This is a genomic window from Actinophytocola glycyrrhizae (assembly GCF_042653545.1).
Classification (GTDB): Bacteria; Actinomycetota; Actinomycetes; order Mycobacteriales; family Pseudonocardiaceae; genus Actinophytocola; species Actinophytocola glycyrrhizae.
On sequence record NZ_JBHSIS010000020.1, the window covers coordinates 55,044 to 508,642 of the forward strand.

The window sequence follows — 453,599 nt, forward strand, 5'->3', positions numbered from 1 at the left end:
CGTGCCCGCGCGGACACAGGACTGCCTCGCCGTGCGCGCGGGCGAGGGCTGGTACCTGGTCAACGCGTCGCCCGACATCCGCGCCCAGGTGCTGGCGGCGCCGGTCCTCGCGCCGGGGCCTGGGCCGCGGGACACGCCGCTGCGGGGCGCGTTGCTGACCGACGCCGAGCTGGACCACACGATGGGGTTGCTGATGCTCCGGGAGGGTGGCGGGCTGCGGGTGTTGGCGCCACCCGCCGTGCTGTCCGCGCTGGCGCCGGTGCGGGACACCGTGTCCGGGTACGGCGCCTGGTCCTGGTCGTCCACCGTGGACCTGCCGGGACTGGCGGTGACGACGTTCGCGGTGAGCGACAAGAAACCCAGGTACGCGGCCGGTGTCACCGCACCCGGCCCGTGGGTGGTGGCCTACCGCATCACCGACCCGGCGACCGGTGGCGCGCTCGTCTACGCGCCGTGCCTGCGGTCGTGGCCGGACGGCTTCGACGAGTTCGTCGACGGCGCCGCGTACGTGCTGCTCGACGGCACGTTCTACTCGGCGGCGGAGATGACGGGCACCGGGACGTCCACCTCTGCGCAGCGTTCGATGGGGCACGTGCCGATCGACGGGCCGGACGGCAGCCTCGTCCGGATCGCCAGGCATCCCGGCACCCGCTGGTGCTACACGCACCTGAACAACACCAACCCGGTGCTGGACCGCCGCTCGCCGGAGTACGCGGTGGTGCGGGACGCGGGGGTGGCGGTGCCGCTCGACGGGACGGTGCTCACGCTGTGAGCGCGGCTCGCGGAGCCAACCACCGGCGCGGCCCCGGCTATCCTCGGTGAAGTGACAGAACAGGTCGTCCTGCTCGACGAGCAGGGGCGGGAGATCGGGGTCGCCGACAAGGCGACGGTGCACCACCGCGACACGCCCCTGCACCTCGCCTTCTCGTGCTACGTGTTCAACCCGCGCGGCGAGCTGCTGGTGACGCGGCGGGCGCGCGGGAAGAAGACGTGGCCGGGTGTGGTCACCAACAGCTGCTGCGGCCATCCCGGCCCGTCCGAGCCGTTCGCCGACGCCGTCCGCCGCCGACTCGCCGACGAGCTGGGCCTGCCCTCGGCGCCGGACGTCGACCTGCTGTTGCCCAAGTTCCGGTACCGCGCGGTGATGGACAACGGCATCGTCGAGAACGAGCTGTGCCCGGTGTTCCGCGCGGTCACCGACGCGGCGCCGGTGTTGTCGGCCGACGAGGTCGACGAGTACGGCTGGATGTCGTGGCCGCTGTTCGTCAGCCTCGTGACCGGCGGCGAGCTGGTCGTGTCGCCGTGGTGCCGCGAGCAGGTCGATCAGCTGGTGGCGCTGGGTTCCGACCCGCTGACGTGGCCGGTCGCGGACGAGGCCGGACTGCCGGCGGCGGCGCGGGGAGCGGTGGCGTAGCTCGCGCTCCAGTTGCGCAGGCCGACCACGCACAGTGCGAGGAAGCCGACGTAGAGGGCGGCCGTGAGCCACAGGTCCTTGTAGGCGTAGAGCGGGATGTAGACGACGTCCGCCATGATCCACAGCCACCACGACTCCAGCTTCTTGCGGGCCTGCCCCCACGTGGCGAGCAGCGACAACACGGTCGTGGCCGCGTCCGGCAGTGGCACGGTCGAGTCGGTGGCCGTGTCGAGCAGGATGGTCAGCCCCGCCGTGCCGAGCACCCCGATGGCGCCGAGCACGAGCCACTGGTGGCGCGTCGTGCGGGTGACGGTCAGCGCGCTGTGCTCCACACCGCCGCGCAGCCAGGCCCACCACCCGTACAGGGCGAGACCCATGTAGACGATCTGCAGGCCGGCGTCCGCGTAGATCCCCGCCGTCCAGAACAGGATCAGGAACACGACGTTGTTGGCGATCCCGATGGGCCAGTTCCAGATGTTCTGCCGGGCGACGAGCCACACGCACAACGCACCCGACACGAACCCGAGGATCTCGACGATGTCCACAACCACCCCTTTAGCGTTGACTTATATAAGGTGAACTCGATACGGTGCTGTCCCGAACGTAATGACACCAGAGGGGACCACCGATGATCGATGTCGCTGAGCAGATCAACGCGGTGAGCCGGCACGTCGGCAGCCGCGTGTTCGGCCCGGGGGAGGCACGCGTCTCGACGATCAGCCAGACCTACGACGCGGACGTCGACGACGTGTGGGACGCGTGCACCAGCCCCGAGCGGCTCCCGAGGTGGTTCCTGCCGGTCACTGGTGACCTGAAGGTGGGCGGCAGGTACCAGCTCGAAGGCAACGCGGGCGGCACGGTCGAGCGCTGCGACCCGCCGAAGAGCTTCTTCGCGACGTGGGAGTTCAACGGCATGGTCAGCTGGATCGAGGTCCGAGTCGCACCGGAGTCCGACGGCGGGACCCGGTTGGAACTCGAGCACGTCGCCCACGTCGAGGACAACCTGTGGTCGGAGTATGGCCCCGGCGCGGCCGGCATCGGCTGGGACCTGGCGTTTTGGGGCCTGGCGAGTTACCTGTCGTCCGGTCATCCGACCATGTCCCCCGAGGAGGGCGAGGCGTGGGCCATGTCCCCGGAGGGCGTCGGGTTCGTGAAGGCGGTCGCCGAGCGGTGGCGGGCCGCGCATGTCGAGTCCGGCGCGGACGAGGAGGCGGCGAGGGCCGCGGCGCAACGCGTCACGGCGTTCTACACGACCCCGCCCCCGGCCGAGGGTTGATCCGGGGTCGTGCCCGCGAGGACCTGGAGCCGGTCGGCCAGCTGTGCGACGAGCCTGCGCGGCGCCCGTAACCGGTACGCGTCGGTGAGCAGTTCGCCTACCTCGGCCCAGCCGGGCCGCCCCACGTCCAGCCGCACCGCCGCCCAGCCGCGGGCGCCGAGGTACGCGGGCACGTGGAACCGCTCCGGGTCGGTGCGCACCAGCGGGTCCTGCTCGCCGGGCGCTGCCTTGAACGCCACGCCGGCGATCCCGTCGCCCTGGTGGTCGTCCAGGAAGTAGCCGAACGTCTTCTTGCGCACGGCGAGGGTCAGGTGTCGGTCGCCGGTGCACGTCGCCTCCGGCAGCTCGGCGACGATCGCGGCGACCCGGTCGCGGAGCCGGGGGGTGGACATGGGAGAACGATAGCGCCGACCACCGACAGTTCCGCGTCGTGCCTGGTAGGGCAGCTGTTCCCAGGTGTTCATGTGTTCGAATTGACACAAGATCGAACGTGTGTTCGACTGTGTTCGTGCGATGGGAAAGCCAGCGCGTCGGCAACGACGGCCAGCAGACACTGCCCGGTCTCCCCGGGCTGGTGCGCAGCGTGCGCACCCCGGAGTTCAGCGGCGTCGTCTTCCACGAGGTACGGGCCAAGTCCGTGCTGAACAAGGTGCCAGGCCAGTCCCGGCTGCCGTTCGACTGGACGGTCAACCCGTACCGGGGGTGCAGCCACGCCTGCCGGTACTGCCTCGCGGGCGACACCCCGATCCTGATGGCCGACGGCCGCACCAGACCGTTGTCCGAGCTGCGGGTTGGCGACCGGATCTACGGCACGGAACGCGTCGGCAACCGCCGCAGATACGTCACCACGCGGGTGCTCGCCAACTGGACCACGCACAAGCCCGCCTTCCGGGTCACCTTGCGCGACGGCACCCAGCTCATCTCCAGTGCGGACCACCGCTTCCTCACCGACCGCGGCTGGCGGCACGTCGCGCGGGGTGCCTGCGGGGACCGGCGACGGGTCCTCGCGCCGGGCGACCGGCTGGTCGGCACCGGCCACTTCGCCACCCCGCCGAAGGGCGGCGTGGACTACCAGTGCGGCTATCTGGCCGGCATCGCCGCGGGGCACGGCGCGCCGGTCGACCCGCGGGTGCTCGCCAGGGCCAGGGAGTTCCTGACCGGGGAGGAGTCGATCAGCCTGCCGATCCAGCGCCCCGAGGTGCCGAGCGAGGAGTGGCACAAGGGGTACCTGGCGGGCGTGTTCGACGTGGACGGCGACTTCTCCCGAGGGCGCCTGCGGGTCGGTCGCACCGCCCGTGCCGCGCTGCCGGAGGTCGTGGCCGCGTTGCGGCGCTTCGACTTCGCGTTCGTGGTCGAGGAGGCCGGGCACCGCAGCGGGGTGTGCCGCTTCCGGCTGACCGGCGGGCTGGGGGAGCACCTGCGCTTCCTGCACAGCACGGATCCCGCGCACACGGGCACCGACGAGCTCAGCGGTGTGGTCCTGCGCTCCGCCGCGCAGTTCGCCGTGGCGGCGGTCGAGCCGCTCGGGCTGGAGTCGACGCTGTACGACATCACCACCGGCACCGGCGACTTCATCGCGAACGGCGTCGTCAGCCACAACTGCTTCGCCCGCAACACGCACACGTACCTCGACCTGGACGCCGGGGAGGACTTCGACTCGCAGATCGTGGTCAAGGTCAACGCGGCCGAGGTCCTGGCCGGTCAGCTGCGCTCCCCGCGCTGGGCCCGCGAACCGGTCGCGATGGGCACCAACACCGACCCCTACCAGCGAGCGGAGGGCCGGTACCGGTTGATGCCGGGCATCATCCGCGCGCTGGCCGACAGCGGCACACCGTTCAGCATCCTCACGAAGGGCACGGTGCTGTCCCGCGACCTGCCGCTGCTGACCGAGGTGAGCAAGGACGTCGAGGTGGGGCTCGGCGTGTCGATCGCGTTGGTTGACCGCGAACTGCAGAGCAACCTGGAACCCGGAACGGCGAGCCCGCAGGCGAGGCTGGAGCTGGTCCGCAAGATCGTCGAAGCCGGGTTGCCGTGCGGGGTGTTCGTGGCGCCGGTCCTGCCGGGCCTGACCGACTCGGTGGAACAGCTGGACGCGCTGCTTGCCGCGATCGCCGACACCGGGGCGAGCGGGGTGACGGTGCTGCCGCTCCACCTGCGCCCTGGCGCGCGGGAGTGGTTCGCGACCTGGCTGGCACGTGAACACCCCCGGCTGGTGCCGGAGTACCGCCGCATCTACGCGAGGGGCAGCAACGCGGACGTGCGGTACCGCCGCTGGCTGGGCACCCGGGTCGGCCCGCTGTTACGCAGGCACGGTCTTGGTCCGAAAGCGGAACGCACCCCGGACGCGGCGGAACCCGGCTGGCCGGAGGGCAGCCTGACCGAGACGGCGAAGGCGAGCGAACCGGTGCGCCAGGAGCAGTTGTCGTTGCTCTGAGGCCCGGACACGGCGAGGAGCGGGGGCCGACCCCCGGCGCGACGACGGCTCTTCCCCGAATCGAGGCGAGCGTTCGTCGGGTGGTGACGGCTCACGTGGTGCGCGAGCGAGTACGGCCCGTCGTCCCGCAAGCCCGTGCGGTCGACTCCCTCAGGTGCGGTCCCTCGGCCAGTCCCAGCGGACGCAGAACGTGCCGGGGCCGAAGTCGAGTGCCACCGCGTGGGCCTGCCCGTTGGGGGTGACCTCGACCTTGCGCCGCGTGGTCGTCTGCTCCTCCGGGTTGACGGTGTACAGCTCGCAGTACGCGGGCAGGGCGTCCGGGTCGAACTGCATCTCGAGCACGAACTCACGCACCGGCGTGGTGAACCGGCGGCAGTAGCTGTCGTCGCCACGTGAGAACGGCGGTCCCGGGTGGTTGAGCGCGTACTCGACGATCGCCGTCTCGCCGCGGGCCAGCGGTGCGTCGAGGAGGATCTCCGCCGCGATCAGGCCGGCGTCCTCGTCGCGGGCGACCCGGCCGATCTGGCACGACTGGCCCGCCACGACCTCCGGGAACGGCCTGCCGACCCGCTCCAGGTCGTACACCATGACGGTCCGGTCGACGCCGTCCCGTTCGGCGCGCAGCACCTGCCGCACGGCGATCCGCTTCTCGCCCCAGTCCGCCGCGACGTCCATGCGGTCGTGCTGCGAGAGCTTCGTCAGCGCCGTCTCCGTGGTGAAGTCGATCCGCTTGAGCAGCTTCGACAGCGCCTCACTGGACGGGAACAGCGACGGGATCGGCACCCGGGACGACTCGCGCTGCACGCGGCCACGCGGACGCGGTGGCCCGAGCAGCGCGATCAGCGACCCCGGTGCGACACCCAGCACCGACTCGAGGTGCCCGAGTGCCGCGAGCGACTCGGCCCGCTCCGGCCTTCGCCGCCCCGACTGCCAGTAGCTCAGTGCCGTCACGCTGACCGAGACGCCGCGTGCGCGCAGCCGGTACTGGATGCGATCGAGGCTGAGCCCACTGGCCTGGATGGCGGTGCGCAGCGCGGTCGGAAAAGCATCGGCCGCGAGGCTGTCCACCGGGTGGGGGAGCGCACGCCTGATCTCGCCGGTTCGGTGCAGCTCTCGAACTGGTTCGCGGGTCGCGCCGCCACCCATCGTGGTCTCCTCGCGTTCTCCCCAGCTGTTCTTACCTACCACCTGGTAACCACACCCTACGACGTACCGCGTGGCCGTGGTAGCCAACACGTTAAATCCACCCGTGACCGTGTAGGTGCTCACGGTGATCGTAGCGCCGGAAACCTGCTGGACGGAACAGCACGGTCGTTGGCTAGCCTCTATCAGTCACATCATCCCTCGACAGGAGAGAGCACGCCGTGATCCGCACGCACGAGGCCGGGACGCTTCGCGCCGAGCACGCCGGACAGACCGTCACGTTGAGCGGTTGGGTCGCCCGCCGGCGCGATCACGGTGGAGTCATCTTCGTCGATCTGCGCGACGCGTCCGGCGTCGCGCAGGTGGTGTTCCGCGAGGGTGAGATGGCCGAGCGGGCGCACAGCCTGCGCGCCGAGTACTGCATCAAGGTCACCGGCGAGGTCGCCAGGCGGCCGGAGGGCAACGAGAACCCCGAGATCGCCACCGGTGGCGTCGAGGTCCTGGTCACCGAGCTGACCGTGCTGAGCGAGGCCGCGCCGCTGCCGTTCCAGCTCGACGAGCACCTCACCGTCGGCGAGGACGTCCGCCTGCGCCACCGCTACCTCGACCTGCGCCGCGGCGGCCCCGCACGGGCCATGCGCATGCGCAGCGAGGCCAACCGCATCGCCCGCGAGGTGCTGCACGCCGAGAAGTTCGTCGAGGTCGAGACCCCGACGCTGACCCGCTCGACCCCGGAGGGCGCCCGCGACTTCCTGGTCCCGGCCCGTCTGCAGCCCGGCTCCTGGTACGCGCTGCCGCAGTCGCCGCAGCTGTTCAAGCAGTTGCTGATGGTCGGTGGCCTGGAACGGTACTACCAGATCGCCCGCTGCTACCGGGACGAGGACTTCCGCGCCGACCGCCAGCCCGAGTTCACCCAGCTCGACATCGAGATGAGCTTCGTCGAGCAGGACGACGTGATCGCGCTCGGCGAGAAGGTCATCGCGGCGCTGTGGAAGGAGCTGGCCGACCACGAGATCCAGCTGCCGATCCAGCGCATGACCTACGCCGACGCCATGGCCCGCTACGGCACCGACAAGCCCGACCTGCGGTTCGGTCTCGAGCTGACCGAGCTGACCGAGTACTTCAAGGACACGCCGTTCCGCGTGTTCAAGGCGCCCTACGTCGGCTCGGTCGTCATGCCGGGCGGTGCCGACCAGCCGCGCAGGCAGTTGGACGCGTGGCAGGAGTGGGCCAAGCAGCGTGGCGCGAAGGGTCTCGCGTACGTGCTGGTCAACGCCGATGGCACACTGGGCGGCCCGGTCGCCAAGAACCTGTCCGAGGCCGAGCGCGACGGCCTCGCCAAGGTCACCGGCGCCAACCCGGGCGACTGCGTCTTCTTCGCGGCCAACACCCCGGCCGAGGCGCGTGCGCTGCTCGGCGCGGCCCGCGTCGAGATCGGCCACCGGCTCGGCCTGATCGACGAGTCGGCGTGGTCGTTCGTGTGGGTCGTGGACGCGCCCATGTTCGAGGAGGCCGAGGCCGCCCGCAGTGCCGGTGACGTCGCGGTCGGCGGCGGCCGCTGGACCGCGGTGCACCACGCGTTCACCTCGCCGAACCCGGACTGGATCGACCGGTTCGAGTCCGACCCCGGCAACGCGCTGGCCTACGCCTACGACATCGTCTGCAACGGCAACGAGATCGGCGGCGGGTCGATCCGTATCCACCAGGCCGACGTGCAGAAGCGGGTCTTCGAGGTGATGGGCATCTCGGAGGCGGCGGCCGAGGAGAAGTTCGGCTTCCTGCTGGAGGCGTTCAAGTTCGGCCCGCCCCCGCACGGCGGCATCGCCTTCGGCTGGGACCGCACGGTCATGCTCCTCGCGGGTGAGCCCTCGATCCGCGACGTCATCGCCTTCCCGAAGACCGGCGGCGGCTACGACCCGCTGACCGCCGCGCCCGCGCCGATCACGCCGGAGCAGCGCAAGGAGGCAGGCGTGGACTTCAAGCCCGCGCAGCCGAAGGCCGACAAGGCGGAGCACGCCGGGCGGTGATCGCCAGGCCGCGGCGCACCCCGGAGCCGCTCCCCGCGGCTCGTGACCGACCTCCTCTAGCGCCGTGCCACGTGGACGGCAGCCGATGCGGGAGGCCGGTTGCCGCGTCCGAACGGGCCCGCGCCCGCCGGCTGCCCGTTTCGGGCGGTGCTCGTCCTGACACGAAGCTGTGTTCGTTATTTATCCGAAGAACTGTGGCTACTTGATCGATGGACATGACTACGGTCGGTGGTACGAGCGGGAGTAGGGTTTGAGGAGATGAGTGTGGAAACCGCCGCCGACCCACCGGCACTCGGTGGTGAAGCGGATCCCGAAGTACTGGCGACCATGGTCGCGGCCGAATCCGTGCTCAGCAGACGGTTCGGCGTCCGGATCCGGCTGACGGAGCCCGAGGACCTCGGCGGTTCCCGGCGGTCCTGTGTGGTGCGGGTACGCGTGGCGGAGAGCCCGTTCTCGCTGCCGAAGACACTCGTGCTCAAGCGCTACCTGCAACCGCCCGACGAGCACTGCGACAGCTTCGTGCGGGAGGCGGCCAGCTACCAGCTGTTCACCGCGCTCGCCTCCGAGGACAGGATGTGCCCCGAGCTGTTCGCGCATGATCCGGTCAGCAGGTTGCTGGTGCTGGAGGATCTCGGCCGCGCCCCGACGCTCGCGGACAAGCTGCTCGGCGACGACGCACGCGCCGCGGAACGCGCGCTGCTGTCCTACGCGCGGTCGCTGGGCAGGCTGCACGCGACCACCGCGGGCAGGGAGGCCGACTTCGACGCGCTGCAGCGGCGCCTCACCGTCCCGGACTTCAAGGACCCGCTCGCCATCGACGGTGCGGCCGCGTTGAACGACCTGCCGGACCTGCTGTCGGCCGAACTGGGCGTCGTCACGTCGGTCGCCGTGCTGGAATGCGCGGAGCGCAGCCGAAAGCTCCTGGAAACCGGCAGGCACCGCGCGTTCAGCCCGTCGGACTCCTGCCCGGACAACAACCTGATCACCAACCGGGGCGTGCGGTTCCTCGACCTCGAGGGCGGCTGCGTGCGCAACGCGATCTTCGACGCGGCGTACCTGCGGGTGCCGTTCCCGTCGTGCTGGTGCCCGTTCGCGCTGCCCAACGGCATGACCGACGCGATGCTCGCCGGCTGGCGCGCCGAGGTCCGGGTGGTGTGGCCGGACCTGGACGACGACTCGGTGCTGCTGCCCGCGTTGCTCGACGCGCAGCTGTTCTGGGTGTGGCTGACCACGTGGCAGTTCTTCTCGCAGCCGCACGCCGCGCAGACACACTCGACGCTGCCGTCGGACACCCCGCCGGAGACCCACGTGCTGACCGACCGCTGGCGCCGCCTCGCCGACGACGCGCTGCTGGCCGGTTCGGACGCGGTGGCCGAACACGCGGCCGCGGTGGGCGACCGGCTGCGCAAGCGGTGGTTCGACGACGACCCGATCCTCGCGGTTTACCCGGCGTTCCGCCGCTGACCGACCGGGTACCGCCTCCCCGAAATTCGACGTGTTCGCCGCGATCTGCGCGGCGCCGTACCCGGACGTAGTCCTGCAGCGCGGCAGTGACCCCAGTGCCCTGAAAGGCGCGTTCAGGGCACTGAGTGCCCTGAACGCGCCTTTCAGGGCACTCAGCACGCCGTCAACCGCAGCCGAACCACCTCTCCACCCCCCCCGAGACCTGCCCGTCCGGCGAGGACAAACCCCGCCACGACGCCAACACCAACGGAGTGGCAGCGGCGGCGATTACGCTGGTCCCGCAGACGTCGTGAGGGTGAGGAGCCGCAGGTGTACGAGCGGTACGTGGCCATCGGGGACAGCCAGACCGAAGGGCTCGGCGACGGTGACGACGACACGGGGCTGCGCGGCTGGGCCGACCGGCTCGCGGCCCGTCTCGCCGATCTGAACCCGGACCTGCGCTACGCGAACCTCGCGGTGCGCGGCAAGCTCGCCGGTGAGATCCACGCCGAGCAGCTCGCGCGGGCACTCGAGCTGAAGCCCGACCTCGCGACCGTCGTCGCGGGCCTGAACGACGTGCTGCGCCCCAAGTGCGACGTCGATCTGGTGGCCGGGCACATGGCGGCGATGTTCGCGTCGCTGCGGGCCACCGGCGCCGACGTCGGCACCGTCACCTTCCCCAACGTGGCCAGGATCGCCCCGCTGGCCAAGCCGCTGGTGCCGCGTGTGCTCGCGCTGAACGCCCGCATCCGCGAGGCAGCGGCCCGCCACGGGGTGCGGGTCGTCGAGACGTTCGCGGTGGACGTCACCACCGACGCCCGCATCTGGTCACCGGACCGCCTCCACGCGAGCCCCGTGGGCCACCAGCGCATCGCGGACTCGATGGCGCACGCACTGGACCTGCCCGGCGCCGACGACTCGTGGACCCACCCGCTCCCCGAGCTGCCGCGCCCGGCCCGGCTGACGACGATCCAGGCGGAGATGCGCTGGCTGAGCGGGTTCCTCGGCCCGTGGCTGGGCCGACGCCTGCGCGGCATCTCCTCTGGCACCGGCCGAGTGGCCAAGCGCCCGGACCTGACGCCGTTCCGCCGGGACGGCTGACCGGGCAGGTGCCGTGCGAGGTCGTCAGCGGCCCGGTTCGCCCTCCGGGTAGCGTCGCGGGCGTGGACGATGGGCTCGACCTGGAACTGTTCGACACCGCGCCGGAGGAGCGACGACACCCCGGCGGCAAGGAGCGGGTGAGCGCGAACGCGCCCCTCGCTGTCCGCATGCGGCCCGCGTCGCTCGACGAGGTGGTCGGCCAGGACCACCTGCTCGGTCCCGGCGCGCCGCTGCGGCGGCTCGTGGAGGGCGCGGCACCGGCGTCGCTGATGCTGTACGGCCCGCCCGGCACCGGCAAGACCACCCTCGCGATGCTGGTGTCCAGCGCGATCGGCCGCCGGTTCGTCGCGTTGTCCGCCCTGTCCGCGGGGGTGAAGGAGGTCCGCGGCGTCATCGAGGAGGCGCGCCGCCGCCTCACGCACTCCGGCGAGTCCACGGTCCTGTTCATCGACGAGGTGCACCGCTTCTCCCGCACCCAGCAGGACGCGCTGCTCGGCGCCGTCGAGGACCGCATCGTGCTGCTGGTCGCCGCCACCACCGAGAACCCGTTCTTCTCCGTGGTCTCGCCGCTGCTGTCCCGTTCGCTGGTGCTGCAGCTGCGCTCGCTCACCGACGACGACGTCCGCGCCCTGGTGCGCCGCGCTGTCGCCGACGAACGCGGGCTGGACGGCGCCGTCACGCTGGCGGCCGACGCCGAGGACCACGTCGTCCGGCTCGCGGGTGGCGACGCCCGCCGCGCCCTCACCGCGCTCGAGGCGGCCGCCGACTCGGCACTGGCCACCAATGACGGCACGATCGACCTCCCGACCGTCGAGTCGACCGTCGACAAGGCCGCCGTCCGCTACGACCGGCAGGGCGACCAGCACTACGACGTGGTCAGCGCGTTCATCAAGTCCATCCGCGGCTCGGACGTCGACGCGGCGCTGCACTACCTCGCGCGCATGATCGAGGCGGGGGAGGACCCGAGGTTCATCGCACGCAGGCTCGTGATCCACGCGAGCGAGGACGTCGGCATGGCCGACCCGACCGCGTTGCAGACCGCCACCGCCGCGGCCCAGGCCGTGCAGCTGATCGGCCTGCCGGAGTGCGCGCTGAACCTGGCGCACGCCACCGTCCACCTCGCGACCGCGCCCAAGTCGAACGCGGTGACCACGGCCATCGGCGCCGCCATGTCCGACGTCCGCCAGGGCGCGGTCGGCACCGTCCCGGCGCACCTGCGCGACGGCCACTACGCGGGTGCGAAGAAACTGGGCAACGCCACCGGCTACCGCTACCCGCACGACGTGCCGGAGGGCGTGCTCGAACAGCAGTACCCACCGGACGAGCTGGTCGGCAAGGACTACTACGAGCCGACCCAGCGCGGCGCCGAGCGCGCACTCGCCGAGCGGGTCCCGAAGCTGCGGCGCGCCATCAGGGGAAACAGGTGACGACGGCGAAGCCGGGCACCGACGGCACCGGGCGGGCGCTGCTCGAACCGCCCCGCGCCGACCGGGACACCCACGCCGCGCACCGGACGGACACACCGGTCCGCTGACCTGAGCCGAACGGGCCGGTGTCGGGGTCGCGCGGTAACCTGACCGGCATTTCCGCACCACTCACACCTTGGAGGGCTCGTGTCAGCAGGGCAGATCGCCGCGCTGATCGCGGCCGGCGCGTTCGTGCTGCTCGTTCTGCTGCTGGCGATCCCGTTGATCAAGCTCGGGCGCACGCTCGACGAGGCGACCATCGCGATCCGCAAGGCGCACATGAACACCGACCCGATCTTCACCGAGGCCAACACCACGCTCACCCGGGTGAACTCGCAGCTGGAGCGGGTCGACGGCATCACCGCGAACACGCAGGCCGTCACCGGCAACGTCTCGGCGCTGACGTCGGTGTTCACGGCGACGCTCGGTGGCCCGCTCGTCAAGACCGCCGCGTTCTCCTACGGCGTCAGCAAGGCGCTGAAGGCCCGACGCAAGGCCAAGGGCGAGACCGACGGCAAGCACGCTCGGCGCGGGAAGCGCAAGGGAGTCACGTCGTGAAGCGGCTCTTCTGGCTCGGTGTCGGCATGGTCGCGGGCGTCGCGCTGTCGCGCAAGGCCAAGGAGACGGCAAAGCAGGCGACCCCGGCAGGCATCGCGGGTAACCTGGGGGAAGCGATCAGCGAGCTCGCGGGCGCGATCGGCTCCTTCGGTGCCGACGTCCGCGCGGGCATGTCCGAGCGGGAAGAGGAGTTGACCGAGGTGGTGGAGCAGCGGTCCGGGGTCAGCCCGGTGGCGCGGCACGCCCTCGGCGTCCGGGACGAGCGGCACCGGCCTGCTCGGTCGAGCGGGACGCGAGCTAACAGGGCGGGCAGCTGAGCCGCGCCCTGTAGCGCCGCGCTGTCCGCCTGGCCGGCCTCCGACTCCTCTCGACCCAAGGACCTGACCCGTGCAGACACACGAGATCTCCAAGCGATTCACCGAACACTTCACGAGCAACGGGCACACGCTCGTGCCCAGTGCCTCCCTCATCCTCGACGACCCGAACCTGCTGTTCGTGAACGCGGGGATGGTGCAGTTCAAGCCGTTCTTCCTCGGTGAGGAGCCGCCGCCATACCCGCGCGCGACCAGCGTGCAGAAGTGCGTGCGCACCGGCGACATCGACGAGGTCGGCAAGACGACCCGCCACAACACGTTCTTCCAGATGGCGGGCAACTTCTCCTTCGGCGACTACTTCAAGGAAGGTGCGATCGAGCACGCCTGGAAGCTGGTCACCTCGCCGCAGTCCGAAGGCGGCTACGGTTTCGACCCCGACCGCATCTGGGTCACGGTCTACAAGACCGACGACGAGGCGATCGAGCTGTGGCGCAAGGTGGCGGGTCTGCCCGACGAGCGCATCCAGCGCCGGGGCGGCGAGGACAACTACTGGGACATGGGTGTGCCGGGTCCCGGCGGTCCCTGCTCGGAGATCTACTACGACCGCGGCCCCGCGTTCGGCAAGGAGGGCGGGCCCGTCGCGGACGAGGACCGCTACCTCGAGATCTGGAACCTCGTCTTCATGCAGGACGAGCGCGGCGAGCTGTCCCCGAAGAAGGACCACCCGCCGATCGGCGAGCTGCCCGCGAAGAACATCGACACCGGCATGGGCATCGAGCGGGTCGCGTTCCTCCTGCAGGACGTGGAGAACGTCTACGAGACCGACCTCGTCCGCCCGGTGATCACCAGGGCGGAGGAGATGTCGGGCCGCCGCTACGGCGCCAACCACCTCGACGACGTGCGGTTCCGCGTCATCGCGGACCACGCGCGGTCGGGCGTCATGCTGATCGGTGACGGCGTCACCCCCGGCAACGAGGCGCGTGGCTACGTGCTGCGTCGCCTGCTGCGCCGCATCGTCCGCTCCGTGCGCCTGCTCGGTGTGAACGAGCCGGTGCTCGGCGAGTTCGCGAAGGTCGTCCGCGACACGATGGGCCCGGCCTACCCTGAACTGGTCGAGCAGTTCGACCGTATCGACGGTGTGGTGCGCCAGGAGGAGGACACGTTCCTCCAGACACTGTCGAGCGGCTCGAAGATCTTCGACCTCGCGGCGAGCGAGACGAAGTCCGCCGGCGGCGCGGTCCTGCCCGGCGACAAGGCGTTCCAGCTGCACGACACCTACGGCTTCCCGATCGACCTGACCCTGGAGATGGCGTCGGAGCAGGGCTTGACGGTCGACGAGGAGGGCTTCCGCCGCCTCATGACCGAACAGCGCCAGCGCTCGAAGCAGGACGCGGCGTCGCGCAAGGTCGGCCACTCCGACGGTGGCGCGTACCGGTCGATCCTCGACACCCACGGCACCACGGACTTCCTGGGCTACAAGGACCTCTCGACCGAGTCCCGGGTCGTCGGCCTGCTGTCGCACGGCCAGTCGGCGGTGTCGGCGGGCGAGGGCGCGGAGGTCGAGGTCGTGCTCGACCGCACCCCGTTCTACGCGGAGGGCGGTGGCCAGCTCGCGGACACCGGCAAGATCGTCGGTGACGGCTGGGTCGTCGAGGTGCGCGACGTGCAGTCGCCCGTCGCGGGCCTGAACGTCCACCGCGGCAAGGTGGTCTCCGGTGAGGTGCTGCTCGACGCGACCGCGCACGCGGAGGTCGACTCGACCCGCCGCCGCGCGGTCTCGCGGTCGCACTCGGCGACGCACCTCGTGCACGCGGGCGTGCGGCGCGCGCTCGGCACGCAGGCGGCGCAGGCGGGTTCGCTGAACGCGCCGGGCAGACTGCGGTTCGACTTCACCTCGCCGGGCGGTGCGGTGGCGCCGAGCGTGATCGCGGACGTCGAGGACGAGGTCAACGACGTGCTGCTCAACGACTACGAGGTGCGCTCGGAGATCGTCAGCCTCGACGAGGCGCGCAAGTCGGGCGCGATCGCGTTCTTCGGCGAGAAGTACGGCGACAAGGTCCGCGTCATCACCATCGGCGACTACAGCAAGGAGCTGTGCGGCGGCACCCACGTGCACCGCTCCGGCGAGATCGGCGTGGTGAAGCTGCTGAGCGAGGCGTCGATCGGTGCGGGGGTGCGCCGCGTCGAGGCGCTGGTGGGCCTGGACGCGTTCCGGTTCCTCGCGCGCGAGCACGTGCTCGTCGGTCAGCTCGCGGAGCAGTTCAAGGTGCGTCCCGAGGAGCTGCCGGAGCGCATCGGCCAGACCGTGGAGCGCCTGCGCACCGCCGAGAAGGAGCTGGAGAAGCTGCGTGGCGCGCAGCTCCTGTCGTCGGCGGGCACGCTCGCGGACGCGGCGGAGGACGTCCGGGGCACCGCGCTCGTCGCGGTCGCGACGCCGGACGGCATCGGCGGCAACGACCTGCGCCAGCTCGCGTCCGAGGTACGTAACCGGCTCGGCACGCGGTCCGGGGTGGTGGCGCTGTTCTCGGCGGACGGCCAGAAGGTCAACTTCGTGGTCGCGACCACGAAGGCGGCGCGGGACGCGGGGTTCGCGGCGGGCAAGCTGGTGCCATCGTTCGCGCCCGCGATCGGCGGTCGTGGCGGCGGCAAGCCCGACCTCGCGCAGGGCGGTGGCGGCAACGCGGCGGGCATCCCCGAGGCGGTCGCGGCGCTGCGCAAGGCGATCTCCGAGGCAACCCCATGACCGACACCCGCTGTGCAGACCTGAAGGTCGTCTCAGGGCGAGGCCTGCGCAACCGCACCTCAGGGGAACGTGACGCGAACCAGCCACATGCACGTGACCGAACCGCACCTTTCGTCCGGGGCGCGACCGGAACATTGAATGGCGGGGAGGCGGACTAGTGGGATCCGGTGATCCGGGGGCCGGCCGCAGGCTCGGGGTCGATGTCGGATCCGTGCGGGTCGGGGTCGCGCTGAGCGATCCCGGTCCCGTGCTCGCGACGCCACTCGTTACCCTGTCTCGGGACGAACGCTCGGGCAGTGACCTCGATCGTCTGGCCGAGCTCGTTGTCGAGCACGAGGTGGTCGAAGTGGTGGTCGGGTTACCCAGGACGCTCGCGGCCCGTCATGGCAAGGCGGCCGCGATCGCGACCGCGTACGCCAGGAAACTCGCGCGCCGGGTGCGCCCGGTACCTGTGCGAATGGCCGACGAACGCTTGACTACGGTCAGCGCCACCAGAATGCTCAGCGACCGCGGAGTGCGTGGAAAGCAACAGCGGGCGGTGGTCGACCAGGCGGCGGCCGTCGAGATCTTGCAGGCCTGGCTTGACGGGCGGGCACGCCGGACGCCCCCGGAGGCGCAGGAGCGATGACTCAACACGACGACGACCTCGATCTGTTCTCCGACGCACGTACGGAACGGCACCGGCCGGTGCGGCGTGACCGGGGCGGCCGCAAGCCACCGCCGCCTCCGAGGAAGCGGCGCAGGACCGGGCTGTGGATCGGCATGGTCGTGGTGCTCGCGCTGATCGCGGCGGGCGGCTACTACGGCTACCAGCAGCTGACCGGCATCGGTGGCTACGAGGACTTCGCCGGGCAGGGCGAAACCGATGTCGTGGTCCAGGTGAACGACGGTGACTCGACCGGCGACATCGCCGCCACGCTCGTCGACAGCGGGGTCGTGGCCAGCTCGCGTGCGTTCGTCGCGGCCGCGGAGAGCAACGCCGACGTGCGTGGCGTGCAGCCCGGCTACTACGTGATGAAGACGAAGGCGTCCGGCGCCGCCGCGGTCGACAAGATCGTAGACCCGGCGTCGCGGGTGGGTGCCATGGAGATCAAGCCGGGTGCCCAGCTGGAGAACATCATCCTCGGCGACGAGAAGGTGGTGAAGGGCATCACGACGATGCTCGCCGACGCCTCCTGCGCCGAGCTGAACGGCAAGAGCACGTGCGTGACAGCGGAGCAGCTCGCCGAGGTCGCCAAGACCGCGGACCTCGCCAAGCTCGGCGTGCCGGAGTGGGCGGTTCCCGACGCGAGCAAGGCGGAGCCGCAGCGCAGGCTCGAGGGCCTGATCATGCCGGGCGTGTACCACGTGAAGCCGGGTTCGACGCCGGAGGAGCTGTGGACGCAGCTGGTGACCGAGTCGGCGACGCAGATGCAGGCCGCCGGGCTGCCGGACATCGCGAAGGACACCGGGTACACGCCGTACCAGGTGCTGGTGATGGCGTCGCTGGTGGAGAAGGAGGCCATCACCGAGGACTTTTACAAGGTGTCCAGGGTGACGTACAACCGGCTGCGTGAGTCGATGAGGCTCCAGTACGACTCGACGATCAACTACGTGCTGGACCGCCCGGCGATCCGGACGAACCCGGAGGACCGGGACAAGGTCGGGGCGTACAACACCTACGACAACACCGGCCTGCCGCCGACGCCGATCTCGGCGCCGGGCAAGACGGCGCTGGACGCCGCCGTGAAACCGGAGCCCGGTGAGTGGTTGTTCTTCGTCAAGTGCGAGAAGGACGGCACGTCGTGCTTCGCGGTGACGAACGACGAGCACAACGCGAACCGCGTGAAGGCCCAGGAGAACGGTGCCTACTGACGTCCGGCGAGCCGCGGTCACGGGCAAGCCGGTAGCGCATTCGCTGTCGCCGGTGCTGCACGGCGCCGCGTACGAGGCGCTGGGCTTGCCGTGGACGTACACGCGGCTGGAGGCGTCGGAGGCCGAGCTGCCCGAGTTGGTCGCGGGCCTGGACGAGTCGTGGGTCGGCCTGTCGGTGACGATGCCCGGCAAGGGCGCGGCACTGGCCCTGGCCACGACGACAACGGACCGGGCAACGGACCGGGCGAAGGCCGTGGGCGCGGCGAACACGCTGGTACGCCGCGACGACGGCTGGGCGGCGGACTGCACGGACGTCGAGGGCGTGGCGGGTGCGCTGCGGGCCGCCGGTTTCGGCTCGGGGTCGTCGGCGGTGGTGCTGGGCGCGGGCGGCACCGCACGGGCGGCCATCGCCGGGCTCGCGGAACTGGGCGTGTCGTCGGCGACGGTGGTGGTGCGCGATCCCGCCCGCGCGGAGGCGGCACGAACGTGCGCGGCGGCGGTGGGCGTGAAGCTCGAGGTAGTGGCGTGGGCGGCGGCGGACTTCCCGGCGCTGGTGGCGGGTTCGTCGGTGCTGGTGAACACGGCGCCGCCGGACGCGGTGTCCCCGGCGGCGCTCGGCGGCGCCCCGTTCCTGCTGGACGTCATCTACCACCCGTGGCCGACCCCGCTGGCGACCGCGGTGGCGGCACACGGCGGCCACGTGGCGACGGGCCTGGACATGTTGCTGCACCAGGCTTTCGGGCAGGTGGAACAGTTCACCGGGAAGGCGGCCCCCCGCCAGGCGATGCGCGACGCGCTGCACACGGCGACGGGCGGGATCCTGCCGCTGCCGCTCTGAAGCCGACAGAACGCGTCCACAAAGGACACTCGCAGTGCGCAGGTAAGAAACCCGAACGAAAGTCCCATTCGCTCGGCCTTCTCCTTGTCATTCCACGCTCCCCAGTGGACCGTGGAACCATGAACCTCGCACTCCTCCTTGCTGTCGCGGGCGCCACCGCGGGCGTGCTCGGTCAGGCCCTGCTGGCAAAGCTCCGCAGAGGCGCGACTGTCCACAGAGGATGGTGTGCGCCTGCCGTCGCCGCACTGTGGGCACTGGCGGGCTGGCGAGTCGAAGCGGGCAACCTCCCGTGGTGGTGGCTGCCCATCCCACTGGTGGTGGCGTGGTTCGCGGTGACACTGACGGTGGTCGACCTGAAACACCGAAGACTGCCCGACGCGCTGACACTGGCGGCGTACCCGGCGACAGCGGTCGCGACAACGCTGGCAGCGACCCAGTCCGGCTGGCAGACGCTGGAAGGCGCGTTACTGGGCGGCGCGGCGCTGGGAATGCTGTACCTGGCAGTCCACCTGCTGTGGCCCACAGCGATGGGCGGCGGCGACGTGAAGCTGTCGGGCAGCCAGGGCGCGGTACTGGGCGCGGTGGGCTGGCCCGCGGTACTGGTGGGCACCACACTGGCCGCGATCCTGACACTGATCATGAACGCCCTGGCCCCACGACGGCACCGAGCCCGATGGCGCACCGGCATCCCCCACGGCCCAGCCCTCCTGGCCGCGACGTACCTGATAGCCACGTTCCCGGCAATCCAGGGCTGAGCCTCCGTGTTCGGCTGGGTAAGGCTGAGCCGAGCCCGTCGCCCCGAAAGACGCGTTCACGGCACAACCAGTGCCGTCGATGGGCCGTTCAGGGCGCTCAGCGCCCTGAACGCGCCTTTCAGGGCATTGCCACGCCGTCAACGCGCCTTTCACAGCACCGAAGCCAGGGCGCGCAGCGCCCGGGCCCGCGAAGCGGGGCCCAGCCCGCGCAACCCCGCCGGTGCCGCAAGCCCACCCATAGGGGCTCCCTGCCATCCCGTCGACCTGGCAGGCAGACCCGCCCGACCGCAGCCAAACAACCCCTCGCCACCCCGGAGACCTGCCCGTCCGGCGAGGACAACCGACCGCAACCCCCAACCTCGGAGGCCACCAGAACCCACCCTCACGACATCCGCAAGTGTTCCGTCGAGCTGCCACGTGAACGTACGACCGCCGATCGACGCGTCGGGCGGGCATGACAGGATCGTCGGGTGTTGCGTTGGATCACCGCTGGTGAGTCGCACGGGCCTGCTTTGGTCGCCGTGCTCGAAGGCATGGTCGCCGGGGTCGAGGTCACGACCACGGACCTGAACAAGCAGCTCGCCCGTCGGCGGCTCGGGTTCGGGCGCAGCCCCCGGATGGGGTTCGAGACCGACCGCGTCGACTTCCTCGGCGGGGTGCGGCACGGGCTGACCCAGGGCGGGCCGGTCGCGGTGCGGATCGACAACGCCGAGTGGCCCAAGTGGGAGAAGGTCATGTCGGCCGACCCCGTGGCCGCCGACGAACTGGCGGGGCTGGCCCGCAACGAGCCGCTCACCCGCCCCCGGCCCGGGCACGCCGACCTCGCTGGCATGCAGAAGTTCGGGTTCGACGACGCGCGGCCCGTGCTGGAGCGCGCGAGTGCCAGGGAGACCGCTGCCCGCACCGTGCTGGGCACCGTCGCCCGTCAGTTCCTGCGGCAGCTGCTGGGTGTGGAGATCATCAGCCACGTCGTGTCGATCGGTGGCGCCGACGCGCCAGAGGGGCCGTTGCCGGGGCCCGGCGACCTCGACGCCATCGACGAGAGTCCCGTCCGTGCGTTCGATCCCGCGGGCACCGAGGCCATGGTGGCCGAGATCGAGGCCGTCAAGGAAGCAGGGGACACCGTCGGCGGGGTCATCGAGGTCATCGCCTACGGGCTGCCGCCGGGGCTGGGGTCGCACGTGCACTGGGACCGGCGCCTCGACGCCCGGCTCGCCGCCGCTCTCATGGGGGTGCAGGCCATGAAGGGTGTCGAGATCGGCGACGGGTTCACCACCGCGCGCCGGTGGGGCAGCAAGGCCCACGACGAGATGGATTCCGCGCACCCCGGCGTCACCCGTCGCACCAACCGGGCCGGTGGCCTGGAGGGTGGCATCACCAACGGGGAGCCGCTGCGGGCGCGGGTCGCGATGAAGCCGATCTCGACCGTGCCCCGTGCGCTGTCGACCATCGACACCGCGACGGGTGAGCCCGCGGTGGCGATCCACCAGCGGTCCGACGTGTGTGCCGTGCCCCGCGCGGGGGTGGTGCTGGAGTCGGTCGTCGGGCTGGTGCTCGCCGAGGCCGCGCTGGAGAAGTTCGGCGGGGACTCGATCGCCGAGACCCGCCGCAACGCCGATTCCTACCTGAAAGCACTGCAGGAGCGCTGGTGACCGGTCCCGCACTGATCCTCGTCGGCCCGCCAGGGTCGGGTAAGTCCACCGTCGGGCGCATGGCCGCCGACCGGCTCGGGCTCGAGTTCCGCGACTTCGACGACGACATCGAACGCGTCCACGGCATCCCCGCGGGCGAGCTGGTCGTGAAGCTCGGGCGGGAGAGGTTCCAGGAGTCCGAACGCGAGATCCTGGCCGACCTGCTGCCCCGGCACGACGGCGTTCTCGCGCTCGGCGGCGGCACCCCGACGGCACCGGGTGTCGCGGAGCTACTCAAACCGTTCCACGTGGTGTTCCTCGACGTGAACCTCGACCAGCTCCTGCGCCGCGAGGGCCTGGTGACGCTGCACCCGTGGCTGCTGCCGAACCCACGCGCCCACCTGAAGGAACTGCTCAACACCCGCAGGCCGGTCTACGCCGCCGTCTCGGTCGCGACGATCCCGACCAGCGAACGCACCCCCGAGGACGTCCTCGCCGACGTGCTCGCCACGATGCCGGTCTCGCCCTGACCCGGGAAAGGCGGGACCGGATTTCCCGGTGCGATCATGTGATCACGCACGGTCAGCACCCGGGGAGAGTTTCGTTTCGTGACCACGCACGTCAAACCACCGCTTCGTCGGCGCCGTCTCGGTAGGCGGCTGCGCGCCCTGCGCGAGTCGGCAGGGCTGACCCTGGAGGCCGCCGCCCCGAAGCTGGACCTGAGCCGCAGCTCGCTGTTCCGCGTCGAGAGCGGCGAGACCCGTGCCACCGTGCACCTGGTCCGGTCGATGATGGATCTCTACGACCGCTTCGAGCCCGACCTCCTCGACGCCGTCCGCGCCGCCCTCAAACCGAGCTGGTTCACCGCCTACGGCGTGCTGGACATGGGCTACACCGACGCCGAGACCGAGGCGGACCGCGTCTGGGACTACCCGGGCATGCACCTGCCCGGCCTCCTGCACACCGAGGAGTACGTCCGCGCGTTGTTCGGTCACGCGCACCGACGACGGAGCGCGGAGAGGGTCGACAGCCAGGTCGCCGTGCGGCGGATCCGCCAGCAACGGCTCACCAGCGGGGAGCACCCGTTGGAGCTGGTTACCCTGATCGACGAGGCCGCGTTGACCCGCGAGATCGGCGGCCCGGCGGTGCTGCGCGCGCAGCTCGACCACCTGATCATCATGGCTGAGCTGCCCACGGTCACCCTCCATGTGCTGCCACAGCGGAAGTGCTCACCCAACGCCTTGGAGGGCGGCTTCACCCTCCTGGGATTCCCCGAGCCCGAGGAGCCTGATCTGCTCTACCACGAGTACGCGACCGGGGCGCTGCACATCGAGGATGAGGCCGAGGTCCGGGAAGCTAGACTGGTGTTCGACTCGCTGCGGGGCGAGGCACTGAACCCAGCCGACTCGGTGGCGCTCATCGAGCGACACGCGGGCGAGCTGCCCGAACCATCGTGAAAGAGGCGAGCACCGTGTCCTCAGTGGATCTCGCCGAGCTGTCCTGGCGCAAGAGCAGCCGCAGCACGGCCAATGGTGACAACGGCAACTGCGTCGAGATCGCCTTCGCAGGCCCCGCCGTCGCCGTGCGTGACTCCAAGAACCCCGCCGCCCCCATCGCTGTGCCGGTCGCCGCGTTCACCGCGCTCCTCCGCTCGATGTAGCGCCGGGCGGGCGTGCCATGCTCACCTCCGGACAGCCGAGGACGAGGGAGCGTGGGCAGTGTCAACCCAGTCGGGAGCCGAGCCGGTGCGGATCAGGGTCGCGACCGACCGTCCGTACGAGGTGGTGATCGGCCGCGACCTCACCGACGAGGTGGTCGCCGCCGTCGCCGGATCACCCAAGGTCGCGATCGTGCACCCGCCCACGCTGGTCGCGAACGCGGAGGCGACCAGGAAACGGTTGCTGGACAACGGGATCGACACCCACCTCGTGCCCGTGCCGGACGCCGAGGCAGGCAAGACGCTCGCCGTCGCCGGGCAGTGCTGGGACGCGCTCGCCGCGATGGGCATGGACCGCGGCGGCACCGTCGTGGCGTTCGGCGGCGGGGCGGTCACCGACCTCGGCGGATACGTCGCCGCGAGCTGGATGCGCGGGGTCCGTCTCGTCAACGTGCCGACCACGCTGCTCGGCATGGTCGACGCGGCGGTCGGCGGGAAGACCGGCATCAACATCGACGCGGGCAAGAACCTCGTCGGCGCGTTCCACGAACCGGCCACGGTGCTCGTCGACCTCACCACGCTGCGGACCCTGCCCACCGACGAGCTGGTGCCCGGCATGGCCGAGATCGTCAAGGGCGGCTTCATCGCCGACCCCGCGATCCTCGACCTGGTCGAGGCCGACCCGAAGGCCGCGCTCGACCCGGACGGTGCCGTGCTCGCCGAGCTGGTGCGCCGCAAGATCCAGGTCAAGGCGGACGTGGTGGCCGCGGACCTGCGCGAGTCGAGCCTGCGCGAGATCCTCAACTACGGCCACACCCTCGGCCACGCGATCGAACGCCGTGAGGGCTACCGGTGGCGGCACGGCGCGGCGGTCAGCGTCGGCCTCGTGTTCGCGGCGGAGCTGGCGCGTGCGGCAGGCCGCCTCGACGACGCCACCGCCGACCGGCACCGCACCGTGCTCGACGCCATCGGGCTGCCGACCACCTACGAACCCGGCGCACTGCCCGACCTGACGCGCGCCATGCTGGGCGACAAGAAAACCCGGGCGGGCTGTCTCCGCTTCGTCGTCCTCGACGCGCTGGCCAGGCCGGGACGCCTGGAGGACCCGGCGCCCGAGTTGCTGGCCACCGCGTACGAGCGCCTGACGACGGTGCGGTGACCGGCCGCCGCAAGATCGGCGGGCGGCCGTCGGCCCCCCGACATCCAGCGTAGCGGGGAGCACCGACAGCGGCGGGCCGCCGCGGGCGGGTTGTCCACAGCCTCGGGCTTTCGTGCCGGGTCCGCTGGCTAGGCTTGCCCGATCGATCCGCGAAGGAGACAGACGATGAAGGTGCTGGTGCTCAACGGCCCCAACCTCGGCAGGCTGGGCAAGCGCGAGCCCCAGATCTACGGTCACACCACCCACGCCGACCTCGTCGAGCTGTGCGAGAAGACGGGCCGCGACCTCGGCCTCGACGTCACCGTCCGCCAGACCGACCACGAGGGCGAGATGATCGGCTGGCTGCACGAGGCCGCCGACCACGGGCACGCCGTCGTCCTCAACGCCGGTGCGTGGACCCACTACTCGATCGCGATCCGCGACGCCTGTGCGCTGCTGACCGCGCCGCTGATCGAGGTCCACATCACCAACGTGCACAGGCGCGAGGAGTTCCGGCACCACAGCCACCTGTCCGCGGTCGCGACCGGTGTCATCGTCGGTCTCGGGGTCGACGGGTACCCGCTCGCGCTCCGCTGGCTCGCCGACCACCGGTGACCCACCTGCTGCGGCCGGTCGAGGAGCGGGACGTCGGCGCGCTGACCGACGTGCTCGCCGACCCGGAGCTGAGCCGCTTCCTCGCTCGCGACTTCACCGACCCGGACCGGGTGCGGGAGCTCGTCGACGGCGGCCTGCGCCACGACGGTCCGCCGGGCACCGGTGTCCTCGTCGTCGAGAAGGACGGCGAGGTGGCCGGGGTGGCGCACCTGCGCGTCTCGCGGCAGCTGCCCGGCGGTGTCCTCGAGACCGGTTGGTGCGTGGCCCGCGAACACTGGGGCACCGGGCTCGCGGCCGAGGTCGCCACCGCACTGATCGACACCGGTCTCGAACTGCGCGGTGCGGTGTTCGCGCTGGTCGACGAGGCGAACACGCGGGCACGGCGGTTCGCGGCCGGCGTCGGCTTCTTCGACATCGGTGGCGACGTGCACCACGGCACGCCCCACCGCGTCCTCCTCGCGCTGCCCGCCGCGCAGGAGGGCGTGCACCACGTCGAGCTGTGGGTCGCGGACCTCCCGGCCGCGGCGGCGAGCTTCGGCTGGCTGTTCACGCGACTGGGCTGGCGCGAGTACCAGCGCTGGGACCGCGGCGTGAGCTGGCGGAAGGGCGGCGGCTACGTCGTCGTCGAGGACTCGGCCGCCCGTACCGGCGACCGGCACGACCGGACCGCGCCGGGCATCAACCACCTCGCACTGCACGCGGGCACCCGCGCCGACGTCGACCGGATCGCCGCGGCGGCACCCGGACACGGCTGGCGGCTCATGTTCGCCGACCGCCACCCGCACGCGGGCGGCCCGGACCACTACGCCGCCTACCTGGAGAACGCGGACGGTTTCGAAGTGGAACTGGTCGCCACCCGTACGTGACGCTCCCAAGCACTCGGCGTAATCCCTACACTGTCCTTCGGCTGAACAAGGGGCAACATATGGAGGTTCTTCCACGATGCGCATCACGCACCGTCGAAGACACCTCGTCGCGACCGCTCTCGTAGCCGCGCTCACCGTCGGCTGCACCACCAGCGAGGCCGCCCCTGGGCCGGAACCCGCCCACCCGTCGACACCCACCGCGACACCAGTGCCGAGACCCGCGGTCCCCGCCACCATCGACCCCGTGCGGCTCACGACCCGCGCCGGCAGGCAGAGCCCCGGCCCGATCGCGTACGGCACCGGCGACGCCCCCTACAACTACGCCCCGTCGGTCCTGTGGGACGGCGGGCGCTACCGCATGTGGTGGTGCAGCCAGCTCGGCATCGCGAACCCGCCGGGCGACGACATCCTGCTCGCCGAGTCGAGGTCGATGAACGGCCCGTTCCGCGGTCCCGACGGGAGTGGCGGCACCCCGGTGTTCTCCGGGAGCGCGGCCCGCTTCGACGCCATGCACACGTGCGACCCGTCGGTGCTCAAGGTCGGCGGAAACTACTACCTGTACTACACGGGCGCCGCGGGCGACCACGCCCACGGCAACGCCATCGGTGTCGCGACCAGCCGCGACGGCCGGGTGTGGACCAGGGCCAACGGCGGCCGCCCGCTCGTCACCGCGGCACGGGACGTCAAGCGGGACAACACCTACGGCGCGGGGCAGCCGTCGGTGGTCCACCTCGCGGGGCGGTTCTACCTGATGTTCACCGACACCACCGGCGAGCACGCCGGCCACAACGGCGCGGGCCAGTTCGTGCTGCGCTCACCGGACCCGGCGTTCGGCCGGCACGTGGAGGCGCTGGGGCCCGACGGTTTCCAGCCGGTGGCCGACACCAGCGCCCGGCTCCGGTCGGTCGTCGACGCGTTCAGTGCGGACTGGATGTGGGTGGACGCGCTCGCCGCGTTCGCCATCGCCCACGAGACCCGCGACGGCACCACGATCACCTTCTGGGACCGGGATTTCGGCTTCCACCCCTACCAGCCGCTGCTGCTGCCGGGGCCGTGGCGCGAGGGGCCCGGTCTCGTGCGGCGCGCGGACGGCCACGCGGTCGTGTCGCTCGACAACCCGTGCGGCAAGGTCGCGATCGACCTCGTGCGCGCCACCCACGAGGCACCCGCCGGGCCGTCGGGGCTGCGGCACTTCGGTCTGGACGTGACCGACTTCGACGCCTGCGCCGAACCGGAACGGGCCGTGCTCGCGCTCGACGGGTTCGCCGTCCCCTCACCGAGCCGGACCGTGGACCTGGTCGTCGGCGGGCAGATCGTGCGCTTCGACCGCAGGTCCGTCGCCGAGAAGCTCGCCGTCCGCGTCCTCGCGCGCCGCCCTGAGGTGTTGGCCGAGGTCGAGGTCGCCGCGCACGTCAAACCCGGCGTGCCCGCCAGGTGGGCACCCGACCGGGGCATCGGGTTCCTGCTGGACGACCGGGTGTGGCGGATCCCGTCGGCGGACGTCGCGGCGCTGAACTCCTCGGCGGTGGGACCGACGACCGCGCAGGAGTGGGACGGCTACGAACGCGGCCTCGACCTGGTCGGCCCGCCGCGCTGAGGCTCGTCCTCGTCTTCCTCGGCGTTTTCCTGGGCGTCTGCTTCGGCGTCCTCGTCGGCGGCGGGACGCGACGACCTGATCCAGTGCCCGGCCGCGAGGCCGATCGCCGCGGGGATCAGCACCAGCAGCGCGGTGAACGCGGCACCGCCGGTCAGTGCGCCGCCGAGGTCGGCGACCCCGGTCTGGTCCACGAACGCCGACTTGCCGATCACCGCGAGCACCGCGGCGCACCACCCGGCGACCAGCGACCCGATCAGCCACGCCCGGCCCGCGTCCTCGACATCCCGCCACCGGTCCACGGCCCCCCACACGGCCGCCACCCCGACGAGCGCACCGAGCACGAGCGCCTCGAACAACGTCCGCGAGGTCGGGTGGTGCACGCCGAAGTCGGCGCGCACGGTCTCGGCCACGGCATGCACCACGGCCATGACCGCCCCGCGCAACAGCCACGTTCGCATCGGTACAGGGTAAGCCCATAAGGTCGAGCACATGCCCGAGACGCACGTACGCCGCCGCGCCGCCCTGCGGACCCGCCTCCGCGAGCGCGAACTGGACGCCCTGCTCGTCGTCGACCTGCGCAACGTGCGTTACCTGACCGGGTTCACCGGGTCGAACGCCGCGCTGCTGCTGTCGGCGCAGGACGACGGGACCTCGCTCTTCTGCACCGACGGCCGGTACCTGACGCAGTCGTCGCGGCAGGTGCCCGACCTGGAGCGCCTGATCGAGCGGCCCTGCGCGCCCGCGCTGGCGAAGGTGGCGGCGGACCGGCGGGTCGGGCGCGCCGGGTTCGAGAGCCACCACGTCACCGTGGACGACTTCGACGTGCTCGCCGAGCAGGCGGGGAAGACCGAGCTGGTCCGCGCCGCGGGCCTCGTCGAGGAGCTGCGGATCGTCAAGGACGACGCCGAGATCGAGGCGCTGCGGATGGCGTGCGCGGCCGCCGACCGCGCGCTCGCCGACCTCATCGAGCACGGCGGGCTGCGGCCCGGCCGCACCGAGCGCGAGGTCGCGCGCGAGCTGGAGAGCCGCATGCTCGACCACGGCGCGGCCGGCCCCTCGTTCGACTCGATCGTCGCGACGGGCGCCAACTCGGCCGTTCCGCACCACCGGCCGACCGACGCCGAGCTGGCAACCGGTGACCTGGTGAAACTCGACTTCGGTGCGCTGGTCGACGGCTACCACTCGGACATGACCCGCACGTTCGTCCTCGGTGCGCCCGCGCAGTGGCAGCGGGAGCTGTACGACCTGGTCGCCGCCGCGCAGGCGGCGGGCCGGGCAGCGTTGCGGCCGGGTGCGCTGGTGGCCGACGTCGACGCCGCCGCACGTGGGGTGGTGGTGGACGCCGGGCGCGGTGACGAGTTCCTCCACGGGCTCGGGCACGGGGTGGGGCTGGAGATCCACGAGGCACCGTCCCTGGCCAAGACGGGTGAAGGTAGACTCGCGGCCGGCATGGCAGTCACCGTGGAGCCGGGCGTTTACCTGTCCGGCAAGGGCGGGGTCCGCATCGAGGACACGCTCGTCGTGCGGGACGGCGATCCCGAGCTTCTCACGTTGACGACCAAACAGCTCGTCGTCGTGTAGCGACGCGGAAGACGACGCGGCAGACGATCCGACCAGGAGAGAGAACGACCCCGTGGCATCCACGAACGACCTGAAGAACGGCCTGGTGCTCAACCTCGAGGGCCAGCTCTGGAGCGTTGTCGAGTTCCAGCACGTGAAGCCCGGCAAGGGCCCGGCGTTCGTGCGCACCAAGCTCAAGCACGTGCTGAGCGGCAAGGTCGTCGACAAGACCTTCAACGCGGGCATCAAGGTGGACACCGCCACCGTCGACCGCCGCGACATGACCTACCTGTACCAGGACGGCAACCAGTTCGTCTTCATGGACGGCCAGACCTACGAGCAGGAGCACATCGACTCCGAGGTCATCGGTGACTCCGCCAAGTTCCTGCTGGAGAACAGCACCGTGACGGTCGCGACGCACGAGGGCAACCCGCTGTTCATCGAGCTCCCGACGTCGGTCGAGCTCGTGATCCAGCAGACCGACCCCGGCCTGCAGGGCGACCGCTCCACCGGTGGCACCAAGCCCGCGACGCTGGAGACCGGCGCCGAGATCCAGGTGCCGCTGTTCCTGTCGACCGGCGAGAAGGTTAAGGTGGACACCCGCGACGGTCGCTACCTCGGCCGAGTCAGCTCGTAGATGGGCGCGCGCAGCAAAGCTCGCAAGCGCGCGGTCGATGTCCTGTACGCGGCGGCACTTCGCGACGCCGACCCGGTCCGGTTGCTCGGCGAGCGGAACGAGGCCGCTGAGCAACCGCCGCCGAACGACTACGCCACCACGCTCGTCGAGGGCGTGGTGGCGCACCGCGAGCGGATCGACGAACTGCTCACCGAGCACGCGGAGGGCTGGACGCTCGACCGCATGCCGTTCGTGGACCTCGCGGTGCTGCGGCTCGGGTTGTACGAACTGCTGTGGGCGTCGGACGTCCCGGACGCGGTGGCGATCGACGAGGCGGTGCAGCTGGCCAGGTCACTGTCCACAGACGACTCCCCGCGCTTCGTGAACGGCGTGCTCGGCAGGCTGGCGACGATCGCCGACCAGCTCCGCGCGACGCTCTGACGCCAGGTCCGAAAACCGCGCGCGGCCTGTCGGTGCCACCGCATAGGTTGGCGCCCATGACCGACAGAAGATCGTTGCTCGCCGCCGCGGTGACCGTGTTCCTGTGGGCTTCGGCCTTCGTGGCGATCCGCAGCGCGGGCGAGCACTACGCACCGGGCGCGCTGGCCCTCGGCCGCCTGCTGTCCGGTTCGATCGTGTTGGTCGCGTTCCTGGTGATCCGCGGGGAGGGCTGGCCGCGGCGCGCGGCGTGGCCGGGCATCGCGATCTCCGGCGTGCTGTGGTTCGGCCTGTACATGGTGGCGCTGAACTGGGGTGAGCAGGAGGTCGACGCGGGCACCGCCGCGATGGTGGTGAACATCGGGCCGGTGCTGATCGCGCTGCTCGGTGGCTGGCTGCTCAAGGAGGGCTTCAACCCCCGGGTGCTGGCGGGCATCGCGGTCTCGTTCTCCGGCGCGGTGGTGGTCGGGTTCTCCATGGCGGGCGACGGTCACGCGTCCGTGCTCGGCGTCCTGCTGTGCGTGGTCGCGGCGATCACCTACGCGATCGGTGTCGTGGCGCAGAAACCCGCGCTGCGCCACGGAAGCGCGCTGCAGGTGACGACGTTCGGCTGTCTCGTCGGGACCGTCGCGTGCCTGCCGTTCGCGGGCCAGTTGGTCACCCAGGTGTCCACGGCGCCGGTGTCGGCCACGCTGAACGTGATTTACCTCGGGGTGTTCCCGACCGGTCTGGCCTTCACCACGTGGGCGTACGCCCTGGCACGGACGTCGGCGTCCCAGATGGGCGCGACGACCTACGCCGTGCCCGCGCTGGTGGTGCTGATGTCGTGGCTGCTGCTGGACGAACTGCCCGGCTGGGTCACGCTCGCGGGCGGCGCGCTGTGCCTGGCGGGCGTCGCGGTCTCCCGCACCGGCACCCGCACACCGGCACCCGCCCCCGAACCGACGGCGACCGCGAAGACCGGCTAGCCGATTGATCGTGACCACGCCGTTCAGGACATGACACCCACACCCGCGCAGCGTGGCACCACAAGTGCCAGCACCGACCTTCCCCGGAACCCGGGCCGAGAAGGCGAGTTTGGTGCTGCCGAACGGTTGTGCCCGCGATGGCCGCTCTCGCGGAAGGTGCGGGCGCACGGTGGATCACCCGGCTGACGCTAGCGATCCGCGCCGGAATGTGTCCGGCGCGTCGCGCGGCGACAGTCCGGGATTGTGGTGACCCGGTCGGGTTGTCGTGTGGTGACCTGAATGGAGTAGCGGCCTTCGGGCGGACGCGGCGGTGATCAGCGCCCGTTCGCCACGGAGGGTGGCCAAACCCCGGAAACGCGACCGGTCGCGGCCCCTTGTGCCAACGGGGTCGCGACCGGGGACGTGGTCTGTCGATAGCGGGTGCTGCTCGCCCGGCCGGCCGATCTCCCATTCCCTCGGCCGGCGGCGGCGATCCTCAGATGCCCGTCGTGGACAGGCTCAGTCCTCCTTGGACGGACGCGCCTCCGGCGGAAGCACGCCCCAGTCGATGAGCTGCTCGGTGAGCTCGCCGGGGGTCATGTCGTAGATGATCGCCAGGGACCGGAGGTCCTCCGTGCGAATCGACAGCACCTTGCCGTTGTAGTCACCGCGCTGGCTCTGGATCGTGGCGGCGTAGCGGGCCAGTGGGCCCACCTTCTCCGCCGGGAGCTGCTGGAGCCGCTCCAGGTTTATGACGATCTTCGTCGCCGGCTCCGCCCCGGAAGGCACGCGGCCCTCCGGCAGCAGCTCGACCACGGGGACACCGTAGAAGTCGGCCAGCTCGGCCAGCTTCTGCACGGTGACCGCCCGGTCACCCCGCTCGTACGAGCCCACCACGACCGCCTTCCAGCGGCCGCCGGACTTCTGTTCGACGCCGTGCAGGGACAGGCCCTGCTGCTGGCGGATGCCGCGGAGCTTGCTCCCTAGCGCCTTGGCGTAGTCGCCCATATGGCGATTCTCCATTTCGTTCGCCCCGACGGCTGGTTGAAAACGTATGCCGCGGGTAGCCGCATATCGACACGCAGAGTAATGGTTACCCACAGTTGTCACCAGGTCAAGCTGATCTGTGTACGACGTCCGTGGAAACGACGGATTACCACCCGGTTGGTGGATCCGCGGGGCCTGCTACGGTGCTACAGCGCCCGCAGTGGGCGCGGAGCTAGACGTCCTTTAAGGACCCGTCCAGTGAGGCGGGGAAGGAGGTCCACCGTTGTCGCCGCCCCATCGCGGCGCGACGGAACCGGCCGAGCGGCGTGAGCTGCTGTCGGCCGGCGACGTCGCGCGCACCATCGCCCGTATGGCGCACCAGGTGATCGAGCGCACCGCGCTCGGCACCTCGGACGCACCCCCCGTCGTCCTCCTGGGCATACCCACCCGCGGCGCACCGCTCGCCGCGCGGCTGGCCGCCAGGATCGCCGAGTTCTCCGGCTTCGAGGTCCCCACCGGTGTGTTGGACGTCACGCTGTACCGGGACGATCTTCGACGCAAACCCACCCGCCCGCTCGGCGCCACCGCCCTGCCCTCGGGCGGCCTCGACGACCACCTGGTCGTCCTCGTCGACGACGTCCTCTACTCGGGCCGCACCATCCGTGCCGCCCTGGACGCGTTGCGTGACGCCGGCCGGCCGCGCGCGGTCCAGCTGGCCGTGCTCGTCGACCGCGGTCACCGTGAGCTGCCGATCCGTGCGGACTACGTCGGCAAGAACGTCCCCACGTCCCGTTCGGAGGAGGTCCACGTCCTGCTCACCGAGACCGACGACCGCGACGCCGTCGTCCTGGACCGAGCCCTGGACAGGAGGGACGAGTCGTGAGCGGAGCTTGCGGAGCGAACCATCGATGCCGACGACGTCACCGAGCCGGTGAGGGGGCGTCGTGAAGCACCTCCTGGCCACCGAGGGCATGACCGCCGCCACGGCCACCGCCGTCCTCGACACGGCCGCCCAGCTCAAGCAGACGCTGCTCGGCCGCGAGGTCAAGAAGCTGCCGACGCTGCGCGGCAGGACCGTGCTCACGATGTTCTACGAGAGCAGCACCCGCACCAGGGTGTCGTTCGAGATCGCGGGCAAGTGGATGAGCGCCGACGTGGTCAACGTGTCCGCGAGCGGCAGCAGCGTCGGCAAGGGCGAGTCGCTGCGGGACACCGCGCAGACGCTTGCCGCGGCAGGCGCGGACTGCGTGATCATCCGGCACCCGGCCTCGGGCGCCGCGCACCGGCTCGCGGGCTGGCTCGCCGAGGCGGGCACGTCGGTGGTCAACGCGGGCGACGGCATGCACGAGCACCCCACGCAGGCACTGCTGGACGCGGCCACCCTGCGGGAACGCCTCGGCGACCTGGCCGGGAAACGGGTCGCGATCGTCGGCGACGTGCTGCACAGCAGGGTCGCGCGGTCGAACGTCCACCTGCTCACCACGCTCGGCGCGCAGGTGACGCTGGTCGCGCCGCCGACACTGCTGCCCGCGCTGGTGCGGCGGTGGCCGGTGACGGTCTCGCACACGCTCGACGCCGAGCTGCCCAGCCTGGACGCGGTGATGATGCTGCGGGTCCAGGCGGAACGCATGCACGGCGGGTTCTTCCCCTCGGCCCGCGAGTACTCGATCGCGTACGGGATGAGCGAGCGCCGCCTCGAACTGCTTCCCGAGCACGCGGTCGTGCTGCACCCCGGCCCGATGCTGCGCGGCATGGAGATCGCAGCCGCGGTCGCCGACTCGCCGCGCGCCGCGATCACCCAGCAGGTGTCCAACGGCGTGCACGTCCGGATGGCGGTCCTGTACCACCTGCTCGCTCACGAAGAGGAGGACGTCGCGTGAGTTCCTTGCTGCTCAAGGGAGTCCGCCCCTACGGCGAGGAGCCGACGGATCTCCTGGTCCAGGACGGCCTGATCGCCGAGGGCACCGACGCCGACGAGGTCGTCGACGCCACGGGGCTCATCGCGCTCCCCGGCTTCATCGACCTGCACACCCACCTGCGCGAGCCGGGCCGCGAGGACACCGAGACCATCGCGACCGGCTCGGCCGCCGCCGCGCTGGGTGGCTACACGGCCGTGTTCGCCATGGCCAACACCGACCCGGTGGCCGACAACGCGGTGATCGTCGAGCACGTGTGGCGGCGCGGTCGCGAGGTCGGTCTCGTCGACGTGTACCCGGTCGGCGCGGTCACCGTCGGCCTGGCCGGCGAGAGGCTCGCCGAGCTGGGCACGATGGCGAACTCGCAGGCCCAGGTCCGGATGTTCTCCGACGACGGCCACTGCGTCGCCGACCCGCTGCTCATGCGCCGCGCGCTGGAGTACTCGACGGCGCTGGACGTGGTCATCGCCCAGCACGCCGAGGAGCCCCGGCTCACCGTCGGCGCGCAGGCGCACGAGGGGGAGCGGGCCGCGCGGCTGGGTCTGGCCGGCTGGCCCGCCGCCGCGGAGGAGGCGATCATCGCCCGCGACTGCCTGCTGGCCAGGCAGACCGGCGCCCGCCTGCACGTCTGCCACGTCTCCACGGCAGGCGCCGCGGAGCTGCTGCGCTGGGCGAAGGCGCAGGGGATCACGGTGTCGGCCGAGGTCACCCCGCACCACCTGCTGCTCGACGACGAGCGGCTCGGCACGTTCGACCCGGTCAACAAGGTCAACCCGCCGCTGCGCACCGCCGCCGACGCGAAGGTGCTGCGGGAGGCGCTGGCCGAGGGGGTCCTGGACTGCGTGGCGACCGACCACGCCCCGCACGCCGCCCAGGACAAGGACTGCGAGTGGGCCGCGGCCCGGCCGGGAATGCTCGGTCTGCAGACGGCGCTGTCGGTGGTGGTCGCGACGATGGTCGAGCCCGGGCTGCTGGACTGGCGCGGCGTGGCGCGGGTGATGAGCGAACGCCCGGCCCAGATCGCGGGCCTGACCGACCAGGGCCGCCCGATCGCGGTGGGCGAACCGGCGAACCTCACGCTGGTCGACCCGGCCGCCAGGTGGACCGTCCGCGGCGGCGAGCTGGCGAGCATCGCCGCCAACACCCCGTACGAAGGCATGGAGCTGCCCGGAAGGGTGGTCACGACCCTGCTGCGCGGCAAGGTCACCGCACATGACGGAAAGGCGCGTTCATGACTGTGTCGACGACACAGGCCGCTCTGGTTCTCGAAGACGGCAAGGTCTTCCGCGGCGCGGCGTTCGGTGCGACCGGCGCCACGCTCGGCGAGGTGGTGTTCTGCACCGGCATGACCGGCTACCAGGAGACCCTCACCGACCCCTCCTACCACCGGCAGATCGTGGTGGCCACGGCCCCGCAGATCGGCAACACCGGCTGGAACGACGAGGACGACGAGTCAGGGCGGATCTGGGTGGCGGGCTACGTGGTCCGCGACCCGGCACGCGTCCCGTCGAACTGGCGGTCCCGCCGCGGCCTCGGCGACGCGCTGGCCGAGCAGGGGATCGTCGGCATCTCGGGGGTCGACACCCGCACGGTGACCCGCCACATCCGCGAGCGCGGCGCCATGCGCGGCGGCGTGTTCTCGGGCGACGCGCTCGGCACGACCGACGAGATGGTCGAACGGGTCCTCGCCGCCCCCGAGATGGCCGGTGCCGACCTGGCCGGCGAGGTGACGGCCGAGGAAACCTACGTGGTCCCCTCCGCCGGTGAGACCCGGTTCCGCGTGGCCGCACTGGACGTGGGCATCAAGACCAACACCCCGCGCATGATGGCCCAGCGCGGCATCGAGACCCACGTGCTGCCCGCGAACGCCTCGATCGACGACGTCCTCGCGCTCGAACCCGACGGCTTCTTCCTCGCCAACGGCCCCGGCGACCCGGCCACGACCGACGGCCCGATGTCGCTCACCCGGTCGGTGCTCGAGCGGCGGATCCCCACGTTCGGCATCTGCTTCGGCCACCAGATCCTGGGCCGCGCGCTCGGCCTGTCCACCTACAAGCTGCGCTACGGCCACCGGGGCATCAACATCCCGGTGATCGACGTGGCCACCGGCAAGGTCGCGATCACCGCGCAGAACCACGGCTTCGCGCTCGCCGGGGAGCCGGGCCAGCGGTTCGACACCCCGTTCGGCGACGCCGTGATCAGCCACTACTGCCCGAACGACGGCTGCGTGGAGGGCGTGCGCGCCCTCGACGTGCCCGCGTTCTCCGTCCAGTACCACCCGGAGGCGGCGGCCGGCCCACACGACGCCGCCTCGCTGTTCGACGAGTTCGTCGGCCTGATGGAGGGGCGTTGATGGCTCGCCCGACGATCCAGCGACTGACCATCCGCAACTACCGCCTGCTGCGGGACGTCACGTTCGACAAGCTGACTCCGCTCACCGTGCTGTTCGGGCCGAACGGAAGCGGCAAGTCCACGGTCTTCGACGTGTTCGCATTCCTGCACGAGGCGTTCACCACGAATCTCCGACGAGCCTGGGACACACGCAACCGCATGCCGGAGATCAGGAGCCGGGGCGCGGACGGTCCGGTCGAGTTCGAACTGAAGTACCGGGAGTCCGCGAACAGCAGGTTGGTCACCTACCGGCTCGCGATCGACGAGGAACGGGGTTCCCCGATCGTCGTCGAGGAGCGCCTTCAATGGACCACTGCGCCAGGAGCGGGAAGACCGCGAGACATCCTCGACTTCTCGAAAGGCGAGGGCTGGGTCTACGACGAGAAGTCGAACGACAAGACCTACGAGACCCTCGACAGCCCCGACCTGCTTGCGGTCAGCGGGCTCGGCCAGCTCAGCCGCTACCCGCAGGTGGCTGCTCTGCGCAGGTTCATCTCCGGCTGGTACCTGTCCTACCTGAACATCGACCACGCCAGGACGCAGCCGGTCGCGGGTCCCCAGGAACGGCTGTCCGCCACGGGCGACAACCTGGCGAACGTGATCCAGTACCTGGGCGAGCGGCACCCGAAACGGCTCAGGCGGATCTTCGGTGTACTCGGCGAGCGTGTGCCCAACCTGGAACGGGTCGAGTCCGAGCAGATGCCGGACGGCAGGCTCCTTCTGCGTCTCAAGGACCGGCCCTTCGAGGCCCCGGTGCTGGCCCAGTACATCTCCGACGGCACGCTCAAGCTGCTCGCCTACCTCACGGTGCTCTACGACCCCGACCCCGCTCCGATCGTCGGTGTCGAGGAACCGGAGAACCAACTGCACCCCAAGCTCCTGTATCCCTTGGCTGAGGAGGCGCGGGCAGCCGCCGAACGCAGCCAGCTCCTGGTCACGACCCATTCGCCCTACTTCGCGGATGCTCTGCGGCCACAGGAGTTGTGGGCCCTGTACCGGGACGAGGACGGCTTCACAAGGAACGCCAGAGCCGCTGACATCCCGCAACTGGCCGCTATGGCGGAGGCGGGCGGACTGCTGGGTGACCTCTGGATGGAAGGCTACTTCGGGCTGGGTGATCCACTGGTCCGCTCGGGACGGCCGCGGTGACCGTACTCGAAGTCCTCGTCGAGGAGCCGTCGGCCAAGAGCGCCTTGGAGATCCTGCTGCCGCGTATCGTGCCGGACACCGTGTGCGAGGTCCGCGAGTTCTCGGGCAAGACGGCCCTGATGAAGGCGTTGCCGATCAGGTTCGCAGGTTACGCGGCCCGGATGAAGTGGGAACCCCTCAAGGTCGCCGTGCTCGTCGATCGTGACGACGACGACTGCGTTGTCCTGAAGAAGCAGCTCGAGGACTACGCCGCGAACGCGCGTCTCACCACCCCGGCCACCGGCGGTGACAGTTTTCAGGTACTGAACAGGATCGTGATCGAGGAATTGGAAGCGTGGTGGCTCGGCGATGCAGAAGCCCTCAACCGCGCCTATCCGAAAGTACCGGTCAGCCTGGCGAAACAGGCGCGATACCGCGATCCGGACGCGGTGAAGGGCGGCACCTGGGAAGCCCTGGAGACCGTGCTGAACAAGCACGGCTACCACCGTTCGGGCCTTCGCAAGATGCAGGCGGCCTCTGAGATCGCCCAATACATGAACGTCGAGTCGAACCGGTCGAAGAGCTTCCAGGTGTTCCGCGACGGGGTTCGCCGCCTGGTGAAGGAGAACAACCGTGCCTAAGCGGACAGACATCGAGCACGTGCTCGTGATCGGCTCCGGGCCGATCGTGATCGGGCAGGCGTGCGAGTTCGACTACTCGGGCACCCAGGCGTGCCGCGTGCTGCGTGAGGAGGGCCTGCGGGTCAGCCTCGTGAACTCCAACCCGGCGACGATCATGACCGACCCGGAGTTCGCCGACGCCACCTACATCGAGCCGATCACCGCCGACTTCGTCGAGAAGGTGATCGCGAAGGAACGCCCGGACGCGCTGCTCGCCACCCTCGGCGGCCAGACCGCACTGAACACCGCGGTCGCGCTGCACGAGCGCGGCGTCCTCGAGCGTTACGGCGTCGAGCTGATCGGCGCCGACATCGAGGCCATCCAGCGCGGCGAGGACCGGCAGCGGTTCAAGGACATCTGTGCCCAGGTCGGGGCGGAGACGCCGCGCAGCGCGGTGTGCCACTCCATGGACGAGGTCCGCAAGACCGTCGACGACCTCGGCCTGCCCGTGGTGATCCGGCCCTCGTTCACGATGGGCGGCCTCGGCTCCGGCATGGCCCACACGGCCGAGGACCTGGAGCGGCTGGCCTCGACCGGGCTCACCGAGTCCCCGGTGCACGAGGTGCTGATCGAGGAGAGCGTGCTCGGCTGGAAGGAGTACGAGCTCGAGCTGATGCGCGACCGCGCCGACAACGTGGTGGTCATCTGCTCGATCGAGAACATCGACCCCATGGGCGTGCACACCGGCGACTCGGTGACCGTCGCGCCCGCGATGACGCTGACCGACCGCGAGTACCAGCACATGCGCGACGTCGGCATCGACGTGCTGCGCGCGGTCGGTGTGGACACCGGCGGCTGCAACATCCAGTTCGCGGTGCACCCGGAGACCGGCCGCCTGGTCGTGATCGAGATGAACCCGCGCGTGTCCCGGTCGAGTGCGCTGGCGTCCAAGGCGACCGGGTTCCCCATCGCCAAGATCGCCGCGAAGCTCGCCATCGGCTACACCCTCGACGAGATCCGCAACGACATCACCGGCGAGACCCCGGCGAGCTTCGAGCCGACGCTGGACTACGTCGTGGTGAAGGTGCCGCGCTTCGCGTTCGAGAAGTTCCCCGGCGCGGACCCGACGCTGACCACCACGATGAAGTCGGTCGGCGAGGCCATGTCGCTCGGCCGCAACTTCGTCGAGGCGCTCGGCAAGGCGCTGCGGTCCATGGAGACCAAGGCAGCCGGGTTCTGGACCACCGCGGACCCGGACACCATGACGGTGGAAGGGGTCCTCGAAGCGCTGCGGGTACCGCACGACGGGCGCCTCTACACCGTCGAGCGGGCGCTGCGGCTGGGGGTGAGCGTCGCCGAGGTCTCCCAGGCGTCTGGCATCGACCCGTGGTTCGTCGACCAGATCGCCTCCCTCGTCGAGCTGCGTGCCGAGGTCACCGCCGCGCCCGTGCTGGACGAACAGCTGCTGCGGCGGGTGAAGCGGTCCGGGTTCTCCGACCGGCAGATCGCCGCGCTGCGCCCCGAGCTGGCGGGGGAGGACGGCGTCCGGTCGCTGCGGCACCGGCTCGGCATCCGCCCCGTGTTCAAGACCGTCGACACCTGCGCGGCCGAGTTCGCGGCCCGCACGCCCTACCACTACTCGGCCTACGAGCTGGACCCCGCCGCCGAGTCCGAGGTGACCGAGCAGCGCGACCGGCCGAAGGTGCTGATCCTCGGTTCCGGCCCGAACCGCATCGGGCAGGGCATCGAGTTCGACTACTCGTGCGTGCACGCGGCCATGGCGCTGCGTGGCGCCGGGTTCGAGACCGTCATGGTCAACTGCAACCCGGAGACCGTGTCCACCGACTACGACACCTCAGACCGGCTCTACTTCGAGCCGCTGACCTTCGAGGACGTGCTCGAGGTCGTGCACTCCGAGCAGCGCTCCGGCACGGTCGCCGGGGTGATCGTGCAGCTCGGCGGGCAGACCCCGCTCGGCCTGGCGCAGCGGCTCGCGGACGCGGGTGTGCCGGTCGTCGGCACACCGCCGCACGCGATCCACCTAGCCGAGGAGCGCGGCGCGTTCGGCGAGGTGCTCACCGGCGCCGGGCTCCCGGCACCGAAGTACGGCACGGCCACGTCCTTCGCCGCCGCCAAGCGCATCGCCGACGAGATCGGCTACCCGGTCCTCGTGCGGCCCTCCTACGTGCTCGGCGGGCGCGGCATGGAGATCGTGTACGACGAGGCGTCGCTGGCGGGCTACATCGAACGCGCCACCGAGGTCACCCCGGAGCACCCGGTGCTCGTGGACCGCTTCCTCGACGACGCCATCGAGATCGACGTCGACGCGCTGTACGACGGCGAGGAGCTGTTCCTCGGCGGCGTCATGGAGCACATCGAGGAGGCGGGGATCCACTCCGGCGACTCCTCGTGCGCGCTGCCGCCGATCACGCTCGGGCGCACCGACTTCTCGACCATCCGCAGATCCACCGAGCTGATCGCCGAGGGCATCGGCGTGCGCGGTCTGCTGAACGTCCAGTACGCGCTCAAGGACGACGTGCTGTACGTGCTGGAGGCCAACCCGCGCGCGTCGCGGACCGTGCCGTTCGTGTCCAAGGCGACCGCGACGCCGCTGGCGAAGGCCGCCGCCCGGATCATGCTCGGTGCGACCATCGCCGACCTGCGTGCCGAGGGCATGCTGCCCGACGGTGACGGCGCCGACATGCCGGCGTCCTCGCCGGTGTCGGTCAAGGAGGCGGTGCTGCCGTTCCACCGGTTCCGCACCCCGGAGGGCCACGGCGTCGACTCGCTGCTGGGGCCGGAGATGAAGTCCACCGGCGAGGTGATGGGCATCGACGCGTCGTTCGGCAAGGCGTTCGCCAAGTCGCAGACCGCCTCCTACGGCTCGCTGCCCACGAGCGGCCGGGTGTTCGTGTCGGTCGCGAACCGGGACAAGCGGGCGATGGTGTTCCCGGTGAAGCGGCTCGCCGACCTCGGCTTCGAGGTCCTGGCCACCGCGGGCACCGCGGAGGTGCTACGCCGCAACGGGATCCCGTGCACGGAGGTGCGCAAGCACTTCGAGGGCGCGGACAACATCGTGGACATGATCCGCGACGGCGGCGTGGACATGGTGATCAACACCCCGTACGGCAACCCGGGGCCACGCGTCGACGGCTACGAGATCCGCACCGCCGCCGTGTCGCGCGACATCCCGTGCGTGACCACCATCCAGGGTGCCGCGGCCGCCGTGCACGGCATCGAGGCACTCATCCGCGATGACATCGGGGTGGAGTCACTGCAGTCACTGCAGGCCACGCTGCGGAGCCAGCGTTGAGGGCGCCGTTCGGGGCGCGCCTGGCCGCCGCCGTGGCGGAGCGCGGACCGCTGTGCGCCGGGATCGACCCGCACCCCTCGCTGCTCGAACAGTGGGGCCTGCCCTGCGACGCGATCGGGCTGGAGCGGTTCGCCATGACGTGCGTCGAGGCGTTCGCGGGCGAGGTCGCGATCGTCAAGCCGCAGTCGGCGTTCTTCGAGGCGCACGGCTCGGCCGGGGTCGCGGTGCTGGAGAAGCTGATCGCGGCGTTCCGGGGTTCCGGCACGCTGGTGCTGGCCGACGTCAAGCGCGGCGACATCGGCTCCACCATGGCCGCCTACGCCCAGGCGTACCTGGGGGAGGGCTCGCCACTGGCCGCGGACGCGGTGACCGTGTCGCCCTACCTCGGGTTCGGCTCGCTCGAACCCGCGCTCGACCTGGCGGAGCGGACCGGCCGCGGCCTGTTCGTGCTGGCGCTGACCTCCAACAAGGAGGGGCCCCAGGTGCAGCGCGCCCGCTCCGCCGACGGCGTGCCGGTCGCGCAGACGATGGTGGACGAGGCAGCGGCCCGCAACGAGGGCACGGACCCGCTCGGGTCGGTCGGCCTCGTCATCGGCGCGACCGTCGGGCGCACCGAGCTGGACCTCTCCCGGCTGAACGGTCCGATCCTGGCCCCTGGGTTCGGTGCGCAGGGCGCCGGGGCCGCCGACCTCGCGAAGGTCTTCGGCGATCACCGGCGGCACGTGCTGCCCGCCTCGTCGCGCGACATCCTGCGCCACGGACCCGGCGCCACCGCTCTGCGGGACGCCGCCCTGCGGGTGCGCGATGCGCTGGCGGTGCACGCGCGCTAGCACCGGCCACCGGCCCACTCGGTCTCGTCGTCTGCCCGGCTACCTCGCGCTCCTCGGCCCTCTGGGGCCGCTGCGGGCCGCCGACCGACTTCGAACGTGCTCTTCTGGTGGCGGGGGCGACGCGAACCGGAACGAAATCGAGGAAATCCCGCGTGTCGCGAACATTTCTCGCGGATTTCGTTCGATGACGGCGCGGGCGGGCCGCCTGTCGCCGGGACCGGCGACATTTTCGTGGAATGGGCGGCCCGGCTGACCGGCGCACGGCCGCTCCACCGGGCCTGACAGCGGCCGGGGTGCCTCTCGGCAGTTGGTCAGGCCACCGGGCTCTACCTGCTGGAACGCGGGCCGGACGGTGATTCGGCGGTCGTGCGGAGCCAGGCGCCGATCCGCAATGCCATACCACGTCGAAGCGCTTCGCGCGGCTCGGGCAGTATGGTCCAGTGACGCCTGACCTGTAGGTGTTACCGCTGGTCCAAGGGTGTTCGCTACTCAGAGTTGATCTATGCTCGGTCGCGCACTACCCACCGCACTAAGGTGGACCCGCGTTGTCATGAGAAGGCGGACCTCGGTAACGTCGCGACACCGATCCGCAGAAAACCCCACCCCCCGGAGGAAATCGTGGCCCTTCCCCAGCTGACCGAGGAGCAGCGGGCCGCAGCGCTGGAGAAGGCGGCTGCCGCCCGTCGCGCCCGAGCTGAGCTCAAGGAGCGCCTTAAGCGAGGTGGCACCACCCTCAAGGACGTGCTCGCCCAGGCTGACAAGGACGAGGTGCTGGGCAAGATGAAGGTCACCGCACTGCTCGAGGCCCTGCCGGGCGTCGGCAAGGTGCGTGCCCAGCAGATCATCGAGCGTCTCGAGATCGCCCCGAGCCGTCGTCTGCGCGGCCTGGGTGACCGTCAGCGCAAGGCGTTGCTCGCCGAGTTCAGCGGCGAGTGACGAGCAGTGACATCCGGAGGGGTCGGCTGGTGGTACTGGCCGGCCCCTCCGGCGTAGGTAAAAGCAGCGTGGTCCACGAGCTGCGGAAGCTCTACCCGGACCTGTGGTTCAGCGTGTCCGCGACCACCAGGGAGCAGCGGCCCGGCGAGCGGGACGGCGTGGACTACCGGTTCGTGACGGCCGACGAGTTCGACCGCATGATCGAGAAGGACGACCTGCTCGAATGGGCGGAGATCCACCGGGGCACGCACCGCTCCGGCACTCCGAGGACGCCCATCGAGGAGCGGCTCACCACCGGACGGCCCGCGTTGGTGGAGGTCGACCTGCAGGGCGCCCGGAACCTGCGTAAGGCCATGCCGGAGGCTCTGCTGGTCTTCATCTCGCCGCCGAGCTGGGAGGCTCTTGTCGAGCGCCTGGTCGGCCGCGGCACCGAGTCGCCGGAGGTGGTGGAGCGCAGGCTCCGCACCGCCAAGGAGGAACTGGCGGCTCAGGACGAGTTCGACGAGGTCGTTGTCAACACCGACCTGCGGAGCACCGCTGAGCAGTTGCTAAAGTTGATGCTTGACAAATCTTCCTCCCATCAGTTGGAGAACCACGAGTGATCACCCCCACCGAGTTGGGCGCACTGGGTGACCCGACGAGCGCGCAGCTCGAAGGCATCACCAACCCCCCGATCGACGACCTCCTCGACAAGGTCAGCTCCAAGTACGCCCTGGTGATCTACGCCGCCAAGCGTGCCCGCCAGATCAACGACTACTACGCACAGCTCGGTGAGGGCCTGCTCGAGTACGTCGGCCCGCTGGTGGAGCCCGGCCCCCGTGAGAAGCCGCTGTCCATCGCGCTCCGCGAGATCCACGCAGGCCTCCTCGAGCACACCGAGGGCGAGTGAGTGAGCCGGTAACAGGCTCGCGAACGCCGAGCGGAGCGAGGCCGTGACACCGGGTCAGGGCCCGCGCGTCGTTCTCGGTGTGGGTGGTGGCATCGCCGCCTACAAGGCGTGCGAGGTCCTGCGTCGACTGACCGAGTCAGGGCACTCGGTCCAGGTCGTGCCCACGGCGGCGGCGCTGCGTTTCGTCGGCGCCGCCACCTTCGAGGCACTTTCCGGGCATCCGGTGCACACCGAGGTGTTCGACGACGTGCCCGAGGTGCCGCACGTCCGCATCGGCCAGGAGGCCGACCTGGTGCTGGTCGTCCCGGCGACCGCGAACCTGCTGGCCAAGGCCGCGCACGGGCTCGCCGACGACCTGCTCACCAACACGCTCCTCACCGCGCGCTGCCCGGTCATGATGGTCCCCGCGATGCACACCGAGATGTGGGAGCACGCGGCCACCCAGCACAACGTGGCGACGCTGCGCGGGCGGGGTGTCGTGGTGACCGAGCCCGCGAGCGGCAGGCTGACCGGCAGGGACACCGGCAAGGGGCGGCTCGCCGATCCCACCGAGATCGTCGACCTCGCGCGGCTGCTGCTGAGCAGGCGCGACGCGCTGCCAAGGGACCTCGAGGGCGTGCGGATCGCGGTGTCCGCGGGTGGCACCCGCGAACCGCTCGATCCCGTCCGCTACCTGGGCAACCGCTCGTCGGGCAAGCAGGGTTACGCGCTGGCCAGGACCGCCGCCCAGCGCGGTGCGCACGTCACGCTCGTGTCCGCGCACACCGTCGGGCTGCCGGAGCCCGCGGGGGTCGACATCGTGCGCGTCGGCACCGCGGGGGAACTGCGCGAGGCCATGCACGCGGTGTCAGCGAAGGTCGACGTCGTGGTGATGGCGGCCGCCGTCGCCGACTTCCGGCCGACGGCGCGCGCCGAGTACAAGATCAAGAAGACCGACCGCGAGCCGGATCCAGTGTTCCTCACCCGCAACGCGGACATCCTGGCCGAACTCGTCGCCGCGCGGAAGCCGGGCCAGGTGATCGTCGGGTTCGCCGCCGAGACCGGCGACAGCGGCGCCGACGTCCTCTCCCACGCGCGGGAGAAACTGCGGCGAAAAGGCTGTGACCTGCTGGTTGTCAACGCGGTGGGCGAGGGCAAAGCCTTCGAGACCGAGGACAACTCCGGGTGGCTACTATCGGCCGACGGCGAGGAACGTCCCATCGAACTGGGGTCGAAGGCGCGCATGGCGTCCGACATATGGGATTCGGTCGCTCAACTGATTCAACAGTGAGTCTCCCTCGATACGTAGTACATAGTCTTCAGACAGGAAACGGGAAAGATTGGGTGGGTACGTCGTGAGTGGATCCGCGAGCAGGCTGTTCACCAGCGAGTCGGTCACCGAAGGGCATCCAGACAAGATCTGTGACGCGATCAGCGACTCCGTACTGGACGCGCTGCTCGCCGAGGACCCCAAATCGCGGGTGGCGGTCGAGACCCTGGTGACGACCGGGCAGGTCCACGTCGCGGGTGAGGTCACCACCGAGGCGTACGCCGACATCCCGTCGCTGGTCCGGGAGACCATCCTCGACATCGGCTACGACTCGTCCGCGAAGGGGTTCGACGGCAACTCCTGCGGCGTCAACGTGGCGCTGGGCTCCCAGTCGCCGGACATCGCGCAGGGTGTCGACACCGCGTACGAGAAGCGCGTCGAGAGCGACGAGGACGAGATCGCCAAGCAGGGCGCGGGCGACCAGGGCCTCATGTTCGGCTACGCGTGCACCGACACGCCGGAGCTGATGCCGCTGCCGATCGCGCTGGCGCACCGGCTGTCCCGCCGCCTGACCGAGGTCCGCAAGAACGGCCAGCTGCCCTACCTGCGCCCGGACGGCAAGACGCAGGTCACCATCGAGTACGCCGGTGACCAGGCCGTGCGGCTGGACACCGTCGTCGTGTCCTCGCAGCACGCCGAAGGCGTCGACCTGGAGAAGCTGCTCGGCGTCGACGTGCGTGAGCAGGTCGTGCTGCCCGAGCTCGGCCAGCTGGAGCTCGACACCGACAACGTGCGGCTGCTGGTCAACCCGACCGGCCGGTTCGTCATCGGTGGCCCCATGGGTGACGCGGGCCTGACCGGCCGCAAGATCATCGTCGACACCTACGGCGGCATGGCCCGCCACGGTGGCGGCGCCTTCTCCGGCAAGGACCCGTCGAAGGTCGACCGCTCCGCGGCGTACGCCATGCGCTGGGTCGCCAAGAACGCCGTCGCCGCCGGTCTCGCCACCCGCATCGAGGTCCAGATCGCCTACGCGATCGGCAAGGCCGCCCCGGTGGGCCTGTTCGTCGAGACCTTCGGCACCGAAACCGTCGACCCGACGAAGATCCAGCAGGCCATCAGCCAGGTCTTCGACCTGCGTCCGGCCGCGATCATCCGCGACCTCGACCTGCTGCGGCCGATCTACCGTCAGACGGCGGCCTACGGGCACTTCGGCCGCCCCGATCTGGACCTGCCGTGGGAGCGGACCGACCGCGCGGATGCACTCAAGTCGCTCGCGGGCGCCTGACCCGTTCGCTGGCTCTGGTACGCGGTGGGCGGTTCCTGCCCGCCGCGTACCACCAGTGGGTGCTGTACGACCTGACGTGCCGGACATGGGTGCTGCGGCACTGTACTTCATGGAGGACGCCTGTGAGCGGCGGGTTGCTCAAGGCCGGTTAACCGGCTGGGCTGAACCGCAAGATCCGTGAGGAGACTCCGGTTTCCGCGCGGGCCGAGTCAGCCGCCTTCTGTGCGGCGTACTATCCGCCCCGTCAGGACAGCTGACCGAGCAACGCGGACAACGCTGAGACCGGCAGGGTGAGAATCGGGCCGCCCGTGTTCTTGGAGTCCCGCACCGCGGCGGCCTCATCAGTCAAGGCGACCTCTACGCAACTGTCATTGCCGCCGCCGGTGCCGCCGCTGAAGCTGCTCTTACGCCACCGCAAGTTGTCCACAGTGGACACTCCTTCACCTTGACCACAGTTCGTCGGCCACCCGCTCGATCAGCGTTACTGACTCGTCGGGCGCGAGCGCCAAGGAGCGAAGGTGGGCAAAGCGAAGTCTAGCCGGTTCGACGAACTCGGACTTGTCCTGCCGCTCGTCGCCAAGAGCATGAAGGGCATGGCACATGCTGGGTTGGCCGGGTAGTGAGAAGTCCAGGATGTTGAATCCCCCATAGGTCGCCTCGAAGGTGAAGATCGAGGTGGGCAAGATCTGCAGGGATACCGTAGGCAGCTCGTTGATCAAAGTGAGATGCCGCAGCTGCCCCAGCATCACCGCCGGTCGCGCGGCGGGGGTTCGCAGTGCGGTCTCGTGCACCACGGCATCGAGGTACAGCGGGTGCTCCTCGTCGGTGAGCCGTTCCTGGCGGATCAACCGAACCTCGAGTTGGTTGGCGATCCAGTCCGCTCGCCGTTTCTCCCGGCCCGAGTCGAACAGCGCCCGCGTGTACTCGGCCGTCTGCAGCAGCCCGGGTATGAGGTTGACCTCGTAGACGCTGATCCGGCTGGCGGCCGTCTCCAACGCCACGAAGTCCTTGTCGGAGATGCCGTACCGCTTCCACCAGCCGGGCCTGCGCGCCTGGCGGATCAGGTCGAGCACGTCGTCCATGCGCTGGTCGTAGACGTCCATCATCGACCGCAGCAGGTGCACCGAGACGGTGCCGATCCCGTTCTCGAACCGGCCCAGCGCACTCCGGGTGATCTCCAGCCGGTCAGCGGCCACGACGATCGTCAGCCCGACTGCCTGCCGGGCAAGGCGAATCCGCCGCCCGACCTCCTGCCGCAACACGACTGGACTGATGTGCCTGGTCGTGACTCCCTCGACCCCGCTTCCCATGCGCCAACTCTCCCGGTGCGGCCCGCGGATCCGGGAACTCACCACCCGATCGAGCTAGTCGTGCTACACCGGCCGATCCGAAAGTGACACGGAGCGTTCGCAGGTCGACCGGTGGGTCAAGCAGGACTGCCGTCAGCCGCGGGCCGTCGCGCTCCAACGGCTGCGCCGCAACGCACAACTCACTCCCGAAGACCACGTGGGCGTTTCCACTCGATCGGGTGGTCTGTTGCTGCCACGAGGCGAAATTGGCCACCGCTCGGCTAATATCGAATGTATGAGCGAAACGGTCGAGATGTCGATCGAGGAGATGAGCCCCCCGCAACTGCTCGCCGAGTTGCGGGCAGTCGCCGCGGAGCGGGCCCGGCTGGACGCGCGCGAAGTCCGTCTGCTGGCTCGGTTCTCCGCGTTGCGCACCGACCTGGCCCGCGGCGTCGACTACGCGTCGGATGAGGTTGCCGCCGAACTCGCGTGGACACCTGTGGCAGCTTCGCGGCGGGTGGGTATCGCGGTGGCGATGACCGACCGGCTGCCAGACACCGTGCGTGCGCTCGAGTGTGGCGTGCTGGATCTTCAGAAATCCTCCGTGATAGCCGAGTACACGCGTGTTCTGGACGATGCCAAGGCCGCGGTGGTGGAAGCGGCGGTGCTGAAGTTCGCGCCCGGCCGCACCGTCCGGCAGATCCGGGACAAGCTCGCCCGGGAAATCCTCAAGGTCGATCCCGAGGGAGCGGAAACACGCCGTCAGCGCGCTGTTCAGGACACGTTCGTGCGGTTCCGGCCCTGCCCGGACGGCATGGCCGAACTGCTCGTCCATGACCGTGCCGAGAACCTGCGGCCGACCTATGACCTGCTTACCGCCGCCGCTCGGCGTGCCAAAGCCGCCGGGAACCCCGCCAGTACCGGCGAGTTGCGAGCTCAGGCGCTGCGGGATCTGGTCCTGGGTTCGCGGCGGGAGCGGGTGGTGACCGAGTTGCGGATCACCGTCCCCGCCAGCGCACTCGCAGGCGCGTCCCGGCTGCCGGTGGAGATCCACGGCTACGGGCCCGCCACCGTCCAGACGCTCCACGAGCTGGCAACAAGCGGGAACGTTTTCTGGCGGCGGATAGTGACCGACCCGATGACCGGCGCGGTACTCGACATCGGGCGGCGTCGACGGCACACCTGGGCACTCGGCGAGCATGTTCGTACCCGCGACCGGCACTGCGTGTTCCCCGGCTGCACCCGGACCGCCGAGGACTCCCAGATCGATCACACCACCGACCACGCCCACGGCGGGCCCACCGCCGAGGCGAACCTTGGCGTGCTCTGCCAGCACCACAACCTCATGAAACAAGCCACGACCTGGCGGCTACACCAGCCCGAACCGGGACGGTTCGTCTGGACGTCCCCCACCGGCACCACTCATCACGTCACCCCAGAACCCTTGACCGAACCGGACGAGCAGAGTGTCACGTCGCCCGGCGAGTCGAGTGCGGCCATCGTTGCCCTCGATCGCGGAGACGAGGCGGCCGCGAGGTGGCCTGTCCTTGACCGTCGAGGCGCCGCATGAGTTCGACGTGCTCCGGCCACGGGCTGCATGCACCTCGTCGCAGATCAGGTCGGTTTCGGGCCTGCGGTCGGCATTCGCGCGGTGGGGGCGCTGACCAGCGGTGACACCCGGATCTGGTAGACCAGGCGCCATGACCGGCGGGCGTGTGGTGCGCAAAGGTGAGAACCGCCCGGCGGCCAGGCTCCCGGTCGCCCGGGTGTACGTCGACGTGCCGCTCGCGCACCTCGACCGGCCCTTCGACTACCTCGTCCCCGACACGCTCGACGAGGCCGCCGTGCCCGGGTGCCGGTTGCGGATGCGGTTCGCTGGCAAGCAGGTCGACGGGTTCCTCCTCGAACGGGTCGAGGCGTCCGAGTTCTCCGGGCGGATGGAGTACATCGGGAAGGTCGTCTCCTCCGAACCCGTGCTCACCCCCGGCCTCGCCACGCTCGCCAGAGCGGTGGCCGACCGCTACTCCGGCATGATGATCGACGTGCTGCGGCTCGCCATTCCGCCCCGGCACGCCAAAGTGGAGGCCGAACCGCCCGCCGACAAGGCCGCCAAGCCCGAGCAGCCCGACACCACCGCCTGGGGGCGGTACCCGCGTGGGCCCGCGTTCGTCGACGCGCTGCGCAACGGGCGGCAGGCGCATGCCGTCTGGCAGGCGCTGCCCGGGGAGGACTGGCCTGCCCGCCTCGCCGAGCTCGCCGCCACCGCGGCCGCCCACGAACGGGGCGCGGTGATCGTCGTGCCCGACTACCGGGACGTGGCGCGGGTGCACGCCGCCTGTGTCGAGCGGGTCGGGGAGGGCAACGTCGTCGCGCTGTCCGCGGATGTCGGGCCTGCCAAGCGGTACCGGGCCTGGCTCGCCGTCAAACGGGGCTCCGCGCGGATCGTCGTCGGGACGCGGGCCAGTGTGTTCGCGCCCGTGCACGAGCCCGGATTGTTCGTCGTCTGGGACGACGGGGACGACCTGCACGCCGATCCGCACGCGCCCTACCCGCACGTGCGGGACGTGCTGATCCAGCGGGCCCACACCAGTGGCGCCTCCCTTCTCGTCGCCGGGTTCGCCCGTACCGCCGAGGCCCAGCTGCTCGTGGAGTCAGGGTGGGCACCGGAGATCGTCGCCGCGCGGGACGAGGTGCGGAAGGCCGCGCCGAGGATCACCTCGCTCGGCGAGACCGACCAGCAGCTCGCCCGCGACCCCGCCGCGCGAGCCGCGCGCATCCCGTCCGTCGCGTTCGAGGCGGCCCGGGACGCCCTCAAGGCGGGGCGGCCCGTTCTGGTCCAGGTGCCGCGCGGGGGATACGTGCCCGCGCTCGCCTGCCAGCAGTGCCGTGGGCCCGCACGGTGTCGTCGCTGTGCCGGGCCGCTGGGGTTGCCGGTCAGCGGCACCGAGGCCCGCCCGCCCACCTGCCGGTGGTGCGGGGTGCCTGACACCGCTTTCCGATGCGGCAACTGTGGTTCCCGGCGGTTGCGGGCGATCGTGGTCGGGGCCAAGCGCACCGCGGAGGAACTGGGGCGCGCGTTCGCCGACGTGCCCGTGCTGGGGTCCGGCGCCAAGGAGGTGCTCCGACAGGTCGACGAGCGGGCCGCGTTGGTCGTCGCCACGCCAGGGGCCGAACCCGTTGCGATCGGCGGCTACGGGGCCGCGCTTCTGCTCGACGGGTGGGCCTTGCTCGGGCGGGCCGACCTGCGGGCGACCGAGGAGACCCTGCGGCGCTGGATGACCGCCGCCGCGCTCGTGCGGTCCGGGCAGGACGGCGGCCGGGTCGTGGTGCTCGCCGAGTCCGCGTTGCCGCCGGTGCAGGCGCTCGTGCGGTGGGATCCCGTCTGGCACGCCGGTCAGGAACTGGCCGCCCGCACCGAGCTGGGTTTCCCGCCCGCGGTGCGGATGGCGTCGGTCGACGGGCCGGCCAAGACGCTCGCCGCCTTCCTCGACGAGCTGGCACTGCCCGCGTCCGGGGAGGTGCTCGGGCCCGTCCCGCTCGGGGAGCCCGACCGGGACGGCAACACCGAGAAGGAACGGGCGCTGGTACGTGCCACGCGGGCCGAGGGGCGGGCGCTGGCCGCCGCACTCGCCACCGCGCAGCATGCCCGCACCGCGCGGAAGGAACCGGACCCCATCCGGGTCCGGCTCGACCCGCTGGAGCTGATCTAGCGTCACGGCAGTGCCCGCCCCCGCCGCCGCTGCCCGCCCGAAAACCGGGTGCGGTGCGGGCGGTGTCGTGCGTAGCGTCCGGGAACCGTGAGCGAAGACGACCCGGCGGATGGCTGGTTCCCCGAGAGCGTGGCCGCGGACTACGACGGCCCGGGCGGCGCCAACGCGCCCGAGGCGGTGACACCCGCGGTCGACGTCCTGGAAGAACTCGCCGACGGTCCGGTGCTCGAGTTCGCCGTCGGCACCGGGCGGATCGCCGCGCCGCTCGCCGCGCGCGGGGTGCCGGTGAGCGGCATCGAGCTGAGCCGGGCCATGGCGGCGCGGATCGCGGGCAAGCCGGGCGGTGCCGCCGTCGACGTCACGATCGGGGACATGACCACCACGCGGGTGGCCGGCGAGTTCTCGCTGGTCTTCCTCGTGTTCAACACGATCAGCAACGTGACCACGCAGGACGGGCAGGTCGACGTCTTCCGGAACGCGGCCGCGCACCTGCGGCCGGGTGGGCTGTTCCTCGTCGAGGTGGGCCTGCCCGACCTGCGCCGCCTGCCGCCCGGCCAGGACACGGTCCCGTTCGCGGTGGATCCCGGCAGCGGTTACGTCGGTTTCGACCAGTACGACGTCGTGACGCAGCAGTTCACGTCGAACCACGTCACCGTGTCACCGGACGGGACGGGAACGTTCCGCCGCATCCCCTTCCGGTATGCCTGGCCCGCCGAGATGGACCTCATGGCACGCATCGCCGGGATGCGCCCGAAGCACCGCTGGGCGGACTGGGACCGCTCGCCGCTGACGGCCGGGAGCACCGAACACGTGTCGGTCTGGGAGAAGACACCCTGATCCGGCGTGGCTCGCTCGCGACGCTCGCCAGCAGCATCCGCGGACTGTCGATGATCAGCCCTCGCAACAGCTCCTTGCCCTGGTCGTCCCGCCCGATGGCCTCGACTCCGACGTCGACGCCGCCGATGTCGACGACGAACAGTCCGTCCCGGATCGTGGCCACGTCGGGAAGTGACCGGAGCGGCACTCGACGTCGCATCATCCGGCACTGAATAGACTGGTGTGCGCCGCCAACGTGAGACCGATCGGAGCAATGTGACCGTCCAGCCCATCCGGCTCTTCGGCGACCCGGTGCTGCGCACCCCAGCGACCGAGGTCGTCGACTTCGACAAGGAGCTGGCGACCCTCGTCAAGGACCTCTGGGACACGATGGAGGACCAGGGCGGCGCGGGACTGGCCGCGCCGCAGCTCGGTGTCGGCCTCCGGGTGTTCACCTACCACTGCGACGGGTTCGCGGGCCACCTCGTCAACCCCACCTGGACCGCCGTCGACGAACAGATCCAGGACGGCGAGGAGGGCTGCCTGTCCATTCCCGGCCTGTACTGGGACTGCAGGCGCGCGAAGAACGTCGTGGCGCGTGGCTGGGACATGCATGGCGAGCCGGTGCAGATCGAGGGCACCGACCTGCTGGCGCGCTGCGTCCAGCACGAGACCGACCATCTCGACGGGGTGCTGTTCGTCGACAAGCTCGACGCGGCCACCCGCAAGGCGGCGATGAAGGAGATCCGCGCGGCCGAATGGTTCGACGGCGGCATGCCGGCGATCAAGCAGAGCCCGCACCCGCTGTTCGGCGGTGCCGTCTAGATGCGTCTCGTTTTCGCGGGCACACCGCAGGTCGCGCTGCCGTCGCTGCGCGCGCTCATCGCGTCGCCCCGGCACGACGTCGTCGCGGTCGTCACCCGGCCCGACGCGCAGGCCGGGCGGGGCCGCCACCTCGTGCGGTCCCCCGTCGGCGCGCTCGCCGACGAGCACGGCATCGAGGTGCTGACCCCGCCCAAGGCGTCCGACCCGGCGTTCCTCGACCGGCTGCGTGCCCTCGCGCCCGACTGCTGCCCGGTCGTCGCGTACGGGGCGCTGCTGCCGCGGTCCGCACTCGACATCCCGCCGCACGGCTGGGTCAACCTGCACTTCTCGGTGCTGCCCGCGTGGCGCGGCGCGGCACCCGTGCAGGCCGCGGTGCGCCACGGGGACGAGATCACCGGCGCGAGCACGTTCCGGATCGTGAAGGCACTCGACGCCGGGCCGGTGTTCGGGGTGCTGACCGAGGCGGTTCGCCCCGACGACACCGCCGGTGTGCTGCTCGACCGGCTCGCCGACGCCGGCGCCGGGCTGCTGACCTCGACGCTCGACGGCATCGAGGACGGCACGCTCGAAGCGGTCGAACAACCCGGAGACGGCGTCAGCCACGCACCGAAGATCACCACCGAGGACGCGAAGCTGGACTTCACCGCGCCCGCGATCGGCGTCGACCGGCTCGCCCGCGCGGTCACGCCGGACCCCGGCGCGTGGGCGCAGTTCCGAGGCGAACGCATCAAGCTGGGCCCGGTGACCGTCGCAGGCGGTGCCGAGCGGCTCGCGCCGGGGGAGTTGCGGGTCGAGCGCAAGCGGGTCCTCGCCGGGACCGCGACCGAACCGGTCGCGCTCGGCGAGGTGCAGGCGCCGGGCAAGAAGAGAATGGCGGCAACCGACTGGGCGCGGGGCGCGCGCGTCGAACCAGGAGAGCGGCTCAAGTGACCCAACCACGACGGCGCCCCGCGAGGTTCTCCCGGCCTCGCACGCCCCACCCCCCGAAGCCGAAGGGCGGCCCCGGGCGGCCCCCGGTCGACGACCCGGCCAGGCAGGCCGCGCTCGACACGCTGCGCGAGGTCCGTGCCCGCGACGCCTACGCCAACCTGCTGCTGCCGCAGATACTGCGCGAACGGCGGATCACCGGCCGCGACGCGGCACTCGCCACCGAGCTGGCCTACGGCGCCTGCCGGTGCATCGGGCTGCTCGACGAGGTGCTGGACGCGTGCACCGACCGGCCGCTGGCCAAGGTCGAGCCCGCGCTGCTCGACGTGCTGCGGCTGGGCTGCTACCAGCTGCTGCGCACCCGCATCCCACCGCACGCCGCGGTGGCGTCGACCGTCGACCTGGTGCGTGCCGGGCACGGCACGCGCAGCAGCGGGTTCGTGAACGCCGTGCTGCGGAAGGTCTCCGAACGGTCCGAGGAGGAGTGGCTCGACAAGCTCGCGCCGGACCCGGACAAGGACCGCATCGGCAACCTCGCCATGCGTGAGGCGCACCCGCGCTGGGTGGCGCGGGTGTTCGCCGACTCGCTCGGCACCACCGGCGACGAGCTCGAGTCCGCGCTGGCCGCCGACAACGAGCGGCCCGCCGTGCACCTTGTGGCGCGCCCGGGTGAGATCACCGCCGAGGAACTGGCCGCGATGACCGGCGGCGAGGTCGCGCCGTACTCGCCGTACGGGGTGCGGCTCGCCGCGGGCGCCGGTGACCCGGCCGGGCTGGACCCGGTGCGGGAGCGGCTCGCGTCGGTGCAGGACGAGGGCAGCCAGCTGTGCGCGGTGGCCCTGTCCCGCCCGGAGATCGACGGCGAGGACACCCGCTGGCTGGACCTGTGCGCGGGGCCGGGCGGCAAGTCCGCGCTGCTCGGCGCGTTGCTCGCCATTCAGGGCGGCCGCCTCGACGCGGTGGAGAAGGCGCCGCACCGCGCACGGCTCGTCGAGCAGTCGACAGCCGGGCTGCCGATCGTCGTGCACGTCGGCGACGGCCGGTCACCGGCGGCGCTGGGGCTCGGGTCCGGCACGTTCGACCGGGTGCTGGTGGACGCCCCGTGCACCGGGCTCGGTTCGCTGCGGCGGCGCCCGGAGTCGCGGTGGCGGCGGCAGCCATCGGACGTCGGCGAGCTGACCAAGCTGCAGCGCGAGCTGCTGCTGGCGGCCGTGGACCTGGTGCGGCCCGGTGGCGTGGTCGGGTACGTGGTGTGCTCGCCGCACCTTTCCGAGACCGTCGCCATCGTGGCCGACGTGGTCCGCCGGACCGGGGTGACCGCGCTGGACACCCGTGAGTCGTTCCCCGAGATGCCGTTCCTCGGCGACGGCCCGTACGTGCAGCTGTGGCCGCACCGCCACGGCACCGACGCGATGTTCTGCGCGCTGCTCCGCAAGTGAGCCGGCGATGAACCGGGTCGCGGTGATCTCGATGGGTGGCACCATCGCGATGGCCCCCAGCGCCAGCGGCGGGATCGTGCCCGCGCTCGGCGCCGAGGAGCTGGTGGCGTCCGTGCCCGGCCTCGCCGACCTGGACGTGAAGATCACCACCGAGTCGCTGCGGTCGCTGCCCAGTCCTTCGCTCGGGTTCGCCGACCTGGTCGCGCTGTCGGCGCGGGTCCGGGCCGAGATCGCGGCCGGGGCGACCGGCGTGGTGGTCACCCACGGCACCGACACCATCGAGGAGACCGCGTTCTTCCTCGACCTGACCGTCGCGGGTGACGCGCCCGTCGTGGTCACCGGCGCGATGCGGCACCCGCACTCGGCGGGACCGGACGGTCCGGCGAACCTGTACGCGGCGATCCGCGTCGCGCTCTCACCCGCCGCCGCCGGGCTCGGCACGCTCGTCGTGATGTCCGACGAGATCCACGGCGCCAGGTTCGTCCGCAAGAGCCACACCAGCAGCACCGGCGCGTTCGTCTCACCCGGCTTCGGCCCGCTCGGGCTGGTCGTCGAGGGCGACCCGCGCATCCGCGGCGTCGCCCGCACCGGCCTCACCCTGGAGGCACACCCACGCGTCCGCGATGTCCGCGCCGGGCTGATCACGGTCGCGATGGGGGACGACGGCGCCCTGTTGCGCCGCTCCGGCGACCTGTTCGACGGCATCGTCATCGCGGGTCTCGGCGCCGGGCACGTGCCGGCCACGATGGTCCCGGCGGTCGCCGAGCAGGCCGCGCGCGTGCCGGTGGTCCTGTCGACCAGGACCGGCGCCGGTTCGGTGCTGCGGCACACCTACGGCTACCCGGGCTCGGAACGCGACCTGCTCGACCGCGGCCTCATCCAGTCCGGGTTCCTCGACCCGGCCAAGTCGCGGGTGCTGCTCACCCTGCTCCTCGCCGAGGGGACACCCAGGTCGCGGATCACCCAGGCGTTCGATCTGTACAGGTAGTAATAGGCTCGCAGACGTGTCACGAACGCCGATGATCGCGCCAAGCATCCTGTCCGCCGACTTCGCACGGCTCGCCGAGGCTGCCCAGTCCGTGAAGGGCGCCGACTGGTTGCACGTCGACGTCATGGACGGGCACTTCGTGCCGAACCTGACGATCGGGCTGCCGGTGGTGAAGGCGATCCTGGCCAGCACCGAGATCCCGGTCGACTGCCACCTCATGATCGACGACCCGGACCGGTGGGCGGTCGGGTACGCGGAGGCGGGCGCGCACAACGTGACCGTCCACGTCGAGGCGGCCGCGGACCCCGTCAAGCTCGCCAACGACATCCGCGCGGCAGGCGCCAAGGCCGGGTTGTCGATCAAGCCGAAGACCCCGTTCGAGCCGTACGTGGAACTGCTGAGCCACTACGACACGTTGCTCGTGATGTCCGTCGAGCCCGGGTTCGGCGGGCAGGAGTTCATGGTCGACGTGCTCGACAAGGTCCGCAGGGCCAGGGCCATGGTCGACGCCGGTGAGCTGCGCGTACTGGTCGAGATCGACGGCGGGATCAACGCCGACACGATCGAGCAGGCCGCGGCGGCCGGCGTCGACTGCTTCGTGGCGGGGTCCGCGGTGTACGGCGCGGACGACCCGGCCAAGGCGGTCGGCGTGCTGCGTGACCTAGCACGGTCAGCGATGCGGCCGGTGCGCGACCAAAGGACGATGTAGGGGTGTTCACGGGGATCGTCGAAGAGCGCGGCGAGGTCGTCGCCGTCCAGGACCTGCCGGATGCCGCCCGCATCACGATCGCGGGGCCGCTCGTCACCAGCGACGCGAAGCAGGGCGACTCGATCGCGGTCAACGGCGTGTGCCTGACCGTCGTCGAGATCGACGGCGGGGCGTTCACCGCCGACGTCATGCGCGAGACACTGGTACGCAGCAGCCTGGACAAGATCACCGCCGGTGAGCCGGTCAACCTGGAGCGGGCCGCCGAGGTCGGCAAGCGGTTCGGCGGGCACATCGTGCAGGGCCACGTCGACGGGACCGGGGTGATCCTGTCCCGCGATCCTTCGCCGCACTGGGACCTCGTCCGCGTCGGCCTGCCGAAGGGCCTGGCCCGCTACCTCGTCGAGAAGGGCTCCATCACCGTCGACGGTGTGTCGCTCACCGTGGTCGAGGTGGCAGACGACTGGTTCTCCGTGAGCCTCATCCCGGAGACCCTGCGTGCCACCACGCTCGGTGTCCGCACCCCGGGCGACCGGGTCAACCTGGAGGTCGACGTCGTCGCCAAGTACGTCGAGCGGTTGGCCCTGCCACACTTGCACACCGCCGGGGCACTGACCGAGCACAATGACGTGACGGCGGAGGAGGCCTCATGAGCGACATCGAGGGCATCGAGAAGGCGATCTCGGACATCGCCGCGGGACGTCCGGTGATCGTGGTCGACGACGAGGACCGCGAGAACGAGGGCGACCTGATCTTCGCCGCCGAGAAGGCCACACCCGAGCTGCTGGCGTTCATGGTCCGGTACACGTCCGGGTACATCTGCGTGCCGCTCACCGAGTCCGACTGCGACCGGCTCGACCTGCCGCCCATGTTCCACACGAACCAGGACGTGCGCGGCACCGCGTACACCGTCACCGTCGACGCCAGGAAAGGCGTGAGCACCGGCATCTCCGCCGCCGACCGCGCGCACACGATCCGGCTGCTCGCGGACGTGACGTCGCAGGCAGTTGACTTCACCCGCCCCGGCCACGTGGTGCCGCTGCGGGCCAAGGAGGGTGGCGTGCTCCGCCGCCCGGGGCACACCGAGGCCGCCGTCGACCTGGCCGTGCTGGCCGGGCTGCGGCCGGCGGGCGTGCTGTGCGAGATCGTGTCGCAGAAGGACGAGGGCGACATGGCCCGCCGTGACGAGCTGGAGGTCTTCGCCGCCGAGCACGACCTCGCGATCATCTCGATCGCCGACCTGATCGACTACCGCCGGCGCAAGGAGGTCCAGGTCGTCCGCGTCGCCGAGGCGCGGATCCCCACCGCGCACGGCGCGTTCCGCGCGGTCGGCTACGACTCCAAACTGGACGGCATCGAGCACATCGCGCTGGTGTACGGCGCCATCGAGGACGGCGAGAACGTACTGGTCCGCGTGCACTCGGAGTGCCTGACCGGCGACGTGTTCGGGTCGCTGCGCTGCGACTGCGGGCCGCAGCTGGACGCCGCCCTCGCCGCCGTCGCCGCCGAGGGCCGCGGCGTGGTGCTGTACATGCGCGGGCACGAGGGCCGCGGCATCGGACTCATGCACAAGCTGCAGGCCTACCAGCTGCAGGACAGCGGCGCCGACACGGTCGACGCGAACCTCGCGCTCGGCGTGCCCGCGGACGCCCGCGACTACGGGCAGGGCGCGCAGATCCTGGTCGACCTCGGCATCAAGTCGATGCGGTTGCTGACGAACAACCCGGCCAAGCGGGTCGGCCTGGACGGCTACGGGCTCAGGATCGTGGACCGGGTGCCGCTGCCGATCCGCCCGAACGCGGAGAACCTGCGGTACCTGCGCACCAAGCGCGACCGCATGGGCCACGAGCTGGGTGACCTGGAGTTCTACGAGGGGCTGACACAGACCTAGCACAGGCGGCGCACAGACTTCGGTCTTAGCGTCACTGTCATGACGCACAGTTATGAGGGCCGTCCGCTGCCCCGACCGCACGACGAGGTCGTCGACCAGGGCCTCGGTTTCGACCTCGGCACGCTCCACAGCCGCCGAGCCGCGCTCCGGTTCCTCGGACTCGGTGCCGCCGCGGTCGGGCTGACCGCGTGCGGGACCGGCGGCACGTCGAGCGATCCCGCCACGTCGTCGACCGCCACGTCGGACTCGTCGTCCGGCGCCGCCGGGGAGATCCCCGACGAGACGGCCGGGCCCTACCCGGGGGACGGGTCCAACGGGCCGGACGTGCTGGAGCAGAGCGGCATCGTGCGCGGCGACATCCGGTCGAGCTTCGGCGAGTTCAGCGGCACCGCGGAAGGTGTGCCGATGACACTCGAGCTGACCATCTCGGACCTGGCGGGCGGCGGGTCGGCGTTCGCCGGTGTCGCGGTGTACGTCTGGCACTGCACCCGCGAGGGCGGCTACTCGATGTACTCCGAAGGCGTCGAGGACCAGAACTTCCTGCGTGGCGTGCAGATCGCGGACAGCGCCGGGAAGGTCACGTTCACCAGCGTCTTCCCGGCCTGCTACGACGGCCGCTGGCCGCACATCCACTTCGAGGTCTACCCGGACCAGGCGAGCATCACCGACGCGGCCAACGCGGTCGCCACGTCGCAGGTGGCGCTGCCGCAGGACGTGTGCGAGGCCGTGTACGCGGAAAGCGGCTACGAGGACTCCGTCGCGAACCTGTCGCGGGTGAGCCTGGCCGGTGACAACGTGTTCGGCGACGACGACGGGGCGCTGCAGCTCGCGACGGTCACCGGCGACGTCGCGAGCGGCTACACGGTGGTGCTGGCGGTCGGCGTCGACACACGCTGAACCGGCTGACCGGTCGGTTTTCGCGGGGTGCTTCCGACCCGAGCCGCCCGGCTCGCGCACGGAGGGGATAATTTCGGGTGTTCGGCGTCGTTCTGAGGAGGCACGCGAGCGTGAGTGGCGAAGGCCGTCCCGAGGTCGAGATCCAGGACTGCGAAGGCATCCGGCTCGCGATCGCGGCGACCAGGTGGCACGACAGGATCACGTCCACGCTGCTGGAGCGGGCGCTCGCGGCCGCGGCGAGGGCGGGGGTGAAGGAGCCGACGGTGGTCCGTGTGCCGGGCGCGGTCGAGCTGCCCGTCGTGTGCCAGGAACTGGCCAAGCACCACGACGCGGTCGTCGCGCTCGGCGTGGTGATCCGCGGCGGCACCCCGCACTTCGAGTACGTGTGCGACGCGGTGACCTACGGCCTCACCAGGGTCTCGCTCGACGAGTCGACCCCGGTCGGCAACGGTGTGCTGACCGTGGACAAGGAGGAGCAGGCGCTGGCTAGGTGCGGCCTGCCGGACTCCACCGAGGACAAGGGCTTCGAGGCGACGGTCGCCGCGCTGGACACCGCGATGGTGGTCCGCGGCCTGCGTCAGCCGTGGACCGAACGGGGGTTCGAGTGATGTTCCAGGCCCGCCCGCGCAAGGTCCGCGTGCTGTCGGTCATCGGCGCGGTGATCTTCGTCGCGGTGTTCACCGTGGTCGCGGTCCTCCTGCGCAACACCCCGACCGGCGTGTACTTCTACCTGTCCGACCAGATCGCGATGGTCGGCATCGGCGTGCTGATCGCGTGTGGCGCCCTGATGTTCGGCCGCCCCCGCGTGCGCGCGGACCTCGACGGCGTCGAGGTCCGCAACATGCTCGGCAGCCGCCGCTACGCGTGGTCGGAGATCGAGTCGGTGAGCTTCCCGGACGGCTCCGCGTGGGCCCGTCTGGAGCTGCCGGACGACGAGTACGTGCCGGTGCTGGCCGTGCAGGCCATCGACGGCGAGCACGCCGTCGCCGCCATGCGCGAACTGCGCCGCCTGCGCCGCGAAGCGGAAGCGAAGGCCGAGCCGGCCGCGCAGGCGGAGTCCGCCCAGCAGTGAAGCCGCGCCGACGCCGCCATCCGGGGCAACCGCGCTGAACCATTCGGTGTGCGGGTGCGTAGGGCTACGTGTAGATCGTTGGACCCGTCCGCCGAGACACCCTGGAGGCCCGGCTTGACTGCCGTCGAACCCACCACGCCCACGAACACCCCCACGACCGGCCCCCGGTCGCGCCGCGATGTCCTGTGTGGCCTGATGGTCGCGCTCGTCGCGCCAGGCGCGCTGGTCGCCGCCTGCTCGGACGGCGGCTCGTCGAGCGGCGGCACCGCCGACGGCACGACCGGCGGCGGCGCCACGCCCACGGGCGGTGGCGGTGGCGCACAGGGCCTTGCCGCGCTCGCCGACGTGCCCGACGGCGGCGGGCTGATCGTCGACAACCCGGCCGGCGGCAAGATCCTGCTCGCCCGCACGGGTGACGAGGTCAAGGCCTACAACGCCGCCTGTACCCACATGGGCACGATCGTCGGCGCGCCCACGGACGGCGTGACCGTCTGCCCGAGCCACGGCAGCGAGTTCGACACCGAAACCGGCGCCGTGAAGAAGGGCCCGGCGACGCAGCCGCTGCCCACGGTCGAGGTCCAGGTCGAAGGCGACCAGATCGTGCTCGCCTGACCGCTCCCCAGCTCCCCGAGCAAACGTGAGGTCCGTTCGGGTTATAGCCACCCCGTGTGGCCGGGCCGTAGGGTGAGGTCGCCGTAACCTTACGTAGGCGGGCGACCGCCGCGTGTGCTCGGGGAGTCAGGTCATGCGATCAACGAAGATCACCGCTCTCGCCGTCGGAGCCTTACTGGCGGGCGGTCTCACCGTCGCCAGCCCGGCGGCGAGCGTCGCCGACGACCGTCCGACCGCCATCGTCTCGCTCGGCGACAGCGCCATCTCCGGTGAGGGCGCAGGCGACTACGAGGCGGGAACCAGAGGCGAGAACGGCAACTGGTGCCACCGCTCCGCCAACGCGCTGGTACACCGGACCTCGGTAGCCGACCACACCATCAACCTCGCGTGCAGCGGCGCCGAGGCCGCCAACGTGTCGCTCGCCGACACCACGCACTACACGGAGGGGTCACAGGCCCGCCGCCTGATCGGCATCGCACAGCAGTACCGGGTCACGACGGTCGTCGTGCAGGTCGGCGCCAACGACGAGCCCGCGTTCGCGGACACGATCCTCGACTGCATCGCAGAGTGGTTCAACCCGTTCGGCTCCGGCTGCCGCAAGGACCTGCGCACCGAGTGGCCGCAGCGGGTCGCGGCCATGGCACCGCGCGTCGAGGTCGCACTGGCCGACGTCCGCACCGCCATGTCGCAGGCAGGCTACGCCGACGGCTCCTACAACCTCATCCTGACTTCCTACGCGTCCCCGCTGACCGAGCGTATGGACGCGACGCTGCACGGTCCTCAGGGCTGTCCGTTCAAGCTGGCCGACGCGGGCTACGGCCGCACCGAGGCGGTGCCGCAGCTCTCCGAGGCCCTGCGCGGTGCCGCGACCCGCTCCGGCGCGAAGTTCCTCGACTTCTCGCGGGCGACCGAGGGCCACGAGGCCTGCAGCGGTTACGGCGACTCGTCCACCGAGTGGCAGAACCGGGTCAAGGTCGACCCGTGGGCGTGGGTGACCGGCGGCCTCGACGCCATCGGCATCCACATGGCGCAGGAGTCCTTCCACCCGAACGCGAGGGGTCACGCGCAGCTGGGCAGGTGCGTCACCGAGTTCGTGAACTCGGGAGCGAACTCGGCGCGGTGCCTGATCGGCGCGGACGGCAACGTGCACGCCGTGCCGTAGCAGCACGCGCGGCGGGTGCGTCCGGCTTTGTCGGTGGTCCGCCGTAGGCTGGCCGGGTGGCTGATCCGTCGACATATCGTCCGTCGCCGGGCACGATTCCGGACGCGCCTGGGGTGTACAAGTTTCGTGACCCGGGGGGCCGGGTCATCTACGTCGGCAAGGCGAAGTCGCTGCGCAGTCGCCTCAACTCCTACTTCGCCGACGTGGCGATGCTGCACCCCCGGACCCGGCAGATGGTCACGACCGCGGGCAGCGTCGAGTGGACGGTGGTCACCACCGAGGTCGAGGCGCTCCAGCTCGAGTACAACTGGATCAAGGAGTTCGACCCCCGGTTCAACGTCCGCTACCGGGACGACAAGACCTACCCGGTCCTCGCGGTGACGCTGCACGAGGACTACCCGCGCCTGCACGTCTACCGGGGGCCCAGGCGCAAGGGCGTGCGGTACTTCGGCCCGTACGCCCACGCATGGGCCATCCGCGAGACCCTCGACCTGCTGCTGCGTGTCTTCCCGGCGCGCACCTGCTCGAGCGGCGTCTTCAAGCGGCACGGACAGATCGGCCGCCCCTGCCTGCTCGGCTACATCGGCAAGTGCTCGGCCCCGTGCGTGGGCCGGGTGTCGGCCGACGAGCACCGCGACATCGTCGAGGACTTCTGCGACTTCCTCGCCGGCCGCACCGACCACATGGTGAAGCGGCTCGACAAGGAGATGAACGCGGCCGCCGCCGACCTCGAGTTCGAGCGCGCGGCCCGCCTCCGTGACGACCTGTCCGCGCTGCGGCGCGCGATGGAGAAGCAGGCGGTCGTCCTCGGCGACGGCACCGACGCCGACGTCGTCGCGTTCGCGCACGACGAGCTGGAGGCCGCGGTCCAGGTGTTCCACGTCCGCGGCGGCCGGGTCCGGGGGCAGCGCGGCTGGGTCATCGACAAGATCTCGGACGAGATCGACGGGGACGGCACAGCCGGGCTGGTCGACCAGTTCCTCATCCAGTTCTACGGCGACCAGGCCGAACTGGCGGAAGACGACGACGTCAGCCCGGTCCCGCGCGAGGTGCTGGTCCCCGCGCTGCCCGACGACGCGGACGCCATGAGCGACCTGCTGACGGAGCTGCGCGGCTCCCGCGTCCAGCTCCGGGTGCCCCAGCGCGGCGACAAGCGGGCGCTGATGGAAACCCTCGAACGCAACGCCAAGGACGCCTTCCAGCTGCACAAGCTGCGCCGCGCCGGTGACCTCACCGCCCGCTCGGCCGCGCTGCAGGAGCTGCAGGACGCGCTCGGTCTCGACACCGCGCCGCTGCGCATCGAGTGCATCGACATCAGCCACATCCAGGGCAGCGACGTGGTGGCGTCGCTGGTCGTGTTCGAGGACGGGCTGGCACGCAAGTCCGAGTACCGCCGCTTCGCGATCAGGGAGGCGGCCACCGAGGGCGACGTCGCGTCGATCGCCGAGGTGGTCCGCCGCCGCTTCCACCGCTACCTGCAGGAGACCAGGGAGGAGCAGCGGGCGGGCATCGACCCGGAGACCGGGCGGCCGAGGAAGTTCGCCTACCCGCCGAACCTGCTGGTGGTCGACGGTGCGGGCCCGCAGGCCAACGCGGCCGCGGACGTGCTCGCCGAGATGGGCATCCAGGATGTCGCCGTCATCGGGCTCGCGAAGCGCCTCGAGGAGGTGTGGCTGCCCGCCGACCCGGAGCCGACCATCCTCTCGCGCACGAGTGAGGGCCTCTACCTGCTGCAGCGGGTCCGGGACGAGGCGCACCGGTTCGCGATCGCCTACCACCGGCAGAAGCGGTCGAAGCGGATGATCACCTCCGCGCTCGACGGCATCCCGGGTCTCGGGCAGAGCCGCAAGGCGGCCCTGCTCAAGCACTTCGGTTCGCTCAAACGGTTGCGCCAGGCCACCGTCGACGACATCAGCGGTGTACCGGGAATCGGCGCGCACACAGCGGCTTTGGTACACAGTGCGCTGGCAGCGGAAACGGACAAGACGACCACTGGAGAAACTCATGACCGAAGCTCCTGAGGATCACGCACAGGGCGTGGAGGTCGCGGTGGTGACCGGCCTGTCCGGCGCCGGCCGCAGCACCGCGGCCAAGTGCCTCGAGGACCTGGGCTGGTTCGTCGTCGACAACCTGCCGCCCGAGCTGATCTCCACCATGGTCGAGCTCGGCGCGAAGGCGCAGGGCGCGGTGACGAAGGTGGCCGTGGTGATGGACGTGCGCAGCCGCGCGTTCACCGAGGACCTCGCGTCGATCATCAAGGACCTGGACGCGAGCGGGTACAAGCCACGCGTCGTGTTCCTCGAGGCGACCGACGAGGTGCTGGTCCGCCGGTTCGAGCAGGTGCGCCGCGGCCATCCGATGCAGGGCGACGGCAGGCTGATCGACGGCATCAAGGCCGAGCGCGACCTGCTGGGCCCGCTGCGCGAGGACGCCGACCTCGTGCTCGACACGTCCACGCTGTCGGTGCACCAGCTGCGCGCCAAGATCGAGGACGCGTTCGGCAGCGACGCGTCGAGCACCACCAAGGTCACCGTGCTGTCGTTCGGCTACAAGTACGGCATCCCGATGGACGCCGACCTGGTCATGGACGTGCGGTTCCTGCCGAACCCGTTCTGGATCCCGGAGCTGAAGGACCTCACCGGCAAGGACACGGACGTGCGGAACTACGTGCTCACCCAGGAGGGCGCCGAGGAGTTCCTCGACCGCTATCACGAGCTGCTGCGCCTGATCGGAGCGGGCTACCGGCGGGAGGGCAAGCGGTACCTGACGCTCGCGATCGGCTGCACCGGCGGCAAGCACCGCAGCGTGGCGATCTCGGAGGAGCTGTCACGGCGGCTCGCCGACGAGGACCGGATGGCGGTGAAGGTGGTCCACCGGGACCTGGGGCGCGAGTGAGCGGAGCTTGGGGAGCGAACCAGAAAGCCGTGAGCGGAGCTTGCGGAGCGGACCGGAGGACTGTGAGCGGAGTCAGCGGAGCGGACCGGAGGACGAGGCTCGGCCGCGAGCGGCCGTTCACGGCCGGCGAGGAGCGGTCGTGAAGGCGGTTGCCCTCGGCGGGGGGCGGGGACTGCACGCGACGCTGTCGGCGCTGCGGCGGCTGACGCCGGACGTGTCCGCGGTGGTCACCGTCGCCGACGACGGTGGCTCGTCCGGCAGGCTGCGCCGCGAGCTGGGGCTCCTGCCCCCTGGCGACCTGCGCAAGGCGCTGGCCGCGCTCGCCGGGGAGGACGACGAGAACTCGCTGTGGGCGACGGTCTTCCAGCACCGCTTCGGCGGCACCGGTGCCCTCGCCGGGCACGCGGTCGGCAACCTGGTCCTCGCCGCGCTGCTCGAGCTCCTCGACGATCCGGTCGCCGCGCTCGGCGAGGCCGCGCGCCTGCTGGGTGTGCGGGGCCGCGTGCTGCCGATGTGCACCGAGCCCCTCGACATCGAGGCGGACGTGGTCGGCCTCGACGAGGACCCGGACGCGGTCCGGCGGATTCGCGGGCAGGTGGCGGTGGCGACCACACCCGGCCGGGTGCAGCGGATCCGGTTGCACACGGCGGGGGAGCCCCACGGTGCGGCGGGCGGCGTGCCGAAGGCGTGCGCGGCCGCGGTCACCGCGGTGCTCGAGGCGGACGTGGTGCTGCTCGGGCCGGGCTCGTGGTTCACCAGCGTGCTGCCGCACCTGCTGGTCCCGGAGTTGCACGAGGCGCTGATCGACACGGCCGCGTCCCGCATCGTGGTACTGAACCTGGTCCCTCAGCCGGGTGAGACCGCGGGCTTCTCCCCAGAGCGGCATCTGGACGTACTCTGCGAGCACGCACCGCGCCTGCGGGTGGACGCGGTGATCGCCGACGCCGACTCCGTGTCGACGCCGGACCGCCTGCGCCGCGCGGCTTCCACGCTCGGTGCGCGGCTGCGGTTGGACGCGATCGCGTCCCCCGGGGCGCGGGAACGGCACGACCCAGCGGCCCTTGCCGAGAGCCTGCGGGGCGCGTTCGAGGCGGTCAGGTCGGCGCGTGCCGACGGTTGATGGTGGGATGTACGCCTGCGTGGGAGGCGTGTCCCTGTGGGAGGGGGCACGCGTGGTGGGAGAGGAGCAACCATCGTGGCGATGACCGCGGCGGTCAAGGACGAGCTGAGCAGGCTCGCGGTGTCCAAGACGTGTTGCAGGCGGTCCGAGGTGTCGTCGCTTCTGCGGTTCGCGGGCGGTCTGCACATCGTGGGCGGCCGGGTGGTCGTCGAGGCGGAGCTGGACACCGGCGCGGCCGCACGGCGGCTGCGCAAGGAGATCCACGACCTGTACGGGCACAACGCGGACATCCACGTGCTCGCCTCCGGTGGGCTGCGGAAGGGCACCAGGTACGTCGTGCGGGTGGTGCGCGACGGTGAGGGCCTCGCCCGCCAGACCGGTCTGCTCGACCAGCGTGGCCGCCCGGTGCGGGGGCTGCCCGCCGCGGTCGTGTCCGGGGGGGTGTGCGACTCGGAGGCGGCGTGGCGGGGTGCTTTCCTCGCGCATGGTTCGCTGACCGAGCCGGGCCGCTCGTCGGCGCTGGAGATCACCTGTCCCGGTCCGGAGGCCGCGCTGGCGCTGGTGGGCGCGGCGCGGCGGATGGGCATCCAGGCCAAGTCGCGGGAGGTCCGCGGCGCGGACCGGGTGGTGGTCCGCGACGGCGACGCGATCGGCGCGATGCTGACGCGGCTCGGCGCGCACACGTCGGTGCTGGCGTGGGAGGAGCGGCGGATGCGCCGCGAGGTCCGTGCGACGGCCAACCGCCTCGCGAACTTCGACGACGCGAACCTGCGCCGTTCGGCCCGCGCGGCGGTCGCCGCCGCGGCAAGGGTGCAGCGGGCCATGGAGATCCTGGGTTCTTCCGCGCCGGAGCACCTGAGCGCGGCGGGCAAGCTGCGGCTGTCGAACCGGCAGGCGTCGCTGGAGGAGCTGGGCCAGCTGTCCGACCCGCCGATGACCAAGGACGCGGTCGCCGGCCGCATCCGCAGGCTGCTGGCGATGGCCGACAAGCGCGCGAAGGAACTCGGCCTGCCCGACACCGAGTCGGCGGTGACCCAGGAGATGCTCGAAGCCGAGGTCTAGACGACCGACGGCGCCGCGACGCGGGGCTCGCTGTGCCCACGCAATGCCGAAGGCCCCCAACCGTTCGACCGATGTGACCAGCACACGACCGCCCCGACGGCGTCGCCGGATCCAGCGCTCGTCGGCTGACATGGCGCGAGACCTGCCTGATTGACCCCCACGCAATCAGGCAGGCCCCGCCTTTCCCGGGTGCCGCACCCCCCTTGGCGTCGAGCCGTCCCCCGCCTCGTCGCCACTCCCAGCGCCCCCCTACGCCAACACAAGAGCAAGGGCCCGGTACTCAGATACGCCTCCGGTCGGAAAATCCCGAGAACCAGTTCCGGCCCCCGCGCGCGGCCGCCAACTGATTCGATACAGTTGCGTTGCCCGCACATCCCGCGACCAGGCCAACCTCGGGCGATAGGGTGGGTCGGGCTGACCGACAATCACGAGCACGAGGAGACGCACGGTGACCGTTCGGGTAGGCGTCAACGGCTTCGGCCGTATCGGCCGCAACTTCTGGCGCGCGGTGCAGGCCAGCGAGCACGACATCGAGATCGTGGCCTTCAACGACCTCGGCGATGTCGCGACCATGGCCCACCTGCTGAAGTACGACAGTGTCCTGGGCAGGCTGCCGTTCGAGGTCAAGGCGACCGACGAGGGCATCTCCGTCGACGGCAAGACCATCAAGGCCTTCGCCGAGCGTGACCCCGGCAAGCTGCCGTGGAAGGACCTCGGTGTCGACGTCGTCATCGAGTCGACGGGGTTCTTCACCAAGGGTGACGACGCGCGCAAGCACGTCGACGAGGGCGGTGCCAGGAAGGTCATCATCTCCGCGCCGGCCAAGGGCGAGGACCTGACGGTCGTCATCGGCGCCAACGAGCACCTCTACGACGGCTCGCAGACCATCATCTCCAACGCCTCCTGCACCACCAACTGCCTGGCGCCGCTGGCCAAGGTCCTCCACGATGCGTTCACCATCGAGAAGGGCCTGATGACCACGATTCACGCGTACACGCAGGACCAGAACCTGCAGGACGGCCCGCACAAGGACCTCCGCCGTGCCCGTGCGGCCGCGCTGAACGTCGTGCCGACCTCCACTGGCGCCGCCAAGGCCATCGGCCTGGTCCTGCCGGAGCTGAACGGCAAGCTCGACGGCTACTCGCTGCGCGTCCCGGTGCCGACCGGCTCGATCACCGACCTGACGGTCGACCTCGGCAAGGAGGTCACCGTCGACGAGGTCAACGCCGCCTACCGCACCGCCGCCAAGGGCCCGCTCAAGGGCATCCTGCGCTACAGCGAGGACCCGATCGTGTCCTCCGACATCGTGACCGACCCGGCGTCGTGCATCTACGACGCGCCGATCACCAAGGTCATCGGCAACCAGGTCAAGGTGTACGGCTGGTACGACAACGAGTGGGGCTACTCGAACCGTCTCGCGGACCTGACCGCGCTCGTCGCGTCCAAGCTCTGAGGCGCCGGATGAAGACTCTCGACGACCTCCTCGCCGAGGGTGTGTCGGGTCGGCGCGTCCTGGTGCGCGCCGACCTGAACGTGCCCCTCGACGGTGGGACCATCACCGACGACGGCCGCATCCGCGCGTCGCTGCCCACGATCGGCAAGCTGGCCGAGGCGGGTGCGCGGGTGGTCGTCACGGCCCACCTCGGCCGCCCCAAGGGCACGCCGGAGCCGAAGTACTCGCTCGCGCCCGTCGCGGCCCGGCTGAACGAGTTGCTCGACGCGACCGTGACGCTCGCGGACGACGTGGTCGGCGCCTCCGCCAGGTCCACCGTGGAGGGTCTGGCGGACGGCGAGGTCGCGTTGCTGGAGAACATCCGGTTCGACGCGCGGGAGACCAGCAAGGACGAGGCCGAGCGCGGCGCGTTCGCCCGTGAGCTGGCCGCCCTCGTCGGTGCCGGTGCTGGTCCTTCCGGCGCGGTGTTCGTGTCCGACGGCTTCGGTGTGGTGCACCGCAAGCAGGCCTCGGTGTACGACGTCGCCAAGCTGCTGCCCGCCTACGCAGGCGGGCTGGTGCTGGCCGAGGTCGAGGTGCTGCGCAGGCTCACCGGCACGCCGGACCGCCCGTACGTGGTGGTGCTCGGCGGGTCCAAGGTGTCCGACAAGCTCGCGGTCATCGAGTCCCTGCTGCCCAGGGTGGACAAGCTCCTCGTGGGTGGCGGCATGTGCTTCACCTTCATGGCCGCCGAGGGGCTCGGGGTCGGCTCTTCGCTGCTCGAGGGCGAGATGATCGACACCTGCAAGAGGCTGCTCGCGGACGCGGGCGAGAAGATCATGCTGCCCGCCGACGTCAAGATGGCCGACCGGTTCGCGGCCGACGCCGTGACCGAGACCGTGCTCGTCGCCGAGATGCGCGAGGACTGGATGGGCCTGGACATCGGGCCGATCACCGCGGAGCGGTACGCGGCGGAGCTGGCCGACGCGGGCACCGTCTTCTGGAACGGGCCCATGGGCGTGTTCGAGATGGCGCCGTTCGCCGATGGCACCCGCGTGGTCGCACAGGCCATTGTGGACTCGGACGCGTACAGCGTGGTCGGCGGCGGCGACTCGGCATCGGCCGTGCGCGCACTCGGCCTGCCCGAGGGCGGCTTCTCGCACATCTCCACCGGCGGCGGCGCGTCGCTGGAGTTCCTGGAGGGCAAGGACCTGCCAGGCATCGCGGTACTGGAGGGGCACCCATGAGGCAGGTCTTCATCGCAGGCAACTGGAAGATGAACCTCAACCACCTCGAAGCGATCGCGCTGGTGCAGAAGATCGCCTTCTCCCTGCCGGAGAAGTACTTCGCGAAGGTCGAGGTGGCGGTCCTGCCGCCGTTCACCGACATCCGCAGCATCCAGACGATGGTGGACGGCGACAAGCTGAAGGTGCGCTACGGCGCGCAGGACGTGTCCCGCTACGACTCGGGCGCCTACACCGGCGAGGTGTCGGCCCCGATGCTCGCGAAGCTCGGCTGCTCGTATGTCACGGTCGGCCACTCGGAACGCCGCGAGTACCACGCGGAGACCGACGAGTTGGTCAACGCCAAGGTGAAGGCCGCGCTGAAGCACGACATCGCGCCGATCCTGTGCGTCGGCGAGAAGCTCGACGTGCGCGAGGCGGGCAACCACGTCGAGTACACGACCGACCAGCTGATCGCCGGGCTCAAGGGCTGCAAGACCGACCAGGTGTCCAAGGTCGTCGTCGCGTACGAGCCGGTGTGGGCCATCGGCACCGGCCGCGTCGCCACCCCGCAGGACGCGCAGGAGGTCTGCGGCGCGATCCGGGCGAAGCTCGCCGAGAAGTACGGCCAGGAGATCGCCGAGCAGGTGCGCATCCTGTACGGCGGCTCGGTGAAGTCCGGCAACATCGGTGACCTGGTCAAGCAGGACGACATCGACGGCGCCCTGGTGGGCGGCGCGAGCCTGGACGCGGAGGAGTTCACGAAGCTCTCCGCCATGGCCGCGGGTGGTCCGCTGCCCTGACGAACGGCACTCGACGGCCCCCTCCCCGTACCGCGCGGGGGAGGGGGCCGTCGAGTCCGGTCAGAACGGTGTGACGGTCACCCTCATCGAGGTGGGGGACGGGTCCTCGATGTAGGAGGCGTGCTCGCACACGTCGTCGAAGGCGAAGCCGTACGCCTTACCGTCCACTGTGTTCTCGTGCATGATCCGCGAGTAGTGGTTGACGTTCGACCGCAGGTAGTACGTGCCCGCGTCGGCGACCGGCTGGGCGCCGGTGTCGGTGAGCACGCCCCGGTTGAAGCCCGCGCCCAGTGTCGCCGCCACCGGGCCGGTGACGCCGTCGTTCGGCGCGTTCAGCGCACCGTCGCAGAACAGGACGTCGCGGGTCGACGGCTTGGCGAACGGCCTGACGCCGCCGTCGAACACGAACTGCTCGCCCTGCACGGAACCCGTGAACGTCCTCGCGCCCGCGGTGACGGTCATCGTGTTCGAGCGGTAGTGGTTCCACACCTCGTCGATCCAGCCCGCGAGGTAGTCGTTCGCGAACCGGCCCGCGTCCAGCCCGTGGCCTGGCGAGATCACCCGCAGGTCGCCCAGCACGAGGTTCTCGAAGCCGGGAGTGCCTGCCAGCGCCGAGAAGACGGCCGCCCGGCCGCCGTCCCTGAGCCTGCCGGTGGACTGCTGGTGTGCACCGGAGAGCTCGATGGCCAGCGGCACCGACAGCATGTCGACCATCGTGGTGTTGCAGTGCATGCCGGCACCGTCGTAGGTGAACTCGGCGCAGTCGTGGAGGACCGGGTAGTTCGGGTCGGCCGTCACCCAGCCCGCCGGGTAGGCGAGCGCGTTGCCGGGGTTGCACCTGAACTTCAGCTTCTCGCCGATGGCGACGTAGATGCGGCCGGACACGCCCTGCGGCAGCGACAGCGTCCGCGAGCCGCTGACCTCGATCGCGTAGTCGGTGTAGCCGTCCGGGCCGTTGTCGGCCTCCGACACCGGCACGAGCGCCCCGTCCGGGGACAGCCTGCACTGCCGTCCGGAAGCGAGGTCGGTGCCGACGACATAGGTCCACAGTGGGCCGGCGCCGGACTCGTTGGCGATGGTGAGTGACAGAGGTGCGAGCGGCGCTGCCCCGGCTGTCCTGGCCAGGAGCGGAGCGCCGACGGTCGCCGCCGCGAGCCCCCCGAGGAACGAGCGACGAGAGATCATGCGTGTACTCCTCACTGTCGGGTGTCCAGCACTGGACACCGCGGAGGCCACGCGGAGCTATATCGGTGTTCGAGTCCCAACCCTGAGTATTGACCAGTTTGTTCCCGTGCGCAACAATCCCGTCCACGGCCCCGATGGGGCACTGCGTGACGATCACCGGGCACCAGGTAACCTGTTGCTTCGACCGTATAGGCGCGGTCCCCGTGTCGACAGCGAGGATGAAATGGAACTAGCTCTGCAGATTGGTCTGATCGTCACCAGCCTGCTGCTTATCCTTCTGGTCCTGCTGCACCGCGGCCGAGGTGGCGGTCTATCGTCACTCTTCGGTGGCGGCATGCAGTCGAGCCTGTCCGGCTCCAGCGTCGCGGAGAAGAACCTGGACCGCGCGACGCTGCTCATCGGTGCGATCTGGCTCATCTGCGTCATCGGGCTCGGCCTGCTCATCAAGGTCGCCTGATACCACCCCGTTCGGCGGCGGACGGGCATTTCTCCTTTTCCCGTGTGAACCACCTTTGTGGGGGTGTGAGAGTCGATGGCTGGTGGTAGTGCGATTCGAGGTACTCGAGTCGGCGCTGGGCCAATGGGCGAGTCGGAGCGGGGTGAGTCGGCGCCACGCCGGCGGGTCTCCTACTGGTGTGCCAACGGGCACGAGTCGCGGCCGTCGTTCGCGCTCGACGCCGAGGAGCCGGAGTCGTGGGACTGCCCGCGGTGCGGGCTGCCGGGCGGCCGGGACGAGCAGGAGCCTCCGAAGGCACCGCGCAACGAGCCCTACAAGACCCACCTCGCGTACGTGAAGGAGCGTCGCTCGGACGCCGACGGTGAGGCCATCCTCGCCGAGGCTCTCGCGAAGCTCCGCAAGAAGCGCGAAGGCTGAACCAGATACCCACGAAGGCCGCTGGATGGACCGAGGTCCCATCCAGCGGCCTTCGTGGTTCTCAGCCCGCCAGGGGGTAGGTGGCCGAGACCCGGAAGCCGCCCTCCGCGGTCGGTCCCGCGGAGAACGTGCCCCCGAGCAACCCGGCACGTTCCCTGAGACCGATCAGTCCGTGACCGCCGGACGGCAAAGCCGGCTCGCGTGCGTTCGCCCGCCCGTTGCGCACCTCGACGACGAGGGTGTCCTGCTGTGCGAGCACCCGCACCGACGCACGCGCGCCGGCCGCGTGCTTGCGGACGTTCGTGAGTGCTTCCTGCACCGTGCGGTAGGCGGCGTGTGACACCGATGTCGGCAGGCGTGACGGCGCCTCCACATCCAGCGCCACCGGCACCTGGTCGCAACGGAAGTTCGCCACGAGGTCGCCCAGCTCGTCGACCCCCGGCTGCCCCTCCTCCGTCTCGTCGCCGGACCGCAGCACGCAGACGAGGTTCCGCAGCTCCTCCAGCGTGCGGGTGGACAGCTCACGGATCGTGCGCGCGGCCTCCTCGGCATCGGCGCCTGCCGACACCTGAAGTGCGCCTGCCTGCATGGCGATGAGGGTGACCTGGTGGCTCACGACGTCGTGCATCTCGCGGGCCAGCCGGGCCCGCTCCGCCGCGCGGATGGTCTCGGCGAGGAGCTTCTTCTCCCGTTCGCGGCTGGACGCCAGCTCGCGGATGCGGGCCGACAGCTCCTGCCGCGCCGCGATCAGCAGCCCGATGGCCACCGGCATGCCCGCGATGATCACCGCCCAGATCACGTTGAGCAGGTGCTCCTGCCAGCTCAGCGCCACGAACTCGGACAGTGGCCAGCGCACGTAGGCGCAGAGGAAGACGAGGACGGAGCCGACCACCGTCCGCCACGACAGCAGCTGGTGCTTCTTCGCGAGGGACCCGAGCGCGATCATCGCGGCGAGCTGCGACCAGCCCGTCATGAAGCCGGGCACGGTGACCAGCACGGCCAGGAACGGCACGTGCCTTCGCATGACCATGGCGGCCACGGCGACGGCGGAGAGCCAGATCGAGTAGGCGGGGGCGTCCGCCGGGATGACCAGCCACACGTCGAGCACGGCGAGCAGCAACGCGGCGACGTCCGAGAAGATCCCGCGGGCACGTGGGCTGGCGCGCAGCGCGGTCAACCACCCCGGCAGCCTGCGGGTCGCCGCGAGGCTCGGGCGCGGCAGGATCCGGACGTCGTCGAGGGTCTTGGGCGGGAACGTGGACGCGACCAGGACGGAACCTCCAGTCTCGGTGCGGGCGGGACGCAAGGAGGGCTCACTCCTGCCCGCGCGTTGTCGCGGCAGCTCCGCGCCGGCGGGCACGCGGTCGCGTGTCTCGGCCGCGTGGTGCTGTCGTCGGTGTGACATAGGCTCGGCCTCCCCTCCGGAGTTGTGCTCCGCGCCAATGAAGACATAACAATCGTCCGGTAGGGACGAAATGTTTCAGATCAATGTGCTGGAGCAAATTACCAGTTGCCGGATGGCCGTACGCTTGTGCTGAACGGTCCAGCACCTCGCGCACGCGGGCCAACGTCCCACCTGCCCGTGACGGGACCGGTTCCGAGCGTGACCGCGCCGCCGGTGGAGATTCCCGCGGACCCCTAACGACTGACGACCGGAGTTCGATCTTCGGTGGACAACCGGCGCGGTGGTACGCGCGTCCGTGCTGTCGAAGGCATGGTGGTGGGGAGCCACCTGACGAAGGAAGGTGCGGGTACTTGGCGAAGTACGGGGTGGAGCAGGGGACCGACCACGTGGTGCGGCGGTCGCGGCGGGAGCCGGGACAGGTCGCGGCCGTGGTGGTGGCGGCGTTGTTCGTGGCGACCGCGGTGCTGGACGCGGGCCCAGGGCTGCTGGACAACGCGGTGCAGCTCGGGTTCGGTGCCGCGGGGCTGGCCATGAGCCGCCGTCCTCGTGGCGCGCGGGCGTTCCTGATCGCGGGCGGGGTGGCCTACTTCCTGCTGTGGCAGTTCGGGACGGTCATCGACCCGTCGCTCGTGCCGTTCCACACCGGCAACGTCGGCGTGCACCTGTCACTCGTGGCGAGCATGATCGGCCTCGCGGTCCTGAGCGGTGGCCGTGCGGCCGAGCCGGTGTTCGTGGTGCCGGAGACCGCGTTCCGGGACGTGCCCGCGCGGCTTGTCCGCAGGCGTCAGGCGCCGAACCGGCCGCCGGGCCGAGACGACCACACCACCGCGCCCAGGATGGCGACCTACCGGCGCCTTCGCCTGTTCGCCTCCCGGGTCTGACCTCGGCCCCGCCCGGCCCGCGCGGGGCCGGGCGGGCGGCGGGCTACTTCATGGCGGCGAGCTGGATCAGGTTGCCGCACGTGTCGTCGAGGACCGCGGTGACCACGGGCCCCAGGTCGGTTGCCTCCTGCGTGAACTCGACACCGAGCCCCTTGAGCCGCTCGACCTCGGCGTGGACGTCGTCGACGGCGAACTGGGTGAACGGGATGCCGTCGGCGGCCAGTGCCTTCTTGAACGGGCCCGTCGCGGGGTGGCCGTCGGGCTCCAGCAGCAGCTCGACGCCGTCGGGGTTGGCGGGGGAGGCCACGGTGAGCCAGCGGGCCCCGCCTGCCGGCTCGTCGGTCTTCTTGACGAACCCGAGCTTCTCGGTGTAGAAGGCGAGCGCCTTGGCCTGGTCGTCGACGAACACGCTGGTGATGTTGATACGGATCACGGGTTGGGGTCCTCTCGGTCGATGGGCCACCGCTCGACGACCGCGCGCAGCGGGCTCGTGTCGATGTGGTGGAACTTGTAACGGCCCTGCCGCCGGGTGTGCACCAGACCGGCCTGTTCGAGCACCGCGAGGTGCTGCGAAATGGCCTGGCGCGAGGAGGCCAGGCCGTGCTTCATGGTCAGACGGCCACAGATCTCGAACAGCGTCTGGCCGTCCTTGTCGGTCAGCTCGTCCAGGATGGTGCGTCGCGTCGCGTCGCCGAGAGCCTTGAACAGGTCGGTGTCTGCGTCCACGGACACAGTTATAGGCAAGTAGGCGCTTGCCTGTCAAGGCGAGGGGCGCCTCATGAGCCGTCACTCGTCAGTGCCAGCATCGCCTCGGAGAGGCTCGCGTAGTTCTCGATGCCCTCGGCGGTCTCGGTCGCCCGCAGCACCCTGGCCACCGTGAGGCTCGCGATCACCACCGCGAGGCGCTGGCCTGCCCAGCGTGCGCGCGCGGTCGCGTCGAGCAGGACGCGGACACCGGCCGCCGCGCAGTAGGTGACCTCGGTGAGGTCGACGATGATGCCGGGCACGCCCCGCTTGTGCAGGTCTTCGAGCACGGTGGCGAGGGTGGAGACCGTCAGCAGGTCGATCTCGCCCGCGACGCGGCACACGTGGAGATCCTCGTTGTGCCGTACCACGCGCACCTGAAGGGTGCGGTCGATGATCCGTTGCACGTCAGGCGCCGGATTTCGCGGATGCGCCGGCGGAAGGCGGTGTGGGCCTGTCCCCATTCGTCGCTTCCCTCGGCTGTCGGCTGCACCAGGATTCTACCGGTCTCCCCGTGGCTGCTGTGCCCGGCCCTGCGGCCCCTTGTCCTGGCCGGAACCAAGGCGCGTCCCCCGAGGTGGCCCGACATCGGGAAGGAGGGCCGGTGGGGCCGCGCCGCCCCACCGGCCCTCGGGCCGGGCTCAGGTCGTGAGGTGCAGCCGCGCGCGGAGGTCCGCCGCCGTCAGGTCGGCGCAGAACACGCCGGTTCCCGGCTGGTACTTGCGGCCGCCGACGGACAGGCCACCGACGTCGACCGGCGCGAACCCGATCTCCGACACCAGGGCCATCGCGGCCTTCTTGGCCCGCAGGTCGTCGCCCGCCACGGGGATGGCGCGGCGGGGGACGCGGTGGGCGTGGTCGCGCAGGTGCTCCCAGTCGATGGCGTTGAGCGCCTTGACCACGTACGCGGTGATGAGGTGGCACTGGATCAGGTCGCTCGAGGTCAGGCAGTCGTCGTCGAGGTCGGGGGCGGGGCCGTCGAGGACGGGATCGTAGTTGGTGGCGTCGATGACGGTCTTGCCCGCCAGTTCGGCCACCGGCAGCTCACGGTGGCGGTTGAACGGCACCGCGACGATCACGACGTCGGCGAATGCCGCCACCCCGCGCATGGTGCGCGCCACCAGCAGGCCGCACAGCGACACCTCGTGCCCGGTGAGGGCGAACTGCCTGCCGAGCGTGGTGCCGAGGTGGCCCGCACCGATGATGCCGATACGCATGACGGGCGCCTAGTCCACGACGACCGAGACGATGAGCGACCGGTGCGGCACGTTCATGGGGATCGTCATCGGCCGGTAGCGGCGCGGGCGAGGGCGCGCGTTCTGCGTGGCGACAATTGTCGTCGCGACGTCCTCGCGGTCGGCATAGCGGCGCATCGGCAGCCGGTGCAGCTTCGCCATGGTCACGGCGTCGGCGCCGTACACGGCGGCGTGTGCGATGAGTTGCCAGCGATAGGCGGGAAAAGGCAGGTCCCAGAAGACCTGATGGACTACTGTTTCGTTACCTGGGTCCGGGGTCACCCAAGAATCTTGTTCTTGTCAGTTGCCGGAGACATCCGTCAAGTGACGGAGGTGGGAACGTCAGTACTCCCCGGCTGCCGCCTTGTCGATCAACCACAGCGTCTCTTGCCGCCCACGGGCGCCCGCGGCCGGGAGATCGGCCTCCTCCGCACCGGCGAGCGCGGCCGCGACGGCCTCCGCCTTCCCCGCGCCCGCGGTCATCAGCCACACCCGCTCCGCGTTGCGGATCGTCGGCAGCGTAAGCGACACCCGCGTCGGCGGCGGCTTCGGGCAGTCCCGCACCGCGACCACCGCACGTGCCGTCTCCGCCACCGCGGGGGAGTGCGGGAAGATCGAGGCGGTGTGGCCCTCCTCGCCGACCCCCAGCAGGCACACGTCGAACGACGGCACGTCGCGCAACAGCACCGCGTACGCCTCGGCGGCCGCGTCCGGGTCGTCGCCGAACTCGCCGTCCGACGGCGCCATCGGGTGCACCCGATGCGGCGACACCGGCACGTGGTCGAGCAACTCCCGGCGTGCCAGCGTCTCGTTGCGCTCCGGGTCACCGCGGGGCAGGAAACGCTCGTCGCCCCAGTAGATGTCGATGGTCGACCAGTCCAGCTTCGACATTGTGGCCGCGTCGCGCAGCGCGGCGAGCACGGCACCGCCGGTGCGGCCGCCCGTCAGCACGACAGAAGCCGTGCCACGGGCGGCCTGCGCCTCGGCCAGCGCCGCCGCGAGCCGGGCCGCCGTCCGTGCGGCCAACTCGTCCTGCGACTCGTGGACGACGGTCGTCGCACCCGTGGTCACGACGCGGGCACCTCCGCCTTGACCTTCTTGCGCACGGCCGGTTTCCGGCTCGCCGCGGAGCCACGGCCGCCGCGGTCGACCTTGCCGAGCGCCTTGAGCGCGGTCTCGTAGATCTCGTCCGGGTCGAGGCGCCGCAGCTCCTCGGCGATGCAGTCGCGGACCGCGCGCCGCTGCAGCGCGACCCGCCGGTCCGGCTGCCCCGGCTGGGACAGCATGCCGACCGCGCCGTCGGGACGGTGGATCTCGATGTTGCCGGAGCGGCGCTCCATCACCACCGACACGATGCCCTGACCGGACTTGGCCTTCGTGCGCTTCACCGGCAGCCGCAGCTTCGCCGCGAGCCACGCGGCGAGCAGGTCGGCGGAGGGGGAGTCGTTCTCGCCGGACACCGAAGCCCCCGTCACCTTCTCGTGCGGCGGCAGGTCGAGCGCGGCGGCGAGCAGCGCCCGCCACAGCGTCAGGCGCGTCCACGCGAGGTCCGTGTCACCGTCCGAATAGGACTTCGCGCGGGCTTCGAGTGCCTTGGTGGGGCTGCGTTCCGCCGCCGCGTCGGTGATGCGGCGGGTGGCCAGCGCACCGATCGGGTCCTTCGCGGGCGACGCGGGCGACTCGAACGGCCACCACGCGACGACCGGCGCGTCCGGCAGCAGCAGCGGCACCACGCACGAAGCGCCCTCGTTGGCGAGCGGGCCGTACAGCCGCAGCACGATGACCTCGCTCGCGCCGGCGTCACCGCCGACACGAATCTGTGCGTCCAGCCGTGCCGAGGCCTTCTTCGCGCCGCGCGCGACGACGATCACCCGGCACGGGTGCTCCCGGCTCGCGTGGTTGGCCGCGTCGATGACATCCTCGGTGCGCTCGCTGTCGTCGGTGACGATCACCAGCGTCAGCACGCGCCCGATGGTGTTCGCGCCACCCTGTTCGCGCAGGTGCACCAGCTTGCTGTTCACCTGCGACGTCGTGGTGGCCGGCAGGTCGATGATCATGACGTCCCCTCGCTGGCGCTCCGTGGCGTCATCGCCCGTGTCAGTGGTTCGCGCGCACGCTCGCTCACGGACGCCTCCAGTGCCGGCCGGTGCGGGTGAGCATGCGGTCCGCGGACTCGGGACCCCAGGTGCCCGCCGGGTAGGGCTCGGGCTTCCCGTTCACCCGCCATGCCTTCAGGATCGGGTCGAGGATCTGCCAGGACAGCTCGACCTCGTCGTTCTTCGGGAACAGGGACGGCTCGCCGAGCAGCACGTCCAGGATCAGCCGCTCGTAGGCCTCCGGCGACGACTCGGTGAACGAGTGGCCGTAGGAGAAGTCCATGTTGACGTCCCGGACCTCCATGGTGGAGCCGGGCACCTTCGAACCGAACCGCATCGTCACGCCCTCGTCGGGCTGGACCCGGAACACGAGCGCGTTCTGGCCGAGCTCCTCTGTGGACGTGGCGTCGAAGGGCAGGTGCGGCGCCCGCTTGAACACCACGGCGATCTCGGTGACGCGGCGGCCCAGCCGCTTGCCGGTGCGCAGGTAGAACGGCACCCCGGCCCACCGGCGGGTCTCCACGGCCAGCTCGATCGCCGCGTACGTCTCGGTGATCGAGTCCTTCGCGAACCCGCCCTCCTGCAACAGGCCGGGCACCTTCTGGCCGCCCTGCCAGCCGCCGGTGTACTGGCCGCGTGCGGTGGTCTCGGCGAACGGGCCGACCGGCTTGGTGGCGGCCAGGATCTTCGCCTTCTCCGCGCGGACCGCGTTGGGGTCGAAGGAAACCGGCTCCTCCATCGCCGTCAGCGCGAGCAGCTGCAGCAGGTGGTTCTGGATCACGTCACGGGCGGCGCCGATGCCGTCGTAGTAGCCCGCGCGGCCCCCGAGGCCGATGTCCTCGGCCATGGTGATCTGCACGTGGTCGACGTAGTTGCCGTTCCAGATCGGCTCGAACAGCTGGTTCGCGAACCGCAGCGCCAGGATGTTCTGCACGGTCTCCTTGCCGAGGTAGTGGTCGATGCGGAACACCGACTCCTCGGGGAAGATCTCGTTGACCATCTTGTTGAGCTGCTTGGCACTCGCCAGGTCGTGACCGAACGGCTTCTCGATGACCACCCGGCGCCACTCGTCGGTCCTGGGCGCCGCGAGGCCGGTGCGGGCCAGCTGCTGGATCACCTTCGGGAACGCGGCAGGCGGGATCGACAGGTAGAACGCGTGGTTGCCCGCCGTGCCACGCACCTGGTCGAGGTCCTGGATGGTCTGGACCAGGTTGTCGAACGCCATGTCGTCGTCGAAGGAGCCTGGCACGAACCGGCAGCCCTCCGCGAGACGGTCCCACACCTCCTGCCGGAACGGCGTGCGCGCGTGCTCCTTGACCGCGTCGTGCACGACCTGACCGAAGTCCTGGTCCGCCCAGTCGCGCCGCGCGAACCCGACCAGGGAGAAACCGGGGGGCAGCAGCCCCCGGTTCGCCAGGTCGTAGATGGCGGGCATGAGCTTCTTCCTGGACAGGTCACCGGTCACCCCGAAGATCACCAGGCCGCACGGCCCTGCGATCGTGGGAAGCCGCTTGTCCCGCTCGTCCCGCAGCGGGTTCTGCCAGCCCCGTGTCACCTGCCGACCTCCTGAAGCGCTGTCACCAGGTGCGCCAGCCCGGCGGCCCGGTCGGTGAAGTGCAGCCGCAGCACCGGGCGCCCGTTCCCGGCGAGCACCTGACCGTCCCCGAGCGCCTGCGCGAGCTGCAGCGTGCCGAGCGTGTACGGGCGATCGGGGACCGCGATGTCCTCCTCGACCGCGCCGGTCAGCTGCAGGAACACGCCGTTCTGGTGGCCGCCCTTGTGGTACTGGCCGGTGGAGTGCAGGAACCTCGGGCCCCACCCGAACGTGGTCTGCAACCCGGTGCGGCGCGCGATCTCCGGGCGCAGCACGACGGCCGACGCGTCGGCGATCCGGTCCAGGTAGGCCTGCACGGAGATGTAGCCGAACTCCGGCGCGGACGCGAGGAACGCCCGCAGCACACCGGCAAGCGTGTCCGCACCGGACAGTCCTTCCGGTGCGTGCACCTCGACGGCGCCGTCGGTGAAGGTCGGGGTGGCCGGTTCGGACTTCGGCGCGTCGAGCAGCGAGCGGGCGGCCTTCTTCGCGGCCTCGACGTCGGGCTGGTCGAACGGGTTGATGCCGAGCAGCCGCCCGACCAGCGCGGTCGCGTACTCCCACAACAGGAACTGGCCGCCGAGGCCGCCCTGGGTGCCGATCAGCGCGCCGTTCGTGGACTCGCCGATGGCGATCGGCGTCGCGTCGGCGTGCGCGTCGGAGAAGTCGGGCGAGTCGGGCCGCTCGACCACCACCGGCAGCAGGCCGATGCCGTTCTTGCCGGTGGACTCGGCGATCAGCTGCTCCGCCCAGTCACCGAAGCCCTTGATGCCCGAGCCGGTGTCGGCGATGACCACCTTCTCCGCGCCCCGCGCGTGCGCCCCGCCGAGCGCGGCGGCCAGCACCAGCGCCGGGTTCTCCGCGCTGTCCACCGACAGGTACCCGGCGGCGGTCGCGGCCTCGTCGAGCAGCGTGCCGATGTCGGCGCCCGCGAGACCGGAGGGCACCAGCCCGAACGCGGTCAGCGCCGAGTACCGCCCGCCGACGTGCGGGTCGGCGGCGAACACGCGCCGGTAGCCGGCCTCCTTCGAGGCCGCTTCGAGCGGCGAGCCGGGGTCGGTCACGACCACGATCCGCGACGCGGCGTCGATGCCCTCGTCCGTGAACGCCTTCTCGAAGATCCGCCGGTGGCTGTCGGTCTCCACGGTGGACCCCGACTTCGACGACACGACCAGCACCGTGCGGGACAGGTCGCCATCGAGCGCGTCGGCGACCTGACCGGGGTCGGTGGTGTCCAGCACGACCAGCGGCACGTCCGCGGTGCGGGTGATCACCTCCGGCGCGAGCGACGAACCGCCCATGCCCGCGAGCACCACCCGGTCGACACCGTCCGCGGCGAGCTCCGCCCGCAGCGCCTCGATCTCGGCGACGAGCGGACGCGAGGTCTCGTGCAGTGTCGTCCACGACAACCGGATCGACGCCTCGGCCTCGGCCTCAGGGCCCCACAGCGTGGGGTCCTGGGCGGTGAGCCTCGACGCGACCTTGTCGGCCGCCAGCTGTTCGGCCAGCGGCCCCGCGTCCTCGATCAACTGCTTGCGGCCCTCGAACTTGCCCTTGATCAGATCCTCGAACTGCTTGACGATCCGCACCGCCTCGGGCGGCAGGTCGTTCGGCTCGGTCATGTGGTCGTTCAGCTCCCCGCCGCGGCCAACTGGTCCTTGACCGTGTCGAGCAGCTCTTCCCAGGACTTCTCGAACTTCTCCACGCCCTCGTTCTCCAAGGTGATGAACACGTCGTCGATGTCGATGCCGACCGCGGCGAGGTCGTCGAACACCTGCTGTGCGGCCGGCGCGGTGCCGGTCACCGTATCGCCGCGCAGGTCGCTGTGCTCGGCAGCCGCGTGCAGCGTGTTCTCCGGCATCGTGTTCACGGTGTCGGCGACGACCAGCTCGTCGACGTACAGCGTGGGGGAGTAGTCCGGGTTCTTCACACCGGTCGACGCCCACAGCGGACGCTGCGCGTGCGCGCCCGCGTCCGCGAGCCGCTGCCAGCGCTCGCCGGAGAAGACCTCCTGGAACGCCGCGTACGCGAGGCGCGCGTTGGCGACGGCCGCCTTGCCGCGCAGGGCCTTCGCCTCGTCGGTGCCGATCGCGTCGAGCCGCTTGTCGACCTCGCTGTCCACGCGGGAGACGAAGAACGACGCGACCGAGTGGATGCCCGCGAGGTCGTGCCCGTTCGCCTTGGCCTGCTCGAGGCCGTCGAGGTAGGCGCCCATCACGGCCCGGTACCGCTCGACCGAGAAGATCAGCGTGACGTTCACGCTGACACCCTCGGCGAGGGTGGCGGTGATCGCCGGGATGCCTGCCTCGGTGGCGGGGATCTTCACGAGCAGGTTCGGCCGGTCGACCGTCTTCCACAGGTCGAGCGCCTCGGCGACCGTCTTGTCGGTCTCGTGCGCCAGCCGGGGGTCGACCTCGATCGACACGCGGCCGTCGACCCCGCCGGTGCGCTGGTAGAGGTCGCGGAACAGGTCGCACGCGGTGCGGATGTCGGTGGTCGTGATCTCCTTGACCGCCGCGTCGAGCGAGGCGCCGCGCGCGGCGAGCTCACGGACCTGCTCGTTGTAGTCCGACGCGTCGGACAGCGCCTTCGCGAAGATCGTCGGGTTGCTCGTGACGCCCACGACGTGCTTGTCACGTACCAGTTCCGCCAGGTTGCCCGTGTTCAGGCGCTTGCGGGACACGTCGTCGAGCCAGATGGAAACGCCCAGTTCGGATAGCTGGGCCAGCTTGTCGGTCATGCGAGCCTCTCAGTCTTCCCAAGCGAGTGGCGGGCCGCGGACACGACCGCGTCCGCGGTGAAGCCGAACTCGGAGAACAGGGTCTGGTAGTCGGCGGAGGCACCGTAGTGCTCGATGGAGACGATCTCGCCCGCGTCGCCGACATAGCGGTACCACGGCTGGGCGATGCCCGCCTCCACGGCGACCCGTGCCTTCACCGTGGGTGGGAGCACACTGTCGCGGTAGGACCGGTCCTGGGCCTCGAACAGTTCCTGCGACGGCATGGACACCACTCTCGTGGCAACACCGTCGGCCTCGAGAACCTTCCTGGCCTCGACCGCGATCTGCAGCTCGGAGCCGGTGGCGACGAGCACCACCTGAGGCACCCCGGCCGAGCTGTCCTCGAGCACGTAGCCACCCTTGGCCACACCCTCGGCGGCCTTCTCCCTGGTGCCTTCGAGCACCGGCAGGTTCTGCCGGGTCAGCGCGAGGCCGACCGGCGCGTCGTGCTGCTCGAGGATCGTCCGCCACGCGGCGGCGGTCTCGTTCGCGTCACCCGGGCGCAGGACGACCAGTCCCGGGATGGCGCGCAGCGCGGCGAGGTGCTCGATCGGCTGGTGCGTCGGGCCGTCCTCGCCCAGGCCGATGGAGTCGTGCGTCCACACGTAGGTCGTCGGCAGCTTCTGCAGCGCGGCGAGCCGGACCGGCGGGCGCATGTAGTCGGAGAACACGAGGAACGTCGCGCCGTAGGGGCGGGTCGGCCCGTGCAGCACGATGCCGTTGAGGATCGAGCCCATCGCGTGCTCGCGGACACCGAAGTGGAGCGTGCGGCCGTACGGGTGCGCGTCCCACTCCTTCGTCTTCGCCGCCTCCGGGCCGAACGAGTCGGCGCCCTTCATGGTGGTGTTGTTGCTCTCCGCGAGGTCCGCGGAGCCACCCCACAGCTCGGGCAGGACGTCGGCCAGCGCGTTCAGCACCTCACCGGAGGCCTTGCGGGTCGCGATGCCCTTCGGGTCCGGGTCCCACGACGGCAGCGCGTCGGCCCAGCCGTCCGGCAGGCGGTAGGCACTGGCGCGGTCCAGCAGCGCCTTGCGCTCCGGGTTCGCCGACGCCCACTCGTCGAAGCTCTTCTGCCACTGCTCGTGGGCCTGCTTGCCGCGGTCGGCGACCAGCCGGGCGTGCTTGAGCACCTCCGGCTCGACCACGAAGTTCTGCTCGGGGTCGAAGCCGAGGATCTTCTTGACCTCGGCGACCTCGTCGGCACCCAGCGCGGCGCCGTGCGCCTTGCCGGTGTTCATCTTGTTCGGCGCCGGGTAGCCGATCACCGTGCGCAGCAGGATGAACGACGGCCGCGTGGTCTCGGCCCTGGCCGCCTCGACCGCGTCCAGGAACGCGACCACGTCCTCGCCGCCGTCGACGACCTGGACGTGCCAGCCGTAGGACTCGTAGCGCTTCGCGGTGTCCTCGGACAGCGCGATGTTCGTGTCGTCCTCGATCGAGATCTCGTTGTCGTCGTAGATGACCGTCAGGTTGCCCAGCTCCTGGCGGCCGGCGAGCGAGGACGCCTCGGCGGTGACGCCCTCCTCGATGTCGCCGTCGGAGGCGATCACGTAGATCTGGTGGTCGAACACGCTCGTGCCGGGCGCGGTGTCCGGGTCGAACAGACCACGCTCGCGGCGGGCGGCCATCGCCATGCCGACCGCGGAGGCGAGCCCCTGGCCGAGCGGGCCGGTGGTGATCTCCACACCGGCGGTGTGCCCGTGCTCAGGGTGACCCGGCGTCTTGGAACCCCAGGTGCGCAACGCGGCGATGTCCTCGATCTCCAGCCCGTAGCCGGAGAGGAACAGCTGCAGGTACAGCGTCAGGCTCGAGTGACCGGCGGACAGCACGAACCGGTCGCGGCCGATCCAGTCCGGGTCGCTCGGGTCGTGGCGCATCACCCGCTGGTAGAGGGCGTAGGCGACGGGCGCGAGGCTCATCGCGGTGCCAGGGTGGCCGTTCCCCACGTGCTGGACGGCGTCCGCTGCGAGGACCCGGACGGTGTCCACCGCGCGTTTGTCGAGGTCCGTCCAGTCCTCAGGCAGGTTCTGTGTGGTCAAACGGGCCAGTTCGTCTGCGCTCATCGACACGGACTCAAGCTCCCACCTAATCGTCTTGTCGATCATGCCAGGCGGCACGACCGCGCTGGTCACCATCGGAATACCCGGACAATTCCTCACCCTAACGAAACCACCCGACGGCGGCCGTCCACGGTCACGCGGCTACCATTTGAGCCGTTACCCGAACAGCCGCCACTTACACCAGTCAGGAGCCGCCGGTGAGCGCAGCGCTGGGGGCGACCGCGGAAACCCCTCGCCGCACCAGCAGGGATGTCGTCCGTGCGTACGTCGCGCTGACCAAGCCGAGGATCATCGAGCTCCTGCTGGTCACGACGGTGCCGGCCATGATGCTGGCGCAGCGGGGCATCCCGTCGCCGTGGCTGGTGTTCGCCACGCTGTTCGGCGGCACCATGGCCGCGGGCTCCGCGAACGCGCTCAACTGCGTGGCGGACGCGGACATCGACGCGGTGATGAAGCGCACCTCGACGCGCCCGCTCCCCAGACACCAGGTGCCCACCCGCAACGCGCTCGTGTTCGGGGTCACGCTCGGTGTGCTGTCCTTCGCGTGGCTGTGGCCCACGACCAACCTCCTGGCGGCGTTGTTGGCCGTCGCCGCCATCCTGTTCTACGTACTGGTCTACACGATGGTTCTGAAGCGCAGGACCGCGCAGAACATCGTGTGGGGCGGTGCCGCGGGGTGCATGCCGGTCGTGATCGGCTGGTCCGCGGTCACGGGCTCGATCGAGTGGCCCGCGCTGGTCATGTTCGGCGTGATCTTCTTCTGGACCCCGCCGCACTTCTGGGCGCTGGCGATGAAGTTCAAGGACGACTACGCGCGTGCGGGCGTGCCGATGCTCCCCGTCGTGACGACCGCCGACCGGGTCGCCCGGCAGATCGTCACCTACTCGTGGGTGATGGTGGCCTGGACGTTGCTGCTGGTGCCCGCCACCGGCTGGGTGTACACCACGTTCGCCGTCCTCACCGGCGGCTGGTTCCTGGTCGTCGCGCACCGGCTGTACACCGCCACCAAACGTGGCGAGCCCGGCAAGCCGATGAAGCTCTTCCACATGTCGAACACGTACCTGACGCTGGTGTTCGTGGCACTGGCCGTCGACTCGGCGCTGAGCCTCCCGGTCATCGGCCTGCCCTTCTAGTCCGCCGAGTGCCCCGAAGGCGCTTTCAGGGCGTGGTCGGCCCGAGGTTTGCCGCCAAGCGCGGCGGGCCATTCCGGTGATCGTGTTCGACGCCTTCACCCTCGACCGGGTCACGGTCGGCGACGTCACCCTGCGCGTCCGGCACGGCGGCAGCGGCCCGCCCGTCGTCCTCCTCCACGGGCATCCGCGCACCCACACCACCTGGCACCGGGTGGCCCCGCTGCTCGCTGAGAACCACACGGTCGTGTGTCCCGACCTGCGCGGCTACGGCGAGTCGACGGCCGTCCCGACGACCGCCGACCACGCGCCCTACTCGAAACGGACCATGGCGCAGGACGTGGTCGCGCTCATGCGCGCACTGGGCCACACCGGGTTCGCCGTGGTCGGGCACGACCGGGGGAGCTACGTCGCGTTGCGGCTCGCGCTCGACCACCCGGAAGCGGTGACCGCGCTGACGGTGGTGGACTCGGTGCCGATCGGGGAGGCACTCGCCCGGTGCGGGGCGACGTTCGCGCAGCGGTGGTACCACTGGTTCTTCTTCGCGCAGCCGGACATCCCCGAGCGGGTCATCGGCGCCGACCCGGACGCGTGGTACGGCGTCGGCACCCGCAACACCGCGGCGGGCATGGGGGAGGAGAACTTCGCCGACTTCCTGCGGGCGATCCACGACCCGGCGACGGTCCGCGCGATGCTCGAGGACTACCGCGCTGGCCTGGGGGTGGACCGCGCCAACGACGACGCCGACCGTGCCGCCGGGCACCGCGTCGCCTGCCCGGTGCAGGTGCTGTGGAGCACGCGGGACGACATGGCGGACCTGTACGGCGACGTCCTCGCCGTGTGGCGGCCGTGGACCACGGACCTGCGCGGCGGTCCGATCGAGTCCGGGCACCACGTCGCCGAGGAGGCGCCCGCCGAGTTGGCCGCGGCCGTCGGGGAGTTCCTGCGCACCGCCGGTTGACCACGACCACCACGGTAGAATACCGTTCGGTTATGAAACCGGATGGTGATGGACGATGACGGCGGCGCTCGTGCCGGAACGACGACTCGACGAGACCTTCGCCGCGCTGGCCGACCCCACGCGACGGGCCATCCTCGCGCGCCTGGCCAAGGGGGAGGCGTCGGTCAAGGAGCTGGCCGAGCCGTTCACCATGACGCAGCCCGCGATCTCCAAGCACCTCAAGGTCCTCGAACGTGCGGGCCTGGTCGAACGCGGCCGGGACGCGCAGCGCAGGCCGTGCCGCCTGGTCGCCGAACCCATGCTGGCCGCGACCAGGTGGCTCGGGGACTACCGGCGGTTCTGGGAGCAGAGCTACGACCGGCTCGACGAGCTGCTGTCCGATGGGTGACCGCGACATCGTGATCACCCGTGACTTCGCCGCGTCCCGGCAGCGGGTGTTCGACGCGCACACGAAACCGGAGCTGCTGCGACGCTGGTTCGGCCCGCACGGCTGGCGGCTCGCCGTCTGCGAGGTCGACCTGCGGCCGGGTGGCACCTGGCACTACGTGCTGCACGGACCGGGCGGCGAACGGATGGCGCTGCGCGGCACCTACCTCGAGATCGACCCGCCGGACCGTCTCGTCATGTCCGAGCACAACCCGGACTGCCATGCCCGCGCCGACCACGAGTCGGTCATCACCATCGAGCTGACCGGCGACACCAGCCTCACCCACACGACCACCTTCCCGACGCGGGCGATCCGCGACGCCGTCCGCGAGTCCGGCATGGCGCGCGGCGTCGGCCAGGGCCTCGACCGACTCGCCACCGAACTGGAGCAGACCATGGACTGGAAGATCGAGATGATCCCCGTGCCCGTCACCGACGTGGACCGGGCCAAGGACTTCTACGCGGGCAAGCTCGCCTTCCCCGTCGACGTCGACCACGAGGCGGGTGACTTCCGCATCGTCCAGGTGACCCCGCCGGGGTCGGGCTGCTCGATCGGCTTCGGGCGCGGCGTCAGCGAGATGAAACCCGGCGAGCTCAAGGGCGTGCAGCTCGTCGTCGACGACGTCCAGCGCGCCCGCGACGAACTCGTCGGCCGCGGCGTCGACGCCACGCCGGTCTACCACTTCGAGGACGGCAAGCAGATCGACGGCCCCGGCGGCGAGTGGAACTCGTTCGTCAGCTTCAGCGACCCCGACGGCAACCGCTGGGTGCTGCAGGAACGTCCCGCGCAAGGCTGATACATGGGCATCGGCCGCGATCAGGGTGGTGCCGGGCGGTCAGGACGCGGCCGCCGGGCTGGTTCCGTTGACGGCCTCCAGCAGGTCGGAGACGTCCGCGTCGTCCAGTGACTCGCGGATGCACTGCCACAGCTGCAGGTTCGCCGACGCCCAGCGGGTGTACACGGCGGCGGCTTCCGGGTTGTAGAAGTAGAAGCCCTCGTCGTGCACGCCCTGCTGTTCGCCGCAGATCTTGTTCGCCAGCTCCCGCAGGCCGATGCCGTTCTCCTCGAGGTAGCGGTGCGCGAGCACCACCGGCGTCACCGGGAGCGCCTTGAACAGCGTGTCGGCGTCCGACAGCGCCTGCGCCTCGAGGGAGATGTCGCGGCCGCGGGTGGCCATCTCCGCCTCGACCACGATGCGGTCGATCCAGCCGGCGACGTGCGGCGCGACCCCGGCACGCCTGAGGATCGCGCGGCGCAGCCTGCCGCCCTCGGCGGCGGCGGAGTTCCTGCGCACCAGGTAGTTGACGTCGTGGACGAGCGCGGCCGTCTCGACCACGCTGACCTCGGCGCCGTTGAGCACCGCGAACCTGGCCGCCTTGGTGCGGACGAAGCTCACGTGGTGCCATCCGTGGAACTGCAGGCGCGCCGCGTGGCGTGTGCAGATCCGGTGGACGTCCGCCTCGACGGCGTCGACCACCTCCGGTGCGATCACCGGCGTCATTCCGCCGACAGGCGGGTTCTCCTCGACAGACATCGACCCCTCCGAACCGTGCCGTCGCCCGCGCCGGTGCGGTCGGCGCGGAAGGCAGGCTCGTGGAGGTTGATGGTAAACGCCGGGAATGGAATTGTCTGCGGTCCTTGGTCCCTATCGGCTCCTTCCAGCCGGAATCACAGGCGGTCCGCCAGGTGCGACAACCGGGATTCGACCGGGACGTGGCGGTGGCTTTCCTGGGTCACGGGGTCGTAGGACAGGCTCCATGGCGTCACCTGCCTGGATTTCACCAGGAACGTCATCGTTCCGTTCGTCGCACGCGGAATGCGGTGGAAGTCGGAGGCGAGCAGGCTGCCCGCGGCGCCCTCCGGGCATTCGGTGGCGGTCAGCAGTTCGGTGGCGGAGATCAGGCCGTTGTCCGGCTTGATCGCCGCCGTGTAACGTTCGTGCAGGTAGGCGCCTTTCAGAATGGTCGTGCAGAAGTGGTACCGGTGGTTGTGCACCGAGTCCGCGTAGCCCGCGCGCCAGTCGCGCTGCTCCTTGTACTCGTGCAGCCAGAACGTGAACGGCTCGTCCGGCCGGTCCCGCAGGCACCACGCGAAATGTGTCGTCGTCTCCCTTGACTGCCTGATGACCGCGTCCGCCTGCCGGGTGGGCAGTGCCAGCAGGTGCGCACGCAGGTCCGTGCGCAGGTTCGGTCGTGTCGACCAGGTCTCGAACCACCGGTCCACCTGGTCCCAGCGGGACAGGAGGTCGAAGTCGGCGCCCCTCAACTGCTCGGCGAGCTCCCCGAGTACGGAGCCGTTGATGACCATGGAATATCAGCTCCCCAACTCAGCTGTGGCGGCGAACTCGCGGAGGAAGTTGTAGAACTCCGCGTTGAGATCGAGGAACTGTTCCTCGCTCAGGACCGAATTGGTGATCTTCTCGAACTGTGTGATGAACTCCTGCCGCGTCATGTCCGGGGTGATCACCAGATGGTGTGCGTGGTGGGACGCGCTGATGCGGCCGAACTCCGCGCGTTCCATGTTGTAGATGAACGAGCCGTCCGAGAACCGCAGCGTGCGGGGAAACTCGGCGGGCGCGTGCGCGTCGCTGTAAAGCGTCACCCACACGCTGTCGTCGAAGATCTCCAGCCGGTCCAGCGGCGGATCGGAGATCACCGTGACCTCCATCCGCGTGCACCTGCTGCGGGCCAGGTACAGCCCGACGAGACCCATCCTGATCTCTTCGTGCAGCCGGGTCTGGATCGTGTCGACGTCCACGTCGGCCGCCGAGTGGCGGATCAGGTAACGGGCGCGTCCGCTGATCCCCGAAGGATTGTCGGGGTCCGCGACCACCGCGCGAAGCTCCCACTCGGCCTTGGACAACAGCAGCCGCGCGGCTGCGTGCCGACCGGAGAAACCTCGGAACAGGTACTGCCTCGTGTTCTGCAGGTCCTGCATCATCAGCCGGTTGAGCGCGGGGTTGGGCTCCGCGGTCGCTTCGAAGACGTGGGTGGGGAAGAACTCACGGTTCATCGACCGGTACTCGGCGGACAGGTCACGCAGTGCTTGCCGAGATTCCTCGATGAGCGGCGTGAGCATCGCCCGCTGGGTTGCGGTCGCGGTGATGAGGGTCTGGCCGAAGCCGACGATGGCCGAGACCAGAGTGCCGGTGGCCACCGCCGTGACCAGGTTCTTGCCGACGCCGGGATCGAGATTCGCCGACAGGACCATGGTCAGTCCGGAGACCACGACCAAAATCAGGAGTAGGAGGCCGGTTCTTGTCCAGAAGATCTCTTGAATGGGGTTCTTGCGGAGGCCCTTTCTGGCTTCCGCTGGCAACGCCTTTCACCTCCCTCGGCAGCGACCACCCGATCGGGCGTTCGCTCTCTGTGGTTGATCGAGCGCGGAGAGCAACTCTACCGCTACACCCGCAGGGGATAAAGGGGACGAGCGGGTGTCCGGACGGGTTCTCCGAGGCACTGGAACCCCAGGAAAACAGCCATCTAGGCTGACGTCCATCATGCGTATCGTGAGCAGGGTCGCGGTTGCAGCGCTGGTCACGGCGTTGCTCACCGCCTGTGTGAGCCGCGGTGGCCCGGAAGTGTTGTCCGCATCGGACCAACCGCCGACGAGCAGCCCGGTCCCAGGGGAATGTGACACAACCGACATCGCCGTGACCACAAACCTTGATGACGCACCCAAGGTGACGGTGCCTCGTGACTGTGCGTCACCGTCGATCCTGCTCGCACAGGACGTGGTGCGGGGCGCCGGTCCGCAGGCGGTCGCGGGCACGAGCCTCCAGGTCAGCTACGTGCTGGTGCTGTGGACGTCCGGCACGGTGCTCGACAGCACCTGGTACGCGGGCGAGAGCCTGCCGGCCAACGTCGAGGACCTAGGCAGCCGCCCCCTGGTCCGCGGCTGGGACGAGGGACTGCCGGGCATCCGGGAGGGCGGGCGCAGGCTGATCGTCGTCCCGCCTGCCCAGGACGGCGGCGAGCGGGTGGGCGACACCCTGGTCTACGTGGTCGACGCGTTGTCGGTCACGACCGGCTGATCACGGGATCAGCAGCAGCTTCCCGGTGGTGCGGCGGCCTTCCAGGTCGGCGTGTGCCCTGGCCGCGTCGGCGAGCGGGTAGCGGCCGCCGACCCGGATCGAGGCCCGGCCGCCCGCGATGGCCTGGAACAGCTCGTCGCAGCGCCACCGGTACTCCTCGGGCGTCGCGATGTGGTGGGCCAGCGCCGGCCTGGTCAGGAACACCGAGCCCGCCGCGTTGAGCCGCTGCGGGTCGACCGGCGGCACCGCGCCGCTCGCGGCGCCGAACAACGCCAGCACGCCACGCCGCGCGAGGCTCGCGAGGCTGCCGTCGAACGTGGTCCTGCCGACGCCGTCGTAGACGGCCGCGACCCCGGCCCCGCCGGTGAGGTCCCGGACGCCCTGGACGAAGTCGGACTCGGTGTACCGGATGACCTCGTCGGCGCCCGCCGCACGGGCGAGCGCCTCCTTCTCCGGTGTCGACACCGTGCCGATCACCCTGCCGCCGCGCGCCTTCACGAGCTGGGTCAGCAGCAGGCCCATGCCGCCTGCCGCGGCGTGCACGAGCACGGTGTCGCCCGGCTTCACCGGGTAGGTGGACGTCACGAGGTAGTGCGCGGTCAGGCCCTGCAGCATCGCGGCGGCGGCCAGGTCGTCCGCGACGCCGTCGGGCACCGGGAACGCGGCCCTGGCCGGCACGACCACCTGCTGGGCGTACGAGCCGGGCGCGTCGGCCCACGCGACGTGGTCGCCCTCGGCGAACCCGGTGACGTCCGCGCCGACCGCGAGGACCGTGCCGGCGCCCTCGACGCCGAGCACGAACGGCAGGTCCCTCGGGTACATGCCGCGGCGGTGGTAGGTGTCGACGTAGTTCACGCCGGCCGCACCCACCGACACCAGGAGCTCACCGGCGCCGGGGGCGGGTGCGTCGACCTTGTCGAGCTCCAGCACCTCCGGCCCGCCGGTGGCACGCACGAGAATGGCATCGATGGGGTCGGCCACGTTTGTCCTCCACGGTCACGAAAACGTTGTGCACTTCGGTGACCGGGCAGCCTGGCCGCTCCTACGCGGCGAGCTTGGCTGCGAGCCGTTCCGGTCGGGGCCAGCGTACGGCCCACGCCCAGCCGAGCTTCTCGAAGATCCAGATCACCCGCGCGGAGATGTCGAGCTGGCCGCGCATCACGCCGTGCCGCGCGCCGGTCGGGTCCGCGTGGTGGGAGTTGTGCCAGGACTCGCCCATGGACAGGATCGCGAGCGGCCAGAAGTTGGCGGCCTTGTCCCGGCTCACGAACGGCCGCGAGCCGATCATGTGGCAGATCGAGTTCACCGACCACGTGATGTGGTGCAGGAAGGCGACGCGCACGAAACCGGCCCAGAAGATGCCGGTCACCACCCCCCACCACGACATGGTGATCAGCCCGCCGAGCAGGCCGGGCAGGCCGAGCGTGAGCACGGTCATCGGGATGAACAGCTTGTCGACGAGCTGGATGTCCTTGTCGGCGAGCAGGTCCGGGGCGAACCGCTCCGCGTTGGTCTTGTCCCGCCCGAACAGCCAGCCCATGTGCGCGTGCCAGAAGCCCTTGGCGATCGCGGCCGGGGAGGTGCCGAACAGCCACGGCGAGTGCGGGTCGCCGTCACGGTCGGAGAACGCGTGGTGTCTGCGGTGGTCGGCGACCCACGCGACGACGGAGCCCTGCGAGGCGAGGCTCCCGGCCAGCGCGAGCGCGATGCGCAGCGGCCGCTTGGCCTTGAACGAGCCGTGGGTGAAGTAGCGGTGGTAGCCGACGGTCACACCGAGCGAGCTGACCAGGTAGAAGCCCGCCGCGAGGCCGACGTCGACCCAGCCGAGGCCCCAGCCCCACGCGAACGGGATCGCGGCGGCGAGGGCGAGGAGCGGGAGGATGAGGAAGACCTTGACGGTCAGCTGCTCGGCGCCGGAGCGCTGACCGGAGAGGATGGGCTTGGGGGTCCGTGGTTCACGCGTGGGCGTCAGTGTCGCGGAGATGGTGGAGACCTCATATCTCGGCCGGGACGCGGCCTTGTGACGTAGACCTACGGTTACGTACCCGTAGGTTTCTGTCCAAAGATTAGGCGGTCTCGGTCGCCCCCGCCACTGTCACGTTCCCGGAGTCGTCCTCCGCGGCGGCCCGCCCGCGCACCCCGCACCACAGCGAACCGGTGGCGATGATGACGCCCATCGCACCGAGAACGTGCAGGCAGACCAGCAGTTCCGGCACCCCGGTCCAGAACTGGACGAACCCGATCGTGCCCTGCGCGAGGACCACCGCGACGAGCACCCGGTAGCGCCGCCACGGCGGCGGGAACGTGTGCTGGCCACGCAGCCAGAACCCGAGCAGCACCAGCGAGCCGAGGAAGGCGTACAGGAACGCCGCGTGCACGTGGGACATGGTCTCGACCGGGATGCCGAGGCGGGGCGTCTTCGGGTCGCCGCCGTGCGGGCCCGCGCCGGTCACCATCGTCCCGGTGACGAGCAGGCCGGCGAGGAACCCGGTCTGCACGTACAGCCAGGTCGACAGCGTGCCGGGGACCGCGGCCACCGGCCCTGGTGCTTCCGCGGTGTCGTCGCGGGGCACCGCGTGCACGAGCAGCGTCGCGAGCCACACCATGATCGTCGACGCGAGCAGGTGCACCGCGACGCTCCACCAGACCAGGTCCAGCCGCACGGTCAGGCCACCGATGATCGCCTGGACGACCACTCCGGCCGGCATGGCGAACGCGAGCCGCAGGTAGCGGCGGTCGGTGCGTGGTCGGTGCAGGTACGCGAGCACGAAGCAGACACCCGCGATGATGCCGACGACGCCGGTGAACAGGCGGTTGCCGTACTCGATCCACTGGTTGAGCGTGTCGTACTCGGGGTGCTCGACGGGCACCATGCTGCCGGGGAAGCACTGCGGCCAGGTGGGACAGCCGAGGCCGGAACCGGTGACCCGGACCACCGCGCCGGTCATCGCGATCAGCGCCTGCGTCGCGAGGACGGCGACGGCGAAGCCGAGCTGCAGCCGACGGCTCGGGTTGGGCAGGCGATCGATGCGGGCCTTCAGCGTTTCCAGCGGCACCGCCCGATCGTAAGGAGTGGTCGCGCGGGGTCTCCCGCCGGGTTTGCCCTGCCCCTGGCGGCAAGGGCTAGCGTCTGCCCCGTGCGTTTCGCGATCAGTTACCAGTCCCCCCACCACGGAGTCGACCCCGGCAACCTCGTCGCGTACGCGCGGCACGCGGAGGAGTGCGGGTTCGAGGGCCTGTACCTGCCGGAGCACGTGGTGCTGCACCCCGGCGCCGCGCTCAGGTCGGTCGAGCTGCCGCCGACGATGCCCTACCTCGACCCGGTCGACGCGCTGGCGTTCGTCGCGGCGGCCACGTCCCGGCTGCTGCTCGGCACCGGGGTGCTGCTGCTGCCCTACCACCACCCGGTACCGCTGGCGAAGCGGCTCGCGACGGTGGACGTGCTGTCGGCGGGCCGGTTGCGCCTGCTCACCGTGGGCGTCGGCGCGCTGCCGGGGGAGGCGCGGGCGGTGGGGGTGGACTTCGCCACCCGCGGCCGCCGCGCCGACGAGGCGATCGACGTGCTGCGGCTGCTGTGGTCGGGCGGCGCGGACGGGGTGAGCAACGACGGCGAGTTCTTCCCGTTCGCGGACCTGTGCAGCTTCCCCCAGCCGGTCGGCGGCCCGCTGCCGATCCACGTCGGCGGTTCGAGCCCGGCGGCCGCCAGACGGGCCGGGACGCGTGGCGACGGCTGGTTCCCCGGCGGCACGCTGCCGCCGGACGAACGGGCCCGTCAGCTCGAGGTGGCGCGGACCGCGGCGGCCGGTGCGGGACGCGACCCGGCCGCGCTGGAGTACACGAGGTGGGCGCCGATCGACCTGCCGGAGCAGTCGCTGGCGGCCTACGCCGAGCAGGGCGTGACCAGGCTGGTGGTGAGCGCGACCGCGACCGACCCCGCTGCGCAGCGCGCGCAGATGTCGGCGTTCGCGGCCCGGTTCGGGCTCGGCGCGGGGCGCTAGGACAGCTTCGTCGTGCGGGTCGCGACGAGGGTCGCGACCGCGCCCCACCCGACGAGGACGGCGAACACCGGCCAACCGGGGGCGCCGCCGTCGACCAGCGCGGTGTGCAGGCCGTCGGTGAGCGCGCCGGAGGGCAGCAGCATGACCACGTCGCCGAGCGCGCCTGGCATCGAGTCCGGCGGGACGACGATGCCCCCGCCGAGCAGCAGCACGAACCACACGACGTTGGCGAGGGCCAGCACCACCTCGGCCTTCAGCGCGCCGCCGAGCAGCACGCCGAGCGCGCCGAACGACAACGTGCCCACGAGCACCAGCAGCACTGCCCACGCGAGGCCCGCCAGGCCGGGCGCCCAGCCCATGATCGCCGCGAGCACGCCGAGCACCACGAGCTGTACCGCCACCACCACGAGCCCGGCGACCGCGCGCCCGGACACCAGCAGCCACCGGGGCAGGGCCGTCGCGGCCAGCCGCTTGAGCACGCCGTAGCGGCGGTCGAACCCGAGCGCGATGGCCTGCCCGGTGAACGCGGAGGACATGACCGCCAGTGCGAACACCCTCGGCACCACCGAGTCCACCCGTGGGTCGGGCAGGTCGAGGATGTCGAGGACGGTGAGGCCGACGAGCAGCGCGACCGGGATCAGCAGCGTCAGCAGGATCTGCTCGCTGTTGCGCAGCGTGAGCATCGCCTCGGTCCGCGCGTGGACGAACAGCATCCGCCCGACCCGGCCGCGGCCGGGCGCCGGCGTGAACGTGCCCGCCGGGAAGGTCGTCATCGCAGTTCCTTCCCGGTCAGCTCCAGGAACACGTCCTCGAGGCTGCGCCTGCCGACGTGCAGCTCCTCGGCCAGCACCCCCTGCTGCGCGCACCAGGCCGTCACCGCCGAGACGACCTGCGGGTCGACGCGGCCGGTCAGCACGTAGGCGCCGGGGGTGGGCTCATCGAGCGTGCAGTCCGCGGGCAGCGCGGTGCACAGCTCGGTCAGGTCCAGGCCGGCCCGCGCGCGGAAGCGCAGCTGAGCCGAGTCCGGTCGTTCCGCCGTCAGCTGGCTCGGGCTGCCGTCGGCGACGACCCGGCCGCGGTCGACGATCACGACGTGGTCGGCGAGCTCCTCGGCCTCCGCCATGACGTGCGTGGTCAGCAGGACGCTGACGCCGTCGGCACGCAGCGCACGCACCAGCTCCCACACCAGCCGCCGCGCCTGCGGGTCCAGCCCGGCCGTGGGCTCGTCGAGGAACACCAGCTCCGGCCTGCCGACGAGCGCGCACGCGAGCGACAGCCGCTGCTGCTGCCCGCCGGAGAGCCGCTTGTACGGGGTGCGGCGGGCCCCGTCGAGACCGAGCACGTCGATCAGCCACGCCGGGTCGATCGGGTCGGCCGCGCACGCGGCGACGAGCGCGAGCATCTCCTCCGCCCGCACACCGGGGTAGGCGCCACCGCCCTGCGGCATCACGCCGATGCGTGGCCGCAGCCGCTCGTGGTCGGTCGCCGGGTCGAGCCCCAGCACCCGGACCTCGCCGCCGTCGCGGCGTTGGAAGCCCTCGCAGATCTCCACGGTCGTGGTCTTGCCAGCACCGTTGGGGCCCAGCAGCGCGAGCACCTGTCCACGGGCCAGCCGCAGGCTCAGCCCGTCGACGGCGGTCGTCGCGCCGAAGCGTTTGACCAGCCCCGACAGCTCGACCGCAGACTCGCTCACACCGACAAGGTTATTGCCTGCGTCAGGCGGGGGTCTCGACCGGGGCTGGTGCCTTCCGCCGTGGCCGGGTGGGGATGTGCCTGCGGACGACGAACAGCGCCACCGCCACGACGATCGCCGCCGCCAGGTAGGCGTAGGGCAGCTGGTAGGTGCGCCCGTCGAAGGTGTTGCCGGTGGGCGGGAGGGCCACCGCGAACGCCGCGCTGATGGCGGTCGCCGCGGTGCGGAAGCGGGTGTTGCCCGCGGCGGAGGCCAGCGGGATCGCCGCCCACAGCAGGTACCAGGGCTGCACGGTCGCGCCGAGCACCAGCACCGCGGCCATCGCCGCGCCGAGGCCGATCATGGGACGCAGCCGCCAGCGGAAGCTGTCCAGCAGCAGCTTCGCGGCGAGGAGCGGACCGAGCAGCGTGCCGACCATGCGGCTCACGGTGATCGCCGCGTCGATGTGGTTGCCGAGCCCGAGGATGATCCCGAGCCCGCCCGCGCCGAAGCCGAGCGCGGTCATGGGCGCCATCCAGCTCTTGATCATGTTGGCGGTGTTCAGCGTCGATGCCCAGCCGAAGCCGAGACCGCTGCCCAACGAGGTCAGCGCGACCACGCCGAGGAAGATCACCAGCAGGGCGGCGGCGGTGACGAACAGGTGTTTCCACCGCCCGCCCCAGCGCCGCGCGATCATCACCCCGAGGAAGCCCAGCGCCAGCGCGGCCGGGATCTTCACGACCGCGCCCAGCGTGATGACGACGGCACCGATGCCGTACCAGAGCAGCTCGCCGGGCTGCCGAGGCGGATACGGCCCGCCCGGCCCGACCCTGGGCATCTTCCGCAGCCCGAGCTCGATGCCCACCAGCATGAGGCCGATCGCCAGTGCCTCGTTGTGCACGCCGACGACCAGGTGGAACAGGACGAGCGGGTTCCCCGCGCCGAGCCACAGCGCGCTCACCGGGTTGATGCCGAACCGCCGCGCGAGGCGGGGCAGCGCCCACACGATCATCGCGAACCCGAGCAGGGCGAGCAGCCGGTGGAACGCGACGCCCATCACCACGTGGTCACCGGTCAGCCAGGTGATCCCGCGGCCGATGACCAGGAACAGCGGCCCGTACGGCGACGGGGTCTCCCGCCACATCGTCGGCACGTTCTTGGTGAGGACGTCGTCGTAGCCGAGCGCGTCGGCGGGGCCGACGGTGTACGGGTCCAGCCCGCGCGCGGCGATCTCGCTCTGCGCGAGGTAGCTGTAGACGTCCTTGCTGAACATCGGGACGGTGAGCACCAGCGGCGCGGTCCACATCACCAGCGTGCGGGCCATCTGCGGCAGCGACACCATCCGTGCGCGGCCGGGCAGCGACAGCCTGCCGAGGCCCAGCCACGCGAGCACGATCATGAACACGCCGGCGAACGCGATCGCGAGCGACACCGTCGTCATGCGGCTGAACAGGCCGAACACCGGGAGACCCCAGACGGGGTTGTTCACCGGTGCGGCGCCCGCACCGAGCGAGCCGGCGGCCAGCAGCAGCGCGCCGACCGTGCCGAACCGGCGGATGACGTCGAGCTGCCTGCGCTCGCGGGTGTCCAGCGGCGCGGTCGCGGACACGGCGGGTCCGGCCGGTTGCCCATCCGTCTGCGCCTGCGTCACGTCACCCACCGCCACGTGCGGGAGCGTATCGGGCACACCCCCGGGTGACTCCGATCACCTCGCGGCGGGCCCACTTTGCCCACGTCCCGGAAATAAGACACACTGGTGTTGTGAAAAACGACCAGCAGCTCTCCGAGGGCCGCACCAGGCATGGTGTGGCGCGGTTGCTGCTGGAACGGGGACCGATCACCGCGGCGGCCGTCGCGGAGACGCTCGGGCTGAGCCCGGCCGCGGTCCGCAGGCACCTGGACTGCCTGGTCGCCGACGGTGAGGCGGGCATGCGTGATGCTCCCACCCTCGGCAGGCGCGGTCGCGGGCGGCCCGCGAAGCTGTGGCTGCTGACCGAGGCCGGGCGCGCCCGGTTCGGGCACGCGTACGACGACCTCGCCATCGCCGCCATCCGCTTCGTCGCGGAGTCGGCGGGGCAGGAAGCGGTGCGCGAGTTCGCGGCGCGGCGGGTCGCCTCGATGGTCGGCAGGCACCGGGACGAGGTGCTCGGCGCGCAGGGCCCCGCCGAGCGCGCCAAGGCCCTCGCCGAGGCCCTCACCAGGGAGGGTTACGCTGCGTCGACCCGGCGCGTCGGGGCAGGGGAGCAGCTGTGTCAGCACCACTGCCCGGTCGCGCACGTCGCGGCGGAGTTCCCCGAGCTGTGCGAGGTCGAGACGGCGGCATTCGCCGAACTCCTCGGCACCCACGTGCAGCGGCTCTCCACCATCGCGCGCGGCGACGCCGCGTGCACCACACACGTACCGCTCGGTGGCGCCGAACCACCGGGGCCGGGCGCGACTGTGGCTGACGATCGCTACGCAAGCCCCACGAAAACCGCTCCCACCACAACCGAAGGGACGCCTTCATGACCACCGCCGCGGAGCGCGCCGGCACGCCGCTGACGCAAGAGGAGACGCTCGCCACGCTGGGCAAGTACCAGTTCGGCTGGGCCGACTCCGACGTCGCTGGCGCGAGCGCCCAGCGCGGCCTCTCCGAGGCCGTCGTCCGGGACATCTCGGCCAAGAAGGGCGAGCCAGAGTGGATGCTCGAGTCCCGCCTCAAGGGCCTGCAGCTGTTCGACCGCAAGCCGATGCCCAACTGGGGTGCCGACCTGTCGGGCATCGACTTCGAGAACATCAAGTACTTCGTGCGCTCGACCGAGAAGCAGGCCGCCTCCTGGGAGGACCTGCCGGAGGACATCAAGAACACCTACGACAAGCTGGGCATCCCGGAGGCCGAGAAGGCCCGCCTGGTGTCCGGTGTCGCCGCGCAGTACGAGTCCGAGGTGGTCTACCACAAGATCAACGAGGAGCTCGAGAAGCAGGGCGTGATCTTCCTCGACACGGACACCGCGCTCAAGGAGCACCCGGAGCTGTTCGAGGAGTACTACGGCTCGGTCATCCCGCACGGTGACAACAAGTTCTCCGCGCTCAACGGCGCCGTCTGGTCGGGTGGCTCGTTCATCTACGTGCCGAAGGGCGTGCACGTCGAGATCCCGCTGCAGGCCTACTTCCGGATCAACACCGAGAACATGGGCCAGTTCGAGCGGACGCTGATCATCGTCGACGAGGGTGCCTACGTGCACTACGTCGAGGGCTGCACCGCGCCGATCTACTCCTCCGACTCGCTGCACTCGGCCGTGGTCGAGATCATCGTGAAGAAGGGCGGCCGCTGCCGGTACACGACCATCCAGAACTGGTCGAACAACGTCTACAACCTGGTCACCAAGCGCGCCAAGGCCGAAGAGGGCGCGACCATGGAGTGGATCGACGGCAACATCGGCTCCAAGGTCACCATGAAGTACCCGTCGGTGTTCCTCATGGGCGAGCACGCCAAGGGCGAGGTCCTCTCGATCGCGTTCGCCGGCGAGGGCCAGCACCAGGACGCAGGCGCCAAGATGGAGCACCTCGCGCCGTACACCTCCTCGACGATCGTGTCGAAGTCGGTGGCGCGCGGCGGCGGCCGGACCTCCTACCGCGGTCTGGTCAAGGTGGCCAAGCGGGCGCACCACTCGGCGTCCACGGTGAAGTGCGACGCGCTGCTGGTCGACCAGATCAGCCGGTCCGACACCTACCCGTACGTGGACATCCGCAACGACAACGTGTCCATGGGGCACGAGGCCACGGTCTCGAAGGTCAGCGACGACCAGCTGTTCTACCTGATGTCCCGCGGCCTCACCGAGGACGAGGCGATGGCGATGGTCGTGCGCGGCTTCGTCGAGCCGATCGCCCGTGAGCTGCCCATGGAGTACGCACTGGAACTGAACCGGCTCATCGAGCTGCAGATGGAAGGGGCCGTCGGATAGATGAGCCAGGCAACACAGACCCCGCACTCCCACGGGGCGGTGGTTCCCGCCGCGTCCCGCGCGGAGCAGTTCGCCTCGTTCGACGTCGAGGCGTTCGAGGTGCCCGGCGGGCGCGAGGAGATCTGGCGCTTCACGCCGATGAAGCGGCTCCGCGGCCTGCACGACGGCACCGCCGTCGCCGACGGTGAGCTGTCGGTCGTTGTCGACGGCGCCGACGTCAGGGTCGAGACCGTCGGCCGCGACGACGAGCGGCTCGGCAAGGGCGGTACCCCGGCCGACCGGATCGCCGCGCAGGCGTACAGCTCGTTCGAGCGGGCCACCGTCATCACGGTGCCGAAGGAGACCCAGGCGGCCGTCACCACGGTGACGGTCACCGGTCCCGGCGAGGGCCAGGCCGCCTACGGGCACCTGCAGATCCGCGCCGAGCAGTTCGCCGAGGCGGTCGTGGTGATCGACCACCGCGGCAGCGGCACGGTCGCCGACAACGTGGAGCTCGTCGTCGGTGACGGCGCGAAGCTCACCGTGGTCAGCGTGCACGACTGGGCCGACGACGCCGTGCAGGTCTCCGCGCACCACGCGCGGCTCGGCCGGGACGCGACGCTCAGGCACCACCTCGTGGCGCTGGGCGGCGACCTCGTGCGCGTCAGCCCGACCGTGGTCTACGCGGGCCCGGGCGGCGACGCCGAGCTCAACGGCCTCTACTTCGCCGACGCGGGCCAGCACATCGAGCTGCGGACCTTCGCCGACCACGCGCAGCCCAACTGCAAGTCCAACGTGGTCTACAAGGGCGCGCTGCAGGGCGTCGACGCACGGACGGTGTGGATCGGCGACGTGCTGATCCGCGCGGCCGCCGAGGGCACCGAGACCTTCGAGCTGAACCGGAACCTGGTGCTCACCGAGGGCGCCCGCGCCGACTCGGTGCCGAACCTGGAGATCGAGACCGGCGAGATCGCCGGTGCCGGCCACGCCAGCGCCACCGGCCGGTTCGACGACGAGCAGCTGTTCTACCTGCAGGCCCGCGGCATCCCCGAGGGCGTCGCGCGCAGGCTCGTCGTCCGCGGCTTCTTCCACGAGCTGCTGATGAAGATCGCGGTGCCGGAGATCCGGGAGCGGCTGGAAGCAGCGATCGAGGCGGAGCTCGAGGCGGTCGGGGCATGATCAGAGCGTGTGCGCTGTCCGACCTGGACGACGGGAAACCGTTCGGCGTCGAGATCGACGACGAGCCGGTCGTCCTCGTCCGCCAGGGGGACGAGGTGCACGCGCTGCGGGACGAGTGCAGCCACGCGACGCTGTCGCTGTCCGAGGGCGAGGTGACCCGCAAGGGCATCGAGTGCTGGCTGCACGGCTCCTGCTTCGACCTGCGCACCGGGGCACCGTCCTCGCTGCCCGCCACCGAGCCGGTGGACGTCTTCGGAGTCGAGATCCGCGACGGCGACGTGTACGTCGACGTCACCGCCACCACGAACTGACAGAAATCTCCGGGGGAGCGATCCCCCAGACCCCCGGCTTGCACACCAAGGAGAAAGCACAAGAGATGGCCACGCTGGAGATCAAGGATCTGCACGTCTCGGTCAACACCGACGAAGGCGCCAAGGAGATCCTGTCCGGGGTCAACCTGACGATCAACCCGGGCGAGACGCACGCGATCATGGGCCCCAACGGGTCCGGCAAGTCCACCCTGTCCTACGCCATCGCGGGCCACCCCAAGTACGAGGTGACCGGTGGCGAGGTGCTGCTCGACGGTGCGGACGTCCTGTCGCTGTCCGTCGACGAGCGCGCCCGCGCCGGCCTGTTCCTCGCCATGCAGTACCCGGTCGAGGTCCCCGGTGTGTCCATGTCGAACTTCCTGCGCACCGCGGCCACCGCGGTCCGTGGCGAGGCCCCCAAGCTGCGCCACTGGGTCAAGGAGGTCAAGCAGGCGATGGCCGACCTGGACATCGACCCGGCCTTCGCGGAGCGCTCGGTGAACGAGGGCTTCTCCGGCGGTGAGAAGAAGCGCCACGAGATCCTGCAGCTGGCGCTGCTCGCGCCGAAGATCGCGATCCTCGACGAGACCGACTCCGGTCTGGACGTCGACGCGCTGCGCGTCGTGTCCGAGGGCATCAACCGCGTCAAGGCCGGTGGCGAGGTCGGCATCATGCTGATCACCCACTACACCCGCATCCTGCGCCACATCACGCCCGACTTCGTCCACGTGTTCAGCGGCGGGCGGATCGTCGAGTCCGGCGGTGCGGAGCTGGCCGACCAGCTCGAGGAGCACGGCTACGTCCGGTTCACCGGCAAGCAGGAGCCGGCCGCGATCGGCTGACCTGCCCCACGAGACGAGGTTCCCGGATGACCACCACAGCCGCATCCCTCGACGTCGAGACGATCCGCAAGGACTTCCCGATCCTGTCCAGGCTGGTGCACAGCGACAAGCCGCTGGTGTACCTGGACAACGCGGCCACGTCGCAGAAGCCGCGCCAGGTGCTCGACGCGATCGTCGGCTACTACGAGAAGCACAACGCCAACGTGCACCGCGGCATCCACACGCTGGCCGAGGAAGCCACGGCGCTGTACGAGGGCGCACGCGACAAGGTCGCCGAGTTCGTCAACGCGCCGAGTCGCGACGAGGTGATCTTCACCAAGAACTCGTCCGAGGCGGTGAACCTGATCGCCCGCGTGCTCGGTGAGGCGGGCCCCGGCTACCGCGTCGGGCCCGGTGACGAGATCGTCATCACCGAGATGGAGCACCACTCCAACATCGTGCCGTGGCACATGCTCGCCGAGCGGACCGGCGCGACCGTGAAGTGGTTCGAGATCACCGACGAAGGCCGCCTCGACCTGTCCACACTGGACTCGGTGATCACCGAGCGCACGAAGATCGTGTCGATGGTGCACGTGTCGAACCTGCTCGGCACCATCAACCCGGTCGAGAAGGTCGTCGCACGGGCCCGCGAGGTCGGTGCGCTGGTGCTGGTGGACGCGTCGCAGTCGGCGCCGCACATGCCGCTCGACGTGTCCGCGCTCGGCGCCGACTTCGTGGTCTTCACCGGCCACAAGATGCTCGGCCCGACCGGCATCGGCGTCCTGTGGGGACGGTTGCCGCTTCTCCAGGAACTGCCGCCGTTCCTCGGCGGTGGCGAGATGATCGAGATCGTCACCATGGAGCGGTCGACCTTCGCCGCGCCGCCGCACAAGTTCGAGGCAGGCACCCCGCCGATCGCCGAGGCGGTGGGGCTCGGCGCGGCCGTCGACTACCTCACGTCGGTCGGCATGGACCGCATCGCCGCGCACGAGCACGAGCTGACCGCGTACGTCCTCGACGCGCTGTCGTCCGTGGCCGGGGTGAAGATCATCGGACCGCCGACCGCGGAGGCCAGGGTCGCCGAGGTCTCGTTCACCCTCGATGGCATCCACCCGCACGACGTGGGCCAGGTGCTCGACGAGCAGGGCATCGCCGTGCGCGTCGGTCACCACTGCGCACGGCCGGCCGTGGTGCGGTACGGAATTCCGGCGACCACTCGCGCGTCGTTCTACCTGTACAACACGACCGCCGAGGCGGACGCCCTGGTCAGGGGATTGGCACAGGTCAAGAAGGTCTTCGGATGACGCGAACAGCTACCCAAGGGGAACGGGACGCAGACCAGCCACGGGTACGTGGCCAAGCCGCACCCGCCGACGGAACGCGACCAACACCTGACATCGCGGGGAGGCGGACCAGGTGAACCTCGAGTCCATGTACCAGGAGATCATCCTGGACCACTACAAGAACCCGCACGGGCGCGGCCTGCGCGAGCCGTACGACGCCGAGTCGTTCCAGGTCAACCCGACCTGCGGCGACGAGGTGACGTTGCGGGTCGCGGTCGCGGACGACAAGGTCACCGACGTCTCCTACGAGGGCCAGGGCTGCTCGATCAGCCAGGCGTCCACGTCGGTGCTCACCGACCTGGTCACCGGCCGGACCGTCGGCGAAGCGCTGTCCACCATGGACGCGTTCGTCGAGATGGTGTCCAGCCGCGGCACGGTCGAACCGGACGAGGACGTGCTCGAGGACGGCATCGCGTTCGCGGGTGTCGCGAAGTACCCGGCACGCGTGAAGTGTGCGCTGCTGGGGTGGATGGCGTTCAAGGACGCGGTGGCCAGGGCGAACGGAGGAGCAGCATGAGCAGCACTGAAGAGGTCGAGCGCGGCGTCGAGTCGTTGCCGCAGGCACCGGCCCCGAAGGCGGACATCGCCGCTGTCGAGGACCTCGAGGAGGCGATGCGCGACGTCGTCGACCCCGAGCTGGGCATCAACGTCGTCGACCTCGGCCTCGTGTACGACATCCGCGTGGAGGACGACAACTCCGCGACGATCGACATGACGCTGACGTCCGCGGCGTGCCCGCTGACCGACGTGATCGAGGACCAGACCCGTGCCGCGCTCACCGCGGGCCCGGGTGGCGGGCTCGTCGACGACTTCCGGATCAACTGGGTCTGGATGCCGCCGTGGGGTCCGGAGAAGATCACCGATGACGGCCGCGAGCAGCTGCGGGCGCTCGGCTTCACCATCTGAGTTCCGGCATCGGCGCCGCGCGGGCCACCGGCCCGCGCGGCGCCGTCATGTCCAGGTGTTGCACGCGTTCGGTGTCCGCTCCTGAAAACCCTTGTCCAGCATCGCTTTCGCGTCCGGCGGCGCGTCCACGGAGGACAGGCGGTCGCCGATCTCGTCGGTGATGTTGGCGTCGACCGCGCCCCGGCCCGCCATGGCACCGCTCGCGACACCCGCCAGGCACGTTGCCTGCTGCGCGAGCCGGCTCTCCGCGTCGTCGACACCGGCGGCCAGCTCCGTGAGACCGGTCTCGGCCTGCAGCGCGCGGGCGTACTCGCGGAGGAACACCCCGAAGTAGCGGCCGGGATAGCGGCCGTTCCGCTCGGTGTCGCGCAGGTGCGCGGGGGTCAGGTAGACGGTGCCGTCGCACTGGGTCGACGGGCTGGTCGGCGTGACCTCGCCGCAGGAGGGGGTCTGCACGGCGCTGGTGACGGTGACGACCTCGACGTCCGCGTCGAGCCCGGCCTCGTCGAGCACACCGCGCCAGGCGTCGTCGGCGCAGGTCCTGGCGGCGGCGTAGAAGGCGGCCTGCCGGTCGTCGGCGAGGTCGAAGCGGGGGAGCGCACAGGTCGTGTCGGCCATGCGGGCGGTCGAGGTGGACAGCGGGTGGCCGGCGGGACCGGGCCGCGGCTGGTTCGTCGTCGTGGTGGGCTGCGGTGGCGGTGCGGTGCCGGTGATGTCGGGGACGGTCTGGGCGGGTCGCGCGGTGCCCGCGACCTCCCGGGTCGGGCGCATGACGGTCGCGACCGCCGCCGCCGCGACGAGTGCCACCACGAGGGCGACGGCCGCGCCGAGCGCGAGGTAGTAGGCCGGGCGGCGGGGTGGGGGTGGTGGTTGCGGGGTGTCGGGGCGCCAGACCAGGTCGGTGGGCGGGGGCGGGAGGAGTTCGTCGAGCGGCCAGCTCGCGACCGTCGGCCCGGTGGTGGTCGGCGACTCGTCGACGACGGCCGATGCCGGTGGGGTGGGCTGGGTCGGCTCCTCCGGGGCCGCGCCGTGGAGGTGACCCGTCGACGGGCCCATCACCGTCGGGCCGTCCACGGGCCGCTGAGGTGGCTTCCCGCCCGGTTCGTCAGTCATTCTCGCCCTCGCTCCGCGTGACCGAACAGCAGCGTAGCGCTCGGCTCCCTCCGGGGAGTGAGCTTCGCCGGTCGTGTGGGGGAGGGCCGGGGCCCGCCGGGTCTGCCAGGATCGACGGTGTGGTGGCAGTCCTCGACGCGGTGCTGGGCCCGGTGATCCGCCCGTCGACCTACCGGCGATGGGTGTTCCTGATCCTGGGCGGTGCCGTGCTGGTCCCGTTCATGCTGATCGTGGGCATGGTGCTGCCGTCGCTGATGCCTGCCGCGTTCCAGGACGAGACCACGCTGGTCGTCGCGTTGTCGCTGGTGCTCGTCATCGGCGTCATGGGGCTCATGTCGCTCATCCCGGCCGTGCGGGTGATCGAGGGGACCGCCGCCCGTGAGCTGCTCGGCGACGGGGTGCCCGAGCAGGCCGCCAGGGTGGCGGTGTCGTGGACGTCGCGGGCCCGGTTCGCCGCGTGGTTCGTCATCCACCTGGTCGTCGGCGGGGTGCTCTCGATTCTCACCCTGACCGTGCCGCCGACCGCGGTGCTCACGTTCTTCGCGCCGTTCACCGGGCGGGTCGACATGCTCGGGCTCACCGTGACCACGCCGCGCGGGTGGGCCGGGGCCTGGGTGCCGCTCGCCGGGCTCACCGGGCTGGTCGTGCTCGTCCACCTCGTCGTCGGGGCCGCGGTGCTGGCCACCAGGGCCGCGCCCTTCCTGCTCGGGCCCACCGCCGCCGAGCGGCTCGCCGAGCTGGAGCAGCGCACCGAGCAGCTGGCCGAACGCAACCGGCTCGCCCGCGAGCTGCACGACTCGGTCGGGCACGCGCTGAGCGTCGTCACCATCCAGGCCAGCGCCGCGGGCCGCGTCCTCGACAGCGACCCCGCGTTCGCCCGCACCGCGCTGTCGGCCATCGAGGAGTCGGCCAGGGCCGCGCTCGCCGACCTCGACCACGTGCTCGGCCTGCTCCGCGACGGCCAGTCCGCCACCCGTCCGCAGTGGACGCTCGAGAACCTGCCGAACCTGCTGGAGCAGACCAGGATCGCGGGCGTCACCGTCGAGTCCACCGTGGAGGGATCGCTGGGTGCGGTGCCGCCCGCAGTGTCCCGCGAGGCGTACCGGATCGTCCAGGAGGGCCTCACGAACGTCCTGCGGCACGCGGGTAAGGTGCCGGTCGAGCTGCGGCTCGCGGCCACCGACGACCGGCTCGAGCTCGACCTCTCCAACCCCGTCCACGAACACCGGGCGAAGCCGAGGGCGGGTGGCGGGCACGGCCTGTCCGGCATGCGCGACCGCGTTGCCGTCCTTCGTGGGCAGATGACCGCCGGGCCCGACCGGGGGCGCTGGCTCGTGCAGGTGCGAATTCCACTGAGGACGGTGCGCTGATGGCGGACGGCAAGACGACGGTGTTGCTCGTCGACGACGAGGAGCTGATCAGGGCCGGGCTGCGGGCGATCATCAACGCCGAACCGGACCTGACCGTCGTCGGGGAGGCGGGGGACGGCGCCGAGGTGCTGCCGCTCGTGGTGAAGCTGCGCCCGGAGGTCGTGCTGATGGACGTGCGCATGCCCGCCGTCGACGGCATCCAGGCCAGCAGGCACCTGCTGGAGACCGTCGCGGAACCACCGAAGATCCTGGTGGTCACGACCTTCGAGAACGACGACCACGTGTACGAGGCGCTCCGCGCGGGCGCCAACGGGTTCCTGCTCAAACGCACCCGGCCAGAGGACATCGTGCGTGCGATCCGCATGGTCGTGAGCGGCGAGTCGCTGCTGTTCCCGTCCGCGATCCGGGCGCTCGCCGCGGCGCACGGCGGCGGCAGGGCGAGCGGGCTGGCGCACGCCGGGCTCACCGAACGCGAGGCCGAGGTGCTGCGCCTGATGGCGACCGGGCTGTCCAACGTGGAGATCTCGGAGCGGCTGTTCGTCAGCGTGCAGACCGTGAAGACGCACGTCGGCAACGTGCTCGCGAAGCTGGGGGCGCGGGACCGCACCCAGGCCGTGATCCTCGCCTACGAGACCGGTTTCGTGACGCCGGGCTGACCGGTCCCGCTTGGCCGGCCGGGCTACCTCGCCAGCCAGCGTGCGTACTGCTGCCGGTCGGCTTTCGCGACCTTCGCCCGCTCGGTCACCGAGAGTGAGAACCAGTCCGGGCGCAGCTGCTGCGGCGACTCGGCCCACGCGAGCACGTCGCGGTGGTCCTGGCAGGCGCTGTCGACGTAGTGGCGTGGCGAGTCGCGCCGGTCCTCGTCGCAGAGCTTCAGGATCGCGAGATGGACCCGCAGGCGCTCCGGCCCGGCGTACTCGTCGAGCACGCGCTGGACGTCCTCGGGGTCGTGGCCGGGGAAGACCTGCCGGATCTTGGCGAGGAGCTTGGTACGTGTCATGGGGCGGTCATCTTCCGGCGGAGGTGGGGTGGGGCGGCGCGGAACAGCGCGGCCATGGCGGCCGCGGTGCCTGCCGGATCCGCGCGCCCGGACAGGTAGGCGCGCTGGTGCCGGGCGGGCAACGCGAAGAACAGGTCGAAGAACTCCTCGTGCTCGGCGGTGGTGAGGTTCAGCAGGGTCGCCAGACCGCGCCGCCGCAACCGGTACACGAGCCGCGCCCGCCACGGCCAGATGACACGCCGCACCGCGCGTCGACCTCGCCCGATGGTGTCGGCGACGGCGGGGGCGAGGCGGAACGCGTCGGCGACCGAGAACCCGGTGGCCGGGTGGACCAGCCCGGCGGCGGCGCCGAACGGCACGGCGCCGCGGCCCCGCTGGGGCGGCGGCGGGACGTCGACGGGGAAGCGGACCCGCTCGACCGGGCCGGTCACCTCGCCCACCCGCGCGTGGAGACGGTCCCGCAGCTCGGCGAACCCGAGGCCGGGTGCGCCGGCGAGGCACGTCTCCTCCAGGAGCATCCGGCCGTCCGGCAGCGGGACCGCGTACAGGAACGTGGCTGGCCCGTCGATATGGCCGGGCGGCGGCGTCCAGTCCATGAAGACGGCCTCGTGCTGCTCCTCGACGACCACCCCGTACGCGGTCTGCTCGGCACCTCCGCGCCGCGCGCCGGTCGCGTCGAACACCATGCCGTGGCACACCTCGCCGGTCGTCAACGCCGCCGACGTGGCGGTCAGCGCGGTCACCCGCGCCCGGACCACCTCGATGCCGGGATGCGCGCACGCGGCCAGCACCGAGTCGTTGTCCAGCACCGCGTACGCACGCGGCAGCACCAGCCCGCCACCCCGTACGCGGGTGGTGACCCAGCGCGACCCCGGCGGTAACACGGACACCTCGTCGGCCCACAGCCCGTAGGTGGCCCGCCACCGGTGACCAGGCGCGACGAGCGTGACGGCCAGCCCGCGCCGCGCGCACGCCGAGGCCAGCGCCCACCCCGAGGGCCCGCCACCGGCCACGACCACATCCGCCACCACCGGATCCCACCACAGGGACGGCTATGGTCATCCGCATGGCTGATCAGGTCGACCCCAGGGAGGCACGTCGTTCGGAGCGGTCCGCCGGACCGGGATCCGGCGACCTCGCGGCGAGCCCGTACCGGGTCGACCGGGACCGGGTGGTCGCGTCACCGTTCTTCGCGCGGCTCGGCGGGGTCACCCAGGTCGTCAGCGCGTCCGGCTCCGGCCTGCTCCACAACCGCCTGACCCACAGCCTCAAGGTCGCCCAGGTCGCCCGCGCCATCGCGGAACGCCTCCGCGCCGACCCCGTGTTCGCGCCACTGATCGACAAGCTCGGCGGCTGCGACCCCGACGTCGCGGAGGCCGCCGGGCTCGCCCACGACCTCGGCCACCCGCCGTTCGGGCACCTCGGTGAGCAGGTGCTCGACCGCCTCGCCCGGCACCGGTTCAGCCTGCCGGACGGGTTCGAGGGCAACGCGCAGAGCCTGCGGATCGTCACCACCACCGACACCGGCGGCCCCAGCGCCATCGGGATCGACCTCACCGCCGCGGTCCGCGCGGCCATGCTCAAGTACCCGTGGACCCGGCTGTCCCACCCCGACCCGCACCCGAGGCACATGTCGTCGCCGCCGCGCGGCGCGTCGGAACCCGTCGAGGAGCCGGGCACCGGGTCGAGCAAGTTCTCGGTCTACGTCACCGAGCTCGACGACATGGCGCAGTCGCGGGCCGCGTACGCGGGGCGGCTCGCGAGCTGGCAGCAGACCGTCGAGGCGTCGGTGATGGACACCGCGGACGACATCGCCTACGCCATCCACGACCTGGAGGACTTCCACCGCATCGGCGTGCTGCAGCACGCCCCGGTCGCGGCCGAGCTGGGCCACTGGCTTTCCGACGCGCTCGAACTGGCGGGACTCGCCGACGAGACCCTCGCGGCGCAGGCCCGGCGCCCCGGCCACTCACTCGAACAGCTCCGCCGCCGCATGCACCGGCGCGACGCGTGGGTGGTCGACGACGACGCGTTCGTCGCCGCGGTCTCCAGGGTCCGCACCGAACTCGTCGACGGCATGCTCGACACCCCGTTCGACGGCTCGGCGGAGGCGGAGGAGGCGGTCGCGCGGTTCTCTTCCGTGTGGACCGTGCGGCTCGTCGACGGCATGAGCGTCGTGCTGGACCCGCCCACCCGCTCCGGGCACGTCATGCTGGCGCCCGCGCAGTGGCACGAGGTGCAGGTGCTGAAGTTCGTGCACCGCCGGTTCGTGTTGCTGCGGCCGGATCTGGCGCTGCACCAGCGAGGTCAGGCCACGCTGCTGACCTCGCTCGTCGAGGCGCTGGAGCAGTGGCTCGGCGACCGGCACGAGGCGAACCGGCTGCCGAGGCGGTTGACCGACCTCGTCGAGCTGGCCGAGACGGAGTACCGCGCGCTCGCCGCGACCGATATCTCCACTTTGGTCGGAGCGACCGGCGAGCCACCCCGGGGCGAGCACGGAATCCGGGAACTGGCAAGGGGACGGGCTGTGATCGATTTCGTCGCGTCCCTCACGGACAGTCAGGCCGCGACACTGCTCGACGCCCTGACCGGGCGCAGCGCACAGCCCTGGTCCGACGCCTTCGTCCTGTAAGTCGCATACGCAAGGCAACTGTTACCACACGTGGAGTGTGGTTGGGCCGAATGGCCGCTGTGTCGGAAAGCTTCTGACCATACGTTGGGTCCGGCCGGGGGGCACCCGGTACTGGGCGTCGTGAGTCGGGGCACGGCCAGGCATTTCGCGGAGGACATCCGTGCGTTTACCTGCACACGCATCTCGAAGATCACGAGGCCTCCTGACCGGCGCCGCGGTGCTGCTGGCGGTGGTGGGACTCGCCAGTCCGGCCGCGGCCGCGCCGCCGCCCGAGGACCAGAAGATCTCCGCCGAGAAGAACGCGGCCAACCAGATCGCCGCGCTCCAGAACATCAAGAAGAACCTGACCGCCGCCGAGACCAAAGTGGACTCGAAGCTGGTGCTGGCGCAGCGGATGAACAGGAGCCGGGCGACGAGCAGCGCGGTTCCGTTGCTGGACAACGGGGTCGAGACCACCGCGGCCGGCAGGGTGCTGGTCGACATCCGGGCCACCGTGAGCGACGGGCTGCTCTCCGGCCTCGCCAAGGCGGGTGCCGGGGTGAAGTCGGTGTCGCAGCGGCACGGCACCGTCCGTGCCGAGGTCCCGCTGTCCGCGGTCAACGCGATCGCGGCGCGCAAGGACGTCCGGATGGTCGAGGAAGCCGGCGACTTCATGACCGCCCGCGAGGTCGACCGGAACGACAAGCGCAAGCCGGAGTCCAAGGACGAGAAGGCGGCGCGGATCGAGCAGAACACGCGCGAGGCGCTGACCGCCCGCGCGGGCGCCATCGACAGTGAGGGCAACCGGGCGCACAACGCCGACACCGCGCGCGCCGACATCGGGGTCACCGGCATCGGCGTCAAGATCTGCGCGCTGTCCGACGGCATCGATTCGCTCGCCACGTCACAGGCGGCAGGGGAGCTGCCCTCGGTCGACGTCGTGACCGGCGAGGCCGGAGCGGGCGACGAGGGCACCGCGATGCTCGAGATCATCCACGACGTGGCCCCCGGCGCGGAGCTGGGCTTCGCGACGGCGTTCAACGGCGACGCGAGCTTCGCGGACAACATCCGCGCGCTCCGCTTCGACCTGGACTGCGACATCATCGTCGACGACGTCATCTACTTCGCCGAGCCGTACTTCCAGGACGGCATCATCGCCCAGGCCGTCAACGACGTGACCGCCGACGGCGCGCTGTTCTTCTCCTCGGCGGGCAACCAGGGCAACGTCGTGGACGGCACGTCCGGCCACTGGGAGGGCCAGTACGTCAACTCCGGGCAGGTCGTCGGCAAGGTCGCGGGCTACGCCCACGACTTCGACCCCGGCCCCGGCACGCAGATCTTCAACCCGCTGTCGAGCGAGTCCGCGAACGTCCCCGTGATCCTGAACTGGGCCGACCCGCAGGACGCCTCCGCCAACGACTACGACCTGTACCTGCTGGACTCGGCAGGCAACATCCTGTCGCAGAGCCAGAACTACCAGACCGGTGTCCAGGACCCGTACGAGCGGGTGCAGACCCCGCTGTTCGGCGGCGCCGGGATGCGGCTCGCGGTCGTGAAGTTCACCGGTGCGGACACGTACCTCTCGCTGTCGGCGCTTGGCGGCCGGTTCTCCGATCAGGCGACGCTGAAGGCGTTCGCGACCCCGGGTGTCACGTTCGGCCACTCCGCCGCGCGCGAGGCGTACTCGGTGGCCGCCGCGCCCGCCAAGGACCCGCTGCCGTTCGACCTGGAGACCGGTGACCCGGCCAACCCGGCAGGCCCGTACCCGGGCGCCTACGACGCCACCTCGAAGCTCGAGCGGTTCACCTCCGACGGCCCGCGCAAGGTGTTCTTCGAGGCCGACGGCACGCCCATCGCGGGTGGCGAGGTGCGGCAGAAGCCGGACATCACCGCCGCGGACGGTGTGAGCACCAGCGTCGACGGCTTCGCGACGTTCTACGGCACCTCCGCGGCGGCCCCGCACGCGGCGGCCATCGCGGGCCTCGTGCTCTCCGGCAACCCGGGCATCGACCCGGCGGAGGTGCGTGCCGCGCTGACCAGCACGGCGATCGACATCGGTGAGCCGGGTGTGGACGACCGCGCCGGGCACGGCGTGATCCTCGCCGACCGGGTGCTCGGCTACACCGGCGCCAGCCCGCAGCCGCTCGCGGTCGCGGAGCCGCCGAAGGTGACGCCGGGGTCGGGCGGCGAGTACCTGCGACCGGGGGACACCGCGACGCTCTCGTTGCCGGTGACCAACATCGGTGACGGCACCGCGGTCTCCACGAGCGTCGTGCTGACCACCACCACCCCCGGCGTGACCGTCACCCCGCGCGCCCAGTCCTACGGCACGATCCCGCGTGGCGAGACCGTGGTGAAGGACTACACGATCGCCGTGCCGACGACGCACGAGGTCGGGGTGCCGGTCCAGTTCGCCACCAGGGTGACCTTCGCGGGTGTGCTGTCGCCGCGCACGTCGACGTTCTCGGTGGGGGTGGGTCAGCCGTCGGACGAGACGGTGACGTTCGCCTACGCCGGTGCGCCGGTGGCGATCCCCGACAACAGCACGGTCGGCGCGACGGTGCAGCTGCCGGTGGCCGACTTCGGCAGGGCGTCGAAGGTCGCGCTGTCGATCGACGGCACGACGTGCGACACCACGACGGGTTCGACGACGGTGGGCATCGCCCACACCTACGTCGGTGACCTGGTCGGGACGCTGACCTCGCCGAGCGGGGCGACCGCGACGCTGTTCAGCCGCAACGGTTCCAACGGCCAGAACATGTGCCAGGTCGTGTTCGACGACTCCGCCGACGCGGCGTTCTCGTCGGTCACCTCGGCCCGTGCGCCGTTCACCGGCACGTGGCGCCCGACGACGTCCATCGACGCGCTGATCGGTGCGCCGGCGGATGGCACGTGGACGCTGCTGGTGCAGGACCGGGCGAACGCCGACACCGGTTCGGTCCGCGCGGTCTCGTTGCACCTCAACGGTTACGTGTAGACCGGTTCTCGATTCGGCCGCCCGCCGGTGCTCTGCCGGCGGGCGGCCTCGTCTACTGCACCTGGGTGAGCTTGAGGTTGTCCTTGGGGACGCGGATCGTCCACTCCTGACTGTGGCCGGTGGTGCGGCTCTCCGAGGTCTCCGAGGACGCCTCCGCGCCGATCTTGATGATCTTCCACTCGATGCCGGCGCTGCCCTTCACACCTGCCTTGTGCGCGGCGGTCTCGGAGTCCGACGCGGTCACCGTGATGTCCTGGAACCCCTGCGCGGCGCGGAACTTGACGGCGTCACCGGTGACGGCGAAGTCACCGGAGCCCTCCAGCCGCAGGTAGTCGTCGCCGTGCAGCGCGTCCACGTACAGGGTGAGCGTCGCGTCCCGCTTCGGCGCCCACACGCCGGGGATGGCCAGGATGCCCTCGTCGACATCGCCGTCGTGCGCCGCGGTCTTGCCCTCCGAGTCGGTGATGCGGGCGTAGAAACGACCGCCCCGCAACGGCTTCTCGAGGAAGTTGTCTGCGTTGACGATGATGTTCACGTACGCCCAGTCCCGGCTGTGCTCGGAGTCGTCGGGGATGGCGCTGCGGCGTGCGGGGACGACGGTGACCCACAGGCTCGCCGCCACGACCGGCTCGTCCCACGCGTAGCCCGCCGCGTCCTCCGCCTCGAGCGTGAGCGTCAGCTCCTGCTGGCCCTCGGCGAGCGGACCGGCGGTGAACCACTCCTCGTCGGTGGAGCCCGCGGACATGCTCTGGTGCGTCGCGCCGCTGACGATCTCCCCGCCCGCGGTGAACGTGACACCGAACGGCCCGGTCTCGTTGACGTCGTCGTTCTCGAGCTCCAGGTACACGTAGACCTTCTCGGCGGAGTTCGCCTCACCGTGCTCGTGGGCGAAACCCTCGCCCTCGGTCTGGAAGAACATCTGTTTGATCCTGGGCGCGGCCATTGTGGATCACCTCTCTGCTGGGTTGTCCTCCAGTGTTGGGAAATCCGCCGGCGGCGGTACGGCGCTTGGGCGCCCACAAGGGCAGCCATCCCGGCCGATGGGGCATAGGCTCTGCGACGTGCCGAAAGTCAACGCGACCGTCACCGTGCCCGCCTCCCCGTCGCGCACGTGGGCGGTGGCTTCGGACCTGACCCGCTTCGACGAGTGGATGACCCTCCACGACGGCTGGCGGGGGGAGCTGCCCGCCGAGATCGCGAAGGGCACGTCGCTCACGTCGGTGGTGAAGGTGATGGGGCTGCGCAACCGGGTCAGCTGGCAGGTCGATTCCTACACGCCCCCGTCCGCGATGAGGATCAGGGGCCGCGGCGTCGGGGGCGTGCACGTGGCCCTCACCCTCGCCATCCAGGAGAGCGGGGCCGGGTCGACGGTGACCGTCGACGCGGAGGTGACCGGTCGCCCCGTCTTCGGCCCGGTCGGCATGGCCATCGGCAGGGCGGTTCGCGCGGACGTGCGCCGCTCGGTCGCGGCGCTGGCGGATCTCGTCAGGTGATTCGCAGGGCGTGCACGGTTTCCTCGCGCATCCTGGCGGCATGACCGACAAACCAGCCCCGCCGCCCGCCTGCCACCAGCCGACGGCCGAGCCGACCACAGCGCCGGGCCCGGCCGCCGCCACGCCACCGCCGGCGGAACCGCACTCCGCGGGCGCGCAGGCCGCGGCACCGTCCCGCCCGCTCCGGCGCCGCCGCCCCCGCGCCCATGACAAGGACCTAGAGCGAGCCGGTCGCGAGCATCCCGCCGTCCACCCGCACGGTCTCGCCGGTGATCCACGACGCCTGGTCGGACGCGAGGAACGCCACGAGCTGCGCCACGTCGGCCGGGTCACCGAGCCGACGCATCGGGTACCGCGCGGCCGCGGCCTCCTCGTCGGCGCTGTACAGCGCCTCGGCGAACTTCGTCTTCACCACCGCGGGCGCGACCGCGTTCACCCGCACCCCAGGGCCGAGCTGCCAGGCGAGCTCCTCGGTGAGGCGGATCAGCGCGGCCTTGCTCGCGCCGTACGCGGCGATGACCCCGGAGGACCGCAGACCGGCGACCGACGCGATGTTCACGATCGACCCGCCGTGCTCCGCCATCCACGCCTTGAGCGCCAGCTGCACGTAGCCGAGCGCGCCGACGACGTTCACGTCGAACAGCTTGCGCACCGCACCGAGGTCCGCGTCGGCCAGCGGGCCGTAGGTCGGGTTGATGCCGGTGTTGTTGATCAGCACGTCGAGCGAGCCGAACTCCTCGACCGTGCGGCGCACGACCTCGGCCCGCTCGTCGTCGTTGCCGGTGTTGGCCGGTACCGCCAGCACCCGCGCGCCAGGCACGAGACCGCGCAGCTCGTCGGCCGCGGCCGCGATCTGGTCGGGCTTGCGCGAGGAGATCGTCACCGCCGCACCGCCCCGTGCCAGTTCCACGGCGATGGCGTGCCCGATGCCGCGGCTGGCTCCGGTGACCAGCGCGACCTTTCCCTTGAAGTCCGGTGTCATGGCCCGACCCTAGCTAAGCGACCGCTTAGCGCGCGAGAGGCACACCCCGATCCACGGCCAACCCGACACCACCAACCACCCCTCCCCGAGCCCCAGCCCAAACCCCGCGAGTCCCCCGTTCGGAACCCGCGAGTCCCCGGTTCGGGACCCGCGAGTCCCCGGTTCGGGACCCGCGAGTTCCCGGTTCGGGACGTGAGCGACCGCGCGCGAACCGTCAACTCACTGGTCCTGAAGGGGGAACTCACCGGTCCTGAACGGGGGACTCGCGGGTTCTGAACGGGGGACTCGCGGGGTTTGGTGGGTTGGGTTTGAGTGCGGGCGGAACCGGGTTGTCCTCGGCACGTATAGTCGAGGGCGTGGTGATCCGTACGGCCTAGGTGGCGGGCGGGCCCGCTGGTCACGACCGGCGGGCAGACCAGGCCTGCCCACGACCCACTTTCCCGGAGTTTCCGAAACATGATCACCGCGACTGACCTCGAACTGCGTGCCGGTACCCGCATCCTGCTCTCCGACGCCACCCTGCGCGTGCAGGCAGGCGACCGGATCGGCCTCGTCGGCCGCAACGGCGCGGGCAAGACCACGTCCCTGCGCGTCCTCGCGGGCGAAGGCGAGCCCTACGCGGGCGACCTGCGCCGCTCCGGCGAGATCGGCTACCTGCCGCAGGACCCGCGCGAGGGCAACCTGTCCGTCACCGCCAAGGACCGCGTCCTGTCCGCCCGTGGCCTCGACGAGCTGCTGCGCGAGATGGAGAAGGCGCAGTCGGAGATGTCCGAGCACGCCGACGACAGCACCCGCGACAAGGCCGTCCGCCGCTACGGCCGCCTCGAGGAGCGGTTCGCCGCGCTCGGCGGCTACGCAGCGGAGAGCGAGGCCGCGCGGATCTGCGCGAACCTCGGCCTCGCCGACCGCGTGCTCGCCCAGCAGGTCGGCACGCTCTCCGGTGGCCAGCGCCGCCGGGTCGAGCTGGCCCGCATCCTGTTCGCCGCCACCGAGGCAGGCGCGGGCAGCGGCGGCTCCGGCACCACGCTGCTGCTGGACGAGCCGACCAACCACCTCGACGCCGACTCGATCAACTGGCTGCGCGGCTTCCTCAAGGGCCACAACGGTGGGCTCGTCGTGATCAGCCACGACGTCGAGTTGCTCGCCGACGTGGTCAACAAGGTGTGGTTCCTCGACGCCACCCGAGGCGAGGTCGACGTCTACAACATGACCTGGCAGCGCTACCTCGACGCCCGCGCGGCCGACGAGAAGCGCCGCCGCCGCGAGCGCGCCAACGCCGAGAAGAAGGCGGGGGCGCTGCAGGCGCAGGCCGACAAGATGCGGGCGAAGGCGACCAAGGCCGTCGCCGCGCAGAACATGATGAAGCGGGCGGAGCGGCTGCTGTCCGGTCTCGACGAGGTCCGGCAGGCCGACAAGGTCGCGCGGATCCGCTTCCCCGAGCCCGCGCCGTGTGGCAAGACCCCGCTCCAGGCGGAAGGTCTGTCGAAGTCCTACGGCTCGCTGGAGATCTTCTCCGGGGTCGACCTCGCCATCGACCGCGGCTCCCGGGTCGTCGTGCTCGGCCTCAACGGTGCGGGCAAGACCACGCTGCTGCGGCTGCTCGGCGGCATGGAGGAGGCCGACGCGGGCGAGGTGGTCCCCGGCCACGGCCTGCGGATCGGCTACTACGCCCAGGAACACGAGACGCTCGACCACGACGCGTCGGTGTGGTCGAACGTCCGGCACGCCGCACCCGACACCCCGGAACAGCAGCTGCGGTCGCTGCTCGGCACCTTCCTGTTCACCGGCGAGCAGCTCGACCAGCCGGCGGGCACGCTGTCCGGTGGCGAGAAGACGAGGCTCGCGCTGGCCGGGCTGGTGTCGAGCGCCGCCAACGTGCTGCTGCTCGACGAGCCGACGAACAACCTCGACCCGGCCTCCCGCGAACGCGTTCTGGAGGCGCTGCGCGGATATACGGGCGCTGTCGTGCTCGTCACTCACGACCCAGGCGCGGTCGAGGCACTGGAGCCGGAGCGGGTGATCCTCCTGCCCGACGGCACGGAAGATCACTGGTCAGCGGACTATCTGGAGCTCGTTCAGCTGGCCTGACCATTGCGCCATCCCGGTGAGGCGTGACTGATTTCATAGGTATTTTGGATCTCGCCTGGCATTCCGCGCGCTCGTGTTCGATCATTGCCACGGCAGGTGTTCCACTAAACCTCCGTGACACGCTACGGAAGGCGGACGACGTGGCTGATCTGAAGAAGGGCGCGCGGATCACCGGCAGTACGCGCGACAAACTGGCAGCCGATCTCAAGAAGAAGTACGAGAAGGGTGCCAGCATTCGTGCCCTGGCCGAGTCGACGGGGCGGTCGTACGGTTTCGTGCACCGCGTCCTGTCGGAATCCGGGGTGACGTTGCGCGGCCGAGGCGGCGCAACGCGAACGAAGAAGAAGTAGCCGGGGTCAGGCTTGGATGCCGCGGGTGTCGGGGCTCGCGACCGGGTCGTCGTCAGTCTCAGGGGCACTGTCTGGGGGTCTGGCGTGGTCACCGGTCGGACCCGCGGGCGTCCCGGGCACCTCCTGCCGCCTCGCAGCGGAGAAACCGAGCAGCGCTCCCAGCATCGCCAGTGGGTACACGAGGTAACCCCAGCGCGTGGCGGGCGCGAGGATGATCGCCGTCCCCAGGCCCACCGCGGTACGCAGCATGACGTCCGCGGGGTCGCGGGGCGGGCGGATCACCAGCCATGTCGCGATCGCGCCTGCCGCCAGTGCGAGCAGGGCGAGCGACACGGCGTGCCCGACCGATCCGAGTTGCGCTAGCAGGTGTCCCGGCAACGGACTCGCAGCGGGTGAACCCGCCTCGCCGAGCCCGGCCGGGTAGAGGACCACGTGCTCGACGAACGACTGGGGGTCGACTGACAGCACCGGGATCACCAGCGCCGCCGTCGTGGTGATCACTGTACCAAAGAAGATCAACATCGCGCGGGCCCCGCGGGTCGCGGCGATCGCGACGGCCAGGACCGCGAGGGCGGGCAACGCCGTGAGCTTCATGGTGATGACCACGGCGATCACGATCCCCGCCCACGCGGGACCGGCGCGGAACGCGAGCGCGGCGGCGAGGACGATCAGCGCGATCACGGGGACGTCGTCACCCGCGACCACCAGCGTGAGCAGCGTCAGCGGGCTGATCGCGGCGAGCTGCGCGGCCAGTACCGGCACGCGCGGCCACCGCATGACCTTCAGCGCCAGCACGATCACCAGCACGGTGACCACCGCGAACGCGACGCGCGAGTCGGTGAACGGCCCGTCGCCGAACAACGCGCGCGGCAGGCCGAAGACGGTCATGGCCGGGCCGTAGGGCGTGTAGTCGTCGGGGTGCGGTGCCCTGCCGAGCGCTCCCAGGTCCGGGTACGGCGTGCCGCTCTCGAGCAGCAGGCTCGCGGACCGCTCGACCACCCACACCTCGGGCTGCGCGGGGAACGACCACGGCCAGTCCCCCCACACGAAGGCGGGATCGCGGCGGAAGATCAGCACGAGCAGCGGCACCACGCCCGCGAGGAGCGCGACGACCACGACCGGCGTCCAGCGCGACCACAGCCACCGCGCGGCCGTCCTCGACGCTCCTGACAGACCGGTGCGGGAGACCAGCTGGGCTGTGGTCAGCGCGACGGCCACCAGGTAGCCCGCCGTCGCGAAGTTGCCCCAGACGCGGTAGCCGTAGAACTCGGAGAACACCGCGTTGCCCGCGGCGAAGACCAGGCTGACGCCGTAGAAGAGCAGGTCGAGACGCAATGCTCGACGACAGGTCCGCTCCACGCGGGCAGGCTACCCAGTCTTCGCCGCCGGACCTCCGGCGGCATCTCGACGGCCGGAGCCCGGCGTAGGACACTGGCGCCGACGTGTTCGCTCTCCGGGTAACCGGGAAGGCGCCGACCACCACCGGCGTTGCCGTCACTGGGCAGAGGAGGGTGCACGTGGACAACGGCTGGACGCTGATGCGCGGCGCCATGCACGCGAAGGACGCGCCGAAAGGGCTGAAGAAGGGCACGATCCGGCGCGTGTACGGGTTCGCGGGCCCGCACCGGGGCAAGCTCGTGGTGTTCCTGGCGCTGACGATGGTCTCGGCGGTCCTGGCGGTGAGCACGCCGCTGCTCGCCGGGCAGGTCGTCAACGCGATCGTCGGCGGCGGTGCCGTGTCGACCGTCGTGTGGCTGGCGGTGGCGATCGCGGGCGTGGCGGTCGCCGACGCCGGGCTGGGGCTGGCCGAGCGGTGGCAGTCCTCCCGCATCGGCGAGGGCCTGATCTACGACCTGCGGCGCGCGGTGTTCGGGCACGTGCAGCGGATGCCGGTCGCGTTCTTCGCCAGGACCCGCACCGGCGCGCTCGTGTCGCGGCTCAACAACGACGTGATGGGCGCGCAGCGGGCGTTCACGTCCACGCTCGCCGGGCTCGTGACCAACGTGATCCAGCTGGTGCTGTCGGTCGCCGTGATGATGACGCTGTCGTGGCGGGTGACGCTGCTGGCGCTGGTGCTGCTGCCGATCTTCGTGCTGCCCGCGCGGCGGATGGGGCGGCGGATGGCCGAACTGCAGCGCGAGTCATCGACGCTGAACGCGTCGATGACCACCCAGATGACCGAGCGGTTCTCCGCGCCGGGCGCGACGCTCGTGAAGCTGTTCGGGTACCCCAGGGTGGAACTCGAGGAGTTCTCCGGACGCGCGGCCCGGGTGCGGGACATCGGTGTGCGGTCGGCCATGCTGACGCGCTGGTTCATGACGAGCCTGACGCTGGTGTCGGCGCTCGCGCAGGCACTGGTGTACGGGCTTGGCGGGTACCTGGCGATCACGGGCGCACTCGCGCCGGGCACGGTCGTGGCACTGGCGTTGCTGCTGACCAGGTTGTACACGCCGTTGACCGCGCTGGCGAACGTGCGCGTGGACGTGATGACCGCGCTGGTGTCGTTCGAGCGGGTCTTCGAGGTGCTCGACCTGAAGCCGATGATCGCCGAGAAGGCCGACGCGCGGCCGGTGCCCTCCGGCGGTGCCTCCGGTGTCTCCGTCGAGTTCGACGACGTGCGCTTCGCCTACCCGGCGCCGGACCAGGTGTCACTCGCCTCGCTGGAGGAGGTGGCGGTGCTGGACAAGCGCGGCGGCGAGGAGGTCCTGCACGGCGTCGGTTTCCGCGCGGAGGCCGGCGAGATGGTCGCACTGGTCGGCTCGTCCGGCGCGGGCAAGTCGACGATCGCGTCGCTGGTGCCCCGGTTGTACGACGTGTCGGCAGGTGCTGTCCGGCTGTCCGATGTGGACGTTAGGGAGCTGTCGTTCGACGCGTTGCGCGACACCGTCGGCGTCGTGACGCAGGACGGGCACCTGTTCCACGACACGATCCGCGCGAACCTGCTGTACCCCAGACCGTCGGCGACCGAGGACGAGCTGTGGGCCGCGCTGCGCCGCGCCCGGCTGGCCGACCTGGTGCGGAGCCTCCCCGACGGCCTGGAGACCGTGGTGGGGGAGCGTGGCTACCGCCTGTCGGGCGGTGAACGGCAGCGGCTCACGATCGCGCGGCTGCTGCTGGCGTCGCCGAAGGTGGTGATCCTCGACGAGGCGACCGCGCACCTGGACTCCGAGTCGGAGGTGGCGGTGCAGGAGGCGCTGGCCGACGCGCTGGCCGACCGGACCGCCATCGTGATCGCGCACCGGCTGTCGACCGTCAGGGCCGCCGACCAGATCCTGGTGGTCGAGGCGGGCCGGATCGTCGAACGCGGCGACCACGACACGCTGCTGGCCGCGGGTGGCCGCTACGCCGAGCTGTACCGCACCCAGTTCGCGAACCAGCCCACGGCGGCCTGACCTCTACATGTCGGTCTGGTGCGTGAGCGCGTCGCGCACCAGGGCCGCCACGTCGCCCGGCGCGGCGAGCGCCCGCGCGGCGGGCACCTGACGGGTGTACTTGCCGTCACCGGTGAGCAGGCCGGCCGGGTCCGCGAGCAGCGAACCCTTGTGGAACACCAGGTTCACCGCCGTGCGGGTGGCGGCGACCGCGCACACCCAGTGGTGCCAGTCGCCGTTCGCCGTGAAGGTGAGGCGGTTCCACTTGACGTCCTCGTCGAGCGTGGCCGTGCTCCGCACCAGGTCCGTGAGCGGGAGCGCGCCGGGATGCTCGGTCAGCCACTCGTCGACGGTCATGTCATCGCTCCTTCCGGTCGGCATCGTCGAACCACGCTACCGGCGGGTACCGGCACGACGGCGACCGAAGGTCCGTGACCAGGGGTTTTCAGCCCGGCAGGTCTTCCGGCCGGTCCACGTCCGCGCCGCTGGCCACGTCCTCGCAGGGCACCGCCGTCACCTCGTGCCGTGCCAGGTAGGGCCGCGCGCCCGCGTCGCCGGTCGCCAGCTCGGACACCGCGGCCCACCGGTCCCGCCCGATCAGCACCGGGTGGCCCGGTGCGCCGCCGTACGTGGCGCGGGCCAGCGCGGTCGGCGAGGCCAGCGCCACGAACCGGGCGACCGCCGCCGCCGTCACGCCGGGGGTGTCCACCGGCAGCACCACGACCGCGTCGCTGTCCGTCGCCGCGAGCGTGGAAAGCCCTGCCCGCAACGAGGAACCCATGCCCTCGGCCCAGTCCGGGTTGTCCACGAGGGACGCTCCGGACAGCGCGGCCGTGCTGCGCACGTCGGCCGCCAGCGCACCGAGCACGACCACCACCGGCACGCAGCCGCCCGTGTGCAGCACGTCGGCCGCGCGCTCGACGAAGAGCCGCCCGTCGTGGCGCACCAACGCCTTGGGCATCCCGTACCGCCGCCCGGCGCCCGCGGCGAGCAGCAAACCGGCAACCGTCACACAGCCAAGCCTAGGCCCGGAACGCGGACACGTTGTCCCTTGCCCACTGGGCGTAGGTCCGCGCGGGCCGCCCGAGCACCTCATCGACCGTCGGCAGCGGCACCAGCTCCGCCTCCCAGTCGACCTCGTCGAACGACGTGCCGCCCGCCGAGTACTCCTCGAACCCCAGCAGGAACCCGGCGTTCTCCGCGGCCCAGCCGCCCTGCCGCTCAAGGACCGCGCGGGCCTCCTCCGCGCTGACCTCCTCGAACCGCACCTCCTCGCTGAGCGCGGCGCCGATCGCGGCGACCTGCTCGCGCCTGGTCAGCAGCTCCGGGCCGGTCAGGTCGTACCAGCGGCCGCTGTGCCCGTCCCCGACCAGCGCGGCCACCGCGACCGCCGCGATGTCGCCGTCGTGGATGGCGAGGCTCGGCGCGTCCGGCTGCGCGTAGCGGACCACCCGGCCGGCGCGGATCATCGGGCCCCACAGCCGTTCCGTGTTCGACGCGAAGTCGCCCGGCCGGAGGTGCGTGTACTCCAGCCCGGACGCCTCGACGGCCTGCTCGACCGGCAGCTGGAAGTCGGTGTCGAACCCGCCGGTCACCGCGCCGGACGACAGCGTCACGATCCGCGTCACTCCGGCCGCCTTCGCCCGCCCGACCACCTCGGTCGCGGTCCTCGGCTCGGGGAACAGGTACATCCGCTCGACCCCGTCGACCGGCACCGACTCCGGCGCCAGCAGGTCACCGTGCACGACCTCGACACCGGCCGGGAACGCCGCCGTCGCCGGGGTCCTCGTCATCGCCCGCACCTCGTGCCCGGCCTCGGCGAGCTGCGCGACCACGTGCCGCCCCACATGACCGGTCGCGCCGGTCACCAACACCTTCATGACACTCCCTCAAAAGTGGGTACACCGTACGCATAAACAGTAGCATCTACGATGGCGGCACCATGACGACCGACGAGACCACCGAGGAGAACCCGGCCGCGAGCTTCGGCGGGGGTGCCGCGTCGGCCGAGACCATGGCGCTGCTGTGGGGGACCAAGCCCGCGCCGGCCCGGGGCCGAAAACCAGGCATGACGGTGCCGGCGATCGTGGCGTCGGCGATCGCGATCGCCGACGCGGAAGGTCTCGGCGCCGTGTCGATGCGCCGCGTCGCCGACGCGCTCGGGGTGGGCACCATGTCGCTCTACCGCTACCTGCCCGGCAAGGCCGAGCTGTTCGAGCTGATGCTGGACACGGTGATGGGCGAGGACGGGCCACCGGAACCGGACCCGGCGGGCTGGCGCGCCGGCCTCACCGCGTTCGCCCGCAGGAGCCTCGCGGGCTACCGGCGGCATCCGTGGCTGCTGGCGGCGTCGGTGTCGCGCGGCATGATGGGCCCGAACCAGACCGCGGCGCTGGACGCCGTGCTGCGCATGGTCGCCGGCATCGGTCTCACGAACGGGCAGATGATGGCCGTGGTCGGGCTCGTGGTCAGCTACGTGCAGGGCCGTGCTCGCCAGCTCGCCGACGACACGCGGGCCGAGCAGCGCTCCGGGGTGTCCGACGAGCAGTTCTGGCGGACCTTCGCGCCGCTGCTCGACGAGCACCTGGACGCCGAACGGTTCCCCGTGCTCGCCGCCGTGTGGCGCGACGACGGGCTGAGCTGGGAGGACGAGTTCGAGTTCGGGCTCGAACGCGTGCTGGACGGGATCGAGGCGTTCGTGGACAAGGGGAGTGGCGCGTGAGGGCGGAACCTCGGCTGCACAGGCTGGGTGCGCGTGGTACGGGGGTCGCCGGTGCGGTGCTCGTGCTCCACGGCGGCCAGGAGACCTCCACTGCGCCCGCCGCGCCCTGGCAGCCCGCCTACGTGCGGATGATCCCGTTCGCGCGGGACCTGGGACGCGCACCCGGTGTCGCGGTGTGGCAGCTGTGCAACCGCACCCGCGGCTGGAACGCGCCCGCGCTCGACCCGGTCGCCGACGCGCGCTGGGCACTCGACCGGCTCCGCGATGCCTACCTGGACGTGCCGGTGGTGCTCGTCGGGCACTCCATGGGCGGCCGGGTCGCGCTGCGGGTCGCGGACGACCCCGCCGTGGCCGGTGTGTGCGCGCTCGCGCCGTGGACCCCGGAGGGCGAACCGGTCGCGCAGCTGGCGGACCGTACGGTCCTCATCGCGCACGGCGACCGCGACCGGATGACCGACCCAGCGCTGTCCTACACCTACGCGGAGCGGGCCAAGGAGGTGACCGGCGCGGTGGCCAGGGTCGTCGTCCTCGGCGAGGGCCACGCGCTGCTGCGCCGGTACCGCGAATGGACGCGGCTGGTCAGGCGGTTCACACTCGGGGTGCTGGGCGTCGCCGAGGTAGACCGCGAGATCGCCGAGGCACTGGCGAAACCCGCGCCTGCCGGACTCCGTGTGCCCGTTTGATCACCGTCTCGTACGGTGTGCTCCGTGTTGCGCAACCTGGGTGCGGGTCCCCACGTCTTGTTTCGAAACGGAAGGGTGGGGTTGTGAGCGGAGCTTGCGGAGTGAACCAGAGAATGCAGGGCGACCGCGAGCGGCGCCCCGGAGCCCGCGAGGGGGCGTCGTGAGCTATCAGCCGCCGCCACGTCGGCCTGGCCAGGGTCCACGGCCAGGGCAGGGTCGCGGCCCTGGCTACGGGCCACCGCAGGGCGGTAGCCGCAAGCCGGCGTACCACCAGACCCGGATGCTGCCGCTGCCCGGCCAGGAGCCGCCGAACGCTCCGCCACCGCGGCGGGACGACTACCGCCAGCCGCCGCCACCGGCCGGTGACCGGGGCTACCCACCGCCACCGCCGCGCAGACCACGCCGCCGCCCCCGCTGGGGTCGCCGGATCGGCATCACGTTCCTGGTGCTGCTCCTGCTGCTGGGTGTCGGGTTCTTCTGGATGGACACCTCGCTGAACCGCATCGCGGCCATCGAGGACTACCCCGGCCGCCCGGCCGCCGCCGCGGGCACCAACTGGCTGATCGTCGGCTCGGACAGCCGTGCGGGCCTGACCGAGGAGGAGAAGGCCAAGTACAACACCGGCGACCCGACCAGCAAGCTCACCGACACGATCATGGTCGCGCACATCCCGGACAACGACACGCCCGCGACGTTGCTGTCGCTGCCCCGTGACTCGCGGGTGGAGGTCCCCGGCCACGGCACCAAGCAGATCAACGCCGTGTACGCGACGGGTGGCGCGCCGCTGCTTGTGAAGACCGTCGAGGCCAACACCGGCCTGCGGATCGACCACTACGCGGAGATCAGCTTCCTCGGGTTCGCGGGCATCGTGGACGCGGTCGGCGGGGTCGAGATCGACATCCCCCAGGAGATGCACGACAGGGAGACCGGCGTCACCATCCCCGCGGGTGTTCAGGAGCTGGACGGCGTGCAGGCACTGGCGTTCGTGCGCATGCGGAAATCGGACGCCACCCCCCGGTCGGACCTCGACCGGATCGTCAACCAGCGCAAGTTCATCGGCGCGCTGGCAGGGGAGGTCGCGAGTCCCGGGACGCTGCTGAACCCGTTCACGCTGTTCCCCGTCATCGGCGAGATGACCGACGCGCTGACCGTCGACGAGGAGGACCACCTGTGGCACCTCGCGAGCCTCGGGTTCGCGATGAGCGGCATCTCCGACGGCAGCACGGTGACGACCACGGTGCCGGTGACCGACCCGAGCGCCCGCAACTGGGACCCCGGCAAGTCGCAGCAACTGTTCGACGCGCTTCGCGAGGACACCCCGATCCCGCCGGACGTCATCTCCAACTAGTCGGTGGAGGGCATCAGCAATGCCCTGAAAGGCGCGTTCAGGGCACTCGTCATTCGGGATACCGGGCGGCTCCCCTTGTCTCAGGCCGCGTGGGTGCGCAGGACCGCGAGCGCGCGGTCGGCGTGGACGGCCATCCGCAGCTCGCTCCTGATCACCTCGATCACCTTGCGGTCGGTGTCGATCACGAACGTCTGCCTGCGCGTGAGCAGCGGGCCGAAGCTGCGCCGCACCCCGAACCGCGAAGCCACCGCGCCGTCGGCGTCGGACAGGAGCGGGTAGTCGAACCCGTGCTTCTCGCTGAACTCGGCCTGTTTGGCGGGCGCGTCCGGGCTGATCCCGACCCGGTGCGCGCCGACCTCGGCGAACTCGGCGGCCAGGTCCCGGAAGTGGCAGCTCTCCGCGGTGCAGCCCCTGGTCATCGCGGCCGGGTAGAAGAAGAGGACCACCGGGCCGGTCTCGAGGAACTCCCGCAGTGCGCGGGTCGTGCCGGTCTGGTCCGGCAGCTCGAAGTCCGGTGCCAGTTCCCCGACCTTCATCGGTGCTCCTTCGCCCTGCGAGTATTGGTGCGTGGACACGACGGTCTCTTCCAGTCTGCCGCTCCGGGTCGCGCGCGCGGTCACCGAGGTGCTCTCACCCGCCGTGGTCGTGCCGCTGCTGTCGTTCGCCGTCGCGTGGCACGCCACCGCGCACGACGTCGTCGCGACCCTCGGCTGGGGGCTGCTGGTGACCGTGTTCTACGCCGCGATCCCCATGGCGATCGTGGTGCGCGGGGCCAGGGGCGGCCGTTGGGACGGGCACTGGGTGCGGGAGCGTGAACGCAGGCTGGTGCCGTTCCTGCTGATCCTCGTGTCGACGGTCGCCGGGCTCGTGGTGATGCTCGCGGGCAGCGCGCCGCGCGACGTGCTGGCGCTGGCCTGGTCGATGGTCGTCACGCTACTGGCGTGCCTCGTCATCACCAGGTGGTGGAAGGTGTCCGTGCACGCCACGGTCGCGGGCGGCGCGCTCGCGACGGTCGTGCTGCTGTACGGGCCGTGGTACCTGCTGTCGCTGCCCGCGCTGGTGCTGGTGGGCTGGTCCCGCGTGGTCGTCGAGGATCACACCGTGGCGCAGGTCGTGGTCGGTACGGTCCTCGGGCCGGTCGTGGGCGGTGTCGTGTTCCTCGCGATCAGGTGAGGTCCGGCCGGGTTCAGCGCACCACGCGGCTGCGGCCGCGGAACTCGGCTACCACCTCGTCGCCTCGGGTCACCGTGACGTCGTAGATGCCGCTGCGGCCGTAGGTGACGCGTTCCGCCGCGCGGGCGGTCAGTTCGTCGCCGAGGTGGGCCGGGGTCACGAAGGTGATGTCGGCGCCCGCGGCGACGGTGACCGGGCCGTGGCTGTTGCACGCGCACGCGAACGCCGTGTCGGCCAGCAGGAAGACGTAGCCGCCGTGGGCCAGGGCGTGGCCGTTGACCATGGTGTCGGTGATCGTCATGCGGACCGTGGCGTGGCCGGGGCCCGCGTCGGTGATGGTGATGCCCAGCGACCGGGATGCCAGGTCGTCGTCGAGCATTCTGCGCACTGACTCCGGCACCGGCACGTGGGGTCCTCCAGGTTCTGTTCGGTGTTGTCGCAGGTGGGATACCACATCCGACGAGAGCTGCGCCACATCGGTTGCAGACCCAAAAGTAGGACGTCAAACTATTTGTATGCCCGAGAACACCACGTTGCACCGGCCGGCGCACCCGGTCCGGTTCGTCACCGCGGCCAGCCTGTTCGACGGTCACGACGCGGCGATCAACATCATGCGCCGGATCCTGCAGTCGCAGGGCGCCGAGGTGATCCACCTCGGGCACAACCGGTCGGTTCGCGAGGTCGTCCGCGCCGCGATCCAGGAGGACGTCCAGGGCATCGCGATCAGCGCGTACCAGGGCGGGCACGTCGAGTACTTCAGCTACCTCGTCGAGCTGCTCGACGAGCACGGCGCCGGTCACATCAAGGTCTACGGCGGCGGTGGCGGCGTGATCGTCCCCGAGGAGATCGAGCTGCTGCACTCCCGCGGCGTTGCGCACATCTTCTCGCCGGAGGACGGTCAGTCGCTCGGGCTCGCGCGCATGATCAACACCATGGTCGAGGCGTGTGACCACGACCTCGCCGACCGGCCGGAGCCGACCGCCGAGGCGATCATCGCGGGCGGGCACGACGTGCTCGCCCACACCATCACCGCGATCGAGGCGGGCAGGCTGTCCGAGACCACCATCGCCGCCGTCCGGGACGCGGCGGCCGCGCGGCGCGTGCCGGTCCTGGGCATCACCGGCACCGGTGGCTCCGGCAAGTCCTCGCTCACCGACGAGCTGGTCCGCCGGTTCCGCCTCGACCAGCAGGACAAGCTGCGCATCGCGGTCATCGCCGTCGACCCCACCCGCAGGCGGGGCGGCGGTGCGCTGCTCGGCGACCGCATCCGCATGAACTCGCTCGGCGGTGTCGGCGGTGACGACGGCGCGCAGATCTACTTCCGTTCGATGGCCACCCGGGGCGCGGTCACCGAGGTGCCCGAGGGGCTCACCGACGCGATCGCGGCCTGCAAGGCCGCGGGCCACGACCTGGTGATCGTCGAGACGCCCGGCATCGGGCAGGGCGACGCGGCGATCGTGCCGTTCGTCGACTCCTCGCTGTATGTGATGACGCCGGAGTTCGGCGCCGCGTCCCAGCTCGAGAAGATCGACATGCTGGACTTCGCGGACGTCGTCGCGATCAACAAGTTCGAGCGCCGCGGCGCCGAGGACGCCCGCCGCGACGTGGCCCGGCAGATGGTCCGCAACCGCGAGGCGTTCGGCGTGTCCTGGGAGGACATGCCGGTCTACGGCACCAGCGCCGCCACCTTCAACGACGACGGCGTCACCGCGCTCTACCACCACCTGCGCGACCTGCTGACCGAAGGCGGGCTAGCGGCAGGCGAGCCGGTCCTCGCCCCGGTCAGCGGCAAGGTGTCGACCAGGGCCGCGACCGTCGTGCCACCGCGGCGCACGCGCTACCTCGCGGAGATCGCAGAAACCGTCCGTGGGTATCACGAAGAGACGGACGAGCAGGTCGGCGCGGTCCGCGAGCACAACGCGCTGACCAGGGCCCGCGCGGCACTGGCGGCCGCCGGCGCCGCCACCGACGACCTCGACAAGCTCCTCGCCGAGGCGAAGCGGCGGGTCGCGCGGGACACCGAGGACCTCCTCGAACGGCACCGCACGCTCGCCGAGGCCTACTCCGGCGAGGAACTGGTCGTGACGGTCCGCGACAAGGAGCTGCACACGCAGCTGTGGCGCGAGACGCTGTCCGGCACCCGCGTGCCCCGCGTCGCGCTGCCGCGGTTCGACGACGACGGCTCGCTGCTCCGGTTCCTCCGCAAGGAGAACCTGCCGGGCTACTTCCCGTTCACGGCCGGGGTGTTCCCGTTCAAGCGCGACGGCGAGGACCCGGCCCGCATGTTCGCGGGCGAGGGCGACGCGTTCCGCACCAACCGCCGGTTCCGCTACCTGTCGGAGGGCTCCGAGGCGACCCGTCTTTCCACCGCGTTCGACTCGGTGACGCTGTACGGGCACGACCCGGACACCCCGCCGGACATCTACGGCAAGGTCGGCACCTCCGGGGTGTCGATCGCGACGCTGGAGGACATGAAGGCGCTCTACGACGGCTTCGACCTGACCGCGCCCACCACGTCGGTGTCGATGACGATCAACGGCCCGGCGCCGACGATCCTCGCGTTCTTCCTGAACACGGCCATCGATCAGACCGTCGACAAGTTCGTCGCCGAGCACGGCCGCCAGCCGGGCGAGCAGGAGCGGGAGGAGCTGGCCGCCTGGGCGCTCGCGAACGTGCGCGGCACCGTCCAGGCCGACATCCTCAAGGAGGACCAGGGCCAGAACACCTGCATCTTCTCCACCGAGTTCTCGCTGCGGATGATGGCGGACATCCAGGAGTGGTTCATCGCCAACAAGGTCCGCAACTTCTACTCGGTGTCGATCTCCGGATACCACATCGCGGAGGCGGGCGCGAACCCGATCAGCCAGCTCGCGTTCACGCTGGCCAACGGGTTCACCTACGTCGAGTCCTACCTCGCGCGCGGCATGCACATCGACGACTTCGCGCCCAACCTGTCGTTCTTCTTCTCCAACGGCCTCGACGCCGAGTACAACGTCATCGGCCGGGTCGCCCGCCGGATCTGGGCGGTCGCGATGCGTGAGCGGTACGGCGCGAACGAGCGGTCGCAGAAGTTCAAGTACCACGTGCAGACCTCCGGCCGGTCGCTGCACGCGCAGGAGATGCACTTCAACGACATCCGCACCACGCTGCAGGCGCTGTGCGCGCTGTACGACAACTGCAACTCGTTGCACACCAACGCCTACGACGAGGCGATCACGACCCCGACCGAGTCGTCGGTACGCAGGGCGATGGCCATCCAGCTGATCATCAACAAGGAGTGGGGGCTGTCGAAGAACGAGAACCCGCTGCAGGGCTCGTTCATCGTCGACGAGCTGACCGACCTGGTCGAGGAGGCCGTGCTCACCGAGTTCGAGCGGCTCTCCGAACGCGGCGGCGTGCTCGGCGCCATGGAGACCGGCTACCAGCGCGGCCGCATCCAGGACGAGTCGATGCTCTACGAGCAGCGCAAGCACGACGGGTCGCTACCGTTGGTCGGGGTGAACACGTTCCTGCCGAGCAAGGAGAACGCCGAGGAGCTGCCGACGATCGAGCTGGCTCGCGCGACCGAGGACGAGAAGCGGTCGCAGGTGGAGCGGACCAGGGCGTTCCAGGCCGAGCACAAGGCGGAGGCGGAGCAGGCACTGCGGCGGCTGCGCGCGGCGGTGGCGGAGGACCGTAACGTGTTCGGTGAGTTGATGGCCGCGGCCAGGGTGTGCACGCTGGGGCAGGTCACCGAGGCCTTCTTCGAGGTCGGTGGCCAGTACCGGCGCAACGTGTGACTTCTTCGGAGGGGTTTGTGAGCGGAGCTTGCGGAGCGGACAATCGGACGACACAGGGCGACCGCGAGCGGTCGCCCGGAGCCTGCGAGGAGCGATCTTGAGCGAGATCGAGCGGGTGGGCGTGGTCGGGTGTGGCCTCATGGGGTCGGGCATCGCGGAGGTGTCCGCGCGGGCCGGGCTGGACGTCATCGTCAGTGAGGTGTCCGCCGACGCGCTGACCTCGGGCCGCGCGCGGATCGAGAAGTCACTCGCGCGTGCGGTGCGCAGCGGCAAGCTGTCCGAGGAGGACCGGACCGCCGCGTTCGATCGCATCAGGTTCACCTCCGACCTCGGCGACTTCGCCGACCGGCAGCTGGTGGTCGAGGCGGTCGCGGAGAACGAGCAGGTCAAGACCGAGGTGTTCACGTCGCTGGACAAGGTCGTCGCCGACCAGGAGGCGATCTTCGCGTCGAACACGTCGTCGATCCCGATCATGAAGCTGGGCATGGCGACGTCGCGGCCCCAGCAGGTCATCGGCATCCACTTCTTCAACCCGGTGCCGATCCTCAAGCTGGTCGAGCTGGTCCCGTCGCTGCTGACCGGCGACGAGACCCGCGCGCGGGCGCAGGAGTTCGCCAAGACGCGGCTGGGCAAGGAAGTGATCCTGTCCCAGGACCGCGCCGGTTTCGTGGTGAACGCGCTGCTGGTGCCCTACCTGCTGTCGGCGATCAGGATGCTGGAGTCGGGTTTCGCGTCGGCGGAGGACATCGACACCGGCATGATCCAGGGCTGCGCGCACCCGATGGGCCCGCTCGCGCTGACCGACCTCATCGGCCTGGACACCACGAAGGCGATCGCGGAGTCGATGTACGCGGAGTTCAAGGAGCCGCTGTACTCGCCGCCGCCGCTCCTGCTGCGCATGGTCGACGCGGGCCTGCTCGGCAAGAAGAGCAACCGCGGCTTCTACGACTACAGCGGCTGAGGAGCACGAATCCGCGGCGACGTCAGCACGTCGCCGCGGATTTCGTGATTTGGCCTCCGGCCCCTCGAACCACGCTACCGGAGGGCACCGACATCGCCGTGCCGCGCGGGATTGGTGTCCACAGTGAGGGCGGCTGTCCCCAACCTCGTCACGCGGCGGCGGTTTCTGTCGGTGGTCCCCGGTAGCGTGGATCTCGGGGGCCGGAGGCCACCCCTGGTGGTACTCACTCCCGCACGGTCAGCACCGCGAGGTGGGTGCCGTCGGCGAGTGTCGTCAGGACCAGCGTGCCCCTGCGCATCTCGATGGTCGTGCAGTGGACGCGGGTCGCGCCGGTCACGGTGGCCGCGCCTGCCGTCAGCCCGGCGACACCGGCGGCGAACGCCGCCAGCCGGGTCGCCTGCGCTGCCGGCAGGCCTGCCGAGGTGGCGAGTGGCGTGCCATCCGCTGCGCACGCCACCGCCCGAACCACACCTTGGATGACGTCGGCCAGGTCGTCGACCAGTCGGTCGACGTCAACCACGGTCATGGTCGCGTGTACCCCAGCGTGTAGGTGCCCGAGCCGCTGTACGCGTGCACGCGGTAGCGGTAGTACCCGGCGGTGCCGTTGTACGACACCGTCTCGTCGGCGTTCGGGGTCGTCCCGCCCGCGACGTCGACCCACGACGAGCCGCTCCACTTCTGCAGGTACAGATCGAAGTCCGTGCCCGACGGGCCGTCGAGGCAGCCGGTGTGCGTGCCGCTCCTCGTGGACTGGTAGTAGCTGCCGTTCGGCTGGATGGCGCTCGCGCCCGACGACAGGTTCCCGGTGAGCGACCCCTCGCACTCACCGGGCGGGTCCGGGTCGCCGCCGCCGCTCGTCACCAGCGTCAGGTTGTAGGCCTGCAGGATCTCGTTCACCGGCTGGAAGTACGTGGTGCCGCCGGTGCGGCAGTTGCCGGAACCGCCGGACGTCACGCCCTGCGCCTGGCTGCCCGCCAGCAGCGAGCCGCCGGAGTCACCTGGCTCTGCGCACACGCTCGTCCTGATCAGACCGCTGACCGTGCCCTGCGGGTAGGTCACCGACGCGTTGCGCGCCTGGATCGTCCCGCAGTGCCAGCCGGTCGTGGAGCCGGACCGGCACACGGTGGACCCGACCGCCGCGTCCTGCGAACCGGCCACCGCCACCCGGCCACCGGAGTAGTTGTTGACCGCTCCGATCGGGGTGTTGCCCGAGTTCACCTGCACGTACGCGTAGTCGTTGCCGGGGAAGCTCGAACCGGCGAACCGGCCGCTTGGCTGCGTGGTCGTCGCGCCGGTGCTGCCGCAGTGCCCGGCCGTCACGAATCCGCCGTTCACCGAGAAGCCGACCGAGCACCGGGAGCCCGACCCGATGTAGTACGCGTTGCCGCCGACGACGTCGATGAGTGGCCGGGGCGACTCGTCCGACGCCACCACCCGCACCGCGTCCGCCGCGACACCGGTCGAGCGGACGAACCGCCAGGCCGTGTCGGTCGCGTCCGGACGGGAGAGCACCACGACGGTGTTCGACGGCACGTCCACGTACCAGCCGGGCACTGTCCTGGGCGCCCTGGACTTGTTGCGGTCCAAGGAGGAGCGCACGGTGTCGAGTGCCTTCTCGCTGTGCGCCACCACGCGCGCCGTCGCGCCGTGCGCACGCACCTCGGTGGCGGCCGACGGCGAGGTGACGCCGACGACCAGCTTGCCGTCGGCGAGCCAGCCGCCGCCGTACGTGCCGCCGAGGTCCTTGCGCAGCACCAGGTTCGTTTCGTTGGCACGGTTCTCGGTCGCGAGCCGGGTGGCCGCCTGTTCGGCGGTGAGCCCGAGGTCGCGTTGCATCGCCGCCAGCATCCCGTCTGTGGACGGTGCGGGTGGCGGTGCCGCCGCGGCAGCGGGCGTGGTCGCGAGCCCGGTGATGAGGGCCGCGACGAAGATGCCCGAACGGAGTCTTCGATCCATGTTCCGGTGTCTCCCTTGACATCGCAAAGCAGGGTGGATCAACACCGGAAACGCTAGGGCGGATCAGGACATCCGGGGACATACCAATTGGGACATACCGTGGATCTTATGCACCGAACGCGGGGTGGCGGGCCAGCCAGCCCCCGTAGGCCGGGCTGTACCGCAACGAGTCCCGGTACGCCTCGCGCGCGTACTCGTGCACCTGGTCGGCGACGGCGTCCGCCGGTGCCTCGGGGTGCCAGCCCAGGAGGTGGCGCCACCGCAGCGGCGCGCCAGCGAACGGGTAGCCCCGCACCGTGGCCTGCTCCCGGAACGTCGGCTGGCACAACGCGACCGCCTGTCCGGCCGCGACGAGGTCCAGGCACACCCGAAGGTCGGTCTCGTACATGGGTTCCGGGGTGAACCCGGCCCTGGCGCACGCGGCCGCGAAGCAGTCGTCGAAACAGCCGTCGCCAGGGGCCGCGGCCCACTGCGCGGCGGCCAGGTCGGCCAGGTCGACCTCTTCGCCGCCGGCCAGCGGGTGGTCGTCGGCGAGCAGCACACCGACCGCGTCGACCGCGACGGGCCGCCACTCCAGTCCGTGCGGCGGTGGCGCGTCGCCGCACACGCCGACGATCGCGAAGTCCAGCTTGCCCGCGGCGACCAGTTCGGTCAGCTCGACCGCCGACCACGACGCCCGCGTGGTGACGCTCGTGTCCGGCCTGGTCTCCGACAGCCGCCGCATCAGCCCGCTGATCATGGAGTTGCCGGTCGAGCCGATGCGGTACCGGATGGTGGGGACCGACGTGCTGGTCAGCCGCGCGGCCTCCTGCCGCAGGTCGGCTATCGCGGGCAGCACGACCCGCGCGCGGGCGAGCACCAGCTCGCCGAGCGCGGTGGGACGCGCCCCCCGGTGGTCGCGTTCGAACAGCGGCCCGCCGAGTGCCCGCTCGATGCGGTTGAGCTGGGCGGTCAGCGCGGGCTGGGCGAGCCCGAGGTGCGCGGCCGCCCTGGTGACGCTGCCGTGCTGGGCGATCGCACAGACCACCTTCAGGTGCCGCAGCTCCAGGTCCACGGGCACAGCGTAAGCGGGTTTCGCCGCGGTGGAGCCCGTGATACAAAGAGGCAAACATGTCTCATCGACTCAGGGGTGCGCATGACCGAGGTGGTACGGACCGAGCCGGTGCTGGACGTGCCCGGCCCCGGCACCCTGCACTGGCGGTACGCGGGCGAGGTCCGCGGCTATCTGCTGCTGGTGAAGGCGGGACTGCTGCAGTTGATGCACCCCGGTCTCGGCGCGGGCGTCGAGCACCACTCGGACTTCTTCAACGAACCGTGGGAGCGGGTCCTGCGGTCGGTGCCGGAGATCCAGGGCGTCACGTTCGACTATCCGAACGGGGCCGAGACCGCGCGCCGGATCCGTTACTACCACACCCACATCAAGGGGATCGACGCCAAGGGCAGGCGCTACCACGCGCTGGACCCCGAGACGTACTTCTGGGCGCACGCCACGATCTTCGACGCGTTGTTCCAGATGATCGACCTGTTCGACCACCCGATGACCGACGCGGAGAAGGAGCGGCTCTACCAGGAGGGCTGCGGCGCCTACCGGGCATACGGCGTGAGCGACCGCGTCGTGCCGCCCGACTTCCCGGGCTTCCAGGCGTGGTTCGACGAGATGTGCCGGGACCGGCTGGAGGTCACACCGGCCGCGCGCGGGCTCATCGAGTTCGCCAAGGAGCCGCCCGCGACGTTCCCGCTCGTGCCCGCGTTCGTCTACCGGCTCGCCCGCAAGCCCTCGGCGCGGCCGCTGTGGTGGCACGCGGTCGGTACGCTGCCGCCCGTGGTGCGGGAGAAGATCGGCGAGACGTGGACCGACCGCGACGAGCGGCGCCACCGCACGCTGCGTACCGCGATCCGCCGCACCTGGCCGCTGCTGCCCGCGAAGGTGCGGTACTCGGCGCGGGCGCGTGAGGGCTACCGGCGGGCGGGGGTCGGTCCGCTCGGATGAGCTCGCTGCTGGACCTGGTGCTCGCCGAACCGTCGACCGACGAGGTCGGTGCGACCATCCTCGACACGGCGCTCCAGGAGTTCCTCGCCTACGGCCTGCGCCGCACCACCGTGGACGTCGTCGCGAAGCGGGCCGGGGTGTCGCGGGCGACGCTGTACCGCCGCTTCGACGGCAAGGACGCGCTCGTGGCGGCCGTGCTGGTGCGTGAGTCGCGCCGGTTCTTCGCCGGTATCGCAGATGCGGTCGCCGGAGTGTCCACTGTGGAGGAGCGGCTCGTCGAGGGGTTCGTGGTCGGCGTGCGCTACGCCCGCGCCGACCGGCTGCTGAACCGGCTGCTCGCCTCCGACCCGGAGGCGCTGCTGCCGTACCTGACCACGAACGGCGCGCTCGTCGTCGCCGCGGCCCGCGACTTCCTCGTGCTGCAGGGCGGATCGCGGGCACCGGTCGGCGACCGGACCCCGGAGGGCGTCGCGGAGTTGTTCGTGCGCCTCGCGATCTCGTTCACGCTGATGCCGGAGAGCGCCATCCCGCTCGAGGACGACGAACAGGTCCGGGCGTTCGCCCGCGCCTACCTCGCGCCGCTCATGCGCCCGTAGCCGGCCGGGCCGGCAGCACCGCCTCCATCAGGTCGCGGAGATCGGTCTTCGCGCGGTGCCAGCGTCGCCCGACGTTCTCGGGGTCCTCATCGGACAGTCCCATGAGGAGGATGCCGCGGACCGCGTCCATCGCCGTGTACATCACGTGCCGGAACCGGGGGTTGCCCGCGTACTCGCCGAACGCGGCCTCCGTGAACTCGATGAGCGAGGCGCGCGCGGCTGGTTCCACCTTCGTCATCTGCTCGCGCAGCTCCGGGTCGGTGCGGGCCGCGACCCACATCTCCATCGTGGCGTACAGAACCGGGCCCTGGTGCACCTCCCACATCAGCTCCAGCGCCGCGTCGAGGGGATCGGGCGCGGTACGCACCGCGTCGATCTTCTCGAACGCCAGCTCCGCGCGTTTGCCCGCGAGGTGGCGGACCGCGGCGGCGACGAGGTCCGCGCGGGTGGGGAAGTGGTGCACCTGCGCACCACGGGTGACGCCCGCCAGTTCGGTGACCCTCGTCGTGGTCGTGCCCGCGTAGCCGTACCGGACGAGGCACTCGATGGTCGCGTCGAGAAGCCTGCGCCGCATCGCCGCGCTGCGTTCCTGCTGGGTTCTTCCGGTTTTCGACTTCCGCACTGGCACGGCGGCCAGTCTATTGAGCCGTTCTCACGTTCGGGTCAGGCGCGGAGGTGGCGCCCGCCGGGCGTGCCGGCGGCCGCGTCCGCGGTCGCGAGCACCGCGGAACCGGGCCGGGAAACCGCGCGTGGCCAGCGGCGGAGCCGAGCTCGGGACGGGTGCGGCACCGGGTCGGCGCTGGTCACGGGTCCTGGCGGGACGGGGCCAGCGACGCCGGGACGGAGGGTGTTCTCTTGCCGATTGTCACCCTAACGAGTGAATCAGCGCCGCCCTAGGCGGACTTCTTCGCCCGATGGCGGCGCACCGCGTCCCGGTTGGCGCACGACGGCGAGCAGTAGCGCTGCCGGCCACCGCGGCTGAAGTCGCCGAACGGGGCGCGGCACTCGTCGAGCGCGCAGCGGCGCAGGCGGGTCATGCCGCGCCCGGTGAGGTGCAGCGCGGTACCGACGCTGATCAGCGCGCGCAGCACGGCCGCGAGCGGGAGGTCGGCGTCGCGGTAGTGGATGTGCCAGCCGTCCTTGGCGTGGTTGGTGAGCCTCGGGTACGCCGAGGACTGCGCGAGCAGGAGGTTGAGGCGCTCGGCGCGCTGTTCGGCCGTGGCGGCGTCCACCACGCCCAGCCAGCGCGCCAGGAACCGCTCGACCTCGTGCAGGTCGTCCTCGGTGGGTCTCGCGTCGACGACGACCCCGGCCGCGCCGCACCGCCTGCCCAGGTCGGCTGCCGAGCGCGGTGGGCGCAGGACGAGGTCGACGGCCAGCCGGACCGGTTCCTCGCCGTAAGGGTTCAAATGCATAGGACCATTACAGCAGACTTGCGCCATGACCCCGGCACACCGCTTCACGACCACGTCCAGCCACGTCACGAGCCAGGGATGGGTGGTGTACCAGCGCTGTTCGTGCGGCAGGACGCGAGTACTGCTCAACTCCGAACCGGTCGGAATGATCCGCACACCGGCGAGGTTGGGATGACCATCACCCGCGTGGTTGTCAGGGGTGGCGGCTAGCTTGGGCTGAACAGCCGGTGGAAGGGGAGCTTGTGGCGGGGTTCGTACCGAACGAGACAGCCATCCGGCGGGCGCTGCGGCGCGCGCGGGACGGTGCCGCGCTCGACGCGACGGAGGCGGAGACCCTCCTGCACGCCAGGGGCGAGCAGCTCGGCCAGCTCTTCGGCGCGGCGTCCCGGGTGCGTGACCAGGGACTCGCGGCCGTCGGCCGGGAGCGGACGATCACCTACTCCCGCAGCGTGTTCGTGCCGCTGACCAGGCTGTGCGCCGACCGCTGCCACTACTGCACCTTCGCCACCGTGCCAGGCAGGCTGCCATCGGCGTTCCTGTCCGAGGACGAGGTGCTCGACATCGCCCGCAAGGGCGCGGCGGCGGGTTGCCGCGAGGTGCTGATCACCCTCGGCGACAAGCCGGAGACGCGGTGGGAGGCCGCGCGGACCTGGCTCGAGGAGGCTGGTTACCCGGACACGCTGTCCTACGTGCGGGCGATCTCGATCAAGATCCTCGAGGAGACCGGGGTGCTGCCGCACCTCAACCCCGGCGTGCTGACCTGGCAGGACTTCCAGCGGCTCAAGCCGGTGTCGGCGTCGATGGGCATGATGCTGGAGACCACCGCGACCCGGCTGTGGTCGCAACCGGGCGGCCCGCACTACGGCTCACCGGACAAGGAGCCCGCCGTGCGGCTGCGGGTGCTGGAGGACGCTGGCCGCTCGGCTGTCCCGTTCACCACCGGCATCCTGCTCGGCATCGGCGAGACTCTCGCGGAGCGGGTGGACTCGCTGTTCGCGATCCGCGGGGTCGCCCGCCAGTACGGCGGCATCCAGGAGGTGATCGTCCAGAACTTCCGGGCGAAGCCGGACACCGCGATGCGCGGCATGCCCGACGTCGAGGCGCAGGAGCTGGCGGCGACCGTGGCGGTCGCGCGGCTCGTGCTCGGGCCGAGGATGCGCATCCAGGCGCCGCCGAACCTGATCGGCGGCGAGTACGAGCTGCTGCTGCGGGCAGGCATCGACGACTGGGGTGGCGTGTCGCCCCTGACCATCGACCACGTGAACCCGGAACGGCCCTGGCCCCGGCTCGACGAGCTGGCGAAGCACACCCGCGCGGCCGGTTTCGAGCCGGCCGAGCGGCTGCCGGTCTATCCGGAGTACGTGACGCGGGGCGAGTCGTGGCTGGACCCCCGCATCGCGCCGCACGTGGCCGCGCTGGCCGACGCCACCGGGCTCGCCGACCCGGCCGCCACGATCGCGGGCAGGCCATGGCAGGAGCCGGAGGTCGCGCTGGTCTCCTCCGGCCGCACCGACCTGCACACCTCGATCGACACCGAGGGCCGCACGGCCGACCGCCGCGACGACTTCGACTCCGTGTACGGGGACTGGGAGGAGCTGCGGCAGCAGGTCGGCGTCACCGCCGCCGCCGCCGTGCCGGGCTCGCGGGCGCGGGGCGAGTTCGCGGCCGCGCTGCGGCACGCGGAGGCGGATCCGGCAGGACTGTCCGACTCCGACGCGCTCACGCTGCTGTCCGCGCGACAGGGCCACGAGATCGAGGCCCTTGCGGCGCTGGCCGACGACGTGCGGCGGGACACCGTCGGCGACGACGTGACCTACGTGGTCACCAGGAACATCAACTTCACGAACGTCTGCTACACCGGGTGCCGGTTCTGCGCGTTCGCCCAGCGGCGCACCGACAGCGACGCGTACACGCTCTCGCTCGACCAGGTCGGGCAGCGCGCGGAACAGGCGTGGGCGGTGGGCGCGACCGAGGTGTGCATGCAGGGCGGCATCCACCCGGACCTGCCGGGCACCGCGTACTTCGACATCGCGGCCGAGGTGAGGAAGCGGGCGCCTGGGCTGCACGTCCACGCGTTCTCGCCGATGGAGGTCGTCAACGGCGCCTCACGGACCAACATGTCCATCCGCGACTGGCTGACGGCGGCGGCCGAGGCCGGGGTGGACTCGCTGCCCGGCACCGCGGCGGAGATCCTCGACGACGACGTGCGGTGGGTGCTGACGAAGGGCAAGCTGCCGACCGCGTCGTGGGTCGAGGTCGTGACCACCGCGCACGAGCTGGGCATCAACACCACCTCGACGATGATGTACGGGCACGTGGACAACCCGTCGCACTGGGTCGCGCACCTCAAGCTGATCCGGGACCTGCAGGCGCGGACCGGCGGGTTCACCGAGTTCGTGCTGCTGCCGTTCGTGCACACGAACGCGCCGCTGTACCTGGCGGGGATCGCGCGGCCGGGCCCGACGCACCTGGAGAACCGCGCGGTGCACGCGCTCGCGCGGCTGCTGCTGCACGGGCGGATCGACAACATCCAGACCTCGTGGGTGAAGCTCGGCGACGACGGCGTGGTCGACGTGCTGCGCGGCGGCGTGAACGACCTCGGCGGCACGCTGATGGAGGAGACCATCAGCCGCATGGCCGGGTCGGACAACGGCAGCTACAAGACGATCGCCGGGCTGGAGGCGCTGGCCGCGTCGGCGGGCCGACCGGCACGGCAGCGGACGACGACCTACGGCGAGGTGCCCGAGGAACGGCTCCGCACCGCACGGGAGCACGACGGCGTGTGGCGGCCGAACCTGCTGCCGCTCGTCAGCGGTTGACCGCCCGGAAAGGCGCGTTCAGGGCGTAGAAGGCCCTGAACGCGCCTTTCGGGGCACTGAGTCCGGCCACGCAACGGCACTTCGGGAGCTGCGGCACATCGGTTGACTCGCATACCCCCCATGGGTATATGGTGCGAACTGTGCCGGATACCCATGGGGGGTATCTGCTGGAGGGAAGGGGACGGTCATGAACACCGCAACGAAGCTCTCCGTCTACGGTGCCGCGCTCGCGGTGGTCGCCGGGTGCGCGTGGGCGGTCGGCTCGGCCGTCGGTCCCATCGAGGAGACCGGGAACGGCGGGAACGCCGCGGCGGGCACCGGCGGCACCGGGCACGGGGACACCCACGGCGGCGCCGTCGCGGAGACCGGGCAGGCCGCCGAAGCCCTGCCCGCCGGGCTGGCGTCCTCGCGCGGCGGGTACACCTTCGCGCCGGTCAGCACGACGGTGGACCCCGGCCCCGGCACGTTCTCGTTCCGCGTCACCGGTCCCGACGGCAAGCCGGTCACCCGGTTCGACGTCGAGCACGAGAAGCGGATGCACCTGATCGTGGTGCGGCGCGACACCGCCGGGTTCCAGCACGTGCACCCCGAGATGAGTGCCGACGGCACCTGGTCTGTCCCGCTCACCCTCGGCAGGCCGGGCAGCTACCGGGCCTTCGCCGACTTCGCGCCGACCGGGGGAGAAGCGACCACGCTCGGCGTCGACCTGGCGGTGCCCGGCGACTTCCGGCCCGCCGCGTACACCCCGTCGCGGGTCGCGCACGTCGATGGCTACGAGGTCCGGCTCGACGGTGACGTGTCGCCGGGCAGGACCGCCGAGCTGACGCTGACCGTCAGCAAGGACGGCAGGCCCGTCACCGACCTGCAGCCCTACCTCGGCGCCTACGGCCACCTGGTCGCGCTGCGCGGCGGCGACCTCGCCTACCTCCACGTCCACCCCGACGGCGAGCCGGGCGACGGAAAGACCGCTCCAGGGCCGACGGTCACGTTCTTCGCCGAGGTCCCCTCTGCCGGCGCGTACCGGCTGTTCCTGGACTTCCGGCACGGAGACGTCGTCCGCACCGCCGAGTTCACGCTCGTCACCGCCGGGCACGCACTGCCGCAGGCCCCGCCGGCCGCCGAGGACGGCACGGGCCACGCCGACACCGGTCACGGCCACAACTGAGGAAGGGACGCTCACGATGACTGTCGACGCGGGAACGCGGACGCGGGAGATCGAACTGGCCATCGGCGGCATGACGTGCGCGTCGTGCGCGAACCGGATCGAGCGCAGGCTCAACAAGCTCGACGGCGTGACCGCGACCGTCAACTATGCCACCGAGAAGGCGCGGGTCGTGGTCTCCGGTGACGTGGCGCCGGACGCGCTCGTCGAGCAGGTGGCGGCCGCGGGCTACACCGCGACGCTGCCGAAGGCGCGGGAGGAGCGGGCGGAACCCGAGGAGGTGGACGAGGAGGACCCGGCGCGCTCGCTTCGGCAGCGGCTGATCGTTTCGCTGGTGCTGTCGGTGCCGGTGATCGCGCTGGCGATGATCCCGGCCATCCAGTTCACCAACTGGCAGTGGATCTCCCTGACGTTGGCCGCGCCGGTGATCGTGTGGGCGGCGTTGCCGTTCCACCGTGCGGCGTGGACGAACCTGCGGCACGGCGCGGCCACCATGGACACGCTCGTCTCGATGGGCACCCTGGCCGCGTTCGCCTGGACCCTGTACGCGCTGCTGTGGGGCACCGCGGGCATCCCGGGGATGAAGCACCCGTTCGAGCTCACGATCGAACGGATGGCCGGGGACGGCAACATCTACCTCGAGGTCGCGGCCGGGGTGACCACGTTCATCCTCGCAGGCCGCTACTTCGAGGCACGCGCCAAGCGCCGCGCCGGTGCCGCCCTGCGGGCCCTGCTCTCCCTCGGCGCCAAGGACGTCGCGGTGCTGCGGGAGGGCAGGGAGCACCGCGTCCCGGTCGGCACGCTGGCGGTCGGCGACCGGTTCGTGGTGCGGCCGGGGGAGAAGATCGCCACCGACGGCGTCGTCGAGGAGGGTTCCTCCGCGGTGGACGCGAGCATGCTGACCGGCGAGTCCGTCCCGGTCGAGGTCGGACCCGGCGACCCGGTCGCCGGTGCCACGGTCAACGCGGGCGGGCGGCTGGTCGTCCGCGCCACCCGGGTCGGGGCGGACACCCAGCTCGCGCGGATGGCGAAGCTGGTGGCGGATGCGCAGACCGGCAAGGCCGCCGTGCAGCGGCTCGCTGACCGGGTCTCCGGCGTGTTCGTGCCGATCGTCGTCGCGCTCGCGCTGGGCACGCTGGCGTTCTGGCTCGGTGCGGGCGGCACCCCCGCCGCCGCGTTCACCGCGGCGGTCGCGGTGCTGATCATCGCCTGCCCGTGCGCGCTCGGCCTGGCCACCCCGACGGCACTGCTCGTCGGGACCGGCCGCGGCGCACAGCTGGGCATCCTGATCAAGGGCCCGGCGGCGCTGGAGTCCACGCGCGGGGTCGACACGGTGCTGCTGGACAAGACCGGCACCGTCACCACCGGCCGGATGTCCCTGGTGGACGTGCACGTGGCCGACGACGTCGACGACGCCGAGGTGCTGCGGTTGGCGGGTGCCCTGGAGAAGGCGTCCGAACACCCGATCGCGGCGGCCATCGCCCGCGGCGCCGAGGACAAGGTCGGTGACCTGCCCGCGGTCGAGGGCTTCGCGAACCGGGAGGGCCTTGGGGTGCAGGGGGTCGTCGACGGCCACGCCGTGGTCGTCGGCCGGACCGCGCTGCTCGAGGACTGGGCGCTGCACCTCCCGCCCACCCTCGCCGGGGCGAAGGCCGCGGCCGAGGCCGGCGGCAGGACCGCGGTGGCCGTCGGCTGGGACGGTGCGGCGCGGGCGGTGCTGGTCGTGGCCGACACCGTCAAGCCGACCTCCGCTGAGGCCATCGCCGGGCTGCGGGCGCTCGGGCTGACGCCGGTGCTGCTGACCGGCGACAACGAGGCCGCCGCGCGCTCGGTCGCGGCCGAGGTCGGCATCGACGAGGTGATCGCCGAGGTGCTGCCCGAGGACAAGGTCGAGGTCGTCACGCGGCTTCAGTCCGAGGGCAGGGTCGTCGCCATGGTCGGCGACGGGGTCAACGACGCCGCCGCGCTCGCCAGGGCCGACCTCGGGCTCGCGATGGGCACCGGAACGGACGCGGCGATCGAGGCGAGCGACCTCACGCTGGTCCGCGGTGACCTCCGCGCCGCGGTCGACGCGATCCGGCTGTCCCGCCGCACCCTCGGCACCATCAGGGGCAACCTGTTCTGGGCGTTCGGCTACAACGTGGCGGCGTTGCCACTGGCCGCCGCGGGCCTGCTCAACCCGATGATCGCGGGTGCCGCCATGGCGTTCAGCTCGGTGTTCGTCGTGGGGAACAGCCTGCGGCTGCGCGGCTTCCGGGGCTCGGCCGGATGAGTTCCCGTGTGTGTGGCTCCCGCCCGGGGAGCCACACACACGGCAACGTGGAGGAAGCGCGAGGACGAAGCGGCCACGGACACTGTTGGGACCCCGGCCACGAAGGGCGACCGACATGGGACCGATCCTCACCGTGCTCCTGCCCGTCACGCTCGGCGTGGTCATGCTCGGCCTCGGCCTGACGTTGACCACCGCCGACTTCGCGCGCGTGCTCACCGCCCCCAAGGCCGTGCTCGTCTCGCTGCTGTGCCAGCTGGTGGTCCTTCCGCTGCTGTGCTTCGGGATGGTCGAGCTCACCGGTGTGCCGCCGGTGTTCGCGGTGGGCATGATGATCCTCGTCGCCTCGCCCGGCGGGACGATGGCGAACCTGTTCAGCCACCTCGCCCGGGGTGACGTGGCGCTGAACGTCACGCTGACCGCCATCAACTCGGTGCTGGCGGTGGTCACCCTGCCGGTGGTCGTCGGCCTGTCGATGAACCACTTCCTCGCCGACGACGCGAACCTCGGCCTGCAGCCGGCCAAGCTGGTCCAGGTCTTCGCGGTGGTGCTCGTCCCGGTCGCGCTCGGCATGTGGCTCAACCGCGTTTTCCCGGGCTTCGCGCAGCGGATGCGCGGCCCGGTGAAGAAGACGTCGGTGGTGGTGCTGGTCGTCATGCTCGTCGGGACCGTGGTGCAGAACCGGGAGACGATCTTCTCCAACATGGGCACCATCGGCGGGGTGGCGCTGGCGCTCACCGTCCTCAGCTTCACCATCGGCTACTGGGTGCCCAGGCTGGCCGGGGTGAACCGGGAGCAGTCGATCGCCTCCGCGATGGAGATCGGCGTGCACAACGCCGTACTGGCGATGACCGTCGCCGCGTCGGTGTTCGACAGCCTGGAGATGGTCATCCCGGCCGCGGTGTACGGCACCCTGATGTTCATCCCCGCGGGTCTGGCCGCCTTCCACTTCGCCCGCAAGGGCACCCGCGCCGCCCCTGGCGGGCGGGACGATGCCGACCTCGCACGGGCGCGCGCCTGATCGCCGGTCCCGGCGTTTCGTTTTCCGGCCGGTTTCGCGCCTGTGCGGGGCGTCGACGATGTCGTCCTGTGTGCTGTCCGTGAGCGTGCGGTAGCGGAGACTTGTACCGGTACACCGGTGACCCGGACCCTGTCGCCACCCCAGGAGGCGGGCTCCCGGCGTTCGTCCCCCCAGCCGCCAGGAGCCCGCTTCAGGGTGCGTCCCGGAGCAGTGTCTGGTAGGGCGAACACCCATGGACCTCGCGGTAGTAGCGGGCGAAGCGGCCCGGGTGGAAGAAACCCCACCGCGCCGCGACCTGGGTGACCGTGACCCCGCTCGCCGGGTCCGTTGCCAGCAGCTCCTGATGGGCCTCCCGCAGCCGGACCGTGCGCACGTAGCCCATCGGCGTGGTGTCGCGGTGTCTGCGGAAAGCGTGTTGCAGCGCCCGGATCGTGACGTTCGTCGCCGCTGCGATGTCCGAGACGCCGATGTCCTCCTCGGCGTGGCTCTCGATGAACGCGATGGCTCTGCGCAGCGTGCGCGGGTGGGAGTCGTGCCGGTCCTCGATCGTCGGCTCGAGCAGGGCGGTGTTGGGGAAGGTCGCGAGTACCGCCGCGCACAGCTGCTGCCCGGCCGTGCTCGCCACCAGTGGCTCGGCCATGGCCGCCGGCCGGTCGCGCAGCGCGTCGGTGAAGTAGTCGATCGTGGCGCAGAGGTGGCGGAGGGCGGACCGGTTGTGCGGGCGCACGTCGGTGAACCGGACCGGCTCGTCGGGAGCCGCGCGCTCGGTGGCCGCGACCCGCCCGACCAGGTCGAACGGCAGCGCGGTGGCCTCGATGACCCCGTCGAGCCAGCACACCCGGTAGGGCGTGCCCTGCGCGCTCGTGGACCCGATGATCAGTTCACCCGACGCGACCTGGTGCTCGATGCCCGGCGCCCGGTAGTCCATGGTCGTCCCGCGCGGCCGCACGACGAACAGGCTGGCTGGCCGCTCGACGGTGATCGCCATCTGGTCGGTCTGCGCGGCCGTGCCGACGGAGAACGTGGCGGTGGTCAGCTGTGTGAAACGGAACGAGTATCCGACCTTGCGGCCGGTCATCCGCATGTTCGTGCCGTACGCACTGGTCAGGTACTCGCCCGCCCGGTCGTAGTCGGTGGTCTGGAACAGCACGCGCTGGGGTGACGTGGGCATCGTCGCTACTCCTGGATGCGGCGGTACACCGGCCGGTGTCAGCCTCCTACCGTCCGTGGCCCAAGGAACGCTTTCCGGCGCACAGCCACCCGGCTGGAGCAGCGTTCCGCCCCGATCGCGTCTGGACCGTTCCAGAAGAGTGGGTCACCGGCACGCGGCGTGGCCGGGCTCCGGATGCCCTGGTACACCGTCCTGGCCACGCCCGGCCCTGGCCACGCCGGTGAGCTGGTGCACGACCGGCCGCACCTGGTGCGTGGTGGTCAGCGGTAGGCCGCGGCCTGGAGGGAGTACAGCTCGGCGTACAGGCCGCCGAGGGCCATCAGCTCGTCGTGGGTGCCGTCCTCGGTGATCCGGCCGTGTTCGAGGACGACGATCCGGTCCACGTGGCGCACGCTGGCGAGGCGGTGGGTGACCAGCACCGTGGTCCGCTCGCCGCGGCTGGCCGTCCGCAACGCGTCGAACACCTTGGCCTCGGCCCTGGCGTCGAGCGCAGCGGTCGGCTCGTCGGCCACCAGCACCGGCGCGTCCCGGTAGGAGCCCCGCGACACCGACAGCCGCTGCCACTGCCCACCGGAGAGGTCCTTGCCCTCCTCGTACAGTCGCGACAGGATCGTGTTCTCCTTGCGTGGCAACGCCTCGATCACCTCGTCCGCGCCGGAGGTCGCCGCGTGCCCGGTCCACAGCGTGCCGTCGCGGCCGTCGCGCTCCAGGCGGCCGATCCGGATGTTGTCGGCGGCGGTCACCGGCCAGCGCAGCGGTTCCTGGGTGATGACCGAGACCTGCGAGTGCACGGTGTGCCGGTGCGCGGTGGCGATGTCCGTGCCGTCCCACAGCACCTGCCCCTCGCCGGGCCGGTACAGGCCGGTGATCAGCCTGCCCAGCGTCGACTTGCCCGACCCGTTCTCCCCGACGAGCGCGATCACCTCGCCCCGCCGGATCTTCAGCGACACCTCGCTCACGGCGGGGGAGTCCTGGCCGGGGTAGGTGAAGGAGACGTCCCGCAGCTCGATCGTGGCCGGGTTGGCAGGCGCCTGCGACACCGGCTCCGGGCCGCGCCTGGTCGTCGCCTCGGTCAGCAGCCTGCGGAACAGGTCGATGTGGAAGCTTTGTTCGTACAACCGGTTCACCTGGTACATCGTGTTTCTCAGCGCGGTGGACCCGGTGCGCATCGCGACCACGGCGGCGCCGGCCAGCGCGAGTGGCATCGACTCGACGTACAGCAGCCACCCGAGCACCACGTAGGCCAGCGCGGTGCCGACCCCGGCCGCCGACCGCCCGGCCAGCTGGATCCACGTCTGCCGCCGCTCCACCCGGACCGTCTCGGCCGCGAGGATCGCCGCGACCCTGCGGTACTCGGCGAGCAGCGTCGGCTGCGCGGTGAACGCCCGCACCTCGACCGCCGCGTCGCGCCGGGTGATCAGCTCGCTGATCACCCACTGCTGCCGGTCGCGGGTGACCATGTGCAGGAACGACCCGTAGCTCAGCTTCGCGGCACGCATCGCCGCCCACGCGTCCACCCCGGCGGCGAGCAGCATCGCGGGCAGCAGCCAGCCGCTGAAGAAGGCGACCGTGGCCATGGCCGCGACCACCGACACCACGGAGGACAGGACGTCGGCCACCCCCTGGGTGGAGCTGCGGATGGCGTTCGCGCCGCGCTCACCGCCCTGCCGCACCAGGTCCCGGAAGTCGGCGTCGTCGAACGCGGCCGCCTCCACGTCGAGCACCGCCCGGTGCATCTGGTCGCGCGCGGCCACCTCGACGTACGGGGTCAGCATGCCCTGCACCAGCGAGACCGCCGCGTCCAGCAGGGCACGCAGCGAGTACGCCCCCGCCAGCAGCGCGATCGACGGCAGCGACGCGACCACCCGGTCGGGAGTCGGCCCCCGCTCCAGCAGCGTGCTCAGCACGTCGGCCGTGGCCAGCAGGCCGAACGCGGTGACGCACCCGGACAGCACGTGCAGCACCGCCGCGAGGATCGTCAGCCGCCGGGAGGCCTGCCACGAGTACCGGGCCACGGTGGCCACCGCGGCGGGCACCGAACGGACCGTCTGCCACCAGGTCGCGTCGGCAGCCGCCCGGTCCGACGCGGCCCATTTCGGGGCGGCGATGCCGTCCATGCCGATCAGCGGTCGCGCCTCGTTGTCGCCCATGGCGCGAATGTTCGCGCACGGCACCGACAATTTCCCGGACCGGATCCGCATGCCCGGAACGACGCATTGCCGTCGCCGAGTGTCCCGGAAGCGTCCTTCTGGGCAGTGCCGGGTCCGCGAACGCGCCTTCCGGGGCGCCGCCGGTCAGGTGATCGCGGACTACCAGTCGCCGGCCGGTTCGCCTGGTTTGTGGGTGCCGAAGGTCCACTCGTAGCCCTCCGGGTCGCGGACGCGGCAGCGGTAGTTGCCCCACTCGGTGCTCTCCGGCTTCCACACCGGCACGGCGCCCGCGGCGATGGCACGTGCCCACACGGCGTCGACCGCCGCGTCGTCCGCGACCGTCAGGTAGGTGCCGTGGCCCGCCGCGTCGTCGGCCTTCGGGTGCACGCGGTCATAGCCCTGGCCCGCGTCGCCGAACACGATGATCGCCGCGTCGCCGAGGCGTAGTTCCGCGTGGGCCACGCCGGTGTCGTCGTCCCAGCGCATGGTGGTCTCGAAGCCGAACGCCTCCGCCAGCCAGGTCAGTGCTTCCTCGGCGGCCACATAGCTGAAGTACGGGTGCAAGGTGATCATGGGACCAGGCTGGCAGAGGCCGCGGTCAGGTCCTGTCCGCGAATTCCGGTTGTCCGCGAGAATTCCCCACCCGCGCGCCGGGGCCGGGGCTGGTAGAAGTACTCATACACATCAGCGCATGGAAGGTGGCACATGGCTCAGGAGGTTCGGGGCGTCATCGCCCGGTCGAAGGGTGCTCCGGTCGAGATCGCGACGGTCGTCGTGCCGGATCCCGGCCCGGGTGAGGCGGTCGTCAAGGTCCAGGCCTGCGGGGTCTGTCACACCGACCTGCACTACCGCGAGGGCGGGATCAACGACGAGTACCCCTTCCTGCTCGGGCACGAGGCCGCCGGGGTCGTCGAGGCCGTCGGCGACGGGGTGAGCGACCTCGAACCGGGCGACTTCGTCATCCTCAACTGGCGCGCCGTCTGCGGCACCTGCCGCGCCTGCCTGCGCGGGCGCCCCTGGTACTGCTTCTCCACGTTCAACGCGTCCCAGCCCATGACGCTCACCGACGGCACCGCGCTCTCGCCGGCACTCGGCATCGGCGCGTTCGCCGAGAAGACGCTGGTCCACAGCGGACAGTGCACGAAGGTCGACCCGTCCGCCTCGCCCGCCGCGGTCGGGCTGCTCGGGTGCGGGATCATGGCCGGGATCGGCGCCGCGGTGAACACCGGCGGGGTCACCAGGGGCGACAGCGTCGCGGTGATCGGCTGCGGCGGGGTCGGCAGCGCGGCGGTCGCCGGCGCGAAGCTCGCCGGTGCCACGAAGATCATCGCGATCGACCTCGACGACCGGAAACTGGCCTGGGCCAAGGGCTTCGGCGCCACCCACACCATCAACGCGGGCCAGGGCGACGTGGTCGAGGCGGTGGCTGATCTGACCGGCGGGTTCGGCGCGGACGTCGTGATCGAGGCGGTCGGGCGGCCGGAGACCTGGAAGCAGGCCTTCTACGCGCGCGACCTCGCGGGCACCGTCGTGCTGGTCGGGGTGCCGACGCCGGACATGCGCCTCGACATGCCGCTGATCGACTTCTTCTCGCGCGGCGGGTCGCTCAAGTCCAGCTGGTACGGCGACTGCCTGCCCTCCCGCGACTTCCCCTACCTCGTCGACCTCTACCAGCAGGGCCGCCTGGACCTCGACGCGTTCGTCACCGAGACCATCGCGCTCGACGAGGTCGAGGACGCGTTCACCAAGATGCACCACGGCGACGTGCTGCGCTCGGTAGTGGTGTTCTCCGGAACGGAGGGTGCGCAGTGACCATCGATGCGACGACGCGGGTCGAGAAGGTCGTCACGTCCGGCACCTTCAACCTCGACGGTGGCTCGTGGGAGGTCGACAACAACGTCTGGCTCCTCGGCGACGACGAGCAGGTGCTGGTGATCGACGCCGCCCACGACGCGAGCGCGATCGCGAAGGCGGTGGGGGACCGGGAGGTGCTGGCCATCGCGTGCACCCACGCGCACGACGACCACGTGAACGCCGCGCCTGCGCTGGCGGAACTGGTCGGTGCGCCGGTCCTGCTGCACCCGGCCGACGACGTGCTGTGGCGCCTCGCGCACGACGAGGCCCGTCCAGCCGACACGTTGTCCGACGGGGACGTCCTGCGCGTCGGCGGCACCGAGGTCCGGGTGCTCCACACCCCTGGCCACGCGCCCGGCGCGGTGTGCTTCCACGTCCCCGACCTGGGGGTCGTGTTCACCGGTGACACCCTCTTCCAGGGTGGCCCCGGCGCGACCGGCCGGTCCCATTCGGACTTCCCGACGATCGTCGGGTCCATCCGGGACAAGCTCCTCACGCTGCCGGACGAGACGGTCGTGCACACCGGTCACGGCGACGACACGACGATCGGCGCCGAGGCGCCGCACCTGGAGGAGTGGATCGCGCGGGGCCACTGAAATCGGTTCCCGCGCCACGTGCCGCTCTGGCACTGCCCCGCCCGTGGACTACGTGGCGATCAACAGGGCGGACTGGGACGAGCGGGGGAGTGGCGATCGACCACCAGGTCGAGGAGCCTGGCCGCGAGCTTCACCCTGCAGGCGGTGAAGGAAGGGTAGCCACCTGCCCCGCCCGTCCGTAGGATTGTTGACAATCCACGGAAGGTGAGCTGATGGCTGAGTTGTCCCCCCTCCTCAAGCAGGCGACGCCCGTGCTCGCCGAGCACGGCGAGGGCGTGTACCTCTACGGCGAGGACGGGCGCCGGTATCTGGACTTCACCGCCGGTATCGGCGTGACCAGCACCGGGCACTGCCATCCGCGCGTGGTCGAGGCCGTCCGCGAGCAGGCCGGGAAGCTGATCCACGGCCAGTACACGACGGTCATGCACCGGCCGCTGCTCACGCTGTCGGAGCGGCTGTCCGAGGTGCTGCCGCAGGGCCTGGACTCGTTGTTCTTCGTGAACTCGGGCAGCGAGGCGGTCGAGGCGGCGCTGCGGTTGTCCCGGCACGCCACCGGCAGGCCGAACGTGGTGGTCTTCCACGGTTCGTTCCACGGCCGCACGATCGGCGCGGCGTCGATGACCACGTCGGCGACCAAGTTCCGCGCCGGGTTCGCGCCGCTCATGGGCGGGGTGGTGGTCGCGCCGTTCCCGACGGCCTACCGCTACGGCTGGAGCGAGGAGGAGGCGACGAGGTTCGCGCTGCGCGAGCTGGACTACACGCTGCAGACGATGACCTCGCCCGCCGAGACGGCCGCGTTCTTCGTCGAGCCGGTGCTCGGCGAGGGCGGGTACGTGCCCGCCAACAGCGCGTTCATGCGCGGGCTGCGGGAGCGGGCCGACAAGCACGGCATCCTGCTCGTGGTCGACGAGGTCCAGACCGGGTTCGGCCGCACCGGCCGGTTCTGGGGTCACGACCACTTCGACGTCCGCCCGGACGTGCTGATCACCGCGAAGGGCCTGGCCAGCGGGTTCCCGCTGTCGGCCATCGCCGCGCCCGCCGACCTGATGGCCAAGGCGTGGCCGGGGTCGCAGGGCGGCACCTACGGCGGCAACGCGGTCGCGTGCGCGGCGGCGATCGCCACCCTCGACGTCGTCCAGTCCGAGGGCCTGGTCGAGAACGCGGCGAGGCAGGGTGCGCGGCTGCGTGAGGGGCTCGCGAAGGTGGCGGCGGACGTGCCCGTCATCGGTGACGTGCGCGGCCTCGGTCTCATGCTGGGCAACGAGTTCGTCGGCAAGGACGGCGAACCGGACGCGGCGGCGGCGGCCAGGGTCCAGCAGGCGGCGTCCTCGGCCGGGCTGCTGCTCCTGACCTGCGGCGCGGCGGGCAACGTGGTGCGGATGATCCCGCCGCTGGTGGTGACCGCCGACCAGATCGACGAGGGCCTGGCGCTGTGGCGGGAGGCCCTCGCGGCGGTCTGAGCGAACTTGCGGAGCGATCATCCACGTTGACATGCTGCTGTGGTGATCACCGAGGACTTGGCGCCGACCGGCGTCCTGCGTGCGTCGATCAACCTGGGCAACCCCGTGCTGGCGCAGGGCAGCCCCGACGCGCCGAGTGGTGTCACCGTCGACATCGCGCGTGAGCTGGGCACCCGGCTGGGCGTGCCGGTGGAGCTGGTGGCGTTCGACGCCGCTCGCAAGTCGTTCGAGGCGATGACCAGCGGCCGGGCCGACATCTGCTTCCTCGCCATCGAGCAGAAGCGGGCCGAGCAGGTCGCGTTCACCGCGCCGTACGTGCTGATCGAGGGCGTGTACGCGGTGCGGGCGGACTCGGCGGTCACCACACCGGACGGGATGGACCGGCCGGGCGTGCGGATCGGGGTGAACAAGGGGTCGGCCTACGACCTCTACCTCACCCGCACGCTCCGGCACGCCACCCTGGTGCGCGGCGAGGACGGGATCACCGCGTTCCGCGACCAGGGCCTCGACGCGGTGGCGGGGGTGCGGCAGCCGCTGACCCAGTACGTCGCAGGCCATCCGGAGCTGCGGCTGGTGGAGCCGAGGTTCATGGAGATCCGGCAGGCGCTCGGCACCACCAGGGACCGGTCACCGGAAACCGTCCGGTACCTGTCCGAGGCGATCGAGGAGCTGAAGGCGAGTGGCTTCGTCGCCGCAGCGCTCCGGCGCGCGGGTCAGGCCGACGACCTGGTCGCGCCCGCGTAGTGCTTGGTCAGTTCGGTGATCCGGTCCGCAGACCAGGCGCAGCGCACCTCGCCCATGATGGCGGCGAAGAACAGCTCCAGCTGCAGGTGCCACGCGGCCATCGCCTGCGGCAGGACCTCGCCGAGGTGGGCGGGCACCGTCTGCGTCAGCTCGACCCGCACCCCCAGCTCCTGGTCGGAGAACAGCTCCCACCGGACCGTGCCCGCGGGCTCGCCGTCGTGGAGCCACTCGTACGCCAGGACCTTCGGCGCCTGCGCCCGGACCACCCGCCCGGCAGGCACGATCCCGTTCGTGGCCTGGACGGGTGGCTTCTCCCCGACGGTGCCGTCGGTCAGCACCTGCCACACGTCGGCCGGTGGCTTCCACACCAGGTCACGGGCGAATCGCAGCTCCCACCCGTCGCCGGTGGTGGTCGCCGTTCCCTCGCCGAGGCCGAACTTCCGGATGTAGTGCTCCATGGGCGGAAGCCAGTCGGACCCTTCCGGCGCGGAGGTGCCGTCGAGCCGGGCGACCAGGGTGTCGAGGCACGTGTCCCAGCCCGCGGCCGTGCGGCCGGCGCCCAGGAGACCGACCTGCCCGCCGCCGATCGTCTGGGTGAACACGAGGCGGCACCCGTCGCCGTCGGGGATCAGCTCGATCCGCAGTACGTCGGCGCTCCACCGGAACATGAACACCCTAGGCTCGTCGACCTCGAGCACCTCGCCGTCCCACTCGCTGTCGACCACGGCCTCCTCCGGGAAGGTGAACCGCATCGGGGCGCCGGGGCGCAGCTGTGCCTCGACCGCCGCCGGGAACCAGTGCGCCAGCTCGGCCGGGTCCGTGACCGCCCGCCAGACCTTCGCGGGTGAGTGCCGCAGCCGCCGTTCGAACCGCAGCGTCGGCTCCCCGTTGACCGTGTGCAGTGTCGCGTCGCTCATGAGTCCTCTTCCATCGCGTCGAGGTGACGTTCGAGGGCGTCCAGACTGTCCGTCCACATGCGACGATACGGTGCGAGCCACGCGTCGACCTCCGCGAGTGGTGCCGGGCGCAGGCGGTACCAGCGCCGCTGCGCGTCCTGGCGGACCTCGACCAGGCCCGCGCTCCGCAGCACCTTCAGGTGCTTGGACACCGTCGGCTGCGCCAGTGCCAGCCGGTCGACCAGGTCGCCGACCAGCCGTTCGCCGTCCCGCAGGAGGTCGAGGATCTCCCGGCGGCGTGGCTCGGCCAGCACCTCGAATGTTGATGCCATAAGTGGAATATAGACCAGTGGGCATATAGAGTGTCAAGCGCCGAGAACGCCGAGCAGCCGCGCCACCTCGGCCGCCACCGCCTCCCGGCCGGCACCGAGGTAGCGCCGCGTGTCCACCACGGCCGGGTCGGCGGCCAGGTGTGCGCGGACCGCGGCGGTGAACGCCTTGTTCAGCTGGGTGGCGATGTTGACCTTCGTCATCCCGGCCTCGACCGCGCGGCGCAGGTCGTCGTCGGCCACCCCGGACGAGCCGTGCAGCACCAGCGGCACCGGCACGGTCGCGCGCAGCCGCTCGATCAGTCCGAAGTCGACGGTCGCGTCCCTGGTCAGCATCGCGTGCGAGGTGCCGACCGCGACGGCCAGCGCGTCGACGCCGGTGGCCGCCACGTAGGCGGCCGCCTCGTCCGGGTCGGTGCGCGCGCCCGGTGCGTGCACCCCGTCCTTTCCGCCGACCTCGCCCAGCTCCGCCTCGACGTACACGCCGCGTTCGTGGCAGTGCCGCACCACGGCCGTCGTCGCCGCCACGTTGTCCACATAGGACATGGCGGACGCGTCGTACATGACCGACCCGAACCCGAGCTGCACGGCGTGCCGCACGAGCGCGACGTCCGTGGCGTGGTCGAGGTGCACGGCGACCGGCGCGGCGCAGGACCTGGCGACCGCCAAGGTGGCCTGTGCCAACGGTTCCAGCGCACCGTGGTACTTCACGGCGTTCTCGCTGATCTGCAGCACGACCGGCGCACCGGCCTTCTCGGCGCCCGCGACGAGCGCTTCGGCGTGCTCCAGCTGGATCACGTTGAACGCGCCGACACCCCGGCCCGCCGCGCGTGCGGCGGTGACGAGGTCAGCGGTCGGCGTGAGCATCCAATGCCTCCACGGTGGTGGTCGGGCGCAGCCGTGTGTACGTGTCGGGGTCGATGTCGCCCGCGAGCGGGCAGGGGACCGCGGCGGCCGAGACCGCCGCCGCCTCCGCGAGCCGGTCCGGCCAGTCGAGCAGGTGCCCGGCGGCGAGCGCCGCCACGCACGCATCTCCTGCCCCGGTGGGGTTTCCGTGCAGCTCCTCCGGCACGCGCACCCGCCAGGAACCCCGCTCGGTCACGGCGACCAGGCCCTCGGGGCCGAGCGAGGCGACGACAGCGCCCGCACCGCGGTCGAGCAGTGCCCGCGCCGCGGCGAGGGGGTCGTCGAGCCCGGTCACCTCGGTCAGCTCGTGGACGTTCGGTTTCACCACGGCCGGGCGCGCGGCGAGGCCGGCGAGCAGCGCGGGGCCGGCCGTGTCGAGGATGACCGGGGTGCCGGGCGTGGCGCGGATCAGCTGTGCGTACGCGTCGTCGGGCAGGTTGGGCGGCAGGCTGCCCGACAGCACGACCACCGACGCGCGGGCCGCGAGCGCGTGGTAGCCGCCGACGAAGTCCGCCCAGTCCGAAATGGACACCGCAGGGCCGGGCTCGTTCACCGCGGTGGCGGTGCCGTCCGACACGATGGTGACGGTGCGCCGGGACGGGCCCGCCATGTCGAACAGCGCCTCCCGCAGCCCGGCGAGGAGCACGTCGGCGCGGATCGCGGCGCCGGTGTCTCCGCCGACCAGCCCGGTCACCATGGTCTCGTGGCCGAGTGCGTGCAGGACCCGCGCGACGTTGACGCCCTTGCCGCCGGCGCGGACGTCGGCGGCGGTGGGCCGGTTGGTGTGCCCGACCCGCAGCGCGGGCACCTGGTAGGTGACGTCGAGCGCGGCGTTCAGCGTGACCGTCAGTATCATGCCGCCGCCCGCCACGCGAGGATGCCGGCGCCGATGCAGCCCGCGTTGTCGCCGAGCCTGGCACGCACGAGCCGCGGCACCCGCTGGAACGCGAGCCGTCCCTCCAGTGCCGCGCGCAGTGGCTTCATCAGCGTGTCGCCCGACTCGGACAGCCCGCCGCCGATCGCGATGACCTCCGGCGCCAGCAACGTGATCGCGGTCGTGAGCGCCGCGGCGAGCCCGTCGACGGCCCGCGCCCACACCGCGACCGCGTCCGGCTCACCGGCCACGACCGCGGCGGCCACGTCGGCGGCCCGGTCGACGTCCTTCCCGCTGCGTTCGCTGTAGTTGCGGGCGATGAACGCGGCCGACGCGACGGTCTCCAGGCAGCCGAGGGTGCCGCACCCGCACACCTGCCCGCCGGGGTCGACGACGATGTGGCCGATCTCGCCCGCGTACCCGTCCGCGTCGAGCCGGTGCCCGTCGACGAGCACGGCCGCCGCGATCCCGGTGCCGATCGGCATGAACATCGCGTTCCGCACCCCGGTCGCCGCGCCGACGGTGAACTCGGCCAGCCCGCCGGTCCGCACGTCGTGCCCCAGCGCGACCGGGATGCCGGCCGCCTCGGTGAGCCGGTCGCGCAGCGGCAGGTCCCGCCAGCCGAGGTTGACCGCGGCCCGCGCGATGCCGAGCCGCTCGTCGATGATCCCCGGCGCCGCGACGCCGACCCCGACGACGGGCGCCTCTCCTGCCCTGCCGCGCAGCTCGTCGATCAGCTCGACGATCTGGGCGACGTCCACGGCACCGCCGACCCGCCGCGTCGGGGTGCGCAACGTGTGCACCACGTGCAGGTCCTCGGCCACGAGGGCCGACTTGATCGACGTGCCGCCGATGTCGATGGCCGCGACGAGCCGGTCCATGCCACCGCCTTCCCAGGTAGTGAGGGGTTTACATTGCATCATGTGGATCGCTACGAACGGCTGAGCACCCTGCTGGACCTGCTCGGGCAGCGCGGCAAGGTCGACGTGGACGACCTCGCCGAGGAGCTGACCGTCTCCGCCGCGACGATCCGCCGCGACCTCGACCACCTCGCCGACCAGCAGTTGCTCACCAGGACCAGGGGTGGCGCGGTCACCAACAACGTGGCCTACGACCTGCCGCTGCGGTACAAGACGGCACGGCACGCCGCGGAGAAGGAACGCATCGGCCGCGGTGGCGCCGCGCTGGTGGCGCGGGGGAGCGTGGTGGGGCTGAACGGCGGCACCACGACCACCGAGGTGGCGCGTGCGCTCGCGGTGCTGCCGGAGCGCAACGGCGCCGACGAGCCGACGCTGACCGTGGTGACCAACGCGCTGAACATCGCGAGCGAGCTGGCGGTGCGCCCGCACGTCAAGATCGTCGTGACCGGCGGGGTGGCCCGCCCGGCGTCGTTCGAGCTGTCCGGGCCGCTGGCCACCCGCGTCCTCGACGAGATCACGATGGACCTGGTGTTCCTCGGCGTGGACGCGGTCGACCCGGCGCTCGGCGCCTACGCCCACCACGAGGGCGAGGCGAGCATCAACCGGCTGATGGCCGGACGCGCCCGCCGGATCGTGGTCACCGCGGACAGCTCCAAGCTGGGCGGGCACGCGTTCGCCCGCATCTGCGCGACCGCCGAGATCGACACCCTGATCACCGACGACGCCGCGCCAGCCGAGGTGGTGGCCGCGTTCGAGGCCGAGGGCGTGACGGTTCAGCTCGTGTAGCCGAGCATGCGGAGGACCAGCTCCGCGTACTGCTTGCCGAGCACCGTCGGCGACGGTTTGCTCGCCGGGGAGTACCAGCGGGCCACGTCGATGCCGAGCGACAGCACGGCGCGGGCCGCGGTGCGCACGTCCGGGACGGTGAACGCGCCCGACTCGGCACCCCGGGTGATCACCTCGCGGACCAGGCTCTCCGTGCGGCGGCGCAGGTCCACCACCACCTGGTACTCCTGCGCCGGCAGCGCGTCCAGCTCGTGCTGGACCACCCGTGCCACCACGTGCCGCTGCGCGTGCCACGCGACGAACCGCTCCACCAGCGTGCGCATCGCGTCGACCGGGTCCGCGTGCTCGGCGATGGTGTTCTCGACCATCGCCAGGGTGCGGGCGTGGCCGCTGCGGCTGATCGCGAACAACACCGCGGACTTCGCCGGGAAGTGCACGTACAGCGCGGCGGGGGACATGCCGGCCGCCGTCGCGATGTCCCGCGTCGTCGTGGCGTGGTAGCCACGCGACGCGAACGACTCGACGGCGGCCGCCATCAGCCTGCGTGCGGCGTCCGGCCGCACGTCCGGCCACAGGTCCTCGGGGAGAGGTCGGGTCACGAGAGGATGTCGGCGTGCGGTGCCAGCAGCTGCCGGTGCCGTCCCGCGGTGCCGAGCGCGATCGAGTCGGCCTTCGCGCGCTTCAGGTACAGGTGCGCCGGGTGCTCCCACGTCATGCCGATGCCGCCGTGCAGCTGCACGCACTCCTCCGCCGCGTGCACCGCCACCGTCGAGCACAGCGACTGTGCGACGCTCGCCGACAGCTGACCGGGGTCGTCTGCCGCGTTGCGGGCCGCTGCGCGGGCCAGCACCAGGTCACTCCAGATGTCGGCCAGCCGGTGCTTCAGCGCCTGGAACGAACCGACCGGGCGGCCGAACTGGTTGCGGTCCTTGAGGTAGGCCACCGTCGTGGTGAGGCACCACTCCGCGACCCCGAGCTGTTCGGACGCGAGCAGGCCCGCCGCCGTCCACAGCGCACCGTCCACAGCGGACTCCGCGGCCTCCGGGCCGGCCAGCAGCGTGCCGGTGGCGCCGTCGAGCGTGACGTCCGCGATCGGGCGCGTCAGGTCCAGCGACGTGACCGGGGTGACCTCGACCCCTTGCTGGGCAACGGGAACGGCGTACAGCTCCAGCCCGTTCGTGCCCTGGGCAGGAACCAGCAACACGTCCGAGGCCAGCGCGTCGGCCACCGAGCGGACCCGGCCGGAAAGTCCGCTGTCGGAACGGATCGCGTCCGGCACGGTCGAACCCGGCGCCGTGGCGAGGGAAACCGCGAGCGTCGCGATCTGCTCGCCGGAACCGATGGCGGCCAGCAGTGCCCGCACCTCGTCGCTCGGCTTGCAGCCGAGCAGCGCGGTGGTGGCGAGTACCGCGCTGCCGAGGAACGGCACCGGCGCGACGAACCGGCCGAGCTCCTCCATGACCACCGCGACCTCGCGGGTCGACGCGCCCTGCCCGCCGAGCTCCTCCGGCACGTGCAGCGACGCCACACCCAGCTCGGTGAGCCTGCGCCACAGGTCGAGGTCGTACGGCTCGCCGGTCTCGCAGCGGGCGAGCACGCCGGCGGGGGTGGCGCGGGCGGACAGCAGGTCCTTGACACTCGCCCGCAGGTCGTCCTCGATGTCGGTGTAGAGCAGGTTCATCGCGGCAGGTCCTTCCAGGCGACCTTGGTGTCGGTGCGCGGCTCGGCGGGGAGTCCGAGCACGCGCTCGGCGATGATGTTGCGCAGCACCTCCGACGTGCCGCCCTCGATCGAGTTGCCCTTGGCCCGCAGGTAGCGGTAACCCGCCTCCCGGCCCGTGAAGTCCACCTTGTCCGGGCGGCGCAGCGTCCAGTCGTCGTAGCGGAGGCCGTCGTCGCCGAGCAGCTCCAGCTCCAGGCCCGTCAGCGCCTGCGCCAGCTCAGCGAACGCCAGTTTCATCGCGGAGCCCTCCGGCCCCGGTGCGCCCTCGGCGAGCTGCTGGCGCAACCGGATACCGGCCAGCCGCAACGCCTCCGACCGCGTCCACAGTTCGAGCAGCCGGTCGTGCAGCTCCGGGCTGTGGTTCTCCGGGTGGTCCCGCCACGTCTGCGCCACCACACCGGACATGCCGCCGTCGCGGGGCGCGGGGCGGCTGCCGATCGCGACGCGCTCGTTCATGAGCGTGGTCTGCGCGACCTTCCAGCCCTCACCGACCGCGCCGAGCCGGTTGGCGTCCGGCACCCGCGCGTTGTCCATGAAGACCTCGTTGAACTCTGCCTCGCCGGTGATCTGGCGCAGTGGCCGGACCTCGACGCCGGGGTCGGTCATGTCGAGGACGAAGTACGTGAGGCCGGCGTGCTTGGGCAGGTCCGGGTCGTGGCGCGCCACGAGGATCGCGAACCTGGCGGTGTGCGCACTGGACGTCCACACCTTCTGCCCGGTCATCAGCCAGTCGGCACCGTCGCGGACGGCCCTGGTGCCCAGCGCGGCGAGGTCGGACCCGGCGCCCGGCTCGGAGAACAGCTGGCACCACACCTCCTCGCCGGTCCACAGCGGACGCAGGTAGCGCTGCTTCTGCTCCTGCGTGCCGAAGGCGAGGATGGTCGGCGCGGCCATGCCGAGCCCGATGCCGATGCGGCGCGGGTCGTTGTCCGGCGTGCCCGCCAGCTCCTCGTCCACGACGGACTGCGCTTCGCGCGGCAGGTCGAGCCCGCCGAGCCCGGTGGGGAAGTGCACCCACGCGAGACCGGCGTCGAACCTGGCCCGCAGGAAGTCGAGCCGGTCCATGGTCGTGTGGTCGCAGGTGCTGAGGAACTCGCGCGTCAGCTCGCGCAGCCGCGTCTCGTTCATGGCCGCTCCTCGCAGGCTCCGAGCGGCCATGAGGTGTGATTTTTCGCTCCGCAAGCTCCGCTCATGGCACATACACCACAATCGTCTCGGCGACACAGGCCGGTTTCTCGCCGCCATCGAGCTCGACGGTCCACCGCAGCGTGGCCTGCTTGCCCTGCGGCCGGTCGGTCAGGTCGATCAGCTCGGCACCCGCGCGGACGCGGGAGCCCACCGGCACCACCGAAGGGAACCGGACCTTGCCGAGCCCGTAGTTGATGCCCATGGTGATGCCCTCCACGCGGTAGATCTCCTTGCCCAGGAAGGGAATCAGGGAGAGTGTCAGGTACCCGTGCGCGATGGTGGCTCCGAACGGGCCCTGCGCGGCCTTCTCGGCGTCCACGTGGATCCACTGGTGGTCGCCGGTCGCGTCGGCGAACCGGTCGACCTGCTCCTGCGTGACGGTGTGCCACGCGCCGTGGCCGAGCTGCTCGCCCTTGGCGGCGGCGAACTCGTCGAGGCTGGCGAAGATACGCATCGTCGGCGCCCTCAGTCCTGCGGCCCGCCGGCCACGTAGATCACCTGGCCGGACACGAACCCGGCCTCCTCGCTGACCAGGAACGACGCGAGGGCGGCGATGTCGTCGGGCTGCCCGACCCGCCGCACCGGGATCGCGGCCGCGGCCGCCTCCTTGAACTGGTCGAACTCGGCCCCGACGCGCGCCGCGGTGGCCGCGGTCATGTCGGTCTCGATGAACCCCGGCGCGATCGCGTTGGCGGTCACCCCGAACTTGCCGAGCTCGATCGCGACGGTCTTGGTGAAGCCCTGCATGCCCGCCTTCGCGGCCGAGTAGTTGACCTGGCCCCGGTTGCCGAGCGCTGAGGTGCTGGACAGGTTGACGATGCGGCCGAAGCCTTCCTGCGTCTGGTACTTCTGCACCTCGCGCGTCATCAGGAACGCGCCGCGCAGGTGCACGTTCATGACCATGTCCCAGTCGTCCTCGGACATCTTGAACAGCAGGTTGTCGCGCAGGATGCCCGCGTTGTTGACGAGTACTGTCGGCGCCCCGAGCCGGTCGGCGACCGTGGTGACCGCCGCGGTCACCTGCTCGGCGTTGGACACGTCGGCCCCGACGGCCAGCGCGGTGCCACCGGCCTCCTTGATGGCGGCGACGGTGTCCTTGCAGTTGTCCTCGGTGAGGTCGACGACGCCGACCGCGAAACCGTCCTTCGCGAGGCGCTTGGCGACGGCGGCGCCAATCCCTCGAGCGGCACCGGTGACGATCGCGACACGGGACTGGGTCACGCGGGTTCTCCTTCGAACGCTGACGGCAACGAGCTAAGCAAGCGCTTAGTAAGCTACCCGGTGCGCCCGAGGTGGGCAATGGCCCGGGTCAGAACTCGAAGCCACCCGGCTTGCCGACACGCGGCCGCGTTCCGGTTCACGAGGACCGTGCGGTAACCGAGGTCGCCTGCGTAGCGCAGGAGCACGTCGGCCACCGGGGACGCGAACACGGCCACCAGCGTGCGGGCCTCGGGTGGTGCCTGGTGCTCGCCGTGTGCCACCGCACAGTTCGGATCGTCCGTCGCCATGGGTCCTAGGGTGGCACGCGTGCTGACGAACGTCACTCTGCCGTACAACGGGCTTGTCCTCGACCGCGGTCGTCGCGGGGACGCCGGCTGGCTGGCCTCGGCCCGCGCCGATGGCCGGGTGCTCGCGTTCTGGCGGGACCGCTGCCTCGTCGCGGACGGCGTGCCGGTGAGCGTGCCCGCGACGCGCAGGGAGGCGGTGTTCCTCGGTGCGGGCGCGGTCGGGGTGTTCGCCGTCGACCTGTCCGATGTGGACGAGGACGATGCGGTCCTGGAGACGGGTGCCGACGCCGCCGTCGACATCAGGGGCCTGTACACCGGGCTCGACCAGCAGGAGGCCGCGACCCTCGCCTACGCGCGCGGCATGCTGCACTGGACCCGCAACCAGCGTTTCTGCGGCGCGTGCGGCGCGGCGACGGAGGCTGAGCAGGCCGGGCACGTCCTGCGGTGCCGGGGTTGCCGGAAAATGCACTTTCCCCGCATCGAGCCCGCTGTGATCATGCTGGTGGAGGCTCCGGACCGGCGGCGTTGCCTGCTCGCGCGGCACCGGGGGTCGGCGGCGTTCTCGACGCTCGCCGGTTTCCTGGAGATCGGGGAGAGCCTCGAGGACGCGGTGCGACGTGAGTTGGTGGAGGAGGCCGGGGTGCGGGTGCGTGCGGTGACCTACCAGGCGTCGCAGGCGTGGCCGTTCCCGTCGGGGCTGATGGTCGGCTTCCGCGCCGTGGCCGACACCGACACGGTCGCCGTCGACCACGACGAACTGGACGAGGCCCGCTGGTTCACCCGCGCCGAGGTCCGCGCACTCGGCGACAGCCGCCCGGACTCGATCGAGTCGCACCTCGTCGGCACGTGGCTCGCCGAGGCGGAGTGACCGTGCCGCAGACACCGACGTCGTTCGACGACCTGGTCGCCGAGGCCGCGGCGGTTTCCGTCGATGGCTGGGACTTCTCCTGGCTCGAGGGCCGCGCGACCGAGGAACGCCCGCCGTGGGGCTACCAGCGCATGATGGGCGAACGCATGGCCCGCGCGACGGTGGCCCTGGACGTGCAGACGGGTGGCGGTGAGGTCCTGGCGGGCGTACCCGGGCTCGCCCCCACGACGATCGCGACCGAGGCGTGGCCACCCAACCGCCGCCGCGCCGCCGCCAACCTCCACCCCCGCGGCGTGACGGTGGTCGCCGACGCGGGCCGGCCACCGTTCCCGTTGCGGGACGACACCTTCGACCTCGTGGTGAGCCGCCATCCGGTGGCCGCGTGGTGGTCCGAGATCGCCAGGGTCCTCGCGCCGGGTGGCACCTACCTGTCCCAGGAGGTGGGGCAGCGGAGCGTGGCCGAACTGGTCGAGTACTTCCTGGGGCCACAGCCGTGGACCGACCGCGACCCGGACGACGCCCGTGCCATGGCCGAGGCCGCCGGCCTGGAGGTCGTCGACCTGCGCACCGCCCGGCTGCGGACCGAGTTCTTCGACATCGGCGCCGTCGTCTACTTCCTGCGCAAGGTGGTCTGGATGGTGCCCGGCTTCACCGTCGAGGCCTACCGGCGACAACTCCGCGCACTGCACGAGAAGATCACCGCCGAGGGACCGTTCGTCGCGCACACCGCCCGCTTCCTCATCGAGGCCCGCAAACCCTGAGGTTCCGGCGTCGGGGGCCTCAGACGGTCTTGGTGTGGTGTGGGGTTGTCCTCGCCGGACAGGCAGGTCGCCGGGGTGGCGGAGCCCCACCGTCGGGTCGCGGGCCCCGCTGCGCGGAGTCGTCGAGCTTGGCCGGGAACGGCTCGTCGGGCAGGAGGGAGGGTCACGGTTCGTGGCTCGAACGTCGGCGGTTCGGGTTTCACCGACGCGGGAGGCGGGTGGAAGGAGGACACTGGGGACATGCGCTTCCGAGACCGCGCCGACGCGGGACGAGTGCTGGCGGCGCGTCTGGCGCACCTCCGCGCGGCCGACCCGGTCGTGGTCGGTCTTCCGCGCGGAGGGGTGCCCGTCGCGGCGGAGGTGGCCGCCGCGCTCGGTGCGCCGTTGGACGTGGTGCTGGTGCGGAAGATCGGGGCGCCCGACCGGGAGGAACTGGCCGTCGGCGCCGTGGGCGAGGACGGGGTCACCGTCCGGAACGAGGCCGTGTTGCGGGAGCTCGGCCTGTCGTGGGAGGGCCTCGCCGAGCGGGTCGCGCGGGAGCGGGACGTGATCCGGGAGCGGGCCGTGAGCCTGCGTTCCCGGCCGAGGCCCGCGCTGCGGGGCCGGACGGTGATCCTCGTCGACGACGGGATCGCCACCGGGGCCACGGTGGTCGCCGCGTTGCGGGTGTTGCGGGACCTCGGTGCCGCCCGGGTGGTGCTGGCGGTGCCGGTCGCGCCACCCGACTCGCTGGCGGCGATCGCGCCGCTCGCCGACGAGGTGGTGTGCCCGGCCACGCCGAGGCGGTTCGCGGCCGTGGGGCAGTGGTACGACGACTTCACGCAGGTGCCGGACGACCAGGTGCGCAAGCTCCTGGAGTAACTACGCTGGACCCGTGGCACCTTTCGAGCTCGGCGGCACCGGCCCGGACTTCGTCCTGTTCCGGAACGGGCCGGTGACGCTCGTCCACCGGGAGGAAGTTCTCGACGACACGCTGACCCTGCTCACCGACCTCGGGTACCTCGTGCCCCGGTTCGATGCGCGGGCCTGGGCGGACAAGGCCGGCTTCGCCTCGGCCGTCAAGCAGGGCCTGGGTTTCCCGGACCACTTCGGCGGGAACCTCGACGCGTTCGACGACAGCCTGCGCGAGGTCGCCCTCGGCACCGGCCAGGACGTGACCGGTCTCGTGCTCGTGTTCACCGGGTACGACGCCTTCGCGGGCCGGGACCCGCGCACGGCGCAGGCCATCCTCGACATCGTCGCCGACGTCGCCCGCTTCGCGATGCTGTTCGGTCGGCGCCTGGCGTGTCTCGTGCAGTCCGACGACCCCGGGCTTCGGTTCGGTCCGGTCGGGGCGACCCCGGTCGGTCCTCAGAGCTGACCGGCGTCGAGGACCTTCACCGCGGCCGCGCCGATCTCGTCGGACTCGGCCAGGTCGACCTCCGCGACGATGCCCCAGTCGCCGTCGCCTTCCGGGTCGTCGAAGATCTGCCTGACCTCCCACCGGTCCTCGTGCTCGGTGATCATCAGGAACTTCGGGCCGCGGGAGTCCGGGCCGGTGCGGATCTCGTCGTGCTCGTCGTAGTACGGCGTCAGCGCGTCCATCCACGCCTCGGTGTCCCACCCGGCGTCGCCGTCGAGGGCGCCGAGGTCGGCGTAGCGGCGGGCGGCGGCCAACTGCACCCGGTGGAACAACGCGTTGCGCACCAGCACCCGGAACGCGCGCACGTTCCTCGTCACCGCGGGGGCCCGCTCGTCGGCGTCGGCGGACACGGTGTCGTCCTCGGGGTTGGTCAGCTTCTCCCACTCGTCGAGCAGACTGGAGTCGACCTGCCGCACCAGCTCGCCGAGCCACTCGACGAGGTCGGCCAGCTCCTCGGTCTTCGCCTCGTCCGGCACCGTCTGGCGCAGCGCCTTGTACGCGTCGGCGAGGTAGCGCAGCACGATGCCCTCGCTGCGGGCCAGCTGGTAGAAGCCGACGTACTCGACGAACGTCATGGACCGCTCGAACATGTCGCGGGCGACGGACTTGGGCCGCAGGTGGTAGTCCGAGACCCACGGGTGCCCCTGCCGGTAGGTCTCGAAAGCACCGTTCAGCAGCTCCTCCGCCAGCGGCTTCGGGTAGGTGATGTGCTCGAGCAGCGTCATCCGCTCCTCGTACTCCATGCCCTCTGCCTTCATCGCCTGCACGGCCTCGCCGCGTGCCCTGTGCTCCTGCGCGGACAGGATCTGGCGCGGGTCCTCCAAAGTGGACTCGATGACCGACAGCACGTCCAGCGGGTAGGACGGCGACTCCATGTCCAGCAGCTGGATCGCCGCGAGCGCGAACGGCGACAGCGGCTGGTTCAACGCGAAGTCCAGCTGCAGGTCCACCGTCACGCGCACCGAGCGGCCCGTCTCGTCCGGTTCGGACAGCCGCTCGACGACGCCCGCCGAGTGCAGGGCCCGGTAGATGGCGATGGCGCGGCGGATGTGGCGGCGCTGAGCTGCCCGGTCCTCGTGGTTGTCCTCCAGCAGCCTGCGCATCGCGCTGAACGCGTCCCCGGGACGGCCGATCACGTTGAGCAGCATGGAGTGCGACACCGCGAAGCTCGACGTGAGCGCCTCCGGCTCGGCCTCGACGAGCCGCTGGAACGTCGGTTCGCCCCAGCCGACCGAGCCCTCCGGCGGCTTCTTCTTCACGACCTTGCGGCGCTTCTTCGGGTCGTCGCCTGCCTTGGCGAGCGCCTTCTCGTTCTCGACCACGTGGTCCGGCGCCTGCACGACCACGTTGCCGACCGTGTCATACCCGGCGCGGCCGGCCCGGCCCGCGATCTGGTGGAACTCGCGGGCCTTGAGCAGCCGCACCCGCTGACCGTCGTACTTGGACAGTGCGGTGAACACGACCGTGCGGATGGGCACGTTGATGCCGACGCCGAGCGTGTCGGTGCCGCACACGATCTTCATCAGCCCGGCCTGCGCGAGCCGTTCGACGAGCCGCCGGTACTTGGGCAGCATGCCTGCGTGGTGCACGCCGATGCCATGGCGCACCAGGCGGGACAGCGTCTTGCCGAAGCCCGCCGTGAACCGGAAGTTGCCGATGAGCTCGGCGATCCGGTCCTTCTCCTGGCGGGTGCAGACGTTGATGCTCATCAGCGACTGGGCCCGTTCCAGGGCGGCGGCCTGCGTGAAGTGCACGACGTAGATCGGCGCCTGGCTGGTGGACAGCAGCTCCTCGATCGTCTCGTGCAGCGGCGTGCGGCGGAACGAGTAGAACAGCGGCACCGGGCGCTCCGCGGACGTGACCACCGCGGTCGGCCGCCCGGTGCGGCGGGTCAGGTCCTCCTGGAAGCGGGTGACGTCGCCGAGTGTGGCCGACATCAGCAGGAACTGGGCGTCGTTGAGCTCCAGCAGCGGCACCTGCCACGCCCAGCCGCGGTCCGGCTCGGCGTAGAAGTGGAACTCGTCCATGATCACGACACCGACGTCCGCGGACACGCCCTCGCGCAGCGCGATGTTGGCGAGGATCTCCGCGGTGCAGCAGATGATCGGCGCGGCCGCGTTCACGCTGGAGTCGCCGGTGATCATGCCGACGTTCTCGGCGCCGAAGATGGCGCACAGCGCGAAGAACTTCTCCGACACGAGTGCCTTGATCGGGGCCGTGTAGAAGCTGCGCTGCCCGTTCGCCATGGCGGCGAAGTGCGCGCCGGTGGCCACCATGCTCTTGCCGGAGCCGGTCGGCGTGGACAGGACGACGTTCGCCCCGGAGACGATCTCGATCATCGCCTCCTGCTGCGCCGGGTACAGCGAAAGACCCTGTTCCTCCGCCCAGGCGGAGAACGCGTCGAACAGGGCGTCGGGATCGGCGCCGGATTCAGTGCGGGCGGGCAGCACGTCGGTGAGAGTCATCGCCACCGATCGTGCCATGTCCTGGGCCTACGAGGTGCGGCGGTCGATTCGTGGGCGTGGATCCGGGTTGTAGGTGCTCTGGCACGGGACCGCCGCGCCGACGGACGGTGGCTGGGCGTCGCGCCACCAGCGCAGCGCGGGCGGGACCGGCCACGGCGGCATGAGGCCGGCGATCTCCTCGTGCAGTGACAGCGCGTCGTCGCAGTGCACCCGCCACGACCTGGTCATGGCCGCGACGTCGTGCCGGGTGGCCAGCAGCCGGTCGCCGAGGCTCAGCTGGGCGTGCAGCGAGTGCCGGTAGATCCCGTCGGGGGACAGGTCGCCGGGCACGGTGCCACCGCATTCGGGGCACCCGCACGGCCACCGCCGCGCGAGGTCCGGGGTGCGCGCCACGATCCGCGCGAGCACGGCGGGCCGGTGGTGGCCGAGCAGCGCGGGCACGAACAGGCCCGAGGTGGTGGCGAGCGCGCCGGCGTGCGCGCCGTGGCAGACCGCGCCGAGTGCGCCGATGTCCGCCCGCAGCAGCACGACCGGCACGGTGACGGTCAGGAGCCGGATCAGGCCGCGGGTGACGTACCGGGTGGCGAACGAGTCGCCGATGATCGCGACCGCCACCGGCAGGCGTGCGCTGTTCAGCGTCGCCACGAGCCGGTCGATCCACGCCGGCACGGCGAACCAGCCTGCGCCGAGCGGGAGCATGACGAGCAGTGGCGGCGGGTGGCCGCGGGCGTCGGCGAGGAGCCGGTGCAGCCCCGGCCAGTCGCCGGGGGCGAGGAATCCCGAGTCGGTGAGGGCGACGAGGCCGAGGTCGTGCTGTTCCGCGGTCCACGCCCGGCGCAGGCCGGCACCTGCGCGGAGGGGGTGGTTCCCGGCGTAGCGGCCCGCGTCGCAGAGGATCGGGCCGTCGTGGCCGGTACGGCGTAGGTGCCGGACCGTGTTGCGCGGCTTGGGGCCGGTCAACACGAGTCCGGAACGATAGCCGGTGGCGATGTCGGCGGCGGCGACCGCCTGTTCCGGCGCGCACTGGACCAGCAGTCGGCATAACAGGTCGTCGACCCTGGGTTGGGTCATGTCCTACACCGTGCACTGTCTGCTGTAGTTCTGTCACGCGTTGTCACGCCTATGCGTGACAAAAACCCGCCGGATGGCCGTCACTCGCTACGCCTCGTGCTCGAACCAGAGCGGTGACGCGACCACGATCTTGACGAGTTCGTCACCGGGTGGTGTCATCTGCATGAATCTTATTCATGTTTTTGGCCGGTCGGGAGGCCGTGATGTCCCTGCTCAAGCGTTATCTGATCGCGGCCGGAGTCGCCGTCGCCGCCGCCGGCGCGGTGGTCGCGCCCGCGTCCGCGGCGCAACCAGCCGCCCTGCCCACCGCCGCCGTCGCACTCGGCGACAGCTTCATCTCCGGGGAAGGCGGCGGGAACTACGCGGCCGTCACCGACCTCAACGGTGTCCCGCAGGGGTTCCCCGGGTGGTCGGCGGCCAACGACAACGCCTACTTCTGTCACCGGTCGCCGAACGCGTCGCTGCACCGCGCGACGCTGCCCGGCATCCAGGACCGGTTCAACCTCGCCTGCTCCGGCGGCCAGCCGCACGACATCACCAGCCCGTCGGCGAACCGCGAGAAGGGGCGCGCGGTCGCGGCACAGCTCGACCAGCTCCGCGGGGTGGCGCAGACCCACGACATCGACATCGTGCTCGTCGGGCTCGGCTCGAACAACAGCTCGTTCACGTTCGGTGACGCGGCCTCGGTGTGCGCCAACCGGTTCATCGCCGACGCGTGGACCGGCTGGTGGGAGTTCTGGGCCGGCAACCCGCCGCAGGAACCGTGCACCATCAGCGACCTCGCCACCGACGCGGAGGTGTCGGCGGCGACGACCGAGACCACGAACGCGCTGCGGGCGCTGCTCGCCACGCTGGACGAGGTGGACGCCGACGGGCAGCACCGGGTGGTGTTCCAGGATTACACCAACCCGTTGCCGCCGGACTTCGCGCAGCGCTACCACGAGGAGGACGGCCGCGCCGACAACCGCGACAAGTTCCGCGACCTCGGCGCCGAGCGGTACGCGGCTGGCTGCCCCGCGCACCGCGCGAGCATGGCGGCGGGGCACCTGTTCTCGCAGGCACTGGGCCGGATCGTGCGGTCCGCGCACTCGACGCTGTCGGCGGAGTTCCCCTCGGACGACCTCGTCTACCTCAACGTGCAGGGCGCGTTCAACGGTGCGCGGCTGTGCGAGCAGGACGGCAGCCCGGGCAACGCGCTGGCCACGCCGATCCGGCTGATGGACGGGCCGAGCGGCACCTTCGTCACGAGCCTGTCCGGCAAGGACAAGATCGCCATCCAGCGGATCGCGGGCACCTGCGTGGACTACTTCCAGACGTGCCAGGAGTCGTGGCACCCGAACGCGAACGGCTACGCCGTGCTGGGGCAGTGCCTGTCCGGCGCGGCGACCAGCGGAAACAGGCAGGTGTCGTGCGTCAGGCAGGCGGACGGCAGCGTATCCGTGGGGTAATGACCGTTACTCCTTTTACTTGGGAAAATGGCAACGTTAAGGCCCGTCGGGTGGCTTCCCCGGCGGGCCGTCCACATCGGATCATGAGCGGGTTCGGGAAACCCTGCATCCCGTGGAGGTACCAGTGCGGTTCCCTCGATCCGTTCTCCGTTCCACCCTCGTCGCCGCGGTCGCGGCGGCGACCGTCATCGGGCTGGCGTCGCCTGCCTCGGCAGCGGCAGGCAAGTACGTCGCGCTCGGTGACTCCTACTCGTCCGGCACCGGCGCGGGCAGCTACGGCAACAGCGGCAGCTGCATGCGCAGTGCGAACTCCTACCCGCAGCTGTGGGCCAACGCGAACGCGCCGTCGACGTTCTCCTTCGTCGCCTGCTCCGGCGCGGTGACCAGCGACGTGCTCAACAACCAGGTCTCCGCCGTCACGTCGAACACGGCGCTGGTGACCATCTCCATCGGCGGCAACGACGCCGGCTTCGCCGACGTCATGGTCGCCTGCAACACCAGCTCGGACTCCACCTGCGTCAACCGCAACAACCAGGCGCAGGACTTCGCCCGCACCACGCTGCCAGGGCGGCTGAACAACGTCTACACGCAGATCCGCAACCGGGCACCGAACGCCCGGGTGGTCGTGCTCGGCTACCCGCACATCTACCACCTCAACGGTTCCTGCTGGGTCGGCCTGAGCGAGACCAAGCGGGCCGCCATCAACAGGTCCTCCGACGTGCTGGCGTCGGTGATCTCCGGGCGGGCCGCCGCGTACGGGTTCACCTACATCGACGCGCGGAACACCTTCGACGGCCACGAGATCTGCGCGTCGGGCTCGCGGTGGATCAACAGCGTCACGTGGCCGGTGGTCGAGTCGTACCACCCGAACGCGGCAGGCCAGCGCGGCGGTTACTACAACGCGCTGGAGTCCGTGGCGTGATCACGGCGGCGGCCCGGCCCTGGAACAAGGGCCGGGCCGCCTGCCTGCCAGGCTCGCTCCAGGATTCCTGGCCGCTCGGTGATGGTTCGTCCTTGCCGGGCGGGCAGGTCTACTAGGCGTTCTTCGGGCCCGCCTGCTGGATCACCTCGAACGACCACGCCGACGAGTCGCTCGCCACGGGCTGCCCGCCGCCGCTGTGCCCACCCCCGGGCCGCATCGAGCCTTCCATCCACTTCTGGAAGTCCTCCTCGCTGCGCCAGCGCGTGTAGACCAGGTACCTGTCGGTTCCGTCGACCGGCCGCAGCAGCTCGAACCACTCGAAGCCGTCCGAGTTCTCCACCATGCCTGCGCGGGACGCGAACCGCTGCTCGAGCTGCTCGCGCATCTCATCGGGAACCGTCAGCGCGTTGATCTTCACGATGCTCATGACACCCATCCTCGCGCACGGATCAGGTGCGGCGCAGGGTGATCCTGGTCCACGCGCCGATGTACACCCGGTCGCCCTCGCCAAGCGGCCGCGGCGTGTTGGGGCGCAACGGGTTCTCGTCGTTGACCACGGTGCCGTTCGCCGAGTCGAGGTCGACGATGGACCACGAGCCGTCCTGCTGCGCGACGAGCACCGCGTGCAGGTGGGAGACGCCGGGGTCCTCCGGCGGGCCGATCAGGTCGATGTCCGGCGCGATGCCCCGGCTGCGGCTCTGCCTGCCGATGCTGATCTGCTTGCCCTGCAACGGGAAGTGCCGGTCCGGGCAGTACGGCGGGAACGCGATGCTCGCCGCGTCCGGCCCGTCGACCGCCATCACCGAGTCGTAGTACGCGCGGTCGGCGGTGACCGTCGCCGTCCACGTCGTCGCCTCCGGCAGGCGGTCCGCGGGCACCGGGGGAGCGGGCTCCACGACCGGCGCCGGTGGCGGTGCGGCGGGGAGTGCCGCCATCGAGTCGTGGCCGCACGCCTCGCAGAACCGGCCCGCCAGGTCCGCGCCGCACGCCTTGCACGTCGCACCCGCCGGGGGCAGGCCCGGTCCGGCGGCCGACGGCACGTCCGGGGCGGCGACGGCCTGCGCGCCGCCGATCTCGCGACCGCAGACGTCGCAGAACTCCTCGTCGGCCGACGTGTGGCCCTGCGGACAGGTGGCCATGCGGTCAGGCCCCCTCGGCGCCCGGCACCGTGTCCGGTTGCTTCTTGCGCACCCGCATGGTCTTCGACGACCTGGTGTCGAGCGTCATCTCGTCGACGGCCTCGACCTTGCGCTTGAGCCGCACGGTGCCGGTGCGGGCGTCCTCGACGTCCACGACCTTCGCGAGCAGCTTCGCGGTGTCCGAGTGCCCGGTCTCCGTCGCGAGCTGCACCGCGCGGCCCAGCTTCGCGGTCGCCGTCTCCACGTCGCCTGCCTTGCGTGCCTCCAGGCCCTCCTGGATCGCGTCGGCCAGCTCGGCCTGCCCGGTGTAGTGCGCGACCTCGCGGTTGATCCGGGTCGACAGCGCGGTGTCCTCGGTCCACACGGCGAGGATGCGGCCCTTGCCGAGCACCTGGTCGGAGTCGCCGCCGGTACCCGGCACCACCAGGCTCACCCGGCCCGCCATCATCTTCTCGCCGGTCGCCGCGGCCGGGACCTGCACGCACACGTGGTAGTCCCGCGTCTCGGAACCCCACGAGCCGGTCGGGTAGTCGCCCTCGCGGGGCGTGGTGTCGGTGCGGCGCCCGGTGAGGTCCACGAGCGTGGGTTCCACCTGCTTCACGAACCTGACCGTCGCGCCCTGCGGTGTCCACAGCCGCAGCGACACGTCCGCGACCGCCTTGCCCATGGCGCCGGCCGCCATCGCGCGGAAGTCCGCCTCCAGGTCCTCAGGCTCCGCGATGATGTCGACCGTGCCGAGCAGCGCGTCGGCGATCGTCCGCAGCTCCTTGACCTCCCAGTCGGTGCCGACACCTCGGCAGTCGCACACGAAGTGCCCGGTGACCTGCTGCAGCGTCGCCGCGAGCTGGCGCGGCGTCTCGTGCATGTTCTGGCCGTCGGTCAGCAGGATCGCGTGCCGCATCGGCGCGGTCGACGTCGCGAACAGCGAGTCGGCGAGCGCGAGCCAGCGGCCGATCGCGGTGCCGCCGTTCGCGGCGAGCTTGGCGACCGCGTCCTTCGCCTCGGCCCGCGTCGTCGGCGACGCGACCACCAGGCCGTGCCGGTAGGGGTAGACGAGGCGGGCGTCGTCGGTGCCCGCCACGACCGCGAACTCGACACCGTCGCGCAGCGTGTCGATGGCGGCGGCGGTGGCCTGCTTCGCCGACGACAGCTTGGTCCTCGGCACGTGCATCGAGCCGGAGCAGTCGACGATGATCACCTCGGCGGCGGCACCCGAGGCGGTCTGCCCGGTCGGAGAGCCCGCCGACGTCACGGTGACGATCGCGTTGACCTCGGTCGCGCCCGCCGGGAGGTACTCGTTCTGGTAGACGTCGACCGCGAAATCCGGCTGTGCCGTCACGGCGCACTCCCTTCCGTCGGGGGGAACGGCACGAGGACCGTCGTGATGTTGTCGTGTCCACCGAGGTCCAGCGCGAGCTTCGTCAGCCCGTCGACGGCGGCCATGCCGCCTTCGCCCGGCATCGCGCCCGCCAGCGCGACCGCGTCCGGCACGTAGTTCCACAGCCCGTCACTGCACAGCAGCACGTGCCCGGCGCCGTCCGGCTCGACGGTGACCACCCTCGGCTCGATGTCACCCGCGTCCGCGCCGATCCACTTGGACAGCGCGTGCGCCTGGTGCACCGAGTTGGCCTCCTCCTCGCTCATGCCCTCGGCGATCAGCTCGGCGGCGACCGTGTCGTCCGCGGTGAGCACCTGCGAGGGCATGGCTGCTGAGCGGCGTTCGCGGAGCGAACCGTCGGCCGTGGTGTCCGGTGCGGCGATCCAGTACACCCGGCTGTCGCCGACCGAACCGACCGTGACCTTCTCCGGCGTCACGACCGCGGACACGAACGTGCAGGACGGCGCGGTGCCGGGCACCGAGGGGTCGGCCAGCTCCGACACCACCTCGATCGCCCGCGCGACCGCGGCCCGCGTCGCGACCTCGGCGTCACCGTTCTCCAGCACGGCGTCGAGCAGCACACCGACCGCCTCGTCGACGGCCCGCTGCGACGCGCTGTCCGCGCGGTCGGAGGTGGCGACGCCGTCACACACCACGGCGACGACCGTCGGCGGGGCGTCCGCGCCGAGCACCGTGCCGTACGCCATCGAGTCCTCGTTGCGGGCCCGTCGCCGCCCCTTGTCGCTGATGCCCGCGACCATGCCGAGGTCGCATTCCATGCGGTCCCGGCCGCTTGGCTGCGCGCGTCCGCAGTCCGCGCAGAAGCCGTCGCCGTCGACGTTCTCCGCGCCGCAGGCCACGCACGCGGCGCTCTCCGGTGTGCTCACCGGGCCGCCGACCGGGGTCCTGCGCACGAGCAGGCTCTCACCGCAGCTCTCGCAGAACCGGTCCTCCCGGCCGACGTCCGCGCGACACCCTGGGCAGCTGGTCACGGTATCCACCTCAGATCCACGTCCGAGGACGGATCTGGTTGGCGCTGTCCACCAATGCGATGCGCTCCCTCGTGTTGTCCGCGTGCCGCGCGAGGGTCCGGTAGGTCTCCTCGAGCGCGACCCGCAGGTCGGTCTCCCTCAGTGGGCAGCCAAGCACAGTCCCGCCGGAGCGTCCGCCCTGGGTGACCCACTCGAAGGCCGCGGTCAGCAGCCCCTCGTTCGCCTTCGCCCTCGGCTCGGCGGGCAGTTCCAGTGCGCTCAGCAGCGCGCCGGCCGACGTCAGGTCCTCCTCCGCCAGTTGCGCGGTGGGAACGTCGCGGACCCGCACGTCCGCGGCGGCCAGCCGGGCCGCGTTGTGGTGGTTGGACGTCTCCGGCACCGAGCACAGCACGTCGAACGCCTCCAGCCGCCCGTCCCGCGCCATCAGCGCCCTGGCCAGGCCGAACGCGGCGCTCACGTAGGAGCGGTCGGTGCGCCAGACGACGCGGTGGTACCGGTCGGCGGTCGCGTGGTCGCCCAGCGCCTCGGCACAGACCGCCAGTGCCAGCTTGGGCGCGGCCTCGCCCGGCACCGCGGAGTAGACGCGGTCGAAGCACTGGCGCGCGCTCTGCGGGTCGCCCGCCGCCAGTGCGGCCATGCCGCGGTACCAGTCGAGCAGCCACAGCCGGTCCAGGTCCCGGGTGTCCCGCGACAGCTCGTCGAGCTTCGCCCCGGCGGTGGCCACGTTCCCCGCCTCGATGTACGCGCGGATGATCCGCAGCCGGACCTCGACGGAGTTCTGCGGCGCCTGGCGCAGCTCGTCGGCCAGCGCGGCCGGATCGGTGGCGCTGACGGTCGCGAGGAACGCCGCGGCCGCGTCGGTCCCGTCCACCCTCGGCACGGGCAGCGCGTGCACCAGCGACGGCAGCGAGGCCCGCACGTCGAACGCCATGGCGATGCCGAACGAGCGGCGCTCCGGAGTGAACTCGGCGGACGCGCCGGGCCGTGGCAGCCCGTCCTCGGCGGCGAGCACCTCCCGCAGCACACCGGTGAGCTGGTCCTTCATCTCCTCGGCGGAGGTGAACCGCGCCCCCGGCTCCTTCGCGGCCGCACGCAGCAGGAACCGGAAGTAGGAGTCGTGCTCGGCGAGCAGCGGCTCCTCGGCCTGGTTGGGCAGCCGGTCGAGGTAGGCGCGCTGGAAGTCGAACGGGAACGTCATGACCGCGAGCGTGCGGCCGATGGTGTAGAGGTCCGAGGCGATCGACGGGCCCGAGGTGGCGATCTCCGGGGCCTGGTAGCCGACCGTGCCGTACACGGCGCTGTCGTCGTCGTCCATGTGCCGGACCGCGCCGAGGTCGATCAGCTTCAGCTGCTCCTCGGTCTGGATCACGTTGTCCGGCTTGAAGTCGCAGAACAGCAGGTTGAGCGCGTGGAGGTAGCCGATCGGCGGCAGCATCTCCAGCGTGTAGGCGATGGCGCGGGACAGCGGGAGGCAGGCTTCCGGTCCCTGCGCGGCCCGCACGTCCTTGAGCATCTCCTTGACGGACCGGCCGCCGACGTACTCCATCACGATGTAGCCGACCATCGCGCCGGTGTCCGCGTCGGGGTGCTGCACGAAGTTGTGGATCTTGACGATGTTCGGGTGCTCGACCTCGGCGAGGAACCGGCGCTCGGCCACCGCCGCGGCCATGGCGTCGGTGTCGCCGGTGTCGAGCAGACCCTTGAGCACGACCCAGCGGTCGGCGACCGCGCGGTCGAGCGCGAGGTAGATCCAGCCGAGGCCGCCGTGTGCGAGACAGCCGAGTACCTCGTACTGGTCGTGCAGCACCTCGCCGGGGGACAGCTTGGGGGAGAAGGAGAACCGGCGGCGACAGGAGGTGCAGAAACCCTCCGTGCGGCCGGGTTGCCCGTCGCGGCCGCGGCCGACCTTCGCGCCGCAGTTGCTGCAGAACCGCTTGTTCTCGGGGACCTTCGGGTCGGTGAGCACGGCGGAGGCCGGGTCGCGGTAGGGGACGCGGGGCACCTCGACCAGGCCCGCGCCGAGCAGGCCGCGGCTGGCCGAACGGGCCGAGCCGCGCCGCGAGCTGCCGGAGACCGCACCGGTCGACGCGGTCCACCCGGTGGCGACCGAACCGGTGCGGGTGCTGACGGTCCGCGCGCTGTCCGGAGCGGGATCGGCCGCCGCCGGTGCCGCGGCGGTGCCTGCCGGTGCCGCCAGCCCGCAGGTCTCGCAGAACCCGTCGCCGTCGAGCGTGCCGCCGCAGCCGGGCCGCGGACAGCCGCCCGCCGCGGTGGCCGCGGCCGCGACGGAGGCGGGGGTCGGCGGTGCGGGTGGGGGCGCGGCGGGCGCGCTCGGGGCGGCGGTGGCGGCCCCGGCGGGGGCCGCGAGGCCGCAGGTCTCGCAGAAGCCGTCCTCGTCGAGGGTGCCGCCGCAGCCGTTCCGGGGGCACTGGGTCATTCGGTTCTCTCCTCGCGGGGCTGCGTCCGGTCCTGGATGGCCTGGCGGTAGCGGTTGAGCGCTCTCGTCGCCGCGGCCAGGTCGCACGGTGCCGTGAACAGGATCTGCTGTGCCTCGCCGTGCAGCCGGGTCAGCCCGGGGTCCTCCGCGTGCCCGAGCCGGGCGGCCTTCACCTGGTAGGCCTCCAGCCGGCCACGCAGTTCGGCCCGCCGGTCGAGCAGGCCGGTGATGGCCCGCAGCGCGGTCCTGGTGCTCTCGAGCGCGTTCGCCGCGAACCGGTCGAGCTCGTCGGCCTCCCGCGCCAGCACGTCCCAGCCCGAGGTGCCGAGCCGGGCGGTGAGCCGCCGCAGACGTTCCCGCAGCGTCGCCGACGCCTGGTCACCCGGCACCGGCAGGCCGGGGGCGGCGATCTTCTCGACCATCGCCGGATAGGTCTGGCGGGCCGTCGCCTCGATCGCCTCGACGTCGGAGAGCACCGACTCGAGCGCGGCGACGCGTGCGGTGAACCGGTCGCGGACCTGCGCCAGCCCGGCCAGCCGCGTCTCCAGCTCGCTGATCCGCCGCTCGATGCCCGACAGCGGGTCGGTGGCGTGGACGGTGAGCACGTCGGTGAGCACCATCTCGCGGGCCTTGTCCAGGTCCCCGCGGATCACGGACACGTCGTGGCCGGCCGCGCCGACCGACTCCGCCAGCACCGAAACGGTGTGCAGCCGCGCGTCGAGCGGGTCGAGCCTGCCGATCGCGGCCGACCACGCCGACTCGGCGGCCGCGAGCACGGCGGTGACCGTGTCGAACGCCTGCCGCATGCGCGACAGCAGCTCGGCGAGCGTGATCCGCTCGGTCACCTGGGCGGGCCCGGTCAGGCCGCGCCGCTCGATCGGGACCGCCGCGGAGTCCAGCTCGACGATCGGGGCGTGCAGGATGCCGGTCAGCTCGGCCAGCTCCTCGTCACCTGGCCGCGACCGGCGGGCCCGGACCTCCAGCGCCCGCGCGACGAGGTCCCGGTAGCTCGCGTACTGCTCCCACAGCGTGGCCATCGCGACGCGGGCCCGTGCCCACCGCTGCGCGGTCGCGCCGGTGAGCGCCGCGTCCCTGAGCAGCCGGTGGCCAGGGTGGGCGTCCATCGCGACGAGCGACTCCGCGATGCGCTCGCTGTCGTCCTGGACGGCCGCGAGCGCGCGGTCGACCTCGTCCCGGCTGAGCACGGTGCCCTCCATCGCGTTCAGTCCCGGTACGTCGCTGGTGGCGGCGACGCGGGGGTCTCGAGCAGAGCCACCAGCCACTGGTCGTAGATCTGCGTCCACCTCCCGCTGGCCCGCAGCTCCTCGAGGACCGCGTTCACGAATCGGGTGAACTCGGGGGACTGCTTGGAGATCGCCATGCCGTAGGGCTCTTCGGTGAACGGGTCGCCGACCACCTGGGTGAACGGGTCCTGCGCCCGGAGCCCGGCGAGGATCGTGTCGTCCGTCGACACCGCCTCGACCTGGTTCTGCTGCAGCATCACGAGGCAGTCGGTCCAGCTGTCCACGCCGATGGCGACCGGCCTGGGGTCGGTGTTCGCGTTCACGATGTTGGCGATGGACGTGGAACCCTTGGCCGAACACACCTTCGCGCCCGCGAGCGAGGTGATGCCCGCGATGTCGGAGTCGTCCCTGACGAGCACCTTCTGCCCGGCCAGGTAGTACACCGAGGAGAAGTCGACCTCCTGGCGGCGTTCGCAGTTGATCGTCATCGTCTGCACGACGATGTCCACGTCGCCGTTCGCCACGGCGGGCACGCGCTGCGCCGAGGTGAGGATCTTGAGCTGGACCGTGCCTTCCGCCGTGCCGAAGATCGCCTTGGCGATCTCCTTCGCCATGTCGATGTCGAAGCCCTCGACGGTGCCCGTGACCGAGTTGCGGTAGCCGAACTTGTAGGTGTTCTGGTCGACGCCGACGATCAGCTTGCCGCGTGCCCTGATCTCCGCCATCGCCGAGCCCGGCGGGAAGTCGCCGGGTGCGGGCGGCGGGCCGGAGGGGCGCAAGCTCGCGGTCGGGTCGCCGCAGCTGGTGTCCGCGCCCGGCGCCGGCAGGTCGGACACCTCGGCGGCACCCTTGGGCATGGGCGGCCCGCCCGGCTGTGCCGCGCGGTCGCCGACCTCGCCGGAGGACGTGCAGCCCGCCGCGGCCATGGCGAGGGCCGCGAGCAGCGCGGCCACCTTCGTCCGCTTCATCGGTACTCCTTGAGCCGCTGCCAGATCCCGGTCGCCGCGCCTGCCGCCGCGAGCAGCGCGAGCGCGAGCACGCCGATCACCGTGCCGGTCAGCGCGCCATCGGCCTGCGCGACCTCGTCCTCGAAGGTCGCCTCGGTCGCGGCGATGGCCTCCCGCAGCGCGGTGTCGACCGCGTCGAACTTCGCGGCCGCGCCGTCCTCGCCGGGGCCGATGGTGAGGGCGACGGCGCCGAGATAATCGCCGTCGCCGTCGAGCTGCCGGATCCGGTCGTGCACCTCGTGCCAGTCGCGCTGGGCGACGATGGCCGCCTGCACGTCCTCCCGCACCGCGCCGGTCGCGATGTCCTGCGCCCGGGCGAGGAGCCCGCCGCCGGTCACGAGCCTGCCGACGGCCTCCTGGTAGTCGTCCTCGGCCTGCGCGCCGCTACCGCGCGCGACGAGCGTGAGGGTTTCGTTGCCTCGCGCCGCGAGGGCCGCGATCCTGGCCTGTGCCAGCACGTCGGTCTGCTCGGAGCCGTTCTCCTGGCTCGCGTCGACGTTCGCCATCACCCCGGTGGTCGCGATCAGCACCCACGCGAGCGACAGGACGGCGGCGCCGGTCGCGACGAGGAGCCCGATGTTGAGCCGCCTTCTCGTGCGCTGCCGCAGGTAGCGCTGCGCGAGCACCAGCAGCGCCAGCAGAACCAGCCCGAGCAGGACCTCCACGACGGGCAGTCCGCCAGCGCGGTCCTGGTCGGCACGCAGGACCGCGGTCTCGTCGGTGTACAGCCGCTGTGCGGCGGGCAGCAGTTCCTCACGCATCAGGTTCGACGCCTCGCGCTGGTAGGCGGCGCCGACCGGGAGTCCCTGGCGGTTGTTGGCGCGCGCGGTCTCCACGAGCCCGGTGTAGGTGGACAGTTCACGGGAGAGCACGGAAAGCGGGCTTTCCGGATCGGCGAGGTCGGCGGGTTCGCGCGCGGCCACCGCGGTGCCGAGCGCGGCGGTGGCCTGCGCGATGTCGGCCTCGTACCTGGCCCGCACGTCCGCCCGCTCCAGCCCGCCTGCGAGGAACGCGCTGTTGGCGGTGGCGTCGGCGTCGGACAGCGAGCGGTAGAGGTCCTGTGCCGCGATCGAGAGCGGGCCGCTGCGGGCGGCGAGGTCGTCGAGCGCCTTGGCGCGGCTCTGCACGTTCAGCGCGGTGAACAGCCCGACCAGCAGGCTGACCAGCACGAGCGCGACGGTGAGAACGACGAGCACGCCCGGGGTGGTCCTGGCCAGTTCGCGCAGCTCACCGACCCGCCCCGAGCGCTCGGGCGCCGGTGCGGAGTCGCTTCGCGCCGGCGGGGCAGCGGTGGGAGCAGTCACGGCACAGTCCCCCAAGAGGCGATCGACAACGCAACGGACCCTTTCGCACCAGCCCCCCGACGGTGATCGTCAGCGTAACCGCCGATCCGCTGGTGCCGTGGCGGTTTCGCCGTATTCGGCCATGCGGGTTGACAACGACCTGGCCCGGGCTCCACTATTTCACTACTTCATTAGTGAAAGGGTGTTGCTGGTGCTCGACTTCCGGCTTGATCGCGGTTCCGGCGTCGCCACGTACCTACAGCTCGTGCACCAGGTCAAACACGCGTTGCGCCTGGGCGTCCTGCGGCCGGGTGACCGGCTGCCGACGGCGAAGGAGGTCGTCGACAAGTTGGCGATCAACCCGAACACCGTGCTCAAGGCCTACCGGGAACTCGAACGGGAAGGGCTCGTGGCGGGCAAGCCGGGCCTTGGCACGTTCGTGCAGCGCTCCCTCGCGGGCGCCTCGGTGACCGAGCACGCGCGGCTGCGCGACTCGCTGTCCGGCTGGGTGGCCGACGCCCGCTCGGCGGGCCTGGACCCGGAGGACATCGAGGCGCTGTTCGCGTCCGTGGTGCTGGATTCGTTTCGCGTAGGGGAGGACACGGCATGAACGCGCTGGCCACCACCGGGCTCGGCAAGAGGTACCGCCGCAACTGGGCGCTGAAGGACTGTTCCCTGTCGGTGCCGGAGGGCCGGGTCGTGGCCCTGGTCGGTCCCAACGGCGCGGGCAAGACCACCCTGCTGCACCTCGCGGTCGGCCTGCTCGCACCGGACCACGGCGACGTGACGGTGCTCGGCGCACCGGCGGGCGCCACCGGGACGATGCCCCGCGTCGCGTTCCTCGCGCAGGACAAGCCGCTCTACGACAGCTTCACCGTCGCGGAGATGCTGCGCTTCGGCGCCCGGATGAACCCGAGGTGGGACCAGGACCTCGCGACGCGCAGGCTCGCGGCACTCGACATCCCGCTCGACCGCAAGGCGGGCAAGCTCTCCGGCGGCCAGCAGGCGCAGGTCGCGCTGACGATCGCGCTCGCCAAGCGGCCGGAGCTGCTCGTGCTCGACGAGCCGCTCGCCAACCTCGACCCGCTCGCCAGGCACGAGGTGATGCGCGGGCTGATGAGCGCGGTCGCCGAGAGTGGGATGACCGTGATGCTGTCCTCGCACGTGGTGTCCGACCTGGTCGACACGTGTGACTGGCTCGTCGTGCTCAACGGCGGCCGCGTCCAGGTCTGCGGCGACATCGAGGAGCTGCTCGCCGGGCACCGGCTGCTGACCGGGCCCGCGGAGCAGGCCGACGGGGTGGCCGCCCGGCTGTCCGTGGTCGACCAGAACCGGACCGACCGGCAGGCGACGCTGCTCGTACGCACCGGCTCCGGGCGGCCGGCGCTGGACCCGAGGTGGACCGATCGCGGCGTCAGCCTCGAGGAGATGGTCCTCGCCTACCTGCGGCGCCCGGACAACGCGGCGCTGCCGAGGCCCGCGCTGGCGAAGGCATGACCCGCGCCGGGCCTGGCTGGGGGTCACGCCCGGCACGGCCACCGAACTGGAGGGATGGGTGAACATGGTGTGGGTGACGTGGCGGCAGCACCGCGCGCAGGTGCTGGTGACCGCCGGTTTCCTGGCGGCGCTCTGGGTGCTGCTGCTCGTGCACGGGCAGGCCGCGGCCGGGCAGTCCGGCGAGGAGCTGCGGGCGAGTTTCCAGTCGCTGTACACCTACCTCAGCTGGCTGCCGGTGGTGCCGCTGCTGGTCGGGTTGTTCTGGGGCGCACCGCTGTTGGCGCGGGAGCTGGAGCGGGGCACGCACCGCCTCGCGTGGACGCAGTCGGTGAGCAGGCGGCGGTGGCTCACCACGAAGCTGGGAGTGCTCGGCGGCGCGGTCACCGTGTCCGGGCTCGCGCTCGGCGCGATGGTCAGCGCCTGGGTCGGCGTGTTCGACGGCGTCGCGAGCGCGGACCGGTTCGGCGACGCGGCGCTGTTCGGCGCCACCGGGGTCGCCGCGGGCGCGTGGTGGCTGTTCGCGTTCGCGCTCGGCACCGCGGCCGGCGGGCTGGTGCGCAGGACACTGCCCGCCTTCGCGCTGACGATCGCGGTGTTCATAGCCGTCATGGTGGCCGCGTTCATGGTGCGCGAGGACTACGCGGAACCCGTGCGCGTCGTGGCGGAGGGCCCGATCCAGGGGACCTACCTCACCGGGTCGGCGTCCCTGTCGCCCGCGGGCGTGGAGGTGCCCGGCGACGCGCTGGTGCCGGAGTGCGCGTCGGAGGGCAGGACCACCTACCTCGACTGCGTCGACCAGGCGGGCTACCAGTCGGTCCTGTACTACCAGCCCGCCGACCGGTACTGGCGGTTCCAGTGGACGGAGGCGGGGCTCCTCGTGCTCCTGTCGGTCCTGCTGGCAGGCCCGGTCCTGTACCGGCTGGCGCGAAGGCCGGTCTGATGCTGTGGCTGACATGGCGGCAGCACCGCGCGCAGGCGCTGGGGACGGTCGCGCTGCTCGCGGGCGCCGCACTGCTGCTGGTGCTCGGCAGGATGCCGATGGACGTGGTGAAGGCGTTGCCCATGGTGCCGGTGTTCGTCGGGTTGTTCTGGGGCGTGCCGCTGCTGGCGCGGGAGTACGAGCGCGGCACCGACCGTCTCGTGTGGACGCAGTCGGTGCCCCGAACCCGTTGGCTGACGGTCAAGTTCACCGCGCTCGGTGCCGCGGTCACACTCGCCGGGCTGGCGTTCGGCACGGTGGTGCTCAGGTGGACGGCGTCGGCCGGGGTGCCGATCGACCGGTTCTCCGGGGACGTCTTCGGCGTCACCGGGGTCGCGTCGGGCGCGTGGTTCCTCACGGTGTTCGCGCTCGGTGCCGCGTCGGGGGCGGTGCTGCGGCGGCTGCTGCCCGCGATGGCGGTGACCATCGCGGTGTTCGCGGGGCTCGTGGTCGGCGCCTACCTGGCCCGCGAGCACTACGCGGAGCCCGAGGTCGCCGTCTCCGGGACGCGCGGGGCGGCGGTGCCCGCCGGCGCGCTGGTCGTCGGTTCCGGGGTGCTCGCCGCCGACGGCCAGCGGCTGACGTGGAACGAGGCCATGAGCGCGTGCGAAGGCGAGGATCCCGTCAGCTGCCTGCGCGACCGGGGGTACGACCGGCAGTACACGCTGTACCAGCCCGCGGGCCGCTACTGGCGGTTCCAGTGGACGGAGACGGGACTGCTGCTGGCGCTCACGCTGGTGCTGACCGGGGTGGCGGCCCGGCAGGTGGTCAGCCGCTCGCGATAGGCGCGCTGTGCCACCGCCATCGCGTCCGCCGCGGACGGCCGGGCAGCTCGGCGCGGCCCGTGGCCCACAACAGGGTGCGCCACGGGTCGCCGGTCACCTCGACGTCCGGGAAGAGCCGGGTCAGCACCCGCGCGCACAGGTCGGCCGGCGGCTGCCACGGCACCCCGAGCCCGGCCGCGATGTCCGAGGTGTGGACGAGCACCTCGACGACACCCATCGCCGCGAAGCCCTCGGCGTCGGCGAGGCCGAACACGTGGTGCCCCCTGGCGTCCGGCGGTGCCGCGCGCACGGCCGCGGCGAGCAGCGCGCCGCACGCGTCCACCACGGCCAGCAGCCCGGCCGGACCGGACTCGGGGACCGCGGACACCGCGTTCACCGGGCCGCCGTCGCGCCGCGCGGTCATCGTGAACGGCGCCTCACCGGGTTCGGGTGGCGGGGTGCGGGCGATCTGTGTCGCGTAGAAGAAGAGGTCGTCCGCGACGTGTTCGGCCGTCTCCCAGCACGTCCACGTCACCTCGCCGGCCTGCCGGTCCCATCCGTCCCCGGCGGCGCCGAGGGCGTCGACCGCGAGGCGGACGGAAAGGGTGACATCGTCAGCTGATACCGGCACGACGCGAACGTATCAAGACGGGGTGACGAGCCCGGACTCGTAGGCGGCTTTCACCAGCTGTGCACGGTCCCGTGCCGCCAGCTTGCCGAGCAACCGCCCGCGCGCCGCGAAGGCCGGCATCCTCACCGCACTCAGGACGGACTGACCGGCAGGATGCGGCGGGGCAGGCCGTGCGGGCGCTTCCTGGGCTGCCACTCCCTCGGGTAGCCCAGGGACACCTCCTCGAACGGCACCCCGTCGTACACCGTGCTCCTCGGGATGTGCAGGTGGCCGTACACCATGGCGGCGGTGTCGAACCGGGTGTGCCAGTCGGCGGTCAGGTCGGTGCCGCACCACTGGGCGAACTCCGGGTACCGCAGCACCCGCGTCGGCTCCCGGACCAGCGGATAGTGGTTGACGAAGACGAACGGCGCCGTCGTGTCGCACGCCTTCAGCCGCCGCTCGGTCTCGTCGACGCGGGCCCGGCACCAGTCGTCGCGGGTCGGGTACGGGTCCGGGTGCAGCATGTACTCGTCGGTGCACACCACGCCCGTCTTGTGGGCGTAGGCGAGGCCCGCCGCCTTGGTGGTGTGGCCGTCGGGCAGCCACGTGTAGTCGTAGCCGAGGAACAGCGGCGCCACCGTCACCGGGCCGCCGGGGCCGTGCCAGGTCTCGTACGGGTCCTCCGGGGTGAGCACGCCGAGCCGTCTGCACAGCTCGACCAGCGCCTCGTACCGCTCGACGCCGCGGAGTTTGACCGGGTCGTCGGGCATCGTCCACAGCTCGTGGTTGCCGGGGACCCACACGACGCGCTCGAACCGCTCCTTCAGCACCGAGAGGGCCCACCCGACGTCGGTGAGCTGTTCGCCGACGTCACCGGCCACGAGCAGCCAGTCCTGCGGCGTCTGCGCTCGCAACAGGTCGACGACCTCTCGGTTCTCCCGGTAGGACACGTGCAGGTCGGAGACGGCGACGAGGTTGCTCACGTGATCCACCCTAACCGTCCCGTAACCCCGGTTGCCCTACTGTGCAGACGTAGGTGCCCGCTTCGCGAGGTTCGCGCCCCAAACGGCGATCAATGCGCGAGAATGGACACCGACAACCGAACGAGAGGGGAGCTCGGGTGCGCGCACTGCCCCCATCACTGGCCGGTATCGGAGCCGCGGTCCTGCTGACCGCGACGCTCCTGACCGCGCCGGCCTCCGCCCAGCCGACGACGGTCGCCGGGTTGCTCGCGCACTACTACGACCTCTCCGCGGAGGCCGAGCTCGTCAACGAGGAGCTGCTGGTCGTCCAGGAGGAGCTGGCCGCGCACCGGCAGGCGTCGGCCACCGCGGTCGAGGCAGCGGACGAGGCCAAGGCCGCCGCGGACGCGCTCCGCGACAAGGTGACCGTCGCGCAGGACCTCGACCGGGTGGCCGACGTGCTGTCCTCGCGACGCGACCTCGACGGGCTCACCGCGCTCGCCACCAGCACCAGCCCCGACGACCTCGTCGGCAAGCTGGAGGCGGCCACCCTCGCCGCGCACCTCACCGGCGGGCCCCGCAAGGGCGACGCCGCGCTCGAGGCGGCCGAGGCCGCCGAGGAGAAGGCCATCGCGGCCGAGTCGCAGGCACAGGCCCTCGAGTCGAAGGTCGCGGGCACCGCGGCCGAGGTCCGGCAGCGGCGCTCCGCGCTCGACGCGCAGATCGCCGAGGTGCGCACCGCGCTCGACAACCTCACCCCCGAGCAGCGCTCGCTGCTCGACGGCATCGAGGACTACGGCAGCGACGTCGTCATCCCCGGCGGCAACGCGGGTGAGGTCCTGCGGTTCGCGCTCTCCCAGATGGGCAAGCCGTACCTGTGGGGCGCGGTCGGCCCCAGCTCCTACGACTGCTCCGGGCTCGTGCAGACCGCGTACCGGACCATCGGCATCACCATGCCGAGGGTGTCGCGGCAGCAGGCGCTCGTCGGCAAGCAGGTCGCGCGGCCGGACGTGCGGCCCGGCGACCTGATCTTCTACGGCAAGCCGGTCCACCACGTGGCCATCGCCGTCGACAGCGTCCGTGCGGTGCACGCGCCCAGCTTCGGCGAGAACGTCAAGATCGGCGGCATAGACAACATCGGGTCGATCACGGTCATCCGCCGCGTCGTCGGCTGACCACCGAGCCGGGCAGCGGGGTGCGGCCCCGGAGAGAACCGCACCCCGGCTGCCTAGTGCTTGCGGCCGATGCGGAGGCCGTGCCGGCGCAGCTCGCCGACGTCGGTCGCCCGCAGGGCCTTCAACATCTCGTCTTCCTGGATCATCATCGGGTCCGTGCGCAGGTCCCGCCACAGCGACCAGCACAGGCCGACCATGACCAGCGCGAACGGCGCCGCAACGATGATCGTCAGGTTCTGCAGACCCGACAACGCGTTGCCGCTGCCATCACCCACCAGCAGCATCACGATCGCGACAGCGCCCATCAGCACGCCCCAGAAGACCACCACCGGCTTCGTCGGATGCACCGAGCCGCCCTGCGACAGCGTGCCCATCACGACCGACGCCGCGTCAGCACCGGACACGAAGAAGATCGACACCAGCGCGATCACGAGTATCGCGGACACTGTGGACAGTGGAAGGTGGGTGAGGAACGAGAACGTCATCGCCTCGGACGTCGCCGACGGGTTGTACACCCACGTGCTCGCGTCGAACAGGTCGGCCGGCGATCCGCTCGCCAGGTCCTCCGAGGAAACCCCTTGCGCGGCAAGGGCTGCGCGTTGCTTCTGGATCGCGGCGCCGCCGAAGATGGCGAACCAGAACAGGCTCACGGCACTCGGCACGAGGATCACGCCCGCCACGAACTGCCGGATGGACCGGCCGCGGCTGATCCGCGCGATGAACATGCCGACGAACGGCGTCCACGAGATCCACCACGCCCAGTAGAAGATCGTCCAGCTGCCCAGCCAGCTGCGCATCTCCTCGCCGCCGGTCACGCCGGTCCGGCCGGACATCTTGGCGAACTCACGCAGGTAGTCGCCGATCGCGCCCGGCACGAGGTTCAGGATCAGCACGGTCGGGCCGACGACGAACACGAACGCAGCCAGCACGAACGCCAGCACCATGTTGATGTTCGACAACCACTGGATGCCCTTGGCCACCCCCGACACGGCCGAGGCCACGAACGCGATCGTCAGCACCGCGATCACGGCGACGAGCAGACCGGTGCCTGCCTCGCCGACCCAGCCGACGTAGTTCAGTCCCTCGCCGACCTGCAGTGCGCCGAGCCCGAGCGAGGCCGCGGAACCGAACAGCGTCGCGAAGATCGCCATGACGTCGATCGCCCGGCCGAGCGGGCCAGAACTGCGCCGCTTGCCGATCAGCGGTGTGAACACCGAGCTGAACAGCTGCGTGCGGCCGCGGCGGAACGTGCTGTACGCGATCGCGAGCCCCACCACGGCGTAGATCGCCCACGGGTGCACGGTCCAGTGGAACAGCGTCGTCGCCATCGCCTGGTGCACGGCGTCGTCAGAGGCGGGGCCCGCGCTTCCCGGCACCGGGGCCATGAAGTGGGTCAGCGGCTCGACCACACCGAAGAACATCAGGCCGATGCCCATGCCCGCGCTGAACATCATCGCGATCCACGACACGGTGCGGAACTCCGGCTTCTCCCTGTCCGCGCCCAGCGGGATACGGCCGTACCGGCTGATCGCCAGCCCGATGGCGAACAACACGAAACCACTTGCCACGAGCACGAACGCCCAGCCGCCGTAGGGAATGACCCCGTCGTTCAGCACCGTGCCCGCGACCGTGATCATCGAGTCGGTGTTGAACACGCCCCACGCGAGGAAGCCGACGGTCAGCGCCGCCGCGACACCGAAGACCCACTTGTCGGTCCGAGGTGGCCGGTCCGCGGCGCCCTCGATCTTTTCACCTGTGTCATCAAGGACTTCCGCATCCTGCCGCGGACCAGTATCCGCCAAATCCTGCGCGTCCGTATCCATACCAGCGCATGCTAACCGGTTGGTCGATTTGGGACACGCGTCACCCGGCCGAGCTCACCAGCGTTGTCCCGGCACGGCCAGGTGCCGATCGCCTGGCCCAGCGGACGGCGGGGCCCATCGCGGCCCCGGCGGCGACGAACACACCGCCGAGGAGCAGCCAGCCCGCGGTGCCCCACCCGAGCACGACCGTCGTCACCACCAGCGGTCCGAGCATCCTTGCCACGGTGAAGCCCGAGCCGAAGAACCCCTGGTACTGACCCTGTCTGCCCTCCGGCGCGAGTCCGAAGCCGATCTCCCACGACCCACTCGCCTGCATCATCTCCGCGGCTGCCTGCAGCACCGCCGCGACGACGAGCACGACGACCGCGAACCAGGCAGGCATGTCGAAACCGGACAACGCGAACACGGCACACGCGCCGAAAAGGGTCACACCCGCGAACCGCATGAACCGCGCCGCGCTCGCGAGATCGGTCACCCTGCTCGCCACCCGCACCTGGAACAGCACGACGGAAAGCGTGTTCAGCACCAGCAGCAGCGACACCGTCCATCCGGGAGCGTCGGTCCGCTCCACCACCCACAGCGGGATCGCCAGGGTGATCAGCGGGATGTGCAGTTGCAGCAGCATGTTCAGCGTCGCGACCACCGCGTAGGGCCGGTCGCGCAGCACCTCGAGGACCGGCGCGCCCTTCGCGCTCGCGGGCGTTGGTGCCACGACCGGCAACCGCAGCAGGACGAGTGCCGACACCGCGAGGCTGACCGCGTCGAGCGCGAACACCGCGAGGTAACCCATTGCGGTGTCCGCCTGCAGCGCCAGCCCGCCGAGCCCCGCGCCCACCGCGATGCCGCCGTTGACCGCCGTCGCGAGCACGGCCCGCACCCTGGTCCGCTCCCCGGCGGGGACGAGCCCGGCGAGCAGCGCCTGCCTGGCCGCGCCCAGTCCACAGAGGGCGGTCGAGTACAGGCACGCCACGAGCACGAACGGCACGAAGGCCCGCACGAACAGGAACAGGACGAGCGCGGCCGCCGTGCACAGCGCCAGCGACATCGCGACGCCGCGCGGACCGCGCCGGTCGGCGAGGTGCCCCAGTGGCACGCCGGCGAGGAACCCGACCGCCCACCCCGCGGTGAGGCCGAACCCGACCTGGGTGGGTGACAGACCGACGATCCGGGTGAAGAACAGCGCGGAGCACACGAGGTACCCGCCGAGGCCGATCGAGTCGGCCAGTTGCGCGGCCGCGAGTGGGCGAGCCGGGCCGGGTGCCGGGAGGAAGCGCGACATGGACTCAAGTTAGGCACCGGATTGGTCGGACAGAAGCTCCAATAACGACCAAACCTATGGTGCCAATGTAGGGTGGTCCTGGTGGAGTTCCACGTCAGCCTCGCCGGGCGCGGCGACCTGTCCGCCCGGATCTACCGGCAGCTGCACGAGGCCGTCCTCGACGGCCGCCTGCGCTCCGGCGAGAAGCTGCCACCGACCAGGGAGCTCGCTCGCACACTGGCCGTCTCCCGCAACACCGTGGCGCTGGCCTACGAGCGATTGACCGCGGAGGGTTTCCTCGTCGGCAGGGTCGGCGCCGGCACGTTCGTGTGCGCCACCCCGCCGGTGCCTGCCCCGCAGGCGGCGGGCCGGCCTGGTGCGGTGCCGCCGAGGCCGGTGTGGCGCACGCTCGCCGCCCCGCCCGCGCGCGTTGCGGGCCCGCAGACCCACGACTTCGGTGTCGGCGTGCCGGACACCGCCCGCTTCCCGATGGCGGCGTGGCGGCGGCAGGTCACGCGCACGCTGCGGGACGTGACCGCGGGCGACGCCCTGTACGGCGACCCGGCAGGGCACCCGGGGCTGCGGGCCGAGATCGCCAGGCACGTCGGGCTGTCCCGCTCGGTGCGGGTACCGGCCGAGCAGGTCCTGGTGACGGGCGGCGCCCAGCAGGCGCTCGACCTCGCGGCGCGGGTGCTCCTCGAACCGGGTGACCGCGTGGCCGTCGAGGAACCGGGCTACCCGCCTGCCCGCGAGCTGTTCGCCTCCCACGGCGCACACATGACCGGCGTGCCCGTCGACGCGGAAGGCATTGTCGTGTCGGCACTTCCGGACGACACGCGTCTCGTGTACACGACGCCGTCGCACCAGTTCCCGCTCGGGCCGCCGATGTCGCTCGACCGCAGGACCGCGTTGCTGGCGTGGGCGCGGCAGGCAGGCGCGGTGGTGATCGAGGACGACTACGACAGCGAGTTCCGGTTCGCCGACCGCCCGCTCGAACCACTGCACAGCCTCGACCGCGGCGACCGGGTGCTCTACGTCGGATCGTTCTCGAAGACGATGCTGCCGATGCTGCGGCTCGGGTTCCTGGTCGCGCCACCGTCGTTGCTGCCCGCGCTGCGGTCGGCGAAACGGCTCTCGGACCTGCAGACGGAGACCACGACACAGGGCGCCATGGCGGGGTTCATGGCCGACGGGCTGTTCGTGCGGCACCTGCGGCGGTCGACGCGCGAGTACGCGGCGCGGCGGGCGCTGATCCTCTCGGTGCTGCGGCGGGACTTCGCGGACCGGCTCGAGGTGGTGCCGTCGACCGCCGGGCTGCACCTCGCGGCGTGGCCGCGCGGCGAGGTGGACGTCGCGGCCCTGGTCGAGCGGGCCGCGGCGGCCGGGGTCGGGATCGCGGACCTGGCCGAGTACCACGGGTTCGGCGCGGGCCGTCCCGGGCTCGCGCTCGGCTACGGCCGGATCGGCACCGAACGGGTCGAAGAAGGGCTGAGACTGTTGGGTGAGGTGTGGTGAAGGTGTCGCTGGAGACCGTTCTGACCGCGGCGGACGCCGCGCGGGCGCCGTTCGCGGCGACGACGGCGAAGCTGCGGGCCGCCGCGCTGCGCCGGGTGGCCGACGTGCTGGACGCGGCCGCGGGCGAGCTGGTGCCACTCGCGCACCTGGAGACGCACCTGCCGGAGAAACCCAGGCTCCACGCCGAGCTGGAGCGGACCACGTTCCAGCTGCGGCTGCTCGCGGAGACGGTCGTCGAGGGCGGCTACCTGTCGGTCACCATCGACTCGCCGGACACCTGCTGGCCCGCGGGCGGGCGTGCCGACCTGCGCCGGATGCTGGTGCCGGCCGGGCCGGTCGCGGTGTTCGCGGCGTCGAACTTCCCGTTCGCCTTCGGCGTCGCGGGCGGTGACACGGCGGCCGCCCTCGCCGTCGGCTGCCCGGTGGTGCTCAAGGCCAGCCCCGGCCACCCGCTGCTGAGCGGCCGCGTCGGTGAGCTGGTGTCGGGCGCGCTGTCGTCGGCGGGCTTGCCGGACGGGGTGTTCGGGGTGGTGCACGGCGTCGAGGAGGGCCGGGCACTGGTCGTCGACCCCCGGATCAGGGCTGGTGCGTTCACCGGGTCGCGACAGGGCGGCCGGGCACTGTTCGACCTGGCCTGTTCGCGGCCGGACCCCATCCCGTTCCACGCGGAGATGGGCAGCGTGAACCCGGTGTTCGTGACCGCGTCTGCGGCGGCCGAGCGGGCGGAGGGGATCGCGGAGGGCTACGTCGCGTCCTACACGCTCGGCGCGGGCCAGTTCTGCACGAAACCCGGCCTGGTGTTCGTGCCGGCGGCCGCGGCGGCCGACTTCGAGTCGCACGTCGCCGCCGCCCTGGCCGGGCACGTCGCCGCGCCGCTGCTGAACGACGGCATCACCGCCCGGTACACCGCAGAACTGGACACCCTGCGGTCGCACCCCGCGGTGCGGGTGCCGGTGGCGGGGGAGGGCGTCGCGCCGACGCTGCTCGGCTGCACCGCGGCCGACTTTCTCGCGGCCAGGGAGGAACTGCTGGTGGAGTGCTTCGGCCCGACGTCGATGGTGGTGCGGTACTCGTCGGCGGACGAGCTGCTGGCGTGCGCGCGGGCGTTCACCGGGGAGCTGTCCGCGGCCGTCCACGGCGCACCCGACGACGCGGAGGCCGGGCAGCTGGTCGCGCTGCTGACCGAACGGGTGGGCCGGGTGCTGTGGAACGACTGGCCGACCGGGGTGTCGGTGACGTACGCGATGCAGCACGGCGGGCCGTACCCGGCGACCACCATGCCGGGGCACACGTCGGTGGGCACCACGGCGCTGCGGCGGTTCCTGCGGCCGGTCGTCTACCAGAACATGCCGCAGGCGCTGCTGCCCGAGGTGCTGCGCGACGGCAACCCGCTCGAGGTGCCGCGAAGGGTCGACGGGGTGCTGAGCCGCCAGACCGCTCAGCGCCCGACCGCGTAGCCCTGCCTGCCCCTGGGGTTGGCGGCCGCGCGGAGCAGCCCGGTCTCGGTGTCGCGGGAGACCGCGGACATGCGTCCCAGCGACCAGCCGTCGACGATCTCGACGTCGTGGCCGCGCCTGCGCAGTTCGTCGGCGGCGGCCGCGGCACGCGCCTCGAGCAGCAGTTGCGTGCCGGTCTGCCGGGGGTAGAACGACGAGGCGAACGCGGTGGTGTGCCAGCTCGGCGAGTCGATCGCGGCCTGCAGGTCCATGCCGTGCACGGCGTGGTTGAGGAAGAACACCAGCTGCCACTGGTCCTGCTGGTCGCCGCCGGGGGTGCCGAACGACAACTGCGTGGCGTCGCGGATCGCGAAGGACGGCGACAGCGTGGTCCGTGGCCGCTTGCCCGGTGCGAGCGTGTTCGGCAGCCCCTCCTCCAGCCAGAACATCTGGGCCCGCGTGCCGAGGCAGAAGCCCAGCTCGGGGATCGTGGGGGAGCTTTGCAGCCAGCCACCGGACGGGGTCGCGGAGATGACGTTGCCCCACCGGTCGGCCACGTCGAGGTGGCAGGTGTCACCGCGGGTGGTGCCCTGCGGGGAGACCTCGAGTCCGCCCAGCGTCGGCTCGCCGATGCCGAGACCGGCAGGCCCGGCCTGCACGCCGCCTTCGCGCACGTAGCGGGGGAGCGTGCCGAGCCCGTTGCGCAGTGCGGGCCCGGCCCCGGGGCCGACGAGCCCTGCCCGCTCCGCGAGGTACGCCGGGTCGAGCAGCGCGGTGACGTCGGCGCCGTCGCCGAGGTGCGCGTCCCGGTCGGCGAACGCCAGCTTGGTGACCTCGACGACCCGGTGGATCTCGTCGGCGGACGCCGCGGCGGGGTGATCGCCCAGCGCCGCCAGCATCGCGAGCTGCGACAGCAGGACCGGGCCCTGGCTCCACGCGCCGACCTTGTGGACCTGCCAGCCGAACACGTCGTGGCGCACGGTCGGCTCGTAGCCCGGCCGCCACGCCGCGAGGTCGGCGCCGGTCAGCAGCCCGGCGTGCGGACGGCCGGAGTCGTCGACCACTTCGGTGCGGCAGAAGGAGTCGACGGCCTCGGCGACGAAACCCTCGTACCAGGCGGTGACGGCGGCGTCGAGCTGCTTGTCCCGGTCACCGCCCGCGGCCTCGGCCTCCGCCACCAGCCTGCGGTAGGTGGCCGCGAGCGCCGGGTTGCGCACGAGCCCGCCGGGCGCGGGCGTCGGCAGCCAGAGGTCGGCTGAGGTGGGCCAGTGGGTGCGGAACAGCTGCTCGACGGCGGCGATCGTGTCCACCACGGCCGCAGCGACCGGATGCCCGTGCTCCGCGTACCCGATCGCGTAGCCCAGGACGTCCCCCAGGGGCATGGTGCCGTGGTCGCGCAGCAGTGTCAGCCAGGCGCCGACCGCGCCCGGCACGGTCGCCGCGAGCAGCCCCGTGCCCGGCACGAGGTCCAGCCCCAGCTGCCGGAACCGCTCGGCCGTGGCGGCCGCCGGCGCGACGCCCTGTCCACACAGGACGCGCGGGGTGGGGTCGGTGGCCGTGGTGAAGATCGCGGGCACCTCACCCCCCGGCCCGTTCATGTGCGGCTCGCACACGTGCAGCGTGAAGGCCGCCGCCGCGGCCGCGTCGAAGGCGTTGCCGCCGCGTTCGAGGACCGCCATGCCCGAGGACGAGGCGAGCCAGTGGGTGGAGGCCACCATGCCGAAGGTGCCCGCAAGCTCGGGACGGGTAGTGAACACGTCGTTACGTTTACGGGATCCGGCCGGTCCGGGGCAAGGTCATGCACCTCACCCCGGGCCCGGCCCCGTACTCTGACGTGGCGACACATCGACGCAGGTACCCCCTGTGGGTATGCTGGATGGTCGGACGTGGGACTCGGGCGAAAGGGAACGTCGATGCGGGGCTACACCAGCGACAAGGACGGCTACCTCAAGCGCCTCCGCCGCATCGAGGGGCAGATCCGCGGACTGCAGCGCATGGTCGAGAACGACGAGTACTGCATCGACGTGCTGACCCAGATCTCGGCGGCGACGAAGGCGTTGCAGGCCGTGTCGCTTGGATTGATGGACGAGCACCTGAAGCACTGTGTCGCGGCCGCGCTCGCGGACGGCGGCAAGGACGCGGACGAGAAGGTGCGCGAAGCTTCCGAGGCCATCGCACGGCTGGTCCGGTCCTAGGTTCTGCCGCGAACCGCCACACCACCGACACGGCGATCTACTGGTTCACCGGCACGTCCGCCTCACCTGCGCGGCTCTACCAGAAGAACGCGCACGCGCACCCGGCGGCCGAACCGGCCGCCGTGCCGATCGGGCTCGCCTCGTTCGCCGGGGACTTCACGTCGATCCGGCGGTTCGTCGACCGTGACCACGAGAACGTGGTGTCGTGGCACGAGTACACCATCGGTGGGCACTACGCGGCGCACCAGACGCCGGACGTGCTCGTCGCCGACGTCCGCGGGTTCTACGGTGACCTGCTCACCCCGGACGTCTGTCCCCTCGGGCCGTTCCGGTCTCGGCGAGCGTGGTTCCGGTACGTGGTCGTGCGTGCCGGGGCCACGCGCCGCCGCGGGTGCGGCGGACGGTGCCCGGTCGGCGCGTCTCATCCGCGTGTCAGCGGACGCCGCGCGGCCGGAACTGGATGCTGATCCTCGGGCCGACCGGTCTGGCCGTCTTCGGTACCGCGTGTTCCCAGGTGCGCTGGCACGAGCCGCCCATCACGATCAGGTCGCCGAGGCCGAGTGCGTAGCGGAGGGTCATGCCGCCGCCGCGCGGCCGGAGTAACAGGGCCCTCGGCGCGCCGACGGAGACGATCGCGACCATCGTGTCCTCGGTGCTGCCCCGGCCGATGCGGTCACCGTGCCATGCGACGGAATCGCGGCCGTCGCGGTAGTAGCACAGGCCCGCGGTGCGGAACGGTTCGCCAAGTTCGGCCGCGTAGTGGTGGCTCAGCGCGTCGCGGGCCCTCGTCAGCACCGGGTCGGGCAGGGTCGTGTTCTCGTCGTAGAAGCTGAGCAGCCGGGGTACGTCGACGCTCCGGTCGTACATGCGGCGGCGTTCCGCTCGCCACGGCACGCCCGCCGCCAACCGGTCGAACAACGTGCCCGCGCCGGTGAGCCAGCCCGGCCGGACGTCCACCCACGCGCCGGCCGACAGCTCGGTGCGGCGGATCGGGGACAGGGGCCGGAGACCGACCTCGTCGAGGTCGTCGAGCAGTGATCCTTGGAGCGCGGACATGGCGACCACAGTACACGTATTTCGAACAGGTGAGCGAAGAGATTAGGCGGGCAGGTCGGTGGGTAGCCGCCCTACCGGGGAAGTCACGACGACGAAAGGGTGAGTGCGCATGCCTGCGATCGAGGGCAAGAGGGTTGCCTTCCTGGCAACCGACGGCGTCGAGCAGGTCGAGCTCGACCGGCCATGGGAGGCGGTTACCGAGGCGGGTGGCCGCCCCGAGTTGGTGTCCCTCGAGGCCGGTGACATCCAGGCCTTCAACCACCTCGACAAGGGCGACACCAAACACGTCGACACGGCGATCGACGAGGCGAGCCCGGACTCCTACGACGCGCTCGTCCTGCCCGGCGGCGTGGCCAACGGCGACTTCGTCCGCGCAGACGAGCGGGCCGTGCGGTTCGTCCGCCGGTTCGCCGACTCCGGCAAGCCGATCGCCGTGATCTGCCACGGCGGCTGGGTGCTCGCCGAGGCCGACGTCGTGCGCGGCAAGACGATGACGTCGTGGCCGAGTCTGAAGACCGACCTGCGCAACGCGGGTGCCACCTGGGTGGACCAGGAGGTCGTCACCGACAACGGCCTGGTCTCCAGTCGCAATCCCGGCGACCTCGACGCGTTCTGCGCCAAGGCGGTCGAGGAGATCGCGGAGGGCGTGCACGTCTGATGGCCCGCTTCGGCTACACCCTGATGACCGAGCAGGCCGGGCCCCGTGCGCTGGTGCGCCACGCACACGGGGCGGAGCGGGCCGGGTTCGACTTCGAGGTCATGAGCGACCACTACTCTCCGTGGCTGAGCGAGCAGGGGCATGCGCCGAACGCGTGGGCGACCCTCGGTGCGGTCACGCAGTCGACGGAACGTATCGAGCTCATGACCTACGTGACGTGCCCGATCATGCGGTACCACCCGGCCGTGGTCGCCCAGCAGGCGGCCACCGTGCAGTTGCTGTCCGGCAACAGGTTCACGCTCGGGCTCGGCGCGGGGGAGAACCTTAACGAGCACGTCGTGGGCCGCGGCTGGCCGCCGGTGAACGTGCGGCACGAGATGCTCGTCGAGGCGGTCGAGATCATCGCCGCGCTGTTCGACGGTGGCCACGTCAACTTCGCCGGTGACCACTTCCGGGTGGACTCGGCGAAGCTGTGGGACCTGCCGGACGTCCGCGTGCCGATCGCGGTCGCGGTGTCCGGCGGCCAGTCGGTGCGGCGGTTCGCCCCGCTGGCCGACGCGATGATCGCCGTCGAGCCCGCTGCCGAGCTGTGCGAGGAGTGGGACCGCACCGCGAAGGCCGGCACGCGGAAGATCGCGCAGCTGCCGATCAGCTGGGACACCGACCGGGACGCGGCGATCACCCGCGCGCACGAGCAGTTCCGCTGGTTCGCCGGTGGCTGGAAGGTCAACGCCGAGCTGCCGGGGCCGGCCGGGTTCGCCGCGGCGACCCAGTTCGTCACGAAGGACGACGTCGCGGAGAACATCCCGTGCGGCGCCGACCCGGACGCGGTCGCGGCCGCGGTGAAACCCTTCCTGGACGCTGGTTTCACCGACGTCGCACTGGTCCAGATCGGCGGCGACCACCAGGAGCCGTTCTTCGCCGAAGCGAAGGAACGGATCCTGCCCGCGCTGCGCGCCCTGGGTTAGACCGACTCGGCGAACTCGATCCGGTCGGTGGTCCACATCCGGGAGCGCTCGCTGAGGCTGAGGCCGATGCCCGGCTGGTCGGGGACGGCCACTGCGCCGTTCTCGACGGCCAGCTTCTCGTTGAACAGCGGCGCGAGCCAGTCGACGTGCTCGACCCACGCCCCGCCCGGGTAGGCGGCGGCGAGGTGGACGTGCAGCTCCGTCGCGAAGTGCGGGGCGAGCGTGAGGTGGTGCTGGTCGGCGAGGGCCGCGACGCGCAGGAACGGCGTGATGCCACCGATCGCGGCCACGTCCGGCTGCAGTACGGCGGCCGCGTCGGCGGTCATCAGCCGCCAGTGCTCGTCGACGCTGGTGAGCGTGGCGCCGGTCGCGATGGGGGTCGTCAGGGTGGCGGCGAGCGCGGCGTGGCCCTTCGTGTCGTGCGCGTCCAGCGGATCCGCCAGCCACTGCACGGAGAACTCGTCGAGGCGGCGGGCGTGCCTGCCCGCCTGGACGCGGTTCCACTGCTGGTCCGCGCAGGCGATCAGCGGCACGTCGTCGCCGAGCGCCTCGCGCACCGCGCGCATCCGCTCGACGTCGTGGGACACCTCCTGCGCGCCGACCGCGATGCCGATGCCGCCCGCGCCCTGTGCCAGCGACCGCCTGGCGTTCTCGACGACCTTGTCGGCAGGCACCGAAAGAGATCCACCGGACGTGGTGTAGCACGACACCGCGTCACGATGACTGCCCAGCAGCTTGGCCAGCGAGAGGTTGGCGCGCTTGGCCTTGAGGTCCCACAGTCCGACGTCGACGGCACCGATCGCCTGCGCGGCCAGCCCGGTGCGGCCCGCGGAGGCGCCCGCGGCGACGAGCTTCTCCCGGACCCGGCCGACGTCGTTGGGGTCCTCGCCGAGCAGCAGCGGGACGATCTCCTTGGCGTGCGCGTACAGGCCGGGCCCACCGGCCCTGGTGGCGTAGCTGAACCCGAGGCCCGCGTGACCGTCGGTGGTGCCGAGCTCGGCGAAGAGGAACGCCACCTCGGTCACCGGCTGCCGTCGCCCGGCCGCCACGTGTTCTTCGCTGATGGCGGGACTGAGCGGCAGATACACCAGCGACAACCGGACTCGGTCTATTCGGTCTCCTGTGCGCACCTGGCTAACCCTATCGTGGTGTACATTCGTACTAGTACAGATGTACATCTACCGAAAGTAACACGATGCCGTACCTGTTTCTCCTTGCCGCGATCGTCTTCGAGGTGATCGCGACGAGCCTGCTGAAGTTGACCGAAGGGTTCACGAAGCTGTGGCCGACCGTCGCCACGCTGACCGGCTACACCGCCGCGTTCGCCGCGCTGGCCGTGGCGATCAGGCAGGACCTGCCGGTCGGCGTCGCGTACGCCATGTGGTCCGGGCTCGGCACGGCCGCGATCGTGGCCATCGGAGTCGCGTTCCTCGGTGAGTCGATCAGCCTTCAGAAGATCGCGGGCGTCGCGCTCGTCATCGGCGGCGTCGTGGTGCTCAACCTGGGTGGTGCGCATTGAGCGCCCGGCGTGATCCGGAGGCCAGGCGCCGCAAGATCGTGACCGCCGCCGTGCGGGCGATCGCGGACGTCGGCGTCGGCAACGTCACCCACCGCAGGATCGCCGAGCTGGCCGGGGTTCCGCTCGGGTCGACCACCTACTACTTCCCGACGCTCGACGACCTCGTCGCCGCCGCGTTGCGCGAGGCCATCGAGTACGCGCGCGCCGACCTCGAGGCATGGGCCGACGAGCTGCAGGCGAGCGAGGACGTGCCGGGGACGTTCGTCGAGGCGACGTTGCGGTACCTCGACAACCGGGAACAGGTGCTGCTCGAGTACGAGCTTTATCTCGCGGCCGCGCGGATGCCCGACCTGCGGCCGCTGGCCCAGCTGTGGATCGACGGCCTGCGCGGCATCTGCGCCCGGTTCGCGGGCAAGGACCGGGGTTTCGCGCTCGCCGCACTCATCGACGGGCACCTGATGCAGGCGCTCGTCACCGCCGAACCGGTCGACGTCGACGCGTTGCGCGCAGGCGTCGACCGGCTCGTCGGGGGATGATCCGGGCCGCGGTCACGGGACGAGCAGGAGCACGCTGATCACCAGCATCACCGCGGCGGTGGCCCCGTGGATGCCGTAGACGGCCGTCTTCGGTCCGTTGTTGCGCAGCACGATCAGCGCGTCACCGGCGGGTATGCCGGTGGCGGCCAGCATGAACCAGCCCAGCACGTCGGTCGGCGCGCCGGCCAGCAGGATCAGGATGAAGACCCCGGAGGCGATGTCGCGTACGGCCTTGACGGACAGCCATGCCTGGAAGTTCGGGTCCTCGGTCCGCGTGCCGGGGATGCCGAAGCCGACCGCGGCCTGCGGTGCCCAGAAGGCACGCACGCCGACGAGGATGATGCCTGCGCCGATCAGTCCGGCGAGCACGCTGGCGACGTTGATGAGCATGCGTTGTTCCCTCCCGGTGGTGGCACCCACAGATTTCTAGCGGCGCTAGTGGCGGTAGCAACGATAGTATTATCTCTGGCAGCTTGTCTAGCGTTGCTAGGATGTTGGCATGTCCGCCGTCAACGAGCGCCGTGAACGTGAACGCGTCCACCGTCACCAACTGATCATCACGGCCGCGCGAGAACTCGCGGAAACCGAGGGCTGGGAGGCGGTGACGACACGCAGGCTCGCGGAACGCGTCGAGTACAGCCAGCCGGTGCTGTACAGCCACTTCGACGGCAAGAGCGCCATCGTGAGCGCCGTCGCCCTCGACGGTTTCAGAGAGCTCGGTGCCTGCCTGCGCCGCGCACGGCAGGCCGCCCCCGTCCAGGAGCAGGCCCTGCGCGCCGTCTGCCGCGCCTACCTGGATTTCGCGACCGAGCGGCCCGCCCTGTACCAGGCCATGTTCGTCCTGCCCACCGACCTGAAGTTCGCGAGCGCCGAGACACCGGCCCAGCTACGGGACGCCTTCGACGAGTTCGTCGGCTGCTTCCGCGTGGACAACGAGCGACGCGAACTGTTCGCCGAAGTCATCTGGAGCACGTTGCACGGCCTGGCCGTCCTGTCCGACAGCGGCCGCATCCCCCCGGCGGGCCAGGAGGAACGGCTCGACTTCCTCGTCGCCCGGATCGGTGACCACCGGTGAAGGCCGGGGAACCGGGAGATCATGTGAAGGCGCGGCGTGGTGGGCTTGCGTCACCGTCGGGGTGCTTTGGCATGTTCCTGCTTCGCAGGGCCCGCTTCGCGGGCCTTGGCGCTGCGCGCGGGCTCACTTCACATGATCTGCACGGAATCGATCATCTAGTGGGTGGTGCTCGGCTCGTGCCTGGGCGCGGCAGTGGGGTGCGGCGGGCGGGAGGTCAGCCGTCGTGGCCGGGCGGCGGCCCGGGATCAAAGCGGCGACGGTCAGGGCGAGCAGCGCCGCCGCCGCGCCGATCAGGAGGATGGTGGTGAACGCGGTCCGGTCCGGGACGACATGACCGCTCACCGTCGTGGTCATGGTGGCCAGGAACAGCCCCGTCACCGCGCTGGCGGTGGAGGTGCCCAACGACCGGCAGAGGTTGTTCAGGCTGTTGGCCGCCGCGGTCTGGCTGACGGGGACCGCGCTCATGATGAGCGAGGGCATCGCCCCGTAGGCGAGCCCGATGCCGGACCCGACGAGGGCGGAGCAGACGAGCAACTGCCAGAGCTGGGCGTGCCACAGCGTCGCGAAGCCGTAGCCGCACGCGACGACCAAGGCACCGGCCATGAGCGTCGTCCGCGGTCCGGAGCGGACGGTGATCATGGCCGACACCGGCGACATGGCGATCATGCACACCCCGCCCGGTGCCTGTAGGAGGCCGGCGACGAGCATCGACTCGCCGAACCCGTACCCCGCTGCCGTGGGCATCTGCAGGAGCTGGGTGAACACCAGCGAGCTGATCAACATGGAGAAGCCGAAGATCAGCGAGGCGGTGTTGGTGAGCAGGACCCGCGGCCGCCGGCTCACCCGCAGGTCGATCAGCGGCTGCGGGGTGCGCAGCTCCCACACACCGAACAGCACCAGCAGCGTGGCCGCGCCCGCGAACGAGCCGAGGGTGACGCCGCCGGTCCACCCCCAGGTTCCGCCCTTGGCGACGGCGAGGAACAGGCAGACCAGCGCGGTGGACAACAGCAGCGCCCCCAGCGGATCGAACCGCCCGCCCGGCGGCCGCGCCGTACCGGGTACGACGAGCAGGACGAGTACACCCGCCCCGGCTGCCAGCCCACCCGCGGTCCAGAACAGAACCCGCCAGTCGGCGTACTGCGCGAGCAACGCCGACAGCGGAACTCCCAGGGCGGCCCCGACGCCGAGCGACGTGCTCATCACCGACGTCGCGGAGGCCAGCCGGTCCTTCGGCAGGTGGTCGCGAAGCAGGCTGATGCCCAGCGACACCACGCCCGCGGCGGTGCCCTGCAGGGCGCGACCGGCGACGAACCAGCCCAGCGACGTGCTGAGCGCGGTCACCGCGGAACCCGTGACCAGAAACGCGAGACAGGACAGCAGTATGCGCCGCTTGCCCCACATGTCGGCGAGCCGGCCGACGATCGGGATCGACACCGCCCCCGCGATCAACGTGGCCGTCACGGCCCACGAGGCGTTGCCCGGCGTCGTGTGCAGCAGCGCAGGCAGATGGGGCAGCAACGGGATGACGAAGGTCTGTTGCAACGACACCGTGATCCCTGCGAGGGCGAGTACGGCGACGAGCGTCCTCGGTGGCGATGTCACGGGTTCCGGCTGGTTCACGGGTTACTCGGCCGGCTTGTGGCCGGTGTCCCCGATGCCGTCGCCGGTGTCCGCCTTCTTCGGGACGAACTGCTTGCTGCTGCGACGGAAGGCCCACACGATGACGATCACGACGAGCGCCGACAGCGGCGTGCCCATCGCGATGCGGGCGACACCGAGCGCGCTGGTGTTGTCGTTGATGTAGAGCCACTGCTGGAGGGCGAACCGGGCGGCCAGCACACCGGCGGCGGCAAGGGTGGCGACGGTGTGGGCGCGCAGGACCCGCCGATCGGTTCGCCACCGGTACTTGCCGCCGTGCACGAAGTTCCAGATGACCCCCGTGACCGGCCGGCGGGTCAGCACCGAGCCGAGAGCGATCACGAAGCCCGCGAAGTAGGCCCAGATCCCCACCATGAAGTAGTTCTTCGCCGACCCGGTCAGGGCCACGATCCCGGCGGCGATCGCGACGCCGACCAGGCTGCCGACAGCCGAGGTCCAGCGCTCACCGCGCACGAGTCGGAACACCGTCAACCCCGCCCCCGCCAGCAGGGCGACGGTGATCGTCACCGCCAACGGGAGGACGAGGTTCGCTGTCACGAACACGACGACGGGGACAGCGGTGTAGACGAAGCCCATCCGCGTGCCCATGCGGGCGAGCACCGCCTCCTCCCGGGTGGGCCCGGGGGTGGTCGTGTGGTCGTCGTCCGTCGTGTCCTGTTGCCGCAGCTTGGTCATGGGTCGGTTCGTCCTTTCCGGCGGTGCGCCGGCGTTGGCGAGTGAGGAGGTCAGGAAGTGGCGGCGGCGGAGCGCGTGGACATCGACGTCCTGGCGAACGCGATGGCTTCGTCGAAGCGGGCGCGTTGGGCGATGAGTCGGCGGTACTTCATGACGTGGCGCTGCCCGTTCAGGGTCAGCACCCCGCTCAGCCGGTCGCCCTCGCGGTACAGCGCGACGAAGTGGTCACCGGCAGGGTCGCCCGAGACGATCTCGTGACCGTCGTTGGTGGTGACACCGGCGAACTGGATGCGCGAGCCGTACCAGTCCGACCAGAAGTACGGGACCGTCGCGTAGGACTGGGCATCCGGTGACACCGCGTTGCGCGCGGCGCGCGCCCCCTGCTCGGCGGCGGCGGACCAGTGCTCGGTCCGCATCGAGCGGTCGAACAGGGGGTTGTGCCAGCGGGCGACGTCCCCCGCGGCGTAGATGCCTGGGGCGCCGGCGCGGAGGAACTCGTCGCAGACCACGCCGTTGTCGACGGGCAGTCCGCTGTCGGCGAGCCAGTCGGTGCGGGGCACCGCTCCGATCCCGACGACGACCAGGTCGGCGTCGACCACGGTGCCGTCGGCGAGACGGACGCCCTCGACGCGGCTGGTGCCCTCGACCGCGACCACTGCCTGTCCGCAGCGCAGCGCGGTGCCGTTGCGGGTGTGCAGCAACGCCAGCGCGGTACCGAGGCCGGGCCCGACGGAGCGGGCCAGGGGAGTCGGCAGGGCCTCCACGACCGTGGTCGGCAAACCGCGCCTGCGGGCCGCCGAGGCGACCTCGGACCCGATGAACCCGGCCCCCACGACGACGGTGCGAGCACCCTGGTCGAGGGCGCGGCGAACCGCACGCGCATCGTCCAGGGTGCGCAGGACGTGCACACCCGCCAAACCTTCGGTGCCCGGCAGTCCGCGGGCCGCGGCGCCGGTGGCGACGACCAGCGCGCCGTAGGCCACCTCGTCGCCGCCGGCGTGCACGACCTGGGCGTCCGGATCGAGTCCGGTGGCCGGGGCGTCGAGCAGCAGTTCCACGCCCAGCTCGTCGACGAACTCGGCACGGCTGCGGAAGGTCACCGGGTCGGTCGGGCCTTCGGGGGCCAGCAGCTCCTTCGACAGCGGCGGCCGGTCGTAGGGCAGGTGGGGCTCGTCGCCGATCAGGGTGATACGGCCGGCGAACCCGGCCTTGCGCGCGGCCTCGACCGCACGCAGGCCGGCGAGCGAGGCGCCGACGACAACGAGTGAGCTGGGTCCGGTGTGGCCCGTCGCGGCGCTCACAACCGCAGCCCCAGGGCCATGGTGGGGCAGCCCTCGACGGCCTCGGTCACCTCGTTCTGGGCGTCTTCGGGTACGTCGGCGGACAGCACGACCAGCTCACCGTTGTCGTCCACCTCGAACACGGTCGGCGCGAGAGCCTCGCAGATTCCGATACCGGTGCACCTGGCCCGGTCCAGGACGATCCTCATCGGACGGTGGCCCTCTCGTTCGCGGAACCCAGGCGGACGTGCATGGTCCGGATGCCGGGCACCATGGTCGAGCGCATCCGCAGCACCTCACCGGTGAGCTCGACGCGGTCGAAGCGGGCGAGGAACTCCTCGAAGAACACCCGGGCCTCGAGCCGGGCCAGCGACAGGCCCAGGCAGGCGTGCTCGCCCGTACCGAAGGCCAGGTGCGGGTTGGGCCGGCGGGTAATGTCGAACTGCTCGGCGGTGTCGCCGAAGACGTCCTCGTCACGGTTGGCGGCGCCGTAGAGCAGCACGACCGCTTGCCCCTTCCTGATGGTCCTGCCGCGCAGTTCGACGTCCTCGGTGGCCCAGCGGGTCATGTGCGTGACCGGGGTGACGTAGCGCAGCATCTCCTCGACCGCGGTGGGGATCAGGCTCGGGTCCTCGACGAGCGTCCGCAGCTGCGCGGGGTGGTTGACCAGGGCGATGGTGCCCAGCGCGATCAGGTTGCGTGTCGTCTCGTTGCCGGCGACGAGCAGCAGGTGCAGGAACGCCATGAGCTCGTCGTGGGACAGGCGCTCGCCGTCGACCTCGGCCTCCATCAGGATCGAGATGAGGTCGTTGGTGCGGTCCTGCTCGCGCAGGTCGATCAACTGGCGGAAGTAGGCGGTCAGGGCCCCGAACGCCTCCTGCGAGGTCAACGTGACGTCGGGGTCGGCCGAGCCGACGGAGGCGTCGGACCAGGCGCGGAACCGCTCCCAGTCCTCGGCCGGTGCCCCGAGCAGGTCGGCGATGATGCGGACCGGGACCTTGGCGACGAACCCTTCTGCGTACTCCAGTTCGACGCCCGCCTTCGCGGAGTCCAGCACACCGCGCACGATCGCGCGGACGTCGGGCTCCATCGCGTTGATGTGCCTCGGGGTGAAGCCCTTCGAGATCAGCTGGCGCATTGCCTTGTGCCGCGGTGGATCGGTTGTGATCAGCATCGGGCGCGGGTCGACCGTCCGAGGCTTGCCGTCGGGCATCAGCACCCCCTTCGCCGACGAGAACAGTTGCGGCCGCGAGCCGATGAACTTGATGTCGTCGTGGCGTGTGATGCCCCAGAACCCGCCGTTGGCGCTGGTCCAGTGCACCGGGGAGTTGTGGCGCAGGTCCCGGTAGGCCGGTGCGGGGTCGCCGATGTAGAAGTCCGGCAGGTGTAGCGGGTAGTTCGGCTCCATGCGCGGTTCCCCTTCGGTGGTGGGTGTGGGTGGCGGTGCGCTCCGGCAGGGTCCTCAAGAGCACCTACCGCACAGCTCAGATAGGAGACACACTACACGTAAAATATGACGCCGTCTGCACGTATTTCAGCTGCGGTCCGGTGCTGCCGCCCAAGTCGGCCGAGTGTTGGGGCAGGTGCTCGCGTACATTGTTAGGAAGCGGTGTACACGTGAATTCGCATCAAGCGGCAGCGTGACCCACACTCGGCAGCTCGACGATTGGACGCGGTGACGCCAGCATGACGACGACCCACGGCGATGCGGACACAGGCGGCCCGACCCCTGCCCTGCCTTCCTCGACGGGCCGGGACGGACGAGAGCGGAGCGGGCGCATGACGCGACAGACACTCGAGAACCGGGTCTTCGACGCGATGGCGTCACTCACGCGGACGACGGAGGATTTTTTCGAGCGGGTCGCCGGCGACATCTCGCCCGGGCTGCGCCGCGGCACCGCCTCGCCGCTGTTCGTACTGCACCGGGCCGGACCACTGCGGGTGTCGCAGCTCGCCGAGGAGCTGGGCCTGGACCGGACGACGGTGACGCGTCACCTCGACGACCTGGAGTCCCGCGGCTTGGTGGCCCGGCAACCCGACGAGCGAGACCGGCGCGCGATGGTGGTGAGCCTGACCGCGACGGCCCAGGGCTTCCTCGATGACATGCGGGTGCGCAACCGGGCGTTGATCCGGCGCATCTGCGCGGACTGGACGCGTGAAGAGCGGGCGACGTTCGGGCTGCTGCTGCCGCGCTTCGCCGCCGAGGGCGAGCGGGTGTTCGGCAGCGTGCCGACGTCGGGAACCGTGGGACCTCGTGACCGTTCGCGTGGGACTGGCCGGGGCCCGGTCAAACGGGGGTGAGGCGCGCGGCCGAGACCGAGTTGGTCTGGGCGATCGTCGGAGTCGCGCCGATCGCCCAGGCAGCCGGTGGACACCGCAGGCGCGTCGACGATCCGACGATGCGCGAGCCAGCCGACCCCTGAGGTTTCCGCTGGCTCGGAGACTTTCGAGCGTGGTTCATGAGGATCTGAAGGGGATCTGGTGGGTGATCCGCTCGATCAGCGCCATCGCTGGGAACCAGGGCGTGTCCCGCGGATCTTGATCGCGGTATTCGCGCCCATCTGGCCGCTGGCCGCGTTGTCGGAAAGCCCGAGTACAACCCGGTACGAGGGCCTTCCTCCGCCTTGCCAGCGACCAGATGGATCACGAATCCCATCGACCAGGATCCACGGGACCCGCCCTAGCCGCCGAACAGGGGGAGGATCGACCTGACGGTCTGGTACAGCGCGTAGACGATGGGGATGCCCACCACCAGCCAGGAGATCACCAGGCGCGCGGTCTGGTCGGTCGTCTCGGGTTCGGTCTCGGGCATGTGCCTATCCCTTCGCAGGATCGTCGGCTTCCGCGAACGCGTCGCTGTGCTCGGCCTCGTGGAACCGCACTGCCACCGGCCGGATCAGCAGGTTCGCGACGAAACCGATCGCGAGCACACCGATCATGGTGAACAGGGCGGGCCGGTAGTCGGTGTAGACGAGTTGACCCGGCTTCCCCTGTGCGTCGAGGAAGCCGTTGACGATCAGCGGGCCCGCGATGCCGGCGGCGGACCACGCGGTCAGCAGCCTGCCGTGGATCGCGCCGACCTGGTAGGTGCCGAACAGGTCGCGCAGGTAGGCCGGGACGGTGGCGAACCCGCCGCCGTAGAAGGAGATGATGACGCCGGCCAGCAGCACGAACACCGCGGTGGCGCTGTGCCCGGCCACGGCGAGCAGGAAGTACAGGACCATGCCGACGCCGAGGTAGATCACGTAGGTCGGCTTGCGACCGAGGAAGTCCGAAGTGGACGACCAGGCGAAGCGGCCGGCCATGTTGAAGATCGACAGCAGGCCGACGAACGCGGTCGCGGCCGTGGTGGCGACCGCGGAGGTGCCACCCTCGCGGAAGAAGTCCTGGATCATCGGGCTCGCCTGCTCGAGGATGCCGATGCCCGCGGTCACGTTGCAGAACAGGACCGTCCACAGTAGCCAGAACTGCGGTGTCCTGATCGCGTTGGTCGCCGACACGTGTGCGGTGGTGACGAGTGGTTTCGCCGTCAGCTTCGCCGGGTCGAAGCCCGCGGGACGCCAGCCCGGGGCGGGGACGCGGACGTTGAAGACGCCGAACATCATCACGACGAAGTAGCCGATGCCGAGCGTGAGGAACAGCAGCGCGACCGAGCCGCCCGACGCAACCGAAGCCGAGTCGGACGGGTCGTAACCGCTGTCGTACAACGACATCAGCTGTCGTGACAGGGGAGAGGCGACGAGCGCGCCGCCGCCGAAGCCCATGATCGCCATACCGGTCGCGAGGCCTGGGCGGTCGGGGAACCACTTGATCAGCGTCGACACCGGCGAGATGTAGCCGATGCCGAGCCCGATGCCGCCGAAGACGCCGTAGCCGACGTACACCAGCCACAGCTGGGTGGTGGCGATGCCGAGGGAGCCGATGAGGAATCCCGACGACCAGAAGCACGCGGAGGTGAACATCGCCGCGCGCGGGCCGACCCGCTCGACCCAGGTGCCCATGACCGCCGCCGAGACGCCGAGCATGACGATCGCGATCGAGAAGATGATGCCGACCGCGGTCAGGCTCGTGTCGAAGTGCTGGACGAGCGCGGTCTTGTAGACGCTGGTCGCGTAGGCCTGGCCGATGCAGAGGTGGATCGCCAGCGCGGCCGGCGGGATCAGCCATCTGCTGTAGCCGGGCTTCGCCACCGTGTGTTCGCGGTCGAGGAACGACAGGGCGGCCAAGGCGCACCTCCGTGTACTGCCCGGGTGATGGGGGCGAACCGTACTGACGGCGGTGGTTGAAGGTCAAAGCATTTTGGTTTATGGGCCGATAATTTCCGTCTATCGGACGTAGTTGGTGAGAAGTTGGTCCAGTTTCTCCTGTATGTCGACGCGGCTGGTGGCGTCGAGAAGGGCGCGGGCGAGCATCGGCTCCGGATCGCGGTCGGCGAGGACGAGGCCGACCTGGTTGGTGACGTTCGGCCGGTTGAGCGGCACCACCTTCAGCCCGGCCGGCACCCCGAACAGGTACAACCACGCGTGCGCGATGACGCTGGACCACTGCCCGGTGGCCACGTGGGCGTAGATCGCCGAGACCGTGTCGGTCTCCACCGACGGCGACACCGTGACCCCGGCCTCCGCGAAGTTGCGGTCCAGGATCCGCCGGTTCTGCATGACCGACGACAACAGGCACAGCGGCGTGTCGACCAGCTCGCCCCACCCGACCGAGTCCCGCTCGGCGAACCGGCCGTCGGCCGGCGTGAGCAGCAGGTAGCGCTCGCGGTAGAGCGGTGTCACCCGGACCGTGCCGAGCGGTTCACCGTCCACATAGGTCAATCCGATGTCCAGGTCGAACTCGGCGAGCCGGTGCACGATCTGCCGCGACGACAGCGACTCGATCGAGATGCGCACCCGGGGGTGGTCGGCGAACATCGGCGCGGTCAGCAGCGAGACGATCGTCTGCGCCGTGGGGATGGCGCCGATGCGCAGCACCCCGGAAAGGCCGCCGCGCATGCTGGCCAGCTCATGGCGCAGCGCGTCCTGCTCGGCGAGGATGCGGTGCGCCCAGAGGAGGACCTGCTTGCCCTCGGGGGTGAACCCCTCGAACCGCTGACCCCGCTGCACGATCTGGACATCCAGTTCGGCCTCGAGCTTGCGGATGGCAGCCGACAGCGCGGGCTGTGAGACGTGGCAGGCCTCTGCCGCCCGTCCGAAGTGCCCTTCGCGTGCGAGTGCGCTCAGGTACTCCAGCTGGCGCAGCAACATGGGCAGAGCCTAACCGTGCCGCATCGGCGGGCAGCGCATCGTTGCCACGCGCTGCGACGAGACAAGTCCACGCGGTGAACCTTCCGGGGGCGGCAGGCGTGTGCCACGCCATCGCGTCCCGTCACGAGCAGGGCCGGGGGCGAGGACTCCGCACGCTGCGGCCGGCCGGTCCGTCGCCGTACGTGACCGTCGGCCACGGTTCGCCTGCCCCGCTGCCCGGTGCGGCGCTTCGAGACGAAGTCGGACAAATGCGTCAGGGACCGCTGGAACAGCGTCTGCGGACACAAAATCCCGGCTCGTCCATGTGGGGGAGGAAACATCACGGGTAACCACTCGCATGAGGCATGCTGTCGGAGTGCCGACCGCTGACACCCTGTGCGAGCCGGAACCGCTGATGCGCAGGCTCGGGGAGCGACTGGGCAGCGAGCGGGCCGACGTGCCCCTCAGCGTGCTCGACGAGTGCGTGCGGGACGCGTGGTCGAGCTTCGAGCACGCCCGGGTGCAGCTGTTCGTGCCGGTGCTCGTCGAACGCGCGGTGCGGGCCAGGATCGGCTGGCTGGCCGGGGCGGGCGAGGTGTCCCTGACCGAGGTGTCCCTGCGGACCTGGGCGTGGCTGACCGCTCGCAACCTGCTCGCCGGGGAGCTGCCGCGCCGGTGGGCCCACACGTGGGGCGTGGCGCGGCGGGCACAGCAGATCGCGCCCGCGTTCCCGGCCGGTGACCGTGAGGTGCTCGTCGCGTCGGCCTGGCTGCACGACATCGGGTACGCCGCCGAGGTGACGGTCACCGGGATGCACCAGGTGGACGGTGCCCGCTACCTGGTGGGCCGGGGTGTGCCGTTCCGCGTGGCCGCCCTGGTGGCCCACCACGCGGGCGCGGCCGCGGTCGCGGAGTTCACCGGACTGGCCGAGGCGCTGGCGGTGTACGACGACGAGCAGGGCCCGGTGCGCGACGCGCTGTGGTACTGCGACATGACCACCAGCCCGGACGGCCGCCCGGTCACCTTCCGCGAACGCATGGCGGAGCTGCGCAGGCGCCGCTCCGCCGACGATCCGGTGGTGCGCGCGCTGGCGGTCAACGAGGTCGAGCGTGCCGCGGCGGTCCACCGGACCGAGGAGCGGCTCCGCCACGCCGGGCTCGTGCCCGCGGGCTGACGAACCGGCCGGCGGTTCAGGGCCGGTCGGTGCGGGCCGCCACGACGATCGCCACCCCGACCACCACCGCGACGGCGGCGACCGGGCTCGCCAGCGGCGCGGACAGCGCCAGCGCGACGCCGGGACCGACGTGGCGGGAACGGCCGGGGGAGTGGCCGCGTCGCCACAACTCCGCGGTGTCGGCCACGAGCGTCACGACCGCGACCACCAGCACCGGCAGCAGCACCAGCGAGAAGATCGCGAGGTAGCCGTGCCGGTCGTCGTCGGGCACGACGTCGTGCCCGCTCAGCAGTAGCACGGTCCTGGTCACCGACCAGCAGGTGACGGCGAGCCCGGCGAGGAGCAGACCACGCCGGATCACCAGCATCCGCGCCGGGGTGTGTCCGCGCTCGTCGGCCATGCCCCAGGCTAACCACGGGGCACGCGCGGCCGTCGGGGTTCCGCTAACCGTTCAGGTCGCCGGGACAGTGGCGGTGTCGCGGTCGCGCAGCACCTGGCGGGCGAGCCCGACCCACCACACGAACGTCAACGCGATCACGGTCGGGTTCTTCATGAACAGCAGCACACCCAGGTAGGCCGACCGGGCGTCCTCCGGCAGCAGCCCGGCGACGACGTTCTCGGCGACCACGTCGAAGACCAGGAACGCCACCGACAGCAGCACGCCCTGGATGACCAGGCTCGGCCAGTGCTCCCGCGCGAACGCGGACAGGTTGTCCCAGCGCCAGGACACGGCACGCATGGCGAGCCGCCAGACGATCACGAGCAGCAGCACCCGCGCGGCCATCACCAGCACCTCCGAGGCAACCGACAGCGCGGCCGGGAGGTGCTCACCCCAGTTCACGACCACGATCCGCTGCACGGAGCCGACGAGCGAAAGCCCGGCGACCACCAGGAAATGGCGCAGGTAGAACCGCCACGTCCAGGCCGGCGTCTCGAGCGCCAGCCGAACCTCACCACGCAGATCGGTACTCATCCCGGTCCCTCCCGGTCGGTGAATTTACTTCAGCCTACCGAAATATTCGGCATGCTAAAGTGATGGGCGTGACCCAGCGAACGGGAGGCGATCCGGGAGCGGCGCTCGGCCGCCAGCTCAGCACCGCGGTGGTCGCGTTCCACGAGGCCGTCGGGACCCACCTCGGGGTGAGCGCGGTGGACCAGCGGGCACTCGGGGTCATCGCCGCCGGTGGATCGCTCTCGGCCGGCGCCCTGGCGAAGGAGATCGGCCTGACCCCTGGCGCGGTCACCGGCATGGTCGACCGGCTCGAACGCGCCGGGCTGGTGCGGCGTGCCCAGGACCCCGCCGACCGCAGACGTGTGGTGATCAGCGTGGCCGCGAACGGGCGAGGCGTGTTCGGCGAGGTGTTCGCGGGCCTGTCCGCCGCGATGAACGAGGTGGTGGCCCGCTACACCGAGGAGGAACAGCAGGTCATCGCGGACTACGTGACCCGCACGATCGAGATCCTCCGCGAGCAGACCAGGGAGCTGACCCGCCGGACACAGGACCGGCTCCCCGGTAGCGGCTGATCGGGCCCGGACTTTCCACAAAGAGCAAAGGACGTGCTCTGGTGTCCCGCGCGAAGATCGGGCCGGTTGTCGATCCGGTGGTGTCGCGTTCGACGTCGTTGTGTAATCGGGACGACATCTGACGGAGGACCGACATGACCGCCACCCAGCCCACCACCACGACCGGCACCACCACCCCGGCCACCGGACCGTTCGCAGGCAGGCCACAGGCATGGGCGCTTGGCGCGACCCGGGTCGTGGTGTCGTTCCTGTTCCTGTGCCACGGCCTCGTCGGTCTGTTCGGTGCCTTCGGCGGCATGGACGGCGCCGGTGGGACCGTCGGGCTGTTCAGCTGGCCGGACTGGTGGGGATCGATGATCCACCTGGTCGCCGGCGCGTTCGTGCTGGCGGGGTGGTTCACCCGGCCCGCGGCGCTGCTGTGCTCTGGTGCGATGGCCTACGCCTACTTCACCGTCCACCAGCCGCTCGCGCTGCTGCCACTGCCCAACGGCGGCGAGCCCGCCGCGCTGTTCGCGTGGATCTTCCTGCTGATCGGCATCGCGGGCCCCGGCGCGTTCGCCCTGGACCGGCTGCGCCGCCGCCACTCGTGACGAAGGGGTCCGCGCACGGCGACCAGGGTGTGGACAGGTCGCCGTGCGCCGGTCGAGTACCCCCCGCGGCGCGGATCCACAACGACGAAATCCCTACTGGGTGATTCTGATCGGGTTCACGATGTCGGCGGTGACCGTCAGCAGCAGGACGGCGCCGCCGATCATCACCAGCACCATCGTGATGCCCGACAGCCTGGTGTAGTCGACCGGCGCGGCGGCGGTCTTGCCACGCCGGTCGCGCAGCCAGTTGCGGACGTGCTCGTACCACGTGACCGCGATGTGCCCGCCGTCCAGCGGCAGCAGCGGCAGCAGGTTGAACACGCCCATGAAGAAGTTCAGCCCCGCCAGCAGGAGCAGGAACACCTGCCACAGCCCGGCTTCGACGGCCTCACCGCCGATGCGGCTCGCACCCACCACGCTGACCGGGGTCTCCGGGTCGCGTTCACCGCCGAAGATCGCCTCGACGACCGCCGGGATGCGTTGCGGGAACTCGACGAGCCTCGCGAAGGTCTGGGTGAACATCTCGCCCGCGAACGTCGCGGTGCCGCCGACCGCGGACCACGCCGTGTAGTCGAACGAGCGGGTCGCCATGACTCCCGCGACCCCGACCTGAGCCACGCCGGCCGCACCGTCGGAGGTCGTGACCGGACGGTCCACCTGGGGGACGTCGACGGTCAGCCGGAGCGTTTCGTCACCGCGCCGAACCACGAACGCGGTCGGACCGTCCGCGCGCTGGATCTCCTCGACCATCGCGCTCCACGTCGACGTCGCCACCCCGCCGACGGACAGCACCTCGTCGCCGGGCCGCAGTCCCGCCGCCTGCGCGGGCCCGGTCTCGCCCGGCCCGCACGCCGAGTTCGCGAGCTGCTCGGAGGTCGTCGCGTCGTGCACACACGCGGAAACCTGGGACACGACGGGCTTCTCGGCGAGGTTCGGCAGGCCGAACGTCACGGCCATCACGTAGAGGACGACGAAGCCGAGCAGGAAGTGGGTGAACGGCCCGGTCGCCATGACGACCGTGCGCTTCCACGTCTTCTGCCGCCACATGGCGCGCCGCTCGTCCTCGGGGCCGACCTCGTCGAGCGCGGTCATCCCGGCGATCTCACAGAACCCGCCGACCGGGATCGCCTTGAGCCCGTACTCGGTCTCGCCCCGCCGGAACGACCAGATCCGGGGCCCGAACCCGACGAAGTACCTGCGCACCTTCATGCCGAACGCCTTCGCGGTCAGCAGGTGGCCCGCCTCGTGCAGGGCCAGCGAAACACCCACGCACAACGCGAAAAGCACCACGCCGATGATGTACGCGAGCACATCCACCCCTCTCGCCTGCCGTCCCGGCGAGCCTACGCAGGACGCGTAAAGCGGCTGTTCAGGCCGGTTGTCGCAGGCAGACCAGGTCCGGGTCGGCATGGTTTCGCGCGGATCAACGGAACCTCAGGGGACCCTCACTGCACCCGGCAACGATCCACCGCTTCTCTGCACCATTCGCCGGAACGCGACCGACACCCTTGTCCCGGGCACTAGCCGGCGAGCACGTCCAGCACCTGCTGACCGAACTTCGCGAGCTTGTTCTCGCCGACGCCGCTGATCGTGCCCAGTTCGGCGAGGGTGCCGGGGTTCTCGGTGGCGATCTGGCGGAGGGTGGCGTCGTGGAAGATCACGTAGGCCGGGACGCCCTGTTCCTTCGCGGTGGCGGCGCGCCAGGCGCGTAGCTTCTCGAAGACGGGCTGGGTCTCCGGGGACAGTTCCTGTTGGGGTGCCCTGGTCCGGGCCGGTTTGGCCGCGCGTTTCGGTTCCTGCCGCAGGCGCACCTCACGCTTGCGGGCGAGCACGTCGGCGCTCGCCTCGGTCAGCACCAGCGTGCCGTGGTCGCCCTCGACGGTCAGCAGGCCCTGCGCCAGCAGTTGGCGGATCACGCCGCGCCACACCGGTTCCGCGAGTTCGGTGCCGACGCCGAACACCGTGAGTGACTCGTGGCCGAACTGCTGGATCTTCGCGGTCTGGCGGCCGAGCAGGATGTCGACGATGTGGCCGACGCCGAACTTCTGGCGGCGTTCCCGGTCGAGCCGGTACACCGCGGACAGCACCTTCTGCGCCGCGATCGTGCCGTCCCACGCCTCCGGCGGGCTCAGGCACGTGTCGCAGTTGCCGCACGGGGTGCTGTCCTGCCCGAAGTAGTTCAGCAGTTGCACGCGACGGCACTCGACCGTCTCGCACAGGGCCAGCATCGCGTCGAGGTGGGTGCCGAGGCGGCGGCGGTGCGCGTCGTCGCCCTCCGACGTGGCGATCATCTTGCGCTGCTGCACCACGTCCTGCAGCCCGTACGCGAGCCACGCCGTCGACGGCTGGCCGTCCCGGCCCGCCCTCCCGGTCTCCTGGTAGTAGCCCTCCACCGACTTCGGCAGATCGAGATGCGCGACGAACCGCACGTCCGGCTTGTCGATGCCCATGCCGAACGCGATGGTCGCCACCACCACGAGGCCGTCCTCGCGCAGGAACCGGGCCTGGTTGCGTGCGCGGGTGCGCGCGTCGAGACCCGCGTGGTAAGGCAGCGCCTCGATCCCGTTGTCCGACAGGAACTGCGCGGTACGTTCCGTCGACGCCCGCGACAGGCAGTAGACGATGCCGGCGTCGCCCTTGTGCTCGGTGGTGAGCAGTTCGAGCAACTGTTGTTCCGGGCGGTTCTTGGCCACGATCCGGTACTGGATGTTGGGCCGGTCGAAGCTCGACACGAACTGCAGCGCGTCGTCCAGGTTCAGCCGGTGCGCGATCTCCTTGCGGGTCGCGGCCGTCGCGGTCGCCGTCAGCGCGATCCTCGGCACCGATGGCCACCGCTCGTGCAGCCGCGACAGCTCCAGGTAGTCCGGGCGGAAGTCGTGGCCCCACTGCGCCACACAGTGCGCCTCGTCGATGGCGAACAGCGCGATCTTGCCGCGGTCGAGCAGCCGCAGCGTCGACTCCACCTTCAGCCGTTCCGGCGCCAGGTACAGCAGGTCGAGCTCGCCGGCCAGGAACGCCTCCTCGACCTCGTGCCGCCGGCCGAAGTCCTGCGTCGAGTTGAGGAAGCCCGCCCGTACGCCGAGCGCCATGAGCGCGTCGACCTGGTCCTGCATCAGCGCGATCAGCGGTGACACCACGATGCCGGTGCCGGGCCGCACCAGCGCCGGGATCTGATAGCACAGCGACTTGCCGCCACCGGTCGGCATCAGCACCAGCGCGTCGCCGCCGTCGACGACGTGTTCGATGATCTCCTGCTGGTTCCCCCGGAACGCGTCGTAGCCGAACACGCGGCGCAGCGTGTCCAGGGCGGGCTGGGTCGTGGTGTCCGGGAGAGTCACGGGGGCGATTCTAGGGGCGACCGCCGACAACGCCGGGGAGTTGTCCACAGGCCGGGTACGGCCACCCGTCGTGACCTCGGCGATCGTCGTCGGCGTCGTGCGGGTCGTCCTCGCCGGACTGGCCGGTCTCGGGGATGCCAGGGAGCCCCCGGTGTTCCGTGAAGCCGGTCATCCCGCAACACATCATCTAGGTCGACAACTGACCCATATGCTCCCGGTCATGAGCGCCGGCCGTCTTCTCGCCCTGCTGTCCCTCCTGCAGACGCCGAGGGAGTGGCCGGGCAGCGAGCTGGCCCGAAGGCTCGAGGTCAGCCCGAGGACCGTGCGGCGCGACGTCGAGCGGCTGCGCGACCTCGGGTACCCGGTCGAGGCGTCGATGGGCGCGGAGGGCGGCTACCGGCTCGTCGCGGGCTCGGCGCTGCCGCCGCTCCTGCTCGACGACGAGGAGGCGGTCGCGATGGCGGTCGGCCTGCGGGCCGCCGCGGGCCAGGCCGTGCAGGGCATCGAGGAGGCGTCGGTCCGCGCGCTCACCAAGTTGGAGCGGGTGCTGCCCGCACGGCTGCGGTACCGGGTCGGCGCGCTCACCTCGGCGACCGTCCCGCTCGTCACCGGCGAACAGCAGGCCGTGGATCCAGGTCAGCTGACCGGGATCGCGGGCGCGGTCACCAGCCACGAGCGCCTGCGCTTCGCCTACCGGGACCACGACGGCACGGAGTCAAGGAGGCACGTCGAGCCGTACCGGCTCGTCGCGGCCGGCCGCCGCTGGTACCTCGCCGCGTTCGACCTGGACCGCGACGACTGGCGTCTGTTCCGGGTCGACCGTGTTGCCGGCGCGCAGTCGACCGGCGCCCGCTACCGGCCACGGGAGCTGCCGGAAGGCGACGCGGCCTCGTTCACCACCAGTAAGCTCTACTCCCTCGCACCCACCTACGAGGCCGTGGTCGTCCTCGACCTGCCCGCGGACCGCGTGCCTGCCCACCTCGGCACCGCGGAGCCGGTCGACGAGCACCGCAGCCGCGTGCGGGCGGGTGCCGACACACTCGAATGGCTGGCCTACCGGTTCGCGACGGCGGGCTGTGAGTTCAGCGTCGAGGAACCCCGCGAGCTGGTGGACTACCTGCGGGAACTGGGTGGCCGGGTGAACCGGGCAACTGATTCCGGGTGACGTGTCGATTCGCGACGCGGTCGTCCGACGTGTGGACAGCGGCTAGGTTTCGACACGGCTCGAGACCACTGGGGAAGAAGGGAACCAGGCAATGCGATTCATGCTCATCCGCAAGGCCGACGAGGAATCCGAGGCCGGCGTGCTGCCCTCCGAGGAGCTTCTCGAAGCCATGGGCCGCTACAACGAGGAACTGGCCAGGGCCGGTGTCCTGCTTTCCGGTGACGGGCTCATGCCATCCGACAAGGGGGCCAGGGTGCACTTCTCCGGAAGGGGCAAACCGGCGGTGGTCGACGGTCCCTTCGCCGAGTCGAAGGAGCTCGTCGCGGGGTACTCGGTCATCGAGGTGGAGTCGCTGGCCGAGGCCGTCGAATGGGTGAAGAAGTGGCCCGTCGAGGACGCGCACGGCAACGCCGAGATCGAGATCCGGCAGCTCACCGAGCCCGACGACTTCGCTGCCGCGGTGACCGAGGAGAACCGGAAATACACCAAGAACATCTCCGATCTGATCGGCGGCAAGTAAAGGAGCACGAAGATGCGTTTCATGGTGATGGTCAAGGCCAGCGGGCAGTCCGAGGACGGCGAGCTGCCGTCCGAGGAGGATCTGACCGCCATGGGTCGCTACAACGAGGAGCTGATCAAGGCGGGTGTGCTGCTCGCGGGTGAGGGGCTGCACGCGTCGTCGCGCGGCGCGCGGGTGAAGTTCACCGACGGCGTGCCGACCGTCATCGACGGCCCGTTCGCCGAGGCCAAGGAGCTGGTCGCCGGCTTCTGGCTGCTCGAGGTGAAGTCGAAGGAGGAGGCCGTCGAGTGGGTCAAGCGGATCCCGTGGACCGACGGCGTCGAATCCGACGTCGAGATCCGTCAGGTTTTCGAGGCCGACGACCTGACCGCGGCGGTGACGGCGAACAAGGGGCGGTAGCTGCTTTGATAGGCGCATGCCGACGCCAGAGACCCACCGTGCGATAGACGCCGTATGGCGCATCGAGTCGGCCCGGCTGATCGCCGGGTTGACCAGGATGGTGCACGATGTCGGACTCGCCGAGGAGTTGGCGCAGGACGCGCTGGTCGCCGCGCTGGAACAGTGGCCGGAGTCGGGTGTCCCGGACAACCCGGGCGCCTGGCTCATGGCCATCGCCAAGCGGCGCGCCATCGACATGTTCCGGCGCCGCGAGACGCTGGACCGCAAGGTCACCGAGATCGGCCGCGACCTGGAGACCGCCGAGCTGCCCACCGCGGAGCCGGACTTCGACGCGATCCACTCGAACATCTCCGACGACATGCTGCGGCTGGTGTTCATCTCCTGCCACCCGGTCCTGTCCACCGAGGCCAGGGTGGCGCTCACGCTGCGCCTGCTCGGCGGTCTGACCACCGAGGAGATCGCCCGCGCGTTCCTCACCCCGGAGCCGACGATCGCGCAGCGGATCGTGCGGGCCAAGAAGACCCTCGCCCAGAAGAAGATCCCGTTCGAGGTGCCGGCCGCGAACGAGCTTGGGGAGCGGCTCGCCTCCGTGCTGGAGGTCGTCTACCTGATCTTCAACGAGGGCTACGCGGCGACCGGCGGCGACGACTGGATGCGGCCGAGCCTGTGCGAGGACGCGATGCGGCTCGGCCGGATCCTCGCCGAGCTGGTGCCCACGGAGCCGGAGGCGCACGGCCTGATCGCGCTGATGGAGATCCAGGCCTCCCGCGCCCGCGCCAGGACGGCGCCGGATGGCACTCCCGTGCTGCTGAACGACCAGGACCGGCTGAAGTGGGACCGGCTGCTGATCCGGCGCGGCCTCGCGGCGCTCGCGCGGGCGGGCGAGCTGGAGCAGCCGATGGGCCCGTACGTGCTGCAGGCCGAGATCGCCGCGTGCCATGCCAGAGCCCGCACCCCGGCGGAGACCGACTGGCCGCGGATCGCGGCGTTGTACGCGCGGCTGGTGCAACTCGTGCCGTCGCCGGTGATCGAGCTGAACCGCGGGGTGGCGCTGTCGATGGCGTTCGGCCCGCAGGCCGGGCTCGAAGTGGTCGACGAACTGCTCGACGAGCCGTCGCTGAAGAAATACCACCTGCTGCCGAGCGTGCGCGGTGACCTGCTGGCCAAGCTCGGCCGCACCGACGAGGCACGCGCCGAGTTCGAACGGGCCGCCGCGCTGACCCGCAACGAGCGGGAACGCGCGCTGCTCATGAAGCGGGCGGCGGAATGACCGACAGCACTCCCGGGATGAAGGACGTGGCCGCGGTCGCGGGCGTGTCCATCGGCACCGTGTCGAACGTGCTGAACCGCCCGCACCTGGTCAGCGAGGTGACCAGGCTGCGCGTGCAGGCCGCGATCGTCGAGCTGGGCTTCGTCCGCAACGAGACCGCGCGCCAGTTGCGGGCCGGGCAGAGCAGGACGATCGCGTACGTGGTGATGGACGCCGCGAATCCGTTCTTCAACGACGTGGCGCGCGGTGTCGAGGAGACGGCCCGCGCCGAGGGCATGGTCGTCTACCTGTGCAACTCCAACCAGGACGGCAGCCGCGAGCGCGAGTACCTCGAGCGGTTGCGCGAGCAGCGGGTGCAGGGCGTGCTGATCACCCCGATCGACCCCGGCGGCGAGCGTCTCGCGGAGATGCCGGGCCGCGGCATGCCGGTGGTGCTCGTCGACTGCCAGTCCGCCGACGACACCCGGTGCTCGGTCGCCGTCGACGACGTCCTCGGCGGTGAGCTGGCCATGACCCACCTGCTCGAGACCGGGCACGAGCGGATCGCGTTCGTCGGCGGGCCCGCGACCGTGCAGCAGGTGCGGGACCGCCACGAGGGTGCGCAGAACGCGGCGCGGGCTTTCGGCCGGCCCGCCGAGCTGGTGCGGATGGCGACCGGGGCGCTGACGGTGGCCGAGGGGCGCCGCGCGGGGGAGCGGCTCGTCGGGCTGCCTGCCTCGACGCGGCCGACCGCGGCGTTCTGCGCGAACGACCTGCTCGCGCTGGGGCTGCTGCAGGTCATGACCCGGCAGGGCCTCTCGGTGCCGGACGACCTCGCGGTGGTCGGCTACGACGACATCGAGTTCGCGGAGGCCGCCGCCGTGCCGCTCACGTCGGTGCGCCAGCCCAGGGAGCTGCTCGGCCGCACCGCCGCGCGGCTGCTGCTCGAGGAGGCGGCGGGCGAGGAGTCGCACCAGCACCAGCAGGTCCGGTTCCGGCCGGAGCTGGTCGTCCGCGCCTCGACACGGGTCCAGCGGTGACTCCCTTGACACGTCGAGAGCGGCTCCACCATGCTGAGGCACGAATTGAAACGTTTAATTTTCGATGGCGGAGGGCGGCATGACTGATCAGGTCGAGGCGTTGTTGCGACGTGGCAACCGGCTCGGGTCCGACCCCCGCAACACCAACTACGCCGGCGGCAACACCTCCGCGAAGACCACCGCGACCGACCCGGTCACCGGCGCCGAGGTGGACCTGTTGTACGTCAAGGGTTCCGGCGGCGACCTCGGCACGCTGAGGGCGAACGGCCTCGCCGTGCTGCGGCTCGACCGGCTCCGCGCGCTGACCGGCGTCTACCCCGGGGTCGAGCGCGAGGACGAGATGGTCGCCGCGTTCGACTTCTGCCTGCACGGCAAGGGCGGCGCCGCCCCGTCCATCGACACCGCCATGCACGGCCTGGTCGAGCAGGCGCACGTCGACCACCTCCACCCGGACGCGGGCATCGCGATCGCGACCGCCGTCGACGGGCCAGAACTGACCAGGGCGTGCTTCGGTGACCGCGTGGTCTGGGTGCCGTGGCGGCGCCCCGGATTCCAGCTCGGACTGGACATCGCGGCCGTGCAGCGGGAAAACCCGAGGGCGATCGGCGTGGTGCTCGGCGGCCACGGCATCACCGCGTGGGGCGCCACGAGCGAGGAGTGCGAGGCCAACTCCCTCGAGATCATCGCGACCGCGCAGCGCTACCTCGACGAGCACGGCAGGCCCGACCCGTTCGGCGCCGTCGTGGTCGAGCCGCTCGCCCCCGCCGACCGGGCACTGCTGGCCGCCCGCATCGCACCGGCCGTCCGAGGACTCGTCTCCACCGACCACCCGCAGGTCGGCCACTTCACCGACAGTGCGGGCGTGCTGGACTTCCTCGCCCGCGAACGCCTGCACGAGCTGGCCGCCAAGGGCACCAGCTGTCCGGACCACTTCCTGCGCACCAAGGTCCGCCCGCTCGTCGTCGACGTGCCGCCGACCACGCCGTTGGCGGGCCTGCTCGCGCGGCTGAAGGAACTCCACGAGGCCTACCGGGCCGACTACCGCGCCTACTACGAGCGCTACGCCGACGCGGACAGCCCGCCCATGCGTGGTGCGGACCCGGCGATCGTGCTCGTGCCGGGCGTCGGCATGTTCAGCTTCGGTGCGGACAAGCAGACCGCGCGGGTGGCGGGCGAGTTCTACGTCAACGCCGTCAACGTGATGCGCGGCGCCGAGTCCGTGTCGGTCTACGAGCCGATCGAGGAACGCGAGAAGTTCCGCATCGAGTACTGGGCGCTGGAAGAGGCGAAGCTCAGGCGGCGCCCAGAACCCAGGCCGCTCGCGGCCCGCGTCGCGTTCGTCACCGGCGGCGGGTCGGGCATCGGGCGGGCCACCGCGCTGCGGCTCGCGGCCGAGGGCGCGTGCGTGGTCGTCGCCGACCGGGACCAGGACTCGGCCAGGCAGGTCGCGGAGCAGATCGGCGAGACCGGTCTCGCGGTGACCGTCGACGTGACCGACGAGAACGCCGTCGCAGCGGCCTTCCGCACTGCCGTGCTGGCGTTCGGCGGCGTCGACCTCGTGGTCAACAACGCGGGCCTCTCGGTGTCGAAGCCGTTGCTGGAGACCACCGAGGAGGACTGGGACCGTCAGCACGACGTGATGGCGAAGGGTTCCTTCCTCGTCTCCCGCGAGGCCGCGCGGATCATGGTCGAGCAGGGCATCGGCGGCGACATCGTCTACATCTCCAGCAAGAACGCCGTGTTCGCCGGCCCCAACAACGTGGCGTACGGGGCGGCCAAGGCCGACCAGGCGCACCAGGTCCGGCTGCTCGCCGCCGAGCTGGGGGAGTACGGGATCCGCGTCAACGGCATCAACCCCGACGGCGTGGTCCGCGGCTCGGGGATCTTCGCCGGTGGCTGGGGCGCGCAACGCGCCGCCGTGTACGGGGTGCCGGAGGAGGAGCTGGGTGCCTTCTACGCCAAGCGCACACTGCTGAAGCGGGAGGTGCTGCCCGAGCACGTGGCCGCGGCCGTCGTCGCGCTGTGCGCGGGGGACCTGTCGCTGACGACCGGATCGCACGTGCCGGTGGACGCCGGGGTGGCCGCGGCCTTCCTCCGGTGATGACGCCGCGGAGCGTCCGCGTGGCCGCCGCCGACCTCGGCGCGGCGAGCGGAAGGGTGATCGTCGGCGAGGTCGGTGCGGACACCCTGGAGCTGCGGGAGTGTCACCGCTTCCCCAACCGTCCCGTCCGGACCGCGGGGACCCTGCACTGGGACATCCTCGCGCTGTACCAGGGAGTTCTCGACGGGCTGCGGGAGGCCGGGCCGGTCGACGGGATCGGTGTCGACTCGTGGGCCGTGGACTACGGGCTGCTCGACGCGCACGGCGCGCTGCTCGGCAACCCCGTGCACTACCGGGACGAGCGCACCGCGGGCGCGAAGGACAACCTCGAACGCCTTGGCGCGCGGGAGCTGTACGCGACGACCGGGCTGCAGTTCCTGCCGTTCAACACGATCCACCAGCTGGCCGCCGAACCCCGGCTTGCGCTGGCGCGGCGGTTGCTGCTGATCCCGGACCTGCTCGCGTACTGGCTGACCGGCGAGCAGGGCGCGGAGGTAACGAACGCGTCGACGACCCAGCTCCTCGACGTGCGCACCCGCACGTGGGCCACCGAGCTGATCGCGAGGACCGGCGCGGGCGCGGCGCTGTTCCCGCCGCTGCGGGAGCCGGGCGAGGTCATCGGGTCCACGCAGGACGGCACGCCGGTGATCGCGGTCGGTTCGCACGACACGGCGTCGGCGGTCGTCGGGGTGCCTGCGCAGGGGGAGCGGTTCGCCTACATCTCGTGCGGGACGTGGTCGCTGGTCGGGGTGGAGCTGGCCGCCCCGGTGCTCACCGAAGCCGGCAGGGCGGCCAACTTCACCAACGAGCTCGGTGTCGACGGCACGGTCCGGTACCTGCGCAACGTGATGGGGCTGTGGCTGCTGCAGGAGTGCGTGCGCGAGTGGGGTGCGGACACCGGGGAGTTGTTGCGGGCGGCGGCGGCCCGGCCCCGCGGCGCGGTGATCGACCCCGACGACCCCGTCTTCCTGCCGCCCGGCGACATGCCGGCACGGATCGTCGCCGCGTGCGAACGGGCCGGCCAGCCCGTGCCGACGGACCGGCCCGGCATCGTCCGGTGCGTCGTGGACAGTCTTGCCGACGCGCACCGCAGGGCGGTCGAGGACGCGCGGGCGCTGTCGGGCAAGGTCGTGGACGTCGTGCACATCGTCGGCGGCGGGGCGCGGAACTCCCTGCTGTGCCAGCTGACCGCCGACGCGTGCGGCCTTCCCGTGGTGGCGGGCCCGGTCGAGGCGACCGCCATCGGCAACGTGCTCGTGCAGGCCCGCGCGCTCGGCGCCCTCGATGGCGACCTGACCCGGCTGCGGGACCTGATCCGGGCCACGCAGCCGGTCACGCGCTATCAGCCGAGTGCGTAGCGCGCGTCACCCGCCACGGCGAGACGCGGGCCAGCCGGACGGCCTCCAGCGGTCCGCGCAGTCGCCGAGGAGCTCGAACGGTTCGGGTGGGTCAGTCGCCGGCGTCCAACCGGGTGAACTCCTCCGGGGTCAGGGTCAGGTGGACCGCGGCGGCCGAGTCACGGATCGTGGCGGGCCGCGACGAACCCGGGATCGGGATCACCACCGGCGACTTGGCGAGCAGCCACGCGAGGCACACCTGCTGTGGGCTGACGCCCTTCTCGTTCGCGATCTCCGCGAACGGCGCGAAGTGCGAGCCGAGCTCACCGGCCTTCGCGATGCCTCCGAGCGGGCTCCACGGCAGGAACGCGATGCCGAGCGAGTCGCACAGGTCCAGTTCCGGCTCGCTGGACCGGAACGCGGGCGAGAACTCGTTCTGCACGCTCACGAGCCGGCCGCCGAGGATCTCGTTGGCGAGCCTGATCTGGTCCGGGTTGGCGTTGGAGATGCCCGCGTACCGGATCTTGCCCGCGTCGAGCAGGTCGCGCAGGGCGCCGACCGACTCGGCGTAGTCGACCTTCGGGTCCGGCCGATGGAACTGGTACAGGCCGATGGCGTCGACACCGAGCCGCTTGAGCGACGCCTCGCACGCCTGCCTGAGGTACTCGGGCGAGCCGTTGCGGCCCCAGCCGCCGCCCTCGGTGCGGGTGTGACCGCCCTTGGTCGCGATCAGGACCTCGGACGTGTCGGCGCCGTGGCTCGCGACCGCGCGGGCGATGAGCGACTCGTTGTGCCCGACGTCCGTCTCGTCCAGTGAATAGGCGTCCGCGGTGTCGAACAGCGTGACACCGGCATCGAGCGCGGCGTGGATCGTGTCGACGGAGCGCTGCTCGTCGGCCGGCCTGCCCTCGACGGACATCGGCATGCCGCCGAGCCCGATGGCGCTGACCTGCGTGTCGCCGATGCGACGGGACTGCATCTCGGATGCCTCCTCGGTAGACCTTCTGTGCCTACAGCTTCCCGCCGGTTCGTCGAGCTGTCCAACAGGAGTCTGCGACCTGTCCTGCTGCGTCGCGGTCGCCGGGGAGTGCCACGTCACGCGGTCCGCGAAACGCCTGCACGTCGCCAAGTCCTGGCGGACTCGGTCAGTCCTTCCTGAGGCCCGCGAGCTGTTCGAGGACCAGCAGCAGCGCCGAGTGGTCGAGGTCGCCGTGGCCCTGTGTCCTGGCGGCGGCCATCAGCTGCGCGACCGCGGCGCCGAGGGGGAGCGGCACGCCGGCCTCCCGCGCGGAGCCGAGCGCGATGCCGAGGTCCTTGTGGTGCAGGTCGACCCGGAAACCGGGGGTGAACTCGTGCGTCAGCATCGGGGTGGCCTTGCGGTCCAGCACGGCGCTGCCCGCGAGGCCGCCGGAGAGCACCTCGACAGCGGAGGCCAGGTCGACGTCCTGTGCGCGCAGGAGGGTGAGCGCCTCCGCGACGAGCCCGATGGTGCCCGCCACGATCAGCTGGTTCGCGGCCTTCACCGTCTGCCCGCTGCCTGCCGGTCCGACGTGGACGATCGTCTTCCCGAGTACCTCCAGCACCGGCCGGGCAGCCGCGACGTCGTCGGCCGCGCCGCCGACCATGACCGACAGGGTGCCCTCGACCGCGCCCTGCTCGCCGCCGCTGACGGGTGCGTCGAGTGCCCGCAGACCGGACCGGTGCGCGCGGTCGGCGACGGCGCGGGCGGTGGCGGGTGCGATCGTGCTCATGTCGATCCACAGCGCGCCCGCCGCGGTCAGCACGTCGTCGGCGACCGCGTCGACATCCGGTGAGTCGGGCAGCATCGTGATCACGACCTCGGCGCCCTCGACCGCCGCTCGCGCACTGTCCGCCGCGGTCCCGCCCTGCTCGGCGAAGCGAGCCGTCCTGCCGGGACTCCGGTTGAAGCCGGTGACGTCGTGCCCGGCGCGGACGAGGTTGACGGCCATGGGCAGACCCATGATCCCGAGCCCGATGAAACCGATCCTGGCCATGGGCCCGACCCTACCCACCCGGCGTCGCGCCGACCGGTCACGCGGCCCTCACGCCTCGCCGGGCACCCCGAGGCCGCCGACGACGTCGATCTCGTGCCCGGTGAACTCGCCGGTGAGCAACGGCATGGTCTTCTCGATCGCGGCCCTGGTCGCCGGGAGTCGCAGCGACGCGGCGTGCGCCTCCTTGCTGACCCAGATCTCGTTGACCCACACGAGATCCTTGTCGTCGTCGGACACGCCGACCGCGTACAGGTCGCACCCCGCCGCCCTCAGGCCGTCCTGGCCGCTGACGAGCGTGGCCACCACCTCGTCCCGGTGGCCGGGCTTGACACGCATGGTGCCGAAGTATCCGTACCGCACTGTTCCTCCTGGTCGATGACTGCGGCGCATCCTCGCACGACCCACCGGCAATCCGATTGGACGAACGCGACACCGCCCGGCCCGCCGGGCGGCCGCTCCCGTGGCGGACTGAACTGGCATTCTCACGTTTCATGGGTCCGCGGCGTCTTCGGAGTGTGAGACCTTTCGAGCGGATCGTGGACGAGTACGGGCCCATGGTGCTGCGCGTGTGCCGCGCGGTGCTCGGCCCCACCGACGCCGAGGACGCGTGGTCGGAGACCTTCCTCGCGGCGCTGCGGGCGTACCCCGGTCTGCCTGCCGACGCGAACGTGGAGGCCTGGCTCGTGACCATCGCGCACCGCAAGGCGCTCGACGCGTGGCGGGCCGGCAGGCGGCGGCCGGTGGCCGTCGCCGAGGTGCCCGACCGGGGCCGGACCGACCAGTGGCACGGCGACCTGTGGGCGGCGCTCGCGCGCCTGCCGCACAAACAGCGGCTCGCGGTCGCCTACCACCACCTCGCCGGGCTGCCCTACCGCGAGATCGCGGTGATCACCGGCGGCACCGAGGACGCCGCCCGCCGCGCCGCCGCAGACGGCATGAAACGTCTCCGCACGCTCTACACCGAGGAGGAGACCGCATGAACTTCGACACGTTGCCTTTGGCGGACCCCGTCGCCGCCGCGCGGCTGCACGCCCGGCTCGTCGCCGACGCGGAACGGGAAGGGCTGCTCGACCTCGCCTACCGGACGGTCGACAGCCCCGTCGGTTCGCTGCTGCTCGCCGCCACCCCGGCCGGGCTGGTGCGGGTCGTGTACGAGAACGTCGGCCACGACGCGGAGCTCGCGCGGCTCGCCGAGACCGTCAGCCCCAGGGTCCTGCACGCACCCACCCGGCTCGACCAGGTCGCGCGGCAGCTCGACGAGTACTTCGCCGGCCGCCGCGCCGCGTTCGACGTGCCACTGGACCTGCGGCTCACCAGCGGGTTCCGGCGGGCGGTGATCGACCACCTGCCCGCGATCTCATACGGTCGCACCGAGACGTACGCGCAGGTGGCGGCCGCCGCGGGGAGCCCGAAGGCGGTCCGCGCGGTGGGCACCGCGTGCGCGACCAACCCGGTGCCGGTGGTGGTGCCGTGCCACCGGGTGGTCCGTTCCGACGGGTCGTTCGGCGGCTACGCGGGCGGACCGGACGCCAAGCGGGTCCTGCTGACCATGGAGGCGGCATGACGACCGACTGGACGGCCCTCGCGGCGGAGGTCGACGAGTACGGCTGCGCGCTCCTGCCGCGCCTGCTCACCGACGCCGAGTGCGCCGGCCTCGTCGCGCTCTACGACGAGCCGGACCGGTTCCGCGCCACCATCGACATGGCGCGGTACCGGTTCGGGCGCGGCCGGTACCGGTACTTCCGGGCACCGTTCCCCGAGCCCGTCGCCCGGCTGCGGGAGCGGCTGTACCCCCGGCTGCTGCCGATCGCGCGGGACTGGGCCGCGCGGCTGGGCCGCGACGAGCACTGGCCGGACACGCTCGACGAGTGGCTCGCCGAGTGCCACGCGGCCGGACAGACCCGGCCGACGCCGATCCTGTTGCGTTACGAGGAGGGCGACTGGAACGCGCTGCACCGGGACCTGTACGGCGAGAAGGTCTTCCCGCTGCAGGTGGTGATCAACCTCAACGAGCCGGGCGGTGACCACACCGGCGGCGAGTTCCTGCTGGTCGAGCAGCGGCCGAGGGCGCAGTCGCGGGGCACGGCCACCTTGGTCCCGCGTGGTCACGGGCTGGTGTTCACCACCCGTGACCGGCCGGTGCGGTCGGCGCGTGGCTGGTCGGCGTCGCCGGTGCGGCACGGGGTGTCGGTGATCAGGTCCGGACGACGACACACTTTGGGCTTGGTGTTCCACGACGCGGCATGAGGCCGTGTGATTAAGTCGCACCATGGTGCGAGCAGCGGTGCTTTCCAAGCAGGGCGGGCAACTCGAGGTCCGTGACATCACCCTCGGCGACCCGGGGCCGGGACAGGTGAAGGTGCGGGTCGCGGCGGCGGGGGTCTGCCACTCCGACCTGTCCCTGGCGAACGGCACGCTACTGCAGGAGGTGCCCGCGGTGCTCGGGCACGAGGGCGCCGGTGTGGTCATCGCGGTCGGCGACGACGTCGACCGGGTCGTCGTCGGCGATCACGTGGTGCTCAACTGGGCGCCTGCCTGCCGGGCGTGCTGGTTCTGCGAGCACGGCGAGCCGTGGCTGTGCGTGCACGCCGAGGAGACCGCCCGCGCGCCGTACGCACACCTCGACGACGGCACCCCCGTCTACCCGGGCCTTGGCACGGCCGCCTTCGCCGAGGAGACCATCGTGCCGGCCGCCGGTGTCGTGAAGGTGCCGGACAGCGTGCCGATGGAACAGGCCGCGGTGCTGGGCTGCGCCGTGCAGACCGGCGCGGGCGCGGTGCTCAACACCGCACGCGTGCGGCAGGGCGAGTCCGTGGTGGTCGTCGGCCTCGGCGGGGTCGGGCTCTCCGCGCTGCAGGCCGCGCGGGCGGTCGGCGCGGGGCCGGTCATCGGCGTCGACGTGAGCGAGGCGAAGGCCGATCTCGCCGCTCAGCACGGCGCCACCGACTTCCTGGTGTCGGGCGACACCACCGCCAAGGCGATCCGCAAGCTCACCGGCGGCCGCGGCGCCGACCACGCCTTCGACTGCGTCGGTCTGCCCGCGACCATCCGCACCGCGTGGTCGGCCACCCGCCGGGGTGGGGCGGTCACGGTCGTCGGTGTCGGCGGCAAGGCCAACATCGTCGAGTTCAACGCGCTGGAGCTGTACTGGTTCGGCCGCACACTGCACGGCTGCGTGTTCGGGTCGAGCGATCCCGACGTCGAGGTCCCGCGCCTGCTCGGCCTCGTCGAGGAGGGCAAGCTGGACCTCGCCGCCCTTGCCACGGCCACCACCGACCTGGCCGGGGTGAACGACGCGTTCGAACACCTCGGCCGGGGCGCGCGGACCATCGTCACGTTCTGAGCACCCGCACCCAGCCGATCCCGGCGGTCTCCTTCACGGCCACGCCGTCCCGTTCACCGTCGAGCACGGCCGTGTCACACCGTGGCGCTGCCACGCGACCGTGACCGCGACGGCGTCGAGGACGTCTGGTTCCGGATCTGCGTCACCTACACCCCCGAGCCCGCGAACGGGCCGCCCGTCGTGAACTGCGCGGGCCGCTACTGAGGGCTCACCAGCTGACCGGGAGGCTGTGCAGGCCGTAGACCGTCGCGTCGTCCTTGAACGGGAGGTCGGCGACCGGCGCGGTGACCCGCAGCGTCGGGACCCTGGTGAACAGGGAGTCGAACACGATCCGCAGCTCCTCGCGGGCGAGGTTCTGCCCGAGGCACTGGTGCGCGCCGTAGCCGAACGCGATGTGGTTGCGGGCGCCCCTGGTGATGTCGAGGCGGTCGGGGTCGGGGAACACGGCCGCGTCGTGGTTGGCCGCGTTGCCGAGCGTCAGCACGCCTTCGCCTGCCCGCACGGTCACGCCGCCGACCTCGGTGTCGGCGACCGCGACCCTGGAGGTCACGAACTCGGCGATCGTGAACTGCCGCAGCAGCTCCTCGACCGCGTCCGGGGTGCGGGACGGGTCGGCGGTCAGCAGCGCGAGCTGCTCGGGCCGTTCGAGCAGCGCGAGCGTGCCGAGCGAGATCATGTTCGCGGTCGTCTCGTGACCCGCGATCAGCAGCAGCACCGCGAGGCTCACCAGCGCGTCGTGGTCGTAGGTGCCCTCGGCGCGGTGTCTGGCGATCTGCCTGCCGATCAGGTCGTCGGGGAGCGTGCCCTCCTTCTCGGTGACCAGCTTGTCCATGTACGCGCGCAGGTCCCCGGCCGCCGTCTGGATCTCCTCGGCGGCGGCCGAGCGGGACAGCAGCGTGCGCGACCGGGACTGGAAGAAGTCGTGGTCGGCGTAGGGCACGCCGAGCTGTTCGCAGATCACCAGCGACGGCACGGGCTGCGCGAGCGCCGCCACCAGGTCGGCGGTACGGGACTCCGTCGCGAGCATCGCGTCCAGGTGCTCGTCGACGATCTGCTGGATGCGCGGGCGCAGGGCGGCGAGGCGCTTGACGGTGAACTCGGCGAGCACCGCGCGCCGTGCGGGCCCGTGCTCGGGCGGGTCCAGTGTGATCAGCGACGGCTTCAGCCCGCTGTCCTGCTGGACGCGACGGCCGGTGGGGTTCGGGAAGCCCGGGTTGGCGCGGTCGGCGGAGAACGCGGGGTCGGTCAGCACGGTGCGGACATCGGCGTGCCGCGACGCGGCCCACACCTCCTGCCCGCTGCGCAGCGTCACCCTGGTCATCGGGCCGGGCTCGGTGATCGACGCGTCGCCGTGGAACGGGCAGGCGCGTGGCGGGAAGGACTCCGGCATGGTGGTACCCCCAAGATCTGGATGAAATTCGTCCGCTTGTCATCGACCGTAGCCATCCGAACGCGCTCCGTCCACCACTGGCCGGATGTGATAATCCGCTGGTGACGGAACCCGAGGTGCCGCTGCGCGCGGACGCGCGCCGCAACCGCGACCAGATCCTGGTGGCGGCGCGCGAGATTTTCGCCGAGCGCGGCGCCGAGGTGCCGATGGAGGAGATCGCGCGGCGGGCTTCGGTCGGCGTCGGCACCCTGTACCGGCGGTTCGTCGACCGGGACGCGTTGATCCGCGCGGTCTTCCGGGACACCTTCCAGGCCGTCGCCGACGAGACCAGGGCAGCGCTCACCGAGGAGCGGACCGCGTGGGCGGCACTGACGCGGATCATGCGCCAGTCGGCGTGGCTGCACGTGAGCGTGCAGGCCAAGTCGCCGAGGGTGACGGCCGTGGTGGGGTCCGACGAGGAGACCTCGCGGGTGCGGGACGAGTTGCTCGACATGCTCGACGAGGTGGTGCACAGGGCGCAGGAGGAGGGCAGCCTGCGCCGCGACGTCGGCGTCGGCGACCTCGCGACGCTGTTCGTGTCGGTCGTGCACCAGAACCAGTCGGTCACGCGGGACTCGGCGGGGTTCGTGCCCGGTCGGGTGCTGGGCATCATGATGGACGGGTTGCGCGCGCCGGCGCACGACGAGCTGCCCGGCCGCCCACTGACCCGGGACGACCTCGAGTTCGGCCCTCCCGGCTAGACGATTGATTCCGTGAAGATCATGTGAAGTGACTTGGCGTACGGACCCGTCATCAGGCACGACCCCCACACCCACGCGGGTGCTCGAGACGGGGCTGGGCCGGTGCCGTGAATGGGCCGTTCAGGGCGCTCAGCGCCCTGAACGCGCCTTTCAGGGCATTGCCACCCCGTCAACGCGCCTTAGCGCCAAAGCCCGGGTCCCCGCGCACGGTGGCATCGGCCTGGTCTTGCGACGGTCAGGGACCGAGGGCCCCTTCCGGCGACAGGGAACGTACCTGGCGCGCGATCTCGACGTCCTCCCGCGCGGTGACCACGAACGTCCGCACGGCCGCGCCCTGTGCGGTGATCTCCGTGTCACCGGCCACGGCCGCGTCGGTGTCGATCGCGACGCCGAGGAACGCCAGCCCGGCGGCCGCCCCGGCACGCACGGCGGGCTGGTGCTCACCGACCCCACCGGTGAACACCAGCACGTCCAGCCCGTTCATGGCCGCCGCCATCGCGGCGATCTCGCGCCGCAGCCGGTGCAGGTACACCGCGAGCGCGGGCCGGGCGGCCTCGTCCGCGACGACGTCCCGCAGGTCGCCGCTGCCGCCGGTCAACCCGGCCAGGCCACTGCGGTGCTCGAGCACGTCGGACAGCTCGTCGGCCGACACTCCGCTGTGGTGCAGCAGCCACAGCACGAGCCCGGGATCCACGTCACCCGACCGGGTGGCCATCACCAGCCCGGCCAGCGGCGTGAACCCCATGGTCGTGTCGACGGACCGGTCACCGGCGATCGCCGTCAGCGACGCTCCCGAGCCGAGGTGGCAGCTGACGATCCGCCTGTCCGGCCCCGCCAGCTGTCCCACCCGCCGCGCGACGTGCGCGTGGGACAGGCCGTGGAAGCCGTAGCGGCGCAGCGACCACCGTTCGTTCCACTCACGCGGCAGGGCGTACGTCCGCGCCGCGGCGGGCAGGTCGTGGTGGAAGGCGGTGTCGAAGCACGCCACCGCGGGCACACCGGGCAGGACCGTGCCGACGGCGTCGATCCCGGCGACCCCGCGGGGCTGGTGCAGTGGTGCCAGTTCGGTGAGACCGGCGATGCGGTCGCGGACGTCCTGGTCGAGGAGCACCGGTGTGGTCAGGTCGGCGCCGCCGTGCACGATCCGGTGCCCGACGGCGTCGACCCCGGGGAGCCCGTCGACGAACGCCTTGATGTCGTCGGTCCTGTCGCCACCGGACCACCGTTCGATGGTCGTCGCGTCGACGACCTCGTCGGTGTCGTCGAGCAGCGCCAGCTTGAGGCTGGACGAGCCCGCGTTGACCACCAGGACGTTCGTCATCAGTAGGGCCACACCCAGTCGCGGACCTCTGGGAGGTCCTCGCCGTGTTCGCGGGTCCACTGGTGGTGGCGGGCCCGCAGGTCGGCCATGCGCTGGCGGACCCGCGCTGTTCGTGAGCCGAGGTGTGGCACCCGGTCGAGGGTGTCGGTGACGAGTTGGAAGCGGTCGAGGTCGTTGAGCACCAGCATGTCGAAGGGTGTGGTGGTGGTGCCTTCTTCTTTGTAGCCGCGGACGTGGATGTTGTGGTGGTTGGTGCGGCGGTAGGTCAGCCGGTGGATGAGCCACGGGTAGCCGTGGTAGGCGAAGATGACGGGCTTGTCCGTGGTGAACATGGCGTCGAACTCGGGGTCGGTCATGCCGTGCGGGTGTTCGGTGTGGGGTTGCAGGCGCATCAGGTCGACGACGTTGACCACCCGCACCTTCAGGTCGGGTAGTTGTTCACGCAGGATCGCCGTGGCGGCCATGACCTCCAGGGTCGGTGCGTCACCGGCGCAGGCGAGCACGACGTCGGGCTCCTCACCGTCGTGCTCGTTGCCTGCCCAGTCCCAGATACCCGCGCCGCGGGTGGCGTGCAGGACGGCTTCGTCCATGGGCAGCCAGTCGGGGGTCTGGTTCTTGCCCGCGACGACGACGTTGACGTAGTCGCGGCTTTTCAGGCAGTGGTCGGCGACCGAGAGCAGGGTGTTGGTGTCCGGTGGCAGGTAGACGCGGATGACCTCGGCTTTCTTGTTCATGACGTGGTCGATGAACCCGGGGTCCTGGTGGGAGAAGCCGTTGTGGTCCTGGCGCCAGACGTGGGAGGTGAGCAGGTAGTTCAGGGAGGCGACCGGTCGCCGCCAGGGGAGCGCTTTGCTGGTCTTGAGCCATTTGGCGTGCTGGTTGAACATGGAGTCGATGATGTGGATGAACGCTTCGTAGCAGGAGAACAGGCCGTGGCGGCCGGTGAGCAGGTAGCCCTCCAGAAAGCCCTGGCACAGGTGCTCGGAGAGCACCTCGACGACGCGGCCGTCGTGGGCGAGGTGCTCGTCGACCGGCAGCACCTCGGCCTGCCATTGTTTGCCGGTTTCCTCGTAGACGGCGTCGAGTCGGTTGGACGCGGTCTCGTCGGGCCCGAAGATCCGGAAGTTGCGGGTGTCGGCGTTGTCGCGGACGACGTCGCGTAGCCAGCGGCCGAGCACGCGGGTCGGTTCGGAGGTCGTGGCGCCGTGCTTGTCGACCTCGGCGGCGTAGCGGCGGAAGTCGGGCAGTTCGAGCGGGCGCAGGAGCAGGCCGCCGTTGGCGTGCGGGTTGGCACCCATCCTGCGGTCACCGTCTGGGACGGTGGCGAGCAGGTCGGCTATGGGTGCGCCGTTGTCGGTGAACAGTTCCTCGGGGTGGTAGGAGCGCAGCCACTGCTCCAGGAGTGCGAGGTGCTCGGAGTTGTCGCGCACTCCGGACAGCGGCACCTGGTGGGCCCGCCAGGTGCCGGTGACCTGCACACCGTCCACTTCGGATGGGCCGGTCCAGCCCTTGGGGGAGCGGAGCACGATCAGCGGCCACCGCGGCCGGTCGCGGTCGCCGCCGGCGCGGGCGCGCTGCTGGATGTCGCGGATCTCGTCCAGGGCCTCGTCAAGCGCGGCGGCCATGTCCTGGTGGACCTGCTCGGTGTCGGTGTCGATGTCGCAGGTGACGTAGCGGGGGGCGTAGCCATAGCCGCGGAACAGGGCGTCCAGTTCGTCCTGGGGGATGCGGGCCAGGATGGTGGGGTTGGCGATCTTGTAGCCGTTGAGGTGCAGGACCGGCAGGACCGCGCCGTCGGTGGCCGGGTTGAGGAACTTGTTGGCGTGCCAGCTGGCCGCCAGTGGCCCGGTCTCGGCTTCGCCGTCGCCGACCACGCACGCCACGACCAGGTCGGGGTTGTCGAACGCGGCACCGAACGCGTGGGCGAGCGAGTAGCCCAGCTCACCGCCCTCGTGGATCGAGCCGGGCACCTCCGGTGCGACATGGCTGGGGACCCCGCCGGGGAAGGAGAACTGGCGGAACAACTCCCGCATACCCTGCTCGTCGCGTTGCACCGCCGGGTTCGCAGCGGTGTAGCTGCCTTCCAACCACGTGTTCGCCAGCATCGCCGGCCCACCATGCCCGGGCCCGACCACATACATCGTGTTCAGGTCCCGCGCCCGGATCACCCGGTTCAGATGCGCGTACAGGAAGTTCAGACCCGGTGTGGTGCCCCAATGCCCGAGCAGCCGGGGCTTGATGTGCTCACGACACAACGGCTCGGTCAGCAACGGATTGTCAAGCAGATAGATCTGCCCCACGGACAAATAGTTCGCAGCCCGCCAGTACGCGTCGAGCACCCTCAGCGCCTGCCGGTCGAGTGGCCCGTCCGTGTTGTCTGTCACCGGTGTCCTCTTCCCATGGTCGGCTCGTGGCGTTGAGTGCCCGGCCGGAGCCGGTCCTATGCCTGGTTCCGCAGGTCACCTCCGAGCGGAAGCCGGACTGGGCTAGGTTGGCGGTGACGGTCCCGCTCCGGGGCCGTTCCGGACGAGCGCGTCGTACCCGGCCACGCGAAGACGACGCGACACCACCATGAACTGGATCATTCTCGTCGTTTCCGGCCTGTTCGAGACGGTCTGGGCCATCGCGCTCGGCAAGAGTGCGGGCTTCACCCGGCTCGTGCCGTCCGTCGTGTTCGTCGTCGCGCTCGTGCTGAGCATGGGCGGTCTCGCCGCCGCCATGCGCTCCATTCCGATCGGCACCGCCTACGCGGTGTGGGTCGGCATCGGCGCGGTCGGCACCGCCGTGTTCGGCATGCTGTACCTGGAAGAACCGGCCACCGTCGCGCGGGTGTGCTGCCTGCTGCTGATCGTCGCCGGCGTGGTGGGCCTGAAACTGGCCCACTGAACCGGTTCGCAGAACTGGACGCAGGACGCTTCAAACGAGAACGACGAGATCTTCGCGAAGACGGCCCCGGAGACGGGTGCCGCGCACCCGCTCTACAGCGGCTTCGCGGACCACTTCAACGACGCCCACGACTACGGCGTCACGTGCACCATCGGCAACTACCCCTGCGAGTAGTCACCCGAACGGCTGGACAACACGTCCCACCGGAGGGCCTCCCTGGCGCGAAGCGGATTTCCGTGGCTTGAATGGAAACACGGCGGAACACAAGGGGGACATCACCATGATCGTGCGGCGCGTGACCACTTCGGTGATCGCCATGGCCGCGTCCCTGACGTTGGTCGTGACCACGTCGGGGCCGGCAGCGGCCGCCACCGGCCGGTTCCTGGTCGGCGCCGAGCCGGTGCTGACCGATCCCGAGGACTATCGGTGCTATCCGCTGGACATCAAGAAGAACTTCCAGCTGGTCAACGAGACGAGCGGCCAGGCGAGCATCTACTGGGGGCGGGAGTGCATGAACTACTCCTTCGGCCTCCGGTCCGGTGCGAGCACCGGCGAGTTCCAGTACGACTCGGCCAACAGCGTGAGCTTCGGCCTCTGACGACCAGGACCGTCGGCGAGTCAGGACGCAAGTAGTAGTCGCCGTGGAACCCTGTGCGGGATCTCCGGCGCGGGGCACTAGCGCAGGATGCCTTCGTGGAGGGCTCTGAGCACCGCCTTGGTTCGGTCGCGGGCGCCGAGTTTGAGCAGGATCGTCGACACGTGGTTCTTGACCGTGCCCTCCGCGAGGAACAGCAGCTCCGCGATCTCGCGGTTGGTGTAGCTCTGCGCCATGAGGCGCAGCACCTCCAGCTCCCGGTCGGTGAGGTCCTGCACCGGCGCGGCGTCCACGCCGGCGGGTGGCGGGCCGGACCGGATCGCCCGCACGAGCAGGTCGGTGATGGCGGGTGCGATGAGCGTGCCGCCGCCTGCCAGCGTCGCGACGGCCCTGGTCAGCTGTTCGAGGGTGACGTCCTTGAGCAGGTAGCCGCGGGCGCCGGCACGCAGCGCGTCGAGCACGAGGGTGTCGTCGTCGAAGGTGGTCAGCACGAGCACCGGCAGGTCGATGCCCCGCTCCCGCAACCGGTTGAGCGTCCAGATGCCGTCGTGGCGCGGCATCCGCAGGTCGAGCAGGACCACGTCGGGCCTGGTCTCCTCGATGGCGACGATGGCGGCGGTGCCGTCGCCTGCCTCGCCGACCACCTCGATCCCGGCCATGCCGAGCAGCGTGCGGATACCGTGGCGGACCAGGGTCTGGTCGTCGACGAGCACGACGCGGGTCATCGCACCGGCACCGTCGCCGTGACCCGGAAGCCTGCCGCGCCGTCGTAGTCGACCGCACCACCGAGCGCGGCGACGCGCTCGCTCAACCCGCGCAACCCGTTGCCTACGCGGACCTCGAGGGCGCCGCGCCCGTCGTCCGCCGCGGTCATCCGGATGTGGCCGCCATCGCGCACCACGTCGACGCGCAGCGCGCCGGCGTGCCCGTGCCGCAGCGTGTTCGTGACGATCTCCTGCATCGCCCGCACCAGCACGGCCGTCTGCTCCTCGTCGGTGGTGACGGCGTCGTCGATGTCGACCGTGACGGCCAGCCCCGGCACCTGCCTGCCGACCCGGCGCAGCGCCTCGGCCAGGTCGGTGGCGTGCTCGGTGCGCAGGGTGCCGACGGTCGCGCGGACGTCGGCGAGCAGGTCCCGCGCCACCCGGTTGGCCCGCTCGACGTGCTCGCGCGCCGGGTCCTCCGCGCGGTGCCGCGCGGCTTCGAGCTCCAGCGTCAGCACGGTGAGCTGGTGCCCGATGAGGTCGTGCAGCTCCCTGGAGATCCGCAGCCGTTCCGCGGTGCGCGCCGACTCCTCCAGCAGCACCCCGGCGGCCCGCAGCTCCACGTTGACCTCGACCAGCTGGCGGCGGCTCCTGCGCTCCCGCTGTGCCGCCGCGATGCTGAGCACGCTCGCGAGCTGGATCAGCGCGTAGAAACCGCCGACGGTCAGCACCGTGACGGTGTCCGCGCTCTGCCTGGCCGTGGTCACGGCGACGACCACGGTGTTCGCGCACGCCACGGCGATCGCGACCGGCACACCGACGAGCTCGGCGCCCAGCGCCGCGAGCACGACCAGCAGGATCGGCAGCAACCCGGCACCCGGCGCGGACACGACAAGACCCCAGCCGACCACGACCGCCAGCCCGTACAGCGGGTACCGCAAGGCGGCCCGGTCGTCGGCGAACACCGCCAGCAGCGCCGCCGCGAGCACCGTGGCGAACCCGGCGAGCCACACCGCCCGCGGCACCCCGGGCTCGGTGGCGCCAAGCACCACGGGTGCCCCGACGCCGACGCACACGACGAGCATCGCGAGCCCCGACCACTCGTCCGGTCCCAAACGGCTCATGCAGACACCCTAGGGAACCGGACACAACGGGCGGGGGTGCCGATGGTCATGGTCGCGATCACTGACCGGCGGCACCCGCGCCCGGCACGCCGCCGCACCTAGCGTCGCCGCCATGACCGAACCGGCCATCCTCGTGGCACACCTGCACAAGCGGTACGGCGACGTCGTCGCGGTCGACGACGTCAGCCTGCGCGTCGAACCGGGTGAGGTGGTGGCGATCGTCGGTGCCAACGGCGCGGGCAAGACGTCGACGGTGGAGATGGTCGCCGGGTTGCGGACCCCCGACCGCGGCCGGATCCGCGTGCTCGGTCTCGACCCGGTGCGGGACCGCGCCGCGCTGCGGCAGGTGCTGGGCGTGCAGCTGCAGGAGCCGTACCTGCACCACGCGCTCACCGTCGCCGAGCTCGTCGACCTGTACCGCAGCTTCTACCGCGCCCCGAGACCGGCCGCCGAGCTGCTCGACATGGTCGAGATGGGTGAGCACCGCGCCGTCCGCTTCGAACGGCTCTCCGGCGGCCAGCAGCAGCGGCTGTCGATCGCGCTCGCGCTCGTGGGCCGGCCGAGGGTGGTGATCCTCGACGAGCTGACGACCGGCCTCGACCCCCGCGCCAGGCGGCGGGTGTGGGCCGCGATCGACGGGCTGCGCGAGGAGACCGTGCTGCTGGTGAGCCACGCGATGGACGAGGTGGAACGGCTGTGCGACCGGGTCGCGGTGCTCGACCGCGGCCGGATCGTCGCGCTCGGCCCGCCAGCCGACCTGGTCGCCGCCGCCGGCGTGGCCAACCTCGAGGAGACCTTCATGGCACTGACCGGAACAGAACCGGAGGAGATGTGAGCGCCCCGATCGCCGCGTGGCTGACGTTGACCAGGTGCGAGGCGCGGATGGTGGTCCGCGACACGGCGGGCCTCGTCGTGCCCATCGGGCTGCCGATGCTGGTGCTGGTGATGAACGCGTCGGCGGCGGCCGGGCAGGAGGTCGCGGGCGGCCGCTCCGCGCTGGACGTGTATGTGCTGCCGCTGGTGTTCGCGATCGTCCTGTCGTCGATCGGCGTGATCAACATGCCGAGTTTCCTCGCGTACTACCGGCGCAGCGGCATCCTCCGCCGCCTGGCCGTCACCCCGGTGTCACCGCTGCTGGTGCTGGTCGCGCAGCTGCTGGTGAGCCTGGCGCAGACGGTGCTCGGGATCGGCCTCGCGTTCGCGGTGGCGATGCTCGCCTTCGGTGCGCAGCCGCCCGCGCGGCCCGGTGCGGCCGTGCTCGCGCTGGTGCTGTCGATCGCGGCGCTGTACGCGGTCGGCATGGTGGTCGCGTCCCTGGCGCCGACACCCAACTCCGCTGTTGCCATCGGCCTGATCGCGTTCTTCGTCCTCGGCGCGGTCGGCGGCCTGTTCGGCGGCACCTCCGCCCTGCCGGACGTGGTCGAGCAGGCCGGGTCGTGGCTGCCGTTCGGAGCCACCGTCGACGCCCTGTCCAGCGCGTGGTCGGGCACCCCGGTCCCGCTCGGCACGGTCGCCGCGCTGCTGGCGGCGACCGCCGTGGGCGTCACCGTCGCCACGGTCTGGTTCCGCTGGGACTGACGTGCCGTTCCACCCCGCGTGCTGGGCGGCCACGAGCGGGCGTCGGCGGAGTCACGTTAGACCGGCGTGGTCGCGGGTACGCCAGCGGCATGGACGCCAATCCCGATGCCACCACGTTGCTCGGCATCTACCTGAACGACCACCTGGCGGGTGCCACGGGCGGCGCGGCGCTCGCGACCCGGCTTGCCCGCGCGGAACGCGGCGGGCCCCTCGGGGAGACGCTCGCGCGGCTGGCCGGCGAGATCGACGAGGACCGGACCGCGCTGATCGACATGATGGCCGCTCTCGGGGTGCCGATCCGGCGGTACAAGACGCTGGCGGCGTTGGCGGCGGAGCGGGTCGCCCGGCTCAAGCCCAACGGCAGGCTGGTCACGCGGTCGCCGCTGAGCCGGGTCGTCGAGCTGGAGGCGATGCGGCTCGGAGTGGAGGGCAAGGGCGCGGCCTGGCGGACGCTGCGCGTGCGCGCGGAAACGGACGCCAGGCTCGACGTGGCCAGGCTCGACGCGCTGATCAGCCGCGCCAGGTCCCAGATCGACGAGCTGGAGCGGTTGCGGGTGCGCGCGGTGGCCGAGGCGTTCGGCGGCGAGGTCGAGCACGGGGCCGCCGCCGGATCTCCGTGACCGGAGCGCCTACCCTGGACCCGAGTGGGTGGCAGGCGGACGAGGAGACGGCATGAGCGTGACCGCGGCGCTGTCCCCGGTCGAGCCCGCCGAGCCGTTCGTGCACCCGGCGTTGTTCTACCGGGGTGCGGCGGAGTACCTGGCTGGGACCGTCCCGTTCGTGCGTGCCGGGCTGGCCGCGGGCGAACCGGTCGCGGTCGCCGTGCCGGGCGGCAACCTGGCCCTGCTGCGCTCCGCGCTCGGTGCGGACGCCGTGCGGGTGCGGCTGCTGGACATGATGGCGGCGGGCCGCAACCCCGGCCGGATCATCCCCGGGGTGCTGCGTGCGTTCGCCGACGCCCACCCCGGCGGGCCGGTGCGCATCATCGGCGAACCGGTCTGGCCGGACCGGTCCGGCCTGGAGTACCCGGCCTGCGCGCAGCACGAGGCGCTCATCAACCACGCGTTCACCGGCCGGGACGTGACGATCCTGTGCCCGTACGACGTCGCCGGCCTTGACCAGGACGTGCTGGCCGACGCCGAGGCGACCCATCCGGTCCTCATCGACGCCGACGGCGCCCGGGACAGCGAGGCCTACGCCCCCGACCGGGTCGTCGCCGCCCACAACCAGCCGCTGCCCGCGCCGTCCGTGCCGGTCGAGGAGGTCGTGGCGGCCACCGTGCCCGACGTGGTCGCGGCCCGCAGGCTGGCGAGCGGCCACGCCACCCGCCTCGGACTGTCCCCGGACCGCGCCGCCGACGTGGAGCTGGCCGTCACCGAGCTGCTCACCAACAGCGTCGAGCACGGCGGTGGAGCGGGCACCCTGCGCATGTGGACGTGCGGCGATCACCTCGTCTGCGAGGTCCAGGACGGCGGCACGCTCGCCGACCCGCTGGCAGGCAGGCGCCCGGCACGCAGGGGCCACCCCAGGGGGCGCGGGCTGCTGCTCGTCAACCAGATCGCGGACCTCGTCCGCACGCACACGGGTCCCGGCAGCACGGCGATCCGCGCGTACTTCAGGATGGGTCCGTTCACCGGCTGACGAGGTTCGCCCACGACCCGTGCCTTCGCCCGCGGCACCCGGCGTGTTTGACTCCCTCGGTGACGGGTGAGTTCTGGCACGAGCAGTTCGGCGAGTCGGCCGGCTATCTCGACTTCGCGCGGGTCGGGCCGCCGTCGCGGGCCGTGGTCGAGACGAGTGCCGCGCTGCTCGGGCGGCTCGCGGCCGCCGACGCGTCCACCGTGGACGACCTGATGGCGGCGGAGGGCCGGGCGAAGGCGGCGGTGGCGCGGTTGTGCGGTGCCACCGACGACCGGGTCGTGCTGCTGCCGACCACCAGCCACGGCCTGTTCCACACGGCGTTCGGTGTGCCCGGCGGCGCGGTTCTGGTGTCGGCGGCGGAGTTCCCGGCCAACACCTACCCGTGGGTGCGGGCCGAACAGGCCGGCAGGCTGGCCGTGCGATGGCTGCGCGCACCGGGCGGCCACGTCACCCCGGAGGCGGTCGCGGCCGCGCTGGCCGAGGACATCACCGTCGTCGCGGTGAGCGCCGTCGACTTCCGCACCGGCCACCGCGCCGACCTGGCCGCACTGCGCGAGGTCGTCGGCGACCGGCTGCTGGTGGTCGACGGCATCCAGGGCGTCGGCGTCGTCGACGAGCCGTGGGCGGCCGCCGACGTGCTCGTGTGCGGCGGGCAGAAATGGCTGCGCGCGGGATGGGGGACCGCGTTCGCGGTGCTGTCGCACCGCGCGCTGGCACGCATGGAACCGTTGCTCTCCGGATGGACCGGCGCGCTCGACCCAGCGGTGTTCGACGACGAGATCCACGAAACCGCACCCGGTGCCCAGTCCTGGTCGGTGAGCAACCTCAGCCCGGTCACCGCTGGCGCGCTGGCCCGCGCGCTCGAACTGGCCGAGGAGATCGGGCCCCCGGTGATCGCCGGCCGGATCGCCGACCGTGTCGCGGAGCTCGACCAGATGCTGCGGTCGGCGGGCGCCGAGATCGTGTCCGCGACACGCAGGCGGGCGGGGATCCTGTCGTTCCGCGTGCCCGGCCGGTCCGTCGCGGAGGTGGCCGCCGCCCTCGCCGACGTCGAGGTCACCGCCACCGTGCGGCCCGACCAGGTGCGGCTGTCCCCGCACGCCTCGACCGGACCCGGTGCCGTGGCACGGGTCCACGCCGCACTGACGGCGTTGCGCCGCGACACCGCCCGGCTGATAGTCGGCTGAGAAATCCGGCGAAGGCGACACTTCCGGCCCGGTGCCGGACGTTGTCGTGGTGGAGCGGCCGGACCTGGCCGCGGCGGAGGAGTCGGCATGGACGTGATCGGAACACTGCTCGGGTACGCGCTGACGGTCTTCGTCGTGCTGATGATCGCGCGCATGTTGCTCGACTGGGCGGGGCTGGTCTCCCACGGATCGCCGTGGATGCGCCGCGCCCGCACCATCGCGCACGCGGGCACCGAACCGGTGATCGCGCCGGTGCGGCGGGTGCTGCGGCCGGTGCGGGCCGGTGGCCTGTCGATCGACCTGGCGTTCACCGCCGTGTTCGTCCTCGCGCTGATCCTGCGCGGGGTCGCCTTCAGCCTGTAGATCATCCCGCGGCCCGACGCACCCGCGACTGACCTGTCCCGAAAGACGTTTCGGGACTCTCAGCGCCCCGAAAGTTTGTTTCGGGGCATGCGTTATCGATGGGGTTCCCGTATTTGCGACGGGGTAAACCGGTGGCCATAACTTGTGGCGAAACGGGTATGACCGAATGGGACGGTCCCCTACCCGGAGGAGTGAACATGTCGCGGTTGAACGTCGTGGTGCTCGGCCTTGACGAGCGGAACCTGGAGCTGTTGCGAAGGGTGCCGGACGCGGAGCGCTACGAGTTCCACCCGCTGATGTCCATTCTCGACATGCAGTCGGACGAGATCACGATGGCGGACCTGCTTGCGACGCTGGAGTCGCGGATCGAGCAGTTCGACGGTGAGGTACACGCCATCATCGGATTCTGGGACTTCCCGGTCAGCACCATCGTGCCGGTGCTCTGCGAGCGTTTCGGACTGCGGAGCGCCAGCCTCGACGCGGTGCTGAAATGTGAGCACAAGTACTGGAGCAGGCTGGTCCAGCGCGAGGTGATCGACGAGTATCCGCCGTTCGCGCTGGTGGACCTCGACGCGCCGCACCTGCCCGCCGAGGTGGGTTATCCGTGCTGGCTCAAGCCGGTGAAGTCGTTCTCGTCGAAGCTCGCCTTCGAGGTCACCGACGATGAGGAGTTCGCTGCCGCGGTCGAGGAGCTGCGGGAGGGGATCGGCACGGTGGGTGAGCCGTTCGAGCACCTGCTCAAGCAGACCGACCTGCCACCGGAGATCGCCGAGGCCGGTGGGCAGTCCGCGCTGGCCGAGCGGGCGTTGTCCGGGAACCGGGCCGCGGTGGAGGGCTACGTCCGCGACGGCGAGATCGTGGTCTACGGCGTCCTGGACTCCCTGGTGTACCCGGGCGTGGCGAGCTTCCTGCGCCACCAGTACCCGGCGCAGCTGTCCGATCGCATGTGCGACCGTCTCGCGGAGGTGTCGCGGCGGGCCATCGCGGGCGTCGGGCTGGACAACACCACGTTCAGCATCGAGTACTTCTGCGACCCGGCGACCGGTGAGATCAACCTGCTGGAGATCAACCCCCGGCACTCGCAGGCGCACGCCGAGCTGTTCGAGCACGTCGACGGCTACCCGAACCACCAGTACATGGTCCAGGTCGCGCTCGGGGAGGACCCCGGCCCGCGCGGCAAGGGCCCGTACGCGATCTCGGCCCGCTGGTACCTGCGCCGCTTCACCGACGGTGTGCTCCTGCACGGCCCCTCGGCGGACGAGATCGCGGCGGTGGAGAAGGCCGTCGACGGGGTACGGATCTACCGGAAGGCACCCGACGGCGGGCGGCTGTCCGAACAGCGCTACGCCGACAGCTACAGCTACGAGCTCGCCGAGCTGGTGGTCGGCGCGAACGACGAGGACGAGCTGACGGCCAAGTACGAGCGCTGCGTCGCCGCGCTGCGGTTCGAGTTCGCCGACGAGGGAGGGGAGAGCTGAGCATGCGAGTCGTCACCTCGCTGCCCCACGCCGTCAAGGAGGAGGAACACGTCCTGATCCCGGTGCGGGACGGGGCCCGGCTGTCCGCGCGCGTCTGGCGGCCGCTGAGTTCCGACGCCGAACCGGTGCCCGCGATCCTCGAGTACATCCCCTACCGCAAACGCGACCTGACCTCGGTGCGTGACTCGATCGCGCACCCGTACCTGGCCGGGCACGGCTTCGCGTGCGTGCGGGTGGACATCCGGGGCAGTGGGGAGTCCGACGGCGTGCTCGTCGACGAGTACCTGGAGCAGGAACAGCTCGACGCCGAGGACGTGCTGGCGTGGCTCGCCGACCAGCCGTGGTGCGACGGGCACACCGGGATGATGGGCATCTCGTGGGGCGGGTTCTCCGCGCTGCAGGTCGCCGCCCGCAGGCCGCCCAGCCTCGGCGCGATCTGCATCGCGTCGTTCACCGACGACCGCTTCGCCGACGACATGCACTACATGCGTGGCTGCCTGCTGTCGGACAACCTCGCGGAGTCGGGCACGATGTTCGCCTACAGCGCCTGCCCGCCCGACCCGGCGCTGACCGGCGAGCGGTGGCGGCGGATGTGGCTGGAGCGGCTGGACGCGGCCCGCCCGTGGGTGGTCGAGTGGCTGAACCACCAGTGCCGGGACGACTATTGGCGGCACGCCTCGGTGTGCGAGGACTACTCGGCGATCGAGGTGCCGGTGTTCGCGTCGTGCGGGTGGGCCGACGGCTACTCCAACGCGGTGCTCCGGCTGATGGCAGGGCTCGACGTGCCGCGCAAGGGCCTGATCGGGCCGTGGTCGCACAAGTACCCGCACCTCGGGGTGCCCGGCCCGGCGATCGGCTACCTGCAGGAGGTGGTCCGCTGGTTCGACCGCTGGCTGCGGGCCGGCCAGGACGGCCGGGCCGACGTGACCGACGAGCCGGTGCTGCGGGCGTGGATGCAGGACAGCGTGCCGCCGTCCACGTCGTACGAGGAACGGCCGGGCCGCTGGGTCGGCGAGCACACGTGGCCGTCGCCGAACATTCGCACCGACGTGCATCCCCTCGCCCCGCACCGGATCGCCCCGCGCGACGCGGAGGCGGTGGACGAGGTGCTCTCCGTCGAGTCGCCGCTGTCGGTCGGGCAGTTCGCCGGGAAGTGGTGCTCCTACAACGCGCCGCCCGACCTGCCCTACGACCAGCGCGAGGAGGACGGCGGCTCGCTGGTGTTCGAGACGGACGTGCTCACCGAGCCGTGCGAGATCCTCGGCGCGCCCGTGGTCCGGTTGGACGTGTCGGCGAACCGGCCGAGCGCGATGGTGGCGGCCCGGTTGTCCGACGTCGCGGAGGACGGCAGTGCCACCCGCGTCACCTACGGCCTGCTCAACCTCGCCCACCGCGAGTCCCACGAACACCCGGAGCCGCTGGAACCAGGCCGCCGCTACCAGGTCGAGATCCCGCTCAACGGGGTGGCCCAGGCGTTCCCGGCAGGTCACCGCATCCGGCTTTCACTGTCCACTTCGTACTGGCCACTGGCGTGGCCGCCGCCGGAACCGGTCCGGCTCGCCGTGCATACGCGCGGCAGCTCCCTCGAGTTGCCGATCCGCCCGATCGCGGTGTCCGACGAGGTCACGCTGCGCCCGTTCGACGAACCGGAAGGCGCGGCACCGCTCGCCACCAGCGTGCGCAGCCCCGGCGAGTACCACTGGGACGTCTCGCGGAACATGATCACCTACGAGTCGGCGCTCGACGTGCTCAAGGACACCGGGACCGTGCGCTTCGAGGACACCGGCATCGAGATCGGCAAACGGGTCCACGAACGCTACTCGTGGACCGCCGACGACTTCTCCTCCCCGCGCGGTCAGACCGAGTGGACCATGACCTTCGCGAGGGGCGACTGGCACACCCGTGTCGAGACCTGCCAGGTGATGACCTGCACGCCGACCGAGTTCCACGTGCACGCCCGGCTCGACGCGTACGAGGGCGCGATCCGGGTCCGCTCCAGGAACTGGGACGTCACGGTGCCGAGACACCTGGTCTGATCGGCACGGCCGCCGACAGCACCCGCGCCTCCGTGGCGGGCCGCGGCGCGGGTGCCGCCGGTCAGCCCGGTTGTCCACGGCCGGGCAGCCTGCCCGTGATCGTGAGGTAGCCGTCGTCGAGCCTGCCCCGGTCGCCGGTGTGGAACCACCCGTCCTCGTCGAGGGCGGGGGTCGGGGCGCCCCAGTGGCCGTGGAAGACGGTGGCGCCGCGGACCAGGACCTCACCGTCCTCGACGACCCGCACCCGGCAGCCCGGCAGCGGCCGTCCCGCGGTGCCGGTGCGGGTGCCACCCGGCACGTTGCCCGTGACCGCGCCGGTCGTCTCGGTGCGGGCGTAGCCGTCGAGGACCGTCAGGCCGATGCCGCGCAGGTACCACGCGAGGTGCGGTGCGAGCTGGCCGCCGGTGACGACGTGGGTGACGCGCCCGCCGAACCGGGCGGGCTGCTTCGGGTGGCGGCCGCGCAGCCGCAACGACAGCGGCACCCGGCCGGTGTCGAGGGCCTGGCCGTAGGCCACCGCGGTGCGTGCCGCGCCCTGGTCGAACCCGTCCAGCGTGGCGGGCGCGGCGAGCAGCACCGTGGGGCGGAAGGACAGCAGCGCGTCGGTCAGGTGCGCCGGTTCGGTCGCGTGTGCCGTGAGCGCGCCGCCGCGCACCGCCTTCAGCTGCGTCACCCGCGCGACGACGTCGGTGAGCGGCACCGCCACCAGCAGCCCGGTGTCCGGGCCGAACACCTCGTCGGTGACCGCGTGCACGGCCGCGGTCAGGTTGCCGTGGCTCAGGCGGCAGCCGTGCGCGCCGCCGCGCGGGTAGACGATCGTGGCGAGCGTGCCCGAGGTGAGGGCGCGCCTTCGGCGCTCGACCTCCCTGGCGGCGGCCGGTTCCTCCAACCCGCCCGCCGCCGTCGACCAGATGTGCCGCACCCCGGCGTCCGCCATCAGCGCGTACTGGCGGTCGTCGCCGGTGAACGCGGCGACGGCGCCCGAGTCCCGCAGGATCCACTCCGCCTCCGCCCGCGGCGCGGTGGCCGGGACCGGCACGGACACCGCCCCCGCCAGCCAGATCGCGTAGTCCGCGCGCACCCAGTCCACTCCCGTGCCCGCCATCAGCGCGACCCGGTCGCCCGGCGCGATCCCGGCGGCGACGAGCCCCGCGGCGAGCGTGGTGGCCAGCTCGGCGAACTCGGCCCACGTGATCGTGTGCCACGCGCCGCCCAGCCACCGCGCGAACGCGGGCGCGTCGGGTGCGCGCAGCGCGTTGCGGGTCAGGTCGCCGGTCGCGTTGTCCCTCGGCGCGGGCAGGTACCGCGCCGGTGTGCCGTACTCGATGGCCATGCCACGATCGTCCGCGCTTGCCCGGCAGTCCGCACGGGGCCGGGTCGAAGGACGCGCGCCTGTCACCGAGACGATCGCGGGTCCGGTACCTGGGACCTGCGCACCGCTGCCTCGCGCCGGGGCCCCGTGCCGGGCAGGTAGGTGACGGTCTCGGTGACCGGGCGCCGCGTCGACGCGGCGCGTGGTTCGGTGCCGGCCCAGCCGACACGCAGGAACAGCTGTGGATGTGCCCTGCCGTGCAGCACCTCGTCGCGCACCCGGGCGCGGGTGCACCCGAGCCGGAGTGGCCGGGACAGCGGGCACGTGGCGAGCCCGAGGCCGGTGGCGGCGAGCAGCGCCGCGCTCGCGGCCGCGCCTGCCCGCAGCCGCGACACCGCGTCGTCGTCCCTCGTGGCGAGGACGAGCACCTCGTCACCGCCGGGGACCGCGGGTGGCCCGGTCTCCTCCTGCCATCCCGTGCCGGAGGCGATCGCGGTGGTGCCGAGGTGCCGGTGCGCGGGGTCGGTCACCGGCACCAGCAGGCCGCCCTCGGCCGTGACGTGACGGACCAGCAGGTCGAGGTGCCCGGCGGGCACGGGCCACGCCGTGAACGGGCCGTGGTCGGTGTGGCGGCGGGGGATGGCCAGCGCCAGCGCGACGTCCTGTTCCGCCGGTTCGCGGGGCACCACCTCGACCGACGCGAGGTGGTCGGGGTCGGCACCGGGCAGCAGGCACACCGCCGCGTGCCAGCCGGAGGCGGCGAGCGCGGTCCTGAGGTGGTGCAGCGCGGCGCCGCAGCTGAGAACCAGGTCGCGCGCGCCGGGGTCGTCGGCGGGCACGTGCCGGGCGCGGTCGGCCATCAGGTGCACCGAGTAGTCGCCGACCAGCCAGTGCCACGGCTGCGTGTTGTGGACCGACGGCGCCCGGTTCGCCAGGCGCAGCGCGTCGAGCACGGTCTGGTGGCCGGGCCGGATGGTGGTGGTGGTGTTCATGCGACGCCTCCTCGCGTCGGTCCGTGGGTCAGGCGGCGGGCCGCACCCCGGTGATGGCGAACCGTTCGACCTCGGTGACGTGCCCGCCGGTCGACGCGACGATCGTGAGCGCGTCCCCGGTCGCGCCCTGGTAGGTCACGGTCGTCGACCACGGGGTGTCCTCCCCGCCCGCGGCGAGGCAGCACGAATCGCCGAGCCCCCCGGATGGCCCGATGACCTGGACGCGGATGCTCTCGTCGACGCCGGTGACCTGGCCGCCGACGGTGACCGGGCTGGAAACCGTCGTCCCGTAACGGGGTTGGGTGAGTGTGAGCGTGGTGTCGCGGGTCCCGACGACCTCCCACGGCGCGTTTTGCCCGGCACCGATCCGCGCGAGGTGCACCACCGCGGCCGTGCCCGGCTTGCTCTGCTCGACCGCGTAACCGACCGTCACCCAGGCCTCGTCGTCCCGCACGTCGCTGGCGAGCACCTGGTCGATCTCGGTGAAGCCGAGGTGGTCGGTGGTGAACGCGATCGTGGTCGCCTCCGCGTCGAGGTGCCACGGCTGGTGCCCGCCGGAGCGGTAGCTCTCCTGCCAGGCGGCCGCGGCGTCGGCGTCGGCGAACGGCCACAGCGGCTGGTACGGGAAATCCCGTGGGGCGGGGGCGCTGGTCGTCGGTGTCGTCGGTGTCGTCGTGGTGGCGGCGGACCCCGTCGTGGTGCCGTTGATCGTGGTCGGCTCGAGTGCCCGCGGGCTCTGTTCGCACGCCACGCCGGCGGCGGTCACACCGACCGCCGTCATGACGGCCGCCAGGACCCGCCCGCGCCGGGAGGCCATCGCGCTATCCCTGCGCCTTCTTGTGCCTGCCGACCAGCCACAGCGCGGCCACCACGATCGCGCCGCCCACTGCCACCATGCGGTTCACGTCGATCGCGGGTTCCCACCGCAGCTTTCCGTCCGCGATGACGTACGCCCCGACCGGCCGGGCCGAGAGCCCGAGCCCGGCGCCTTCGCCTTCCTGGCCGTTCTTGTCGCGGCCGTTGCCCCCGCCACCGCCTGCCGAGACCCGCGCGGCCGGGATCACGGTGAGCCCGTCACGTTCGACGGGCTCCGCGTAGACCATCTTGGCCTCGACCGAGTTCCTCGCCTGTGCGAACAGTTCCGCGACCTTCATGCCGCCTCCTCAAGTCCACCCTGGTGCCATTCGCCGTCCGTCGCCAGGGCACCACGTCCCCGGCACGGTCATCATGCCGGGAGTAACAGGACCCACGCTGGACCCTCGGCCAGCGGCAGCTCCGCACCAGAGGTGGTGTGGAACCGGGTCGGCGCGTCCGGTGCCGGCCGCGACCAGGTGCCAGCGAAGGCCAGCCCGTCCCGCAGCACGTCCGACTGTCCACTTCCGACGGTGTCGGCCACCGGCGACGCCGTGCCCGTGGCCTCGTCGGGGCGCACCTCGACCCGCTGCACGACCACGGACGCCGCGGTCAGCTCCCCGGACTCGGTCGAGGTCATCGGCGTGCCGTTCAGCGCGACGCGCCACCGCCCGTCGGGCGCGGACCAGGTGAACGTGAAGCGCGCTGCGGAGTACGCGACCTCCCAGCTCGTGGTGGGCACGCCGCCCTCGGGCGCCGCGCCGAACAGCAGCGGCGCCTCGGCGGGCCCGGTCGCGCCGTCGGGCAGGCGCTCCGGCCGGAGGTACAGGTTGTGCGGCGCCGGCCGGTCCCGCTCGCGGTGGTAGGCCGGCCCCGCTTCGTCGGGCGAGGCGTTGACGAGGTCGGCGGACCGCAGCGCGGGCAACAGTTCCGGCGCCGCGCCGGAGTAGGCGAGGACGGGTTTCCCGTACTGCGCGAGCAGGTCGAGGTCGGTGCGGCGCGCGCTGCGGACCGGGCCGACCTCGGCGGGCAGTGCCCCGGCGTACACGGCGACGATGCGGGTCAGCCCGCCCTCGACGGGCTCGACGTAGACGACGTCGGCGGCGCCGAGCCCCGTGTGGGGCCGGGCGGCCGGCACGTTGTCGACCTTGACGGCCACCACCGGCGTGGCCGGGCGCACGGGCCCGTCGGTGGTGGCCGGGTCGGTGGCCGCCTGCCCGTCGCACGCGGCCACCAGCAGCCCGGCCGCCACCACTGCCGCGACCGCCGGGCAGGCACCTGTTCGCCTCGCCACGTGCGACCTCCTCGTCCCACCGCCATTGTCGGCCCTGACGGTGGTGACCGCATCCCGTCGGCGTGCTACCCCAGGCCGAGCACCGAGATCGTCCGCGTGGCCATGGCCGCCTCGCCGAGCGCGTTCGGGTGCACCACGACCGGGTTGGTGGTCTGCAGCACCGGTTCGATCCAGCGCACGCCGAACCGCTGGCAGGCGTCGTGCCCCTCGGACACGGCACCGAAGTCCACGTAGGTGGCGCCGGTGGCCGCCGCGGCCCGCGCGACGGCGTCGTTCAGCGTGGCCTGCAGCGACCGCAGGTACGGCACGTCACCGGTGGCCACCGGCATCCTGTCGAAGCAGCCGCCGGTCGCCGGGAGGATCCACGGGTAACCGAGGACGGCCACCTCCGCGTTCGGCGCCTTCGCCCGCACCGCCCGCAGGGCGGCCACCAGCGCCGGGTAGGTGGAGGCGCGGACGGTGTCCTCGAACCGCGAGCCGAACTTGTCCTTGCACGGGCTGCCCCGGCCGAGCGTGAGGATGCCTGCCGCGCCGCACGACAGGATCGCGCCGACGAACACGCCGCTGTCGTTGCCGCCGATCGTCATCGTGACCAGGTCGGTGTCCGCGCCGAGCGCGGCGACCTGCGGGGCGACGCCGGGGTACTGGGCGGTGGTGAAGTGGCTGGTCTGCGCGGCGCCGCAGGTCACGTCGGTCAACTCCGCGCCGGTCCTGGCGGCGAGCACGTGCGGGTAGTTGCGGGTCGACCGCAGGCACAGCAGCGGCGCGGTGGGATCGGGTGGCAGCACACCGGAGGCGGCGCTGTAGGAGTCGCCGAGCGCGACGTAGTCCAGCGGCCCGGTGTCGGCCTGTGCGGCCGACGAGGTCGTGACGAGACTCAGCGCGGCGGCCGCGGCGGCAGCGGCCGCGAGTAGACGACGAGGCATGGCTCCTCTTCCGGCATCGATGACGGCAGCGAGATCTACTGACGAGTAGGTAAGCGTGCTCGCCAATCGTCGGCCATGGCGCACCGGACGTCAACGGACGAGCGGGGTCACCGGTCCGCGAGCCGCAGGAGCAGCTTGCCGGTGTTCTCCCCGGCGAACAGCTTCAGGAACACCTCGGGGAAGTCGTCGACCGTGCCGTCCACGACGTGCTCGCGCGCGGTCACGACCCCGGCCGCGAGCCAGTCGGCGAGCACGGACATGCCTTCGGCGTACCGCTTCTCGTAGTCGAACACCAGCATCCCGGTCATCGACGCGCGGTTCACCAGCAACGAAAGGTAGTTCGCCGGGCCTGCCGGGCGGTCGGTCGCGTTGTACTGGGAGATCGCGCCGCACAGTACGACCCGCGCGCCGAGCCGCAGCCGGGCCAGCACGTGGTCGAGGATCTCGCCGCCCACGTTGTCGAAGTAGACGTCCACGCCGTCGGGCGCGTGCTCGCGCAGCCCGCCCCGCACGTCGCCGGACCGGTAGTCGATCGCCGCGTCGAAGCCGAACTCCTCGGTCAGCAGGCGGCACTTCTCCGGCCCGCCCGCGATCCCGACCACCCGGCAGCCGAGGTGTTTCGCGATCTGGCCGACGACGCTGCCCACCGCGCCCGCCGCGCCGGACACCACCACCGTCTCGCCCTCGCGGGGCTTGCCGACGTCGAGCAGTCCGAAGTAGGCGGTCAGGCCGGTGAGCCCGAGCACGCCGAGGTAGGTCGGCAGCGGGGCGCGCGCCGGGTCGGCCCTGATGACACCCCGGCCGTCGGACACCGCGTACTCCTGCACGCCGAACGTGCCAGTGACGTGGTCGCCGACGGCGAAGTCGGGGTGGTTCGACGCGGTGACGCGGCCGAGTGCGCCCGCACGCATGACCTCGCCGATCCCCACCGGCCGGATGTAGGACCGCGCGTCGTTCATCCACCCGCGCATCGCCGGGTCGAGCGAGACGTACTCGGTCCGCACCACGAACCGGCCGTCGCCGGGTTCCGGCACGTCCTCGGTCGTGTGCTGCCAGTCGTCGCCCGTCGGCAGCCCGACGGGCCGCGCGCCGAGCCGGATCTGCCGGTTCTGAATGGCCATGCCCCGCACCATAACCGGCCAGGCCCGGGCCCCCGTGCACAGGCGGAAGCTGGCGCTGACCGAGCTGCTACGGCGCCTCCGCGGCCGTTCGGCTGTGCCGGGAGGCGAGGAACGTGACCCGGCCGACAGCGCACCGCCGAGCAGGTAGGGCGCGGCCATCGCGACCTCGAACAACGCGCCGGCCGCGAGACGGAGAACGGACCGTCACGCTTCCAGTGGGTACTCCATGTGCATGCCGCCGAGGAAGCTGCCGTCCGGGAGGGGGACCTGGGTGCCTGCCACCTCGCGGAAGCCGAACGCGCGGTACAGCGGCACGCCGGGAAGGGTGGCCATCAGGACGAGCGACCGGAAGCCCTCCGCGCGGGCCGCTTCCACGCACCGGGCGAGGATCGCCCGGCCAAGGCCCCTGCGGGTCCACGCGCCGTGGACGAACATCGCCCGTACGCGGGCCGGTTCGGTGGCCGGGTCGAGGAGGCGGTCGTCGGCCGGGGCGGCCCCGGAGCCGGTGTACAGCTTGTCGCGCTTGCTCCAGCCGCCGCACGCCACCACCTGGCCGTCGGCCTCGTGGACGAAGTAGGTGCCGTCGTCGACGAGGACCGTGTCCGGCTCGGTCAGGTACCGGGCGGCGGCCGCGGTCTCGCTCTCGTTGTGGAAGTGGGGGAACACGTCCAGCACCGACTGTCGCATGAGGACGGCGATGGCGGGCACGTCGACCCGCCGCGCCGGGCGCAGGGTTGGTTCGGACATGATCGTCAGCCTACTGCCGCGTCCTCCCCGGCGAACGCGGCTGCCATGCGCAGCCATGGGGCGGCCTCGGCGTGCCTGCTCTGGCGTTCCAGCGTCCGCCCGAGCAGCAGGTGCGCGTAGTGGTCTACCGGGTCGCGTTCTACGACGATGCGCAACTCCTCCTCGGCGCGCCGCAGCTGGGCCGAGTGGAAGTAGGCGCGGGCCAGCAGCAGCCGGGGACCGGTCTGTCCGGGGTGCTCGGCCACCACGTCCGCGAGCAGCTTCGCGGCGCCGGCGTGGTCGCGCGCCTCGAACAACAGCAGCGCCCGTTCCCAGCGCTCGGCCGCGGTCTCCTCGTGTGGTGCGTCGAACAGGTGGGTCGCGGTGGCCCACCGGTCGGGGGCGGCCTCGCCGCCGGGCCGGTAGTCGTCGAAGTTGTCGATCACAGCCCGTTCAACGTTCAACTAACCTGCTTTCATTCCGGAGTGCCTCGTGGGCGACGAGCACCCCGCCCGCGAACGCGACCGGCATGACGACGATCGCCGCCAGCGGGACCATGCACAGCAACGACGCTGGGAGGCCGAGCCCGAGTGCGAGCCCACGGCGCCGTGCCAGCGTGGTCCGCTGTTCCTTCAGGCTCATGCCCCGGCGGTAGTACGCCACCGCGACGAGTTCCAGCGCGAAGAACCACGCGGTCACCAGTGCCAGCAGTACCGGCACCACGGTCTGGCCGAGCACCGGGACGAACCCGGCGACCACCAGCGGGATCGTGAACAGCAACGACCGGAGCACCAGTGCCAGGCCGCCGCGGAGGCCGAGGCCCAGTGCCCGCCACCACGGCAGTTCCGCCGCCGGGGTCAGGCCGAGGCCGTCCTCCACCTTCTCCGCGATCGCCTCGTAGAACGGCGCGCCGATGGCGAGCGTCAGTGCGGAGAAGCCGATCAGGCCGATGACCAGCGCCGCGCCGAACAGTCCGATCCCGGCGGCGATCCGGGCCGCCGTCTGCCAGGTCGTCGACCAGTCGTCGGCGAACGGCGTGGCCAGCGTGGCCAGGTCGTCGATCCAGATGGCGAGCGCGACGAGCCCGCCTGTCAGCAAGGCCGTGGTCAGCACCGCGGGCAGGGCGCCGAGCAGCAGCAGTCGCGGTGACCGGAGCATGATGCCCAGTCCGCGGCCGAAGAACCGGACACCAGTGATGAAATCGCGCACGGCGTACTTCTACCAGTGTTCGTGATCATGGCCGCCGCCGGGCGGCCGCCGATTGTCCATTGTGGACGCCAAGGGGTCTCGGCAGGGATTGTCCTTGATTTGTCATACACGGGTGGGTGAATTTCGGCAATCTGGCGGAACGTCGCGCGGTAGCCTTGCGACCTACACCCCGTGGTGCCAGATCATCGGCGCGATCCGCTCCGCTCTGATTCGCCAGTTCTCGCGGCGGTATCTGAGCACCACAATGCCCAACAGCACGCTCCCGGCAATCCCCCCGGCAACCGCGAGGACGATGTTGTCGCCAATCCCACCGAGCACCGAGGCGCCGCAGGCAATCGCCAGCGCCGCGACCGTCACCATGGTCGCGGCCGGCACGTTCACCCATGTCCACCGGCGTGCTGCCGCCACCCGGTCCAGCATCGAGCGCGCGAGATCGTTGACCGTCTCGTCGTCGAGGTGCATCGCGAGAATTCGCCGCGCGGCGTCCTCGAGGACCCGCAACTGGCGAACACTGGTGATTTCGACCTGGTTGTCGCGGGTCACGCTCAATGCGGCGAAGGCCTCGTCCCGGATATCCATGGCAATTCGGTGCGGGTCGGCTGGGGTGTCGTGCACGGTGTTTCCTCTCGCCGTGCCGGATGGGCAGTCGGATGTTACCCGCGCGTGCCGGGGAAAAGCGAGAACAGAGCTGGGGGACCGGTGACAGGACAGGGATACGGGCAACCGAGCAGCCGTGCGCTCGCCGTCATGGTCGCGGTCGCGAACCTCGTGGTCTGCGGCGGCGTGGTGGTGGTGCTGAGCGTCGCCCGCGACGGGGGCGCACCGGCCGCGTTCACCACGGGCACCACGACCACGACGATGACCACGGCGACGACGTCGACGGCGGCGGCGACGACGACAACGACCTCGGACGGACCGGCCGCGCGCGACGTACCGACGTCGACGGGCACACTGCCCGGCCCGGACGGTGACTACACGGAGGTCACCGGGCCGGGCGGGATGACGACCCACATCCCGGCGGGCTGGCCGACCAGGACCGCGACCGGGCCGGGTGCCATGCAGGCCGACGACCCGGCCGGCACGTCGGCGATGCTGCGCTACGGCGGCTCCGCGACCACCGTCACCGACTCCTACGACGTGCACGCCGACTACGAGCGCCGGTTCGCCGCCGGCAAGCAGGCCTACACGTCGATCCGGCTGGACAGGACGGTCGTGCGCGGCATGCCCGCCATCGACTGGGAGTTCGAGTACGACGCCGAGGACGGCCGCAGGCACGTGCGGTCGGTGTACTGGCTCCACGGCGGCTACGAGTACTTCGTCTACGCGTCCGCTCCCGTCCCGCACTGGGACCGGGCGAGCAGGGTCCTCGAGGTCATGCTCACCTACTCGACGCCGTGAGGGGCACGATGACTCCCGACGACCGCACCCCACCGCACGGACTCCTGCTCGACCGGCGCCCGGTCCAGGTACGCAGGGACGACACCACGCGGTACCTGTGCGCCGCCGCCCACCTGGACCCCGCGTTCGGCGACGGCGCGATCCGCGAGTTCCTCGTCGAACCCACCCGTCCCGTGTCAGCATCGCCCGGCGTCGACGCCGCCGCCGTCCTCGCCGAGGCGGTGGCCGCCCGCACCCGGCGCAAGCTCCGGGACCTCGCGGTGGTCCTGCTGCTGGCCGGGCTCGTGTTCCTCGTCGCCATCGACCTGCTCGTGGTGTGGACCGTGCTCGCGGTCCTGCTCAGCCTGCCCGCGATCGTCGCCGCGGCGAAGAAGCACTCGTCGAGCACGGTGACCGCCTACCTCCTCACCGCCGTGGTCGTGGTCGCGCTGCTGCTGTACGCGGGCCCGCAGGTGATCGCGGAGCTGACCGACTCCACCGACCGCACCGGGGAGTCCGGGTCGGACACCTCGGTCGTCGGCGCGGTGCTCGTCGTCGTGCTGCTGCTCACGGTGCTGGCGGCCGACCGGTTCGTGGTGTGGCGCCACCTCGCCACCCGGTTCTGGCCCAACCGGCTCACCCGCGTCGAGCCGTGGCTGCGGGACCGCCCGGTCTTCCAGTTCAGCCCGGACCGCAGGCTCACCGGCCTGCGCCGCTACGCCGAGCCGCGGCCGACCGTGGCGGGCCCGGCGGGGCACGGCGCACCGGTGCCGCTGGTCGTGTACCGCGGTTTCGTGCCGTTCGTCGGCGCGGGCGACCCGGAGGACCCGTGGTCGATCGCGGTGCCGCTGGAGAACCTGCCGGACACCCCGGTCACCGGCGAGCTGACCACGGCGGCCCTGTACGCGGGCATCAACGAGGAGATCACGTCGCTGCGCGGCGCACGCACGCTGTCGCCGGGGCGGCGGCTCGGCGAGCTGGGCATCGGCGAGCAGGTGATCGTCTCGGCGGACGAGCTGATCGACCACCTCGCGGAGCCGGCCGCGGCGGACTTCCTGACGGAGCCGGGTGTCGCGCCGTTCACGATGCTGCGCCGCGAACGGGCGGACGCGATCCGCGACGACCCACTCGAATGGGCGCGGTACTACCAGTGCTACCAGATCGAGACGTGGGACCGGGACCTCGTGGTGACGGTGTTCGTGCACGTCGCCGTCGGCGAGGGCGCGCTGTACGTCGAGTGGACACCGTGTGTCCTGCGGCCGATCAGGAAGAAGTACCGCAGGATCGACGCGATGTCCCGGTCGCCGCTGCGGCCTGCCGCGCGGGCGCTGCTCGACCTGCTGGCGCTGCCCGCGTCGGTGCCGGGCAGGCTCGTGCACCTGCTGTCGTTCCTGCGCCCGCTGTCGCGGGACCAGGGTGTGGTCGATCCCGGCATGTACGGCTCCGCGACGAGCCTGCGGGAAATGGCGGCGGACCGCGACGTGCACAACTACTTCCAGCTCGCCGACGTCGACCGCTACGTGAAGATGCTGGAGGGCAGGCTGATCCGGGCGGTGAGCCGGATGATGCGCACGGCCGGGTACTCGCCCGCGTCGTTCGACGCGCAGGCGGCGGCGGTGGTCAACAACAACGTGCAGATCGCGGGCTCGGTCGGCGGCAGCGTCGTCGTCGGGTCGGACAACAAGGTCGGCGACACCGCGGCGCCGCGTTCCCCGGAGTAGAGGAAACCCAGGATGGACAACAAGATCAGCGTCGGCGGCGATGTCGGTGGCAACTTCGTGATCGGCGACGGCAACGTGGTCGGCGAGGCGGCCGGCCGGGCCGCCCGTGCCCCGGCAGCCGCGCGGGAGACCGGGAAGTTCACGCCCCGGCTGGGTTTCGTCGTCGACATCGTCGGGTTCGGCCGCCGCGACGGCGAGTCGAAGGACGACCTGGCACGACGCCTCGGCGCGCTGCTCGACCAGGTGATCGCCGACCTCGGCGTCGAGGACGACGTGCGCACCAGCGACGCGGGCGACTCGCGCGTGCTGTTCCTCCCGGTCGGCGTCGACCCGACGCGGGTGCTGCCGGTCCTGCTCTCCTCGGTCCGCGAACGGCTCGGCCGCGACAACCGGCGCCACCGCGACCGCATGCGGCTGCGCATGGCCGTCGGCACCGGTCTCGTGGGCACCGGCCCGCTCGGCTTCACCGGCGAGCTCGTGATCGACCTGCACCGGCTGGTCGACAGCGTCGTGCTGCGCGAGGCCATCGCGGACAACCCGTACACGGACCTGGTTCTGTTGGTGGGCAACGCTTTGTACGACGACGTCATCCGCCCCGGCTACCTCGACCGTGCCGATTTCACCCGGGTGGAGGTGTCGGTGAAGGAGTTCACCGGACCCGCGTGGCTGCGCCTGTTCTGAGCACCGGCCGGTACTCGGAACTCCATCGATCCTTCCAATAACGATTAACAACTATAAAGATGTCCGGTTTTGGTGCCGATTCACGGACGAGGCTCGCGAAAACACCCGCACGTCCAAAAACGCCAGGAAGGGGAGGGAGTCAGGTTTCGCGTGTGGCGTTGCTCGCCGACCCGGCTCGCGGCCGGCGGTCGCGTGGTGTGGTGATCGTCGCGTGGACGATGTTGTGGTCCGACAGACCGCCGGGGTCCTCGACGGTCGCGGTGCTCGCGGTGGCGCCACGCGTGACGACGTGGTCGATGAACCCCCTTGACTGGCCGGGGCGGGTCGGCGTGCTGTCCGCCGTGAACCGCGCGGCCGTGAAGCCCTCGCCGAGGCCGGCTTCGATCGTGTCCCCGGTGGTGTTGAAGTCGCCGAGCAGCACCGTCGTCGGGCCCGCGAGTGCCGCGAGGTGCGCGAGCTGGCCGGTGCGGCGCCGGTCGCCGCTGACGTGGGTGGCGATCACGAGGGTGCCGTCGGCGTCGCCGCCGACCCTGACGGCGAGCGCGCCCTTGCCTTTGTCGTCGGCGAAGGCGTCGGCCCCGATCCGGGTGCTGGGGCCGTCGGTCAACAGCACCAGGTGTTCCGTGCGGTCGTGCAGCAGGTCGCGTCCCCGGCGTGGGGTGGGGACGCGCGGGTATCGGAACGCGTGCACCGCGCGCCGGGGCAGTGCGGCACGCAGGCTCGTGAGCTGGTCACCGCTGACCTCCTGCAGTGCGATGACCTGTTCTGTGCGTGCCGCGAGGACGGCCGTGATCGCGGCGATGCGCGCGGCCTCGTCCGGCCAGCGCCGGATGGTGCCCTCGTCCCAGTTCTCGGCGTGGACGCGGTGCAGGAGGTTCCATGTCGCCACCGTGATCACGCCGGAATGGTAGTTCGGACGGGTTTAACCGGTGGCGCGGTGGGGCAGTCCGGAGCCACCATGGTTGATCTTCGGGTGGGAACCGGCGCGTCGGCGCGCGCGTCGGTCGGTTTGGGGGGCATGGTGTACACGCACCACTTCGGTGGGGCGTCCCAGCCATGCAGGCAGAGGGAGGCGCGGGAATGAGGGAGTTCGAGCGGGCACGCCTCGAGCCGGGGCAGATCGCGACGTTGGTCGTGGCCGGGTTGTTCGTGCTTGCGGCCGTGCTCGATGTCGCCGCCGGGGTGCTGGACAACGTCGTGCATCTCGTGTTCGGGCTCGCCGGGTTCGCGCTGAGCCGTGACCGCCGGGGTGCGCAGACGTTCCTGATCGGCGGCGGTGTCGTGTACTTCCTGTTGTGGCAGTTCGGTTCCGTGGTCGATCCGGCCCTGGCGCCGTTCCACACCGCGAACATGGTGGTCCATCTGTCGCTCGTCGCGAGCATGATCGGGATCGCGGTCCTGAGCGGTGGCGGGCAGGACCACGCGGTGCCTGCGGGGTTGCCCGAGGCCGGGTACTTCCGGGGCGCGTCGGACTACTACCGGCGTCCGGTCCGCAACCGGCCGCCGGGTCGTGACGACCAGCGGTGCCCACGGGTGACCGCCGCGGGCCGGGCGCCTGCCGGGCTGCCCTGCCGGGTCTGAGGTCAGCGCACGGCGTCGCCGACGATCGTGGTCACGATCTCCTCGACGGCGTCTTTCTCCGGCCGGTCGCCGTCCTTGCCCGCGTACAGCAGGTGTGCGGTGCCGATGAGGGTGAACGCGAGCATGGCCGGGTCGCGGTCGGCGGCGATGCGGCCCAGGTCGCGTTCCTCGGTGAGGTAGTCGGCGATCATCTGCGCGCCCTCGGTGAGCACCGGGATCCCGGCGGGGATGGTTTCGCGGAGTCGTGCGCGCAGGCCGTCGCGGGCGGTGATGAGGCCGACGACGGCGACCGCGAGCGACTCGAACAGCGCGGTGAGCGCCGAGGTGAGGTTGCCGGTGACGGTTCCGGTGCCCGCGGCCTCACGCAGTGCGGCCGCCTGGGTGTCCATGCGGTCGATGCGGTCGCGGACCAGGTCGGCGAGGAACGCGTCGAAGTCGGGGAAGTGCCGGTGCAGCACACCTTTCGCGCAGCCTGCCTCGGTGGTGACCGCCCGGCTGGTCAGCGCGTTCGCGCCGTCGCGAAGCAGGACCCGCTCCGCGGCGTCGAACAGCTGCCTGCGCACCTCGCGGAGTGCCACTCCTGTCGGCACGCGCGTCCGCCTTTCGTCGATTGCCCGAGTGGGCATGCGCCCACTAGTGTGGGCACATGCCCACTGTACCGGCGGAACCCGCTGGAGAAGCACACCGCGCCAGGGCACTTGCGGAGTCGTTCGGTGCGGACGCCGACCGCTACGACCGTGCGCGGCCCGGCTATCCCGCCGCCATGGTCGACCGGATCGTCGCCGCGAGCCCTGGCAGGAACGTGGTCGACGTCGGCTGCGGCACCGGCATCGCCGCGCGCCAGTTCCGGGCCGTCGGCTGCACGGTGCTCGGCGTCGAGATCGACCCCAGGATGGCAGCGGTCGCGAGGCGGCACGGGATCGAGGTCGAGGTGTCGCCGTTCGAGACCTGGGCCACCGGGGGCCGCGGGTTCGACGCGGTGGTGGCCGGGCAGACCTGGCACTGGGTGGACCCGGCCGCGGGCGCGGCGAAGGCGGCGGAAGCGCTCCGCCCCGGCGGGCGGCTCGCCGTGTTCTGGAACGTCGGCACGCCCCCGGCCGACCTGGGCGCGGCCTTCGCCGAGGTGTACCGCCGCGTGGTGCCCGGCTTTCCCGTCCAGGACGCGGCGACGATGGCCGAGTCGTCCTATGCGCCGTTCCTCGCGAACGCCGCGGCGGGGATCCGGGCCGCGGGCGGGTTCGGCGAACCGGAGGAGTGGTCGTTCGACTGGAGCCGCTCCTACACCAAACGGGAGTGGCTGGACCACGTCCCCACCGCTGGTGGGCACAGCAGGTTCCCGCCGGAACAGCTCGCGGAACTCCTGTCCGGCATCGGCACCGCGCTCGACGACGCGGGCGGGGGCTTCACGATGGCCTACACCGCGGTCGTGCTCACGGTGGTGCGTGCGGGCTGACACCGCACGACGCCGGACTCCTGGCCCGGATGCGGCCAGGAGCCCGGGAACCGTTCAGACGCCGAGTTCCGCCGCGGCCATGGCCGTGCCCCGCACCCGTGCCTCGATCTTGGCGAACGCGAGGTCCCGCGACGTGGACGTGTCGTCCGCGAACGGTGCGAAGCCGCAGTCGTCGCACGTGCCGAGCTGGCCGACCGGGAGGTACCTGGCGGCGAGCAGCACCCGGTCCCGCACCTCCTCCGGGGTTTCCGCCGTCGTGCCGATCGGGTTGGTCACGCCGACGAACACCCGGATGCCCGGCCGCAGCTGGTCCGCGATGATCCGCAGGACCCGCTCCGGGTCGGGTTCGCTCGCGAGCTGGACGTAGAAGTTGCCCGCCTTGAGCTGGAACAGCTTCGGCAGCAGCCCGGCGTAGTCGACGTCGAGGCTGTGCGTCGAGTCGTGGTCACCGCCAGGGCAGGTGTGCACGCCGAGCTTGGCGCGTTCCTCGTCGCCGAACCGGCCGAGCACCTCGTTGTTGAGCGCGACGAAGTCGTCGAGCACTCCACCGGACGGGTCGAGCTTGAGGGACAGCCTGCCTTCGGTGAAGTCGAGTTGCACCGAGTGCGCGCCCGCGTCGAGACACCGCCGGATGTCGGCCTCCGCCTCGTCGGCGAGGTCGGCGAGGAACTGCTCGCGCGAGTAGCCGTCGATCCCGTTCCCCGGATACAGCAGGCTGAGGGCGGACGGCGCGATCACCGCCTGCTTCACCGGCCTGCTCGTGTGCTCCCGCGCGGCGAGCAGGTAGGTGTCCGCGTGCGTCTGGTACCGGAACGGGCCCGCGGTCAGCACCGGCAGCTGCCTGGAGTGTCCGTCGGCGAACGGGATCACCGCGCCGTCCGCGGCCAAGGTCGTCAGTCCCGCGATGGGGTAGGTGACGAAGCTCGGCTTGGACTGTTCCCCGTCCACGAGCACGGTGCAGCCCAGGTCCTCCAGTCTGGTCAGGGTTTCCGCGGTCGCCCTGTCCTGCAGCGCGGCGAGCTCAGCGTCGCTCGTCCTGCCTTCCGCGTGTGCGGCGAGGGCGGCCTGCAGGGTGCTCGGCCGGGGGATGCTGCCGATCGGCTCGGTCGGGATGCTCATGGCTACGGACACTACGAATGATCGAGACCGCCGTGGGGGCCGGAAGAGGAGTTCACTCGTTCGGCCGCACGGCCCGTCCGCGTTGCTGCTGGGCGGTCGGCCACCGCCTCGGCGCGTTGGGCGAGTCCCCCGCCCAGGAGGGGTACGGCACGGTGGCCCGTGTTGTCGGTGGCCGGAGACCACCAGCAGGGTGACGACGCGGGCACACCGTGCGCGCGAACGGACGTTAACCGACCGCGCGGTGTGGTGGGAGTAGTTCGTTGCTCCCGGGAACGCGGTGCTATGTGACATAGTACTGGCGTGGCGGTGGACGTGGTGGTGGTCGGGGCCGGGATGGTCGGGGCCGCCTGCGCGTACCACTGCGCCGCCGCCGGGCTGCGGGTCGCCGTGCTCGACCGGGGTGGCGTCGCCGCGGGCACGACCAGCGGCGGCGAGGGCAACATCCTGGTGTCCGACAAGGAACCCGGCCCGGAGCTGGACCTCGCGCTGCTGTCCGTGCGGCTGTGGCGGGAACTGGGGGAGCGGCTCGGCGCGGACCGGTTCGAGCTGGAGCACAAGGGCGGGGTGGTCGTCGCGAGGACCGCCGCGGCTCGCGCCGGGCTCGCGGACCTCACCGAGCGGCAGCGTGCGTGCGGCGTCGAGGCCCTGGACGTGACCGCGGAGGACCTCCCGGCGCTGGAACCCAACCTCACGCGTGACGTCACCGGCGGTGCGCACTACCCGCAGGACATGCAGGTCCAGCCCATGCTCGCCGCCGCGGCGCTGCTGCGTGCCGCGCGGGAGCTCGGTGCCACCGTCCACACCGGAACCGAGGTGCGCGGGTTCACCCGCGGTCGCCGTGGCGCCGTCACCGGGGTGCGCACCGGCAGCGCTGACGTGCCCGCCCGGTGGGTGGTCAACGCCGCCGGGACGTGGGGCGGCGAGGTCGCGGGGCTTGCCGGGGTGGCGCTGCCTGTGCTGCCGCGCAAGGGTTTCGTCCTGGTCACCGAACCGCTGCCGAGGGTCGTCCGGCACAAGGTGTACTCCGCCGACTACGTGGCCGGCGTGGCGAGCGACGACGCCGGGCTGGAGACGTCCGTCGTGGTCGAGGGGACCAGGGGCGGGACCGTCCTCATCGGAGCGAGCCGGGAACGGGTCGGGTTCGACCGCCGGATGTCGCTGCCCGTGGTGCGCGGGCTCGCCGCGCAGGCCATCGGGCTGTTCCCGTTCCTCGCCGAGGTGACGCTGCTGCGCACCTACCTCGGGTTCCGGCCGTACTGCCCGGACCACCTGCCGGTGATCGGGCCGGATCCCCGGGCGCCCGGGCTCGTGCACGCGTGTGGCCACGAGGGCGCCGGGATCGGGCTGTCCGCCGCGACCGGGCACCTCATCGCGCAGATCCTGACCGGGGTGGCGCCCGACCTGGACCTGGCACCGTTTCGGCCGGAGCGGTTCGCGGCATGACCACCTTCTCGTTCGCGGGTGCGGACATCCCGGCCGAGCCGGGGCAGAGCATCGGTGCCGCGCTGCTGGCCGCCGGGTACCGGTCGGTGCGGACCACCCGCCGTGACGGCGCGCCCCGCGGGCTGTTCTGCGGCATCGGCGTGTGCTTCGACTGCCTGGTCGTGGTGAACGGGCGGCCCGGTCTGCTGGCCTGCGTGACCGAGGCCCGTGCCGGCGACGAGGTGCGACCGCAGGAAGGAACCGGCCGTGACCACCTCGCCTGCTGACCTCACCGTCATCGGCGCGGGACCCGCGGGGCTCGCGGCGGCCGCCGCCGCACGCCGGGCCGGGGCACGGGTCGCCCTCCTGGACTCCGGTGCCCGGATCGGCGGGCAGTACTGGCGGCACCGGGACGGACGTGACCCGGTGCCTGCGCGGCTGCGGCAGGACGTCCTGCCCGGCCACGCCGTCTGGCACGTCGAGGCCACCGCCGAGGGCTTCACCACCCACACCACCGAAGGCGAGGTCCGCTCCCGGACCGTGATCGTCGCGACCGGCGCCTACGACCGCCAGGTCCCGTTCCCCGGCTGGACCCTCCCCGGTGTGTTCACCGCGGGTGGCGCGCAGGCCCTGCTCAAGGGACACGGCGTCCTGGTCGGCGACCGGGTGGTCGTCGCGGGCTCCGGGCCCTTCCTCCTGCCGGTCGCCGCCGGGCTCGCCGCGGCCGGGGCCCGGGTGGCCGGCGTCTTCGAGGCCGGAGCGCCCGCCGGGTTCGCCCGCCACCCGCTCGCCGTCGTCCGCAACGCGGGCAAGCTGGTCGAAGGCGCGCGGTACCTGCGGGTGCTGCGCGAGCACCGCGTGCCACTCCACGCGAGGACGACCGTCGTCGCCGCGCACGGCGCGGACCGGGTGCGTGCCGTCACCGTTGCCCGGCTCGACCGGGACTGGCGGCCGGTGGCCGAACGGGACATCGCCTGCGACGCCGTCGCGGTCGGGTACGGGTTCACCCCGCGGGTCGAGCTTGCGTTGCAGCTCGGCTGCGACACCAGGGTCGACACCGACGGGAGCCTCGTCGCCACCGTCGACGAGTGGCAGCGTGGGTCGGTGCCCGGTGTCTATCTCGCCGGTGAGGTGTGCGGGGTCGGTGGCGCGCAACTGTCCGTCGTGGAGGGGGTGATCGCCGGGGGCCACGCCGCCGGGACGGTCCCGCACCGGCGGCTGCTGCGGAAGCGGGCCGCGTTGCGCGCGTTCGCGGCCGCCATGCACGACACGTACCGCGTCGGTGCGGGCAGGCACGACTGGCTCACCGGTGACACCCTCGTCTGCCGGTGCGAGGAGGTGCCGGTCAGCGAGATCCTGCGGTCGGTCACCGAACTCGGCGCCACCGACGCACGCGGCGCGAAGCTGCTCGCCCGCCCCGGCATGGGGCTGTGCCAGGGGCGGGTGTGCGGGTACGCGACCGCGGGCCTGGTCGCGCGGGCGTGCGGGCGGCCGGTGAGCGCGGCCGACCTGCGCGGCATGGCTGCCCGGCCCATCGCGGCGCCGGTGACCCTTTCGGATGTGGCGCAACCCTTGGAGGACGGATGACCAGGCCGTGGCACGGAGTTCTGGTGGCGACCGCGCTGCCGATGACCGACGACCGGGAGGTCGACCACGACCGGTTCGCCGGGCACGTCGCGTGGCTCGCCGCCAACGGCTGCGACGGTGTCACCCCGAACGGGTCGCTGGGCGAGTACCCGACGCTGACCGTCGAGGAACGTGCGCGCGTGGTGCGGACCGCGGTGGCCGCCGCGCCGGAGGGGTTCACCGTGCTGCCTGGCGTCGGTGCGTACGGGGCCGCCGAGTCGCGGCGGTGGGCGGAACAGGCGGCGGAGGCCGGGTGTCCCGCGGTGATGTCGTTGCCGCCCAACGCCTACCGTGCGGACGAGCGGGCCGTGCTCGCGCACTACCGTGAGGTCGCCAAGGCCGGGGTGCCGATCGTGGCGTACAACAACCCCGTCGACACCAAGGTCGATCTCGTTCCCGAACTGCTCGCCGAGCTGTACCGGGAGGGGTTGATCGTCGGGGTCAAGGAGTTCACCGGTGACGTGCGGCGTCCCTACCGCATCGCCGAGCTCGAACCCGGCCTCGACGTGCTGTGCGGCGCCGACGATGTGGCGCTCGAACTCGCGGTCGCCGGGGCGGTCGGGTGGATCGCCGGGTTCCCCAACGCGCTGCCGAGGTCCACGGTGGAGTTCTGGCGGGCGGCGGTGGCCGGTGACCTCGCCACCGCGTTGCCGCTGTACCGGGTGTTGCACCCGTTGCTGCGGTGGGACTCCCGGGTCGAGTTCGTGCAGGCCATCAAGCTGAGCATGGACATCGCGGGCCGGTACGGTGGGCCGTGCCGGCAGCCGAGGGTGCCGCTCACCCCCGAGCACGAGGCCGCCGTCCGGCTGGCCACCGAGCGGGCGCTCGCGCAGGGACTGTCCTGATGCGTGCCAACCGGGTGTTCCACGCCGTCGACTCGCACACCGAGGGCATGCCCACCCGCGTGATCACCGGCGGTGTCGGGGTCGTTCCCGGGGACACCATGTTCGCGCGACGGCGGCATTTCATGGCGCATCTCGACCATCTGCGGCAGCTGCTGATGTACGAGCCGCGCGGGCACTCCGCGATGAGCGGCGCGATCCTGCAGCCGCCCGCGCGCGACGACGCCGACTGGGGCGTCCTGTTCATCGAGGTGTCCGGTTGCCTGCCGATGTGCGGGCACGGGACGATCGGGGTGGCCACCGTGCTGGTGGAGACCGGCATGGTGGACGTGGTCGAGCCGGTCACGACGATCCGGCTGGACACCCCCGCCGGTCTGGTCGTCGCGGACGTGGCGGTGGCGGACGGGGTGGCTCGGTCGGTCACCATCCGGAACGTGCCGTCGTTCTCCGCCGGGCTGGACCGGGTGGTCGACGTGCCGGGGTTCGGTGCGGTCCGGTACGACATGGCCTTCGGCGGCAACTTCTACGCCATTCTCGGGGTCGAGCAGCTCGGGCTTCCGTTCGCACTGGCCGAGAAGCAGCGGTTGCTCGAGGCCGGTCTGTCCATCATGGACGCGGTGAACGCGCGGGACCGGCCGGTGCACCCGGAGAACCCCGACATCAGTGGGTGCCACCACGTCTATCTCGCCGCGCCCGGGTCGACGGCGCGCCATTCCCGGCACGCGATGGCGATCCACCCTGGTTGGTTCGACCGGTCGCCGTGCGGCACCGGGACCAGCGCGCGGATGGCGCAGCTGCATGCCCGTGGCGAGCTGCCGCTGGACACCGACTTCCGCAACGAGTCCTTCATCGGCACGCACTTCGTCGGCAGGCTGGTGGCGTCGACTTCCGTCGGCGGGGTGCCGGCCGTGGTGCCCACGATCACGGGACGTGCCTGGCTGACCGGGACCGCGCAGTACTTCCTTGATCCGTCCGACCCGTTTCCGCAGGGGTTCCGGCTGTGACCGACTCGTTCGCCGCGCTGGGTGGCCGCCGGAACCTGCGGGAGGAGATCACGGAGACGTTGCGTGCGGCGGTGATCACCGGGGAACTGCGCCCCGGGGTGGTGTACTCGGCGCCCAGCCTCGCCGCGCAGTTCGGGGTGTCGGCCACCCCGGTGCGGGAGGCCATGCTCGACCTGGCCGGTGAGGGCCTCGTCGACTCGGTGCGCAACAAGGGGTTTCGGGTCACTTCGGTCTCGGAGAAGGATCTGGACGACCTCAGTGAGCTGCGGGCGTTGATCGAGGTGCCCACTGTCCGGCGGATCGCTTCGGCCGGGGTGGCGCAACCGGTGCTGGCGAAGCTGCGGCCGCTGGCGGTGGCGATCGAGTCGGCTGCCGCTGCCGGCGATCTCATCACGCATGTCGCGGCCGACATGGAGTTTCACCTCCGGCTGCTCGCCCTTGCCGGGAATGTTCACCTGGTGGAGACGGTGCGTTCGCTGCGTGCCCGGTCCCGGATCTACGGGTTGCGGAAGCTTGCCGACCGGGGCGAGCTGGTGCCGTCCGCGCGGGAGCATGCCGTGTTGCTCGACCTCGTCGGGGCCGGGGACGCCGACGGGGCGGAGCGGCTCATGGATCGGCACATCCGTCACGTGCGGGGAATCTGGGCTTCGTGACCGGCTCGTCAGCTGTGCCGGTCACTCCGGGCGGGGGCTGGAGTCCAGTGCTTCCTCCGGGGTCGGCGCGGTGCCGCCAAGATGGGCCGGAAGCCAGAACGTGTCCGTGCCTGGTCGCGGCTTCTCCGGGTAGTCGCGCTGCGCTTCGTCCAGGAGGGTTTGCATTCGTTCCCGGAGAGTGATCGTCAGCTTGTCGAGGTCGTCGTCCTTGGTCGGCTGGAAGGGGGCGCCGGCACGGATCAGGACCGGGACGTGACGCTGCGTGAGGTTCTTCGGCCTGCCCTTCGTCCACAGGCGTTGGCTGCCCCACACCGTCATCGGGACGATCGGCACCCCTGCTTCCACCGCCATGCGGATCGCGCCCGACTTGATCGGCTTCACGGTGAACGAGCGGCTGATGGTGGCCTCCGGGAACACGCCGACCACCTCGCCGGCGCTCAGCTTCTCCACCGCTTCCCGGTACGAGGCCTGACCCGCGGCCCGGTCCACCGAGATGTGGCGCATGCCACGCATCAGCGGGCCAGCCACCCGGTTCCGGAAGATCTGCTCCTTCGCCATGAAGCGGGTCTTGCGCCCCGACGGCAGACCGGCCAGGCCGCAGAAGATGAAGTCCAGGTAGCTGACGTGCGTGCAGGCGAGCACCGCCCCGCCGGAGACCGGGATGTGCTCGGCGCCCCGCACGTCCAGCTTCAGGTCGAGGACCCGGAACATGGTTTTGCAGGCCGCGATCACCGGCGGGTAGACAAGCTCCACTGTGCCCCATTTCGACAGGAGTCGTTTTGGGGGGAACGAGCGAGGCGCCCGGCCGGTTCCGGTTTCGCGTGAGTACGGTGCTCAAGGTCACGGCGGAAGGGAGCAGCGGGTGAGTCTCGCGATCATCAACGCGATGGTGTTCGACGGTGAGTCGGCGGACCTGGTCGACGGGCCGGTGCTCGTCGAGGACGGGCGGATCGTCGCCGTCGGTGGGCGGGCCGACGCCGCCGAACGGGTCGTCGACGCGCGTGGCGGGACCGTCCTACCCGGACTGATCGACGCGCACTGCCACGCCTACGGGATCTCCCTCGACATGCTCTCGATCGAGGGGAGTCCGCTCAGCTACCTCGCGTTGACCGGGGCCCGGCGGCTCAGGGCGGCCCTCGAACGCGGATTCACCACGGTGCGTGACGTCGCCGGTGGGGATCCCGGCCTGGCACGCGCCATCGCGGAAGGCACCATCCGGGCGCCCCGCTACCTCTACACCGGTGCCGCGCTCAGCCAGACCGGTGGCCACGGTGACCCGCGTGGCGTCGACAACGACGTGTGCGGCTGCCACGGGCACACCTCGGAGGTGGTCGACGGTGTCGACGCGGTGCGCACCGCCGTGCGGGACCGGTTCCGGCGCGGTGCCCACGCGATCAAGATGATGACCTCCGGCGGTGTGATGTCCCTCGCCGATCCCATCCGGGTGCCGCAGTACTCGGCCGAGGAGATCCGCGCCGCCGCCGACGAGGCACGCAGGCGCGGCAGCTACGTCGCGGCGCACGCCTACTCCCCGGAGGCCATCCGCCACTCCGTCGAGAACGGGGTGCGTTCGATCGAGCACGGCAACCTCATGGACGCGCCGACCGCCGCCCTCATGGCCGAGCACGGCGCCTACCTCGTGCCCACCCTCGCCACCTACGACGCGATGGCCCGGCGCGGCGCCGACGTCGGGCTCGCGCCGGTCGGCCTGGAGAAGAACCGCGAGGTCCTCGCCGCGGGCGCCGAGGCCATCGAACTGGCCCGCGCCGCCGGGGTGCCCATCGGGTTCGGCACCGACCTCATGGGTGACCTCGAGGACGAGCAGCTCCAGGGGCTGCGGCTGCAGGTCGAGGTCGACGGCGTGCTGAACACGCTTCGCTCCGCCACGTCGGTCAACGCCGACCTGCTCGGCCGCCCCGACCTGGGGCGCGTCCAGGCCGGCTGCCCCGCCGACCTGCTGATCGTCGACGGCGACCCGTTCACCGAACCGTCGGTACTGTGGGATGCGCCGACGCGGCGGACGGTCGTCCAGGCCGGCGTGCCGGTCGGCGGCTGAACGACGAAGGGGTGGACGTGCGCTACGTGGCGATCGGCGACAGCTTCACCGAGGGTGTCGGCGACGAGCTGGCCGACGGCACGTCGCGGGGCTGGGCCGACCTCGTGGCGTCCGGGCTCGCGAGCGCGACCGGGGAGACCGTGCGGTACGCCAACCTCGCGGTCCGCGGCAGGCTGCTCGAACCCATCGCGACCACACAGCTCGACGCGGCGCTCGCGCTGTCACCGGCGCCGACGCTGCTGAGCTTCAACGGCGGCGGCAACGACATGATGCGTGCCGGTGTCGACCTCGCCGGGCTGGTGCGGCTCACCGAGCGCGTGATCCTCCGCTGCGCCGACGCCGGCGTGCGGCTGGTCCTGCTGAGCGGCGCCGACCCGTCGGACCGGCTGCCGTTCGGCCGGATGATCCGCCGCAGGGGCACCGAGCTGACCGTGGCCGTCGCGCGGCTCGCCGCCCGCCACGACCTCGTGTTCGTCGACATGTTCAACGACCGGGAGATCCGCGGGCCGGGCTACTGGTCCCCGGACCGCCTGCACCTCAACAGCGACGGGCACCGCCGGGTCGCGTCCAGGGTGCTCGCCGCGCTCGGCCACCCCGTGACCGCGCACGAGGTGGCACCCGCGCCACCCGGGCGCAGGAGCGTCCTCGAGGAGGCCCGCTACTACCGCGAGCACGTGCTCCCGTGGCTGAACCGCCGCGTCCGCGGCCGCTCCTCCGGTGACGAGCGCACCGGCAAGCACCCGGCGTGGGTGATGCCCTGAAAGGCGCGTTCAGGGCGCCCAGCGCCCTGAACGCGCCTTTCAGGGCGGGCGGCTCATCCGGTCGAGCAGAGGACGCCGTTGAGGGTGAACGACGTCGGCCGGACGTTCGGGCCGTGGTAGGAGCCGACGAAGCCTGCCGTGGTCGTCTCGCCGGGTGCCAGGACCCGGTTCCCGTCGGTGTTGGTGACCGTGACCGTGGTGCCGGACTGGGACCAGTTCGCGTTCCAGCCGCTGTCGGCGTGCTGCCACGTGGTCGGCCACGGGAACGTGAGCGTCCACGTGTCGAGTGCGTGCGTGCCGGTGTTGGTGATGTCCACGTTCGCCACGAAACCGTTGCCCCAGTTGCTGGTCTCCGCGTAGTGGACCGCGCACGAAGACGTCGTCGGCCCGGTGGTCTGGAACGTCAGCGGGGGAGAGGCCCACGACAGCCTGCCCGCCCCGTCCCGTGCGAGCACGTTGACCGAGTAGCGGGTGGCTGGCGTCAGGTTGTCCACCGTGAACGTCGTGCCCTTGGTCTCGCCCAACGCCTCGCTCGTGCTGCCGAACCGGCGGTGCACCTCGTACTTGACGCCCGGCGCGGTCGCGGGCCACGTCAGCGTCGCGGCGCGGTCGGTCACCGCGGTGGCGGCCGGGCGGGCCGGTGCCGCCGGTGCCGCCGACGGCGTCGACGGGCGCAGCAGCAGTGTCGTCAGCGAGTACGGCGGGAGCGTCACCGAGCCCGCCGTTCCGGTGGTCGTGGTGATCCCGGTGGCGCCGTTGCCGTAGGTCAGCACCCGCGCCGCCACGGCGGGGGAGTAGCCCGCGTAGTCCACCTCGGCCGTCTTCGCCGTGTCCTCGCTCCGGTTGAGCAGCAGCACCGCGAGGCCGCCGTCGGTGTGGCGGGCTGCGTGGACGCCCACCAGCGGGTCGGACGTGCTCGCGCCCACCAATTGGTCGCCCGGCCGCGCGAACCGGGACAGCATCGACAACGCGTGGTAGGGGGCGAACGGGGTGTTGAGCGCGGGCTGGCAGGTCGTGCCGTCCTCGGTGCAGCCGCCGCTGGAGAGCAGGCCGAAGTCGTGGAAGTCGGGCTGCCCCGCGATCGTCGACGCGCGCTCCACTCCATTGTGGACGTTCCACCAGTCGACGGTGAACACGCCGTTCGCGATCAGCGTCGCGTACGCGTCGGCCGCGAACAGCGCACCGGGCTGGGTGTTGCGGCCGTAGGAGGTGTTCAGCTCCGTCATCGCGATCCCGATGTCCCTGCCCGCGAACCGGCGGGCCTGCTCGCGCACCAGCCGGACCTGGTCGGCGATCCGGTCGGTCTTCGACAGCACCTCCGGCCCGGACTCGCCGGTCGGGTACCAGTGCACGATGCCGTAGTCGATCTCCCGGCCCGCGATCGACAGCACGACCTGGTTCCACGGGCCGGCGTCGCCATCGGCGGTGATGCCGTCCGGCCACTCGCCCGGTGTGGTGAGCACGGCACCGACCTTGATCGTCGGGTCGACCGCCTTCATCGCCCGCGCGTAGTCGCGGACCAGGGTCGCGTACTGGGCCGGGCTCTTGTCGGGGTGGTCGTCGGCCTCCCAGCTCGCGCCGTAGTGGCCGTTGCCGTACAGCTCGTTGCCGATCTCCCAGTACTTGACGCCGTAGCCCTTCTCGACGTTCGCGTACCGCACCCAGTCCGCCGCCTCCTGGGGTGTGCCGGTGCCGTAGTTGGCGGTCACGATCGGCTGCCCGCCCGCACGCCGCACACCCGCCATGAAGTGGTCGAAGTCGGTGTTCGGCGCGACGTAGCCGCCCGGCGCCGTGTGGTCGCGCCAGTGGTAGATGTCGGAGTACGAACCACCCGGGTACCGCATGGCACGCACACCGGCGTCCCGCATCAGGTCCGCGACCTCCGGGGTGCCGAGCTGCGCGTCCCAGATCGCGTGGTTCACCCCGATCGCGAGGTCGTCGACCTTCTCCATGCCCGCCATGGTGTTCACCACCACGGTCACGTCGGCGTCCGCCGCGGCGACGGGCGGGCCCGCCATCGGCACGGCGGCCAGAACGAACACCGACAACACGGCAGGGCGGGATCGCTTCATGGTTTCGTCCTCGTCGACGATTGCTGGGAGCGCTCCCAGATTCCGGTAGTTCCGACGCTTTGTCAACGGGCGCAAGCTGTCCGTGATCACGTGTAGTCGGGCCGAGGTGCGCCGATGCCCAGAAAGCGTCGGTCGGGACGGGACACGAGCCCGGCCACTCGGCCGTGCGCCACGCCATCGCCTGACCTGCGCGGACCGCGGTGAGCTACCTTGGCGCGCATGGCGCGGGACGAACCGGACTGGAGCGACTGGCGGCGGCCCGGGCCCACGCGGTCGCAGCGGCGCGTCGACGTCGGGATCGCGGCCGTCGTGCTGGTCGGCGCGCTGGCCATGACCGTCCTGATCAACAGCATGGGCGCCTTCGCCTTCGGCGCCGCACCCGGGTTGACCGAGCAGCTCATCTGGAGTGCCGCACTGCCGGTCCCGCTGGCCGTGCGGCGCCGGTTCCCGCTCGTCGTGCTCGTCGTGGTCGGGGTGCTGTTCATCGCCGCGCAGACACGTCAGATCGGCGACAACCTCATCCCGTCGATCGTGCTGTTCCTCGCGCTCTACACCGAGGGCGCCTGGCAGCGGAACCGGACGGTGGCGCGCTGGTCGCGGACCGGCGTGATCGTCGTGATGTTCGGCTGGCTCGTCCTCGCGATGTTCCTTTCGCTGCCATGGCCGGACTCGGCGGAGTTCACCTCGGCGGCTGGGCCGCTCGACCCGAGGCTCGCGTCGGTCCTGTACAGCTTCGTGTTCAACGCCATGTTCTTCAGCGCCGCGTACTGGTTCGGCAACCTGGCGTGGCTGTCCGCGCACAGGCAGGCCGAGCTGGCGCGGCGCGCGGACCAGCTGCGGAGGTCGCAGGAGCAGAACACGCGTGGCGCCATCGTCGCCGAGCGGGTGCGGATCGCCCGCGACCTGCACGACGTGGTCGCGCACCACGTTTCGGTGATGGGTGTGCACGCGGGGGCGGCGCGGCGCGCACTGGACAAGGATCCCGGGCTCGCCCGCACCGCGCTGCAGACGGTCGAGCAGACCGCGCGGACCGCCATCGGTGAACTGCGTGGCCTGCTCGGTGTGCTGCGCGCCGAGGACACCGAGGACACCGAGCCGAGGGCGGCGGTGGCCTCGCCGGGGCTGGACCGGTTGCCGGAACTGTTCACCTCGGCCCGCTCGGCGGGACTGGAGGTCCGCCACGGCGTGTACGGTGAGCCGCGCCCGGTGCCCGACGCGGTGGCGGTGTCGGCCTACCGGGTCGTGCAGGAGGCGCTGACCAACGTGGTCAAGCACGCGGGCGCGCGCACCGCGGACGTCCGCGTCCGCTACCTCGACAGCATGCTCGAGGTCGAGGTCACCGACGACGGCCGCGGCGCGACCCACCGGCCGGACGGTCCCGGGTTCGGGCTCGCGGGCATGCGGGAGCGGATCGCGGTGCACGGCGGCGAACTGGAGGCCGGGCCACGCAGGGGCGCCGGCTACCGGGTCCGCGCGAGCCTGCCGGCCGTCGCGGTGCCTGCCACGGAGGACGGTGCGACATGACGCTTCGGGTACTGCTCGCCGACGACCAGGACCTCGTCCGCGCCGGCTTCCGCGTCATCCTCGGGATGGAGGACGACATCGAGGTGGCGGGTGAGGCGGGCGACGGTCTCGCCGCCGTGGACCTCGCCGCCCGGCTGCGGCCCGACGTGGTGCTGATGGACGTCCAGATGCCCGGTATCGACGGCATCGAGGCCACCAGGCGCATCCTCGGCGCGGCCACCTCGGCCGAGGTCAAGGTCGTCATCCTCACCACGTTCGACCGCGAGGACTACCTGTTCGAGGCGCTGCGGGCCGGCGCGAGCGGGTTCCTGCTGAAGAACGCGTCGCCGGAGGACCTGGTCGACGCGATCCGGGTCGTCGCACGCGGCGACGCGCTGCTCTCGCCGGCGGTCACGCGCCGCGTCATCGCACGGTTCTCGGCCGCGGCCCCGCCTGCCCGCGCGCACCGGCCGCCCGAGCTCACCGACCGCGAGTTCGAGGTGCTGGTCCAGCTCGCCCGCGGCGCGAGCAACGCCGAGATCGCGGCGCAGCTGTACCTGGGGGAGGCGACCGTGAAGACGCACGTGTCGCGGGTGCTCACCAAGCTCGGCCTGCGGGACCGCACGCACGCCGTCGTCTTCGCCTACGAGCACGGCATCGTCGCTCCGGGGAGCGCGGAACCGCTGAGGTAGGCCGCGCGGGGGACCCGGTGGTCGGTCGCGCGCCGGATGCGGCGGACCACCGCCGTTGCCTAGCGTTGCGGCATGTTGAAGGTGACGACCATCAGCCGGAGCTTCGGCGACCTCCGCGTGCTCGACGGTGTGTCGTTCGACGTCCGCCCCGGCCGGATGACGGGGTTCCTCGGCGCGAACGGATCCGGCAAGACGACGATGATGCGGATCATCCTGGGGGTGCTGGCCCCGCAGGGCGGCACGGTGACCTGGCGTGGTGAGCCGGTGACCCAGTCGGTGCGGCAGCGGTTCGGCTACATGCCGGAGGAACGCGGGCTGTACCCGAAGATGAAGGTGGCAGAGCAGATCGAGTGGCTCGGCAGGCTGCACGGGCTGAGCACGGAGCAGGCGAAGGCCAACACCGGCCGCCTGCTCGAGCAGCTGGAGCTGTCCACACGGGCGGACGACAAGCTGGAGGCGCTCTCGCTGGGCAACCAGCAGCGCGTGCAGGTGGCCGCCGCGCTGGTGCACGAGCCGGAGGCGCTGATCCTCGACGAGCCGTTCTCGGGGCTGGACCCGATCGCCGTCGACACCGTGCTCGCGGTGCTGCGCGAGCGGGCCGCAGCGGGGGTCCCGGTGTTGTTCTCCAGCCACCAGCTCGCGGTCGTCGAACGCCTCTGCGACGACCTGGTGATCCTCTCCGACGGCCGGATCGCGGCGGCCGGCGCGCGGGAGGAGTTGCGCGCCAAGCACGGGACCGCGCGGTTCGAGCTGGTCGTCGGCACCGACGCCGGCTGGCTGCGGGACCACCCCGGCGTGCGGATCGTCGACCTGGACGGCCCCCGGGCCGTGTTCGACCTGACCGGCACGGACGGCGACCGCGCCGACCAGCAGGTGCTGGCCGCGGCGCTGCGGCGCGACGAGGTGCGCAGCTTCACCCCGGTCGTGCCGACCCTCGACGAGATCTTCAAGGAGGTCATCTGATGGCGGGCACCTCGTTCTCCTCGGCGACGCGGCTGGTCGCCGAGCGCGAGATGAAGGCTTTCCTCGGCACCAAGGGGTTCTGGATCGGCCTCGCCGTCATCGTGGCCGGCATCTTCGCGTTCGCGATCCTGCCCTCGGTGTTCGGCGGCGGCTCCGACAAGGTGGCCGCGGTGGGTACCGAGGTGTCGCGGGAGCTGGCCGGGACCGACCTCGAGGTCCGTGAGGTCGCCGACGTCGCCGCCGCGGAGGAGCTGGTCCGGTCCGGGGACGTCGACGCGGCGGTCGTGCCGGACACCAGCGGCGACGCGCCGGGCGGTGTGCGCGTGGTGGCGCTGGACGACGCGCCGAACGACATCGTCGCCCAGCTGTCCGTCTCGCCGCCGGTCGACCTGCTGGACCCCGCCACGGTGGGGGAGGGGGAGCGGCAGGTCGTGATCATGGTGTTCTCGTTGCTGTTCCTGCTGTTCGGCGTCGGCGGGACCGCGATCGCGCAGAGCACGGTCATCGAGAAGCAGACCCGCATCGTGGAGATCCTGGTCGCGACGATCCCGGTGCGCGCGATGCTCGCGGGCAAGATCGCCGGGCACGCGCTGCTGACGCTGGGCCAGGTCGTGGTGATCGCGATCGCCGCGCCGATCGCGCTGAGCATCGGCGGGCAGACCGAGTTGCTGGCCGTGATGGCGCCCGCGCTGGGGTGGTTCGTGCCGTTCCTGTGCCTGGGTTTCGTGCTGCTGGCCGCGATGTGGGCGGTGACCGGCTCGCTGGTGAGCAGGCAGGAGGACCTCGGGTCCACGATGGGGCTGGTCATGATGCTGGTGATGGGCCCGTACTTCGCGGTGATGTTCTTCTCCGACAACGCGACCGTGATGACCGTGCTGTCCTACGTGCCCTTCTCGGCGGCGATCGCGATGCCCGTCCGGCTGTTCGCGCAGGAGGCGCAGGTGTGGGAACCGCTGGCGTCGCTGGGTTTGCTGGCCGTGTCGGTGGTGCTGATCGTCCTGCTGGCGAGCAGGCTGTACACGGGTTCCCTGCTGCAGACCGGCGGCAAGGTCCGGCTGTCGAAGGCATGGGCGCACGGCGACTGACGGGCCGGGAGACCGGCCCCGGGGGTGCCGGGACGGAGGCGAGCCTGTCTGCCGGGCTCGCCTCCGCGGCCGTCGCGGCCCCGCGGTCCGCTGGCTGAGCGGACGGGCCGCGGTCAGCCCGTGACCACGTCCCACGCCGCGTCGGCACGCTCGGCCACCGCGACCAGCGTTGCCCGCGACGCACCGTCCCGCGCCTGAACCGACATGCCCTGCATGACCGCGTTGTAGAAGGCGGCGACCCCGGCCGCGTCGGCCCCGGCAGGCACGTCGCCCTCGGCGATGCCGCGTTCGACCCGGGCCCTGAAGAGACCTTCCATGCCCCTGCGGCGTTCGGCGAGATGGTCGCGCACGGCCTGGCTGCGGTCGGTGTACGTCGTGGCCGCCAGCACGATCATGCAGCCCCTCGGGTTGTCCGGCTCGGTGTAGGCGACGGCGTTCGCGCGCAGGGCTCCCACGATCGCGGCCCGCGCGGTCGGCCCGGCCGTCAGCGCCGCCATCGCCGCCGCTCCCTCGGTCTGCTCGTAGAGGGCGACCGCCTCGCGGAACAGCTCCTCCTTCGACCCGAACGCGGCGTAGAGGCTGGGTGAGTTGATGCCCATGGCCCTGGTGAGGTCGGCCATCGCCGCGCCATCGTAGCCGTGCTCCCAGAACACCGTCATGGCGTCCCGGAGCGCCGCGGCGCGGTCGAACGTTCGTGGTCTGCCCCGGCCGGCCATCACGAGCCATCCATTTCTGTATCGAGTGACACAAAAGTCATTGACATCCGTAGCGTACGCCGGGCACGGTGTTTATGTATCAATCGGCACAGAAATGAGGAACGATGCCAGAACTGGCAGGCAGGGTCGCGCTGGTGACCGGTGGGAGCCGCGGGATCGGGGCGGCCGTCGCCGTGCGGCTCGCGGAGCTCGGCGCCGACGTGGCGATCACCTACGTCACCGCGAAGGACCACGCGGACGAGGTGGTCGAGCGGATCGCCGACCACGGCGGGCGCGCGGTCGCCATCGAGGCCGACAGCACCGACGCCGACGCGGTCGTGCGGTCCGTCGACCGGACGGCGGCCGAGTTCGGCGGGCTGCACATCCTGGTCAACAACGCCGGGGTCTTCCCGTTCGGCCTGATCGACGACACGCCGCTGGCGGAGGTCGACCGCACGCTCGCGATCCACGCCCGCGCGACGTACGTGGCCAGCCAGGCCGCGCTGCGGCACATGAGCGCGGGCGGCCGGATCGTCTCCATCGGCAGCAACCTCGCCGAGCACGTGCCGTTTCCCGGGGTGGCGCTGTACGCGATGACCAAGTCCGCGCTGACCGGGTTCACCAAGGGCCTCGCCCGCGACGTGGGTCCGCGCGGCATCACGGCGAACGTCGTGCACCCCGGTTCGACCGACACCGACATGAACCCGGCCGACGGCGACGGCGCCGACGGTCAGCGCGCGCTGATCCCGCTCGGCCACTACGGCGAGGCGACCGACATCGCGAACACCGTCGCGTTCCTCGCCGGGCCAGGCGGCCGCTTCGTGAACGGCGCGAGCATCACCGTCGACGGCGGCACGAACGCGTGACCGCCCTCACGGTGCGGTGACCGCGTCGGTCTCCACCGCGGTCTTCAGGTGCGCGAGGCCGTCCTGGAGCCTGCGGGCCGGGCTGGCGCCGAGGAGCGCCGCGACCGCGTTGCCCACAACGCCCGTGACGGGGTTGCAGGTCAACCGCACCTGTACGCGAGTACGGCCCACACCGACCGGGTCGAGCCGCAGCGTGCCCGCGTGGGCGAGGCGCTGGCCGTCGCGGGTCTGCCACGAGAGCCATCTGCCCTCCTCGCGCGCGGTCTCCTCGGCGTCGAACCCGACGGGCAGCCCGCCGGGACCGCGGATCTCCCAGTGGGACAGCCGCCCGTCCTCGGACCGGTCGACCCGGAGCACGTCCGGCATGATCGCCGCGAAGTTGCCGTAGTCGCCGACCACCGCCCACACCTGCTCGGGCGTGGCCGTCACGCACACCGCGGCCTGGTGCGTGACGGCCTCCCGGCCCGCGCCGACGCCGGTGACCCGGCGCAGCGGGAGGTTGGCCACCGCGCGGGCGCCGACGGCCGCGCCCGTGCCACGCAGGGCCCACGCCAGCGGCGCGGGCGCGCGGCGGGCGGCCAGCAACGTGCCCGCGGCCGCCGTCCCCGCCAGGAGACGTGTGCTCGGCGACCAGTGCCGTGAGCGGGGCACCCGGCCCGCGCCCTGCAGAGCCGAGACACCGGCCGTGTCGGCGTGGGTGGTCCATGCCGCGGTCACGCCGTGGACGCCGGGCACCCGCCGCAGTGCGCGGCGCGTGCGGCCCGCCTCGCCCGCGAGGACGTCGCCGGTGAGCGTGACGTGGCCACCGTCGACGTCGACCCGCACCGCGTGCGGATGGCGGACGTGTCTGCCCAGTTCGGACCGCAGCCGTTCATGGAGGACGTCGTCCTCGACGCGGCGCCCCGCCACGAGGTAGCGGGCGGTGGCGAGCACCCCGTGCCCCCGGCTCGCCAGGTCGTGCCCGAGGGCGCGCCGACCGTGACCGATCCTTCTGGCGACGCGCATGGCCCGGCCCCGCAGCCGCGTACCCATCACGATCAGCTCCCTTCCCCGTGCCGCTCTCCCGGGGCGTACCGCGGGAGCGACCGGGGCAAACGCGGTGCGGGCACGTGCCACGTTGACTGGTCCCGACCACGAGGACGTGCACGGTGCGGGACCTTGTCCTGGGTCGTGCGGTGCTGCCCCGGTTGCGGAACCGGCGCCGACCGACGCGGTCGGCCGCAACCCTCACCGGCTCACGGGGATCCGGAGCGTCCACGACATCGCGCGGCCCGACAGTTCCGTCCTGGACAGTGGCGGCACGTCGATGCGCCAGAACGACGCCGGTGTGCCCGCGATCGCCCGCACCACAGCGGCCTTGATCACCGCCGGGGTGGTGATCGCGACGATGCGGTGGTGGTCGCGGGGGAGTGCGTCGAGCCAGCCACCGACGCGCGCCAGCAGGTCCTGTGTGGACTCCCCGCCGTGCGGGGCGGCGGCCGGGTCGGTCAGCCACGCGTGCACGGCCGCCGGATCGGACGCGGTCACCTCGTCCAGGGTGCGGCCGCGCCAGGCGCCGTAGTCGCGGTCGCGCAGGCCGTCGTCCTGGTGCGGAGTGAGTCCCAGCGCTGCCGCGGTCTGGCGGCACCGGGTGTGGGGAGCGCACAGCACCAGGTCCGCCCTCGGCGGGTCGGGGACGGGAGCCGGGTGCTCGAGTGGCTCGTCGGCGGGAAACGCCGCACGGCGGGTCGCGGACGTCGCGCCGTGGCAGACGAGGACGAGGCGAGTGGTCATTCTCCTCCTGCCTGTGGCAAGGGATCGATGAGGAATCGACGAGGGATTGACAGGGCTGACGCTGCTGAATACGTTGCGAGAGACCTGATGGTACGAGGAAGCCGGTGAGAACCCGGCACGGTCGCGCCGCTGTGTGTGCCCACGGGCACGAGTCAGACCCTCCGCCATCGCAACGCTCCACTGACCGGGCCGCACGAGCCCGAGGAGGCGACATGTCGCAGGCCGCGCACGCGCCCATTCCCATCGACATCCCCGCGATACCGACGATCCCGGTCCGGCAGATCCTGCCGTGGGCGGTGTTCGCGGGGTTGCTGCTGCTCATCGTCATGTACTTCGTGAGCACCGAACAGGGCGCCCTGTCCGTGTTCGACGGCACCTACCTGCACGAACTCGTGCACGACGGCCGGCACCTGCTCGGCTTCCCGTGCCACTGAACGGCATGCGCGCCCTGCTCGTCGCCGGTCTGCTCGCCGGCCTGATCGGCGGTGTGCTCGCGTTCGGGTTCGCCGCGGTGGCAGGAGAACCGCCGGTCGAGGTCGCCATCGCCATCGAGGAGCAGGGCACGGGCGGCCACGACCACGGCGAGAGCGGCGGCCACGACCACGGCGCCGAGGTGGCCGAGGTGAGCCGCGACGTGCAGAGCACCTTCGGGCTCGCGATCGCCACCTGCGCGTTCGGCGCCGCGCTCGGCGGGTTGTTCGCACTCGCTTTCGCGTTCGCCAACGGGCGGATCGGCACGCCGACCCCCCGTGCCACCGCGTGGACCGTGACGGCGGTCGGGTTCGTCGCGTTCGCGTTCGTGCCCTACCTCGTCTACCCGCCGAACCCGCCCGCGGTCGGGCAGGCGGAGACGATCGGTGAACGGACCGCGGTCTACTTCGCGATGGCCGGGTTGTCGGTCGTGCTGGCGGTGGTCGCGGTGCGGGTGAGTGCCCGGTTCTCCTGGCTCGGGCGGGTCGGGGCCGGGATCGGGTACGTGGCCGCGGTCGCGGTCGTCGCCGCGCTGCTGCCCGCGTTCCACGAGGTGCCGGACGACTTCCCGGCGCAGACGCTGTGGGAGTTCCGGCTCGCCTCCCTCGGCACTCAGGCCGTGTTGTGGTCGACGATCGGGGTCGTGTTCGCCGCGCTGCTCGACCGGGTGGCGCAGCGGGAGACGAAGCGTGCCACGGAAGCCGGGCTCGCGGCCGGGTGAGTGTGCACATAGGACGCGTGGTGGCGCGGACCGGCGAACCCGTCCGCGCCACCGCGCCACCGCCACGCAGGCTCGTCGCCGTGGGCCGGGGTGACGGTGGTGCGGTGGAACTCGTGTCCGGTGAGCCGGGTGCCCGCCGGGTGCAGCACCGAGTCGTGCGGTGCCACCACGTCGCGGTAGCCGAGCGTGAGACCGCCCGTCATGGTCGCGTCCGCGGGCAGCAGCCCGCACATCGGGTGCCCGTCGAGTGACCGGGTGAGGTACAGCATGCCCGCGCACTCGGCGTGCACCGGCACACCGGCCGCGGCGACCGCGGAACGCAGTTTCGTGTTGGCGGACAGTTCGGCCGCGTACTGCTCGGGAAACCCGCCCGGCAACACGATTCCGGCCGTGCGGTCCGGCAGCACGGTGTCCCGCAACGGGTCGACGACCGCGACCTCGGCGCCCGCGGCACACAGCAGCTCGGCGTGTTCGGCGTAGCCGAACGTGAACGCCGGCCCGCCGGCCACCGCCACCACCGGCTTGCCTGGCACTGCTGTGATGTCCGGCTCCCACGGCGCGAAACCACCGTTCGACTGTGCCAGGTGGACGATCGCGGCCAGGTCGACGCCCGCCGTGACGAGGTCGGCCATCGCGGCCACCGCACGCACGGCGGCCGGTCCGTGCTCCGCGGCGGTCACCAGCCCGAGGTGGCGCGAGGGCACCTCGACCGCCGCGTTCCGGTGCAGCACACCGAGCACGGCCAGCCCGACTTCCTCGCACGCGTCCCGCAGCACCGCCTCGTGCCGTGCCGACCCGACCTGGTTGAGGATCACCCCGGACAGCCGCACACCGGGCCGCCAGGTGCGGAACCCGTGCAGCAGCGCGGCGATGCTCGAACCGTGGCCCCGCGTGTCGACCACCAGGACGACCGGTGCGCCGAGCAGCCCGGCGACGTGCGCGGTCGACCCGAACCCGTCGGCGCCGACCTTCCCGTCGAACAGGCCCATGACGCCCTCGACGACCGCGAGGTCCGCGCCCGCCGACCCGTGCGCGAACAACGGGCCCACCAGGGACTCGCCGACCAGCACCGGATCGAGGTTGCGGCCGGGACGGCCCGCCGCGATCGTGTGGTAGCCGGGGTCGATGTAGTCCGGGCCGACCTTGAACGGCGCCACCCGGTGCCCCGCCCCGCGCAGCGCGGCCATCAGACCCGTTGCCACGACGGTCTTCCCGCTGCCGGACGACGGCGCCGCGACGACGAGCGCCGGTGTCACCACTCGATCCCCTTCTGGCCCTTGGCTCCGGTGTCCATGGGGTGTTTGACCTTGGTCATCTCGGTGACGAGGTCCGCGGCCGCGACCAGCTCGGGTGCCGCGTCGCGGCCGGTGATCACCACGTGCTGGTGTCCGGGCCGGTTCGTCAGCGTCTCGACCACCTCGCCCACGTCGACCCACCCCCACTTCATCGGGTAGGTGAACTCGTCGAGCACGTAGAGGGTGTGGCGTTGCTCGCGCAACCTGGCGCTGATCTCCCGCCAGCCCTCGCGGGCCGCCTCCGCGTGGTCGACCTCCGTGCCGGGTTTGCGGGACCACGACCAGCCTGCGCCCATCTTGTGCCACTCGACCGGACCGCCCTGGCCGGTCCGCTCGTGCACCTCGCCGAGCGCGAGCAACGCGGTCTCCTCGCCCACCTTCCACTTGGCGGACTTGACGAACTGGAACACCCCGACCGGCCAGCCCTGGTTCCATGCCCGCAGCGCCAGCCCGAACGCGGCGGTCGACTTGCCCTTCATCGGCCCGGTGTGGACGATCAGCAGCGGGCGGTTGCGGCGCTGGCGGGTGGTGAGCCCGTCGTCCGGGACGGCGTCCGGTTTTCCCTGGGGCATCAGGCGGCGCTCCGTGCCGCGCGCACGACGCCGGTGACGTGGTCGGCGGACAGTTCGTCGAGCCGGACGTGCGCCCCGGCGATGGCCGTCGCGAGCCGCGCGGGGATGCCGAGCCGCACCGGGCCGTGTTCGCAGTCGACGACGACGCTCGCGACCCCGTCGGCGGCGAGCAGTCCCGCAGCGCGCAGCGCGTCGGCCACCGGGTCGGCGCCGGAACGAAGCGGCACGGTGGCCCGCCCGTCGGTGACGACCACGAGCAGCGGACGGCGGCGGGGATCCCGCAACCGTTCGGTGACAAGGGTCCGGTGTGCGCGGAGCAGCCCGTCCGCGAGTGGAGTGCGGCCGCCGGTGGTCAGGCGCCGCAGCCGGGCGACCGCCGCGTCGACCGACGACGTCGGCGGCAGCACCAGCTCGGCGCCGTCGCCGCGGAAGGTGACGAGGCCGACCTTGTCGCGCCGCTGGTAGGCGTCGAGGAGCAGGGCGAGCACCGCGCCCGTGACCGCGGACATCCGCTTGCGCGCCGCCATCGACCCGGACGCGTCGACGGCGAACAGGACGAGGTTGCTCTCCTTGCCTTCCCGCACGGCGCGGCGCACGTCGGTGCGCCGCAACAGGATGCCGGCACCGGTGCGACCGCGGGCGAGCTGGTGCGGTGCCGCCGCGGCGAGTGTCCCGACGAGGTGCAGGCCGTGCCCGTGGCCCTGGGTCGCACGCAGCGTGCGGCCGAACCCGGAACGCGCGCGGGACCGGCGCCCCGGCGCGCCCTCGCCGATGCCGTCGACGGACAGGAGCCTGGCCCGGTAGGCCGGATCGGGAACGGCGGCGGGCCGGGTGGGTGCCTGGTCGCCACCACCGGCACTGTCCTGCCGGCCACCGTCCGCGACCGGACCGTCCACTTCGGAGTCCTCGGGGCGGTTGCCGGAGCCGGGGCCGCCGTCGGGATCGGGTGGGTCCGGCTCCGCGTCGCGCAGCGCCTGCTGGAGCTGCTCCTCGTCGATGCCGGGCTCGTCGAACGGGTCGCGGCGCCTGCGGTGCGGCAGCGCGAGCCGGGCCGCCGCCTCGACGTCCCGCGCGTCGACCTCGTCGCCACCACGCCACGCGGCGTGCGCGACGGCGGTGCGCGCCACCACGAGGTCGGCACGCATGCCGTCCACGTCGAACGACGCGCACAGCGCCGCGATCCTGCGCAGCTCCGGATCGGGCAGCCGCACCGCGGCCAGCACGGCACGGGCGGCGGCGATCCGCTCCGCCAGCGCGGTGTCCTCGGGCGCCCACCGTGCCGCGAACCCCGCCGGGTCGGCCTCGAACGCGAGCCGTCGGCGGATCACCTCGGCGCGGGCGTCGACGTCGCGTGCCGCGGCCACCTCGACGGTGAGCCCGAACCGGTCGAGCAGCTGCGGCCGCAGCTCGCCCTCCTCGGGATTCATGGTGCCCACCAACAGGAACGAGGCCGCGTGCGACACCGACACCCCGTCCCGTTCGACGTGCGCCCGGCCCATCGCGGCGGCGTCGAGCAGGAGGTCGACGAGGTGGTCGTGCAGCAGGTTGACCTCGTCGACGTACAGCACACCGCGGTGCGCGGTGCTGAGCAGACCGGGCTGGTAGGCGCGAACCCCCTCGGTCAGCGCGCGTTCCAGGTCAAGTGAACCGACGAGCCGGTCCTCGGTGGCCCCCACCGGCAGCTCGACGAGCCGGGCGGGCCGGGTGACGGCGGGACCGTCGTGGGGTGCGTCCGGGCACGCGGGATCCGGCGCGGCCGGGTCACAGCTGAACCGGCAGGCGTCGACGACGGTGACGGCCGGGAGCAAGGCGGCGAGCCCCCGTACGACGGTCGACTTCGCGGTGCCCTTCTCACCACGCACGAGAACCCCGCCGATGGTGGGGTGGACGGCGTTGAGCAGGAGGGCGAGACGAAGGTCTTCGTGGCCGACGACGGCCGAGAACGGGTAGCCCGCGGTCATGCGCGATCCTTCCCCGGGTCCGCGCCCGAGTCGGTCTGCAGCGGGGGCCGAGTGTCTGGCTCGCCGGATCGCTCCGGCTCACAGTGGCGGGACCGCACCAGATTCGCGCTGGTTTCCTCGCACACCTCGCTGTTGGTTCTCTCGCATCGTGTCAGACACCGCGCGGAAAGTCGATTACGGTGCCGGTTCGTGGAACCCATCACCGTGGTCGGGATCGGTGCCGACGGCTGGGCCGGGCTCGCGGAACCGGCCAGGAACGCCGTGGCCCGCGCCGAGGTCGTCGTCGGCAGCGCCCGGCAGCTCGCGCTGCTGCCGGACTCGGTTGCGACGCGGGTCACGTGGCCGTCGCCGATGCTGCCCGCCGTCGAACCGCTGCTCGCCGAGCACAGCGGGCGGCGGGTGTGCGTGCTGGCGAGCGGCGACCCCATGTTCTTCGGCGTCGGCACCACCCTGGTGCGGCTGTTCGGTGCGGCCGCGCTGCGGGTGTACCCGCACCCGTCCTCGGTGTCGCTCGCGTGTGCGCGGCTGGGCTGGCCGGTGGACGACGTCGACGTCGTGAGCCTCGTCGGCCGTCCCGTCGAGTCGCTGATCGCCCTGCCACACCGCAGGATGCTGGTGCTGAGCGCGGGCGCGGACACGCCGGGTGCGGTCGCCGCGCTGTTGCGCGATCGAGGGTTCGGGCCGACCGCCATGACCGTCCTCGACGACCTCGGCGGCCCGGCGGAACGCAGGCACGACGGCACCGCCGCCACGTGGTCGGCCGAGACGGGCCCGCTCAACGTGATCGCGCTCGACTGCCGCGCCGCACCCGGCGTCTCGCCACTCGGCCGCACCCCCGGCCTGCCCGACGACGCCTACGACCACGACGGCCAGCTCACCAAGCGCGAGGTCCGCGCGATCACGCTGGCCGCGCTCGCCCCGCTGCCGGGACAACTGCTGTGGGACGTCGGCGCGGGCTCCGGCAGCGTCGCCATCGAGTGGCTGCGCACGCACCCGTCGTGCACCGCCGTCGCCGTCGAGTCCCGGCCCGAGCGCGCGGAACGGATCCGGGCCAACGCCGGCCTGCTCGGTGTCCCCGCGCTGCGGGTCGTGCCGGGCCGGGCCCCCGGCGCGCTCACGGACCTGCCGCGACCGGACGCGGTGTTCGTCGGCGGCGGGCTGACCGGTGCGGGTGTCGTCGAGGCGTGCTGGGCGGCGCTGCGCACCGGCGGGCGGCTCGTGGCGAACGCGGTGACACTCGAGTCGGAGGCCGTGCTGACCCGCTGGCAGGCCGCGGTGGGTGGCACGCTGACGCGGATCGAGGTGAGCCGGGCCGCCCCGGTCGGCGGGTTCACCGGGTGGAAGCCGATGATGCCGGTGACACAGTGGCAGGTGGCGAGAGAGGCATGAGCTTGCGAGTGGATGGTGGAGGTGGCGACGCATGACGGTGCACTTCGTCGGGGCCGGACCCGGTGCTGCGGACCTGATCACGGTGCGGGCACAGCGGCTCATCGCGACGACGCCGGTGTGCCTGTACGCGGGCAGCCTGGTGCCGCCCGAGGTGCTGGCCGGCTGCCCGGCGGGCGCACGGCTCGTCGACACCGCCGACCTGACGCTGGACCGGATCATCGCCGAGCTGGTCGCGGAACACCGGCGCGGCAACGACGTGGTGCGGTTGCACTCCGGTGACCCCTCGGTGTTCAGCGCGGTCGCCGAGCAGGCACGGCGCCTGGACGCCGAGGACGTGCCGTACGAGATCGTGCCCGGCGTGCCCGCGTTCGCGGCCGCCGCCGCGACCCTGGGCCGGGAGCTGACCGTGCCGGGGGTCGGCCAGACGGTCGTGCTGACCCGCATCTCCGCGCGCGCCACCGCGATGCCGCCGGGGGAGGACCTGGCCTCGCTGGGCCGGACGCGGTCGACGATGGTGCTGCACCTGGCCGTGCAGCGGATCGACCAGGTCGTCGGGGAGCTGCTGCCGAACTACGGGCCGGACTGCCCGGTCGCCGTGGTGGCGTACGCGTCGCGACCCGACGAGGTGGTGCTGCGCGGCACGCTCGCCACGATCGCCGGCCAGGTCCACGAGGCCGGGGTGAAGCGCACCGCGGTGATCATCGTGGGCGACGTGCTCACGGCGGAGGGTTTTCCCGACTCCCACCTGTACTCGAAGGCGCGCGCCCGGCAAGGCGACCGGCCCGGTCGATGACCAGCACGTCCACGTCGACCGGTGCCCCGGCCAGCACGGCAAGGGCTTCGGTACGGGCGGCCTCCGCGACCCGGTCAGCGAGCGGCACACCGGCCGCCCGCGCGAGCTGCAGCGCCTCCATCGCGGTGTTGGCGGTCGCGAGGTGAGGCAGGCCCGCCCGTTGTGCGAGACGGTCGAGATTCACCTGCGACCGTCCCGAGTGGAGGTCGAGGTGCCCGTCCGCGAGCTTGGACAGCTTCGCGAACCCGCCCGCGATCGTGAGCCGGTCCACGGGGTGGCGGCGCAGGTACTTGAGCGCCGCGCCCGCGAAGTCGCCCATGTCCAGCAGCGCGTCCTCGGACAGCCCGTACAGCTGCGCGACGGCCTGCTCCGACGTGCTGCCGGTGCACGCGGCGACGTGCCGGTGCCCGGCCGCCCTGGCCACGTCAACGCCGCGGCGGATGCTGTCGATCCACGCGGAGCACGAGTAGGGGACCACCACGCCGGTCGTGCCCAGAATGGACAGTCCACCCATGATCCCGAGGCGCGGGTTCCAGGTGTGCCTCGCGAGTTCCTCCCCGTCGTCCACGGCCACCTCGACGATCACGTCGAGGCCGCCGACCTCGGCCACGGCCGCGCTGATCAGCTGCCGGGGAACGGGGTTGATCGCCGGTTCGCCGACGGGCAGCGGCAGCCCCGGCTTGGTGACGGTGCCGACACCGGGGCCCGCGCGGAACGTCACGCCGCTGCCCGGCGGGCCACGGCGGACGGTGGCGCGGATCGTGGCGCCGTGCGTGACGTCCGGGTCGTCACCGGCGTCCTTGACGACCGCCGCCATGGCCGCGTCGCCGGTGAGCGCGGTCTGGGACAGCGCGAAGGCCGGGGTGTGGCCTTTGGGGAGCACGATCGACACGGGGTCGGGGAACTCGCCCGTGAGCAGCGCGGTGCACGCGGCCTTGGCGGCCGCGGTCGCGCAGGCGCCGGTGGTCCAGCCACGGCGCAGAGGAGTGCCCACGGGGCAAGCCTGCCACCGCACGGGGCCGCGGTCAGCTCCACCCACCTGACGAACCCGATTGAACGGTCCATTCAACCGCTCAGGGGGACCCCCGGTTTTCACGCTACCAGCGGGCACCGACAATTCCGGTGGCCGCGGCGGCGAGGCGGTCGTGCCGGTCGGCTGTCGGGGGTGTGTTGGTGAACCGCTGTGTCGCGATCCTCGGTGGGACCGGGGAGGCCCGCCTCCTGGCCGGACAGCTGGCCGGACAGCGGGGCACCCGGGTCGTCTCCACGCTCGCCGGGCGGGTGCGGCGACCCCGCATGCCGGCCGGTGAGGTGCGGGTCGGCGGGTTCGGGGGGCCGCAGGGGCTCGCCGACTGGCTCGTCGCCGAGAAGGTCACCGCCGTCGTGGACGCCACGCACCCGTTCGCGGAGCGGATCAGCGCCGCCGCGGCGAAAGCCGCCCACTACGCCGGGATCCCGCTGGTGCTGCTGCGGCGGCCCGGCTGGCGGCCGGGCCCCGGCGACGACTGGCACTGGGCCGACTCGATCACCGAGGCCGCGGCGATGCTGCCGGGCCTGGGCAGGCGCGTGTTCCTCACCACCGGCCGGCAGGGGCTCGCCGCGTTCGCCCGATCCGACCGGTGGTTCCTGATCCGCTGCGTCGATCCGCCCGGCCTGCCGCTCCCCGCCCGCAAGGAGCTGATCCTGTCCCGTGGTCCGTACACGGTGGACGGTGAGCGGGCGCTCATGACCGGCCACGACATCGACCTGCTCGTCACCAAGGACTCCGGCGGCGACCACACCGTCGCCAAGCTGACCGTGGCGCGCGAGCTCGGGGTGCCGGTCGTGGTGGTGCGCAGGCCCGCGCTGCCGGCCGTGCCGGTGGTCGCGACCGTCGAGGAGGCCCTCAGCTGGCTGGGTAGTGCCGCGGGGTGAACACCCGCCGCGTGCCGTCCGGCAGCTCCGTGGTCCGCGTCCGCGACGAGCCGACGATCAGCAGGCACCGCATGTCCACGGTGGCGGGATCGAACTCCGCCAGCGCCACGACCTCGACCGCCTCCTCGGGGCCGCCGACGTCCCGGCCGATGATCACCGGTGTGTCCGGCGAGCGGTGGTCGAGCAGCAGTTCCTTCGCCGCCACCAATTGCTCGCGGCGGCTGCGGGACGCCGGGTTGTAGATCGCGATCACGAAGTCCGCCGCCGCGGCCGCCGCCAGCCGGGACGCGATCACGTCCCACGGCTTGAGCCGGTCCGACAGCGACAGCGTGCAGAAGTCGTGTCCCAACGGCGCACCGGCGCGGCTCGCCACCGCCTGCGCGGCGGTCAGCCCCGGCACGACGCGCACCGGCACGTCCGCCCACCTCGGGTCGTCGGCCACCTCGAGCACCGCGCTCGCCATCGCGAACACCCCGGGATCACCGGAGGACACCACGACCACCCGCGACCCGCCGCGCGCCAGCTCCAGCGCGAGCGCCGCCCGCTCGGCCTCGACGGTGTTGCCGGAGGAATGCCTGCGCTGCCTCGGGTTCGGCGGCACCCGGTCGAGGTAGGGGCCGTAGCCGACCAGGTCGTCCGCCCAGGCCAGCGCTTCCTGCGCCGCCGGGGTGAGCCACGGCCGCCCGGCCGGACCGAGCCCGACCACCGCGACCGCACCGCCGGACGCCGCCCCGGCGGTGCCGTGCGGTGCGGGCGCCGGCCCGGCCGCCAGGCCACTCGGCAGCAGTGCGAGCGCGAAGTACGGCACCGAGTCCGGGTCCACCTCGGACAGCGGCGCGACCCGCTGCGTCTCCCACGTCGCCCGCTCCACGTACCGGGCCTCGTCCAGCCTGCCCGCGTCGGTGAGCGCCTTGCGCACCTTCTCGAAGTTGCGGCCCAGCTTCAGCACCGCGGCAGGACCCGGGCCGGACAGCCGGTCGGCCAGCACCTCCGGCGGCAGTGTGCCGGGCAGCACGGTGAGCACCTCCTCGCCCTCGACGAGCGGTGCCCGCAGCACGGCGGCGGCACCGCTCACCGACGTCACGCCCGGCACGACCTCGGTCGGGTAGCGCCCGGCGAGGCGGGTGTGCATGTGCATGTAGGAGCCGTAGAACAGCGGATCGCCCTCGCACAGCAGCACCACGTCCCGGCCCGCGTCGAGGTGCGTGGCCAGCTTCGCCGCGCTTTCGGTGTAGAAGTCCGCGATCGCGCCCCGGTAGCCGCCGGGGTGGTCGGTGGTCTCCACGGTCAGCGGGTAGACCAGCTGCTCCTCGATCTGGTCGCCGCGCAGGTGGGCGGCGGCGACGCCGCGTGCGATGCTGTGGCCGTGCCGCGCGCTGTGGTAGGCGACGACGTCCGCCGCCTCGATCAGCCGCGCCGCCTTGAGCGTGATCAGCTCCGGGTCGCCGGGGCCGAGGCCGACGCCGTACAGGGTGCCCGTGCTCATTCCGCCTCGCTCGCGATCGCGTTGACGGCGGCCACGGCCATCGCGCTGCCGCCCCGCCTGCCGTGCACCACCAGGTGCGGGAGCACCGAAGCGGCGAGCGCCACTTTGGACTCGGCCGCGCCGACGAACCCGACCGGCAGGCCGAGCACCGCCGCGGGCCGGGGTGCGCCGGCGGCGAGCAGTTCGATCAGCCGGAACAACGCGGTCGGTGCGTTGCCGACCGCGACGACCGCGCCACCGAGCCGGTCACCCCACAGGTCCAGCGCGGCGGCACTGCGGGTGGTGCCCAGTTCCGCCGCCAGTGCCGGCACGCGGGGGTCGGACAGCGTGCACACGATCTCGTTGCCCGCGGGAAGCCTGCCCCGGGTGATGCCGGACGCGACCATCTGCGCGTCGCACAGGACCGGTGCGCCCGCGAGCAGCGCGGCGCGAGCCGATGCGACCACGCCCGGGGAGAAGGCGACGTCGGTGGCCAGGTCGACCATGCCGCACGAGTGGATCATGCGGACCACCACCCGCTCGACGTCCGCCGGGAACGCGGCGAGGTCCGCTTCGGCGCGGATGGTCGCGAACGAGCGCCGGTAGATCGCCGCGCCGTCGCGGAGGTAGTCGATCGCGTCCGTCATCGGTCTCCTCGCGTCATCACGTACCCGTCCCCGTTCGCCACCACGTCCAGCACCTCGCCACGCGGCCGTCCGCAGCGCCGGCCGCACCCCGACCAGTGCACCGGCACCTCGACCCCGGCCACCGGCCGCGCGTCGGCCAGCACGTCGGCGAGTGCCTTGGCACAGCCCGGCCGCCCGACGCACGCGGTGACCCTCGGCGCGCCAGGGTCGAGGAGCAGCCCGGCAGACCGTAGCCCTTCGGTGGCCGGTGCCGCATCGGCCAGATCGGCGACCACCACCGCCCGCCACGGCGTCACCACCAGCGGTGCGCCGGTGTCGGCGAGCGCGGCGGCCTGTGCACGGTTCAGCCAGCCGAGCGGCGCGCCAGCGACGAGCGCGGTGCGCCCGTCCGCCTGCGCGGCCGGGCCGAACGGGGTGGCCGGAACTGGTTGCGGCGCCACGGGTTCCGCCACCGACGCGCCGAGCCGCGCGGCGACACGCCGACGCGCCCGGTCGGCCAGCTCGGCGAGTCGCCACTCGTCCGCGCGTTCGGTCAGGAACGCCTCGGCGCAGGCGAGCATGAGAAGGATCACGTCCCCGATGGGCACGCGCAGCCCGCTGTCGGTGCCACCCAACAGGATCGCGGCGGTCCCCGGGGTGGTCGCGAGCGCGGCGACGTCCGCACCCAGCCACGCGACGTCGCCCCGGCCATCGTCGAGCGCGAACAGGAACCGCCCTGGAAGCCCTGCCAGCCCGGCGTTTTCCCGCAGCGCGGCGTCCAGTTCGGACACGAGCGGCCGCACGTCGGCGAGTCCGGCGGTGTCGCGGCCGGTCAGGGGAGACGCCATGATGTTGCGCACCTTGTCGTGCGTCGCCGACGGCAGCAGCCCGGCGGCGGACAGGCGCGCCGCGAGTTCGGTCTCCGCGCCGTCGTCGAGCCCACGCACCTGCAGGTTCGCCCGCGACGTGAGTTCCACGCTGCCGTCGCCGAGTTCGGCCGCGCCCCGCGCGACCACGCGGAACGCCTCGGCGGACAACTGTCCGCCCGGCACCCGGATCCGCGCCACCCCGCCGTCGGCGGCACGGTGCACGGCAAGCACGCCAGGACAGGCATCCATCTGACGGTTCCGGATCGGCACGATCCGAATATAGAGTTCTTTTGTGATCCTGCTCCTCTCCACCTCCGACACCGACCTTCTCTCCGCGCGTGCGAGCGGCGCCGGATACCGGCTCGGCAACCCCGCGCGGCTCGCGGCGGCCGATCTGCCGGACCTCGTCGACGGCACCGACCTGGTCGTCGTGCGCCTGCTCGGCGGGCGCCGGGCGTGGGAGGAGGGCCTGGACGCGCTGCTCGCCGGACCGCGGCCGGTCGTGGTGCTGGGTGGTGAGCAGGCGCCGGACGCCGAACTGATGGAGCTGTCCACCGTGCCCGGCGGGGTGGTCGCGCAGGCGCACGCCTACCTCGCGCACGGCGGCCGCGACAACCTGCGTGAGCTGTCCCACTTCCTGTCCGACACGGTGCTGTTGACCGGGCACGGGTTCGCGCCGCCCGTGCCGACGCCCGGGTGGGGCAGGCTGGAGCGCACGGCGCGGCGCACCGAGGGCCCGACGGTCGCGGTCCTGTACTACCGCGCGCACCACATGGCGGGGAACACCGCGTTCGTGGAGACCCTCTCGGCCGCGATCGAGGACGCGGGCGGGCAGGCGCTGCCGGTGTTCTGCGCGTCGCTGCGCACCGCGCCCGACGAGCTGATCTCGTTGCTGGGCAAGGCGGACGCGCTCGTGGTCACCGTGCTCGCGGCGGGTGGCACCACCCCGGCCGCCGCGTCGGCGGGCGGGGACGACGACGCGTGGGACGTCGGTGCGCTCGCCGCGCTCGACGTGCCGGTCATCCAGGGGCTGTGCGTCACGTCGAGCCGCGCCGCGTGGGCGGACAGCGACGACGGTCTGTCCCCTTTGGACACCGCGACGCAGGTCGCGGTGCCGGAGTTCGACGGGCGGCTCATCGCGGTCCCGTTCTCGTTCAAGGAACTCGACGCAGACGGGCTGTCGGTGTACGTGCCGGACGCCGAGCGGGCCGCACGGGTCGCGGGCATCGCCGTGCGGCACGCCGCGCTGCGCCACACGCCGACGGGGGAGCGGAAGGTCGCGCTGATGCTGTCGGCGTACCCGACGAAGCACGCGCGGATCGGCAACGCGGTCGGTCTCGACACCCCGGCGAGCGCGGTTCGGCTGCTGAACGCCATGCGGGAACGCGGCTACCACGTCGGCGAACTCCCCGGCATGGCGAACGGCGACGGCGACGCGCTGATCCACGCGCTCATCGAGGCCGGCGGGCAGGACCCCGACTGGCTCACCGAGGGGCAGCTCGCCGGGAACCCCGTCCGCATCAAGGCTTCCGAGTACCGCGACTGGTATGACACGCTGCCCGCCGGCCTGCGGGAGTCGATCGAGCGGCACTGGGGCCCGCCGCCCGGCGAGCTGTTCGTGGACGACGGGGACATCGTGCTCGCCGCGCTGCCGGCAGGCAACGTGGTGCTGATCGTCCAGCCACCGCGCGGGTTCGGCGAGAACCCGGTCGCCATCTACCACGACCCGGACCTGCCACCGAGCCACCACTACCTCGCCGCCTACCGGTGGATCCGGCACACGTTCGGCGCGCACGCGATGGTGCACCTCGGCAAGCACGGCAACCTGGAATGGTTGCCGGGCAAGAACCTCGGCATGTCCGCCTCGTGCGCGACCGACGCCGCGCTCGGCGACCTGCCGTTGATCTACCCGTTCCTCGTCAACGACCCCGGCGAGGGCACGCAGGCCAAGCGGCGCGCGCACGCGGTGCTCGTGGACCACCTGGTGCCACCGATGGCCCGCGCCGAGAGCTACGGCGACATGGCCAGACTGGAGCAACTGCTCGACGAGCACGCGTCGATCGCCGCCATGGACCCGGCGAAGCTGCCCGCCGTCCGGGCGCAGATCTGGACGCTCATCCAGGCCGCGAAGCTCGACCACGACCTCGGGATCAGCGACCGCCCGCACGACGCCGAGTTCGACGACTTCCTGCTGCACATCGACGGCTGGCTGTGCGAGGTGAAGGACGCGCAGATCCGCGACGGGCTGCACGTGCTCGGCGCCGCGCCGACCGGCGAGGCGCGCGTCAACCTGGTCGGGTCGATGCTGCGGGCCCGGCAGGTGTGGGGCGGCAACGCGAACGCGCTGCCCGGCCTGCGGGAGGCGTTGGGGCTGGCGGAGGACGGTTCTTCCGCACGGTCCGATGTGGACCGCATCGAAGAGCTGTCCACCGCTCTGGTGTCCACGATGGAGTCCCGGGGCTGGGCGACGGACGCGGTTCCCTCGGTGTGCGAGGAGGTGCTCGGCCGCGTCGAGCCCGCCGTCGCCGACGTGCTCACGTTCGCCGCCGCCGAGGTCGTGCCCCGGCTCGCGCGGACGACCGACGAGATCGACAACGTGCTGCACGCACTCGACGGCGGCTACGTCCCGGCCGGGCCGAGCGGCTCGCCCCTGCGTGGTCTGGTCAACGTCCTGCCCACGGGCCGGAACTTCTACTCGGTCGACCCGAAGGCGATCCCGAGCAGGCTCGCCTGGGAGACCGGGCAGGCGATGGCCGACTCGCTGCTGACCCGCTACCGCACCGACACCGGCGAGTGGCCGGAGTCGGTCGGGCTGTCCATCTGGGGCACGTCGGCGATGCGCACGGCGGGCGACGACATCGCCGAGGTGTTCGCGCTGCTCGGGGTCCGGCCGGTGTGGGACGAGGCGTCCCGCCGCGTGAGCGGCCTGGAGGTCGTCCCGCTCACCGAGCTGGGCCGTCCCCGGATCGACGTGACGGTGCGGATCTCGGGCTTCTTCCGGGACGCGTTCCCGCACGTGGTCTACCTGATCGACGACGCGGTCGGGATGGTCGCCGCGCTGGACGAGTCCGACGAGGACAACCACGTGCGTGCGCACGTGCGGTCGGACCTGGACGACCACGCCGACGAACGCCGTGCCACCACCCGGGTCTTCGGCTCCAGGCCCGGTTCCTACGGCGCCGGTCTGCTCCCGTTGATCGACAGCCACAACTGGCGTGACGACAGCGACCTCGCCGAGGTGTACGCGGTGTGGGGCGGGTTCGCCTACGGCCGGGACCTCGACGGCGCACCGGCCCGCGAGGACATGGAGGCCGCGTACCGGCGGATCGCGGTGGCGGCGAAGAACACCGACACCCGCGAGCACGACATCGCCGACTCCGACGACTACTTCCAGTACCACGGCGGGATGATCGCGACCGTCCGCGCCCTGACCGGTCGCGCCCCGGCCGCCTACATCGGCGACAGCACCCGCCCGGACGCGGTCCGCACCCGGTCGCTCACCGAGGAGACCGCCAGGGTGTTCCGGTCCAGGGTGGTGAACCCGAGGTGGCTCGCCGCGATGCGCAGGCACGGCTACAAGGGCGCGTTCGAGCTGGCGGCGACGGTCGACTACCTGTTCGGCTACGACGCCACCACCGGCGTCGTGAGCGACTGGATGTACGAGCAGCTCGCGCAGACCTACCTGCTCGACGAGGAGAACCAGAAGTTCCTGACCGAGTCGAACCCGTGGGCGTTGCACGGGATCGCCGAGCGCCTGCTCGAGGCGGCGGAGCGCAAGCTGTGGGCGGAGCCGGACGCGGACACGCTGCGTGCCGTGCGGGCCCTCTACCTGAAGGCGGAAGGCGACCTCGAGTCCGGCACCTGATCTGGTGCCGGTGGTCACGGCCCGCTGAGCCGCCAAGGGTGATCGAGGTCACGGGTGCGAGGTCCGCCACACCGGGAGCCCGGCCGGGCACGGCATCCGCGGACGCGGAATGCTGCGTGGCATGGAGTTCCTCATGAGCCGGATGATCCTGCACCCGCGCGATCCCGCCACGACGCTCGCGTTCTACCGCGACACGCTGGGGCTGGCCGTGTACCGCGAGTTCCCCGGCGGGACGGTGTTCTTCCTCGGCAACGGGTTCCTCGAGGTGTCCGGCCGAGGGGAGACCGGCCCTGGGCCGGACGTCGTGCTGTGGTTGCAGGTCCGTGATATCACGGAGACCGCACGGCAGTTCACCGAGCGCGGTGTTCCGGTCGAGCGTGGACCGGAGAAGGAGCCGTGGGGGCTGGTGGAGATGTGGGTCCGGGACCCGGACGGGCTGCGGATCGTGGTCGTCGAAGTGCCCTCCGACCACCCGATACGTCGCGACCAGCGGCGGATATCCTGATTCGTCAGGAATTCGTCAGGTCCGCGGGGTGCCCGTGCGACAAGGATGGGGCCGACAGGTCGTCGACCGAGAGGCCGCAGGTTGTACCGCTACGAGCAGCATTGTCCGGTCGCGCGCGCCGCGGAGGTGGTGACCGAGCCGTGGACGCTGCTGGTGCTCCGCGAGATGCTGCGCGGCGCAGAACGTCGTGCGGACATCGCGCGTGGCGTGCCCAGGATGACGGCGAGCCTGCTGACGACCCGGCTGCGCACGCTCACCGCACACGGACTGGTCGTCGAGGTGCCGAACAACTCGCGGGAGAAGCGGTACCGGCTGACCGAGGCCGGGCGGGGCCTGCGGCCGATCGTCGACCAGCTCGGCCGGTGGGGCCAGCGCTGGCTGGCCCCACCGGGTCTGCGCGACCTCGACGCCGACGTGCTCCTGCGCGACATCTGCGCACAGATACCACCGGACCGGTTCCCGGCACGCAGGCTGACGGTGGCCGTCTCGGTCACCGACGCGCCCGGCACGAGCCAGTGGTGGCTCGCGCTGTCCCCGTCCGGCGCCACCGTCCACCCAGGAAAGCCCGCCAGACAGGCCGACGTGCGGCTCGCGTGCACGCTGAGCGGCCTCGCAGGCGCCTGGCTGGGACGGCAAAGCTGGCTGCGTGCGGCCAGGGACCACACCGTCGTGTTCACCGGCGCGCCGGACGCGGTCCGCGCGGTGCTCGCCTGCGTCGGGGTGAGCCGGTACGCGAGCAGGGAGACAGCGTGACCCTTCCGTTCGCCGACCAGTCCACGCTGATCATCCCGACCCCCGGCGTACCGACGCCGGACGAGGTCCAGGTCTGGATCCAGGAGACGCTGGCCGAGGTGCCCGCCGTCCCCCGGCTGCGGTCCACGCTCGTGGTCGAGGAACTGCTCGCCAACGCGCGCCTGCACGCGCGGCCGCCGTACGTGCTGCGGGTGGCGCTGGACCACACCAGGCGGGCACTGCGGGTCTTCGTGGAGGACTGCGCGCCGCACAGCGGCGGCTCGTGGCGGACCGGCAGCGGGCTGGCGCTGGTCGACGGGCTGTCGCGGGGCTGGGGTGTGGAGCGGCGTACCCGCGCCAAGACGGTGTGGGCGGAGGTCGCGCTGTGACCACCGAGCACGACCGGAGCCCGGCGTACGGCGCCTGGCCCACGGCCGTGGCGATCGAGGTGCTGCTGCTGTGGCCGCGCGGCGTGGCCGGCCATCCCCCCACGGTCGAGGAGGCCGGGCTGTGGCCGGTGTTCGCGATGGTCGTGACCGAGCCCGCCGACCAGGAGGTGGGCAGCGCCCGGCCCCTGTTCGGCCTGCTGGACCGGCCACGGGGCGACGACGAGATGACGGTCGTCGCGGCGGACGCGGCGTGGTCGATCCTCGACGAGGGCAACGCACTGCTCGGCCTGACCGTGCGGGGCACGGCGCCGGTCCGGTTCGGTATGCGGGTCCTGCTGCCCTCGGCCAGGGTGCTCGGCGTCCTGGACGTGGTCGCCCGCGGTGCGACCATCGGCATCACCACCCGCGACCGCGCCGCCCGGCTGCGCGACCGCGTGGACATCCGCACCGCGCTGCGCGACCTGGTGCTGCTGAGCTGCCCGCCGTCGGTCGAACTGGCCGCGCTCGCACACACCCTGCTCGCCGCGCGGGACGGGGAACACTCAGCGTGAGTGCGCGGCGCCGCGCGGTGGCACGAGCACGGGCAGCAGAGCCCAGACCGTCTTGCCCGCCACCGCGCCACCGGCGTCCCGGGCCTGCTCGACACCCCACCGCGGGCACATGCCGCGCACCAGGCGCAACCCCCTGCCAAGCGGCCACGCGTCCGCCCGGCCGGGAGAGCTGTCGGTGACGGCCAGCCGGATGATGTGGCCGGCGGAGCGGTCCGCGACTCGCACCCGGTACGGCGGCGCCGCGTGGTCGAAGGCGTTGGCGACCAGTTCGCCGAGCACGAACGCGGCCTCCCGGATCACGCCCGGTGTGCAACCATCGAGCGGCGCGCGCAACCATGTGGACAGCGCGGCGCGGAAACCGGGGTCGACCGTGGCGAGGCGGATCTCCGTCGGCAGGCGTCCCACCACGCCGGGTGCGGTGTCGGTCACCTCGACATCCTCGCCGCGCCCGAGCCAGCGAAACCTGACGAACGGCTGACGATTCAACATGACGACCACCTTGTTGCTCGTCGAGGACGACGCGCGGATCCGGGAGGCGCTGCACCTGGCGATGGCCGACGAGGGCTTCCGGGTGATCGAGGCCGCGACCGGCGAGGACGCGCTCGCCCGGCTCGCGCAGGACGGGCCGGAACCCGACGTCGTGCTGCTCGACCTGATGCTGCCCGGCATGGACGGGCTCACGGTGTGCGCCCGGATCCGGGAACGCGGCGACCTGCCGATCATCATGGTGACCGCGCTCACCGGGCCGAACGAGGTGATCGCCGGGCTCGAGGCCGGGGCCGACGACTATGTGACGAAACCGGTCGACGCCGGTGAGCTGAGCGCCAGGATCCGGGCACTGCTGCGCCGGTCCAGGGCAGGCGACCCGGACGTGCCCGCGGTGGCTGACCTCGGTGACCTCAGCGTGCGGGTCACCGAGGGCCGGGTGCTGCGCGACGGCGAGGAGGTGCCGCTCACCAAGACCGAGTTCCGGCTGCTGTGCGCGCTGGTGCTGGCCGGTGGCGCCGTGGTGACGCGGGAACAGCTGCTGGAGCGGGTGTGGGAGTACGGGTACTTCGGGGACACGCGGCTGCTGGACGTGCACGTCCGCAGGCTGCGCCGCAAGATCGAGCCGGATCCCGGGCGGCCGACGCACGTGGTCACCGTCCGGGGCGTCGGCTACCGCGCTGGCACACCGTGAACGGGGGACACCGATGAACCTCGCCGGCCGCCTTCCCTTGCGTGCCAGGGTGATGGCGTGGTTCAGCCTCGTGTCGCTCGTGGTGGCCGGCGCGCTCGCCGTCGCGACATGGCACCTGTCCACCGGGTACATGCTCGGGCAGCGTGAGCGCAGTGCGATCGCCCAGGCCAGCGGCAACGCGCGGCTGGTGGAGTCACAGCTGCGCCGCGACCCGGACGGGCTCTCCGAGCTGATGACCGGGCTGAGCGCCGAGGTCGAGTCCGCGGTCCTCCTCGTCGACGGGGGCGACTGGATCTCCGGCGGCAACCGCGTGGACCCGCGCAGGTTGCCCGCCGGGTTCCTCGACATCGTGCGGGAGGGGCAGGCCGCGCACCAGCGCACCGTGCTCGACGGGGTGCCGGTGCTCGCGGTCGGGTTGCCCATGCAGGGGCTGTCCGCGACCTACTTCGAGGTGTCGCCGATGCGGGAGCTGGACCGCACCTTCCGCTTCCTGAGCTGGCTGCTCGTCGCGGGCACGGTGGCGAGCGCGCTCGCCGGTGCGCTGCTGGGCCGGTGGGCGGCCACCCACGCGCTGCGCCCGCTGCGACGGGTGACCGCCGCCGCGGCCGAGGCCGCGCGCGGTGACCTCGGGGTGCGGCTGCCCGAGAACAGCGATCCGGACCTCGCCCCGCTGGCCGAGGCGTTCAACGACACCGCGGAACGACTGCAGCAGCGGGTCGCGCGGGACGCCCGGTTCGCCGGCGACGTGAGCCACGAGCTGCGCTCGCCGCTGACCACCATGCTGAACGCGATGGCCGTCCTGTACAGGCGGCGCGCCGAGCTGCCGCCGGGATCCCGGCAGGCCGTCGAGCTGCTCGACACCGACCTGCGCCGCTTCCGGCGGATGGTCGACGACCTGCTGGAGATCTCCCGCTATGACCAGGACCGGTCCACGTTCGAGCTGGTCGACCTCGCCGAGCTGGTCCTCGCCGTGACCGCCCACCACGCCCCGCAGGCGGCCGGGCTCCTCGACGTCGGCACGCACCCCTGGATCGTGGGGGACCGGCGCAGGCTGGAGCGGGTGGTGGTCAACCTGCTCGACAACGCGGCCCGGCACGGGAAAGGGCTGGTGCGCCTTGGCATCCGCAGCCAGGACGGGCGGGCCAGGATCGAGGTCGACGACGCGGGACCTGGCGTGCCGGCCGCCGAACGGGAGCACGTCTTCGAGCGGTTCTCCCGCGGCTCGCCCGCCGACCGCGACGCGTCGGACAGCGGCGCCGGGCTCGGACTGGCACTGGTCGCGCAGCACGTGCGCGGCCACGACGGGAACGCGTGGGTGGAGGAACGTCCCGGCGGTGGGGCGCGGTTCGTCGTCGAGCTGCCGGAGGTTGCCGAATGAGACGGTGTCTGGCCGTGGTCGTCGCCTGCGTGCTGGCCGTGCCGGCATGCGGCGTCGGTTCCGAGGACGAACCACAGATCATCGAGGAGAGCACGCAGCAGCCGCTGCCCGCGACCCCCAGTTTCGACACCGAGCCGAGCCCGACACGCCCGACGAGCCCGACGACGAGCAGCAGCGCGCAGACCTCGGTGTCCAGCACGGCGCCGGGGACCGGGTCGAGCAGCGAGCAGACGCCGACACCGATGCGGTAAGCCCCCATACCAGTGCCCTGAACGACGCTTTCGGGACGCTCGACGTCCCGAAAGCGTCGTTCAGGGCACCAGCGGGTCGCACGTTCGTGGGACCGGGTCCGTCATTCACTCGTCGCGGACTTGCCGGGCCCTGCTGTGGCGCGGTGGCCGGGTGTGGCGCCGCGCCCGTCACGTCGCGGGCACGATCTCCTGGATCGCCAGCGGGATGCCGTCGGTGCATTCGGTCGGCGTCGGGGTGTGCGCCTGACCGGTGACGGTGACCTCCGTGTCGTCTTCCGCGAAGGCTTCGAGACCCGCCGGGTCGCCGCCCAGCAGGACGTACTTCGTGAAATCGGCGTCCAGCACCATGCAGCCGGGCTGTGTGCCGTGTTCGATCTCGCCGGTAATGCGCACGAGTTCCGTGTCGGGGCGTGCCGCGCCGGTGGAGATCGCGCCGTTCTGCGTCGGTGTCCCCGTCGCGTCGCCCCCGTCGTCGCCCGTCGTCGAGCTGCCAGAACAGGCCGCGGTCGCGAGGGTGACCGCGGTGATGACGGTGACCATGGACATCGAGCGGGACCGGAATCTCCGCGATGTCGAGTTCACAGGCCGCATCTGTTCCTCTCCGTGGTCGAGGCCTGTCACGCCGGACCGATATTTGGTGGACGCCACACGTTATCGGCGACCAGTGGGAGGTGGGTCCCCCGAACGGTGGAAGAGTGAAAAGACAGACAATCGCAAGATTCACTCTTTCGGAGCAATGCGTGTCTATTGCCTTTACAGATTGGTTGACGAGTGAACCGCTTTGGTGTCGCATTCGGTGAAATCAATGGTCTATGGTGCGGTTCGTGAAGATCGCCGTGGTTGGCGAGACGAGGCCGGGTGAGCGCAGGGTGGCGCTGGTGCCCGGACTGGTCTCGCGGCTTGCCGACGTGGTTGCCGAGGTCGCGGTCGAGTCCGGTGCGGGTGCCGCCGCCGGCTTCTCCGACGAGGACTACCGGCAGGCCGGTGCCACGGTCGCGGCCGACGCGTTGCACGGCGCCGGAGTGGTGCTGTCGGTGCAGCCGATCCCGGAGCACCGGATCGGCGAGCTCGCCCCCGGCGCGATCACCATCTCCTTCCTCCCCGTCGCCCAGGAGCTCGACCTGGTCCGCGCGCTGCGCGACGGCGGCCACACCGCGCTGGCGATGGAGCTGGTGCCGCGCACATCTCGTGCACAGGCGATGGATGCGTTGTCCTCACAGTCTTTCGTCGCCGGGTACCGGGCCGCGGTGGTCGCCGCCGAGAAGCTGCCGAGGTTCCTCCCGCTGTCGATGACGGCGTCCGGCACGATCCGGCCCGCGACCGTGCTCGTGCTCGGCGCGGGTGTCGCGGGGCTGCAGGCCATCGCCACGTCGCGGCGGCTCGGCGCGGTCGTGCGGGCCTACGACGTGCGGGCCGCCTCCGCGGAGGAGGTGCGCAGCCTCGGCGCCGAGTTCGTCGAACTGGAGCTGCCGACGCTGGAGGGTGCCGGCGGGTACGCGCGCGAGATGACCGAGGAACGCTCACGGCGCCAGCGCGAGCTGCTCGCGCCGCACGTCGCCGACGCGGACGTGCTGATCACGACCGCGGCGGTGCCGGGACGCACCGCGCCGGTCCTGGTGACCGCGGAGATGGTCGCCGCGATGCGCCCCGGCTCGGTGGTGGTGGACCTGGCGGCCGAGTCGGGCGGCAACGTCGAAGGGGCGAAACCCGGCGAGGAGGTCACCGTCGACGGCGTGCTGGTCTGGGGCGGCGCGAACGTGCCGAGCCAGGTGCCGGGGCAGGCGAGCCAGCTGTACAGCACCAACGTCGTGAACCTGTTGCTGCACCTGCGATCCGGCGACGAGATCGCACCCGACTTCGACGACGAGATCGTCGCCGGGTGCTGCGTGACCCATGCGGGCGAGGTCCGGCACGAGCCCACCCGCGCACTGCTCGCCGCCCAGGTGTCCTCAGTGGACTGATCGGCCCCGGCGGGTGCCGGTCCGCTGCCGCGCGTACGCGACCGGTGTGATGCCCTTCCACCGCTTGAACGCGTGGATGAAGCTCGACGCCTCCGCGTACCCGAGGCGGACCGCGACGTCCTCGACCGGGACCGCGCCCGTGGCGAGCAGTTCCTCGGCGAGCGCCTCCCGCACCTCGTCGAGGAGCGCACGGAAGCTCGTGCCCTCCTCCTCGAGGCGGCGGCGCAGCGTGCGGGTGCTCAGGTTCAGCTCGCGCGCGACCGAGGGCATCGGTGTACCGAGCGCGCCGAGCCGGGTCAGCAGCTCGCGGACCTCGTGCGCGGTGCCGCTGCGGGCGCGGCGGCGGGCCACCAGCTCGCGGCACTGCGTCTCGCACATCGCGACCGTGTGCGCGTTCGCCAGCGGCCGCGGCTCGTCCAGGAAGGCCGCGTCGAACGTCGCCACGTTCGCGGGGCACCCGAACCGCGGCCGCAGCCCGAAGGTGCGCTCGTACTGCCCGCAGGACCCGGGCTCCTGGAAGCGGAACTCGAGCCCGGTCAGCGGGACCGCGCCCGGCAGCAACTCGTCGATCACCGTGTGGATCGCGGCGAGGTCGCGTTCGACGAGGAACCGGGCCACATCCCGGGGGAGGAGCCGGTCGTCGAGCACGAGCCGCACCTGCCCGTCGCCAACGCTCACGTCCGGGAGGCTGAACGCGAAGCTGAGGTCGTAGTAGCGCAGGGCGACCGTCACCGCGTCGCGCATGGTCGGGCTGGAGAGGAACGCGAACCCGAGGATCCCGAACGTGGTCGCGTGGTACTGGCGGCCCGCCGCCACCCCGGCGTCGGGCAGGGCGGTGGCGAGGTTGCGGACCACTTCCAGCTCCTGCCGGGCCGTCACCTCGAGCGACGGGTCGGCCAGCAGGTCCGCGGTCAGGCCGGTGCCTGCCAGCAGGTCGTGGTCGGCGATGCCGTGCTCGGTGCCGAACCGCACCAGCAGGCTCGTGCCCGCCCCGCCTCGCGGGAAGTCCCAGTGCCGGACCGCGGCCTCGACGAAACCCGTCATGGCCGAAATTATGGATCGCCTGGCCGCTGTTGTCTTGGCCGGGGCACGCCCGGTCCCTAGCGTCGGTGTGGTGGCAGGCACATCGACACCGTCCGTCGTCGTCATCGGCGCGGGTTTCGGCGGCATCGGCGTCGCCAGCGTGCTGGCGCGGGCCGGGTACACCGACGTCACGATCCTCGAGAAGGCCGACGGCATCGGTGGCGTGTGGCGGGACAACACCTACCCCGGCGCCGCGTGCGACGTGCCGTCCTCGCTGTACTCCTACTCCTTCGCGCCCAACCGGGCCTGGCCGCGCCGCTACTCCTGGCAGTCCGACATCCTCGCCTACCTGCGAAGGACCGCGGCGTCCGAAGGTGTGCTCGACCGCGTGCGCTTCGGCGCCGAGGTGACCGGCGCGTCGTTCGACGAGTGCACCGGCCGGTGGCGCGTGGACCTCGCGGGTGGCGGGACCGTCGCCGCGGACGTGCTGATCCCGGCCGTTGGCCAGTTGTCGCGCCCGGTCGTGCCCGAGATCCCCGGCGCGGACACGTTCACCGGCCCGGCCTTCCACTCCGCCAGGTGGGACCACGACGTCGACCTCACCGGCAAGCGGGTCGCGGTGATCGGCACCGGCGCGAGCGCGGTCCAGTTCGTGCCCCGCGTCCAGCCGCGTGCCGCGCACCTCACCGTGTTCCAGCGGTCCGCGCCCTACGTCGTGCCCAAACCCGACCGCGCCTACCGGCCGTGGCACCACCGGTTGTTCACCGCGTTCCCCGCCACCCAGCAGCTGGGCAGGCACGCCACGTCCGGCATCGGCGAGCTGCTCACCGCCGCGCTCACCGCGTGGCTGCCGCTCGGCAGGCTGGTCGACCTGATCTTCCGCCTGCACCTGCGCGTCCAGGTCCCCGACGCGGAGCTGCGCGCCCGGCTCATGCCCGACTACCGCATCGGGTGCAAGCGGCTCCTCTTCTCCAACGACTGGTACCCGGCACTGACCGAGCCGAACGTCGACGTGGTCACCGACCGGATCACCGCGATCACCCACGACGGCGTGCGCACCGAGGACGGCCGCGTGCACGAGGCCGACGTGCTCGTCTACGGCACCGGCTTCACCGCGACCGACTTCCTCGCCCCGATGACCGTGCGCGGGCTCGGTGGCCGCGACCTGAACGACGAGTGGGCCGGCGGTGCCCGCGCCCACCTCGGGGTCACCGTGCCCGGCTTCCCGAACATGTTCCTCGTGTACGGCCCCAACACCAACCTCGGCGGCAACTCGATCATCGCGATGATGGAGGCCCAGTTCGGCTACATCCGCGATCTCGCCGGGCTGCTCGCCGCCAACCCGGGGTCCTATGTGGACGTGCGGCGGGCCGCGGCCGACCGGTTCGACACCGAGATGCGCGACCGGCTCGGCCGCAGCGTCTGGGCCGGGTGCGAGAGCTGGTACCGCGAGGAGAACGGCCGCATCACCACCAACTGGCCCGGCCTGGTCCGCGAGTACCGCAGGCGCACGGCACGGGTGGACCTCGCCGACTACGCGGTCGTCGGGGTCCGGCTGCGACAGGGAGCGTGACATGCCCGACCACGACTACGACGTCCTGGTGATCGGTTCCGGGTTCGGCGGCAGCGTCACCGCGCTCCGCCTGACCGAGAAGGGCTACCGCGTCGGGGTGCTGGAGGCGGGCAGGCGCTTCGCGGACGACGAGTTCGCGAAGACCAGCTGGCGGGTGCGGGACTACCTGTTCGCACCCGCGCTCGGCTGCTACGGGATCCAGCGGATCACCCTGCTGCGGGACGTCATGGTGCTGACCGGCGCCGGGGTCGGCGGCGGTTCGCTGGTGTACGCGAACACGCTGTACGAGCCGCCGGAGGAGTTCTACCGCGACCCGCAGTGGGCGGACATCACCGACTGGCGTGCCGAGCTGGCACCCCACTACGACCAGGCCAGGCGGATGCTCGGGGTGACCACCTACCCCATGACCACCCCGGCGGACCGCGTGCTCTGCGCGGTCGCGGGGGACCTCGGTGTCGGCGGGACATTCCATCCCGCCGACGTCGGGGTGTACTTCGGGACCGGGCCTGGGGAGCGGGCGGCCGACCCGTTCTTCGGCGGCCTCGGTCCGGAGCGGACCGGGTGCACGCACTGCGGCTCGTGCATGACGGGCTGCCGGCAGGGCGCGAAGAACACGCTCGTGAAGAACTACCTCTACCTGGCGGAGCGGGCGGGCGCGCAGGTGCACGCGCTGACCACCGCCACCGACGTGCGGCCCCTGCCCGGTGGCGGCTACTCCGTCCACACGCGACGCACAGGCGCGAGGATCCGCACCCGTGCGCGCACGTTCACCGCGGCACAGGTCGTGTTCGCGGCCGCGTCGCTTGGCACACAACGACTTCTGCACCGGCTGCGGGACCGGGGCAGCCTGCCCGGTGTCTCGGCCCGGCTCGGCACGCTCGCCCGTACCAACTCCGAGGCGGTGCTCGCGGCCAAGGCCCGCACCGACGACGTGGACTACTCGACGGGCGTGGCCATCACCTCGTCCATGCACCCCGACCCCGCCACCCACGTCGAGCCGGTGCGGTACGGGCGGGGCAGCAACCTCATGGGCCTGCTGATGACCGTGCTCGTCGACCCGGAGACCGGCCGCCGCCGCTGGGTGCTCGGGCTGCGCGAGATGGTGCGCCGCCGAGGGGACCTCGGCAGGCTGCTCGTGCCGAGGCGCTGGTCGCAACGCACGTTCGCGCTGCTCGTCATGCAGAGCCTTGACAATTCGCTCACCACCTACACGCGGCGCGGTCTGTTCGGCCGCAGACGGATGACCACCCGGCAGGGGGCGGGCGAGCCGAACCCGGTGTGGATCCCCGCGGGGCACGACGTGACCCGCCGGGTCGCGGACAAGATCGACGGCATCCCCGGCGGCGCGTGGACCGACCTCGCGAACATCCCGCTCACCGGGCACTTCATCGGCGGCTGCCCCATCGGCGCGACGCCGGACACCGGGGTGGTCGACCCGTACCACCGCCTGTTCGGCCACGACGGCCTGCACGTCGTGGACGGCTCGACGATCTCGGCGAACCTCGGCGTCAACCCCGCGCTGACCATCACCGCGCAGGCCGAGCGCGCGATGTCCTTGTGGCCCGACAAGGGCGAGCCCGACCGGCGACCGCCGCTCGGCGCTCCCTACGAACGGTTGACCCCGGTGCGGCCGGGGAACCCGGTGGTGCCGGAGTCGGCACCCGCCGCGCTGCGCCTGCCGATCATCCCGATGGAAGGTGTCCGATGAACGCGCCCCAGCAACCGGAGAACGAGGTCGCCTACCCGCCGGAGCCCTGGGACCTGCGGGGGCTCGGCTACGTGTCGCTGTGGCTGGTGCCGACGCGGGCCCTTCCCGCGCTGCCCGCCGGGGTGTCGCCGGTGTCGCTGTTCGGCAGGTCGGTCGTCGCGACCGGGTTCGTGGACTACCAGCCGGGTGGTCTGCTGCCCTACCACGAGTTCCTTGCCGCGCCGCTGGTCAGGAAGGGCGCGACGATCGGGCTGTCCATCACCGACATCTGGGTCGACAGCGCCGCGTCCAGGGCGGGCGGCCGGGAGCTGTGGGGCATCCCGAAGGACATGGCGGACTTCGAGATCACGCACGTGCCGTCGTTCCACGGTGTCGCCCGCGTGGCCGGTGAACTGGTGGCGGAGGCCAGGGTGACACCCCGCAGTGCGTCGCTGCGGCTGCCGTTCCCGTTGCCCGCCACGATCTGGCAGACGCTCGACGCCGCGCTCGCCCGCACCCCGTTGCGGGCCACCGGCCGCGTCCACCCGGCGAAAGGGGTGTGGCGCGTCGCGGGCCCACTGGCCTGGCTGCGCCCGTACCGCCCGTTCGTCACGGTCGCGGCGGTGGACTTCGGACTGCGTTTCGGTCCCCGCCGCCGATGACCGCCGCGGCTTCGCGGGCGAACGCCGCGGACCGGTGCGCGGCTGGCACGGACCGTGTCGCCACGGCCCGTGCCGGCGTGCGAGCGTCCGCGTGGGTTACTTGCCTGCCTTGGCCTTCTCCCAGTTGCCGAGCTTGCCGCCGTTGTCGATCAGCGGCCCGGCGGGCTCGAAGTGACCGGTCGTGCTCGGCGTGGCGCCGGTGTAGGTGTACATGCCGCCCGCCTCGAACGGGTATGCGTCCTCGACGCCGCTGACCTCGCCCTCGACGCCCTCGATCATCAGCGGGTAGGTCGACGAGTAGGAGTGGGCCGCGACGTTGATGTTCGCGCGGGTCAGCCCGCCCTTCATCACCGAGGCGTCCTGCAGGGCCTGCACGACGTACCACGCCCAGAACCAGCCGTTCGCGATCTGGCGCGTTGTTCGCGTCCAGCCCGGCCGCGGTCACCGTGTCGGTGTACAGCTTCGCGAACTCGGCGTTGGTGTTGTCCGGGTCGGTCGGCGCTTAGTAGTAGCGGACCACGTTGGTGCCGTTGCCGGTGAGGCCCTGCTTGCCCAGCGGCGCGTAGGTCGTCTGGATCTGCGCGCACGGCTGGGCGGCGACCACTACCGGGTCCCACGAGCTCTTCTCGATCGCGCCGATCGTCTGCGTGCAGAACGTGCCCGCCTCCGCGACGACCACGACGTCCGCCTTGGACGCGGCCGCGCTCGTCACCTCGTTGTCGACGTTCGGCGCGGTCACGTCGTTGGTCTGCTCGTCGACGATCTCGATGCCGTCGGTCTGCGCGACGGCCCGCTTGAACCCGTTGATGTAGGCCTGGCCGAGCGCGTTGCCGATCGAGATCGTCGCGACCTTCGCGCCCTGCGGGAAGCGTTCCTTGATCCAGGAAGCCCAGATGCCGCTCTCGTTGTAGTAGTCGAGACCGAATCCGGTGGTCCACGGGTAGTTTGTCGGGTCGCCGAACTCGTTGTCGGACGCGGCGACCATGAACTGGCCGACACAGTTCTTGTTCGTGTAGTCCCTCAGGTTCAGGTTGTTCGGCGAACCGAGGACGGCGAAGCTGGCCGCGTACTCACCGGACTGGACGGCCTCTTCGACGTTCCTGCGGGTCTGGTCCGGCTGGTACTGGTCGTCCTTGACGTCGATGGTGACCTTGCGGCCCTGCACCCCGCCGTTGTCGTTGACGTAGTCGAAGTAGGTCTTGATGCCCTCGCTGATCGCGCCGTACGCGGCCAGCGCACCGGAGTGCGGCATGCTGGTGAACAGCCGGATCTCCTCGTCGGTGATGCCCGCGTTGTTGTCGAAACTGCTCGGGCAGTCGCTCAGGTCGAGGGTGAAGTCACCGGGTCCGGTGTAGACACAGTCATCGGACCGGCCCCAGTTCTTCGCGTCCGGGCCGGGTTCGGGCACCGTACCCTCCGGCGCGGTGCCGGACGGTGTGGGTTTCGAGGTCGACGGGCCGCACTTCTGCTCGTCGGCGGCCTGCCTGGCCTCCTCGTGCGAGCACGCCACCAGCGCGGACGTGGCGGCGGTGACCGCCAGGATCGCCAGGCACCGTTGCCAGGTGGATCGGGTCATGGTTCAGCTCTCTCTCACTGCCGGTTGGTCGGTCCGGGAGGGCGCGGCGAACCGGAACCGCTCCCAGTCGCGTGGGGGCCGGGGGACGAACTCGACGACCCGGCGGCGCAGCCGCCCGAGCCCGTCGATCACGCCGCCGGGCAACAGGAACACGAAGGCGATGAGCAGGGCGCCGGACATGATGCCGACGATCTGCCGCCGTCGGGTCGGCCGCTGAGCAGGTCGAGTGACTCGGCCCAGTCGGCGATGTAGGTGCGCACGGCTCGACGACCCGGACCACCGCAACGCGATCTCCCCGGCCCTGCAGGCGGACCTGTGCGCCGCCGTCGACGCGGTCGCCGCCGACGACGGCGCGCGGGCACTGGTGGTGACCGGCACCGGCACGGCGTTCTGCGCCGGTGCCGACCTCGCGGCGACGTTCGGCGAGCCCGGCGTCCCCGTGCACGAGCTGCGGGACCGGCTGCGCGCCACCTACGACAGCTTCCTGCGAGTCCGCCGCCTCCCGATCCCCACGATCGCGGCCGTGCACGGCCCGGCCGTCGGTGCGGGCGCCAACCTGGCGTTGTGCTGCGACCTGCGGATCGCGGGCCCGCGCGCACGGTTCGGCATCACGTTCACCCGGCTCGGGCTGCACCCCGGCGGCGGGTGCACGCACTTCCTGGTCGAGGCGCTCGGCCCGCAGCGCGCGCTGGCGGTGCTACTGGACGGCGCCACGCTCGACGCGGAGGAGGCCAGGTCCGCCGGGCTCGTGCTCGACGTCGTGACCGACCCGCTCGACGTCGCGTTGGCCACCGCGAAGCGGTACGCGGCCCTGGATCCGGGTCTGGTCGCGGACGTCAAACGGACCGTCGCGATCGCGGCGGCAGGCGCATTCGACGCGGTGCTGGATTTCGAGGCGTGGGCGCAGGCGTCGGCGGCGGCCAAACCCGTTGTCAGGGCTGCGATCGCGGGTCTGCGAAATTGAACCTGACAATTCCGGGAACGATTTCGAAAAAGCTGTTCCCGCAGGTAGCTAAGGTAAGGATGGCCTAACCCTTCCGGTTGCGGAGTCATATCGGCGGTGGCAATGTTTTCCACGCCGAACTGTCGCCGGAGGAGAAAGAACATGACCACCACGGAAATGCCAGCCGTCAGCGAGTGCACGGTCACCGCCTGTTCGTACAACGACCACGGATGCCACGCGTTCGCGATCACCGTGAGCGGCTCGAACGGAGCGGCCGACTGCGGCACGTTCATCCCGCTGACCGCCAAGGGCGGCCTGCCGGCGATCGCGTCCCAGGTCGGCGCGTGCACGCGAGCCGACTGCGTGCACAACCAGAACCTGGAATGCACGGCGTCCGCGGTCCGCGTCGGCCCCGGCGAGGGCGACCACGCCGCGAACTGCCTCACCTACAGCGTCCGCTAGCGGCGGACCAGCACACCGCGCGGAGCCGGCCAACCGGCTCCGCGCGGTGCCGTCCTCGGATCAGATGACGACCGCGCGGAACGCGTGCACGCACCACGGGCCGTCGTAGCTCGTGACCCACAGGTTCGTGGAGTAGCCCTCGAGTTCCTGGCCCTTGGCCGTGCCGTGCAGGTAGAGCTGCACGGACTTGTCGCCCGAGGAGATCCCGTCCATCGCAGGGTCGATCGCCAGGTCCGGGTCGTAGCCGACCAGCTCGTCCACGTCCGCCGGGGTGCTGATGGCGTCCCCGCAGAGGGTGCCCTTCGCGGCGGCCGCGTCGCCGGCGTTGACGGCGTCCAGGAAGGACTGCATCGCCGCGAGCGCGTCCGCGGGCACCGGCTTGCCGCCCGCGGTGGGCTCACCGCCGCCACCACCCGGACCGGAGGGCTTGGTCGTCGGCTTCGTCGGCTCGCTCGTCTCGGGGCCTTCGACCAACTCGATGTCCTGCCAGCACCACTCGCCGTCGACCTCGGTGACCGTCACCGCGAACTCGCCGGTCCGGTCGTCGACTGAGACCTCGAGGGTGCCCATGACCTCGTCGTCGGCGATCTCCTCGGTGTCCACCAGCTCGGCCCCGGTGACGTTGTCCGCGTCGTCGATGGCCTCCTCCACCACGGACGCCGCGTCCGTGCACGCGACGTCGGACAGCGCGTCCTTGTCCTGGGTGTCCAGCCCGTCGGCCACCGCGGACAGGACCTCCTCGGCGCCGTCGGTGCCGGGTTCGGCGGACGAGGTGGTCGGCTGCGTCGTGGTCGGGCTCCCGCCGGTCGGGGTGTCGTCGTCGCTCAGGAAGAACCCCGGTGCGACGAACCCGGTGATGCCGAGCCCGGCCAGCACGACCACGACCGCCGCGACCACGGCCACGATGGCGGCCGTGTTCTTCTTCCGCGGCGGGGGTGGCGGCGGTGCGCCATATCCGCCGTAGCCGGCATAAGGATCCTGCCCGCCGTAGGGCTGCTGTGGGTAGGTCACCAGGGGCCTCCTGCCTCGTCGTTGCCGCGTTCGACTGCGGAGACGGCCGTTTCGTTCCCGGGAGTTACGCTCTGTGTTCTTGAGCAGAGGAGATTTCATGACGACCGCGAACGCGGCGGGTTTCGCCGAGCTGGCGCTGCGACCGGAGTTGGTGCGCGCGCTGTCCGGCCTCGGCTACGAGGAGCCGACACCGATCCAGAGCGCGGCGATCCCGCAGGTGCTGGCAGGCCGGGACCTGGTCGGGCAGGCCGCGACCGGCACCGGCAAGACGGCGGCGTTCGCGCTGCCCGTGCTGCACCGGCTTGGGCTGCCGCGCACGTCCGGAGCGCCGGCGGCGCTCGTGCTGGTGCCGACCCGCGAGCTCGCGGTCCAGGTCTGCGAGGCGATGCACCGCTACGGGCGCGAGCTCCGCGCGAGGGTCCTGCCGGTGTACGGCGGGCAGCCGATCGTCCGGCAGCTGCGTGAGCTGGACCGTGGCGTGGACGTGGTCGTCGCGACGCCCGGTCGTGCGCTGGATCACATCGCGAGAGGCACGCTCGCGATGAGCGACCTCGAGATGGTGGTGCTCGACGAGGCCGACGAGATGCTCGACATGGGCTTCGCGGAGGACATCGAGTCGATCCTCGGCGACGTCCCGGAGGAGCGGCAGATCCTGCTCTTCTCGGCGACGATGCCGCCGCGCGTCAACGGGATGATCAAGCGGCACCTGCGTGAACCGGTCCGCGTCGAGCTGGGCAGGGCGGCGACGGCCGGAGACGACACGGCGCTGATCCGGCAGGTCGCCTACGTCGTGCCGCGCGGGCACAAGTCCGCCGCGCTCGGCCGGGTGCTCGACGTGCACGCGCCGAGCGCCGCCGTGGTGTTCTGCCGGACCAGGGAGTCGGTCGACCAGCTCGCCGAGACCCTCAACGGGCGCGGCTACCGCGCGGAGGCGCTTCACGGCGGCATCGACCAGGGGCAGCGCGACCGGGTGGTGAGCAGGCTCCGCGCCGGGACCGCCGACCTGGTGGTGGCGACCGACGTGGCCGCAAGGGGACTCGACATCGAGCAGCTCAGCCACGTCGTCAACTACGACGTGCCGAGCGCGCCCGACACCTACGTGCACCGCATCGGCCGGGTCGGCCGGGCAGGTCGCGAAGGCGTGGCGATCACCCTCGCCGAGCCGAGGGAGCACCGGATGCTGAAGAGCATCCAGCGGGTGACCGGGCAGCGGATCGCCGTCGAGAAGCTGCCCAGCGTCGCCGACCTCCGCGCGCAGCGGCTGGAGCTGACCAGGGCCGGGCTGCGGGAAAGCCTCCTCGAGGACGACCTGGACCGGTTCCGCCCGGTGATCGAGCAGCTCGCCGAGGAGTTCGACATCGTGGAGGTGGCGCTCGCCGCCGTCAAGATGGCGCACGAGGCGAGCGGCGCCGCCGCGGACGAGGAGGAGATCCCCGAGGTCACGCCGTACACCCCGCGCGAAGGCGGCCGCGAGGGTGGCCGGGACGCCGGCCGGGACCGGCGGCGTGGCGGCGGTGGCGGCGGTGGCCGGGGCATGGCGCGGCTGTTCGTCGGCGCGGGCCGGGCGGCCGGTGTGCGGCCGCAGGACCTGGTCGGCGCGATCGCGGGGGAGTCCCGGCTCAAGGGCCGCGACATCGGGACGATCGAGATCGCCGACCGGTTCTCCCTCGTCGAGGTGCCCGAATCGGCCGCGGACGAGGTGATCGCGGCGCTGCGTGCCAGCACGATCAAGGGGCGGCGGGCCACCGTGCGCAGGGAGCGGTCCCAGCGCTAGCCCGCCTCCCGGAATCTCAGGTGCGGGGTCGCGTGCACCCGTGGTTTGGAACGTCGTGATCCGGCTACTTCTCTCCCGATGAGCACCGATACCCCGCGGGGGGATGGCGCGTTGCGGCGAACCGCGCTGGCCTGCCTGTACCTGTTGATCATCGCGGCCACGCTGTGGGTGCTCGGTCAGGTCGTCACCCGGCTGATGATCGTGGTGGCGCCGGTCGCCGTCGCGCTGATGGTCGCCGCTCTGCTCTCACCGGGTGTCTCGTTGCTGGTGCGGCGCCGGGTGCCGAAGGGGCTCGCCACCGCGATCGTGCTGCTGGTCGGCATCGGCGCCATCGGCGGACTCGTCTGGTTCATGGTCGCCACACTCGTCGCCGGACTGCCCGACCTCGCCACCCAGCTCGACGAGAGCTACCGGCAGCTGCGAGGCTGGCTCACCAACGGCCCGCTCGGGCTCACCGGGCAACAGCTCGACTCGGCCATGGCCGAGGGCCAGAGCTGGTTCACCCGCAACCGCTCGGCGATCGCGTCCGGCGCGTTCGGCGTGCTGTCGACCGCGGGCACCCTGCTCGCGGGGTTCGTGCTCGTGGTGTTCCTGCTGATCTTCTTCCTGCACGGCGGCGACCGGATGTGGCGCGGGGTCACCAGCCCACTGCCGCGGCGGCACCGCGACCGCGTCCACCGTGCGGGCGTCCGCGCGTTCACCGACCTCACCGCCTACGTCCGGGTGACGATGGTCGTCGCGTTGATCGACGCGGTCGGCATCGGGCTCGGGCTGTGGATCACCGGGGTGCCACTGGTGCTGCCGCTGTCCGCGCTCGTGTTCCTCGGCGCGTTCGTGCCGATCGTCGGCGCGTTCGTGACCGGTCTGGTCGCGGTGCTCGTCGCGCTCGTCAGCCAGGGACCGCTGATCGCGCTGATCGTGATCGGCATCGTCGTGCTCGTGCAACAGCTGGAAGGCAACGTGTTCGAGCCGCTGCTGGTGAGCAAGTCGGTGAAGCTGCACCCGGTCGCGGTGATCCTCGCCGTCGCCGTCGGGGTGGAACTGGCGGGGATCGTCGGCGCGCTGTTCGCGGTGCCGCTGCTCGCCACGACCAGGTCGGTGTACCTCACCCTGCGCGAACGGGAGCCCGACCACGACGCCCGGCCGGACACTCAGCCAAGCGGCGCGAGCGGACCAGGGTAGGGCGCGGGCCGCAGGCAGCTGTCGAGCCCGTCGACGAGCGAGCACACCGCCGGCGCCTTCGCCGGGCGGTAGCCTGCAGGGACGCCGTCGCCCGCCACCAGTGACCGGTAGGCGGCGACCCCGTCGGTCGGGCGCCGGGTGAGTGCGGGGTCCGTTCGGGCGTCCACTGTGTACAGACCGAAGCGCGGCCGGTAGCTGCCCCACTCGTAGTTGTCCGTGATGCTCCAGTAGTTGTAGCCGATCACGTTCATGCCGTCGGCCTTCGCGCGCTGCACCCAGTAGATGTGGTCGCGCAGGTGGTCGGCCCGCGTGTAGCCGTCCGGGCGGGCGTGGCCGTTGTCGGTGGGCATGCCGCTCTCCACCACGTACAGCGGCAGGTCCGGGAACTTCCGCGCGTAGTACCGCAGCACGTAGTAGATGCCGTCCGGTTGCGGCTCGATCTTCCAGAACTCGCCGTTCACCCCGTGCACCGCGCTCACGTTGTCGAGGCTGGCGCCGTAGTAGTAGTCCACGCCGACGAAGTCGAGCTTGTCCTTGACGTGGTCGACGAACGTCACGTCGAGCGCGCCCTGCACGGCGGGGATGTAGGCGGCGTTGCTGGAAACGAGCGCGCCGGGGTCGAGCTGGTGGATCAGGTCGTAGGCCCTGCGGTGCACCGTGACGAGCCGGGCCTGCATCCAGGGTGCCTGCCACGCCTGGATGCCGCCGTTCGCGATCTCGTTCTGCACGTACACCGTCGGCTCGTTGACCGTGATCCAGATGGCGCCCTTGCCCTTGTACCGGTCGACGACGCGGCGTGCGTTGGTGAGCCAGTCGCCGACGGTCTTCTCCGTGTCCCAGCCGCCCTGGTCGGCGACCCAGCCGGGGTACACCCAGTGGTCGAGGGTGATCATGGGCCGCATGCCCGCTGCGAGGACGCGGTCGACCACGTCGTCGTAGTAGGCCAGCTCGGTCTGGTCGACGACGTCCTCACGCGGCTCGACGCGTGCCCACTCGACGCCGAACCGGAACACCCGCGCGCCCAGCGCCCGCGCGTTCGCGATGTCCTCGGCGTACCGGTGCCGGAAGTCCACCGCGTTGCGGTACGGCTCCTCGATCGACGACGTGCCCTCCTGTTCGTAGCGGCGCCAGTTGCTGTCCGGGGCCGAGCCCTCGGACTGGTAGCCGGACGTGGCGACACCCCACAGGAAGGGCTCTGGCTGTGCCTGGGCCGGTGCCACCCCAACGGCGGTGACCATGCTGGCCAGGAGTCCGGTGATCAGGCCGAGAACAGGGCGGCGGCGCATGGCTCCTCCGGATACGTCGGCGAATCCAGATACATCTGTGTATGTGAGTTACGCTAGCGCCGTGCCAGCCCGTGTCAAGCGGCTCAGCCGCACGGAAAGCGTCGCCCGCACCAGGGCGCGGCTGCTCGCCGCGGCCGAGGACGTCTTCGCGGAGCAGGGTTTCGGCCGGACCACCCTCGAACAGATCGCCGAGCGGGCCGGGTACACCAGGGGCGCGGTGTACGCCAACTTCGCCAGCAAGGACGACCTGTTCCTCGCCGTGCTCGAGCGCTGGCTCGACGACGACATCGAGCACGGCGGCCGGATCAACGCGGAGAGCCCGTCGGTGCGGGACGCGTTCGACCGGCTCCGCGAACTGGAGGGCAACCGGTTCGCCGATCGCAACCGGTTCCTGCTGCTGACCGAGTTCCGGCTGTACGCCCTGCGCAACCCGGCCGTCGCGCCGCGCCTCGCCGAGTACGAGCGGCGCTGCATCGCCTGGTACGCCGACGCGATCCGGGCCAGGGCGGCAGACCTGCCGGTCCCCGCGGAACAACTGGCCACGATCGTGCTCGCGATGGAGAACGGCATCGCCACGCTCGCCCACCTCGCACCGGACACCGTGCGTCACGACGCGTTCATCGACGCGCTGGAAATGCTGACGGGCCTGCGCTGACCCACCTCCCCGAAGGCGCCATGTGGTGGACTGCCCTGAAAAGGCGCACGCCGGGCTGGGCCATTGTCCAAGGGCGGCGATTCGCCGTAACATTTCTCCTGCTCGCTTCGCCGGATTCGATCTCCGGATCCGTCGAAACGATATCGAAGCGCTTCGACACTTATTCGACAATCGCGCTGATGACGCAACCGAAAAGGTGATAGTTGTGCGCTGGACCTCCCTGCTGACAGCGTTCATGGCCGCTGCCGCCCTCACCGCCGTGCCCGCGGGCCCCGCGGCCGCGGCCAACACGTGTGAACCGTTCGGCTCGATCACGGCCGGCAAGTACTGGCTGAACAACAACCTGTGGGGCCAGGACTCCGGCTCCGGCTGGCAGTGCCTGTGGGACACCTACCAGGGTGGGACCATCGGCTGGGGCACGAGCTGGGGCTGGAGCGGCCAGCAGAACGAGGTGAAGTCGTTCACAAGCAGCGTTCTCGGCTGGCACTGGGGCTGGAAGACCACGGGCCACGAGCTGCCGGTCCGCTTGAACGCGGGCCGTGACATCTACACCGACTGGCGCTACCGGGTCTCCGGTGGCGGCACGATGAACGTGGCGTACGACCTGTGGCTGCACGACATGCCCAACCCGGACTGGCAGCACAACCCCACCGACGAGGTCATGATCTGGCTCTACCGCGCTGGTGGCGCGGGCCCGCTCGGCACGCTACAGGGCTCGGTCACGCTCGCGGGCACCACGTGGGACCTCTACCGGGGCAACATCGGCTGGAACGTCTTCTCGTTCGTCCGCCGTACTAACACGACGTCGGCGACCCTGCACATGCAGGACTTCCTCGGCCACCTCGTCAGCCGGGGCTGGGTCGCGAACACCAAGTACCTGTCGAGCATCGAGGCAGGCACCGAGGTGTTCACCGGCAACGGGCAGCTCGACACCGACGCCTACACCGCGGACATCCGGTGAAGCGCGCGATCGCGACGGTGGTCGCAGTCATCGGTGGGTTGCTCGGCGTTCCGCAGGCGACCGCGGTCGCGGCCGACTGCGGCAGCGGGTCGTTCCACGCGGAGGCGTACCTGAACGGCAGCACCTGGACCGCCCGCCGCGGCGGCTCCACCGTCTACACTGGATCCGACATGCGCGCGGCAGTGCAGGCGGCGCTCAACAGCCTCACCCCGGGCCGGACGAGCAAGGAACGCGTCGTGGTGTGGCAGGGCGGCACCATCAGCGCGGGGTCGCGGATCTCGTTGCCCAGCTACACGGTCCTGGACTCGTGCGGCACGATCAACGTGACCGGATCGGGTTCCGGTGACCAGGCACCGGTCTACTCGCGCGGCACCCGGGACATCGAGGTGCAGCACCTGAAGCTGACCGGAGCGCCGCTGTACGGCGTGTTCCTGCGCAACGTGAACAACGTCGTGCTCGGGCAGATCGACATGCGCCTGTCCGGCGGGCTCGGCATCCGCGTCGACAACCGCGGCGACACGAGCGTGCGCAGCCGCAACATCCGGATCGACAACGTGTACGTGTCCGGCACCGGCACCCACGGCGTGGAGACCTACGGCGTGGACGGGCTGACCATCGGCACCGTCACCGCACGCGACACGCGGGACTCCGGGCTGCTGCTGAACGACACGATCAACGCGACGGTCGGCACCGTGGACGCGGAGAACGCGGGCACCGGCACGGGTTACGCGGCGTTCCGGGTCGCCAACCGCAACGGGCGCGTCGGCAACTCCTATCCCACCAACATCCGCGTCGGCACGGTCCGGGCCCGTGGCGGCGGTCGCGGCATCTTCTGCGTCTCCGAAAGCGGTGGCCTGGTGGTCGACCGCGTCGACATCGCGAACACCGGCAACAACGCGATCCTCGTGGAGAACTGCTACAACGTCACGATCGCGGGCCAGGGCGGCAGCGTGTCCGGTGGCGGCGGGATCCGCCTCGCGGCACGGTCGGAGTTCCCGAACAACTCCGACATTTTCATCCAGAACATGACCGTGACGAACAACGCGATTCAGGAAAGCCCGTGCGGCACCAACACGGTGTTCCGCGGCCTGACGTTGAACAACACGAGCATGAACGTGTGTTCCTGACCGTGACGGCGCGTTCGGGAGCGCTCCCGAACGCGCCACCACCGGTCACGCTTCGTGCTGGATCTCCGCCAGACCGGCCGGGTGAACATCGGACAGTGCCACGTCGGCAGCTCCACGCGCCCGGCGGCCGGCCCGGCATCCGCGGCCGCTGACTCTCAGCCGTCGTAGGTCCCCTGCCGCACGGCGAAGACGTTGCGGTTGCCCGCCCCTTCCTGCAGTGTCCACAGCAGATCGGGTTTCGTATCGTCCTCCCAGTAGGAGATGCTCTCGCCCAGGCTCACGAACGGGTAGGTGGTCGACCCCGCGGAGGGCGTCCAGTAGTAGAGCTGCTTGGCGCCCGACGAGTAGTACCACCAGCGCCCGTTGTGCGAGGCGACGCCGTTGAGCTTGTACCAGGGCAGCCGCAGTGCCTGGGTCGCGGTCGTCGAAGCGGCGAAGGTCGTCGCCCCCGGCGCGAAGGGGAAGCGGATCGCGCGCGGCGCGCGGTTCGGATAGGAGGCGCAGCCCGACGAGCACGTGTACTCGGTCATCACCATGGACCTGCTGACCCGGTCGAGCGAGATCGTCGACCACGACAACCTGGTGCCGGACGTGGTGTTCGACGTGATCGTCCCGATTTGCGGCAGGACGTAGGCGTAGTTGTGCGCGTAGTACTCGCCGTCCGGCCCGCGGCCGATCTGGTCGGCGTCGCCACCGGTGTTGGTCCTGAGGATCTTGCGCATGTCGAACACGCGCATCCCGCGGCCGGTGTCGGCGACGTAGAGGTGGTCGCCGTACCAGGAGACACCGCCCGCGTGGATCGGGATGTCCTTGAAGTCCGGGCTGGTCGCGGTACCGGTCGGCTCGACGAGCAGCACCTTGCGGTACTTGTTGGGATACGTCGCGTCCCAGTCGACGAGCGTGAGCCGGCTGCGTTCGTGGTCGCCGCCGCACGCGTCCCGCGTGTACCAGCTGACGACGACGAGCTGGTGGCCGTCGTAGTTGCCGCTGTCGGCGGTGCCGACCGCGTCGCGGCTCGTGGTGATGCCCTGCGGGTAGCTCCTGCAGTCGGAGTTGTCGCCGTTGTCGAACCGGAAGCCGGTCTCCAGCCCTGGCAACGAGAACGACGACGGCAGCCCCGTCCGGTCGTGGTTGGCGTTCGTCATCACGGAGTGCACGGACGCGACGCCCAGGGTCGAGGCGAGGCTCGCGTTGACCGCGTCGAACTGGTGGTAGTTGGCGCTGAGGGTGTACTGGTCGACCGGCAGGTTCGTCGGGGTGGCCGCCGCGGCGGTCCCCGGTGCGACGAGCAACCCCGCGGTGAGCACCGCGACGGCGAGCCCTGATCGAGTGGCAATCCGATGTCCTGACATCACGCCCCCTGTGTGGCCGGAAATTCACGGATCCCGGTACACGCTAGTTAGAACTCGTCAGGAGGAGCAACAGCAGAGGTACCGCGCCAACACGGTGGGTCACATGCCTGTGACCGATTCCGACAGCGGGGTGACTGAATCCTCGCTGGTCGGTGACCGGTCGTAGCGAAGTGACCAGGAGTCAAGGCGTTGTCATGCCGTGAATCGAATACTCGGGCGATCTTTCGGACTCGGCGAAGGTATGGCGCTTGATGGACAACTTATCGATGGTTCCCGCTGACTTCCTCGGCACGACGTTCGCGCGGCTGGGGCAGATCACGCCTGACCCCGCCGACACCTACTTCGGACTGGTGTTCCGGTTCGCCGGGCCGTGCCCATCGGCAGGGGAGGTGCGGGAGCGGGTTGCGGCGCGCCTGCACAAGCTGCCGAGGCTCACCGAACGGCTGGTCGCCCGCGCGTCGGTGCAGTGGGAACCAGACCCCGATTTCGACGTCGCCCGGCACGTCGGGACCCTGCCGTCCCACCCTGGCGTGCTGTCCGCGCGGGAGATCCTGTCCGGCGCCCCGGACCCGGCGCGACCGCCGTGGGGGCTGTGGCTGTCGCCGGACGACGACGGCTGGCGGCTCTACTACCTGGTGCACCACGCGCGGCAGGACGCGGCCGCCGCACTGAGCACGGTCGCGACCCTGCTGGGCGACGACGTCGACCCGGCCACCCCGGTGGCGCGACGTGGCCGGGGGTGGCCCGCGCTGCTGCCGATCGCCCTCGACCTGCTGCGCACCAAGCTCCCGGCGCCCCCGGTCCCGCGGGTGGCGTACGGGCCCGGCCGCGCGGTCGCGATGGAGGAGGTGGCCGTCACGACGCTCACCGACATCGCGGCAGGCACGGGGGCGACCGTGAACCAGGTGCACATGGCCGCGATGTCGGCCGCACTCGACCGGTGGGCACCGAGGCAGGAGGTGTCGCGCAGACCGGTCAACATCCCGGTGGACACCCGCGAGCCCGGCGACTCCGACCTCGCCAACCGGCTCGGCTTCATGCGCGTCGGCCTGCCCTGCGGCGCGGCGACACCCGAGGAACGGCTGCGGGCGGTGCGCGCCGCCGCGGGGCGCAGGCGCACCGCGCGGTACCGGCGGGTGTGGGCCGCGCTCACCCGAGGCGGTGGCAGCCGCGCCGCGGGCTGGGCGATGCGGCGCATCACCGACCACACCCAGGTCGCGATGACGTTGTCGAGCATCCGGGTCCCGGCGCCGCTTCGCCTGCTCGGCGCGGAGGTCCGCGACGTCACCGCGATCCCATGGCTGCCACCCGCCCACGCCTGCTTCGCGTTCTTCGCCACCTACGGCGACCGGGCCGCGCTGACCGTGCTCGCGCCGGAGGGCGCCCCGGACCCGGCGGAGCTGGTGGCGCACTGGGCACGGGCGGTGCACGACCTCCACCACACGCACGCAGCCCGGCCGGAGGTCGGCACGTCAGCGTAGGAAGCCGCTGACCGCTCGCCACGAGCTCGCGTCGCCTGGTGACGGCCGCCCATCACGCACAGCATCGGCGGTTTCACCGGTCTTGCCCGTTTTCCTGGCAGCGCACGGATTCCTGGCTACACACTGGCGGCACCCCATCGCCGACAGTGGGAGCAGCCCATGCGAATGCGCAGCGCCGTCACCGTCGTCCTCGTCCTGCTCGCCGCGTTGACCTCGGGTGCGGTCAACGCGACGGCGGACTCCCCGCCGTCCGTCCTCGGCGGGTCAGGTCCCTACTCCGCCGGGTACGAGACGACCCTGCGGTTGTCCGACCACACCATCTACCGGCCGAACACGTTGCCCGCGAACGTCAGACTGCCCATCGTTGCCTGGGGCAACGGGGCGTGCCGTGCGGACGGCACATGGTTCCAGAACATCCTCACCGAGTGGGCCTCGCACGGCTTCCTGGTCATCGCGAACGGCAGGCCGGGCGGGTCCGGGTCGACCGACTCGGACATGCTCATCGACTCGATCGACTGGGCGATCGCGGAGAACTCCCGGTTCGGCAGCAAGTACCGCGGCAAGATCGACACCACGAAGATCGCTGTCATGGGCCAGTCCTGCGGCGGCATCGAGACCTACGAGGTGGCGGACGACCCGAGGATCACCACCACCGTCCTGTGGAACAGCGGGCTGCTCAGAGACAGCCAGAACTACCTGCTGTCCCGCCTGCGCGCGCCGATCGCGTACTTCATCGGCGGCCCCACCGACATCGCGTACGAGAACGCGATGGACGACTGGCGGCGGCTGCCCGCCGGGCTGCCCGCGTTCATGGGCAACCTCGACATCGGCCACTTCGGCACCTTCGACCAGCCCAACGGCGGCGAGTTCGGCCGCGTCGGCGGCCACTGGCTGAAGTGGTGGCTCAAGGGTGACCTGAGCAGCAAGGCACAGTTCGTCGGCCCGAACTGCGGGCTGTGCGCCACCGACTGGGACGTGCAGCAGAAGAACCTCACCTGAGGATGTGCCGTGGGTGCCGCCGGGGATCCCGGCGGCACCCACGGCACATCGCGTTCCTGGTGCGCTCGCAGACCCCGAGGCCGTCCCTCACGTCCTGGCTGGGACGTCCGCACGCGGTGCCGGTGCCACCGGCGTGGGCACCACGTCGCGGGCGCGGGCCAGCTGCGCCACGCCGAGCCCGGCGAGCAGGCCGCACCCGACGGCGAGGACGACCTCGACCGGGGTGGTGGCGAGGTGCTCGCCGAGGAGGACGACACCGATGGCGGTGGCGGTGGCCGGGTTCACGAGGTTGGTGACGGCCAGCGGCGCGGCCAGCCCTTCTCGGTACGAACGCTGCGTGAGCAGGGTCGCGACGACCGCGAACACGGCGATGCCGACGACCGCGACGATCGTGATCGGCCGCAGCAGGACCCGGGCGCCGTCCTCGCCGACCGTCACCACGACGGTCTGGCACAGCGCGGAGCAGACGGCGTACGCGGCGCCACCGGCCATGGCCTCCCACAGTGTCGACGCACCCGGCCTGCTCCCGAGGAACGCCAGGACGGAGACGACGGCGACCGTGGCGCCCAGCAGCCCGACGAGCTCGGCCGAGGTGAGCGTCTCGGCGACGCCCGTCGTGGTGATGATCAGCGTGAGCCCTGCGAGACCGACGACCGTGTTGGCCATGCCCTTCAGCTCGAGCCTGCTCACCCGGCGCTTGGCGGCGGCCGCCGCGAACGGGACCGCGATGACGAGCGTGAGCACGCCGAGCGGCTGGATCAGGGACAGCGGGCCGAACGCGAGCGAGGTGACGTGCAGTGCCGCGCCGAGCCCGTTGAGTGCGAGCGCCGCCCAGAACTGCGGGATGCGCAGCAGCTGGACGACGGGCAGGTGGGCGTAGCGAGCCTGGATGAGGGCCGCCGTGGCATAGGCGATGGCGACCGCCACGCACAGTGCGATGGTGATGACGAGGTCGGCCATGCTGCTCTTCTCGGTTCGCCCGGCGGACAGGGTGGACCAGCGTCCGCGTTCGGACGTGCCGAGGGCAGGAGCTACCCCCGGGGCTCTACCACGGAGCGTAGCGTCCCCGGGGGCGGCGGCGTGGGCGGTTCGGGTGTGAGCGCCCCCACTCGATGATTGATCCCGTGAAGTGCTGTGAAGTGAGTCCTGCGCGCAGCGGCCTGCGGGCACCCACAGGCCGGCCGTGGTGCTGGTGGCGCACGCACCAGCGCACCGGACCGGCCTGCCCGCGCCGGTGCGCTGGACGGTGTCGGGTGCGGGACCCGAGAGGTCAGTGAGCTGCCATCTTCTCCGCCAGCGCGGTGCGTTCCGCGGGTGGCAGGACCGGCCGGATCAGGCACATGTGCCTGCCGTCGGCGGTGTCGGTGACGAAGCGGGCGACCGCGGCGGGTGGCGGGACCGCCTCGCCTGCGAGGTAGGCCATGACGATGGGGGACTCGGTGGGGGCGGTCTCCGCGGCGATGTACCAGCCGAGGCGCTCGTCCCACACGAGCATCAGGTCGTGGTCGGGTTGGGCGACGCAGCGCTGCGCGAGTGCGATGTAGGCGGTGGCCGTGTCGGTCACCTCGTGGCCGACGGCGTCGGCTGGTACGCCGATGACCTCCGCGACCTGGTGGACGTAGTCGGCGAGGCGCCGGCTGAGCGGCAGCGGCTGGGGTGCGGGGTCCTTGAGGCCGAGCATGGCCAGCAACGCGGTGTACTCGGTGTGGTCGCGCGCGTTGCCTGCGACGGTGCGCACGGCCCGCTGCTGTTGATCGGTCCGTTCCCGCTCCGCCCGCGTACGGGCTTCGACGAACTGGGCTCGCGGGGTGGACGTCATCGTGCTCCTGCCGTTTGGTGGCCGGGTGGCCGCTGGGTGGTCGGTGCGCTCCGGTCGAGGTCGGCCCGCCGCAGTCGGAACACCTGCAGTTCGAGCCCGAAGTACTTGGTGGTCTCGCCGACCCACTGCATGCCGTTCTGCCGCACGGCAGCCGCGGTCTCCGTGTTCTCCTGGCGGACGACCGCGAACACCTCGTGCGCGTCGTGGTGGAACGCCCACGACGCGAGGGTGAACATGGTCTCGCCCGCGTACCCGTTGCCCATCGCCGACGGGGCGAGGTGCCAGCCGATCTCGAGGTCCTCGTCGCCGGGAGGCAGGGGAAGCAGTACCGCGCCACCGATAACGTGCCGGTCAGCGGTGCTTTCGATGGCCCATCGGCCCGCAGGAGCCGCGAGCCGGGCGTCCTCGGCGATCCACTGCTGAATCAGCACGCGCATCGTCGCGAGGTCACACACCCGGTCCATGGCCGGGCTCAGCCAGCGGGCCACCTCGGGGTGGCCGTACACCTCGAGTGCTGCCGGTGCGTCCTCGACCCGCCATGGCCGCAAGGTCAGGCGGTCAGAGGGCAGTGTGTCGGTCATGACGTGCTCATTCCGTGGCGGAAGTACAGCTGCCCGCTGTTTCGTGCGATGAACGGTCAGGCACGTGGAGCCTGCTGGCCGGTGCGGTGACCGGGCTGGGAACGTCGAGGACGAGGCCGGCCCTGCTGCCGGCGCGCGAGGTGCCATCGACTGCCACGAACACTACAGCACCCATGTCACCCGCGACGGTTCGTTGACCGGCGGTGTAGAGTAGGGGAAGCGGGGGAGCGTGACGCTCATTGTTCGAACCCATGCGAGGTTCGCCTCACGCCCTTGTCACCGTCACATCGTTATCTCACACGGTGCTCGCGGGACCGCCACAGTCTTGAAAGGACAACCATCATCGCTGTACTGCCTGTAGGCATGCGATTCAGCCATCCCCACGACCTGGACGAGCGGAGCTGTCAGCCGTCCGGCCCCGTGCCGCACGAAAACCTCTTCCTCGAGCCGGTGACCAGTTCCGGGCCCGAACACGCCGCCTTCGTGCCGCCTGCTCGCCGGGCCCCCGTGCGCCGTTCGCGCGGATGACACACGACCGCGGCCGGCCCGTTCGTGAAGGGGCCGGCCGCGGTGTCAGGTCACGCGAAGGTCAGATCACCTTGACCGCGTTGGCCTGAGGGCCTTTGCGGCCCTCGCCGACCTCGAACTCGACGAGTTGGTTCTCGGCGAGGGACTCGTGGTCCTGGATCTCTGACTGGTGCACGAAAAGGTCCACACCGCCGTCCTTCGGGACGATGAAGCCGAATCCCTTGGTGCCGTTGAACCATCTGACGGTTCCCTGTGCCATTCCGTGTACTCCCTTGCCCGAACATCCGATCCGCCGGTTCAGTCCGGCGTGGATCGAGGGTTCGCGTTGCGATGACGGGACACGAAAGAAGGAACTCCCAGCCGATGGGAGTCGGGTCCCCGGGTAGACCGGCGATCTCGACGGTACCGCATCGGACGGATGCCAACTCGAAACCCGCCAACAGCGGCGCCAGGCTATGGTTGAGCCATCCGGACCGCGGACACCCACCGTCGGGATGTCGGTTTCGCCGGGCGACCTCCATGCGCCGCGAGGCGCGACAAGGAGAGCTGAATGCCCGAGATCAAATCCGTGGCCGCCAACGACTACGGTGAGCTGTCCCATCTGATCCGGCAGGCCGGACTGCTGCGCCGCCGGTACGGGTACTACGCCGTCAAGATCACCCTCAACGTACTCGCGTTCGCGGGTGGCTGGGTGGCGTTCGTCCACCTCGGAGACTCCTGGTGGCAGCTGTTCCTCGCGGCGTTCTTCGCCGTGATGTTCGCGCAGCTGTCGTTCATCGGGCACGACGCCGGGCACAAGCAGATCTTCCGCACCCGCAGGGCCAACGACGTCATCGGGTTCTGGCACGGCAGCATGGTCGGCCTGAGCTACGCGTCCTGGATGGACCAGCACACCCGCCACCACACCAACCCCAACCACGAGGACGACGACCCCGACATCCAGATCCCGGCCATCGCGTTCACCGAGGAACAGGCCAGGAAGAAGCGGGGCGTGTTCCGCTGGATGGCCAAGTACCAGGCTTTCCTGTTCTTCCCGCTCCTGCTGCTGGAGGGCTTCAGCCTGCACGTGTCCAGCGTCAAGGCGTTGTGGCGCAAGAACCTTCGCGGCCGCTGGGTGGAGATCCCGCTGCTGGCGCTGCACTTCACCGCCTACCTGACCGCGGTCTTCCTGGTGCTCTCACCGCTGACCGCCGTGGTCTTCATCCTGGTGCACCAGTGCCTGTGGGGTGTCTACATGGGATGCTCGTTCGCCCCGGGCCACAAGGGCATGCCGACGATCGCGGCCGGACAGAAGCTGGACTTCCTGCGCAGGCAGGTGCTCACCTCCCGCAACGTCCGAGGTGGCAGGTGGGTCGACTTCACCATCGGCGCGCTGAACTACCAGGTCGAGCACCACCTGTTCCCCATCATGCCGCGACCGAACCTTCGGCACGCCCAGCCGATCGTGCGTGCCTTCTGCGCGCGGAAGGACATCGAGTACTCGCAGTGCGGGTGGCTGCGGACCTACGGGTACGTGCTGGAGCACCTCCACGCGGTCGGCGCACCGCTGCGAGCCGGCCGGTCGGTACCGACCGGGGCGCCGGCATGACCTCGGTCCCGCCCACCAACGGCGCCGTCAGGTCGCGGCCACGGCTCCGGTTGCGGCTCAAACCCAACACGTCGGCCACCGGCCACGTCGACGGCGCCTGGTGGCCGAGGTCCCGTTGCGTCACCACCGAACTGGCCGCACTGGCGGAAGCACTCGCGGGGCGCCTCGGCCGGGTCGAACGGGTCGCGTACGCACTGTCCTCCTGGGACGACGCGCCACGCAGGTTCCGGCTGTCCGGCCACCTCGCCCGCCTGGAGGGGTTCACCTACCAGGACCGGAACGTCGTCCACCTGACCGGCGCGAACCACGGCCGCGTCACCCTGCTGGTCGTCCCGCCCGAGATGACGGCCGTGGCCGGTCGCGCCGCCATGATGACGGCCGCCCACGGGGGCAACGCCGACCGGCCGGAGGAGATCCTGGCCGCTGCCATCGTCCCGGTCCCGCGCCGCGAGCGCAGGCCGACGCAGCAGGGCGAGGTCAGGTGAGGGACGTTCACCGCCTGGCGGCACGCGGGTTCAGCCGTGCTGTCGGCGCACGATCTCGGTGATCCAGGCGGGGGCGAACGGAGACGTTCAGTTCGGGGGAGTCGGGTAGTCCTTGAGCACCTCGAGGCGCTCACCGATGTCGATCGCACGGGCGCGGTGCCCGACGTGCTCGATCCCGATCAGGGCAAGGCAGTGGTTCATCGCCCACTGCAGGCGGTCCGGGGCGTCCTTCATCTCCGCCTCGATGACGTCGAGCAGGCCCGCGAGGTCGAGGCCATCCGGCTGCTTCGCCACCCGTTCGATGGTCAGCGCCCAGCCCGCGCTCGCGACCACTGGATCCGGGTCGGCGAGCCATGCCAGACGCAGTTCCTCTGCGTGCCGGCTCTTCTTCACGACATAGTTCACGAGCCAGTCGTGCACCTTGGGGGTGCGTGCCGCGCGCACCATGGTGTCGAGCTCGTCGCGCTCGAACGCCTTGGGGCGGCAGATCAGGATCGCCAGCAGCCGTGCCGCGGTGTCGTCCGTCTCCCACAGCCGGCACGCGAGGTCCTGCTGTGTCTTCAGTCGCTTCGCGACCGCGCGCAGCCTGCCGAGGTTCACACCGTGGTCGTCACCGTGTTTCTCGTTCACCTCGCGCACCTTCGGGTCCGCGAGCGCGGCCAGTTCGGCCATCACCTCGGCCACCGTCGTCCCGGCCCGCTTCGTCTCGGCCACCGCGGCCTCCCGTCCATCGCGTGTGCGGGCTTCAGCCTACGAGTGTCGGCACGGTCGCCCCGCCGGGGCGGAATCTGATCGCCGAAAGCTCAGCCCGGCGCCGGTAGGGCCGGCGCCGGGCTGAGGTGGTCGGGAAATCGGCTTGTCAGCCGAAGTTCACGTCACTGCACCACATGTAGGCCTGGTCGAGGTGCGAGGCCTGCCAGATCGTGAAGACGATGTGATGCCCTCGGTAGCCGGAGGTCTGGACATTGAAGGTGATGTCTCTCGCGGGTGGGTAGCTGCCGGTCTGCATGATGAAATCGAGGTTTCCCCAGCCGAGGCGCTGGGTGGTGGGGTCGAATCCGTTCTTGCTGACGTAGACGCGGAAGAAGTCGGCACCGTGGCTCGCCTGGTCGTACAGGTGCATCGAGAAGTTGCTGCCGACGTTGGTTGTCTTCCACTGCCCCGGGGTGTTCAGGGAGTTGTTGCGCGCGAGACCGTTGCTGCACAGCTGACCGTCGGGGGTCCTTGCCTGGAAGTTCCCGCCAAGGCCGTCCCGCAGCGCGCTCATCCAGTTCCACATGGTGTCGGCGTTGGCCTGGAAGGCCTGCCAGCACATGGGGTCCTGCTGCTGCATGGCTGGGTTCGTGTGGTTGTTTCCCCAGTCCTGCCAGCACTGGTAGGCGCGGGTGGCTGGGCCGACGATGGTGCCGTGGGCCGAAGCCACCGGGGTCCAGACGAACAGGCACGCCATCGCGCTGATTATCAGTGCCATGAAGCCGCGCCTTGCCGCAACGGACCCGGAGGAAGTGCGCAAACGCATGGGTGAGGCCTCCATTCTCCGGCTGATCAGAATCATGATCGCTATGGGAGCGCTCCCAGATAATTACCCTATACGTGACCGTCTGGAACTTCAACGAAACATTGGGAAGTCGTGTCATCGCTTCACCGGTGCTAGATATTCCGGGGCCGGAGGCGGTTCGGTGTCGGGTGACTGGCGAACCCTCCTGTTAGTCGCTAACATGTTAGCGACTAACAGGAGGTGGGGATGGCCGCGCAGGACTGGCGGGAGCGCAAGAAGGCGCAGACGCGGCAGCGGTTGCAGGAGCAGGCGTTGCGGTTGTTCACCGAGCGCGGGTACGAGGCGACGACGGTGGAGCAGATCGCGGCGGCGGCAGGGGTGTCGCACATGACGTTCTTCCGGTACTTCCCGACCAAGGAAGACGTGGTGCTCAGCGACTCCTACGACCCGTTGCTGGTGGCGGCGATCCGCGGCAGGCACCGGGCCGAGCACCCGGTGACCAGGATCCACGCCGCGGTGCGCGAGAGCCTGACCGCGATCTACGCGGCGGACCGGGACGCGTTGCTGGCGCGGGTCCGGCTGGCGTTGCGCACCCCGGCGCTGCGGGCGCGGTTGTGGGAGAACCAGTTCGCGACGCGGGACCTCCTCGCGGGCGCGCTGGTGGACGGGCCGCCGGGGTTCGCGACCAGGATCCTGGCGTCGGCGTGCCTGGCGACGCTGACCACCGCGCTCGAGGAGTGGGTGGCCACCGACGGCGCGGCCGAGCTGCCCGACCTGGTCGACGCGGCCTTCGAAGCGCTTGGCGAGGGGTGGCGGCCGTGACGGATCCGGTCATCGTGGTCGACGAGCTGCGCATGCGGTACCGCGGCGCGGCGACCCCCGCCGTGGACGGAATCTCCTTCACCGTGGCCGAAGGGGAGGTCTTCGGGTTCCTCGGGCCGAACGGGGCGGGGAAGTCGACGACACAGCGGATCCTCACCGGCCTGCTACGCGGGCACGAGGGACGCGCGGACGTGCTGGGACGGCCGGTGGCCCGGTGGGGCCGGAACTACTACGAGCACATCGGTGTCGGGTTCGAACTCCCCGCGCACTTCTCCCGGCTCACCGCGCGGGAGAACCTGGCCGCGTTCGCCGCCTTCTACCGCGGCCCCGTCGACGAGCCGGACACCCTGCTCGACCTCGTCGACCTCAAAGCGGCGGCCGACCGGCTGGTGGGGGAGTTCTCCAAGGGCATGCGGATGCGGCTGAACCTGGCGCGAGCACTGGTGAACCGTCCGAAGGTGCTGTTCCTCGACGAGCCGACCTCCGGCATGGACCCGGTGCACACCACCCTCGTTCGCGACCTCATCGCCCGGCGGACCGGGCAGGGCGGCACGGTGTTCCTCACCACGCACGACATGGCGACCGCCGAGCAGCTCTGCGACCGGGTGGCGTTCGTGGTGGACGGCCGCATCGCCGCCGTCGACACCCCGCGCAACTTCCGTCTCGCCCACGGCAAGCCGTGCGTCGTGGTCGAGTACCGGGACGAGAACACGTTGCGGCACCAGGAGTTCCCACTCGCGGGTATCGGCGCCGATCCCGCCTTCGCCGCGCTGTTGCGTGAGCACCGGGTGGAGACCATCCACACCCGTGAAGCCGGCCTCGACGACGTGTTCGTCGCCGTCACCGGTGGCCGGCTGTGAACCGGTTGCGCGCGGCACTCGCACTGGAGTGGCGAGTGGAGTGGCGGTACCGCGTGCCGGCCGTCGCGCTCGTCGTGACCGTGGTGTGGACGCTGGTGCTGCTGGCCATGCCCGCTTCGCTGGCCCGTGGCGCCGGACCGGTCGTCCTGACGATCGACACCGCGACCTTCGGCACGTTCTTCGTCGCGGCCCTGGTGTTGTTCGAACGCGACGAGGGCGCGCTCGCCGCGCTGACCGTCAGCCCGTTGCGGTTCGGTGAGTACCTCGGCGCCAAGGTCGCGGGTCTGACCGGCCTGTCGGTGGTCTCGGCCGTCCCCATCGCGCTGGCCGCCGGAGTGCCCGTGGCCACGGCGCTGGTGGGCGTGGCCCTGCTGGCGGTGCTGTTCCTGACACTCGGCTTCGCGCTCGTGGTGCGGCACCGGTCGCTCACCGGGTTCCTCACCGTCGCCCCGCTGCCGCTCGCCCCGCTCATCGCGGCGCCACTGGCCCACCTGACCGGCGTCGCCGACCACCCGCTGCTGTTCCTCGTGCCCACCACCGCGGCCGCCGCGCTCATCCGCGGTGTTCTCGAACCGGTCGCACTCGGGTACCTGCTGCTGACCATCGTCGCTGTCGTCCTGCTCGCCCGGCGAAGCCTTGCGCTCCAGTCGGCCGGCGCGGGCCCCCCGCGTGCGACGCGGGGACACCCGGGCGCGACGCGGGGACACCCGGCGCGGTGGCGTCCCCGTGGCACGCTCGCGGCGTTGACCGGCATCGACCGGCGCACGTCCGTGCGCAGCGCGCTGATCCTGGTGGTGCTCGCCGGGCCGGTCCTGCTCGCGATCGCGTTGCGGCTGGGGTACCCGCCACTGGCCGGGTACGTGACGGCCAGGTTCGGCGTCGATCTCACGCCGTACCAACCGATCCTGCTCGCGTCCCTGGTCGTGCTGCACGTGCCGTTGATCATCGGCATGGTCGGCGCACTGCTGGTGCTCGACGACATCGACGACCGCACGGTGCTGGTCCTGCGGGTCAGCCCGGTCACCGTGCGGCGGTACCTCGCCTACCGGGTGGTCGCGGTGGCCGCCGTCGCCCTGCTGATGCTCATGGTCGCCGTACCCGTCTCCGGTCTCGCGCCCGATGTGCCGAGCACCGTGCCCGCGCTGGTGCTGGCGGCGGCACAGGCGCCGCTGATCACCCTCGCCACCACCGCGGTCGCGGGCAACAAGGTCGAAGGGCTGGCCTGGCTGAAGATCCTCGGGCTGGTGCCCACCGGGATCGCGCCGGCCATGTGGTGGCTGCCCGACGCCGTCCAGTGGCCGCTGCGTGCCCTTCCGCACTACTGGACCGTCGGGGCGCTCTGGGACCCCGGCCCGGTCGGCCTGCTCGCCGGCACCGTCCTCACCGGAATCGCCGCGACGCTGCTGACGTGGCGAATCCTGCGCAGGCTCGACTCGCGTTGACCCGTGGTGCGCGGTCAGTTGGCGTTGGCGAAGCGTTCGACGTCCCTGATGGCGCCGACGACGAGGATGAGGTCGCCGTACATCAGCACGGTGTCCGGGGTGGCATAGCCGAACGCGGCGTCCGGCCCGTCGGTTTCCTTCTTGACCGATACGATCGTCACCCCGTACCTGGCGCGCAGGCGGGACTCGTGCAGGGGGATGCCGACCATGTCGTGCGGTGGCTTGGTCTTGGCCATCGCGTAGTCGGCGTCGACCTCGACGTAGTCGAGCATGCGCCCGGTGAGCAGGTGCGCGACCCGTTCGCCCATGTCGTGTTCGGGGAGCACGACATGGTGGGCCCCGACGCGCTGCAGGATGGTGCCGTGCTGGCGGCTGATCGCCTTGGCCCAGATGTCCGGGACGTTCAGGTCGACCAGCAACGAGGTGGTCATGATGCTGGCCTCGATGTCGGTGCCGATCGCGACCACGACCCGGTGGACGTCGGGCACGCCGAGCTGGCGGAGCGCGTCGACGTCGGTGGTGTCGGCCGTGACCACGTGCGGCAGCTCGCCTGCGAAGCTCTGTACGATCTTGCGATCGTTGTCGATCGCGAGAACGTTGGTGCCGAGGCTGGACAGCTCCATGGCCAGTGCGCCGCCGAAGCGGCCGAGCCCGATGACCACGACGGTCTCGTCCTTGAAGTCAGCCAACGATCGTCCTTTCCTCCGGGAGTTCGAAACGGCGGGTCCGCTGACGCAGGGCCAGCGCCGAGGCGAGGGTCAGCGGTCCGACCCGGCCGAGGAACATCAGCACCCCGAGCAGGAGCTTCGCCGCGGGCGGCAGGTCCGCGGTGATGCCGGCGGACAGGCCGACCGTGCCGAACGCGGACACGACCTCGAACAGCACGAGGTCGAGCGAGTGCCGGGTCATCGCCAGCATCAGCAGCACCGACAGTGAGACCGCGCCGATGCCCAGCAGCACGACGGCGAGGGCCTGGCGCTGGTTGCTCTCCGGCACCTGGCGGTGTCCCACGTTGACCCTGGTGTGGCCCCGCATCTCCGACCAGATCACGAACGCAAGCAACCCGAACGTGGTCACCTTGATCCCGCCCGCGGTGCCGCCGGTGCCGCCGCCGATGAACATCAGCAGGTCGGTGGTGAACAGGCTTTCCGGTCGCATGGCCGCGGTGTCGATGCTGTTGAAGCCCGCGGTGCGGGTCATCGTCGAGTGGAAGAACCCGGCGAGGAGCTTGCCTGGCCCGGACAGCGGCCCCAGGGTGCCGGGGTTGGACCGCTCGAGCAGTACGGTCGCCACCGTGCCGATGACCAGCAGCGCGACGGTCAGCACGAGGGTGATCCGGGTCAGCACGGACCACCGCGCGGGGTGCCGCCAGCCGCGGAGGAGCTCGAACACCACCGGGAAGCCCAGCCCACCCACGATCACCGCGGCAGCGACGGTCACGCTCACCAACGGGTCGGTGACGTAGTCCATCAAGCTGTTGCGGTTCAGGGAGAAACCGGCGTTGTTGAACGCGGAGATCGCGTGGAAGACCCCGTGGTAGAGCGCCTCGCCCCACGGCCTTCCGTAGCCCGTCGCGAACCGCAGGGTCAGGACCACGGCCACGACCGCCTCGCTGACCAGGCTGAACAGGACGATGTTCCGCACCAGCCCGCCGATGCCGGTCAACCCGATGGTCTTGGTCTCGGCCTGCGCCAGCATGCGCCGCCGCAGGCCCAGGCGCCGGGCCACCAGCACCGTGAACAGAGCGGCGAGCGTCATGATGCCAAGCCCGCCCACCTGGATCAGCCCGAGGACGACCACCTCGCCGAAGGCCGACCAGTGGCTGCCGGTGTCCACCGTGACCAGCCCGGTCACGCACACCGCCGACGTGGCGGTGAACAGGGCGTCCACGAGGCCGGTGCGGTCGCCGGACTCCGTCGCGATCGGCAACGACAACAGCAGTGTGCCCACGGCGATCGCCGTGGCGAAGCCCGCGGCCACCACCTGGGCCGGGTGCCGCCACCGCTCCGCACCCGGACTTCTCCGCCCGGTCACGCGATCACCCCGTGACGCGCTGGCGCGGCTGCTCGAGGACTGATGACCGGGACTCCTTCACGTCGGCGGACGAGACGGATCGCCGATGATCGCCGGACCGAGACTAAGGAGTCGGCACCGGACAGACGAAGATCTTTGCGCGTTCTTAACGTCAGAGATTTGTGAATTTGCTGTAGCTTGTGAAGGTATGACGGGTTCGGATGTGGCCGCCGGGGGAGTGCCCCTGGCTGGTGCTGGCCGCCTGTCGTCGTCGCACGCGGGTGCGCGCCGCGCGGACTCGGATCCGCCGGTGCGGTAGACGCACCCCGCCTTCTCATTCTCGTCGGCTTGCCGCCCGGTGCCGCTCCCGGGCGGCGGTTCGCACACCCCTTCGCGCACCGGGCTCGCCGGTGCGCCCGTCAACGAGGACGTCCCATGCCTGCTGCCATGCCCGTTCCGGCCGACGCCGCCATCGCGGTGTCGGGACTGGACAAGTCGTTCGGTTCGACCAAGGCCCTCGACCAGCTCGACCTGACCGTGCGGACCGGGGAGGTGCACGGTTTCCTCGGCCCGAACGGGGCGGGTAAGTCGACCGCGATCCGCGTCCTGCTCGGCCTGCTGCGCCCGGACGCGGGCACCGCTTCGGTACTCGGCGGGGACCCGTGGCGGGACGCGGTCGCGCTGCACCGCCGACTGTCCTATGTGGCCGGTGATGTCAACCTGTGGCCCAACCTCACCGGCGGGGAGGCCATCGACCTGTTCGCCCGGCTGCGCGGCGGGTTCGACCGCAAGCGCCGGGACGCGCTGTGCGAGCGGTTCGACCTGGACCCGACGAAGAAGGGCCGCACCTACTCCAAGGGCAACCGGCAGAAGGTCGCCATCGTCGCCGCGCTGGCCTCCGACGTGGACCTGCTGGTCCTCGACGAACCGACCGCAGGGCTCGACCCGTTGATGGAAGCCGTCTTCGCCGAGTGCGTGCGGGAGCTGAAGGCCGCAGGCCGCACGGTGTTGCTGTCCAGCCACATCCTCGCGCAGGTCGAGGCCCTGTGCGACCGGGTGTCGATCATCCGCCTCGGCCACATCGTGGAGTCCGGGTCACTGTCGGAGCTGCGGCACCTCACCCGCACCACGGTCAGCGCCGAGACCACGCGCCCCGCCGACCGGCTCGCGGAACTGCCCGGCGTGCACCAGACGTCGGTCCAGAACGGGCAGATCCGGTTCGACGTGGACACCGAGCACCTGGACGCGGTGATCGGCTACCTGCACAGCCTCGGCATCCGTGCGCTGATCAGCCAGCCGCCGACACTCGAGCAGCTGTTCATGCGCCACTACGGCGAAGACCTCGCCACGTCCACCGCCGGGAGCGCCCGATGACCGCGACGGCCACTCCCACCACGGTCGCCACGCACAGCGCGGGCGGCACGCTCACCGGCACGGGGACCCTCGTGCGGTTCATCCTGCGGCGGGAGCGGGTGCGCCTGCCGGTGTGGCTCGCCGCCCTCACCCTCACCACCGTCGCCACCGCGCAGAGCTTCCAGGACCTCTACGGTGACGACGCCGACCGCGCCAAGGCCGCCGAGACGATGAGCTCGCCCGCGGGGCTCGCGATGACCGGGCCCGCGCACTACCTGGACGACTACACGCTCGGCGCGATGATGAGCCACCAGATGCTCGGCTTCATGGCGATCATGGTCGGCCTGATGAGCGTGCTGACGCTGGTCCGGCACACCAGGACCGAGGAGGAGACCGGCCGCGCGGAACTGGTCCGCGCCAACGTCGTGGGCAGGCACGCCCACCTGGTCGCCGCACTCGCCGTGGTAGTCGCGGCCAACGTGGTGCTGGCACTGCTGATCGCAGCGGGTCTCGGCGGGCTCGGCAAGGCAGGCATCCCGTGGAGCGGTGCGCTGTTGTACGGCGCGGCGCACGCCGCGGTCGGGCTGGTGTTCGCCGCGGCGGCCGCGGTGACCGTGCAGGTCACCGAGCATTCCCGCGGTGCATCGGGCCTGGCGCTCGCGGTCGTCGGTGTCGCCTACTTCCTGCGCGCCGCGGGCGACGTCGGCGAGAACGGGCTGTCGTGGTTGTCGCCGATCGGCTGGGCCCAGCGGACGTGGGCGTTCATGGAGAACAGGTGGTGGCCGCTGCTGCTCGCCCTGGCGCTGGCGGCCGTGCTCGTCTGGGTCGCCTTCTGGCTCAGCGTCCGGCGCGACGTCGGCGCCGGGCTCCGGCAACCCCGGCCCGGCCCGGCGACCGCGTCGAACGCGCTCGCCAACCCGCTCGGGTTCGCACTGCGCCTGCACCGCGGCCTGATGTTCGGCTTCGGCGTCGCGATGCTGCTGCTGGGGGTCATGTACGGCTCGATCCTCGGCGAGGCCGAGGACATGCTCGCCGGCATCGAGGTGTTCCAGGACATGATCGCCGAGATCGGCGGTGCGTCGGTCGCGGAGTCGTTCGCGTCGATGGTGATGGTGATCATGGCGATCATCGCGTCGGTGTACGTGGTCATGGCCGCGCTGCGCCCCAGGGCGGAGGAAAGCGCGGGCCGTGCCGAGCCGGTGCTGGCCACCGCCCTGTCCCGGGTGCGCTGGCTCGGCAGCCACCTCGTGGTGGTCCTGATCGGCTCGGTCGTGATGCTGCTCGCCGCGGGCCTCGGGATCGGCCTGTCCGGTGCGTCGTCCACGGGCGAGGGCGCCATGGTCGGGAACCTGGTCGGCGCGGCGCTGGCCTACCTGCCCGCGCTGTGGGTCACCGCCGGTGTCGTGGTCGTCCTGGTGGGGCTGGCCCCCCGCGCCGCGGCACTGGCGTGGATCGTGCCGCTGTACGCGTTCCTGGTCGGCTACCTCGGCCAGATCCTCCAGTTTCCCAACTGGATGAACAACCTCTCCCCGTTCGGCCACATCCCCCAGCTGCCGGTCGACGACCTCGACATCGTGCCGCTTCTGGTGCTCACCGCGCTGGCCGCCGCCCTGGCCGTGGGTGGCCTGCTCGCGTTCCGGGAACGGGAGGTCAACGTGAGCTGAGTGCCAGCCAGTGTCCGGCGCGGGACACTGGGACCTGTCCGCGATCGTCTCCAGTCGCCGGACCGCGGCGCGACACCGTCCTGGGCCCGGGCGCTCGTGCATGCCCGCGTGCCGCCTGCGCGCCTCAGTTCTGAACCTTCAGAGATTTCTGAAAACCTTGATGGCGCTGGCACGCGGCGCTGCGTCTTTGTCGGTGCGCGGTCCGCTTCAGTCCACTGTGGACAAAGAGTCTCGTCATCCTGGCGCGGATCGTCATATAGTCGTCAGGTTGGTTCGGTGGATGTCCGGTGAAGATGATCTGTAGTGGAGGACCTGGGGGAGCCGATGTCCTGCCGGGATGCGGCCCGCCCGAACGCGGCGAAGGGGAGAGCCTTGGTGATCCGTGACCTGGCTGGGCACTACGAGCGCTTGGCGGGCAGGTACGACGACACGTGGGGCCATCGCCCTGACTATGTGGCCTGGATGAACCAGTTGGTGTTCGACCGCCTCCGTATCGGGCCGGGCGACCGGGTGGCCGACATCGGTGCGGGCACCGGTCTCTTCCTCCGTTCACTGGTGCGGCAGGTGAACGAGGACAACCCGATCGTGTGCGTGGATCCGTCCCAGGCGATGCTCGACCGGCTGCCGGACGATCCCCGTCTCGTCCCGGTGTGCGCCTCGGCGGAGGAGATGGCCTCCGGCGCGGTCGAGCTTCCCTACCGGAAGCTCGACGCGATCGTGATCAAGGAGACCGTCCACCACTTCACCGACCTCGCCAAGACCTTGGCCGGGCTGGCGGGAATGCTGGACACCGGCGGCAGGATGCTGGTCGTCACGCTGCCGCCACGCCTGGAGTACCCGCTGTTCACCGCCGCGCTCGACCGGTTCGCCGAGCACCAGCCCGAGCCGGCGGACATCGTGTCCGCGATGCGGGACGCGGGTCTGGACACCGTGCTCGACTACGACGCGTTCACCGTCCGGGTGGACTCGGAGCACTACGCGGACCTGGTCGCGCGCAGGTGGATGTCGGTACTGTCCACTTTCGACGATGAGCAACTTGCGGCCGGGCTCGCGGAGATGCGCTCGCGCAACCAGCCTGGCGAGCTCGTCTTCGCCGACCGGTTCGCGTTCGTGCTCGGGCTCAAGACCTGACGCCGCCGACGGCGAGCGGGGCGAGACACATCACCCTGGACTGCGCGACGACCTGCTGTCGCGTAGGTTTGGCAGCGGTGTGCCGGGAAGTCTGGTCGGCGTGTATTCCACCGACGGCTACTGGAGAGCGATGTCCCACGCCCCACGTTCACAAGATCAGCGTCTGTTCAGCCGGGGAAGCTGGCTCGAGGCGCGACGGATCGGGGAGGTGCTGCGCACCGAGACGGTCGGCGGGATGTTGCTCGCCATCGGTGCGGTCGCGGCGCTGGTGTGGGCGAACACGCCGTGGCGTGAGTCCTACGAGGCGCTGACCCAGCTGCGGGTGGGGCCTGCCGCGCTGCACCTGGACCTGACATTGGCGCAGTGGGCCGCGGACGGCCTGCTGGCGATCTTCTTCTTCGTCGCGGGGCTGGAGCTCAAACGCGAGTTCGTCGCGGGCGACCTGCGGGAGATGCGTCGTGCGGCGTTGCCGGTCACGGCGGCGGTGGGTGGCATGGTGGTGCCCGCACTGGTGTACCTGCTGGTCACGGCGGGCTCGCCGGGGGCGGCGGACGGGTGGGCCATCCCGACCGCGACGGACATCGCGTTCGCGCTGGCCGTCCTCGCGGTCATCGGCACCAGCCTGCCAGCGGCGCTGCGGACGTTCCTGCTCACGCTCGCCGTGGTCGACGACCTGCTCGCGATCCTGGTGATCGCGCTCGTGTACACCGACCAGCTGTCGGTCGTGCCGCTGCTTCTCGCGCTGGTGCCGCTCGCGATGTTCGCATGGCTGGTTCAGCGCCGGATCAGGTCGTGGTGGCTGCTGCTGCCGCTCGCCGTGCTGGTGTGGGTGCTGGTGCACGAGTCGGGGGTGCACGCCACCGTGGCCGGTGTGCTGCTCGGCTTCGCGGTGCCGGTGGTCCGGCAGGCGCCAGGTGAGGGACCCGGGCTGGCCGAGCACTTCGAACACCGGTGGCGACCGTTGTCGGCGGGCTTCGCGGTGCCCGCGTTCGCGTTCTTCGCGGCCGGTGTCTCGGTGACGGGTGCGGGGGCCGGGCTGGGGGAGTCGCTTGGCCATGCCGTGACCTTGGGGGTGATCCTCGGGCTCGTCCTCGGCAAGGTGGTCGGGATCTTCGGGGCCACCTATCTCGTGCAGCGGTTCACCAAGGCCCGGCTCGCGGACGGGTTGAGCTGGTGGGACGTGCTGGGCGTCGCGCTGTTGGGCGGGATCGGGTTCACCGTGTCGCTGCTCATCGGCGAGCTCGCGTTCGGCACCGGCACGCCACAGGACGACAACGTCAAGATCGGTGTCCTGTTCGGTTCGGTGATCGCCGCCCTGCTCGCCGCGGTGGTCCTGCGCATCAGGAACGGTGTCTACCGGCGGCTGTGCGCCGAGGAGGAGCGGGACACCGACGCCGACGGCGTTCCCGACGTCTACGAGGACGACGCCGCGTCGTCCTGACCGGATCGGTGGTCAGCGGTAGAGGCCGAGGAGCGCACGCGACGCCGCGTCGACGATCTCGTCGGCGGATGCCTTGTGGGTGCCGTCCAGCCACGCGGTCACCAGCTCGGCCATGCCGCCGATGAACAGCAGGCCCGCGGTCTCGTCCTCGTTCTCGCTGCGGCCGGACGAGCCGAGCCGTTCGCGTGCCTCGACCGCCGACTGGTGGGCGAGGTGGCGCAGCAGCTCGGTCCGGCGACGGCGCAGCTTCGGGACGGCCACGGACTCCACGATCGCGACCCGGCCCTTCCTGGGGTCGTCGAGCAGCAGCCGCACGAACGCGTGGATCGACGCGCGTACCCGCGCCTCCGGGTCGGTGCCCGCCTGCTCGGCGGCACGCCTGCTGGTCTCCTCGATCTCGGCGGCTATCTCGTTCATCACCGCCTCGAGCAGCGCGTCCAGGCCGGAGAAGCTCTCGTAGAAGTAGCGCTCGGACAGGCCGGCCTCGGCGCAGACGGCGGTCATCGTGGTCCGGGTGTCCTGGTCCGCCCACACCGCGAGCCCGGCAGCGAGCAGCCGGGTCCTGCGCGCGGCGGCACGCTGCGCGGCGCTGACGCCCCGGTAGACCCCTGACTGCACGGCCATGGTGCCAACGATGCCACACGGGCCCCGCGGCCAAAGGTTGACAGGACGCTCTTCCTGAATCAGGCTTGGTGTGACCGTTGCCACACCAGCGCGAGGTGAGCCAATGACGGCCGAAACCCTCGAACCACGCCCGCTGCCGGCCCTGCGCCGCGACGACCGGGGGCTGCCCTTCATCGGCCAGGTCCTCGAGTACGCCAAGGATCCGGTCGGGCTCTACCGGCGTCACTGGGAGCGCTACGGTCCGGTCGCTCCCTTCCGGACACTCAACAAGACCGCGGCGATGCTGCTCGGCCCCGACGCCTGCGGCGAGGCACTGCAGAACAAGGACAAGGCGTTCGCCAACGAGCCGGCCTGGGCGCAGCTCGTCGGCCCCTTCTTCCACCGCGGCCTCATGCTCATCGACTTCGACGAGCACAGAGGACACCGGCGGATCATGCAGGAGGCCTTCACCCGGCCCCGGCTCGAGGCATACACCCGCAGGCTCCACCCGGCCATCGAACAGGGCATGGCGTCCTGGGAGGCGGACAAGGAGTTCCCGGCGTACTGGCGGCTGAAGCAGCTGACGCTGGACATCGCCGCCGACCTGTTCATGGGCGGCGCCCACGACACCGGCCAGGCCGAGATGGACCGGGTCAACAGGGCCTTCATCGCCTGCGTCCAGGCCGCGGCGGGAATCGTCAGGGCGAAGGTGCCCTTCACCCGGTGGGGACGGGCCTACCGCGGCCGCGCGGTGCTGGGGAGCTTCCTGCGCCACTACCTGCCCGCCAAGCGCGCGCACCAGACCGACGACATCTTCTCCGTGCTCTGCCACATCGAGACCGACGACGGCGACCGTTTCACCGACGACGACGTCATCAACCACATGGTGTTCCTGATGATGGCGGCGCACGACACCTCGACCATCACCACCACCACGATGCTGCAGTACCTAGGCCAGCACCCGGTCTGGCAGGAACGCTGCCGCGCCGAGGCGCTCGCCATCGGACCCGCCCCGTCGATCACCGAGCTGGAAGGCATGGTTTCCCTCGACCTGGTGATGCGGGAGGCACTCCGGCTGCGTGCGCCCGTCCCGGTGCTGGTCCGCCACACGGTCAAGGACACCGCCGTCCAGGGCGTGCGCATCCCCGCGGACACCGGTGTCGCGCTGGGCATCCAGTTCACCCACCTCATGGCGGAACACTGGACGGATCCGGAGGTGTTCGACCCGGACCGGTTCGCACCGCAGCGCCGCGAGGACAGGTCGCACCGGTTCGCGTGGGTGCCCTTCGGCGGCGGCGTGCACAAGTGCATCGGGATGAACTTCGCGGGCCTGGAGGTCAAGGCGATCACGCACCGGCTGCTGCGCGACTACCACTGGGCCGTGGCTCCCGGGTACGCACCGCCGATGGACAACCACTCCCTGCCGTTCCCCAAGGACGGCCTGCCGATCACCTTGACCAGGAACTGAGCATGGACTTCGACGACACGCTGGAAGAAGCCGCCTGGCGCGCACAGGTGCGCGCGTTCCTCGAACAGCACCGCGAGGAGGGCGGCGACAGGGACACCGAGGCCGCCAGGGCGTGGCAGGCCACCCTGTACGACGCCGGTTTCGTCGGTGTCACCTGGCCGGTCGAGATGGGTGGCCGCGGCGGCACGCCGATGCGGCAGGCGATCATCGACCAGGAGATGGCCCGGCTCGACCTGCCCGGTCTGATCAACCTCATCGGCATCGGCATGTGCGGCCCGACCGTGATCGGGCACGGCAGCGACGACCAGAAGCGGCGCTACCTCAGGCGGCTGCTCCGCGCCGACGACATCTGGTGCCAGCTGTTCAGCGAGCCCGCCGCGGGCAGTGACCTGGCCGCGCTGCGCACCAGGGCCGTCCGCACCGGTGACGGCGACTGGCTGGTCGACGGGCAGAAGGTGTGGACCACCCGCGCCCACCTCGCCGACTACGGCATCCTGCTCACCAGGACCGACCCGGACGTGCCCAAGCACCGAGGGCTGACGATGTTCGTGGTCGACATGGCGGCACCGGGCGTCACCGTGCGGCCGCTGCGGCAGATGAGCGGCGGCGCGGACTTCAACGAGGTCTTCTTCGACGACGTGGTGATCCCCGACGCCGAACGACTCGGTGACGTCGGCGACGGCTGGCGCGTGGCGCTGACGACCCTGATGAGCGAGCGGCTCTCGCTGGGCGGCGGTGGCACCGAGATCGGCCCCAGGGCGGAGACGGTGGCCCGGCACGTCGCCGCGCACCTCGACGCGCTCTCGCCCGACCGGCAGGCGCTGGTCCGGCAGCAGCTGGGCCGGGCCTACGTCGCCGCGCTCGGCGCCCGCTACACCGGCTACCGCCAGCTTTCGAAGGTGAGCCGGGGCGAGCTGCCCGGTCCGGAGGCGTCGGCCGGGAAGCTGTCCGGTACCCGGTCGGCGCGCGACCTGGCCGACCTCGCGGTGCGGGTGCTCGGCGACGACGCCCGTGTGGGGGGTGGCTTCTGGCACGACCTGCAGGCCGGGCTCCCCGGCATGGCCATCGCGGGCGGCACCGACCAGGTGCTGCGCAACATCATCGGCGAGCGCGTCCTCGGACTTCCTGCCGAGCCCCGCGCCGACAAGGGCGTTCCGTTCAAGGAGAGCGTCACGGAGAGGACCATGCCGTGAACTTCGACCTCGACCAGGAACACCGGGACCTTGCCGACGCCGCCCGGGACTTCCTGTCGGCCTCCGCCTCCCCGGCCGCGGCCAGGGCGATGCTGGACGAGGGAGCCGGTGTCGCACCGGGGCGGGCGGAGCTGGTCAAGAGCGGCTTCGCGACCATCACGATCCCCGAACAGGCAGGCGGGGGCGGCGGCAACGTCCTCGACCTCGCCGTGGTCGCGGAACAGGCCGGGCGCCTGCTCGCGGGCCCGTCGCTGGTGAGCTTCGCGCGGGCGGCCGTGCTGCTGGCCGGCGACTCCCGCCTGGCCGACCTCGCTCGCGGCGAGCTGTCGGTCGCCGTCGTCGACAGCGGACCCGTCCTGGACGCCGTCGGCGCCGACACGTTCCTGGCGCTGCGCGACGGCGCCCTGGTCCGCGGACCGGGCACCGTCACGGTGCGGGAGCCGATCGACCCGACCCGCGGCCTCGGCGACGTCACCGTGGGGGAGATCGAGGAGCTGGTGCCGGACGCGTCCGAGCTGTGGCTGCTGGGCGAGCGTGTCGGCAGGACGATCCTCGCCGCCGAGGGCCTCGGTGCCGCGTCCCGCGTACTGGAACTCGGCGTGGAGTACGCGAAGCAGCGGCACGCCTTCGGCCGTGCGATCGGCTCCTACCAGGCGGTCAAGCACCTGCTCGTCGACACCTACGTCGAGGTGGAGCAGCTTCGCTCACTGGTCTGGTGGGCGGCCTGGGCCGCCGACCACGCGCCGGACGAGCTGCCATTGGCCTCGGCCGCCGCGAAGGCCGCCGCGGCCACCACGCTGGAGCACGCCGCGGAGACGGTGATCCAGGTGCACGGCGGCATCGGGTTCACCTGGGAACACGACGCGCACCTGTACTGGCGCAGGGCCAAGGTGGACCGGTTCCTCCTCGGCGACGACGTGTCCGCCCACGACGAGGTCGCACGGCTGGCGGTGACCCGGTGACCGGCCCTGGTGAGCACAACCTCGCCGTCCTGGCGGAGCGGGCCTTCGAACGACTCGGCGACTACGAGTCGCTGTTCTTCGAGGGCAGGTGGCTGACCTCGGGGGAGATCCACGAACGGTCGGTGAGGGTCGCCGGTGGCCTGCGCGCACACGGCGTGGCGCCGGGCGACCGGGTGGTCGTGATGATGATGAACACCCCCGAGGTGTTCGTCTCCTACCGGGCCATCTGGCGGGCGGGTGCGGTGGTGACACCGGTGATCTTCCTGCAGACCGCGCCGGAGCTCCGGCACATCCTGACCGACTCCGGGGCGACGGCCGCGATCATCAGCGCGGAGCTGGCCGGCCTGTTCGGCGGCGCGGCGGAAGGGCTGGGTGTCACCACGTTCGTGGTCGGTGACGCACCGGCGGGCACCACACCGTTCGCCGACCTGGAGGGCGGCGAACCGGGCGCGATCGAGCCGCGCGCCGACGACGACCTCGCGGCACTGCTCTACACCGGCGGCACGACCGGCCGCGCCAAGGGCGTGATGCTCGGCCACCGCGGTCTGTGGGAGTCCGGCCACGGTCTGTCGGTGGCCGCCAGGACCGCGGACACGACCCGGTCGTTGCTGCCGCTGCCGCTCTCGCACGCCTACGGCCTGATCGTCACCATCGGCGCCCTGCACTCCGACCGCAGACCGGTCTCGGTGCTGCAGCGCTGGTTCGAGCCGGTCGGCTGGTTGACGCTCGTCGCCGAGCACCGGCTGGAGACGAGCCCGGTCGTCCCCGCCATGCTCCAACTGCTGCTCGCCCAGCCGCTCGCCGAGTACGACCTGTCGTCGCTGCGGTCGTTCGGTTCCGGCGGCGCGACGCTGCCGCCCCCGGTGCGGGAGAAGGTGGAGGAGGTGTTCGGCGTGACCGTCCTTGAGGGTTACGGCTGTACGGAGGCCAGCGCGGTGATCTCGGTGGAGACGGTCACCGACCACCGGCCGGGCAGCGTCGGCAAACCGTTGCCGCACGCCGAGGTCGCCATCCTCGACCCGGACGGGAACCCGGTGCCCGCCGGCGAGGATGGCGAGATCTGCGTGCGGGGTCCTGGGGTGATGCTCGGTTACTGGCGCGACCGGGAGCTGACCGCGCGGACCGTGCGCGACGGCTGGCTGCACACCGGCGACCTCGGCAGACTCGACGACGACGGTTTCCTCCACGTCGTGGACCGGATGAAGGACCTGATCATCCGGGGTGGGTTCAACGTCTACCCGCGCGACGTCGAGGACGTGCTGCTCGAGCACCCGGCCGTCCAGGTGGCCGCGTGCGTTGGCAAGCCGGACCAGGAACGCGGCGAGGAGGTGGTCGCGGCCGTCCAGCTCGCGCCGGGGCAGGAGGCGACCGGTGCCGATCTGGTCGAGTTCGCCAGGGCGCGGATGGCGAGGTACAAGTACCCGCGCGAGGTGGTCGTACTGGACGCGGTCCCACTGACCAGCGTAGGCAAGATCAACCGAAAGGCCGTACGAACCCTGTTCACAAACTAAACCAGGCCCCACACAGCACGCACCTCCCGCAAGCCCCCACCCAAACCCGCGAGTCCCCCGTTCAGAACCCGCGAGTCTCCCGTTCAGAACTCGCGAGTCTCCCGTTCAGAACTCGCGAGTCTCCCGTTCGGGACTCGCGAGTCTCCCGTTCGGGACTCGCGAGTCTCCCGTTCAGGACCGGTGAGTCTCCCGTTCGGGATCCCCCGAGCTGGCGGTCGCGATGGACTGCGTCAGTGCCCGAACCGTCAACTCGCCGGTCCCGAACCGTCAACTCGCCGGTCCCGAACGGGGAACTCGCGGGTTCTGAACGGGGAACTCGCGGGTTCTGAACCGGGGACTCGCGGGTTCCGAACGGGGGACTCGCGGGGTTTGGGGTTGGGTGTGCTGTGGCTCTCGTCTTGGGGTGGCGGGGGTGTGGGTCACCTTGTTCTAACAGGGGCGTGGGTACCCTGGCCGCGTGCGTACAAGGGGGAGTCTGTTCAGGATATTGGGTCTTTGCCTGCTCGCGGGGGCGCTCGTCGCGGGAACGTTGCTCCCGGTCGTCGCGCTCGCGGGGGTGGTCACGAACGAGGCCAGTGAGACGGTCGAGTCGTTGTCGGCCGAGCTCGCCGACGAACCGCCGCCGCTGGTGACGACCATCACCGACCGGAACGGCGACCCGGTCGCGACCCTGTACGACCAGTACCGCATCCCGACCGCGGCGGAGGAGATCTCCGACGCGATGAAGTGGGCGCTGATCTCGGTCGAGGACCGCCGCTTCTACGAGCACCACGGTGTCGACTGGAAGGGCACCGTGCGTGCCGCGCTCAACAACACCTCCGGTGGCGACACCCAGGGTGCCTCGACGCTGACCCAGCAGTACGTCAAGAACTACCTGATCAACGTCATCTACCGGAACGACAAGGCCGGGCAGCAACGCGCGCAGGAGACGAGCATCACCCGCAAGCTCGCGGAGGCACGGATCGCGATCCAGCTCGAGACCACGATGAGCAAGGACGAGATCCTCGTCGGCTACCTCAACGTCGTCGAGTTCTCGCGCCAGGTCTACGGCGTCGGCGCGGCCGCCCGTTCCTACTTCGGCACCACGCCGGACAAGCTCACGGTCGCACAGGGCGCGCTGCTGGCCGGTATGGCGAACAACCCGTCCATCTACGACCCGTGGAGCCACCCGGAGCGGGCCCTCGAACGGCGCGACTTCGTGATCGACAAGATGGTGGAGAACCGCAAACTGTCCGAAGAGGACGCGGAGCGGGTCAAGGACGAGCCGCTCGGCGTGCTGCCCGACGGCCCGGACAAGCCGGCGGCGAACTGCGTGGGCGCCGGGCCGGAGAACGGCTTCTTCTGCCAGTACGTCGAGGACTACCTGCTCGAGCACGGCATGAAGAAGGACGACCTCTACACCGGCGGCTACACGATCCGCACCACGATGGACCCCGTGGCCAACCACGCCGCCAAGGAGTCCGCCGAGCAGCAGGTGGACAAGACGGAGGAGAACGTCGCCAACACGCTGTCCCTGGTGAAACCGGGCAAGGACCGGCACGAGGTGGTGGCGCTGGCCGCCAACCGGGACTACGGGCCGGACGCCGCGGCGGGACAGACCGAGTTCGCCCTGCCGTCCGCCATCTCCAACGTCACGGGCACCGGGTCGAGCTACAAGGTGTTCACCGCGGCGGCGGCGATGGAACGCGGGGTCGCCGGGATCCACGACACCGTGCAGTCGCCGAGCAGGCACGTTTCCGACGTGTTCGTCGGCGGCGGCGAGCAGTGCCCGACCGTCGCCAGGGGCACGCGGGCCTACTGCGTCACGAACGCCAGTGAGGGCGGCAGCGGTTCGATGACACTGCAGACCGCGTTGCAGACCTCGCCGAACACGGCGTTCGTCATCCTCGAGGAACAGGCGGGCATGCGTGCCGTCCTCGACATGGCCAACAGGCTGGGGATGCGCAAGACCATGGCGTCCAACGCCGCGACCGGAGGAGCGCCCGACCCCGACGCCGAATCGGCCGAGGCCAGGCAGAGCCAGCTGGAGTTCTTCGGGCCGAGCGAGAACTCGCCCGGCAAGGGTTCCTTCACCCTCGGCGTGAGCCCGACCAGCGGGTTGGAGCTGGCGAACGTGGCCGCCACGATCCTCAGCGGCGGTGTCTGGTGCCCACCGACCCCGATCGGCGAGATCACCGACCGCGACGGCAAGCCGCGCCCCCTGCAGGAGGAGCAGTGTGAGCAGGCCGTGCCGGAAGGCCTCGCCAACACCCTCGCGGTCGGCATGAGCAAGGACGACCTTCCCGGTGGCACCGCCCACGCCGCGGCACAGGGGGTCGGCTGGAACCGGCCGATGATCGGCAAGACCGGAACCACCCAGCACAACGGCTCGGCCGCGTTCGTCGGCGGGACACCCCAGCTCGCCGGGGCGGCCATGGTGTTCCGCCCCGACCGGCCATACGGCGGGCTCGTCGACGGCGGCCCCGGCAACGTCAGAGCGACCGACGGCGACTCCGGGAACATGTTCGGTGGCAAGACCCCGGCCCGCACCTGGTTCGGCGCGGTGAGCAAGATCCTGGAAGGCCAGGAGGTCCTGCCGCTGCCCGCGGCGGACCCCAGGTACGAGCGCGTGAACTGACCTCGGCGGGGCCGGACACAGCGGCGTGTTCCACATCGTGGTCGAGTGCCGCCACGACGACCTTCCCGCAGGCGGTACGAGTGGGCTGCCGTTAGGGTGGCGTCCCAGTGGCGTGAGGGGCGGTTGTGGAGTTCGGGGTACTTGGCCCGCTGTCCGCGTGGCAGGCGGGCGAATCGCTGGAGTTGGGCACGCCTAAAGGACGGGTGCTCCTTGCGGTGTTGCTGTGCAGGCTGGGCAGACCGGTCTCCGGCGACGCCCTCGCGGAGGCGATCTGGGGCGAGGAACAGCCGAAGAGCGCGGCCAAGAACGTGCAGACCTACGTGCACCGGCTCCGGCAGAGCCTGGGGGCTCCGGGGCGTATCACCTGGGAGGGCTCCGGCTACCTGTTGCGTGCCGGCCGGGACGAGCTGGACGTGGCGCGGTTCGAGGATCTGGCGGCCATGGCCCGCACGGCACTGGTGGGCGGGGAGCTCGAGCAGTCGCGCCGCCTCTTCGACGAGGCCCTCGCGCTCTGGCGGGGGCCCGCGTACGCCGGGATCGCCGACCTGTCCGTGCTGGCCGCGGAGGCCGCACGCCTTGACGAGCTGCGGCTCTGCGTACTCGAAGAGCGTATCGACGTCGACCTGCGCCTATCCCGGCACGGCGAGCTTCTCGGCGAGCTGACCGCGCTGACCAGGGAACACCCGTTCCGCGAGCAGCTGTGGGCCCAGCTCATGCTCGCGCTGTACCGCTGTGGCAGGCGCACGGACGCGCTGCGGGCCTACCTCCAGGCCCGCGACGTCCTGGTCGAGGAGACCGGGCTGGACCCCGGGCAGAAGCTGCGTGACCTGCACCATGCCATCCTCGGCGAGGACCCCGCACTCGACCCGGCGGCCGCGGCCGCGCCGCGGGAACACCGTGGCGCCGACGACGCCGGGACCGCCCGGCCCTGGATGCTGCCCCCCGCACTCGGTGACTTCACCGGGCAGCAGGTCGAGCTGGCGGAGATCGAGGCGGTTCTCCGCGAGGACCGCGACCGCGACGAGCCCGCCGCGGTCGTCACGATCTCTGGCCCCGGCGGGACCGGCAAGACCGCGCTCGCGGTGCAGGCCGCGCACCGCCTCAGGTCCGCCTACCCCGACGGGCAGCTGTTCGTCGCGCTGGCGGGTGCACGTGCCCAGCCGGTCGATCCGGCCACCGTGCTCGGCCGTTTCCTTCGTGCGCTTGGGGTGCCCGCCACCGCGGTGCCGGACGATCCGGAGGAGCGGACGGACCTCTACCGGGGCATCCTCGCGGAACGCCGGGTCCTCGTGGTGCTCGACGACGCGCTCGACGAGGAGCAGCTGGCGCCGTTGATGCCGGCGAGCGGGACGTGCGGGGTGATCGTCACCGGCCGGGTGCGGCTGGGCGGTCTCGGCGGCGCGTGCCGCATCGAACTCGGCGAGATGTCCGAGGCCGACAGCCTCGCCCTGCTGCGCAACAGCACGGACGACCGGTTGACCTCGGCGACGCACGCGGAGCTGTCCGCCCTGGTGCTGCTGTGCGCGCGGCTGCCGCTCGCGCTGCGGATCGCCGGTTCGCTGCTGGTGTCGCGACCGCACTGGCGCCTCGCCGACCTCGTTTTGCGACTGGCGGACGAACACCACCGGCTGGACGCGCTGCGCTACCGCGACCTCGAGGTACGCGCCAGTTTCGGCCTGAGCTACGAAGGGCTCGGGCCGAGGGCACGCCGTCTGTTCCGCCTCCTCGGGCTCCTCGAGGCGCCGGACTTCCCGCTCTGGGCGGCGGCCGCCGTGCTCGACACCGAACTGCGCGCGGCGCAGGAGCTCCTCGACGAGCTGGTCGACGTCCACCTGCTCGGCGTCACCGGAACGCCGAACGGCCAGGCACGTTACGGCTTCCACGACCTGACCCGCGCGTACGCGCGGGAACGCGCGGAGGCGGAGGAGCCGGTGGCGGACCGGCACGACGCGGTCGTCCGTGTCCTCAGTGCTCTACTCGCCCTCACCGACATCGCCGACCGCGACCACATGGGCCAGAACATGTTCCAGCAGGACGCTTCGCGCTGGCGGCCGGAGCGGGTGGCGGCGAGCCTGCCACCTTCCGTCTCGCCGATGTCGGTGCTGGACTCGGAGCGGGTCGCGCTGGTGGCAGGCGTGCGGCAGGCGGCGGAGCTGGGCCGCGACGAACTCTGCTGGGAGCTCGCCGTCGGCGGGCAGTTGCTGTTCGAGACGGAGCGGTACTTCGACGACTGGCAGGAGTGCCACGACACGGCGATGGCCCTGGCCAGGGCCGCGGGGAACGTGCGGGGCCAGGCCAGGTTGCTCATCTCGATGGCCGGACTGCGCTACACCCGGCGCCGGTACGGCCCTGCCGAGGAGGCCAACACCGAGGCCATGCGCCTGTTCGAGCGGATCGGGGACCGGCGGGGCTACCTGGAGGCGCTGAGCAACGCGCCGTTCTTCCTCGTGCCCAACGGACGACTGACGGAGGCGATCGCGGCGGGCGGCGAGGCGTACGAACGGCTCGACGTCAGCGGGCAGGACGCGGCGGCGCTGCACGCGTACTCGCAGGTCGGGCTCGCCCAACTGCAGGCGGGGCGGCCGGGTGTCGCGGCGGAGGTCTTCAGGGAGATCGTCGCCGGTGCGCGGAAGCAGGGCATCCGGACACTGATCGTCCGCGGCACGTACTGGCTCGGCCAGGCACAGCTCGCACTCGGCCGCGACGCCGACGCGGAGGAGGCGTTCACGGAGCTGACCGCCAGTGCCGAGGACATGGGGCGCTCCGGTGAGTTCTACACGGCCCACGCCTGGGGCTGTCTTCACCTGGCCCGAGGCGACCACGCGCAGGCACGCCGCCTCCTCGTGGAAGGTGTGGCGGTCGCGCGGGCACTCCACGACCCGATGTTCGAGATCCGCGTGCTCGCCGACCTGCTCGACGTCCGCCTGCACGGCCGCGACGAGCTGCGGGCCGCGATCAGCGCGGGAGAGCACGCGGCCGACGTGGCCCGTAGCATCGACTACCCGTACCTGCTGGCCGGTGTGCTGGACAAACTCGCCCGGCTGCACGCCGCCGCCGGCGATGACGCCGCCGCCGGTCGCCTGGCCGGCGAGGCGGCGACGGTGCGCGCAAGGATCTGGTGACGGGGCCGCCGTCGGTCCTCGTATTCCCGACGTGTGCCGGTCGTATTCCGGGACGTGCCAGGCTGCGACCCTGGCGGCTCGTCGACGGCTTCTCGTCGCTGGCCTGCCGCGTTCGACCGCCAGTTCGCCTTCCCGGCGACGTGCGTGGTCGATTCGGGTGTCCGGCGATGTCGCCGGTCATTTCTTGAACCAATCGAACTCTGGTTGTCAGTGAGGTAGTAGTAGTGCACAAGGGACGTATGGTGTTCGCGGCCACTCTGGCCACCATCGGGCTGGGTCTCTCGGCCTGTGGCGGTGACGAGGAGGGGACCGCGGCACAGGACTCGCCGCCGTCGTCGGTTTCGACCACGTCCGAGTCCGAGTCCGGGTCGGACAGCGAGAGCACGTCTGCCGACAGCGGCGACGACAGCGGCGATGACGGTGGTGCGCCGGTCGACGGAGACGTCACCGCGCCGGGCACCGAACTCGGGGTCGGTGAGCAGGCCATCCTGCCGTTCGAGTACACGAGCGAGAAGAAGGGCACCATCGCCGTGACCGTCACGGCGATCGAGAAGGGCACCGAGGCCGACATGGCCGCCTTCGGCGAGAAGGCGAAGGGAATGACGCCCTACTTCATCAAGATGAAGGTGGAGAACGTGGGCGGCACCGACATGTCGTACGCGTCGCTGACGCTGTCCGGGGTGCTGGAAGGCGGCGGCGGCACTGGCGTCGTGCTGATCGGTGACATCCCCGGCAAGTGCGACAACGAGACCGCGCCCAAGGAGTTCGCCACCAAGGGCGCGTCGTACGAGACCTGCTCGCTCAGCGCCACGACGGGCCCACCCATCACGGCCGCGGAGTTCGACGAGGGTGACGAGTACAGCGACAGCCCCGTCGTCTGGACCAGCTGAACGACGAACACCGGGTGCGAGACCAGTGCGGGAGGAGTGGTGATGAGTCCGTGGGGCACCTCGTGACTCACTGCCATGACTGACGTACCGCTCGCGTTCCCCACGGTGGTGCCGCCTTGGCCGCACCGCGACCGGCTGCGGATCACCGGTGTCGGCGCGATCGTCACCGCGCCGGGCCGCTCGCCGCTGGTCGTGGTGCGCGTCGACACCAACGAGGACGGCCTGTACGGCCTGGGTCGCGCCACCCTCTGACCTGGGTGCGCACGCGCCCGCCGACGTGTCCCCGACCGGCGCGGCGGCAGGTGTCGCCCTCGACGTCACCAGCCACGCCCTCGGCATCCAGGAAGGCACGTCCACCCGGAACCGTGCACGAGGTCCTCCCCGGCACGCTGCGGATCGAACGCGACTGGTTGCGCCCCAACGAGACACCGGGGCGGGGCATCGACCTGGACGAGAAGGCAGCCGCCGCCCACCCCGTCGCCCCACGACGCGTGGGCGCTCGGTGTCCGCGCCCCCCGAGAGCATCCAGGCACCCGGCCGGCGGCGCGAGGCCCCGCGACCGACGGACTCCTGCTCCGATCAGGTACGCCAACGGCCGTGTCGCGCTCTGCGGACGAGCCTTCCCATTCAGCGGGATAGGGTGGCTGACATGCCCGGCGTTGGCGGGGCGAGCGTCGAGGAGGCGGTGCGGTGAGCGCGGACCGGCGCGAGCACCTGCGCACGCTGCTCTCCCAGCGGGACACCACGTCGGCGATGCTGGGGAGGATCTGCGGCCTGTGCGTGACGGAGCTGGCGGTGACCGGCGCCCGGGTGCGGGTGCTGAGCCCCACCAGCACGGAAGGCGGGCTCGTGCACGCCAGCGACGCACTCGCCGCGCGGTTGGACGACCTGGTGGTCATGGCCGGGGTCGGGCCGTCCGCGGAGGCGTTCGAACAGGGCAGGCCGGTGCTGGTCGCCGACCTGGCCGCCAACGGCGCCCGTTGGCCCGGTTTCACGGCCGACGCGGTCGCGGCCGGTGCCGCAGCGGTGTTCTCCTTTCCCCTCCAGGTGGGTGCCGTCCGGCTCGGCGTGCTGGAACTGCACCGCGACCTGGCCGGGTCGCTGACCTCGGCCCAGCTCGTCGATGCCCTGCTCCTGGCGGACGTGGCGACGGACGTGATCTTCCACGACCTGCACGGGACGGCGCTGCCCGGGCTGGTCGACATCAGGGCCGAAGTCCACCAGGCGACGGGCATGGTCGCGGTGGATCTGAAGGTTAGTCTCGCAGTGGCCCTGCTGCGCATTCGTGGCCATGCCTTCGCCCACCAGCGGACCCTGGCCGAGGTCGCGAAGGACATCATCGAGCGCCGTTTGCGGCTGGACGACGGAGAGTGACCCCCGATGGCACGTGAACCACGACAGACACCCAGTCTCGCCGACGTCGTAGGTGAAGCAGGCGCCGACGCCGGAGGGCAGGCCGCGCTGCGGGAGTACCGCGTCGCCCGCGCGTTCGTGGGTCTCGCGGACACCATCGTCGACGAGTTCGACCTGACCGAGTTCCTGCATCTGCTCGCCGACCACTGCGTGGACCTGCTCGACGTGGACGCCGCCGGGGTGTTGCTCGTCGACCAGCGCGGCGGTGTCCGCATGGCGGCCGCCTCGTCGGAGAAGGCCGAGTTGCTGGAGTTGTTCGCCGTCGACACCGACGGTGGACCGTGTGTCGAGTGCGTGCGGACGGGAAAGGCGGTGTTCAGCGCGGACCTCGCGGCGGACGCCAACCGGTGGCCGAGGTACGCGGCCGCGGCCGACGCCTGCGGGTTCGCCGCCACCCACGCCCTGCCGATGCGGTTGCGCCGCGAGGTGATCGGTGCGTTGTCGTTGCTCAACACCGGTCCGGACAGCCTGCCGCCGATGGCCACACAGTTGGGGCAGGCGCTGGCCGACGTGGCCACCATCGGCATCCTGCAACAACGCGCCATCGACCACGCCGAGGTGCTCACCGAGCAGTTGCAGGCCGCGCTGAACAGCCGCGTCATCATCGAACAGGCCAAGGGCATGCTCGCCGCGCACAGCGGCACCCTCACCCCGGAACAGGCGTTCTCGGCGCTTCGCCGCTACACCCGCGACCACCACCGCCGCCTGTCGGACATGGCTCGCGAAGTCATCGAGGGCACGGCCGACGCCGACGCCATCCTCACCGAACACACCGAGTGACACCTGCGAAACACCACCGGCAGGGCCGGCACCCACGACGGCCCATCCCCTTCCTGGCCGGCCATCAAGCACGGCCCGGGAACAAACGGTGGTGGAAGGTCGTTGTACGGAATGGTCGTAAATTCTCATGTTCGTGGTTTGCACGCTCGCAGAGAAAGCTTGCGGGCTCATGTGTTCCCACCTTGTGACAAAGCTGGAGAAGTCGTGTCCGCGCCGACCGAGGTGTCACAGCGCGTGACACCGTCTTCCAGCAGCCAAGGAGCAGCACATGGCACACGGAACCGTGAAATGGTTCAGCACGAGCAGGGGCTTCGGGTTCATCTCCCGCGCGGGTTTCGTCTCCCGTGACGCGGGTGGCGCCGATGTCTTCATGCACCACTCGCAACTCGCGGGCTCGTCCCGGGTCGGGCCGGGTGACCTGGTGAGGTTCACCCTCGAGCGGCACCCGGACGGGCTGCGCGCAGTCGACGTCCACGCCGCCACCGGGCACGCCGGTGTTTGAGCCGGAGTCCGGCCGTCAAATCTTTCCACAGAGTCGCCCAGGACCCGGTGACGTCGCCCCTGTTACCGGAGGTGTTGTGCAATGACCGCTACGCTCGAACGGCCTGCCGAAGGCCGGAACGAAGGGCCGGAACCGATGCTGGCCGGTGAGAAGTCCCGGACCCAGCTCAACCTGGTCAGACTGTTCGCGATCGTGCCGCTGCTCGCGCTGGTCGCGGCCGTGCCGTTCGCGTGGGGATGGGGGCTTGGCTGGGTCGACGTCGGCCTCGCCGCGTTGTTCTACACGCTGACCTGCCTCGGCGTCACCGTCGGTTTCCACCGCTACTTCACCCATGGCGCGTTCAAGGCCAAACGCGGTCTGCGCGTCGCGCTCGCCGTGGTCGGCAGCATGGCCATGCAGGGCCCGGTCGTCGGATGGGTGGCAGACCACCGCCGTCACCACGCCTACGCCGACAAGGAAGGCGACCCGCACTCACCGTGGCGGTTCGGCACCACCCCGGCGGCGTTGGTCAAGGGGTTCTGGCACGCCCACATGGGCTGGATGTTCGAACGGGAGCAGACCAACGCGCAGCGGTTCGCGCCCGATCTGCTCGCTGACCGCGACATCCAGCGCGTCGACCGGCTCTTCCCGGTGCTGACCGTGGTCACGCTGCTGGCCCCCGCGGTGCTCGGTGGGCTGATCACCATGTCCTGGTGGGGTGCGCTGACCGCGTTCTTCTGGGCGAGCCTGGTCCGGGTGGCACTGCTGCACCACGTCACGTGGTCGGTCAACTCGATCTGCCACATGATCGGCGACCGGCCCTACGAGGCGCGGGACAAGTCGGCCAACTTCTGGCCGCTGGCCATCGCCTCCATGGGCGAGTCCTGGCACAACTCCCACCACGCCGATCCCACGTGCGCCCGCCACGGCGTCCGTCGCGGCCAGATCGACGTCTCGGCACGCGTCATCTGGATGTTCGAGAAGCTCGGCTGGGTCCGCAACGTTCGCTGGCCGAAGCCGGAACGCTTCGAACGCAAGCTGAAGGCCGCCACGAACAACGCGTGACGCGTCGCGGGGCCCGCCCGGCGCGGGTGCCCACCGGAATGGGTGTCGCCGGTCTACGGCGACACCCATCGCAGGTTCCGTCCATCGAGTCGAACACTTGGGGAGAAGCGGTTTCCATGTCCTTGCGCCGCACCAGCCGCGACACCGGCGGCACGAACCCGATCCGGACTCCACGAACCGACCAGGCCGGCGTCGCCCCGGTCGGCGTCGACCCGGCGCGGCAGCCGGTCCAGCCCGCGCAGCCGTCGATGCCTGCCCGTGAGTCCGCCCAGGTGCCCGGTACGCGAACCGGAGCGGCCTGGGTGGCTCTCGTCGCGGCCGCGCTCCTCGCCGTGCTGCTGATCATCTTTCTCGTGCAGAACACCCGCAGCACCGAGATCTCGTTCCTGTGGATGACCACCAGCACGCCGCTTGCCGTCGCGCTGCTGATCGCCGCCGTCGGCTCGGTGCTGCTCACCGTGGTGCTCGGCACGGCCCGCATCACCCAGCTACGGCGCAGGATCCGCAAGCAGCGCGACTGACCGTGGTGGACCGTCCACAGTGACCGTCCACCACGTTCGTCAGCGGCCTGCCAGGGTGGGAGTCGGCTCGTCGTCGGCCGACGGTGCCAGTACCAGCTCCTCGAGCTGCCGGATGATGGTCGCGGGCGGGATGGTCTGCGGTTGGGCGAAAACGGCGAGCAGCGTGTCGACGGACTGCTCGACGGTGAACCTCGTCCCGGCGTGCTTGCGGTCAGCGAGCGGGAACGGCCCGCTGCCCATCGCGGTGCGGATGCCCCATGCGAGTGCCTCGGCGTTGTCCGGCCTGACCAACACCACCCCGCCGCAGTCGGTCTCGGGGAGGCCGCCGTCGTCGGACGCGATCACCCGGCAGCCCGAGTGCTGGGCCTCGATCGACACGATGCCGAAGGTCTCGTGCCAGTACTGGCTGTTCGACGGCATCACCACGATGTCGTGCCCGGCCATCAACGCCGCCATGGTGGCCGGTGTCCTGCGAGCGGTGACCACGGAGATCCCGGGGTGCTCGCCGAGCAGCCGTTCGATGATCTTCCCCTGCGGTTTGTCCGCCCCCGCGGTCGTCGCGGTGAACACGAGGTCGACGTCCTGCTCGATGATGTCGATGTGCAGGGTCTCCAGCAGGGTGTAGACGCCCTTCTCCGGGCTGAGCCTGCCTGCGAACAGGATCCGCGTCTTCCCGGGCGGCCCGTCCGGTCTGGACTCCTCGGCGAAACACGGCTCTGCGAAGGGGTACACGACGTTGACGGTCGCGATGTCGACGTCCAGGAAGGCCGCCCACAGCGCCGCGGCGTACCGGCTGGTGGCGATCAGCGCGAGGACCCTGGTCCCCTCGATCGCGAACGCCTTCTCGTGCTCCCGGATGGGCGGTGGGTTGTGCAGAATCAGGAACGCCGGGTTCCTGGTCGGCACCGGATGCGGCTCGTTGACGAAGACGACCGTGCCGTCGAGTTCGCCGACCTCGCCGAGCAAAGCCAGCGACAGGAACGGGATCTCCGTGAATTCGTCCCGGCCGTCGTCCGCGCCGAGGCCGACGGTGACGATCTGGGCGGCGATGCCGCGGCGGTTCAGTTCCCGGACGTGGCCGACGGTGTAGTTCTCGGACCCACCGGTCCCGGCGGGCAGGGGATTGCCGGGCGACCAGATGAACGATATCAACTTGTGCTTCTCACGTTTCGTCGATCGGTCGCGGAAAGGGACTTGCGAGCCGGAGAAACCCAAGTACCTCCACATGGACGTCGGCGTCCTGGTTCATCCGGAGCCGGGATGGTCCCGTGGCGTGACCGCGCACGGGACGAGGCCGTCCAGGAGGCGGTCGAGCCCCCACAGGAACTGGTCGGTGGCCCGCACCTGGTCGGTGGTCTCGAGGGCGACGGAACCGAGGAGGTACACGTTGAACAGGTGGGCGGCACGTGCGGCGGCATCCGGGGCCAGCCCCGCGTCGGCCAGGATGACCAGCATCGCGGCACCGATCGCCCGCGCGTTCTGACCGTCGAGCGAGTTGCCGAGCAGCAGGTGGACGGAGCCGGGATGGGCGAGCAGCTCGTTCCTGAGGTCGCGGGCAACGGTGTGGACGCGGTCTCGCCACGGCAGTGCCGAGTCGGCTGCCTGCTTGTCGTGGACCCGCCCGAGGAGCTGTTCGGCCAGGCCGTGCAGCACCGCGGCCTTGTCCGGGAAGTAGGTGTAGACGGCGTTGGGCGCGATCCCGGCCCTGGCCGCGATGCCCCGGATGGTCACCCGGTCGGCGCCTAGTTCCGCGAGCAGCGCCAGCGCGGCGTCGAGAATGACCTGCTCGCTCAAGGTGCGCCGGGGCCCGGGGCGTACGGGGCGTGCTTCGGTCATGCTGCTCCTCCGACCCGATCTCTGGACGTTGTCCAGTTACTGTACAACGTCCAGATTCACGGCCGGAGGATGATGCTCCCCCGGTAGGTGCCGGGACGAGTGCGCGAAGGCGCAGGGCGCCGCGCGCCGTCGAAGCGCCGTCGGCGGCGACCCGGACATCTACCTGTCCGACGTGACGAGCACACGATCACCGACGGCGCCTGCCTGCTGGTAGGCGGTGACGGTCTCCAGCGCGACGTGGTGCCACGAGTACCTGGCGCGGGCGCGGTCGCGCGCGGCCGCCCCGTACTGCTCGAGCAGCACGGGAGAGGCGAGCAGCTTCCACACCGCGGCGGCGAGCGAGCGCGGCCTGCGTGGCGCCACGAGAAGTCCGGTGACCTGGTCGATCACCGTGTCGGTGAGCCCGCCGGTGTTGGCGGCGACCACGGCGGTGCCGCACGCCGCGGCCTCGACCGCCGCGACCCCGAACCGCGGCCGCCACGGCGTGACGAGGACGACGACCGCGGACCGTATGAGCCCTGGCACCGTGGCCGCGTCGACGTGGCCGAGGATCTCCAGCCGGTCGGACACGCCGAGATGGCGGGCATAGGCCTGCAGATCCTTCGCGTGGGCACCGCGTGCCGACGTGCCCGCGATGAGGAGTTCGGTGTCCGGGAGGCCCGCGAGCGCGGCGACCGCCGTGGCGAACCCGGAACCCGTGGTCAGTTCGCCGACGGCGAGCAGGCGACGGCGGCGACCGGCAGGTGAGCGATCGCCGTCCGGCGTGAAGTGCTCGACGTCCACCCCGAAGGGCACCACGGAGATCCGGTTTCCCTGCACGCGCCCGGCGAACAGTTCGGCCCGCTCGGTGGCGCAGCTGGCGATGACCCGGTCGGCACGCTGGGCGACGGCGCGTTCGGCGGGCCCCACCGAGGCGGCGTCGGCCGTGCGAACGCTGTAGACGACGGGGATCCCGAGCAGGCGGGCAGCGGTGACGGCGGCATCGCCTGCCACCCGCGACCGGCAGTGCACGACGTCGGGGGTGCCGGCCCGCCACCGCTCGGTGAACCACGCCGCGGCGTGCCCTCGATGCCGCCACGTGCCGTCGGTGTCGGCGTGGACAACCGGTTCGTGTCCGAGCCGTGTGAGTGCGGCCGCCAGGTCAGCGGTGTCCCTGCCGACTTCGGCGCCATCGGTGATCAGTGCGACGCGCATGGGATGTCTCTCGTCCGTAACGGACAACCGCACGGCTGTCGAACCCTACGATGTCTCGTCGGCTTCGTCGCTGGCGCGGGTCTCGGCACGTCATGACGAACTCGCCCCAACGGTAGCCCCACCGGCGGCGAGACACCAATGTCCGGGTCGGGGACGCGGCGGCCGTCGTCGGACCGTATTGCGGTCTCTGCGAGTACACTGCCACTATCCGGACACGATGACATTCCCGTTTCGAGGTGCCAACCACGCCGGCAAGCCAAGAATCACGGGTCACGCATGAACGAAGCCAACGAAGACCCGACCGTGATCGACCGGCGGTTGCACCTCGCCACCGGTTTCCTTTCGTCCGAACGGGACTGGATCGTCCGGCGCCTCGCCGCTCTCGGGGCGCGGCTGCGGTCCTTTTCGGACACACAGGTGGAGCTGTCGATCAGCCTCAAGGGCCGCAACGCCGTCGACCAGCGGGTCACGCTGGAATGCTGGATCAGCAGGACACCCCGGCTGCACCTCGTGTCCACCTCGACCGCGCTGGAGCTGGCGGTGGCGCTCAACGAGGTACGCGATGAGCTCATCCGCCAGGTCGACGATGCCAAGACCCGCACGGAACCACGCAACAACCGCCTCCGGCGCCAGACCCAGCAAGGCCAGGCCTGACGCCGGTCAGCCGAACGGATGGAGCACACGATGTCCAAGCGCACCAGCAAGAGGGCTTCCCGCCGCCGGAAGTCCGCGAACCACGGCAAGCGCCCGAACGGTTCGTAGACCCCGGCGGGGCTCGGTCAGCTTCTGGACAGGCGGCGCGTCGCCAGGGCGAAACCGGCTGCGGCGATGAGCACCAGCGTCACCATCGCCGGGATGTTCAGCCCGTCACCGGCCCAGGGGGAGCGGATGGCGTTGATCAGCAGCCCGGTCGGTGTCCACGAGGTGATCGCGTTGAGCGCGTCGGGGAACACCCCGGGCGGCGGGCCGCCGCCGACCAGCAGGAACGTGCCGAAGAACAGCAGCAGGCCGAGTCCCTGAGCGGAGCGGGCACCCGGCATCAGCGACCCGAGGAGGGTGCCGATGCCCGCGAAGGCCAGGATGCCGACGGCGAACGCCGCGGCCACTCCCACTGGTGATGCCGGTGCCGCGATGTCGAACAGGGCGTAGGCCAGCGCCAGCATCACCACGGCGCCGACGAGCGCGAGCAGGGCCAGCACGGCCGCCTGTGAGAAGACCACGGCGCGGGAGGGGATCGCGGCGGTCCGGAAGCGGCGCAGCACGCCGGCTTCGCGATAGCCCGCGAGATGCGTGGGGGTGCCCATGAACCCCATCACCGAGATCGCGGCGCTCAGGTACGCGGTGACGTAGAACTGCGTGCCGTCGAGGTCGGCGAACACGGGACCGCTGTGGTCGGCGAACGCGGCCGCCAGCAGGACCATCAGCAGGATCGGGAACATGAGGGTGAGCACCAGCACGAGTGGCTCGCGGGCCAGCAGCTTGACCTCGGTCCAGGTCAGGTAGGTCGTCATGATGCGACTTTCTCGCTCAGTCGGTGGCCGGTCACGGAAAGGAACACGTCCTCCAGTGACGGGTAGTGGGTGCGGTAGTCGGCCGGTGTGACGCCCTTTTCGGCGAGCGCGGCCGCGACGTGGACTGCGGCGGTGGACTGCCCGGTGACCGTGACCTTCCCGTCGCCGAGGGTGGCCGAGTCGACTCCGGGAATCGGCAGCAGGTGGTCGGGCTGGTAACCGTTGGTGGTGCTGAACGTGATCGTCACCGGCCCCCCGTGGTGCGCGGTCAGCGCGCCGGGGGTGTCACAGGCGACGAGGTTTCCCCGGTCCATGATCCCCACGCGGTCGCACAGGATCTCGGCCTCGTCCATGAAGTGGGTGACCAGCACGACCGTGGTGCCGTGGTCCCGGACCTTGCGGATCAGGTCCCAGGTCGCGTGCCGGGCGCTGGGGTCGAGCCCGGTGGTCAGCTCGTCGAGCAACACGAGCTCCGGGTCGCCGAGTAAAGCCAGCGCGACGAACAGCCGCTGTTGCTCGCCGCCGGACAACGCGCCGAACGGACGGTTGCGCAGCGGTTCCAACCCCCAGGTCGCCATGGTGGCTTCCACGTCGACGGGGACGTTGCGGGCGTGCGCGAACAGCTGGATCGCCTCGACTATCCGCAACCGCTCCGGCAGCGCCGAGGACTGCAGCTGGGAGCCGATGACCCGGCGCAGCCGGTTCTTCTCCCGGGCCGGGTCGAGCCCCAGCACCGAGACCTGGCCACTGGTTCTGTCCCGGAGTCCCTGAAGGATCTCGACGATGGTGGTCTTGCCCGCGCCGTTGGAGCCGAGGATGCCGAAGATCTCACATCGCCGGACCTCGAACGAGACGTCGGACACCGCCACCCTGGGCCCATAGGTTTTGCGGAGATCCTCCACGGAAACGACGGTGTCCATGCCAGGTTGGTCCTCGGGGTAGGGGGCAGGTACTCAACGAGCACGCACCACCCTGCCAAGGTGCCCGCGAATTTCACTCGCGCCCGGCTCGTACACCCGGGAACTGGCCGCACGGCTACGGTGGACCACGGATGAGGGGTGGTTGCGCGTGAGCGCTCGGTTCGAGGAGATCGACTGGCGGCCGACGGCGATGGGTGAGCTCGCCCTTCGCAGGCGGTGGGACCCGGTCGTGGAAAAGGACGTCTACGAGATCAAGCTCGACGACGAGTACCTGATGTCGAGCCTGTTCACCGTCGCGGAGGAGGAGCTGGCGCGGCGTGCGCTCGCGGAGCTGACCGGCGCGGAGCTCGACGTGGCGGTGGGCGGGCTCGGGCTGGGCTACACCGCGCGCACCGTGCTGGACGACCCCCGGGTGCGCTCCCTGGTGGTGATCGACGCCCTCGCCGAAGTCATCGAGTGGCACGAACAGGGCGCCATCCCGCTGGGGGAGCGGCTGGTCGCGGACCCGAGGTGCGCCATGGTGCACGGGGACTTCTTCGCGCTGGTGCGCTCACCCGGCCTGACCCCGTCGGCGCCGGGGCAGCGGTTCCACGCCGTCCTGGTCGACATCGACCACTCCCCGCGGCACCTGCTGAACCCCGGCCACGCCGCCTTCTACCAGCCGGACGGACTGCGCGGCGTCCGGGACCACCTGCGTCCCGGCGGAGTGTTCGCGCTGTGGTCCAACGATGCCCCCGACGCGGAGTTCGTCGCGGCGCTGGAGAGCGGTTTCGCCGATGTGCGGGCCGACGTGATCACCTTCGCCAACCCACTCCAGCAACGGGAAGCGACCGCCACCGTCTACCTGGCGCACCGCCGCTGAACACTAACGTGACGTGAAGGTAGAATCGGGACGCGAGTGCTCAGTCGATACTGATTGTGGAGGTGGGGGGTTGACGGCCGCCGGGCAGCAGACCGCTGTGAACGTGGTGGGGGAGGCGGCTCGCCGGCGTTCCTTCGCGGTGATCAGCCACCCGGACGCGGGCAAGTCGACGCTGACGGAGGCGTTGGCGTTGCACGCGCGGGTGATCTCGGAGGCGGGTGCGGTGCACGGCAAGGCCGGGCGGCGCGGTGTCGTGTCGGACTGGCTGGCGATGGAGCAGGCACGCGGCATCTCGATCACGTCCGCGGCGTTGCAGTTCTCCTATGGCGACGCCGTGATCAACATGCTGGACACGCCGGGGCACGCGGACTTCTCCGAGGACACCTACCGGGTGTTGTCGGCTGTGGACTCGGCGGTGATGCTGCTGGACGCGGCCAAGGGGCTGGAGCCGCAGACGCTGAAGTTGTTCGACGTGTGCCGCCACCGTGGCATCCCGGTGATCACGTTCATCAACAAGTGGGACCGGCCCGGCCGCGAGGCGCTGGAGCTGTGTGACGAGCTGGTCGAGCGGATCGGGTTGCAGCCGATGCCGTTGACCTGGCCGGTCGGGGAAGCCGGCCAGTTCCGGGGGGTGCGTGACTGTCTTGACGGGACGTTCGTCCGCTACGCGCGCACCGTGGGTGGCGCCACCGCCGCGGCGGAGGAACGCCTGACCTCCGACCGTGCCCACGCCGAGGTCGGCGCGGACTGGCTGCGGGCAGAGGAGGAGGCCGACCTGCTGGTGGCCTCGGGTGGCGACTTCGATCCTGCGCCGTTCTTCGCCGCCACGGCCACGCCGGTGCTGTTCGGGTCGGCGGTGCTCAACTTCGGTGTCCGTCATCTGCTGGACGTGCTGGTGGAGCTGGCGCCGCGGCCGACGCCGCGCCAGGATGCCGACGGGGAACCGCGCCGGCTGGAGGCGCCGTTCTCGGCGTTCGTGTTCAAGGTGCAGACCGGGATGGATCCCGCGCACCGCGACCAGATCGCGTTCGCCAGGGTGTGCTCGGGGGTGTTCGAGCGCGGGATGGTCGTCACGAACGCCACCACCGGGCGCCCGTTCGCCACGAAGTACGCGCAGCAGATGTTCGGGCAGCAGCGGTCCACACTGGACACGGCTTATCCCGGGGACGTGGTCGGGCTGGTGAACGCGACCGCCCTGCGGGTCGGCGACACGTTGTACAGCGGCAAACCGCCGGTGCGTTTCCCCGGTCTGCCCAGCTTCGCCCCCGCCCACTTCGCCGTCGCCCGCCCGGCCGATCTGGGGCGGGCCAAGCAGTTCCGCAAGGGCGTGGAGCAGCTCGGCTCCGAGGGGGTGGTGCAGGTGCTGCGTTCCGACCGGCGAGGAGACGCCGCACCCGTGCTCGCCGCGGTCGGGCCGATGCAGTTCGAGGTCGCCGCGCACCGTCTGGAGACCGAGTTCGGTGCGCGGGCCGCACTGGAGCGGCTGCCGTACACGGTCGCACGTCATCTCGACGACCCGGCACAGCGGACTCTGGTCGACACGGGACGCCGCAGCGAGGTGCTCACCCGCGCCGACGGGACCGACCTCGCGTTGTTCATCGACCAGCACGCCCTCGGTGTGATGCGGCGACTGCACCCCGAACTGGCACTCGGTTCGCTGGTCGCGGGTGCCGACTGAGCACGTGATGGTTCGCTGCGGCATCGGGGTGGGTCGCGGTTGCCGGTACGGTGTCGACGTCGGTGGAAGGGGTGCGTTGTGGGTGGTCTGATGCAGATCGGCGAGGTGGCCGAGCGCACCGGGTTGTCGCTGCGCACCATCCGCTACTACGAGGAAGTCGGGCTGGTGGTCCCCAGCGCCCGCAGTCAGGGTGGGTTCCGGCTCTACACCGAACCGGACGTGGAGCGGCTCGAGCTCATCAAGCGTATGAAGCCGCTGGGTTTCCAGCTGGACGAGATGCGTGACCTGCTCGCCATCCTCGATCCGCAGTCCGGTGACCCTCGGCTCGACGATCCGGCGGCGCGGCTCGCGGAGTTCAGCGCGACCGCCGAGCAGGCGTGCGAACAGTTGCGTACGAAGCTGCGCCTCGCCGAGGAGTTCGCGGCCACACTGCGCACGCGACTCCGTCCTCGTCGGACCCGTCCGACGGCGGGGCGCTCGACGCGCTGAGGTCGCCCGCTTCGGTACGACCGCACCGTCCTGTGAGCACAGTCCTTTCCGGGCGCGAGTGATCTGTGCCGCACCTGCGGGGGTGGTGTGAACCGATCAAGATCCCTAGTCTAACGTTAGGCGAGAGTTCGAGCGGCCGCGCGGCATTCGCCCCGGTCGCTGTACCTCACACCACCCGGCGGACCGCTGGTCGTCGCCGGGCCCTGTTCGTGCCGCTGCCGTCGACGTCGCGGTCCCAGTTCGTCCTGTGCCGGGAACACCCGGCCCGATCATGTCAGGTTGCCGCGTGTCCAGTTCTCCGTCGTTGTTCTCCGCTCGCGCGCGTTTTTCCCGGCCGTCGTGGTTGTCGCCCCGGGTCGCCAGGACCGAGGTGCTGGCGGGTCTGGTGGTGGCGCTGGCGTTGATCCCGGAGGCGATCTCGTTCTCGATCATCGCCGGGGTGGACCCGAGTGTGGGATTGTTCGCGTCGTTCACCATGGCGGTGGTGATCTCGGTCGTGGGTGGCCGTCCGGCGATGATCTCCGCGGCCACCGGAGCGATCGCGCTCGTGGTGGCGCCGCTTGCCCGCGAGTACGGGCTGGGTCATCTGATCGCGGCGGTGATCCTCGGTGGGCTGGTGCAGATCGTGCTGGGCTCGCTGGGGATCGCCCGGTTGATGCGGTTCGTGCCGCGCAGCGTCATGGTCGGTTTCGTCAACGCGCTCGCGATCCTGATCTTCATGGCGCAGGTGCCCGAGCTGATCGACGTGCCGTGGCCGGTGTACCCGCTGTTCGCGGCCGGGCTCGCGCTGATGGTGGTGTTCCCCCGGTTGACCAGGGCGGTCCCGGCGCCGCTGGTGTCGATCGTGGCGCTGACCGCGCTGACGGTCGCGGCGGGGATCGCGGTGCCCACGGTCGGTGACAAGGGCGCGCTGCCCTCCGCGTTGCCGGTGCCGGGTCTGCCGCAGGTGCCGTTCACGCTGGACACCCTCGCGCTGCTCGCCCCGTACGCGGTGGCGTTCGCGCTGGTCGGGCTGATGGAGTCGCTGATGACCGCGAAGCTCGTGGACGACATCACCGACACCGGTTCCAACAAGACCCGCGAGTCCATCGGGCAGGGGGTCGCGAACGTGGTCACCGGGTTCTTCGGCGGCATGGGCGGTTGCGCGATGATCGGCCAGACGATGATCAACGTCAAGACCGCCGGGGCCCGCACGCGGCTGTCGACGTTCCTGGCCGGGGTGTTCCTGATGGCGTTGTGCATCGTGGCCGGACCGCTGGTGGCCGACATTCCGATGGCGGCGCTGGTCGCGGTGATGGTGCTGGTCGCGTTCGCCACCTTCGACTGGCACAGCATCGCCCCGGCCACCCTGCGGCGGATGCCCGCGGGGGAGATCACCGTCATGGTCGTGACCGTCGCGGTCGTGGTGGCCACCCACAACCTGGCCATCGGCGTCATCGCGGGAGTGCTCACCGCCATGGTCATCTTCGCCCGGCGGGTCGCGCACCTGGCCAACGTCACCGCCGCGGTCGACCCCGAGGGCACCGAGGTCGTCTACGCCGTCACCGGCGAGCTGTTCTTCGCCTCCAGCAACGACCTGGTCTACCAGTTCGACTACGCGGGCGACCCGGACAAGGTCGTCATCGACCTCACCGACGCCCACATCTGGGACGCCTCCACCGTCGCCGCCCTCGACGCCATCACCACCAAGTACGCCGCCCGTGGCAAGACCGTCGAGATCGTCGGCCTCAACGAACACAGCGCCACCATGCACAGCAAGCTCACCGGCGAACTCGCCGCCAACCACTGACGAGCACACGCCCGGCGAGGATGTCGTGGCCGACACGAGGACCGGTGAGATCACCGATGCCTGGTGTCGGCCTGGGTGCGAGGGTCGGCGGATGGCAGTAGAACCAGAAGCCGCCGCACTGGCACGGTTCCGGGACGAGGACCCGGGTGGTCCGGTGGTGATGTTGAACCTGCTGCGCTTCGGCGAAGGCGGGTTCGGCGCGTACCAGGAGTACGGACGGCAGCTGCGTGACACGTTCCTGCCGAGGTACGGCGCGAAGGTCCTGTACGCGGGCAGTGCCGCCACGGTGCTGGTCGGCGACGCCGGCCAGACCTGGGACGCGGTGGTCGTCGTCCGCTACCCCGACCGGGCCACGTTCAGCGCGATGATCGCCGACCCCGACTACCTCGCCGTCGCGCGGCTGCGCGCCGAGGCGCTGACCGAGGCCGTGTTGCAGGCCACCGTCCCGTGGCGGTGACCGCCGCCGATTTTCTTGCGAGTGTCTGACTTTCTCCGCGCGGAGCACTCCGTCCGACCGCCTCGTTGAGAGACTGTTCGAAGCGTTGTCTTCGAAAACGAGGGTTGGATGCGGCACGACGAGCCGATCGACCGGAACGACTCCGAGCGGGCCACGTTCGTCGCGGTCGGTGACCTGGTGCTGTGGCCGCAAAGCGTGGGAGACCGTGCCGTCACCACCCGGGAGGCCGACACGTGGCCCGCGTTCGCGCTCGTCGTCGGTGAACGCCGCGACCTGCTCGGTTCGCGGGCCCGGGTCCTGTTCGACCTGCTGGAGAACACGCGGCAGTCACCGGAGGCGCTGGTCGTCAGCGGCCGGTCGCGGTGGACCGTCGTGGACCCGGTGAAGGCGCTGTTCCGGCTGCGGCTGCACATCGAATCGCCCCCGGCCTTCGACCTCGACGTGCTCGTGCCTGCCAGACGGCTGGTGGGGCTCCTGCACGCGGTCGCGCGTGGTGCGCCCATCGGCCTGACGACGAACCGGCACATCCGTGAGCTGGGGAGCACTGTGGACATCCGCCAGGTACTCCAGCACGTCGTGGTGGTGCGATGCCCACCGGTGCCCGGTCTGGCCGAACTCGCGGACGAGCTGCTGTGGACGATGGCTCCGGGGCACCGGCGGTTGTGACCGCTGACGGGGATGATGACAATGGGCCATGCCAAGTGATCCGAAGTCCTGGCCGTCGGAGGACGACGAGCCGCGCATCTCCCGGTGGCGGCAGCGGACCGACTGGCCACTGACCGGGCTGGCGGCGCTGTTCCTGTGCTGTTACGCGGTGCAGGTCCTGTACGTCAGTGCCAGCCCGGCGGTCACCGCTGCCGTGGAGGGCCTGATCTGGGCGACGTGGTCGTTGTTCGCAGCGGACTACGTGGTCCGGTTCGGCCTCGCGCGGCGCAAGCTGCGGTTCGTGCTGCGCAACCCGTTCGACCTCGCGGTCGTGCTGTTGCCGATGTTGCGGCAGTTGCGGGCCCTGCGGGTGCTGACGGTGGTGACGCTGTTGAACCGCAGGCTGATCCACAGCCTGCAGCAGCGGGTCGCGCTGTACGCGAGCGGCGCCACGCTCCTGGTGGGACTGTCCGCGTCGCTCGCGGTCCTCGACGCGGAGCGTGGCGCACCCGACGCGACCATCACGGACTTCCCGAACGCGGCGTGGTGGACACTCACGACGATCACGACGGTCGGCTACGGCGACCGCTATCCGGTCACCGGTGAAGGCCGGCTGGTCGCGGCGACGCTGATGGTGGGCGGCATCGCCCTGCTCGGTGTGGTGACCGGCCTGGTCGCCTCCTGGTTGGTGCGGACACTCTCCGGTGCCGAGGAAGCGGCCGAAGCGCGTACCGCCGAGGCCGTGCACGAGCTGCGGGCCGAGCTCGCCGAACTGCGCCGTCAGCTGTCCGGCCGGCACGAGCCGGCGCCGCCGGGAGCGGAAGCGGACACGACCGCCCGAACCTAGATGATTGATATGCCCTGAAAGGCGCGTTCAGGGCGCTGGGCGCCCTGAATGGCCCATTGACGGCACCGGTTGTGCCGTGAACGCGCCTTCACGCTCCCGCACAGCGGACCTCGGGAAGGACGGGGCACCGTACCGGGCAGGACCGTGGCGGAATGTAAGCCAGTCGCAAGGTGCGCTCTTGCGGTTGCCTGACAACTGGGCTCGGAAGCGATCCAGACCGTGCGGGGGCAACGACAATCGACACGTGAGAACCGCACAGCAGCCGAACACGTCATCCACCCGGACGTCTGCGCGTGGACAACGCGGCTGGCCGACAGTCGTGGCGACCGAGGTGTTGCTGCTCCGGCCGCACGGTGAGACCGAACGGCCGGAGGGGCGCGAGGAGTCGGCGCTCTGGCCGCTGTTCGTCATGGTCGTCACCGAGCCGACGGACCCGGTGGGCAAGCTCGCCCAGCCGCTGTTCGACCTGCTGGACCGGCACACGAACGCGAACGAGCTGCTGGTCGTCTCGGTGGAGTCGGCGTGGTCCGTCCTCGACCCCGCCAACGCACTGCTGGCGTTGACGGTGCGGGCCGCCGACCCGATCTCCCTGGACCTGAGAATCGTCCTTCCGGCTGCTCCGGTGCTGGACATCCTCGACATGGTGGCGCGCGGGACTCCCATCGGCATCACCACACGCGAACGTGCCGAACGGCTCCGCGGCCGGGTCGACGGGCGGACGGCGGTGCGTGACGTCGTGCTACTGAGCAGTCTGCCCTCTGCCGAGCCCGCCGCTCTCGCCGACGCGCTGCGCACGGCAAGGGAGGCCTGACCGTGGCGATCGCCGAGGCACTCCTGGACCTCGAACGACGGGCCGGTGGACGTTCTGGCGAGGTGTGACGCGACATGACGACCTTGACGACCGCTTCGACGCTGTTGCTCGTCGAGGACGATGCCCGCATCCGGGAGGCGCTCGGGCTCGCGCTGACCGACGAGGGGTACCAGGTGGTCGAGGCGGCCACCGGCGAGGAGGCCCTCGCGCTGCTGGCCGCGGGCGGGTCCGAACCGGACGTGGTGCTGCTCGACCTGATGCTGCCGGGGATGGACGGGCTGGTGGTGTGCGAACGCATCCGGGAGCGGAGCGACCTGCCCGTCATCATGGTGACCGCCAGGACCGGTCCGAACGAGGTCATCGCCGGGCTGGAGGCCGGGGCGGACGACTACGTCACCAAACCGGTCGACGCCGGGGAGCTCAGCGCCCGGATCCGGGCGCTGATGCGCCGGGTCAGAGCAGGCAAGGACGAGCCGATGGTGCTCGAACTGGGCGAGCTGGCGGTGCGGGTCGGTGAGGGCCGGGTGCTGCGCGGTGCCGAGGAGGTGCCGCTGACCAAGACGGAGTTCCGGCTGCTGTGCACGCTCGCCATGGCCCGTGGCGCGGTGGTGACCAGGGAGCAGCTGCTCGAACGGGTCTGGGAGTACGGGTACTTCGGCGACACCAGGTTGCTCGACGTGCACGTCCTGCGGTTGCGCCGCAAGATCGAGCGGGATCCGGGCTGCCCGATCCATGTCCTCACGGTCCGGGGCGTCGGCTATCGCATCGGGAGCTGCCTGCCCGGCTGAGCACCCACGGCGTGGCCGGTTTGCGTGAACCGGGGTCCTTACGGCATCTTTGCGCACCGGAGCGCCGGGAAGTCTGGTCGGCACACCCACACCGGTCGGTGTGGGTGTTTTGCGATGACGGGGGTGTGTGTCGATGGCGCTCGTGCTGGCGTTCGGGGTCGTGCTGCTGATCAGCGTTTCGCTGTCCGGGCTCGCGGCGAGGACGGTGCTCTCCACCGCGTTGATGTTCCTGCTGGCCGGTGCGTTGATCGGCCAGGGCGGCTTCGGGCTGGTCGAGATCCCCTCCGACGGGCCGTTCGTCACCGGGCTCGCCGACCTGGCCCTGTTCACCGTGCTGTTCGTCGACGGACAGCGGGCCGGGCTGCCTGCACTGCGGGAAGGGTGGCGGCTGTCCGGGCGAGCGCTCGGGCTGGCCATGCCGCTCACCATGATCGGTATCGCCGTGCCGGTGCACTACCTGGCGGGGCTCGACTGGACGACCGCTTTCCTGGTCGGCGCGATCCTCTCGCCCACCGACCCGGTGTTCGCGTCGGCGATCGTCGGGCGCCAGGACGTGCCGCTGCGGCTGCGCAGGCTGTTGAACGTCGAGTCCGGGCTCAACGACGGGCTCGCGCTGCCGTTCGTGCTGATCTTCATCGCCACCGCCACGAACTCCGACACCCACCTCGGTCAGGTCGGCCTCGAGCTGGTCATCGGACTCGTGCTGGGTGTCGCGATCCCCGCGGCGATCGTCCTGGCCTGGCGGCTGCGCGTCCTCACCGCGGAACCGCGGCTGCAGGCGCTCGGGCCACTGGCCATCGCGGTGATCCTCTATGCCGCCTGCCACCTGACCCACGCCAACCCCTACCTCGCCGCCTTCGCGGCCGGGTGCACGATCGCCACCCTGGACCGGCTCGCGGCCGAGCACTTCGAGCACTTCGGTGACCTGCTGTCGGAGACGACCAAGTTCGCCGCGCTGCTCGTGTTCGGTGCGCTCATTACCCCGGACCGCATTGCCGACCTCACCTTCGGTGACTGGGCTGTCGCGGTGATCGCGATCCTGCTGGTGCGCCCGGCGGCGATGCTGCTCTCCCTGCTCCGGACCAGCCTGCCCAACCAGGAACGGGCGGCCGCGGCGTGGTTTGGGCCGAAGGGGTTCGCGTCGGTCGTCTACGGGCTGCTCGCCGTACAGGCGGGCATCCCGTCCGGTGATCACGTCTTCGACCTGGTCGCCGTCACGATCGCGCTGTCCATCGTGCTGCACTCGTCCACGGACGTGCCGGTCGCGAAGGCCCTGCGGGTGGAGCCGCCGGACAACCTGCCGCGCGGGCCCGTCGCCGACATCGGCCGGGAGACCGACGACGGTACCGACCGTGAGATCGACCGTGAGACCGACCGTGAGACCGACGGCCAGGGCCGTGGGTGAGCACGCGGCAGGTCTCGCCGGTGCCCGTGCTCACCCGTGGCTGCCCGTTCCGTCCCGTCGCGGATGGCCGAGGTTCTGCTGCTCCCGGGACGCGGAGGTCGTGGTGCGGCTGCCCGCGAGCTGACGGGCGCTGTTGATCAGGCCGACCATGCTGAACGCCTGCGGTGTGTTGCCGATCTGACGGCCCGTCGCCGGGTCGTACTCCTCGCTGAGCAGGCCGACGTCGTTGCGGAGGCCGAGCAGCTTCTCGAACAGGTCCCGGGCCTCGTGTACCCGGCCGGTGCCCGCCAGCGCGTCGACGAGCCAGAAGCTGCACGCGAGGAAGGCGCCCTCGTCCCCGGGAAGACCGTCGACGCCGCCGTCGGTGTCCGTGCGGTACCGGAGCACGAAGCCGTCGTGGCACAGCTGTTCGCGAACCGCGTCGATCGTGCCGAGCACCCTCGGGTCGTCCCACGGGAGGAAGCCGATCCGGGGGATCAGGAGCAACGCGGCGTCCAGCCCCGACGAGCCGTAGAACTGGGTGAAGGTGTTCCGTTCGGGGTCGAAACCCTTCTCGCAGACCTCGGCGTGGATGCGGTCGCGCAGCACCCGCCACCGGTCCACGGGGCCGAGCAGGCCGTGGCGTGCCACGGAGTCGATGGCCCGGTCCACCCCGGCCCAGGCGAGCACCTTGGAGTGCACGAACTGCCGCCGAGGGCCGCGGACCTCCCACAGGCTGTTGTCGGGTTCGTTCCAGTTGCCTTCGAGGTGGTCGAGCAGGGCCACCTGGAGGTCCCACGCCACGTCCTGGACGGGCAGGCCGGCTTCCCGGCCAAGGTGCAGCCCGTCGAGGACCTCGCCCCACACGTCGAGCTGGAGCTGGTCCGCCGCGGCGTTGCCGACCCGGACCGGAGTGGAGTTCTCGTAGCCGCTGAGCCAGTCGAGGTTCTGCTCCGGCAGCCGGCGGCTGCCGTCGAGCCCGTACATGATCTGCAGCTTGCCTGGATCGCCCGCGACCGCGCGGACCAGCCATTCCCGCCAGGCCCGCGCCTCGTCGACGTACCCGGTGCCCAGCAGTGCCTGCAGCGTGAAGGTGGCGTCGCGGAGCCAGCAGTAGCGGTAGTCCCAGTTCCTCGACCCGCCGAGCTGCTCGGGCAGCGACGTGGTCGCGGCCGCCACGATCCCGCCGGTCGGCGCGTACGTGAGGGCCTTGAGCGTGACGAGGGCCCTGCGGACCGCGTGCTCCCACGGCCCGCGGTACTCACAGCGGGAGATCCACTCCGCCCAGAACGCCTCCGTGTCCGCGAGCGCCCGTTCCGGGTCGACCGGGGCGGGCTGGGGCAGGTGCGAGGAGACGTGGGTGAGTACGAACGCGAGCCGTTCACCGGCCCCCACGGTGAACTCGGCGGTCGTCGTGTCACCGTCGTCGGTGAGCGGGACGCTGCCGTGCAGCCACACGGCGTCCGGCCCGGCGATCGCGGTCATCTCCGTGCCGTGGTGGCGCACCCACGGCACCACGTGGCCGTAGTCGAACCGCAGCCGCAGCAGCATCCGCATCGGCACCCGGCCCGACACGCCCTCGACGATCCGCACGACGTCGGCGGCCTCGCCGCGCGGCGGCATGCAGTCCAGGAGCCGGACGGTCCCCTCCGGGGTGTCCCACTCGGACTCGACGACGAGGGTGTCACCGCGGTAGCGGCGGCGGGTGACCTGCTCACCGGCCGCGGGCGCGATGCGCCAGGTGCCTGCCCGCTCGCCGTTCTCGGTGTCCAGGAGCGCGGCGAAACACGCCGGTGAGTCGAAGCGGGGCAGGCACAGCCAGTCGATGGCGCCGTTCCTGCCAACGAGCGCGGCGGTCTGCAGGTCGCCGAGCAGTGCGTAGTCCTCGATGCGGCCGGGCATCGCCCTCACCCGTTCCCGTTGTCGATGGTGATGACCACCTTGACGTCCCCGCTGTCCGAGGTGAACGCCTCGGCCGCCCTGGACAGCGGTACCCGGCGGGTGATCAACCGGCCGAGCCAGTCGCGGTCGGCCTTCGCGAGGGCGTCGGCGGCCTGCCGGTAGTGGCGGAGGTTCGCGTTCACCGAGCCGAGCACGACATCGTTCTCCAGGACCAGTTCCCGGTTGACGCCGCCTGCGTCGACGCTGAGGTGCCTGCCGGCGGTGGAGACACCGGTGAGGCACATGACGCCGTACGCGGCCGTGTGTGCCATGGTGTCGAACACGACCTGACCGGCGCCCGTCGCCTCGATCACCACGTCGGGTTCGAGCCGCGCGGCGACCTCGTCGGCCGGGTCGTGGTGGTAGGTGGCACCGAGGTCGGTGACCAGGCCGGGTTTGGGTCCCTCGGTCACGCGGTCGAGTACGTGCACGTCCAGGCCGCGTTGCACGCCGAGCATGGCGGCGAGCAGCTCGATCGGTCCGGCACCGGTCACGAGCACCCGGCGCGGTTCGAACCACGCTCGCGCGCCGACCCGCTCGACCTGCTCCCACGCCTTCGCCACGATGGTCGTGGGCTCCATCAGCACGCCGACCTGTTCGAGTGCCGGGTCGAGCGCGACCGCGTAGTCCGGCTCGACCCGCCACAGCTCGCTGCCGTAGCCGTCGAGGTCCTTGATCCCACGTTCGGTGTAGCGGCCGTTGCGGCACATGTCGAACTCGCCTCTCGCGCAGGCCCCGCACGGCACCGGGTCCGGTCTGCGCACGACCCCGACCACGAGGTCGCCAGGGGAGAACCCGCAACCGTCCGGCGCATGGCGCACCCGGCCAAGCGATTCGTGCCCCAGCACCAGCGGCTCCCGGCCCGGTGGCGCCGAGCCGTACTCGCCGCGCGCGATCTCCTTGTCCGTGCCGCACACACCCAGCGCCAGCCCTTCGACCAGCAGGTCACCGGTTTCTACATCGGGTTCGGGCACCTCTGTGGTCCGGACGGACCCGTTCCTGCCGGTTTCGACGGTCAATGCACGCATGATCTCGGGAGTACCCCCGTCGCGAGTCCCCATGTCCGGGTGGCACCCGTTGGTAAGGCAACCGAAAGGTGGCGACGATGTGTCGTCCGACGCGGAGCGGGTAGGCGAGGTGGGCCATCGATTCCCGTGGAGAGGACACGAACCATGCCTGTGACCGAGATGTTGCGGACCTATCCGGCCGACCTCGGTGACGTCGACAGGGAGGCCCTCACCCGTTGCATCGAGGAATGCGTGCAGTGCGCCCAGACCTGCACGGCCTGCGCCGACGCGTGCCTGTCGGAGGCGGACGACCAGCTTCCGATGCTGCGCAAGTGCATCAGGACGAACGAGGACTGCGCCGACATCTGCGCGACGACGGCCAGGGTGCTCTCGCGGCACACCGGCTACGACGCGAACATCACCAGGACGCTGCTGCAGGCGTGCATGACCGTCTGCAAGTCCTGCGCCGACGAGTGCGAACAGCACGCTTCCCAGCACGAGCACTGCCGGGTGTGCGCGGAGGCGTGCCGCCGGTGTGAGGACGCCTGCCGGGAACTCCTCGGCACCCTCGGCTGACGACACTGCCCGGGTCCCCGCGCGAGCGAGCGCGGAGACCCGGGCCGGGTGCGCAAGACCGTCAGGCCTCGCAGTCGGTCAACTCGGGGCTGGGGGCGGGAACGCCCTGCGGTCCGAAGAACAGCTTGGCGCAGGCGGTCAGGAACGCGGGGTTCTCTTCGGCGACCCAGTGTCCGCTGTCCGGTGCGACGACGCCGCGAACGTCATCGCCGACCTGGCTGAAGGAGTTGGCGACGAACGGGCCGAAGGCGAATTCCGCGCCCATCGCCAGTACCGGCATCGGCAGGCGTTTGTGCGCGTTGGCCTGGTTGTTCGCGGCGTCGGCCGCGAACGCCCGGTAGTAGTCGTAGCCCGCGGTCCTGCGTTCCGGGCGCGCGTAGGCGCGGAAGTAGGCGGCCTGGTCGATGCGGTCGGGGTGCCGGGCGCTGCTGAACAGCCAACCGAGGTAGGCAGGCACGTCCTCGTTGTCGATGAGGGTTTCGGGGACCGGTGCGGCGGTCTGGTTCAGGCCGAGGTGGAAGCTGATCCCGTAGACGTCCTCGAGGCCGAATCCGGGCAGCGGCGTCTCCAGCACGGCCATCCGGACGACCTCGGCCGGGTAGTCGCGGGCATACGGGTGGGCGATGAGCGCGCCGGTGTCGTGGCCGAGGAGGGACACCTGGGTGAAGCCCAGTTTGTGGACGCCCTCACGAATGCGCTTCGCGGTGGTCACCTTGTCGTAACCGTCGGCGGGAATGCTCGAACTGCCCGCGCCGGGCAGGTCGAACGCGATCACCGTGTGGCTCTGGGCGAGGGCGGGCATTACTTTCGCCCACTTCCGCCAGGTCTGCGGCCAGCCGTGCAACAGCACCAGCGGCGGGCCGGAACCGCCGCGGACGTAGTGCAGCGTGGTGCCCTGCACAGTCACGTTTCCGTGGCTGAACCCCGGCAGGTTCTTGGCCGTCGGCCGCTCCGCCGCAGGCGACTCGGCACTGGCGGCCGAACCCGCCAGAAGCAGCACGACGGCGGTCAACGCGGCATAGAAGCCGCGCCGCGCACGCCGTAAAGGACTGTCTCTTCGAAACACTCAGTTCTCCTTGTTCTCAGAAACAAAGGCTGGTTATCGGCTGGAGGCGGTGTCAACGTAGTCCAACCGGTGACGGGGAAACAAGCCTCAATCAATACGAAAGAAGGCAATCAGAAAGAAGAGCGATATCGCTTTGTGTGATACGCAGGTGATCCGGAAGGTGCGTTGTTCGTGCCACATCCTGGGTGTCAGGAATCTGGCGAGGCCGGGGTTGCGCGGCCCCGTTTCCCGGCACCGGTGTCTCGCGTTCGTACTGTTCGTCGTCCCGGGGCCTACTGGATGTCGCCCGTCGTGGCTGAGCGGACAGGGCCGCGGGCGGTGAGGTCGCCCGGCGGGATGCCGGGGTGGTGCGCGTCCGCGGCCCGGGCGCCTGCGGTCGTCGCCGTCGGGCCGAGGGCGAGGCGGGAGACGATGCGGTACCGGTCGCCGCGGTAGAGCGAGTGCACGTACTCGATCGGGCGGCCGGTGTCGTCGTTCGTGAGGCGTTCGAACAGCAGGGCGGGGGACAGGACGGGCACGCCGAGCAACGACGACTCGGCGTCGTTGGTGACGGTCGGTTCGACGGACTGGACCGCGTCGTGCACCCGCACCCCGTGCTCGTGCAGGCGGGCGTAGAGGTCGCCGGACTCCAGGTCCGCGAGGGACAGCCGAGGGGCGACGACCACCGGCACGTGCAGGTACTCGATGGCCATCGGCGAGCCGTCGACGAAGCGTTGCCGAGCCACGTAGAAGATCTCCGCCGCCGGGGAGATCCGGAGCCGCCGCCCGACGCGGGCCCCCGCCGCGATGGTCGCGAACTCGAGCACCTTGCTCGTCCACGTGCCCGACGCCGGGGGGAGTGTCATCGCGCGCTCGTCCGACACCAGTTCCTGTGTGATCTTGGCCGGTGCGACGAACGTCCCGCGCCCGTGCTGGCGCACCAGCATCCCGTTGTTCACCAGCTCGTCCACGGCCGAGCGCAGCGTCGGCCGGGACACCTCCAGGCGCTGGCACAGCATCCGCTCGGCGGGCAGCGGGGCGCCAGGCGGGTGCGTCTCGATCATCTCGAGCAGGTAGTCCCGCACGCGCTCGCGCTTGAGGATGGCTCCGGCCATGCCCTCAGTATGACAATCAGACCAGAGGACAGCCCACCCAGTCGGCCACTTCTGTGTCGCGTCGGTCGGCGAAACCTGGTCTTGACCTGTTCATTGACTTGAAGATTGGTCTATGCCATTTTGGTACAGACCACTGGACCTTACCAATTGGTCAGATCCTCGATGCACCGTGAGGTGGACCCGTGCCGCATCGTTTCGCCGCCGGCCTGTTCGCGCTGGCGCTGACCCTCCCCGTACTCGCCGCCTGCGGCTCCGACGACGGCTCCGGTGACGGCGGCCGGCAGGACCTGACCGTGTGGCTGATGAAGGACACCGCGACCGACGACTTCGTCGAGAACTTCGAGGCGGAGTTCGAGCGGGACCACCCGGAGTACACGCTGAACGTCCAGATCCAGGAGTGGGACGGCATCACCGAGAAGGTCACCGGTGCGCTGGCGAGCACCGACCCGCCGGACGTGATCGAGGTCGGCAACACCCAGGTCGCGCAGTACGCGGCGAGCGGTGGCGTCACCGACCTGTCGGACAGGGTCGGCGACCTGAACGGTGCGGACTGGCTGCCGGGGCTCGCCGAGCCGGGGGCGGTCGACGGCAAGCAGTTCGGCATCCCGTTCTACGCCGCCAACCGGGTCGTCATCTACCGCACGGACCTGTTCGCGGCCAAGGGAATCACGCCGCCGGCCACCCGCGCCGAGTGGCTCACCGCGACGGCGGCGCTCAACCAGGGCGGCACGCAGGGCATCTACCTGCCCGGCCAGAACTGGTACGTGCTCGCCGGGTTCGTCTGGGACGAGGGCGGCGACCTCGCCGTGCGCGACGGCGAGAGCTGGAAGGGGGCGCTGGGCACCCCGGAAGCGTTGGCGGGCGCGGACTTCTACCGGCGGATCCAGGCGCTGGGCAACGGACCGAAGGACTCCGACGAGGCCAAGCCGCAGCAGACCGACGTGTTCGCCCAGGGCAACGTCGCGCAGCTCATCGCCGTTCCCGGCGCGGCGAAGCTCGTCACCGCCGCCAACCCGGACCTCGAGGGCAAGCTCGGCTTCTTCCCCATCCCCGGCAAGAGCGCGGCCGAGCCGGGCGCGGTGTTCACCGGCGGCTCCGACCTGATCATCCCGGTCGCCTCGGCCCGCCAGGACGGCGCCTACGCGGTGGTCAAGGCCCTGACCGGGGAGAAGTGGCAGGTCGAGCTGGCCACGACGATGAACTACGTGCCCAACCGCACCTCGCTCGCCGACGCGGTCGACGACGATCCCGGCGCCGCCGCGATGGCCGCGGGCGCCGCCAACGGCCACGCCACGCCGAACTCCCCGAACTGGACGGCCGTCGAGGCCCGCAACCCGATCAAGGAGTTCCTGACCAAGGTGCTCACCGGCGCCGACCCGAGAACCGCGGCCGCCGACGCGGACGCGGTGATCACCTCGGCACTGAACACCGCGAGCTAGGACCAGCACGGTGGTTCTTCGTGCGAGGTCCGCACCTGAGCAGCCGATACCTCAGGGGAACGTGACCGCACCCGGCCACAGTCCACCTCGACACCGCACCGTCGCCGGGACGCGGCCAACACATGGGGAGCCGGGGCGGCGGACTGGTCGCCGCCGGGCCTTCTGGCCGTACCTGCTCATCGCGCCGACCCTGCTGGCGACCGCCTACCTGCTGGTGTATCCGTTGCTGCGCAACGTGATCATCTCGTTCCAGCACTTCGGGATGGCCGAGCTGATCCGCGGCGGAGCGACCTTCGCCGGGTTCGCCAACTACACCGCGGTGCTCAGCGACCCCGAGTTCTGGTCGGTGACGGGTCGCACGCTGCTGTTCACCGCGGTCAACGTCGTGCTGATCATGGTGCCGTCCACGTTGGTCGCGCTCCTGGTCGTGCGGCTGGGCCGGGCGATGCGACTGCTGGTGCTCGGCGGGCTCGTGCTCACCTGGGCCACTCCGATGATCGCCGCCACCACGGTGTTCCAGTGGATGTTCTCCTCCCAGCTCGGCGTCGTGAACTGGGCGCTGGTGTCGCTGGGCTTCGAGCAGTTCCGCGGCCACACCTGGTTCGCCGACGGACCGCAGACCTTCGCGATCCTCGTGGTGCTGATCGTGTGGCAGTCCGTGCCGTTCGCCGCGCTGACCCTGTACGCCGCGATGACCACGGTGCCCCACGAGCTGTACGAGGCGGCGCGGATCGACGGCGCGGGCGGGTTCCGGTCGTTCCGCTCGATCACCTTTCCCGTGCTGCGGCCCATGTTCGGGCTCGTCACCTGCCTGGAGGTGATCTGGGTCGGCAAGGCGTTCGTGCAGATCTGGGTGATCAGCGAGGGCGGCCCCGGCCGGGCGACGACCACGCTGCCGGTGTACGCCTACCAGGTCGCGCAGTCGCTGCACCGCTACGACCTCGGCGCCGTGGTCTCCATGCTCATGGTGCTGCTGCTGGCGCTCGCGCTGCTGTTCTACTTCCGGCACATGTTCCGCGAGGAGGCCGCCACATGACGGCTCGGCTGACCAGGAACCTGGCGGCACTGCTCGTGTTCGTGGTCTCGGTGTTCCCGGTGTACTGGATGGTGCTGACCGCGTTCAAACCGACGCGGGAGATCCAGGCGGAGACGCCGACGTTCTGGCCGTCCGCGCTGACGTTCGAGCACTTCGCCACAGCCGTGGCGGCGCAGGGGTTCTGGTCGTTCTGGCGCAACAGCCTGCTGGTGGCCTGCTCGGCGGTCCTGCTGTCGCTGGTGGTGGCGCTGCTCGCCGCGTACGCGGTGGCCAGGCTGCGGTGGAAGGGCAGGCGTGGCTTCATCCTCATGGTGTTCATCGCGCAGATGACGCCGTGGGAGGCGCTGCTGATCCCGATGTACGTCATCGCGCGGGACACGGGGATGCTCGACACGCTGGCCATGCTGACGCTCGTCTACTTCATGATCACCCTGCCCTTCACGATCGTCACCCTGCGCAGCTTTCTCGCGGCCATCCCGGTCGAACTGGAGGAGGCGGCCCAGGTGGACGGCTGTGACCGGGCCGCCGCGTTCCGGCGCGTCGTGCTCCCCCTCCTCGCGCCCGGTCTGCTGGCCACCTCGCTGTTCGGGTTCATCACCGCGTGGAACGAGTTCGCCTTCGCCAACCTGCTGATCATCAAGGACCAGGACGACCGCACCCTGCCGGTCTGGCTGTCCTCGTTCAGCAACACGTTCGGCACCGACTGGGGCGCGACCATGGCCGCGTCGACCCTGTTCATGCTGCCCGTGCTGGCGATCTTCCTGGTGTTGCAGAGGAAAGTGACCGCCGGTATCACCGGCGGCGCGGTCAAGGGCTGAGAACCGGAGGCGGCACGTGATCCTGCCACGACCGACACGCCTGCGTCAGCGGGCAGGCCAGTTCCTGTTCGGGCCGGCAACGGCGCTCCGCGCCACCCGGGGCGCCGAACCGGCAGCGCGGCTCCTGCGGCGCTACCTTCGCCCGGCGACCGGGTTGCCGCTCCCGCTAGCAGCCGACGGGACCGTGCTCCTCGCGCTCGACGAGCAACTCGTGGGTCTCGGCGACGAGGGCTACGCGTTGACGGTGAGCGAGCAGGCCGTGGTGCTGCGGGCCCGGCGCCTGGCCGGGTTGCGGCACGGCGTGCAGACCATCAGGCAGCTGCTGCCGGTCGAGGTGCTGGGGGAGACGGCGGCGCCGGGCGTGCGGTGGACCCTGCCGTGTGTCGACGTCACCGACATGCCCCGGCTGCCGTGGCGCGGCGCGATGCTCGATGTCGCAAGGCACTTCCAGCCGGTGCGGTTCCTGCGCCGCTTCGTGGACCTGCTGGCACTGCACAAGCTCACCGTGCTGCACCTGCACCTGACCGACGACCAGGGCTGGCGCATGCCGGTCGCCGCCTACCCGGCGCTCACCGAGGTCGGTGGCCTGCGGTCGTCGACGCAGCTCGGCCCGGCGGGCAGCGACCGCTTCGACGGCGTCCCGCACGGCGGCGCCTATACGACCGCGGAGCTGCGCGGGCTCGTGGACTACGCGGCCGAGTGCGGCGTCCGGATCATGCCCGAGATCGACATGCCGGGGCACGCGCGGGCCGCGCTCGCCGCCTACCCGTGGCTGGGCAACCGGCCGGAGCGGCGGCTTCCCGTGTGGACGGAGTGGGGGATCTCCGACGCGGTCCTCGGTGTGCACGACCGGGTCCTCGACTTCGTCCGCACGGTGCTCGGCGAGGTCATGGACGTCTTCCCCGGCGAGCACGTGCACATCGGCGGCGACGAGGTTCCGGTGACCGAGTGGGCGGCGAGCCAGGAGGCGCTGGCGCGGGTCGCCGAGGAGGGACTGGCCGGCCCGCACGCGCTGCGCGGCTGGTTCCTCGGCCGGGTCGGCGGCTTTCTCCTTGCGCACGGGCGGACACCGGTCTGCTGGGACGACAGTGGTGACGGAGCCAGGGACGGCAGCCCGCTCGACCCGCGCACGGTCGTCATGCCGTGGCAGGACACCGTCGACGGACCACCCCGGCGCGGTCACCCCGTCGTGCTCGCCCCGTACCGCGCGACCTACCTGGACTATCCACAGTCGACCGATCCGGACGAGCGCGCCGGCCAGCCAGGTGCGGTGGTGACCATGTCGGACGTGTACCACCAGCAGATTCCCGAGGACCCGGCCGTGCTCGGCAGCCAGTGTCAACTGTGGACGGAGCAGGCGCCGAGGCCGCAGGACGTCGAGTACCTCGCGTTCCCCCGGCTCTGCGCGCTGGCCGACGCCCTGTGGTCGGCCAAACCCGAATGGGCCGCGTTCGGCGCCGCGATGGCGGTGCACGAGCGCAGGCTGGCGGCCATGTCCGTGGCCTGCCGGTCGTTGACCGCGACTCCATGAAAGGAGGTCCTGCAAGCCCCGTACGCACCCTGCACGTACCGGAGGAGAAATGTTCCGCAGAACCCTGGCCGTCGCCGCCGCGGCGGCAGCCGTGACCACGTTCCTGCACGCACCCGCGGCCGCCGCCGCGGACGCCCTCACCGCCAACCACCGCACCAGCGCCACGGGCGCCACCACCGACCAGGTGGAACCGTGGTTCACCATCACGAACACCGGCTCGACCACCATCCCGCTCTCCGACGTCACGCTGCGGTACTACTTCCGCGGCGAGACCCCGGACGTCGGCTACCGCTTCGCCTGCTCGTGGGCGGTGCGCGGCTGCGCCAACGTCACCGGCACCTTCCAACCGCTGTCCACCCCGACGGCGAAGGCGGACCGCTACCTGGAGGTCGGGTTCACCTCGGGCGCCGGGTCGCTGGCACCCGGCGGCACGACCGGCGACCTGCAACTGCGCTTCTACCGCACCAACTGGGGTCCGATCACCCAGACCGACGACTACTCGTTCGCCAACCGCACCGCGTACGCACCGGCGTCCACTGTGACCGTCCAACGTGGTGGGACGACCATCTGGGGCACCGGCCCCGGCGGTGACGGCCCCGGTGACCCGCCCGACCCGCCGGATCCCACCGGTGAGGTCCTGTTCGACGACTTCGCGTACACCTCGTCGAGCGACCCGAGGATCGGCCAGCGCGGGTGGACCGTGCGTTCGGGCGGCGGCGGGCCTGGTGTGCCGGGCGCGGTGTGGGATCCGTCCCTGGTCACGTTCCCGTCCGTGGGCGGCAACCAGGTGCTGCAACTGGAGTCGTCGAACAACGGGTCGAGCGCACGGCAGACGGAGCTGTACCACCAGCGCAAGTTCTTCGAGGGCACGTACGGCGCGCGGGTGTACTTCACCGACACGCCGGTGCGCGGCATCGACGGCGACCACGTGGTGCAGACGTTCTTCACCATCACACCGCTGAACGCCCCGATGGACCCGGACTACGGCGAGCTGGACTTCGAGTACCTGCCGAACGGCGGCTGGGGCGAGCCGTCGAACATCCTGTACTCGACGACGTGGGAGACCTACCAGAACGAGCCGTGGGTCGCCGACAACATCCACACCGAGCAGCGCACCAGCTTCTCCGGCTGGCACGACCTGGTGATCCAGGTGGCGTCCGGCCGCGTGCGCTACTACGTGGACGGGAACCTGTTCGCCGACCACGGCGACCGGTACTACCCGGAGACGCCGATGTCGATCAACTTCAACCTGTGGTTCATCGCCGGCGGCCTGGTCGGCCAGCCGGGGGACCGCGCCTACCAGGAACGGGTCGACTGGGTCTACTTCGCGGAGAACGAGGTGGTCAGCCCGGCCCAGGTCACGGCAAGGGTCGGCGGCTACCGCACGTCCGGCGTGACACACGTCGACACCGTGCGGTGAGCGACGCGGTGGGGAGCGGCCCGGCCACTCCCCACCGCGCTGCCCGTACCTCGGTCGGGCGCGTAGCGCCCCGGGGTCTGGTGCTGTGTAAGGGCGAGTTGACGGCAGGACCGGTGTCCCGAACGGAATCGATCAGCTGGAGTGCTGCCGAATCCGCGCCCCGTGACGGTGGCGCCGCCTTGTCCGTCGACGGCGGCCTCGCTCAGTACCGGTCGCCCCGGGTGAGTTCGTCCTCGAGCTCGTCGGCGCGGGCGACCAGCAGCGTCATGGGGCGTTCGAACTCTTCTCGCACGCTCAGGTCCTCCAGCGGAAGGGTGTGCTTGAGCAACGCGACACCGTCCACGATGGCCGCGCCGCCGACGAGCGATGTGCCCGCCAGTTCGAGAAGCCGGCGTGGATCGATCGCGTCGGCCCGGCCGACCGGCGAGGAGATCTCGACCCACGCCACGCCGTCGGCATCGCCTGCGGGCACGTGATGGACCGCGACCTGCTGGGTCCGGTCCCCGTCGGTGTCGAGGCGGAAGCGCAGCCAGCCGTCGGTCTCCTCCAGCACTTCGTAGCGTGTCCGGACATAGCTGATCACGTCGGTCCAAGTGGTCACCGTTTGTTGCCCTTCCCGGCCTGCCGGTCTCCGCGTCGCGATGAGCATCTCATGGGCCCGCGACAGGGTGATCTCTGGACGGTGTACAGTTATTGGACGTTGTCCAGATTCGTGGTCGACCACCGCGACTGGTGCGGGATCCGCCCTCGTCGTCGAGGTTCGACCGCTGGGCTTCGCGGGTCGCCGCGTGCCTCGCCTACAAGGAGAAACAGATGACCGACACCAAGTTCGTCTCCCGCTACGACCAGCGCGTCGCGTTCGTGCAGGACGTGCTCCAGCAGAACTCCGCCCTCGGCGCCGAGTCCGCGCGCGACCTCGCGGTACAGGTCGTGTACGCCATCGATCACATCCCCGAGGCGACGACGCGATAGGAACGTTCTGTCCGGGTGGCCGACGTGGGCGCCCGGACCGGTCCGGCCGGGCCGTGACTACCATCGGAAGATGGTCAGTGCGGCGGGTGTGGTGCTCGCGGGTGGTCGGTCATCGCGCATGGGGACGGCGAAGGCCGGGTTGGAGTGGCACGGCTCGACGCTGCTGTACCGGGCGGCCGCCGTGCTCGCCAGGTCGGTCGACGGGCCGGTCGTGGTGGTGGCCGCGCCGGGGCAGGAGCTGCCCGAGCTGCCTGCCGGGGTCGAGGTCGTCGCGGACCCCGTGGAGGGGCTCGGGCCGATGCAGGGGCTCGCGGCCGGGCTGGCCGCGGTCCAGGACCGGGCCGGTGCGGCCTTCGTGTGCTCCACCGACCTGCCCTTCCTGCATCCCGCCTACGTTCGGCGGGTGCTGCGCGCGCTCACCGACGACGTGGACGTCGCCCTGCCGGTGGCGCGCGGCTTCCGGCAGCCCCTGGCCGCCGCCTACCGGACCGGGATCGCCGGGCTCGTCTCGGATCTCCTCGCCCGGGGCCTGCGGAAACCCGGCATGATCTTCAAGCACTGTGCCGTGACCCAGCTCGACGACGACGCCCTGCTCGCGGACGTGACCCTCGCGAAGTACGACCCGGAGCTGGATTCCGTGGTCAACGTCAACACCGCGCAGGACTACCGGGCCGCGCGGGACCGGGAGCCGCCCGAGGTCGTGGTCGAGCGGTTCGGGGTGCTGGCCAAGGGTGGCGGGCAGCGGCCCCGCACGGTGCCCGCCGCGACGATCGGAGCCGCGGCCGACGCGGTCGGGGTGACCCTGGACCGGCACGTGATCGCCGCGCTCAACGGGGACCAGGTCACCAAGGACGGCCGTCTCCCGTTGGTCACCGGGGACACCGTGGCCTTCCTCTCGGCCGACGCCGGCGGATAGGGCATACAGTAGACACATGGCGCCAGGTGGATTTTTCGGAAAGGCGCTCGTCGTCGACGTGCGTGGTGACGACGTCACGGGCACGACGTTCGCCATCGACGACCACGTCCTGCGGGCGTACCTCGGTGGGGTCGGCCTCGGTACGTGGCTCATGCACCGGCTCGCCCCGCCGCGTGTCGACCCGCTCGCACCGGACGCGCCGCTCGCGTTCGTGTTCTCCGCGCTCGTCGGCACCCCGCTGACCACGAGCGCGAAGTTCGCCGTCGTCGCCAAGTCGCCCCTGACCGGGTTGCTCACCGACGCCCTGGCCTCCAGCCAGTTCGCGATCGCGGGCAAGCTCACCGGCCATGAGGCCATCGTCATCCGGGGCCGCGCCGACGAGCTGTCGGTCCTGCTGGTCGACGGGGACGGGCCGCGGCTCGAACCCGCTCCGGAACTGGCCGGGCTCTCGGCCGCCGACGCCGAGACCGCGGCCAAGGAGCGCTTCGGCCGCGGCTGGCGCACCGCCGCGATCGGGCCCGCGGGCGAGCGCGGCGTGCGGTACGCGACCATCAGCCACGACGGCAGGCACGCTGGCCGGGGCGGCCTCGGCGCGGTGCTCGGCGCGAAGAACATCAAGGCCGTGCTCGTGAAGGCGGCCACCAAGGTGGACGTCGCCGACCAGGCCGGGGTGCTCGCCGCGGCCAAGGACCTGCGTGCCCGCAGCTTCGGCCCGGCCACCGCCAAGTACCGCGAGCTGGGCACGCTCGCGAACCTGCTGGCGTTCAACGCGGTCAGCACGCTGCCGACCCGCAACTTCACCGCGGCCACCTTCGAGGAGGCCCCCCGGCTCGCCGCGGAGGAACTGCACGAGCTGCGGGGCGTCGCCCGCAACAGCTGCGCGTCCTGCTCCATCGGCTGCGAACACATCTACAGCCGCAAGGGTGGCGGCAGCCAGCGCATGGAGTACGAGAACGTCTTCGCGCTCGGCCCGTTGTGCGGCGTCTCCGACCCGGACGACGTCTTCGCCGCCAGCGCCCGCTGCGACGAGCTCGGCATCGACACGATCTCCGCGGGCGGCACGATCGCGTGGGCCATGGAATGCGCCGAGCGCGGCCTGATCGACGAGCCGTGGCTGCGGTTCGGCGACGGGGCAGCCCTGCTCAAGGCCCTGGACGCCATCGGAACCCGGGAGCCGGGGCTGGGGGAGCTGCTCGCCGAGGGCTCCCGCCGGGCGGCGGGCCGGGTCGGGCACGGCTCGCTCGACTTCGCGGCGCAGGTCAAGGGCCTGGAGATGCCCGGCTACGAGCCGCGCAGCCTGCAGTCCATGGCGCTGGGCCTCGCCGTCAACGCACGCGGCGCCGACCACAACCGCTCCGGCGCGTACGAGGCCGACCTGTCCGGTGACCTCGACCGCTTCGCCGGTGGCGAGGCGCACGTCGCCGCCGCCGTCCAGACCGAGGACAAGGCCGCGGTCATGGACTCGATGATCCTGTGCAAGTTCCTCCGCGGGGTCTTCGAGGACCCGTTCACCGAGTGGGCGCGGCTGCTCGCCCTCGTCACCGGCTGGGACATCGACGCCGAGGAGCTGCACGCGGCCGCCCGCCGGATCGTCCGCGCGAAACGGGCGTACAACCTGCGGGAAGGCGCCACCGCGGCCGACGACACGCTGCCCGTCCGGATGCTCGAAACGCCCCTCGAACTCGGCTCCGGCCGCACCGCCACGCTGACCGCGGACCGGCTCCGCGCCATGGTCGCCGGGTACTACGCGGCACGGGGTCTCGACGAGGACGGCGCGGTGGCCCACACCGATCTGGCGGATCTTCACCTCCCGGCATAACGTCGGCCTCACGAGCCGAGAGCCGGAACTGTATGCTGTATGCAATGCCAGGAGAGACGGAGCGACGATGACGACTCTCGAGAACGCGGAGACGTCCGTGCGGACGGTTTCGGCCGAGATCGACGGCCGGTCGGTGACCGTGCCGGAGGGCACGACGATCTACGATGCCGCGAAACAGGCCGGGGTCGACATCCCCGTGCTGTGCCACAACGAGCGCTACGACCCGGTGGGCGTGTGCCGCATGTGCGTGGTCGACACGGGTGGCCGGGTGCTGGCCGCCGCGTGCGTGCGCCCGTGCGAGGACGGCATGACCGTCCAGACCGCCACCGAGGAGATCGAGCGGCAACGGGCCACGCTCACCGAGCTGCTGGTCGCCGACCAGCCCCCGCGCGCCGAGGACCCGAAGCAGAACAAGACCGGCGACAACCTGCTGCTGGAGCTGGCCGACCGGTTCGACGTGGCCAGGGAGACCACCGAGCTGCCGTGCGGCTCCGGGCGCGGGGTCGACCTGTCGAACCCGGTCATCGAGGTCAACCACGACGCCTGCATCCTGTGCGACCGCTGCGTGCGCGCCTGCGACGACGTGCAGGGCAACGACGTCATCGGCCGGTCGGGCAAGGGCTACGAGACCCTCATCGCGTTCGACCTCAACGACCCGATGGGCCAGAGCTCGTGCGTGACCTGCGGTGAGTGCGTGCAGGCGTGCCCGACGGGCGCGCTGACCAACAAGTCCATCAACAACATCCCGATCCAGCCGCGCGAGCAGCTCGACGCCGTCGACAGCGTCTGCCCGTACTGCGGCGTCGGCTGCGCGCTGACCTACTACGTCGACCGCGAGCGCGGCGCGATCTCCTTCGCCGAGGGCCGCGACCAGCCAGGGTCGCAGAGCCGCCTGTGTGTGAAGGGCCGCTACGGCTGGGACTACGCCGCCTCCCCGCAGCGGCTCACCAAGCCGCTCATCCGGATCGACTCCGCCTACCCGAAGAGCGCGCTGTCCGAGGACGTCCGCGGCGACAACGACCGCGGCCGGGTCGAGGGCGGCAACCGCGGTGGCGGTGGCCGGGGCGACGGGAAGTCCGGCAAGAAGCTGGGCCGCGACGGCCGCCGCAAGCCGGGCGGGCTCGTCGACTACGACGAGGTCATGCCCTACTTCCGGGAGGCGACCTGGGAGGAGGCGCTCGACCTGGTCGCCAGGCGGCTCAGGGAGGTCCACGCCAAGGGCGGCCCCGGCGCCATCGCGGGCTTCGGCTCGGCGAAGTGCTCCAACGAGGAGGCCTATCTCTTCCAGAAGCTGATCCGCACCGGGTTCGGCACCAACAACGTCGACCACTGCACCCGCCTGTGCCACGCGTCGTCGGTCGCGGCGCTGTTCGAGGGGGTCGGCTCCGGCGCGGTCTCCACCACCTACGGCGACGTCGCGAACGCCGAGGTCGTGATCATCACCGGCTCGAACCCGACCGCCAACCACCCGGTCGCGAGCTCGTTCTTCAAGCAGGCCCGCCGCAACGGCACGAAGATCGTCTACGTCGACCCGCGCGCCAGCACGGTCGCCGAGCACGCCGACTACCACTGCCAGGTCAAGCCGGGCACCGACGTGGCGTTCTACAACGCGATCATGCACGAGGTGATCCGGCTCGGGCTGATCGACCGCGAGTTCATCGCGGCCAGGGTGTCGGGCTACGACGAGCTGGCCCGCACGGTCGCCGACTACCCACCGGAGCGGGCCGCGCAGATCACCGGCGTTGACGCGGACCTGATCCGCGAGGTCGCGAAGGTGTGGGGCGAGGCGAAGGCAGGCGTCATCTACTGGGGGATGGGCATCTCCCAGCACACCACCGGCACCGACAACGCCCGCTGCCTGATCGCGCTGTGCTCCATCACCGGCAACGTCGGCAAGCCCGGCGCGGGGCTGCACCCGCTGCGCGGCCAGAACAACGTGCAGGGCGCGTCCGACGCGGGCCTGATCCCGATGTTCCTCCCCGACTACCAGGGCGTCGACCAGGAGCAGGTCCGGCTGCGGTTCGAGGAGGCGTGGGGCACCGAGCTCGACCCGAACCGGGGCCTCACCGTCACCGAGATCATCGGGTCGGTGCTCAAGCCGGACGGTGTGCGCGGCATGTACATGCTCGGCGAGAACCCGTTCCTGTCCGACCCGAACATCAACAAGGTCCGGAAGGCCCTCGCGGCGCTGGACTTCCTCGTGGTGCAGGACATCTTCCTCACCGAGACCGCCGAGTTCGCCGACGTGATCCTGCCCGCCTCCTCCTACCTGGAGAAGGAGGGCAGCTACACCAACACCGACCGGCGGGTGCAGCTCGGCCGCAAGGTGATGGACCCGCCGGGCGAGGCGCGGGTGGACTGGGAGATCGTGCAGGACATCGCCCAGCGCGTCGGGCTGGACTGGCGGTACGCCTCGCCGAGCGAGATCTTCGACGAGATGGTCGCGCTCATGCCGTCCTACGCCAACCTCAGGCACGACAACCTGGGCCTGTCCGGGAAGCTCTACCCGAACGAGGACCCGGACCACTCCGACGGCACGGTCGTGCTGTTCGACGAGCGGTTCAACACCGACGACGGGCTCGCGCACCTGGTGCCCGCGCAGTGGCTGCCTGCCAAGGAGCTGCCGGACGCGGAGTACCCGCTGGTGCTCAACACCGGCAGGCTCCTCGAGCACTGGCACACCGGGTCGATGACCCGCCGCTCCTTCGCGCTCGACACGATCGCGCCGGTCGCCGAGGTGTACCTGCACCCGAAGGACGCGGCGGACCGCGGTCTCGCGCACGGTGAGCTGGTGCGGGTGCGGTCACGCCGCGGCGTGATCGAGCTGCAGGTGCGGATCTCCCACCGCGAACAGCTGGGCAACTGCTTCATCCCGTTCCACTTCCGGGAGGCGGCGGCGAACCTGCTGACGATCGACGAGATCGACCCGTTCGGCAAGATCCCCGAGTTCAAGTTCTGCGCGGTGCAGGTTGAGGCGCTCGGCGCCGCGCACACGACCGAGTCGGACATCCTGGGAGCGGCGGAATGACACTCAGCACCAGGAGCGGAGCGAAGGAGCGGGCCTCGTCTGGACTGAGGAGCGCGCACAGGCGCGCCAGCGCCGAGCACGCGACGAGGGAAGACGAGGTCTGAGCGGATGAGCGAAGCGACCAATGTGACAGCACGTGCCGAAGCCGCGCGGGCCAGGTGGGTGCCTGGCGTCGAGGGGCGGGCGGGCAAGTTCCCCGGCCCCTCGCTGATCCCCGCGCTCAACGCGATCCAGGCGCGGCTTGGCTGGCTGCCCCGCGAGGAGCTGGAGGAGCTGGCCCGCGAGGTGCGGCGGCCGCGCTACGAGATCGAGGGCATCGTCTCGTTCTACCCGCACTTCCGCACCACGCCGCCGGCCAAGGTCGCGCTGCACGTCTGCCACGACCTGTCGTGCTGGCTGCGCGGCGGCGAGGACCGGATCGCCGCGGTCAAGGAGCGCTACGGGGCGGACACCGACGTCGAGCTGGTCGAGGTGTCCTGTCTCGGCCGCTGCGACGTCGCACCGGCCGCGGACGTCAACGAGCACCCCGCGCCGATGTCCGATGTGGACGCGCTGGTGGCCGCGGCCCGCGGGGACGGCGTGGGGCAGGCGCCGGCGCAGCGCCGCACCGATCCGTGGCCGAACGACCCGTACCCCTCCGGTACGGGTGTCGGCGAGCGGTACCAGGCGCTGCGGGCGCTGCTCTCCGGTGAGCTGAGCCCGCGGGACGTGGTCGCCACGCTGTCCGAGTCCGGGCTGCGCGGCATGGGTGGCGCCGGGTTCCCCACCGGCAAGAAGTGGGAACTCGTCGCGGGTACCGACGACCCGGTGAAGTACGCGATCTGCAACGCGGACGAGTCCGAGCCGGGCACGTTCAAGGACCGCCAGATCCTCGCCGACCAGCCGCACCTCGTGCTCGAAGGGCTGCTGCTCGGCATGGCCGTGGTCGGCGCGGAGCTGGGGTACGTGTTCATCCGGCACGAGTACGGCCCCGAGGAACGCGTGCTGCGCGCGGAGATCGACGCGTTGCGCGCCGCCGGTGTCGTCGGGCCGGACGCGTGCGGTTCCGGCCGCAGGCTCGACCTGGAGATCTTCGTCTCGCCCGGCGGGTACATCCTCGGTGAGGAGACCGCGCTGCTCGAGTGCATGGAGGGCCATCGGGGCGAGCCGCGCAACAAGCCGCCGTTCCCGGGCAACTACGGCCTGCACGGGCGGCCGACGCTGATCAACTCGGTGGAGACGTTCGCGGACGTGCCGGTGATCCTGCGGCGCGGCGCCCAGTGGTGGACCACGCAAGGGCTCGGCGACTCGGTCGGCTGGAAGTTCTTCGCCGTCTCCGGGCACGTCACCAGTCCTGGCGTGTACTGCGTGCCGATGGGCACGACCGTCCGCGCGCTCATCGACCTCGCCGGTGGTGTCGAGGGCGGCAAGGCCGTCGGCGCCGTGCAGCCCGGCGGCGCGTCGTCCAACTTCATCGGGCCCGACCAGCTGGACCTCGAACTGGACTTCGGCACGCTCGCCAAGGCGGGCACGATGCTCGGCTCCGGTGCTCTCGTCGTGCTGGCCGAGGGCACGGACCTGCTGGCCGCGGCCACGAACGTGCTCCGGTTCTTCCGCAACGAGTCCTGCGGCAAGTGCGTGCCCTGCCGGGTGGGCTCCACCAAGGCGCACACGCTGCTGCGCGACCAGCTGGACACCGGTTCGTCCACGTTGGACGACGCGCAGCGAGCGCAGGTGCTGCGGCTGGAGGAAGCGATGCGCAAGACGTCGATCTGCGGGCTGGGACAGGTCGCGCTCGGTCCCGTGGTGTCGGTGCTCGGCCTCGACAAGGGCGGGGCCGCGGCGCGGCCGCAACCCCGTCCCGGTGGGGCGAAGGAGCAGCCGGGTCGTTGACAGGCAAGGAGTTCTTCTCCGTCCGCACGGTCGCCGACGCGCTCGCGGGTTTCCGTCCCGGCCACCGGACGGCGGTCGAGGTCGTGTCGCTGTTCGACGCGCTCCACCGGGTCCCCGCCGAGGAGGTACGCGCTCCCACTGCGCTGCCGGGCTTCGCGAAGTCCACTGTGGACGGGTTCGCGGTGCGGGCCGCCGACACCTACGGCGCGTCCGACGGACTGCCGTCCTACCTCGACCTGCTCGGCGCGGTGCGGATGGGCGCGGCACCGGAGGTCGCGGTGCGGTCCGGAGGTGCGGTGGCGATGCCGACCGGGGGCGTGCTGCCCGATGGCGCCGACGCCGTGGTGATGGTGGAGTACACGGCCGAGACGATGCCCGGCACGATCGAGGTCACCCGGCCGGTCGCGCCGGGCGGTGGTCTCGTGCGGGCCGACGAGGACGTCGCGGCCGGTGCGCCGCTCGTGGCCGCCGGACGGCCGTTGCGGGCACCGGACCTCGGGATGCTCGCGGCGGCCGGGGTCACGTCGGTCGCCGTGCACGCGCGGCCACGGGTGGCGATCATCTCCACCGGCGACGAGGTCGTCCCGCCCTCCACCGTGGACCTGGCGGCCGGGCAGGTGCGGGACGCGACCGCGTCCGCGCTGGCCGGGCTCGTGGTCGACGCCGGTGGTGCGCCGGTCATCGCCGGGATCGTCGGCGACGAGCCCGGCGCGTTGAAGGACAGGCTGACCGAGGTGCTGGCGGACGCCGACCTGGTGGTCGTCTCGGCCGGTTCGTCGGTCGGCGCCCGCGACGAGACCGCAGGGGCCGTCGCCGCGGTCGGTTCCGTGTGGTGCCACGGGCTCGCGATCAAGCCGGGCAAGCCGACGCTGCTCGCGGACTGCGGCGGGATCCCGTTGCTCGGGCTGCCCGGCAACCCGCTGTCGGCGCTGGTCGTGTTCGGGCAGGTGGGGGTGCCGCTGCTGTGGCGGCTGTCCGGCTGCGAGACGCCGCCGCCCGCGCCGAGCACGCGCGCCAGGCTCGCCCGTGACCTGGCGTCCGCAGCCGGACGGCTCGACGTGGTGCAGGTCCGGCTGCGCGACGGGGTGGCCGAGCCGGTGTTCGGGCCCTCCGCGCTGCTCTCGGTGCTGACCCGCGCCGACGGCTACCTGGTCGTGCCGGAACCGGCGACCGGGCTCGACGCCGGTTCCGACGTGGAGGTCATCCTGTACCGATGAGCGGAGCTTGCGAAGCGAACCATCAGGGCTTGGCGACCCGCGAGCGGCCGCCCGGAGCCTGCGAGGAGCGGTCATGAGTGCCGGCAGTCCCTTCGTCTCCGACGTCCCCGCCGCCCAAGCCCACACCGCCTGGCGGGAGGCGCGTGCCGCGGCAGGCTGCCCGCCGCGGGTCGGTGTCGTGGGGGTGCCGGTCGGCGAGGCCGTCGGCCGGGTGACCGCGGCACCGGTGTGGGCGCGGCGGTCCTCGCCCGCGTTCGACTCGTCCGGGATGGACGGGATCGCGGTCCGCGCCGCCGACACCGTCGGCGCCGCCGAGACGACGCCGGTGCTGCTCACCGACTTCGCGGTCGTGGACACCGGCGACCCGCTGCCGGTGGGCTACGACGCCGTGGTCATGCGTGAGCACGTCCACCGCGTCGGCGACGCGGCCGAGGTGCGGGCCGCCGTGCCGCCCTACCAGCACGTCCGGTCGATCGGCGAGGACATCAGCACGGCCGAGCTGCTGCTCCCGGAGGGCCACCGCCTGCGGCCGGTCGACGTGGCCGCGTGCGCCGCGGCCGGGGTGACCGAACTGGCGGTGCGGCGCGCGCCGGTCGTCGCGGTCATCCCGACCGGGGACGAGATCCGCCCGATCGGCGCCACCCTCGAACCCGGGGACATCCTCGACACCAACTCGCTCATGCTCGCGGCGCAGGCCCGGGAGGCAGGCTGCGAGGCACACGTCACCGACATCGTCCGCGACGACCCGTCGGCCATCACCGACGCCGTGCGGGCCGGCGCCGCGACCGCCGACCTGGTCCTGCTGATCGCCGGTTCGAGCGCCGGTCGCGACGACTACACGGCCCGCGTGGTCGCCGGTGCGGGAACGCTGGCCGTGCACGGTGTCGCCGTCCGGCCGGGCCATCCCGTCGTGCTCGGTGTCGTCGACGCGACACCGGTGGTCGGGGTGCCCGGCTACCCGGTCTCCGCCGCGTTGACGTTCGACATCTTCGCGGCCCCGCTGCTCGCCGAGCTGGAAGGCGCCGCACCCAGGGAACGGCCGTCGACCACGGCCCACCTCGCGCGCAAGCTCCCGTCCGCCATCGGCATGGACGACTGGGTCCGGGTCCGTCTCGGCCGGGTGCGGGACCGGGTCGTCGCCACCCCGTTGCCGCGTGGCGCCGGGGTGCTCACGTCGCTGATGCGGGCGGACGGGCTGCTGGTCGTGCCGTCCGGGGTGGAGGGACACCACGCGGGGGAGGAGGTCCGGGTCGAGCTGTTGCGCGGCCTCGGCGAGATCGACCGCACGATCGTGGCGATCGGCTCCCACGACCTCGTGCTGGACCTCGCCGCGTCCGCGCTGCGGGCCACCGACCCGCTCGTCACGCTGGCCTCGTCCAACGTCGGCTCGCTCGGCGGTCTGGTAGCACTTCGCGACGGCCTGTGCCACCTCGCCGGCTCGCACCTGCTCGACCCGGCGACCGGCGAGTACACGCTGCCGTACGTGGACAAACTGCTCGGCGACGACATCGCGGTGATCCGTCTCGTGCACCGCGACCAGGGCCTGATCGTGGCGCCGGGCAACCCCCTCGAACTGGCCAAGATCGACGACCTGACCCGCCCCGGCCTGCGGTATGTGAACCGCCAGCGCGGTGCGGGCACGCGCGTGCTCCTCGACCACGAGCTGGCGCGGCGGGACATCGATCCCGCCGACGTGCCCGGCTACCCCCGCGAGGAACACACCCACCTCGCGGTGGCCGCCGCGGTCGCCGCCGGCCGTGCCGACGCGGGGCTGGGGATCCTGGCGGCAGCGCGCGCGTTCGGCCTCGACTTCGTCCCGGTCACCCAGGAGCCCTACGACCTGGTCCTGCGCACGGAAAGCCTCACCGACGACCGGCTGGCGCCGCTGTGGACACTGCTCGACGCGCAGGCGTTCCGCGACGAGGTCGAGTCGCTGGGCGGCTACTCGTGCGCGGAGACCGGCAGAAGGGTCCGCTGACCTTCCGCGAGGTGGTCGACGACGCCCGCCTCGCCGAGGTCGTAACCACCGAGGCCGGTGATCGCCGCGCGCACCCCGGGATCGCTCAGCGCCTCGACGAGGGGAGCCGCGGTGTCGAGCGCGTCGGCGGACAGGACGAGGTCGTAGGTCTCCCAGGCCACGGGAAGGAAGCCCAGGTCGAGGTCGACCGCGGCGGCGCGCACGGCGAGTCCCGCGTCGGCCGCGCCCGCGGCGACCGCGAGCGCGACCTCGAGGTGCGACCCGAACTCGGGGCCGCCGACCTCGTCGGGTGCCACGCCCGCCACCTCCAGCGCGTGGTCGAGCAACACCCTCGTACCCGTGCCGGGGCTGCGCTTGGCCACCCGGAGGCCACGCACCTGCCGGATGTCCGTGATGCCGCGCGGGTTTCCGGCGGGCAGCAGCAGACCCTGCTCGCGTCGCCACAGGTGCAGCAGCGCGGGTTGCCGTCCCCGCAGGACCGCCCGCGCGAACGGCGCGTTGTAGACGCCGGTGTGGTGGCGCAGGTGCGCGGTCGCGCCGTCGGCGGTGTTCGCGGCGACCGCGGCGAGACCGTGCAGGCTCCCGCGTGCTGGCACCACCGACACGCGGTCGCCGAGGTGCCGCACGAGCAGGCTCATCGCGGGATCGTCGCTGCCCGCGAGCCGGAACGTCCGCGTGCCGCCGAGCAGCCGCCGGGCGGCGGCGGGCCCGTCGTGGCTCACCCGCGCCCGGCGCCGGGGTTCGAGGCTGATCACCCCGTGGTCGGCGAGGTACCGGTAGGCACGGCTGGCGGTGGCGGTCGTCGTGGCCTCGGCGGTGGCGAGGTCGCGGACGCTCGGCAGCTCGCTCCCCGCCGCGCGCTCACCGGCGAGCACGGCTCTGGCCAGCTCGGTACCGAGATCCAGGTAACGGGTCACATATCCCTCGACAGCTCGGCGGGTTAACCTTGTGCGCATCTGTGATGCTACAGAAGGAGTCAGGGATGAGGGCACTGGCGTTTCTGGCCGTTCTGCTGTCGCTCGCCGCGTGCGGCTCGGACCAGGCGGCCGGGCAGTCCGACGAGAGGTCGCTCATCCTCGCCACCACCACGAGCACCCAGGACTCCGGTCTGCTCGACGTGCTGCTGCCCGCGTTCACGGCGGACACCGGCTGGCAGGTCAAGCCCCTCGCGGTCGGCAGCGGGCAGGCGATCGAGCTCGGCAGGCGCGGTGAGGCCGACGTGCTGCTCGTGCACTCGCCATCGGCCGAGGAGGAGTTCGTCGCGGAGGGCACCGCCGGCGGGCGCACGCTGGTGATGCACAACGACTTCGTGCTCGTCGGACCAGCCGCCGACCCGGCCGGGACCAAGGGGGTGCCCGCGGCGGAGGCGATGCGGCGGATCGCCGCGTCGGGCGCGGGGTTCGTCTCCCGAGGCGACGAGTCCGGCACCCACGCGCGGGAGATGCAGCTGTGGGAGCAGAACCGGATCGTCCCTTCCGGACAGTGGTACCGCTCCACCGGTCAGGGCATGGGCGCAACGCTGCGGGTGGCGAGCGAGTCGTCGGCCTACACCCTGACCGACCGCGCGACTTTCCTGTCCCAGCGGGGAAATCTCGCGCTCGACGTGCTTGGCGAGGGCGACCGGTCGTTGCTGAACGTCTACCACGTCATCGAGATGACCAAGCTTGCCGGCGGCCGCGTCCAGCCGGACGGGGCCGCGGCGTTCGCCGGCTGGATCACCGGGCAGGAGGCGCAGCGGATGATCGGCGAGTTCGGCAAGGAGGAGTTCGGCCAGGCCCTGTTCGTGCCCGACGCAGGCAAGGACGAGTTCGCGTTGGGCAGCTGACCGCGTGGACGTATTCGGCGACGGCCTGCTCGAAGCGCTGCGGCTGCTACTGACCGGCGACCAGGACACGTGGGCGATCACCGGTCGCACACTCCAGGTCTCCTTCAGCGCCACGGTCATCGCGTTCATGCTCGGCGCCCCGGTGGGCACCGCCCTCGCCCTCGGCCGCTTCCGGGGCCGCCGGGTGCTGCTCGCCGTCGCGAACACGGGCATGGGCATGCCGCCGGTCGTCGTGGGGCTGTTCGTCACGGTGCTGCTGTGGCGGTCGGGCCCGCTGGGCGCGTTCGGCCTGCTCTACACCCCGACGGCGATGGTGATCGCGCAGGCCGCGATCGCCGCGCCGATCGTGACCGCGTTGACGGCCACCGCCCTGCAGCAGGTCGACCCGGACTTCCTGCTGCAGATGCGTGGGCTGGGCGCGACCCGGCTCCGAGCGCTCGGCGCGCTCCTCGGGGAGGCCAGGCTGCCGCTGCTGGCCGCCGGACTGGCCGGGTTCGGCGCCGTGGTGAGCGAGGTCGGGGCCGCGCAGATGGTCGGCGGCAACCTGGCGGGGGAGACCAGGGTGCTCACCACGGCCGCGGTGCTCGCCACCAGCCGGGGGCAGTTCGCGCTGGCGATCGCGTTCGGGTTGATCCTGCTCGTGCTCGCGTTCGCGGTGAACCTCGGCGTCACGCTCGCGCAGCACCGGCAGCGGGCGGCCGGATGAGCATCGGGTGCCGGGACCTGCGGGTCACCTCGGGCGGCCGCGAACTGGTCGCCGTGCCGTCGCTGGACATCGCGGCGGGGGAGACCCTCGCGGTCCTCGGCGCCAACGGTGCCGGGAAGTCCACGCTGCTCCGCGCGCTGGCCCACCTGGGCACCGCGACCCGGTCGGGCACGGTGCTGCTCGACGGCAAGGCAGCCACCACCGCCGAGCTGCGTGCGGCGGTCGCCGCGGTGCTGCAACGCCCGGTGCTGCAACGCATGACGGTGCTCGACAACGCCGCCGCGGGCCTACGACTGCGCGGCGTGCCCCGCCGTGCGGCCCGCCAACGAGCCGAACCCTGGTTGGCGGCGCTGGGCGTGGCGCACCTGGCCACCCGCCACGCGGGCAACCTCTCCGGTGGTGAGGCGCAACGCGTGGCCCTGGCCCGCGCCCTGGCCGTGTCGCCACGCGTGTTGCTGCTGGACGAACCGTTCGCGGGCCTCGACGCCACCTCCCGCACCGACCTGCTCGCCGATCTCCGCTCGGCGCTGGACGCCCAGAACGCGGCGGTCCTGCTCGTCACCCACGACCGCGCGGAGGCCACGGCACTGGCGGGCCGCACGGCGTTGCTGGTGCGCGGCGAGCTGCGCCAGGTCGGCCGGACCGACGAGGTGCTGGACGCGCCGGCCGACCTCGAGTGCGCGAACCTGCTCGGCTTCACCACCCACCTGCCACCCGCGCTCACCGGCCACGACACGATGCTGGTCGCACGCCCGGAACGCTGCCTCCCGCTGGCCACCGACCGGCCGCCCCCACCGGACACGATCGCCGTGGACGGCGTCCTGCGCCGCGTGGTCCCCCTGGGCGGCGCGGTCCGTCTCGACGTGGACACCACAGAAGGCCCCGTCACCGCGGTGACCACGGTGGACACCGCGATGGCCCCCGGCGACCCGGTCCGCGTCGCCGCACTCGCGGCCCACCTCCGGGAATGTCCACCGGTCACCCGCTGAGCCGCCCGCATGCCCCGCGAAGCGGGGCCCCGCCCACGGCAACCCCGACGGTGGCGCAAGCCGCCCCGCCAAGGGGCTCCCGGCCATTCCGGAGACCTGCCCGTCCGGCGAGGACACACTGGACCTCACCTGGCCGAGGGCCGGGACCGGGCGCGGCGGCGGGCCATGCGGTCGGCGATCCGGTCCGGGATGCCGTCGGGAGCGGCAGGGGACGGGTCGTCCAGGTGTGCGGCGAGGCCTGCGATCGTCGGGTGTTCGTAGATGGCGGTCAGTGGGAAGTCGCGGCCCAGGGCGGCAAGGAGCCTGCGGTGCACGGTCGCCGCGAGCAGGGAATGGCCACCCAGGTCGAAGAAGCGGTCGTGCCTGCCGATGTCGGTGCGGCCGAGGACGGCCGCCCACACGGCGGCGATCACGTCGGCCACCGCCGTGCCGGTCGCCGGGGCCGCGGTGTCGTGGGCCGGGCGCGAGTGGCGGGCCAGCAGCGCGGCGGCGTCGACCTTGCCGGTGGGGGTGAGTGGCAGGTCGGGGACGACGTCGATCGTCTCCGGGACCAGGTGGCCGGGCAGCAGTTCACCGAGCCGGGCCCGCAGGTCTGCCTGGCCCGGCTCTGCCGTGCCGTCCGCGACCACGAACGCGCGCAGCAACTGCTCCTCGCCGCGCCGGTCCGGCACCACCGCACACCTGGCCACCCCGGTCAGCGCGCCGAGTGCCACCTCGACCTCGCCCGGCTCCACCCGGTAGCCGCGCACCTTCACCTGGCGGTCCCGCCTGCCGAGGTAGACGAGGGTGCCGTCGGGTCGCCTGCGTGCGAGGTCGCCGGTGCGGTACCGGCGGACGCCCGCGTGGTCGGTGTCGAACCGGGCCGCGGCCTCCTCGGCCGGCGCCCAGTAGTCGGCGAGGAACTCGCTGCTGATCGCCACCTCGCCCGCCACCGCCGACGGGGTGCCGTCCGCCGTGAGCAGGCCGACCCGGATGCCGTGCAGCGGCCTGCCGATCGGCACGATCGCCGGCTCGCCCGCGGCACCTGCCACCGGCAGCGGGTTCTGGGCGGCGAAGCTGATCTCGGTGGCGCCGTAGCCGTTGACCAGCACCGCGTGCGCAGGCAGGAGCCTGCGGCAGCGGTCGACGTCGGCGACCGTCACCGCCTCGCCGCCGAGCAGCACGGCCCGCAGGTCCGGGAGGGGCTCTTCGAGGCCGTCGAACAGGTAGCGGAACACCGTCGGCGTGGAGTGGTAGATGCTCACCCGGTCGCGCCGCAGCACCGCCGCGAGACCGGCGAGACCGACCTCGCGCACGTCCACCGGCACGCAGCACGCGCCGCTGAGCAGCGCGGAGAACATGTCGGTGACGGCCATGTCGAAGGCGAACGAGGACACCACGCTGATCCGGTCGGCCGGGGTGATGCCGAAGTTGGTGCGGTGCAACCGGATCTGGTGCAGCACGTTGCGGTGCCGCTGCACGACACCCTTGGGCAGTCCGGTGGAGCCGCTGGTGTGCAGCACGTACGCGGGCGCGTCCGGCGCGGGCAGCGGCCGGTCCGGCCGGCCGGCCACCTCCGGTGCGTCCGCCGTGTCCAGCACCACCGCGCCCGGCGCGAGCGACTCGGCGGGCGTGCGGTGCGCCGCGGTGGTCAGCACCGTCGACAACCCGGCCTGCGTGCTCATCGCGGCCAGCCGGGGCGCGGGGTATCGCGGGTCGAGTGGCACGTACACGCCACCTACGGTGAGCGTCGCGAGGATCGCCGCGACCGTGCCCGCGCCGTGGTCGAGCAGCAGGCCGACCCTTTGTCCGCTGTGGACGCCGCCGTCGGCGAGCAGGTGCGCGAGGCTCGCGACCCTGGCACCGAGTTCCCGGTAGGTCAGCGGGACACCGCGGTCGAGCACGGCGACCCGGTCCGGGTACCTGGCTGCCGTGGCCGAGAACAGTTCGGGCACCGAGTGGTCCACACCGCCGAGCGGCTCGGCCGGTGGCGGGCCGAGCCGCTCGGTCGCGGGCTCGGGCAACAGCGCCTCGGGCGGGGTGTGCGGCGCGGCCCGCAACCTGGCGAGCACCGTGTCGAGGTCCTCGGCGACGCACCGCGCCACCTCGGCGGGCACGGTCGCACCCGGGAACTCCAGCCGTGGCCTGCCGTCCACCACGACCAGCCGGGCGACGGGCGGGATCCCGCTCAGCGGCAACGGATCCGGCGCGTCCTCCTGCGCACCACCGGTGAGCACGCGAACCGGCGCGACACCGCTGTAGCAACGCAGCACCGCGGTCGCGGCGGCCACCGCCAGCGGGTCGGTGGTCACGACGGCCCCTCGCCGAACAGGTCGGCCTCGATGGCGCCCGCGATCGCGCCGGTCTGGTCGTGCAGGAAGAAGTGCCCGCCCGGCAACGTGTGCAGCGTGAAGCCCGCGCTGGTGTGCGCCGCCCAGCCCGCCACCCTGGACGCCTGTGCGATCGGGTCGGACTCGCCCGCGAACGCCACCATCGGCACCGGCACCGGCTCGTCCGGTACGTACACGTAGTCGTCGACCCAGGTCAGGTCGGCCCGCAGCACCGGGAGCAGCAGGGCGACCAGGTCGGGCTCGGCGAGCACCTCGGCAGGCACCCCGCCGCCCGCGGTGAGCCGCGCGACCAGTTCGTCGTCCGGCAGGCGCGACACCCCGTCGAGCACGCTCCGCACCCGCTGGTCCGGCGGCACGATCCCACTCGGGTACAGCCGCACCGGTAGCGGTCTTCCTGCCCGGCGCAGTTCGCGGATCACCTCGAACCCGAGGCGTGCGCCCATCGAGTGACCGAACAGCGCGTAGGGCCGGGTGGCCGCCGCGTCGATGACCGAGGCGACGGCGACCGGGTCGACTTCCGGCCGCTCCCGGATCCGGTTCTCCCGGCCGGGCAGCCGCACGGCGGTCACCTCGACCCGGGGGCCGAACGCGCCCGCCCATGCCCGGTACGCGCTCGCTCCCGCGCCCGCGTAGGGCAGGCAGAACAGCTGCGTCCCGGCGTCCGGCCGGGGGACCGGCCTGCTCAGCCAGCGCTCGGTGGCGTCCCGTGTGGTCGGTGTCAATCGGGCCTCTCTTCGCGGTCGCCGCGCCACGATAACCCGTGAGTCACAGACCAAAGGCGAAGTTGGCGAAACCTTCCCATCGCGACCTCCGGGTGGTTAGCATCCAGCGCGCCGTGAGTAGAGCGATGCCTTTGGGGGGACCTGGTTTTGTTATCCGGGGAGCGACGGATCGTCGTGGTAGGCACCGGGGCGCTCGCCAGGTCCATCTGCTACTCACTGGCCGTCCTGTGCGCCGTACCGGTACGGGTCGAAGTGTCCGGCCGGGACCAGCGGCGCGCGGAGGAGGTCTGTTTCGTCGCCGGGACCCGCGCGGTGACCGCGGGCCGCCCGGTGCGGTTCGTCCCCCACGTGGGCGATCTGGAGTCCGTGCTCGCCGCACCCGACCTCGACGGTGTCCTGGTCTGCGCGTCCAGCCAGTCGCCGTGGGAGGCGACGACCCGCCCGTCCGCGTGGACCGCGCTGCTGCGCCGCGCGGGTTTCGGCCTCGCGCTGCCGTTCCAGGCCGAGGCGGCGCTGCGTGCCGGCCGGTTGCTGGCCACCCGCACGCCCCGGCCGTGGCTGCTCAACGGCTGCTTCCCGGACGCGGTCAACCCGCTGCTCGCCGCGCTCGGCGTGCCGGTCCTCGCCGGCTTCGGCAACGTCGGCCTGCTCGCCGCCAGCGCCCAGGCCGCGCTCGGTCTTCCCGACCAGTCCCGGCTGCGGCTCCTCGCCCACCACGTCCACCTGCACGCTCCGGCGACCGGCGTCGCCGAGGCGCTGGCCTGGGTCGACGACGAGCCGGTCGCCGACCCGGGCGCGCTGCTCGCCGCCCAGCGCGCGACCGATCGCGCCGAACTCAACCAGATCACCGGGCACACGGCCGCCCTGCTGCTCACCGCGCTGCTCGCGGGCACCCCGCTGGACACCCACCTTCCCGGGCCGCACGGGCGGCCGGGCGGCTACCCCGTGCGGCTGCACGGCACGGACCTCACCCTGCGGCTGCCTCCCGGCCTCGGCGAACCACAGGTGGTGGCGTTCAACGAGCGGGCAGCCATGGCCGACGGCGTCACCGTCGACCGGGCGACGGGCGGTGGCGGCCGGGTGCGGTTCGGGCCCGCCGCTGCCGAGGAGCTCGCCGGGCTCGCACCCGACCTCGCCGCCGGCTTCCCGGTGGGCGATCTCGACTCGGCGACCGCCGAGCTCGGCGCACTGCGTGACCGGCTGCGCGCCGAACCTGCCGGACGATTACAGGGGGTAACCGGTTGATGGGCAGTTCGATGACCAGCGCCGTGACCGACGAGCCGACCGGGACCCGGACGGCGTCGACGACATCGACGACATCGCAGAACACGCCGTCGGCGAACCTGCTGACCGACTTCCACGACCTGCTGCTGGCGGCGGTCGCCCGCTGCGTGCCGAACCCCGAACCGGTGCTCGACGACCCGACCGCGTTCTCCCCCGGCTTCGCCCTGCCGCGGCTGGACCCCGTGGTGCGGGAGTTCCTCTCCGTCGCCACCGCCCGCTGGCAGCCCGCCGGCGAGTACGCCGGGCACCGGCTGTCCCTGCTCGACCTCACCGGCAACCCCGGCACCGGCACCACGAAGACCTTCGCGTCGCTGCTGATCGTCGCCCGCGCGGTGGAGTACATCCGCCGCACCGGCGAGCCGATCGTGATCGTCTCGCCGACCTCGGCGAACAAGGGCGTCGCGTTGCGCGACGCCGTGCTGCGGGCCGTCGAGACCGGGCTGGTCACCCCGGAACAGCTGCGGGTCGTCGTGCTGGCACCGGTGTCCTGCAGGCAGAAGCTGCGGGCCAGCAGGCTCTCGACCGACGCCGGGCTGCGCGCGCTCAACCCGATGCTGCTCTACGGCGGCACCCCTGCCGACGGGGTCAAGGCGCTCGGCCGCGCGTACGTCGACGAGCACGCCGCCGCGCTGCGCGACCGCGGCGTCAACCTGTGGTTCACCCTGGAGCTGCGCAACTACCTGGTCGCGGACACCGCGCGGGCGTTCTTCGAGCAGCGGGTGGACCCGACCGACGCGCCCGGCGCCCGGCCCCGGCTGCACGCCCACGCGGTGTCCAGCGCGTTCGGCCTGCTCGGCTACCACGAGGGCCGCGCGCTGCTCGAAGAACACGGCACGGCGAGCCGGGCCACCCGCCCCGCCAGCCTGCTGGTGCAGCACCTCGGCACCCCGGACATGGTGCTCAACCTGCGGCACGGCGACTTCGACCCCGGCCACCGCCCCCGGTACGCGCCGGACCCGGCGAGCGGGCTGTTCCGGCAGACGACCGACCCGAGGTTCCCCGAGGTCACCTACGACCCGGACGAGGTGCTCGACCCGACCTTCTACACCAGGGGCCCGGTCACCTCACCGGCCATGAACGAGCTGATCGGCACGTTCGGCGGCGACGGCGTCGTCGTGTCGCTCGCCGAATGCGTGCACCGGTACCCGCTGCTGCGCGGGCTGCTCGGCGACCACCTGCCCGCCGACCTGCGCACGCTGCGCGAGTGGTCGCTGGCGATGGCGGCGACCGGGGTGCTGAACGCGGTCGACCGGGGCCTGGTCGAGGAGGGCCGCGACATCGTCGTGCACGCCTCCGGCAGCTACACGACCGCCGACTACGAGCCGCTCGACGGGTCCGCCACGACCGAGGTCGCCTCGGTCGAGGACGTCGCCGCCGCGGTACGGAGCTGAACTGACGGGGGAGCACGTGGGGGACTACACCGGGGACGAGATCGCGGTCGTCGGCATGGCAGGGCGCTTCCCGGGCGCACCGGACGTGCCCGCGCTGTGGCGCGCGCTGCTCGACGGGGTCGACGCGATGCACGACCACACCGACGCCGAGCTGCGTGAGCTCGGGCTGAGCGCGGAGCTGATCGCCGACCCCGCGCTGGTGCGCGGGCACGGCAGGCTCGCGGGCGTCGGCGACTTCGACGCCGGGTTCTTCGGCGTGCCCGATGACGAGGCGGCCGCGACGGACCCGCAGCAGCGGCTGTTCCTGGAGCAGTCGTGGGTGGCGCTGCAGGACGCCGGGGTCGACCCGGTCCGCGACCGGCGCACGGTCGGCGTGTTCGCGGGCGCGTCGGCAAACCGGTACTTCCTGTTCCGGCTGACCGACGGCGATCCGGCCGCCGACTGGGAGACACGGCTCGCCACCCGCTGGTCCCCGGACTACCTGCCCGCTCAGGTCGCCTACCGGCTCGGGCTGACCGGGCCTGCCCTCGCCGTGCAGACCGCCTGCTCCAGCTCACTGGTCGCGGTGTGCACTGCGGCGCAGAGCCTGCTGGACTTCCGCTGCGACCTGGCGCTGGCCGGCGGGGTGAGCGTCACAGAACCCCGGTTCCGGCACACCGAGGGCGGCCTGGTGTCGCCGGACGGGCGGTGCCGCGCGTTCGACGCCGCCGGGCAGGGCAGCGGGTTCGGCAGCGGGGCCGGGGTGGTCGTCCTCGCCCGGCTCGCCGACGCGCTGGAGCACGGCGACCAGGTGTACGCGGTGCTGCGCGGGTGGGCGGTGAACAACGACGGCGCCGCCCGCGCCGGGTTCGCCGCCCCCGGACTGACTGGCCAGACCGGGGTGGTGACCGAGGCACTGGCCGGGGCGGGGATCGACCCCGGCACGATCGGCATGGTCGAGGCGCACGGCAGCGGCACCAGGGTCGGCGACGCGCTCGAGGTGACGGCGCTGACCAGGGCGTTCCGCGCGGCCGGGGACACCCGCACCGAGGCGTGCGGGCTCGGCTCGGTGAAGACCAACCTCGGCAACCTCGACGCGGCGGCCGGGGTCGCCGGGCTGGTCAAGGCCGTGCTCGCGGTGCGCGAGGGCGTGGTGCCCGCGTCGCTGCACCACCGGGAGCCGGTCCAGGAGGCGAAACTGCCGGACAGCCCGTTCTTCGTGCCGGTCAAGACCGTCGACTGGCCTGGCGACTCGCGACCGAGGCGGGCCGGGGTCAGCTCGTTCGGGCTCGGCGGCACCAACGCGCACGTGATCGTCGAACAGGCCCCGCCGACGGCGCCGCGCCCGCCCGCCGCCGGGCCGTTCCCGCTCGCCGTGTCCGCCAGGACACCGGCGGCGCTGCGCGAGCTGGCGGCCGCCCTCGCCGACCGGCTCGACGACCCGGACCCGCCCCGGCTCGACGACGTGGCCCGCACGCTCGCCACCGGCCGTGCCCCCGAGCCGCACCGGGCCGTGGTGCCGTGCACCGACCACGCGACCGCGGTGGCCGGGCTGCGGCGGCTCGCCGCCGGGGAAGAGGTACCGGCCGACGGTGTGCCCGCGCTCGCGCGGGAGTGGGCCGATGGCGCCGACGTGGACCTCGCACCACTCGCCGCCCCGGCCGGAACCCGGGTGGTGTCGCTGCCGCACCACCCGCTGCGCCCGGTCCGGCACTGGCTCGGGGTGGGCTCGTGACCGGGCGCCACCTCGTGCCGCTCGGCGACACCGGCTGGTCGGTGTGGCGGGACGTGGTGCTGCGCAGCACCGGCTTCCCCGCCGACGGGCTCGCGCCGTTCTCCGCACCCGACGCCGCGGCGGCCGCCGACGCCGTGATCGCCGGCGGCGGTGACACGGAACTGTTCGACAAGGAGCTGGCCAGGGCGGTCGCGGCGGGCTCGGCGGCGTGCCGCGAGGTCGCGGGCGATCCCCGGTTCCGTGAGGCGGTGAGCTGGCAGAGCCCTTCGGTCCGGGTGGCGCTCGACGGCTTGCTGCGCGGCACCGGGCCACGGCGCAAGCAGCGGGAACGGGAGCAGGTCGTGGCCCGCTACTGGCAGCGGTACTGCGCCAAGAACGAGACCGTCGGCTTCTTCGGTCCCGCGGCGTGGGCCACCGTCGACCCGGCGGCGCCCGCGCTCACCGTCACGCCCGGCCCCGGGTTGGTGGCCGCGCGGACCGTCGAGCTGGAGCACTGGGCACTCGCCGCGTACGCACGGACGTTGACCGCCGCCCCCGGCGTACGCGGCTGGCTGCCGGTCGCACTCGCACCGCACCTGACCGTCGACGTGGACGGCAGGCGCGTGCTGCGTCCCGCGCAGCCGCCGGTGGCGTTGTCCCCGGCCGAGTTCGCGGCGCTGACCGCCGGGCGCCGCCCGGCAGGCGAGGTCGTCGCGGCCGCCGTCGACGGCGGGTACGTGCGCACCGAGGACGACGGGTGGCTGCTGGTCGACCGGCTGGTGGAACGGGGCCTGCTGGTCTGGGCCGCGGAGCCGCCGCAGACCCCGCAGGCGGAGGCCGCGCTGCGTGCGCTGCTCGAAGCGATCGGCGACGCGCGGGTGCGTGCGGCCGCGCTCGCCGGGCTGGACCGGCTCACCGCCGCCCGCGACGCCGTGGCCGGCGCGGCGGGCGACGCCGACCGGGTCGCGGCCGCGCTCGCCGCCGTCGGCGCCGAGTTCACCGCGCTGACCGGTGCCGGCGCGCAGCGCCGTGCCGGGCAGACCTACGCCGGTCGCGGCGTCTGCTACTTCGAGACCCGCCGGGACGTGACCGTCGGCCTCGGCGGGCGGCTGGTCGCCGAGCTCGCCGAGCCGCTCGCGCTGCTGCTGGGGGCCGCCCGCTGGCTGACCGCCGAGCTCGCCGCGGCCTACGGCGCCGCGCTCGGCGAGCTGTACGACGAACTCGCCGCCGACCTGGCCGACGAGGCGGCCGGGGTCTCCCTCGCCGACCTGTGGTTCCTCGCCCAGGGCGCCCTGTTCGGCGCGGGGGAGCGGCCGGTCGACGCGGTCGCCGCCGAGTTCGTCCGGCGCTGGGCCGCGCTGTTCGGGCTCGACAGCGAGCCTGAACAGCCGCTCCGGTTCACCGCGGCCGAGCTGGTCGCCGCCGCGGCGACCGCGTTCCCCGCCGAGCGGCCCGGCTGGTCGGCGGGTCGCCTGCACAGCCCGGACCTGCAGCTGTGCGCCGCCGACGCCGCCGCGGTCGAGCGCGGCGACTACCTCGTGGTGCTCGGGGAGCTGCACGCCGCCTGGCCGACGTTCGACTGCGCGGTGTTCACCCGCTGGCACCCCGACCCGGAGGGGCTGCGTGCCGCGCTCGCCGCCGACCTGGGCGAGCACCGCGTCCGTCCGCTGTACCCGGCCACCTGGCCGCGTTACTCCGGCCGCGTCGCGCACAGCCTCGACGGCCCCACCGACCACCAGCTCGGCTTCACCGACGCGCCCGGCGCCGACCAGGACCGGCTGCTGCCCACGACCGCCGTGACCGTGCGCAGGGAACCCGACGGCGAGCTGCTCGCCGTCGGCCAGGACGGCAGGACCTGGCCGCTGGTCGAGGTGTTCTCCGCGATGCTGGCCATGCACGCCGTGGACGGTTTCAAGCTCGTCGGCGGCGCCCCGCACACGCCGAGGATCACCATCGACCGGCTCGTGGTGGCGCGCGAGACCTGGCGGACCACGCTCGCCGAGACCGGCCTCGGCACGGTCACCGGTGAGCGGGAGCGCTACCTCGCGGTGCGCCGCTGGCGCCGCGCACTCGGCCTGCCCGAGCGGGTGTTCGTCAAGCTCGCGGCCGAGACCAAGCCCGTGTACGTGGACCTGACCAGCCCGGTGTTCGCCAACTCGCTGTGCGCGATGGTCCGCGCCGCGCTGCGGGCCGGGCGGGCCGCGGCGGTGACCGTGACCGAGGTGCTGCCCGACGCGGAGGACCACTGGCTGGCCGACGCCGAGGGCCGCCGCTACTCCAGCGAGCTGCGGCTGCAGCTCCTCGACCCGGTGGCGGCGTCGTGACCCCGCCACAGACCGGCATCGGGGACCTCGTGCTCGCCCAGGCACGGCGCACCCCGGACGCCGTCGCGGTGACCCAGTGGGACCGCGCGCTCAGCTACCGCGAACTGGCCGGGCGGGCCGCCGCGCTGGCCGCCGACCTGCGGGCATCGGGCGCGGGCCGCGGCCGCACCGTCGGCGTGCTCGTCGACCGGCGGCCGGAACTGGTCGTCGCGGTCCTCGGCGTGCTGCTCTCCGGTGCCGCGTACGTGCCGCTCGACCCGAGCAGCCCGCGGCGCCGCCTCGCCGACATCGCCGCCGACGCCGGTGTGGTGGCGGTGGTGACCGACGAGCCGGCCCCGCCGCTTCCCGGGGTGCCCGCCTGCCCGGTCCCGGAACGGACCGAGGAGCCCGTCGCGGGCGTGGCGCGGCCCGGCGACCTCGCCCACGTGATCTACACGTCCGGCTCGACCGGCAGGCCCAAGGGCGTGCTCACCACCCACGGCAACATCGTCGCCTTCGCCACCCGCTGCGCCGCGCTGACCGGTGTCGGCGCGGGCACCCGCGTGCTCGGCTTCTCCTCGCCCGCCTTCGACGCGTTCAGCTTCGACGTCTTCCTCCCGCTGCTCACCGGTGGCACGGTCGCGCTCGTCGGCAGCGCCGACCGGGCCGACCCCGCGCGGCTGGAGCGGTTCGTCGCGTGGCACCGGGTCGACTGGGGGTTCATCACCCCGGCCGTGCTGCGCGTGCTGGACCCCGGCCGGGTGCCCGGCTGGCGCACGGTGCTGGTCGGCGGCGAGGTCGTGGAGCCGGAGCTCGTGGCGCGGTGGACCGGCCAGGCGCGGACGGTGTGGCACGTGTACGGCCCGACCGAGACCACCGTCATCGTGCTCGCCGACCGGGTCGACGGGGCCGCCGACCCGGCCGTGGCCGAGCCGTTGCCGCTGGGCAGGGCGATGCCGGGCCACCGGGCACACGTCGTCGACGAGAACCTGGTCCCGGTCCCGCAGGGCGAGCCGGGGGAGCTGCTGGTCGGCGGTGACGGGGTCGCGCTCGGCTACCTGAACCGGCCGGGCCTGACCGCCGGGATGTTCGTGCCGGACCCGTCCGGCGGGCCGGGTGCCCGGCTCTACCGGACCGGTGACGTCGTCCGCGAGCTGCCGGACGGCCGGATCGTCTACCTCGGCCGGCGCGATGGGCAGGTGAAGATCCGCGGCCAGCGCATCGAGCTCGCCGAGATCGAGGCGGTGCTGCGGGAGCACCCGGACGTCGACGAGGTCGTGGTCGAGGTGCTGCCCGCCGCGGCGGGCCCGGAGCTGGTCGCGTTCGTCGGCGGCCGGGAGCGGCTGACCGGCGACGCGGCGCGCGAGTGGTGCGCGCAGCGGCTCACCCCGGCGATGGTGCCTGCCAGGGTGGTGCGCCGGGACGTGCTGCCGGTCAACCCCACCACCGGCAAGATCGACCGCGCCCGGCTGCGGGCGGACACCGCGCCCGCCGCGCCCGTCCAGGACAGCGGCCACGACGGCGGGGTGGACCTGGCCGCCATCTGGCAGCGGGTGCTCGGCGGGCCCCGGCCCGGTCCGGACGCCGACTTCTTCGCGGCGGGCGGGCACTCGATCGCCGCCATGCGGGTGGTCGCGGCGGTCCGCGAAGAACTGCGTCGCGACCTGCGTGCGGTCGACGTGTTCGAGGGCCGCACCCTCGCCGGGATCGCGGAACGCGTCGAGCGCGCCGCCCCGCTGCCGAGCCCGGACCTGCCGACCGGCAACCCGCCGACGCTGGCGCCGTCCCAGCGCCGGATGTGGTTCCTCGACCGGCTCGCGCCCGACAGCGCCGCCTACAACATCGCGTTCGCCGAGCGGCTGCGCGGCCCGCTGGACGTCGCCGCGCTGCGGGCCGCGCTCGCGGCGGTCGCGGACCGGCACGAGGTGCTGCGCTGGCGGGTCCGCGACGAGCGCGGCACCCCCGTGGCCCATCTCGTCCCGCCCGGCGAGGTGCCACTGCCGGTCGTCGACGTGACCGAACAGGACCTGCCCGCGCGGCTCGGCGCGGACGCCGCCACCCCGATCGACCTCGCGACCGGCCCGGTGTGGCGGGCCGTGCTCCACCGGCTCGGCCCCGACGACCACGTCCTCGGGCTCGTGCTGCACCACGCGGTCGCCGACGGCTGGTCGCAGGCCGTGCTGTACCGCGACCTCGCCGCGGCCTACGCGGGCGAGCCGCGGCCCGCGCTCCCCGCCGGGTACGCCGACTACGCGGCGTGGCGAGGCACCCGCGACGCCCGCTCCGGCGAAGCGGACCGGGACTGGTGGCGGGAGCACCTGTCGGGCGCACCGGCCACCGTCGACCTGCCGAGGGACCGGCCGCGCCCGCCGGTGCAGACCTACGCGGGGCGGACCGCGAGCGCCCCGTTCCCCGCCGAGCTGGACACCGCGGTCCGGGCGCTCGGCACCGACCTCGGTGCCACACCGTCGCTGGTGCTGCTCGCCGCGTTCGGGGAGCTGCTGCGCAGGCTCACCGGCCGGCCGGACAACGTGGTCGGCGTCGTGGTGGCCGACCGCGCGGAGCCCGCGTTCGCCGACCTGGTCGGCTTCTTCGTCGACATCGTGCCGGTGCGGCTGCGCACCGGGTCCCACACCGGGTTCGCCGAGCTGGTGCGGGCGTGCCGAGGGGAGTTCCTCGACGCCACGGCGCACCCGGCGGCGCCGCTGGAGCAGATCGTGCGGGACGCAGGCGTGCCGAGGGACCCGTCCCGCTCGCCGCTGGTGCAGGTGCTGTTCAACGTGTTCAACTTCGCGCAGCCGCGGCTCGTGCTGCCCGGCGTGCACGCCGAGCCGGTGCCGGTGCCCATCCCCGGCTCCCCGTTCGACCTGACCGTGTACCTGGTGGAGCGCGACGGCCGGTTCTGCCTCGACCTGGTCTACAACCCGGACCTGTTCGACGCGGCCAGGATCGACGCGCTGCTCGCCGACTACCTGCGGCTGCTCGGCGCGCTGGCCGGGGAGCGGGAGGCCGCGGTCGCGTCCGTCGCCGCGGACTGTCCCGGCGCCCGCTGGTGCGTGCCGCCGGCGGCGGAACCGGCACCGGTCAGGGCCGCGCCCGCGCAGGCACACCGCGGCGCCCGGCTGTCCACCCCGACCGAGCACGCGGTCGCGGCGATCTGGTGCGAGGTGATCGGCCTCGACGCGGTCGGCCCGCTGGACAACTTCTTCGACGTCGGCGGGCACTCGCTGATGATGGTGACGGTCCAGGCCCTGCTGGCCGAACGGCTGCACCGCGAGGTCAGCGTCGTCGACCTCTTCCACTTCCCGAACATCCGCGTGCTCGCCGCCCACCTGGACGGCGCGACCCGGGACGAGGACGTCCAGCTCACCGAGGCGGCACAGCGTGCGGCCGCCCGCCGCGACAGCGCCCGCCGCCGCGCCATGGCCCGCACCGTGGTCCGCGCCGCCGAACAGGAGATCGACTGATGAACCACCAGGGAATCGACGCCGACGGGGTGGAGCCGATCGCGATCGTCGGCATGGCCGCCAGGGTGCCCGGCGCGAACGACCTCGACCAGTTCTGGCACAACCTCGTCGACGGTGTCGAGTCGATCACCTTCTACTCCCGTGCGGAGCAGCTCGCGCTCGGCGTCACCGAGGAGGAGCTGGACGACCCGAGCTGGGTGTCGGCGGCACCGGTCGTGGACCGGATGGAGTACTTCGACGCCGGCCTGTTCGGCATGACCGCCCGCGAGGCGGAGCTGACGAACCCGCAGCACCGGCTGTTCCTGGAGGTGGCCCACACCGCGCTGGAACACGCCGGCTACGACCCGCACAACCACACGGGCTCGGTCGGCGTGTACGCGGGCACCGGCGCCGACCACTACCAGTGGACCAACCTGGCCCGCAACGCCGCGCTGTGGGACGCGGCCGCGGGCAACCTGGGCATCTCCAGCTCCAACTACCCGGACTACGTCGCGACGCTGGTCTCCTACAAGCTGAACCTGCGCGGGCCCAGCCTCACCGTGCACACCGCCTGTTCCACCTCGCTGGTCGCGGTGCACCTCGCGGTCGAGTCGCTGCGCAACGGCGAGTGCGACGTGGCCATCGGCGGCGGGGTGTGCGTCGAGCTGCCGCACGGGCGCGGCTACCAGGGCCTGGAGGGCTACACCTCGCCGGACGGGCACTGCAGGCCCTTCGACGCGCGGGCCAACGGCACCCTGTGGGGCAGCGGCGCGGGTGTGGTGGTGCTCAAGCGGCTGTCCGACGCGCGCGCCGACGGCGACACCGTGCACGGCCTGGTCCTCGGCAACGCGATCAACAACGACGGCGCGGACAAGGTGGCGTTCTCGGCGCCCAGCGTCGCGGGCCAGGTCGGGTGTGTCGCGCAGGCGATCGCGGTGGCGGGCGTCGACCCGCGCACGGTCGGCTACGTCGAGGCGCACGGCACCGGCACCGCGCTCGGCGATCCCATCGAGTTCACCGCGCTGTCCACCGCCTACGGCCAGGGCAGCGGTGGGCGCCCCGCCGACCGGCAGTGGTGCGGGCTCGGCTCGGTGAAGTCGAACATCGGGCACCTCAGCCAGGCCGCGGGCGTCATCGGGCTGATCAAGGCGGTGCTGGCGCTGGAGCACCGGCTCATCCCGCCCACGATCAACTTCGACTCCCTCAACCCGGCGATCGACCTCACGAACAGCCCGTTCCACATCAACACCGCGCTCGCCAAGTGGCAGACCGACGGCACGCCGCGCCGTGCCGGGGTCAGCTCGTTCGGCATCGGCGGCACCAACGCCCACCTGGTGCTGCAGGAGGCCCCGGACGTGCCGGTCCGCCCGGCGCGCACCCGCCCCGCGCACCTGCTCGCGGTGTCCGCGCACGACGCCACCGCGCTGGGCGCCGCGTGCGAGCGGCTCGCCGGGCACCTCGAGCGCAACCCGGACGCCGACCTCGCGGACGTGGCGCACACGCTGCGGACCGGCCGCACCGCCCACCCGCATCGCGCGATCGTCGTGGCCCGCGACCCGGAGGCGGCGGTCGACGCGCTGCGGGACCGGCGACTGCGCACCGGCCGGGTCGCCGACGTGGCGCCGGAGGTGGCACTGCTGTTCTCCGGGCAGGGCAGCCAGTACGCGGGAATGGGCGCCGAGCTGTACCGGTCGGAGCCGGTGTTCCGCACCGCGATCGACGAGTGCGCCCTGCTGCTGGCACCCGAACTCGCGGACACCGACGTCCGCGACCTGATGTTCCCGCCCGAGGGCGACAAGGAGAGCGCCGACGAACTGCTGCGCCAGACCCGGTACGCCCAGCCCGCGCTGTTCGCGCTGGAGTACGCGCTCGCCATGCTGTGGCGGGACCGCGGTCTGACACCGGACGCGATGGTCGGCCACTCGGTCGGCGAGTACGTCGCGGCCACGGTCGCCGGGGTGTTCACGCTGCCGGACGCGCTGCGCCTGGTCGCGACCCGCGGCAGGCTGATGCAGTCGATGCCGCCCGGGGAGATGCTGGCCGTCCAGCTCGACGAGGACTCGGTCGAGCCGCTGCTCGCGGGCACCGGCGTCACCGTGGCCACTGTCAACGCGCCCGGCACCTGCGTGGTCGCCGGACCGGCCGACGGGATCGCCGAGGTGGCCGACGCGCTGTCCGCGCGCGGCGTTTCCGGGAAGCGGCTGCGCACCTCGCACGCCTTCCACTCGGCGATGATGGATCCGGTGCTCGACGAGTTCGCCGCCGCGGTCGCCGCCGTGCCCCGGAACGCGCCGGGCGTGCGGTTCCTGTCGAACGTGACCGGCGACTGGATCACCGACGAGCAGGCGACCGACCCCGCGTACTGGGCGAGTCACCTGCGCAGCCCGGTCCGGTTCGGCGCCTGCGTCGCGACCCTGCTCGCCGCGGGCACGTGGTCGCTGGTCGAGTGCGGGCCCGGCCGTCAGCTCGCCGGGCTCGCCCGCAAGCAGCTGCCGAAGGACGCCATCGCGGTGCACTCGCTGCCGGGCCAGAACGAGCGGGCCGGTGACGTCGCCACCCTCTACACCGGCGCCGGGCAGCTGTGGGTCGGCGGCGTCCAGCTGGACCTGTTGGGCCCGCCGGGGCGGCGCGTCCCGCTGCCCACCTACCCCTACCAGCGGGTCCGCTACTGGGTCGAGCCGGACCCGCCCGGCTCGGCGCCCGCGCCGTCCGGCCCGGCTCCGGTGACCCGGCGTGGGCCGCTGCCGCTGGACGAGTGGTTCGCGGTGCCGGCCTGGCACCAGCTCGCCCCGCTGTCCGGCCCGGAGACCGCGACCGGCGAGTGGCTGGTGGTGGCGGAGGGTCCGCGTGGCACCGCGCTCGCCGAGGCGCTGCGCGCCGCGGGTGCCGCGGTGACCGAGGTGCCGCCGGCCGGGCTGGCCGACCGGGAGGCCTGCGAGGCCCTGGTCGCCGGTGGCGTGCCGGACCGGATCGTGCACGCAGCCGCGCTCGACGCCGCGCAGGCAGGCACCGACCTCGACCGCGCCTGGCTGGCACAGGACACCGGGTTCTTCTCGCTGCTCGCGCTCGCGCAGGCACTGGCAGGCCGGAACGTGTCCGGCCAGGTGCGGCTCGACGTGCTCTCCTCGGGCACCGAGGACGTGCTGGGCGGCGAGCTGACCCACCCCGAGCAGGCCACCCTCGACGGCATCGCCAGGGTGCTGCCGCTGGAGCTGCCCTGGCTGACCGTCCGCCGCGTCGACGCGCCCGCCGGTCACGCCGACGCGGCGCGGCTGGCCACCGAGCTGTGCGCGGATCCAGAACGCGCGGACGTCGAACGTGAGGACCCCGGGCGCACCCTCGCACTGCGCGGCGGGCGCCGCTGGACCGGCGGCTACCGCGGAGTCCCGCTTTCCGGTGACCGGTCCGGCGGGCTCCGCGACGGTGGCCGGTACCTCATCACCGGTGGCCTCGGCGGTGTCGGCATCTCGCTCGCCGAGGACCTCGCGAGCAGGCACCGGGCCCGGCTCGTGCTGTTGTCCCGCTCCGGGCTCCCGGACCGCGACGAGTGGGACCGCCACCTCGCCGTCCATGGCACCGATGGCCGGACCGGGCGGGCGATCGCGGCCATCCGGCGGATGGAGGCCGCCGGCGCGACCGTGCTCGTCGCGGCAGCCGACGTGACCGACCCCGCCGCGCTGCTGGCCGTGCGCGAGCGCGTGGTCGCCGAGCTGGGTGGGCTGGACGGCATCGTGCACGCCGCGGGCCTGCCCGGCGGCGGCATGGCGGAGGTGAAGCAGCGACAGGTCGCGGTCGACGTGCTCGCGCCCAAGCTGGCAGGCACGCTCGCGCTGCGGCAGGCGTTCGGTGACCTCGCGCTGGACTTCGTCGTGCTGTGCTCGTCGGTGACCGGCGTGGCCGGCGGGTTCGGCCAGGTCGACTACTGCGCCGCCAACGCGTTCCTCGACGCCTACGCCAGGGGCGAGCACGGCTGGCCCTGCCGGGTGCTGTCGCTGGACTGGGGCGGCTGGCTGGAGGTCGGCATGGCCGTGGAGACCGCCGCGCCGCCCGCCGAACCGGACCTGGTCGCGCTCGACGCCATCGACCACCCGGTGCTGCGGCACCGCGGCGCGCACGCCTGCTGGGGCACGATCGACCCGGCGGCGCTGTGGCTGCTCGACGAGCACCGCATCGCCGGGGTCGGTGTGGTGCCCGGCACCGGTCACCTCGACTGCGCCCGCGCCGCGCTCGCCGCCTGTCTTCCCGCGCCGGACGGGGACGCGGTGCTGGAGCTGTCCGACGTGGTGTTCCTCGAGCCGCTGTCGGTGCCCGACGGCACGGTCGCCGAGTACCGCGTCGAACTGGCGCCCGACGGGGTGGATGCCGCCGCCGGCACGGGGTTCGTGGTCACCAGCAGGCGGGACGGCGTGCGGCGCGAGCACGTGCGCGGCACCGGCCGCTGGGTGTCGGCAGGCGCGCGGCCGACGACCGACCTGGCCGCGCTGCGCGCCCGCTGCGCCCCGGTCACCGAAGATGCCGGGAACCCGTTCCGCACGGGCGGCCGCACCAGCATGCTCACGTTCGGCCCGCGCTGGGCGGCGCTCGGCGACACCCGCACGGGCACGGACGAGGAGCTGGCCGAGGTGCGTGCACCCGAGGCCGCGCTCGCCGACCTGGAGCGGTGGGTGCTGCACCCCGCGCTGCTCGACGTCGCCACCTCGTTCGGCAGCCGGGGCGAGGGCTCGTACCTGCCGCTGAGCTACGGCCGGGTGACTGTGCGCGGCCCGCTGCCCAGCCGGTTCGTCAGCCACCTCCGGTACACCGCCGACGGGGCCGACGCCGACACCGAGACCGGCGTGCTCACCGCCGACCTGTCGCTGCTCGACGAGTCCGGCACCGAACTGGTCTCGGTCGCCGACTTCGTGCTGCGCAGGGTCGACACCACCGAGGTGTCCTCGGGCGTCACCGGGACCGGGCAGGCGCGGACCGGCCAGGCGGCACCCGCCGACGAGCGCGGGATCCGGCCCGCCGACGGCGCCGAGGCGTTCCGCCGCGTGCTGGCCGCCGACCTCGGCCCGCAGGTCGTGGTCAACACCGAGACCGTCGCCGACCTGCTGGCGCGCATCAGCGACACCACCACCGAGTCGATCGCCGCCCAGGACACGGTGGCCGAGTCCGGTGACCCCGCCGACGAACCGGCCAGGGCCACCGAGCTGGAGGCCACGATCGCCGGGGTGTGGGCCAGGATGCTCGGCGTGGAGCGGGTCGGGGTCGACGACGACTTCTTCGACCTCGGCGGCAACTCCCTGGTGGCCGTGCAGCTGATCGCCCAGCTGCGCAAGGCGGTCGGCGTGCGCCTGCCCATGCGCATCCTGTTCGAGCAGCCGACCGTCGCGGGCCTCGCGACGCGGGTCGAGCAACTGCGCGCCAAGGACCGTGCGCAGGACGGTGACGCGATCCCGAAGCTCGCCAGGCGCGCGAAGTCCTGACCCGAGACCGACCGGAGGGGAGACCATGCCGAACGAGTTCGCCGTCGTGATCAACGAGGAGGAGCAGTACTCCATCTGGCCGGGCGACCGGCCCTGCCCGGCCGGCTGGCGCGCCACCGGGTTCACCGGCACCCGCGAGGAGTGCGTGGCACACGTGGACGAGGTGTGGACCGACATGCGCCCGCGCAGCCTCCGCGGCGCGATGGCGGAGGAGTGAGGTGACCGCACAGCCGACCGCGTTGCCCGCCGGGCCATCGGCGCCGGAGGAGCTGCCGGCGTCCTTCGCCCAGGAACGTCTGTGGTTCGCCACCGAGCTGGTACCCGACGTCGCGGTGTACAACATCGCGTTCCCCGTCGCGATGCCGGGCGGCTTCGACCGGCACCGGCTCGACCGCGCACTGCGCTGGCTGGTCGACCGGCACGAGACGCTGCGCTCAACGCTCGCCGCGCGCGATGGCCGGGTGTGCCAGCTCGTGCACGAGCGGGTGCCGTTCGAGCTGACCGAAACCGACCTCACGGCCGTGCCGGACGACGAGATCGAGCCCGCGGTGGAGCGGCTGCTCGCCGACGACGGCGCGAAGACGTTCGACCTGGCGACGGCACCGCTGTGGCGGGCCAGGGTCATGCGGTGCGCGGGGGAGCGGTGGCTGCTCGGGTTCGTCGTGCACCACGCCATGTTCGACGCGCAGTCGGTGTGGAACCTGGTGGCCGAGCTGACCGAGCTGTACCGCGCCGACGCCGAGGACCGGCCCGCGCGGCTGCCGGAGCTCGACATCCAGTACGCCGACTTCGCCGCGTGGCAGCGCGGCCGCCTCGACAGCGACGAGCTGGCGGGCGACCTGGCGTACTGGCGCGACCGGCTGGCGGACCTGCCGCCGGAGATCGGGCTGCCCACCGACCGGCCGCGCCCGTCGCGCGCCAGCCACCGGGGCGCCGACGTGTGGTTCACGCTGCCCGCCGAGGACAACCGGGCGGTGACCCGGTTCGCGCGCTCGGCGGGCACGACCGACTACGCGGTGCTGCTCGCCGCGTTCGTCGCAGTGCTGCACCGGCTGTCCGGGCAGACCGACGTGGTGGTGGGCTGCCCGGTCGGCGGTCGCGAGCGGGAGGAGGTGGCGCCGCTGCTCGGCATGTTCGTCAACCAGCTCGTGCTGCGCACCGACTGCGCGGGCGAGCCGGCCTTCCGTGAGCTGGTGACCAGGACGACCGGCACCGTGCGGTCCGCGCTGCGGCACGCGGAGCTGCCGTTCGACCGGCTGGTGGACGTGCTCGCGCCGCAGCGGGACCCCGGCCGCGCCCCGCTGTACCAGGTGGTGCTGAACCTGATCCCGGCGCTCGGGGCCGCGCAGGTCGGCAACGGCACCGCGAAGGTCGACCTGATCATGGACCTGGCAGGGGGGCAGGACGGCGGACTGAACGGCAGGCTGGAGTACGCCACCGACCTGTTCGACGAGCCGACCGCCCGCGCGCTCACCGAACGGTTCACCGGCCTGCTGCGGGCCGCGCTCGCCGCGCCGGAAACCCCGCTGCACCGGCTGCCGCTGCTGCTGCCCGGCGAGGAAGAACAGCTGGTCGCCGCCGCCACCCCCGACCACGCCCGCGAACCGGTCGGCGACACCGTCCTCGACCGCATCGCCGGGGCAGGCACGCTGGTCGTCGCCGACTCGGCCGGGAACCGGCTCACCCACCGCGAGCTGCTCGGCCGGGCACACGCGCTCGCGCACCGGCTCGTCGCCGCGGGTGCCGGGCCGGAGCGGCCGGTGGCCGTGCTGGTGGACAACACCGTCGACCTCGCGGTGGCCGTGCTCGGCGTGCTCACCTCGGGCGCGCCCTACCTGCCGCTGGACCCAGAGCACCCGGTCGAGCGGATCCACGCGTTGCTCGCCGACGCCGGTGCGGTCGCCGTCGTCACGGCGGAGCCGTACGCGGACCGGGTCGCGGGGCCGGGGCTGCCGGTGCTGGTGCCGGACGGGTCCTGGGCCCTCAGCGGACCCGGTGTGCACGTGCGGCCCGACACGCTCGCCTACCTGGTCTACACCTCCGGCTCGACCGGCAGGCCCAAGGCCGTCGGCGTGACCCACCGGAACCTGACCGCCTACCTCGACGGGCTCGCCGACCTGCTCGGCCACCCGGAGCGTCCGGTGTGGACGTTGCAGCAGCCGCTCACCTACGACTTCGGGATCACCGCGTTCTTCTGCGCGCTCACCGCGGGCGGCACCCTGCACCTGGTCGCCCGCGAGCACGCCACCGACGCGGCCTGGCTCGCCGCCCACCTCGCCACGGACAAGATCGACTATCTCAAGATCACCCCGTCGCACCTGACCGCGCTGCTCGGCGCCACCACCGATCCGGCGGCACTGCTGCCCCGGCGGGCGCTGCTGCTCGGCGGCGAGGCGGCACCCGCCGACCTCGTGCGCGACCTGCGTGCGCGGGTCGCGGTGCTCAACCACTACGGGCCGACCGAGACCACCGTCGGTGTGCTCGCGCTGCCCGCCGACCGGGAGCCGCGTCAGCTCGGCCCGGTCACCTCGATCGGCTGGCCGCTGACCCACGCCCGCGCCCACGTGCTCGACGAGCACGGCCTGCCGGTGCCCGACGGGGTGACCGGCGAGCTGTGCGTCGGCGGCGACACGGTGGCCCGCGGCTACCTCGGCAGACCGGGGCTCACCGCCGACCGGTTCGTGCCCGACCCGTTCGCCGGGCGGCCCGGTGCGCGGCTGTACCGCACCGGCGACCGGGTGCGGCGGCTGGCGGACGGGTCGATCGAGTTCCTCGGGCGCCTCGACGACCAGGTGAAGATCCGTGGCTTCCGGGTGGAGCCCGGGGAGGTGCGGGCCGTGCTGGCCGCCCACCCCGACGTCGCCGACTGCGCCGTGCTGGCCGCCGACCGGGAAGGGGACACCGGGCTGACCGCCTACCTGGTGCCCGCGGCCGGTGCCGCGGCCGGGCTGACCGAACGGGTCCGCGAGCACGCGGCCGCCGTGCTGCCGGGCCACCTGCTGCCCGCCGACATGGTCGTGCTCGACGAGCTGCCGCTGACCCCACACGGCAAACTCGACCGCGCCCACCTGCCGGAACCCGCCCCCCGGAGCGCCGCGGACCAGGCTTCGGCCGACGCCCCCGTCGGCGAGCTGGAGGAGGTCATCGCCGGGCTGTTCCGCACGCTGCTGCGCCGCGACGAGGTGGGGCGCACCGACCACTTCATGGCCATCGGCGGGCACTCGCTGCTGGCGATCCAGCTGATGACCAGGATCCGCAGGACGTTCGGGGTGGCGCTGCCGCTGCCGGTGGTGTTCGAGGAGCCGACCGTCGCCGCGCTCGCCGCCGCCGTCGCGGGCAGGCTGCGGTCCGGCGAACTGCCGCCCATCGAGCCCGCTCCCGACCCGGCACCCGCCTCCTACGGCGAGCAGCGGCTGTGGTTCCTCGACCAGCTCAACCCCGGCGTGCCACTGCACAACGTGCAGTTCCTGCGGCGGCTGACCGGCCCGCTCGACCCGGCCGTGCTCGAACGGGCGCTGCACGCCGTGGTGCGCCGCCACGACGTGCTGCGCACCCGGTTCGTGGTCACCCCGGACGGCCTGTTCCGCGCGGTCGACGACGACCCGGACCTGCCGCTGGAGGTGGTCGACCTCAGCGGGCTCGGCGCGGCCGAGCGCGAGCGGGAGCGGGTGCGGCTGCTCGACGAGCGCAGCGCCCGGCCGTTCGCGCTGACCAGGGAGCTGCCGCTGCGGATGCTGCTGGTCCGGCTCGGCCCGGAGCTCCACCAGCTGCTGCTGACCGTCCACCACGCGGTGTTCGACGGCCCGTCGGTCGAGGTGCTGTCCGCTGAGCTGGCGCGGCTGTACCCGGCGCTGCGCGACGGGCGCGAGCCGCGGCTGCCCGAGCTGCCCGTCCGCTACGGCGACTTCGCGGCCTGGCAGCGGTCCGCGGTCACCGGCGGGCTCGCCGACACCCAGCTGGCGTACTGGCGCGAGCGGCTCGCCGGGCTGCCCGGCAGGCTGGAGCTGCCGACCGACCGGCCCCGCCCGGCCCGCCTCACCGCCGCGGGCGCTCACCTGCGCTTCGCCGTCCCACCCGAGGTCGCCGACGGGCTGCGGGCGCTGGGCGGCGGCGAGGGCGCGACCATGTTCATGGTGACCGTCGCCTGCTACGCCGAGCTGCTCCGCCGCCGCACCGGCCAGTCCGACCTCGCGGTCGCCGTGCCGATGATCACCCGCCCGCGCCCCGAGCTGGAACCGCTGGTCGGGTTCTTCGTGAACACCCTGGTGCTGCGGGTCGACACCGGCAGCGAACCGAGCGTCCGCGAGCTGGTGCGCCGGGTGCGGCAGCGCACGATCGAGGCGTACACCAACGCCGACGTGCCGTTCGAGGCACTGGTCGAGGAGCTCGGCGTGCCGCGCGACCCGAGCGTGACCCCGCTGGTGCAGACGATGTTCATGCTCGCCGACGACCGGCGCGCGCTGCCGGTCGACCTCGGCGGGGTGGCGATGGAGTTCGAACCGCTCGGGCAGCCCGCGGCCAAGTTCGACCTGATGCTGTACCTGTGGCGGCGCCCAGACGGGCTGACCGGCGTCGCCGAGTACCGGCCGGACCTGTTCGACGAGACGACGGTGCGGGACATGGTCGACGAGTACACCGCGCTGCTCGCCGCGGCGGTCGCCGAGCCGGACGTCCCGCCGGCCCGGTTCGGGAAGGAGATCGGCTGATGTCCACCGAGCCGGCCGAGGCCGGCACCACCGGACCCGCCAGGACGCTGTGGCGGCACGCGGACTTCGTGAAGCTGTGGGCGGGCCAGACACTCGCCATGTTCGGCGCGCAGATCACGCGGACCGTGCTGCCGCTGGTCGCGGTCATCCTGCTCGACGCGTCCGCCACCGACATGGGCATCCTGTCGTCGCTGTCGCAGCTGCCGTTCCTGCTGTTCCTGTTCGCCGGGGTGTGGGCGGACCGGGTGCGGCGGCGGCAGGCGATGGTCTGGACCGACCTCGGCCGGTTCGCGGTGCTCGGGCTGATCCCGGTGCTGTACCTGGCCGGGTGGCTGACCATCGAGGTGCTGTGGGTCGTCATCTTCGTGATCGGCGTGCTCGGCGTCATGTTCGAGACCGCCTACCACGCCTACCTGCCCGCGCTGGTCGGCCGCGAGTTCGTCGCCGAGGGCAACCAGAAGCTGGAGCTGAGCCGGTCGACCGCCCAGTTCGCCGGACCGGGCATCGCGGGACTCGCGGTCAACGCCGTCGCCTCGGCGATGGTGCTGGTGGCGAGCACGGTCACCTACGTCGCATCGGCCGTGCTGTTGCTGTTCATCCGCAAGCCGGACATCGCGCCGCCGAGCCCGCAGGAGCGGCCGAACGCGCTGAAGGCGATCGGCACGGGCCTGAGCTGGGTGCTGCGCCACCCGGTGCTGCGCACGATCACCGTGGCGACCGCGGTGTTCTGGTTCTTCTACAGCGCGCTGCAGGCGCTGTACGTGCTGTACCTGGTGCGTGAGCTCGACGTGCCCGCGGGCTGGGTCGCGGCGATCTTCGCCGCCGCCGGGCCGGGCGCGATGGTCGGCTCCTGGCTGTCGATCGCGGTGATGCGCAGGCTCGGGCTCGGCCGCACGGTGGTGTGGGGCGTCGGTGCCGCGACCGCGACGCTGCTGCTGGTGCCGCTGTCCGGGTTCGCGGGCAGCCTGTGGCTGGTGATCGTCCTGCTGGCCGCCTCGCAGTTCGGGTACGGGTTGTTCTCCCAGATCGGCACGGTGATCCAGACGACGCTGCGGCAGGTGCTGACCCCGGACGAGATGCAGGGCCGGGTGGTGGCGAGCCTGCGCGCGATGTCGCTGGCGATGGTGCCGGTCGGCGCGCTGCTCGGCGGCGTGCTGGCCGACGTGTTCGGGGTGGCGCCGGTGCTGTGGGCGGCGTCGATCGGCGCGCTGACGCCGGTGCTGGTGTACGCGACGTCGGTGATCCCGGGGATCCGGACGTTGCCGACCGAGGAGGAGGCGGCCGCGATGGCGCCGGAGGTGCGGAGCGCGTGAACGAGACGCTGATGGAGCGCGAGACCGAGGGCGGGACGACCCGGGTGGCGTTCGACGCGACCGGGCCGGTCGAGCAGTTGCGGGAGCGGGTGGCCGAGGTGCTCGCCGACACCGGGGTCGTTCTGCTGCGCGGCCTGGGCGTCGGGAGCCCGGAGCGGTTCCACGAGGTGGTGGCGCACTTCGGTGAGCCGCTGACCAGCTACCGGGGCGGCAACACGCCGCGCTCGAAGGTGGCGGACGGGATCTTCACCTCGACGGAGTACCCGCCGGAGTACGAGATCTCGCTGCACAACGAGCTGTCCTACGCGGGGGAGTGGCCGCGCAGGCTGTTCTTCTGCTGCCTGGTCGAGCCGGCCGGTGGTGGCGCGACACCGGTGTGCGACGGGCGGGCGCTGCTGGCCGCGCTCGACCCGGCGGTGCGGGAGCGGTTCACCGCCAGAGGGGTGACCTACCGCCAGCACCTGCACGGCGGCTTCGGGCTCGGCAAGTCGTGGCAGCAGACGTTCGAGACCGGCGACCGTGCCGAGGTGGAGCGGTTCCTCACCGACGCGGGCCTGAGGTTCTCGTGGACCGAGGACGGCGGGCTGCGCACCGCGGCGACCCGGCCTGCCGTGCGCATCGCCCCGGCCACGGGTGAGACGGTGTGGTTCAACCAGGCCGACCAGTGGCACCCGTCGAACCTGCCCCCGGCCGAACGCGAAGCCCTGCTGGAGTTGTACGACGACGAGGCCGACCTGCCCCACTCGGTGACCTACGGCGACGGCACCCCGATCCCGCCCGCCGACCTCGACGCGGTCCGCGCCGCGGCCAAGCAGCACGAACTGGCCCGCCCATGGCGCCGCGGCGACGTGATGATCGTGGAGAACATGCTCGCACTGCACGGCAGGCACAGCTTCACCGGTGACCGCAGGGTCCTGGTCGCCATGACGGTGTAGCGACCCCCGCAAACCCGTCCGGGCGGCGTCTTTCAGGACAACGACACGCTCGGAAAGACGCTGTCGAGTACCTGGTCAGCCGCCGGTCAGGTCGAGGGCCGGGTTGGTGGCGGGCGAGGCCTGGTTGAACCGCAGCTGGCTCTCCCTGGAGATCACCGGGACCTCCGGTGGCCGGTCCATCGCCGCGAGCACGTCGGTCACCTTTCCGTCCAGGGAGCGGGACATGGCGACCAGCGCCGCGGTCACCTTGCGCAGCACCAGGTCCATCCGGTCGTCGGAGAACGTGCCGGGGTTGTAGACCAGGCTCATCGAGATCTGCTCCGCGGGCCCGATCACCACGCGCAGCGGGTGCTCGGTGTTCGCCGCGCCGATGACCCGCCGCCAGGTGCCGGACGCGGGTGCGGCGCGCAGCGGGCCGTCCATGAAGAACAGGCACGACTCGTACAGCGTCCGGCCGTCGGGCACCTCGCCCGCCGCTGTGATCCGGCGCAGCGGGACCCACTGGTGCGCCCGGTCGTCGACCTGTTCGGCCTGCAGCCCCCGCAGCCACCGCAGCAGCGGCGCGTCGGGGGTGACGGCCACCCGTGCCGGCAGGTGCAGGTTGCAGTACCCGACGATCTGGTCGGCGCCGGGCAGCTCGTCGGGCCTGCCCGCGACCACGTTGCCGAACACGATGTCGGTCTCGCCGGTGGTGTCGTGCAGCAGCAGCGACCACGCGGCCTGGAACAGCGAGTACAGCGTGAGCTGGTGGCGTCGCGCGGTGATCCGCAGCGCGGCGCTCAGCTTGCGGGACAGCATGGTCGCCCGGCCGGTCCGCTGTGGCCGGGCAGGCGCGTCCGGTCGTGCGCCGAGGCCGGCGGCGAGCGGGGTGACCTCGGTGAACCCGGCGAGCCTGCGCCGCCAGTGGTCGAGGTCGGTGTCGATGTCACCGGCGAGGTCGCGCCGCTCGAACCATTCGACGTACCGCACGGGCTCGACCGGCGCGGGCAGCCGGTGTTCCCGGCCCTCGCGCAGCGCCCGGTACACCGTCTCCGCCTCGTGGAAAGCGCGGTAGAAGGAGATGCCGTCGAGCAGCAGGTAGTTGACGAACCACGTCCACCAGTAGGTGCTCGGCCCGACCCGGAACAGCGCGTGCCGGGACTGGCCGGGCTCGGTGAGGTCGAACCCTTCGGTGTAGAGCCGTTCCATGTGCTCGTACCAGCGGCGGCCCTGCTCGTCGGCGTCGAGGTGGCACCAGTCCTCGACCTGGAAACGCACCGGCACCTCCCGGCGCACGGCCAGCAGCGGGCGCGGCACGCCCTCGGTGACCAGCCCGGCCCGCAGCGCGGGCTGGCGGGCGGTGACGATCTCCCACGCGCGCTGCCACAGGTCCGGGTCGATGTCGTCGCCCGCCCAGGTGAGGTCGAACCCGTAGAGGCTGCGGTCGCCGAGGTCGCGGTAGCGGCGCAGCATCCAGTCCTGCTGCGGACCGACCGGGTACACGTCCGCGAGGTCGCGTCCGGTGCCGAACACCGCCCGCAGCGTCTGGCGGTCCAGCCCGGCCAGCGGGAAGTCCGACGGCGTGCAGGACCCGACGCCGGGACGGGCGGCGTGCTCGGCGAGCGCGGCGAGGCCCGCCAGGACGTGCTCGGCGACCTCGGCGGCGGCCGGGCCCGCGACGCGCACGGTGACACGGTCGCCGCCGGTGTCGGTGTCGTGGCTCAGCAGCACGTCCGCGCCGGTCGCGATCCGGTCGACCGCCACCGGCCCCGTCTCGCCGCGCAGCAGCGCCGCCGGGTCGGCGGCGTGCCAGGTCACCGCGTGCACCATGACCGCCGGACGTTCCGCGACCACGGCCGGGTGCGCCGCGCGCAGGTCCTCCTTGAGGTCGGACAGCTCGGCGTCCAGGTCCGCGTCGGTGGTGGCGGGCACGGTGTGCACCAGGTCGAACCGGCCGAGGCCGGGGGCCGAGCCTGCCCGGCGCCGGACCCACACCCCGTCGTCCCCGTGCGCACCGCGCCGGGCGCCGAGGACCGTGGCCGCGAGCAGCGCCTCGGCAGGCGACAGCCGGTAGGCCGCGGCGAGCGGGCCGGTGAGTGCGGCGACCTGTGCCGGTTCCGGCACCACCTCGACGACCGCTCCCGGCTCCGCGGTGAACGGTTCGACGGGCGTGGCGGCGGGCTGGGTGGCCGCCCACGCGGCGAACCCGGCCGGCCTGCCCGGCAGCCGGATGGCCGCGCCCGCGACGAGCTGCCGGTAGGCGAGGCTCAGCTCGTCGAGCAGCACGCCGACGCTGTGCTCGTCGAGCACCGCCCGGTGCACGGCGAGCACCAGCCGCGGTGCCGGCGAGTCCGCCCCGGTTCCGATGAGCGCCGCGGTGCCCGCCGCCGGGTCGAGCGCGGCGGCCTCGGTGCGCAGGGTGTCCTGGTCGGCCCCGGCGAGCCAGCGGACCGCGGGCTCGGTCTGCCGGGGCGACCAGCCGCCGTCGGGGTCCTGTCCGAGGCGCAGCACGTCGTGCCTGCGGGCGAGGAACGCGAACGCGGCGTCGAGCAGTTCCGCGTCGACCGGCCCGGCCACGGCGACGTCGACGGTGGTGACCGCGTCCGCGCCGGCGGCGGCCAGCAGCCGCTGCGCCGCGGTGGGCGCGACCACGGCAGGCGCGGTCTCCGCCGGGCGCGCGACCGTGGCGAGCTGCGCGATCGTCGGATGCTCGAACAGCTGCCGGGCGGACAGCACCAGCCCTTCCGCGCGGGCCCTGCCGACCACCTGCACGCTGCGCAGCGAGTCGCCGCCGAGGGCGAAGAAGTCGTCGGTGACGCCGACGCGGTCCAGCCCGAGGATCTCCGCCCAGATGCTCGCCAGGAGGCGCTCGGTCTCGTCGTGGGGCGCGACGAACGTCTCGTCGGCGGCGCGGGTGGCCGCCGATGGTGGCAGCCGGTCGCGGTCGACCTTCCCGCTGCGGTTGAGCGGCAGGCGGTCGAGCACCACGAACCGGGCGGGCACCATGTGCGCGGGCAGCCGTTCCGCCAGGTGCTCGCGCAGCGCGGGCACCACCCGGGCCTCCCAGCGGTCCCGCAGGCAGAAGTTCGCGAACCGGGTCCAGTCGACCCGCTCCGCCGGCGGCTCGACGGGTTCGGCGGGCAGCTCCCCGCCCTCGGTCACGACGGTCAGGTCGAAATGGCCGGGCTCGGTCGGCGACCACCTCGGCCACACCTGGTAGCCCACCGACTCGGCGGCCTCGGCGAGGTCCTCCGGGTCGATCGCGGCGTCGGCGGTGTCTGCGAGCACGGCGGCCAGCTCCCCGACGGTGCCCGGCGCCCCGGCGGTCCCGGCGCCGGACAGGATCGCCGCCGCGCGCAGCTCGTCGGCGACGCGTGCGTTCGGGATGCCGCGCACGGTGGCCGCGGCCGGGCGGCGCCGCGTGAGCCACCGCCGGAACCGCTCGGCGTTCGGCCCGGCCTCGGCCCACGCGACCGGCTCGGCGGGCTCGCCCCTCTCGTCCGGCGCGATCCGCAGCAGGACGTCGTAGCGGAACCGTTCCATCTCCGTGCCGTAGCGGCCGCGCTGGAGCAGCACGTCCACCCCCGCGACCGTCGGCAGCCGCGCGGGCAGGGCCAGGAACAGCGCTGGGTCGACCAGCAGCTCGTTCTCGTCACCGATCCGCTGCGCCACTCGCGTCCGCAGGTCGGTCACCGAGTCGGTGTCCGCCGCGCGGTAGCGCTGCACCGAGACGTGGAACGCCTCGACCAGCCCGAGGTGGCGCACGTCGCCGACGAACACGTGCCCGCCCGGCGCGACCAGGCCGACGATGCCGTCGAGCACCCGCAGCAGGTAGTCGACCGACGGGAAGTACTGCGCGACCGAGTCGAGCAGCACCACGTCGAACCGCTCGCCGGCCAGCTCGCCGAGCGCGTCGGCGGACAGCCTGCGCAGGTCCACCCGGTCGGGTCCGAGTCCGGCGACCTCGGCCCGCTTGCGCGCGGCGGCCAGGGCCGCGCCGGAGAAGTCGGTGCCGACGTAGCGTTCGCACTCGCCTGCCAGCCGTTCGAGGAACAGCCCGGTGCCGCAGCCGACGTCGAGCACGCGGCGCGGCCGCAGCCGCCGGACCCTGGCCACCGCGTCGTCGAGCCAGGCGGTCATCGCCTCCCGGTCGATGGGCTGACCGGTGTAGCTGGAGTTCCACCCGGCGAACGGGTCGGACTCGCCACCGAAGGCGAGGTCGAACACCTCGTTCCAGCTCGCGACGGCGTCGTCGCTCGACCGGTCCACCAGGTCGTCGAGCGCCTCGCTGCCCGCGCGGGGCGCGAGGTAGCCGACGAGGTCCTGCTGGCCGTGCTGGTCGGTGCGCGGGACGACCACCGCCTCGCCCACCATCGGGTGCTCCAGCAGCACCGACTCGATCTCGCCCGGCTCGATGCGGTACCCGCGGATCTTCACCTGCCGGTCGACCCGGCCGAGGTACTCCAGCCCGCCGTCGGGCAGCCACTTCACCAGGTCGCCGCTGCGGTACATCCGCGCGCCCGGCCGCCCGCCGAAGGGCTCCGGCAGGAACCGGTCCGCGGTCAGCCCCGGCCGGTTCAGGTAGCCGCGGGCCAGTCCGGGGCCCGCGACGAACAGCTCGCCGGGGATGCCGACCGGCACCGGCCGCAGGTGCTGGTCGAGCACGTACAGGTACAGGTCGCCCAGCGCGCGGCCGACCGGCGACGACGCGCCCGCCGTCAGGTCGGCGGTGGTCAGCAGCTTGTACGTGGTGTGCACGGTGGTCTCGGTGATGCCGTACATGTTGACCATCGCGGGCACCGCGTCGCCGTGCTCGGCGAACCAGTCCTCGAACTCCCTGACGTGCAGGGCGTCGCCGCCGAACACGACCGTCCGCATCGCCAGGTCGCGGAAGGACCGCCCGGACGCGGCCATCGCCGCCCGCAGCGCCCGGAACGCCGGCGGGGTCTGGGTGAGCACGGTGACCTGTTCGGCCCGCAGCAGGTCGTGCAGCGCCTCGTGGTCGCGGACGGTCTCGGCTGGGACGACGGCGACCCGGCCGCCCTTGCTGAACGCGCCCCACATCTCCCACACCGACAGGTCGAACGCGTGCGAGTGCACCAGCGCCCACACGTCGGCCGGTCCGAAGTCGAAGTCGGCGTCCGCCGCGCTGATCAGCCGGACCACCTGGCGGTGGGCGATCATCACGCCCTTCGGCCGGCCGGTGGAGCCGGAGGTGTAGATGACGTAGGCCAGGTTGTCCGGGGTGGCGGCGACGGGCGGGTCCCCGGCGTCGCCGGGGGCGCCCGGCGCCACGCAGCCGTCCAGTTCGACGACCTGCCCCGCGAAGCCGGCGAACCGGTCGGCGAGTGCCCGTTCGGTGAGCAGCAGCCGCGCGCCGGTGTCGCCGAGCACGTACCGCAGCCGCTCGTCCGGGTTGGCCGGGTCGAGCGGCACGTAGGCACCGCCCGCCTTCAGCACCGCCAGCGTCGCGGCGAGCATCTCGAGGTCGCGGCCCGCGCAGATGGCCACCAGCACGTCCGGGCCCACCCCACTGGCGCGCAGCCGGTGTGCCATGCGGTTGGCCGCCCGGTTCAGCTCGGCGTAGGTGACCTGCCGGTCGCCCCTGGTCGCGGCGACCGCGTCCGGGGTGCGCGCCGCCTGGTTCGCGAAGACCTCCGCCAGCGTCTCCGACACCACCGGCTCCGTGCCCGGCGCGCCGAACTCGTCGACCACCAGCGCGTACTCGGCGTCGGGCAGCAGCCGCAGCCGCGACACCGGGGTGTCCGGGTGCTCGGTGAGATCGCGCAGCAGCGTCTCGTACCGGGCCGCGATGCGGGCGACGGTGTCCGCGTCGAACAGGTCGGCCTTGTAGGTGAACCGGGCCAGCGCCGGACCGTCCGGCGTGGTGGGCGGCCGGACCTCCAGCCACAGGTCGACGAACGCGGCGTCGAGGTCCATGGGGAAGTGCTCGATCGCGAGTCCCGCCGCGGTGTCCCCACCGGCGGCACCGCCGCGAGCCTGGGTGTTCTGCAGCGTCAGCATGACCTGGACCAGCGGGTTGTGGCTCATCACCCGCTCGGGCCGCAGCTCCTCGACGAGCTTTTCGAACGGCAGGTCGGCGTGGCCGAACGCGCCGAGCGCGGTCGCCCTGGTGCGGGCGAGCAGCTCCGCACCGGTCGGGTCGCCGTCGAGACCCACCCGCATCGGCAGGGTGGTGGTGAACATGCCGATGAGGCGCTCGTGCTCCTGGCGGGTGCGGCCCGCCGTCGGGCAGCCGATCACCAGGTCGGTCGCCCCGGTCAGCCGGTGCAGCAGTGCCGCGAGCGCCGCGTGCAGCACCATGTACGGGGTCGCGCGGTGCGGCCTGCCCGCCGCGGTGATCGCCCGCCACAGCTCGGCGGGCAGGGTGAGCTGGTGGGTGGCGCCGTCGAAGGTCTGCACGGTCGGCCGGGGCCGGTCGGTCGGCAGGTTCAGCAGGGCGGGCGCCCCGGCGAGGTGCTCGCGCCACCAGTCCAGCGTCACGGCCAGCTCGCCGCCGTCGAGCTGCTCGTGCTGCCAGCGGGCCACGTCCCGGTACTGCGCGGGCAGCGGCGCGAGCGGGTCCGGCTGCCCGGTGGCGCGGGCGGTGTACAAGGCGGCCAGCTCGCCGAAGAACAGGCCGGTCGACCACCCGTCGACGAGGATGTGGTGCACGACGACGCTCAGCACGTGCTCGTCGGGCCCGAGCCGGTAGAGCCGCATCCGCAGCGGCGGCGCGGAGCGCAGGTCGAACGGGGTGGCGATGTCCGCGCCGATCCGGCCGCGGACCTCGTCCTCGTTCCCGCACTCGGTGACCGGGAGGTCGACGTGACCGGCGGGCTCGATCACGCCGAACGGGTCGCCGTCCGTTGCGGGGAAGCGGGTGCGCAGCGTCTCGTGCCGCTCGACGATCCGGTCGAGGCCCCAGCGCAGCGCGTCGGGGTCGAGCGGGCCGCGCAACCGCACCGCCCAGCTGACGGCGTAGGCGGTGTTGCCCGGCAGCAGCTGGTCGAGGAACCACAGGCGCTGCTGGGGGAACGACAGCGGTGCAGTGGTCTGGCGGGTCGGCGGGTCGATCACTGCGGATCCTCCAACAGCTCGGCGATCACGGCCGCGAACTCGGTGGGGGTCGCGGCCGCGAACAGGTCCTCCGGCGGCGGCGACACACCGAAGGACTCCTCAAGGCGGGCAAGCAGGCCGACGGCGATCAGGGAGTCGCCGCCCAGCTCGAAGAAGTCGTCGTCCGGTGCCACCTCGGGCACCAGCAGCACCTCGGCGAACAGCAGCGCGATCGTCTCGGCGATCTCGTCGCGGGTCCATCCCGTCTCGGCGGCAGCCGCCGGTGCGGGCGCCGGAACCGGTTCTGGTGTGCCGGGCTCGCGCAGCCCGGCGACGAAGCGCTGCCGCTGGAACGGGTAGGTCGGCAGCGCCACCCTGCGCCGCCCGGCCGCCTCCGGTCGCAGCGGCTGCCCGGTGAGCCACCGGCGGCCCAGCTCGGCGAGTCCCGCCTGCCCGGCCACCGGCTCGCCGGAGGTGCCGTGCACCGGTCCGGTGCCGGTGACCAGCCGGGCGGGTTCGTCGCCACGCAGGACCCGGACCGCGTCGGCGTGGTCGGTGACCACCGCGAACCGGCGGTACGGGAACGCCACCCGCCCGACCCGCAGCGTGTGGGCGACGTCGTCGAGGGACACCTCCGGGTGGGCCGCGAGGTGACGGGCCAGGTCGGCGGTGGCGGCCTCCAGCGCGGCAGGCGTCCGCGCGGACAGCACCAGCAGCCGCTGCCCGGCAGGCGGCGCGCCCTGCGGACGTGCGGGCGGCTCCTCCACGACCAGGTGCGCGTTGGTGGCGCCGATGCCGAACGAGCTGATCCCGGCGAGCCGGGCGGGCCCGCGCCGCTCCCACGGCGTCGGCTCCGCGGGCAGGACGAACGGTGTGGCGGCGAGGTCGATCGCCGGGTTGGGCTCGGACACGTTGATCGCCGGGGGCAGCACCCCGTGCCGCAGCGCCAGGATGACCTTGAGCAGCCCGGCGATCCCGGCGGCGGCGTCGGTGTGCCCGATGTTGGGCTTCACCGTGCCGAGCACCGTCCGCCCGCGCGGCACGTCGCCGAACGCCCTGGTCAGCGCGGTGACCTCGATCGGGTCGCCGACCGGCGTGCCGGTGCCGTGGGACTCGACGTAGCCGATGTCGGCCGGGTCGACGTCGGCGGCGGCGAGCGCGGCGCGGATCACCGCGGTCTGCCCCGCGACCCCGGGCGCGCCGTAGCCGACCCGGTCGCGGCCGTCGTTGTTCACCGCGGACCCGCGGATCACCGCGTGCACGTGGTCGCCGTCGGCCACCGCGTCGGTGTACCGCTTCAGCACCACCACGCCCGCGCCGTCGCCGAACACGGTGCCGTTGGCCTTCGCGTCGAACGCCCGGCACACCCCGTCCGAGGACAGCACGCTGCCTGCCCTGGCGAGCCCGCCGAGCGCGGGCATCCGCACCGACACCGCGCCCGCGAGCGCCATGTCGCAGTCGCCGAACAGCAGCGCCTGGGTCGCCTGGTGCACCGCGACCAGCGCGGTCGAGCACGTCGACAGCACGGTCATGCTGGGGCCGGTGAGGCCCAGCTTGTGCGACACCCGCAGGCACAGGTGGTCGGCACCGGTGACCATCGCCATCCGCACGTCGTCGAGCCCGGGGAACCGGTCGGCGTCCCGCCCCACCAGCGACCAGTACCGCGACGGCGAGCAGCCCGCGTACACCCCGACGACCGCGCCGGTTTCCGACGGCGGGTAGCCCGCGTCCTCCAGCGCCTGCCAGCAGGTCTCCAGGAACACCCGGTGCTGCGGGTCGGTGAGGGTGGCGTCCACCGGCGCGTAGCCGAAGAAGTCGGCGTCGAACCACTCCGGCCGGTCCAGCCGCCCGTACCGGCGCACATAGGCGGGGTCGGCCATCCTGGCCGGGTCCTCGCCCGCCGCGAGCAACTCGGTGCGGTCAAGTTTGCGCACCGCGCAGTCGCCCGCGACCAGCAGCCGCCAGTAGGCGTCCAGGTCGGGTGCGCCCGCGAACCGGCCCGCCATGCCCACCACGGCGATGTGCGTGTCGCGGTCGGTCTCCCCGTCAGTCACGTGTGCGGCTCCCGTCGACGCGCTCCCTGCGCAGCCGGGCGAGCCGCGCCCGGTCGCGCCCGGCCGGTGCCCGTGCGGGTTCTGGCGCCGGGTCCGGGGTGTCGCCGAGGTGCCGGGCGAACGCGGCGATCGTCGGGTGCTCGTAGAGCTCCTGCAGCGACACCTCGCGGGAGGTGACCGACACCAGGTGCCCGTAGACCTGGATCAGCGCGGTCGAGTTGCCGCCGATGTCGAAGAAGGTGTCGTGGATGCCGACCTGCTCGGTGCCGAGCACGGTCCGCCAGATCTCGGCGAGCCTGCGCTCCAGCTCGGTGCGCGGCGGCTCGTACCCGGCCGAGCTCGCCCGTTCGCCGGGCGCGGGCAGTGCCCGCCGGTCGAGCTTGCCGGTCGGGGTCAGCGGCATGGTGTCCAGCACGACCAGCTCGGCGGGCACCATGTACCTCGGCAACCGCTGCGCCAGGTGCTCGCGCAGCGCCGCGGTGTCGACCCCGGCCGCGCCGGTCACGTAGCCGACGATCCGCCCGTCCACCTGCGCGGCGGCCGCCTGGGTCACCGCGGGATGCGCGACGAGTGCCGTCTCGATCTCGCCGAGCTCGACCCGCACGCCGCCGCTGCTCTGCACCTGGTGGTCGGTGCGGCCGACGTACTCGAGCGTCCCGTCTGCGCGCCAGCGGGCGCGGTCGCCGGTGCGGTAGACCCGCTCGCCCGGCCGCCACGGGTGCGGCACGAACCGGTCGGCGGTCAGGCCCGGTCCGCCGAGGTAGCCGCGCGCGACACCGACCCCGCCGACGTGCACCTCGCCGAGCACACCGGCAGGCACCGGGGCGCCCGCCGCGTCCAGCACGAGCACGTCGGAGCGGTCGATGGGCGAGCCGATCGACGGCGGGCCGTCGCCGCCCGGTTCGACCACCGTGCTCGTGCTCCACACCCCGACCTCGGTCAGGCCGTACAGGTTGACCAGCGTGAACGGCAGCCCGGGAGGCGGGTGGCGGTGCAGCGTCGCGCCGCCGGTGTGCACCAGCCGCAGCGCGGTGTCCACCGGCCAGGTCATGCCGGTCACGCTCTCGCCGACCGGGGTCGGCAGGAACGTGACGGTGACCCGCTGCGCCACCAGCCAGGCACGCAGGTCGGTGGGGGAGGTGAGCAGCTCGGCGGCCGGGGCGTGCACGCTGGCGCCCGCGGTGAGCGCGCTGAACGTGTCGAGCACGCTGACGTCGAACCCGGGGGAGGCGGTCATCCCGGCCCGGTCCCCGGCGGTGAGCGCGAGTGCCCGCCGTGCCCAGGCGACGGTGCTGGTCAGCGCGCGGTGGGGCAGTGCGACACCTTTGGGTTCGCCGGTGGACCCGGACGTGAACGTGACGTAGGCGAGCTGGTCGGGGTGCACCGGCGGGTCGTCGGCCTCGGGCCCGTCGCCGAGCGCGGCCCAGTCCACGACCACCGGGGTGACGTGGGCGGGGAGCCGGTCGAGCTGTTCCGCGCCGGTGACGACCAGCCGCGCGCCGGCCCGGTCCAGCATCCGGCCGAGCCGGGCGGCCGGGTTGACCGGGTCGAGCGGCACGATCGCGGCCCCGGCCCGCAGGATCGCGAGCTGCGCGAGCACCAGCTCGGTGCCGCGGGTGAGCACGACGGCCACCAGGTCGCCCGGCCGCACGCCCTCGGCCCGCAGCCGGTGGGCGAACCGGCCCGCCGCGCGGTGCAGCTCGGCGTAGGTGAGCCCGCGGGCGGCGTCGGCGGCGGCGAGCCGGTCCGGGCCGGCCGCGGCCCGCTCGGCGACCAGCCGGTGGACCGGCACGAACGGCGCGGTGCGCACGGATCCGGGGTCACCGCCGGTGCTCCATGCGGTCACCGCCGCCCGCTCGTCACCGGTCAGCAGCGGCAGCGCGGCGACCGGGGTGTCCGGCGCGGCCAGCGCGGCGTCGAGCAGCAGCCGGTGCCGGTCGGCGAGGTCCGGGGGCAGCGGCTCGGTGTAGGTCCCGTCCGTGTGCTCGGCAGTGTGCTCGGGCTCGGTGCTCTCCGCCACCCCGGTGCGCAGGGCGGCGAACGTCGTCGCCTCGTCCAGTGCGACCCGGACGACCCGGTCCCCGACGCCGACGGTGAGCAGGTCCTTGCCGGTCAGCCGGTGCAGCAACGCGATGTAGGCGGCGAGCCGTACCTGGTCCGGTAAGCCGTGCACCCCAGTCCTTCCACCCAGCGGCTCCCTGTCCGGAGCCGGTCGTCCGCGCACTCTAACCGCGCCATGCGTTCGCCCGGCAAGGATTCGGCGGACTTTTACCTCGGCTCGATCTCGAACCGCACCAACTTGTCGGCCTCGGCGTAGATGTCCATCAGGTCCTTCTCGTCGTCGAACCCGGCGACGAGGAGGTTGACCGCGAAGATCTCGTAGTCGTCGGTGATCAGGTCGCCCGGCGCGACGGACCGCACGACGCGGAGCACGTCGGGCAGGTCGGCGACCTCGTCGAGGCCGTGCACCGCCCGCAGGCGGCCGGTGCCCTCCGGGAACAGGGTGAGGGTGGCGAGCGGGATCGGCAGCTTCGGCTCGGTGCGGATGGCCGGCACGCCGCGAGCCAGCCCGATCACCTCGGCCGCGGTGTTCACGCCGGTGCGCAGGTCGTAGAGGGTGCCCATGATCTGTCCCGCCGGCCGGCAGTTGATCTCCACGACCGTCGGGCCGAGCACCTCGTCGACGATCACCTCCACGCACGCCACGGTGTTGTCCAGCCCGACCGCCAGCACCGCGTTCGTGACCGCCGCGCCGATGTCGCGTGCGAGGCCGGGGTCGAGGTCGACGGGCGGGCTGACGAACCCGCGCTCGAAGAACCGGTCGTCGACGAAGAACTTGTCCACCAGCGGGAGCAGCTCGACCTCACCGTCGCGGACGATCAGGTCGAGGGTGTACTCGTGGCCGCGCAGCAGGCCCTCCACGAGGAACGTGGTGGCGGGGTCGATCGGGGTGGCGCCGGTGAGCTGGGCGGTGTAGAGGTGGCGCAGCTGCGGGGCGTCGAACAGCCGGTCAGCGATCGTGCGGTAGGCGGCGGCGAGCCCGTCGACGGTCGACACCCGCTCGACGAGGTGGCTGCCCGCGCCGTTGACGGGCTTGACCACCGCGGGCAGCGGCACCGCCGCGGCGACGGCCGCGGCCTCGGCGGCGTCGTGGATGAGGGCGAAGGGCGGGGTGGACAGCCCGGCGGCGGCCATGGCCTGCCGGGTCGCGAACTTGTTGCGTGCGGCGGCGAGTCCGGCCGACGGGGTGCGCCCGATGCCGAGCAGCTCCGCGGCCCGCGCGGCGGCGACGACCGCACCGTCGGAGGAGGAGTACACCGCGCCGAGCCGGTGCCCCGCGCTCACCTCCCGCGCGGCGGCCGCGAGCAGGCCGGGATCGGTCGGGTCGCCGACCACCACGAGGCGGTCGGCGAGGCCGGACAGCTCCACCCGTTCGTCGTCGGTGACCGGTCCGCTGACCACACCGGCAAGACAACCGGCCGCCCGGATCGTAGCCACCGTCTGCGCCACCCACGTCGTCCCCGCGTCCCGGACGACGACCACCATCTCCCGCACCGGGCACACCCTAGTTCCTGACGGTCCCCCCTGGGGGCGGGATCGGCGACCGCTGTCGACAGCCAGGCACGACCGGTGCGATGGGACTCCCGCCCGCTGTCGGCCGAAAGCGGTGAACGCGCCGCCGGAGGTCGCACCCGTATCACCGGCCCGGCGGTTTTCCGCGGCCTCACCACCTCATACCGTGCCGATATGACTGTCGAAAAGCTGTCGGCGGTGTTACTCGCCACCGCGGCCACTTTCGTGATTACCGCTACCCCTGCCAGTGCCGCCCCGTCCTACCCGTGCGACAGCATCATCTTCAACGCCTGCTTCTACTCGGAACCGGCGTTCCACGGGACCGAATATCGGACCACGATCTATTATCATGGTTGTTACACAATCCCGCCGTCCCGCTCGTACCACACCAACGTGACCGCGACCGTGTACTCGGAAAGCGACTGCACCGGGCAACAGGCCGAAATCCACGGGTACTTCGGGTTCGACATCGGTTTCAGCGCGTCGAGTTACCGCTATCCGGCGGAGTGACCTTCGCGTCCGGTCCGGTACAGTCCGTCGTCGTTGAAACGGAGCAGGCACGTTCTCCGTGCCGGTCCGACTCGCTGACCCGGAATGTCGCGGAGGCCGCAGGAGTGACGTCCCTGGTTCGACTGGCGGCCGACCCCGAGCTGGCGCGCCGTTACCGGAGCAACGGCTGGTGGCGGGACACGACGTTCCTCGACGACGTGGCCGAGTGGGCGCGAACGCGTCCGGACGACCCGGTGCTGGTCAACGGGCGTACCGGCGACGGCACGGTGCGCGTGGTGTCCTACCGCGAGTTCGACCGGCTGGTCCGGCGCATCGCGGGCGGCCTCGTCGACTTCGGTGTGCGCACCGGTGACGTGGTCGCCTTCCAGCTTCCCGACTGGTGGGAGACCGCGGCGTTGTTGCTGGCGTGCGTGCGGGTCGGTGCGGTCGCACAGCCGATCGTGCCGCAGCTGCGGGCACGGGAGATCGAGCGGGCGCTCGCCAGAACGGGTGCGCGGGTCTGCGTCACGGTGGACAGCTGGGCCGGTTACGGTCACGCGCGGGCACTCGCGGAGATGGCGCCGCGACTGCCGGGGTTGCGGCAGCGGGTCGTGTACGGCGACGCCGAGGACACCGGCGCGGTGGACTTCCACGACTGCTTCGTCGACCGGCCGGACCCGGATCTCTCCTCGTTGTCGCCGGTGGACCCCGACCAGCCGTCGATGGTGTTGTTCACCTCGGGCAGCACCGGTGAACCCAAGGGTGTGCTGCACACCTGCAACACGATCTACGCGGGCGCCAGCGGGTTCATGGCCGCGGCGGTCGGCGGACCGGGGATGGACCGGGCGGCGACCACGATGCGGGTGAGCCACATCGCGTGCCCGCTGTGGGCGGTGTTCGGGGTCCTGTTGACCGGCGGCACCGGCGTGTTCCAGGATGCCGCCGATCCCGGCCGGATGCTCGACCTGATGGCACAGGCGGGCACGACCCGTCTGCTGACCTCCGCGCCCACCCTGGCCGCGCTCGTCGCCGCCCAGCGCGAGCGGCCCCGCGAGCTGCCGTCGCTGCACACCGTCATGGCCGGTGGCACCACGGTGCCGCCCGGCCTGGTGCCGACGGTGCGGGACACGTTCGGGGTGCCGCTGCGCGCGGTCTGGGGAATGACCGAGAACGTCGTGGGTACGGCGGTGCGCGCCGACGACCCACCGGACTGGTCGGCCCACAGCGACGGCAGGCCGTTGCCAGGGCTGGAGGTGCGCGTGGTCACCCCGGACGTCGAGGGCACCACCGGGGCGCTGCAGGTGCGTGGCGCGTCGATGTGCGTCGGCACCATCACCGACGACATCGAGCGGATCTCGACCACCGGCACCGGACACGGCGACTGGTTCGACACCGGCGACCTCGCCCGCGCGGACGGCCGGGGCGGCATCCGCATCGAGGGTCGCGTCGCCGACCGCGTCTACGACCTGAACGCCGAGGTGATGATCCCGGTGCGGGACGTGGAGGAGGAGTTGCAGCAGCACCCCGGCGTCAAGGACGTGGCGATCATCAGTCGCGTGGACGGCGCGCGGGAGCACGTCTGCGCTGTCGTGGTCCCCGGCGGCGAGCCCCCGACGCTCGAGGAGCTGCACGACCACCTGCGCGCCGGTGGCATGACCGAGTCGTACTACCCCGACCGGCTGGAACTCGTCGACGAGCTGCCCCGTGACCCGCTGGGCAAGCTGCGCAAGCACCAACTCCGCGCGACGTACGACGCCGGGTCGCCGCCATGACCGAGCAGGGGACACCCGCCGCACGCCTGGGCGAATTGTCCTACTAGGGTCGGGTCGTGTTGACCGATCCCGTCGCCCGGTTCCGTGTGCTCTCGCTGGTCGAGGGCTGGTCGTTCGTCGTGCTGATCCTGTTCGGGTCGGTGCTGAGCCGCGTCTCGGACATCGACCTGGTGCTGCCCCTCGGCATCGCGCACGGCGCGCTGTTCACCGCGCTGGTCGTGGCCATCCTCACCGTCCGCCGCGTGCTGGACTGGAACATGCGCACGACCCTGCTCGCGCTGCTGGCGGCGGTCCTCCCGTTGGGCCCCTTCGTCTTCCACTACGTCAAGCGCGACGAGCTGCGCACCACCGCCGCCTGAGGTCGCCGGACTCGCAGACCGGACGACGACGGCATCCCGTTCCCTGGTCTCGTCGGGCACCCGCGGCTTGGACGCATCGGCTCGCCGGTCGCCTTCGGGAGGTGGGACTGGTGTCCTTCGCGGTTGCGGCGAGTGGCCCGCCTGCCGGGATTCCCACGAGCTCCGGCGCCGGAAAAGATCCCCGAATTCCGGGCACAATCAGCCAATCATCGTATTCCGGTGCCCAACGGCATGCGGCATGGTGGTGGAGGGGGACGCTCCGAGCGGAGGCAACAAATGTCAACTCCGGCGAACGGTACGTCGATCTCACCTGATATTCCGTTCCTCGACGTCGTCGATCAAGAATTCCACTTCGACGCGCCGGAGGTGGTCGAGGCGCAGGAGCGCAGCTGGTATGCGAACAGCCCCATCGGCACCCTCGTGCTGCGCTACGCCGAGGCGCGGGACCTGTTGCGGGATCCGCGTCTGGAGCACAACGGCAAGCGCTACCTGGAGATGAGCGGCGTCGTCGCCGGGCCCATCCACGACTGGTTCGTCCCGATGATCGTCAACCAGGACGGGGAGGACCACCGGCGGCTGCGCGGTCTGGTGAACAAGGCTTTCACGCCGCGGATGATCGACGGGTTGCGCCCGTTCATCCGGGCGAAGGCGAACGAGCTGACCGATCACCTCGCGTCGGTCGACGTCTGTGAGTTCGTCGAGGAGTTCGGGAACCCGTTGCCGCTCGCGGTCATGTGCGAGCTGCTCGGCGTGCCTGCCGAGGACTACGACACGTTCCGGGTGTGGACCGCGGACGTCGGGCTCGTGTTCAGCCTGGCGCACGGCGGCGACATCCCCCGGCGGGTCGAGAACGCGCTCGTCGGGCTCAACGGGTACGTCGACGCGCTGATGGCGGACAAGTCGGCCGCACCGGCCGACGACCTCATCTCCGCGTTGGTCGCCGCGCAGCGCGCGGACAACGGCCGGGTCAGCATGGAGGAGCTGCGCAACCTCATCGTCACGCTGGTGTTCGCCGCGCACGACACGACCCGCCACCAGCTGGGCAACGCGATGGTCGCGTTCGCCGCGCATCCCGGCCAGTGGCGGTTGCTCGGCAGCCGGCCCGAGCTGGCCGCCCAGGCCACCGACGAGGTGATCCGCTGGATCCCGTCGGCGGCGACGGTGTACCGGTTCGCCGCCGCGGACTTCGAGTACCGGGGCGTGCGGTTCGCCAAGGAGACGTTCTTCATGGTGTGCGTCGGCATCGCGCAGCGCGATCCGCGGGTCTTCCGCGACGGCGCGACGTTCGACATCAGCGTCGCCGGACAGGCGCCCGCCCTCCAGTTCGGCGCAGGCCCGCACCACTGCCTCGGGGCCGCGCTGGCCAGGGTCGAGGTCGCCGAGGTCCTTTCCGTGCTGGCAGGCAGGCTCGGCCCGCCGGTCGTCGCCGCGCCTCTCAGCTGGCGCCCGCCCATCGGGATCCACGGCCCGGAACCGCTTCCCCTGCGGTTCGGCGCGAGCTGAGACGGTGGGCCACCCCTCGCATCGGGATGCGGCACCCGGACCGGGCCGCGGTCGGCGACCCGGTCCGCCGGTTCAGCGTGTGGACGGCCGCCGCAGGGACTTGCGCCGGATGCCACCGATCACGGCTGTTCCGATGAACAGCACGATACCGATGATGCCCAGCCACATCAGTCCCTCCATGGCGAACCCGACGATCGAGACGATGAGCCACGCCGCCAGCAGTACGACTACGAGAATCAGCATGTGTGCCTCCACGGTTTGCGAAATTCACGTGATGTGGACCAGTGCCTGTCGGGCAGGGCTAGGGGACGTGGTTTCGTGTCGGCCGGCCTCGCGGACGTAGCCGCCCTCGGTTTCCCAGCGCTGCTCCGGTATCCGCTGCTCCGGTCGGCCCGGCGCCGGGGGAGCGCTCGGGTTCGTCTCCAGGCGCGGATCGTCATCGTGGGTCATGCCTTCGCCTCCTTCGGCTGCCGGAGTGGGGCGCCCGCGTCACGCAGGTGGCGCAGGACGTGGGCGTAGGAGCGCAGGAGCCCGCATTGGGCGTAGTCGATGCGGTGGCGGTCGCAGAAGTCCTGGACGAGTACCTGGGCCCGGCGCAGGTTGGGGCGCGGCATGGTGGGGAACAGGTGGTGCTCGATCTGGTAGTTGAGTCCGCCGAGGACGAAGTCCACCCAGCGGCCGCCGCGGACGTTGCGAGAGGTCAGGACCTGTTTGCGGAGGTAGTCCAGCTGGTGGCCGGGTGGCAGGGTCGGCATTCCCTTGTGGTTGGGCGCGAAGGAGCATCCCATGTAGACGCCCCACAGCCCCTGGTGCACGGCGATGAACGCCAGCCCGGTCAGCGGCGACAGCACGGTGAACACGGCGGTCAGGTACGCGGCGAGGTGTGCGCTCAGCAGACCCGCTTCGAGTACGCGTGCCCTGCCGTCACCGCGCCAGAGGTGCCTGACGCTCGACCAGTGCAGGTTCAGCCCTTCGAGCAGCAACAACGGAAAGAACAGGACAGCTTGGTGCTTGGCCATCCAGCGCACCACCCCGTGCTTGTTCCGTGCCTGGTCGCGGGTGAAGGCCAGTGCGGGGATGTCGAGGTCCGGATCGTCGTCCTCGTGGTTGGGGTTGGCGTGGTGCCGGGTGTGCTTGCCGACCCACCAGTCGTAGCTGATCCCGACCAGGCCGCCGTGCAGGTAGCCCAGCACGTCGTTGGCGCGACGGCTGTCGAGGATCTGCTTGTGGCCCGCGTCGTGACCGATGAACGCGAGCTGGGTGAACACGACCGCGAAGAACGCCGCGGTGAGCAGCTGCCACCATGAGTCGCCGATCACCACGAACGCCACCCAGCCGGCGGCGAACACGGCCAGGTTCGCCACGATCCTGGCCACGTAGTAGGCGCGCCGCCGTTCGAGCAGACCGGCGCCGCGGATCTCCCGCGACAACGTCGCGAAATCACCGTCCCGGTTGCGCTGTCGCCTCGGAGTCACAGAAGTCATCGTCGCTCCACTCCGCCGTTCGGTTCGAGTTCGCCAATCCCGAGCACACGGAGCGACCGTCGGCAGGTGAGCATCTTTGATCACCATCTGTCACCGGCCGTGGACGACTCAGGACTCCGCCGGGGTCTGGGGCGGCGCGCCTCCGGGATTCCCGTGGACCGTCGCTCCCAAACGTGTACGGATCTTCGCCGGGTCGGTGGGATGTCCGGACCGGCCGTCGCGCGGTCGTCAGGTCCGGCGGCTCGCCGCGCCGGTCATGTCCTGGGTTGCGCGGCGGGTCCGGGGCGCGGCCCCTTCGGAACCTGGTTGTCGTCGAGCGTTCCGTCGATGACCTGTGCGGCGACGTCGCTGAGCCGGCGGTTGTTGCTGCGGGCGTAGGCACGCATGACCTGGAAGGCCTCGTCGATGTGCAGGCCCGCGCGTTGGGCGAGGACGCCTTTGGCCTGTTCGAGCTGGACGCGGCTGCTCAGTGCCGTCTGCAGCTGGGTGGCGAGTTGCTCGCTGGCGGCGATGGCGCGTTCCTGGATCAGCCCGACGGTCGCGACGTCGGCCATGGCCTGGCCGATGCTCAGATCGGCCTCGGTGAGCCGGCCGGGCTTGAGCCGGAACAGGTTCAGCGCGCCGATGGTCTCGGCGCGCAGGCGCATCGGGAGTGCCTGCGCGGAGTGGAACCCGAGACTCTGCAACTGGTCGGTGAACGCGGGCCACGAGGTGCGCATCGCGGGCAGGTCCTCGCGGGCCACGGGGCGGCCGGACCGGTAGCAGTCCAGGCAGGGACCTTCGTTGTTCTGCAGTTCGTAGAGTTCGAGCAGGCGGGCCTCCTCGGCGGAGGAGGCCATCACGTGCATGCCGCCGTGGGAATCGGCCAGCATGATCCCGGCGGCGTCGGCGTCGAGGAGTTCGACGCTGCGGATGGCCAGCGTGTGGAGGAAGTCGATGACGTCGAAATCGGCGACCAGAGTGTCGGCCAGGCTCACGAACGTGCTGGCGAGGAGTTGTTCCCGGCTCGTCATGAGCCCACCGCCTGTGTCTTGTTGGGGGTCATGACCGATCGCGCTGTGTGGTGGTGCCCGGTTCGCCGTCGAAGCGCAAGCGTCGGTCGACCACGTCGGCGGCGACGGCCGACACCGTCTGTCCCGAAGCGTACGCGTGCGCACGTAGTCGCAGGAGTGCCTCGGCGAGGCTGACACCGAGTTGGATCGTGATCATCCCGGTCGCCTGGTGGACCTTGGCCTGGCTGTCGATCGGCCCGGTGAGTGCGGGGTCGTCGCTCCCGTGCCCAGCGTGGTCCTGCAGGTGCAGGACCACGCTGGTGGCCGCGTCCGCGAAGGCCAGTGCGTCGGCGAGTTCGGGTGCGGTGAGCGGTCCCGGGGTGTCGCGGTAGAGGTCCAGGACACCGACCCGGATGGCGCCGACCCGCAGCGGGAACGCGAAGACGGCGTGCACCCCGGCATCGAGCGCGGCGGCTCCGAACCGCGGCCACCGGGCCGACCCGGCTGCCGCGAGGTCCGGCTGAAGCACCGGACTGCCGCTGTTGGACGCCACCACGCACGGCCCTTCTGTGAGGGCGAACTGCAGTTCCTCCAACTGCCGGGCTCGTCCGTCGGTGGCGGCGAGCACGACTCCGCTGGGTCCGTCGGCGGTCATCAACGCCACCCCGACACCGCTGACCGGCAACACCGCGAGGCATTCCGCGCACAACCGGGTGGGCAGTGTGCCCTGCTCACCCCCGCGGTCGCTGATCACCGACAGGATCTCGGCCACTCTGGTACTACGCACGTGCGCTATCCGTCCGGTCCGCAGCCGGCACGCATCAGTGCGTGGACGAGGTCGTGGCTGACGTCGAACACGCCGTCCATGCCGGTGATCGTCAGTGGCAGCAGCACCGGGCGGGTGGACGCGACCAGGCGCAGCGTGACGCCCGCCGCAGTGGCCACGGCGCAGGCGTTCACCAGCACGGTGAGACCGGCCGCTCCGAAGAAGCTGACCCCGGTCAGGTCGACGATCACGTGCGGGACGGTGTCCCGCACGAGCGGGAGAAGGTGGTCCTGCAACTGTGTGCTGGTGAGCATGTCCACTTCGCCGCGCACCGTGAGCACGGTCGCGGCGGGCGGGGCGGGATGTGAGGTGACGGTCAACGGCTGGGTAGCCGGGCGAGGGCGTGGCGGGACGGTGGCTGTGAGTGGGAGATGGTCGCTGGACACGTGCAGGAGGGCGGTGGTCACGGCTTCATCTCCGGGGCGTTTGCTCACCGACTGTCCGGCCGGGAATGATCACCGGCTCGAGCCGGGAACAGGTGGGTGGTGGCGGACGCACCGCCATGGCCGTGGTCGTGAGGCTTCCGGATCGAGGCCGCGCCCGGCACCGGGAGCATGTGCGCGCGGATCCGGTCGATCAACATGTCGGCTTCGGCCGAGGTGAACAGGCCCACCCCCACAGCACGCAGGATTGTCGCGACCGTGCTCTGATGAGGTTCCGCGATCCCCGCGACCGGACCGGCCGGGCCTGGATCGATTTGTGCCATGAGGGTCCCTCGGTCGGTTGTACTCAAACCGGGGTCCCGGGCGTGTTGCTTGCTACGTTACGCCCCTTCACCGGAAGGCGCTCCCCCCGGGCGGTTCGGGAAGCCGCCGCGGGGGAGTGGCACTCTGCGCTACCCGGGCGGTCCCGATCACACCAGGCCCGTCCCGTCGAGCCAACGGGCTTCGGCTTCGGGCGTAGGGTGAGGTTGTCGCTCCGGCCCGGGTGGTTTCGTTCGCCGCAGGCAGACGTCCCACTTTGTCGCGGTCATCCACCCAAGGGCAGTCCACTGAGACTCCATCCACCACAACCCGCAGGACGGGGCCACTCATGCAGCGAACCGCGTCGTACCGAACCGCCGACGACCGTCTTCTGTTGGAGGAGCCCACCGCGGTCTTCCGGCTGACGCCGCGCTGTGAACGGCGCCCGGCGGAGCTCGGTGTGCCAGCCGGGAAGCAGGTGCGGGTGGAGCTTCGCGACGTCGACGGCCATCTGCTGGACTCGCTGACCTTCATCGTGCCGTCGGTCGACGGATAGCGGAACCGGATCCGTCGACCCCCTCACAGCCGATTCTCGGCACATCGGTGATCAGCGGGCGTAGGATGAAACCGGACCGATGACACCCATCTTCGAGGTGCCGGCTCGTGACACGAGGCCACCCAAGTCCCCGGTGCCGCTCGACGCACCCAGAAGGCGGTGGCGCGGATGACGTCTCTTGGTACCTTGCCAACGGCACCGGCCGGCAGCCGGGACGGCGAGCTGTCCCAGCTGGTCAGGAAACCTGCGGTGGCGTTCATCCTGGTGCACCAGTGTCTCTGCGGTGTCTACATGGGATGCTCGTTCGCCCCGGGGAACAAGGGCATGCCGACGATCGCGGCCGGACAGAAGGTCGACTTCCCGCGCGGGCAGGTGCTCACCTCCCGCAACGTCCGAGGTGGCAGGCGGGTCGACTTCACCATCGGCGCGCTGAACCACCAGGTCGAACATCACCTCTTCCCAAGCATGCCCCGGCCGAACCTTCGGCACGCCCAGCCGATCCACGCCGTCGGCGCACCGCTGCGGCTGGCCAACCGCTGACACACGACAGATGAGAGACGGTGCGATGGACTCGGGCGACAACGGCAGGAGAGCCGACCGCGATCGCGACGCGGCCGGTCACGCCCGCAACGAGCGCCCGCGCGACAGGCTTGGCAGGCCACTGCCGCGCGGGGTACCGGGCGTCCCGCGCCAGCCGGAAGGTGTGGTCCGGACACCCGACGAAACGCTTCTCGAGGCGCAACGGCTGCTTGACCTCGGCATGCCGTTCCACGCGCACGAAGTGCTGGAGGACGCCTGGAAGAGCGCACCCGAGGCGTCGCGTGGGCTGTGGAAAGGTCTCGCACAGCTGGCCGTCGGCGTCACACACGCGGCCCGCGGCAACGTCGCGGGCGCGGGCGCCTTGCTCACCCGCGGTGCCGACAACATCGAGCCCTACGAGGGCGCGCCTGCCTACGGTCTCGACATCACGGCGCTGCTGCGATGGGCCCGTGGCCACGCCGCCGCCATCGCGGACGGCGCCGCCCAGGTACCTGTCCTGCACCTCCGAAATGGGCCACCCCATCCGGGTTGAGCCGGAGTTCGGAAAACAAACAGGTATTCCGAGCGGGGTGAACCGCTGAGTTCGTGCCGATAATCGGCGCATCACCCATTCGAGGGGCTGGGTGTCTGTCTTCCGGGTTGAAGAGGTAAACTCCTGATGTTACCCAAGACCCCGGTCAGCTGACCTGCACGCGAAGATCGCGAACGCAGATCACGAGCCGGGGTCTTTTGCGTGGACGAAAGCGCACGCATTCCGTTCGCCAGTCGAGTTGACGGATGCGGCCGCTGCCCGCGTTGTATCTTCCGCCTGCGCGCCGCGCTGCGGAGCCACCTATCCTGTTCCAGGAATCGAAGTAGCCATGCGAAGAATCCGTAGTATTGCCCAGGCCCTGTTCGGGGCGACCATCGTGGCAGGCGGCATGATCGCGGTCAGCCCAGTGGCGCAGGCCATCACCATCCCCGTGGCGTGCGGCGAGAACGCTCTGGTCGCGGCGGTGAACCTGGCCAACTCCACCCCCACTTCGGACACTCTCGTCCTGGCGGGTGGTTGTACCTATCGCATGACCTCCAGCCATGGGGGCGCCGCGAACGCGCTGCCGGTGATCACCACCCCGATCGAGATGATCGGCCCCGCCACCGTCACCAACGCCTCGTTGCTGGGGCTGGGGATGTTCCGGATCGCCGAGGTCGGCCCCACCGGCAGCCTCACGCTCACGACCGGGGTCGCGTTCACCCGGGGCAACGTGCTCGGTCACGGGGGCGGCATCCTCAACCGCGGTGCGGTCACCCTGACCGGAAGCACCCTGACCGGCAACACGGCGTCGGGGAACGGCGGCGGTCTCGCCAACGTGGACACCCCGTCGGGCACCGCGCCTGCCGCGACGTTCACCAACAGCCCGCTGTCGGGCAACCTGACCCTGCTGGGCAGCGGCGGCGCGATCTACAACGGTCTTCGCGGCACGCTGACGGTCACCGGCGTTTCCGGCAGCCCGTTGTTCGTCACCGGCAACAGCGCGGGCCGGGGCGGCGGAATAGCCGCGGTCGACTCGACCGCGACGACCCTCACCCAGACCGCCGTGACCGACAACCACGCGCTGCTGCTCCTTGGCAACTCCGGTGGCGTCTACCGCCAGGGCGGCACCATGACCACCACCAACTCACCCATCACCGCCAACACCCCGAACAACTGCGTCGGCAGTGCTCCCGCCGTCCCCAACTGCACCGGCTGACGGGCGCGCCGGCGAGGGCCAGCAGCCTGGGACCTTCATGGGCAGTGTCCTCGTCAGCGGCCTTGATCCACCCGGCCTCCGCCAGCCCTCACCGGCAGGCGGAGGTCGTGCCGTCGATCGGGATTTCGCGGAATCGCGGGGAGTCGCGGGCAGGATCACCGCACGCGGGTCGCTTCTGGTGAGGTGTCCTCGGCGCCGGGGATGTGGACGTCACTGACGTGGATGTTGACCTCGACCACTTCCAGGCCGGTCATCCGCTCGATCGCGGTGACCACGTCGCGGCGCACCGCCCTTGCCAGATCGGCGATGGAGACGCCGTACTCGACCAGGAGCTGCAGGTCGATCGCGGCCTGGGTCTCGCCGACCTCGACCGCAACACCTTGCGCGGCGCTCGCCGTCGCGCCGGGAATCCGCTCCCGGAGGGCACCGAACGCGCGGGACGCGCCGCCACCGAGGTCGTGCACGCCGTTGACCTCCCTGGCGGCCAGACCGGCGATCTTCTGCACCACCGTGTCGGCCACCGTCGTGGTGCCCTGCCGCGTGGCCGGCGACGCGCCCTGGGAGGTGCTCGGCGACACGGTGGTCTTCTCCGAGGACGAGACGACGGAGGTGTTGCCTGTCGACGCGTTCGAGTTGGCCGGGGGGCTGTGGGTGGCGGTCATGACGACGCTCCTGGGGTTCGCTGGAAGGTCTCGCGAAGCGGATGCCGCCGCGTCGACCTTCACACACCCCCGTTGGACACCGGTGCGCCGCCGACGTCACGGGGCCATGGCGGATTTCACATGACGTTCGGACACACTGGCGAGTACGGACAGCGACGCGCGGTCTCTCCTGCACCTCCCGGACCTCGCCGTCCACGGCCAAGCCCACTTCGGCTGCGAACAGGGCATCACCTCCGGCGGCACCCGGGTGCGGAACGTCGCGCAGCCGGTCATCCGGAGTGCCCACGCACTGTCAGCGGTCCGGGCCCGCGGACTCCGGCGGCAGGTCGCCGACCATCTCGCGGTACTCGTCCACCTCCTGCGCGGTCGGGTCCACGCCTGCTTCCCTGGCGAAACCCTCGGGGTCGTTCTCGGTTTCCTCGTCCTCGCTCAGCGGGTAGCTCTCCGGGTACGCGTCGGTCAACTGGATCACCCTCCTCCATGCGGGACACCCGGCTACCCGGCTCGGCGGCGGGCAAACGACAGCCTGTCCGTTCCCGGACGCCGGTGAATGGACGGCCGGTACCCGGGTAACCCGTGGCGACGGGGAGTGGCGTCCGAACGTGCCGGAGGAGGTTTGTGATGAAGGAGCAGGAGATCGTCACGGCGGTCGGAAAGCTCTCGGGGCTGTCCGACGCGGACCACGCGGCCGCGGCGACACGCGCGACACTGGCGGTGCTCGGGGAGCGACTCGCCGGGAACGAGCCGAGGAACCTCGCCGCCCAGCTGCCGCAGGGTGTCGCGGAGGCGTTGCCCGAGACCGGGCACGGTGCGACGTTCGGCGTCGAGGAGTTCTACCGGCGGATCGCCGACGAGGAGGGACGGGGCTGCACCCCGGACGGCGCGCGGGAGCACGCGCGGTCGGTCGTCGCCGCGTTGAAGAACGGCGTGAGTGACGGTGAGTTCGCCGACCTCGTCGCGCAGCTGCCCACCGACTACCGCGCCGACGTGCTGTCCACGGCACCGGCCGACGACCACCACTGAACCCGTCTGCGGCCGCACGACGAGACAGGTGGCGGCGGCCACCATCCCATTTGGCAGGCGTCGGCCCAGGCTCGATGGACCGTTGTCCGTCTGGTGGGTGTGTCCTCGCCGGAGGGGGCAGGTCTCGGGAGGTGGCAGGGAGCCCCTTTGGGGTGGGCCTGCGCCACCGTAAGGGTGCGTAGGCGCGGGCCCGCTGCGCGGGTCGCGCGCGGAGCACCCTGGTTTTGGTGCTGTGAACGGCGCGTTCAGAGCAGGGCCGGTGTCCCGAAAGGCGCTTTCGGGACACCGAGCCCGCGCGCACCCTGTGCGGGGAAGGATCGTCTAGCTGTTCCTGACCCGCGCCTTCGCGGTCTTGCGCTGGTTCGCCCGCTGCACGGCGTCCACCAGCTCCTGCTTGTTCATCGACGAGCGGCCGGGGACATCCAGGCGCTTGGCGAGGTCGTACAGGTGCTGTTTCGACGCGGACGCGTCCACGCCGCCCGCGGTGTCCGCCTGCCGGTCCCCGGCGCTGCG

At 71.7% G+C, this 453,599-nt stretch carries 430 protein-coding genes, 4 pseudogenes and 2 riboswitches (2 of these 436 cut by a window edge); of the genes and pseudogenes, 265 read left to right on the top strand and 169 right to left on the bottom strand.

Annotated elements, in window-relative coordinates; translation table 11 throughout:
- Positions 1-772, top strand: partial view of a pyrroloquinoline quinone biosynthesis protein PqqB gene (gene pqqB / locus ACFPCV_RS28410; protein ID WP_378059440.1) — the 3' portion only. Its footprint begins 98 nt before the window's first position; the window shows 772 of its 870 coding nt (coding positions 99-870); the start codon falls outside the window, past its left edge; the stop codon is at positions 770-772.
- A 51-nt stretch (positions 773-823) separates the two neighbouring features.
- Positions 824-1,414: an isopentenyl-diphosphate Delta-isomerase gene (idi, locus tag ACFPCV_RS28415; RefSeq protein ID WP_378059442.1), complete on the top strand. Its 591-nt coding sequence runs from the start codon at positions 824-826 to the stop codon at positions 1,412-1,414.
- Here the strand turns inward: idi and pnuC are convergent.
- Entirely contained in the window at positions 1,324-1,965 is a 642-nt protein-coding gene (pnuC, locus tag ACFPCV_RS28420) for a nicotinamide riboside transporter PnuC (protein ID WP_378059443.1), read from the bottom strand. The two genes, idi and pnuC, sit on opposite strands and share 91 nt — an antisense overlap.
- A gap of 77 nt (positions 1,966-2,042) precedes the next feature.
- Between pnuC and ACFPCV_RS28425 the strand changes: the two genes are divergently transcribed.
- Positions 2,043-2,690, top strand: coding sequence for an SRPBCC domain-containing protein (locus tag ACFPCV_RS28425; protein ID WP_378059444.1), 648 nt, complete (start codon positions 2,043-2,045; stop codon positions 2,688-2,690).
- Here the strand turns inward: ACFPCV_RS28425 and ACFPCV_RS28430 are convergent.
- Positions 2,660-3,082: an MmcQ/YjbR family DNA-binding protein gene (locus ACFPCV_RS28430; RefSeq protein ID WP_378059445.1), complete on the bottom strand. Its 423-nt coding sequence runs from the start codon at positions 3,080-3,082 to the stop codon at positions 2,660-2,662. The two genes, ACFPCV_RS28425 and ACFPCV_RS28430, sit on opposite strands and share 31 nt — an antisense overlap.
- Positions 3,083-3,198: 116 nt before the next feature.
- Between ACFPCV_RS28430 and ACFPCV_RS28435 the strand changes: the two genes are divergently transcribed.
- Entirely contained in the window at positions 3,199-5,124 is a 1,926-nt protein-coding gene (locus tag ACFPCV_RS28435; RefSeq protein WP_378059446.1) for an intein-containing Rv2578c family radical SAM protein, read from the top strand.
- A 150-nt stretch (positions 5,125-5,274) separates the two neighbouring features.
- Here ACFPCV_RS28435 and ACFPCV_RS28440 read toward each other — a convergent pair whose 3' ends face one another.
- Entirely contained in the window at positions 5,275-6,312 is a 1,038-nt protein-coding gene (locus ACFPCV_RS28440) for a hypothetical protein (RefSeq protein WP_378059447.1), read from the bottom strand.
- Between the two features lie 176 nt (positions 6,313-6,488).
- On the opposite strand from ACFPCV_RS28440, the gene aspS reads away from it, so the two are divergent.
- The 19 genes from aspS to ACFPCV_RS28535 all read left to right on the top strand — a co-directional run bounded on the left by aspS (position 6,489) and on the right by ACFPCV_RS28535 (position 26,870).
- Positions 6,489-8,294 carry an aspartate--tRNA ligase gene (aspS, locus tag ACFPCV_RS28445; protein ID WP_378059448.1) on the top strand — a complete coding sequence of 602 codons (1,806 nt, stop codon included), beginning with the start codon at positions 6,489-6,491 and terminating at the stop codon, positions 8,292-8,294.
- Between the two features lie 258 nt (positions 8,295-8,552).
- The gene (locus ACFPCV_RS28450; RefSeq protein ID WP_378059449.1) at positions 8,553-9,758 is read left to right on the top strand and encodes a hypothetical protein; all 1,206 of its coding nucleotides are present in this window, start codon (positions 8,553-8,555) and stop codon (positions 9,756-9,758) included.
- A gap of 309 nt (positions 9,759-10,067) precedes the next feature.
- Positions 10,068-10,838, top strand: a complete 771-nt coding sequence (locus ACFPCV_RS28455) for an SGNH/GDSL hydrolase family protein (protein ID WP_378059450.1) — start codon at positions 10,068-10,070, stop codon at positions 10,836-10,838.
- An 86-nt stretch (positions 10,839-10,924) separates the two neighbouring features.
- Positions 10,925-12,265, top strand: coding sequence for a replication-associated recombination protein A (locus tag ACFPCV_RS28460; protein WP_378060032.1), 1,341 nt, complete (start codon positions 10,925-10,927; stop codon positions 12,263-12,265).
- A 186-nt stretch (positions 12,266-12,451) separates the two neighbouring features.
- The gene (locus tag ACFPCV_RS28465) at positions 12,452-12,862 is read left to right on the top strand and encodes a DUF948 domain-containing protein (protein WP_378059451.1); all 411 of its coding nucleotides are present in this window, start codon (positions 12,452-12,454) and stop codon (positions 12,860-12,862) included.
- Complete coding sequence (locus tag ACFPCV_RS28470; RefSeq protein WP_378059452.1) at positions 12,859-13,179, top strand: hypothetical protein; 321 nt, start codon at positions 12,859-12,861, stop codon at positions 13,177-13,179. The genes ACFPCV_RS28465 and ACFPCV_RS28470 overlap by 4 nt, the downstream gene beginning before the upstream one ends.
- Before the next feature lie 70 nt (positions 13,180-13,249).
- A complete protein-coding gene (gene alaS, locus ACFPCV_RS28475; RefSeq protein ID WP_378059453.1) occupies positions 13,250-15,919 on the top strand; it encodes an alanine--tRNA ligase in 2,670 nt (889 codons plus the stop codon).
- Between the two features lie 133 nt (positions 15,920-16,052).
- The gene (gene ruvX, locus ACFPCV_RS28480) at positions 16,053-16,547 is read left to right on the top strand and encodes a Holliday junction resolvase RuvX (protein WP_378060034.1); all 495 of its coding nucleotides are present in this window, start codon (positions 16,053-16,055) and stop codon (positions 16,545-16,547) included.
- Entirely contained in the window at positions 16,544-17,773 is a 1,230-nt protein-coding gene (gene mltG, locus ACFPCV_RS28485; protein WP_378059454.1) for an endolytic transglycosylase MltG, read from the top strand. The genes ruvX and mltG overlap by 4 nt, the downstream gene beginning before the upstream one ends.
- Positions 17,763-18,611 (top strand): shikimate dehydrogenase, encoded by an 849-nt coding sequence (locus ACFPCV_RS28490; RefSeq protein WP_378059455.1) that lies wholly within the window; start codon positions 17,763-17,765, stop codon positions 18,609-18,611. The genes mltG and ACFPCV_RS28490 overlap by 11 nt, the downstream gene beginning before the upstream one ends.
- 119 nt (positions 18,612-18,730) lie before the next feature.
- Positions 18,731-19,366 (top strand): prepilin peptidase, encoded by a 636-nt coding sequence (locus ACFPCV_RS28495; RefSeq protein ID WP_378059456.1) that lies wholly within the window; start codon positions 18,731-18,733, stop codon positions 19,364-19,366.
- Between the two features lie 470 nt (positions 19,367-19,836).
- Positions 19,837-21,018, top strand: coding sequence for a chorismate synthase (gene aroC / locus ACFPCV_RS28500; protein WP_378059457.1), 1,182 nt, complete (start codon positions 19,837-19,839; stop codon positions 21,016-21,018).
- Positions 21,015-21,527: a shikimate kinase gene (locus ACFPCV_RS28505; RefSeq protein WP_378059458.1), complete on the top strand. Its 513-nt coding sequence runs from the start codon at positions 21,015-21,017 to the stop codon at positions 21,525-21,527. Before aroC ends, ACFPCV_RS28505 begins: the two co-directional genes overlap by 4 nt.
- 78 nt (positions 21,528-21,605) lie before the next feature.
- Positions 21,606-22,454 carry a helix-turn-helix domain-containing protein gene (locus tag ACFPCV_RS28510; RefSeq protein WP_378059459.1) on the top strand — a complete coding sequence of 283 codons (849 nt, stop codon included), beginning with the start codon at positions 21,606-21,608 and terminating at the stop codon, positions 22,452-22,454.
- Positions 22,455-22,468: 14 nt separating this feature from the next.
- A complete protein-coding gene (locus tag ACFPCV_RS28515; RefSeq protein ID WP_378059460.1) occupies positions 22,469-22,657 on the top strand; it encodes a DUF397 domain-containing protein in 189 nt (62 codons plus the stop codon).
- A 58-nt stretch (positions 22,658-22,715) separates the two neighbouring features.
- The gene (gene aroB, locus ACFPCV_RS28520) at positions 22,716-23,813 is read left to right on the top strand and encodes a 3-dehydroquinate synthase (RefSeq protein WP_378059461.1); all 1,098 of its coding nucleotides are present in this window, start codon (positions 22,716-22,718) and stop codon (positions 23,811-23,813) included.
- Between the two features lie 165 nt (positions 23,814-23,978).
- Positions 23,979-24,407, top strand: a complete 429-nt coding sequence (gene aroQ / locus ACFPCV_RS28525) for a type II 3-dehydroquinate dehydratase (protein ID WP_378059462.1) — start codon at positions 23,979-23,981, stop codon at positions 24,405-24,407.
- The gene (locus ACFPCV_RS28530; protein WP_378059463.1) at positions 24,404-25,273 is read left to right on the top strand and encodes a GNAT family N-acetyltransferase; all 870 of its coding nucleotides are present in this window, start codon (positions 24,404-24,406) and stop codon (positions 25,271-25,273) included. Before aroQ ends, ACFPCV_RS28530 begins: the two co-directional genes overlap by 4 nt.
- Positions 25,274-25,349: 76 nt before the next feature.
- Positions 25,350-26,870, top strand: coding sequence for a beta-xylosidase (locus ACFPCV_RS28535; protein WP_378059464.1), 1,521 nt, complete (start codon positions 25,350-25,352; stop codon positions 26,868-26,870).
- Here the strand turns inward: ACFPCV_RS28535 and ACFPCV_RS28540 are convergent.
- A complete protein-coding gene (locus ACFPCV_RS28540) occupies positions 26,831-27,328 on the bottom strand; it encodes a B-4DMT family transporter (RefSeq protein ID WP_378059465.1) in 498 nt (165 codons plus the stop codon). The two genes, ACFPCV_RS28535 and ACFPCV_RS28540, sit on opposite strands and share 40 nt — an antisense overlap.
- Positions 27,329-27,359: 31 nt before the next feature.
- Between ACFPCV_RS28540 and ACFPCV_RS28545 the strand changes: the two genes are divergently transcribed.
- From ACFPCV_RS28545 to ACFPCV_RS28560, 4 genes are read left to right on the top strand one after another with little or no spacing between them, the layout of a single operon-like run.
- Positions 27,360-28,451: a M24 family metallopeptidase gene (locus tag ACFPCV_RS28545; protein ID WP_378059466.1), complete on the top strand. Its 1,092-nt coding sequence runs from the start codon at positions 27,360-27,362 to the stop codon at positions 28,449-28,451.
- A 52-nt stretch (positions 28,452-28,503) separates the two neighbouring features.
- The gene (gene efp, locus ACFPCV_RS28550; RefSeq protein WP_378059467.1) at positions 28,504-29,067 is read left to right on the top strand and encodes an elongation factor P; all 564 of its coding nucleotides are present in this window, start codon (positions 28,504-28,506) and stop codon (positions 29,065-29,067) included.
- Positions 29,068-29,487 carry a transcription antitermination factor NusB gene (gene nusB, locus ACFPCV_RS28555; protein ID WP_378059468.1) on the top strand — a complete coding sequence of 140 codons (420 nt, stop codon included), beginning with the start codon at positions 29,068-29,070 and terminating at the stop codon, positions 29,485-29,487.
- Positions 29,488-29,543: 56 nt separating this feature from the next.
- The gene (locus ACFPCV_RS28560) at positions 29,544-30,452 is read left to right on the top strand and encodes a DMT family transporter (RefSeq protein WP_378059469.1); all 909 of its coding nucleotides are present in this window, start codon (positions 29,544-29,546) and stop codon (positions 30,450-30,452) included.
- 498 nt (positions 30,453-30,950) lie between these two features.
- Here the strand turns inward: ACFPCV_RS28560 and bldD are convergent, their stop codons facing one another.
- Entirely contained in the window at positions 30,951-31,439 is a 489-nt protein-coding gene (gene bldD, locus ACFPCV_RS28565; RefSeq protein WP_075123575.1) for a transcriptional regulator BldD, read from the bottom strand.
- 262 nt (positions 31,440-31,701) lie between these two features.
- On the opposite strand from bldD, the gene pyrR reads away from it, so the two are divergent.
- From pyrR to metK, 13 genes are all read left to right on the top strand, one after another.
- Positions 31,702-32,301, top strand: a complete 600-nt coding sequence (gene pyrR / locus ACFPCV_RS28570) for a bifunctional pyr operon transcriptional regulator/uracil phosphoribosyltransferase PyrR (RefSeq protein ID WP_378059470.1) — start codon at positions 31,702-31,704, stop codon at positions 32,299-32,301.
- A 61-nt stretch (positions 32,302-32,362) separates the two neighbouring features.
- Entirely contained in the window at positions 32,363-33,298 is a 936-nt protein-coding gene (locus ACFPCV_RS28575) for an aspartate carbamoyltransferase catalytic subunit (protein ID WP_378059471.1), read from the top strand.
- Positions 33,295-34,569 carry a dihydroorotase gene (locus ACFPCV_RS28580; protein ID WP_378059472.1) on the top strand — a complete coding sequence of 425 codons (1,275 nt, stop codon included), beginning with the start codon at positions 33,295-33,297 and terminating at the stop codon, positions 34,567-34,569. The genes ACFPCV_RS28575 and ACFPCV_RS28580 overlap by 4 nt, the downstream gene beginning before the upstream one ends.
- Complete coding sequence (gene carA, locus ACFPCV_RS28585) at positions 34,566-35,687, top strand: glutamine-hydrolyzing carbamoyl-phosphate synthase small subunit (protein ID WP_378059473.1); 1,122 nt, start codon at positions 34,566-34,568, stop codon at positions 35,685-35,687. The genes ACFPCV_RS28580 and carA overlap by 4 nt, the downstream gene beginning before the upstream one ends.
- Positions 35,687-36,874: an AAA family ATPase gene (locus ACFPCV_RS28590; protein ID WP_378059474.1), complete on the top strand. Its 1,188-nt coding sequence runs from the start codon at positions 35,687-35,689 to the stop codon at positions 36,872-36,874. Before carA ends, ACFPCV_RS28590 begins: the two co-directional genes overlap by 1 nt.
- Positions 36,871-37,494, top strand: coding sequence for a DUF4276 family protein (locus tag ACFPCV_RS28595; protein WP_378059475.1), 624 nt, complete (start codon positions 36,871-36,873; stop codon positions 37,492-37,494). Before ACFPCV_RS28590 ends, ACFPCV_RS28595 begins: the two co-directional genes overlap by 4 nt.
- The gene (gene carB, locus ACFPCV_RS28600) at positions 37,487-40,786 is read left to right on the top strand and encodes a carbamoyl-phosphate synthase large subunit (RefSeq protein ID WP_378059476.1); all 3,300 of its coding nucleotides are present in this window, start codon (positions 37,487-37,489) and stop codon (positions 40,784-40,786) included. The genes ACFPCV_RS28595 and carB overlap by 8 nt, the downstream gene beginning before the upstream one ends.
- Positions 40,783-41,616 carry an orotidine-5'-phosphate decarboxylase gene (pyrF, locus tag ACFPCV_RS28605; protein WP_378059477.1) on the top strand — a complete coding sequence of 278 codons (834 nt, stop codon included), beginning with the start codon at positions 40,783-40,785 and terminating at the stop codon, positions 41,614-41,616. Before carB ends, pyrF begins: the two co-directional genes overlap by 4 nt.
- 618 nt (positions 41,617-42,234) lie before the next feature.
- Positions 42,235-42,552, top strand: coding sequence for an integration host factor, actinobacterial type (gene mihF / locus ACFPCV_RS28610; protein ID WP_133905065.1), 318 nt, complete (start codon positions 42,235-42,237; stop codon positions 42,550-42,552).
- A gap of 29 nt (positions 42,553-42,581) precedes the next feature.
- Positions 42,582-43,154, top strand: coding sequence for a guanylate kinase (gene gmk / locus ACFPCV_RS28615; protein WP_378059478.1), 573 nt, complete (start codon positions 42,582-42,584; stop codon positions 43,152-43,154).
- Positions 43,151-43,441: a DNA-directed RNA polymerase subunit omega gene (rpoZ, locus tag ACFPCV_RS28620; protein ID WP_378059479.1), complete on the top strand. Its 291-nt coding sequence runs from the start codon at positions 43,151-43,153 to the stop codon at positions 43,439-43,441. Before gmk ends, rpoZ begins: the two co-directional genes overlap by 4 nt.
- Before the next feature lie 43 nt (positions 43,442-43,484).
- Entirely contained in the window at positions 43,485-44,711 is a 1,227-nt protein-coding gene (coaBC, locus tag ACFPCV_RS28625) for a bifunctional phosphopantothenoylcysteine decarboxylase/phosphopantothenate--cysteine ligase CoaBC (protein ID WP_378059480.1), read from the top strand.
- 64 nt (positions 44,712-44,775) lie between these two features.
- The gene (gene metK / locus ACFPCV_RS28630; RefSeq protein WP_378059481.1) at positions 44,776-45,978 is read left to right on the top strand and encodes a methionine adenosyltransferase; all 1,203 of its coding nucleotides are present in this window, start codon (positions 44,776-44,778) and stop codon (positions 45,976-45,978) included.
- A 244-nt stretch (positions 45,979-46,222) separates the two neighbouring features.
- On the opposite strand, the gene ACFPCV_RS28635 is transcribed toward metK, so the two are convergent.
- Both ACFPCV_RS28635 and ACFPCV_RS28640 read right to left on the bottom strand, forming a co-directional pair.
- The gene (locus ACFPCV_RS28635; RefSeq protein WP_378059482.1) at positions 46,223-46,414 is read right to left on the bottom strand and encodes a DUF397 domain-containing protein; all 192 of its coding nucleotides are present in this window, start codon (positions 46,412-46,414) and stop codon (positions 46,223-46,225) included.
- 4 nt (positions 46,415-46,418) lie between these two features.
- Positions 46,419-47,288 carry a helix-turn-helix domain-containing protein gene (locus tag ACFPCV_RS28640; protein WP_378059483.1) on the bottom strand — a complete coding sequence of 290 codons (870 nt, stop codon included), beginning with the start codon at positions 47,286-47,288 and terminating at the stop codon, positions 46,419-46,421.
- Positions 47,289-47,580: 292 nt separating this feature from the next.
- On the opposite strand from ACFPCV_RS28640, the gene ACFPCV_RS28645 reads away from it, so the two are divergent.
- The 22 genes from ACFPCV_RS28645 to tpiA all read left to right on the top strand — a co-directional run bounded on the left by ACFPCV_RS28645 (position 47,581) and on the right by tpiA (position 70,847).
- Positions 47,581-48,837 (top strand): HNH endonuclease signature motif containing protein, encoded by a 1,257-nt coding sequence (locus ACFPCV_RS28645; RefSeq protein WP_378059484.1) that lies wholly within the window; start codon positions 47,581-47,583, stop codon positions 48,835-48,837.
- Positions 48,838-48,967: 130 nt separating this feature from the next.
- Positions 48,968-50,977: a primosomal protein N' gene (locus ACFPCV_RS28650; protein WP_378059485.1), complete on the top strand. Its 2,010-nt coding sequence runs from the start codon at positions 48,968-48,970 to the stop codon at positions 50,975-50,977.
- 87 nt (positions 50,978-51,064) lie between these two features.
- Positions 51,065-51,814 carry a class I SAM-dependent DNA methyltransferase gene (locus tag ACFPCV_RS28655; protein WP_378059486.1) on the top strand — a complete coding sequence of 250 codons (750 nt, stop codon included), beginning with the start codon at positions 51,065-51,067 and terminating at the stop codon, positions 51,812-51,814.
- A 255-nt stretch (positions 51,815-52,069) separates the two neighbouring features.
- A complete protein-coding gene (gene def / locus ACFPCV_RS28660) occupies positions 52,070-52,618 on the top strand; it encodes a peptide deformylase (RefSeq protein ID WP_378059487.1) in 549 nt (182 codons plus the stop codon).
- Positions 52,619-53,548 (top strand): methionyl-tRNA formyltransferase, encoded by a 930-nt coding sequence (gene fmt, locus ACFPCV_RS28665; protein WP_378059488.1) that lies wholly within the window; start codon positions 52,619-52,621, stop codon positions 53,546-53,548.
- A complete protein-coding gene (locus ACFPCV_RS28670) occupies positions 53,545-54,984 on the top strand; it encodes an RsmB/NOP family class I SAM-dependent RNA methyltransferase (RefSeq protein WP_378059489.1) in 1,440 nt (479 codons plus the stop codon). The genes fmt and ACFPCV_RS28670 overlap by 4 nt, the downstream gene beginning before the upstream one ends.
- A 7-nt stretch (positions 54,985-54,991) precedes the next feature.
- A complete protein-coding gene (locus ACFPCV_RS28675) occupies positions 54,992-55,972 on the top strand; it encodes an asparaginase (protein WP_378059490.1) in 981 nt (326 codons plus the stop codon).
- A gap of 31 nt (positions 55,973-56,003) precedes the next feature.
- Positions 56,004-56,681 (top strand): ribulose-phosphate 3-epimerase, encoded by a 678-nt coding sequence (rpe, locus tag ACFPCV_RS28680; protein WP_378060036.1) that lies wholly within the window; start codon positions 56,004-56,006, stop codon positions 56,679-56,681.
- A 2-nt stretch (positions 56,682-56,683) separates the two neighbouring features.
- Positions 56,684-57,331 carry a riboflavin synthase gene (locus ACFPCV_RS28685; protein ID WP_378059491.1) on the top strand — a complete coding sequence of 216 codons (648 nt, stop codon included), beginning with the start codon at positions 56,684-56,686 and terminating at the stop codon, positions 57,329-57,331.
- On the top strand, positions 57,328-58,569 hold the full coding sequence (locus tag ACFPCV_RS28690; protein ID WP_378059492.1) for a bifunctional 3,4-dihydroxy-2-butanone-4-phosphate synthase/GTP cyclohydrolase II: 1,242 nt from the start codon (positions 57,328-57,330) through the stop codon (positions 58,567-58,569). The genes ACFPCV_RS28685 and ACFPCV_RS28690 overlap by 4 nt, the downstream gene beginning before the upstream one ends.
- A gap of 39 nt (positions 58,570-58,608) precedes the next feature.
- Positions 58,609-59,466 (top strand): intradiol ring-cleavage dioxygenase, encoded by an 858-nt coding sequence (locus ACFPCV_RS28695; protein WP_378059493.1) that lies wholly within the window; start codon positions 58,609-58,611, stop codon positions 59,464-59,466.
- A 110-nt stretch (positions 59,467-59,576) separates the two neighbouring features.
- Positions 59,577-60,074, top strand: a complete 498-nt coding sequence (gene ribH / locus ACFPCV_RS28700) for a 6,7-dimethyl-8-ribityllumazine synthase (protein WP_378059494.1) — start codon at positions 59,577-59,579, stop codon at positions 60,072-60,074.
- Positions 60,074-60,538, top strand: a complete 465-nt coding sequence (locus tag ACFPCV_RS28705; protein WP_378059495.1) for a PH domain-containing protein — start codon at positions 60,074-60,076, stop codon at positions 60,536-60,538. Before ribH ends, ACFPCV_RS28705 begins: the two co-directional genes overlap by 1 nt.
- A 114-nt stretch (positions 60,539-60,652) precedes the next feature.
- Positions 60,653-61,150 (top strand): Rieske (2Fe-2S) protein, encoded by a 498-nt coding sequence (locus ACFPCV_RS28710; RefSeq protein ID WP_378059496.1) that lies wholly within the window; start codon positions 60,653-60,655, stop codon positions 61,148-61,150.
- A 133-nt stretch (positions 61,151-61,283) separates the two neighbouring features.
- The gene (locus tag ACFPCV_RS28715; RefSeq protein ID WP_378059497.1) at positions 61,284-62,312 is read left to right on the top strand and encodes a GDSL-type esterase/lipase family protein; all 1,029 of its coding nucleotides are present in this window, start codon (positions 61,284-61,286) and stop codon (positions 62,310-62,312) included.
- A 56-nt stretch (positions 62,313-62,368) separates the two neighbouring features.
- Entirely contained in the window at positions 62,369-64,333 is a 1,965-nt protein-coding gene (gene uvrC, locus ACFPCV_RS28720; protein WP_378059498.1) for an excinuclease ABC subunit UvrC, read from the top strand.
- The gene (gene rapZ / locus ACFPCV_RS28725; protein WP_378059499.1) at positions 64,317-65,207 is read left to right on the top strand and encodes an RNase adapter RapZ; all 891 of its coding nucleotides are present in this window, start codon (positions 64,317-64,319) and stop codon (positions 65,205-65,207) included. Before uvrC ends, rapZ begins: the two co-directional genes overlap by 17 nt.
- A gap of 139 nt (positions 65,208-65,346) precedes the next feature.
- Positions 65,347-66,327 (top strand): gluconeogenesis factor YvcK family protein, encoded by a 981-nt coding sequence (locus tag ACFPCV_RS28730; RefSeq protein ID WP_378059500.1) that lies wholly within the window; start codon positions 65,347-65,349, stop codon positions 66,325-66,327.
- A gap of 75 nt (positions 66,328-66,402) precedes the next feature.
- Positions 66,403-67,389 carry a DNA-binding protein WhiA gene (gene whiA, locus ACFPCV_RS28735; protein WP_378059501.1) on the top strand — a complete coding sequence of 329 codons (987 nt, stop codon included), beginning with the start codon at positions 66,403-66,405 and terminating at the stop codon, positions 67,387-67,389.
- A 448-nt stretch (positions 67,390-67,837) separates the two neighbouring features.
- The gene (gap, locus tag ACFPCV_RS28740) at positions 67,838-68,842 is read left to right on the top strand and encodes a type I glyceraldehyde-3-phosphate dehydrogenase (RefSeq protein WP_378059502.1); all 1,005 of its coding nucleotides are present in this window, start codon (positions 67,838-67,840) and stop codon (positions 68,840-68,842) included.
- Positions 68,843-68,850: 8 nt separating this feature from the next.
- Positions 68,851-70,068, top strand: coding sequence for a phosphoglycerate kinase (locus tag ACFPCV_RS28745; protein WP_378059503.1), 1,218 nt, complete (start codon positions 68,851-68,853; stop codon positions 70,066-70,068).
- Positions 70,065-70,847 (top strand): triose-phosphate isomerase, encoded by a 783-nt coding sequence (gene tpiA / locus ACFPCV_RS28750; protein ID WP_378059504.1) that lies wholly within the window; start codon positions 70,065-70,067, stop codon positions 70,845-70,847. Before ACFPCV_RS28745 ends, tpiA begins: the two co-directional genes overlap by 4 nt.
- Positions 70,848-70,907: 60 nt before the next feature.
- Here tpiA and ACFPCV_RS28755 read toward each other — a convergent pair whose 3' ends face one another.
- On the bottom strand, positions 70,908-72,032 hold the full coding sequence (locus ACFPCV_RS28755) for a beta-1,3-glucanase family protein (protein WP_378059505.1): 1,125 nt from the start codon (positions 72,030-72,032) through the stop codon (positions 70,908-70,910).
- A 223-nt stretch (positions 72,033-72,255) separates the two neighbouring features.
- Here ACFPCV_RS28755 and secG point away from each other — a divergent pair, with 223 nt between their 5' ends.
- Positions 72,256-72,489, top strand: a complete 234-nt coding sequence (gene secG, locus ACFPCV_RS28760) for a preprotein translocase subunit SecG (RefSeq protein ID WP_378059506.1) — start codon at positions 72,256-72,258, stop codon at positions 72,487-72,489.
- A 75-nt stretch (positions 72,490-72,564) separates the two neighbouring features.
- Positions 72,565-72,906 (top strand): RNA polymerase-binding protein RbpA, encoded by a 342-nt coding sequence (locus tag ACFPCV_RS28765; protein WP_378059507.1) that lies wholly within the window; start codon positions 72,565-72,567, stop codon positions 72,904-72,906.
- A gap of 61 nt (positions 72,907-72,967) precedes the next feature.
- On the opposite strand, the gene ACFPCV_RS28770 is transcribed toward ACFPCV_RS28765, so the two are convergent.
- A complete protein-coding gene (locus ACFPCV_RS28770) occupies positions 72,968-74,311 on the bottom strand; it encodes a sensor histidine kinase (RefSeq protein WP_378059508.1) in 1,344 nt (447 codons plus the stop codon).
- Positions 74,312-74,661: 350 nt separating this feature from the next.
- Between ACFPCV_RS28770 and ACFPCV_RS28775 the strand changes: the two genes are divergently transcribed.
- Entirely contained in the window at positions 74,662-75,192 is a 531-nt protein-coding gene (locus tag ACFPCV_RS28775; RefSeq protein WP_378059509.1) for a DUF4383 domain-containing protein, read from the top strand.
- A 43-nt stretch (positions 75,193-75,235) separates the two neighbouring features.
- Here ACFPCV_RS28775 and ACFPCV_RS28780 read toward each other — a convergent pair whose 3' ends face one another.
- The 11 genes from ACFPCV_RS28780 to tkt all read right to left on the bottom strand — a co-directional run bounded on the left by ACFPCV_RS28780 (position 75,236) and on the right by tkt (position 85,703).
- A complete protein-coding gene (locus ACFPCV_RS28780) occupies positions 75,236-75,625 on the bottom strand; it encodes a VOC family protein (protein WP_378059510.1) in 390 nt (129 codons plus the stop codon).
- On the bottom strand, positions 75,622-75,918 hold the full coding sequence (locus tag ACFPCV_RS28785; protein WP_378059511.1) for an ArsR/SmtB family transcription factor: 297 nt from the start codon (positions 75,916-75,918) through the stop codon (positions 75,622-75,624). The genes ACFPCV_RS28780 and ACFPCV_RS28785 overlap by 4 nt, the downstream gene beginning before the upstream one ends.
- A 50-nt stretch (positions 75,919-75,968) precedes the next feature.
- The gene (locus ACFPCV_RS28790; RefSeq protein ID WP_378059512.1) at positions 75,969-76,343 is read right to left on the bottom strand and encodes an STAS domain-containing protein; all 375 of its coding nucleotides are present in this window, start codon (positions 76,341-76,343) and stop codon (positions 75,969-75,971) included.
- A gap of 234 nt (positions 76,344-76,577) precedes the next feature.
- Positions 76,578-77,153: an NADPH-dependent F420 reductase gene (locus ACFPCV_RS28795; RefSeq protein ID WP_378059513.1), complete on the bottom strand. Its 576-nt coding sequence runs from the start codon at positions 77,151-77,153 to the stop codon at positions 76,578-76,580.
- 9 nt (positions 77,154-77,162) lie between these two features.
- Positions 77,163-77,453: a DUF2795 domain-containing protein gene (locus ACFPCV_RS28800; RefSeq protein ID WP_378059514.1), complete on the bottom strand. Its 291-nt coding sequence runs from the start codon at positions 77,451-77,453 to the stop codon at positions 77,163-77,165.
- A 60-nt stretch (positions 77,454-77,513) separates the two neighbouring features.
- On the bottom strand, positions 77,514-78,242 hold the full coding sequence (pgl, locus tag ACFPCV_RS28805; protein ID WP_378059515.1) for a 6-phosphogluconolactonase: 729 nt from the start codon (positions 78,240-78,242) through the stop codon (positions 77,514-77,516).
- Entirely contained in the window at positions 78,239-79,228 is a 990-nt protein-coding gene (gene opcA / locus ACFPCV_RS28810; protein WP_378059516.1) for a glucose-6-phosphate dehydrogenase assembly protein OpcA, read from the bottom strand. Before opcA ends, pgl begins: the two co-directional genes overlap by 4 nt.
- Positions 79,229-79,292: 64 nt before the next feature.
- Positions 79,293-80,822 carry a glucose-6-phosphate dehydrogenase gene (zwf, locus tag ACFPCV_RS28815; protein WP_378059517.1) on the bottom strand — a complete coding sequence of 510 codons (1,530 nt, stop codon included), beginning with the start codon at positions 80,820-80,822 and terminating at the stop codon, positions 79,293-79,295.
- The gene (locus ACFPCV_RS28820) at positions 80,819-82,483 is read right to left on the bottom strand and encodes a glucose-6-phosphate isomerase (RefSeq protein ID WP_378059518.1); all 1,665 of its coding nucleotides are present in this window, start codon (positions 82,481-82,483) and stop codon (positions 80,819-80,821) included. The genes zwf and ACFPCV_RS28820 overlap by 4 nt, the downstream gene beginning before the upstream one ends.
- 8 nt (positions 82,484-82,491) lie before the next feature.
- Positions 82,492-83,601: a transaldolase gene (gene tal, locus ACFPCV_RS28825; RefSeq protein ID WP_378059519.1), complete on the bottom strand. Its 1,110-nt coding sequence runs from the start codon at positions 83,599-83,601 to the stop codon at positions 82,492-82,494.
- Entirely contained in the window at positions 83,598-85,703 is a 2,106-nt protein-coding gene (gene tkt / locus ACFPCV_RS28830) for a transketolase (RefSeq protein WP_378060037.1), read from the bottom strand. The genes tal and tkt overlap by 4 nt, the downstream gene beginning before the upstream one ends.
- A 206-nt stretch (positions 85,704-85,909) precedes the next feature.
- Here tkt and ACFPCV_RS28835 point away from each other — a divergent pair, with 206 nt between their 5' ends.
- The 4 genes from ACFPCV_RS28835 (at position 85,910) to ACFPCV_RS28850 (ending at position 89,014) form a co-directional block, all read left to right on the top strand.
- Complete coding sequence (locus ACFPCV_RS28835) at positions 85,910-86,833, top strand: heme o synthase (protein WP_378060038.1); 924 nt, start codon at positions 85,910-85,912, stop codon at positions 86,831-86,833.
- An 82-nt stretch (positions 86,834-86,915) separates the two neighbouring features.
- Positions 86,916-87,791 (top strand): alpha/beta hydrolase, encoded by an 876-nt coding sequence (locus ACFPCV_RS28840; RefSeq protein ID WP_378059520.1) that lies wholly within the window; start codon positions 86,916-86,918, stop codon positions 87,789-87,791.
- Between the two features lie 55 nt (positions 87,792-87,846).
- A complete protein-coding gene (locus ACFPCV_RS28845) occupies positions 87,847-88,179 on the top strand; it encodes an ArsR/SmtB family transcription factor (RefSeq protein ID WP_378059521.1) in 333 nt (110 codons plus the stop codon).
- Entirely contained in the window at positions 88,172-89,014 is an 843-nt protein-coding gene (locus ACFPCV_RS28850; RefSeq protein ID WP_378059522.1) for an SRPBCC domain-containing protein, read from the top strand. The genes ACFPCV_RS28845 and ACFPCV_RS28850 overlap by 8 nt, the downstream gene beginning before the upstream one ends.
- A gap of 39 nt (positions 89,015-89,053) precedes the next feature.
- On the opposite strand, the gene ACFPCV_RS28855 is transcribed toward ACFPCV_RS28850, so the two are convergent.
- From ACFPCV_RS28855 to ACFPCV_RS28865, 3 genes are all read right to left on the bottom strand, one after another.
- Complete coding sequence (locus ACFPCV_RS28855; protein ID WP_378059523.1) at positions 89,054-89,752, bottom strand: HD domain-containing protein; 699 nt, start codon at positions 89,750-89,752, stop codon at positions 89,054-89,056.
- A gap of 134 nt (positions 89,753-89,886) precedes the next feature.
- Complete coding sequence (locus ACFPCV_RS28860; RefSeq protein ID WP_378059524.1) at positions 89,887-90,525, bottom strand: hypothetical protein; 639 nt, start codon at positions 90,523-90,525, stop codon at positions 89,887-89,889.
- A gap of 6 nt (positions 90,526-90,531) precedes the next feature.
- Complete coding sequence (locus tag ACFPCV_RS28865) at positions 90,532-91,446, bottom strand: hypothetical protein (protein WP_378059525.1); 915 nt, start codon at positions 91,444-91,446, stop codon at positions 90,532-90,534.
- Between the two features lie 460 nt (positions 91,447-91,906).
- On the opposite strand from ACFPCV_RS28865, the gene ACFPCV_RS28870 reads away from it, so the two are divergent.
- Positions 91,907-92,251 (top strand): FKBP-type peptidyl-prolyl cis-trans isomerase, encoded by a 345-nt coding sequence (locus tag ACFPCV_RS28870; protein ID WP_378059526.1) that lies wholly within the window; start codon positions 91,907-91,909, stop codon positions 92,249-92,251.
- On the opposite strand, the gene ACFPCV_RS28875 is transcribed toward ACFPCV_RS28870, so the two are convergent.
- The 3 genes from ACFPCV_RS28875 to ACFPCV_RS28885 all read right to left on the bottom strand — a co-directional run bounded on the left by ACFPCV_RS28875 (position 92,252) and on the right by ACFPCV_RS28885 (position 95,307).
- Positions 92,252-93,211 carry a quinone oxidoreductase family protein gene (locus ACFPCV_RS28875; protein ID WP_378060040.1) on the bottom strand — a complete coding sequence of 320 codons (960 nt, stop codon included), beginning with the start codon at positions 93,209-93,211 and terminating at the stop codon, positions 92,252-92,254.
- Between the two features lie 82 nt (positions 93,212-93,293).
- A complete protein-coding gene (locus ACFPCV_RS28880) occupies positions 93,294-94,235 on the bottom strand; it encodes an acyl-CoA desaturase (protein WP_378060041.1) in 942 nt (313 codons plus the stop codon).
- Positions 94,236-94,317: 82 nt separating this feature from the next.
- Positions 94,318-95,307 carry a COX15/CtaA family protein gene (locus ACFPCV_RS28885; protein ID WP_378059527.1) on the bottom strand — a complete coding sequence of 330 codons (990 nt, stop codon included), beginning with the start codon at positions 95,305-95,307 and terminating at the stop codon, positions 94,318-94,320.
- An 81-nt stretch (positions 95,308-95,388) separates the two neighbouring features.
- Between ACFPCV_RS28885 and ACFPCV_RS28890 the strand changes: the two genes are divergently transcribed.
- Positions 95,389-96,249, top strand: coding sequence for a TIGR03619 family F420-dependent LLM class oxidoreductase (locus ACFPCV_RS28890; protein ID WP_378059528.1), 861 nt, complete (start codon positions 95,389-95,391; stop codon positions 96,247-96,249).
- Here the strand turns inward: ACFPCV_RS28890 and ACFPCV_RS28895 are convergent.
- Genes ACFPCV_RS28895 through mptB form a run of 3 tightly spaced genes read right to left on the bottom strand, consistent with a single transcriptional unit; the run spans position 96,246 to position 99,587 of the window.
- On the bottom strand, positions 96,246-97,022 hold the full coding sequence (locus tag ACFPCV_RS28895) for an ABC transporter permease (RefSeq protein ID WP_378059529.1): 777 nt from the start codon (positions 97,020-97,022) through the stop codon (positions 96,246-96,248). The genes ACFPCV_RS28890 and ACFPCV_RS28895 overlap by 4 nt on opposite strands.
- A complete protein-coding gene (locus ACFPCV_RS28900; protein WP_378059530.1) occupies positions 97,019-97,942 on the bottom strand; it encodes an ABC transporter ATP-binding protein in 924 nt (307 codons plus the stop codon). Before ACFPCV_RS28900 ends, ACFPCV_RS28895 begins: the two co-directional genes overlap by 4 nt.
- Positions 97,943-97,964: 22 nt before the next feature.
- Positions 97,965-99,587, bottom strand: coding sequence for a polyprenol phosphomannose-dependent alpha 1,6 mannosyltransferase MptB (mptB, locus tag ACFPCV_RS28905; protein ID WP_378059531.1), 1,623 nt, complete (start codon positions 99,585-99,587; stop codon positions 97,965-97,967).
- A gap of 95 nt (positions 99,588-99,682) precedes the next feature.
- Between mptB and ACFPCV_RS28910 the strand changes: the two genes are divergently transcribed.
- The 8 genes from ACFPCV_RS28910 to ACFPCV_RS28945 all read left to right on the top strand — a co-directional run bounded on the left by ACFPCV_RS28910 (position 99,683) and on the right by ACFPCV_RS28945 (position 106,401).
- Positions 99,683-100,429 carry a helix-turn-helix transcriptional regulator gene (locus ACFPCV_RS28910; protein WP_378059532.1) on the top strand — a complete coding sequence of 249 codons (747 nt, stop codon included), beginning with the start codon at positions 99,683-99,685 and terminating at the stop codon, positions 100,427-100,429.
- Positions 100,426-101,865: a Fe-S cluster assembly protein SufB gene (gene sufB / locus ACFPCV_RS28915; RefSeq protein ID WP_378059533.1), complete on the top strand. Its 1,440-nt coding sequence runs from the start codon at positions 100,426-100,428 to the stop codon at positions 101,863-101,865. Before ACFPCV_RS28910 ends, sufB begins: the two co-directional genes overlap by 4 nt.
- Positions 101,866-103,023, top strand: coding sequence for a Fe-S cluster assembly protein SufD (sufD, locus tag ACFPCV_RS28920; protein WP_378059534.1), 1,158 nt, complete (start codon positions 101,866-101,868; stop codon positions 103,021-103,023).
- Positions 103,020-103,334: a non-heme iron oxygenase ferredoxin subunit gene (locus tag ACFPCV_RS28925; protein WP_378059535.1), complete on the top strand. Its 315-nt coding sequence runs from the start codon at positions 103,020-103,022 to the stop codon at positions 103,332-103,334. Before sufD ends, ACFPCV_RS28925 begins: the two co-directional genes overlap by 4 nt.
- Before the next feature lie 65 nt (positions 103,335-103,399).
- A complete protein-coding gene (sufC, locus tag ACFPCV_RS28930; RefSeq protein ID WP_378059536.1) occupies positions 103,400-104,173 on the top strand; it encodes a Fe-S cluster assembly ATPase SufC in 774 nt (257 codons plus the stop codon).
- A gap of 26 nt (positions 104,174-104,199) precedes the next feature.
- Positions 104,200-105,456: a cysteine desulfurase gene (locus ACFPCV_RS28935; protein ID WP_378059537.1), complete on the top strand. Its 1,257-nt coding sequence runs from the start codon at positions 104,200-104,202 to the stop codon at positions 105,454-105,456.
- A 112-nt stretch (positions 105,457-105,568) separates the two neighbouring features.
- Positions 105,569-106,012 (top strand): Fe-S cluster assembly sulfur transfer protein SufU, encoded by a 444-nt coding sequence (sufU, locus tag ACFPCV_RS28940; protein WP_378059538.1) that lies wholly within the window; start codon positions 105,569-105,571, stop codon positions 106,010-106,012.
- A complete protein-coding gene (locus ACFPCV_RS28945; protein WP_378059539.1) occupies positions 106,009-106,401 on the top strand; it encodes a metal-sulfur cluster assembly factor in 393 nt (130 codons plus the stop codon). The genes sufU and ACFPCV_RS28945 overlap by 4 nt, the downstream gene beginning before the upstream one ends.
- A gap of 45 nt (positions 106,402-106,446) precedes the next feature.
- On the opposite strand, the gene ACFPCV_RS28950 is transcribed toward ACFPCV_RS28945, so the two are convergent.
- Positions 106,447-107,514: a neutral zinc metallopeptidase gene (locus tag ACFPCV_RS28950; protein ID WP_378059540.1), complete on the bottom strand. Its 1,068-nt coding sequence runs from the start codon at positions 107,512-107,514 to the stop codon at positions 106,447-106,449.
- Positions 107,515-107,633: 119 nt separating this feature from the next.
- Here ACFPCV_RS28950 and ACFPCV_RS28955 point away from each other — a divergent pair, with 119 nt between their 5' ends.
- On the top strand, positions 107,634-108,884 hold the full coding sequence (locus ACFPCV_RS28955) for a sensor histidine kinase (protein WP_378059541.1): 1,251 nt from the start codon (positions 107,634-107,636) through the stop codon (positions 108,882-108,884).
- Positions 108,884-109,540 (top strand): response regulator, encoded by a 657-nt coding sequence (locus ACFPCV_RS28960; protein ID WP_378059542.1) that lies wholly within the window; start codon positions 108,884-108,886, stop codon positions 109,538-109,540. Before ACFPCV_RS28955 ends, ACFPCV_RS28960 begins: the two co-directional genes overlap by 1 nt.
- Positions 109,541-109,563: 23 nt before the next feature.
- On the opposite strand, the gene ACFPCV_RS28965 is transcribed toward ACFPCV_RS28960, so the two are convergent.
- The gene (locus tag ACFPCV_RS28965) at positions 109,564-109,884 is read right to left on the bottom strand and encodes a CUE domain-containing protein (RefSeq protein WP_378059543.1); all 321 of its coding nucleotides are present in this window, start codon (positions 109,882-109,884) and stop codon (positions 109,564-109,566) included.
- Positions 109,881-110,915, bottom strand: a complete 1,035-nt coding sequence (locus tag ACFPCV_RS28970; protein ID WP_378059544.1) for a lycopene cyclase family protein — start codon at positions 110,913-110,915, stop codon at positions 109,881-109,883. The genes ACFPCV_RS28965 and ACFPCV_RS28970 overlap by 4 nt, the downstream gene beginning before the upstream one ends.
- A 35-nt stretch (positions 110,916-110,950) precedes the next feature.
- Here ACFPCV_RS28970 and ACFPCV_RS28975 point away from each other — a divergent pair, with 35 nt between their 5' ends.
- Both ACFPCV_RS28975 and ACFPCV_RS28980 read left to right on the top strand, forming a co-directional pair.
- Positions 110,951-112,516 carry a deoxyguanosinetriphosphate triphosphohydrolase family protein gene (locus tag ACFPCV_RS28975; protein ID WP_378059545.1) on the top strand — a complete coding sequence of 522 codons (1,566 nt, stop codon included), beginning with the start codon at positions 110,951-110,953 and terminating at the stop codon, positions 112,514-112,516.
- Between the two features lie 217 nt (positions 112,517-112,733).
- The gene (locus ACFPCV_RS28980; protein ID WP_378059546.1) at positions 112,734-115,472 is read left to right on the top strand and encodes a S8 family serine peptidase; all 2,739 of its coding nucleotides are present in this window, start codon (positions 112,734-112,736) and stop codon (positions 115,470-115,472) included.
- Positions 115,473-115,524: 52 nt separating this feature from the next.
- Here ACFPCV_RS28980 and ACFPCV_RS28985 read toward each other — a convergent pair whose 3' ends face one another.
- Positions 115,525-116,415: a hypothetical protein gene (locus ACFPCV_RS28985; RefSeq protein WP_378059547.1), complete on the bottom strand. Its 891-nt coding sequence runs from the start codon at positions 116,413-116,415 to the stop codon at positions 115,525-115,527.
- A 118-nt stretch (positions 116,416-116,533) separates the two neighbouring features.
- Here ACFPCV_RS28985 and ACFPCV_RS28990 point away from each other — a divergent pair, with 118 nt between their 5' ends.
- A complete protein-coding gene (locus tag ACFPCV_RS28990) occupies positions 116,534-116,965 on the top strand; it encodes a type II toxin-antitoxin system Rv0910 family toxin (protein WP_378059548.1) in 432 nt (143 codons plus the stop codon).
- A 217-nt stretch (positions 116,966-117,182) separates the two neighbouring features.
- Here the strand turns inward: ACFPCV_RS28990 and ACFPCV_RS28995 are convergent, their stop codons facing one another.
- A complete protein-coding gene (locus ACFPCV_RS28995; RefSeq protein ID WP_378059549.1) occupies positions 117,183-117,947 on the bottom strand; it encodes an SDR family oxidoreductase in 765 nt (254 codons plus the stop codon).
- Positions 117,948-118,403: 456 nt separating this feature from the next.
- Here ACFPCV_RS28995 and ACFPCV_RS29000 point away from each other — a divergent pair, with 456 nt between their 5' ends.
- Both ACFPCV_RS29000 and ACFPCV_RS29005 read left to right on the top strand, forming a co-directional pair.
- Positions 118,404-120,035, top strand: a complete 1,632-nt coding sequence (locus ACFPCV_RS29000) for an ABC-F family ATP-binding cassette domain-containing protein (protein ID WP_378059550.1) — start codon at positions 118,404-118,406, stop codon at positions 120,033-120,035.
- 140 nt (positions 120,036-120,175) lie between these two features.
- Positions 120,176-120,385, top strand: coding sequence for a helix-turn-helix domain-containing protein (locus tag ACFPCV_RS29005; RefSeq protein WP_133909271.1), 210 nt, complete (start codon positions 120,176-120,178; stop codon positions 120,383-120,385).
- Positions 120,386-120,391: 6 nt separating this feature from the next.
- Here ACFPCV_RS29005 and ACFPCV_RS29010 read toward each other — a convergent pair whose 3' ends face one another.
- A complete protein-coding gene (locus ACFPCV_RS29010) occupies positions 120,392-121,744 on the bottom strand; it encodes a glycosyltransferase 87 family protein (protein WP_378059551.1) in 1,353 nt (450 codons plus the stop codon).
- 158 nt (positions 121,745-121,902) lie between these two features.
- Here ACFPCV_RS29010 and ACFPCV_RS29015 point away from each other — a divergent pair, with 158 nt between their 5' ends.
- Positions 121,903-123,777, top strand: coding sequence for an ABC transporter ATP-binding protein (locus ACFPCV_RS29015; protein WP_378059552.1), 1,875 nt, complete (start codon positions 121,903-121,905; stop codon positions 123,775-123,777).
- Between the two features lie 3 nt (positions 123,778-123,780).
- Here ACFPCV_RS29015 and ACFPCV_RS29020 read toward each other — a convergent pair whose 3' ends face one another.
- The 3 genes from ACFPCV_RS29020 to ACFPCV_RS29030 form a co-directional block, all read right to left on the bottom strand.
- Positions 123,781-124,113: a DUF1801 domain-containing protein gene (locus ACFPCV_RS29020; RefSeq protein WP_378059553.1), complete on the bottom strand. Its 333-nt coding sequence runs from the start codon at positions 124,111-124,113 to the stop codon at positions 123,781-123,783.
- 88 nt (positions 124,114-124,201) lie between these two features.
- Positions 124,202-124,768: a nucleotidyltransferase family protein gene (locus ACFPCV_RS29025; protein ID WP_378059554.1), complete on the bottom strand. Its 567-nt coding sequence runs from the start codon at positions 124,766-124,768 to the stop codon at positions 124,202-124,204.
- A gap of 10 nt (positions 124,769-124,778) precedes the next feature.
- Entirely contained in the window at positions 124,779-125,636 is an 858-nt protein-coding gene (locus tag ACFPCV_RS29030; protein ID WP_378059555.1) for an SDR family oxidoreductase, read from the bottom strand.
- 62 nt (positions 125,637-125,698) lie between these two features.
- On the opposite strand from ACFPCV_RS29030, the gene ACFPCV_RS29035 reads away from it, so the two are divergent.
- The 3 genes from ACFPCV_RS29035 to ACFPCV_RS29045 all read left to right on the top strand — a co-directional run bounded on the left by ACFPCV_RS29035 (position 125,699) and on the right by ACFPCV_RS29045 (position 128,509).
- On the top strand, positions 125,699-126,478 hold the full coding sequence (locus ACFPCV_RS29035) for a TetR/AcrR family transcriptional regulator (RefSeq protein WP_378059556.1): 780 nt from the start codon (positions 125,699-125,701) through the stop codon (positions 126,476-126,478).
- Complete coding sequence (locus ACFPCV_RS29040) at positions 126,475-127,161, top strand: alpha/beta fold hydrolase (protein ID WP_378059557.1); 687 nt, start codon at positions 126,475-126,477, stop codon at positions 127,159-127,161. The genes ACFPCV_RS29035 and ACFPCV_RS29040 overlap by 4 nt, the downstream gene beginning before the upstream one ends.
- A gap of 280 nt (positions 127,162-127,441) precedes the next feature.
- Positions 127,442-128,509, top strand: a complete 1,068-nt coding sequence (locus ACFPCV_RS29045; protein WP_378059558.1) for an LCP family protein — start codon at positions 127,442-127,444, stop codon at positions 128,507-128,509.
- Positions 128,510-128,589: 80 nt separating this feature from the next.
- On the opposite strand, the gene ACFPCV_RS29050 is transcribed toward ACFPCV_RS29045, so the two are convergent.
- Positions 128,590-129,045, bottom strand: a complete 456-nt coding sequence (locus tag ACFPCV_RS29050) for a peroxiredoxin (RefSeq protein ID WP_378059559.1) — start codon at positions 129,043-129,045, stop codon at positions 128,590-128,592.
- Between the two features lie 31 nt (positions 129,046-129,076).
- Between ACFPCV_RS29050 and ACFPCV_RS29055 the strand changes: the two genes are divergently transcribed.
- On the top strand, positions 129,077-129,682 hold the full coding sequence (locus tag ACFPCV_RS29055) for a hypothetical protein (RefSeq protein ID WP_378059560.1): 606 nt from the start codon (positions 129,077-129,079) through the stop codon (positions 129,680-129,682).
- A 13-nt stretch (positions 129,683-129,695) separates the two neighbouring features.
- Here the strand turns inward: ACFPCV_RS29055 and paaI are convergent, their stop codons facing one another.
- On the bottom strand, positions 129,696-130,061 hold the full coding sequence (gene paaI, locus ACFPCV_RS29060) for a hydroxyphenylacetyl-CoA thioesterase PaaI (RefSeq protein ID WP_378060042.1): 366 nt from the start codon (positions 130,059-130,061) through the stop codon (positions 129,696-129,698).
- A 136-nt stretch (positions 130,062-130,197) separates the two neighbouring features.
- Between paaI and icmF the strand changes: the two genes are divergently transcribed.
- Both icmF and ACFPCV_RS29070 read left to right on the top strand, forming a co-directional pair.
- Complete coding sequence (icmF, locus tag ACFPCV_RS29065; RefSeq protein ID WP_378059561.1) at positions 130,198-133,461, top strand: fused isobutyryl-CoA mutase/GTPase IcmF; 3,264 nt, start codon at positions 130,198-130,200, stop codon at positions 133,459-133,461.
- 97 nt (positions 133,462-133,558) lie between these two features.
- Complete coding sequence (locus ACFPCV_RS29070) at positions 133,559-134,422, top strand: 3-hydroxybutyryl-CoA dehydrogenase (RefSeq protein WP_378059562.1); 864 nt, start codon at positions 133,559-133,561, stop codon at positions 134,420-134,422.
- Between the two features lie 223 nt (positions 134,423-134,645).
- Here the strand turns inward: ACFPCV_RS29070 and ACFPCV_RS29075 are convergent, their stop codons facing one another.
- The 3 genes from ACFPCV_RS29075 to ACFPCV_RS29085 all read right to left on the bottom strand — a co-directional run bounded on the left by ACFPCV_RS29075 (position 134,646) and on the right by ACFPCV_RS29085 (position 137,432).
- Positions 134,646-134,948, bottom strand: coding sequence for a roadblock/LC7 domain-containing protein (locus tag ACFPCV_RS29075; RefSeq protein ID WP_378059563.1), 303 nt, complete (start codon positions 134,946-134,948; stop codon positions 134,646-134,648).
- Positions 134,945-136,378 carry a S1 family peptidase gene (locus ACFPCV_RS29080; RefSeq protein WP_378059564.1) on the bottom strand — a complete coding sequence of 478 codons (1,434 nt, stop codon included), beginning with the start codon at positions 136,376-136,378 and terminating at the stop codon, positions 134,945-134,947. The genes ACFPCV_RS29075 and ACFPCV_RS29080 overlap by 4 nt, the downstream gene beginning before the upstream one ends.
- Positions 136,379-136,484: 106 nt before the next feature.
- Complete coding sequence (locus ACFPCV_RS29085; RefSeq protein WP_378059565.1) at positions 136,485-137,432, bottom strand: LysR family transcriptional regulator; 948 nt, start codon at positions 137,430-137,432, stop codon at positions 136,485-136,487.
- A gap of 81 nt (positions 137,433-137,513) precedes the next feature.
- Between ACFPCV_RS29085 and ACFPCV_RS29090 the strand changes: the two genes are divergently transcribed.
- Both ACFPCV_RS29090 and ACFPCV_RS29095 read left to right on the top strand, forming a co-directional pair.
- Positions 137,514-138,368, top strand: coding sequence for an oxygenase MpaB family protein (locus ACFPCV_RS29090; protein ID WP_378059566.1), 855 nt, complete (start codon positions 137,514-137,516; stop codon positions 138,366-138,368).
- Positions 138,365-138,964, top strand: coding sequence for a TetR/AcrR family transcriptional regulator (locus ACFPCV_RS29095; RefSeq protein WP_378059567.1), 600 nt, complete (start codon positions 138,365-138,367; stop codon positions 138,962-138,964). Before ACFPCV_RS29090 ends, ACFPCV_RS29095 begins: the two co-directional genes overlap by 4 nt.
- On the opposite strand, the gene ACFPCV_RS29100 is transcribed toward ACFPCV_RS29095, so the two are convergent.
- A complete protein-coding gene (locus ACFPCV_RS29100; RefSeq protein WP_378059568.1) occupies positions 138,951-139,592 on the bottom strand; it encodes a TetR/AcrR family transcriptional regulator in 642 nt (213 codons plus the stop codon). The genes ACFPCV_RS29095 and ACFPCV_RS29100 overlap by 14 nt on opposite strands.
- Before the next feature lie 265 nt (positions 139,593-139,857).
- Positions 139,858-140,379: a CGNR zinc finger domain-containing protein gene (locus tag ACFPCV_RS29105; protein WP_378059569.1), complete on the bottom strand. Its 522-nt coding sequence runs from the start codon at positions 140,377-140,379 to the stop codon at positions 139,858-139,860.
- A 272-nt stretch (positions 140,380-140,651) separates the two neighbouring features.
- On the opposite strand from ACFPCV_RS29105, the gene ACFPCV_RS29110 reads away from it, so the two are divergent.
- The 4 genes from ACFPCV_RS29110 (at position 140,652) to ACFPCV_RS29125 (ending at position 147,650) form a co-directional block, all read left to right on the top strand.
- Complete coding sequence (locus tag ACFPCV_RS29110; RefSeq protein WP_465251576.1) at positions 140,652-143,198, top strand: bifunctional FO biosynthesis protein CofGH; 2,547 nt, start codon at positions 140,652-140,654, stop codon at positions 143,196-143,198.
- Between the two features lie 187 nt (positions 143,199-143,385).
- Complete coding sequence (locus tag ACFPCV_RS29115; protein ID WP_378059571.1) at positions 143,386-144,363, top strand: hypothetical protein; 978 nt, start codon at positions 143,386-143,388, stop codon at positions 144,361-144,363.
- Positions 144,364-144,379: 16 nt separating this feature from the next.
- Entirely contained in the window at positions 144,380-146,632 is a 2,253-nt protein-coding gene (locus ACFPCV_RS29120; RefSeq protein ID WP_378059572.1) for a heavy metal translocating P-type ATPase, read from the top strand.
- 115 nt (positions 146,633-146,747) lie between these two features.
- Positions 146,748-147,650: a bile acid:sodium symporter family protein gene (locus ACFPCV_RS29125; RefSeq protein ID WP_378059573.1), complete on the top strand. Its 903-nt coding sequence runs from the start codon at positions 146,748-146,750 to the stop codon at positions 147,648-147,650.
- A gap of 190 nt (positions 147,651-147,840) precedes the next feature.
- Here the strand turns inward: ACFPCV_RS29125 and ACFPCV_RS29130 are convergent, their stop codons facing one another.
- From ACFPCV_RS29130 to ACFPCV_RS29140, 3 genes are all read right to left on the bottom strand, one after another.
- Positions 147,841-148,821 carry an AraC family transcriptional regulator gene (locus ACFPCV_RS29130; protein ID WP_378059574.1) on the bottom strand — a complete coding sequence of 327 codons (981 nt, stop codon included), beginning with the start codon at positions 148,819-148,821 and terminating at the stop codon, positions 147,841-147,843.
- Positions 148,822-149,081: 260 nt separating this feature from the next.
- A complete protein-coding gene (locus ACFPCV_RS29135; protein WP_378059575.1) occupies positions 149,082-150,971 on the bottom strand; it encodes an ABC transporter ATP-binding protein in 1,890 nt (629 codons plus the stop codon).
- A gap of 159 nt (positions 150,972-151,130) precedes the next feature.
- Entirely contained in the window at positions 151,131-151,544 is a 414-nt protein-coding gene (locus ACFPCV_RS29140; RefSeq protein ID WP_378059576.1) for a VOC family protein, read from the bottom strand.
- A gap of 132 nt (positions 151,545-151,676) precedes the next feature.
- Here ACFPCV_RS29140 and ACFPCV_RS29145 point away from each other — a divergent pair, with 132 nt between their 5' ends.
- From ACFPCV_RS29145 to ACFPCV_RS29160, 4 genes are all read left to right on the top strand, one after another.
- A complete protein-coding gene (locus tag ACFPCV_RS29145) occupies positions 151,677-152,783 on the top strand; it encodes an S-(hydroxymethyl)mycothiol dehydrogenase (protein ID WP_378059577.1) in 1,107 nt (368 codons plus the stop codon).
- On the top strand, positions 152,780-153,421 hold the full coding sequence (locus ACFPCV_RS29150; protein WP_378059578.1) for an MBL fold metallo-hydrolase: 642 nt from the start codon (positions 152,780-152,782) through the stop codon (positions 153,419-153,421). Before ACFPCV_RS29145 ends, ACFPCV_RS29150 begins: the two co-directional genes overlap by 4 nt.
- A gap of 212 nt (positions 153,422-153,633) precedes the next feature.
- The gene (locus ACFPCV_RS29155) at positions 153,634-154,881 is read left to right on the top strand and encodes an aspartate aminotransferase family protein (RefSeq protein ID WP_378059579.1); all 1,248 of its coding nucleotides are present in this window, start codon (positions 153,634-153,636) and stop codon (positions 154,879-154,881) included.
- A gap of 42 nt (positions 154,882-154,923) precedes the next feature.
- Positions 154,924-155,625: a transporter substrate-binding domain-containing protein gene (locus ACFPCV_RS29160; RefSeq protein ID WP_378059580.1), complete on the top strand. Its 702-nt coding sequence runs from the start codon at positions 154,924-154,926 to the stop codon at positions 155,623-155,625.
- Here the strand turns inward: ACFPCV_RS29160 and ACFPCV_RS29165 are convergent.
- The 5 genes from ACFPCV_RS29165 to ACFPCV_RS29185 are packed head-to-tail and all read right to left on the bottom strand — an operon-like array spanning position 155,595 to position 159,511.
- A complete protein-coding gene (locus ACFPCV_RS29165; RefSeq protein ID WP_378059581.1) occupies positions 155,595-156,542 on the bottom strand; it encodes an SRPBCC family protein in 948 nt (315 codons plus the stop codon). The genes ACFPCV_RS29160 and ACFPCV_RS29165 overlap by 31 nt on opposite strands.
- On the bottom strand, positions 156,539-156,853 hold the full coding sequence (locus ACFPCV_RS29170) for an ArsR/SmtB family transcription factor (RefSeq protein WP_378059582.1): 315 nt from the start codon (positions 156,851-156,853) through the stop codon (positions 156,539-156,541). Before ACFPCV_RS29170 ends, ACFPCV_RS29165 begins: the two co-directional genes overlap by 4 nt.
- Before the next feature lie 33 nt (positions 156,854-156,886).
- Positions 156,887-157,717: a class II fructose-bisphosphate aldolase gene (locus ACFPCV_RS29175; RefSeq protein ID WP_378059583.1), complete on the bottom strand. Its 831-nt coding sequence runs from the start codon at positions 157,715-157,717 to the stop codon at positions 156,887-156,889.
- Positions 157,698-158,612, bottom strand: coding sequence for a 1-phosphofructokinase family hexose kinase (locus ACFPCV_RS29180; protein ID WP_378059584.1), 915 nt, complete (start codon positions 158,610-158,612; stop codon positions 157,698-157,700). Before ACFPCV_RS29180 ends, ACFPCV_RS29175 begins: the two co-directional genes overlap by 20 nt.
- Positions 158,609-159,511, bottom strand: a complete 903-nt coding sequence (locus ACFPCV_RS29185; RefSeq protein ID WP_378059585.1) for an ROK family protein — start codon at positions 159,509-159,511, stop codon at positions 158,609-158,611. Before ACFPCV_RS29185 ends, ACFPCV_RS29180 begins: the two co-directional genes overlap by 4 nt.
- Positions 159,512-159,553: 42 nt before the next feature.
- Here ACFPCV_RS29185 and ACFPCV_RS29190 point away from each other — a divergent pair, with 42 nt between their 5' ends.
- Complete coding sequence (locus tag ACFPCV_RS29190; RefSeq protein ID WP_378059586.1) at positions 159,554-160,336, top strand: DeoR/GlpR family DNA-binding transcription regulator; 783 nt, start codon at positions 159,554-159,556, stop codon at positions 160,334-160,336.
- On the opposite strand, the gene ACFPCV_RS29195 is transcribed toward ACFPCV_RS29190, so the two are convergent.
- The 6 genes from ACFPCV_RS29195 to ACFPCV_RS29220 form a co-directional block, all read right to left on the bottom strand.
- The gene (locus ACFPCV_RS29195) at positions 160,324-160,935 is read right to left on the bottom strand and encodes a TetR/AcrR family transcriptional regulator (RefSeq protein ID WP_378059587.1); all 612 of its coding nucleotides are present in this window, start codon (positions 160,933-160,935) and stop codon (positions 160,324-160,326) included. The genes ACFPCV_RS29190 and ACFPCV_RS29195 overlap by 13 nt on opposite strands.
- The gene (locus ACFPCV_RS29200) at positions 160,932-162,017 is read right to left on the bottom strand and encodes an acyl-CoA dehydrogenase family protein (protein WP_378059588.1); all 1,086 of its coding nucleotides are present in this window, start codon (positions 162,015-162,017) and stop codon (positions 160,932-160,934) included. Before ACFPCV_RS29200 ends, ACFPCV_RS29195 begins: the two co-directional genes overlap by 4 nt.
- On the bottom strand, positions 162,014-163,186 hold the full coding sequence (locus ACFPCV_RS29205) for an acyl-CoA dehydrogenase family protein (RefSeq protein ID WP_378059589.1): 1,173 nt from the start codon (positions 163,184-163,186) through the stop codon (positions 162,014-162,016). The genes ACFPCV_RS29200 and ACFPCV_RS29205 overlap by 4 nt, the downstream gene beginning before the upstream one ends.
- 61 nt (positions 163,187-163,247) lie before the next feature.
- Complete coding sequence (locus tag ACFPCV_RS29210) at positions 163,248-163,700, bottom strand: MaoC family dehydratase (RefSeq protein ID WP_378059590.1); 453 nt, start codon at positions 163,698-163,700, stop codon at positions 163,248-163,250.
- An 11-nt stretch (positions 163,701-163,711) separates the two neighbouring features.
- Complete coding sequence (fabG, locus tag ACFPCV_RS29215; RefSeq protein WP_378059591.1) at positions 163,712-164,467, bottom strand: 3-oxoacyl-ACP reductase FabG; 756 nt, start codon at positions 164,465-164,467, stop codon at positions 163,712-163,714.
- A 53-nt stretch (positions 164,468-164,520) separates the two neighbouring features.
- A complete protein-coding gene (locus ACFPCV_RS29220) occupies positions 164,521-164,754 on the bottom strand; it encodes a hypothetical protein (protein WP_378059592.1) in 234 nt (77 codons plus the stop codon).
- A gap of 19 nt (positions 164,755-164,773) precedes the next feature.
- Here ACFPCV_RS29220 and nudC point away from each other — a divergent pair, with 19 nt between their 5' ends.
- The 4 genes from nudC (at position 164,774) to ACFPCV_RS29240 (ending at position 167,743) form a co-directional block, all read left to right on the top strand.
- Positions 164,774-165,622, top strand: a complete 849-nt coding sequence (gene nudC / locus ACFPCV_RS29225) for an NAD(+) diphosphatase (protein WP_378059593.1) — start codon at positions 164,774-164,776, stop codon at positions 165,620-165,622.
- 2 nt (positions 165,623-165,624) lie between these two features.
- Entirely contained in the window at positions 165,625-166,383 is a 759-nt protein-coding gene (locus ACFPCV_RS29230) for a class I SAM-dependent methyltransferase (protein WP_378059594.1), read from the top strand.
- Positions 166,384-166,623: 240 nt separating this feature from the next.
- Positions 166,624-167,244 carry a phosphoribosyltransferase gene (locus ACFPCV_RS29235; RefSeq protein WP_378059595.1) on the top strand — a complete coding sequence of 207 codons (621 nt, stop codon included), beginning with the start codon at positions 166,624-166,626 and terminating at the stop codon, positions 167,242-167,244.
- A gap of 13 nt (positions 167,245-167,257) precedes the next feature.
- Positions 167,258-167,743 (top strand): barstar family protein, encoded by a 486-nt coding sequence (locus ACFPCV_RS29240; protein WP_378059596.1) that lies wholly within the window; start codon positions 167,258-167,260, stop codon positions 167,741-167,743.
- Here ACFPCV_RS29240 and ACFPCV_RS29245 read toward each other — a convergent pair.
- The gene (locus tag ACFPCV_RS29245) at positions 167,734-170,250 is read right to left on the bottom strand and encodes a DEAD/DEAH box helicase (protein WP_378059597.1); all 2,517 of its coding nucleotides are present in this window, start codon (positions 170,248-170,250) and stop codon (positions 167,734-167,736) included. The two genes, ACFPCV_RS29240 and ACFPCV_RS29245, sit on opposite strands and share 10 nt — an antisense overlap.
- 27 nt (positions 170,251-170,277) lie before the next feature.
- Complete coding sequence (locus tag ACFPCV_RS29250) at positions 170,278-171,321, bottom strand: hypothetical protein (RefSeq protein ID WP_378059598.1); 1,044 nt, start codon at positions 171,319-171,321, stop codon at positions 170,278-170,280.
- 203 nt (positions 171,322-171,524) lie between these two features.
- Between ACFPCV_RS29250 and ACFPCV_RS29255 the strand changes: the two genes are divergently transcribed.
- On the top strand, positions 171,525-172,769 hold the full coding sequence (locus ACFPCV_RS29255) for an SGNH/GDSL hydrolase family protein (protein WP_378059599.1): 1,245 nt from the start codon (positions 171,525-171,527) through the stop codon (positions 172,767-172,769).
- A gap of 124 nt (positions 172,770-172,893) precedes the next feature.
- On the top strand, positions 172,894-173,691 hold the full coding sequence (locus ACFPCV_RS29260) for an SGNH/GDSL hydrolase family protein (protein WP_378059600.1): 798 nt from the start codon (positions 172,894-172,896) through the stop codon (positions 173,689-173,691).
- A gap of 112 nt (positions 173,692-173,803) precedes the next feature.
- On the opposite strand, the gene ACFPCV_RS29265 is transcribed toward ACFPCV_RS29260, so the two are convergent.
- The 8 genes from ACFPCV_RS29265 to ACFPCV_RS29300 are packed head-to-tail and all read right to left on the bottom strand — an operon-like array spanning position 173,804 to position 183,192.
- Positions 173,804-174,118, bottom strand: a complete 315-nt coding sequence (locus ACFPCV_RS29265; protein WP_378059601.1) for an antibiotic biosynthesis monooxygenase family protein — start codon at positions 174,116-174,118, stop codon at positions 173,804-173,806.
- A 22-nt stretch (positions 174,119-174,140) separates the two neighbouring features.
- On the bottom strand, positions 174,141-174,830 hold the full coding sequence (locus tag ACFPCV_RS29270; RefSeq protein WP_378059602.1) for an FHA domain-containing protein: 690 nt from the start codon (positions 174,828-174,830) through the stop codon (positions 174,141-174,143).
- A 4-nt stretch (positions 174,831-174,834) separates the two neighbouring features.
- A complete protein-coding gene (locus tag ACFPCV_RS29275; protein WP_378059603.1) occupies positions 174,835-176,169 on the bottom strand; it encodes a vWA domain-containing protein in 1,335 nt (444 codons plus the stop codon).
- Positions 176,166-177,200 carry a PP2C family serine/threonine-protein phosphatase gene (locus tag ACFPCV_RS29280; protein WP_378059604.1) on the bottom strand — a complete coding sequence of 345 codons (1,035 nt, stop codon included), beginning with the start codon at positions 177,198-177,200 and terminating at the stop codon, positions 176,166-176,168. The genes ACFPCV_RS29275 and ACFPCV_RS29280 overlap by 4 nt, the downstream gene beginning before the upstream one ends.
- Before the next feature lie 10 nt (positions 177,201-177,210).
- The gene (locus tag ACFPCV_RS29285) at positions 177,211-179,637 is read right to left on the bottom strand and encodes a tetratricopeptide repeat protein (protein WP_378059605.1); all 2,427 of its coding nucleotides are present in this window, start codon (positions 179,635-179,637) and stop codon (positions 177,211-177,213) included.
- Positions 179,634-180,842: a hypothetical protein gene (locus tag ACFPCV_RS29290; RefSeq protein ID WP_378059606.1), complete on the bottom strand. Its 1,209-nt coding sequence runs from the start codon at positions 180,840-180,842 to the stop codon at positions 179,634-179,636. Before ACFPCV_RS29290 ends, ACFPCV_RS29285 begins: the two co-directional genes overlap by 4 nt.
- A gap of 17 nt (positions 180,843-180,859) precedes the next feature.
- Positions 180,860-181,849, bottom strand: coding sequence for a glutamate ABC transporter substrate-binding protein (locus ACFPCV_RS29295; RefSeq protein ID WP_378059607.1), 990 nt, complete (start codon positions 181,847-181,849; stop codon positions 180,860-180,862).
- Positions 181,846-183,192 carry a hypothetical protein gene (locus tag ACFPCV_RS29300; protein ID WP_378059608.1) on the bottom strand — a complete coding sequence of 449 codons (1,347 nt, stop codon included), beginning with the start codon at positions 183,190-183,192 and terminating at the stop codon, positions 181,846-181,848. Before ACFPCV_RS29300 ends, ACFPCV_RS29295 begins: the two co-directional genes overlap by 4 nt.
- Positions 183,193-183,382: 190 nt before the next feature.
- Here ACFPCV_RS29300 and ACFPCV_RS29305 point away from each other — a divergent pair, with 190 nt between their 5' ends.
- The 4 genes from ACFPCV_RS29305 (at position 183,383) to ACFPCV_RS29320 (ending at position 186,432) form a co-directional block, all read left to right on the top strand.
- The gene (locus tag ACFPCV_RS29305; protein ID WP_378059609.1) at positions 183,383-183,781 is read left to right on the top strand and encodes a GntR family transcriptional regulator; all 399 of its coding nucleotides are present in this window, start codon (positions 183,383-183,385) and stop codon (positions 183,779-183,781) included.
- On the top strand, positions 183,778-184,668 hold the full coding sequence (locus tag ACFPCV_RS29310; RefSeq protein WP_378059610.1) for an ABC transporter ATP-binding protein: 891 nt from the start codon (positions 183,778-183,780) through the stop codon (positions 184,666-184,668). The genes ACFPCV_RS29305 and ACFPCV_RS29310 overlap by 4 nt, the downstream gene beginning before the upstream one ends.
- 64 nt (positions 184,669-184,732) lie before the next feature.
- Positions 184,733-185,608, top strand: coding sequence for an ABC transporter permease (locus ACFPCV_RS29315; RefSeq protein ID WP_378060044.1), 876 nt, complete (start codon positions 184,733-184,735; stop codon positions 185,606-185,608).
- The gene (locus ACFPCV_RS29320; RefSeq protein WP_378059611.1) at positions 185,608-186,432 is read left to right on the top strand and encodes an ABC transporter permease subunit; all 825 of its coding nucleotides are present in this window, start codon (positions 185,608-185,610) and stop codon (positions 186,430-186,432) included. Before ACFPCV_RS29315 ends, ACFPCV_RS29320 begins: the two co-directional genes overlap by 1 nt.
- Here ACFPCV_RS29320 and ACFPCV_RS29325 read toward each other — a convergent pair.
- The 3 genes and pseudogenes from ACFPCV_RS29325 to ACFPCV_RS29335 form a co-directional block, all read right to left on the bottom strand.
- The gene (locus ACFPCV_RS29325) at positions 186,416-187,042 is read right to left on the bottom strand and encodes a maleylpyruvate isomerase N-terminal domain-containing protein (RefSeq protein WP_378059612.1); all 627 of its coding nucleotides are present in this window, start codon (positions 187,040-187,042) and stop codon (positions 186,416-186,418) included. The genes ACFPCV_RS29320 and ACFPCV_RS29325 overlap by 17 nt on opposite strands.
- A 12-nt stretch (positions 187,043-187,054) precedes the next feature.
- A pseudogene (locus ACFPCV_RS29330) lies at positions 187,055-187,141 on the bottom strand (DNA-binding response regulator); the annotation flags it as partial.
- Positions 187,142-187,173: 32 nt separating this feature from the next.
- The gene (locus ACFPCV_RS29335; RefSeq protein ID WP_378059613.1) at positions 187,174-188,007 is read right to left on the bottom strand and encodes a metallophosphoesterase family protein; all 834 of its coding nucleotides are present in this window, start codon (positions 188,005-188,007) and stop codon (positions 187,174-187,176) included.
- 137 nt (positions 188,008-188,144) lie between these two features.
- On the opposite strand from ACFPCV_RS29335, the gene ACFPCV_RS29340 reads away from it, so the two are divergent.
- Entirely contained in the window at positions 188,145-189,161 is a 1,017-nt protein-coding gene (locus ACFPCV_RS29340; protein WP_378059614.1) for a C40 family peptidase, read from the top strand.
- A gap of 53 nt (positions 189,162-189,214) precedes the next feature.
- On the opposite strand, the gene ACFPCV_RS29345 is transcribed toward ACFPCV_RS29340, so the two are convergent.
- Entirely contained in the window at positions 189,215-190,984 is a 1,770-nt protein-coding gene (locus tag ACFPCV_RS29345) for a BCCT family transporter (protein WP_378059615.1), read from the bottom strand.
- 40 nt (positions 190,985-191,024) lie between these two features.
- Positions 191,025-192,263 carry an MFS transporter gene (locus tag ACFPCV_RS29350; RefSeq protein ID WP_378059616.1) on the bottom strand — a complete coding sequence of 413 codons (1,239 nt, stop codon included), beginning with the start codon at positions 192,261-192,263 and terminating at the stop codon, positions 191,025-191,027.
- Between the two features lie 81 nt (positions 192,264-192,344).
- Here ACFPCV_RS29350 and pdxR point away from each other — a divergent pair, with 81 nt between their 5' ends.
- On the top strand, positions 192,345-193,757 hold the full coding sequence (pdxR, locus tag ACFPCV_RS29355) for a MocR-like pyridoxine biosynthesis transcription factor PdxR (protein ID WP_378059617.1): 1,413 nt from the start codon (positions 192,345-192,347) through the stop codon (positions 193,755-193,757).
- Positions 193,758-193,759: 2 nt separating this feature from the next.
- Positions 193,760-195,214 (top strand): aldehyde dehydrogenase (NADP(+)), encoded by a 1,455-nt coding sequence (locus tag ACFPCV_RS29360; RefSeq protein ID WP_378059618.1) that lies wholly within the window; start codon positions 193,760-193,762, stop codon positions 195,212-195,214.
- On the opposite strand, the gene ACFPCV_RS29365 is transcribed toward ACFPCV_RS29360, so the two are convergent.
- Complete coding sequence (locus ACFPCV_RS29365) at positions 195,196-196,950, bottom strand: gamma-glutamyltransferase family protein (protein WP_378059619.1); 1,755 nt, start codon at positions 196,948-196,950, stop codon at positions 195,196-195,198. The genes ACFPCV_RS29360 and ACFPCV_RS29365 overlap by 19 nt on opposite strands.
- Positions 196,951-197,106: 156 nt before the next feature.
- Here ACFPCV_RS29365 and ACFPCV_RS29370 point away from each other — a divergent pair, with 156 nt between their 5' ends.
- Both ACFPCV_RS29370 and ACFPCV_RS29375 read left to right on the top strand, forming a co-directional pair.
- Positions 197,107-197,388 carry a metal-sensitive transcriptional regulator gene (locus ACFPCV_RS29370; protein ID WP_378059620.1) on the top strand — a complete coding sequence of 94 codons (282 nt, stop codon included), beginning with the start codon at positions 197,107-197,109 and terminating at the stop codon, positions 197,386-197,388.
- Between the two features lie 122 nt (positions 197,389-197,510).
- A complete protein-coding gene (locus ACFPCV_RS29375; protein WP_378059621.1) occupies positions 197,511-197,855 on the top strand; it encodes a hypothetical protein in 345 nt (114 codons plus the stop codon).
- Here ACFPCV_RS29375 and ACFPCV_RS29380 read toward each other — a convergent pair.
- Positions 197,821-198,444, bottom strand: a complete 624-nt coding sequence (locus ACFPCV_RS29380) for an alpha-ketoglutarate-dependent dioxygenase AlkB (protein ID WP_378059622.1) — start codon at positions 198,442-198,444, stop codon at positions 197,821-197,823. The two genes, ACFPCV_RS29375 and ACFPCV_RS29380, sit on opposite strands and share 35 nt — an antisense overlap.
- 109 nt (positions 198,445-198,553) lie before the next feature.
- On the opposite strand from ACFPCV_RS29380, the gene ACFPCV_RS29385 reads away from it, so the two are divergent.
- Positions 198,554-199,102, top strand: coding sequence for a type 1 glutamine amidotransferase domain-containing protein (locus ACFPCV_RS29385; protein WP_378059623.1), 549 nt, complete (start codon positions 198,554-198,556; stop codon positions 199,100-199,102).
- Positions 199,102-200,070, top strand: a complete 969-nt coding sequence (locus ACFPCV_RS29390) for a TIGR03557 family F420-dependent LLM class oxidoreductase (RefSeq protein WP_378059624.1) — start codon at positions 199,102-199,104, stop codon at positions 200,068-200,070. Before ACFPCV_RS29385 ends, ACFPCV_RS29390 begins: the two co-directional genes overlap by 1 nt.
- Here ACFPCV_RS29390 and ACFPCV_RS29395 read toward each other — a convergent pair.
- Complete coding sequence (locus ACFPCV_RS29395; protein ID WP_417281558.1) at positions 200,067-201,248, bottom strand: L-talarate/galactarate dehydratase; 1,182 nt, start codon at positions 201,246-201,248, stop codon at positions 200,067-200,069. The two genes, ACFPCV_RS29390 and ACFPCV_RS29395, sit on opposite strands and share 4 nt — an antisense overlap.
- Before the next feature lie 17 nt (positions 201,249-201,265).
- Between ACFPCV_RS29395 and ACFPCV_RS29400 the strand changes: the two genes are divergently transcribed.
- The gene (locus ACFPCV_RS29400; protein ID WP_378059625.1) at positions 201,266-201,589 is read left to right on the top strand and encodes a DMT family transporter; all 324 of its coding nucleotides are present in this window, start codon (positions 201,266-201,268) and stop codon (positions 201,587-201,589) included.
- On the top strand, positions 201,586-202,125 hold the full coding sequence (locus ACFPCV_RS29405) for a TetR/AcrR family transcriptional regulator (RefSeq protein ID WP_378059626.1): 540 nt from the start codon (positions 201,586-201,588) through the stop codon (positions 202,123-202,125). The genes ACFPCV_RS29400 and ACFPCV_RS29405 overlap by 4 nt, the downstream gene beginning before the upstream one ends.
- 12 nt (positions 202,126-202,137) lie before the next feature.
- Here ACFPCV_RS29405 and ACFPCV_RS29410 read toward each other — a convergent pair whose 3' ends face one another.
- The gene (locus ACFPCV_RS29410; RefSeq protein WP_378059627.1) at positions 202,138-202,515 is read right to left on the bottom strand and encodes a DUF4267 domain-containing protein; all 378 of its coding nucleotides are present in this window, start codon (positions 202,513-202,515) and stop codon (positions 202,138-202,140) included.
- A gap of 109 nt (positions 202,516-202,624) precedes the next feature.
- Here ACFPCV_RS29410 and ACFPCV_RS29415 point away from each other — a divergent pair, with 109 nt between their 5' ends.
- Positions 202,625-203,200, top strand: a complete 576-nt coding sequence (locus ACFPCV_RS29415; protein WP_378059628.1) for a TetR/AcrR family transcriptional regulator — start codon at positions 202,625-202,627, stop codon at positions 203,198-203,200.
- Between the two features lie 123 nt (positions 203,201-203,323).
- Here the strand turns inward: ACFPCV_RS29415 and ACFPCV_RS29420 are convergent, their stop codons facing one another.
- From ACFPCV_RS29420 to ACFPCV_RS29440, 5 genes are read right to left on the bottom strand one after another with little or no spacing between them, the layout of a single operon-like run.
- On the bottom strand, positions 203,324-204,802 hold the full coding sequence (locus tag ACFPCV_RS29420; protein ID WP_378059629.1) for an MFS transporter: 1,479 nt from the start codon (positions 204,800-204,802) through the stop codon (positions 203,324-203,326).
- Positions 204,803-204,823: 21 nt separating this feature from the next.
- On the bottom strand, positions 204,824-205,534 hold the full coding sequence (locus tag ACFPCV_RS29425) for a DUF3159 domain-containing protein (RefSeq protein ID WP_378059630.1): 711 nt from the start codon (positions 205,532-205,534) through the stop codon (positions 204,824-204,826).
- A gap of 50 nt (positions 205,535-205,584) precedes the next feature.
- Entirely contained in the window at positions 205,585-206,835 is a 1,251-nt protein-coding gene (locus ACFPCV_RS29430) for an NAD(P)/FAD-dependent oxidoreductase (RefSeq protein WP_378059631.1), read from the bottom strand.
- On the bottom strand, positions 206,832-207,023 hold the full coding sequence (locus tag ACFPCV_RS29435; RefSeq protein ID WP_378059632.1) for a ferredoxin: 192 nt from the start codon (positions 207,021-207,023) through the stop codon (positions 206,832-206,834). The genes ACFPCV_RS29430 and ACFPCV_RS29435 overlap by 4 nt, the downstream gene beginning before the upstream one ends.
- Complete coding sequence (locus tag ACFPCV_RS29440; protein ID WP_378059633.1) at positions 207,020-208,222, bottom strand: cytochrome P450; 1,203 nt, start codon at positions 208,220-208,222, stop codon at positions 207,020-207,022. The genes ACFPCV_RS29435 and ACFPCV_RS29440 overlap by 4 nt, the downstream gene beginning before the upstream one ends.
- 371 nt (positions 208,223-208,593) lie before the next feature.
- Here ACFPCV_RS29440 and ACFPCV_RS29445 point away from each other — a divergent pair, with 371 nt between their 5' ends.
- On the top strand, positions 208,594-209,115 hold the full coding sequence (locus ACFPCV_RS29445) for a MarR family winged helix-turn-helix transcriptional regulator (protein ID WP_378059634.1): 522 nt from the start codon (positions 208,594-208,596) through the stop codon (positions 209,113-209,115).
- A gap of 379 nt (positions 209,116-209,494) precedes the next feature.
- Here ACFPCV_RS29445 and ACFPCV_RS29450 read toward each other — a convergent pair whose 3' ends face one another.
- The 3 genes from ACFPCV_RS29450 to ACFPCV_RS29460 all read right to left on the bottom strand — a co-directional run bounded on the left by ACFPCV_RS29450 (position 209,495) and on the right by ACFPCV_RS29460 (position 212,063).
- Positions 209,495-209,626: an MFS transporter small subunit gene (locus tag ACFPCV_RS29450; RefSeq protein ID WP_378059635.1), complete on the bottom strand. Its 132-nt coding sequence runs from the start codon at positions 209,624-209,626 to the stop codon at positions 209,495-209,497.
- A gap of 4 nt (positions 209,627-209,630) precedes the next feature.
- Positions 209,631-211,040 carry an OFA family MFS transporter gene (locus tag ACFPCV_RS29455; RefSeq protein WP_378059636.1) on the bottom strand — a complete coding sequence of 470 codons (1,410 nt, stop codon included), beginning with the start codon at positions 211,038-211,040 and terminating at the stop codon, positions 209,631-209,633.
- 99 nt (positions 211,041-211,139) lie between these two features.
- Positions 211,140-212,063, bottom strand: coding sequence for a LysR family transcriptional regulator (locus ACFPCV_RS29460; protein ID WP_378059637.1), 924 nt, complete (start codon positions 212,061-212,063; stop codon positions 211,140-211,142).
- Between the two features lie 355 nt (positions 212,064-212,418).
- Here ACFPCV_RS29460 and ACFPCV_RS29465 point away from each other — a divergent pair, with 355 nt between their 5' ends.
- Positions 212,419-213,216: a three-helix bundle dimerization domain-containing protein gene (locus ACFPCV_RS29465; RefSeq protein ID WP_378059638.1), complete on the top strand. Its 798-nt coding sequence runs from the start codon at positions 212,419-212,421 to the stop codon at positions 213,214-213,216.
- 16 nt (positions 213,217-213,232) lie between these two features.
- Here ACFPCV_RS29465 and ACFPCV_RS29470 read toward each other — a convergent pair whose 3' ends face one another.
- Both ACFPCV_RS29470 and ACFPCV_RS29475 read right to left on the bottom strand, forming a co-directional pair.
- Positions 213,233-213,616, bottom strand: coding sequence for a hypothetical protein (locus ACFPCV_RS29470; protein WP_378059639.1), 384 nt, complete (start codon positions 213,614-213,616; stop codon positions 213,233-213,235).
- Positions 213,617-213,667: 51 nt separating this feature from the next.
- Positions 213,668-214,189, bottom strand: a complete 522-nt coding sequence (locus ACFPCV_RS29475) for a hypothetical protein (RefSeq protein WP_378059640.1) — start codon at positions 214,187-214,189, stop codon at positions 213,668-213,670.
- A 68-nt stretch (positions 214,190-214,257) separates the two neighbouring features.
- Between ACFPCV_RS29475 and ACFPCV_RS29480 the strand changes: the two genes are divergently transcribed.
- Together ACFPCV_RS29480 and ACFPCV_RS29485 are read left to right on the top strand one after the other, a co-directional pair.
- A complete protein-coding gene (locus tag ACFPCV_RS29480) occupies positions 214,258-214,740 on the top strand; it encodes a MarR family winged helix-turn-helix transcriptional regulator (RefSeq protein WP_378059641.1) in 483 nt (160 codons plus the stop codon).
- Between the two features lie 134 nt (positions 214,741-214,874).
- The gene (locus ACFPCV_RS29485; protein ID WP_378059642.1) at positions 214,875-215,330 is read left to right on the top strand and encodes a DoxX family protein; all 456 of its coding nucleotides are present in this window, start codon (positions 214,875-214,877) and stop codon (positions 215,328-215,330) included.
- 93 nt (positions 215,331-215,423) lie between these two features.
- Here ACFPCV_RS29485 and ACFPCV_RS29490 read toward each other — a convergent pair whose 3' ends face one another.
- The 3 genes from ACFPCV_RS29490 to ACFPCV_RS29500 form a co-directional block, all read right to left on the bottom strand.
- Entirely contained in the window at positions 215,424-216,641 is a 1,218-nt protein-coding gene (locus tag ACFPCV_RS29490; RefSeq protein ID WP_378059643.1) for a M50 family metallopeptidase, read from the bottom strand.
- A 209-nt stretch (positions 216,642-216,850) separates the two neighbouring features.
- Complete coding sequence (gene recQ / locus ACFPCV_RS29495) at positions 216,851-218,668, bottom strand: DNA helicase RecQ (RefSeq protein ID WP_378059644.1); 1,818 nt, start codon at positions 218,666-218,668, stop codon at positions 216,851-216,853.
- Positions 218,669-218,678: 10 nt separating this feature from the next.
- Positions 218,679-218,840 (bottom strand): hypothetical protein, encoded by a 162-nt coding sequence (locus ACFPCV_RS29500; RefSeq protein WP_378059645.1) that lies wholly within the window; start codon positions 218,838-218,840, stop codon positions 218,679-218,681.
- A gap of 48 nt (positions 218,841-218,888) precedes the next feature.
- Between ACFPCV_RS29500 and ACFPCV_RS29505 the strand changes: the two genes are divergently transcribed.
- From ACFPCV_RS29505 to ACFPCV_RS29535, 7 genes are all read left to right on the top strand, one after another.
- Positions 218,889-219,833: a helix-turn-helix transcriptional regulator gene (locus tag ACFPCV_RS29505; protein ID WP_378059646.1), complete on the top strand. Its 945-nt coding sequence runs from the start codon at positions 218,889-218,891 to the stop codon at positions 219,831-219,833.
- 91 nt (positions 219,834-219,924) lie between these two features.
- Positions 219,925-220,353 carry a YciI family protein gene (locus ACFPCV_RS29510; protein WP_378059647.1) on the top strand — a complete coding sequence of 143 codons (429 nt, stop codon included), beginning with the start codon at positions 219,925-219,927 and terminating at the stop codon, positions 220,351-220,353.
- A gap of 12 nt (positions 220,354-220,365) precedes the next feature.
- A complete protein-coding gene (locus tag ACFPCV_RS29515; RefSeq protein ID WP_378059648.1) occupies positions 220,366-220,752 on the top strand; it encodes a YciI family protein in 387 nt (128 codons plus the stop codon).
- 16 nt (positions 220,753-220,768) lie between these two features.
- Positions 220,769-222,022: an RNA polymerase sigma factor gene (locus ACFPCV_RS29520; RefSeq protein WP_378059649.1), complete on the top strand. Its 1,254-nt coding sequence runs from the start codon at positions 220,769-220,771 to the stop codon at positions 222,020-222,022.
- Entirely contained in the window at positions 222,019-223,041 is a 1,023-nt protein-coding gene (locus tag ACFPCV_RS29525) for a LacI family DNA-binding transcriptional regulator (protein WP_378059650.1), read from the top strand. Before ACFPCV_RS29520 ends, ACFPCV_RS29525 begins: the two co-directional genes overlap by 4 nt.
- A gap of 79 nt (positions 223,042-223,120) precedes the next feature.
- Positions 223,121-225,142 carry a bifunctional aldolase/short-chain dehydrogenase gene (locus ACFPCV_RS29530; protein WP_378059651.1) on the top strand — a complete coding sequence of 674 codons (2,022 nt, stop codon included), beginning with the start codon at positions 223,121-223,123 and terminating at the stop codon, positions 225,140-225,142.
- Positions 225,142-226,500 carry a rhamnulokinase gene (locus ACFPCV_RS29535; RefSeq protein WP_378059652.1) on the top strand — a complete coding sequence of 453 codons (1,359 nt, stop codon included), beginning with the start codon at positions 225,142-225,144 and terminating at the stop codon, positions 226,498-226,500. The genes ACFPCV_RS29530 and ACFPCV_RS29535 overlap by 1 nt, the downstream gene beginning before the upstream one ends.
- Before the next feature lie 91 nt (positions 226,501-226,591).
- On the opposite strand, the gene ACFPCV_RS29540 is transcribed toward ACFPCV_RS29535, so the two are convergent.
- The 3 genes from ACFPCV_RS29540 to ACFPCV_RS29550 form a co-directional block, all read right to left on the bottom strand.
- Complete coding sequence (locus tag ACFPCV_RS29540; protein WP_378059653.1) at positions 226,592-227,458, bottom strand: aldo/keto reductase; 867 nt, start codon at positions 227,456-227,458, stop codon at positions 226,592-226,594.
- Between the two features lie 166 nt (positions 227,459-227,624).
- A complete protein-coding gene (locus ACFPCV_RS29545; protein ID WP_378059654.1) occupies positions 227,625-228,494 on the bottom strand; it encodes an NAD(P)-dependent oxidoreductase in 870 nt (289 codons plus the stop codon).
- Positions 228,495-228,542: 48 nt separating this feature from the next.
- Positions 228,543-228,854 carry a putative quinol monooxygenase gene (locus ACFPCV_RS29550; RefSeq protein ID WP_378059655.1) on the bottom strand — a complete coding sequence of 104 codons (312 nt, stop codon included), beginning with the start codon at positions 228,852-228,854 and terminating at the stop codon, positions 228,543-228,545.
- 155 nt (positions 228,855-229,009) lie between these two features.
- On the opposite strand from ACFPCV_RS29550, the gene ACFPCV_RS29555 reads away from it, so the two are divergent.
- The 5 genes from ACFPCV_RS29555 (at position 229,010) to ACFPCV_RS29575 (ending at position 232,041) form a co-directional block, all read left to right on the top strand.
- Positions 229,010-229,474 carry an RNA polymerase sigma factor gene (locus tag ACFPCV_RS29555; RefSeq protein ID WP_378059656.1) on the top strand — a complete coding sequence of 155 codons (465 nt, stop codon included), beginning with the start codon at positions 229,010-229,012 and terminating at the stop codon, positions 229,472-229,474.
- Complete coding sequence (locus tag ACFPCV_RS29560; protein ID WP_378059657.1) at positions 229,471-230,058, top strand: methylated-DNA--[protein]-cysteine S-methyltransferase; 588 nt, start codon at positions 229,471-229,473, stop codon at positions 230,056-230,058. Before ACFPCV_RS29555 ends, ACFPCV_RS29560 begins: the two co-directional genes overlap by 4 nt.
- On the top strand, positions 230,055-230,741 hold the full coding sequence (locus tag ACFPCV_RS29565) for a 2OG-Fe(II) oxygenase (protein ID WP_378059658.1): 687 nt from the start codon (positions 230,055-230,057) through the stop codon (positions 230,739-230,741). The genes ACFPCV_RS29560 and ACFPCV_RS29565 overlap by 4 nt, the downstream gene beginning before the upstream one ends.
- Positions 230,742-230,763: 22 nt before the next feature.
- Positions 230,764-231,837, top strand: a complete 1,074-nt coding sequence (locus ACFPCV_RS29570; protein WP_378059659.1) for a zinc-binding dehydrogenase — start codon at positions 230,764-230,766, stop codon at positions 231,835-231,837.
- An 81-nt stretch (positions 231,838-231,918) separates the two neighbouring features.
- A complete protein-coding gene (locus ACFPCV_RS29575) occupies positions 231,919-232,041 on the top strand; it encodes a hypothetical protein (RefSeq protein WP_378059660.1) in 123 nt (40 codons plus the stop codon).
- 4 nt (positions 232,042-232,045) lie between these two features.
- Here the strand turns inward: ACFPCV_RS29575 and ACFPCV_RS29580 are convergent, their stop codons facing one another.
- Positions 232,046-233,227 carry a cytochrome P450 gene (locus tag ACFPCV_RS29580; RefSeq protein ID WP_378059661.1) on the bottom strand — a complete coding sequence of 394 codons (1,182 nt, stop codon included), beginning with the start codon at positions 233,225-233,227 and terminating at the stop codon, positions 232,046-232,048.
- 98 nt (positions 233,228-233,325) lie between these two features.
- Here ACFPCV_RS29580 and ACFPCV_RS29585 point away from each other — a divergent pair, with 98 nt between their 5' ends.
- Positions 233,326-233,967 carry a TetR/AcrR family transcriptional regulator gene (locus ACFPCV_RS29585; RefSeq protein WP_378060047.1) on the top strand — a complete coding sequence of 214 codons (642 nt, stop codon included), beginning with the start codon at positions 233,326-233,328 and terminating at the stop codon, positions 233,965-233,967.
- Between the two features lie 235 nt (positions 233,968-234,202).
- On the opposite strand, the gene ACFPCV_RS29590 is transcribed toward ACFPCV_RS29585, so the two are convergent.
- Both ACFPCV_RS29590 and ACFPCV_RS29595 read right to left on the bottom strand, forming a co-directional pair.
- Positions 234,203-235,288 carry an acetate/propionate family kinase gene (locus ACFPCV_RS29590; RefSeq protein WP_378059662.1) on the bottom strand — a complete coding sequence of 362 codons (1,086 nt, stop codon included), beginning with the start codon at positions 235,286-235,288 and terminating at the stop codon, positions 234,203-234,205.
- Positions 235,288-237,672, bottom strand: coding sequence for a phosphoketolase family protein (locus ACFPCV_RS29595; protein WP_378059663.1), 2,385 nt, complete (start codon positions 237,670-237,672; stop codon positions 235,288-235,290). Before ACFPCV_RS29595 ends, ACFPCV_RS29590 begins: the two co-directional genes overlap by 1 nt.
- 114 nt (positions 237,673-237,786) lie before the next feature.
- A riboswitch (guanidine-III (ykkC-III) riboswitch) is annotated at positions 237,787-237,853 on the top strand.
- Between the two features lie 6 nt (positions 237,854-237,859).
- On the opposite strand from ACFPCV_RS29595, the gene sugE reads away from it, so the two are divergent.
- Entirely contained in the window at positions 237,860-238,174 is a 315-nt protein-coding gene (gene sugE, locus ACFPCV_RS29600; RefSeq protein ID WP_378059664.1) for a quaternary ammonium compound efflux SMR transporter SugE, read from the top strand.
- Positions 238,175-238,469: 295 nt separating this feature from the next.
- Positions 238,470-238,772 carry a hypothetical protein gene (locus ACFPCV_RS29605; protein WP_378059665.1) on the top strand — a complete coding sequence of 101 codons (303 nt, stop codon included), beginning with the start codon at positions 238,470-238,472 and terminating at the stop codon, positions 238,770-238,772.
- Positions 238,773-238,849: 77 nt separating this feature from the next.
- Here the strand turns inward: ACFPCV_RS29605 and ACFPCV_RS29610 are convergent, their stop codons facing one another.
- A complete protein-coding gene (locus tag ACFPCV_RS29610) occupies positions 238,850-239,494 on the bottom strand; it encodes a response regulator (RefSeq protein WP_378059666.1) in 645 nt (214 codons plus the stop codon).
- A complete protein-coding gene (locus ACFPCV_RS29615; protein ID WP_378059667.1) occupies positions 239,491-240,597 on the bottom strand; it encodes a sensor histidine kinase in 1,107 nt (368 codons plus the stop codon). The genes ACFPCV_RS29610 and ACFPCV_RS29615 overlap by 4 nt, the downstream gene beginning before the upstream one ends.
- A 112-nt stretch (positions 240,598-240,709) precedes the next feature.
- Between ACFPCV_RS29615 and ACFPCV_RS29620 the strand changes: the two genes are divergently transcribed.
- The 8 genes and pseudogenes from ACFPCV_RS29620 to ACFPCV_RS29655 all read left to right on the top strand — a co-directional run bounded on the left by ACFPCV_RS29620 (position 240,710) and on the right by ACFPCV_RS29655 (position 248,880).
- Positions 240,710-241,432 carry an ABC transporter ATP-binding protein gene (locus ACFPCV_RS29620; protein WP_378059668.1) on the top strand — a complete coding sequence of 241 codons (723 nt, stop codon included), beginning with the start codon at positions 240,710-240,712 and terminating at the stop codon, positions 241,430-241,432.
- Positions 241,429-242,175: an ABC transporter permease gene (locus ACFPCV_RS29625; protein WP_378059669.1), complete on the top strand. Its 747-nt coding sequence runs from the start codon at positions 241,429-241,431 to the stop codon at positions 242,173-242,175. The genes ACFPCV_RS29620 and ACFPCV_RS29625 overlap by 4 nt, the downstream gene beginning before the upstream one ends.
- 89 nt (positions 242,176-242,264) lie before the next feature.
- Positions 242,265-242,795, top strand: a complete 531-nt coding sequence (locus tag ACFPCV_RS29630; RefSeq protein ID WP_378059670.1) for a hypothetical protein — start codon at positions 242,265-242,267, stop codon at positions 242,793-242,795.
- Between the two features lie 52 nt (positions 242,796-242,847).
- Entirely contained in the window at positions 242,848-243,816 is a 969-nt protein-coding gene (locus ACFPCV_RS29635; protein ID WP_378059671.1) for an anti-sigma factor RsbA family regulatory protein, read from the top strand.
- Between the two features lie 59 nt (positions 243,817-243,875).
- Positions 243,876-244,976 (top strand): annotated as a pseudogene (locus ACFPCV_RS29640) (aminotransferase class V-fold PLP-dependent enzyme); the annotation flags it as partial.
- A 114-nt stretch (positions 244,977-245,090) separates the two neighbouring features.
- Positions 245,091-245,366, top strand: coding sequence for a YggT family protein (locus tag ACFPCV_RS29645; protein WP_378059672.1), 276 nt, complete (start codon positions 245,091-245,093; stop codon positions 245,364-245,366).
- A gap of 197 nt (positions 245,367-245,563) precedes the next feature.
- Entirely contained in the window at positions 245,564-246,844 is a 1,281-nt protein-coding gene (locus ACFPCV_RS29650) for an ATP-grasp domain-containing protein (protein WP_378059673.1), read from the top strand.
- A 2-nt stretch (positions 246,845-246,846) separates the two neighbouring features.
- Positions 246,847-248,880 (top strand): CocE/NonD family hydrolase, encoded by a 2,034-nt coding sequence (locus ACFPCV_RS29655; protein ID WP_378059674.1) that lies wholly within the window; start codon positions 246,847-246,849, stop codon positions 248,878-248,880.
- A 61-nt stretch (positions 248,881-248,941) separates the two neighbouring features.
- Here the strand turns inward: ACFPCV_RS29655 and ACFPCV_RS29660 are convergent, their stop codons facing one another.
- The 11 genes from ACFPCV_RS29660 to ACFPCV_RS29710 all read right to left on the bottom strand — a co-directional run bounded on the left by ACFPCV_RS29660 (position 248,942) and on the right by ACFPCV_RS29710 (position 257,927).
- Complete coding sequence (locus ACFPCV_RS29660) at positions 248,942-250,213, bottom strand: AMP-binding protein (RefSeq protein ID WP_378059675.1); 1,272 nt, start codon at positions 250,211-250,213, stop codon at positions 248,942-248,944.
- 62 nt (positions 250,214-250,275) lie between these two features.
- Positions 250,276-251,184 (bottom strand): nitroreductase family protein, encoded by a 909-nt coding sequence (locus ACFPCV_RS29665; RefSeq protein ID WP_378059676.1) that lies wholly within the window; start codon positions 251,182-251,184, stop codon positions 250,276-250,278.
- A gap of 28 nt (positions 251,185-251,212) precedes the next feature.
- Entirely contained in the window at positions 251,213-252,001 is a 789-nt protein-coding gene (locus tag ACFPCV_RS29670; RefSeq protein WP_378059677.1) for a hypothetical protein, read from the bottom strand.
- A 4-nt stretch (positions 252,002-252,005) separates the two neighbouring features.
- Entirely contained in the window at positions 252,006-252,338 is a 333-nt protein-coding gene (locus ACFPCV_RS29675) for a spore germination protein GerW family protein (RefSeq protein WP_378059678.1), read from the bottom strand.
- Positions 252,339-252,409: 71 nt separating this feature from the next.
- Entirely contained in the window at positions 252,410-253,330 is a 921-nt protein-coding gene (locus ACFPCV_RS29680; RefSeq protein WP_378059679.1) for a DUF3048 domain-containing protein, read from the bottom strand.
- 65 nt (positions 253,331-253,395) lie between these two features.
- The gene (locus ACFPCV_RS29685) at positions 253,396-254,256 is read right to left on the bottom strand and encodes an SGNH/GDSL hydrolase family protein (protein WP_378059680.1); all 861 of its coding nucleotides are present in this window, start codon (positions 254,254-254,256) and stop codon (positions 253,396-253,398) included.
- Positions 254,257-254,363: 107 nt separating this feature from the next.
- Positions 254,364-255,377: an NADP-dependent oxidoreductase gene (locus ACFPCV_RS29690; RefSeq protein ID WP_378059681.1), complete on the bottom strand. Its 1,014-nt coding sequence runs from the start codon at positions 255,375-255,377 to the stop codon at positions 254,364-254,366.
- A 204-nt stretch (positions 255,378-255,581) separates the two neighbouring features.
- Entirely contained in the window at positions 255,582-256,124 is a 543-nt protein-coding gene (locus ACFPCV_RS29695) for a GNAT family N-acetyltransferase (RefSeq protein ID WP_378059682.1), read from the bottom strand.
- Positions 256,125-256,129: 5 nt separating this feature from the next.
- Positions 256,130-256,567, bottom strand: a complete 438-nt coding sequence (locus ACFPCV_RS29700; protein WP_378059683.1) for a tetratricopeptide repeat protein — start codon at positions 256,565-256,567, stop codon at positions 256,130-256,132.
- Entirely contained in the window at positions 256,557-257,312 is a 756-nt protein-coding gene (locus ACFPCV_RS29705) for an EI24 domain-containing protein (protein ID WP_378059684.1), read from the bottom strand. The genes ACFPCV_RS29700 and ACFPCV_RS29705 overlap by 11 nt, the downstream gene beginning before the upstream one ends.
- Before the next feature lie 162 nt (positions 257,313-257,474).
- Positions 257,475-257,927, bottom strand: coding sequence for a hypothetical protein (locus tag ACFPCV_RS29710; protein ID WP_378059685.1), 453 nt, complete (start codon positions 257,925-257,927; stop codon positions 257,475-257,477).
- An 84-nt stretch (positions 257,928-258,011) separates the two neighbouring features.
- On the opposite strand from ACFPCV_RS29710, the gene ACFPCV_RS29715 reads away from it, so the two are divergent.
- From ACFPCV_RS29715 to ACFPCV_RS29725, 3 genes are read left to right on the top strand one after another with little or no spacing between them, the layout of a single operon-like run.
- On the top strand, positions 258,012-258,710 hold the full coding sequence (locus ACFPCV_RS29715) for a F0F1 ATP synthase subunit epsilon (RefSeq protein ID WP_378059686.1): 699 nt from the start codon (positions 258,012-258,014) through the stop codon (positions 258,708-258,710).
- Between the two features lie 8 nt (positions 258,711-258,718).
- Complete coding sequence (locus tag ACFPCV_RS29720; protein WP_378059687.1) at positions 258,719-260,410, top strand: hypothetical protein; 1,692 nt, start codon at positions 258,719-258,721, stop codon at positions 260,408-260,410.
- Between the two features lie 12 nt (positions 260,411-260,422).
- Positions 260,423-261,091 (top strand): hypothetical protein, encoded by a 669-nt coding sequence (locus ACFPCV_RS29725; protein ID WP_378059688.1) that lies wholly within the window; start codon positions 260,423-260,425, stop codon positions 261,089-261,091.
- 139 nt (positions 261,092-261,230) lie between these two features.
- Here ACFPCV_RS29725 and ACFPCV_RS29730 read toward each other — a convergent pair whose 3' ends face one another.
- On the bottom strand, positions 261,231-261,989 hold the full coding sequence (locus ACFPCV_RS29730; protein WP_378059689.1) for an endonuclease/exonuclease/phosphatase family protein: 759 nt from the start codon (positions 261,987-261,989) through the stop codon (positions 261,231-261,233).
- Positions 261,990-262,171: 182 nt separating this feature from the next.
- Between ACFPCV_RS29730 and ACFPCV_RS29735 the strand changes: the two genes are divergently transcribed.
- Entirely contained in the window at positions 262,172-262,672 is a 501-nt protein-coding gene (locus ACFPCV_RS29735) for a DUF4383 domain-containing protein (protein WP_378059690.1), read from the top strand.
- 2 nt (positions 262,673-262,674) lie between these two features.
- On the opposite strand, the gene ACFPCV_RS29740 is transcribed toward ACFPCV_RS29735, so the two are convergent.
- Positions 262,675-263,262, bottom strand: coding sequence for a TetR/AcrR family transcriptional regulator (locus tag ACFPCV_RS29740; protein WP_378059691.1), 588 nt, complete (start codon positions 263,260-263,262; stop codon positions 262,675-262,677).
- 56 nt (positions 263,263-263,318) lie between these two features.
- Between ACFPCV_RS29740 and ACFPCV_RS29745 the strand changes: the two genes are divergently transcribed.
- Entirely contained in the window at positions 263,319-264,125 is an 807-nt protein-coding gene (locus ACFPCV_RS29745) for a class I SAM-dependent methyltransferase (protein WP_378059692.1), read from the top strand.
- A 54-nt stretch (positions 264,126-264,179) separates the two neighbouring features.
- Here the strand turns inward: ACFPCV_RS29745 and ACFPCV_RS29750 are convergent, their stop codons facing one another.
- Complete coding sequence (locus tag ACFPCV_RS29750) at positions 264,180-265,244, bottom strand: cobalamin-independent methionine synthase II family protein (protein WP_378059693.1); 1,065 nt, start codon at positions 265,242-265,244, stop codon at positions 264,180-264,182.
- Between the two features lie 300 nt (positions 265,245-265,544).
- Between ACFPCV_RS29750 and ACFPCV_RS29755 the strand changes: the two genes are divergently transcribed.
- The 6 genes from ACFPCV_RS29755 to ACFPCV_RS29780 are packed head-to-tail and all read left to right on the top strand — an operon-like array spanning position 265,545 to position 270,791.
- Positions 265,545-266,687: an NAD(P)/FAD-dependent oxidoreductase gene (locus ACFPCV_RS29755; RefSeq protein WP_378059694.1), complete on the top strand. Its 1,143-nt coding sequence runs from the start codon at positions 265,545-265,547 to the stop codon at positions 266,685-266,687.
- Positions 266,684-266,953 (top strand): (2Fe-2S)-binding protein, encoded by a 270-nt coding sequence (locus tag ACFPCV_RS29760; RefSeq protein ID WP_378059695.1) that lies wholly within the window; start codon positions 266,684-266,686, stop codon positions 266,951-266,953. The genes ACFPCV_RS29755 and ACFPCV_RS29760 overlap by 4 nt, the downstream gene beginning before the upstream one ends.
- Positions 266,934-268,253, top strand: coding sequence for an FAD-dependent oxidoreductase (locus ACFPCV_RS29765; protein ID WP_378059696.1), 1,320 nt, complete (start codon positions 266,934-266,936; stop codon positions 268,251-268,253). The genes ACFPCV_RS29760 and ACFPCV_RS29765 overlap by 20 nt, the downstream gene beginning before the upstream one ends.
- Complete coding sequence (locus ACFPCV_RS29770) at positions 268,250-269,137, top strand: dihydrodipicolinate synthase family protein (RefSeq protein ID WP_378059697.1); 888 nt, start codon at positions 268,250-268,252, stop codon at positions 269,135-269,137. The genes ACFPCV_RS29765 and ACFPCV_RS29770 overlap by 4 nt, the downstream gene beginning before the upstream one ends.
- Complete coding sequence (locus tag ACFPCV_RS29775) at positions 269,137-270,138, top strand: proline racemase family protein (RefSeq protein WP_378059698.1); 1,002 nt, start codon at positions 269,137-269,139, stop codon at positions 270,136-270,138. Before ACFPCV_RS29770 ends, ACFPCV_RS29775 begins: the two co-directional genes overlap by 1 nt.
- Positions 270,135-270,791: a GntR family transcriptional regulator gene (locus ACFPCV_RS29780; RefSeq protein WP_378059699.1), complete on the top strand. Its 657-nt coding sequence runs from the start codon at positions 270,135-270,137 to the stop codon at positions 270,789-270,791. Before ACFPCV_RS29775 ends, ACFPCV_RS29780 begins: the two co-directional genes overlap by 4 nt.
- A gap of 21 nt (positions 270,792-270,812) precedes the next feature.
- Here ACFPCV_RS29780 and ACFPCV_RS29785 read toward each other — a convergent pair whose 3' ends face one another.
- On the bottom strand, positions 270,813-271,502 hold the full coding sequence (locus ACFPCV_RS29785) for a lysophospholipid acyltransferase family protein (RefSeq protein WP_378060049.1): 690 nt from the start codon (positions 271,500-271,502) through the stop codon (positions 270,813-270,815).
- A 151-nt stretch (positions 271,503-271,653) separates the two neighbouring features.
- On the opposite strand from ACFPCV_RS29785, the gene ACFPCV_RS29790 reads away from it, so the two are divergent.
- On the top strand, positions 271,654-272,847 hold the full coding sequence (locus ACFPCV_RS29790; protein WP_378059700.1) for a metal-dependent hydrolase family protein: 1,194 nt from the start codon (positions 271,654-271,656) through the stop codon (positions 272,845-272,847).
- A gap of 11 nt (positions 272,848-272,858) precedes the next feature.
- Positions 272,859-273,608 (top strand): SGNH/GDSL hydrolase family protein, encoded by a 750-nt coding sequence (locus ACFPCV_RS29795; protein ID WP_378059701.1) that lies wholly within the window; start codon positions 272,859-272,861, stop codon positions 273,606-273,608.
- 53 nt (positions 273,609-273,661) lie between these two features.
- Here the strand turns inward: ACFPCV_RS29795 and ACFPCV_RS29800 are convergent, their stop codons facing one another.
- Positions 273,662-275,680 carry a cellulose binding domain-containing protein gene (locus ACFPCV_RS29800; RefSeq protein WP_378059702.1) on the bottom strand — a complete coding sequence of 673 codons (2,019 nt, stop codon included), beginning with the start codon at positions 275,678-275,680 and terminating at the stop codon, positions 273,662-273,664.
- A gap of 219 nt (positions 275,681-275,899) precedes the next feature.
- Between ACFPCV_RS29800 and ACFPCV_RS29805 the strand changes: the two genes are divergently transcribed.
- From ACFPCV_RS29805 to ACFPCV_RS29820, 4 genes are all read left to right on the top strand, one after another.
- On the top strand, positions 275,900-277,204 hold the full coding sequence (locus tag ACFPCV_RS29805; RefSeq protein ID WP_378059703.1) for a sensor histidine kinase: 1,305 nt from the start codon (positions 275,900-275,902) through the stop codon (positions 277,202-277,204).
- Complete coding sequence (locus ACFPCV_RS29810; protein ID WP_378059704.1) at positions 277,201-277,875, top strand: response regulator; 675 nt, start codon at positions 277,201-277,203, stop codon at positions 277,873-277,875. Before ACFPCV_RS29805 ends, ACFPCV_RS29810 begins: the two co-directional genes overlap by 4 nt.
- A gap of 72 nt (positions 277,876-277,947) precedes the next feature.
- Positions 277,948-278,838, top strand: coding sequence for an ABC transporter ATP-binding protein (locus ACFPCV_RS29815; protein ID WP_378059705.1), 891 nt, complete (start codon positions 277,948-277,950; stop codon positions 278,836-278,838).
- Positions 278,838-279,923 (top strand): ABC transporter permease, encoded by a 1,086-nt coding sequence (locus tag ACFPCV_RS29820; RefSeq protein WP_378059706.1) that lies wholly within the window; start codon positions 278,838-278,840, stop codon positions 279,921-279,923. The genes ACFPCV_RS29815 and ACFPCV_RS29820 overlap by 1 nt, the downstream gene beginning before the upstream one ends.
- A gap of 113 nt (positions 279,924-280,036) precedes the next feature.
- Here the strand turns inward: ACFPCV_RS29820 and ACFPCV_RS29825 are convergent, their stop codons facing one another.
- Positions 280,037-280,639, bottom strand: coding sequence for a TetR/AcrR family transcriptional regulator (locus tag ACFPCV_RS29825; protein ID WP_378060050.1), 603 nt, complete (start codon positions 280,637-280,639; stop codon positions 280,037-280,039).
- A 104-nt stretch (positions 280,640-280,743) separates the two neighbouring features.
- On the opposite strand from ACFPCV_RS29825, the gene ACFPCV_RS29830 reads away from it, so the two are divergent.
- Entirely contained in the window at positions 280,744-281,484 is a 741-nt protein-coding gene (locus ACFPCV_RS29830) for a 3-oxoacyl-ACP reductase family protein (protein WP_378059707.1), read from the top strand.
- A 6-nt stretch (positions 281,485-281,490) separates the two neighbouring features.
- On the opposite strand, the gene ACFPCV_RS29835 is transcribed toward ACFPCV_RS29830, so the two are convergent.
- Positions 281,491-282,516 carry an SRPBCC family protein gene (locus ACFPCV_RS29835; protein ID WP_378060051.1) on the bottom strand — a complete coding sequence of 342 codons (1,026 nt, stop codon included), beginning with the start codon at positions 282,514-282,516 and terminating at the stop codon, positions 281,491-281,493.
- Positions 282,517-282,711: 195 nt separating this feature from the next.
- Complete coding sequence (locus ACFPCV_RS29840; RefSeq protein WP_378059708.1) at positions 282,712-283,257, bottom strand: histidine phosphatase family protein; 546 nt, start codon at positions 283,255-283,257, stop codon at positions 282,712-282,714.
- Between the two features lie 212 nt (positions 283,258-283,469).
- On the opposite strand from ACFPCV_RS29840, the gene ACFPCV_RS29845 reads away from it, so the two are divergent.
- Positions 283,470-283,691, top strand: a complete 222-nt coding sequence (locus tag ACFPCV_RS29845) for a CbtB domain-containing protein (protein ID WP_378059709.1) — start codon at positions 283,470-283,472, stop codon at positions 283,689-283,691.
- 5 nt (positions 283,692-283,696) lie between these two features.
- Positions 283,697-284,449, top strand: coding sequence for a CbtA family protein (locus tag ACFPCV_RS29850; RefSeq protein WP_378059710.1), 753 nt, complete (start codon positions 283,697-283,699; stop codon positions 284,447-284,449).
- On the opposite strand, the gene ACFPCV_RS29855 is transcribed toward ACFPCV_RS29850, so the two are convergent.
- From ACFPCV_RS29855 to ACFPCV_RS29865, 3 genes are read right to left on the bottom strand one after another with little or no spacing between them, the layout of a single operon-like run.
- Positions 284,341-285,705, bottom strand: coding sequence for a cobyrinate a,c-diamide synthase (locus tag ACFPCV_RS29855; RefSeq protein WP_378060053.1), 1,365 nt, complete (start codon positions 285,703-285,705; stop codon positions 284,341-284,343). The two genes, ACFPCV_RS29850 and ACFPCV_RS29855, sit on opposite strands and share 109 nt — an antisense overlap.
- The gene (cobO, locus tag ACFPCV_RS29860) at positions 285,702-286,316 is read right to left on the bottom strand and encodes a cob(I)yrinic acid a,c-diamide adenosyltransferase (RefSeq protein WP_378059711.1); all 615 of its coding nucleotides are present in this window, start codon (positions 286,314-286,316) and stop codon (positions 285,702-285,704) included. The genes ACFPCV_RS29855 and cobO overlap by 4 nt, the downstream gene beginning before the upstream one ends.
- A complete protein-coding gene (locus tag ACFPCV_RS29865) occupies positions 286,316-288,277 on the bottom strand; it encodes a putative cobaltochelatase (RefSeq protein WP_378059712.1) in 1,962 nt (653 codons plus the stop codon). Before ACFPCV_RS29865 ends, cobO begins: the two co-directional genes overlap by 1 nt.
- Positions 288,278-288,305: 28 nt before the next feature.
- Positions 288,306-288,454, bottom strand: a riboswitch (cobalamin riboswitch).
- Between the two features lie 12 nt (positions 288,455-288,466).
- Between ACFPCV_RS29865 and cbiE the strand changes: the two genes are divergently transcribed.
- Positions 288,467-289,666, top strand: a complete 1,200-nt coding sequence (gene cbiE, locus ACFPCV_RS29870; protein ID WP_378059713.1) for a precorrin-6y C5,15-methyltransferase (decarboxylating) subunit CbiE — start codon at positions 288,467-288,469, stop codon at positions 289,664-289,666.
- Positions 289,667-289,697: 31 nt separating this feature from the next.
- Positions 289,698-290,459: a precorrin-4 C(11)-methyltransferase gene (gene cobM / locus ACFPCV_RS29875; RefSeq protein WP_378059714.1), complete on the top strand. Its 762-nt coding sequence runs from the start codon at positions 289,698-289,700 to the stop codon at positions 290,457-290,459.
- On the opposite strand, the gene ACFPCV_RS29880 is transcribed toward cobM, so the two are convergent.
- Positions 290,383-291,453 carry a cobalt-precorrin-5B (C(1))-methyltransferase gene (locus ACFPCV_RS29880; protein WP_378059716.1) on the bottom strand — a complete coding sequence of 357 codons (1,071 nt, stop codon included), beginning with the start codon at positions 291,451-291,453 and terminating at the stop codon, positions 290,383-290,385. The genes cobM and ACFPCV_RS29880 overlap by 77 nt on opposite strands.
- A 179-nt stretch (positions 291,454-291,632) precedes the next feature.
- Here ACFPCV_RS29880 and ACFPCV_RS29885 point away from each other — a divergent pair, with 179 nt between their 5' ends.
- Complete coding sequence (locus tag ACFPCV_RS29885; RefSeq protein ID WP_378059717.1) at positions 291,633-292,373, top strand: cobalt-precorrin-6A reductase; 741 nt, start codon at positions 291,633-291,635, stop codon at positions 292,371-292,373.
- Here ACFPCV_RS29885 and ACFPCV_RS29890 read toward each other — a convergent pair.
- Genes ACFPCV_RS29890 through ACFPCV_RS29900 form a run of 3 tightly spaced genes read right to left on the bottom strand, consistent with a single transcriptional unit; the run spans position 292,345 to position 295,603 of the window.
- Positions 292,345-293,859, bottom strand: a complete 1,515-nt coding sequence (locus ACFPCV_RS29890) for a precorrin-2 C(20)-methyltransferase (protein WP_378059719.1) — start codon at positions 293,857-293,859, stop codon at positions 292,345-292,347. The genes ACFPCV_RS29885 and ACFPCV_RS29890 overlap by 29 nt on opposite strands.
- Entirely contained in the window at positions 293,856-294,485 is a 630-nt protein-coding gene (locus tag ACFPCV_RS29895) for a precorrin-8X methylmutase (protein ID WP_378059721.1), read from the bottom strand. The genes ACFPCV_RS29890 and ACFPCV_RS29895 overlap by 4 nt, the downstream gene beginning before the upstream one ends.
- Positions 294,482-295,603 carry a precorrin-3B synthase gene (locus tag ACFPCV_RS29900; RefSeq protein WP_378059723.1) on the bottom strand — a complete coding sequence of 374 codons (1,122 nt, stop codon included), beginning with the start codon at positions 295,601-295,603 and terminating at the stop codon, positions 294,482-294,484. The genes ACFPCV_RS29895 and ACFPCV_RS29900 overlap by 4 nt, the downstream gene beginning before the upstream one ends.
- A gap of 22 nt (positions 295,604-295,625) precedes the next feature.
- On the opposite strand from ACFPCV_RS29900, the gene cobN reads away from it, so the two are divergent.
- From cobN to ACFPCV_RS29925, 5 genes are all read left to right on the top strand, one after another.
- On the top strand, positions 295,626-299,198 hold the full coding sequence (cobN, locus tag ACFPCV_RS29905; RefSeq protein WP_378059724.1) for a cobaltochelatase subunit CobN: 3,573 nt from the start codon (positions 295,626-295,628) through the stop codon (positions 299,196-299,198).
- A gap of 121 nt (positions 299,199-299,319) precedes the next feature.
- Positions 299,320-299,703, top strand: coding sequence for a VOC family protein (locus tag ACFPCV_RS29910; protein ID WP_378059725.1), 384 nt, complete (start codon positions 299,320-299,322; stop codon positions 299,701-299,703).
- Between the two features lie 129 nt (positions 299,704-299,832).
- Positions 299,833-300,456 carry a winged helix-turn-helix transcriptional regulator gene (locus tag ACFPCV_RS29915; RefSeq protein WP_378059727.1) on the top strand — a complete coding sequence of 208 codons (624 nt, stop codon included), beginning with the start codon at positions 299,833-299,835 and terminating at the stop codon, positions 300,454-300,456.
- Positions 300,453-300,824 carry an ATP-binding protein gene (locus ACFPCV_RS29920; protein ID WP_378059729.1) on the top strand — a complete coding sequence of 124 codons (372 nt, stop codon included), beginning with the start codon at positions 300,453-300,455 and terminating at the stop codon, positions 300,822-300,824. Before ACFPCV_RS29915 ends, ACFPCV_RS29920 begins: the two co-directional genes overlap by 4 nt.
- Positions 300,821-301,375: a hypothetical protein gene (locus ACFPCV_RS29925; RefSeq protein WP_378059730.1), complete on the top strand. Its 555-nt coding sequence runs from the start codon at positions 300,821-300,823 to the stop codon at positions 301,373-301,375. The genes ACFPCV_RS29920 and ACFPCV_RS29925 overlap by 4 nt, the downstream gene beginning before the upstream one ends.
- Here ACFPCV_RS29925 and ACFPCV_RS29930 read toward each other — a convergent pair.
- Positions 301,367-301,864 carry an ATP-binding protein gene (locus tag ACFPCV_RS29930; protein ID WP_378059731.1) on the bottom strand — a complete coding sequence of 166 codons (498 nt, stop codon included), beginning with the start codon at positions 301,862-301,864 and terminating at the stop codon, positions 301,367-301,369. The two genes, ACFPCV_RS29925 and ACFPCV_RS29930, sit on opposite strands and share 9 nt — an antisense overlap.
- Here ACFPCV_RS29930 and ACFPCV_RS29935 point away from each other — a divergent pair.
- From ACFPCV_RS29935 to ACFPCV_RS29945, 3 genes are read left to right on the top strand one after another with little or no spacing between them, the layout of a single operon-like run.
- On the top strand, positions 301,863-302,555 hold the full coding sequence (locus ACFPCV_RS29935; RefSeq protein ID WP_378059732.1) for a response regulator: 693 nt from the start codon (positions 301,863-301,865) through the stop codon (positions 302,553-302,555). The genes ACFPCV_RS29930 and ACFPCV_RS29935 overlap by 2 nt on opposite strands.
- Before the next feature lie 13 nt (positions 302,556-302,568).
- On the top strand, positions 302,569-303,933 hold the full coding sequence (locus ACFPCV_RS29940) for a HAMP domain-containing sensor histidine kinase (RefSeq protein ID WP_378059734.1): 1,365 nt from the start codon (positions 302,569-302,571) through the stop codon (positions 303,931-303,933).
- A complete protein-coding gene (locus ACFPCV_RS29945) occupies positions 303,930-304,184 on the top strand; it encodes a hypothetical protein (RefSeq protein ID WP_378059735.1) in 255 nt (84 codons plus the stop codon). Before ACFPCV_RS29940 ends, ACFPCV_RS29945 begins: the two co-directional genes overlap by 4 nt.
- Positions 304,185-304,352: 168 nt before the next feature.
- Here ACFPCV_RS29945 and ACFPCV_RS29950 read toward each other — a convergent pair whose 3' ends face one another.
- Complete coding sequence (locus tag ACFPCV_RS29950) at positions 304,353-304,730, bottom strand: hypothetical protein (RefSeq protein WP_378059737.1); 378 nt, start codon at positions 304,728-304,730, stop codon at positions 304,353-304,355.
- Between the two features lie 278 nt (positions 304,731-305,008).
- Here ACFPCV_RS29950 and ACFPCV_RS29955 point away from each other — a divergent pair, with 278 nt between their 5' ends.
- Entirely contained in the window at positions 305,009-306,145 is a 1,137-nt protein-coding gene (locus ACFPCV_RS29955) for an NAD(P) transhydrogenase subunit alpha (RefSeq protein ID WP_378059739.1), read from the top strand.
- On the opposite strand, the gene ACFPCV_RS29960 is transcribed toward ACFPCV_RS29955, so the two are convergent.
- Entirely contained in the window at positions 306,134-307,189 is a 1,056-nt protein-coding gene (locus ACFPCV_RS29960) for an AraC family transcriptional regulator (RefSeq protein WP_378059740.1), read from the bottom strand. The two genes, ACFPCV_RS29955 and ACFPCV_RS29960, sit on opposite strands and share 12 nt — an antisense overlap.
- 70 nt (positions 307,190-307,259) lie before the next feature.
- Here ACFPCV_RS29960 and ACFPCV_RS29965 point away from each other — a divergent pair, with 70 nt between their 5' ends.
- Genes ACFPCV_RS29965 through ACFPCV_RS29975 form a run of 3 tightly spaced genes read left to right on the top strand, consistent with a single transcriptional unit; the run spans position 307,260 to position 311,090 of the window.
- A complete protein-coding gene (locus ACFPCV_RS29965; protein WP_378059741.1) occupies positions 307,260-308,741 on the top strand; it encodes a flavin-containing monooxygenase in 1,482 nt (493 codons plus the stop codon).
- Position 308,742: 1 nt separating this feature from the next.
- Positions 308,743-310,449 (top strand): GMC oxidoreductase, encoded by a 1,707-nt coding sequence (locus ACFPCV_RS29970; RefSeq protein WP_378059742.1) that lies wholly within the window; start codon positions 308,743-308,745, stop codon positions 310,447-310,449.
- Positions 310,446-311,090: an acetoacetate decarboxylase family protein gene (locus tag ACFPCV_RS29975; RefSeq protein ID WP_378059744.1), complete on the top strand. Its 645-nt coding sequence runs from the start codon at positions 310,446-310,448 to the stop codon at positions 311,088-311,090. Before ACFPCV_RS29970 ends, ACFPCV_RS29975 begins: the two co-directional genes overlap by 4 nt.
- 96 nt (positions 311,091-311,186) lie before the next feature.
- On the opposite strand, the gene ACFPCV_RS29980 is transcribed toward ACFPCV_RS29975, so the two are convergent.
- The 3 genes from ACFPCV_RS29980 to ACFPCV_RS29990 form a co-directional block, all read right to left on the bottom strand.
- Complete coding sequence (locus tag ACFPCV_RS29980; RefSeq protein WP_378059746.1) at positions 311,187-311,465, bottom strand: hypothetical protein; 279 nt, start codon at positions 311,463-311,465, stop codon at positions 311,187-311,189.
- Between the two features lie 127 nt (positions 311,466-311,592).
- On the bottom strand, positions 311,593-312,666 hold the full coding sequence (locus ACFPCV_RS29985) for an ABC transporter substrate-binding protein (protein WP_378059748.1): 1,074 nt from the start codon (positions 312,664-312,666) through the stop codon (positions 311,593-311,595).
- A 3-nt stretch (positions 312,667-312,669) separates the two neighbouring features.
- Positions 312,670-312,846 carry a hypothetical protein gene (locus tag ACFPCV_RS29990; RefSeq protein ID WP_378059750.1) on the bottom strand — a complete coding sequence of 59 codons (177 nt, stop codon included), beginning with the start codon at positions 312,844-312,846 and terminating at the stop codon, positions 312,670-312,672.
- Positions 312,847-312,892: 46 nt separating this feature from the next.
- Between ACFPCV_RS29990 and ACFPCV_RS29995 the strand changes: the two genes are divergently transcribed.
- Positions 312,893-313,630 carry an enoyl-CoA hydratase-related protein gene (locus tag ACFPCV_RS29995; RefSeq protein ID WP_378059752.1) on the top strand — a complete coding sequence of 246 codons (738 nt, stop codon included), beginning with the start codon at positions 312,893-312,895 and terminating at the stop codon, positions 313,628-313,630.
- 141 nt (positions 313,631-313,771) lie between these two features.
- A complete protein-coding gene (locus tag ACFPCV_RS30000; RefSeq protein WP_378059754.1) occupies positions 313,772-314,071 on the top strand; it encodes a DUF1540 domain-containing protein in 300 nt (99 codons plus the stop codon).
- Positions 314,072-314,131: 60 nt separating this feature from the next.
- On the opposite strand, the gene ACFPCV_RS30005 is transcribed toward ACFPCV_RS30000, so the two are convergent.
- Positions 314,132-315,082, bottom strand: coding sequence for a hypothetical protein (locus ACFPCV_RS30005; RefSeq protein WP_378059755.1), 951 nt, complete (start codon positions 315,080-315,082; stop codon positions 314,132-314,134).
- 97 nt (positions 315,083-315,179) lie between these two features.
- Here ACFPCV_RS30005 and ACFPCV_RS30010 point away from each other — a divergent pair, with 97 nt between their 5' ends.
- Positions 315,180-316,856, top strand: a complete 1,677-nt coding sequence (locus ACFPCV_RS30010) for a DEAD/DEAH box helicase (RefSeq protein WP_378059757.1) — start codon at positions 315,180-315,182, stop codon at positions 316,854-316,856.
- A 78-nt stretch (positions 316,857-316,934) separates the two neighbouring features.
- Positions 316,935-318,038 carry an AI-2E family transporter gene (locus tag ACFPCV_RS30015; RefSeq protein ID WP_378059759.1) on the top strand — a complete coding sequence of 368 codons (1,104 nt, stop codon included), beginning with the start codon at positions 316,935-316,937 and terminating at the stop codon, positions 318,036-318,038.
- On the opposite strand, the gene ACFPCV_RS30020 is transcribed toward ACFPCV_RS30015, so the two are convergent.
- Positions 318,008-319,324 (bottom strand): family 1 glycosylhydrolase, encoded by a 1,317-nt coding sequence (locus tag ACFPCV_RS30020; protein ID WP_378059761.1) that lies wholly within the window; start codon positions 319,322-319,324, stop codon positions 318,008-318,010. The two genes, ACFPCV_RS30015 and ACFPCV_RS30020, sit on opposite strands and share 31 nt — an antisense overlap.
- Before the next feature lie 61 nt (positions 319,325-319,385).
- Between ACFPCV_RS30020 and ACFPCV_RS30025 the strand changes: the two genes are divergently transcribed.
- From ACFPCV_RS30025 to ACFPCV_RS30035, 3 genes are all read left to right on the top strand, one after another.
- Positions 319,386-319,979: a TetR/AcrR family transcriptional regulator gene (locus tag ACFPCV_RS30025; RefSeq protein ID WP_378059763.1), complete on the top strand. Its 594-nt coding sequence runs from the start codon at positions 319,386-319,388 to the stop codon at positions 319,977-319,979.
- A gap of 205 nt (positions 319,980-320,184) precedes the next feature.
- A complete protein-coding gene (locus ACFPCV_RS30030; RefSeq protein ID WP_378059765.1) occupies positions 320,185-320,940 on the top strand; it encodes a GH12 family glycosyl hydrolase domain-containing protein in 756 nt (251 codons plus the stop codon).
- Positions 320,937-322,067, top strand: a complete 1,131-nt coding sequence (locus ACFPCV_RS30035) for a hypothetical protein (RefSeq protein WP_378059767.1) — start codon at positions 320,937-320,939, stop codon at positions 322,065-322,067. Before ACFPCV_RS30030 ends, ACFPCV_RS30035 begins: the two co-directional genes overlap by 4 nt.
- Positions 322,068-322,222: 155 nt before the next feature.
- Here the strand turns inward: ACFPCV_RS30035 and ACFPCV_RS30040 are convergent, their stop codons facing one another.
- Positions 322,223-323,419: a hypothetical protein gene (locus tag ACFPCV_RS30040; protein ID WP_378059769.1), complete on the bottom strand. Its 1,197-nt coding sequence runs from the start codon at positions 323,417-323,419 to the stop codon at positions 322,223-322,225.
- Positions 323,420-323,685: 266 nt separating this feature from the next.
- Here ACFPCV_RS30040 and ACFPCV_RS30045 point away from each other — a divergent pair, with 266 nt between their 5' ends.
- On the top strand, positions 323,686-324,900 hold the full coding sequence (locus ACFPCV_RS30045) for a WS/DGAT domain-containing protein (protein WP_378059771.1): 1,215 nt from the start codon (positions 323,686-323,688) through the stop codon (positions 324,898-324,900).
- A gap of 159 nt (positions 324,901-325,059) precedes the next feature.
- The gene (locus tag ACFPCV_RS30050) at positions 325,060-325,899 is read left to right on the top strand and encodes a poly(ethylene terephthalate) hydrolase family protein (RefSeq protein ID WP_378059773.1); all 840 of its coding nucleotides are present in this window, start codon (positions 325,060-325,062) and stop codon (positions 325,897-325,899) included.
- 87 nt (positions 325,900-325,986) lie between these two features.
- Here ACFPCV_RS30050 and ACFPCV_RS30055 read toward each other — a convergent pair whose 3' ends face one another.
- The 4 genes from ACFPCV_RS30055 to ACFPCV_RS30070 form a co-directional block, all read right to left on the bottom strand.
- The gene (locus tag ACFPCV_RS30055) at positions 325,987-326,859 is read right to left on the bottom strand and encodes a DMT family protein (protein ID WP_378059775.1); all 873 of its coding nucleotides are present in this window, start codon (positions 326,857-326,859) and stop codon (positions 325,987-325,989) included.
- 310 nt (positions 326,860-327,169) lie between these two features.
- Complete coding sequence (locus tag ACFPCV_RS30060) at positions 327,170-327,718, bottom strand: DUF6292 family protein (protein WP_378059777.1); 549 nt, start codon at positions 327,716-327,718, stop codon at positions 327,170-327,172.
- Positions 327,715-328,299, bottom strand: a complete 585-nt coding sequence (locus tag ACFPCV_RS30065) for a GNAT family N-acetyltransferase (protein ID WP_378059778.1) — start codon at positions 328,297-328,299, stop codon at positions 327,715-327,717. The genes ACFPCV_RS30060 and ACFPCV_RS30065 overlap by 4 nt, the downstream gene beginning before the upstream one ends.
- 589 nt (positions 328,300-328,888) lie before the next feature.
- The gene (locus tag ACFPCV_RS30070; RefSeq protein ID WP_378059780.1) at positions 328,889-329,086 is read right to left on the bottom strand and encodes a cold-shock protein; all 198 of its coding nucleotides are present in this window, start codon (positions 329,084-329,086) and stop codon (positions 328,889-328,891) included.
- 291 nt (positions 329,087-329,377) lie between these two features.
- Between ACFPCV_RS30070 and ACFPCV_RS30075 the strand changes: the two genes are divergently transcribed.
- Both ACFPCV_RS30075 and ACFPCV_RS30080 read left to right on the top strand, forming a co-directional pair.
- A complete protein-coding gene (locus ACFPCV_RS30075) occupies positions 329,378-330,415 on the top strand; it encodes a fatty acid desaturase family protein (protein ID WP_378059782.1) in 1,038 nt (345 codons plus the stop codon).
- Positions 330,412-330,900 carry a DUF5994 family protein gene (locus ACFPCV_RS30080; RefSeq protein ID WP_378059783.1) on the top strand — a complete coding sequence of 163 codons (489 nt, stop codon included), beginning with the start codon at positions 330,412-330,414 and terminating at the stop codon, positions 330,898-330,900. The genes ACFPCV_RS30075 and ACFPCV_RS30080 overlap by 4 nt, the downstream gene beginning before the upstream one ends.
- Positions 330,901-330,987: 87 nt before the next feature.
- On the opposite strand, the gene ACFPCV_RS30085 is transcribed toward ACFPCV_RS30080, so the two are convergent.
- Both ACFPCV_RS30085 and ACFPCV_RS30090 read right to left on the bottom strand, forming a co-directional pair.
- On the bottom strand, positions 330,988-331,572 hold the full coding sequence (locus tag ACFPCV_RS30085; RefSeq protein ID WP_378060054.1) for a DNA alkylation repair protein: 585 nt from the start codon (positions 331,570-331,572) through the stop codon (positions 330,988-330,990).
- A gap of 187 nt (positions 331,573-331,759) precedes the next feature.
- Positions 331,760-332,455 (bottom strand): lytic polysaccharide monooxygenase auxiliary activity family 9 protein, encoded by a 696-nt coding sequence (locus ACFPCV_RS30090; protein WP_378059785.1) that lies wholly within the window; start codon positions 332,453-332,455, stop codon positions 331,760-331,762.
- Positions 332,456-332,644: 189 nt separating this feature from the next.
- Between ACFPCV_RS30090 and ACFPCV_RS30095 the strand changes: the two genes are divergently transcribed.
- From ACFPCV_RS30095 to ACFPCV_RS30105, 3 genes are read left to right on the top strand one after another with little or no spacing between them, the layout of a single operon-like run.
- Positions 332,645-333,220, top strand: a complete 576-nt coding sequence (locus ACFPCV_RS30095) for a TetR family transcriptional regulator (RefSeq protein WP_378059787.1) — start codon at positions 332,645-332,647, stop codon at positions 333,218-333,220.
- The gene (locus ACFPCV_RS30100) at positions 333,217-334,080 is read left to right on the top strand and encodes an ABC transporter ATP-binding protein (RefSeq protein ID WP_378059789.1); all 864 of its coding nucleotides are present in this window, start codon (positions 333,217-333,219) and stop codon (positions 334,078-334,080) included. Before ACFPCV_RS30095 ends, ACFPCV_RS30100 begins: the two co-directional genes overlap by 4 nt.
- Entirely contained in the window at positions 334,077-335,522 is a 1,446-nt protein-coding gene (locus ACFPCV_RS30105) for a fluoroquinolone export ABC transporter permease subunit (RefSeq protein WP_378059791.1), read from the top strand. Before ACFPCV_RS30100 ends, ACFPCV_RS30105 begins: the two co-directional genes overlap by 4 nt.
- Positions 335,523-335,536: 14 nt before the next feature.
- Here ACFPCV_RS30105 and ACFPCV_RS30110 read toward each other — a convergent pair whose 3' ends face one another.
- The gene (locus tag ACFPCV_RS30110) at positions 335,537-336,211 is read right to left on the bottom strand and encodes a potassium channel family protein (protein WP_378059793.1); all 675 of its coding nucleotides are present in this window, start codon (positions 336,209-336,211) and stop codon (positions 335,537-335,539) included.
- Entirely contained in the window at positions 336,204-337,556 is a 1,353-nt protein-coding gene (locus ACFPCV_RS30115; RefSeq protein WP_378059794.1) for a TrkH family potassium uptake protein, read from the bottom strand. Before ACFPCV_RS30115 ends, ACFPCV_RS30110 begins: the two co-directional genes overlap by 8 nt.
- 414 nt (positions 337,557-337,970) lie before the next feature.
- Here ACFPCV_RS30115 and ACFPCV_RS30120 point away from each other — a divergent pair, with 414 nt between their 5' ends.
- From ACFPCV_RS30120 to nhaA, 4 genes are all read left to right on the top strand, one after another.
- On the top strand, positions 337,971-338,909 hold the full coding sequence (locus ACFPCV_RS30120; protein WP_378059796.1) for an ABC transporter ATP-binding protein: 939 nt from the start codon (positions 337,971-337,973) through the stop codon (positions 338,907-338,909).
- Positions 338,906-340,552, top strand: a complete 1,647-nt coding sequence (locus tag ACFPCV_RS30125) for an ABC transporter permease (RefSeq protein WP_378059797.1) — start codon at positions 338,906-338,908, stop codon at positions 340,550-340,552. Before ACFPCV_RS30120 ends, ACFPCV_RS30125 begins: the two co-directional genes overlap by 4 nt.
- 375 nt (positions 340,553-340,927) lie before the next feature.
- A complete protein-coding gene (locus ACFPCV_RS30130; RefSeq protein WP_378059799.1) occupies positions 340,928-341,683 on the top strand; it encodes a class I SAM-dependent methyltransferase in 756 nt (251 codons plus the stop codon).
- 130 nt (positions 341,684-341,813) lie between these two features.
- Positions 341,814-343,124: a Na+/H+ antiporter NhaA gene (gene nhaA / locus ACFPCV_RS30135; protein WP_378059800.1), complete on the top strand. Its 1,311-nt coding sequence runs from the start codon at positions 341,814-341,816 to the stop codon at positions 343,122-343,124.
- Positions 343,125-343,136: 12 nt separating this feature from the next.
- Here the strand turns inward: nhaA and ACFPCV_RS30140 are convergent, their stop codons facing one another.
- Positions 343,137-343,748, bottom strand: a complete 612-nt coding sequence (locus tag ACFPCV_RS30140; protein ID WP_378059801.1) for a TetR/AcrR family transcriptional regulator — start codon at positions 343,746-343,748, stop codon at positions 343,137-343,139.
- Positions 343,749-343,851: 103 nt separating this feature from the next.
- Between ACFPCV_RS30140 and ACFPCV_RS30145 the strand changes: the two genes are divergently transcribed.
- The 13 genes from ACFPCV_RS30145 (at position 343,852) to ACFPCV_RS30205 (ending at position 359,750) form a co-directional block, all read left to right on the top strand.
- Positions 343,852-345,195, top strand: a complete 1,344-nt coding sequence (locus ACFPCV_RS30145; protein WP_378059803.1) for a cytochrome P450 — start codon at positions 343,852-343,854, stop codon at positions 345,193-345,195.
- Between the two features lie 2 nt (positions 345,196-345,197).
- Positions 345,198-346,388 carry an acyl-CoA dehydrogenase family protein gene (locus tag ACFPCV_RS30150; RefSeq protein ID WP_378059804.1) on the top strand — a complete coding sequence of 397 codons (1,191 nt, stop codon included), beginning with the start codon at positions 345,198-345,200 and terminating at the stop codon, positions 346,386-346,388.
- Positions 346,385-347,350, top strand: a complete 966-nt coding sequence (locus tag ACFPCV_RS30155; protein WP_378059806.1) for an acyl-CoA dehydrogenase family protein — start codon at positions 346,385-346,387, stop codon at positions 347,348-347,350. Before ACFPCV_RS30150 ends, ACFPCV_RS30155 begins: the two co-directional genes overlap by 4 nt.
- On the top strand, positions 347,347-348,861 hold the full coding sequence (locus tag ACFPCV_RS30160; protein ID WP_378059807.1) for a class I adenylate-forming enzyme family protein: 1,515 nt from the start codon (positions 347,347-347,349) through the stop codon (positions 348,859-348,861). The genes ACFPCV_RS30155 and ACFPCV_RS30160 overlap by 4 nt, the downstream gene beginning before the upstream one ends.
- A 457-nt stretch (positions 348,862-349,318) precedes the next feature.
- Entirely contained in the window at positions 349,319-351,478 is a 2,160-nt protein-coding gene (locus ACFPCV_RS30165) for a transglycosylase domain-containing protein (protein WP_378059808.1), read from the top strand.
- A gap of 125 nt (positions 351,479-351,603) precedes the next feature.
- A complete protein-coding gene (locus tag ACFPCV_RS30170; RefSeq protein WP_378059809.1) occupies positions 351,604-354,600 on the top strand; it encodes an AfsR/SARP family transcriptional regulator in 2,997 nt (998 codons plus the stop codon).
- Between the two features lie 224 nt (positions 354,601-354,824).
- Positions 354,825-355,490 (top strand): hypothetical protein, encoded by a 666-nt coding sequence (locus tag ACFPCV_RS30175; protein WP_378059810.1) that lies wholly within the window; start codon positions 354,825-354,827, stop codon positions 355,488-355,490.
- Between the two features lie 75 nt (positions 355,491-355,565).
- A complete protein-coding gene (locus ACFPCV_RS30180) occupies positions 355,566-355,742 on the top strand; it encodes a hypothetical protein (RefSeq protein ID WP_378059811.1) in 177 nt (58 codons plus the stop codon).
- Positions 355,743-356,180: 438 nt separating this feature from the next.
- Positions 356,181-356,864, top strand: coding sequence for a GAF and ANTAR domain-containing protein (locus tag ACFPCV_RS30185; RefSeq protein WP_378059813.1), 684 nt, complete (start codon positions 356,181-356,183; stop codon positions 356,862-356,864).
- Positions 356,865-356,870: 6 nt separating this feature from the next.
- Positions 356,871-357,683: a GAF and ANTAR domain-containing protein gene (locus tag ACFPCV_RS30190; RefSeq protein ID WP_378059815.1), complete on the top strand. Its 813-nt coding sequence runs from the start codon at positions 356,871-356,873 to the stop codon at positions 357,681-357,683.
- A gap of 268 nt (positions 357,684-357,951) precedes the next feature.
- Entirely contained in the window at positions 357,952-358,185 is a 234-nt protein-coding gene (locus ACFPCV_RS30195) for a cold-shock protein (protein ID WP_378059816.1), read from the top strand.
- 81 nt (positions 358,186-358,266) lie between these two features.
- On the top strand, positions 358,267-359,229 hold the full coding sequence (locus ACFPCV_RS30200) for an acyl-CoA desaturase (protein WP_378059818.1): 963 nt from the start codon (positions 358,267-358,269) through the stop codon (positions 359,227-359,229).
- A gap of 116 nt (positions 359,230-359,345) precedes the next feature.
- Positions 359,346-359,750 (top strand): LapA family protein, encoded by a 405-nt coding sequence (locus ACFPCV_RS30205; RefSeq protein WP_378059819.1) that lies wholly within the window; start codon positions 359,346-359,348, stop codon positions 359,748-359,750.
- 39 nt (positions 359,751-359,789) lie between these two features.
- Here the strand turns inward: ACFPCV_RS30205 and ACFPCV_RS30210 are convergent, their stop codons facing one another.
- The 3 genes from ACFPCV_RS30210 to ACFPCV_RS30220 form a co-directional block, all read right to left on the bottom strand.
- Entirely contained in the window at positions 359,790-360,902 is a 1,113-nt protein-coding gene (locus ACFPCV_RS30210; protein WP_378059821.1) for a glycosyltransferase family 4 protein, read from the bottom strand.
- Between the two features lie 93 nt (positions 360,903-360,995).
- The gene (locus tag ACFPCV_RS30215) at positions 360,996-361,586 is read right to left on the bottom strand and encodes a TetR/AcrR family transcriptional regulator (protein WP_378059822.1); all 591 of its coding nucleotides are present in this window, start codon (positions 361,584-361,586) and stop codon (positions 360,996-360,998) included.
- Between the two features lie 159 nt (positions 361,587-361,745).
- Positions 361,746-362,780: a glycosyltransferase gene (locus tag ACFPCV_RS30220; protein ID WP_378059823.1), complete on the bottom strand. Its 1,035-nt coding sequence runs from the start codon at positions 362,778-362,780 to the stop codon at positions 361,746-361,748.
- A gap of 276 nt (positions 362,781-363,056) precedes the next feature.
- Between ACFPCV_RS30220 and ACFPCV_RS30225 the strand changes: the two genes are divergently transcribed.
- Together ACFPCV_RS30225 and ACFPCV_RS30230 are read left to right on the top strand one after the other, a co-directional pair.
- Positions 363,057-363,434 (top strand): HPF/RaiA family ribosome-associated protein, encoded by a 378-nt coding sequence (locus tag ACFPCV_RS30225; RefSeq protein WP_378059824.1) that lies wholly within the window; start codon positions 363,057-363,059, stop codon positions 363,432-363,434.
- Positions 363,435-363,464: 30 nt separating this feature from the next.
- The gene (locus tag ACFPCV_RS30230) at positions 363,465-363,542 is read left to right on the top strand and encodes a 50S ribosomal protein bL37 (protein ID WP_378060055.1); all 78 of its coding nucleotides are present in this window, start codon (positions 363,465-363,467) and stop codon (positions 363,540-363,542) included.
- A gap of 17 nt (positions 363,543-363,559) precedes the next feature.
- Here ACFPCV_RS30230 and ACFPCV_RS30235 read toward each other — a convergent pair whose 3' ends face one another.
- The gene (locus ACFPCV_RS30235; protein WP_378059826.1) at positions 363,560-364,291 is read right to left on the bottom strand and encodes an ABC transporter permease; all 732 of its coding nucleotides are present in this window, start codon (positions 364,289-364,291) and stop codon (positions 363,560-363,562) included.
- Entirely contained in the window at positions 364,288-365,211 is a 924-nt protein-coding gene (locus ACFPCV_RS30240) for an ABC transporter ATP-binding protein (protein ID WP_378059827.1), read from the bottom strand. Before ACFPCV_RS30240 ends, ACFPCV_RS30235 begins: the two co-directional genes overlap by 4 nt.
- 148 nt (positions 365,212-365,359) lie before the next feature.
- Between ACFPCV_RS30240 and ACFPCV_RS30245 the strand changes: the two genes are divergently transcribed.
- The 10 genes from ACFPCV_RS30245 to ACFPCV_RS30290 all read left to right on the top strand — a co-directional run bounded on the left by ACFPCV_RS30245 (position 365,360) and on the right by ACFPCV_RS30290 (position 374,982).
- Positions 365,360-366,073: a spermidine synthase family protein gene (locus tag ACFPCV_RS30245; RefSeq protein WP_378059828.1), complete on the top strand. Its 714-nt coding sequence runs from the start codon at positions 365,360-365,362 to the stop codon at positions 366,071-366,073.
- A 70-nt stretch (positions 366,074-366,143) separates the two neighbouring features.
- Positions 366,144-367,751, top strand: a complete 1,608-nt coding sequence (locus ACFPCV_RS30250; protein ID WP_378059830.1) for a peptide chain release factor 3 — start codon at positions 366,144-366,146, stop codon at positions 367,749-367,751.
- A gap of 90 nt (positions 367,752-367,841) precedes the next feature.
- A complete protein-coding gene (locus ACFPCV_RS30255; RefSeq protein WP_378059831.1) occupies positions 367,842-368,240 on the top strand; it encodes a MerR family transcriptional regulator in 399 nt (132 codons plus the stop codon).
- 286 nt (positions 368,241-368,526) lie between these two features.
- Complete coding sequence (locus ACFPCV_RS30260) at positions 368,527-370,029, top strand: SulP family inorganic anion transporter (RefSeq protein ID WP_378059832.1); 1,503 nt, start codon at positions 368,527-368,529, stop codon at positions 370,027-370,029.
- A gap of 91 nt (positions 370,030-370,120) precedes the next feature.
- Positions 370,121-370,486: a DUF1330 domain-containing protein gene (locus ACFPCV_RS30265; protein ID WP_378059833.1), complete on the top strand. Its 366-nt coding sequence runs from the start codon at positions 370,121-370,123 to the stop codon at positions 370,484-370,486.
- A 108-nt stretch (positions 370,487-370,594) separates the two neighbouring features.
- Positions 370,595-371,152, top strand: a complete 558-nt coding sequence (locus ACFPCV_RS30270) for a hypothetical protein (protein WP_378059835.1) — start codon at positions 370,595-370,597, stop codon at positions 371,150-371,152.
- A 28-nt stretch (positions 371,153-371,180) separates the two neighbouring features.
- Entirely contained in the window at positions 371,181-371,978 is a 798-nt protein-coding gene (locus tag ACFPCV_RS30275) for a potassium channel family protein (RefSeq protein WP_378059836.1), read from the top strand.
- Positions 371,979-372,222: 244 nt separating this feature from the next.
- Positions 372,223-372,789 (top strand): cupin domain-containing protein, encoded by a 567-nt coding sequence (locus tag ACFPCV_RS30280; protein WP_378059837.1) that lies wholly within the window; start codon positions 372,223-372,225, stop codon positions 372,787-372,789.
- A gap of 74 nt (positions 372,790-372,863) precedes the next feature.
- Positions 372,864-373,577, top strand: coding sequence for a response regulator transcription factor (locus ACFPCV_RS30285; RefSeq protein WP_378059838.1), 714 nt, complete (start codon positions 372,864-372,866; stop codon positions 373,575-373,577).
- 133 nt (positions 373,578-373,710) lie between these two features.
- Complete coding sequence (locus ACFPCV_RS30290; RefSeq protein ID WP_378059839.1) at positions 373,711-374,982, top strand: cation:proton antiporter; 1,272 nt, start codon at positions 373,711-373,713, stop codon at positions 374,980-374,982.
- Positions 374,983-375,012: 30 nt separating this feature from the next.
- Here ACFPCV_RS30290 and ACFPCV_RS30295 read toward each other — a convergent pair whose 3' ends face one another.
- Together ACFPCV_RS30295 and ACFPCV_RS30300 are read right to left on the bottom strand one after the other, a co-directional pair.
- Positions 375,013-376,863 carry a glycoside hydrolase family 15 protein gene (locus ACFPCV_RS30295; RefSeq protein WP_378059840.1) on the bottom strand — a complete coding sequence of 617 codons (1,851 nt, stop codon included), beginning with the start codon at positions 376,861-376,863 and terminating at the stop codon, positions 375,013-375,015.
- Between the two features lie 5 nt (positions 376,864-376,868).
- Entirely contained in the window at positions 376,869-377,930 is a 1,062-nt protein-coding gene (locus ACFPCV_RS30300; protein ID WP_378059841.1) for a glucose 1-dehydrogenase, read from the bottom strand.
- Positions 377,931-378,074: 144 nt separating this feature from the next.
- Between ACFPCV_RS30300 and ACFPCV_RS30305 the strand changes: the two genes are divergently transcribed.
- Entirely contained in the window at positions 378,075-378,485 is a 411-nt protein-coding gene (locus tag ACFPCV_RS30305; RefSeq protein WP_378059842.1) for a four-helix bundle copper-binding protein, read from the top strand.
- A 61-nt stretch (positions 378,486-378,546) separates the two neighbouring features.
- On the opposite strand, the gene ACFPCV_RS30310 is transcribed toward ACFPCV_RS30305, so the two are convergent.
- Together ACFPCV_RS30310 and ACFPCV_RS30315 are read right to left on the bottom strand one after the other, a co-directional pair.
- Positions 378,547-379,497 carry an alpha/beta fold hydrolase gene (locus ACFPCV_RS30310; protein ID WP_378059844.1) on the bottom strand — a complete coding sequence of 317 codons (951 nt, stop codon included), beginning with the start codon at positions 379,495-379,497 and terminating at the stop codon, positions 378,547-378,549.
- 326 nt (positions 379,498-379,823) lie between these two features.
- Positions 379,824-380,645 carry a GntR family transcriptional regulator gene (locus tag ACFPCV_RS30315; RefSeq protein WP_378059845.1) on the bottom strand — a complete coding sequence of 274 codons (822 nt, stop codon included), beginning with the start codon at positions 380,643-380,645 and terminating at the stop codon, positions 379,824-379,826.
- Between the two features lie 182 nt (positions 380,646-380,827).
- On the opposite strand from ACFPCV_RS30315, the gene ACFPCV_RS30320 reads away from it, so the two are divergent.
- The 5 genes from ACFPCV_RS30320 to ACFPCV_RS30340 all read left to right on the top strand — a co-directional run bounded on the left by ACFPCV_RS30320 (position 380,828) and on the right by ACFPCV_RS30340 (position 386,889).
- Positions 380,828-382,084, top strand: coding sequence for an extracellular solute-binding protein (locus ACFPCV_RS30320; RefSeq protein WP_378059846.1), 1,257 nt, complete (start codon positions 380,828-380,830; stop codon positions 382,082-382,084).
- A gap of 61 nt (positions 382,085-382,145) precedes the next feature.
- Positions 382,146-383,120: a carbohydrate ABC transporter permease gene (locus ACFPCV_RS30325; protein ID WP_378059847.1), complete on the top strand. Its 975-nt coding sequence runs from the start codon at positions 382,146-382,148 to the stop codon at positions 383,118-383,120.
- Complete coding sequence (locus ACFPCV_RS30330) at positions 383,117-383,938, top strand: carbohydrate ABC transporter permease (protein ID WP_378059848.1); 822 nt, start codon at positions 383,117-383,119, stop codon at positions 383,936-383,938. Before ACFPCV_RS30325 ends, ACFPCV_RS30330 begins: the two co-directional genes overlap by 4 nt.
- Positions 383,939-383,954: 16 nt before the next feature.
- Positions 383,955-385,469 carry a beta-N-acetylhexosaminidase gene (locus tag ACFPCV_RS30335; RefSeq protein WP_378059850.1) on the top strand — a complete coding sequence of 505 codons (1,515 nt, stop codon included), beginning with the start codon at positions 383,955-383,957 and terminating at the stop codon, positions 385,467-385,469.
- Positions 385,470-385,518: 49 nt separating this feature from the next.
- Positions 385,519-386,889: a cellulose binding domain-containing protein gene (locus ACFPCV_RS30340; protein ID WP_378059851.1), complete on the top strand. Its 1,371-nt coding sequence runs from the start codon at positions 385,519-385,521 to the stop codon at positions 386,887-386,889.
- A gap of 202 nt (positions 386,890-387,091) precedes the next feature.
- On the opposite strand, the gene ACFPCV_RS30345 is transcribed toward ACFPCV_RS30340, so the two are convergent.
- Positions 387,092-387,490 (bottom strand): type III secretion system chaperone family protein, encoded by a 399-nt coding sequence (locus ACFPCV_RS30345; protein ID WP_378059852.1) that lies wholly within the window; start codon positions 387,488-387,490, stop codon positions 387,092-387,094.
- 212 nt (positions 387,491-387,702) lie between these two features.
- Here ACFPCV_RS30345 and ACFPCV_RS30350 point away from each other — a divergent pair, with 212 nt between their 5' ends.
- The 7 genes from ACFPCV_RS30350 to ACFPCV_RS30380 all read left to right on the top strand — a co-directional run bounded on the left by ACFPCV_RS30350 (position 387,703) and on the right by ACFPCV_RS30380 (position 398,691).
- Positions 387,703-387,861, top strand: a complete 159-nt coding sequence (locus ACFPCV_RS30350) for a DUF6307 family protein (protein WP_378059853.1) — start codon at positions 387,703-387,705, stop codon at positions 387,859-387,861.
- A 70-nt stretch (positions 387,862-387,931) separates the two neighbouring features.
- Positions 387,932-388,777, top strand: a complete 846-nt coding sequence (gene mobA / locus ACFPCV_RS30355; protein ID WP_378059854.1) for a molybdenum cofactor guanylyltransferase — start codon at positions 387,932-387,934, stop codon at positions 388,775-388,777.
- A 16-nt stretch (positions 388,778-388,793) separates the two neighbouring features.
- A complete protein-coding gene (locus ACFPCV_RS30360; RefSeq protein WP_378059855.1) occupies positions 388,794-390,596 on the top strand; it encodes an aldehyde ferredoxin oxidoreductase family protein in 1,803 nt (600 codons plus the stop codon).
- Positions 390,597-390,663: 67 nt separating this feature from the next.
- Positions 390,664-393,624 (top strand): formate dehydrogenase subunit alpha, encoded by a 2,961-nt coding sequence (gene fdhF, locus ACFPCV_RS30365; protein WP_378059857.1) that lies wholly within the window; start codon positions 390,664-390,666, stop codon positions 393,622-393,624.
- A 108-nt stretch (positions 393,625-393,732) separates the two neighbouring features.
- Positions 393,733-395,496 carry an NAD(P)H-dependent oxidoreductase subunit E gene (locus tag ACFPCV_RS30370; protein WP_378059858.1) on the top strand — a complete coding sequence of 588 codons (1,764 nt, stop codon included), beginning with the start codon at positions 393,733-393,735 and terminating at the stop codon, positions 395,494-395,496.
- On the top strand, positions 395,493-396,713 hold the full coding sequence (locus ACFPCV_RS30375; RefSeq protein WP_378059859.1) for a molybdopterin molybdotransferase MoeA: 1,221 nt from the start codon (positions 395,493-395,495) through the stop codon (positions 396,711-396,713). The genes ACFPCV_RS30370 and ACFPCV_RS30375 overlap by 4 nt, the downstream gene beginning before the upstream one ends.
- Before the next feature lie 73 nt (positions 396,714-396,786).
- Positions 396,787-398,691, top strand: coding sequence for a molybdopterin biosynthesis protein (locus ACFPCV_RS30380; RefSeq protein WP_378059860.1), 1,905 nt, complete (start codon positions 396,787-396,789; stop codon positions 398,689-398,691).
- Here ACFPCV_RS30380 and ACFPCV_RS30385 read toward each other — a convergent pair.
- Entirely contained in the window at positions 398,655-399,608 is a 954-nt protein-coding gene (locus ACFPCV_RS30385) for a substrate-binding domain-containing protein (RefSeq protein WP_378059862.1), read from the bottom strand. The two genes, ACFPCV_RS30380 and ACFPCV_RS30385, sit on opposite strands and share 37 nt — an antisense overlap.
- Positions 399,609-399,673: 65 nt before the next feature.
- On the opposite strand from ACFPCV_RS30385, the gene ACFPCV_RS30390 reads away from it, so the two are divergent.
- From ACFPCV_RS30390 to ACFPCV_RS30400, 3 genes are read left to right on the top strand one after another with little or no spacing between them, the layout of a single operon-like run.
- A complete protein-coding gene (locus tag ACFPCV_RS30390; protein WP_378059864.1) occupies positions 399,674-400,516 on the top strand; it encodes an ABC transporter substrate-binding protein in 843 nt (280 codons plus the stop codon).
- 4 nt (positions 400,517-400,520) lie between these two features.
- Positions 400,521-401,222, top strand: coding sequence for an ABC transporter permease (locus ACFPCV_RS30395; protein WP_378059865.1), 702 nt, complete (start codon positions 400,521-400,523; stop codon positions 401,220-401,222).
- Positions 401,219-402,211, top strand: a complete 993-nt coding sequence (locus ACFPCV_RS30400; RefSeq protein WP_378059867.1) for a sulfate/molybdate ABC transporter ATP-binding protein — start codon at positions 401,219-401,221, stop codon at positions 402,209-402,211. The genes ACFPCV_RS30395 and ACFPCV_RS30400 overlap by 4 nt, the downstream gene beginning before the upstream one ends.
- Before the next feature lie 125 nt (positions 402,212-402,336).
- On the opposite strand, the gene ACFPCV_RS30405 is transcribed toward ACFPCV_RS30400, so the two are convergent.
- Together ACFPCV_RS30405 and ACFPCV_RS30410 are read right to left on the bottom strand one after the other, a co-directional pair.
- Positions 402,337-404,502, bottom strand: a complete 2,166-nt coding sequence (locus tag ACFPCV_RS30405) for a non-ribosomal peptide synthetase (RefSeq protein ID WP_378059868.1) — start codon at positions 404,500-404,502, stop codon at positions 402,337-402,339.
- A complete protein-coding gene (locus ACFPCV_RS30410; protein ID WP_378059870.1) occupies positions 404,499-405,263 on the bottom strand; it encodes a thioesterase II family protein in 765 nt (254 codons plus the stop codon). The genes ACFPCV_RS30405 and ACFPCV_RS30410 overlap by 4 nt, the downstream gene beginning before the upstream one ends.
- Before the next feature lie 174 nt (positions 405,264-405,437).
- On the opposite strand from ACFPCV_RS30410, the gene ACFPCV_RS30415 reads away from it, so the two are divergent.
- From ACFPCV_RS30415 to ACFPCV_RS30460, 10 genes are read left to right on the top strand one after another with little or no spacing between them, the layout of a single operon-like run.
- Entirely contained in the window at positions 405,438-406,508 is a 1,071-nt protein-coding gene (locus ACFPCV_RS30415; RefSeq protein WP_378059872.1) for a hypothetical protein, read from the top strand.
- Between the two features lie 11 nt (positions 406,509-406,519).
- Positions 406,520-407,938 (top strand): DUF6002 family protein, encoded by a 1,419-nt coding sequence (locus tag ACFPCV_RS30420; RefSeq protein WP_378059873.1) that lies wholly within the window; start codon positions 406,520-406,522, stop codon positions 407,936-407,938.
- A gap of 16 nt (positions 407,939-407,954) precedes the next feature.
- Positions 407,955-409,652, top strand: coding sequence for a beta-ketoacyl synthase N-terminal-like domain-containing protein (locus ACFPCV_RS30425; protein WP_378059875.1), 1,698 nt, complete (start codon positions 407,955-407,957; stop codon positions 409,650-409,652).
- A complete protein-coding gene (locus ACFPCV_RS30430; protein WP_378059876.1) occupies positions 409,649-411,955 on the top strand; it encodes a lantibiotic dehydratase in 2,307 nt (768 codons plus the stop codon). The genes ACFPCV_RS30425 and ACFPCV_RS30430 overlap by 4 nt, the downstream gene beginning before the upstream one ends.
- The gene (locus tag ACFPCV_RS30435; RefSeq protein WP_378059877.1) at positions 411,952-415,401 is read left to right on the top strand and encodes an amino acid adenylation domain-containing protein; all 3,450 of its coding nucleotides are present in this window, start codon (positions 411,952-411,954) and stop codon (positions 415,399-415,401) included. Before ACFPCV_RS30430 ends, ACFPCV_RS30435 begins: the two co-directional genes overlap by 4 nt.
- Entirely contained in the window at positions 415,401-420,848 is a 5,448-nt protein-coding gene (locus ACFPCV_RS30440; protein ID WP_378059879.1) for a type I polyketide synthase, read from the top strand. The genes ACFPCV_RS30435 and ACFPCV_RS30440 overlap by 1 nt, the downstream gene beginning before the upstream one ends.
- A gap of 25 nt (positions 420,849-420,873) precedes the next feature.
- A complete protein-coding gene (locus ACFPCV_RS30445) occupies positions 420,874-421,065 on the top strand; it encodes an MbtH family protein (protein WP_378059880.1) in 192 nt (63 codons plus the stop codon).
- Position 421,066: 1 nt separating this feature from the next.
- Complete coding sequence (locus ACFPCV_RS30450; protein ID WP_378059882.1) at positions 421,067-425,554, top strand: amino acid adenylation domain-containing protein; 4,488 nt, start codon at positions 421,067-421,069, stop codon at positions 425,552-425,554.
- Positions 425,554-426,867, top strand: a complete 1,314-nt coding sequence (locus ACFPCV_RS30455) for an MFS transporter (RefSeq protein ID WP_378059884.1) — start codon at positions 425,554-425,556, stop codon at positions 426,865-426,867. Before ACFPCV_RS30450 ends, ACFPCV_RS30455 begins: the two co-directional genes overlap by 1 nt.
- Positions 426,864-427,802 carry a TauD/TfdA family dioxygenase gene (locus tag ACFPCV_RS30460; RefSeq protein ID WP_378059886.1) on the top strand — a complete coding sequence of 313 codons (939 nt, stop codon included), beginning with the start codon at positions 426,864-426,866 and terminating at the stop codon, positions 427,800-427,802. Before ACFPCV_RS30455 ends, ACFPCV_RS30460 begins: the two co-directional genes overlap by 4 nt.
- Positions 427,803-427,877: 75 nt before the next feature.
- Here the strand turns inward: ACFPCV_RS30460 and ACFPCV_RS30465 are convergent, their stop codons facing one another.
- The 4 genes from ACFPCV_RS30465 to ACFPCV_RS30480 all read right to left on the bottom strand — a co-directional run bounded on the left by ACFPCV_RS30465 (position 427,878) and on the right by ACFPCV_RS30480 (position 440,440).
- On the bottom strand, positions 427,878-434,861 hold the full coding sequence (locus ACFPCV_RS30465; RefSeq protein WP_378059887.1) for a non-ribosomal peptide synthetase: 6,984 nt from the start codon (positions 434,859-434,861) through the stop codon (positions 427,878-427,880).
- A complete protein-coding gene (locus tag ACFPCV_RS30470; protein WP_378059889.1) occupies positions 434,858-436,894 on the bottom strand; it encodes a beta-ketoacyl synthase N-terminal-like domain-containing protein in 2,037 nt (678 codons plus the stop codon). Before ACFPCV_RS30470 ends, ACFPCV_RS30465 begins: the two co-directional genes overlap by 4 nt.
- Positions 436,887-439,067: a non-ribosomal peptide synthetase gene (locus ACFPCV_RS30475; protein ID WP_378059890.1), complete on the bottom strand. Its 2,181-nt coding sequence runs from the start codon at positions 439,065-439,067 to the stop codon at positions 436,887-436,889. The genes ACFPCV_RS30470 and ACFPCV_RS30475 overlap by 8 nt, the downstream gene beginning before the upstream one ends.
- A gap of 95 nt (positions 439,068-439,162) precedes the next feature.
- Positions 439,163-440,440, bottom strand: coding sequence for an ATP-grasp domain-containing protein (locus ACFPCV_RS30480; protein WP_378060056.1), 1,278 nt, complete (start codon positions 440,438-440,440; stop codon positions 439,163-439,165).
- A gap of 201 nt (positions 440,441-440,641) precedes the next feature.
- Between ACFPCV_RS30480 and ACFPCV_RS30485 the strand changes: the two genes are divergently transcribed.
- The 4 genes from ACFPCV_RS30485 (at position 440,642) to ACFPCV_RS30500 (ending at position 444,590) form a co-directional block, all read left to right on the top strand.
- A complete protein-coding gene (locus ACFPCV_RS30485; RefSeq protein ID WP_378059891.1) occupies positions 440,642-440,977 on the top strand; it encodes a hypothetical protein in 336 nt (111 codons plus the stop codon).
- Positions 440,978-441,081: 104 nt separating this feature from the next.
- A complete protein-coding gene (locus tag ACFPCV_RS30490; protein WP_378059892.1) occupies positions 441,082-442,728 on the top strand; it encodes an AMP-binding protein in 1,647 nt (548 codons plus the stop codon).
- Between the two features lie 56 nt (positions 442,729-442,784).
- Positions 442,785-443,087 carry a DUF3817 domain-containing protein gene (locus ACFPCV_RS30495; protein WP_378059893.1) on the top strand — a complete coding sequence of 101 codons (303 nt, stop codon included), beginning with the start codon at positions 442,785-442,787 and terminating at the stop codon, positions 443,085-443,087.
- A 276-nt stretch (positions 443,088-443,363) separates the two neighbouring features.
- Positions 443,364-444,590, top strand: a complete 1,227-nt coding sequence (locus ACFPCV_RS30500; RefSeq protein ID WP_378059894.1) for a cytochrome P450 — start codon at positions 443,364-443,366, stop codon at positions 444,588-444,590.
- A 72-nt stretch (positions 444,591-444,662) separates the two neighbouring features.
- Here ACFPCV_RS30500 and ACFPCV_RS30505 read toward each other — a convergent pair whose 3' ends face one another.
- From ACFPCV_RS30505 to ACFPCV_RS30530, 6 genes are all read right to left on the bottom strand, one after another.
- On the bottom strand, positions 444,663-444,833 hold the full coding sequence (locus ACFPCV_RS30505) for a hypothetical protein (RefSeq protein WP_378059896.1): 171 nt from the start codon (positions 444,831-444,833) through the stop codon (positions 444,663-444,665).
- A gap of 24 nt (positions 444,834-444,857) precedes the next feature.
- Entirely contained in the window at positions 444,858-445,040 is a 183-nt protein-coding gene (locus ACFPCV_RS30510; RefSeq protein WP_378059897.1) for a hypothetical protein, read from the bottom strand.
- Positions 445,037-446,074 (bottom strand): fatty acid desaturase family protein, encoded by a 1,038-nt coding sequence (locus ACFPCV_RS30515; RefSeq protein WP_378059898.1) that lies wholly within the window; start codon positions 446,072-446,074, stop codon positions 445,037-445,039. Before ACFPCV_RS30515 ends, ACFPCV_RS30510 begins: the two co-directional genes overlap by 4 nt.
- Before the next feature lie 254 nt (positions 446,075-446,328).
- Positions 446,329-447,087 carry a GAF and ANTAR domain-containing protein gene (locus ACFPCV_RS30520; RefSeq protein ID WP_378059899.1) on the bottom strand — a complete coding sequence of 253 codons (759 nt, stop codon included), beginning with the start codon at positions 447,085-447,087 and terminating at the stop codon, positions 446,329-446,331.
- Between the two features lie 28 nt (positions 447,088-447,115).
- A complete protein-coding gene (locus tag ACFPCV_RS30525; RefSeq protein ID WP_378059900.1) occupies positions 447,116-447,853 on the bottom strand; it encodes a GAF and ANTAR domain-containing protein in 738 nt (245 codons plus the stop codon).
- Between the two features lie 5 nt (positions 447,854-447,858).
- The gene (locus tag ACFPCV_RS30530) at positions 447,859-448,299 is read right to left on the bottom strand and encodes an STAS domain-containing protein (protein ID WP_378059901.1); all 441 of its coding nucleotides are present in this window, start codon (positions 448,297-448,299) and stop codon (positions 447,859-447,861) included.
- Positions 448,300-448,969: 670 nt separating this feature from the next.
- Between ACFPCV_RS30530 and ACFPCV_RS30535 the strand changes: the two genes are divergently transcribed.
- The 4 genes and pseudogenes from ACFPCV_RS30535 (at position 448,970) to ACFPCV_RS30550 (ending at position 451,401) form a co-directional block, all read left to right on the top strand.
- Complete coding sequence (locus ACFPCV_RS30535) at positions 448,970-449,131, top strand: hypothetical protein (RefSeq protein ID WP_378059903.1); 162 nt, start codon at positions 448,970-448,972, stop codon at positions 449,129-449,131.
- Between the two features lie 246 nt (positions 449,132-449,377).
- Positions 449,378-449,671 (top strand): annotated as a pseudogene (locus tag ACFPCV_RS30540) (fatty acid desaturase); the annotation flags it as partial.
- A 10-nt stretch (positions 449,672-449,681) separates the two neighbouring features.
- A complete protein-coding gene (locus ACFPCV_RS30545) occupies positions 449,682-450,203 on the top strand; it encodes a DUF309 domain-containing protein (protein ID WP_378059905.1) in 522 nt (173 codons plus the stop codon).
- Positions 450,204-450,531: 328 nt separating this feature from the next.
- On the top strand, positions 450,532-451,401 hold the full coding sequence (locus tag ACFPCV_RS30550) for a hypothetical protein (protein ID WP_378059907.1): 870 nt from the start codon (positions 450,532-450,534) through the stop codon (positions 451,399-451,401).
- A gap of 155 nt (positions 451,402-451,556) precedes the next feature.
- On the opposite strand, the gene ACFPCV_RS30555 is transcribed toward ACFPCV_RS30550, so the two are convergent.
- The gene (locus ACFPCV_RS30555; protein ID WP_378059909.1) at positions 451,557-452,063 is read right to left on the bottom strand and encodes an Asp23/Gls24 family envelope stress response protein; all 507 of its coding nucleotides are present in this window, start codon (positions 452,061-452,063) and stop codon (positions 451,557-451,559) included.
- A gap of 181 nt (positions 452,064-452,244) precedes the next feature.
- Between ACFPCV_RS30555 and ACFPCV_RS30560 the strand changes: the two are divergent.
- A pseudogene (locus ACFPCV_RS30560) lies at positions 452,245-452,355 on the top strand (metallophosphoesterase); the annotation flags it as partial.
- On the opposite strand, the gene ACFPCV_RS30565 reads toward ACFPCV_RS30560, so the two are convergent.
- A complete protein-coding gene (locus ACFPCV_RS30565) occupies positions 452,356-452,535 on the bottom strand; it encodes a hypothetical protein (protein WP_378059911.1) in 180 nt (59 codons plus the stop codon). It abuts the pseudogene before it with no gap.
- Positions 452,536-452,684: 149 nt separating this feature from the next.
- Here ACFPCV_RS30565 and ACFPCV_RS30570 point away from each other — a divergent pair, with 149 nt between their 5' ends.
- On the top strand, positions 452,685-453,086 hold the full coding sequence (locus ACFPCV_RS30570) for a DUF2267 domain-containing protein (protein ID WP_378059913.1): 402 nt from the start codon (positions 452,685-452,687) through the stop codon (positions 453,084-453,086).
- A 321-nt stretch (positions 453,087-453,407) separates the two neighbouring features.
- Here ACFPCV_RS30570 and ACFPCV_RS30575 read toward each other — a convergent pair whose 3' ends face one another.
- Positions 453,408-453,599 carry the end of a ChaB family protein gene (locus ACFPCV_RS30575; protein ID WP_378059914.1) on the bottom strand. Its footprint extends 216 nt past the window's final position, so only the last 192 of its 408 coding nucleotides appear in the window; the start codon falls outside the window, past its right edge; it ends in the stop codon at positions 453,408-453,410.

Coding starts and splice junctions, on each gene's coding strand:
- ACFPCV_RS29760 (WP_378059695.1), top strand. CDS start 266,684: ATGACCACCTTCTCGTTCGCGGGTGCGGACATCCCGGCCGAGCCGGGG.
- ACFPCV_RS30090 (WP_378059785.1), bottom strand. CDS start 332,455: ATGATTCTGATCAGCCGGAGAATGGAGGCCTCACCCATGCGTTTGCGC.
- ACFPCV_RS28925 (WP_378059535.1), top strand. CDS start 103,020: ATGATCAGAGCGTGTGCGCTGTCCGACCTGGACGACGGGAAACCGTTC.
- ACFPCV_RS29450 (WP_378059635.1), bottom strand. CDS start 209,626: ATGCCCGAGACCGAACCCGAGACGACCGACCAGACCGCGCGCCTGGTG.
- cobM (WP_378059714.1), top strand. CDS start 289,698: ATGACGGTGCACTTCGTCGGGGCCGGACCCGGTGCTGCGGACCTGATC.
- ACFPCV_RS29910 (WP_378059725.1), top strand. CDS start 299,320: ATGGAGTTCCTCATGAGCCGGATGATCCTGCACCCGCGCGATCCCGCC.
- ACFPCV_RS29895 (WP_378059721.1), bottom strand. CDS start 294,485: ATGACGGACGCGATCGACTACCTCCGCGACGGCGCGGCGATCTACCGG.
- ACFPCV_RS28755 (WP_378059505.1), bottom strand. CDS start 72,032: ATGATCTCTCGTCGCTCGTTCCTCGGGGGGCTCGCGGCGGCGACCGTC.
- ACFPCV_RS30545 (WP_378059905.1), top strand. CDS start 449,682: ATGAGAGACGGTGCGATGGACTCGGGCGACAACGGCAGGAGAGCCGAC.
- ACFPCV_RS29830 (WP_378059707.1), top strand. CDS start 280,744: ATGCCAGAACTGGCAGGCAGGGTCGCGCTGGTGACCGGTGGGAGCCGC.
- aroQ (WP_378059462.1), top strand. CDS start 23,979: ATGAAGGTGCTGGTGCTCAACGGCCCCAACCTCGGCAGGCTGGGCAAG.
- ACFPCV_RS29515 (WP_378059648.1), top strand. CDS start 220,366: ATGCGTTTCATGGTGATGGTCAAGGCCAGCGGGCAGTCCGAGGACGGC.
- ACFPCV_RS29200 (WP_378059588.1), bottom strand. CDS start 162,017: ATGAACCTGCTCTACACCGACATCGAGGACGACCTGCGGGCGAGTGTC.
- ACFPCV_RS28860 (WP_378059524.1), bottom strand. CDS start 90,525: ATGGTCATCAACGGCTCCGTACTCGGGGAGCTCGCCGAGCAGTTGAGG.
- ACFPCV_RS30235 (WP_378059826.1), bottom strand. CDS start 364,291: ATGACGACCTACCTGACCTGGACCGAGGTCAAGCTGCTGGCCCGCGAG.
- ACFPCV_RS29985 (WP_378059748.1), bottom strand. CDS start 312,666: ATGACCCGATCCACCTGGCAACGGTGCCTGGCGATCCTGGCGGTCACC.
- ACFPCV_RS28995 (WP_378059549.1), bottom strand. CDS start 117,947: ATGACACCGGACTTCAAGGGAAAGGTCGCGCTGGTCACCGGAGCCAGC.
- ACFPCV_RS30095 (WP_378059787.1), top strand. CDS start 332,645: ATGGCCGCGCAGGACTGGCGGGAGCGCAAGAAGGCGCAGACGCGGCAG.
- ACFPCV_RS29180 (WP_378059584.1), bottom strand. CDS start 158,612: ATGATACTGACGGTCACGCTGAACGCCGCGCTCGACGTCACCTACCAG.
- tpiA (WP_378059504.1), top strand. CDS start 70,065: ATGAGGCAGGTCTTCATCGCAGGCAACTGGAAGATGAACCTCAACCAC.
- ACFPCV_RS29285 (WP_378059605.1), bottom strand. CDS start 179,637: ATGACCCAGTGCCCCCGGAACGGCTGCGGCGGCACCCTCGACGAGGAC.
- ACFPCV_RS29620 (WP_378059668.1), top strand. CDS start 240,710: ATGACCGAACCGGCCATCCTCGTGGCACACCTGCACAAGCGGTACGGC.
- ACFPCV_RS30500 (WP_378059894.1), top strand. CDS start 443,364: ATGTCAACTCCGGCGAACGGTACGTCGATCTCACCTGATATTCCGTTC.
- ACFPCV_RS30015 (WP_378059759.1), top strand. CDS start 316,935: ATGAGCACCGATACCCCGCGGGGGGATGGCGCGTTGCGGCGAACCGCG.
- ACFPCV_RS29570 (WP_378059659.1), top strand. CDS start 230,764: ATGGTGCGAGCAGCGGTGCTTTCCAAGCAGGGCGGGCAACTCGAGGTC.
- ACFPCV_RS29940 (WP_378059734.1), top strand. CDS start 302,569: ATGAACCTCGCCGGCCGCCTTCCCTTGCGTGCCAGGGTGATGGCGTGG.
- ACFPCV_RS30295 (WP_378059840.1), bottom strand. CDS start 376,863: ATGCCCGGCCGCATCGAGGACTACGCACTGCTCGGCGACCTGCAGACC.
- ACFPCV_RS28645 (WP_378059484.1), top strand. CDS start 47,581: ATGTCGATCGAGGAGATGAGCCCCCCGCAACTGCTCGCCGAGTTGCGG.
- ACFPCV_RS29115 (WP_378059571.1), top strand. CDS start 143,386: ATGAACACCGCAACGAAGCTCTCCGTCTACGGTGCCGCGCTCGCGGTG.
- ACFPCV_RS30045 (WP_378059771.1), top strand. CDS start 323,686: ATGGTTCCCGCTGACTTCCTCGGCACGACGTTCGCGCGGCTGGGGCAG.
- ACFPCV_RS29820 (WP_378059706.1), top strand. CDS start 278,838: ATGGCGGGCACCTCGTTCTCCTCGGCGACGCGGCTGGTCGCCGAGCGC.
- ACFPCV_RS29255 (WP_378059599.1), top strand. CDS start 171,525: ATGTCCCTGCTCAAGCGTTATCTGATCGCGGCCGGAGTCGCCGTCGCC.
- ACFPCV_RS29540 (WP_378059653.1), bottom strand. CDS start 227,458: ATGCAGTCCCGTCGCATCGGCGACACGCAGGTCAGCGCCATCGGGCTC.
- ACFPCV_RS28675 (WP_378059490.1), top strand. CDS start 54,992: ATGAACCGGGTCGCGGTGATCTCGATGGGTGGCACCATCGCGATGGCC.
- ACFPCV_RS29440 (WP_378059633.1), bottom strand. CDS start 208,222: ATGGAGCCGAACTACCCGCTACACCTGCCGGACTTCTACATCGGCGAC.
- ACFPCV_RS29935 (WP_378059732.1), top strand. CDS start 301,863: ATGACGACCACCTTGTTGCTCGTCGAGGACGACGCGCGGATCCGGGAG.
- ACFPCV_RS29410 (WP_378059627.1), bottom strand. CDS start 202,515: ATGCTCATCAACGTCGCCAGCGTGCTCGCCGGACTGATCGGCGCAGGC.
- ACFPCV_RS30390 (WP_378059864.1), top strand. CDS start 399,674: ATGAGGGCACTGGCGTTTCTGGCCGTTCTGCTGTCGCTCGCCGCGTGC.
- mltG (WP_378059454.1), top strand. CDS start 16,544: ATGACTCAACACGACGACGACCTCGATCTGTTCTCCGACGCACGTACG.
- ACFPCV_RS29270 (WP_378059602.1), bottom strand. CDS start 174,830: ATGGCCACCTGTCCGCAGGGCCACACGTCGGCCGACGAGGAGTTCTGC.
- ACFPCV_RS28705 (WP_378059495.1), top strand. CDS start 60,074: ATGTTCCAGGCCCGCCCGCGCAAGGTCCGCGTGCTGTCGGTCATCGGC.
- ACFPCV_RS30570 (WP_378059913.1), top strand. CDS start 452,685: ATGAAGGAGCAGGAGATCGTCACGGCGGTCGGAAAGCTCTCGGGGCTG.
- ACFPCV_RS29140 (WP_378059576.1), bottom strand. CDS start 151,544: ATGATCACCTTGCACCCGTACTTCAGCTATGTGGCCGCCGAGGAAGCA.
- ACFPCV_RS30240 (WP_378059827.1), bottom strand. CDS start 365,211: ATGGACACCGTCGTTTCCGTGGAGGATCTCCGCAAAACCTATGGGCCC.
- ACFPCV_RS29080 (WP_378059564.1), bottom strand. CDS start 136,378: ATGGATCGAAGACTCCGTTCGGGCATCTTCGTCGCGGCCCTCATCACC.
- ACFPCV_RS30360 (WP_378059855.1), top strand. CDS start 388,794: ATGGCGCCAGGTGGATTTTTCGGAAAGGCGCTCGTCGTCGACGTGCGT.
- ACFPCV_RS29520 (WP_378059649.1), top strand. CDS start 220,769: ATGCCGACGCCAGAGACCCACCGTGCGATAGACGCCGTATGGCGCATC.
- opcA (WP_378059516.1), bottom strand. CDS start 79,228: ATGATCATCGACCTGCCGGCCACCACGACGTCGCAGGTGAACAGCAAG.
- ACFPCV_RS29205 (WP_378059589.1), bottom strand. CDS start 163,186: ATGAACGAGACGCGGCTGCGCGAGCTGACGCGCGAGTTCCTCAGCACC.
- ACFPCV_RS29475 (WP_378059640.1), bottom strand. CDS start 214,189: ATGAGTACCGATCTGCGTGGTGAGGTTCGGCTGGCGCTCGAGACGCCG.
- ACFPCV_RS29510 (WP_378059647.1), top strand. CDS start 219,925: ATGCGATTCATGCTCATCCGCAAGGCCGACGAGGAATCCGAGGCCGGC.
- ACFPCV_RS29095 (WP_378059567.1), top strand. CDS start 138,365: ATGAGCTCGCTGCTGGACCTGGTGCTCGCCGAACCGTCGACCGACGAG.
- ACFPCV_RS29685 (WP_378059680.1), bottom strand. CDS start 254,256: ATGCCTCGTCGTCTACTCGCGGCCGCTGCCGCCGCGGCCGCCGCGCTG.
- ACFPCV_RS28715 (WP_378059497.1), top strand. CDS start 61,284: ATGCGATCAACGAAGATCACCGCTCTCGCCGTCGGAGCCTTACTGGCG.
- ACFPCV_RS28965 (WP_378059543.1), bottom strand. CDS start 109,884: ATGACACGTACCAAGCTCCTCGCCAAGATCCGGCAGGTCTTCCCCGGC.
- ACFPCV_RS29310 (WP_378059610.1), top strand. CDS start 183,778: ATGAACGCGCTGGCCACCACCGGGCTCGGCAAGAGGTACCGCCGCAAC.
- ACFPCV_RS29400 (WP_378059625.1), top strand. CDS start 201,266: ATGCCGTACCTGTTTCTCCTTGCCGCGATCGTCTTCGAGGTGATCGCG.
- ACFPCV_RS30520 (WP_378059899.1), bottom strand. CDS start 447,087: ATGACGAGCCGGGAACAACTCCTCGCCAGCACGTTCGTGAGCCTGGCC.
- ACFPCV_RS30075 (WP_378059782.1), top strand. CDS start 329,378: ATGCCCGAGATCAAATCCGTGGCCGCCAACGACTACGGTGAGCTGTCC.
- ACFPCV_RS29960 (WP_378059740.1), bottom strand. CDS start 307,189: ATGACGGGTTTCGTCGAGGCCGCGGTCCGGCACTGGGACTTCCCGCGA.
- ACFPCV_RS30555 (WP_378059909.1), bottom strand. CDS start 452,063: ATGACCGCCACCCACAGCCCCCCGGCCAACTCGAACGCGTCGACAGGC.
- ACFPCV_RS30150 (WP_378059804.1), top strand. CDS start 345,198: ATGGACTTCGACGACACGCTGGAAGAAGCCGCCTGGCGCGCACAGGTG.
- ACFPCV_RS29185 (WP_378059585.1), bottom strand. CDS start 159,511: ATGGACCGGCTCGTCGCGGCCATCGACATCGGCGGCACGTCGATCAAG.
- ACFPCV_RS30215 (WP_378059822.1), bottom strand. CDS start 361,586: ATGACCGAAGCACGCCCCGTACGCCCCGGGCCCCGGCGCACCTTGAGC.
- ACFPCV_RS29320 (WP_378059611.1), top strand. CDS start 185,608: ATGCTGTGGCTGACATGGCGGCAGCACCGCGCGCAGGCGCTGGGGACG.
- ACFPCV_RS30485 (WP_378059891.1), top strand. CDS start 440,642: ATGACTGTCGAAAAGCTGTCGGCGGTGTTACTCGCCACCGCGGCCACT.
- ACFPCV_RS29945 (WP_378059735.1), top strand. CDS start 303,930: ATGAGACGGTGTCTGGCCGTGGTCGTCGCCTGCGTGCTGGCCGTGCCG.
- sufD (WP_378059534.1), top strand. CDS start 101,866: ATGAGCCAGGCAACACAGACCCCGCACTCCCACGGGGCGGTGGTTCCC.
- ACFPCV_RS29775 (WP_378059698.1), top strand. CDS start 269,137: ATGCGTGCCAACCGGGTGTTCCACGCCGTCGACTCGCACACCGAGGGC.
- ACFPCV_RS28540 (WP_378059465.1), bottom strand. CDS start 27,328: ATGCGAACGTGGCTGTTGCGCGGGGCGGTCATGGCCGTGGTGCATGCC.
- ACFPCV_RS29525 (WP_378059650.1), top strand. CDS start 222,019: ATGACCGACAGCACTCCCGGGATGAAGGACGTGGCCGCGGTCGCGGGC.
- ACFPCV_RS30300 (WP_378059841.1), bottom strand. CDS start 377,930: ATGCGTGCATTGACCGTCGAAACCGGCAGGAACGGGTCCGTCCGGACC.
- ACFPCV_RS29165 (WP_378059581.1), bottom strand. CDS start 156,542: ATGAGCGACGCGACACTGCACACGGTCAACGGGGAGCCGACGCTGCGG.
- ACFPCV_RS29135 (WP_378059575.1), bottom strand. CDS start 150,971: ATGGGCGACAACGAGGCGCGACCGCTGATCGGCATGGACGGCATCGCC.
- ACFPCV_RS29210 (WP_378059590.1), bottom strand. CDS start 163,700: ATGCGTATCTTCGCCAGCCTCGACGAGTTCGCCGCCGCCAAGGGCGAG.
- ACFPCV_RS30330 (WP_378059848.1), top strand. CDS start 383,117: ATGACGGCTCGGCTGACCAGGAACCTGGCGGCACTGCTCGTGTTCGTG.
- ACFPCV_RS29000 (WP_378059550.1), top strand. CDS start 118,404: ATGATCACCGCGACTGACCTCGAACTGCGTGCCGGTACCCGCATCCTG.
- ACFPCV_RS29250 (WP_378059598.1), bottom strand. CDS start 171,321: ATGACCCAACCCAGGGTCGACGACCTGTTATGCCGACTGCTGGTCCAG.
- ACFPCV_RS28650 (WP_378059485.1), top strand. CDS start 48,968: ATGACCGGCGGGCGTGTGGTGCGCAAAGGTGAGAACCGCCCGGCGGCC.
- ACFPCV_RS29220 (WP_378059592.1), bottom strand. CDS start 164,754: ATGGCGACGGACGATCCGAACTGTGCGGTGGCACACGGCGAGCACCAG.
- ACFPCV_RS29800 (WP_378059702.1), bottom strand. CDS start 275,680: ATGAAGCGATCCCGCCCTGCCGTGTTGTCGGTGTTCGTTCTGGCCGCC.
- ACFPCV_RS29030 (WP_378059555.1), bottom strand. CDS start 125,636: ATGAAGGTGTTGGTGACCGGCGCGACCGGTCATGTGGGGCGGCACGTG.
- sufC (WP_378059536.1), top strand. CDS start 103,400: ATGGCCACGCTGGAGATCAAGGATCTGCACGTCTCGGTCAACACCGAC.
- ACFPCV_RS29350 (WP_378059616.1), bottom strand. CDS start 192,263: ATGTCGCGCTTCCTCCCGGCACCCGGCCCGGCTCGCCCACTCGCGGCC.
- rpe (WP_378060036.1), top strand. CDS start 56,004: ATGATCGCGCCAAGCATCCTGTCCGCCGACTTCGCACGGCTCGCCGAG.
- ACFPCV_RS30455 (WP_378059884.1), top strand. CDS start 425,554: ATGTCCACCGAGCCGGCCGAGGCCGGCACCACCGGACCCGCCAGGACG.
- ACFPCV_RS28545 (WP_378059466.1), top strand. CDS start 27,360: ATGCCCGAGACGCACGTACGCCGCCGCGCCGCCCTGCGGACCCGCCTC.
- ACFPCV_RS29125 (WP_378059573.1), top strand. CDS start 146,748: ATGGGACCGATCCTCACCGTGCTCCTGCCCGTCACGCTCGGCGTGGTC.
- ACFPCV_RS29950 (WP_378059737.1), bottom strand. CDS start 304,730: ATGTCCATGGTCACCGTCATCACCGCGGTCACCCTCGCGACCGCGGCC.
- ACFPCV_RS29170 (WP_378059582.1), bottom strand. CDS start 156,853: ATGGCATCAACATTCGAGGTGCTGGCCGAGCCACGCCGCCGGGAGATC.
- ACFPCV_RS29565 (WP_378059658.1), top strand. CDS start 230,055: ATGACGACCGACTGGACGGCCCTCGCGGCGGAGGTCGACGAGTACGGC.
- fdhF (WP_378059857.1), top strand. CDS start 390,664: ATGACGACTCTCGAGAACGCGGAGACGTCCGTGCGGACGGTTTCGGCC.
- ACFPCV_RS29075 (WP_378059563.1), bottom strand. CDS start 134,948: ATGACCGTGGTTGACGTCGACCGACTGGTCGACGACCTGGCCGACGTC.
- ACFPCV_RS28950 (WP_378059540.1), bottom strand. CDS start 107,514: ATGACTGACGAACCGGGCGGGAAGCCACCTCAGCGGCCCGTGGACGGC.
- ACFPCV_RS30200 (WP_378059818.1), top strand. CDS start 358,267: ATGACCGCTACGCTCGAACGGCCTGCCGAAGGCCGGAACGAAGGGCCG.
- ACFPCV_RS28535 (WP_378059464.1), top strand. CDS start 25,350: ATGCGCATCACGCACCGTCGAAGACACCTCGTCGCGACCGCTCTCGTA.
- ACFPCV_RS30350 (WP_378059853.1), top strand. CDS start 387,703: ATGACCGACACCAAGTTCGTCTCCCGCTACGACCAGCGCGTCGCGTTC.
- ACFPCV_RS29045 (WP_378059558.1), top strand. CDS start 127,442: ATGCTGCCGCTGCCCGGCCAGGAGCCGCCGAACGCTCCGCCACCGCGG.
- icmF (WP_378059561.1), top strand. CDS start 130,198: ATGCCCGAGAACACCACGTTGCACCGGCCGGCGCACCCGGTCCGGTTC.
- ACFPCV_RS28850 (WP_378059522.1), top strand. CDS start 88,172: ATGGGTGACCGCGACATCGTGATCACCCGTGACTTCGCCGCGTCCCGG.
- ACFPCV_RS29105 (WP_378059569.1), bottom strand. CDS start 140,379: ATGCATTTGAACCCTTACGGCGAGGAACCGGTCCGGCTGGCCGTCGAC.
- ACFPCV_RS28945 (WP_378059539.1), top strand. CDS start 106,009: ATGAGCAGCACTGAAGAGGTCGAGCGCGGCGTCGAGTCGTTGCCGCAG.
- ACFPCV_RS30230 (WP_378060055.1), top strand. CDS start 363,465: ATGTCCAAGCGCACCAGCAAGAGGGCTTCCCGCCGCCGGAAGTCCGCG.
- ACFPCV_RS30010 (WP_378059757.1), top strand. CDS start 315,180: ATGACGACCGCGAACGCGGCGGGTTTCGCCGAGCTGGCGCTGCGACCG.
- ACFPCV_RS30505 (WP_378059896.1), bottom strand. CDS start 444,833: ATGCTGATTCTCGTAGTCGTACTGCTGGCGGCGTGGCTCATCGTCTCG.
- ACFPCV_RS29890 (WP_378059719.1), bottom strand. CDS start 293,859: ATGAGCACGGGCACCCTGTACGGCGTCGGCCTCGGCCCCGGCGACCCG.
- ACFPCV_RS28765 (WP_378059507.1), top strand. CDS start 72,565: ATGGCTGGTGGTAGTGCGATTCGAGGTACTCGAGTCGGCGCTGGGCCA.
- ACFPCV_RS28640 (WP_378059483.1), bottom strand. CDS start 47,288: ATGGGAAGCGGGGTCGAGGGAGTCACGACCAGGCACATCAGTCCAGTC.
- bldD (WP_075123575.1), bottom strand. CDS start 31,439: ATGGGCGACTACGCCAAGGCGCTAGGGAGCAAGCTCCGCGGCATCCGC.
- ACFPCV_RS29020 (WP_378059553.1), bottom strand. CDS start 124,113: ATGACCGTCGACGAGTGGCTGACCGAGCATCCCGGCGCGCTCCCGCTC.
- ACFPCV_RS28770 (WP_378059508.1), bottom strand. CDS start 74,311: ATGTCACACCGACGACAGCACCACGCGGCCGAGACACGCGACCGCGTG.
- ACFPCV_RS30255 (WP_378059831.1), top strand. CDS start 367,842: ATGCAGATCGGCGAGGTGGCCGAGCGCACCGGGTTGTCGCTGCGCACC.
- ACFPCV_RS29470 (WP_378059639.1), bottom strand. CDS start 213,616: ATGGCCGACGAGCGCGGACACACCCCGGCGCGGATGCTGGTGATCCGG.
- ACFPCV_RS28960 (WP_378059542.1), top strand. CDS start 108,884: ATGGCGGACGGCAAGACGACGGTGTTGCTCGTCGACGACGAGGAGCTG.
- ACFPCV_RS30315 (WP_378059845.1), bottom strand. CDS start 380,645: ATGGCCGGAGCCATCCTCAAGCGCGAGCGCGTGCGGGACTACCTGCTC.
- ACFPCV_RS29090 (WP_378059566.1), top strand. CDS start 137,514: ATGACCGAGGTGGTACGGACCGAGCCGGTGCTGGACGTGCCCGGCCCC.
- ACFPCV_RS30420 (WP_378059873.1), top strand. CDS start 406,520: ATGACCAGCGCCGTGACCGACGAGCCGACCGGGACCCGGACGGCGTCG.
- ACFPCV_RS28495 (WP_378059456.1), top strand. CDS start 18,731: ATGAACCTCGCACTCCTCCTTGCTGTCGCGGGCGCCACCGCGGGCGTG.
- ACFPCV_RS29630 (WP_378059670.1), top strand. CDS start 242,265: ATGGACGCCAATCCCGATGCCACCACGTTGCTCGGCATCTACCTGAAC.
- ACFPCV_RS29840 (WP_378059708.1), bottom strand. CDS start 283,257: ATGACCACTCGCCTCGTCCTCGTCTGCCACGGCGCGACGTCCGCGACC.
- ACFPCV_RS29245 (WP_378059597.1), bottom strand. CDS start 170,250: ATGACTCTCACCGACGTGCTGCCCGCCCGCACTGAATCCGGCGCCGAT.
- ACFPCV_RS30145 (WP_378059803.1), top strand. CDS start 343,852: ATGACGGCCGAAACCCTCGAACCACGCCCGCTGCCGGCCCTGCGCCGC.
- ACFPCV_RS30195 (WP_378059816.1), top strand. CDS start 357,952: ATGGCACACGGAACCGTGAAATGGTTCAGCACGAGCAGGGGCTTCGGG.
- ACFPCV_RS30510 (WP_378059897.1), bottom strand. CDS start 445,040: ATGACCCACGATGACGATCCGCGCCTGGAGACGAACCCGAGCGCTCCC.
- ACFPCV_RS29825 (WP_378060050.1), bottom strand. CDS start 280,639: ATGGCCGGCCGGGGCAGACCACGAACGTTCGACCGCGCCGCGGCGCTC.
- ACFPCV_RS30270 (WP_378059835.1), top strand. CDS start 370,595: ATGCGGCACGACGAGCCGATCGACCGGAACGACTCCGAGCGGGCCACG.
- ACFPCV_RS29805 (WP_378059703.1), top strand. CDS start 275,900: ATGGCGCGGGACGAACCGGACTGGAGCGACTGGCGGCGGCCCGGGCCC.
- ACFPCV_RS30225 (WP_378059824.1), top strand. CDS start 363,057: ATGAACGAAGCCAACGAAGACCCGACCGTGATCGACCGGCGGTTGCAC.
- ACFPCV_RS30265 (WP_378059833.1), top strand. CDS start 370,121: ATGGCAGTAGAACCAGAAGCCGCCGCACTGGCACGGTTCCGGGACGAG.
- ACFPCV_RS29435 (WP_378059632.1), bottom strand. CDS start 207,023: ATGAGGATCGTCCTGGACCGGGCCAGGTGCACCGGTATCGGAATCTGC.
- ACFPCV_RS28985 (WP_378059547.1), bottom strand. CDS start 116,415: ATGGCCGCGCCCAGGATCAAACAGATGTTCTTCCAGACCGAGGGCGAG.
- ACFPCV_RS30515 (WP_378059898.1), bottom strand. CDS start 446,074: ATGACTTCTGTGACTCCGAGGCGACAGCGCAACCGGGACGGTGATTTC.
- ACFPCV_RS30055 (WP_378059775.1), bottom strand. CDS start 326,859: ATGGCCGACCTCGTCATCACCATCGCACTGTGCGTGGCGGTCGCCATC.
- ACFPCV_RS29810 (WP_378059704.1), top strand. CDS start 277,201: ATGACGCTTCGGGTACTGCTCGCCGACGACCAGGACCTCGTCCGCGCC.
- ACFPCV_RS28745 (WP_378059503.1), top strand. CDS start 68,851: ATGAAGACTCTCGACGACCTCCTCGCCGAGGGTGTGTCGGGTCGGCGC.
- ACFPCV_RS29675 (WP_378059678.1), bottom strand. CDS start 252,338: ATGAAGGTCGCGGAACTGTTCGCACAGGCGAGGAACTCGGTCGAGGCC.
- ACFPCV_RS29735 (WP_378059690.1), top strand. CDS start 262,172: ATGAGGGAGTTCGAGCGGGCACGCCTCGAGCCGGGGCAGATCGCGACG.
- ACFPCV_RS29655 (WP_378059674.1), top strand. CDS start 246,847: ATGCGAGTCGTCACCTCGCTGCCCCACGCCGTCAAGGAGGAGGAACAC.
- ACFPCV_RS28845 (WP_378059521.1), top strand. CDS start 87,847: ATGACGGCGGCGCTCGTGCCGGAACGACGACTCGACGAGACCTTCGCC.
- ACFPCV_RS29500 (WP_378059645.1), bottom strand. CDS start 218,840: ATGACCGGCTTCACGGAACACCGGGGGCTCCCTGGCATCCCCGAGACC.
- ACFPCV_RS28895 (WP_378059529.1), bottom strand. CDS start 97,022: ATGACGACCTTCCCGGCGGGCACGTTCACGCCGGCGCCCGGCCGCGGC.
- ACFPCV_RS30340 (WP_378059851.1), top strand. CDS start 385,519: ATGTTCCGCAGAACCCTGGCCGTCGCCGCCGCGGCGGCAGCCGTGACC.
- ACFPCV_RS29750 (WP_378059693.1), bottom strand. CDS start 265,244: ATGAGCATCCCGACCGAGCCGATCGGCAGCATCCCCCGGCCGAGCACC.
- ACFPCV_RS29445 (WP_378059634.1), top strand. CDS start 208,594: ATGACGCGACAGACACTCGAGAACCGGGTCTTCGACGCGATGGCGTCA.
- ACFPCV_RS29415 (WP_378059628.1), top strand. CDS start 202,625: ATGTCCGCCGTCAACGAGCGCCGTGAACGTGAACGCGTCCACCGTCAC.
- paaI (WP_378060042.1), bottom strand. CDS start 130,061: ATGCTCGACGACGACCTGGCATCCCGGTCGCTGGGCATCACCATCACC.
- ACFPCV_RS29145 (WP_378059577.1), top strand. CDS start 151,677: ATGGCTCAGGAGGTTCGGGGCGTCATCGCCCGGTCGAAGGGTGCTCCG.
- ACFPCV_RS29745 (WP_378059692.1), top strand. CDS start 263,319: ATGCCCACTGTACCGGCGGAACCCGCTGGAGAAGCACACCGCGCCAGG.
- ACFPCV_RS28695 (WP_378059493.1), top strand. CDS start 58,609: ATGACGCACAGTTATGAGGGCCGTCCGCTGCCCCGACCGCACGACGAG.
- ACFPCV_RS29235 (WP_378059595.1), top strand. CDS start 166,624: ATGCGCTTCCGAGACCGCGCCGACGCGGGACGAGTGCTGGCGGCGCGT.
- ACFPCV_RS29770 (WP_378059697.1), top strand. CDS start 268,250: ATGACCAGGCCGTGGCACGGAGTTCTGGTGGCGACCGCGCTGCCGATG.
- ACFPCV_RS28855 (WP_378059523.1), bottom strand. CDS start 89,752: ATGTCTGTCGAGGAGAACCCGCCTGTCGGCGGAATGACGCCGGTGATC.
- ACFPCV_RS29545 (WP_378059654.1), bottom strand. CDS start 228,494: ATGGCCAGGATCGGTTTCATCGGGCTCGGGATCATGGGTCTGCCCATG.
- ACFPCV_RS29380 (WP_378059622.1), bottom strand. CDS start 198,444: ATGTCCGCGCTCCAAGGATCACTGCTCGACGACCTCGACGAGGTCGGT.
- ACFPCV_RS29970 (WP_378059742.1), top strand. CDS start 308,743: ATGCCCGACCACGACTACGACGTCCTGGTGATCGGTTCCGGGTTCGGC.
- ACFPCV_RS29035 (WP_378059556.1), top strand. CDS start 125,699: ATGACGACCGACGAGACCACCGAGGAGAACCCGGCCGCGAGCTTCGGC.
- ACFPCV_RS29485 (WP_378059642.1), top strand. CDS start 214,875: ATGACCGCCACCCAGCCCACCACCACGACCGGCACCACCACCCCGGCC.
- ACFPCV_RS29345 (WP_378059615.1), bottom strand. CDS start 190,984: ATGGATACGGACGCGCAGGATTTGGCGGATACTGGTCCGCGGCAGGAT.
- ACFPCV_RS30370 (WP_378059858.1), top strand. CDS start 393,733: ATGAGCGAAGCGACCAATGTGACAGCACGTGCCGAAGCCGCGCGGGCC.
- mobA (WP_378059854.1), top strand. CDS start 387,932: ATGGTCAGTGCGGCGGGTGTGGTGCTCGCGGGTGGTCGGTCATCGCGC.
- ACFPCV_RS30040 (WP_378059769.1), bottom strand. CDS start 323,419: ATGTCAGGACATCGGATTGCCACTCGATCAGGGCTCGCCGTCGCGGTG.
- ACFPCV_RS29295 (WP_378059607.1), bottom strand. CDS start 181,849: ATGAAGCGGACGAAGGTGGCCGCGCTGCTCGCGGCCCTCGCCATGGCC.
- ACFPCV_RS30290 (WP_378059839.1), top strand. CDS start 373,711: ATGGCGCTCGTGCTGGCGTTCGGGGTCGTGCTGCTGATCAGCGTTTCG.
- ACFPCV_RS29590 (WP_378059662.1), bottom strand. CDS start 235,288: ATGACGAACGTCCTGGTGGTCAACGCGGGCTCGTCCAGCCTCAAGCTG.
- ACFPCV_RS29155 (WP_378059579.1), top strand. CDS start 153,634: ATGGCTGAGTTGTCCCCCCTCCTCAAGCAGGCGACGCCCGTGCTCGCC.
- ACFPCV_RS29720 (WP_378059687.1), top strand. CDS start 258,719: ATGACTCCCGACGACCGCACCCCACCGCACGGACTCCTGCTCGACCGG.
- ACFPCV_RS29120 (WP_378059572.1), top strand. CDS start 144,380: ATGACTGTCGACGCGGGAACGCGGACGCGGGAGATCGAACTGGCCATC.
- ACFPCV_RS29390 (WP_378059624.1), top strand. CDS start 199,102: ATGGCCCGCTTCGGCTACACCCTGATGACCGAGCAGGCCGGGCCCCGT.
- ACFPCV_RS29535 (WP_378059652.1), top strand. CDS start 225,142: ATGACGCCGCGGAGCGTCCGCGTGGCCGCCGCCGACCTCGGCGCGGCG.
- ACFPCV_RS29385 (WP_378059623.1), top strand. CDS start 198,554: ATGCCTGCGATCGAGGGCAAGAGGGTTGCCTTCCTGGCAACCGACGGC.
- ACFPCV_RS28560 (WP_378059469.1), top strand. CDS start 29,544: ATGACCGACAGAAGATCGTTGCTCGCCGCCGCGGTGACCGTGTTCCTG.
- ACFPCV_RS28450 (WP_378059449.1), top strand. CDS start 8,553: ATGAGTGTGGAAACCGCCGCCGACCCACCGGCACTCGGTGGTGAAGCG.
- nhaA (WP_378059800.1), top strand. CDS start 341,814: ATGTCCCACGCCCCACGTTCACAAGATCAGCGTCTGTTCAGCCGGGGA.
- ACFPCV_RS29815 (WP_378059705.1), top strand. CDS start 277,948: ATGTTGAAGGTGACGACCATCAGCCGGAGCTTCGGCGACCTCCGCGTG.
- ACFPCV_RS30440 (WP_378059879.1), top strand. CDS start 415,401: ATGAACCACCAGGGAATCGACGCCGACGGGGTGGAGCCGATCGCGATC.
- ACFPCV_RS29370 (WP_378059620.1), top strand. CDS start 197,107: ATGCGGGGCTACACCAGCGACAAGGACGGCTACCTCAAGCGCCTCCGC.
- ACFPCV_RS29785 (WP_378060049.1), bottom strand. CDS start 271,502: ATGTTCCGGGTCCTCGACCTGAAGCTGGACGTGCGGGGCGCCGAGCAC.
- ACFPCV_RS30070 (WP_378059780.1), bottom strand. CDS start 329,086: ATGGCACAGGGAACCGTCAGATGGTTCAACGGCACCAAGGGATTCGGC.
- ACFPCV_RS28935 (WP_378059537.1), top strand. CDS start 104,200: ATGACCACCACAGCCGCATCCCTCGACGTCGAGACGATCCGCAAGGAC.
- ACFPCV_RS29645 (WP_378059672.1), top strand. CDS start 245,091: ATGGACGTGATCGGAACACTGCTCGGGTACGCGCTGACGGTCTTCGTC.
- ACFPCV_RS29975 (WP_378059744.1), top strand. CDS start 310,446: ATGAACGCGCCCCAGCAACCGGAGAACGAGGTCGCCTACCCGCCGGAG.
- ACFPCV_RS29610 (WP_378059666.1), bottom strand. CDS start 239,494: ATGACCCGCGTCGTGCTCGTCGACGACCAGACCCTGGTCCGCCACGGT.
- ACFPCV_RS30190 (WP_378059815.1), top strand. CDS start 356,871: ATGGCACGTGAACCACGACAGACACCCAGTCTCGCCGACGTCGTAGGT.
- ACFPCV_RS29690 (WP_378059681.1), bottom strand. CDS start 255,377: ATGGCCATTCAGAACCGGCAGATCCGGCTCGGCGCGCGGCCCGTCGGG.
- ACFPCV_RS29580 (WP_378059661.1), bottom strand. CDS start 233,227: ATGCCGGAGTCCTTCCCGCCACGCGCCTGCCCGTTCCACGGCGACGCG.
- ACFPCV_RS29650 (WP_378059673.1), top strand. CDS start 245,564: ATGTCGCGGTTGAACGTCGTGGTGCTCGGCCTTGACGAGCGGAACCTG.
- ACFPCV_RS29850 (WP_378059710.1), top strand. CDS start 283,697: ATGCGCGCCCTGCTCGTCGCCGGTCTGCTCGCCGGCCTGATCGGCGGT.
- ACFPCV_RS28795 (WP_378059513.1), bottom strand. CDS start 77,153: ATGCGTATCGGCATCATCGGTGCGGGCCACCTCGGCACCACGCTCGGC.
- ACFPCV_RS30180 (WP_378059811.1), top strand. CDS start 355,566: ATGACTGACGTACCGCTCGCGTTCCCCACGGTGGTGCCGCCTTGGCCG.
- sufB (WP_378059533.1), top strand. CDS start 100,426: ATGACCACCGCCGCGGAGCGCGCCGGCACGCCGCTGACGCAAGAGGAG.
- sugE (WP_378059664.1), top strand. CDS start 237,860: ATGAACTGGATCATTCTCGTCGTTTCCGGCCTGTTCGAGACGGTCTGG.
- ACFPCV_RS30445 (WP_378059880.1), top strand. CDS start 420,874: ATGCCGAACGAGTTCGCCGTCGTGATCAACGAGGAGGAGCAGTACTCC.
- ACFPCV_RS30060 (WP_378059777.1), bottom strand. CDS start 327,718: ATGACGTCCACCCCGCGAGCCCAGTTCGTCGAAGCCCGTACGCGGGCG.
- ACFPCV_RS30020 (WP_378059761.1), bottom strand. CDS start 319,324: ATGCGCCGCCGCCCTGTTCTCGGCCTGATCACCGGACTCCTGGCCAGC.
- ACFPCV_RS29395 (WP_417281558.1), bottom strand. CDS start 201,248: ATGTACATCTGTACTAGTACGAATGTACACCACGATAGGGTTAGCCAG.
- ACFPCV_RS30400 (WP_378059867.1), top strand. CDS start 401,219: ATGAGCATCGGGTGCCGGGACCTGCGGGTCACCTCGGGCGGCCGCGAA.
- ACFPCV_RS30220 (WP_378059823.1), bottom strand. CDS start 362,780: ATGCGCGTCGCACTGATCACCGATGGCGCCGAAGTCGGCAGGGACACC.
- ACFPCV_RS30080 (WP_378059783.1), top strand. CDS start 330,412: ATGACCTCGGTCCCGCCCACCAACGGCGCCGTCAGGTCGCGGCCACGG.
- ACFPCV_RS30550 (WP_378059907.1), top strand. CDS start 450,532: ATGCGAAGAATCCGTAGTATTGCCCAGGCCCTGTTCGGGGCGACCATC.
- rapZ (WP_378059499.1), top strand. CDS start 64,317: ATGACCGAAGCTCCTGAGGATCACGCACAGGGCGTGGAGGTCGCGGTG.
- ACFPCV_RS29845 (WP_378059709.1), top strand. CDS start 283,470: ATGTCGCAGGCCGCGCACGCGCCCATTCCCATCGACATCCCCGCGATA.
- ACFPCV_RS29660 (WP_378059675.1), bottom strand. CDS start 250,213: ATGGCCATCGAGTACGGCACACCGGCGCGGTACCTGCCCGCGCCGAGG.
- cobO (WP_378059711.1), bottom strand. CDS start 286,316: ATGCCCCAGGGAAAACCGGACGCCGTCCCGGACGACGGGCTCACCACC.
- ACFPCV_RS29695 (WP_378059682.1), bottom strand. CDS start 256,124: ATGTCCGAACCAACCCTGCGCCCGGCGCGGCGGGTCGACGTGCCCGCC.
- ACFPCV_RS29050 (WP_378059559.1), bottom strand. CDS start 129,045: ATGAAGGTCGGGGAACTGGCACCGGACTTCGAGCTGCCGGACCAGACC.
- ACFPCV_RS29460 (WP_378059637.1), bottom strand. CDS start 212,063: ATGTTGCTGCGCCAGCTGGAGTACCTGAGCGCACTCGCACGCGAAGGG.
- ACFPCV_RS29835 (WP_378060051.1), bottom strand. CDS start 282,516: ATGGGTACGCGGCTGCGGGGCCGGGCCATGCGCGTCGCCAGAAGGATC.
- ACFPCV_RS28430 (WP_378059445.1), bottom strand. CDS start 3,082: ATGTCCACCCCCCGGCTCCGCGACCGGGTCGCCGCGATCGTCGCCGAG.
- ACFPCV_RS29425 (WP_378059630.1), bottom strand. CDS start 205,534: ATGACCAAGCTGCGGCAACAGGACACGACGGACGACGACCACACGACC.
- ACFPCV_RS30275 (WP_378059836.1), top strand. CDS start 371,181: ATGCCAAGTGATCCGAAGTCCTGGCCGTCGGAGGACGACGAGCCGCGC.
- ACFPCV_RS30285 (WP_378059838.1), top strand. CDS start 372,864: ATGACGACCTTGACGACCGCTTCGACGCTGTTGCTCGTCGAGGACGAT.
- ACFPCV_RS30120 (WP_378059796.1), top strand. CDS start 337,971: ATGCCTGCTGCCATGCCCGTTCCGGCCGACGCCGCCATCGCGGTGTCG.
- carA (WP_378059473.1), top strand. CDS start 34,566: ATGACTGTGTCGACGACACAGGCCGCTCTGGTTCTCGAAGACGGCAAG.
- ACFPCV_RS30480 (WP_378060056.1), bottom strand. CDS start 440,440: ATGGTGGTCGTCGTCCGGGACGCGGGGACGACGTGGGTGGCGCAGACG.
- ACFPCV_RS30205 (WP_378059819.1), top strand. CDS start 359,346: ATGTCCTTGCGCCGCACCAGCCGCGACACCGGCGGCACGAACCCGATC.
- ACFPCV_RS29865 (WP_378059712.1), bottom strand. CDS start 288,277: ATGACCGCGGGCTACCCGTTCTCGGCCGTCGTCGGCCACGAAGACCTT.
- ACFPCV_RS28690 (WP_378059492.1), top strand. CDS start 57,328: ATGAGCGACATCGAGGGCATCGAGAAGGCGATCTCGGACATCGCCGCG.
- ACFPCV_RS30085 (WP_378060054.1), bottom strand. CDS start 331,572: ATGGCCGAACTGGCCGCGCTCGCGGACCCGAAGGTGCGCGAGGTGAAC.
- ACFPCV_RS29530 (WP_378059651.1), top strand. CDS start 223,121: ATGACTGATCAGGTCGAGGCGTTGTTGCGACGTGGCAACCGGCTCGGG.
- ACFPCV_RS29635 (WP_378059671.1), top strand. CDS start 242,848: ATGAGCGTGACCGCGGCGCTGTCCCCGGTCGAGCCCGCCGAGCCGTTC.
- tkt (WP_378060037.1), bottom strand. CDS start 85,703: ATGAGCGCAGACGAACTGGCCCGTTTGACCACACAGAACCTGCCTGAG.
- ACFPCV_RS29990 (WP_378059750.1), bottom strand. CDS start 312,846: ATGTCCGGCGCCCTGCTCATCGCCTTCGTGTTCCTGTTGCCCGGCGGC.
- ACFPCV_RS29725 (WP_378059688.1), top strand. CDS start 260,423: ATGGACAACAAGATCAGCGTCGGCGGCGATGTCGGTGGCAACTTCGTG.
- ACFPCV_RS29670 (WP_378059677.1), bottom strand. CDS start 252,001: ATGGCCTCCCGGCGCGGGCGGGTCCTGGCGGCCGTCATGACGGCGGTC.
- fmt (WP_378059488.1), top strand. CDS start 52,619: ATGCGTCTCGTTTTCGCGGGCACACCGCAGGTCGCGCTGCCGTCGCTG.
- ACFPCV_RS29560 (WP_378059657.1), top strand. CDS start 229,471: ATGAACTTCGACACGTTGCCTTTGGCGGACCCCGTCGCCGCCGCGCGG.
- ACFPCV_RS29505 (WP_378059646.1), top strand. CDS start 218,889: ATGAGCGCCGGCCGTCTTCTCGCCCTGCTGTCCCTCCTGCAGACGCCG.
- secG (WP_378059506.1), top strand. CDS start 72,256: ATGGAACTAGCTCTGCAGATTGGTCTGATCGTCACCAGCCTGCTGCTT.
- ACFPCV_RS29930 (WP_378059731.1), bottom strand. CDS start 301,864: ATGTTGAATCGTCAGCCGTTCGTCAGGTTTCGCTGGCTCGGGCGCGGC.
- ACFPCV_RS29265 (WP_378059601.1), bottom strand. CDS start 174,118: ATGAGCATCGTGAAGATCAACGCGCTGACGGTTCCCGATGAGATGCGC.
- ACFPCV_RS28590 (WP_378059474.1), top strand. CDS start 35,687: ATGGCTCGCCCGACGATCCAGCGACTGACCATCCGCAACTACCGCCTG.
- ACFPCV_RS29665 (WP_378059676.1), bottom strand. CDS start 251,184: ATGAACACCACCACCACCATCCGGCCCGGCCACCAGACCGTGCTCGAC.
- ACFPCV_RS29130 (WP_378059574.1), bottom strand. CDS start 148,821: ATGCCCACGTCACCCCAGCGCGTGCTGTTCCAGACCACCGACTACGAC.
- nusB (WP_378059468.1), top strand. CDS start 29,068: ATGGGCGCGCGCAGCAAAGCTCGCAAGCGCGCGGTCGATGTCCTGTAC.
- ACFPCV_RS28975 (WP_378059545.1), top strand. CDS start 110,951: ATGGCTGATCAGGTCGACCCCAGGGAGGCACGTCGTTCGGAGCGGTCC.
- ACFPCV_RS30125 (WP_378059797.1), top strand. CDS start 338,906: ATGACCGCGACGGCCACTCCCACCACGGTCGCCACGCACAGCGCGGGC.
- ACFPCV_RS30050 (WP_378059773.1), top strand. CDS start 325,060: ATGCGAATGCGCAGCGCCGTCACCGTCGTCCTCGTCCTGCTCGCCGCG.
- ACFPCV_RS29175 (WP_378059583.1), bottom strand. CDS start 157,717: ATGCTCACGCCGACCGCTGACCTCGTCACCGCCGCACGCGCGGCGGGC.
- ACFPCV_RS30065 (WP_378059778.1), bottom strand. CDS start 328,299: ATGACCGACACACTGCCCTCTGACCGCCTGACCTTGCGGCCATGGCGG.
- ACFPCV_RS30140 (WP_378059801.1), bottom strand. CDS start 343,748: ATGGCCGTGCAGTCAGGGGTCTACCGGGGCGTCAGCGCCGCGCAGCGT.
- ACFPCV_RS30380 (WP_378059860.1), top strand. CDS start 396,787: ATGAGTGCCGGCAGTCCCTTCGTCTCCGACGTCCCCGCCGCCCAAGCC.
- tal (WP_378059519.1), bottom strand. CDS start 83,601: ATGACCGACAAGCTGGCCCAGCTATCCGAACTGGGCGTTTCCATCTGG.
- ACFPCV_RS29315 (WP_378060044.1), top strand. CDS start 184,733: ATGGTGTGGGTGACGTGGCGGCAGCACCGCGCGCAGGTGCTGGTGACC.
- ACFPCV_RS30305 (WP_378059842.1), top strand. CDS start 378,075: ATGCCTGTGACCGAGATGTTGCGGACCTATCCGGCCGACCTCGGTGAC.
- ACFPCV_RS28425 (WP_378059444.1), top strand. CDS start 2,043: ATGATCGATGTCGCTGAGCAGATCAACGCGGTGAGCCGGCACGTCGGC.
- ACFPCV_RS28820 (WP_378059518.1), bottom strand. CDS start 82,483: ATGACCGAGCCGAACGACCTGCCGCCCGAGGCGGTGCGGATCGTCAAG.
- ACFPCV_RS30000 (WP_378059754.1), top strand. CDS start 313,772: ATGACCACCACGGAAATGCCAGCCGTCAGCGAGTGCACGGTCACCGCC.
- ACFPCV_RS29615 (WP_378059667.1), bottom strand. CDS start 240,597: ATGAGCCGTTTGGGACCGGACGAGTGGTCGGGGCTCGCGATGCTCGTC.